This is a genomic window from Amorphus orientalis (genome assembly GCF_030814015.1).
Lineage (GTDB): Bacteria > Pseudomonadota > Alphaproteobacteria > Rhizobiales > Amorphaceae > Amorphus > Amorphus orientalis.
The window spans coordinates 1-458,709 of the sequence record NZ_JAUSUL010000002.1 but is presented as its reverse complement, the minus strand read 5'-3'; the positions used below and the strand labels follow the sequence as shown (position 1 = coordinate 458,709).

At 67.3% G+C, this 458,709-nt stretch carries 415 protein-coding genes, 2 tRNA genes, 3 other RNA genes and 2 pseudogenes (1 of these 422 only partly in view); 217 read left to right on the top strand and 205 right to left on the bottom strand.

The features are described 5' to 3' along the window. From dnaE to proS, 4 genes are all read right to left on the bottom strand, one after another. Positions 1-1,349, bottom strand: partial view of a DNA polymerase III subunit alpha gene (gene dnaE / locus J2S73_RS09960; RefSeq protein ID WP_306885367.1) — the 5' portion only. It extends 2,098 nt beyond the left edge of the window; only the first 1,349 of its 3,447 coding nucleotides appear in the window; its start codon is at positions 1,347-1,349; its stop codon lies beyond the left edge, outside the window. 438 nt (positions 1,350-1,787) lie between these two features. Continuing rightward, on the bottom strand, positions 1,788-2,486 hold the full coding sequence (locus J2S73_RS09955; protein WP_306885366.1) for an ABC transporter ATP-binding protein: 699 nt from the start codon (positions 2,484-2,486) through the stop codon (positions 1,788-1,790). Further along, positions 2,483-3,781, bottom strand: a complete 1,299-nt coding sequence (locus J2S73_RS09950; protein WP_306885365.1) for a lipoprotein-releasing ABC transporter permease subunit — start codon at positions 3,779-3,781, stop codon at positions 2,483-2,485. Before J2S73_RS09950 ends, J2S73_RS09955 begins: the two co-directional genes overlap by 4 nt. Continuing rightward, positions 3,774-5,102: a proline--tRNA ligase gene (proS, locus tag J2S73_RS09945; protein ID WP_306885364.1), complete on the bottom strand. Its 1,329-nt coding sequence runs from the start codon at positions 5,100-5,102 to the stop codon at positions 3,774-3,776. Before proS ends, J2S73_RS09950 begins: the two co-directional genes overlap by 8 nt. A 689-nt stretch (positions 5,103-5,791) precedes the next feature. Here proS and sfsA point away from each other — a divergent pair. From sfsA to J2S73_RS09910, 7 genes are all read left to right on the top strand, one after another. Continuing rightward, positions 5,792-6,535, top strand: coding sequence for a DNA/RNA nuclease SfsA (gene sfsA, locus J2S73_RS09940; RefSeq protein WP_306885363.1), 744 nt, complete (start codon positions 5,792-5,794; stop codon positions 6,533-6,535). Positions 6,536-6,597: 62 nt separating this feature from the next. Continuing rightward, positions 6,598-7,428 carry a type I methionyl aminopeptidase gene (gene map, locus J2S73_RS09935; RefSeq protein ID WP_306885362.1) on the top strand — a complete coding sequence of 277 codons (831 nt, stop codon included), beginning with the start codon at positions 6,598-6,600 and terminating at the stop codon, positions 7,426-7,428. Positions 7,429-7,445: 17 nt separating this feature from the next. After that, positions 7,446-8,159 (top strand): RadC family protein, encoded by a 714-nt coding sequence (gene radC / locus J2S73_RS09930; protein ID WP_306885361.1) that lies wholly within the window; start codon positions 7,446-7,448, stop codon positions 8,157-8,159. 136 nt (positions 8,160-8,295) lie between these two features. Then, positions 8,296-9,837, top strand: coding sequence for a circularly permuted type 2 ATP-grasp protein (locus J2S73_RS09925; RefSeq protein WP_306886296.1), 1,542 nt, complete (start codon positions 8,296-8,298; stop codon positions 9,835-9,837). Between the two features lie 4 nt (positions 9,838-9,841). Then, positions 9,842-10,783, top strand: coding sequence for an alpha-E domain-containing protein (locus tag J2S73_RS09920; RefSeq protein ID WP_306886295.1), 942 nt, complete (start codon positions 9,842-9,844; stop codon positions 10,781-10,783). A gap of 10 nt (positions 10,784-10,793) precedes the next feature. Next, positions 10,794-11,621 (top strand): transglutaminase family protein, encoded by an 828-nt coding sequence (locus J2S73_RS09915; RefSeq protein ID WP_306885360.1) that lies wholly within the window; start codon positions 10,794-10,796, stop codon positions 11,619-11,621. A 272-nt stretch (positions 11,622-11,893) separates the two neighbouring features. Next, on the top strand, positions 11,894-12,682 hold the full coding sequence (locus J2S73_RS09910) for a proteasome-type protease (RefSeq protein ID WP_306885359.1): 789 nt from the start codon (positions 11,894-11,896) through the stop codon (positions 12,680-12,682). A gap of 54 nt (positions 12,683-12,736) precedes the next feature. Here the strand turns inward: J2S73_RS09910 and J2S73_RS09905 are convergent, their stop codons facing one another. Together J2S73_RS09905 and hemH are read right to left on the bottom strand one after the other, a co-directional pair. Then, positions 12,737-13,018: an NfeD family protein gene (locus tag J2S73_RS09905; RefSeq protein ID WP_306885358.1), complete on the bottom strand. Its 282-nt coding sequence runs from the start codon at positions 13,016-13,018 to the stop codon at positions 12,737-12,739. Positions 13,019-13,198: 180 nt separating this feature from the next. Then, entirely contained in the window at positions 13,199-14,260 is a 1,062-nt protein-coding gene (hemH, locus tag J2S73_RS09900) for a ferrochelatase (RefSeq protein WP_306885357.1), read from the bottom strand. A 182-nt stretch (positions 14,261-14,442) separates the two neighbouring features. Here hemH and J2S73_RS09895 point away from each other — a divergent pair, with 182 nt between their 5' ends. After that, positions 14,443-15,969, top strand: a complete 1,527-nt coding sequence (locus J2S73_RS09895) for a bifunctional metallophosphatase/5'-nucleotidase (protein ID WP_306885356.1) — start codon at positions 14,443-14,445, stop codon at positions 15,967-15,969. Positions 15,970-15,985: 16 nt separating this feature from the next. Further along, positions 15,986-16,156, top strand: coding sequence for a hypothetical protein (locus J2S73_RS09890; RefSeq protein ID WP_306885355.1), 171 nt, complete (start codon positions 15,986-15,988; stop codon positions 16,154-16,156). A 22-nt stretch (positions 16,157-16,178) separates the two neighbouring features. Here J2S73_RS09890 and J2S73_RS09885 read toward each other — a convergent pair whose 3' ends face one another. Next, entirely contained in the window at positions 16,179-16,676 is a 498-nt protein-coding gene (locus J2S73_RS09885; protein WP_306885354.1) for an NUDIX domain-containing protein, read from the bottom strand. A gap of 174 nt (positions 16,677-16,850) precedes the next feature. On the opposite strand from J2S73_RS09885, the gene J2S73_RS09880 reads away from it, so the two are divergent. Genes J2S73_RS09880 through J2S73_RS09870 form a run of 3 tightly spaced genes read left to right on the top strand, consistent with a single transcriptional unit; the run spans position 16,851 to position 18,738 of the window. Beyond that, the gene (locus J2S73_RS09880) at positions 16,851-17,285 is read left to right on the top strand and encodes a cupin domain-containing protein (protein ID WP_306885353.1); all 435 of its coding nucleotides are present in this window, start codon (positions 16,851-16,853) and stop codon (positions 17,283-17,285) included. After that, positions 17,282-18,250 carry a metallophosphoesterase family protein gene (locus J2S73_RS09875; protein ID WP_306885352.1) on the top strand — a complete coding sequence of 323 codons (969 nt, stop codon included), beginning with the start codon at positions 17,282-17,284 and terminating at the stop codon, positions 18,248-18,250. The genes J2S73_RS09880 and J2S73_RS09875 overlap by 4 nt, the downstream gene beginning before the upstream one ends. Then, positions 18,247-18,738, top strand: a complete 492-nt coding sequence (locus tag J2S73_RS09870) for a YbaK/EbsC family protein (protein WP_306885351.1) — start codon at positions 18,247-18,249, stop codon at positions 18,736-18,738. The genes J2S73_RS09875 and J2S73_RS09870 overlap by 4 nt, the downstream gene beginning before the upstream one ends. A 112-nt stretch (positions 18,739-18,850) precedes the next feature. Here the strand turns inward: J2S73_RS09870 and sciP are convergent, their stop codons facing one another. After that, a complete protein-coding gene (sciP, locus tag J2S73_RS09865; protein WP_306885350.1) occupies positions 18,851-19,126 on the bottom strand; it encodes a CtrA inhibitor SciP in 276 nt (91 codons plus the stop codon). Positions 19,127-19,615: 489 nt separating this feature from the next. Here sciP and mnmA point away from each other — a divergent pair, with 489 nt between their 5' ends. The 3 genes from mnmA to J2S73_RS09850 all read left to right on the top strand — a co-directional run bounded on the left by mnmA (position 19,616) and on the right by J2S73_RS09850 (position 21,873). Next, complete coding sequence (mnmA, locus tag J2S73_RS09860) at positions 19,616-20,797, top strand: tRNA 2-thiouridine(34) synthase MnmA (RefSeq protein WP_306885349.1); 1,182 nt, start codon at positions 19,616-19,618, stop codon at positions 20,795-20,797. Between the two features lie 64 nt (positions 20,798-20,861). Beyond that, entirely contained in the window at positions 20,862-21,548 is a 687-nt protein-coding gene (locus tag J2S73_RS09855; RefSeq protein WP_306885348.1) for a class I SAM-dependent methyltransferase, read from the top strand. A 248-nt stretch (positions 21,549-21,796) separates the two neighbouring features. Continuing rightward, positions 21,797-21,873, top strand: a tRNA-Met gene (locus tag J2S73_RS09850). A gap of 244 nt (positions 21,874-22,117) precedes the next feature. On the opposite strand, the gene J2S73_RS09845 is transcribed toward J2S73_RS09850, so the two are convergent. From J2S73_RS09845 to J2S73_RS09835, 3 genes are all read right to left on the bottom strand, one after another. Continuing rightward, positions 22,118-24,715 (bottom strand): DEAD/DEAH box helicase, encoded by a 2,598-nt coding sequence (locus J2S73_RS09845; RefSeq protein WP_306885347.1) that lies wholly within the window; start codon positions 24,713-24,715, stop codon positions 22,118-22,120. Between the two features lie 3 nt (positions 24,716-24,718). Further along, a complete protein-coding gene (locus tag J2S73_RS09840) occupies positions 24,719-26,821 on the bottom strand; it encodes a site-specific DNA-methyltransferase (protein ID WP_306885346.1) in 2,103 nt (700 codons plus the stop codon). Between the two features lie 126 nt (positions 26,822-26,947). Continuing rightward, the gene (locus J2S73_RS09835; RefSeq protein WP_306885344.1) at positions 26,948-28,720 is read right to left on the bottom strand and encodes a phage terminase large subunit family protein; all 1,773 of its coding nucleotides are present in this window, start codon (positions 28,718-28,720) and stop codon (positions 26,948-26,950) included. Positions 28,721-28,790: 70 nt separating this feature from the next. On the opposite strand from J2S73_RS09835, the gene J2S73_RS09830 reads away from it, so the two are divergent. Next, positions 28,791-29,297, top strand: a complete 507-nt coding sequence (locus J2S73_RS09830) for a hypothetical protein (protein WP_306885343.1) — start codon at positions 28,791-28,793, stop codon at positions 29,295-29,297. 56 nt (positions 29,298-29,353) lie between these two features. On the opposite strand, the gene J2S73_RS09825 is transcribed toward J2S73_RS09830, so the two are convergent. From J2S73_RS09825 to J2S73_RS09790, 8 genes are all read right to left on the bottom strand, one after another. Next, a complete protein-coding gene (locus tag J2S73_RS09825) occupies positions 29,354-29,797 on the bottom strand; it encodes a hypothetical protein (protein WP_306885342.1) in 444 nt (147 codons plus the stop codon). A gap of 693 nt (positions 29,798-30,490) precedes the next feature. Then, positions 30,491-30,808 (bottom strand): DUF2190 family protein, encoded by a 318-nt coding sequence (locus J2S73_RS09820; protein WP_306885341.1) that lies wholly within the window; start codon positions 30,806-30,808, stop codon positions 30,491-30,493. Continuing rightward, complete coding sequence (locus J2S73_RS09815; RefSeq protein WP_306885340.1) at positions 30,809-31,030, bottom strand: phage head-tail joining protein; 222 nt, start codon at positions 31,028-31,030, stop codon at positions 30,809-30,811. Beyond that, positions 31,030-32,826: a prohead protease/major capsid protein fusion protein gene (locus tag J2S73_RS09810; protein ID WP_306885339.1), complete on the bottom strand. Its 1,797-nt coding sequence runs from the start codon at positions 32,824-32,826 to the stop codon at positions 31,030-31,032. The genes J2S73_RS09815 and J2S73_RS09810 overlap by 1 nt, the downstream gene beginning before the upstream one ends. A 15-nt stretch (positions 32,827-32,841) precedes the next feature. After that, positions 32,842-34,224, bottom strand: coding sequence for a phage portal protein (locus J2S73_RS09805; RefSeq protein ID WP_306885338.1), 1,383 nt, complete (start codon positions 34,222-34,224; stop codon positions 32,842-32,844). After that, positions 34,217-34,660, bottom strand: coding sequence for a MerR family transcriptional regulator (locus tag J2S73_RS09800; protein ID WP_306885337.1), 444 nt, complete (start codon positions 34,658-34,660; stop codon positions 34,217-34,219). Before J2S73_RS09800 ends, J2S73_RS09805 begins: the two co-directional genes overlap by 8 nt. 823 nt (positions 34,661-35,483) lie before the next feature. Beyond that, positions 35,484-36,686, bottom strand: coding sequence for a hypothetical protein (locus J2S73_RS09795; protein ID WP_306885336.1), 1,203 nt, complete (start codon positions 36,684-36,686; stop codon positions 35,484-35,486). A 99-nt stretch (positions 36,687-36,785) separates the two neighbouring features. Beyond that, entirely contained in the window at positions 36,786-37,007 is a 222-nt protein-coding gene (locus J2S73_RS09790) for a MerR family transcriptional regulator (RefSeq protein ID WP_306885335.1), read from the bottom strand. 161 nt (positions 37,008-37,168) lie between these two features. Here J2S73_RS09790 and J2S73_RS09785 point away from each other — a divergent pair, with 161 nt between their 5' ends. Beyond that, a complete protein-coding gene (locus J2S73_RS09785; RefSeq protein ID WP_306885334.1) occupies positions 37,169-38,311 on the top strand; it encodes a tyrosine-type recombinase/integrase in 1,143 nt (380 codons plus the stop codon). A gap of 179 nt (positions 38,312-38,490) precedes the next feature. Here J2S73_RS09785 and J2S73_RS09780 read toward each other — a convergent pair. The 5 genes and pseudogenes from J2S73_RS09780 to J2S73_RS09760 form a co-directional block, all read right to left on the bottom strand. Continuing rightward, a pseudogene (locus J2S73_RS09780) lies at positions 38,491-38,910 on the bottom strand (contact-dependent growth inhibition system immunity protein); the annotation flags it as partial. Between the two features lie 209 nt (positions 38,911-39,119). After that, the gene (locus J2S73_RS09775) at positions 39,120-39,611 is read right to left on the bottom strand and encodes a contact-dependent growth inhibition system immunity protein (RefSeq protein ID WP_306885332.1); all 492 of its coding nucleotides are present in this window, start codon (positions 39,609-39,611) and stop codon (positions 39,120-39,122) included. 136 nt (positions 39,612-39,747) lie between these two features. Continuing rightward, a complete protein-coding gene (locus tag J2S73_RS09770; protein WP_306885331.1) occupies positions 39,748-40,278 on the bottom strand; it encodes a contact-dependent growth inhibition system immunity protein in 531 nt (176 codons plus the stop codon). A 97-nt stretch (positions 40,279-40,375) separates the two neighbouring features. Further along, entirely contained in the window at positions 40,376-40,906 is a 531-nt protein-coding gene (locus J2S73_RS09765; RefSeq protein WP_306885330.1) for a contact-dependent growth inhibition system immunity protein, read from the bottom strand. Then, positions 40,903-42,483: an endonuclease toxin domain-containing protein gene (locus tag J2S73_RS09760; RefSeq protein ID WP_306885329.1), complete on the bottom strand. Its 1,581-nt coding sequence runs from the start codon at positions 42,481-42,483 to the stop codon at positions 40,903-40,905. Before J2S73_RS09760 ends, J2S73_RS09765 begins: the two co-directional genes overlap by 4 nt. Positions 42,484-42,929: 446 nt before the next feature. On the opposite strand from J2S73_RS09760, the gene yghX reads away from it, so the two are divergent. After that, on the top strand, positions 42,930-43,829 hold the full coding sequence (gene yghX, locus J2S73_RS09755) for a YghX family hydrolase (RefSeq protein WP_306886293.1): 900 nt from the start codon (positions 42,930-42,932) through the stop codon (positions 43,827-43,829). A 209-nt stretch (positions 43,830-44,038) separates the two neighbouring features. Beyond that, complete coding sequence (locus J2S73_RS09750; protein WP_306885328.1) at positions 44,039-44,641, top strand: SH3 domain-containing protein; 603 nt, start codon at positions 44,039-44,041, stop codon at positions 44,639-44,641. Between the two features lie 134 nt (positions 44,642-44,775). On the opposite strand, the gene J2S73_RS09745 is transcribed toward J2S73_RS09750, so the two are convergent. After that, positions 44,776-45,711, bottom strand: coding sequence for an NAD(P)H-dependent flavin oxidoreductase (locus J2S73_RS09745; RefSeq protein ID WP_306885327.1), 936 nt, complete (start codon positions 45,709-45,711; stop codon positions 44,776-44,778). A gap of 454 nt (positions 45,712-46,165) precedes the next feature. Between J2S73_RS09745 and J2S73_RS09740 the strand changes: the two genes are divergently transcribed. The 10 genes from J2S73_RS09740 (at position 46,166) to J2S73_RS09695 (ending at position 56,175) form a co-directional block, all read left to right on the top strand. Then, positions 46,166-47,395, top strand: coding sequence for a serine hydrolase domain-containing protein (locus J2S73_RS09740; RefSeq protein WP_306885326.1), 1,230 nt, complete (start codon positions 46,166-46,168; stop codon positions 47,393-47,395). 116 nt (positions 47,396-47,511) lie between these two features. Next, on the top strand, positions 47,512-48,006 hold the full coding sequence (locus J2S73_RS09735; RefSeq protein ID WP_306885325.1) for a MarR family winged helix-turn-helix transcriptional regulator: 495 nt from the start codon (positions 47,512-47,514) through the stop codon (positions 48,004-48,006). 126 nt (positions 48,007-48,132) lie between these two features. Next, complete coding sequence (ispH, locus tag J2S73_RS09730) at positions 48,133-49,095, top strand: 4-hydroxy-3-methylbut-2-enyl diphosphate reductase (protein ID WP_306885324.1); 963 nt, start codon at positions 48,133-48,135, stop codon at positions 49,093-49,095. 35 nt (positions 49,096-49,130) lie between these two features. Then, complete coding sequence (gene bchI, locus J2S73_RS09725) at positions 49,131-50,219, top strand: magnesium chelatase ATPase subunit I (protein WP_370874436.1); 1,089 nt, start codon at positions 49,131-49,133, stop codon at positions 50,217-50,219. Then, positions 50,216-52,039: a magnesium chelatase subunit D gene (locus tag J2S73_RS09720; protein ID WP_306885322.1), complete on the top strand. Its 1,824-nt coding sequence runs from the start codon at positions 50,216-50,218 to the stop codon at positions 52,037-52,039. The genes bchI and J2S73_RS09720 overlap by 4 nt, the downstream gene beginning before the upstream one ends. After that, positions 52,033-52,911 (top strand): alpha/beta fold hydrolase BchO, encoded by an 879-nt coding sequence (bchO, locus tag J2S73_RS09715; protein WP_306885321.1) that lies wholly within the window; start codon positions 52,033-52,035, stop codon positions 52,909-52,911. The genes J2S73_RS09720 and bchO overlap by 7 nt, the downstream gene beginning before the upstream one ends. Continuing rightward, on the top strand, positions 52,908-54,440 hold the full coding sequence (locus tag J2S73_RS09710; RefSeq protein WP_306885320.1) for a phytoene desaturase: 1,533 nt from the start codon (positions 52,908-52,910) through the stop codon (positions 54,438-54,440). Before bchO ends, J2S73_RS09710 begins: the two co-directional genes overlap by 4 nt. Beyond that, on the top strand, positions 54,421-55,473 hold the full coding sequence (locus J2S73_RS09705) for a phytoene/squalene synthase family protein (protein WP_306885319.1): 1,053 nt from the start codon (positions 54,421-54,423) through the stop codon (positions 55,471-55,473). The genes J2S73_RS09710 and J2S73_RS09705 overlap by 20 nt, the downstream gene beginning before the upstream one ends. Positions 55,474-55,545: 72 nt before the next feature. After that, a complete protein-coding gene (locus J2S73_RS09700) occupies positions 55,546-56,034 on the top strand; it encodes a TspO/MBR family protein (protein ID WP_306885318.1) in 489 nt (162 codons plus the stop codon). Positions 56,035-56,043: 9 nt separating this feature from the next. Then, entirely contained in the window at positions 56,044-56,175 is a 132-nt protein-coding gene (locus J2S73_RS09695; RefSeq protein ID WP_306885317.1) for a hypothetical protein, read from the top strand. A gap of 9 nt (positions 56,176-56,184) precedes the next feature. On the opposite strand, the gene J2S73_RS09690 is transcribed toward J2S73_RS09695, so the two are convergent. Next, positions 56,185-57,045 carry a carotenoid 1,2-hydratase family protein gene (locus J2S73_RS09690; protein ID WP_503128577.1) on the bottom strand — a complete coding sequence of 287 codons (861 nt, stop codon included), beginning with the start codon at positions 57,043-57,045 and terminating at the stop codon, positions 56,185-56,187. After that, positions 57,042-58,601: a 1-hydroxycarotenoid 3,4-desaturase CrtD gene (crtD, locus tag J2S73_RS09685; RefSeq protein ID WP_306885315.1), complete on the bottom strand. Its 1,560-nt coding sequence runs from the start codon at positions 58,599-58,601 to the stop codon at positions 57,042-57,044. The genes J2S73_RS09690 and crtD overlap by 4 nt, the downstream gene beginning before the upstream one ends. A gap of 98 nt (positions 58,602-58,699) precedes the next feature. Between crtD and J2S73_RS09680 the strand changes: the two genes are divergently transcribed. The 13 genes from J2S73_RS09680 to J2S73_RS09620 all read left to right on the top strand — a co-directional run bounded on the left by J2S73_RS09680 (position 58,700) and on the right by J2S73_RS09620 (position 70,318). Beyond that, positions 58,700-59,569, top strand: coding sequence for a polyprenyl synthetase family protein (locus J2S73_RS09680; RefSeq protein ID WP_306885314.1), 870 nt, complete (start codon positions 58,700-58,702; stop codon positions 59,567-59,569). A 7-nt stretch (positions 59,570-59,576) separates the two neighbouring features. After that, the gene (locus J2S73_RS09675; RefSeq protein ID WP_306885313.1) at positions 59,577-60,731 is read left to right on the top strand and encodes a methyltransferase; all 1,155 of its coding nucleotides are present in this window, start codon (positions 59,577-59,579) and stop codon (positions 60,729-60,731) included. A gap of 97 nt (positions 60,732-60,828) precedes the next feature. Further along, positions 60,829-61,770: a chlorophyll synthesis pathway protein BchC gene (gene bchC / locus J2S73_RS09670; protein ID WP_306885312.1), complete on the top strand. Its 942-nt coding sequence runs from the start codon at positions 60,829-60,831 to the stop codon at positions 61,768-61,770. After that, positions 61,767-62,783 (top strand): chlorophyllide a reductase iron protein subunit X, encoded by a 1,017-nt coding sequence (locus J2S73_RS09665; protein WP_306885311.1) that lies wholly within the window; start codon positions 61,767-61,769, stop codon positions 62,781-62,783. Before bchC ends, J2S73_RS09665 begins: the two co-directional genes overlap by 4 nt. Positions 62,784-62,795: 12 nt before the next feature. Further along, entirely contained in the window at positions 62,796-64,352 is a 1,557-nt protein-coding gene (bchY, locus tag J2S73_RS09660) for a chlorophyllide a reductase subunit Y (RefSeq protein WP_306885310.1), read from the top strand. Then, entirely contained in the window at positions 64,352-65,797 is a 1,446-nt protein-coding gene (bchZ, locus tag J2S73_RS09655; RefSeq protein ID WP_306885309.1) for a chlorophyllide a reductase subunit Z, read from the top strand. Before bchY ends, bchZ begins: the two co-directional genes overlap by 1 nt. 92 nt (positions 65,798-65,889) lie before the next feature. Beyond that, positions 65,890-66,117: a hypothetical protein gene (locus J2S73_RS09650; RefSeq protein WP_306885308.1), complete on the top strand. Its 228-nt coding sequence runs from the start codon at positions 65,890-65,892 to the stop codon at positions 66,115-66,117. A gap of 118 nt (positions 66,118-66,235) precedes the next feature. Continuing rightward, the gene (gene pufB / locus J2S73_RS09645) at positions 66,236-66,460 is read left to right on the top strand and encodes a light-harvesting antenna LH1, beta subunit (protein ID WP_306885307.1); all 225 of its coding nucleotides are present in this window, start codon (positions 66,236-66,238) and stop codon (positions 66,458-66,460) included. Positions 66,461-66,471: 11 nt separating this feature from the next. Next, a complete protein-coding gene (gene pufA, locus J2S73_RS09640) occupies positions 66,472-66,654 on the top strand; it encodes a light-harvesting antenna LH1, alpha subunit (RefSeq protein ID WP_306885306.1) in 183 nt (60 codons plus the stop codon). Positions 66,655-66,780: 126 nt separating this feature from the next. Further along, a complete protein-coding gene (gene pufL / locus J2S73_RS09635; RefSeq protein WP_306885305.1) occupies positions 66,781-67,605 on the top strand; it encodes a photosynthetic reaction center subunit L in 825 nt (274 codons plus the stop codon). A gap of 16 nt (positions 67,606-67,621) precedes the next feature. Continuing rightward, positions 67,622-68,602, top strand: a complete 981-nt coding sequence (gene pufM, locus J2S73_RS09630) for a photosynthetic reaction center subunit M (protein ID WP_306885304.1) — start codon at positions 67,622-67,624, stop codon at positions 68,600-68,602. Next, the gene (gene pufC, locus J2S73_RS09625; RefSeq protein WP_306885303.1) at positions 68,599-69,738 is read left to right on the top strand and encodes a photosynthetic reaction center cytochrome PufC; all 1,140 of its coding nucleotides are present in this window, start codon (positions 68,599-68,601) and stop codon (positions 69,736-69,738) included. The genes pufM and pufC overlap by 4 nt, the downstream gene beginning before the upstream one ends. Before the next feature lie 175 nt (positions 69,739-69,913). Further along, a complete protein-coding gene (locus J2S73_RS09620; protein WP_306885302.1) occupies positions 69,914-70,318 on the top strand; it encodes a c-type cytochrome in 405 nt (134 codons plus the stop codon). Between the two features lie 158 nt (positions 70,319-70,476). On the opposite strand, the gene J2S73_RS09615 is transcribed toward J2S73_RS09620, so the two are convergent. From J2S73_RS09615 to J2S73_RS09590, 6 genes are all read right to left on the bottom strand, one after another. After that, positions 70,477-70,749, bottom strand: a complete 273-nt coding sequence (locus J2S73_RS09615) for a hypothetical protein (protein WP_306885301.1) — start codon at positions 70,747-70,749, stop codon at positions 70,477-70,479. 49 nt (positions 70,750-70,798) lie between these two features. After that, positions 70,799-71,986 carry a geranylgeranyl diphosphate reductase gene (locus J2S73_RS09610; RefSeq protein ID WP_306885300.1) on the bottom strand — a complete coding sequence of 396 codons (1,188 nt, stop codon included), beginning with the start codon at positions 71,984-71,986 and terminating at the stop codon, positions 70,799-70,801. Next, positions 71,973-73,325, bottom strand: a complete 1,353-nt coding sequence (locus J2S73_RS09605; RefSeq protein WP_306885299.1) for a BCD family MFS transporter — start codon at positions 73,323-73,325, stop codon at positions 71,973-71,975. Before J2S73_RS09605 ends, J2S73_RS09610 begins: the two co-directional genes overlap by 14 nt. A gap of 3 nt (positions 73,326-73,328) precedes the next feature. Further along, on the bottom strand, positions 73,329-74,252 hold the full coding sequence (gene chlG / locus J2S73_RS09600; protein ID WP_306885298.1) for a chlorophyll synthase ChlG: 924 nt from the start codon (positions 74,250-74,252) through the stop codon (positions 73,329-73,331). A gap of 262 nt (positions 74,253-74,514) precedes the next feature. Then, the gene (gene ppsR, locus J2S73_RS09595; protein WP_306885297.1) at positions 74,515-75,945 is read right to left on the bottom strand and encodes a transcriptional regulator PpsR; all 1,431 of its coding nucleotides are present in this window, start codon (positions 75,943-75,945) and stop codon (positions 74,515-74,517) included. A 65-nt stretch (positions 75,946-76,010) separates the two neighbouring features. Beyond that, positions 76,011-76,922, bottom strand: a complete 912-nt coding sequence (locus J2S73_RS09590; protein WP_306885296.1) for a cobalamin B12-binding domain-containing protein — start codon at positions 76,920-76,922, stop codon at positions 76,011-76,013. A gap of 329 nt (positions 76,923-77,251) precedes the next feature. Here J2S73_RS09590 and bchF point away from each other — a divergent pair, with 329 nt between their 5' ends. The 15 genes from bchF to dxs all read left to right on the top strand — a co-directional run bounded on the left by bchF (position 77,252) and on the right by dxs (position 94,828). Further along, positions 77,252-77,767 (top strand): 2-vinyl bacteriochlorophyllide hydratase, encoded by a 516-nt coding sequence (bchF, locus tag J2S73_RS09585; protein ID WP_306885295.1) that lies wholly within the window; start codon positions 77,252-77,254, stop codon positions 77,765-77,767. Continuing rightward, entirely contained in the window at positions 77,764-79,071 is a 1,308-nt protein-coding gene (locus tag J2S73_RS09580; protein WP_306885294.1) for a ferredoxin:protochlorophyllide reductase (ATP-dependent) subunit N, read from the top strand. The genes bchF and J2S73_RS09580 overlap by 4 nt, the downstream gene beginning before the upstream one ends. A 4-nt stretch (positions 79,072-79,075) precedes the next feature. Then, the gene (bchB, locus tag J2S73_RS09575; protein ID WP_306885293.1) at positions 79,076-80,620 is read left to right on the top strand and encodes a ferredoxin:protochlorophyllide reductase (ATP-dependent) subunit B; all 1,545 of its coding nucleotides are present in this window, start codon (positions 79,076-79,078) and stop codon (positions 80,618-80,620) included. Beyond that, positions 80,595-84,305, top strand: a complete 3,711-nt coding sequence (locus J2S73_RS09570) for a magnesium chelatase subunit H (RefSeq protein WP_306885292.1) — start codon at positions 80,595-80,597, stop codon at positions 84,303-84,305. The genes bchB and J2S73_RS09570 overlap by 26 nt, the downstream gene beginning before the upstream one ends. Further along, a complete protein-coding gene (bchL, locus tag J2S73_RS09565) occupies positions 84,302-85,210 on the top strand; it encodes a ferredoxin:protochlorophyllide reductase (ATP-dependent) iron-sulfur ATP-binding protein (RefSeq protein WP_306885291.1) in 909 nt (302 codons plus the stop codon). Before J2S73_RS09570 ends, bchL begins: the two co-directional genes overlap by 4 nt. Then, a complete protein-coding gene (gene bchM, locus J2S73_RS09560) occupies positions 85,210-85,908 on the top strand; it encodes a magnesium protoporphyrin IX methyltransferase (protein WP_306885290.1) in 699 nt (232 codons plus the stop codon). Before bchL ends, bchM begins: the two co-directional genes overlap by 1 nt. Further along, a complete protein-coding gene (locus J2S73_RS09555) occupies positions 85,905-87,338 on the top strand; it encodes a BCD family MFS transporter (protein ID WP_306885289.1) in 1,434 nt (477 codons plus the stop codon). Before bchM ends, J2S73_RS09555 begins: the two co-directional genes overlap by 4 nt. A 26-nt stretch (positions 87,339-87,364) precedes the next feature. Further along, positions 87,365-88,153 (top strand): photosynthetic reaction center subunit H, encoded by a 789-nt coding sequence (gene puhA, locus J2S73_RS09550; RefSeq protein WP_306885288.1) that lies wholly within the window; start codon positions 87,365-87,367, stop codon positions 88,151-88,153. Next, positions 88,150-88,815 (top strand): photosynthetic complex putative assembly protein PuhB, encoded by a 666-nt coding sequence (gene puhB / locus J2S73_RS09545; protein WP_306885287.1) that lies wholly within the window; start codon positions 88,150-88,152, stop codon positions 88,813-88,815. Before puhA ends, puhB begins: the two co-directional genes overlap by 4 nt. An 11-nt stretch (positions 88,816-88,826) precedes the next feature. After that, entirely contained in the window at positions 88,827-89,288 is a 462-nt protein-coding gene (gene puhC / locus J2S73_RS09540; RefSeq protein ID WP_306885286.1) for a photosynthetic complex assembly protein PuhC, read from the top strand. Next, positions 89,285-89,590, top strand: a complete 306-nt coding sequence (locus J2S73_RS09535; protein ID WP_306885285.1) for an O2-dependent cyclase accessory protein — start codon at positions 89,285-89,287, stop codon at positions 89,588-89,590. The genes puhC and J2S73_RS09535 overlap by 4 nt, the downstream gene beginning before the upstream one ends. After that, entirely contained in the window at positions 89,587-90,648 is a 1,062-nt protein-coding gene (gene acsF, locus J2S73_RS09530; protein WP_306885284.1) for a magnesium-protoporphyrin IX monomethyl ester (oxidative) cyclase, read from the top strand. The genes J2S73_RS09535 and acsF overlap by 4 nt, the downstream gene beginning before the upstream one ends. Before the next feature lie 9 nt (positions 90,649-90,657). Further along, positions 90,658-91,515 (top strand): putative photosynthetic complex assembly protein PuhE, encoded by an 858-nt coding sequence (puhE, locus tag J2S73_RS09525; RefSeq protein WP_306885283.1) that lies wholly within the window; start codon positions 90,658-90,660, stop codon positions 91,513-91,515. Further along, positions 91,512-92,726: a 5-aminolevulinate synthase gene (gene hemA, locus J2S73_RS09520; RefSeq protein WP_306885282.1), complete on the top strand. Its 1,215-nt coding sequence runs from the start codon at positions 91,512-91,514 to the stop codon at positions 92,724-92,726. The genes puhE and hemA overlap by 4 nt, the downstream gene beginning before the upstream one ends. 68 nt (positions 92,727-92,794) lie before the next feature. After that, positions 92,795-94,828 carry a 1-deoxy-D-xylulose-5-phosphate synthase gene (gene dxs / locus J2S73_RS09515; RefSeq protein WP_306885281.1) on the top strand — a complete coding sequence of 678 codons (2,034 nt, stop codon included), beginning with the start codon at positions 92,795-92,797 and terminating at the stop codon, positions 94,826-94,828. A 31-nt stretch (positions 94,829-94,859) separates the two neighbouring features. On the opposite strand, the gene J2S73_RS09510 is transcribed toward dxs, so the two are convergent. From J2S73_RS09510 to J2S73_RS09500, 3 genes are read right to left on the bottom strand one after another with little or no spacing between them, the layout of a single operon-like run. Next, the gene (locus J2S73_RS09510; RefSeq protein WP_306885280.1) at positions 94,860-96,209 is read right to left on the bottom strand and encodes a TRAP transporter large permease; all 1,350 of its coding nucleotides are present in this window, start codon (positions 96,207-96,209) and stop codon (positions 94,860-94,862) included. Next, positions 96,206-96,742 carry a TRAP transporter small permease subunit gene (locus J2S73_RS09505; protein ID WP_306885279.1) on the bottom strand — a complete coding sequence of 179 codons (537 nt, stop codon included), beginning with the start codon at positions 96,740-96,742 and terminating at the stop codon, positions 96,206-96,208. The genes J2S73_RS09510 and J2S73_RS09505 overlap by 4 nt, the downstream gene beginning before the upstream one ends. 36 nt (positions 96,743-96,778) lie before the next feature. Beyond that, positions 96,779-97,825 carry a TRAP transporter substrate-binding protein gene (locus J2S73_RS09500; protein WP_306885278.1) on the bottom strand — a complete coding sequence of 349 codons (1,047 nt, stop codon included), beginning with the start codon at positions 97,823-97,825 and terminating at the stop codon, positions 96,779-96,781. 219 nt (positions 97,826-98,044) lie between these two features. On the opposite strand from J2S73_RS09500, the gene J2S73_RS09495 reads away from it, so the two are divergent. Then, complete coding sequence (locus J2S73_RS09495) at positions 98,045-98,797, top strand: SDR family NAD(P)-dependent oxidoreductase (protein ID WP_306885277.1); 753 nt, start codon at positions 98,045-98,047, stop codon at positions 98,795-98,797. An 8-nt stretch (positions 98,798-98,805) separates the two neighbouring features. On the opposite strand, the gene J2S73_RS09490 is transcribed toward J2S73_RS09495, so the two are convergent. Further along, positions 98,806-99,342, bottom strand: coding sequence for a winged helix DNA-binding protein (locus J2S73_RS09490; RefSeq protein ID WP_306885276.1), 537 nt, complete (start codon positions 99,340-99,342; stop codon positions 98,806-98,808). Positions 99,343-99,383: 41 nt separating this feature from the next. Between J2S73_RS09490 and J2S73_RS09485 the strand changes: the two genes are divergently transcribed. Genes J2S73_RS09485 through J2S73_RS09470 form a run of 4 tightly spaced genes read left to right on the top strand, consistent with a single transcriptional unit; the run spans position 99,384 to position 104,261 of the window. Then, entirely contained in the window at positions 99,384-101,072 is a 1,689-nt protein-coding gene (locus tag J2S73_RS09485; RefSeq protein WP_306885275.1) for an AMP-binding protein, read from the top strand. Next, positions 101,069-102,235 (top strand): thiolase family protein, encoded by a 1,167-nt coding sequence (locus J2S73_RS09480; RefSeq protein WP_306885274.1) that lies wholly within the window; start codon positions 101,069-101,071, stop codon positions 102,233-102,235. The genes J2S73_RS09485 and J2S73_RS09480 overlap by 4 nt, the downstream gene beginning before the upstream one ends. 2 nt (positions 102,236-102,237) lie before the next feature. Further along, a complete protein-coding gene (locus J2S73_RS09475) occupies positions 102,238-103,470 on the top strand; it encodes an SDR family NAD(P)-dependent oxidoreductase (protein ID WP_306885273.1) in 1,233 nt (410 codons plus the stop codon). Continuing rightward, a complete protein-coding gene (locus J2S73_RS09470; protein WP_306885272.1) occupies positions 103,467-104,261 on the top strand; it encodes a cyclase family protein in 795 nt (264 codons plus the stop codon). The genes J2S73_RS09475 and J2S73_RS09470 overlap by 4 nt, the downstream gene beginning before the upstream one ends. Positions 104,262-104,356: 95 nt before the next feature. Here the strand turns inward: J2S73_RS09470 and J2S73_RS09465 are convergent, their stop codons facing one another. The 6 genes from J2S73_RS09465 to J2S73_RS09440 form a co-directional block, all read right to left on the bottom strand. Continuing rightward, a complete protein-coding gene (locus tag J2S73_RS09465; protein ID WP_306886291.1) occupies positions 104,357-105,937 on the bottom strand; it encodes an indolepyruvate oxidoreductase subunit beta family protein in 1,581 nt (526 codons plus the stop codon). Positions 105,938-105,942: 5 nt separating this feature from the next. After that, positions 105,943-108,090, bottom strand: a complete 2,148-nt coding sequence (locus J2S73_RS09460; RefSeq protein ID WP_306885270.1) for a thiamine pyrophosphate-dependent enzyme — start codon at positions 108,088-108,090, stop codon at positions 105,943-105,945. 143 nt (positions 108,091-108,233) lie between these two features. Next, positions 108,234-108,821: a VOC family protein gene (locus J2S73_RS09455; RefSeq protein WP_306886290.1), complete on the bottom strand. Its 588-nt coding sequence runs from the start codon at positions 108,819-108,821 to the stop codon at positions 108,234-108,236. Positions 108,822-108,967: 146 nt separating this feature from the next. Beyond that, a complete protein-coding gene (locus J2S73_RS09450) occupies positions 108,968-109,480 on the bottom strand; it encodes a MarR family winged helix-turn-helix transcriptional regulator (RefSeq protein ID WP_306885269.1) in 513 nt (170 codons plus the stop codon). 118 nt (positions 109,481-109,598) lie between these two features. Then, the gene (locus J2S73_RS09445) at positions 109,599-111,173 is read right to left on the bottom strand and encodes a phytoene desaturase family protein (RefSeq protein WP_306885268.1); all 1,575 of its coding nucleotides are present in this window, start codon (positions 111,171-111,173) and stop codon (positions 109,599-109,601) included. Positions 111,174-111,213: 40 nt separating this feature from the next. Further along, a complete protein-coding gene (locus J2S73_RS09440) occupies positions 111,214-112,002 on the bottom strand; it encodes a cyclase family protein (protein WP_306885267.1) in 789 nt (262 codons plus the stop codon). A 142-nt stretch (positions 112,003-112,144) separates the two neighbouring features. Here J2S73_RS09440 and J2S73_RS09435 point away from each other — a divergent pair, with 142 nt between their 5' ends. Continuing rightward, positions 112,145-113,713: a phytoene desaturase family protein gene (locus J2S73_RS09435; RefSeq protein ID WP_306885266.1), complete on the top strand. Its 1,569-nt coding sequence runs from the start codon at positions 112,145-112,147 to the stop codon at positions 113,711-113,713. Positions 113,714-113,840: 127 nt separating this feature from the next. Here J2S73_RS09435 and J2S73_RS09430 read toward each other — a convergent pair whose 3' ends face one another. From J2S73_RS09430 to J2S73_RS09350, 17 genes are all read right to left on the bottom strand, one after another. After that, positions 113,841-114,680 carry an ATP-binding cassette domain-containing protein gene (locus tag J2S73_RS09430; RefSeq protein WP_306885265.1) on the bottom strand — a complete coding sequence of 280 codons (840 nt, stop codon included), beginning with the start codon at positions 114,678-114,680 and terminating at the stop codon, positions 113,841-113,843. Further along, positions 114,677-115,555, bottom strand: a complete 879-nt coding sequence (locus J2S73_RS09425) for an ABC transporter ATP-binding protein (protein ID WP_306885264.1) — start codon at positions 115,553-115,555, stop codon at positions 114,677-114,679. Before J2S73_RS09425 ends, J2S73_RS09430 begins: the two co-directional genes overlap by 4 nt. Beyond that, positions 115,552-116,436 (bottom strand): ABC transporter permease, encoded by an 885-nt coding sequence (locus J2S73_RS09420; protein ID WP_370874414.1) that lies wholly within the window; start codon positions 116,434-116,436, stop codon positions 115,552-115,554. The genes J2S73_RS09425 and J2S73_RS09420 overlap by 4 nt, the downstream gene beginning before the upstream one ends. Further along, positions 116,429-117,436: an ABC transporter permease gene (locus J2S73_RS09415; RefSeq protein ID WP_306885263.1), complete on the bottom strand. Its 1,008-nt coding sequence runs from the start codon at positions 117,434-117,436 to the stop codon at positions 116,429-116,431. The genes J2S73_RS09420 and J2S73_RS09415 overlap by 8 nt, the downstream gene beginning before the upstream one ends. Positions 117,437-117,699: 263 nt before the next feature. After that, entirely contained in the window at positions 117,700-119,247 is a 1,548-nt protein-coding gene (locus J2S73_RS09410; protein ID WP_306885262.1) for an ABC transporter substrate-binding protein, read from the bottom strand. Between the two features lie 306 nt (positions 119,248-119,553). After that, on the bottom strand, positions 119,554-120,561 hold the full coding sequence (locus tag J2S73_RS09405; protein ID WP_306885261.1) for a zinc-dependent alcohol dehydrogenase family protein: 1,008 nt from the start codon (positions 120,559-120,561) through the stop codon (positions 119,554-119,556). Positions 120,562-120,703: 142 nt separating this feature from the next. Further along, complete coding sequence (locus J2S73_RS09400) at positions 120,704-123,070, bottom strand: xanthine dehydrogenase family protein molybdopterin-binding subunit (RefSeq protein WP_306885260.1); 2,367 nt, start codon at positions 123,068-123,070, stop codon at positions 120,704-120,706. Then, positions 123,067-123,555, bottom strand: coding sequence for a (2Fe-2S)-binding protein (locus J2S73_RS09395; protein WP_306885259.1), 489 nt, complete (start codon positions 123,553-123,555; stop codon positions 123,067-123,069). Before J2S73_RS09395 ends, J2S73_RS09400 begins: the two co-directional genes overlap by 4 nt. 16 nt (positions 123,556-123,571) lie before the next feature. Further along, positions 123,572-124,438, bottom strand: coding sequence for an FAD binding domain-containing protein (locus tag J2S73_RS09390; protein WP_306885258.1), 867 nt, complete (start codon positions 124,436-124,438; stop codon positions 123,572-123,574). Further along, positions 124,435-125,466, bottom strand: a complete 1,032-nt coding sequence (locus tag J2S73_RS09385) for an ABC transporter permease (RefSeq protein ID WP_306885256.1) — start codon at positions 125,464-125,466, stop codon at positions 124,435-124,437. Before J2S73_RS09385 ends, J2S73_RS09390 begins: the two co-directional genes overlap by 4 nt. Then, positions 125,463-126,974: a sugar ABC transporter ATP-binding protein gene (locus J2S73_RS09380; protein ID WP_306885255.1), complete on the bottom strand. Its 1,512-nt coding sequence runs from the start codon at positions 126,972-126,974 to the stop codon at positions 125,463-125,465. Before J2S73_RS09380 ends, J2S73_RS09385 begins: the two co-directional genes overlap by 4 nt. Before the next feature lie 78 nt (positions 126,975-127,052). After that, positions 127,053-128,123, bottom strand: a complete 1,071-nt coding sequence (gene torT / locus J2S73_RS09375) for a TMAO reductase system periplasmic protein TorT (RefSeq protein ID WP_370874413.1) — start codon at positions 128,121-128,123, stop codon at positions 127,053-127,055. 35 nt (positions 128,124-128,158) lie between these two features. Then, positions 128,159-129,130, bottom strand: coding sequence for a 5-oxoprolinase subunit C family protein (locus J2S73_RS09370; RefSeq protein ID WP_306885254.1), 972 nt, complete (start codon positions 129,128-129,130; stop codon positions 128,159-128,161). Next, positions 129,120-129,995: a 5-oxoprolinase subunit B family protein gene (locus J2S73_RS09365; protein WP_306885253.1), complete on the bottom strand. Its 876-nt coding sequence runs from the start codon at positions 129,993-129,995 to the stop codon at positions 129,120-129,122. The genes J2S73_RS09370 and J2S73_RS09365 overlap by 11 nt, the downstream gene beginning before the upstream one ends. 24 nt (positions 129,996-130,019) lie before the next feature. After that, positions 130,020-131,384 (bottom strand): acetyl-CoA carboxylase biotin carboxylase subunit, encoded by a 1,365-nt coding sequence (locus J2S73_RS09360; protein ID WP_306885252.1) that lies wholly within the window; start codon positions 131,382-131,384, stop codon positions 130,020-130,022. A 3-nt stretch (positions 131,385-131,387) separates the two neighbouring features. Beyond that, positions 131,388-131,624, bottom strand: coding sequence for an acetyl-CoA carboxylase (locus J2S73_RS09355; protein WP_306885251.1), 237 nt, complete (start codon positions 131,622-131,624; stop codon positions 131,388-131,390). Positions 131,625-131,656: 32 nt separating this feature from the next. Continuing rightward, complete coding sequence (locus J2S73_RS09350; protein WP_306885250.1) at positions 131,657-132,442, bottom strand: 5-oxoprolinase subunit PxpA; 786 nt, start codon at positions 132,440-132,442, stop codon at positions 131,657-131,659. Positions 132,443-132,703: 261 nt separating this feature from the next. Here J2S73_RS09350 and J2S73_RS09345 point away from each other — a divergent pair, with 261 nt between their 5' ends. After that, positions 132,704-133,612 carry a LysR family transcriptional regulator gene (locus J2S73_RS09345; protein WP_306885249.1) on the top strand — a complete coding sequence of 303 codons (909 nt, stop codon included), beginning with the start codon at positions 132,704-132,706 and terminating at the stop codon, positions 133,610-133,612. Here J2S73_RS09345 and J2S73_RS09340 read toward each other — a convergent pair whose 3' ends face one another. From J2S73_RS09340 to J2S73_RS09320, 5 genes are all read right to left on the bottom strand, one after another. Continuing rightward, positions 133,613-135,250, bottom strand: a complete 1,638-nt coding sequence (locus J2S73_RS09340; RefSeq protein ID WP_306885248.1) for an ATP-binding cassette domain-containing protein — start codon at positions 135,248-135,250, stop codon at positions 133,613-133,615. Further along, positions 135,243-136,103, bottom strand: coding sequence for an ABC transporter permease (locus J2S73_RS09335; RefSeq protein WP_370874412.1), 861 nt, complete (start codon positions 136,101-136,103; stop codon positions 135,243-135,245). The genes J2S73_RS09340 and J2S73_RS09335 overlap by 8 nt, the downstream gene beginning before the upstream one ends. Next, entirely contained in the window at positions 136,100-137,131 is a 1,032-nt protein-coding gene (locus J2S73_RS09330) for an ABC transporter permease (protein WP_306885247.1), read from the bottom strand. The genes J2S73_RS09335 and J2S73_RS09330 overlap by 4 nt, the downstream gene beginning before the upstream one ends. Before the next feature lie 54 nt (positions 137,132-137,185). Continuing rightward, positions 137,186-138,808 carry an ABC transporter substrate-binding protein gene (locus tag J2S73_RS09325; protein ID WP_306885246.1) on the bottom strand — a complete coding sequence of 541 codons (1,623 nt, stop codon included), beginning with the start codon at positions 138,806-138,808 and terminating at the stop codon, positions 137,186-137,188. A gap of 102 nt (positions 138,809-138,910) precedes the next feature. Continuing rightward, positions 138,911-139,489 (bottom strand): cupin domain-containing protein, encoded by a 579-nt coding sequence (locus J2S73_RS09320; protein ID WP_306885245.1) that lies wholly within the window; start codon positions 139,487-139,489, stop codon positions 138,911-138,913. Between the two features lie 114 nt (positions 139,490-139,603). Here J2S73_RS09320 and aptA point away from each other — a divergent pair, with 114 nt between their 5' ends. Next, a complete protein-coding gene (gene aptA / locus J2S73_RS09315; RefSeq protein WP_306885244.1) occupies positions 139,604-140,941 on the top strand; it encodes an omega-aminotransferase AptA in 1,338 nt (445 codons plus the stop codon). Positions 140,942-141,046: 105 nt separating this feature from the next. On the opposite strand, the gene betA is transcribed toward aptA, so the two are convergent. Genes betA through betI form a run of 4 tightly spaced genes read right to left on the bottom strand, consistent with a single transcriptional unit; the run spans position 141,047 to position 146,354 of the window. Next, entirely contained in the window at positions 141,047-142,711 is a 1,665-nt protein-coding gene (gene betA / locus J2S73_RS09310) for a choline dehydrogenase (RefSeq protein ID WP_306885243.1), read from the bottom strand. Positions 142,712-142,763: 52 nt separating this feature from the next. Continuing rightward, positions 142,764-144,227: a betaine-aldehyde dehydrogenase gene (gene betB, locus J2S73_RS09305; protein WP_306885242.1), complete on the bottom strand. Its 1,464-nt coding sequence runs from the start codon at positions 144,225-144,227 to the stop codon at positions 142,764-142,766. Positions 144,228-144,231: 4 nt separating this feature from the next. Beyond that, a complete protein-coding gene (gene betC, locus J2S73_RS09300; protein WP_306885241.1) occupies positions 144,232-145,749 on the bottom strand; it encodes a choline-sulfatase in 1,518 nt (505 codons plus the stop codon). Continuing rightward, complete coding sequence (gene betI / locus J2S73_RS09295; protein ID WP_306885240.1) at positions 145,746-146,354, bottom strand: transcriptional regulator BetI; 609 nt, start codon at positions 146,352-146,354, stop codon at positions 145,746-145,748. The genes betC and betI overlap by 4 nt, the downstream gene beginning before the upstream one ends. 218 nt (positions 146,355-146,572) lie before the next feature. On the opposite strand from betI, the gene choX reads away from it, so the two are divergent. The 3 genes from choX (at position 146,573) to choV (ending at position 149,682) form a co-directional block, all read left to right on the top strand. Then, positions 146,573-147,508 carry a choline ABC transporter substrate-binding protein gene (gene choX, locus J2S73_RS09290; RefSeq protein WP_306885239.1) on the top strand — a complete coding sequence of 312 codons (936 nt, stop codon included), beginning with the start codon at positions 146,573-146,575 and terminating at the stop codon, positions 147,506-147,508. A gap of 249 nt (positions 147,509-147,757) precedes the next feature. After that, positions 147,758-148,597, top strand: coding sequence for a choline ABC transporter permease subunit (choW, locus tag J2S73_RS09285; protein WP_306886283.1), 840 nt, complete (start codon positions 147,758-147,760; stop codon positions 148,595-148,597). After that, complete coding sequence (gene choV / locus J2S73_RS09280; RefSeq protein ID WP_306885238.1) at positions 148,594-149,682, top strand: choline ABC transporter ATP-binding protein; 1,089 nt, start codon at positions 148,594-148,596, stop codon at positions 149,680-149,682. The genes choW and choV overlap by 4 nt, the downstream gene beginning before the upstream one ends. Before the next feature lie 53 nt (positions 149,683-149,735). Here choV and kce read toward each other — a convergent pair whose 3' ends face one another. The 9 genes from kce to J2S73_RS09235 all read right to left on the bottom strand — a co-directional run bounded on the left by kce (position 149,736) and on the right by J2S73_RS09235 (position 160,072). Beyond that, positions 149,736-150,668, bottom strand: a complete 933-nt coding sequence (gene kce / locus J2S73_RS09275; RefSeq protein WP_306885237.1) for a 3,5-dioxohexanoate:acetyl-CoA acetone transferase — start codon at positions 150,666-150,668, stop codon at positions 149,736-149,738. Positions 150,669-150,818: 150 nt separating this feature from the next. Next, positions 150,819-153,035, bottom strand: a complete 2,217-nt coding sequence (locus J2S73_RS09270; protein WP_306885236.1) for a xanthine dehydrogenase family protein molybdopterin-binding subunit — start codon at positions 153,033-153,035, stop codon at positions 150,819-150,821. Further along, positions 153,032-154,018, bottom strand: a complete 987-nt coding sequence (locus tag J2S73_RS09265) for an FAD binding domain-containing protein (RefSeq protein WP_306885235.1) — start codon at positions 154,016-154,018, stop codon at positions 153,032-153,034. Before J2S73_RS09265 ends, J2S73_RS09270 begins: the two co-directional genes overlap by 4 nt. Then, a complete protein-coding gene (locus J2S73_RS09260; RefSeq protein ID WP_306885234.1) occupies positions 154,015-154,515 on the bottom strand; it encodes a 2Fe-2S iron-sulfur cluster-binding protein in 501 nt (166 codons plus the stop codon). Before J2S73_RS09260 ends, J2S73_RS09265 begins: the two co-directional genes overlap by 4 nt. 323 nt (positions 154,516-154,838) lie before the next feature. Next, entirely contained in the window at positions 154,839-156,113 is a 1,275-nt protein-coding gene (locus tag J2S73_RS09255; RefSeq protein ID WP_306885233.1) for an FAD-dependent oxidoreductase, read from the bottom strand. A gap of 149 nt (positions 156,114-156,262) precedes the next feature. Then, positions 156,263-157,135 carry an ABC transporter permease gene (locus tag J2S73_RS09250; protein WP_306885232.1) on the bottom strand — a complete coding sequence of 291 codons (873 nt, stop codon included), beginning with the start codon at positions 157,133-157,135 and terminating at the stop codon, positions 156,263-156,265. Continuing rightward, complete coding sequence (locus tag J2S73_RS09245) at positions 157,128-157,895, bottom strand: ABC transporter ATP-binding protein (protein WP_306885231.1); 768 nt, start codon at positions 157,893-157,895, stop codon at positions 157,128-157,130. Before J2S73_RS09245 ends, J2S73_RS09250 begins: the two co-directional genes overlap by 8 nt. Positions 157,896-158,070: 175 nt before the next feature. Beyond that, a complete protein-coding gene (locus tag J2S73_RS09240; protein WP_306885230.1) occupies positions 158,071-159,102 on the bottom strand; it encodes an ABC transporter substrate-binding protein in 1,032 nt (343 codons plus the stop codon). Positions 159,103-159,250: 148 nt separating this feature from the next. Next, on the bottom strand, positions 159,251-160,072 hold the full coding sequence (locus tag J2S73_RS09235; RefSeq protein WP_306885229.1) for a shikimate dehydrogenase family protein: 822 nt from the start codon (positions 160,070-160,072) through the stop codon (positions 159,251-159,253). Between the two features lie 111 nt (positions 160,073-160,183). On the opposite strand from J2S73_RS09235, the gene J2S73_RS09230 reads away from it, so the two are divergent. The 4 genes from J2S73_RS09230 (at position 160,184) to J2S73_RS09215 (ending at position 164,988) form a co-directional block, all read left to right on the top strand. Further along, complete coding sequence (locus J2S73_RS09230) at positions 160,184-161,092, top strand: LysR family transcriptional regulator (protein ID WP_306885228.1); 909 nt, start codon at positions 160,184-160,186, stop codon at positions 161,090-161,092. 134 nt (positions 161,093-161,226) lie between these two features. Continuing rightward, positions 161,227-162,438, top strand: a complete 1,212-nt coding sequence (locus J2S73_RS09225) for a chorismate-binding protein (protein ID WP_306885227.1) — start codon at positions 161,227-161,229, stop codon at positions 162,436-162,438. A gap of 218 nt (positions 162,439-162,656) precedes the next feature. Beyond that, a complete protein-coding gene (locus tag J2S73_RS09220; protein WP_306885226.1) occupies positions 162,657-163,790 on the top strand; it encodes an acyl-CoA dehydrogenase family protein in 1,134 nt (377 codons plus the stop codon). Between the two features lie 31 nt (positions 163,791-163,821). Next, the gene (locus J2S73_RS09215; protein ID WP_306885225.1) at positions 163,822-164,988 is read left to right on the top strand and encodes a CaiB/BaiF CoA transferase family protein; all 1,167 of its coding nucleotides are present in this window, start codon (positions 163,822-163,824) and stop codon (positions 164,986-164,988) included. Positions 164,989-165,061: 73 nt separating this feature from the next. Here the strand turns inward: J2S73_RS09215 and J2S73_RS09210 are convergent, their stop codons facing one another. The 5 genes from J2S73_RS09210 to J2S73_RS09190 are packed head-to-tail and all read right to left on the bottom strand — an operon-like array spanning position 165,062 to position 168,950. Then, positions 165,062-166,324: an ABC transporter substrate-binding protein gene (locus tag J2S73_RS09210; RefSeq protein ID WP_370874411.1), complete on the bottom strand. Its 1,263-nt coding sequence runs from the start codon at positions 166,322-166,324 to the stop codon at positions 165,062-165,064. Between the two features lie 35 nt (positions 166,325-166,359). Next, the gene (locus J2S73_RS09205; RefSeq protein WP_306885224.1) at positions 166,360-166,785 is read right to left on the bottom strand and encodes a hypothetical protein; all 426 of its coding nucleotides are present in this window, start codon (positions 166,783-166,785) and stop codon (positions 166,360-166,362) included. Next, positions 166,782-167,831: an aldo/keto reductase gene (locus J2S73_RS09200; protein WP_306885223.1), complete on the bottom strand. Its 1,050-nt coding sequence runs from the start codon at positions 167,829-167,831 to the stop codon at positions 166,782-166,784. The genes J2S73_RS09205 and J2S73_RS09200 overlap by 4 nt, the downstream gene beginning before the upstream one ends. Positions 167,832-167,836: 5 nt before the next feature. Further along, positions 167,837-168,196 (bottom strand): TIGR04076 family protein, encoded by a 360-nt coding sequence (locus tag J2S73_RS09195; protein WP_306885222.1) that lies wholly within the window; start codon positions 168,194-168,196, stop codon positions 167,837-167,839. Next, the gene (locus tag J2S73_RS09190; protein WP_306885221.1) at positions 168,189-168,950 is read right to left on the bottom strand and encodes a GntR family transcriptional regulator; all 762 of its coding nucleotides are present in this window, start codon (positions 168,948-168,950) and stop codon (positions 168,189-168,191) included. The genes J2S73_RS09195 and J2S73_RS09190 overlap by 8 nt, the downstream gene beginning before the upstream one ends. Positions 168,951-169,187: 237 nt before the next feature. On the opposite strand from J2S73_RS09190, the gene J2S73_RS09185 reads away from it, so the two are divergent. Genes J2S73_RS09185 through J2S73_RS09170 form a run of 4 tightly spaced genes read left to right on the top strand, consistent with a single transcriptional unit; the run spans position 169,188 to position 172,616 of the window. After that, the gene (locus J2S73_RS09185) at positions 169,188-169,991 is read left to right on the top strand and encodes an ABC transporter ATP-binding protein (RefSeq protein ID WP_306885220.1); all 804 of its coding nucleotides are present in this window, start codon (positions 169,188-169,190) and stop codon (positions 169,989-169,991) included. Further along, on the top strand, positions 169,988-170,737 hold the full coding sequence (locus J2S73_RS09180) for an ABC transporter ATP-binding protein (protein WP_306885219.1): 750 nt from the start codon (positions 169,988-169,990) through the stop codon (positions 170,735-170,737). Before J2S73_RS09185 ends, J2S73_RS09180 begins: the two co-directional genes overlap by 4 nt. Further along, complete coding sequence (locus J2S73_RS09175; protein WP_306885218.1) at positions 170,734-171,642, top strand: branched-chain amino acid ABC transporter permease; 909 nt, start codon at positions 170,734-170,736, stop codon at positions 171,640-171,642. Before J2S73_RS09180 ends, J2S73_RS09175 begins: the two co-directional genes overlap by 4 nt. Beyond that, the gene (locus tag J2S73_RS09170; protein WP_306885217.1) at positions 171,642-172,616 is read left to right on the top strand and encodes a branched-chain amino acid ABC transporter permease; all 975 of its coding nucleotides are present in this window, start codon (positions 171,642-171,644) and stop codon (positions 172,614-172,616) included. Before J2S73_RS09175 ends, J2S73_RS09170 begins: the two co-directional genes overlap by 1 nt. Before the next feature lie 45 nt (positions 172,617-172,661). On the opposite strand, the gene J2S73_RS09165 is transcribed toward J2S73_RS09170, so the two are convergent. Both J2S73_RS09165 and J2S73_RS09160 read right to left on the bottom strand, forming a co-directional pair. Beyond that, entirely contained in the window at positions 172,662-173,078 is a 417-nt protein-coding gene (locus J2S73_RS09165) for a RidA family protein (protein WP_306885216.1), read from the bottom strand. Beyond that, entirely contained in the window at positions 173,051-173,374 is a 324-nt protein-coding gene (locus J2S73_RS09160) for a hypothetical protein (RefSeq protein WP_306885215.1), read from the bottom strand. Before J2S73_RS09160 ends, J2S73_RS09165 begins: the two co-directional genes overlap by 28 nt. Positions 173,375-173,510: 136 nt before the next feature. On the opposite strand from J2S73_RS09160, the gene J2S73_RS09155 reads away from it, so the two are divergent. The 16 genes from J2S73_RS09155 to J2S73_RS09080 all read left to right on the top strand — a co-directional run bounded on the left by J2S73_RS09155 (position 173,511) and on the right by J2S73_RS09080 (position 188,483). Further along, the gene (locus J2S73_RS09155; protein WP_306885214.1) at positions 173,511-173,771 is read left to right on the top strand and encodes a recombinase-like helix-turn-helix domain-containing protein; all 261 of its coding nucleotides are present in this window, start codon (positions 173,511-173,513) and stop codon (positions 173,769-173,771) included. 31 nt (positions 173,772-173,802) lie between these two features. Next, the gene (locus J2S73_RS09150) at positions 173,803-174,852 is read left to right on the top strand and encodes a Rieske 2Fe-2S domain-containing protein (RefSeq protein ID WP_306885213.1); all 1,050 of its coding nucleotides are present in this window, start codon (positions 173,803-173,805) and stop codon (positions 174,850-174,852) included. A gap of 16 nt (positions 174,853-174,868) precedes the next feature. Next, entirely contained in the window at positions 174,869-175,486 is a 618-nt protein-coding gene (locus tag J2S73_RS09145; protein WP_306885212.1) for a pentapeptide repeat-containing protein, read from the top strand. A gap of 47 nt (positions 175,487-175,533) precedes the next feature. Next, positions 175,534-176,313: an ABC transporter ATP-binding protein gene (locus J2S73_RS09140; RefSeq protein ID WP_306885211.1), complete on the top strand. Its 780-nt coding sequence runs from the start codon at positions 175,534-175,536 to the stop codon at positions 176,311-176,313. Between the two features lie 32 nt (positions 176,314-176,345). Then, positions 176,346-177,338, top strand: coding sequence for an ABC transporter substrate-binding protein (locus tag J2S73_RS09135; RefSeq protein ID WP_306885210.1), 993 nt, complete (start codon positions 176,346-176,348; stop codon positions 177,336-177,338). Between the two features lie 71 nt (positions 177,339-177,409). After that, positions 177,410-178,210, top strand: coding sequence for an ABC transporter permease (locus J2S73_RS09130; RefSeq protein ID WP_306885209.1), 801 nt, complete (start codon positions 177,410-177,412; stop codon positions 178,208-178,210). 245 nt (positions 178,211-178,455) lie between these two features. After that, positions 178,456-179,322, top strand: a complete 867-nt coding sequence (locus tag J2S73_RS09125; RefSeq protein WP_306885208.1) for an alpha/beta fold hydrolase — start codon at positions 178,456-178,458, stop codon at positions 179,320-179,322. Then, complete coding sequence (locus tag J2S73_RS09120; protein ID WP_306885207.1) at positions 179,315-180,229, top strand: VOC family protein; 915 nt, start codon at positions 179,315-179,317, stop codon at positions 180,227-180,229. The genes J2S73_RS09125 and J2S73_RS09120 overlap by 8 nt, the downstream gene beginning before the upstream one ends. Before the next feature lie 2 nt (positions 180,230-180,231). Further along, positions 180,232-181,023 carry an SDR family oxidoreductase gene (locus J2S73_RS09115; protein ID WP_306885206.1) on the top strand — a complete coding sequence of 264 codons (792 nt, stop codon included), beginning with the start codon at positions 180,232-180,234 and terminating at the stop codon, positions 181,021-181,023. Positions 181,024-181,042: 19 nt separating this feature from the next. Beyond that, on the top strand, positions 181,043-182,698 hold the full coding sequence (locus J2S73_RS09110; RefSeq protein ID WP_306885205.1) for a thiamine pyrophosphate-binding protein: 1,656 nt from the start codon (positions 181,043-181,045) through the stop codon (positions 182,696-182,698). Continuing rightward, positions 182,695-183,528, top strand: a complete 834-nt coding sequence (locus J2S73_RS09105; protein WP_306885203.1) for an aspartate dehydrogenase — start codon at positions 182,695-182,697, stop codon at positions 183,526-183,528. Before J2S73_RS09110 ends, J2S73_RS09105 begins: the two co-directional genes overlap by 4 nt. 8 nt (positions 183,529-183,536) lie before the next feature. Next, on the top strand, positions 183,537-185,030 hold the full coding sequence (locus J2S73_RS09100; protein ID WP_370874410.1) for an aldehyde dehydrogenase: 1,494 nt from the start codon (positions 183,537-183,539) through the stop codon (positions 185,028-185,030). A 38-nt stretch (positions 185,031-185,068) separates the two neighbouring features. Then, positions 185,069-185,824, top strand: a complete 756-nt coding sequence (locus J2S73_RS09095) for an SDR family oxidoreductase (protein ID WP_306885202.1) — start codon at positions 185,069-185,071, stop codon at positions 185,822-185,824. 10 nt (positions 185,825-185,834) lie between these two features. Beyond that, on the top strand, positions 185,835-187,109 hold the full coding sequence (locus J2S73_RS09090) for an FAD-dependent oxidoreductase (RefSeq protein WP_306885201.1): 1,275 nt from the start codon (positions 185,835-185,837) through the stop codon (positions 187,107-187,109). After that, positions 187,109-187,582 carry a flavodoxin domain-containing protein gene (locus J2S73_RS09085; protein WP_306885199.1) on the top strand — a complete coding sequence of 158 codons (474 nt, stop codon included), beginning with the start codon at positions 187,109-187,111 and terminating at the stop codon, positions 187,580-187,582. The genes J2S73_RS09090 and J2S73_RS09085 overlap by 1 nt, the downstream gene beginning before the upstream one ends. A gap of 115 nt (positions 187,583-187,697) precedes the next feature. Further along, the gene (locus J2S73_RS09080; RefSeq protein ID WP_306885198.1) at positions 187,698-188,483 is read left to right on the top strand and encodes an IclR family transcriptional regulator; all 786 of its coding nucleotides are present in this window, start codon (positions 187,698-187,700) and stop codon (positions 188,481-188,483) included. A gap of 65 nt (positions 188,484-188,548) precedes the next feature. Here the strand turns inward: J2S73_RS09080 and J2S73_RS09075 are convergent, their stop codons facing one another. Further along, entirely contained in the window at positions 188,549-189,499 is a 951-nt protein-coding gene (locus J2S73_RS09075; protein WP_306885197.1) for a cupin domain-containing protein, read from the bottom strand. Positions 189,500-189,609: 110 nt separating this feature from the next. Between J2S73_RS09075 and J2S73_RS09070 the strand changes: the two genes are divergently transcribed. Further along, the gene (locus J2S73_RS09070) at positions 189,610-190,449 is read left to right on the top strand and encodes an IclR family transcriptional regulator (protein ID WP_306885196.1); all 840 of its coding nucleotides are present in this window, start codon (positions 189,610-189,612) and stop codon (positions 190,447-190,449) included. Positions 190,450-190,632: 183 nt separating this feature from the next. Here the strand turns inward: J2S73_RS09070 and J2S73_RS09065 are convergent, their stop codons facing one another. Next, complete coding sequence (locus tag J2S73_RS09065) at positions 190,633-191,775, bottom strand: isobutyryl-CoA dehydrogenase (protein ID WP_306885195.1); 1,143 nt, start codon at positions 191,773-191,775, stop codon at positions 190,633-190,635. Between the two features lie 555 nt (positions 191,776-192,330). Between J2S73_RS09065 and J2S73_RS09060 the strand changes: the two genes are divergently transcribed. The 24 genes from J2S73_RS09060 (at position 192,331) to J2S73_RS08945 (ending at position 218,641) form a co-directional block, all read left to right on the top strand. Beyond that, positions 192,331-194,403, top strand: a complete 2,073-nt coding sequence (locus J2S73_RS09060; protein ID WP_306885194.1) for a TonB-dependent siderophore receptor — start codon at positions 192,331-192,333, stop codon at positions 194,401-194,403. Between the two features lie 9 nt (positions 194,404-194,412). Then, positions 194,413-195,225, top strand: a complete 813-nt coding sequence (locus J2S73_RS09055; RefSeq protein WP_306885193.1) for an ABC transporter ATP-binding protein — start codon at positions 194,413-194,415, stop codon at positions 195,223-195,225. Between the two features lie 4 nt (positions 195,226-195,229). After that, complete coding sequence (locus J2S73_RS09050; protein WP_306885192.1) at positions 195,230-196,132, top strand: ABC transporter substrate-binding protein; 903 nt, start codon at positions 195,230-195,232, stop codon at positions 196,130-196,132. Next, positions 196,129-198,105 carry a Fe(3+)-hydroxamate ABC transporter permease FhuB gene (gene fhuB, locus J2S73_RS09045; RefSeq protein ID WP_306885191.1) on the top strand — a complete coding sequence of 659 codons (1,977 nt, stop codon included), beginning with the start codon at positions 196,129-196,131 and terminating at the stop codon, positions 198,103-198,105. Before J2S73_RS09050 ends, fhuB begins: the two co-directional genes overlap by 4 nt. A 55-nt stretch (positions 198,106-198,160) precedes the next feature. Further along, positions 198,161-199,234, top strand: a complete 1,074-nt coding sequence (locus J2S73_RS09040; protein ID WP_306885190.1) for a siderophore-interacting protein — start codon at positions 198,161-198,163, stop codon at positions 199,232-199,234. Positions 199,235-199,413: 179 nt separating this feature from the next. Beyond that, positions 199,414-200,499 (top strand): NAD/NADP-dependent octopine/nopaline dehydrogenase family protein, encoded by a 1,086-nt coding sequence (locus J2S73_RS09035; protein WP_306885189.1) that lies wholly within the window; start codon positions 199,414-199,416, stop codon positions 200,497-200,499. Between the two features lies 1 nt (position 200,500). After that, on the top strand, positions 200,501-201,475 hold the full coding sequence (locus J2S73_RS09030) for a 3-hydroxybutyryl-CoA dehydrogenase (RefSeq protein ID WP_306885188.1): 975 nt from the start codon (positions 200,501-200,503) through the stop codon (positions 201,473-201,475). Between the two features lie 92 nt (positions 201,476-201,567). Next, a complete protein-coding gene (gene dctP / locus J2S73_RS09025) occupies positions 201,568-202,563 on the top strand; it encodes a TRAP transporter substrate-binding protein DctP (RefSeq protein WP_306885187.1) in 996 nt (331 codons plus the stop codon). A gap of 76 nt (positions 202,564-202,639) precedes the next feature. Continuing rightward, a complete protein-coding gene (locus J2S73_RS09020) occupies positions 202,640-203,146 on the top strand; it encodes a TRAP transporter small permease (protein WP_306885186.1) in 507 nt (168 codons plus the stop codon). Positions 203,147-203,149: 3 nt separating this feature from the next. Continuing rightward, positions 203,150-204,463 (top strand): TRAP transporter large permease, encoded by a 1,314-nt coding sequence (locus J2S73_RS09015; RefSeq protein ID WP_306885184.1) that lies wholly within the window; start codon positions 203,150-203,152, stop codon positions 204,461-204,463. Between the two features lie 234 nt (positions 204,464-204,697). Next, positions 204,698-206,014 (top strand): ABC transporter substrate-binding protein, encoded by a 1,317-nt coding sequence (locus tag J2S73_RS09010; protein WP_306885183.1) that lies wholly within the window; start codon positions 204,698-204,700, stop codon positions 206,012-206,014. Positions 206,015-206,142: 128 nt separating this feature from the next. Beyond that, positions 206,143-207,090 carry a carbohydrate ABC transporter permease gene (locus J2S73_RS09005; RefSeq protein WP_306885182.1) on the top strand — a complete coding sequence of 316 codons (948 nt, stop codon included), beginning with the start codon at positions 206,143-206,145 and terminating at the stop codon, positions 207,088-207,090. Continuing rightward, positions 207,087-208,031, top strand: coding sequence for a carbohydrate ABC transporter permease (locus tag J2S73_RS09000; protein ID WP_306885181.1), 945 nt, complete (start codon positions 207,087-207,089; stop codon positions 208,029-208,031). The genes J2S73_RS09005 and J2S73_RS09000 overlap by 4 nt, the downstream gene beginning before the upstream one ends. An 11-nt stretch (positions 208,032-208,042) precedes the next feature. After that, on the top strand, positions 208,043-208,264 hold the full coding sequence (locus tag J2S73_RS08995; RefSeq protein WP_306885180.1) for a hypothetical protein: 222 nt from the start codon (positions 208,043-208,045) through the stop codon (positions 208,262-208,264). Between the two features lie 7 nt (positions 208,265-208,271). Next, a complete protein-coding gene (locus J2S73_RS08990) occupies positions 208,272-209,414 on the top strand; it encodes an ABC transporter ATP-binding protein (RefSeq protein WP_306885179.1) in 1,143 nt (380 codons plus the stop codon). Continuing rightward, entirely contained in the window at positions 209,407-210,561 is a 1,155-nt protein-coding gene (locus J2S73_RS08985; RefSeq protein ID WP_306885178.1) for an ABC transporter ATP-binding protein, read from the top strand. The genes J2S73_RS08990 and J2S73_RS08985 overlap by 8 nt, the downstream gene beginning before the upstream one ends. Continuing rightward, positions 210,551-211,177 carry a dihydroxyacetone kinase subunit DhaL gene (gene dhaL / locus J2S73_RS08980; protein WP_306885177.1) on the top strand — a complete coding sequence of 209 codons (627 nt, stop codon included), beginning with the start codon at positions 210,551-210,553 and terminating at the stop codon, positions 211,175-211,177. The genes J2S73_RS08985 and dhaL overlap by 11 nt, the downstream gene beginning before the upstream one ends. Then, positions 211,174-211,578: a dihydroxyacetone kinase phosphoryl donor subunit DhaM gene (gene dhaM / locus J2S73_RS08975; RefSeq protein WP_306885176.1), complete on the top strand. Its 405-nt coding sequence runs from the start codon at positions 211,174-211,176 to the stop codon at positions 211,576-211,578. The genes dhaL and dhaM overlap by 4 nt, the downstream gene beginning before the upstream one ends. Positions 211,579-211,582: 4 nt before the next feature. Beyond that, positions 211,583-211,870, top strand: coding sequence for an HPr family phosphocarrier protein (locus tag J2S73_RS08970; RefSeq protein ID WP_306885175.1), 288 nt, complete (start codon positions 211,583-211,585; stop codon positions 211,868-211,870). Continuing rightward, on the top strand, positions 211,863-213,506 hold the full coding sequence (gene ptsP, locus J2S73_RS08965) for a phosphoenolpyruvate--protein phosphotransferase (RefSeq protein ID WP_306885174.1): 1,644 nt from the start codon (positions 211,863-211,865) through the stop codon (positions 213,504-213,506). The genes J2S73_RS08970 and ptsP overlap by 8 nt, the downstream gene beginning before the upstream one ends. Positions 213,507-213,524: 18 nt before the next feature. Then, entirely contained in the window at positions 213,525-213,977 is a 453-nt protein-coding gene (locus J2S73_RS08960) for a hypothetical protein (RefSeq protein WP_306885173.1), read from the top strand. 4 nt (positions 213,978-213,981) lie between these two features. After that, on the top strand, positions 213,982-214,974 hold the full coding sequence (gene dhaK / locus J2S73_RS08955) for a dihydroxyacetone kinase subunit DhaK (RefSeq protein ID WP_306885172.1): 993 nt from the start codon (positions 213,982-213,984) through the stop codon (positions 214,972-214,974). 237 nt (positions 214,975-215,211) lie between these two features. Further along, positions 215,212-216,033, top strand: coding sequence for an outer membrane beta-barrel protein (locus J2S73_RS08950; protein ID WP_306885171.1), 822 nt, complete (start codon positions 215,212-215,214; stop codon positions 216,031-216,033). Positions 216,034-216,160: 127 nt separating this feature from the next. Next, positions 216,161-218,641: a mechanosensitive ion channel family protein gene (locus J2S73_RS08945; RefSeq protein WP_306885170.1), complete on the top strand. Its 2,481-nt coding sequence runs from the start codon at positions 216,161-216,163 to the stop codon at positions 218,639-218,641. Here J2S73_RS08945 and J2S73_RS08940 read toward each other — a convergent pair. Further along, positions 218,638-219,690, bottom strand: coding sequence for a DUF1036 domain-containing protein (locus J2S73_RS08940; RefSeq protein WP_306885169.1), 1,053 nt, complete (start codon positions 219,688-219,690; stop codon positions 218,638-218,640). The genes J2S73_RS08945 and J2S73_RS08940 overlap by 4 nt on opposite strands. A gap of 198 nt (positions 219,691-219,888) precedes the next feature. On the opposite strand from J2S73_RS08940, the gene J2S73_RS08935 reads away from it, so the two are divergent. From J2S73_RS08935 to J2S73_RS08920, 4 genes are all read left to right on the top strand, one after another. Then, on the top strand, positions 219,889-221,121 hold the full coding sequence (locus J2S73_RS08935; RefSeq protein WP_306885168.1) for a pyridoxal-phosphate-dependent aminotransferase family protein: 1,233 nt from the start codon (positions 219,889-219,891) through the stop codon (positions 221,119-221,121). Between the two features lie 69 nt (positions 221,122-221,190). Further along, positions 221,191-221,646 (top strand): acyl-CoA thioesterase, encoded by a 456-nt coding sequence (locus tag J2S73_RS08930; RefSeq protein ID WP_306885167.1) that lies wholly within the window; start codon positions 221,191-221,193, stop codon positions 221,644-221,646. Between the two features lie 87 nt (positions 221,647-221,733). After that, positions 221,734-221,967 carry a metallothionein gene (locus tag J2S73_RS08925; protein WP_306885166.1) on the top strand — a complete coding sequence of 78 codons (234 nt, stop codon included), beginning with the start codon at positions 221,734-221,736 and terminating at the stop codon, positions 221,965-221,967. Next, complete coding sequence (locus J2S73_RS08920; RefSeq protein ID WP_306885165.1) at positions 221,954-222,118, top strand: peptide ABC transporter permease; 165 nt, start codon at positions 221,954-221,956, stop codon at positions 222,116-222,118. Before J2S73_RS08925 ends, J2S73_RS08920 begins: the two co-directional genes overlap by 14 nt. Positions 222,119-222,121: 3 nt before the next feature. Here J2S73_RS08920 and J2S73_RS08915 read toward each other — a convergent pair whose 3' ends face one another. From J2S73_RS08915 to ligA, 3 genes are all read right to left on the bottom strand, one after another. Continuing rightward, positions 222,122-223,141, bottom strand: a complete 1,020-nt coding sequence (locus J2S73_RS08915; protein ID WP_306885164.1) for a DUF1176 domain-containing protein — start codon at positions 223,139-223,141, stop codon at positions 222,122-222,124. A 102-nt stretch (positions 223,142-223,243) separates the two neighbouring features. Further along, positions 223,244-224,068, bottom strand: a complete 825-nt coding sequence (cysQ, locus tag J2S73_RS08910; RefSeq protein WP_306885163.1) for a 3'(2'),5'-bisphosphate nucleotidase CysQ — start codon at positions 224,066-224,068, stop codon at positions 223,244-223,246. A 46-nt stretch (positions 224,069-224,114) separates the two neighbouring features. After that, on the bottom strand, positions 224,115-226,253 hold the full coding sequence (ligA, locus tag J2S73_RS08905) for an NAD-dependent DNA ligase LigA (protein ID WP_306885162.1): 2,139 nt from the start codon (positions 226,251-226,253) through the stop codon (positions 224,115-224,117). A gap of 148 nt (positions 226,254-226,401) precedes the next feature. Between ligA and J2S73_RS08900 the strand changes: the two genes are divergently transcribed. Together J2S73_RS08900 and J2S73_RS08895 are read left to right on the top strand one after the other, a co-directional pair. Further along, on the top strand, positions 226,402-226,977 hold the full coding sequence (locus J2S73_RS08900; RefSeq protein ID WP_306885161.1) for a YceI family protein: 576 nt from the start codon (positions 226,402-226,404) through the stop codon (positions 226,975-226,977). A 22-nt stretch (positions 226,978-226,999) separates the two neighbouring features. Then, a complete protein-coding gene (locus J2S73_RS08895) occupies positions 227,000-227,572 on the top strand; it encodes a cytochrome b (RefSeq protein WP_306885160.1) in 573 nt (190 codons plus the stop codon). A gap of 124 nt (positions 227,573-227,696) precedes the next feature. Here the strand turns inward: J2S73_RS08895 and recN are convergent, their stop codons facing one another. From recN to lpxC, 3 genes are all read right to left on the bottom strand, one after another. After that, on the bottom strand, positions 227,697-229,364 hold the full coding sequence (gene recN, locus J2S73_RS08890; protein WP_306885159.1) for a DNA repair protein RecN: 1,668 nt from the start codon (positions 229,362-229,364) through the stop codon (positions 227,697-227,699). A gap of 213 nt (positions 229,365-229,577) precedes the next feature. Beyond that, positions 229,578-230,390, bottom strand: a complete 813-nt coding sequence (locus tag J2S73_RS08885) for an outer membrane protein assembly factor BamD (protein WP_306885158.1) — start codon at positions 230,388-230,390, stop codon at positions 229,578-229,580. 356 nt (positions 230,391-230,746) lie between these two features. After that, entirely contained in the window at positions 230,747-231,673 is a 927-nt protein-coding gene (gene lpxC / locus J2S73_RS08880; protein ID WP_306885157.1) for a UDP-3-O-acyl-N-acetylglucosamine deacetylase, read from the bottom strand. A gap of 296 nt (positions 231,674-231,969) precedes the next feature. Between lpxC and J2S73_RS08875 the strand changes: the two genes are divergently transcribed. Genes J2S73_RS08875 through arsH form a run of 3 tightly spaced genes read left to right on the top strand, consistent with a single transcriptional unit; the run spans position 231,970 to position 234,094 of the window. Next, the gene (locus J2S73_RS08875; RefSeq protein WP_306885156.1) at positions 231,970-232,284 is read left to right on the top strand and encodes an ArsR/SmtB family transcription factor; all 315 of its coding nucleotides are present in this window, start codon (positions 231,970-231,972) and stop codon (positions 232,282-232,284) included. A gap of 50 nt (positions 232,285-232,334) precedes the next feature. After that, positions 232,335-233,387: a permease gene (locus J2S73_RS08870; RefSeq protein WP_306885155.1), complete on the top strand. Its 1,053-nt coding sequence runs from the start codon at positions 232,335-232,337 to the stop codon at positions 233,385-233,387. Continuing rightward, positions 233,384-234,094, top strand: a complete 711-nt coding sequence (gene arsH / locus J2S73_RS08865) for an arsenical resistance protein ArsH (protein ID WP_306885154.1) — start codon at positions 233,384-233,386, stop codon at positions 234,092-234,094. Before J2S73_RS08870 ends, arsH begins: the two co-directional genes overlap by 4 nt. A 74-nt stretch (positions 234,095-234,168) precedes the next feature. Here the strand turns inward: arsH and ftsZ are convergent, their stop codons facing one another. From ftsZ to J2S73_RS08775, 18 genes are all read right to left on the bottom strand, one after another. Beyond that, a complete protein-coding gene (ftsZ, locus tag J2S73_RS08860) occupies positions 234,169-235,968 on the bottom strand; it encodes a cell division protein FtsZ (RefSeq protein ID WP_306885153.1) in 1,800 nt (599 codons plus the stop codon). Positions 235,969-236,060: 92 nt separating this feature from the next. Continuing rightward, positions 236,061-237,389, bottom strand: coding sequence for a cell division protein FtsA (gene ftsA, locus J2S73_RS08855; protein ID WP_306885152.1), 1,329 nt, complete (start codon positions 237,387-237,389; stop codon positions 236,061-236,063). Then, complete coding sequence (locus J2S73_RS08850) at positions 237,386-238,123, bottom strand: cell division protein FtsQ/DivIB (protein ID WP_306885151.1); 738 nt, start codon at positions 238,121-238,123, stop codon at positions 237,386-237,388. The genes ftsA and J2S73_RS08850 overlap by 4 nt, the downstream gene beginning before the upstream one ends. A 95-nt stretch (positions 238,124-238,218) precedes the next feature. Beyond that, positions 238,219-239,139, bottom strand: a complete 921-nt coding sequence (locus J2S73_RS08845) for a D-alanine--D-alanine ligase (protein WP_306885150.1) — start codon at positions 239,137-239,139, stop codon at positions 238,219-238,221. Continuing rightward, positions 239,136-240,098 carry a UDP-N-acetylmuramate dehydrogenase gene (gene murB, locus J2S73_RS08840; protein WP_306885149.1) on the bottom strand — a complete coding sequence of 321 codons (963 nt, stop codon included), beginning with the start codon at positions 240,096-240,098 and terminating at the stop codon, positions 239,136-239,138. The genes J2S73_RS08845 and murB overlap by 4 nt, the downstream gene beginning before the upstream one ends. Beyond that, on the bottom strand, positions 240,095-241,513 hold the full coding sequence (murC, locus tag J2S73_RS08835; RefSeq protein ID WP_306885148.1) for a UDP-N-acetylmuramate--L-alanine ligase: 1,419 nt from the start codon (positions 241,511-241,513) through the stop codon (positions 240,095-240,097). The genes murB and murC overlap by 4 nt, the downstream gene beginning before the upstream one ends. Then, positions 241,513-242,637, bottom strand: coding sequence for an undecaprenyldiphospho-muramoylpentapeptide beta-N-acetylglucosaminyltransferase (murG, locus tag J2S73_RS08830; protein ID WP_306885147.1), 1,125 nt, complete (start codon positions 242,635-242,637; stop codon positions 241,513-241,515). The genes murC and murG overlap by 1 nt, the downstream gene beginning before the upstream one ends. Before the next feature lie 11 nt (positions 242,638-242,648). Then, positions 242,649-243,809 (bottom strand): putative lipid II flippase FtsW, encoded by a 1,161-nt coding sequence (gene ftsW / locus J2S73_RS08825; protein ID WP_306885146.1) that lies wholly within the window; start codon positions 243,807-243,809, stop codon positions 242,649-242,651. Then, positions 243,809-245,203, bottom strand: a complete 1,395-nt coding sequence (gene murD, locus J2S73_RS08820; protein WP_306885145.1) for a UDP-N-acetylmuramoyl-L-alanine--D-glutamate ligase — start codon at positions 245,201-245,203, stop codon at positions 243,809-243,811. Before murD ends, ftsW begins: the two co-directional genes overlap by 1 nt. A 73-nt stretch (positions 245,204-245,276) precedes the next feature. Next, positions 245,277-246,362 carry a phospho-N-acetylmuramoyl-pentapeptide-transferase gene (gene mraY, locus J2S73_RS08815; protein WP_306885144.1) on the bottom strand — a complete coding sequence of 362 codons (1,086 nt, stop codon included), beginning with the start codon at positions 246,360-246,362 and terminating at the stop codon, positions 245,277-245,279. Positions 246,363-246,373: 11 nt separating this feature from the next. Continuing rightward, the gene (locus J2S73_RS08810) at positions 246,374-249,259 is read right to left on the bottom strand and encodes a UDP-N-acetylmuramoyl-L-alanyl-D-glutamate--2,6-diaminopimelate ligase (protein WP_306885143.1); all 2,886 of its coding nucleotides are present in this window, start codon (positions 249,257-249,259) and stop codon (positions 246,374-246,376) included. A 195-nt stretch (positions 249,260-249,454) separates the two neighbouring features. After that, positions 249,455-251,170 carry a peptidoglycan D,D-transpeptidase FtsI family protein gene (locus tag J2S73_RS08805; RefSeq protein WP_370874409.1) on the bottom strand — a complete coding sequence of 572 codons (1,716 nt, stop codon included), beginning with the start codon at positions 251,168-251,170 and terminating at the stop codon, positions 249,455-249,457. A 2-nt stretch (positions 251,171-251,172) separates the two neighbouring features. Then, on the bottom strand, positions 251,173-251,523 hold the full coding sequence (ftsL, locus tag J2S73_RS08800) for a cell division protein FtsL (RefSeq protein WP_306885142.1): 351 nt from the start codon (positions 251,521-251,523) through the stop codon (positions 251,173-251,175). Between the two features lie 2 nt (positions 251,524-251,525). Continuing rightward, a complete protein-coding gene (rsmH, locus tag J2S73_RS08795) occupies positions 251,526-252,551 on the bottom strand; it encodes a 16S rRNA (cytosine(1402)-N(4))-methyltransferase RsmH (protein WP_306885141.1) in 1,026 nt (341 codons plus the stop codon). Further along, on the bottom strand, positions 252,551-253,012 hold the full coding sequence (locus tag J2S73_RS08790) for a division/cell wall cluster transcriptional repressor MraZ (protein WP_306885140.1): 462 nt from the start codon (positions 253,010-253,012) through the stop codon (positions 252,551-252,553). The genes rsmH and J2S73_RS08790 overlap by 1 nt, the downstream gene beginning before the upstream one ends. Before the next feature lie 397 nt (positions 253,013-253,409). After that, an RNA gene (gene rnpB / locus J2S73_RS08785) (RNase P RNA component class A) lies at positions 253,410-253,812 on the bottom strand. Positions 253,813-253,936: 124 nt separating this feature from the next. Continuing rightward, positions 253,937-254,650, bottom strand: coding sequence for a helix-turn-helix domain-containing protein (locus J2S73_RS08780; RefSeq protein WP_306885139.1), 714 nt, complete (start codon positions 254,648-254,650; stop codon positions 253,937-253,939). A 135-nt stretch (positions 254,651-254,785) separates the two neighbouring features. Then, the gene (locus tag J2S73_RS08775) at positions 254,786-255,202 is read right to left on the bottom strand and encodes a response regulator (protein ID WP_306885138.1); all 417 of its coding nucleotides are present in this window, start codon (positions 255,200-255,202) and stop codon (positions 254,786-254,788) included. 212 nt (positions 255,203-255,414) lie between these two features. Between J2S73_RS08775 and J2S73_RS08770 the strand changes: the two genes are divergently transcribed. Continuing rightward, on the top strand, positions 255,415-256,035 hold the full coding sequence (locus J2S73_RS08770; protein ID WP_306885137.1) for a class I SAM-dependent DNA methyltransferase: 621 nt from the start codon (positions 255,415-255,417) through the stop codon (positions 256,033-256,035). Between the two features lie 45 nt (positions 256,036-256,080). On the opposite strand, the gene J2S73_RS08765 is transcribed toward J2S73_RS08770, so the two are convergent. The 4 genes from J2S73_RS08765 to J2S73_RS08750 all read right to left on the bottom strand — a co-directional run bounded on the left by J2S73_RS08765 (position 256,081) and on the right by J2S73_RS08750 (position 259,229). Further along, the gene (locus J2S73_RS08765) at positions 256,081-256,737 is read right to left on the bottom strand and encodes a response regulator transcription factor (RefSeq protein WP_306885136.1); all 657 of its coding nucleotides are present in this window, start codon (positions 256,735-256,737) and stop codon (positions 256,081-256,083) included. Between the two features lie 15 nt (positions 256,738-256,752). Further along, positions 256,753-257,916 carry a two-component system sensor histidine kinase NtrB gene (locus tag J2S73_RS08760; protein WP_306885135.1) on the bottom strand — a complete coding sequence of 388 codons (1,164 nt, stop codon included), beginning with the start codon at positions 257,914-257,916 and terminating at the stop codon, positions 256,753-256,755. A gap of 460 nt (positions 257,917-258,376) precedes the next feature. Further along, positions 258,377-258,694 carry a hypothetical protein gene (locus tag J2S73_RS08755; protein WP_306885134.1) on the bottom strand — a complete coding sequence of 106 codons (318 nt, stop codon included), beginning with the start codon at positions 258,692-258,694 and terminating at the stop codon, positions 258,377-258,379. A 94-nt stretch (positions 258,695-258,788) separates the two neighbouring features. After that, on the bottom strand, positions 258,789-259,229 hold the full coding sequence (locus J2S73_RS08750; protein WP_306885133.1) for a secondary thiamine-phosphate synthase enzyme YjbQ: 441 nt from the start codon (positions 259,227-259,229) through the stop codon (positions 258,789-258,791). Positions 259,230-259,300: 71 nt separating this feature from the next. Between J2S73_RS08750 and J2S73_RS08745 the strand changes: the two genes are divergently transcribed. Together J2S73_RS08745 and J2S73_RS08740 are read left to right on the top strand one after the other, a co-directional pair. Beyond that, positions 259,301-260,170 carry a thioesterase family protein gene (locus J2S73_RS08745; RefSeq protein ID WP_306885132.1) on the top strand — a complete coding sequence of 290 codons (870 nt, stop codon included), beginning with the start codon at positions 259,301-259,303 and terminating at the stop codon, positions 260,168-260,170. Continuing rightward, the gene (locus J2S73_RS08740; RefSeq protein WP_306885131.1) at positions 260,167-261,060 is read left to right on the top strand and encodes a D-alanyl-D-alanine carboxypeptidase family protein; all 894 of its coding nucleotides are present in this window, start codon (positions 260,167-260,169) and stop codon (positions 261,058-261,060) included. Before J2S73_RS08745 ends, J2S73_RS08740 begins: the two co-directional genes overlap by 4 nt. A 33-nt stretch (positions 261,061-261,093) precedes the next feature. On the opposite strand, the gene J2S73_RS08735 is transcribed toward J2S73_RS08740, so the two are convergent. Continuing rightward, positions 261,094-261,597, bottom strand: coding sequence for a hypothetical protein (locus J2S73_RS08735; RefSeq protein ID WP_306885130.1), 504 nt, complete (start codon positions 261,595-261,597; stop codon positions 261,094-261,096). Between the two features lie 90 nt (positions 261,598-261,687). Between J2S73_RS08735 and J2S73_RS08730 the strand changes: the two genes are divergently transcribed. Next, positions 261,688-262,704, top strand: coding sequence for a zinc-dependent alcohol dehydrogenase family protein (locus J2S73_RS08730; protein ID WP_306885129.1), 1,017 nt, complete (start codon positions 261,688-261,690; stop codon positions 262,702-262,704). On the opposite strand, the gene J2S73_RS08725 is transcribed toward J2S73_RS08730, so the two are convergent. Further along, positions 262,688-263,311, bottom strand: coding sequence for a LysE family translocator (locus tag J2S73_RS08725; protein ID WP_306885128.1), 624 nt, complete (start codon positions 263,309-263,311; stop codon positions 262,688-262,690). The genes J2S73_RS08730 and J2S73_RS08725 overlap by 17 nt on opposite strands. 73 nt (positions 263,312-263,384) lie before the next feature. Here J2S73_RS08725 and J2S73_RS08720 point away from each other — a divergent pair, with 73 nt between their 5' ends. Further along, on the top strand, positions 263,385-264,728 hold the full coding sequence (locus J2S73_RS08720; protein ID WP_306885127.1) for an extensin family protein: 1,344 nt from the start codon (positions 263,385-263,387) through the stop codon (positions 264,726-264,728). 83 nt (positions 264,729-264,811) lie between these two features. Here J2S73_RS08720 and J2S73_RS08715 read toward each other — a convergent pair whose 3' ends face one another. From J2S73_RS08715 to J2S73_RS08675, 9 genes and pseudogenes are all read right to left on the bottom strand, one after another. Further along, a complete protein-coding gene (locus J2S73_RS08715) occupies positions 264,812-266,296 on the bottom strand; it encodes a Do family serine endopeptidase (RefSeq protein ID WP_370874408.1) in 1,485 nt (494 codons plus the stop codon). 335 nt (positions 266,297-266,631) lie between these two features. Further along, on the bottom strand, positions 266,632-266,817 hold the full coding sequence (locus tag J2S73_RS08710; protein ID WP_306885126.1) for a DUF2065 domain-containing protein: 186 nt from the start codon (positions 266,815-266,817) through the stop codon (positions 266,632-266,634). 392 nt (positions 266,818-267,209) lie between these two features. Further along, positions 267,210-268,157: pseudogene (gene hflC / locus J2S73_RS08705) on the bottom strand (protease modulator HflC); the annotation flags it as partial. Beyond that, complete coding sequence (hflK, locus tag J2S73_RS08700) at positions 268,157-269,377, bottom strand: FtsH protease activity modulator HflK (RefSeq protein WP_306885124.1); 1,221 nt, start codon at positions 269,375-269,377, stop codon at positions 268,157-268,159. The pseudogene hflC and the gene hflK, both read right to left, overlap by 1 nt. A 244-nt stretch (positions 269,378-269,621) precedes the next feature. Continuing rightward, positions 269,622-270,881 (bottom strand): flavin monoamine oxidase family protein, encoded by a 1,260-nt coding sequence (locus J2S73_RS08695; protein ID WP_306885123.1) that lies wholly within the window; start codon positions 270,879-270,881, stop codon positions 269,622-269,624. Further along, positions 270,878-271,414 (bottom strand): dihydrofolate reductase, encoded by a 537-nt coding sequence (locus tag J2S73_RS08690; protein WP_306885122.1) that lies wholly within the window; start codon positions 271,412-271,414, stop codon positions 270,878-270,880. Before J2S73_RS08690 ends, J2S73_RS08695 begins: the two co-directional genes overlap by 4 nt. A 3-nt stretch (positions 271,415-271,417) precedes the next feature. Beyond that, positions 271,418-271,903 carry a GNAT family N-acetyltransferase gene (locus J2S73_RS08685; RefSeq protein WP_306885121.1) on the bottom strand — a complete coding sequence of 162 codons (486 nt, stop codon included), beginning with the start codon at positions 271,901-271,903 and terminating at the stop codon, positions 271,418-271,420. A gap of 29 nt (positions 271,904-271,932) precedes the next feature. Then, entirely contained in the window at positions 271,933-272,262 is a 330-nt protein-coding gene (locus J2S73_RS08680; protein WP_306885120.1) for a DMT family transporter, read from the bottom strand. Between the two features lie 58 nt (positions 272,263-272,320). Further along, the gene (locus tag J2S73_RS08675) at positions 272,321-273,118 is read right to left on the bottom strand and encodes a thymidylate synthase (RefSeq protein WP_306885119.1); all 798 of its coding nucleotides are present in this window, start codon (positions 273,116-273,118) and stop codon (positions 272,321-272,323) included. A 145-nt stretch (positions 273,119-273,263) separates the two neighbouring features. Here J2S73_RS08675 and ssrA point away from each other — a divergent pair. The 3 genes from ssrA (at position 273,264) to J2S73_RS08660 (ending at position 275,285) form a co-directional block, all read left to right on the top strand. Next, positions 273,264-273,619, top strand: a transfer-messenger RNA (tmRNA) gene (ssrA, locus tag J2S73_RS08670). Between the two features lie 95 nt (positions 273,620-273,714). Continuing rightward, positions 273,715-274,257 carry an SspB family protein gene (locus tag J2S73_RS08665; protein ID WP_306885118.1) on the top strand — a complete coding sequence of 181 codons (543 nt, stop codon included), beginning with the start codon at positions 273,715-273,717 and terminating at the stop codon, positions 274,255-274,257. Positions 274,258-274,379: 122 nt separating this feature from the next. After that, positions 274,380-275,285 (top strand): MBL fold metallo-hydrolase, encoded by a 906-nt coding sequence (locus tag J2S73_RS08660; RefSeq protein ID WP_306885117.1) that lies wholly within the window; start codon positions 274,380-274,382, stop codon positions 275,283-275,285. Positions 275,286-275,333: 48 nt separating this feature from the next. On the opposite strand, the gene J2S73_RS08655 is transcribed toward J2S73_RS08660, so the two are convergent. After that, positions 275,334-276,167: a CBS domain-containing protein gene (locus J2S73_RS08655; RefSeq protein WP_306885116.1), complete on the bottom strand. Its 834-nt coding sequence runs from the start codon at positions 276,165-276,167 to the stop codon at positions 275,334-275,336. Between the two features lie 175 nt (positions 276,168-276,342). Between J2S73_RS08655 and fumC the strand changes: the two genes are divergently transcribed. The 3 genes from fumC to J2S73_RS08640 all read left to right on the top strand — a co-directional run bounded on the left by fumC (position 276,343) and on the right by J2S73_RS08640 (position 278,274). Next, positions 276,343-277,734, top strand: a complete 1,392-nt coding sequence (gene fumC, locus J2S73_RS08650; protein WP_306885115.1) for a class II fumarate hydratase — start codon at positions 276,343-276,345, stop codon at positions 277,732-277,734. Positions 277,735-277,795: 61 nt separating this feature from the next. Beyond that, positions 277,796-277,993, top strand: coding sequence for a DUF4169 family protein (locus J2S73_RS08645; RefSeq protein WP_306885114.1), 198 nt, complete (start codon positions 277,796-277,798; stop codon positions 277,991-277,993). 59 nt (positions 277,994-278,052) lie between these two features. Next, complete coding sequence (locus J2S73_RS08640; RefSeq protein ID WP_306885113.1) at positions 278,053-278,274, top strand: ribbon-helix-helix domain-containing protein; 222 nt, start codon at positions 278,053-278,055, stop codon at positions 278,272-278,274. A gap of 190 nt (positions 278,275-278,464) precedes the next feature. On the opposite strand, the gene J2S73_RS08635 is transcribed toward J2S73_RS08640, so the two are convergent. Then, a complete protein-coding gene (locus J2S73_RS08635; protein ID WP_370874435.1) occupies positions 278,465-282,418 on the bottom strand; it encodes an AsmA family protein in 3,954 nt (1,317 codons plus the stop codon). A gap of 190 nt (positions 282,419-282,608) precedes the next feature. Then, a complete protein-coding gene (locus tag J2S73_RS08630; RefSeq protein WP_306885112.1) occupies positions 282,609-284,030 on the bottom strand; it encodes an FAD-linked oxidase C-terminal domain-containing protein in 1,422 nt (473 codons plus the stop codon). Positions 284,031-284,316: 286 nt separating this feature from the next. Between J2S73_RS08630 and J2S73_RS08625 the strand changes: the two genes are divergently transcribed. Next, positions 284,317-284,805 (top strand): thioesterase family protein, encoded by a 489-nt coding sequence (locus tag J2S73_RS08625; protein ID WP_306885111.1) that lies wholly within the window; start codon positions 284,317-284,319, stop codon positions 284,803-284,805. Positions 284,806-284,915: 110 nt separating this feature from the next. Further along, positions 284,916-286,322 carry a chloride channel protein gene (locus J2S73_RS08620; RefSeq protein WP_306885110.1) on the top strand — a complete coding sequence of 469 codons (1,407 nt, stop codon included), beginning with the start codon at positions 284,916-284,918 and terminating at the stop codon, positions 286,320-286,322. Here the strand turns inward: J2S73_RS08620 and J2S73_RS08615 are convergent. After that, positions 286,313-288,121 (bottom strand): chloride channel protein, encoded by a 1,809-nt coding sequence (locus tag J2S73_RS08615; RefSeq protein WP_306885109.1) that lies wholly within the window; start codon positions 288,119-288,121, stop codon positions 286,313-286,315. The two genes, J2S73_RS08620 and J2S73_RS08615, sit on opposite strands and share 10 nt — an antisense overlap. A 104-nt stretch (positions 288,122-288,225) precedes the next feature. Between J2S73_RS08615 and J2S73_RS08610 the strand changes: the two genes are divergently transcribed. From J2S73_RS08610 to J2S73_RS08600, 3 genes are all read left to right on the top strand, one after another. Beyond that, positions 288,226-289,131 (top strand): AraC family transcriptional regulator, encoded by a 906-nt coding sequence (locus J2S73_RS08610; protein ID WP_306885108.1) that lies wholly within the window; start codon positions 288,226-288,228, stop codon positions 289,129-289,131. A 79-nt stretch (positions 289,132-289,210) separates the two neighbouring features. Next, complete coding sequence (locus J2S73_RS08605; RefSeq protein ID WP_306885107.1) at positions 289,211-289,924, top strand: AzlC family ABC transporter permease; 714 nt, start codon at positions 289,211-289,213, stop codon at positions 289,922-289,924. After that, positions 289,921-290,223, top strand: a complete 303-nt coding sequence (locus J2S73_RS08600) for an AzlD family protein (RefSeq protein WP_306885106.1) — start codon at positions 289,921-289,923, stop codon at positions 290,221-290,223. Before J2S73_RS08605 ends, J2S73_RS08600 begins: the two co-directional genes overlap by 4 nt. Positions 290,224-290,287: 64 nt before the next feature. On the opposite strand, the gene J2S73_RS08595 is transcribed toward J2S73_RS08600, so the two are convergent. Further along, positions 290,288-290,572 (bottom strand): hypothetical protein, encoded by a 285-nt coding sequence (locus J2S73_RS08595; protein WP_306885105.1) that lies wholly within the window; start codon positions 290,570-290,572, stop codon positions 290,288-290,290. Positions 290,573-290,756: 184 nt separating this feature from the next. After that, positions 290,757-292,571, bottom strand: coding sequence for an aminopeptidase P family protein (locus J2S73_RS08590; RefSeq protein ID WP_306885104.1), 1,815 nt, complete (start codon positions 292,569-292,571; stop codon positions 290,757-290,759). A gap of 354 nt (positions 292,572-292,925) precedes the next feature. On the opposite strand from J2S73_RS08590, the gene J2S73_RS08585 reads away from it, so the two are divergent. After that, on the top strand, positions 292,926-293,150 hold the full coding sequence (locus tag J2S73_RS08585) for a hypothetical protein (protein WP_306885103.1): 225 nt from the start codon (positions 292,926-292,928) through the stop codon (positions 293,148-293,150). Positions 293,151-293,275: 125 nt separating this feature from the next. On the opposite strand, the gene J2S73_RS08580 is transcribed toward J2S73_RS08585, so the two are convergent. Further along, positions 293,276-294,190, bottom strand: coding sequence for a 50S ribosomal protein L11 methyltransferase (locus J2S73_RS08580; protein ID WP_306885102.1), 915 nt, complete (start codon positions 294,188-294,190; stop codon positions 293,276-293,278). A gap of 558 nt (positions 294,191-294,748) precedes the next feature. On the opposite strand from J2S73_RS08580, the gene J2S73_RS08575 reads away from it, so the two are divergent. Then, positions 294,749-294,823: transfer RNA gene (locus J2S73_RS08575), tRNA-Thr, on the top strand. 59 nt (positions 294,824-294,882) lie between these two features. Here the strand turns inward: J2S73_RS08575 and J2S73_RS08570 are convergent. Together J2S73_RS08570 and J2S73_RS08565 are read right to left on the bottom strand one after the other, a co-directional pair. Then, positions 294,883-296,703: an HD domain-containing phosphohydrolase gene (locus tag J2S73_RS08570; RefSeq protein WP_306885101.1), complete on the bottom strand. Its 1,821-nt coding sequence runs from the start codon at positions 296,701-296,703 to the stop codon at positions 294,883-294,885. A 345-nt stretch (positions 296,704-297,048) separates the two neighbouring features. Continuing rightward, complete coding sequence (locus J2S73_RS08565; protein ID WP_306885100.1) at positions 297,049-297,972, bottom strand: flavin reductase; 924 nt, start codon at positions 297,970-297,972, stop codon at positions 297,049-297,051. Positions 297,973-298,807: 835 nt separating this feature from the next. On the opposite strand from J2S73_RS08565, the gene J2S73_RS08560 reads away from it, so the two are divergent. Further along, positions 298,808-299,239 (top strand): helix-turn-helix domain-containing protein, encoded by a 432-nt coding sequence (locus tag J2S73_RS08560; RefSeq protein WP_306885099.1) that lies wholly within the window; start codon positions 298,808-298,810, stop codon positions 299,237-299,239. Positions 299,240-299,464: 225 nt separating this feature from the next. Here J2S73_RS08560 and J2S73_RS08555 read toward each other — a convergent pair whose 3' ends face one another. Then, the gene (locus tag J2S73_RS08555) at positions 299,465-300,256 is read right to left on the bottom strand and encodes a hydroxypyruvate isomerase family protein (protein WP_306885098.1); all 792 of its coding nucleotides are present in this window, start codon (positions 300,254-300,256) and stop codon (positions 299,465-299,467) included. A gap of 141 nt (positions 300,257-300,397) precedes the next feature. Between J2S73_RS08555 and J2S73_RS08550 the strand changes: the two genes are divergently transcribed. Both J2S73_RS08550 and J2S73_RS08545 read left to right on the top strand, forming a co-directional pair. After that, the gene (locus J2S73_RS08550) at positions 300,398-300,907 is read left to right on the top strand and encodes a GNAT family N-acetyltransferase (protein WP_306885097.1); all 510 of its coding nucleotides are present in this window, start codon (positions 300,398-300,400) and stop codon (positions 300,905-300,907) included. Beyond that, positions 300,904-301,827, top strand: coding sequence for a DMT family transporter (locus J2S73_RS08545; protein WP_306885096.1), 924 nt, complete (start codon positions 300,904-300,906; stop codon positions 301,825-301,827). The genes J2S73_RS08550 and J2S73_RS08545 overlap by 4 nt, the downstream gene beginning before the upstream one ends. A gap of 3 nt (positions 301,828-301,830) precedes the next feature. On the opposite strand, the gene wrbA is transcribed toward J2S73_RS08545, so the two are convergent. Continuing rightward, the gene (gene wrbA, locus J2S73_RS08540) at positions 301,831-302,430 is read right to left on the bottom strand and encodes an NAD(P)H:quinone oxidoreductase (protein WP_306886276.1); all 600 of its coding nucleotides are present in this window, start codon (positions 302,428-302,430) and stop codon (positions 301,831-301,833) included. Positions 302,431-302,773: 343 nt separating this feature from the next. Between wrbA and J2S73_RS08535 the strand changes: the two genes are divergently transcribed. The 4 genes from J2S73_RS08535 to J2S73_RS08520 all read left to right on the top strand — a co-directional run bounded on the left by J2S73_RS08535 (position 302,774) and on the right by J2S73_RS08520 (position 307,462). Then, positions 302,774-303,061 (top strand): co-chaperone GroES, encoded by a 288-nt coding sequence (locus tag J2S73_RS08535; protein WP_306885095.1) that lies wholly within the window; start codon positions 302,774-302,776, stop codon positions 303,059-303,061. A 56-nt stretch (positions 303,062-303,117) separates the two neighbouring features. Beyond that, the gene (groL, locus tag J2S73_RS08530) at positions 303,118-304,764 is read left to right on the top strand and encodes a chaperonin GroEL (RefSeq protein ID WP_306885094.1); all 1,647 of its coding nucleotides are present in this window, start codon (positions 303,118-303,120) and stop codon (positions 304,762-304,764) included. A gap of 239 nt (positions 304,765-305,003) precedes the next feature. Then, positions 305,004-305,900, top strand: coding sequence for a mechanosensitive ion channel family protein (locus J2S73_RS08525; protein WP_306885093.1), 897 nt, complete (start codon positions 305,004-305,006; stop codon positions 305,898-305,900). Continuing rightward, a complete protein-coding gene (locus J2S73_RS08520) occupies positions 305,897-307,462 on the top strand; it encodes a phytoene desaturase family protein (RefSeq protein ID WP_306885092.1) in 1,566 nt (521 codons plus the stop codon). The genes J2S73_RS08525 and J2S73_RS08520 overlap by 4 nt, the downstream gene beginning before the upstream one ends. On the opposite strand, the gene J2S73_RS08515 is transcribed toward J2S73_RS08520, so the two are convergent. The 6 genes from J2S73_RS08515 to J2S73_RS08490 form a co-directional block, all read right to left on the bottom strand. After that, complete coding sequence (locus J2S73_RS08515) at positions 307,454-307,852, bottom strand: SpoIIAA family protein (protein ID WP_306885091.1); 399 nt, start codon at positions 307,850-307,852, stop codon at positions 307,454-307,456. The genes J2S73_RS08520 and J2S73_RS08515 overlap by 9 nt on opposite strands. A gap of 28 nt (positions 307,853-307,880) precedes the next feature. Further along, positions 307,881-308,714, bottom strand: a complete 834-nt coding sequence (locus J2S73_RS08510; protein ID WP_306885090.1) for an ABC transporter permease — start codon at positions 308,712-308,714, stop codon at positions 307,881-307,883. Continuing rightward, positions 308,711-309,661, bottom strand: coding sequence for an ABC transporter permease subunit (locus tag J2S73_RS08505; protein ID WP_306886275.1), 951 nt, complete (start codon positions 309,659-309,661; stop codon positions 308,711-308,713). The genes J2S73_RS08510 and J2S73_RS08505 overlap by 4 nt, the downstream gene beginning before the upstream one ends. Positions 309,662-309,739: 78 nt before the next feature. Continuing rightward, entirely contained in the window at positions 309,740-310,888 is a 1,149-nt protein-coding gene (locus tag J2S73_RS08500) for an ABC transporter ATP-binding protein (RefSeq protein WP_306885089.1), read from the bottom strand. A 147-nt stretch (positions 310,889-311,035) separates the two neighbouring features. Then, complete coding sequence (locus J2S73_RS08495; protein ID WP_306885088.1) at positions 311,036-312,130, bottom strand: polyamine ABC transporter substrate-binding protein; 1,095 nt, start codon at positions 312,128-312,130, stop codon at positions 311,036-311,038. Positions 312,131-312,293: 163 nt separating this feature from the next. Then, entirely contained in the window at positions 312,294-313,670 is a 1,377-nt protein-coding gene (locus J2S73_RS08490; RefSeq protein ID WP_306885087.1) for a glutamine synthetase family protein, read from the bottom strand. A 244-nt stretch (positions 313,671-313,914) separates the two neighbouring features. Here J2S73_RS08490 and J2S73_RS08485 point away from each other — a divergent pair, with 244 nt between their 5' ends. Genes J2S73_RS08485 through J2S73_RS08470 form a run of 4 tightly spaced genes read left to right on the top strand, consistent with a single transcriptional unit; the run spans position 313,915 to position 319,524 of the window. After that, the gene (locus tag J2S73_RS08485; RefSeq protein ID WP_370874407.1) at positions 313,915-315,351 is read left to right on the top strand and encodes a glutamine synthetase family protein; all 1,437 of its coding nucleotides are present in this window, start codon (positions 313,915-313,917) and stop codon (positions 315,349-315,351) included. Next, positions 315,344-316,744 carry an aspartate aminotransferase family protein gene (locus J2S73_RS08480; RefSeq protein ID WP_306885084.1) on the top strand — a complete coding sequence of 467 codons (1,401 nt, stop codon included), beginning with the start codon at positions 315,344-315,346 and terminating at the stop codon, positions 316,742-316,744. Before J2S73_RS08485 ends, J2S73_RS08480 begins: the two co-directional genes overlap by 8 nt. Continuing rightward, the gene (locus J2S73_RS08475) at positions 316,741-318,060 is read left to right on the top strand and encodes an NAD(P)/FAD-dependent oxidoreductase (RefSeq protein WP_306885083.1); all 1,320 of its coding nucleotides are present in this window, start codon (positions 316,741-316,743) and stop codon (positions 318,058-318,060) included. The genes J2S73_RS08480 and J2S73_RS08475 overlap by 4 nt, the downstream gene beginning before the upstream one ends. Positions 318,061-318,096: 36 nt before the next feature. Next, the gene (locus J2S73_RS08470) at positions 318,097-319,524 is read left to right on the top strand and encodes a peptide MFS transporter (protein ID WP_306885082.1); all 1,428 of its coding nucleotides are present in this window, start codon (positions 318,097-318,099) and stop codon (positions 319,522-319,524) included. Positions 319,525-319,572: 48 nt separating this feature from the next. Here the strand turns inward: J2S73_RS08470 and J2S73_RS08465 are convergent, their stop codons facing one another. From J2S73_RS08465 to J2S73_RS08455, 3 genes are all read right to left on the bottom strand, one after another. Further along, the gene (locus tag J2S73_RS08465) at positions 319,573-321,084 is read right to left on the bottom strand and encodes a malonate--CoA ligase (protein WP_306885081.1); all 1,512 of its coding nucleotides are present in this window, start codon (positions 321,082-321,084) and stop codon (positions 319,573-319,575) included. Further along, complete coding sequence (locus tag J2S73_RS08460) at positions 321,077-322,441, bottom strand: malonyl-CoA decarboxylase (RefSeq protein ID WP_306885080.1); 1,365 nt, start codon at positions 322,439-322,441, stop codon at positions 321,077-321,079. Before J2S73_RS08460 ends, J2S73_RS08465 begins: the two co-directional genes overlap by 8 nt. Before the next feature lie 110 nt (positions 322,442-322,551). Next, positions 322,552-324,906, bottom strand: a complete 2,355-nt coding sequence (locus J2S73_RS08455) for a DUF3141 domain-containing protein (protein ID WP_306885079.1) — start codon at positions 324,904-324,906, stop codon at positions 322,552-322,554. Positions 324,907-325,056: 150 nt separating this feature from the next. On the opposite strand from J2S73_RS08455, the gene J2S73_RS08450 reads away from it, so the two are divergent. The 6 genes from J2S73_RS08450 to J2S73_RS08425 all read left to right on the top strand — a co-directional run bounded on the left by J2S73_RS08450 (position 325,057) and on the right by J2S73_RS08425 (position 330,553). Next, positions 325,057-325,665, top strand: a complete 609-nt coding sequence (locus J2S73_RS08450) for an NUDIX domain-containing protein (RefSeq protein WP_306885078.1) — start codon at positions 325,057-325,059, stop codon at positions 325,663-325,665. A gap of 173 nt (positions 325,666-325,838) precedes the next feature. After that, positions 325,839-327,275 carry a siroheme synthase CysG gene (cysG, locus tag J2S73_RS08445; RefSeq protein WP_306885077.1) on the top strand — a complete coding sequence of 479 codons (1,437 nt, stop codon included), beginning with the start codon at positions 325,839-325,841 and terminating at the stop codon, positions 327,273-327,275. 11 nt (positions 327,276-327,286) lie between these two features. Next, the gene (locus J2S73_RS08440) at positions 327,287-327,601 is read left to right on the top strand and encodes a DUF2849 domain-containing protein (RefSeq protein ID WP_306885076.1); all 315 of its coding nucleotides are present in this window, start codon (positions 327,287-327,289) and stop codon (positions 327,599-327,601) included. Positions 327,602-327,625: 24 nt separating this feature from the next. Then, positions 327,626-329,290: a nitrite/sulfite reductase gene (locus J2S73_RS08435; RefSeq protein ID WP_306885075.1), complete on the top strand. Its 1,665-nt coding sequence runs from the start codon at positions 327,626-327,628 to the stop codon at positions 329,288-329,290. After that, entirely contained in the window at positions 329,265-330,014 is a 750-nt protein-coding gene (locus J2S73_RS08430) for a phosphoadenylyl-sulfate reductase (protein ID WP_306885074.1), read from the top strand. Before J2S73_RS08435 ends, J2S73_RS08430 begins: the two co-directional genes overlap by 26 nt. After that, the gene (locus J2S73_RS08425; RefSeq protein ID WP_306885073.1) at positions 330,011-330,553 is read left to right on the top strand and encodes a DUF934 domain-containing protein; all 543 of its coding nucleotides are present in this window, start codon (positions 330,011-330,013) and stop codon (positions 330,551-330,553) included. Before J2S73_RS08430 ends, J2S73_RS08425 begins: the two co-directional genes overlap by 4 nt. Before the next feature lie 45 nt (positions 330,554-330,598). Here the strand turns inward: J2S73_RS08425 and J2S73_RS08420 are convergent, their stop codons facing one another. After that, positions 330,599-331,177, bottom strand: coding sequence for a hypothetical protein (locus J2S73_RS08420; RefSeq protein ID WP_306885072.1), 579 nt, complete (start codon positions 331,175-331,177; stop codon positions 330,599-330,601). A gap of 71 nt (positions 331,178-331,248) precedes the next feature. Between J2S73_RS08420 and J2S73_RS08415 the strand changes: the two genes are divergently transcribed. Next, positions 331,249-331,893, top strand: coding sequence for a Crp/Fnr family transcriptional regulator (locus J2S73_RS08415; RefSeq protein WP_306885071.1), 645 nt, complete (start codon positions 331,249-331,251; stop codon positions 331,891-331,893). A 59-nt stretch (positions 331,894-331,952) separates the two neighbouring features. Here the strand turns inward: J2S73_RS08415 and J2S73_RS08410 are convergent, their stop codons facing one another. Beyond that, on the bottom strand, positions 331,953-333,032 hold the full coding sequence (locus tag J2S73_RS08410) for an NAD(P)-dependent alcohol dehydrogenase (protein ID WP_306885070.1): 1,080 nt from the start codon (positions 333,030-333,032) through the stop codon (positions 331,953-331,955). Between the two features lie 253 nt (positions 333,033-333,285). Between J2S73_RS08410 and hisS the strand changes: the two genes are divergently transcribed. From hisS to hisG, 3 genes are read left to right on the top strand one after another with little or no spacing between them, the layout of a single operon-like run. Continuing rightward, positions 333,286-334,806 (top strand): histidine--tRNA ligase, encoded by a 1,521-nt coding sequence (gene hisS, locus J2S73_RS08405; RefSeq protein WP_306885069.1) that lies wholly within the window; start codon positions 333,286-333,288, stop codon positions 334,804-334,806. Positions 334,807-334,814: 8 nt separating this feature from the next. Then, positions 334,815-335,945, top strand: a complete 1,131-nt coding sequence (locus tag J2S73_RS08400; RefSeq protein WP_306885068.1) for an ATP phosphoribosyltransferase regulatory subunit — start codon at positions 334,815-334,817, stop codon at positions 335,943-335,945. Then, positions 335,942-336,925: an ATP phosphoribosyltransferase gene (hisG, locus tag J2S73_RS08395; RefSeq protein ID WP_306885067.1), complete on the top strand. Its 984-nt coding sequence runs from the start codon at positions 335,942-335,944 to the stop codon at positions 336,923-336,925. The genes J2S73_RS08400 and hisG overlap by 4 nt, the downstream gene beginning before the upstream one ends. 238 nt (positions 336,926-337,163) lie before the next feature. On the opposite strand, the gene J2S73_RS08390 is transcribed toward hisG, so the two are convergent. Then, positions 337,164-337,793 carry a DNA-3-methyladenine glycosylase I gene (locus tag J2S73_RS08390; protein WP_306885066.1) on the bottom strand — a complete coding sequence of 210 codons (630 nt, stop codon included), beginning with the start codon at positions 337,791-337,793 and terminating at the stop codon, positions 337,164-337,166. A 214-nt stretch (positions 337,794-338,007) separates the two neighbouring features. On the opposite strand from J2S73_RS08390, the gene J2S73_RS08385 reads away from it, so the two are divergent. Next, complete coding sequence (locus tag J2S73_RS08385) at positions 338,008-338,739, top strand: DUF2927 domain-containing protein (RefSeq protein ID WP_306885065.1); 732 nt, start codon at positions 338,008-338,010, stop codon at positions 338,737-338,739. Here the strand turns inward: J2S73_RS08385 and J2S73_RS08380 are convergent. From J2S73_RS08380 to J2S73_RS08340, 9 genes are all read right to left on the bottom strand, one after another. Further along, positions 338,733-339,692, bottom strand: coding sequence for an AEC family transporter (locus J2S73_RS08380; protein ID WP_306885064.1), 960 nt, complete (start codon positions 339,690-339,692; stop codon positions 338,733-338,735). The two genes, J2S73_RS08385 and J2S73_RS08380, sit on opposite strands and share 7 nt — an antisense overlap. A gap of 100 nt (positions 339,693-339,792) precedes the next feature. Then, positions 339,793-340,572, bottom strand: coding sequence for a M48 family metallopeptidase (locus tag J2S73_RS08375; RefSeq protein ID WP_306885063.1), 780 nt, complete (start codon positions 340,570-340,572; stop codon positions 339,793-339,795). 121 nt (positions 340,573-340,693) lie between these two features. Then, positions 340,694-341,149, bottom strand: coding sequence for a DUF2852 domain-containing protein (locus J2S73_RS08370; protein ID WP_306885062.1), 456 nt, complete (start codon positions 341,147-341,149; stop codon positions 340,694-340,696). Positions 341,150-341,259: 110 nt separating this feature from the next. Further along, a complete protein-coding gene (locus tag J2S73_RS08365) occupies positions 341,260-342,897 on the bottom strand; it encodes an ABC transporter ATP-binding protein (RefSeq protein ID WP_306885061.1) in 1,638 nt (545 codons plus the stop codon). Positions 342,898-342,905: 8 nt separating this feature from the next. Beyond that, positions 342,906-344,033 (bottom strand): ABC transporter permease, encoded by a 1,128-nt coding sequence (locus J2S73_RS08360; RefSeq protein ID WP_306885060.1) that lies wholly within the window; start codon positions 344,031-344,033, stop codon positions 342,906-342,908. 46 nt (positions 344,034-344,079) lie between these two features. Further along, positions 344,080-345,237: a microcin C ABC transporter permease YejB gene (locus J2S73_RS08355; RefSeq protein ID WP_306885059.1), complete on the bottom strand. Its 1,158-nt coding sequence runs from the start codon at positions 345,235-345,237 to the stop codon at positions 344,080-344,082. Positions 345,238-345,249: 12 nt separating this feature from the next. After that, positions 345,250-347,157: an extracellular solute-binding protein gene (locus J2S73_RS08350; protein ID WP_306885058.1), complete on the bottom strand. Its 1,908-nt coding sequence runs from the start codon at positions 347,155-347,157 to the stop codon at positions 345,250-345,252. Then, a complete protein-coding gene (locus J2S73_RS08345) occupies positions 347,154-349,016 on the bottom strand; it encodes an extracellular solute-binding protein (RefSeq protein ID WP_306885057.1) in 1,863 nt (620 codons plus the stop codon). Before J2S73_RS08345 ends, J2S73_RS08350 begins: the two co-directional genes overlap by 4 nt. A 152-nt stretch (positions 349,017-349,168) precedes the next feature. Further along, the gene (locus J2S73_RS08340) at positions 349,169-350,359 is read right to left on the bottom strand and encodes a c-type cytochrome (RefSeq protein WP_306885056.1); all 1,191 of its coding nucleotides are present in this window, start codon (positions 350,357-350,359) and stop codon (positions 349,169-349,171) included. Between the two features lie 201 nt (positions 350,360-350,560). Here J2S73_RS08340 and J2S73_RS08335 point away from each other — a divergent pair, with 201 nt between their 5' ends. Genes J2S73_RS08335 through J2S73_RS08325 form a run of 3 tightly spaced genes read left to right on the top strand, consistent with a single transcriptional unit; the run spans position 350,561 to position 352,738 of the window. After that, positions 350,561-351,292, top strand: a complete 732-nt coding sequence (locus J2S73_RS08335; RefSeq protein ID WP_306885055.1) for a 3-deoxy-manno-octulosonate cytidylyltransferase — start codon at positions 350,561-350,563, stop codon at positions 351,290-351,292. 33 nt (positions 351,293-351,325) lie between these two features. Continuing rightward, positions 351,326-352,228 (top strand): prephenate dehydratase, encoded by a 903-nt coding sequence (locus J2S73_RS08330; RefSeq protein ID WP_306885054.1) that lies wholly within the window; start codon positions 351,326-351,328, stop codon positions 352,226-352,228. A gap of 57 nt (positions 352,229-352,285) precedes the next feature. Continuing rightward, a complete protein-coding gene (locus tag J2S73_RS08325) occupies positions 352,286-352,738 on the top strand; it encodes a YybH family protein (RefSeq protein WP_306885053.1) in 453 nt (150 codons plus the stop codon). A gap of 4 nt (positions 352,739-352,742) precedes the next feature. Here the strand turns inward: J2S73_RS08325 and nudC are convergent, their stop codons facing one another. Together nudC and J2S73_RS08315 are read right to left on the bottom strand one after the other, a co-directional pair. Next, complete coding sequence (gene nudC / locus J2S73_RS08320) at positions 352,743-353,681, bottom strand: NAD(+) diphosphatase (RefSeq protein ID WP_306885052.1); 939 nt, start codon at positions 353,679-353,681, stop codon at positions 352,743-352,745. Between the two features lie 154 nt (positions 353,682-353,835). Beyond that, positions 353,836-354,252: an HIT domain-containing protein gene (locus tag J2S73_RS08315; RefSeq protein ID WP_306885051.1), complete on the bottom strand. Its 417-nt coding sequence runs from the start codon at positions 354,250-354,252 to the stop codon at positions 353,836-353,838. A 124-nt stretch (positions 354,253-354,376) separates the two neighbouring features. Here J2S73_RS08315 and ffs point away from each other — a divergent pair. From ffs to recR, 4 genes are all read left to right on the top strand, one after another. Beyond that, positions 354,377-354,473: signal recognition particle sRNA small type (gene ffs / locus J2S73_RS08310), an RNA gene on the top strand. Between the two features lie 142 nt (positions 354,474-354,615). Then, positions 354,616-356,370, top strand: coding sequence for a DNA polymerase III subunit gamma/tau (locus tag J2S73_RS08305; RefSeq protein ID WP_306885050.1), 1,755 nt, complete (start codon positions 354,616-354,618; stop codon positions 356,368-356,370). A gap of 5 nt (positions 356,371-356,375) precedes the next feature. Beyond that, complete coding sequence (locus J2S73_RS08300; RefSeq protein ID WP_306885049.1) at positions 356,376-356,696, top strand: YbaB/EbfC family nucleoid-associated protein; 321 nt, start codon at positions 356,376-356,378, stop codon at positions 356,694-356,696. A 285-nt stretch (positions 356,697-356,981) separates the two neighbouring features. Next, positions 356,982-357,584, top strand: coding sequence for a recombination mediator RecR (gene recR / locus J2S73_RS08295; RefSeq protein ID WP_306885048.1), 603 nt, complete (start codon positions 356,982-356,984; stop codon positions 357,582-357,584). 664 nt (positions 357,585-358,248) lie between these two features. Here recR and J2S73_RS08290 read toward each other — a convergent pair. Continuing rightward, positions 358,249-359,250 carry an adenosine kinase gene (locus J2S73_RS08290; RefSeq protein WP_306885047.1) on the bottom strand — a complete coding sequence of 334 codons (1,002 nt, stop codon included), beginning with the start codon at positions 359,248-359,250 and terminating at the stop codon, positions 358,249-358,251. 252 nt (positions 359,251-359,502) lie between these two features. Between J2S73_RS08290 and J2S73_RS08285 the strand changes: the two genes are divergently transcribed. The 6 genes from J2S73_RS08285 to J2S73_RS08260 all read left to right on the top strand — a co-directional run bounded on the left by J2S73_RS08285 (position 359,503) and on the right by J2S73_RS08260 (position 364,681). Beyond that, a complete protein-coding gene (locus J2S73_RS08285; RefSeq protein ID WP_306885046.1) occupies positions 359,503-360,171 on the top strand; it encodes a sulfate transporter family protein in 669 nt (222 codons plus the stop codon). Between the two features lie 176 nt (positions 360,172-360,347). Continuing rightward, positions 360,348-360,746, top strand: a complete 399-nt coding sequence (gene sdhC, locus J2S73_RS08280; RefSeq protein WP_306885045.1) for a succinate dehydrogenase, cytochrome b556 subunit — start codon at positions 360,348-360,350, stop codon at positions 360,744-360,746. A 9-nt stretch (positions 360,747-360,755) separates the two neighbouring features. Then, on the top strand, positions 360,756-361,139 hold the full coding sequence (gene sdhD / locus J2S73_RS08275) for a succinate dehydrogenase, hydrophobic membrane anchor protein (protein WP_306885044.1): 384 nt from the start codon (positions 360,756-360,758) through the stop codon (positions 361,137-361,139). A gap of 4 nt (positions 361,140-361,143) precedes the next feature. Beyond that, complete coding sequence (gene sdhA, locus J2S73_RS08270) at positions 361,144-362,994, top strand: succinate dehydrogenase flavoprotein subunit (RefSeq protein ID WP_370874406.1); 1,851 nt, start codon at positions 361,144-361,146, stop codon at positions 362,992-362,994. 22 nt (positions 362,995-363,016) lie between these two features. Further along, the gene (locus J2S73_RS08265) at positions 363,017-363,892 is read left to right on the top strand and encodes an FkbM family methyltransferase (RefSeq protein WP_306886273.1); all 876 of its coding nucleotides are present in this window, start codon (positions 363,017-363,019) and stop codon (positions 363,890-363,892) included. Positions 363,893-363,901: 9 nt separating this feature from the next. Then, positions 363,902-364,681 carry a succinate dehydrogenase iron-sulfur subunit gene (locus J2S73_RS08260; RefSeq protein ID WP_306885043.1) on the top strand — a complete coding sequence of 260 codons (780 nt, stop codon included), beginning with the start codon at positions 363,902-363,904 and terminating at the stop codon, positions 364,679-364,681. Between the two features lie 366 nt (positions 364,682-365,047). Here the strand turns inward: J2S73_RS08260 and J2S73_RS08255 are convergent, their stop codons facing one another. From J2S73_RS08255 to J2S73_RS08240, 4 genes are all read right to left on the bottom strand, one after another. Further along, positions 365,048-365,425: an MAPEG family protein gene (locus J2S73_RS08255; protein ID WP_306885042.1), complete on the bottom strand. Its 378-nt coding sequence runs from the start codon at positions 365,423-365,425 to the stop codon at positions 365,048-365,050. 60 nt (positions 365,426-365,485) lie between these two features. Beyond that, complete coding sequence (locus tag J2S73_RS08250; protein WP_306885041.1) at positions 365,486-366,487, bottom strand: GGDEF domain-containing protein; 1,002 nt, start codon at positions 366,485-366,487, stop codon at positions 365,486-365,488. Positions 366,488-366,766: 279 nt separating this feature from the next. After that, positions 366,767-367,828, bottom strand: a complete 1,062-nt coding sequence (locus J2S73_RS08245) for a sensor domain-containing diguanylate cyclase (protein ID WP_306885040.1) — start codon at positions 367,826-367,828, stop codon at positions 366,767-366,769. 250 nt (positions 367,829-368,078) lie between these two features. Then, positions 368,079-368,597: a Dps family protein gene (locus J2S73_RS08240; RefSeq protein ID WP_306885039.1), complete on the bottom strand. Its 519-nt coding sequence runs from the start codon at positions 368,595-368,597 to the stop codon at positions 368,079-368,081. A 184-nt stretch (positions 368,598-368,781) separates the two neighbouring features. Here J2S73_RS08240 and J2S73_RS08235 point away from each other — a divergent pair, with 184 nt between their 5' ends. Beyond that, positions 368,782-371,016: a protein-disulfide reductase DsbD family protein gene (locus J2S73_RS08235; RefSeq protein WP_306885038.1), complete on the top strand. Its 2,235-nt coding sequence runs from the start codon at positions 368,782-368,784 to the stop codon at positions 371,014-371,016. Here J2S73_RS08235 and J2S73_RS08230 read toward each other — a convergent pair whose 3' ends face one another. The 6 genes from J2S73_RS08230 to J2S73_RS08205 all read right to left on the bottom strand — a co-directional run bounded on the left by J2S73_RS08230 (position 371,017) and on the right by J2S73_RS08205 (position 376,963). After that, positions 371,017-372,231, bottom strand: coding sequence for an adenylate/guanylate cyclase domain-containing protein (locus J2S73_RS08230; protein WP_306885037.1), 1,215 nt, complete (start codon positions 372,229-372,231; stop codon positions 371,017-371,019). A 5-nt stretch (positions 372,232-372,236) separates the two neighbouring features. Beyond that, positions 372,237-372,968 (bottom strand): metallophosphoesterase family protein, encoded by a 732-nt coding sequence (locus tag J2S73_RS08225; RefSeq protein ID WP_306885036.1) that lies wholly within the window; start codon positions 372,966-372,968, stop codon positions 372,237-372,239. A 125-nt stretch (positions 372,969-373,093) separates the two neighbouring features. After that, the gene (locus J2S73_RS08220; RefSeq protein ID WP_306885035.1) at positions 373,094-374,383 is read right to left on the bottom strand and encodes a TRAP transporter large permease; all 1,290 of its coding nucleotides are present in this window, start codon (positions 374,381-374,383) and stop codon (positions 373,094-373,096) included. A gap of 16 nt (positions 374,384-374,399) precedes the next feature. After that, positions 374,400-374,900 (bottom strand): TRAP transporter small permease, encoded by a 501-nt coding sequence (locus J2S73_RS08215; protein ID WP_306885034.1) that lies wholly within the window; start codon positions 374,898-374,900, stop codon positions 374,400-374,402. A 49-nt stretch (positions 374,901-374,949) separates the two neighbouring features. After that, the gene (gene dctP / locus J2S73_RS08210) at positions 374,950-375,969 is read right to left on the bottom strand and encodes a TRAP transporter substrate-binding protein DctP (protein WP_306885033.1); all 1,020 of its coding nucleotides are present in this window, start codon (positions 375,967-375,969) and stop codon (positions 374,950-374,952) included. 64 nt (positions 375,970-376,033) lie between these two features. Beyond that, on the bottom strand, positions 376,034-376,963 hold the full coding sequence (locus tag J2S73_RS08205; RefSeq protein ID WP_306885032.1) for a fumarylacetoacetate hydrolase family protein: 930 nt from the start codon (positions 376,961-376,963) through the stop codon (positions 376,034-376,036). 103 nt (positions 376,964-377,066) lie between these two features. On the opposite strand from J2S73_RS08205, the gene J2S73_RS08200 reads away from it, so the two are divergent. Beyond that, positions 377,067-377,759, top strand: a complete 693-nt coding sequence (locus J2S73_RS08200) for a GntR family transcriptional regulator (RefSeq protein ID WP_306885031.1) — start codon at positions 377,067-377,069, stop codon at positions 377,757-377,759. A 64-nt stretch (positions 377,760-377,823) separates the two neighbouring features. Here J2S73_RS08200 and hrpB read toward each other — a convergent pair whose 3' ends face one another. Next, a complete protein-coding gene (gene hrpB / locus J2S73_RS08195) occupies positions 377,824-380,277 on the bottom strand; it encodes an ATP-dependent helicase HrpB (protein WP_306885030.1) in 2,454 nt (817 codons plus the stop codon). An 87-nt stretch (positions 380,278-380,364) separates the two neighbouring features. On the opposite strand from hrpB, the gene J2S73_RS08190 reads away from it, so the two are divergent. The 3 genes from J2S73_RS08190 to J2S73_RS08180 all read left to right on the top strand — a co-directional run bounded on the left by J2S73_RS08190 (position 380,365) and on the right by J2S73_RS08180 (position 384,027). Continuing rightward, on the top strand, positions 380,365-381,597 hold the full coding sequence (locus J2S73_RS08190) for an ABC transporter substrate-binding protein (protein WP_370874434.1): 1,233 nt from the start codon (positions 380,365-380,367) through the stop codon (positions 381,595-381,597). Between the two features lie 103 nt (positions 381,598-381,700). Continuing rightward, entirely contained in the window at positions 381,701-383,386 is a 1,686-nt protein-coding gene (locus J2S73_RS08185; protein ID WP_306885028.1) for an ABC transporter permease, read from the top strand. Continuing rightward, positions 383,383-384,027 carry an ATP-binding cassette domain-containing protein gene (locus J2S73_RS08180; protein WP_306885027.1) on the top strand — a complete coding sequence of 215 codons (645 nt, stop codon included), beginning with the start codon at positions 383,383-383,385 and terminating at the stop codon, positions 384,025-384,027. Before J2S73_RS08185 ends, J2S73_RS08180 begins: the two co-directional genes overlap by 4 nt. A gap of 79 nt (positions 384,028-384,106) precedes the next feature. On the opposite strand, the gene bfr is transcribed toward J2S73_RS08180, so the two are convergent. From bfr to hemC, 6 genes are all read right to left on the bottom strand, one after another. Then, positions 384,107-384,592 carry a bacterioferritin gene (gene bfr, locus J2S73_RS08175; protein ID WP_306885026.1) on the bottom strand — a complete coding sequence of 162 codons (486 nt, stop codon included), beginning with the start codon at positions 384,590-384,592 and terminating at the stop codon, positions 384,107-384,109. A gap of 167 nt (positions 384,593-384,759) precedes the next feature. Continuing rightward, the gene (locus J2S73_RS08170) at positions 384,760-385,389 is read right to left on the bottom strand and encodes a class I SAM-dependent DNA methyltransferase (protein WP_306885025.1); all 630 of its coding nucleotides are present in this window, start codon (positions 385,387-385,389) and stop codon (positions 384,760-384,762) included. Between the two features lie 203 nt (positions 385,390-385,592). After that, positions 385,593-387,341, bottom strand: coding sequence for a heme biosynthesis protein HemY (locus tag J2S73_RS08165; protein ID WP_306885024.1), 1,749 nt, complete (start codon positions 387,339-387,341; stop codon positions 385,593-385,595). Positions 387,342-387,354: 13 nt separating this feature from the next. Then, positions 387,355-389,184: a COG4223 family protein gene (locus J2S73_RS08160; protein ID WP_306885023.1), complete on the bottom strand. Its 1,830-nt coding sequence runs from the start codon at positions 389,182-389,184 to the stop codon at positions 387,355-387,357. A gap of 149 nt (positions 389,185-389,333) precedes the next feature. Further along, on the bottom strand, positions 389,334-390,047 hold the full coding sequence (locus tag J2S73_RS08155) for a uroporphyrinogen-III synthase (protein WP_306885022.1): 714 nt from the start codon (positions 390,045-390,047) through the stop codon (positions 389,334-389,336). Between the two features lie 7 nt (positions 390,048-390,054). Further along, a complete protein-coding gene (gene hemC / locus J2S73_RS08150; RefSeq protein WP_306885021.1) occupies positions 390,055-390,984 on the bottom strand; it encodes a hydroxymethylbilane synthase in 930 nt (309 codons plus the stop codon). Positions 390,985-391,105: 121 nt separating this feature from the next. Between hemC and tsaD the strand changes: the two genes are divergently transcribed. The 9 genes from tsaD to J2S73_RS08105 all read left to right on the top strand — a co-directional run bounded on the left by tsaD (position 391,106) and on the right by J2S73_RS08105 (position 398,191). After that, entirely contained in the window at positions 391,106-392,182 is a 1,077-nt protein-coding gene (gene tsaD, locus J2S73_RS08145; RefSeq protein ID WP_306885020.1) for a tRNA (adenosine(37)-N6)-threonylcarbamoyltransferase complex transferase subunit TsaD, read from the top strand. Between the two features lie 4 nt (positions 392,183-392,186). Next, positions 392,187-393,185, top strand: a complete 999-nt coding sequence (locus J2S73_RS08140; RefSeq protein WP_306885019.1) for an NAD(P)H-dependent glycerol-3-phosphate dehydrogenase — start codon at positions 392,187-392,189, stop codon at positions 393,183-393,185. A gap of 99 nt (positions 393,186-393,284) precedes the next feature. Next, a complete protein-coding gene (locus tag J2S73_RS08135; RefSeq protein ID WP_306885018.1) occupies positions 393,285-393,572 on the top strand; it encodes a YciI family protein in 288 nt (95 codons plus the stop codon). A gap of 9 nt (positions 393,573-393,581) precedes the next feature. Then, the gene (locus tag J2S73_RS08130) at positions 393,582-394,001 is read left to right on the top strand and encodes an EVE domain-containing protein (RefSeq protein WP_306885017.1); all 420 of its coding nucleotides are present in this window, start codon (positions 393,582-393,584) and stop codon (positions 393,999-394,001) included. After that, entirely contained in the window at positions 393,962-394,681 is a 720-nt protein-coding gene (locus J2S73_RS08125) for a class I SAM-dependent methyltransferase (protein WP_370874405.1), read from the top strand. The genes J2S73_RS08130 and J2S73_RS08125 overlap by 40 nt, the downstream gene beginning before the upstream one ends. A 58-nt stretch (positions 394,682-394,739) precedes the next feature. Then, complete coding sequence (locus J2S73_RS08120) at positions 394,740-395,633, top strand: LysR substrate-binding domain-containing protein (RefSeq protein ID WP_306885015.1); 894 nt, start codon at positions 394,740-394,742, stop codon at positions 395,631-395,633. A 93-nt stretch (positions 395,634-395,726) separates the two neighbouring features. Next, entirely contained in the window at positions 395,727-396,518 is a 792-nt protein-coding gene (locus J2S73_RS08115) for a crotonase/enoyl-CoA hydratase family protein (protein WP_306885014.1), read from the top strand. An 81-nt stretch (positions 396,519-396,599) separates the two neighbouring features. After that, positions 396,600-397,463 carry a pyridoxal kinase PdxY gene (gene pdxY, locus J2S73_RS08110; protein ID WP_306885012.1) on the top strand — a complete coding sequence of 288 codons (864 nt, stop codon included), beginning with the start codon at positions 396,600-396,602 and terminating at the stop codon, positions 397,461-397,463. Further along, positions 397,460-398,191: a DUF429 domain-containing protein gene (locus tag J2S73_RS08105; protein ID WP_306885011.1), complete on the top strand. Its 732-nt coding sequence runs from the start codon at positions 397,460-397,462 to the stop codon at positions 398,189-398,191. Before pdxY ends, J2S73_RS08105 begins: the two co-directional genes overlap by 4 nt. Positions 398,192-398,195: 4 nt before the next feature. Here the strand turns inward: J2S73_RS08105 and J2S73_RS08100 are convergent, their stop codons facing one another. Continuing rightward, the gene (locus tag J2S73_RS08100) at positions 398,196-398,930 is read right to left on the bottom strand and encodes a L,D-transpeptidase (protein WP_306885010.1); all 735 of its coding nucleotides are present in this window, start codon (positions 398,928-398,930) and stop codon (positions 398,196-398,198) included. 323 nt (positions 398,931-399,253) lie between these two features. Between J2S73_RS08100 and J2S73_RS08095 the strand changes: the two genes are divergently transcribed. Then, on the top strand, positions 399,254-400,159 hold the full coding sequence (locus J2S73_RS08095; RefSeq protein WP_306885009.1) for a DMT family transporter: 906 nt from the start codon (positions 399,254-399,256) through the stop codon (positions 400,157-400,159). A gap of 30 nt (positions 400,160-400,189) precedes the next feature. Here the strand turns inward: J2S73_RS08095 and J2S73_RS08090 are convergent, their stop codons facing one another. Next, complete coding sequence (locus J2S73_RS08090; protein WP_306885008.1) at positions 400,190-401,110, bottom strand: YihY/virulence factor BrkB family protein; 921 nt, start codon at positions 401,108-401,110, stop codon at positions 400,190-400,192. 227 nt (positions 401,111-401,337) lie between these two features. Here J2S73_RS08090 and J2S73_RS08085 point away from each other — a divergent pair, with 227 nt between their 5' ends. After that, complete coding sequence (locus tag J2S73_RS08085) at positions 401,338-403,017, top strand: acyl-CoA dehydrogenase family protein (RefSeq protein ID WP_306885006.1); 1,680 nt, start codon at positions 401,338-401,340, stop codon at positions 403,015-403,017. Positions 403,018-403,201: 184 nt separating this feature from the next. Then, positions 403,202-403,324 carry a hypothetical protein gene (locus tag J2S73_RS08080; RefSeq protein WP_306885005.1) on the top strand — a complete coding sequence of 41 codons (123 nt, stop codon included), beginning with the start codon at positions 403,202-403,204 and terminating at the stop codon, positions 403,322-403,324. A gap of 87 nt (positions 403,325-403,411) precedes the next feature. Here the strand turns inward: J2S73_RS08080 and J2S73_RS08075 are convergent, their stop codons facing one another. Continuing rightward, positions 403,412-404,281 carry a LysR family transcriptional regulator gene (locus J2S73_RS08075; protein ID WP_306885004.1) on the bottom strand — a complete coding sequence of 290 codons (870 nt, stop codon included), beginning with the start codon at positions 404,279-404,281 and terminating at the stop codon, positions 403,412-403,414. Between the two features lie 131 nt (positions 404,282-404,412). On the opposite strand from J2S73_RS08075, the gene J2S73_RS08070 reads away from it, so the two are divergent. Continuing rightward, positions 404,413-405,303: a DMT family transporter gene (locus J2S73_RS08070; RefSeq protein WP_306885003.1), complete on the top strand. Its 891-nt coding sequence runs from the start codon at positions 404,413-404,415 to the stop codon at positions 405,301-405,303. A 154-nt stretch (positions 405,304-405,457) separates the two neighbouring features. Here J2S73_RS08070 and J2S73_RS08065 read toward each other — a convergent pair whose 3' ends face one another. Further along, positions 405,458-406,882: a glutamate synthase subunit beta gene (locus J2S73_RS08065; protein ID WP_306885002.1), complete on the bottom strand. Its 1,425-nt coding sequence runs from the start codon at positions 406,880-406,882 to the stop codon at positions 405,458-405,460. A gap of 195 nt (positions 406,883-407,077) precedes the next feature. Next, entirely contained in the window at positions 407,078-411,787 is a 4,710-nt protein-coding gene (gltB, locus tag J2S73_RS08060) for a glutamate synthase large subunit (protein ID WP_370874404.1), read from the bottom strand. A 599-nt stretch (positions 411,788-412,386) separates the two neighbouring features. Between gltB and acs the strand changes: the two genes are divergently transcribed. After that, entirely contained in the window at positions 412,387-414,333 is a 1,947-nt protein-coding gene (gene acs / locus J2S73_RS08055) for an acetate--CoA ligase (RefSeq protein ID WP_306885001.1), read from the top strand. Next, on the top strand, positions 414,330-415,073 hold the full coding sequence (locus J2S73_RS08050; RefSeq protein WP_306885000.1) for a M15 family metallopeptidase: 744 nt from the start codon (positions 414,330-414,332) through the stop codon (positions 415,071-415,073). The genes acs and J2S73_RS08050 overlap by 4 nt, the downstream gene beginning before the upstream one ends. Before the next feature lie 17 nt (positions 415,074-415,090). Here J2S73_RS08050 and J2S73_RS08045 read toward each other — a convergent pair whose 3' ends face one another. Further along, complete coding sequence (locus tag J2S73_RS08045) at positions 415,091-415,687, bottom strand: septation protein A (protein ID WP_306884999.1); 597 nt, start codon at positions 415,685-415,687, stop codon at positions 415,091-415,093. A 209-nt stretch (positions 415,688-415,896) separates the two neighbouring features. Here J2S73_RS08045 and lptB point away from each other — a divergent pair, with 209 nt between their 5' ends. The 5 genes from lptB (at position 415,897) to leuC (ending at position 421,399) form a co-directional block, all read left to right on the top strand. Next, entirely contained in the window at positions 415,897-416,880 is a 984-nt protein-coding gene (lptB, locus tag J2S73_RS08040) for an LPS export ABC transporter ATP-binding protein (RefSeq protein WP_370874433.1), read from the top strand. A gap of 79 nt (positions 416,881-416,959) precedes the next feature. Continuing rightward, positions 416,960-418,468 (top strand): RNA polymerase factor sigma-54, encoded by a 1,509-nt coding sequence (gene rpoN, locus J2S73_RS08035; protein WP_306884998.1) that lies wholly within the window; start codon positions 416,960-416,962, stop codon positions 418,466-418,468. Between the two features lie 191 nt (positions 418,469-418,659). Beyond that, positions 418,660-419,235 carry a ribosome hibernation-promoting factor, HPF/YfiA family gene (gene hpf / locus J2S73_RS08030; RefSeq protein WP_306884997.1) on the top strand — a complete coding sequence of 192 codons (576 nt, stop codon included), beginning with the start codon at positions 418,660-418,662 and terminating at the stop codon, positions 419,233-419,235. Between the two features lie 207 nt (positions 419,236-419,442). Beyond that, the gene (gene ptsN, locus J2S73_RS08025) at positions 419,443-419,943 is read left to right on the top strand and encodes a PTS IIA-like nitrogen regulatory protein PtsN (protein ID WP_306884996.1); all 501 of its coding nucleotides are present in this window, start codon (positions 419,443-419,445) and stop codon (positions 419,941-419,943) included. 43 nt (positions 419,944-419,986) lie between these two features. Further along, entirely contained in the window at positions 419,987-421,399 is a 1,413-nt protein-coding gene (gene leuC, locus J2S73_RS08020) for a 3-isopropylmalate dehydratase large subunit (RefSeq protein ID WP_306884995.1), read from the top strand. A 115-nt stretch (positions 421,400-421,514) separates the two neighbouring features. Here the strand turns inward: leuC and J2S73_RS08015 are convergent, their stop codons facing one another. Next, entirely contained in the window at positions 421,515-421,880 is a 366-nt protein-coding gene (locus J2S73_RS08015) for a hypothetical protein (RefSeq protein ID WP_306884994.1), read from the bottom strand. Between the two features lie 321 nt (positions 421,881-422,201). Between J2S73_RS08015 and J2S73_RS08010 the strand changes: the two genes are divergently transcribed. Continuing rightward, positions 422,202-422,654, top strand: a complete 453-nt coding sequence (locus tag J2S73_RS08010; RefSeq protein WP_306884993.1) for a GNAT family N-acetyltransferase — start codon at positions 422,202-422,204, stop codon at positions 422,652-422,654. A 90-nt stretch (positions 422,655-422,744) separates the two neighbouring features. On the opposite strand, the gene J2S73_RS08005 is transcribed toward J2S73_RS08010, so the two are convergent. Then, positions 422,745-423,401 (bottom strand): sulfotransferase domain-containing protein, encoded by a 657-nt coding sequence (locus J2S73_RS08005; protein ID WP_306884992.1) that lies wholly within the window; start codon positions 423,399-423,401, stop codon positions 422,745-422,747. Positions 423,402-423,635: 234 nt separating this feature from the next. Continuing rightward, positions 423,636-424,520, bottom strand: a complete 885-nt coding sequence (locus J2S73_RS08000) for a polyprenyl synthetase family protein (RefSeq protein WP_306884991.1) — start codon at positions 424,518-424,520, stop codon at positions 423,636-423,638. Between the two features lie 241 nt (positions 424,521-424,761). Here J2S73_RS08000 and mtgA point away from each other — a divergent pair, with 241 nt between their 5' ends. The 4 genes from mtgA (at position 424,762) to J2S73_RS07980 (ending at position 426,707) form a co-directional block, all read left to right on the top strand. After that, positions 424,762-425,430: a monofunctional biosynthetic peptidoglycan transglycosylase gene (gene mtgA, locus J2S73_RS07995; protein WP_306884990.1), complete on the top strand. Its 669-nt coding sequence runs from the start codon at positions 424,762-424,764 to the stop codon at positions 425,428-425,430. 141 nt (positions 425,431-425,571) lie between these two features. Continuing rightward, positions 425,572-425,754 (top strand): 50S ribosomal protein L32, encoded by a 183-nt coding sequence (gene rpmF / locus J2S73_RS07990; protein WP_306884989.1) that lies wholly within the window; start codon positions 425,572-425,574, stop codon positions 425,752-425,754. 94 nt (positions 425,755-425,848) lie between these two features. Next, positions 425,849-426,268, top strand: coding sequence for a hypothetical protein (locus J2S73_RS07985; protein WP_306884988.1), 420 nt, complete (start codon positions 425,849-425,851; stop codon positions 426,266-426,268). Between the two features lie 199 nt (positions 426,269-426,467). Continuing rightward, positions 426,468-426,707 (top strand): HP1242/YdcH family protein, encoded by a 240-nt coding sequence (locus J2S73_RS07980; RefSeq protein ID WP_306884987.1) that lies wholly within the window; start codon positions 426,468-426,470, stop codon positions 426,705-426,707. A 47-nt stretch (positions 426,708-426,754) separates the two neighbouring features. On the opposite strand, the gene phaR is transcribed toward J2S73_RS07980, so the two are convergent. Beyond that, the gene (gene phaR, locus J2S73_RS07975; protein ID WP_306884986.1) at positions 426,755-427,396 is read right to left on the bottom strand and encodes a polyhydroxyalkanoate synthesis repressor PhaR; all 642 of its coding nucleotides are present in this window, start codon (positions 427,394-427,396) and stop codon (positions 426,755-426,757) included. A 306-nt stretch (positions 427,397-427,702) separates the two neighbouring features. On the opposite strand from phaR, the gene J2S73_RS07970 reads away from it, so the two are divergent. Beyond that, positions 427,703-428,884, top strand: a complete 1,182-nt coding sequence (locus J2S73_RS07970) for an acetyl-CoA C-acetyltransferase (RefSeq protein ID WP_306884985.1) — start codon at positions 427,703-427,705, stop codon at positions 428,882-428,884. Between the two features lie 95 nt (positions 428,885-428,979). On the opposite strand, the gene J2S73_RS07965 is transcribed toward J2S73_RS07970, so the two are convergent. Beyond that, positions 428,980-429,957 carry a nucleoside recognition domain-containing protein gene (locus J2S73_RS07965; RefSeq protein ID WP_306884984.1) on the bottom strand — a complete coding sequence of 326 codons (978 nt, stop codon included), beginning with the start codon at positions 429,955-429,957 and terminating at the stop codon, positions 428,980-428,982. A 197-nt stretch (positions 429,958-430,154) separates the two neighbouring features. Here J2S73_RS07965 and J2S73_RS07960 point away from each other — a divergent pair, with 197 nt between their 5' ends. From J2S73_RS07960 to J2S73_RS07950, 3 genes are all read left to right on the top strand, one after another. Next, positions 430,155-430,622, top strand: coding sequence for an Lrp/AsnC family transcriptional regulator (locus J2S73_RS07960; protein WP_306884983.1), 468 nt, complete (start codon positions 430,155-430,157; stop codon positions 430,620-430,622). Positions 430,623-431,050: 428 nt separating this feature from the next. After that, positions 431,051-431,779 carry an acetoacetyl-CoA reductase gene (gene phbB, locus J2S73_RS07955; RefSeq protein WP_306884982.1) on the top strand — a complete coding sequence of 243 codons (729 nt, stop codon included), beginning with the start codon at positions 431,051-431,053 and terminating at the stop codon, positions 431,777-431,779. Between the two features lie 12 nt (positions 431,780-431,791). Continuing rightward, complete coding sequence (locus J2S73_RS07950) at positions 431,792-432,340, top strand: invasion associated locus B family protein (protein ID WP_306884981.1); 549 nt, start codon at positions 431,792-431,794, stop codon at positions 432,338-432,340. Positions 432,341-432,454: 114 nt separating this feature from the next. Here J2S73_RS07950 and J2S73_RS07945 read toward each other — a convergent pair whose 3' ends face one another. The 15 genes from J2S73_RS07945 to J2S73_RS07875 form a co-directional block, all read right to left on the bottom strand. Further along, positions 432,455-433,216 carry an EF-hand domain-containing protein gene (locus tag J2S73_RS07945; RefSeq protein ID WP_306884980.1) on the bottom strand — a complete coding sequence of 254 codons (762 nt, stop codon included), beginning with the start codon at positions 433,214-433,216 and terminating at the stop codon, positions 432,455-432,457. A gap of 171 nt (positions 433,217-433,387) precedes the next feature. Next, positions 433,388-434,236: a fumarylacetoacetate hydrolase family protein gene (locus J2S73_RS07940; protein WP_306884979.1), complete on the bottom strand. Its 849-nt coding sequence runs from the start codon at positions 434,234-434,236 to the stop codon at positions 433,388-433,390. Between the two features lie 50 nt (positions 434,237-434,286). After that, positions 434,287-437,229, bottom strand: a complete 2,943-nt coding sequence (locus tag J2S73_RS07935) for a bifunctional [glutamine synthetase] adenylyltransferase/[glutamine synthetase]-adenylyl-L-tyrosine phosphorylase (RefSeq protein ID WP_306884978.1) — start codon at positions 437,227-437,229, stop codon at positions 434,287-434,289. Further along, positions 437,226-438,653: a sensor histidine kinase gene (locus J2S73_RS07930; RefSeq protein ID WP_306884977.1), complete on the bottom strand. Its 1,428-nt coding sequence runs from the start codon at positions 438,651-438,653 to the stop codon at positions 437,226-437,228. The genes J2S73_RS07935 and J2S73_RS07930 overlap by 4 nt, the downstream gene beginning before the upstream one ends. Beyond that, positions 438,628-439,308: a response regulator transcription factor gene (locus J2S73_RS07925; RefSeq protein WP_306884976.1), complete on the bottom strand. Its 681-nt coding sequence runs from the start codon at positions 439,306-439,308 to the stop codon at positions 438,628-438,630. The genes J2S73_RS07930 and J2S73_RS07925 overlap by 26 nt, the downstream gene beginning before the upstream one ends. 236 nt (positions 439,309-439,544) lie before the next feature. Beyond that, positions 439,545-441,071 carry a Do family serine endopeptidase gene (locus J2S73_RS07920; RefSeq protein WP_306884975.1) on the bottom strand — a complete coding sequence of 509 codons (1,527 nt, stop codon included), beginning with the start codon at positions 441,069-441,071 and terminating at the stop codon, positions 439,545-439,547. A 259-nt stretch (positions 441,072-441,330) separates the two neighbouring features. Continuing rightward, a complete protein-coding gene (locus J2S73_RS07915) occupies positions 441,331-442,572 on the bottom strand; it encodes a bifunctional alpha/beta hydrolase/OsmC family protein (RefSeq protein ID WP_306884974.1) in 1,242 nt (413 codons plus the stop codon). Between the two features lie 117 nt (positions 442,573-442,689). After that, the gene (locus J2S73_RS07910) at positions 442,690-443,166 is read right to left on the bottom strand and encodes a cytochrome c-type biogenesis protein (RefSeq protein ID WP_306884973.1); all 477 of its coding nucleotides are present in this window, start codon (positions 443,164-443,166) and stop codon (positions 442,690-442,692) included. Beyond that, positions 443,163-445,145, bottom strand: a complete 1,983-nt coding sequence (locus tag J2S73_RS07905; RefSeq protein WP_306884972.1) for a heme lyase CcmF/NrfE family subunit — start codon at positions 445,143-445,145, stop codon at positions 443,163-443,165. The genes J2S73_RS07910 and J2S73_RS07905 overlap by 4 nt, the downstream gene beginning before the upstream one ends. A 48-nt stretch (positions 445,146-445,193) precedes the next feature. Further along, entirely contained in the window at positions 445,194-445,640 is a 447-nt protein-coding gene (gene ccmE / locus J2S73_RS07900; RefSeq protein WP_306884971.1) for a cytochrome c maturation protein CcmE, read from the bottom strand. A 138-nt stretch (positions 445,641-445,778) separates the two neighbouring features. Continuing rightward, complete coding sequence (ccmI, locus tag J2S73_RS07895) at positions 445,779-446,900, bottom strand: c-type cytochrome biogenesis protein CcmI (protein ID WP_306884970.1); 1,122 nt, start codon at positions 446,898-446,900, stop codon at positions 445,779-445,781. Positions 446,901-446,969: 69 nt separating this feature from the next. Beyond that, complete coding sequence (locus tag J2S73_RS07890) at positions 446,970-447,419, bottom strand: RT0821/Lpp0805 family surface protein (protein WP_306884969.1); 450 nt, start codon at positions 447,417-447,419, stop codon at positions 446,970-446,972. A 155-nt stretch (positions 447,420-447,574) separates the two neighbouring features. Next, on the bottom strand, positions 447,575-448,945 hold the full coding sequence (locus J2S73_RS07885; protein WP_306884968.1) for an ATP-binding protein: 1,371 nt from the start codon (positions 448,943-448,945) through the stop codon (positions 447,575-447,577). Next, entirely contained in the window at positions 448,935-449,621 is a 687-nt protein-coding gene (locus J2S73_RS07880) for a response regulator transcription factor (protein ID WP_306884967.1), read from the bottom strand. The genes J2S73_RS07885 and J2S73_RS07880 overlap by 11 nt, the downstream gene beginning before the upstream one ends. Positions 449,622-449,636: 15 nt before the next feature. Beyond that, positions 449,637-449,909: a PepSY domain-containing protein gene (locus J2S73_RS07875; RefSeq protein ID WP_306884966.1), complete on the bottom strand. Its 273-nt coding sequence runs from the start codon at positions 449,907-449,909 to the stop codon at positions 449,637-449,639. Between the two features lie 284 nt (positions 449,910-450,193). On the opposite strand from J2S73_RS07875, the gene J2S73_RS07870 reads away from it, so the two are divergent. The 4 genes from J2S73_RS07870 to J2S73_RS07855 all read left to right on the top strand — a co-directional run bounded on the left by J2S73_RS07870 (position 450,194) and on the right by J2S73_RS07855 (position 458,707). Next, entirely contained in the window at positions 450,194-450,814 is a 621-nt protein-coding gene (locus J2S73_RS07870; RefSeq protein ID WP_306884965.1) for a bactofilin family protein, read from the top strand. Between the two features lie 26 nt (positions 450,815-450,840). Next, complete coding sequence (locus J2S73_RS07865) at positions 450,841-451,080, top strand: putative hemolysin (RefSeq protein WP_306886270.1); 240 nt, start codon at positions 450,841-450,843, stop codon at positions 451,078-451,080. Between the two features lie 269 nt (positions 451,081-451,349). After that, positions 451,350-453,023 (top strand): methyl-accepting chemotaxis protein, encoded by a 1,674-nt coding sequence (locus J2S73_RS07860; RefSeq protein WP_306884964.1) that lies wholly within the window; start codon positions 451,350-451,352, stop codon positions 453,021-453,023. Positions 453,024-453,871: 848 nt separating this feature from the next. Further along, a complete protein-coding gene (locus J2S73_RS07855) occupies positions 453,872-458,707 on the top strand; it encodes an autotransporter domain-containing protein (RefSeq protein ID WP_306884963.1) in 4,836 nt (1,611 codons plus the stop codon). Positions 458,708-458,709: the final 2 nt, after the last annotated feature.

Here is a 458,709-nt window from a genome sequence, read left to right as displayed (position 1 = left end):
AGCGTTCCGAAGGTGATGATCTGGGCAACCTGCTGGTGACCGTACTTGTCCTGGACGTATTCGATCACCTCATCGCGCCGCTCCTGGCAGAAGTCGATGTCGAAGTCCGGCATCGACACGCGCTCGGGGTTGAGGAAGCGCTCGAACAGGAGACCGAACCGCAGCGGGTCAAGGTCGGTGATCGTGAGCGCGTAGGCGACCAGCGACCCGGCACCCGAGCCGCGGCCGGGGCCAACGGGGATCCCCTGCGCCTTGCCCCACTGGATGAAGTCCGCAACGATCAGGAAGTAGCCCGGATATTTCATGCGCTCGATGATGGTGAGCTCATGGTCCAGGCGGGCGTGATAGTCGGCCTCTTCGGTGCCGGGAGCGGGTCCATGGGCAGCCAGCCGGGCCGCCAGCCCGGCAACCGCCTTGTCGCGCAGAGCCTGGGCTTCGGCGGCTTCCGCTTCGGCGGCATCCACGTCATCGCCGGTGGCGAAGCGCGGCAGGATCGGCGGGTGCTTCAGCGGCCGCTGGATGCAGCGCCGGGCGATCTCGACCGTGGAGGCGAGCGCCTCGGGGATGTCGGAGAACAGCTCCATCATCTCCGAGCGCGTCTTGAAATAGTGCTCGGGCGTGAGCTGGCGCCGGTTGTCCTCGTTCAGCCGGCGGCCTTCGGCCACGCAGATCAGGGCGTCATGGGCCTCGAAGTCGCCGCGCGCGGGAAAGAACGCCTCGTTGGTGGCCACCAGCGGAACGCCGGCGTCGTAGGCGAAATCGATGAAGACCGGTTCGCAGGTCGCCTCCTCCGGCAGTCCGTGCCGCTGGAGCTCGCAGTAGAAGCGGTCGCCGAAGGTCTCGGCGAGCCAGTCGAACCGGCGCCGCGCCAGGGCGGCCGTGCTGTGCAGGATCGCCTGTCCGATCGGTCCCCCGACCCCGCCCGACAGGCAGATCAGACCGGCGGCGTGTTCGGCAAGCGCGTCTGCGGGTACATGCGGCCGGGTTCCGGGGACCGGTTCCAGATGCGAGCGGCTAACCAGTTTGACGAGATTGGCATAGCCGGTCGGATCGGCGGCGATCAGCACCAGCGACGGCAGCGTCGTGTCCGCCTGCCGGCGCCGCCCGTCCTCCTCCAGGAAGGCGACCGCGAGCTGGCATCCGACGATCGGCTGGACCCCCTCGCCCGCCGCCTTTTCCGAGAACTCCAGCGCGCCGAACAGATTGCCGGTGTCGGTGATCGCGACGGCCGGCTGCTTGTCCGCCTTGGCGAGCTTGATCAGGTCCTTCAGATGCAGCGCGCCCTCGAGCAGCGAGAACGCCGAGTGAACCCTGAGATGAACGAAGCCGGGTCCGTCCGTGGCATCCATGTCGTCGTGGTCTCCCGCCGGCTGTGTCGCAACGCCCAGTGCCCCGACCGGACTTTGGCCTCCGGACGCGCCCGCGTCGACCGTGCGCGGCGCCCGTCCACAGCCCATCGCCGGAAACGGAATGACGTCTCCCACTTATGCGCCGATTCCGACCGCGCGCGACACCGTCGGCTCACTGGAACCGCGTGAGCGCATCGAGCCACACGAGCATGGTCGCTCCGAACAGGGTGAGCGCGACGAGCGTGGTGAGATCGTAAGCGAAACGGATCATGGCGACGTCCTTTCTGGCTGGGCGGGCGCTGGAATCGCCCTCGTTCCTTTTTTGTTCTATGCGACTATGTTCTCTCTTCGTTCCGTTCGTCAACCGCCGGCCGGCCGGGGCCGGACCGCACGCTTAAAAAAGGGTTTTCGGAAAGGATCGAACCCCGACGGTTCGGATCAGAGCGTCTCGCAGCGCCCGTCGACGAGCGTCACGCGGCGGTCCATGCGATCCGCCAGCTCGTGGTTGTGGGTCGCCACGAGGGCCGAGAGCCCGGTCGAGCGGGCCAGACGGACGAACGCATTGAACACGTGCTCGGCCGTGCCGGGGTCCAGGTTGCCGGTCGGCTCGTCGGCGAGAAGCACCGCCGGGCGATTCGCCACAGCACGGGCGATCGCCACCCGCTGGCGTTCGCCGCCGGAGAGTTCCCCGGGACGATGCCCGGCCCGACGGTCGACGTCGAGTTCGCTGAGGAGCGCATGGGCGGCGGAATCGGCCACCTTCTTGTCGGCACCGGCCAGCCGCATCGGCAGGGTCACGTTTTCCAGCGCCGTGAAGTCGGGCAACAGATGGTGGAACTGGTAGATCATGCCGATGGACGCGCGGCGGAGCTCGGTCAGGGCGGCGTCGCCGAGCCCGGTCGTCTCGACGCCGGCGACCGAGACGCTGCCCTTGTCGGCCCGTTCCAGGAGCGCAGCGATGTGCAGGAGCGTCGACTTGCCCGCCCCGGACGGCGCCACCAGCGCCACCAGTTCCCCCGGTTCGAGCGTGAGATCCACGCCCCGCAGGACGGCGAGCTTGCCCTCGCCTTCCCGGTAGCTGCGTTCCACGCCGGCCAGGTGCAGGGCCGCGGTCGGATGGGCGCCGGTGTCCCTCATTCGCTGCGCAACCCCTCGACGGGATCGACGGCGGCCGCCTTCCAGGCCGGATAGAGCGTCGCCAGGAACGACAGGACCAGCGCCATCACCACCACGGCCGTTGTCTCGCCGGTCTCCATTTCCGCCGGCAGACGGCTCAGAAAATAGAGTTCGGGCGAGAACAGCTCCGTGCGCGTGAGCCAGGAGATGGCCTGCCGGATCTCCTCGATGTTGAGACACACGACCGTGCCCAGCGCGAGCCCCGCCAGGGTGCCCACCGCCCCGATCGAGAGCCCGGCCAGGATGAAGATCCTGAGCACGGTTCCCCGGCTCGCCCCCATGGTTCTCAGGATCGCGATGTCGCGCGCCTTGTCCTTCACCAGCATGGTGAGGCCGGAAATGATGTTGAGCACCGCGACCAGCACGATCAGCGTCAGGATCAGGAACATGACGTTCCGCTCCACCTCCAGCGCGGAGAAGAAGGTGGTGTTCCGCTGGCGCCAGTCGATCAGATAGACCTGCCGTTCCGCCGCCACCTGGATCGGGTCGCGCAGCGCATCGACACGGTCCGGATCGTCGACGAACACCTCAATCGCCGTGACGGTGTCGTCCTTGTTGAAGAAGTACTGCGCCTCGGAAAGCGGCATGTAGATAATGGAGCTGTCATACTCCGACATGCCGACCTCGAATATCGCGGCGATCGGAAAGGTTTCCGATCGCGGCGTCATCCCGAACGGCGTGACGTCGCCCTCCGGCGTCAGAAGCCGGATGGAATCCTCCACCGTCACCCCGAGACTGGCCGCCAGCCGCGAGCCGATGATCACGCCGCCGCCCTCCCGGAAGCCCGTCAGATCACCGAGAAAGAGATTGCCGGAGATCAGATCCATGCGCTCGAGATCGTCGGGCGACACGCCGCGAACCAGCGCGCCGGTGGCGGCCGATGGCCCCGAGACCAGCGCCTGGCCCTCCACATAGGGGATGGCGAATTCGACCCCATCTACCCCGTCGATGCGCTGGGCGACGGGCACGTAGTCGGTCAGGTCGCTGCCGATCGGCTGCACCTGGAAATGACCGTTGATGCCCAGGATCTTGTCGAACAGCTCGCTACGGAAGCCGTTCATCACCGCCATCACGATGATGAGCGTCGCAACGCCCAGCATGATCCCGAGGAAGGAGAAGCCGGCGATGACCGAGATGAAGGTGTCGCGCCGCCTGGAGCGCAGATAGCGTCCGGCGATCAGCCATTCGAGCGCGGAGAACGCGCCGATGCTGCCGGAGCCGTCCACGGCGGGTGGCGCGCCTGCGCTGTCAGCCACAGCAGGCCTCGACCAGCCGGTTTACGGCCGCATCCAGCGTCAGCGTCTGGCGTTCGCCGGTCGCCCGGTGCTTCACCTCGACCTCGTCGTTGGCGAGTCCGCGCGGCCCGACGATCATCTGCCAGGGCAGCCCGATCAGGTCCATCGCCGCGAACTTCGCGCCGGCACGCTGGTCGAGATCGTCGTAGAGCACGCTCACGCCCGCCGTCTCCAGCCGCTGATAGAGAGCCTCGCACGCCATGTCGGTCTGATGGTCGCCCGGCTTGAGGTTGATCAGCCCGACATCGAACGGGCTCAGCGACTGAGGCCAGATGATTCCGGCATCGTCGTGGCTGGCCTCGATCACCGCCCCGACCAGGCGCGACACGCCGACCCCGTAGGAGCCCATGTGAACCGGCCGCTCGACGCCGTCCGGCCCGGCCACCTTCGCGCCCATCGGCTCGGAATATTTCGTGCCGAAATAGAAGATGTGGCCGATCTCGATGCCGCGGGCGGCTACCTGCCGGTCCTCCGGCAGCTTTTCGAAGGCGGCGGCGTCGTGCATGTCGTCGGTGGCGGCGTATTTCGACGTCCACTCCGTCACGATCGGCGACAGGTCCGACAGGAAATCCGTGTCCTCGCCGGGGATCGGCAGGTCGAGCAGGTCCTTGTCGCAATAGACCGCGCTCTCGCCGGTGGAGGCGAGGATAATGAACTCGTGGGACAGGTCGCCGCCGATCGGCCCAGTCTCCGCCCGCATCGGAATTGCCGTGAGCCCCATCCGGCGGAAGGTCCTGAGATAGGCGACGAACATCCGGTTGTAGGCGTGCCGCGCCGACTCCTGATCGATGTCGAACGAATAGGCGTCCTTCATCAGGAATTCGCGGCCGCGCATCACGCCGAAACGCGGCCGGACCTCGTCCCGGAACTTCCACTGGATGTGGTAGAGGTTCAGCGGCAGCTCACGGTAGCTGCGCACGTAGGACCGGAAGATGTCGGTGATCATTTCCTCGTTGGTCGGCCCGTACAGCATCTGCCGCTCGTGGCGGTCGGTGATGCGCAGCATCTCCTGCCCGTAGTCGTCATAGCGGCCGGATTCCATCCACAGATCGGCCGACTGGATCGTCGGCATCAGCACTTCCTGGGCGCCGGCGCGATTCTGCTCCTCGCGAACGATCTGCTCGACCTTCTCCAGAACGGCCTTACCGAACGGCAGCCAGGAATAGATGCCGGCCGACTGCTGGCGAATCATGCCGGCGCGCAGCATCAGCCGATGGGAGACGATTTCCGCCTCTTTCGGGGTTTCCTTCAGGATGGGCAGGAAGTAGCGGGACAGACGCATTTAAGCCGACGCTTTCTCTGGGGCGGGATCGGGCGGAGTGAACAGTTACGGGAGCCAAATGACAAGGGGGATCGGCAGCAGCGCGCGGACTTTGAACACACGCTCCCGGACGGCTTCCGAATGAGACCTATCGCCGCGTCCCGCCTCGCCCGGACGTCCCGCGAAATCGCCACAACGCAAAAAAGTTGGGCGCAAATTGCACAAAATGATGACAGACCCGATTACACTTGCTATGTTGGGTTCATAAAGAAATCGGCAACGGCAATCGATCGTTGTCGAGTGGCTTCGCGGTCTGAGTCTTGGGAGGAAGCCCTTCTGGCGCGGTAAAATGCCGCTGCCGCGCAGGGTCGATAAAAAGCGGCCCTGTCGCACAGAGGGGACGGACGCGGAACTTAATCAGCAAGGCGCGAGCCTTGCTTTTTTTTTGCTTGCACGGGGCAGGTCATCGCCCGCACTCGACTGCCGCCGATCCGTCGACGACCGGCCCGCACTGTGTCCCTTTATCCAATATGTCGGAGTGGTGCTGGGACGTTGACGGTGGCCGGCTGTGACGGGACGGCGGATGCGGCAAAAGGCGCTGGCCAGCCCCGTTCGCGGCAACCGCGCGCAGCTAATCGTGTAATCTGGATGCCTTGCGCGGGCCTGTCGCGGCGTCCCGCCAGCCGTCACCGCCCGACCACGATCGAGACATGCATCTGCCAGCTCCCCTGATCCCTGCCGTCCTCCTGCGTCGCTACAAGCGCTTCCTTGCCGACGTCCGCCTCGAGGACGGAACGGAGATCACCGTCCATTGCCCGAATCCCGGCGCGATGACCGGCCTTACCGCCGAAGGAAGCCGGGTCTGGCTCTCGCTGTCCGCCAACCGGGCCCGCAAGCTGCCGCACACGCTGGAGCTGATGCAAGTCGACGGTGGCCTGGTGGGCATCAACACCGGCCATCCCAACCGGGTCGTCGAGACCGCGCTGGCCGCGGACGAAGTTCCGGAGCTGGCCGGCTATGAGCGGGTCCGCCGCGAAGTCCGCTACGGCGCGGCGAGCCGCATCGACCTGCTTCTGGAAGGCGACGGCCGGCCCGATTGTTATGTGGAGATCAAGAACGTCCACCTGATGCGCGCGCCGGGCCTTGCGGAGTTTCCCGACAGCGTGACCGCCCGTGGTGCCCGGCATCTGGATGAACTCGCCGCCATGGTCGCCACAGGGGCCCGGGCGGTGATGCTCTATGTCGTGCAACGCGAAGACTGCGACCGGTTCGCTCTCGCCGACGACATCGACCCGGCCTATGCGGCGGCCTTCGAACGCGCGCGGGCAGCCGGCGTCGAGGCCTGTGTCTATGGCTGCAGCCTGTCCCTGACGGAAATCCGGCTGACCAGCCGCCTCCCCTTCGCCACTGCCGCGAACCGCGACATCGCGACGATTCGCGAACGCGCCCGCTGAAATCGCGGGCGGGGACTGCTATGTAAGTGACTTCGGTCCCGGACCCGACCACGGAGCCTTGAATGATTGAGTATGTCGACGCCGCCACGGCACCGCCGAAGAACACCGGCCAGATCCGTCTTTACGGCGAGGACGGTTTTGCCGGAATGCGCAAGGCCGGCCAGGTGACCGCGGAGTGCCTCGACCGTCTCGCGGATATCGTCGTGCCGGGCGTCACCACGGAAGAGATCGACCGGTTCGTTTACGAATTCGGCCTCGAGCACGATGCGCTTCCGGCGACGCTCTATTATCGCGGCTACCGCAAGTCGACCTGCACCTCGATCAATCATGTGGTCTGCCACGGCATTCCCGCGTCGAAGCCCCTCCGCGAAGGCGACATCGTCAACATCGACGTCACCTATGTGGTGGACGGCTGGTACGGCGATTCCAGCCGCATGTACGGGGTCGGCCAGATCAAGCGCGCGGCCGAACGACTGCTCGACGTGACCTACAAGGCGCTGCTGCACGGCATCGACGCGGTGAAGCCCGGCGCGACCACCGGCGACATCGGCGCAGCGATCCAGACCTATGTGGAATCGGAGCGCTGTTCCGTCGTGCGCGACTTCTGTGGCCACGGCGTCGGCCAGCTCTTCCACGACGCGCCCAACATCCTTCATTACGGCCGCGCCGGCGAGGGCATCGCCCTGCAGCCCGGCATGATCTTCACCATCGAACCCATGGTGAACCTCGGGCGCCCGCACGTGAAGATCCTGTCGGACGGCTGGACAGCCGTGACGCGGGACCGCTCGCTGTCGGCCCAGTACGAGCACTCCATCGGCGTGACGGAAACCGGACGCGAGATCTTCACCCTCTCGCCCGGCGGTTTCGACCCGTCTCTGGTCCTTCGGACCTGATCGGCCGGGGAGGCTCGATGGGGGAGGAAGCCGACGGTTTTTCCGACGCCGGGCAGGCTCCGGGAACGGAGGGCCACCGACAGCGGCTCCGCGACCGCTTCGAGCAGGCCGGCCACGAAGCACTGGCCGACTACGAGCTTCTCGAACTCCTCCTGTTCCGGTCGATCCCCCGCCGGGACACCAAACCCATCGCCAAACGCCTGATCGCCCGCTTCGGCTCCTTCGCCGACGTCCTGTCGGCGCCGCGTCGGCGGCTTCTGGAAGTCGACGGGGTCGGTCCCGGCGTCGTCCAGGACCTCAAGGTGGTGCACGCCGCCGTGCAGCGGTTCGCGCGCGGACGCGTGGAGCGCAAGACCGTCCTGTCGTCCTGGAGCGAGGTGCTGGACTATTGCCGCGCGGCGATGGCGTTTTCCGACCGCGAGCAGTTTCGCATCCTGTTTCTCGACAAGAAGAACGCGCTGATCGCCGACGAACTGCAGCAGACCGGCACCGTCGATCACACTCCGGTCTATCCCCGCGAGATCGTGAAACGCGCGCTGGAAGTGTCGGCGAGCGCCATCATCCTCGTCCACAACCACCCCTCCGGCGATCCGACGCCCTCGCGCGCCGACATCCAGATGACGCGCCAGATCGTCGATATCGCCGCGCCGCTCGGCATCACCGTGCACGATCACATCATCGTCGGGCGCCAGGGCCATGCCAGTTTCCGGGGCCTCAAGCTCATCGACTGAGCGGGCAGCCCAATCTGCCCAATTTCAGTGCAACTTCTCTATCTTGCTCTTTTTGCACTCTTATCAGTCACACGGCTTGCGGAGGGGGGGCGCAACGCGATTAAATCGGGTGAGTTTGTTCCAGCCCGGTGCGTACATGGTCGATGCCCCCTTCGATGAAATGACGAGTGCCGGCAACGGTTGCCGGCCCGCCTACAATCTCGTGAAGGCGTGGCTCGACACGCTCGACCCCGAAATCCTGAAGCAACGCTCGCACGAGGCGGAACTGCTGTTCCGTCGGATCGGCATCACCTTCGCCGTCTACGGCCAGGCCGAGGCGGAGGAGCGCATCATCCCGTTCGATGTCGTCCCGCGCGTGCTCACGATCGGCGAATGGCAGCGCCTGTCGGAAGGCCTCACCCAGCGGGTCAGGGCTCTCAACGCCTTCCTCGCCGACATCTACGGTCAGGCGGAGATCCTCAAGGCGGGCATCGTGCCGTCGGATCTGGTCTACCAGAACCCCTATTTCCGGCCCGAGATGATCGGGCTGAAGGTGCCGCGATCGATCTATGTGCCGATCTCGGGCATCGACATCGTGCGTGTCGATTCGGAGACCTTCTACGTCCTTGAAGACAATGCGCGCACACCCTCCGGTGTCTCCTACATGCTGGAGAACCGGGAGGTCATGATGCGGCTGTTCCCGGACCTGTTCTCCGAACACCGGATCGCACCGGTCGAGAACTATCCCGACGAGCTCCTGCAGACGCTGCGCTCGCTGGCCCCGCCGACCACGCGCGGCGAGCCGACCGTGGTTCTCCTCAGCCCCGGCCAGTTCAACTCGGCCTATTACGAGCACACCTTCCTGGCCGACCGGCTCGGCATCGAACTTGTCGAAGGCCGGGACCTGTTCGTGCGCGACAACACGGTGTTCATGCGCACGACCCAGGGGCCGAAGCGGGTCGACGTGATTTATCGCCGCCTCGACGACGAGTTCCTCGATCCGCTCGCCTTCCGACCGGATTCGGTCCTGGGCGTGCCCGGGCTGATGGCCGCCTACCGGGCCGGCAACGTCACGCTGGCCAACGCGGTCGGCACCGGCGTCGCCGACGACAAGGCCATCTACACTTACATGCCGGAGATCGTCCGCTTCTATCTGGGGCAGGAGCCGATTTTGAAGAACGTGCCGACTTGGCGGTGCCGCGAACCCGACCACCTCGCCTACGTGCTCGACCATCTTGAGGAACTCGTGGTGAAGGAAGTCTCCGGGTCGGGTGGCTACGGCATGCTGGTGGGCCCCAAGGCCGACAAGGAGCAGATCGAAACGTTCCGCGAGAAGCTCAAGGCCAAGCCGGACGACTTCATCGCCCAGCCGACCCTGGCGCTTTCCACCTGCCCGACCTTCGTCGGCGAAGGCATCGCGCCCCGCCACGTCGACCTGCGCCCCTTCGTCCTGTCGGGCGCCGACCAGGTCCGTATCGTGCCGGGCGGCCTGACCCGCGTGGCGCTGCGGGAAGGCTCGCTCGTGGTCAACTCCAGCCAGGGCGGCGGCACCAAGGACACCTGGGTGCTCGACGACCCGACCGGGGCCGACGCGCCGCCGGGGACCCCCTCCGGCCCGGCCGAGGTCAGCTCGGTGCAGAGCCAGACCCAGACAGGCCCTTCGGGACAGTCCCAGAGCCAGAGCCAGGGGCAGAGCTGACATGTTGCTTGCCCGCACCGCCAACAACCTGTTCTGGCTCGCCCGCTATGTCGAGCGCGCGGAGAACACCGCCCGCATCCTCGATGCCGCCGCCCGTCTTTCGGCCCTGCCGGCCGGATACGGCGGCACCTCGAACGAGTGGATGTCAGCCGTCTCCGCCACGGGCGGTCTGAGCCTCTACAAGGAGCTCTATGACGACGAGAGCCATCGCTCCGTCATCGATTTCCTGGCTTTCTCGCCCCACAATCCCTCCAGCATTCGAAGCTGCATCGAGGCAGGCCGGTCGAACGCACGCGCGGTGCGCACTGCCATCACGGCGGAGATGTGGGACTCCATCAACGGAGCCTGGCTGGAACTGAAGCAGTTTCCGGCGGAAGGCCTGACCCGGCCGCGCCTCAACGAACTGCTGAGCTTCGTCAAGGAATCGTCGCTGCGCTTCGACGGCAGCGCCTATCGGACGATGCTGCGGAACGATGCCTACTATTTCACGCGGCTCGGCAGCTATCTGGAGCGCTCCGATGCGACCGCCCGCATCCTCGATGTGAAGTACCACGTGCTTTTGCCGGAAGGGCAGCCGGTGGGCGGCAGCCTCGACTATTTCCAGTGGTCGTCGATCCTGCGCTCGGTCTCCGCGCTGACCGCCTACAACTGGGTTTACCGGCAGAATCTGAGGCCGTGGCTGGTCGCAGACCTGCTGATCCTCAAACGCGAGATGCCGCGGTCGCTGGCAAGCGCCTACGAGAACCTCACCCGGTTCCTCGACGAGATCGCCCGCGACTACGGACGCCAGGGAACCAGCCAGCGGCTTGCCCGCAGCACGTTCGCACGGCTGCAGAACTCCGACATCGACAGCGTCTTCTCGGAGGGCCTGCACGAGTTCCTGCTGTCGATCATCGCGGAAAACAACCGGCTTGGTGGAGCGATCGCTGAGCAGTACCTGAGCTAGCGAGAGACACGTGCGCATCAGCATCCAACACCACACCCACTACCGTTACGAAGTTCCGGCGAGCCTGGTCATCCAGATCCTGCGGCTGACGCCTCGCGCCCATGCCGGACAGTTTGTGTCCGACTGGCGCATCGAGGTCTCCTGCGACGCCCGGCTCGACCAGAGCCAGGATCCGTTCGGAAACGTGGTCCACACGTTCTCCGCGGACGGCCCCCTCTCCGAGCTGAGCGTCACAGCATCCGGCGAAGTGGAAACGGAAGAGACGAATGGGGTCATCGACGGAGCGGTGGACCGCCTGCCGCACGGCATCTTCCTCCGCGACACGGACCTGACCGAGCCGGACCGGGATATCAAGGAGTTCGCCCGCGACAGCAGCGGCGGAAACTCCCCGCTCGAACAGCTGCATACCCTCAACGGCGCCGTGCACAAGGCCATCCGCTTCAACACGGCCGCAACGACGGTCGCAACGCCGGCTGTCACCGCCTTTTCGGAGGGGCACGGTGTCTGTCAGGACCTCGCGCACGTCTTCCTCGGTGCCGCACGCAGTCTCGGTTTCCCGAGCCGCTATGTGGGCGGATATTTGTTTCGCTCCGATGGGGAAACCCAGCAGGAGGCCGGCCATGCCTGGGTGGAAGCGTATGTCCCGGACCTCGGCTGGGTCGGCTTCGACCCGGCCCACGGCATCTCGGCGACGGAAGCCCACGTGCGGGTGGCGACGGGGCTCGACTATCTCGGCGCCGCGCCGGTGCGCGGCACCCGATATGGCGGCCTCTCCGAGACACTCGAGGTCGCCGTGGAAGTGAAGGCGCTGCGCGGCGGAGATGGCGGAATCCGGTGAGATCGCCAACGCCGTTGAAAACGGTGCTTGCAGTCGCTCCTCATCTGGGTCCCAATCCGTTCCAGGGGGCTGATCTGAACCGATGCGAGTCGGGCAGCGTCGGGCAAGCTAAGCCGGATTAGATGGCACTGCGCCCTACGATTGCACCGGACCGCCAGGCAGACCTGAGGCTCCCGTCCGTTCGGCGTTCGGCAATCTGGCCGGGGCAATATTTCGGTCAACATGAGTGCGACCGCCCCGGGCCGGCCGCAGGTTGATCTGGAGCTTGGGCAATGACCTATTGTTGCGGAATTCTGGTGCGCAGCGGGCTGGTGATGATCGGCGACACCCGCACCAACGCCGGTCTCGACAACATCGCGACCTACCGGAAGCTGCACATCTTCGAAAAGCCGGGTGAGCGCATCGTCGCGCTCGCGGCGGCCGGCAATCTCGCGGTCACCCAGGCCGTCCTCAGCTATCTGAACGAAGGCATCGAGGACCCGGAGACCGGCGAGATCAAGACACTCATGGAAATGCCGTCGATGTTCAAGGCGGCCCAGCTCGTGGGCGACGCGGTGCGCAAGGTCCGCACCGTCGATGGCCCCTCGCTGGAACTCAGCGCCTCCGGCTTCGACGTGTCGATCCTCGTCGGCGGACAGATCGGCGGCGGGCGCCTGCGGCTGTTCATGGTCTACCGCGCCGGCAACTTCATCGAGGCGACCGAGGACACCCCCTATCTCCAGATCGGCGAGCACAAGTACGGAAAGCCGATCCTCGACCGGGCCGTCACCTACGAGACCGAGCTGCTGGACGCCCTCAAGCTCGGCCTGATTTCCATGGATTCGACCATGCGGTCCAATCTCGGCGTCGGCATGCCGATCGATATCCTGACGGTCGAACGCGACGCGCTGCGCGCCGATCGCAACATCCGGATCGAGCAGGACGAGCCCTACTTCCACAATCTCCGCGAGCAGTGGTCGACCGCGCTGAGGCAGGCCCATCTGGCGATCGCCCGTCCGCCCTACCCGCCCGTGGACGACGGCCACGACGCCAGCGTTCCCTTGCACCGGCACTCCGCCTGACGTCCGTCCAGGACCACGGGCCCGGGGCAGCAGACGCGGGCACCCCCTGACAGGCTACGCTTCCTCGGCGTCGCCGGCGCGACGGCGGCGGGTCCACAAGCGCCCCGCCAGCACGATCAGGCAGGCCGCCGCGAGGAAGGCCACGATCTGGAGCTGCCAGACGAAGCCGGCCAGCACCAGCGCCGCGACGCCCACCCCGATCGCGGCCAGGCCGAACCAGAAGAAGAACAGCCCCGGCAGAAGGACGGCGACCGCAATCAGGCACAGCCCCAGGATCATCCAGGACCAGGGGCCGATCGTCTGATAGAGCGACGCGATCATGACGGGACCATCCACCGGGTGTCTCGGGCCGGATCAGGGTCGACGTCTGCGTCGCAAGCCGGTCCCGCAAACGCTCTACCCGCTTGCACCCCGCGGTTCAACGCGCGCAGCCAACAGGTTCGGGCCCGCAAGCCGTCGCAGCGCTGCCAGTGGCGCCCGGCTTTTGCGCCCGCCACGACCGTTCGGGAGCGGCCATCAGACCCAGCCCTGCAGTTCCCGCGACACTACCGCCTCCAGCACGGCCATGCCTTCGGGAGAATCGTTGAGACACGGGATCGCGGCGAACTGTTCTCCGCCCGCCTCGTGGAAGAACTCGCCGTTCTGGATCGCGATTTCCTCCAGCGTCTCCAGGCAGTCGGAGACGAACCCGGGCGTCATGATCGCCAGCCGTTTCACCCCGTCGCGGGCCAACTGCTTCACCGTTTCGTCGGTATAGGGCTGCAGCCAGACTTCCCGGCCGAAGCGGGACTGGAACGTCACCCGGAGCCGGTCCTCCGGCCAGCCGAGCCGGTCCCTGAGGAGCCGCGTCGTCTTGTGGCAGTGGCAGTGATAGGGATCGCCCTTCTTCAGATAGGATTCCGGCAGCCCGTGATAGGAGGTCAGGACGACTTCCGGGGTGAAGTCCAGTTCGGCCAGGTGACGCTCCAGCGACGTCGCCAGCGCGTCGATGTAGACCGGGTCATCGTGCCAGGGAGGCGCCGTCCTGAGGGCCGGCTGCCACCGCATCTTCATCAGCGCCTCGAACACCTTGTCGTTCACCGTGGCTGTCGTGGACGCCGCGTACTGGGGATAGAGCGGCACGACGAGGATCTTCTCGCATCCCTCCGCCTGCAGGGCCTCGATCCGCGATGCGATCGACGGGTGGCCGTAGCGCATCGCCCAGTCCACCGACACGCGCGGTTCCTCGGCGTAAGTTCCGGCGAGCAGTTCGGACTGGGAGCGGGTGATCGTCTTCAGGGGCGATTCGTTGCGCTCCTTGTTCCAGATCGTCTCGTAGGCTTCGCCCGACTTCTGCGGCCGGGTGGACAGGATGATGCCGTTGAGGATCGGCCACCAGACGGCGCGCGGCACCTCGATGACACGACGATCCGAGAGGAACTCCTTCAGGTAACGCCGCATCGACCAGTAGTCGGTGGCCTCCGGCGTGCCGAGATTGACCAGCAGCACCCCGACCCGCCCGAACCGGACGGGCGGATGATCCTTCGGCCACGCATTGCCGACGCTGGCGGTGTCGGAAACCGGCTTGTGTTCGTTCATCGTGCCTCGCCCTGGGACCTTAAGCCCGTCCACGGTACCCCGGTTCTAACGCAGATTTCACCCCGGTCCAGGCATCGCCATGGTGTCGCATGCCCGATCGGCCGCTTTGGGCTCGCCTGCCGTCACCGGGGATGGCACTGTATCGGGACGGTACCGGCGTAGCAGAGCGAGGCTGACGGCGCATGTTGATTCCCTTCGGTTCGATCGGCCGACGCCTGGCGGTTTGCCTCGCCGTTGCGGTTACGGCCGGCCTCTGGGCGAGAACCGCCGGCGCGGAGCCGGTCGGCTCCTTCTCCGTCATCGCCATCAACGACACCGACCAGATGACCGCGGACGATGGCCGGGGCGGCCTCGACCGGATCGCCGCCGCGGTGGCCGCCGAGCGGGCCAGGGGCGGCCGGGTTCTCGTGGTGCATGCAGGGGATGCCCTGTCGCCCTCGATCATGTCCAGCTTTGACACCGGCGCCCACATGGTCGACCTGCTCAACACGATCGGCGTCGACGTGTTCGTCCCGGGTAATCACGAATTCGATTTCGGCAAGGACGTCTTCCTGGAGCGGATGCAGGCGCTGCAGGCGACCAAGCTCGCCGCCAACCTGCGCGCCGCCGACGGCAGCACGCTCGACGGCTTCCAGGATCACATCGTCACCGAGATCGCCGGCGTGCGGGTCGGCATTGTGGGCATTCTCGGCGACCGGACGTCGGTGGTCTCCTCGCCCGGGGACCTGATCATCGGGCCGACGCTCGCCAGCGCGTTCGAGCAGGCCAGGGTGCTGCGCAACGAAGGCGCCGAGTTCGTCATCGCGGTGGTCCACGACAACGTCTCCCGCGACCTTCTCCTCGCCCGCTCCGGCGTGTTCGACCTCATCGTTTCCGGCGACGACCATGTCCTCACCGTGACCTATGACGGCCGGACGGCGCTGGTGGAATCCCGCGAACAGGGCGAATATCTCGGCATCGTCGACGTGACCCTCGACGTCGCGGGCGAAGCCGACGCCCGTCGCTTGACCTGGTCGCCGTCCTTTCGCGTGATCGACACCTCCACGCTCGCGCCCGCCCCTTCGCTGGCCGCAAAAGTCTCCGAATACAGCGCGACCCTCGACGCCGCCCTCGACGAACCGATCGCAACCACGGCCACCGAACTCGACACCCGCGCCGCCACGGTGCGGGCCGGGGAAGCCCCGTTCGCAAACGTGGTCGCCGACGCCCTGAGATCGGTGACGGAGGCGGACGTGGCCATCACCAACGGCGGAGGCATCCGGGGCGACCGCGTCTATCCCGCCGGCCACCAGCTTACCCGCCGCGACATTCTGACCGAGCTGCCGTTCGGCAACCAGGCCGTCCTCTTGACCATCACCGGCACCGACATCGTGCGCGCGCTGGAAAACGGCTTCTCCCTGGTGGAAACCGGCGCGGGCCGCTTCCCTCACGTCTCCGGCATGACGGTCACCGTCGATTTCAGCCGCCCGCCTGGCTCGCGGGTGGAGGCGGTCGAGATCGCCGGCAAGATGCTCGATCCGGGACAGACCTACCGGCTGGCGACCAACGACTACATGGCGCGCGGCGGCGACGGATACACGGCCCTGCGCAACGCGACCCCGATCATCGACGCCAATGACGGCGTCCTGCTCGCGACCGCGGTCATCGACCACATCCGCAGCCAGCCCGCCTTCGAGCCCGCTCTCGACGGCCGCATCCGCACCAACTGACAGGGACCGCCGCATCATGATCGCCATCGGCTGCCTGGCCCCGCTTATCCTCGGCGTGATCGGCGGGCTGCTCGGCTACTGGATGGCCGGGGCCGACAACGCCCCGTGGGGGTTCGCGGGCGGTTTCGTGATCGGCGCCCTGTTTCTGGGCACGATCGCCTGGCTGATGGCACGGGCGAAGTCCTGACAGGCGGCCGCCGCCCGGGCGGCTACCAGTGCTCGGAGACCGGAGCGCCTTTCAGAACCTCCGCAAGGCGTCGGCGCGTGGCCGGCGTTGTCTCGTCGGGAAGCGCGTCGAGGGCAAAGAACCGCGCCTCCAGGATCTCGGAGTTGGGCACCCGTGGCGGCGCCGGCTGCCGGACCGACCTTGCCACGTACAGGGCGACGTGGTCGCGGTTGCCCAGCGACGGATTGAAATAGAAGCCGAAGAACGCTCCGGGCTCTGTGAGCTCCAGGTTGCCCTCCTCCCTGAGTTCGCGAACCATCGCCGCATAGGCGCTCTCGCCCGGATCGACGCCGCCGCCCGGCAGATGAAACCCCGGCAGATAGGAGTGGCGCACCAGAAACACCTCTCCCGCGTCCGAGAAGGCCAGCCCCCGCACGCCGAGGCTGACCCCTTTCTTCAGCCGGTGGCGCAGACCGAGAATGCTCTTGCCTGCGATGCCATGCAGATGCTGGCGGAAGGCGGACGGCGGAGTTCTGGCCATTCGGGCGACCTCGGTTCGGACAATCGGGCGGCCGGTCTGTCTCGGCCGGCTCGGCATCGAACGGAACGGCCGCTGCCGCGTTGGTCCGGACCCTGCCCGATCATTAGTGCTGGCCCAATCATCCGAAAGCGTCGAAAATCCGGTCAACCGGATCGACCGAAGGGAAAGGACCCTATGCCGAGACCCTGGCACCTCATGACCGCCACGCTCGGAGCCGTACTGCTGTCGTCCGCCTCTCTGATGGCGGAACCCGGGTCGGTGGTCGTGAAAAAGGTTCTGGAGACGACCGAAACGGCATCGGGCCGGCCCATCACCGTTCCCCCGCATCCCGAACTGACCGTGAGCACCTACACGATACCGGCCCACGAGTCCCTGGCCATGCACAAGCATCCCTATGCGCGCTACGCCTACGTGCTGGAAGGGCGCATTACGGTGGAGACGCTCACGGGCGAGCGCTTCGACTACGAGACCGGGGACGTGATCGTCGAGGTGATCGATCAATGGCATCTGGGCAGGACGGGCGATGGTCCCGCCCGTCTGCTGGTCATCGATCAGACACCGCCCGGCGCCTCCGCCACCATCCTGAAAGACAAGTCTGCGACGGAATGACCGATACCGATTCGTCCGCCTTCACCTTCGCCCACCTCTCCGACCCACATCTCGGCCCCCTGCCCGAACCCCGCCTGCGCGAACTCGCCTCCAAGCGGATGATCGGCTACGTCAACTGGCATCGAAACAGGTCGGGCTCGCACCTGGAAGAGCCGCTGCAGCGCCTCGTCGCCGACATGCTGGCCCGAACGCCCGATCACATCGCCGTCACGGGCGATCTGGTGAACCTCGCGCTCAAGGCCGAAATATCCGTCGCCCGCCAGTGGCTGCAAGCGCTCGGCCCCTCCCGCGACGTGACCGTCATTCCGGGCAACCACGATGCCTACGTTCCGGGTGCGTTGGGGCGCGCCTGGCAGGCGTGGGCCGATCACATGACCGACGACGACAAGCCGCGCTCCGCCGCCGGCGAGCGCTTTCCCTTCGTCCGCCGCCGCGGCCCGGTCGCCATCGTCGGCACGTCGAGCGCCGTCGCCACGGGCCCGTTCATGGCGACCGGCACCTTCGGCGCCAGCCAGGCCCAGCGGCTGACGGAGTGCCTGAAGGCCCTCGGCCACCACGGCTATTTCCGCGTGGTCCTGATTCACCATCCGCCCGTGCGCGGCTCGACGAGCTGGTACAAGCGGCTGGTCGGCGGTTCGCGCTTCCGCGAGGCCGTGCGCAAGGCAGGCGCGGAACTCGTCCTCCACGGCCATACCCACCGCCGCTCGATCGACTGGATCGGTTCCCTTCCGGTGATCGGCGTGCCCGCGGCGTCGAATGCCGGCCACGCCAACGGCGCGGCCTACAACCTGTTTTCGGTCACCGGCGAAGCCGGCGCCTGGGACTGCGAGATGGTCGAATGGGGCCTGTCCGGCCCGACCGCCCCGGTTGCGGAGATCGACCGCCGGATGCTCTATCGCGCCGGCAGGGTGATCCGGGACAAGGACGCGCAGGAGAAGGCCGTCGACATGGTGACATCGGAATGAGTGAAGACACGCTTCCGGCAAGTGCCCTGCGGGTTGCCGATGCGGCACGCGCCGCAGGTCTGGACATCGAGGTCAGGGTGATGCCCGCCTCCACCCGCACCGCCGAGGAGGCGGCGGCGGCCTGTGGCACCGGCGTGGCCCAGATCGTGAAATCGCTGGTCTTCCGAGGAAAGGACAGCGGCCGCCCGCTTCTGCTGCTCGTGTCCGGGACCAACCGGGTGCACGAAGCCTCCGTCGGCCGACGGATCGGCGAGAAGCTGGCCCGGCCCGACGCGGACTTCGTCCGTGCGGAGACGGGTTTCGCCATCGGCGGCATTCCGCCGATCGGCCACGAGGCCGCGATTCCCGTCTACATGGACCGGTCCCTGCTCGATTACGACGTGGTCTGGGCGGCAGCCGGCACGCCGAATGCGGTGTTCTCCGTCGCCCCCGCCGCCCTGCGCGACGCGAGCAACGCCACCGTGATCGAGGTCACGCCGGACAGCTGACGCGCCCGACCGGACCTGCCGGAAAAAAGGCCCGGAAATGCCTGTCCCGGCCCGATCGCTGGGACCGGGCCGGGACAAGACGTTTTCAATCCCGATCAGAACGGGACAAGCTCTAGACCCGGTAGTCCTGAACCTTGGTCGCTCTCAATCCCGCGAGGCCATGACGGTCGATCAGCGAGTTCCAGGACAGGAACTCCTCGACCGTCAAAGTATAGCGCTCGCACGCTTCTTCGAGGGACAGGAGGCCGCCGCGAACGGCGGCGACGACTTCCGCCTTTCGCCGGATCACCCAACGTTTGGTGTCCGGCGGAGGCAGATCCGCCAAAGTCAAAGGCGTTCCATCCGGTCCAATGACATACCGGTAACGCGGAGACACATGTTCGGTCATTCGACTCTCGTACTCACACACACCTGACCCAACTGAGTTTCCATATGCCCTACCGGGCTTTAAGAATAAGCTAAGCGCGGGCTAAGAATTGAGTAACTATAACGAATACTTGGTTGACGCCGGCCCGCCGCGGCGGAGCCTCGGCGCCCGTGCCCGGCCCGCCGGAAACGGCGGGGAGTTGTCGCGGACGGTTGGATCGCTTACGTCAATTGGCCATAATCGCGTGGTGAGTATGCGGATTGATCGAGGCGGTGGCGCCTTCCGGCGATCCGGCGCGGCGGCAATCGAACCGCTTACGCCCGGACCGTCCGACCGCGCGGCCCGTGCAACTTTTTCGTCCGTCCCGGGTTGGACGTTGCGTAGCGGGCCGGACGAAACGGAGCGGGCACACAGGAACCGCCGCTTTCCGCAAGGGAATTTGACCGTGATCGCGTGCGCCGCGTCGAGACTTGGGCGGCGCGATCCAATCAGCAGTGACGGGTTCGTGGCATGACGAACAGCATGGATCTGCCGGGCCGGCCGGAGGACACCCGCATCGTCGTGGCGATGTCGGGCGGCGTCGATTCGTCGGTCGTGGCCGGGCTTCTCGCCAGGGAAGGCTACGAGGTGGTGGGCGTCACCCTCCAGCTCTACGACCACGGCGCGGCGACCCACCGCAAGGGCGCCTGCTGCGCGGGCCAGGACATTCACGACGCCCGGCGGGTGGCCGAGGCGCTCGGGATCTCCCACTACGTCCTGAACTACGAGGACCGGTTCCGCGAAAGCGTGATCGAGCAGTTCGCCGATTCCTACCTGCACGGCGAGACCCCGGTGCCCTGCATCTCCTGCAACCAGTCGGTCAAGTTCTCCGATCTTCTGGAGACCGCGAAGACGCTCGGCGCCGATGCGCTCGCAACCGGGCACTACGTGGCCAGCCGGCAGAACGGCGCCCACCGCGCCCTCTATCGCCCGGTCGATGCCGAACGCGACCAGAGCTACTTCCTCTACGCCACCACCCAGGAGCAGCTCGATTTCCTGCGCTTTCCGCTCGGCGGCATGACCAAGCCGGAAACGCGCGAACTGGCCGCCGAACTCGGCCTGCCCGTCGCCGACAAGGCCGACAGCCAGGACATCTGCTTCGTGCCGACCGGGCGCTATGCCGACGTGATCGAGCGGCTGCGGCCGGGCGCGGTCGAGCCTGGCGACATCGTCCACGTGGACGGTCGGGTGCTCGGCCGCCACGACGGCATCATCCACTACACCGTCGGCCAGCGCCGCGGACTGGGTCTCGCCGTGGGTGAGCCGCTCTACGTGGTCGGGCTCGACGCGGACGCCCAGCGGGTCGTCGTCGGGCCGAAGATGGCACTGGAGACGCGCCGGATCGCGCTGCGCAGCTTCAACTGGCTCGGCGACCAGGCCCTGGACACGATCGGCCCGGACGGGGTCGAGCTTCACGCCCGGGTCCGCTCCACCCGACCGCCGGTGCCTGCCCTTCTGACTCTCGACGCCGACGGCCGGCCCCAGGTCGAGCTGCTGTCGCCGGAAACGGGCGTCGCACCCGGACAGGCCTGCGTCTTCTATGACGCGCCCGAGGGCCCTGCACGGGTGCTCGGTGGCGGCGTCATCGACCGCACGCCGACGACCGACCGTCTGAAGCAGCAGAGCCGGGACGCCTTCGCGCTCGCACCCTGACCGCCCATTCCGTCACCCGTTCGCCTTCTCCCGCATCCGATCGCCGAACCGCCAAGAGGCCCCCATGACCGATCCCCATCGCTCCCGCGTCCGCACTGGCGCCCCCGTCGGCGCCGGCGCCGGAGGATCCGATGTCGCCATCGACGGCGAGATGGTGCGCTCGGCCTATGCCCGCTGGGCCCCGGTCTACACACTGCTGGCCGCGCCCACCGCGCTCGGCCGCAAGGCGGCGGTCGCCAAGGTCAACTCCATCGGCGGCCACTTCCTGGAAGCGGGCGTGGGCACCGGGCTCGCCCTGCCCGACTACACCTCCAACGTCCGCATCACCGGCGTGGACCTCTCCCACGATATGCTGAAGCGGGCGAACGAGAAGATCGCCAAGGAGCGGCTCACCAACGTCACCGGCGTGCACGAGATGGACCTCTCCCAGCTCGCCTTCGCCGACGGCGCCTTCGACGGCGCGGTGTGCATGTTCACCATCACCGCCGTGCCCGACGCCGCCCAGGTGATGGAGGAACTCGCCCGGGTCGTGCGTCCCGGCGGCCATGTCGTGATCTGCAGCCATTTCCGGGCGGAGAAATTCCCCTGGACGCTGAGCGACCGGGTGCTGACGCCGTTCGCAACCCGGCTGGGCTGGAACCCGTCCATGAAGATCGACGGCGTGCTCGGCTCCAAATCGCTGGAGCTGATCAGCCGCGAGGACGCCAAGCCCGCCGGCCTGTTCGACCTCCTGACCTTCCGCAAGCAGTAAGGCGCGCGCCGGGGCCCGGGCGCGGCCCTGTGCCGCCCCACGCGGCGCCGGAATGACCCGACAGAGGCCGCCGGCCGGAACTCCACAACCGCGCGATCCTTCGCCTTGACAAGAAGGGGCTCGATCGCGTTATTAGCGCCTCGCGACATGGCTGCGGCCCGCCGCCGCCGTCGCTTCCCCGTCTTCCGCCTCGACGTGCCGCTGAGCGGCCGCCGCACGACGTGAAGGCAGCGGCCTTCCGGCCCTGGGGCGGAGTAGCTCAGTTGGTTAGAGCAGCGGAATCATAATCCGCGTGTCGGGGGTTCAAGTCCCTCCTCCGCTACCACACCAATCCTTTGAAATAATTGGTTTTTTTCGGGAAGATGGCGCCGGGATCGGCGCAATCTCGTGTTGCAACTTGTTGCGTCAGATTTCGCAGATTTCCTAGCATTTGCATCTGTTGCAAACAGGTCCATGCAACACGGATGCAACACGCTGCGCGGGTTGAAGCACCCTTGGCCTTTCGACCGACGGCCGACGCGCCTGCTGTGAAGGACGCGGAGATGCCCCTTTGCTCGAATTGCGAGTTTTCAGGAGATTAAGTCTGTTGCCACGCTACTTGAGAAGAGAGCTGCCGTTGAACTCGCGTCTTTTACCGCAGACCGGACTGACGGCTCGGTAAGGTCGAGCACACGATACCGATCACCGACCTTAGCAATTGATTCGATCCGCCGGTAAACACTTCCATGGCTCTCAGCGTACCGTGCAAGTCCTATCAGTTTTGGTATTGAATCACTAAACTGCGTCCCGTGTGGGTCAACAATATCAGCGGCAATAGACCCATCTGCTAGCTCAGCGAAGAAGATAAAGTCGGGTCGCATGATCTTGACGTCCCCTCCATCTTCGTAGGTCACGCCGAGGGAGTCCTGGCTCGCGCGAGATGGATTTCGATACCAAGCGATCGTTCCCGCGCGCTTCAGCTCTACGGACACGACGTCTCCTTCCCACGAAGATGTAAAGTCCTCTGGGAACATACCGTCCGCGGCGCACATCAAGTGCCGCTCGAAGCGTGGTAAAGGGGTCTCCGCCCCATCCGCGTCTCGGGCAGTAGTGGGCTGCATCCACGAAGTTGGCTTCGCTAGATAAAAATCCTGAGGATGCGCACTCATCTGACTGATCTGTTGATAGACATCCTTACGCTCGTCCGAGAGGCTTTTGATCTGGACCCGGTACTCCGCGAGCCACTTGTTCGCGAGGATCTCCGCCTCCGCCTCTAAGTACTCCTTTACTTCCGGGACGAGGCCGAGCGCAGCGACCGTGACGCGCGCCTCGATTAGCGCGGCTTCCAGGTCATCCTCCTCACTATCGGCCTTCGCGAGAGCTTCGCTGTAGGTATTTCCAAGATCCGGACTAATGGCGCGCCCTGACCGGCGGTATGCATCATCGATCACCGCGAAATCTGCAGCCTCTAGGAAGTCATCAAACGACATCTCGCGAGTGTCCAGATCGGCTTTGAGGCTCTTGCCTTCGACCGTGAGCACGGTCTTGCGCGCGTTCGCGATCTCCGACTTATAGCGCTCCCGCGCGGCGTTTAGCACCTTGTGCATCTCGGCGTGAGCCTTCTTGCCGGCTTCCGGAAGGAGCCCGTCAGCAGCAAGTTCGTGGGCCAGCGAGGTCAGCCGCTTCACAGGCTTTGACTGTCGCTTCGGAAGCGATTGCGATGGGAGCGAAAGCAGCTTGTCCCAGACCGCCTGCGGAAGCGTCGGGTTCGGCTTCATCTCGTCCGGATTGATCAATACCCGCCGGCCCGGGAGCTCTTCGCCCACGTCACCGCCGGCCATGAGCGCCCTGGCTACATCCTTCACCGACTGCGCGTCGAAGAACGGCAAAAGGCAATCAACGGCGTTCAGCCGCTCATTGCCCGGTATCCTCCTCGCGAGCGGTGTGCGGACCATGCGGCCGAGAAGCTGCGTAATGTGCGTTCTGTCCTTGGCGGGGCGGAACGACACCATCACCTCCGCCCTCGGACAGTCCCAGCCAGTGCTGATCGCGTCCTTGGCGATCAGAACGCGCACCCAGGTCGACTCCTGCACACGCTCCGGGGAAATGTAGGAAATCGAGTGGCTGCCGAACGTCTGGGTCGTGTGATCTCCGAATACGTGAGCCACGGCGTCGTCGCCGAGTTCGGGCCATCGCTCATAGATCGTATCGAGCGCACGACCGATCTCGTCGTGATCTGGTGAGTTCGGTACCTGCAGAACCATCAGCGGCGCTACAGTATCCGCATTGTCCTGCTGCTTTACATACCCCTGCCACGCAGCCGTGATCTCTTTTAGTTTGTCGATGCCGCGCCGGACCAGAACGGTATCGAACTGGCCGACCTCGTTGGGCACATCGAGAATGATCGTATCCTTCAGCAGGCCTGAGGCTTGCACCTTGCCAGAGTCGACCATCACGTTGGGAAGCGTGGCTCGGCCCTGCATGTCGGCCATGGCGGCGTTGAAGCGTTCGACCGTCGCCGAGATGCCTAGGACAATCGGGATGCCGGGCACCGAGCCGTATCCGTTGATCAGCCGCTTCACGATGGTTGGCTTTTCGCTACCGCCGGTACCGCCCGAGGCCTTCATGCCGCGATGTGCCTCGTCGAGGACGAGGTAGAGAGTCAGATCCGGGTCCTCGATGGTGTTCTGGATCGTGTCCCAGATCGTGAATGCGCGCATGTCGGGCATCACGGTCTGACGGGCGTCTGTCTCGACACCCGGATCGTCGGGATCGTGGCCGCGAACCAGCAGGCTCGATTTGCTCAGCTTCTGCGTGTTCAAAAAGTAAACCTTGCCGGCCTCGAGCTTCTCGCGATTGAAGGTGTTCTGCACGATGACAAGATCCGACAGCGTCAGACGGTCGGATGCTTCACGCAAACGGAAATGCGACTGAGCGTTCAGCGCGGGGTCATCGCTGAACCAGATCACGACCGCGCCGGGATCGGGCTCGAAGTCGAAATTGTCGTCGCCATGAAACAGCGCCTCAAACACAGCTGCGGCCATGACAGTCTTGCCGGCCCCGGTGGTCGCAGTCAGTGAGAAAGCCGTTTTCCTTTGCCGATCGTGCCAGAACATCGACGCGTCCTTGATGTTCTCGAGCACGTCCTTGACGGCATCTTCCTGGTAATCTTTGAGCGTGAACTTCATGGGTTAGCGGCCCATCGAAAAGCGGAAATTGGAAAGGTACGACTCGTAAAGCCGGATCGGCTCGACCGAGTCGGGCAGCCTGCGCGCGACAGATTGGAAGCGCCGATCGTCGTCGGTGACGATATAGGCGATGCGCAGCACCTCGCAGGCATCGACCGCGTCGCAGAACTCCGCCGAACGGTCCAGATCGACCAGCAGCCCATAGGTGTCGGCGACGGCCCACCCCTTCTCCGGCAGCGTATCGATGCGGTAGCCCTCCGCGCCAGCGCGCATCCAGAGGAGCGGCGCGATGCGCTGGAAGGCGAGGTTGTGATGCACCGCGACCGGCGTCTCGTAGGTCAGGGTGAAGAACTCGGCGTTCTCTTCGAACCCTTCGGCCATCGGGAACTCGTCGGTGAATTTGTAGTCGCCGTCGATGTCATCGCCCTCGGGCGTCCTGCCCGTGATCGCGGCTCTGATCCGGGGCTTTGTGATGTAATCGCAGATGCCCCACTTTTCCCAGTCGGGATCGCCAGGACGAAGGCCTGACTTCCGGAGCGCGGCTTGCTCGTCAGCGGCGACCTCGTTGTTGGTGACCGAGATGCACCTGCGTCTGCCACCGTCCTGGCGATTGAGGCGCATGACGGCATGGGCCGTAGTGCCGGAGCCCGCGAAGAAGTCTAGAACTAGCGCAGACTTGTTCTCACCAAGAACGATCCTGAGTGCATCCTCCACCGCGTAAAGTGACTTTGGGAAGGGGAATCGCCTCTTTGGCATCATGGTACGTAGGAGCGATGTTCCGTAGGCTCCCGCATCATGGCGAGCTTCCCGCCACACTGTCGTCGGCCTCTTTTTAGAGCCCGCGGGGCTCACCACGATCTTCGAACCATCCGATCTCTCGCCCTGTACGAGGTATTCCCCACTCTCCACCTTCTTTATGTTCGAGGTTGAAAGATAGGCAATAGTAAACGGTTGATGCTCGTTGCCATCGCTCACCCGAACAAAACCTTTTTCAATTATCCTTCTCAGACTCGGCCCTGTAAGGCCCCATATTAGCTGCTCTCCATCTTGATTTACGGGATAAACGGCCACGGCGCCCTGCACCTGAGGCACGTCGTTCAAATCATCATTAATACCTAACGGCTCACCAACTTTGACAATTTCTTTTGTTTTCGGATCTACATATATTGGATAAAATTGATTCTTTCTTGACCCTCGCACCAAAGTTCTTTGCGTTCGACGCAAATAAAGCCAGCGCACCTCACTGGCCTCTTCGCCATCAGCGACACTCAATGGCCCCGAACTCCCAAAGAAAACAAAATATACAAACTCATCGACTCTTGAAAATTCTCCGGCTCGGCTCGTGCTTCTTGGACTGATTGTCACACTAACCATCTGAATATTAGCTTCAGGAAAAACTTGCTCAATCAAAAGCCCTAATCTTAGATACTCCTTCTCGTCTATTGTTACGATTAGGACAGAACAGTCTTTCTTTAGCAGAGCATCCGCAGCCTTTAATCGCCGCTCCATGAAGGCAAGCCATTTAGAGTGCCTATAAAGGTCCTCACCCTCCACATAATCGTTATTGTATTTCCAATCGCGAGCACCCGTATTGTAAGGTGGATCGATGTATATCGCATCCACCTTTCCGCGGTGCGTGTAGCTCAACGCCTCCAAAGCGTGGAAATTCTCACCGTTAATCACCGTGTGGTAGGGCTTGTCGCCGCCGCACTCGACCTTGCCGGTGCTAACCAGCCCCGGATAAATGTAGTCGCGGAACTCCGCGACTACGACGAGGTCGTCGGTTGCGACATCGGCCGTGTCTGGCTCGTCGGAGTCGATCAGCGAGACATGCGCTTTACGCTTGCCGTCGGCTTCGTCGATGCGAAGCACCTTCCACAGCCGCTGATCGCTCCTGGCCGAGGACCCGCGCGGCGGCAGGATACGCACCTTGTCACCCCGGCGGATCGGCCGCCCTGGCAGCTCGACGCTCTCGGGCCGATGCCGCTCGAAGTTGAGACCGAAGGCGCGCCGCGACGCCAGTGCCTTGAATTCACGGTCAAGTTCGTCTCCGAGGGCTCGATCCTTCGCCTTCGCCCGTGCGATCAGATCCGTTAGCCGTGACACCTGCTCCCCCCCTCAGCATTGAGTACCTTTAGATGCGAATCCATTGACCTATTGAGGCTTCGATCACAACCTTCCTACCGATGCTTGCCGAATTTCGGCCCGATCTGCAGCCATTTGCCCTGATTGTCATTTCTCCAGCCAGCTACTTTTGATAACGCGCGGCCTAGATGGCACACGCGGCTCCCGCCGAAGTTCGGCGGTGCGACTATCAAAACTGTTCGGGATGACTTGCCGGGCGGCGAATGCGTAGACAGTGCAGTCTAGGGCTTCCGCCTGCCTTCCCGGCTTTCGTTCCCACCGATGCGCGGGCCGGCCGTGGTGGTAGCGGACGACCTTCCGTTCGGAGGCGAGCTGTTCGAACCAGACCAACGGCAGCGAGTCCGAAAACCGGAGCATCGTATTGCGGGCCAAGCGGTCCACAATCGTGGTTTTCACCACATCAACGCCTACGATCCAGAGCGCACCGCCGGGCGTCTTCGATCGGCTGCGTTCGATCACCGCGCGACTGCCCGCCATGCCTTTCACAGCCATCACGCGGCGCCGGGCACGCGGGAACGCGAAACGATATACGCCGTCGGTCCAATCGCCGTCGCCGCTATCGACGGCCATGGCATCAATCCCGATCGTGCCGCCGGACGGGTGCTTCCAGCGCTCGGCCAACAGCGCGTCTAGCTGCCGCCAGGTCGCTTCCTCGCCGGGCGATCCCCACAAGATCTGATGATCGAGGACGTAGGCCGTGCCTTCGCGATCCCAGCCGATTAGCGCGACCTCCAATCGGTCGTCTTGAACGTCCACCCCGGCCGTGAGGAACAGAACCGCTTCCGGTATCCGGCCGATACCGAAGGGCTCGACGCGCCCTTGAAGCTCGGCTTCATCCAGGTCGGTGGCGCCATCATCCCCCGTCCCTTCCGCCAAGATGGTGTTTATGAATGTGCGCAGGGTGTCCGGGTCATTCTTCGCTGCCACGAACTCGGTGGCCAGCCTCCCCCAGGCCGCGTTTGCCAGCGGCGATACGAGTGCGTTGATGCGGAACCCGGCGTGGCCCTGCACGTCCGGCGCCGTTGCCCGCCACCGGCCCTTAGCCACCATGTCGGCTTTCTGCCGTTCCTCAATGCAGGCCCCACAATGCGGGCAAGCGTAGTAGGCTGCGGATGGCTTCCCCTCCGGCCACTTGATGTCCCCCCATTTGATTTCATTGTGTTCGCCACAGTCCGGGCAAGGCACCTCGAAAATCCGCTTGTCCGACTGCTCATAGGAGCGCAGCACGTTTGAAGTCGCGGTATCGACGGGCGTGCTTCCAAGCACGATCTTGCGATCGGGAAACGAGAGCGTACGCCGCTCGGCCAGCGTCAGCGGCGAACCTTCCGGACCGGGCGGCATCGCGTCGGCTTCATCAACGAACAGAACGCGCGCGTTATGGCGGCGCAAATTGCGGGGCGCCTTTGAAGCCAGAACCTTCAGACTGCCGCCAGGAAAGCGGCGCGATAGCATCGTGTCCCGCGCGCCTTCCTTGGTATCGCCTGACAGAAGGCCCGCAATTGCCGGGCTTGCGCTGAACACCGGCTCCACGTCGGAGACCACATAGTCGCGGGCATCGTCTTCGGTCGGCAGGAGCGCGATGATAGGCGCCGGATCGTTCGCGACGTAGGCGCCGATGGCGCTCGTCAGAAGCGTGGTGAACCCTACGCGGACGGCTTTTACCAGCGTCACCCGTTCAATGGTCGGGTCGCCGATCACGTCAGCAATTTCGGTTTGATACGGGTAAAGCCGAACCTTGCCAGGCAGCGCGGAAACGCCTTCCGGAAGGCGGATTTCAGACTCGATCCATCGGCTCAGTTTCAGTTTCAGCGGCGGGCGCAGCGCCGTCAGCGCGCGCGCCGTCATCGTCTTAATTTTCATTTATCAATAATTTTCACTCGATTTATGCATAAATTTATGCTATGGTTTAAGGAATAATATGGAGGCACTCATGGACAACCCCCGCGTTCTCACTGTGTTCACATTTCGACCGATTGAGATGCTCCTTAGGGAGGGCGGTTCCCAAGCCTGGGCTCTCAATGCCGCAAACGCGCGGCGATGTACGCATATCGTCTGCACGCGCAATCGCTTCCATGACGGAGCTGGACCAGAGGAGCACGGAGCTGCCTTTCTGGTTGGGAAGATAAGCGCGGTTGAGCCCTCGCCGGAAAGACCGGACCGCTACATCGTGCAGATGAGCGATTATGCCCTTCTCGATCCGCAACCGGTCATATGGCCGGGAGCCCGCAATCCCGTTTGGTACGTAGATCGCCTTGCGGATTTGGGGATTGAAGAAGCCAAATTGAATTGGCTTCCCATGCCGAAGCCAAACGCTGTTACACCGGCAATGCCAGATGAAGTCAGCATAACTAGATGCTCCGCTGCCCAGCTTAAGGCTGCGTTCGCCGCAGAACACGGTGTCAGTGCAGATGATGTCGAAGTAACTATTCGTTTTTAGCCCGCCCATTTTCAGCGCGCTAGCAAAATACTGACGCGCGACAAGTAATAATCGCGTCAGTCGATTGCGGATATGGCAGAAAGCTCTTCCAGCGCATCTCGGATTTCCCGGTCGATGGTCTCCACGTCCGCCGCGGTGAGCGCCGGGTTTCGGGACCGGACACGGGAAGGAACGGCAAGCATGCCCGCCCGAACGCGGCGCAAGGTGTCGGACCAGGCGCGGACGGTTTCTTCAGCGTCCACCAGCTTGCCGCGGAGCGCTTGGTTCTTCAACGCGTGGCCATCGGCCTGTTCTTTCGCAAGCCGGGCACGTTCCTTGTCCAGCTCCAGAAGAGCGGCCTGGCCCTCCGCCTTACCGCTGACGTGGGCAATGTAGGCTTGCACCGTAGCCGGGCCATCAAACGTGCCTGGCGCGGCTCGAACCGCAATACCTTCCTCTGCAAGCTGGTTTATTCGGCGCGTGGTGAGCCCCAGAAGCGCCGCAAGTTCTTTCGTCTTCATGAGACCCTCCAGGGCTCGATCCGGGACCATGAACGTAGCAAGAACAAATGTCTTGACCAGCAATGTCGAATCGCAGCATTTTTAGACTGCGGCTATCGACAGCATGCCCGTCGCGTTTTCGGAATCGCGTGCTCTCATGGTTCGTAACCTACTTGCCTCGCCCCGCCCGCATCGCGACCTGGATTGGCACCGCCTGGATAGGCATGCGACTGCCGGTGGCTTCGGGGAAACGCCAAGCAGGGACTACATGAACCGGTTCGGCCGACCGTTTCATGTGGGCCGAGCATGCGGTGAACGGCGGTTAAACCGTTTGTCCGTGGCCATAACCCGCAACCTTTAGGGTCTGCGGCGCCGGGACCCGGAGGATAGACCAGATGCGGTCACGCCTTCGGATCACCGTCGAGGTCAGAGTCGATGTCGCGAAGGTCCTTTATGGACTTTGTGCGCTCCTCGTTCTCTTCCTTTGACAACGGACGGGGGCTCGTTTCGGCGGGTCCCCGTTTCGTTTCCGGCGCCAGTTGCTGGGAAGGAAATCCCATAGGAAATCCTGCAGCGCGTGGAACGCCGGGCTTTATTGCCCGCATTGGGGCTGGCGCCGGGAAGTACCTTTCCCTTTAGCGTCAATAGCTTAGGCTACCCGTCACGCGCCTGCACGCTTGCGGCGGCGCATACGGCCACCGCCGGCGACAGCTATCACGACGATAGACGCACCTGACCGGACGGCGACGGGTTGGCCGCCACGGCTACAGCAACGCCGATCAGGTCGTTGTCAGTGCTGACCGTGGTGGCAACGCTACCGTCCCAATAGATCGGGGCGCCGATGGTCCACGCCTGGGCGCTCACCTTCGGCATATTGAAGATGCCGGTCGTCTTCAGCGAAACGTGGTTGCCGGACTTGGCATCCGCCGCGGCCACACCGACAAGCGAACCGATCACGACAAGATCGCCGGCCTCGATATCCGCCGATGCCGGGACGGTGATCACGTCACCCGGCTGAACATAATTGCGCATCTAAAACCCCTTAGAAAAAGACGGCAGGAACGTCGTCACACGGCTGCCGGTCTGTGCGGCAAAGTCCCGATCGATGGCGTCGATTGCGGCTTGGATGTCGCCGAAGCTGCGATACTCGACCTCGCGCCGCGTGCCCCCGCTGTGAAATACGATCCGCAACGCGCCTTCCGAACGGGCGGCTACCAGGGCCGCCCGCTTTGCCAATAGCTCTTCGTGCGTCATCACGAGCCCGCGTTGCGGTAGGCGCCGCGGAAGTCGATGGCGCCGCATGCGAAGTCGAGCGACGCAGCGACCTTCACAGCCTGCGTATCGAAGTCGCGCTCCGACCGGACCTGCGGGCCTTCCGACCCACCAACGTACCCGTAGACGACGACGGGCGCGGCGGCCGGTGCGGCGAAGACATACCAATCAGTGCCGGTGATGTTGGCGTCTACGACAAGCTCGGCAAAACCGGACCAGACATTCACGTCGGTCGCCTTCGTGGCGGTGACGGCGGCGAGGATTTGGCGGGCCTTCACTTCATTTGCAGGCCCGACCACCAGGTAAGCCGGCTGAAGGTTCAGCGGCATCCCGTCCAGGCTGGTCTGAGCACGCAGTGCGGCGACGGCAGCGCCGACAGTTGCCGCGTCGATCGCACCACCCGAGGCCGCCAGGTTGCCGTGGTTCGCATGGAACAGAGCCGTGCTGTCCGACAGCGCAGCGTTGGTCGACAGCACGCCATAGGCAAGCCTGTTCTCGTCGTTCGCGGCGCGAATGGCGATACCGGACGAGAAGTCCGCAAGCGCGCTAAGGTCGTCGTTGATCAGCGCACGGCGGCCAATCGCGAGGCCCGTGCCGTACTCCTTGGCACTGACCTTCTCGGCGTTCTCGCTGATGGTGCCGTACTTGGTTTCCCCGCCTTCGTGGATTTCCTTGAAGGCCGGAACGTCGCCAACCCGCAAGAAGCTGTGCTCCCGAAAGTCGGTGAACGGCTTCCGCGCCGCCCACATTCGGTAGGTCGGGGCGGCGATGCTGTACTGCGCCAGGAGCGCCTTGTTCGCCGCATCGGCAAGCAGGAGCGGAAAGTCGGACGTGGAATGAGCGCCCACGGCCCGCTGCAGAAGGGCTTCGCTGTCGCGAAGGTTGACGCGTTCGCCGTTGGCCACGGCTAGGTCGCCCACCATGTCAAGAACCCGGTGGCCACGGTATTCGGTCGCCCGTCCTTCGAGCTTCACAGCGCCGGGGGCGAGACGATGCGCGAGGGCGTTGGCCATAGCGCCGCGGATGCTTTCCGGGTCAGTATGGTCCGTACCCACCGTCGCGGTGGTGGTGCGGATGCCAGCCGTGGCGGTGCTACGCGCGGTCATAGCTTCGAGCGCGGCCGCGTTCACCGTGGCGACGTCAGGCTCGGCGTCGATCTGCGCGTCGACCCAAGCCTGATCGAGGCCACACTTAGCCGCCGTCGAACGGATGTGCGCATTCACTTCGGCACGGGTCGCGGCCGGGGCTTCGGTAGTGATCGTTTCGGTGGTGTGGGTGTCAGTGGTGGGCATTTGATTCCTGGTCGTAGCTGCGGGGTCGGCCGGCACAGAAACCAGCGACGCCTCAAGGATGGTGAGTTTGGTTGCTGTCAGGGTGCGCTGGCCGGCCGGCTTGGTTTCGGCCCATTTCTGAACCGCGTAGCCAACCGACACGCCCCACCGCTGACCGCCGGCGATTTCCGCGGCGACGCGCTTGGCGCGTTCGGAATGGCGGGATAGCCGGGCGGTTCCGACGAGCTGGCCGGCTTCAAGCCGGATGTCGGTGACGAGGCCGATTTGGTCGTCGATCGAGGACCGGTTGTGGCTGTCAAGTAGCGGGATCTGGTCCGGCCAGGTGGCGCCGGATAGGTCGAGCACTTCCACGAACTGGCCGCGGCTGTCTGACATGGTGCGCGCAGCGCCGGTGGAGAGGACGAGGTCGAAAGTCCAGTCGTCCTCTGACCAGCTAGACGCGTTTAAGGGGCCGGCCCGCGTGAACGGGCCGTTCGGTTCTGGCATTGCTGTCTCCGATGATTAAGCCGCGTCGTCTGCGACGGCCGGCGCGTTGTCGTTCGCAGGCGCGAAGGTCAGGCCAAGGCCATCCGCACGCGCCTTGTCGGTGGCGATTTCCGCATCCAGGGCTTCAATATCGACACCGCGCGACGCCACGGCTTCGCGACGCGATTTCAGGCCGGCGCTGATCGCCAGGATTTCAGCCTGCGTATCCTTGAGCGGGTCGACCCAAACCTGACGGGGCGTCACCCAGACGGCCGGCGTGGCGTCTTCCACGCGGGAAACAACCCGGCCGGTCAACGCCTCCAAGGTCGCCCAGCGTTCATAGATCGGGCGGAGCGCCTGGTAGACCAGCACGCTGTGCTGGAGCGCCTCCACACGTTCCCGGAAGGCGATCAGGCCGGCCCGAATGGACGAAAAGTTCACGTCGCTTAGATCGCCGTGAAGCAGATACGGCGGCACGCCAAGCCCGACCGCGATCTCGCGCTCGGTCAACCGCATGAACGCAACCGCGTCCATCCCGATGGCCGGCGGGTTCGAAAACACGACCTCTTCACCCGGGGCAAGGTACTTGATGGTTCCGGGCTCCAGCCCACCGGTGATCGCGCCGCCGACCTGTTCACCGTCGAAGGGTTGGCCGCCACCGTCCGCGCTTCGAACGAACCCAGTCAGCATCGCCCCGACCTTCTGACGGACCTGTTGCGCATCGCGGGTCGAATCGTGATCGGCCATCCGAAGAAGGATGGGCGCGAACCACGAAAGCCCCCGAACCTGCCCGGGCCACAAAGGCCGGAAGAGGTGAACCACGTCCTCAGCCGGGATGCGTTCGCGCCGAAGCGAATGTTCGCCGAAGATCTGGCCGGGCCGCTCGGTAAAGACATGATAGGCAACGCGCCTACCGACCGTGTCGAATTCAACGCCCTGGACGATCTGCGCGCCGTTCGCGAGGCGGACGTTGTGGGACGCGTCAACCTGGTCCGGGTCGATCTGGCGAACGCGGAGCCGCCCGCCTTCGGTGACGAGCACGGTGAACGCTTCCCCCACTACGATCATGGAACGGACCAGACTGGCCTGGAGTCCGTAAAAGTCGGTCAGCCCGTCGGCATCGGCGGTGTCCGTCCAGCGCTCAAAGCGGGTCGAAAGGAGATCACGCGTTGCCGGGTCCGGATGTCGTGACTGTGGCTTCACACCGACGCCCACCAGGCTGTTGACCCAGGCCTCCAAACCGGATGCGGCAAGGGGGTTGTTCGAAACCGCATACCGCGCCCGGGCTGCAAGCGTGAATCGCGCCGCGTGGGTTTCCGTGACCGGCGCCGGCATGGATGGCTGCCCCCGCCACCGGCGGCCGCCCTGTGCGGCGTCATAACTGCGGCGTTCGAGGATCTTGCGCAGCCGGTCAAACATGTGTGTCGCCCTGGAAGTGGGGTTCGCACATGTGGCGGACCGCGACGAATACGAGCCAGGCTTCGACGGCCAGCTTCACGCCGTTCCCGGCGATCGGGCGCCATTCTTCCACTTCACCAGGCGCGCGCGGTTCGCCGGCGGCGTGGGTGAATTCGAATGCCGACCGGATCAGTTTATTGGGGCAACGAATACCGGCCCCGCGCAGGTAGGCAAGCAGTGCTACAGTGTAAATGTGGTGCGCGGTGTATTCCGAACGGTGGCCGCGCTTCTTTCCGGTCGGGAATCCCTGCAAATCGGCCACGTCCAACCAGTGGTACACAGTATCTGGCGGCGCATCGACAATCGACGCGACTTCACGAAGCGTGAAGACATGGTCATTCCACCACGCAGGAACGGGCAACGCCGCATCCGGCGGCGATGACGCTTGATGCGGCATAACATTTTCCTTGTAAGTTGTTACGAGACTTAGGACTGCACAAAAAAAGCCGCCGCACCTGTGGTGCAGCGACTTCGAAATAACGCCCGGTTCGGCGACCCCGTGGCGCGATCAACGGGCGATCGCGTGCCGGAGGACTACCAGCGCGCGATCTGGTGAATTCTGATCTGAATGGGTTTCCTAGGCCGGGGTTCGCTGTGGCGCTATCGCAGCCGAAGCATCGAGGCCCTATACTATTACCCCGTGACGCGGTGATCTGGTGTACACCAAGCCTACGCGGCCAGGGCGGCACTACAGGTTTGCCGCCCCTATACTATTACCCCGTGGCAGCCCGATCTGGCGTACGCCAACGTTACGCGGCCCTCAATAATACCCCGCGGCACAGCGATCTCGGTATACCCAACATCGCATGGCCCTTACTTATACCCCATGGCGCGGCAAACTGGTTTAAACCAACAGCGCACTCGGTCGTTTTTCAGGCCCCATACTATTACCCCGTGGCGCCGGGATCTAGTCATGACCGGCAACACGGCCCCTTACTAATACCCCTTGGCGGCCCGATCTGTGCATGCACCACGCTGCCGCATTGCCCCCACCCCGTTATCATTTGCCGGTTCGGGCGCGGGTTCCGGTTCGAACACCACGGGCGTGGTTGCGCGCCGGCCTATGTTGGTGGTGTCGATGGTGTAGGTGGTGCCGTTCCTTTCGGCCGTCCGTATCTGCGGCTTTGCCATCTGTTCACCGTGAACAGATACCTGCTCGTGATAAAGCCTGTGAACGAAGCCCTTCGCGCGATTTCGCGGTCGGAGGCCGTGGGTGGGGCTTATGCCGCTTCAGCCCGCGCATATCGGAACGCCCCTGACGCAGACACAGTCAGGATGAAGGGTACCCCGACAAGCTGGCTCTCATCTGAGACCTCGCCAAGTCCGACTGCATAGCAAACCAGGTCAAGCTCCCGCTGCCCGTCGTCCTGGATAGATGAGGATGGGGACTCGACCGCGATCTCGTGGCGATAGTGCTCGCCCCCGATTTCGAAAGTCAGACGTAGCATTTTACTGCCCCCTTCGCTGTGGATGCACGCGTCTGCGACAGTAGCCCTATGGCTTCCACGCGGGATGCTGGGGGGCGTCACCGCCGGTTCTGCGGCGACAGCATTGTCGTTGGCCGGTGCCGGTGCTGGTGTGGGCTTGCCGGCCTTAGGGCGATAGCCGGTTGGCGGGTCGCAGTCGTACAGTTCCTCGGCAATCCATTTGTCCAGCCGCTTGCGGACCGTGCCCTTTGACTCAGAATCTTCCCGCCATGCCTTGGCGGCGGTAACCATGGCATCATGGAGATCCGGAGACGGATTCATTTTGACGTAGGCAGCCCGGGCTTTCGCCTTATCCTGCCGGTACCCATAGGCGCGCCAGACCGCTTCGAAGCTATCCCCCGCGGCTTCATCACCCGCCGGCGCCGCCAAGGCGCCCGGCGCGGTGGTGGGCGAAGCCGCCGCGGGGTCTGGTCCCCCTTCCTGTGTACCCGGGTCTAGTGACCGGGTCACAGTAAGGGGGTCTTTGTTCGGGGATTCACGAACGCTAGTGGCTGTAGTGTTCGGGGCAGCCCGAACAGTTGTGTTCGGATATCCCCGAATGCAAATTTCCCCACCCGTAGAGTTCTGATCCCCCCGAACACTAGGAACGTCGCCCCAGACCGGAACGTAGCGGCTCGCAGCCCGGCCGCTGCCCTTCTGCTGGGTGAGGTAGCCCCACTCCACCAGGTCAGCCAAGGCACTGTGGACGTCCCCGATATAGAGCCCCCTTCCGAACGGATCGCGCTCCTTCAGACACGCAACGATATGGCGAACACTTGCAAGCGCGTCACCATACCCTGAATGGAAATAGTCAAGTATAAATCCGTACACCAGGGAATGCTTACGACCCGCCCGTCGATCAAAAGGCAGGCGGGACAGCAACATGAACTTTAGCGCTAAACTTTCCGGCTCCAGAAAAACCTTTTTAGGTGGATCTGCACTTGACTTTTGAGTCATCTTATCTTACATTCCAGCATGTGATTTGCAAAATTTTGCCCGCGCCGATGTTTCGGTCGCGGGCTTTTTTGGGGCTGGCCAGCTTCGCCTAATCGGACCTTAGGAAGCCACCCGAACAGCCGCCTCCTCTTGCCCAGAAACCCAGGCGAGCATGGTTGATTTCCGCGCGCAGATCAGGGAACCGACGCGGAAGACGGGCAAGCCACCCTTTGCTGCGAAGTAATAGATCGAACGACGATCAAATCCTGTGAAGCTGGCGATTTCGTCAGCGCCCTTCAAAAGGTCGTCGGCGAGTGGCCGGTTGTCGTTTGCATGCTGCATGGGTCCCCCTCAAAAAAGCGCTTGACATGTTTGGATCGAGTCAGGTAGATTTGATTTTGCCGTATTGTGATTCCCGTAACATAAATTGATGAAAAAGTCAACCCCGTTAAGATTCTGACGGGTGTGTTGCAACGATTCCGAGTCTCGAATAACCATGGCAGATGGCCACGGTTAGAAAACGATCCCTCCCCTCCGGAAACACTGTTTGGCAGGTCGACTATCGCGATGGCGCCGGCAAGCGCCGATCAAAGCAGTTCCGCTTGAAGCGGGACGCCGACGCCCACCTCGTCAAGGTCGGCGGCGAGGTCGCAAGGGGCACGCACGTAGCCGACTCCGCCTCGGTAACAGTGTCCGAAGCATGTGAGCGCTGGCTGGAACGCGCTGAAGCTGATGGCCTGGAGCGCTCCACGATTGCCGCCTATCGCCAGCATGTAGCCATACACATCGTGCCTAACATCGGCGCGACTAAGCTGTCCCGACTCAACGGCCCGGCCGTGCAAGCCTTTGCCGACGATCTGGCCAAGACGCGCTCGCGCGCCATGACGAAACGCGTTGTCGGCTCGCTCGGCCGGGCCATTGCAGAAGCCCAGCGCCTCGGACTAGCGGCGACGAACCCGGTGCGCGATGTCCGCATCCGAATGCCCAAGCGCGATACTGCCCGTCTTGAAATGCCGACCAAGGATGAGATCCGAGCGATCCTGAAGGCGGCAATCGGCAAACACCGCCCCATCATCTACACCGCGACCTTTACCGGGCTTCGCTCTTCAGAGCTGCGCGGTCTTCAATGGCGCGACATCGACTTGAAGGCGGGCACCCTCACTGTAGCGCGAAGGGCCGACACCTATGGGGTCATCGGCCCACCCAAGTCCGCCGCCGGCTACCGGGACATCCCGCTCACGCCGACCGTCGTATCGCTACTGGAAGGATGGCGCGACGATTGCCCCAAGGGCGACCTCGGCCTCGTGTTCCCCAACGGCGCCGGGAACATCGAAAGCCACCGGAACATACTGAGCCGCGTCTTCTGGCCAATCCAGATCGCAGCCGGTGTATTCGACCTGGTCGACGACACCGACCAGAACGGCCACACCACCAAGGTTCCACGCGCGCGCTACGGCCTGCACGCACTACGTCATGCGGCCGCTGCACTGTTCATCGAGCAGGGCTTCCCGCCCAAGCGCGTGCAGGCCCTTATGGGGCACTCATCTATCCAAATGACGTTCGATACCTACGGGTACCTCTTCCCTTCGCCTGACGATGACAGGGGCGCCATGAAGGCGCTGGAGGACCGGCTGCTTTCCGATTGATTTCAACTCATTCGCAAACCGTCGACGCAACAAAATTGCAACACGGATTCCATTATATAAACAATATCAACGTCTTATATAGACACTAAGCGGAATCATAATCCGCGTGTCGGGGGTTCAAGTCCCTCCTCCGCTACCACCGCTTGAACCCTATCTTTGGATACCCCCCGCCCGCCCGTTCAGTATCGCCAGGGCCGGCGGCTGACATCGACCAAGTGGCGGATGGCGGCCCCCAGCTCCTCGTCCGAGACGGTTTCGGGAAGCTCCACCGTATGGTCGCCCCTGAGCGGTCCAAACCCGCCACGGCCCTCATACCTCAGCGGCCGCAGGCTGATGATGCCATCCTTCAAGAGGAGGCCCACTTCGCCGACGCCGCTGTAGAGCGCGCCGTGCGTCTTCACCCCAGCCCGTGCCTTGAACCGATCCAGAAGTTCCTTGTCCGATAGGTTCTTCGAATATGCGTCGACCCGATCCCGGTCCGGGTGATCCGGACCAATGAATCGGCTGGCCAGCAGCGCTTCGCGCGCAACGGCCCCCAGAGCCAAGTCGTCCAGATCCGGCGGATGATCACCATCGATCCCATCGGGATCGAGCATACCGGCTCCGTAGACGGCCTAAGAATGAATCCGATAGAATTTCTTGAAGGCGGTAATGGCGGCCGCTTTGTATTCTTTACGAAGAGGCGGGTTGACCGGCTTGCGCAACGTCATCTGACGGACGTGACCTCCATCTCGATGCCGAGACCCTCGGCATAAGCCCAGGCTCGATTAAGTTCGTCAGTCCGCCCGACGGTTTCGCAATCGCCCACTCAGTATCGCCAGGGCCGGCGGCTGACGTCGACCAGGTGGCGGATGGCGGCCCCCAGTTCCTCGTCCGAGACGGTTTCGGGAAGCTCCACCGTATGGTCGCCCCTGAGCGGTCCAAACCCGCCCCGACCCTCGTACCTCTTCGGTCTCAAGTTAATGATGCCATTCTTGAGTATGAGGCCCACTTCGCCGACTCCGCTGTAGAGCGCCCCATGCGTCTTCACACCGGCCCGGGCCTTGAGCCGTTCGAGCAGCCGTTCGCTGTTCTCGCGGCTCCAGAACGCATGAACCCGGTCCCAGTCGGGATGATCGGGGCCGATGAAGCGGCTGGCCAGCAGCGCTTCCCGCGCAACCGCCCCGAGAGCCGCATCGTCCAGGTCCGGCGGGTGATCGGCATCGATGCCGTCCGGATCCAGTTTCGAGGCCCCGAACACGGCCCACGAATGGATCCGGTAGAACTTCGTAAAGGCGGTGACGCAGGCTTCTTTGCTCACTTCGGGGGGCGGCGCGCTGTGCTGACTTCAATCTGTCATCGGACGAACGTCACCTCCATCTCGATGCCCAGGCTTTCGGCATAGGCCCGGGCGCGGTTGATCGCGCCAGCTCGGCCCATCGTCCCGGACTGCCCGCTCAGTATCGCCAGGGCCGGCGGCTGACATCGACCAGGTGGCGGATGGCGGCCCCCAGCTCCTCGTCCGAGACGGTTTCGGGAAGCTCCACGGTCTTGGCGCCCCTTAGGTGGCCGAACCCACCCCGGCCCTCATATCTCAACGGCCTCAGGCTGATGATGCCATCCTCCAAGATGAGGCGCACTTCGCCGACGCCGGTGTAGAGCGCGCTGTGCGTCTTCACCCCGGCCCGCGCCTTGAACCGATCGAGAAGCTCCTTGTTGGACAGGTTTTTCCAATACGCATCGATTCGCTCCCGGTCCGGGTGATCCGGGCCGATGAAGCGGCTCGCCAGCAGCGCTTCCCGCGCCGCGGCGCCGAGGCTCGAATCGTCCAGATCCGGCGGATGGTCGGCATCTATTCCATCGGGGTCGAGCATATGTGCCCCCCACACTGCCCACGAGTGAATCCGATAGAATTTCTTGAAGGCGGTAATGGCGGCCGCTTTGTATTCTCTCCGAAGAGGCGGGTTGACCGGCTTGCGCAACGTCATCGGACGAACGTCACCTCCATCTCGATGCCCAGGCTTTCGGCATAGGCCCGGGCGCGGTTGATCGCGCCAGCTCGGCCCATCGTCCCTGACTGCCCGCTCAGTATCGCCAGGGCCGGCGGCTGACATCGACCAAGTGGCGGATGGCGGCCCCCAGCTCCGCGTCCGAAACGGTTTCGGGAAGCTCCGTGGGGTCGACACCGTTCAATGAGCCAAACCCACCGCGTCCCTGATACTTCCCTGGAAGCAGCCTGATATTGCCATCCTTCAGCGTCAGACTGACTTCGCCCACGCCGCTGTAGAGTGCCTGTTGGGTCTTTACTCCAGCACGAGCCTTTAAACGTTCCTCATCGGATCGAGCAGCCTCCGGCGTTACTGAGGCCCTCACGCGACCCCAGTCGGGATGATCGGGGCCGATGAAGCGGCTGGCCAGCAGCGCTTCGCGCGCGGCCGCCCCGAGAGCCGCATCGTCCAGATCCGGTGGATGGTCGCCATCGATTCCATCGGGGTCGAGCAGACAGGCCCGAAAGACCGCCCAGGAGTGGATCCGATAGAATTTCTTGAAGGCGGTGACGCTGGCCTCTTTCCGCTCTTCGGGGGGTGGCGCACTGCGCTGACTTCGATCTTTCATCGGACAAACGTCACCTCCATCTCGATGCCGAGGCTCTCGGCATAGGCCCGGGCGCGATTGATCTCTTTTATTTGTTCATGAGAAGTACCAACGGGTACAGCTAGTTTAAGTGTAATTGATTCAATCTGAGCAACTCGAATCTCGTATCTCCCAACTCTGTGGCGATCGAAAGCATACGCCTTATCGATGTAGCCCTTCATCGCTACGAAAATTCTTCGCGGTTGACGCACATAGCTTAGCGCTCTCGTGTCAAGTGTCTTCGCGCTGGTTGCGAGGCCTTTTGATTCATCAAAAAAGTCAAACGTCTTGAAGTTCGGCGCGCGCTCTGCGATCCACTCGCCGAGATCGCCCCGCGTCGCCAGATGCTGCTCCCAGGGGTGGCCCTGCTGCCTGATCCCCCTGCCCCATTGGATGCCTGGATTGTCGATCCGTCGCCAATCCGCGTGCGGAGACACGGCGCGTGCCCGCCGCGCACGGGCCAACAGGCTGGCGCCGACCGCCTCGTCTCCCAGATCCGTCCGACGCCCGAGGCGTCGCATAAGCCGGGTCGTCAGCCCCTTGGCCGCGGTCCGCGCCGACAGGGCCGTGGCCAGTCCGTAGAGGGCGGCCGACGTGCGGACGTAGCTGCGTTCGCGATGGGCCTCCTCGACATCCGCCCGCGTGGCAAGGCCGCGGCGATAGGCCCGGTCGAGTTCGGCCGGACGCGCCTCCAGCGCACCGACATAGGCGACGAGGCCCTCCGCCAGCGCCGGCGCATCGCGCAGCGCCCTGCTAAGTCCGCGCGCCCAGGCGCCGGCTGCCCCGAGCAGCGCGTCGCGGCGGGCGACCTCACCGTCATCGAGGCCGACGAGCGCGTCCCTGACGACGAGGGCGGCGAGTTCCGCGGCGTCGGCGCCAACCTCCGCAAGCTCGGCCAAGGCGTCGAGCAGCGCCCAGAGATCGTCCACCGACGGCAGGAAATCGGACGCGAAGTCGATGGCCGCGTCGAAGGCGCCTTCGAGGATCGCCCGGTCGATCGCCCGGCCGTAGCTGCCGTCGATCGTCGGACGCCATTCCGGCTCGTCGGCGAGCACCGGTTCGGCCACGCATCGGCAGTTGTAGGCCTCGCCCGGATGCCCGCCTTCCGGCGGCTCGTCCCAGAAGAAGACCCGGTCGTCGCGGACGGCATGGCCAGGCCGCACCAGCGCGTCGTCGCGGCTTCGCCAGACATAGCGGTCGATCCCGAGCGCCTGCTGTCGCTCGGCATTGATCCGACTGGTGAACCGCAGCGCGATGTCGTCTTCCAGGACCTGCAGCGCCGCCGGCCGGCGCTCGGCCCCGCCCTGCGGGTCCCCCAGTAGAAGCGGGGCGCGCCGGTCCCATTCGGCGAGCGCCTCCGCCCGCGGCTCGGTTATGTCGGGAAGATCACGCGGAGAAAGATCGAGCGCGCGCAGTGTCGAAAGCAGCATCCGGCCGTTGGCCCGGGCGTCGGCATTCAGGCGCGCAGCGAACCGAGCCCGCTTGGAGCTGCGATCCGCCCTCTTCGTGGCCGGCACCGACCTTCCGGCCGCACGCGGATCGAAGCGGATCGCCGCCATCTCCATCCGCAGACCCAGCAGCTCCCGATCATCCGCGCGCATCGCCGCTCCATGCTCCGTTGACCGAACGAAGTATGCGGGCGTCGGAGGATGGGGGGATTAGTTGGCCCGGTGCCCGGCGGGCCGTCGGCCGAACCGTACCCGGGCCGAAGACCGGACGATCAGCCGTGGGCGCGGCCAAGGTGTTGTCATCACTCGTCTGTTTCCTTGGTGGGCCCACGACGGATCGCCTCGGCATCCGCAGGGACAGGTCCCGGAGCGGCCGCCTCTGCGCGGGGATAAGCTGTCACCATTCGCCGCGACCCAGGTTGCACCGGGGGGGTATTTCGCTCGCGCGCTGGAACGCGACCAGATGGACGCGCGCAGGGAACACGGACATGTGCAAACGCCGTTACCGGCAAGTGAGGCCATACTTGCCGGAGACATCTTCAGCGGGGAATGCTCAGATGACGCAGACTTCACGGAAACGGGCGCGCGACTTCGACCAGCGCATCCTGGAGATCTTCGACGGCTACGTGCACGGCAAGATATCCAAGCGCGCGTTCATCATGCAGGCCGGCCAGTACGCCGCGGCGGGCGTGACCGGCGCGATGATCCTGGAGCAGCTCAAGCCGAACTACGCGCTCGCCCAACAGGTTGCGCCGGACGACCCGTCGATCACGACCGAGATCATCGAATACGAAAGCCCGGAAGGCCACGGCACGATCCGCGCGCTGATGGCGCGGCCGGCCGACGCGGAAGGCCCATTGCCGGCGGTCTTGGTCGTGCACGAGAACCGTGGCCTCAACCCGTATATCGAGGATGTGGTCCGTCGCACCGCCAAGGCGGGATATCTCGCGCTCGGACCCGACGGCCTGACCCCACTGGGCGGCTATCCCGGCAATGACGACGAGGGGCGCGAGATGCAGCGCCAGCTCGACGGCGCCAGGCTGATGGAGGACTTCTTCGCCGCGTTCGAATTCCTGCGTGATCACGACCAGTCCACAGGCAGGGTCGGTTGCGTCGGTTTCTGCTATGGCGGCGGCGTCTGCAACTCGCTGGCCGTTGCGTATCCGGACCTCGCGGCCTCCGTCCCGTTCTACGGCCGGCAGCCAGCCGTAGAGGACGTTCCGGCGATCGAAGCCCCGCTGATGATCCACTATGCCGGGCTGGACGACCGCATCAATGCGGGCTGGGAGGCGTACGGTGCAGCGCTCGAAGAGAACGGAAAAGAGTTCTCGGTCCACTTCTATCCCGACGTGAATCACGGCTTCCACAACGACACCACGCCTCGGTACGATGAGGAGGCCGCGCAGCTTGCGTGGGAACGGACGCTCGCATTTTTTGATACGCATCTGAGGGAGTGAAGCCCCCCAGCGGCCCTATCGCATCGACCGGCCTCGCCGTCGTCGAGGCCGGCGAGCCCGTCCTTTACGGCGAAGCCACTCCGCCCGCGGCATGGCACCGGGAGATCGCGGAGCGGTGGCGCAGGAACGGCTCAGTTCCCATCTCTTCCCGAGGCCCGGACTTACCGTCCTCCGGGACAACAGATTGGAGACGTTCAGGAGCTGTAGCGATGCAGCAACGGACTGCGTTCAGGTGTTGCCGGAGAGCAATCGGAGTTGCCGCGATTCTGTGCCTCACCTCCCCGGCGGCGCTCGGCGACACCGAAACCGCAGATGTCGTGCCCTGCACCATCTCCGCCTGGTCGAAGGACGACCGTCCACACGGGTTGACCGTGCACGAAGGGCCTGGGATCGGCACTCCTGTCCTCGCAACCCTGCCGCCATCGAAGCGGTTCGACGGCAGCCCGATCGGAACAGAGGTGTCGATTGCCGGATCGAGGAATGGCTGGTTTCTGATCCGGGAGGCTGTCGTCGTGGACTACTACAGAAGCGATCCGTCGACGGTGGTCTTCGAGGGACGTGGATGGGTTAACGGCGACAAGCTCGCGCTTCTTCTCAACCATCGCACGCTTTACGCGAAGCCGTCCGCCAATGCCGAGGAAGTCGCCGACCTTTACAGTGCCTCTGCCAGATCGGGCCCGGACGGGTTCGTCGTCGATCGGCTTCATGCCTGCACCGGGTCGTGGGTTGACGTCGAAGGGCAGTTCTTCGGCGCAAAGCTGCGCGGCTGGTCCGTCGGCACCTGTTCCAATCAGGTGACGACCTGCCCCTGACAGTCCCCTTGTGGGGCCTCGGCGGTCAGGACCGCACCGCGGCCGATCGCAGAGACCGCATCGTCTTCATCGCGCAGCGTCACATCGGCGACCCCGACGCTACGGCCGGCCTTCAGCCGGCCCTCCGTGCCCCACTACAGCAGTTCGTCGGCAAGGCCCGAGATCGCCGCGCGGTAGTCGCTGACGAGGGTGCGGCAGAGATCGGCGGCACCCGGCACCGTGTCGATCGACCCCACGCCCTGCCCGGCCGACCAGACCGTCTTCCAGGCCCGCGCTTCGTTGGTCATGTCGAGGGTACCGTGCGGCGGCAGGTTATCCGGATTTAGGCCGGCTTCGACGATGCTCTGGCGCAGGAAGCTCGCCGGCACGCCGGAGATGTTGGGCGTATAGACGATGTCGGCCGCCTTCGCGCCCACCACCATCTCCTTGTGGCGGTCGTCGACGATGGCTTCGCGGGTCGCCAGGAACCGTGTCCCGAGATAGGCGAGATCCGCTCCCATCAACCGCGCCGCGGCCACCTGGCTGCCGGTGCTGATCGCCCCGGACAGCACGATCGTGCCGGAGAAGATCGACCGGATTTCGGGGATCAGCGCGAACGGGCTGAGGACACCCGCATGGCCGCCGGCGCCGGCGCACACGGCGATGATCCCGTCGACGCCCGCCTCCACCGCCTTCTGCGCATGGCGGACGTTGACCACGTCGTGAAAGACCAGGCCGCCATAGGAATGGACCGCGTCCACCACGTCCTTCACCGCGCCGAGCGACGTGATCACCAGCGGCACTTTGTGGCGCACGACCTCCTCCAGGTCGTCTTCAACCCTTGGGTTGGAGCGATGCACGATCAGATTGACGCCGTAGGGAGCCGCACCCGGCACGTCGGCAAGCCGCTGTTCGATCTCGTCCAGCCAGTCGGAAAGCCCTTCCGTCGTGCGCTGGTTGAGGGCCGGAAAGGTTCCCAGCAGGCCCGAGCGGCACACCTCCACGACAAGATCCGGACCGGACGTCAGGAACATCGGCGCGGCGATGACAGGGGCGCTCAGCCTGCCTCGTAGGGCGTCCGGTAGCGGCATCGGTCAGCTTTCCTTCTTCGTGTCAAACGCAGGCTGGGCACCCGGCAGGCGGCAATCTGCCGGGTAACGAGGTCAGGCCGCCTTTCGACCCCTGGCACTGCAGATCCCGCAGCATGGCCGGCCGTCCCGGGGCGCCAGTCCCGGGCGTCCGAACCGCTCCATGCCGCTTCCGCCGCGTGCGTCGGCCGCGTCCCTAATAGATTCAATCGCGCGCGACTTCCGGCTCAACCAAGGCGAGGCGTCTGGAGAGGGCTTTGGCAACGGGATGCTCCGCTCAATCCTTGTCACACGCTCAAGAGAGACTCATGAGGAAATGCCGGTCAATCGCCGATCCCGGGGCCCGCTTTGACGTACCACGCTGGTGGATGACCTCTCCTTCGGCGCGCATTGACTGAATAGTTATATTCCATAATCATTTCGGCCATCGGTTCGCACATCTGATTGGGAGGAAGTGATGGCGTTACTTCGATACTTCGCCAGAATGACCGGAATGGCCCTGGCGGTCTCGGCTCTCGGCTCCCCGGCCGCGGCACAGAATGACGGTTCGCGCTGGCTCACACCGACCATGATCCAGGCCCGGGCCCACATGTTCGACCCGGCGCTCAACTATCTGACCTTCCAGCACATGGATCAGATGTTTGCGACGCGGACCGTCGAGGCGGGTCCCGATACCTGGGAGCTGCCGAGCGAGCCGGTCTCGCTGGAGGGTCGGTACACGATCAACGGCGAGGAGATGGATCTGGAGGCCGCGCTGGAGGCGACGGCCACCAACGCCCTCGTCGTGGTCAAGGACGGGAAGATCGTCTTCGAGGAGTATCGCAACGGCAGTGATGCCGACACGCGGTTCATCACCTTCTCCGTCGCCAAGTCCTACGTGTCGACGCTGGTCGGCCTGGCGCTCGCCGACGGGGCGATCGACAGCCTCGATGACCCGGTGACGAAATATCTCCCGGAGATGGAGGGCAGCGGCTACGACGGCACGACCATCCGTGACCTGCTGCGCATGCGCTCCGGGGTCGACTGGCTCGAGGTCTACAAGTTCGGCAGCGAGACCCAGCTCACCACGGTCCACGACAATTCGCTCGTCGGCTACAAGTACCGCTGGTGCGACTATGCCGCCGATGAATCGCGGCCCGGCGCCCACGAACCGGGCGAGGTCTTCAACTATGCGACACTCGACACCAGCGTCCTCGGCTGCATCGTTGAGAAGGCGGTCGGCAAGCCCGGCGCCGAGTACATGTCCGAAAAGCTCTGGAAGCCGGCCGGGATGGAGAGCGACGCCTACTGGATCATGGACGGTCCGGAATCGGTGGGCCGCGAATTCTACGGGGCAGGCCTGAACGCAACCGCGCGCGACCATGCCCGTTTCGGACTGATGTTCCTGAACGGCGGCAAGGCGAACGGGAAGCAGGTCGTGCCGGCCGACTGGGTCGAGGACGCCACCGTCCCCGACGAAGGGTACGAGCCCACGGCCGAAGGTGAAGATCTCGGCTACCAGTATCAGTGGTGGACCTTCACCGACAGCGACGTCTACGCCGCGCTGGGCCTTCACCATCAGTACATCTATATCGACCCCGCCAACGAACTGGTCATCGTGAAGGCGAGCTACACGGCCGAGCCCGTCGGTCGGGATGCGGAGAACGAGGAACTGTTCCGCCAGATCACGGACAAGCTGACGGACTGAGAGCGGCGGCGGAGCGCGGCTTCCGCGCGTCCGCCGTGTCCATACGCGGCCGGTTCCCGGTATGGCGCTTCCGCTCCGCGCCGGGAACCGGCATTTGAGCCCGGATCGGAATGCCCGTGACCGACGCCCCCCAGAAGCACGACGACCACGCCAGATCCGATGGCGCCGGCGCGACGACCGCCGCCCATCCGCTCGATGGCCATCTCGGCTTCATTCTGAGGCGGGCACAGCTCGGTGTCTTTCAGGAGCTGACCGGAATCTTTGGTGCTTACGACCTCCGGCCGGCGCAGTTTGCGGTGCTCAAGGTGATCGAGGCCCGCCCCGGCATCAGCCAGTCGGAGGCGGCCGAGTCGATCTCGGTCAAGACCACCAACTTCGCCACGTTGATCGCGCAGATGGAGGCGAGAGACCTGGTGCGACGCGAAACGTCGCCCACCGACCGGCGCGGACGCATGCTGTTTCTGACGCCTGGAGGCCAGACAATCTGCCGGGACGTGACCGCGCTGTGGGCCGACTACGAACGGCGCCTGACGGAACGGCTCGGCGGCGACGACGCCCGCGCGGCCCTGGTTGCCATGCTCAAAGCGCTCGACGCCGATACCCCATCCTGACATCAAGACCCTATGGCGGCGGGTGACGATCCGTTGTTGGCGCATCGACCAGACGCTCAATCCCGGAGCGTCACGCAGTGTCAATTTTAGATGACATATGCTGTGTAAGGATGATAAAACACATCCATGCTCAGCGAACCGGCCCCTCTCCTCGTCGTCCTGGCTCAACCGCGCGGTTTCTGCGCCGGCGTGAACCGGGCGATTGAAATCGTCGAGCGCGCGCTCAGCCATTACGGGGCGCCGGTCTATGTCCGCCATCAGATCGTTCACAACCACCACGTGGTCGAGGGGCTGCGCGCCCGCGGTGCGGTGTTCGTCGACGAGATCGACGAGATCCCCGACGGCGGCGTCACGGTCTTCAGCGCCCACGGCGTGTCGCGCCGGGTCGAGGGCGAGGCCGCGCTCCGCGACCTCGACGTCATCGACGCGACCTGCCCGCTGGTGCGCAAGGTCCATAAGGAGGGCGCGCGCTATGCCGGCCTCGGCTACGACGTCGTCCTGATCGGCCATCGCGGCCATGCCGAGATCGACGGGACCATAGGCCGGATCGACGGCCGCCTTCATCTCATCGCCAGCCCGGCCGAGGTCGCCGACATCGAGGTCGCCGATCCGGAACGTGTGGCCTACATCACCCAGACGACTCTCAGCGTGATCGACACCCGCGACGTGATCGCGGCCCTTCGCGCACGCTTTCCGGCGGCCGTCGGGCCCGACACCCGGGACATCTGCTACGCCACCCAGAACCGGCAGAAGGCCTTGCTCGATCTGATCGAGGACGTCGATCTCCTGCTCGTGGTCGGCGCCTCCAACAGTTCCAACTCCAATCGGCTGCGCGAACTCGGCGCGCGGCACGGCGTGCCGAGCCATCTGATCGACGGTCCGGCAATGCTGGATCCGGACTGGCTGGAAGGCGTCGGAGCCGTCGGACTCACCGCCGGCGCGTCCGCGCCCGAAGCCCTGGTCCAGGACGTGGTCGCCCGTCTGGGCGACTGGCGCCGGGTCACGGTCGAAGAGCGCGACGGCGTCGAGGAAGCGGTCCAGTTCCCCCTGCCGGAGCGCCTGCGGAGCCTCGACCAGTCCGCCGCCTGACATCGTCGTAACGCGAAGGAGCCAACATGCTCGACATGCCGCATAAAGCCGATCGTCGGGATCGACACAGCGGTGCGGGCGCCGGCAAGCCGGGCTCCGGCACCAAAACCCGGCCGGCGTTTCCGTTTTCCGCCATCGTCGGTCAGGACGAACTCAAGCGCGCCCTGACGCTCGCCGCCATCGATCCCTCCATCGGCGGCGTGCTCGCCTTCGGCGATCGCGGCACCGGCAAGTCGACCACCGTGCGCTCGCTCGCCGCGCTGCTGCCCCGGATGCGGGCGGTTGCGGGCTGTCCCTATCACTGCCCCCCCGACGATCCCGCCGGCCAGTGCGAGACGTGCCTTGCCGCTGCGGACCTGCCCGCCCGCCAGGGTCCGGTTCCCGTGGTCGACCTGCCGCTCGGGGCGACCGAGGATCGGGTGGTCGGGGCGCTCGATCTGGAATGCGCCCTCGCACACGGCGAAAAGCGCTTCGAGCCGGGCCTTCTCGCCCGCGCCAACCGCGGCTTCCTCTATATCGACGAGGTCAACCTGCTCGAGGACCACATCGTCGACCTGCTGCTCGACGTGGCCGCCTCCGGCGAGAACGTGGTCGAGCGTGAAGGCCTGAGCGTCCGCCACCCGGCCCGCTTCGTGCTCGTGGGAAGCGGCAACCCGGAAGAGGGCGAACTCCGACCGCAGCTCCTCGACCGATTCGGGCTGGCCGTAGACGTCCACACCCCGACGGCGCTCGCCGACCGGATCGAGATCGTGAAGCGGCGCGACGCCTACGACCGCGCCCCCGCCGACTTCGTGGAGCACTGGGCCGCCAGGGAGCGTACGCTCCGCCGCAAGATCACCGCCGCGCGCAACCGGCTGGATGCGCTGCCGCTCACTGACGAGATCCTCGGCGAGGCGGCCACGTTCTGCATGGCGATCGGCACCGACGGGCTCCGCGCCGAACTCACCCTGGTCCGCGCCGCGCGCGCGCTCGCCGCCTTCGAGGGCAAGGACGCCGTCGCCGCCGATCATCTGCGCCGCGTCGCGCTGCCGGCCCTCCGGCACCGGCTGCGCCGCGACCCTCTCGACGAGACCGGGTCGACCGCGCGCCTCGACCGCGCACTCCAGGAGCATTTCGGGCCATGACCGACGAGGACGGCTCCGCCGACCGGGCATGGTCGGATGCGCTGCTCGCCGCCGCCATCACCGCCATAGACGGCGCCCGGTTCGGCGGCGTTGTCCTGCGGGCGCCGCACGGCCCCGTCCGCCAGAGCTGGCTCGACATCCTCACCACCCTGATGCCGGCCGGCGTTCCGGTCCGCAAGATGCCATCCCATATCGGCGACGACCGTCTGATCGGCGGTCTCGACCTGGCTGCCAGCCTGAGCGCGGGCCGCCGCGTGGCGGACCATGGCCTGCTTGCCGCCAGCCACGGCGGACTGGTCGTGGTGCCGATGGCCGAGCGTCTCGCTTCCACCACCGCCGCCCGGCTTGCGGCGGCCTTCGACACCGGCACCGTCACCGTGGCCCGGGACGGCCTCGATCTGTGCCTGCCGGCCCGCTTCGCCATGGTCGCCCTCGACGAGGGCGCAACCGACGAGGACGCCGTGCCGTCCGGTCTCCGCGACCGGCTCGCCCTTCATCTCGATCTGACGGGCGTCGATCACCGGCAGGCGGTGGCGGATCTCGACCGTCTCTCCGGGGCAGTCAGCGAAGCCCGCAGCCTGCGCACCGAGGTCACGGTCCCCGATCAAGCCCTGGAAGCCCTGTGCGCGACCGCCGCCGCCCTTGGCATCGACTCGCTGCGCCCGTCCCGGTTCGCCGTGGCCGTCGCCCGCACCCTTGCCATGCTCGACGGGCGGTCCGAGGTTTGCGAGGCCGACGTTGTCGATGCGGCCCGCCTGGTGCTGGCTCCCCGCGCAACCTGCCTTCCGGCCGACCCGGACGAAATCGACGAACCCCAGGACGGCGAGAAGCCGCCGTCGCCGGAGGATCAGGACACGGCTGAGGCCGGTCCGGACGACGACAAGATCAATCCGGAAAGCCTCGAGGACATCGTCATCGCGGCCACCGCCGCCAGCATCCCGGACAAGCTGCTGGAACGCTGGCGCACGCCGGCCGCAGGCCGCGGCGGCGACCGGGCTGGCGGGCGAACCGGCGCCGTCGCCGCCTCCCGTCGTCGGGGGCGCCCGGTCGGGGCAACCGCCGGCAGCCCCGGCGATGGCGCGCGCCTCAACCTGATCGAGACGCTGCGCGCTGCGGCTCCCTGGCAGCGCCTGCGCGCAACGCCCGACGACGCGGCGGGCCGCATCCACGTCCGCAAGAGCGATTTCCGGATCGCCCGCCACAAGCGCCCGACCGAGACCACCACGATCTTCGTGGTCGATGCGTCCGGCTCCTCCGCCCTTCATCGCTTGTCCGAAGCCAAGGGCGCCGTCGAGCTGCTGCTTGCCGAATGCTATGCACGGCGCGACCACGTCGCCCTGATCACCTTTCGCGGCACCGGCGCGGAGCTGCTGCTCCCGGCCACCCGGTCCCTGTTCCGGGCCAAGCGGAACCTCGCCGGCATGCGGGGCGGCGGCGGGACTCCGCTTGCCAGCGCGCTGCAGGTTTCGGTCGCCCTGGCCGACCAGGAACGCCGGCGCGACCGCACACCGATGGTGGTGCTGCTCACCGACGGGCGGGCGAACATCACCTTGGACGGGCGCCACGACCGGGGCGTCGCCACGGCGGACGCAACGGCCCAGGCCGCCGGCCTTCGCGCCACCGGTGTGCCGGCCCTTTTGATCGATACGGGGCCGCGGCCGGATCCGCGCGCCCGCACACTCGCCGACGCAATGACCGCCCGCTACGTTCCGATGCCGCAGGCCGGCGCCCAGGCCATGTCCGCGATCGTGCGGGGTGCCGTGGAGACGGAGCGGCACGCGCCCCACCGCGCTGCAGGGGAGCAGCGGGTGCCATGCTGACCTGGGACACCGACGGACGCCAATGGCCGAACCGGGAGACAAGCGACTTCGTGCGCGCGGGGGAGCTGAGATGGCACGTCCAGCGCATGGGGCACGGTCCCGATCTGCTGCTTCTGCACGGGACAGCCGCCTCGACCCATTCCTGGCGTGATCTCATGCCGCTGCTCGCCGCGCACTTCCGGGTGACCGCGCCCGACCTGCCCGGCCACGGCTTCACCGAAACGCTCCGGCGGAACCGGCCGACATTGCCTGCGATGGCGGCTGCGGTTCGCGACCTCCTGGAGGAGATCGGATGCCGGCCGTCGATTGTGGTGGGGCATTCGGCGGGGGCTGCGATCGCCGCCCGCCTGGTTCTCGACGGCGCGCTCAGTCCCCGTCTCCTGGTCGCGCTCAACGGCGCCTTCCTGCCCTTCCGCGGCGCGGCCGGACAGCTGTTTCCGTCGCTCGCCAGAGCTCTCGTGGCCAACCCGCTCGTCCCCCACGCCGTCGCCCTGTCGGCCGGCAGCGGGGCCGTCGCACGGATGCTCGCGGGAAGCGGTTCGACCCTCGATGCCGCGGGCCTGCGTTTCTACGGCCAGCTGTTTCGCGACCCTACCCATGTGGGTGCTGCCCTGCAGATGATGGCGAACTGGGATCTCGCGACGCTCGAACGCGACCTGCCGAAGCTGGCCGCATCCACGCTGCTTCTGGTCGGCAGCGCCGACCGCTTCGTCGATCCGATCGAGGCGCGCAAGGTCTGCCGTCTGGTTCCGCACTGCGAGCGCGTGGTCCTGCCCGGTCGCGGCCACCTCATGCACGAGGAGGATCCGGCCGGGGTGGCGGAGATCATCGTCGAACGCTCCAACGCGCTTGGAGCGCTCGAAGCGGCATGACGGCCCCGGTTCCACCTCCGGCATTTGCCACCACGGAGCGGGCCGACCGCCCGCACGCCGTGGTGATCGGCGCCGGCTTCGGCGGTCTTTCCGCCGCGATCCGGCTCGGCGCCCGCGGCTACCGGGTCACCGTGCTGGAACGCCTGGAGATGGCCGGCGGCCGCGCCTGCGTCTTCCGCCAAGACGGCTTCACCTTCGACGCCGGACCGACGATCATCACCGCCCCGTTCCTGTTCGACGAGCTCTGGGAGCTGTGCGGCCGCCGTCGCGCCGACGAAGTCGAGTTCCGGGCGATGACGCCGTTCTACCGGATCCGCTTCGACGACGGCTCCTGGTTCGACTGCAGCGACGATCCCGAGGCCATGCGGGCCGAAGTGCGCCGGTTCGCCCCGGGCGACGTGGAGGGCTACGACGCCTTCATGCACCGCAGCGAGGCGGTCTACCGGGTCGGCTTCGAACAGCTCGGCCACGTGCCTTTCGACGCGCCCTCCAGCATGGTGAAGATCGCCCCCGACCTGGTCCGGCTCGGCGGATACCGGTCGGTCTACGGCCTCGTGTCGGGCTACGTCCGCGACGAGCGCCTGCGCACGGTGCTGAGCTTCCATCCGCTCCTGATCGGCGGCAACCCGTTCCGCGCCACCGCCATCTACTGCCTGATCGCCTTCCTCGAGCGGCGCTTCGGCGTCCACTTCGCGATGGGCGGGACGGGCAAGCTCGTCGATGGGCTCGTCAAGCTCATCGAAGGCCAGAACAACCGCGTCCGCCTGAACGCGCCCGTCGCCGAGATCACCCTCGATCAGGGCCGCGCCAGCGGCGTACGGCTTGCCTCAGGCGAGACGATCGCGGCCGACATCGTCGTCTCCAACGCCGATTCCGCGACCACCTACCGCAAGCTGCTGCCTGCCTCGGCGCGGCGCCGCTGGACCAACCGCCGCATCGACAAGGCGCGCTATTCCATGAGCCTGTTCGTCTGGTATTTCGGCACCCGCCGCCAATACCCGGACGTCGACCACCACACCATCCTGATGGGTCCGCGTTATCGCGGCCTCTTGCGCGACATATTCGATCGGAAGGTCCTGGCCGACGACTTCAGCCTCTATCTGCACCGGCCGACCGCCACCGACCCCAGCCTCGCCCCGCCCGGCTCCGACGCCTTCTACGTCCTCTCTCCCGTTCCGCATATGGACGCGGGCCTCGACTGGGCGGCCCTCGCCGAACCCTACCGGCAACGGATCGAAGCCTATCTGGAGGCGACGCTGCTGCCCGGTCTGCGCCTGGAGATCGTGACCTCGCGCCTCATGACCCCGCCCGATTTCGAGAGCCGTCTGTCCTCCCACAAGGGCGCCGCATTCGGTCTCGAGCCGGTGCTGACCCAAAGCGCCTGGTTCCGTCCCCACAACCGCAGCGAAGAGGTCGATGGCCTCTATCTGGTCGGAGCCGGAACCCATCCGGGCGCCGGTCTCCCCGGGGTCCTGTCGTCCGCCCGCGTACTCGACACGGTGGTGCCCGATGCAACGACCTTCCGCTGAAAAGGCTGCTGACATCGCCGCCTGCCGGGCCACCATCAAGGGCGGTTCCAAGTCGTTCTTCGCGGCCTCCCTTTTGCTGCCGGGCCGCGTCCGCGATCCGGCCTACGCGCTCTATGCCTTCTGCCGTCTGTCCGACGACGCGGTCGACGTGGCCGGCGGGCGGACGGCGACCATCGCGCGGCTGCGGGACCGTCTTGAGCGCGCCTATGCCGGCAACCCGGTCCCCGACCCCGTCGACCGGGCGCTCGCCCGCACGGTCGACAGCTTCGCGATCCCGATCGAGCTGCCGATGGCGCTGATCGAAGGCCTCGCTTGGGACGCGGAAGGCCGGCGTTACGAGACCCTGGCCGACCTGAGCGCCTACGCCGCGCGGGTCGCCGGATCGGTGGGCGCCATGATGGCCCTCCTGATGGGCGCCCGCAGTCCGGAGCAGATCTCCCGGGCCTGCGATCTGGGCATCGCCATGCAGTTCACCAACATTGCCCGCGACGTCGGCGAGGACGCCCGCAACGGCCGGATCTACCTGCCGACCGCCTGGCTCGACGAGGCCGGCATCGACCGCGACAGGCTGCTGCGCGGCGATCCTTCCTGTGCCCGACGCCTTCAGGGGCCGCTTCAGCACCTGCTGTCCGCAGCCGACGACCTCTACGCCCGGGCCGACGCCGGGATCGCCCGCCTGCCGCTGGACTGCCAGCCGGGCATCCGCGCCGCCCGGGGGCTCTATCAGGAGATCGGCCGCGAGCTGGAGCGGCGCGGGCTCGATCCGCTTGCCGGACGCGCGGTCGTCTCCAACGCCCGAAAGGGCCGGCTTCTCGTCACCTCGCTCGCCGGCATGGGCGGACGGACAACGGTAGCCGGCGCGCCGGCACTTGCCGAAGCCGGCTTTCTCGTCGACGCGGTCCGCCCGCTCGGACCGTCTCCTGCCGCCGTCCCGCCCTGGTGGGATTTCGGCGCCCGGATCTCCGCGACCATCGACCTGTTCGACCGGCTGGAACGGCGCGAACGGGTCCGGCGAGCCGTCGGGGAATCCTGATCCCGTCGATCCGCGCCACCTGATGCGCCGTATCATCCGGACCACACACCGCACGGCACGGGAGCCGGCTGCATGACGCTCGAACCCTATCTGGTCCTCTTTGGCTTCATCGTGGCGTGCACGCTGGTGGCCTTGTCGGGGGCGCTGTTCCGGCCGGGCCCGTGGTACGAGCGAATGGCCAAACCCTCGTGGACGCCGCCGAACTACGTCTTCGGCCCGGTCTGGACGGTTCTTTACGTCATGATCGCCGTCTCGGGCTGGCTCGTCTGGCGCGCAGCCGGATTCGAGGGAGCGCCGGTCGCGTTCGCGATCTATGGGGTGCAGCTCGCCCTCAACGCGCTGTGGTCGGCGATCTTCTTCGGCATGCGGCGGCCCGGGCTCGCGATCGTGGACGTCGCCGCGCTGTGGCTCTCGATCCTCGCCACGATCGTCGCATTCTACCCCCACAGCCAGACGGCCGCGCTGCTGCTCCTGCCCTATCTCGTCTGGGTGAGCATCGCTTCGGCGCTCAACGTCGCCGTCTGGCGGCTGAACCTGCCCTCGGCCCGGGTCCGGAGCTGACGTGTCGCGATGGATCCCACCTGGCTCGCCATCGCCGAACTGATCCTTGTGCTGGGCGGCGGGCTCGCGTTCGCCGTCTGGCAGATCATGTCCATTCGGCGCCTGCGCCGGGAGACGAAGGACCGCGCCGATCGGGAGTGACTGTGGCTGCTACCAGGTGATCCGCGGCATGCGGAACGGCAGCAGAACCTTGACCCAGCCGCGGGCGAACCGGTCCAGCGACAGGCTTTCGTGCACCGCCGTCGCCATCTCACCGAGCAGCGTCGTTTCCACCAGCGACCGCGCATAAAACGGCGAATCCTCCAGCGTCCGGACCACGGCCGGATCGGTTCCCGCATCGGCGCCGATGCGGCGGCCGACCCGCCAGAGCGTGGTCGGAAGCCCGGCTACGGGCGGTGTCGGCAGCTCTTCGGGCCGTCCGTCCGCACCGAAGCGAAGAAAGGTCGAAAAGGGCTCCCCGTCGCGCGGCTCGACGTCATAGAGCACCGCGGTGCCGCGGCCGATGTGGGCGCGCGCCCAGTGCCAGCGCCGGAAGCCGGCCTCCAGCGGCTCGCTGCCCCGGTTGCTGTCGAGATAGGCGCGACCCCGCCAGCGCAGCTTCGGCCGCTCGAGATCGACCTCGATGGCCGCCGCCGGCGCCAGCGGCGCCCACACATGACGCCCCCGCGCGTCCAGCGTGAACGCCTCGTCGATCAGGGGCTCGGGACGAACCCTCACCTCGCCGCACACCGCCCTCGGCAGCGGGGCCCCGCGTTCCGCGAGCCGGTAGACCAGCGTCTCGCCGTCCCAGGAGACGGCGCTCGGCCCGACCTCGAACGTGTCCGGTGTCCGCCGGAGTGAACGGCGTCCGCGTTCGGTCATGGTCCAGCGGTTTCCCCCGTCGCCGTAGAGCGCGACGTTGAGGCAGACATGGTTTTCCGGATCGGCGCGGCCGCTCCAGGCGTAGTAGGAGGAGAACACGCTGCCGACGAAGGCGATGATCGTCAGCCCCGAGCGGCCATCGTCGCTCAGCCCGTCGAGATACCACCAGGCGTAGCCGCCGGGCGGGACCGGCCGGTCGAAGCGAAATCCTGCATCACCGCCTCCGCCGCCAGACGTCCCGAAAGCGCCGCCATCGGCACGCCCGGACCCGGATGGACGCTCCCACCCGCCAGATAGAGGCCGGAGACCCGGCTGCGGGATCCCGGCCTGCGGAACGCCGCCATCGCTCCGTGCGGCGCCCGCCCGTAGAGCGCCCCGCCGGTGTTGGGAAACATCCGCTCGTAGTCCGCCGGTGTCGTCGTCGTCCGCTCGCCCGGACCCGCGTGAAGGGTCAGGCCGCAGCGCCCCATCAGGCTTTTCGCGCGTTCGATGCATCGATCGATCTCCTCCGGGTCGAACCGCCGCCGGTCGCCATCGGGTGGTGCGTTCACGATGAAGGCCAGGCGGTCGCCTCCCTTCTCCGCTCCGGGTTCGCCGTCCGCCGGACCGCCGGACGCGTCGCGGTCCTGGGCGCAGACATAGACGGTGGGCGCTTCCGGCAGGCGCCGGTCCCGGAACACGTCGCGGAACTCCGCCTCGTAGTCGCTGGAAAAGAAGACGGTGTGCCGGGCCAGCGGAAATCCGTCCGGCACCGCGACCTCCGCCCAGGTGAGCGCCGACTGGGAGCGCTCCGCCGGCGGCACGCCCTCCACCGCGCCGCTGACCGCCTCGCCGAAAGCGCCGCCCGCGATGGCGGACACGTCCGCTGCAGAGATCACGGCGTCGGCCGCAACCTCTTCGCCGCTCTCCAGCACCACGCCGGTCGCCACCCGGCCATGGACGGCGATCCGGGCGACCGGGCTGGCGTACCGGACCACCGCGCCGCTCTCCCCGGCCAGGTCGGCCATCCCGCGGGCGAGCCGGTGCATGCCGCCGCGCACCATCCAGACGCCCGACTGCTCGACATGGGCGACCAGCATCAGCGTGGCCGGCGCCAGAAAGGGCGAGCCCCCGCAATAGGTGGCGTAGCGGCCGAACAGCTGCCTCAGCCGGGGATCGCGAAAATGCTTGCCGAGCGCCCGCCATAGGGTGGTGAACGGCTTGATCGCTGCCAGGTCGGCCGCTCCCGTGACCCCGAAGCGTCGGGTCAGACCCGCCGGCCCGGTCTGCTGGGCTCGCATGAATGTGGTGTCGAGCGCTTCGAAGATCCGGCGCGACTCGGCGCAGAAGGCGAGATAGCCCCGCGCCGCTGCCGCGCCTGCGAAATCGCCGATGGCATCGGCGGATCGCTCCCGGTCGGCAAACAGGTCCAGCCGCCCACCCTCGTCCCAGGCATGCCGGGCGAGCGTTTCCGCCGGATCCATCGGCACGCGGTCGGCGAGCGACGCGCCCGCGGCCTCGAACAGCTCCTCGAACACGGACCGCATGGTCAGCACCGTCGGCCCGGCATCGATCGGCTCACCGGCGATGCGGACCTCCCGCATTTTGCCGCCGGGCGCGTCGGCCGCGTCGAAGACGACGACCTCGACCCCTCGCGCCGCGAGATCGATCGCAGCCGCGAGGCCGGCCATTCCGGCGCCGACGATAACGACCCTGCGCTGGCGCACGCCCTCACCTCCGATCGTTCGAGTCTATTGTCTACTTTACCTTACACAAAAAAACGTCAATACTTTTTTACATACCGGACTCAGACAGGAGTGGCGTCATGGACCCGACCTCGCGCATTGAACTCGCTCTCGAAGCCGCCCTCGGCCACGCCGCCACCCCCGGCTGCCCGCCGAAACTCGCCCGGGCGCTCCACTACGCCGTCTTCCCCGGAGGGGCCCGCGTGCGGCCCCGGCTCTGCCTGTCGGTCGCCCATGCCTGCGCGGAAGAAGACCCGACGCTGCCGGACGCCGCGGCCACCGCGATCGAGTTCCTGCACTGCGCATCCCTCGTTCACGACGACCTGCCGTGTTTCGACGACGCGGCGCTTCGGCGCGGCAAGCCGTCGGTCCACGTCGCCTTCGGCGAACCCCTTGCCGTGCTGACCGGCGACGCCCTGATCGTGCTCGCCTTCGAGACGCTGGCCCGCGCCGCGGTTGCCGGACCGGCGCTCAGCGCCAGGCTCGCTTGCCTGATCGGTCGCGCCGCCGGCGCCCCCGACGGGATCGCCGCGGGTCAGGCGTGGGAATCCGAAGAAGACGTCGAACTCGCCGCCTACCACCGCTCCAAGACCGGATCGCTGTTCGCCACCGCGACCATGTCCGGCGCGGCCTCGGTCGGCGCCGACCCCGATGCCTGGCGGATGCTCGGCGAACGGATCGGCGAGGCCTATCAGGTCGCCGACGATCTGCGCGACGCCGTCTGCGACGCCGCGACCATGGGCAAGCCTGCCCGGCAGGACGCCGCGCTCGACCGGCCGAACGCTGTATCCGAGCTGGGTCTGGAAGGAGCCGTGAAGCGCCTGGAGGGCCTGATCGCCTCGGCAATCGCGTCGATCCCGGACTGTGCGGGCGCCGACGACCTGCGCGCTCAGATCGGGGCGGAAGCCAAGCATTTCCTGCCCAAGGGCCTCGCCCGCGTGGCCGCTTGAGGCCGAAATGGCCGCCGGCGACGCCCAGGTCGTGTCGGAACCGCGGCGCCGCCGGCCATCTGTCAGCGGCGCCTGGCAGGACCTGCGCAACCGGCTGATCGCCAGCCCGCGCTTCAAGCGCCTCGCCTTCTCGCTGCCCTTCATCCGCCCGCTGGCCGAACGCAACGTCCGGCAGGTGTTCGATCTGCTGGCCGGGTTCGTCTACTCCCAGACGCTTTTCGCCTGTGTCGAACTCGGCCTTCTCCAGAAGCTCGCCGAAGGCCCGCACGACGCGTCGGCGCTCGGCCGCATGACCGATGTCCCGCCGGACCGGCTGCGCCGTCTTCTCGCAGCCGCCGCCGCGGTCGATCTGGTCGAGGAGCGGCGTGATGGCACCTATGGCCTGGGACTGGCCGGCGCCGTAGTCGCCTCCGACCCCGGTTTGATGGCGATGATCCGCCACCACCGCTTTCTCTATGCCGATCTCGCCGATCCGCTCGCACTCGTGCGCGGCACCGCCGGCCCGACCGAGCTCGCCAGCTACTGGCCCTATGCCGCCGCCGACCGGCCGGAGGCACTCGAAGGCGCGCCCGTGACAGACTATTCGGCGCTGATGTCCGCCTCCCAGTCGATGCTCGCCGACGAGATCCTGTCCGCCTGCCCGTTCGGACGGCACCGCAGGCTGGTCGATGTCGGCGGCGGCGACGGCGCGTTCGTCGCGGCCGCTGCCCGGCGGTTCCCGGATCTCATATGCGTCTGCTTCGACCTGCCCGCGGTCAGCGACCGGGCCGCCGCGCGCTTCGCCGCGGCCGGAGTCGGTGACCGGGCCACAGCGGTGGGCGGCAGCTTCCTCGCCGACCCGATTCCGAGCGCCGATCTGGTGACCTTGGTCCGCGTGGCCCTCGACCACGACGACGCGACCGTCCTGCAGATTCTTCGCGCTGTCCGCCGCGCACTGCCACCGGACGGAACGCTGGTGATCGCCGAACCGATTTCCGGAACCGCCGGCGCGGCCCGCATCACGGACGCCTATTTCGGCCTCTATCTGATGGCCATGGGCAACGGAAGATCCCGCACTTTCAACGAGTTCCGGGACCTTCTGCAGCAAGCCGGCTTTTCCCGCGCCCGCCTCGTCCCGACCCGCCAGCGGCTGTTGTGCAGCCTCGTGGTCGCCCGGGCCTGACGCACTGCACTGTCTATTTATCTTGACACTACCTAAAGTCCATTTAGACTTACACTCATTGAACGTCGCCACCTTGAGCGACGGAGGGGCAAACGACATGCAGACTTTCGCCGTCGTTCTGGAAGAACCGAAACATCTGGTACTGCGCGAACTCGATCTGGCGCCGACCGGCGACGACGACGTGGTGGTCGAGATCGAGTGGAGCGGCATCAGCACCGGCACCGAACGCCTCCTGTGGAGCGGCCGCATGCCGCCCTTCCCCGGCATGGGCTATCCGCTGGTTCCCGGCTACGAGTCGGTCGGCCGCGTGTCGGCGACCGGCGCCAACGCCGGCCTGCGGATCGGTCAGCGCGTCTTCGTTCCAGGCGCCCGATGCTTCGGCTCCGTGCGCGGGCTCTTCGGCGGCGCGGCCTCGCGTCTCGTCGTGCCGGCGCGCCGGGTGACGCCCATCGATGACACCATCTCCGAGGACGGCGTTCTGCTGGCGCTCGCCGCGACCGCCTACCACGCCATCGCCGCCGAAGACGCGGCCTGCCCGGACCTGATCGTCGGCCACGGCGTGCTCGGCCGGCTGCTTGCCCGCGTCACCCTGGCCGTCTTCGGGCTGGCGCCCGTGGTCTGGGAACGCGATCCGGCCAGGCGCACCGGCGCGGTCGGCTACAGCGTGATCGACCCCGAGAGCGATGCACGCAGCGGCTACAGCGCGATCTACGACGTCAGCGGCGACGCCCGCGTCCTCGACACGCTGATCGGGCGTCTTGCCCGCGGCGGCCAGATCGCCCTCGCCGGCTTCTACGAGGACCGGCTGGGCTTCGACTTTCCGGGTGCATTCATGCGCGAGGCGCGGATCCGCGTGGCGGCCGAATGGCAGCCGGACGATCTCGCCTGCGTGCTGGCGCTCGTGGAAGCCGGCCGGCTCGATCTGTCCGGCCTCATCACCCATCGCCGTGACGCCCGTGAGGCGGCGGCTGCCTATCAGGCCGCCTTCGACGACCCGGCCTGCCTGAAGATGATCCTCGATTGGAGAACGCCAGCATGAACGCGATCGGCCCCAAGCCCACCGCGCACGAGCAGCGCACGATCCACGAAAATCTGCGGCAGGAAGCTGCGATCGAGCCGGATCCGGCGCACACGGCGCCCGTCACCAAGAAAACCGAAGTCATCGCGATCTACGGCAAGGGCGGGATCGGCAAGAGCTTCACGCTGGCCAACCTGTCCTACATGATGGCGCAGCTCGGCAAGAAGGTCCTGCTGATCGGCTGCGATCCGAAGAGCGACACCACCTCGCTCCTGTTCGGCGGCCGGGCCTGCCCGACCATCATCGAGACCTCGTCGCGCAAGAAGGCCGCCGGCGACACCGTCGAGATCGGCGACGTCTGCTTCGTCCGCGACGGCGTCTTCGCCATGGAGCTGGGCGGGCCGGAAGTCGGCCGCGGCTGCGGCGGACGCGGCATCATCCACGGCTTCGAACTCCTGGAGAAGCTCGGCTTCCACGAGTGGGACTTCGACTACGTCCTGCTCGACTTCCTGGGCGACGTGGTGTGCGGCGGCTTCGGCCTGCCGATTGCCCGCGACATGTGCCAGAAGGTCATCGTGGTCGGCTCCAACGACCTGCAGTCGCTCTACGTTGCCAACAACGTCTGCTCCGCGGTGGAATATTTCCGCAAGCTCGGCGGCAATGTCGGCGTGGCCGGCATGGTCGTCAACAAGGACGACGGCACCGGTGAGGCGGCCGCATTCGCCGAGACGGTCGGCATTCCGGTGCTGGCCTCGATCCCGGCCCACGACGAGATCCGGCGCAAGAGCGCCAACTACGAGATCATCGGCCATCCGGACGGCACGTGGGGCTCCCTCTTCGGCGAGCTGGCGACCAACGTCGCCGAAGCCCCGCCGCTGCACCCGACGCCCCTCGACCAGGACGGACTTCTCGGGCTGTTCAAGGGCGAGGCGGTCGGCCGCGGCGTCACGCTGACCCCGGCGACCATGGCCGACATGTGCGGCGCGAACGCCGTCGACAAGCCGTCCCTCGAAGTCATCTACGACACGGTTTGAGGGAGCAGCTTCATGTACGGCACGGCCCCCCAAGCAGACGCAACGAGCCCGGACGACGCCGTGGACACTGCGGCGTCCGGCGAGGGCTGCCACGGCGGTGCGGACCGGCTCGCCAGGGCTGCCGCGGCAGCCGGCAAGAGCGAGACGCTTGAGCGCTACGCCGCCGACTATCCGACGGGTCCCCACGACCAGCCGCAGTCGATGTGCCCGGCGTTCGGCTCGCTCCGGGTCGGCCTCAGAATGCGGCGCACGGCGACGGTCCTGTCCGGCTCCGCCTGCTGCGTCTACGGCCTGACCTTCACGTCACATTTCTACGGTGCCCGGCGGACCGTCGGCTACGTGCCGTTCAATTCCGAGACGCTGGTCACCGGCAAGCTCTTTGAGGACATCCGCGAGGCGGTCCACCAGCTCGCCGACCTGGAGCGTTACGACACCGTCGTCATCATCAATCTGTGCGTTCCGACGGCCTCCGGCGTCCCCCTGCAGCTCCTGCCCAAGGAGATCAACGGGGTGCGGATCATCGGCATCGATGTTCCCGGGTTCGGCGTGCCGACCCATGCCGAGGCCAAGGACGTGCTCGCCGGCGCCATGCTCGCCTATGCCCGCAACGAGGCGGAGACCGGCCCGGTCCAGGCGCCCCGCGAAGGCCGCTCCAGCCGGCCGACCGTCACCCTGGTGGGCGAGATGTTCCCCGCCGATCCTGTCGGCATCGGCCGCATGCTGGAGCCCCTCGGCCTCGCCGCCGGCCCCGTCGTGCCGACCCGGGAATGGCGGGAGCTCTATGCCGCGCTCGACTGCGCCGCCGTCGCCGCGATCCATCCCTTCTACACGGCCTCGTTCCGGGAGTTCGAGGCGGCCGGCCGGTCGATCGTCGGCTCGGCGCCCGTCGGCCTGGACGGCACCGCCGCCTGGCTGGAGGCGATGGCGGACGCCTGCGGCGTTGCACGCAGCACCCTCGACGCGGCCAAGGCGGCCACGCTGCCGGCCATCTCCGGCGCCCTGTCAGCCGCCCGCATCAACGGCCGCGTGACGGTCTCCGGCTACGAAGGCTCGGAGCTTCTGGTGGCCCGGCTCCTGATCGAGAGCGGCGCCGACGTGCCCTATGTCGGGACCGCCTGCCCCCGCACCCGCTGGTCGGATCCCGACCGTGAGTGGCTGGAGGCGAAGGGCGTCCGCGTCCAGTACCGCGCCTCGCTGGAACAGGATCTCGCCGCGCTCGAGGAATTCGGGCCGGATCTCGCCATCGGCACCACCCCGGTGGTCCAGAAGGCGAAGGAAAGCGGCCGGCCCGCCCTCTACTTCACCAACCTGATTTCGGCGCGGCCCCTGTTCGGGCCGGCCGGCGCCGGCTCGCTGGCCCAGGTGATCAACGCGGCGCTTGCCAACGGCGAGCGGATGACCGCCATGCGCTCCTTCTTCGAAGGCGTCGGCACCGGCTATGCCGCCGGCGTCTGGGAGGACGTTCCCCAGGATCGCCCGGCCTTCCGCAAGAAGACCGCGGCGAAGCTCAAGGCCGCCCGGCCGGCCGATTCCACCCTCGCGGACGCCATCGGCGGGGAGAACGTGTGATGCTGGTGCTCGATCACGACAGGGCCGGCGGATACTGGGGATCGGTCTACGTCTTCACCGCCATCAAGGGGCTGCAGGTCGTCATCGACGGTCCTGTCGGCTGCGAGAACCTGCCGGTGACCTCGGTGCTGCACTACACCGACGCGTTGCCGCCGCACGAGCTGCCCATCGTCGTCACCGGCCTGTCGGAGGACGAGCTCGGCCAGCACGGCACCGAGGCGGCGATGAAACGGGCCCACGCCACCCTCGACCCGAGCCTGCCGAGCGTCGTGGTCACCGGATCGATCGCCGAAATGATCGGCGGCGGCGTGACGCCGGAAGGCACCGGCCTGCAGCGCTTCCTGCCGCGCACCATCGACGAGGATCAGTGGCAGAGCGCCGACCGCGCGATGCACTGGCTGTGGACCGAGCACGGCGCCAAGAAGGGCCGCGCCCCGAAGGCCCGGCCGCGCAAGGACGGCGAACCGCCGCGCGTCAACATCATCGGCCCGATCTACGGGACCTTCAACACGCCCTCCGACCTGGCGGAGATCCGCCGGCTGATCGAGGGGATCGGCGCCAAGGTCAACATGACCTTCCCGCTCGGCAGCCACTTGGCCGACGTCGCCCGCCTGGCCGACGCGGAGGCCAACGTCTGCCTCTACCGCGAATACGGCCGGATGCTCTGCGAGGCGCTCGACCGGCCCTATTTCCAGGCGCCGATCGGCCTCCAGTCGACAACGAAGTTCCTGCGGGCACTGGGCGCCGAGCTCGGGCTCGATCCGGAGCCCTTCATCGAGCGCGAGAAGCACACGACCATCAAGCCGCTATGGGACCTGTGGCGCTCCGTCACCCAGGATTTCTTCGCCACGGCCAGCTTCGGGATCGTCGCAAACGAGACCTACGCCCGCGGCATCTCCGCCTTCCTGTCGGAAGAGCTCGGCCTGCCCTGCAATTTCGCGATCGCCCGCAAGCCGGGCGAGAAGACCGACAACGCGGCCGTGCAGCAGGCGATCGCCGAGAACCCGCCGCTGGTCGTGTTCGGCAGCTTCAACGAGCGCATGTATCTGGCGGAGACCGGCGCCCGGGCCATCTTCATCCCGGCCTCTTTTCCTGGTGCCATCATCCGCCGCCACACCGGCACGCCGTTCATGGGCTATTCCGGCGCCGTCTACGCGGTCCAGGAAGTCTGCAACGCGCTGTTCGACGCGCTGTTCAACATCCTTCCGCTGCAGGCCGACCTCGATCGCATCGATGCGACGCCTGCCCGGCCCCATACCGAGCTGCCCTGGGACGACGAGGCGCTTGAGCGGCTGGAAACGGAAGTCGCCGCCGCCCCCGTCCTGATCCGGATCTCCGCCGCCAAGCAGTTGCGCGATGCGGCCGAGCGCGAGGCGCGCCGCGTCGGCGCGGACCGCGTCACCACCGCTCACCTCACACAGGCGTCGGAGGCGCACGCGGCATGACGATCCTGACACACGCCTCTGGGGAGACCGGCCTGAGCCCGCCTGCGGCGGGACGGTCGGGACGATCGACAAAGCGAAGGGAGCTCACCGCCATGCAACACGGACCGCTGTCGCTTTCCCAGCGCAACCTCCAGGAGCAGGAAGCCTTTCGGCGGATTTACCTGCTCACCTTCCCCCTGTTCCTGCTCGCGGCGCTGATCGCCCGGCTGGCATCGGTTTGGCCCGGCCACCTCCTGGTCCGGACGGGCGACCGCAAGACGATTTTCGGCGAGGCCAAGGCCTTGGCGAATTCCACCATTCCGTTCGCCTTCATCAGGTAGGCGGCCGGAAGTCTCCCGGCACCGCCGGGCGATCCAGTGCGTCGCGGATGTTCTGCGGCGTTCCCTGCCGCATGGGGCCATGCGGTGAAGGCCCGCGGGCCAAACTACGGAGGTCGTAATGGCCACACCAACGGACGGTTCCTTGTCCGGCCTGACCGAGGGAGAGGCGAAGGAGTTCCACTCCATCTTTATGACGAGCTTCCTCATCTTCGTCGGAGTTGCAGTCGTCGCACACATTCTTGCGTGGCTTTGGCGGCCCTGGCTGCCTGGTCCGGAAGGGTATGCCGAAGTGATGACAAATATGCAGTTCGCTGCGGCGAACCTGCTTCCGCTGGTCGGATAGGAGCTGGAGACATGTGGAAAGTCTGGCTCCTGTTCGATCCGCGGCGGACGCTGGTGGCTCTGTTCACCTTCCTGTTCGTCCTCGCCCTGCTGATCCACTTCATCCTGCTCAGCACCGATCGCTTCAACTGGCTGGAAGGCCCGTCGACCGCGACCAGTGCCGTCGAGATGCAGCTGGATACCGCACTGACTTAGGCGACCCCGCCGTCCCGTGCGGACGGCAAGCGGTGGGCGTGGCGGAGATCTGACCGCCGCCATGCCCACTGCGCCGGAGCCCAGACCGCTGGGCGCCCCTCATGCCGTCGACCGGAGGATCCTGGCATGGCCATGCTCAGCTTTGAACGCAAGTATCGCATTCGCGGCGGTACCCTTATCGGCGGCGACCTCTTCGATTTCTGGGTCGGGCCGTTCTATGTCGGGTTCTTCGGCGTCACCACGATCTTCTTCTCCGCCCTTGGCACCGCGCTGATCCTCTGGGGAGCCGCGATCGGGCCGACGTGGAACGTCTGGCAGATCAACATCGCGCCGCCGGACCTGAGCTACGGCCTCGCCCTCGCCCCGCTGAAGGAAGGCGGCCTCTGGCAGATCATCACCATCTGCGCGCTCGGCGCCTTCGGCTCCTGGGCGCTCAGAGAGGTCGAGATCTGCCGCAAGCTCGGCATCGGCTATCACGTGCCGTTCGCCTTCTCGGTCGCGATCTTCGCCTATTTCGTGCTGGTGGTGGTTCGCCCGCTGCTCCTGGGCGCCTGGGGCCACGGCTTCCCCTACGGCATCATCAGTCACCTCGATTGGGTGTCGAACACCGGCTACCAGTACCTGCACTTCCACTACAATCCCGCGCACATGATCGCCGTGAGCTTCTTCTTCACGACGACGCTGGCGCTCGCGCTGCACGGCTCGCTGATCCTGTCGGCCACCAACCCCGGCGACGGCGAGACCGTGAAGACACCGGAACACGAGAACACGTTCTTCCGGGACACGATCGGCTACTCCATCGGCACCCTCGGCATCCACCGGCTCGGCCTGTTCCTGGCGCTCAACGCCGGGTTCTGGAGCGCCGTGTGCATCGTCATCAGCGGACCGTTCTGGACCCAGGGCTGGCCCGAATGGTGGAGCTGGTGGCTCGACCTGCCGATCTGGAACTGACCCACGGGAGGGATCCATGGCGGACTATCAGAACATATTCACCCGGACCCAGGTCCGAGGTCCCGCCTACGCCGGGGTCCCCTTGGAGCCGGGCTCGATGGGGCGGGAAGCCGGCACCGGCTTCAACTACTGGCTCGGCCGCCTCGGCGACGCCCAGCTCGGCCCGATCTATCTCGGCTGGACCGGCATCGCCTCGCTGCTCTGCGGCTTCCTGGCGATCGAGATCATCGGCCTCAACATGTGGGCGTCGGTGAACTGGGATCCGATCCAGTTCGTCCGTCAGCTGCCCTGGCTCGGCCTCGAGCCGCCGCCGCCGGAGCGGGGTCTGTGCGTCATCTGCCCGCTGAACGAAGGCGGCTGGTGGCAGCTCGCCGGATTCTTCCTCACCACCTCGGTCCTGTTGTGGTGGGTCAGGACCTACCGCCGCGCCCGGGCGCTGCGCATGGGCACCCATGTCGCCTGGGCCTTCGCCTCAGCCATCTGGCTGTTCCTGGTGCTCGGCTTCATCCGGCCGCTCCTGATGGGCAGTTGGAGCGAGGCGGTGCCATTCGGCATCTTCCCGCACCTCGACTGGACCGCGGCGTTTTCGATCCGGTACGGCAACCTCTTCTACAACCCGTTCCACATGCTCTCGATCGTGTTCCTGTACGGCTCGACGCTGCTGTTCGCCATGCACGGGGCCACGATCCTCGCCGTCAGCCGCTACGGCGGCGAGCGTGAGATCGAGCAGGTGGTCGACCGCGGCACCGCGGCCGAACGGGCCGCCCTGTTCTGGCGCTGGACCATGGGCTTCAACGCCACGATGGAATCCATCCACCGCTGGGCATGGTGGTTCGCGGTCCTGTGCACCCTCGTCGGCGGCATCGGGATCCTGCTCACCGGCACGGTGGTCGAGAACTGGTATCTGTGGGGCGTGAAGCACGGCCTCGCCCCCACCTATCCGCAGGTGTTCGGTCCGATCACCGACCCGGCCTCCATCCAGGGGGGAATGCAATGAAACTCGCCCTCGCACTCGTCGGTGTCGTCTTCGGTACGCTGCTCTTCATCGCCATGATGCTGACCTGGGAACGTCCCCCGATGGACGCCGTCCAGCTCGGCTACCGCGGCACCGGCATGGACCAGATCATCAACCCGCGCACGGCGGAGCGGGTGGTTGCCGAGAACCAGGCACCCGAGCCCCAGCCGGAAATGCCGGCGGAGGGACAGACGGCCGGAGAGGTCTATGAGAACGTCCAGGTTCTGGGCGATCTCCCCGACCCGCAATTCATCCGCCTCATGACGGCAATCACCGAATGGGTGTCGCCGGAGGAAAGCTGCGGCTACTGCCACAACTACGAAAACCTGGCGTCCGACGAGAAATATCCGAAGGTCGTTGCCCGCCGGATGCTGCAGATGAACATGCACATCAACACCGCCTTCACCGACCACGTCGCCCAGACCGGTGTCACCTGCTACACCTGCCACAGGGGCCAGCCGGTGCCTTCGGAGGTCTGGTTCACCGACCCCGGACCGCGCCAGGCCGGAGGCATGGCGGCCCTGCGCCAAGGCCAGAACCTGGCCTCCGACTCGGTCGGCGACACGTCCCTGCCCTACGACCCGCTGACGGACCTGATCGGCTATGCCCAGGAGATCCGCGTGGTGTCCAATACGGCCCTTCCCCAGGGCCAGGACACCAGCATCCAGGCCACGGAAAAGACCTACGGGCTGATGATGCACATGTCGAACGCGCTCGGCGTCAACTGCACCTTCTGCCACAACAGCCAGTCGTTCTCGTCCTGGACCAACAGCACGCCGCAGCGGGTCACCGCCTTCCACGGCATCCAGATGGTGCGCAACATCGACCAGGAATATCTGGAAAGCCTGAAGGGCATCCTGCCCGACAACCGGCTCGGCCCGACCGGCGACGTGCCGATGGTGAGCTGCGCGACCTGCCATCGCGGCCAGTCGAAGCCGCTCAACGGGGTCAGCATGCTGAAGGACTACCCGTCTCTCGCCGCCAGTCCGTCGACAACCGCAGATAATTCGAGCGGGTCGTCGATGACCCAGGAGGCGCCCGCCTCCGACACTGCCGGCGGCGGGGCAGCCAGCTCCCCGTCGTCCGCGCCCGCGGACGAGACCTCACCCGCCAACTGAAGCGTCCCACCTGCCTTCCCCGCCCGGCCCACTCGGCCGGTGCGGGGAATTCTTTTGTCGCTCAGCCCGCATCCAGGGATCCGAAAAGGGGTGTCGCGCGTAAACTAAAGGTCGCATCGCCATTCCGGGAGGATTCGGGACCGCGATCGGACGGATATTTGAGGAGGACGACCCAATGATCAAAGCACTTCGGTTCGCCGTTGCAGCCCTCGCCGCCTCGACAGTGAGCGCCGCCGCCATGGACCCGGGCGACCCCGCAAAGGGCGAACAGGACTTCAAGCGATGCGCGGTCTGCCACAACATCGGCCCCAACGCGACGATCAAGGTCGGCCCGCCGCTCAACGGCATCGTCGGCCGGCAGATCGGCTCCTGGGAGGGCTACAGCTATGGCAAGGCGACGAAGGAAAAGGGCGCCGACGGCACGGTGTGGACCGAAGACATGCTGTTCACATACCTCGCCGATCCGGCCGCATTCGTCGGTGGTGCCTCCAAGATGCCGATGAAGTTCCCGGACGAGCAGTTCCGCCGCGACGTGATCACCTATCTCGCCCAGTTCAACATCGACGGCGAGAAGAAGTAGGACATTCGTCCTTCCTGAACGACCGCCGGACCCGGCGGCAATCTCCACTCTTTGCAAGACGCTGCTCAGACCGCACCGGCCTGGGCGGCCTCCGATTGTCCTGCTAGCCCGAATGGAATCGGCCCGCACTCGTGTGTGTGTGTGCGAACTCCGCAGTTTCAGGACCGCCGCAGCCGCCGTGCGAGATCGGCGACGTGAGCAATCAGCGCCAGCGTCAGAAAAACGACGACCCAGCCCCAGCCGGAACCGACGAGAGCAGCCCGCAGCGCGAGCATCAGGCAGGCACCGGAGGCCAGGTTGGGCAGGATGTCGAGGGCGCCGGCTCGCAGCCCGCGGCGGCGGCCGACGACCACAAGAAGCGCGAGCGCCTCCAGGCAGACGAGCGCAAGCGCGATGTCCACCAGCCGGCCGCTCGCGACCAGCTCGGCCATCACCGTGCGAAAGAGCCGACGCCGGTTCGGCGGCGCGGACGCTTCGTCCTCACGGGGAGACCAGGCGCAGCAGATGCGCCATGTCTTTCAGGAAAATGCGCGCATGGGCGGCGGGCCGCGCACGGACGAGCTTCTTGTCCATGTAGGCCGTCCACGTCAGCGACTGGACGTCGGGATCGTTGCAGATGCTGACGAAGCGCTCGCGCCTCTTGTCGCTGGAATACCAGAAGCGCTGCATCATCCAGAGGATCCAGAACACCCGACCGTGCTCCCGCATGAAGCGCTTGCGCGCCCCGGCGAGCGCGCGGGCGTCGCCGGTCACAAGAGCTTCCGTGACGGCTTCCCCGACGAGCCGGCCGCTCAGCATGGCGTAGTAGATGCCCTCGCCCGAGGCTGGGGCGACGACGCCGGCGGCATCTCCCGCCAGCACGACGTTGCGGCCGTCGTCCCATTTCGGCAGCGGCCGCAGCGGAAGCGGCGCGCCCTCCCGCCGCACGGTGCGGCCGCCGGCAAGGCCGGCGTCGTCACGCAGCGCCGCAACGGCAGTGCGCAGCGAAAACCCCTTCACCGCCGTGCCGGTGCCGACACTGACCGTCCGGCCGTGGGGAAACACCCAGCCGTAGAAGTCCGGCGAGAGCCGGCCCTGATAGTAGACGTCGCAGCGCGATGGATCGTAGCCAGGTGCTGCATCAGGCACCTCGACGATCTCGTGATAGGCGAACACGTAAGGGGCCCGGCCGGAGGCCGGCATCGCCCGTCGGGCCACGGCGGAGACCGCGCCGTCGGCGCCGATCACGAACCGCGCGCCGACGCGATGCTGCGTCCCCTCCGGATCGCGGTAGGTGAGGCCCACCGATCCGTCGGGCTGCCGATCCAGGTCTTCGAACAGGCCTGTCCGGCGATCGGCCCCGGCCCAGCGCGCCCGTTCCCGCAGCCATTCGTCGAACGTCTCCCGGTCGACCATGCCGACATAGCCGCCGGTGGCGATCGGCATCTCGACCTTGCGCTCGCTCGGCGCGACGATCCGTGCGCCGCCCACCCGGGCGACCAGCAGGCTGTCCGGCACCGCGAACTCCCGCATGAGCCGCGGTGGAACCGCGCCGCCGCAGGGCTTGATCCGCCCGTCCCGATCCAGAAGCATCACCGAATGGCCGCGCTGGGCAAGATCGGTGGCAGCCGTCGCTCCCGCCGGGCCGCCGCCGACCACGATCACGTCGAACATCTCATGCCCGGACATCCGCGCCTCCCCGCGTCAATACCGGCTCCGGATCCACCGATGACGCCGGCGCCCGCGAAACCCGCGCGGCGAGACCGGCTGACAGGAGGAACAGGAGCGCCTCGAGCGCAAATACGGTGACGTAGGCGGCAGCCGGGTCGGCCACCACCAGACGCACCCCGTCGACCACGGCCGTGCCAACGAAACCGCCGAGCGCGAACGCGATCGCCTGACCCGCGCCCCACAGCCCCATCCGGATGCCTTCGCTCCCGCCTTCGCGGGCGCCGGCAAGGGCCATCATCGAGCCGATGGCCGCCACGGCGAAGACGCCGTTCGCGGCGCCGAGCGCAAAGACGGTCGGCACCAGCGGCCAGCCGGGCCCGAACGAGCCCCCGACCGCCAGCAGCGCAAGGGCCGCGGCGGACGCCAGGCACCCGCCGATGGTCCAGCCTCTGAGCGTTCCGAGACGGACGCCTCCGATGCCCGCGCCCGCGAGCGCGACCACGATCATGCCGATCAGAACACCGCCGTGCTGGACGCCGGCGAGCTGGGTCGACTGTCCCGGCGTCATGGCGAAAACCGCGCCGGCGAACGGCTCCAGCACCAGATCCTGGGCGCTGTAGGCCAGCATGGAGACGAACACGAAGATGGTGAACCGGCGCGCCTCGGGCTCCGCCCACACGGCAGCCAGCGCCGCGCGGAAATCCGACCGGTTGTGGGCCTGCTGCTCTGCGACCGCCGGCGACCGGTCGCCCCCGCGCGCTTCCACGCCCCACAGCGCCGCCACGGCGACGAGAAAGGCAGCAACGGAGACCACCGCCGTCACCGTCACCAGCCGTACGCTGGAGAACGGATCGAGAAAGTGCCCGGCGACCGTCGCGGTCACAACGAAACCGGCGATCATCATCAGCCAGACGATGGTGGCCGCCGGCGCCCTGCGCCCGGGCGCGACCCGACTGGCCAGAAGGGCGAGCAGGTTCGTCCCGGCCGCCCCGACCCCGATGCCGACGAGAAGGAAGGCCGCGACTGCGAGCGCGACGCCGGCAAGGGTCGACACCGCCATGAGAGCGGTCGCGATCGCCGCGCCCGTGGCGCCCGCCGCAAGCAGCGCCATGCCGCCGATGATCCAGACGGTGCGCCGTCCGCCGCGATCGGCGCCATGGCCCCAGCGGGGCCTCAGAATCTGGACGGCATAATGCAACGCGACGAGGGCGCCCGGCAGGATGGCGGGCAGCATCAGCTCCACCACCATCACCCGGTTGATCGTCGACGTGGTGAGTACGACGATCGCGCCGAGCGCGGTCTGCACCAGGCCCAACCTCACGATGGCGACCCAGCCGAGAGGGGCGGACCCGCTCATGGCTCAGATGCCCGCCCGGACGCCGAAGGCGGCGACGAGCATGGCCACGACGAACAGCGTCGTGCCGGTGGCGTTGTAGAGCGCGGCGCGTTCGCGCGGCTGCTGCAGGATCCGCTCCAGGGGAAAGAGCATCGTCGCCATCAGCACGATCTGCGCAACCACGAGCGCTGCAATCGCAGCAGCGAAGACCGGGCTGCCCCAGGAGAAAAAGAGCGCGATAACAACGATCTGCGGGGCGACCATGACCACGCAGGCCAGCCGCGCCGCGTTGCCGACTCCGAGCTGGACCGGCAGCGACGCCACGCCCATGCGGCGGTCTCCCTCGACGGACTTGAAGTCGTTCAGGGTCATGATGCCGTGGGCGCCGAGACTGAACAGCGCCGCCAGGGCGATAATCCGCCCGTCCGGCATCGTAGCGGTCATCAGGACGGCGCCGGTGAACCAGGGAAGGCCTTCGTAGCACAGCGCCACCGCCGCATTGCCGACCCACCCGTCCCGCTTCAGCCGGAGCGGCGGCGCGCTGTAGGCCCAGGCGAAGGCGAGGCCGACAATCGCAGCGGCGAGCACGAGCGGCCCCAGCCCGGCAGCAACGCCAAGCGACAGGACGGTCCACAGAAGCGCGATATAGTAGCCCCAGTTGCCCGGAATGCGTCCGGAGGGGATCGGCCGGTCGGGTTCGTTGATGGCGTCGACGTGCCGGTCGTACCAGTCGTTCACCGCCTGGCTGGTGGCGCAGACGAGCGGACCGGCGAGCAGAATGCCGGCTGCCACCGGAAGGAGACGGCCGGAGAGGTCCGCCCCGGACGAGACGACCCCGCAGCCGAACGCCCACATCGGCGCAAACCAGGTAATGGGCTTGAGAAATTCCACCACCACCGGTGGAGACGGACGGTCCGATCGCTTCATGGTGAGGGCGGCGCGTGTCATGGGGTGAATGGTATGATTGACACTCTTTAATGTCAATCAAGATTGACACACCCGCAGCCTCTGTCGCGCCGTCTTCACAGCGACGGACCCCCGGATCGCACGTAAAAATTGCAGGCCCCGCCGCTCGGCGCCGGAACGCTGGCGTCGCTCACTCAATCGATGTCAGGCAGAAGATGGTCTGGACCCATGACCGCGACGGGTGTTGCAGCCGCATCAGGCAGCCAGCGACAGGGCCGGACACGCGCCGGCGGACGCTGCTTGGTCAGGAATCGAGATCGCCGAGACCGTGGCGGCGCAGCTTGGCGTAGAAGCTCTGCCGGCTCAGTCCCAGCATCTGGGCCGCCGAGGCACGGTTGTCGTGGGTCAGCTGCAGCGAGGCCTCGATGCACAGCCGCTCGATCACGTCGGTGGCTTCGCGAACCAGATCCTTGAGCGGAACGCGGCCGACCAGTTCGGTGAGCTGGTCCACCGAGCGCGGCAGCCCGGTCGGCATGTCGCCGGTCGTCTTGGCGGCGCGGGTGACGCGCCTGACGATGAACCCGAGACACGGCGCCTCGCCCTTGGGCACCGAGACCGCGGTGATCTCGACGTCCTCGTCGAGCCCGTATTCGCTGTGAATGAAGGTGGCGAAGTTGCGAACCGTGCCGTGCTCGCGCAGGCTCGCCGACAGCGAGCTGGTGTCGATCGACCCGCGGCCGAGCCAGCGCTCCAGGCTCTGTCCCTTCACCTGATCTTCCGTGGCGAACTGGACGATGTCGAGAAACGACTCGTTGCAGGTCAGCACGTTCATGTCGAGGTCGGTGACCACGAATCCGTCGGGCAGATGCCGCATCACGGCCTGCAGGCTCTCGCTCGTCCCATTGTCGCCGGACCGATCGACCTCTTCCGGCAAAGCGAGGCGGACCAGGAAGTGCGCCGTCTCGTCGCGACGGAACAGCGATGCGGACACCATGCAGGGGGCCGACTGCTCCCTCAGGCAGGCCGCCACCGAAGGCGCCTCGCCCGTGGTCTGGAGGGCGGCGAACAGGCGATCGATCGACCGGGCGCTCTCGCTATCGAAGAACTCCGTGAAGCGTCGCCCGTTGGTCCGCTCCGCCGTTCGGTCGAGCACACGCAACGCCGCCGGATTAGCGTCCTGAACCTTGCCGGTGGCCGCGTTGACCACCAGAACCGGTTCGGATGCGAGTCGAAACAGAAGTCGGTACCTCATTTCCGCCTGCCTAAGTCGGGCGTACTCCCGCTCCATCGATTGCTGCGTTTCGACCACCTGCTGCTGCAGGACAGTAAAATCACGCATTTCTTTCCCGACGACTAAGATCCGGTCGTCGGAACCGAGACGCTGTGCAAGATAGTTCACCGGGATGCTCACACCATCCCTGGCAGGATGATTGACCTGGCGCCACCGGATCGCGCCCCCGTTGGATGCGGCGGCGATCATCTCTTCGACCTTCGGCCGGCTCTCGATGGTGACCGTATCGATCCAGCGCCGGTCGGTCGTCTCGTCAAGCCCCTCGGACAACAGGTCTCCGTTGCCAACCGCCACGTCGCGAATGACACCGTCGCCGTCGACGACCAGAACCACGTCCGCAGTCGTCGCGATAAGCGCGCCGAAGGACGTCGCATCCAAATTCCGGAACGTCTCCTCCGGAAACTTGAAATGCGCCCGCCGATCGAGCGAGTCCGAAGTGTCCATTGCAACTCCAGAACATGCAACTCCGAGCCATTCGCGCTGGAGTGGGTTCCAAGAAGGGCCCCTCCCTAGCATCGCCCCTCTGCAGCAACAACGATATTCTCAGCTGCAGAAACCGCTTGGCGTGCCTCGAGCGCAATCGCATCGGCTCCGACCACTGCCACCCAATCCGGGTGGTCGACGAAAACTCTCCCCCCAACCATGATGCCGACATTCCGGTTGCACGATTCACGCCGGATTGTCCGGATCGCCCCGGACAGCGTCCCCAGGAGATTGTCGGCGCTGATCGACAGACCGATCACCGAGAACCATTCCCGCCGGATCAGCGCGTTGAGCTCGTCGCTCGACAGGGCGGGTCCCCCGCACACGTCCCAGCCGGCGCGCCGCAGGAACATCTCCACCAGGAAGATCCCGAGCGTGTGCTGCTCGCCCGGCATCGCCAAGAGCAGGGCCCGCCGCGCCCCGCCGGGCGTATCCGCACACTCCGCCTCAAACGCGCCCGCATGGGTGCGCACGACCTGCTGCAGCTTGGCGAGCCCGAGGGTCACGTCGGTGAAGCTGCAGAGATCCGCCTTCCACATTTCTCCGAGAAGCTTGGCGGCCGGAGAAACGAGCTCGAGGAACACCGCTTCGAGCGACACGCCCTCTTCGAGCAGCCCGTCGACGAAAGCGATGCAGATCGCCGTGTCATGGGTCAGCACCAGCCGGGTCAGCTCGGTGACGTCCTTCGCCGTGGGCTCGGCCCGAACCGGACCGTCCGCTTTCGTGGCGCCTGTCGCGCTCGACCATTGCGTGTCCGGACTTTCCCGGTGAGCCAGCATCAGCCTCGGAATGACTTCCGATTGAATCGCGCGCTCGAGCGTCGAGGAGCGGTCAGGCGGCCCGGTCACGGTGTCGTGAGGACCGCCACAGGTGTCAAAGCAACCAGCCACGTCAAAGCCCGTGAACAGGTCGAGCAAATCGGCGTCGTCCAGCGACACCCCATGCCGAATACGATCTCCCATATTGCCCCTCCCGTTCAGGCAACTGGAGAGAAGGATGGTATTCGCCCCTAAACCACTCTCATTGTTGAGAATTTATTTGGCTTTCGGGTGCTTTCGACGGCACACCCCTCTCATTTTCATGGGCCGACGTCGTCAAGGCTAGATCGAAACCGATAGTTGTGGAAGCGGTATAATTAAAAAAAGTCGCTCATTGTAAGTTTTGCATTACGTCAATCTACCTTGACACTCCCGAACCTCAACCGTACGCTCGTCCCAATCCAGACCATCGGAAAGATGGCGGGACGGAAGCGGCAGGGGATCGGGAGATGCAACGGCGCGGACTGAATTCCGGGAACGGCAGCCTCCTTTACTCCGACGAGGAGAGACGGCGCCGCGACGCTTCGCCCTGGACCCTGGTTCAGGGGATCCTGGCCCCGCTCCAGTTCCTGGTGTTCCTGGTCAGTCTCGCCCTGGTCCTGCGCTACGTGGCCACCGGCGACGGATATGCCCTGGCCACGGCCTCGGTGGTGGTCAAGACAATCGTCCTCTACGCGATCATGATCACCGGCTCCGTCTGGGAGAAGGAAGTCTTCGGGCGCTACCTGTTCGCCCCCGCCTTCTTCTGGGAAGACGTCTTTTCCATGCTGGTGCTGGCGCTCCACACGGCCTACCTGGTCGCGCTCGCCGTCGGGATCGGCAGCCCGCTGGAGCTTATGGCGCTCGCGCTGGCCGCCTACGCCACCTACGTCGTCAATGCGGGCCAGTTCGTTCTCAAGCTGCGCGCCGCCCGGCGGGAGTCGGCAATGGGCGCGCCCCTGCCGGCAGCGGGGGTGGTCGAATGAGCCCCGCCGCGACCGCACCCGACCTCACGATCGCCGATCACGCCACCGACACCGCGCCGGCGCCGCGTCCGGTCCTGCGCGAGCGCGGCCAGCGCGAGGTGTTCTGCGGCCTTACGTCCATCGTCTGGCTGCATCGCAAGATCCAGGACGCCTTCTTCCTGGTCGTCGGGTCGCGCACCTGCGCCCATCTTCTCCAGTCCGCCGCCGGCGTGATGATCTTCGCCGAACCGCGCTTTGCCACCGCCATCATCGAGGAGCGCGATCTGGCGGGCATGGCCGATGCCCACGACGAGCTCGAGCGCGTGGTGACGCAGCTTCTGAGCCACCGACCGGACGTGAAGCTGCTCTTCCTGGTCGGCTCCTGCCCGTCGGAGGTGATCAAGCTCGACCTGCCCCGCATGGCCCAGAAGCTGTCGGGAACGTTCTCTCCGAAGGTCCGCATTCTAGCCTATTCCGGCAGCGGCATCGAAACCACCTTCACCCAGGGCGAGGACGCCTGTCTGGCCGCGCTGGTCCCCGAACTTCCGGCCGAGCCCGAAGACGCCGCGCCGTCGCTGCTGGTTGTCGGAGCACTCGCCGAAATCGTCGAGGACCAGTTCCGCCGGCTGTTCGATGGCCTCGGCATCGGCCCGGTGCGGTTCCTGCCGGCCCGCCAGGCGACCGAACTGCCCCCGGTCGGACCGTCCACCCACGTGCTTCTGGCCCAGCCCTTCCTCGGCGACACGCTCCGGGCGCTCGAAAACCGCGGCGCCCGCCGTCTGTCGGCACCGTTCCCGCTGGGGGCGGAAGGCACCGACGCCTGGTTCGCCGCCGCCGCCCGGGAATGGGGCGTCCCGGAGCGCCGCTTCGAGGCCGTGATCCGTCCGGCCAGGGACCGGGCCCGCGCCGCCCTCGACCGTCACCGCAGCGAACTGCGCGGCAAGCGCGTCTTCTTCTTCCCCGACTCCCAGCTCGAAGTGCCGCTCGCCCGCTTCCTCGCCCGCGAGCTGGACACCGAGCTGATCGAGGTCGGCACCCCCTATCTGCACGGCAAGATCCTCGATGCCGAGCTGGAGATGATGCCGTCCGGGCCCCTCCTCAGCGAGGGCCAGGACGTGGAGCGGCAACTCGACCGCTGCCGGCAGGCGGCACCGGACCTGGTGGTCTGCGGCCTGGGGCTGGCCAACCCGCTCGAAGCCGAAGGCATCGCGACCAAGTGGTCGATCGAACTGGTGTTCTCGCCGATCCAGGGCTTCGAACAGGCCAGCGATCTCGCCGGGCTGTTTTCCCGTCCCTTCGTTCGTCGCACGCGGCTGGAGGTCTAGCGCCATGCAGCTCACCGTGTGGACATATGAAGGGCCGCCCCATGTGGGCGCCATGCGCATCGCCACCGCGATGAAGGGCGTGCACTACGTCCTGCACGCGCCTCAGGGCGACACCTACGCCGATCTTCTGTTCACGATGATCGAGCGGCTGCCCGACCGGCCGCCGGTGACCTACACCACCTTCCAGGCCCGCGATCTGGGCTCCGACACCGCCGACCTTTTTCGGGTCGCCGCGCGCGAGGCCTACGAGCGCTTCCGGCCCGAGGTGATGATCGTCGGCGCGTCGTGCACCGCCGAGCTGCTCCAGGACGATCCCGGCGGTCTGGCGAAGGCGCTCGACCTGCCCATTCCCGTGGTACCGCTGGAGCTGCCCTCCTACCAGAAGAAGGAGAACTGGGGCGCCTCGGAGACCTTCTACCGGCTCACCCGCGCCACGTGCGAGCGCTCCGGCGCCTCCGGTCCGCCTCCGCGCGACGGGCGTCGGCCGCGCTGCAACCTGCTCGGGCCGACGGCCCTCGGTTTCCGTCACCGGGATGACGTCCGGGAGATCACGACGCTTCTCGCCGGGATCGGCGTCGACGTCCACGTCGTCGCCCCGCTCGGCGCCACCCCAAGCGATCTCGCCCGCCTCGGCGAGGCGAATTTCAACGTGGTCCTCTATCCCGAGATCGCCGCGACGACGGCGCGCTGGCTGGAACGGACCTTCGGCCAGAAAAGCACGACCACGGTTCCGATCGGCATCGGCGCGACCCGCCGCTTCCTGGCGGAGGTGGCCGAGCTCGCCGGGCTCGACCCGGCCGCGCTGCCGGATCAGACGGCGTCGCGGCTGCCCTGGTACGCGCGCTCCGTCGATTCCACCTACCTGACCGGCAAGCGCGCCTTCGTCTTCGGCGACGCGACCCATGCGCTCGCCGCCGCCGACATCGCCGACCACGAACTCGGCTTCGAGGTCGTCGGGCTCGGCACCTACAGCCGCGAGTTCGCCCGCGAGGTCCGCGCCGCCGCCCAGGCACGCGGCTTCGAGGCCCTGATCACCGACGACTATCTCGAGGTCGAGGCGCGGATCGCGGAGCTGCAGCCCGAGATCGTGCTCGGCAGCCAGATGGAGCGCCACATCGCCAAGCGCTTCGGCCTGCCCTGCGCCGTCATTTCCGGCCCCACCCACGTGGAGGACTACCCGGCGCGCTACGCCCCGCAGATGGGCTGGGAAGGCGCGAACGTCATTTTCGACACCTGGGTTCACCCGCTGACCATGGGCCTGGAGGAGCACCTCCTGGCGATGTTCCGCGAGGACCGGGAATTCAGCGACGAGGCCGGCCCGTCACATTTGGGCGCGCACGCCGCCGCGCATCCGACGCCGGCTGCGTCCGGCGAGCCGGTCGACGGCAGCCCGCTCTGGGCCGACGAGGCCGAACACGAACTCCGCAAGATCCCCTTCTTCGTGCGCGGGAAGGCGCGCCGCAACACCGAGAGCTTCGCCGCCGCGCGCGGGATGACAACGATAACAGTCGAGACCCTGTACGATGCCAAAGCCCATTACGGCCGCTGATCGGCACTCGACCCAAGTTCCCGTCCGGGTGGTGATCGTCACGCTGGACAGCCACCTGGCGAGCGCCGTCGAGCGGGCGCGCCTCACCCTGCAGCGCGACCTCCCCGGCCTCACGATCGATTTCCACACCACGTCCGACTGGACCGAGGATCCCGGCGCCCTCGCCCGCTGCGAGGCCGACATCGCCGCCGGCGACATCATCATCGTGACGATGCTCTTCCTCGACGAGCACGTGCGGGCGATCTCGCCCGCTCTCGCCGCCCGGCGCGACCAGTGCGACGCGATGCTGTGCTGCTTCTCCGCGGCCGAGGTGATGAAGCTCACCCGGGTCGGCCGCTTCTCCATGTCCGAACAGGCGCGCGGCGCGTTCGCGATGCTGAAGCGCCTGCGCGGCGGCAAGTCCGGCAGCGCCCGCGGCCACGGCCAGATGAAGATGCTGCGCCGCCTGCCGCGCCTGCTCCGCTTCATCCCCGGCACAGCCCAGGACGCGCGCGCCTATTTCCTCACGCTGCAGTACTGGCTGGCCGGGTCCGAGGACAACATCGTCGCCATGATCCGCTACCTGGTCGACCGCTACGCCGCAGGCGAGCGGGAGGCGCTGCGCGGCAAGGTGCCGGCTCAGGCGCCGGCGGACTATCCGGAGGTCGGCCTCTACCATCCGCGCCTCAAGGGCCGCATCACCGAACGGCTGGAGGACCTGCCCCGGGTCAAGGGCGCGCGCGGCACTGTCGGGCTGCTGATCATGCGGTCCTACGTGCTCGCCGGAAACACCGCCCACTACGATGCCGTGATCGCCGCCCTGGAAGCGCGCGGCCTGCGCGTGATCCCGAGCTTCGCCGCCGGCCTCGATTCCCGTCCGTCCGTGGAGACATACTTCATGCGCGACGGGAAGACCGGGATCGACGCGCTGGTCTCCCTCACCGGCTTCTCGCTGGTCGGCGGACCTGCCTACAACGACAGTGAAGCCGCCGAAGCGATGCTCGCCCGGCTCGACGTGCCCTACGTTGCCGCCCATGCGGTGGAATTCCAGACGCTGGAGACCTGGGAACAGTCCGAGTTCGGTCTGACCCCCGTCGAGGCGACCATGATGGTCGCCATCCCCGAGATCGACGGCGCCACCGGCCCGATCCTGTTCGGCGGCCGGTCGGAGGCGGCGTCGGCTGCCACCCCGCGTGACATGCACGGCCACGACGAACGGATCGGCCGGCTCGCCGACCGGGTCGCGCGCCTGATCGCGCTGCGCCAGGCGCCGGTCGCGGAACGGCGCGTCGCCGTCGTCCTGTTCGGCTTCCCGCCGAATGCCGGCGCGACCGGGACGGCCGCCTATCTCGCCGTCTACGAGTCGCTCTTCAACACCCTGACCGCGATGCAGGCCGCCGGCTACCGGGTCGACCTGCCCGACAGCGTCGACGACCTGCGCGAGCGCATCCTGGGCGGCAACGCCACGACCTACGGCACCGACGCCAACGTCCACGCCCACATCGACGCCGACGATCATGTCCGCCACGAGCCGCACCTGGCGGAGATCGAGGCCCAGTGGGGACCGGCTCCGGGCCGACAGCTCAGCGACGGCCGCTCGATCCTCGTCCTCGGCGCCCAGTTCGGAAACGTCTTCGTCGGCGTCCAGCCGGGCTTCGGCTACGAAGGCGATCCGATGCGGCTCCTGTTCGAGCGCGGTTTCGCGCCGACCCACGCCTTCGCCGCCTTCTACCGCTATCTCCGCGAGACCTACGCCGCCGACGCGGTGCTGCACTTCGGTACCCACGGCGCGCTGGAATTCATGCCGGGCAAGCAGGTCAGCCTGTCGGCCGACTGCTGGCCGGACCGGCTGATCGGCGACGTGCCCAATTTCTATCTCTACGCCGCCAACAACCCGTCGGAGGGGACGATCGCCAAGCGCCGCGCCGCCGCGACGCTGGTCAGCTACCTGACTCCGCCGCTGACGACGGCCGGCCTCTATCGCGGGCTGGTGGATCTGAAGGCCACGCTGGAACACTGGCGGACCGATACGGCCCTCGGCCAGCCCGAGCGCGAGGACCTTGCCCAGCTGATCCAGGCCCAGGCGGCGACCCTCGACCTTGCGGAGACGGAGCCGGCCTGGACGGCCGCCAGCGAAGCGGAGATCGGGGCGCTGTGGACCGCGATCCTGGAGCTCGAATACTCGCTGATCCCGCACGGCCTGCACGTGGTCGGCAAGGCGCCGACGGCGGAGGAGCGCGCCGACCTCCTGATGGCGGCGGCCGAGGCATCTCATGGGCTCACCCCCGAGCGGTCCGCGATCGAGGCGCTCGTTGAAGGCCACGCCGTCGACACAGTGCTGGCGAAGGACGCCGGCGATGCCGAACGCACCGCCTACGCCGATCTGGCGCGGATGGACCGGCTTCTGGCCGAGGACCACGAACTCAAGGGCCTGCTTCACGCCCTCAATGCGCGCTTCGTCCGTCCGGCCCCCAGCGGCGACCTGATCCGGTCGCCCGACATCCTGCCCACCGGCCGCAACAGCCACGGCTTCGACCCGTTCCGGATCCCGAGCCCGTTCGCGGTGGAAGACGGCGCCCGCCAGGCCGACCGGCTGATCGCGCGTCACCGCCGCGACGGAAACGGCCTGCCGGAATCGATCGCCATCGTGCTTTGGGGCACCGACAACCTGAAGACCGAAGGCGGCCCGATCGCCCAGGTCCTCTCGCTGGTCGGTGCGAAGCCGCGCTTCGACGGTTACGGCCGGCTGTGCGGCGCGGAACTCGTCCCGCTGGAGACCCTCGGCCGGCCCCGGATCGACGTGGTGATGACGCTGTCCGGCATCTTCCGCGACCTCCTGCCGATGCAGACCCGGCTGCTCGCCGAGGCGTGCTTCCTCGCCGCCGACGCCGACGAGCCGCTTGAGGAAAACTTCGTCCGCAAGCACGCCCTCGCCTATCAGGAAAAGCACGGCTGCGACCTGGAGACGGCCGCGCTTCGGGTGTTCTCCAACGCCGACGGCGCCTACGGCTCCAACGTCAACATGATGATCGACACCGGTTCGTGGGAGGACGAGGACCAGCTCGCGGAGACCTATTCGGCCCGCAAGTCCTTCGCCTATGGCCGCGACGGCCGGCCGGCGCGCCAGTCGGACCTCCTCGCCTCGATGCTCGCCGACGTCCAGCTCTCCTACCAGAACCTGGAGTCCGTCGAGCTCGGCGTCACCACGGTCGACCACTATTTCGACAGCCTCGGCGGCATGAGCCGGGCCATCACCCGCTCCCGCGGCGAAAGCGTCCCGGTCTATGTCGGCGACCAGACCCGCGGCGACGGTCAGGTGCGCACGCTCGCCGAACAGGTGGCGCTGGAGACCCGCACCCGCATGCTCAACCCGAAATGGTACGAGGGCATGCTGACCCACGGCTACGAGGGCGTCCGCCAGATCGAAGCCCACGTCACCAACACCGTCGGCTGGTCGGCGACCACCGGCCAGGTGGCGCCCTGGATCTACGAACAGATCACCCGGACCTACGTCCTCGACGAGGCCATGCGCGAACGGCTCGCGGCCCTCAATCCGAAGGCCTCGGCCCGGGTCGCCAACCGGCTGCTCGAAGCCCACGCCCGACAGTACTGGACCCCCGACGACACCGTCCTCGAAGCGCTGCGCGACGCCGGCGAAGAGCTGGAAGACCGGCTTGAGGGATTGCACGAAGGAGTGGCCGCATGACGATCGTTTTCGACCGGACCCGCCTCGAAAAGGGGATCCGTCCGCCCGACGGCGACGGCAGCGTCCAGGTCCGTCTCGACCCGACCATGGAAATCGAGACCGCCAAGGTCTTCGCCGTCTACGGCAAGGGCGGCATCGGCAAGTCGACCACCTCGTCGAACCTGTCCGTCGCCTTCTCCAAGCTCGGCAAGCGGGTGCTGCAGATCGGCTGCGACCCGAAGCACGATTCCACCTTCACCCTGACCAAGCGGCTCGTGCCGACCGTCATCGACGTCCTGGAATCCGTCGACTTCCACTCCGAGGAGCTGCGCGTCGAGGACTTCGTCTACGAAGGCTACAACGGCGTCATGTGCGTCGAGGCCGGCGGTCCGCCCGCCGGCACCGGCTGCGGCGGCTACGTGGTCGGCCAGACCGTGAAGCTCCTCAAGGAGCATCACCTCCTGGAAGACACCGACGTGGTGATCTTCGACGTGCTCGGCGACGTGGTCTGCGGCGGCTTCGCCTCGCCGCTCCAGCATGCCGAGCGCGCGGTGATCGTCACCGCCAACGACTTCGATTCCATCTTCGCCATGAACCGGATCATCGCCGCCATCATGGCCAAGGCGAAGAATTACGACGTGCGCGTCGGCGGCGTGATCGCCAACCGCAGCGCCGGCACCGACGAGATCGACCGCTTCAACGAAGCCGTCGGCCTGGAGCGCCTCGCCCATTTCCCGGACCTCGACGAGATCCGCCGCAGCCGGCTGAAGAAATCGACGCTGTTCGAGATGGACCCGACGCCGGCGCTGGAGGCCGTACAGGCGGAGTATCTGCGGCTCGCCGCAAGCCTGTGGGCCGGCACCAAGGCCCTCGACGCCAAGCCGATGCGGGACCGCGACATCTTCGACTTCCTGGGGTTCGACTGATGGCAACCGACGCCTACACCACCCGCCGCGGCGAGCTTGAGACCTATTTCGACCGGACCGCGGCCGATGCCTGGGCGCGGCTGACCTCCGACGCGCCGGTCAGCCGCATCCGCGCCACCGTCCGGGCCGGGCGTGACCGGATGCGGGCCACGCTGCTGTCCTGGCTGCCCGACGATCTCGCCGGGCACCGGCTGCTCGACGCCGGTTGCGGCACCGGCGCGCTGTCGCTCGAGGCCGCCCGCCGCGGCGCCGACATGGTCGCCGTCGACCTCTCCCCGACGCTGATCGCGCTCGCCCGGGACCGCACCGCGGACACCGGAGCCGGCCGCATCGACTACCGGGTCGGCGACATGCTCGATCCCGCGTTCGGCCGCTTCGACCACGTCGTGGCGATGGATTCCCTCATCCACTACCAGGCGGCCGACGTCGTCCGGATGCTGGCCGCGTTCGCCGAGCGGGCGGACCGGTCCATCCTCGTCACCTTCGCGCCGAGCACGCCGCTTCTGGCGACGATGCACGCGGTCGGGCGGATGATGCCGTCGGGCAACCGCGCCCCGAAGATCGTCCCGATCTGGGAGACGGAGCTTCGTCGGCGGATCGAACGGACGTCGCGTCTTGGCGGCTGGGAGATCGGCCGGACCTGCCGGATCTCGAGCGGCTTCTACACCTCTCAGGCGCTGGAGCTCGTGCGTCGATGAGAGGGATCAACCAGATACTGGCCCGCGGCTGGCAGAATGTGGGACATCGGTTCCTGCCTTTCGCCGACGCCGCGACCACCGAATTGCCTCTGGGACGGCTGCTCCGCCTGTCCCTGTTCCAGGTCTCGGTGGGCATGGCTCTGGTTCTTCTCAACGGTACGCTCAACCGCGTCATGATCCTGGAGCTCGGCGTCCCGGCCTGGCTGGTCGCCGGCATGGTCGCGCTTCCCCTGGTCTTCGCGCCGGCGCGCGCCCTGATCGGCTTCAAGTCGGACACCCACCGTTCCCTGCTCGGCTGGCGCCGGGTCCCCTACATCTGGATGGGCACGCTCCTGCAGTTCGGCGGCTTCGCCATCATGCCGTTCGCGCTGCTGCTGCTGTCCGGCGACGGCAACGGCCCGGTTGTGTTCGGCCAGATCGGGGCCGCCCTCGCCTTCCTGCTGGTCGGTGCCGGACTCCACACCGTCCAGACCGCCGGCCTGGCGCTCGCCACCGACATCGCGCCGGAGGCCTCGCGGCCGCGGGTCGTCTCTCTCCTCTACGTGATGCTGCTCGTCGGCATGGTCGCCAGCGCGCTCGTGTTCGGCCAGCTTCTGGAAGAATTCAGCGCGCTCCGCCTGATCCAGGTGATCCAGGCCGCGGCCGTCGTCACCATAGTCGTCAACGTGGTCGCCCTGTGGAAGCAGGAAGCCCGCAACCCGGCCGCGACCGCGCCGGGCCGGCCCCGGCCGACCTTCGCCCAGGCCTGGCGCGCCTTCGCGGCCGGCGGCAACCCGAGCCGGCTTCTGATCTCCGTCGGCCTCGGCACCGCGGCCTTCTCCATGCAGGACATCCTGCTGGAGCCCTATGGCGGCGAGATTCTCAACCTTTCCGTCTCCGCGACCACCCAGCTCACCGCCCTTCTTGCCGGAGGCACCCTGATCGGCTTCGCCGTCGCCGCGCGCCAGCTCGGCTCGGGCGCCGATCCGCACCGGCTGGCCGCCTACGGCGTGCTCGCCGGGGTGGTCGCGTTCACCTGCGTGGTGATGGCCGGAGCCGTCGGTTCCGCCAGCGCCTTCCGGGCCGGAACCGCGCTGATCGGCTTCGGCACGGGCCTGTTTTCCGTCGGCACGCTCACGGCTGCGATGGGACTCGCCGAAAACGGCGCGAGCGGGCTTGCGCTCGGCGCGTGGGGCGCGGTCCAGGCAACGGCTGCCGGCGTCGGCATCGCGGTCGGCGGCGCGCTCCGCGACGTCGTCGGCGAGCTGGCCGCGTCCGGCGCACTGGGCCCCGCCCTGACCGGCCCGGCCACCGGCTACAACACCGTCTACTCAATCGAAATCGTCCTGCTCTTCGCGACCCTGGCCGCGATCGGACCTCTGGTGCGCCATGCACGCAATGCGCCCCCACGTCCGGCCACGTCCTTCGGGCTCGCGGAGTTTCCGGGATAGTCGCAGCGAAAAAGGGGAGGCCCATCATGCCAACCGGCGCCATTACGGGTCACATAGACGTTGCTCAGGTCGTGCTCTACGCGTTCTGGATCTTTTTCGCGGGCCTGATCCTGTACCTCCGCCGCGAGGACAAGCGGGAAGGCTACCCGATGGAGACCGACCGTCCCCGCGGCCGGCCGAGCACCACCGGGTTCGTCGGCTTTCCGACCATGCCCGCCCCCAAGCGCTTCACCCTCGCCCACGGCGACCCGGTGATGGCGCCGAGCGGCAAGGTCGACACCCGCACCCTCAACGCGGTGCCGGCGGGCCGCTATCCCGGCGCACCGCTGATGCCGGAAGGCGATCCGATGCGGGCCGAGATCGGTCCGGGCGCCTACGCCATGCGGGCCGACGTGCCCGACATGACGCTCGAGGGCGAGCCGAAGATCGTGCCGCTGCGCGAGGCCACCGACTTCTATCTGGAGCCTCGCGATCCCGATCCCCGCGGCATGGCGGTGGTCGGTGCGGACGGCAAGGTCGCCGGCACCGTCACCGACGCCTGGGTCGACAAGTCGGAGTACATCCTGCGCTATCTCGAGGTGGAACTGCCCGGCGGCGAGACGCCCCGTCACGTGCTCCTGCCGGTGAACTTCACCACCACCAGCCGCAGTCGCCGGCAGGTCCGGGTGAACGCCATCCTGGCGTCCCAGTTCGCCGACGTTCCCGCCCTCGCCAACCCGACCCAGGTCACCTTCCTCGAGGAAGAGCGGATCTGCGCCTACTACGGGGCCGGCACGCTCTATGCGACGCGTGCCCGCCAGGAGCCGCTGCTGTGAGCGCGCGGGTCCGCCAGGGGATCGCCGGCCTGCCCGGGCCGCTCCCGGAGGGCGAGAAGCTCTTGTGGCAGGGCATCCCGCAATGGTGGCCGCTGGCCCGCCAGGCCTTCCACGTGCGCAAGGTCGCGGCCTATTTCGGCCTGCTCATGATCTGGACGGTGGCCGTGGATCTCTCCGACGGCATCGGCACGGCAGCCGCGGTCGGCCATGCCGCCTGGCTGATGCTTCCGGCCGCCGCTGCCTGCGGGCTCCTGTGCGTGCTCGCCTGGCTCTACAGCCGCTCGTCCGTCTACACCGTGACCAACGCGCGGGTCTGCATCCGCTATGGCATTGCGCTCCCGATGACCCTGAACCTTCCGTTCTCGATGATCGACGGGGCCGGTCTGAAACGGCACGCCGACGGCACCGGCGACATTCCGCTGACCCTCGCCGCCAACCAGCGCCTCGCCTATCTGGCGCTGTGGCCGATGGCTCGGCCCTGGCGGCTGAAGCGGGCGGAGCCGATGATCCGCGCCATCGCCGATCCGGACCGGGTTGCCGCCATCCTCGCCGATGCCCTCGCCGCGCACGCCGGCGTGCCGGCGCGTCAGCGCACCGCCGAAGCGGCAGCGTCCCCGGCTCCGCGCGCCCGCAGCGGCGCCGCCGTCGCGGCAACGAGCTGAGGGAGGCCGCCATGTCCGCCCCCCGCCCCGACGCCCCGCTCTTCCCCCGCGGTCCGCTGATCGCTGCCGGGGTGCTGATCGCGGTCTCCGTCGCGGTGATCGGCTCGTCGCGCCTGACCGGCGTCGGCCGGACCGAGATGCCCGCCACCCAGGTGATGGCGAGCATCGACCTCCGCTTCGAGGACCGCAGCGACGGGGCCGTTCAGGTCACCGCCGCCGACGACGGACGGGTCGTCCAGGTCTATCCCCCCGGCACCAACGGCTTCGTGCGCGGCGTGATGCGCGGGCTTGCCCGGGAACGGCGGCTGTCCGGCATCGGCGCCGCACCGCCCTTCCGCCTGATCCTCAACACCGACGGCCGACTGACGCTGGAGGACACCGCCACCAGCCGCGACATCGCGCTGGACGCCTTCGGCCCCACCAACGCCCAGGCCTTCGCCTCCATCCTGACCAATGGGAGCACAACGCGATGATCGCACTCAGACGCAGCGAACCGCGGGCTTTCGACGTCGCCTGTACTGTCGAGATCTCGCACACATTCGAAAGCCTGCACGCCCATGTGGTCCTCGACGGCGACATCCGGATCCGACCGGGCGACGAGGTCACGGTTCATGGCGCGCCGATCCGCGTGCCCTACGGCGAAACCGCCTCCATCCGCCGCAACGCCACCATCCGCCGCGCCGGCTGGCTGGAGCGCGAATGGACCCGGATGACCGGGGACGTCGAATTCATGGAACTCCTGGAGTTCAGCTTCTCATCGGAGAGCGAGCTATGACCATTGAAAAGCTGTCGATTTCCGCCAAGGACACCACCCGGCTCGCCCAGGAAAGCACGGTGCTGAGCCCGCGCTTCTACACCACCGACTTCGATGCCCTCGACCGCATGAACGTCGAGCCGGTCCGCCGGGAGTGGGACGAACTTCTCGCCGAGATGCGCAGCGATCCCAACAAGGATCATTTCAAGCGCGGCGACGCCTGGGACAAGATCGACCTGAACGACCTGCCGGAAGACCTCCGCAAGGAATTCGTCGACTTCCTGGTGAGTTCGCTGACCGCCGAGTTCTCCGGCTGCGTGCTCTATTCGGAAATGAAGAAGCGCGGCTCCAATCCCGACATCTGCGAGCTCTTCAAGTACATGAGCCGGGACGAGGCCCGCCATGCCGGCTTCATCAACGACACGCTCAAGGACTTCGGGATCGGCGTCGATCTGGGCTTCCTGACGCGGACGAAGAAGTACACCTTCTTCCGGCCGAAGTTCATCTTCTACGCGACCTACCTCTCGGAGAAGATCGGCTACGCCCGCTACATCACCATCTATCGGCAGCTGCAGCAGCACCCGGACCGCCGGTTCCACCCGATCTTCAAGTGGTTCGAGAAGTGGTGCAACGACGAGTTCCGCCACGGCGAGGCCTTCGCGCTTCTGATGCGGGCCAATCCGGAGATGCTGGCGGGCGGCAACAAGCTGTGGGTGCGCTTCTTCGTGCTCGCCGTGTTCGCCACGATGTATGTGCGCGACCATGCCCGTCCGGCCTTCCACGAGGCCCTCGGGCTCGACATCACCGAGTACGACAAGAAGGTCTTCGCGATCACCTCGGAGATCACCAGGCAGGTGTTCCCGCTGACGCTCGATCTCGACAACCCGGCCTTCCTGGCCGGGCTGGAGCGGCTGGTGCGGATCAACCAGGCCATGGCGGAGTGCGGGCCCGGCATCAAGGGCCGGCTGCGCAAGCTCGGCTACACCGCGGCCGCCGCGGCGACATTCGCCCGGCTCTACGTGATCCCCTCCCGGCGCAACGAGCGTCCGGAGAGCTCGCGGCTCGTGCCGAGCTGGTAGGAGGCGGCGATGACGCTCACCCAGCACGGCCTTCCGGTCCTGTACGCGCTGTTCCTGTGGTGGTTCAGCACCGGCCTGATCCTGTATCTGGACGGGCTGCCGCGGCGGACCTTCGGCTGGACCATGCTGGGTGCCACGGCGCTTGCCGCCACCGCCCTCGCCCTCGTCGGCTGGGATGCGGCGGACGAGACCGTGTTCGGGGCCTATCTGGGCTTCACCTGCGGACTGGCCGTCTGGGGGTGGAACGAGGTCGCCTTCCTGCTCGGCTACCTGTCCGGACCGAACCGCGAGCCGTGTCCGGAAGGGCTGACCGGCTGGGCGCGCCTGAAGCGGGCGACCGACACGATCCTCTATCACGAGCTCGCCATCATCGCCGGCGGTGCACTCCTCATCGCGCTGACCTGGAACGCCGCCGACCACACCGCCGTGTGGACCTATCTCGTGCTGTGGGCGATGCGCCTGTCGACCAAGATCAACGTCTTCCTCGGCGTGCCCAACCTGGCCGAGGAGTTCCTGCCGGCTCATCTCGCCTTCCTGCCGAGCTATTTCCGCCGCCGGCCGATGAACCTCTATTTCCCGGTCGCCGTAACCGCATCGACCGTCCTCCTTGTCGGCCTGATCCTGGCCGCGGCCGATCCCGCCGCCGGCCCCCATGCGACGACGAGCCTGACCTTCCTGGCGACGCTCGTCGCGCTCGCCCTTCTCGAACACTGGTTTCTGGTGCTGCCCCTGCCGTCCTCGGCCCTGTGGAGCTGGAGCATCAGATCGCGGGGCATGGATTCGACCCCGCTCTCACCCGGCGCCGTGACGGCCTGTTCCGCGACGCCCAACACTTCCGCCCCGACAAAAATCTGGAGCCGATCATGAACCACGAGGCGTTCTTCAAACAGCAGCTCGAGGCGCTTCGCGGCGAAGGCAACTACCGTGTGTTCGCCGATCTTGAGCGTCGGCAGGGCAGCTTCCCGCGGGCGGTGCGCCATGGCGGCGACGGCGCCTCGGAGGTCACGGTGTGGTGCTCCAACGACTATCTCGGAATGGGCCAGAACCCGCTCGTGCTCGACGCCATGCACGAGGCCATCGACCGTTGCGGCGCCGGCGCCGGCGGCACCCGCAACATCTCCGGCACCAACCACTATCACGTCCTTCTGGAGGACGAGCTCGCCGACCTGCACGGCAAGGAAGCCGCCCTCCTGTTCACCTCCGGCTACGTCTCCAACTGGGCCTCGCTGACCACGCTGGCGTCCCGCCTGCCCGGCTGCGTCGTGCTGTCCGACGAGATGAACCATGCCTCGATGATCGAGGGCATCCGCCACAGCCGCGCCGAGCGCCAGATCTTCAAGCACAACAGCCCCGAGGATCTCGACCGGCGCCTCGCCACCATCGAGCCCGGCCGGCCGAAGCTGGTCGCCTTCGAATCCGTCTACTCCATGGACGGCGACATCGCCCCCATCAGGGAGCTCTGCGACGTGGCCGACAAGCACGGCGCGATGACCTATCTCGACGAGGTCCATGCCGTCGGCCTCTACGGTCAGCGCGGCGGCGGCATCGCCGAGCGCGAGGGTCTGATGGACCGGCTCACCCTGATCGAGGGCACGCTGGGCAAGGCGTTCGGCGTCGTCGGCGGCTACATCGCCGGCTCCGCGGCGCTCTGCGACTTCATCCGCTCGTTCGCCTCGGGTTTCATCTTCACCACCGCGCTGCCGCCCCACGTGGCTGCGGGGGCGGCCGCCTCCATCCGGCACCTGAAGACCAGCCAGCTGGAGCGCCAGCGCCACCAGGCGAACGTCGCCAAGGTGCGCCGCCGGCTCGACCAGATCGGCATCCCGACCATGCCGAACCCGAGCCACATCGTGCCGGTGATGGTCGGCGACCCGGTCAAGTGCAAGTGGATCAGCGACATCCTGCTGGAGAACCACGGCATCTACGTGCAGCCGATCAACTATCCGACCGTGCCCAAGGGCACCGAGCGGCTGCGCATCACGCCCTCGCCGCTCCACACCGACGCCGACATCGACCACCTCGTCACCGCGCTCGAGGGCCTCTGGTCCCAGTGCGCTCTGGCCCGCGCCGTCGCCTGATCCGGCCTGATCCGCCGCCACCGGCGCGAGCCGCCCGAAGAGGCAGCCGCGCGCAAGGGAGGGATACCATGACCACCATCGCCACACCCGGCCGGCCGGTTCCGCTGCGACGCACGGCCGACGCCACGTCCGCGAGCGGTCCCGGAGCCGACCCTGCCGCCCTGTCGCCGACACCGCTCCTCGACGACATCACCCTGCCCGCCGATCTCCGCGGTCTCGACGAAACCCGGCTTCCCGCACTTGCCGACGAGCTCCGCCGCGAGATGATCGACGCGGTCTCGATCACCGGCGGCCATCTCGGCTCCGGCCTCGGCGTGGTCGAGCTGACCGTGGCGCTGCACTACGTGTTCGACACGCCGCGCGACCGGCTGATCTGGGACGTCGGCCACCAGGCCTATCCGCACAAGATCCTCACCGGCCGGCGCGACCGGATCCGGACCCTGCGCCAGGGCGGCGGCCTCTCCGGCTTCACCAAGCGCAGCGAGAGCCCCTACGACCCGTTCGGCACGGCGCACTCCTCCACCTCGATCTCCGCCGGGCTCGGCATGGCGGTCGCCCGCGATCTCGACGGCGGCGACGGCAACGTGATCGCCGTGATCGGCGACGGCGCGATGTCGGCCGGCATGGCCTACGAGGCGATGAACAACGCCGGCGCCATGGACAAGCGCCTGATCGTCATCCTCAACGACAACGACATGTCGATCGCCCCGCCGGTGGGGGCGCTCAGCTCCTATCTGGCCCGCAAGATCTCCGGGCGCACCTACATGACGATCCGGCGCCGCGGCAAGCGGCTCACCGCCCGGCTGCCCGGCCGGATCGACCGCCACGTCACCCGGCTGATGGAGCACCTGCGCGGCTATCTGACCGGCGGCACCCTGTTCGAGGAACTCGGCTTCTACTATGTCGGGCCGATCGACGGGCACAGCTTCGAAGATCTGCTGCCGGTGCTGCGCAACGTCCGTGACGCGCCGGAAGGCCCGATCCTGGTCCACGTCGTCACCCGCAAGGGCAACGGCTATGCGCCGGCCGAGAGCGCCACCGACAAGTGCCACGGCGTCTCCAAATTCGACGTGGTCACCGGCAAGCAGGCCAAGGCCGTGGCCAAGGCGCCCGCCTATACCAAGGTGTTCGGCGAAAGCCTGGTGGCCGAAGCGCGCAAGGACGATCGCATCGTCGCCGTCACCGCGGCCATGCCGTCCGGCACCGGCGTCGACCTTTTTCAAAAGGCGTTTCCCGACCGCGCGTTCGACGTCGGCATCGCCGAGCAGCACGCCGTCACCTTCGCCGCCGGCCTGGCGACGGAGGGCTACCGGCCGTTCTGCGCCATCTACTCCACCTTCCTGCAGCGCGCCTACGATCAGGTGGTGCACGACGTCGCGCTGCAATCGCTGCCGGTCCGCTTCGCCATCGACCGGGCGGGGCTCGTGGGCGCCGACGGCGCGACCCACGCCGGTGCGTTCGACCTCGCCTATCTCGGCTGCCTGCCGAACATGGTGGTCATGGCGGCCGCCGACGAGGCGGAGCTGGTCCACATGGTGGCGACCGCCGCCGCCATCGACGACCGGCCGTCCGCGTTCCGCTATCCGCGCGGCGAAGGCATCGGCGTGACCCTGCCGGAAGCCGGTGTGCCGCTCGAGATCGGCCGCGGCCGGATCGTGCGGGAAGGCAGCCAGGTGGCGCTTCTGTCGCTCGGCACCCGCCTCGGCGAGGCGCTCACCGCTGCCGATCGGCTCGCCGGCTACGGCCTGTCCACGACCGTCGCCGACGCCCGGTTCGCCAAGCCGCTCGACCGCGACCTCATCCGTCAGCTTGCCCGCAATCACGAGGTTCTGGTGACGATCGAGGAAGGCGCGGTCGGCGGCTTCGGCAGCCATGTCCTGCAGGCGCTGTCCGACGACGGCTTCCTCGACAAGGGCCTTCGCGTACGGACGATGACCCTGCCCGACCTGTTCATCGATCAGGACAGCCCGAAGGCGATGTACGCCCGCGCCGGCCTCGATGCCGATGGCATCGTGGCCAGGGTGCTTACAGCGCTCGGTCAGCAGATGGAGGCTGGCGGCGCAGACGCAGCCGTGGGCCACGCCGGCACCGTCCGGATCTGAGCATCATCCCGTCGGGCGGACCAACGCTGCGTCAGTAGGACAGGCTCGGCAGCTTGAGCGCAATGTCCGGGATCAGCCAGACCAGGAGCAGCCCCAGAAGCTGCAGCAGCACGAACGGGACGATGCCGCGATAGATCTGCAGCGTCGTCACGTCGGGTGGCGCGGAGCTCTTCACGTAGAACAGCGCCATGCCCACCGGCGGCGTCAGGAACGAGGTCTGCAGGCAGATCGCGATCAGGACGGCGACCCACAGCGGATCGAAGCCGAGCGACACCACCACCGGAACCGTGAGCGGCGCGATGATCAGCACGATCTCCATCCAGTCGAGCACGAAGCCGAGCAGGAACACCACCAGCAGCACCACGCCCAGAACCGCCTGGGGCGGCAGCGGCAGGCCCTGTATCGCGCCCTCGATCACCTCGTCGCCGCCGTAGCCGCGCAGCACCACGGAGAAGCAGCTCGCGCCGAAGATCAGCGCGAACAGGAAGGCCGTGGTCTTGCCTGTGCCGTAGCTGACGTCCTTGAGCGTCTGCCAGGTGAGCTGACGGTCGGCGGCGGCCAAAAGCGTGGCGCCCAGCGCTCCGACGCCCGAGGCCTCCGTCGGCGAGGCGATGCCGAGGAAGATCGAGCCGAGCACCGCCGTCATCAGGAGAACCGGCGGGACCAGCGCCCGCACCAGGTCGAGGACCGCGCTGGCGGTGTCCTCGTCCGGATCGACCTTCTGGGGCGGCGCCAGCTCCGGGCGGATCGCGCACAGCACGACGATGTAGACGGCGTAGAGGAAGGCCAGCAGCGCGCCGGGCAGGATTGCGGCCATGAACAGGTCGCCGACCGACAGGCGCAGCTGGTCGCCCATGACGATCAGCATGATCGACGGCGGCACCAGGATGCCGAGACAGCCGGACGCCGCCACGGTGCCGAGCCCGAGCGGCATGCTGTAGTTGGCGCGGCGCAGCACCGGCAGCGCGACGGTGGCCAGAAGCACTACCGAGGCGCCGATGATGCCGGTCGAGGCCGCCAGCACCAGCCCGATCGCCACGACCGCGAGGCCGAGCCCGCCCGGCAGGCGCCGCATCATCCGGCCCATCGCGACGAGAAGCCGGTCGGCCACGCCGGAGCGCTCCAGCATCAGCCCCATGAACACGAACATCGCCATCGGCACGAGCGAGTAGTTCGACAAGGTGCCGAAGATCCGGTCGGAAGCGAAGGCGATGAAGTTGGAGCCGGCCAGCACCTTGATGCCGAGCATCGGCAGGAGGTCGCCCAGAAGCGCGAACAGCACGCCGACGCCGCCGAGGACGAAGGCGACGGGAAAGCCCGCGAACAGGCCCGCCGCGAATGCGGCGAACATGAGGGCGACGAAGATGACGTCCTGGGTCAACGGGACACCGGCGGGTAGGAGGAACCGGCCCCGCGCATCGTCAGGAGCGCGCGGCACATCTGGGCGATGCCCTGCAGACCGAGAAGCGCGAAGCCCGCGAACATGCAGAACTTGATGACGTAGCGCGCCGGCAGCCCGCTGGGCATGGGCGAGCCCTCACCGATGGACAGGGAATAGGTGAAGGTTCCCCAGGCAAACCACCCGATCCCGATGACGAACGGCATCAGGAGGACGAGGCCGCCGAAGAACTCGACGACGGCCTTGCGCAGGGGAGAAAACTTCGCGTGGAACAGGTCCACGCGGACATGAACGTCGTCGCGATAGGCGAAGGCCATGCACCCGAGCACGATCAGCGCGTTCAGGTGCCACTGCAGCTCCTCGAGCTCGACGAGCCCGAGCCCGAAGCCGTAGCGCAGCACGACGTTCAGGATGATGACGAGCATCAGGATCGGCAGCACGAGCGCGGTGGCACGCCCCACGGGAACCGTGATCCGGTCGATCGTCCGGGCGATACCGTAAAGCGTGTCGTTCATGGCGCGTGCTGCCGATCCCTTATCCACTCGGGACAATCAGTCGGTCCGGACCTCGACCCAGGCCGCGTTCTGGTCGCGGTAGGCCTGCAGGGAGTCCCAGACGCGCTTGAAGTTCTCGTCGTCGGCGGCCTGCTCCTGCATCACCTCGTCGGTCTTCTCCTTGAAGGCCGCCAGCAGCTCGGGCGAGAACTCGCGGATCTCCACGCCGTTCTCCTTGAAGGCTGCAACCGCTTCGGCGTTCTCCGTCATCGTGGAGGTGACGCCCCACAGCATGGTCTCGCGGCAGGTCAGCTCGATCAGCTTGCGCTGGGCCTCGCTCATGGAGTCCCACTTCGCCTTGTTGATGATGAGCTCGTTGATCGCCGCCGGCTGGTGCCAGCCCGGCAGGTAGTAGTTTTTGGCGACGTCGTCGAAGCCGACGCTGGCATCGATGGCGGGCATGGAGAACTCGGTGCCGTCGATCACGCCGCGCTCGAGGTTGGGATAGATGTCGCCGCCGGCCAGAAGCACGACGGAGGCGCCCATCTTCTTCATCACTTCGCCGGCCAGACCGGCGAAGCGCAGCTTCATGCCCTCCAGATCGGCCGCGGTCTCGATCGGCTTCTTGTACCAGCCGCCCGCTTCGGAATCCATCAGGCCGCAGGGCACGGTCACCACGCCCTGCTCGGCGTAGATCTCGCGCCAGATGTCGAGGCCGCCGCCGTTGTAAATCCAGCCGAGATACTCGAACGCGTCCGGTCCGAACGGCACGCCGCCGAACAGCTGCACGGCCGGGAACTTGCCGGCGACATAGAGCGGGCTGGTGTAGCCGGCGTCGAGGGTGCCGCGCTGCACTGCGTCGAAGATCTCCAGCGACGGCACCAGCTTGCCGGCGCCGTAAAGCTCGACCTCGACGTTGCCGCCAGAGGCTTCGTTGATCGCGTCGGCGAAATGCTGCGCGTCGCGCCCGCTCGCCGGCAGGGTCAGCGGCCAGGCGCTCTGCACGTTCAGCGAAACGCCGTCCTGGGCCTGGACCGGGGCACCCATCGCGCCGACGGCGAGAGCCATCGCGACCAGGCCGGTCGTCTTCATGCTGCGGAACATCTGCTGTCTCCTCTGTGGCGGGCCGGGCAGGAAACCGTCGCCGACCCGATTTTTCCAAGCCTGTTCCGGCAGTTGGCCCGAACAGCGACGTCTGCGGCTTTCAAACCACAATTTAATTTTTGAGAAGGGTATTTTGTCCGGTAAATTTTTGCAATATTCCGAAAAGAGATCGAACCGGAAAATTGAGGGCGTCGGACCGTGCAGTCGAGCGAGACGCGCGTGGCATTGGTGACGGGAGCGGCCGGCGGCATCGGCCTCGCCTCAGCGCACGCGCTCGCCGCCGACGGCTGCCGGATCGTGCTGGCCGATGTGGATCGAGACGGTCTGGAGCGCGGCAAATCCGAGCTGATCGCCGCCGGCGCGACGGTCGAGACGGTCGTCATGGACGTCGCCGACGAAGCCTCGGTGGACGCAGCGTTCACAGCCGCGGAAGCGGCTCTCGGCCCCGTCGCCATTCTGGTTCTGTGTGCCGGCATCATGGGCGGCGGCCCCGGCATCTCCACCGATCTTGCCGACATCTCGCCGGAGCAGTGGGACCGGGTCAACGCCGTGAATTCGCGCGGCACGTTCCTGTGCATGCGCGCCTTTCTGCGCCGCCGGCGGGAGACGCCGGTCGACGACGGGCGCATCATCACCCTGTCCTCCGCCGCCGGCCAGCTCGGCGGCTATCGCGGAGATCCCGCCTACGTGGCTTCCAAGGCCGCCATTCTCGGCCTCACCAAGATCGCCGCCCGCCAGTGCGCCGACCAGGGCATCACGGTCAACTGCATCGCCGCCGGCCCGGTGCGCACGGGCATGTTCGAGCGGGCAATGGATCCGGACGCGGTTCCGGGCCTTGAAGCGCGCATCCCGCTCGGGCGCGTCGGAACCGCCGAGGACGTCGCGGGCGCGGTCCGCTATCTCGCCGGCGACGCGGCGCGCTGGATCACCGGCGCCACCATCGACGTCAACGGCGGCTACAGGATGCAGTAGGCGCCATGTCAGGGCTGACGGTTCATGATGAGATCGCCGGACTGGTCGTAGATGCCGATCATCACGTGCATCTGCATGATCAGGTTCGTGAGATCGTCCGGGGCCGGCGCCACCTGCTGGAACAATCTCAGGAGAACCGCCCGGCGCTGGTCGAGATAGGCCTGGATGATCTCGTCGCCGTGCTCAGACACAGCATACGTCATGCTCTTGCGCGAGCGGCCCTGCTTCTCGATCAGACCAAGCTGGCCGAGCTTCTTCAGCCCGTACTGGATGTTCGTCATGTCGTCGCGGTGCAGCAGCCGGCCGATCTCCATCAGCCCCTTCGCCGTGCCGTTCATGTGGACGGCGTGCAGGATCGAGGCCTCCGTGCTGGAGAGCGAAATGTCGGAGACCGACGCCAGGCAGTCGCGCCGCCAGCGCGCGAACGCGGCGCCGAGGTGCCAGATCGCATATTCGAATTCGGCCAGCTTCGCCTCGTAGTCGGCGCCCTCGGGCGCGTTGGCGACCTGCTTACTTTCCGATTTCGCGCTCTTACTTCCGGCCATCCGGGATTCAGCCTTCCAACAACTTCAAAGCATCGGGCGAGATGACAGCGGAGCAAGTCGCAACAGGGCCGCAAAGTCAATGCGGTGGTGAACAGTCGGATGGACCGGGCAGCGTCTACGCGCTCCTCAAGGCCCAGGCCGCCCGCTATCCGGAGAACGACCTGCTCGTCCTCCCCCAGGCGGTGCGGACGCTGTGGGGGCTGGACGAGCCGGCGCTGAGCTATGGCGGGACGCTGCACCGGGTCGACGCCCTTGCCGATCGCTACCGCGCGGCCGGCTACGGGCCAGGCCACCGGGTGGCGCTTCTCCTGGAGAACCGGCCCGCCCATTTCCTCCACTGGCTTGCGCTGAATTCGATCGGCGCCAGCGTGGTGCCGGTCAATCCGGACTACACCGCCGACGAACTCCACTTCCTGCTGGAACACAGCGACAGCACGCTTCTGGTCCACCTCCCCTCCCGGGCGGCGCAGGCGTCGGAGGGGGCTGAAGGCCTGCCCGTCAGCCTGGTGCCGGAGGATGCCGCCACCTTCCCTTCCGCCGCGACACCCGCCGGCTCCGCGCCCGCCGATCCGACCGCCGCCGAGTGCGCGCTGATCTACACCTCCGGGACCACCGGCCGGCCCAAGGGCTGCATCCTCACCAACGGCTATTTCCATGGCTGGGCGGAATGGTACTGCGCCCAGCGCGGCCACATCTCGCTGCGCGAGGGCGTGGAGCGGCTGATGACGCCGCTGCCCACCTTCCACGTGAACGCCATGGGCAACTCGTTCATGGGCATGCTCGCCTCCGGCGGCGCCCAGATCATCGTCGACCGCTTCCATCCGCGCTCCTGGTGGGACATGGCGCGCGAGACCGGCGCCACCTGCTTCCACTATCTCGGCGTGATGCCGGCCATCCTCCTGGCGATCCCGCCGGCCGACACCGACCGGGACCACTCGCTGCGCTTCGGAATGGGCGGCGGCGTCCACCCCGATCACCACGCCGCCTTCGAGGCGCGCTTCGGCGTGCCGCTGCTGGAGGGCTGGGCGATGACGGAAACCGGCGGCGCCGGCATCCTGTGCGCGTCCGAGGAACCCCGCCACGTCGGCGAACGCTGCCTGGGCCGCGCGGACCGGCCCGGGCCGCCGATGGAGATCCGCCTTCTCGACGACGAGGGACGCGATGCGCTGCCCGGCGAACCGGGCGAACTGGTGCTGCGCGCCCGCGGCGCAGACCCCACCCGGCGCTTCTTCTCCGGCTATCTGAAGAACGAGGCGGCAACCCGGGAGATCTGGGCCGGCGGCTGGCTGCGCACCGGCGACGTCATGCGGCGCGGCGCGGACGGCGCGCTCCATTTCGTCGATCGCAAGAAGAACATCATCCGCCGCTCCGGCGAGAACATCGCCGCCGTCGAGGTCGAAGGTGCCATCGCCAGCCATCCCGGCGTCTCCCAGGTCGCGGTGATCGCCGTTCTCGACCCGCTGCGCGGCGAAGAGGTGCTGGCCGTGGTCGTGCCGAAGGAGGGCAAGGGCGACGCCGCGCTGGCCGACGCCGTCTTCGCCCACTGCGCAGACCGGCTCGCCTACTACAAGCTGCCCGGCTACGTCGCCTTCCGGCCGTCGCTGCCGACCACGTCGACCCAGAAGGTGCGCAAGACCGACCTCGGCGATCTCGCCTCCGCTCCCGATAAGGCGGACGACTGCCACGATCTGCGCGAGCGCAAGCAGACAATGCGGAAGGCCGCCCCGTGACACGCCGCCGGCTCGGATATGACGGGGTGGTACTGGCCGCGCCGGTCACCGTTCCCTACGAGCGCTTTTCCACCCGGAGCTCCCACTGGTTCCTGGGCCGGGCGATGCGTGCGCTGGTGGCCGAGACCGGCTTTGCCAAGCACGCCATCGACGGCATGTGCGTGACCAGCATGTCGCTGGCGCCCGACAGCGCGATCGGCGTGGTCGAGCATCTGGGGTTCGAGCCGCGCTGGGTCGACAACGTCACCTTCGGGGGCGCGAGCGGCCTGATCGCGCTGCGCCGGGCGGCCCGGGCCGTGCAGGTGGGCGACGCCGAGATCGTCGCCTGCGTCGCCGGCGACACCAACCAGACCGATTCCTTCCGCCGCGGCACCGCCTCCTTCAGCCAGTTCGGCCAGGACGCCGTCTACCCGTACGGATCGGGCGGCCCCAACGCCAGCGTCGCGCTTCTGACCGACAACTACATGCGCACCTATGGGGCGGAAGTCGCCGACTTCGGCCGGGTCTGCGTCGCCCAGCGGGCCAACGCGCTCGGCAACCCCCAGGCGCTTTTCTCCAAGCCGCTGACCCTCGACCAGTACGTCAACAGCCCGCTGATCGCCGATCCGATCCGGCTCTATGACTGCGTCATGCCCTGCGCTGGAGCCGAGGCCTTTCTCGTCATGCATGAGGAGACCGCCCGCGCCCAGGGCCTGCCCTTCGCGCGCCTGCTCGGGGCGATCGAACGCCATAACGCCTTCCCCGACGATCCGGTCCAGGAGCGCGGCGGCTGGGTCGTCGACCGGGACGAGCTGTTCGCCCAGGCCGGCGTCACCCACGACGCCGTCGATTTCGTTCAGGCCTATGACGACTATCCGGTGATCATCTTCCTGCAGGTCGAGGATCTCGGCTTCTGCGGCAAGGGCGAGGCCAAGGACTTTCTCGCCGGCCACGACCTTACCGCCTCCGGCAGCTTCCCGATCAACACGTCCGGCGGCCAGCTCTCGGTCGGCCAGGCCGGCGGCGCCGGCGGCTTTCTCGGCATCGTCGAGACCATCCGCCAGCTCACCGGCCAGACCGTCGGCACGCCGGTTCCGGACGCCGGGATCGGCCTCGTCAGCGGCTTCGGCATGATCAACTACGACCGGGGCCTGTCCACCGGCGCGGCCCTTCTGGCGGCATGACCATGGATCACCGACCCCACCGAAACCCCGTCCTTCCTCCGCGCCGGCCGACGACGCCGCCGGTCACGCGCAGCCGGTTCGCCCTCGGCCTGACCGCCGCGGCCGCGACCGGACGGCTCGCGCTCCAGGAATGCCTGGACTGCGGCGCCATCCAGTATCCGGCCCGCGAGGCCTGCCGCCACTGCCTCTCCGACCGGCTCGAATGGCGCGAACGCGACGGCGCCGGCACGCTCCAGGCTGAAACCTGCGTCCGCAAGCCCTACGAGACCTATTTCCGCGAGCGCGCACCCTGGCGCACCGGCCTCGTCCGGCTCGACTGCGGCGTCAGCGTGGTCGCCTACCTGCACGGAGGCTGCGCCGAGCCGCCGGCCCGGGTCCAGGTGCGGCCTTATCTCGACCGGGCCGGCCGCGCCGTGCTCGTCGCCCTCCCCCAAGAGGACATCATCGACATGACCGACGATCCGCTGATCCGGGAGCTCACCAATTCGCCGAAGGGCCGCAACGTGCTGATCACCGATGGCACGTCGGAGATCGGCCAGGCCATGGCGATCGCCGCTGCCGAGGCCGGCGCCGAAACGGTCTGGGTTGGCGCCAGCGAACCCTGGAAGGCCGCCCCGGGCTTCGAGGCGCTGTCGGCCGTCCCGCAGGTGACGCTGCTTCCGCTCGACGTGACCGACACCCAGTCGGTCGACACGCTCGCGGGCCAGATCGGCGGCAAGGTCGACATCCTCATCAACACCGCCGAGTTCCACCGCACCCATTCCGCCCTGTCCCGGCGCGGCGTGGAGACGGCGCGCGCGGAGATGGAGGTCAACTATCTCGGCCTGCTGCGGCTGTCCCAGGCGTTCGGTCCGGCAATGAGCGCGCGGGCCGCGGAAATCCCCACCAACGCGGTCGCGTGGGTCAACGTCCTGTCCGTGTTCGCGCTCGCCAACTATCCGGCTCAGGGCACCTTCTCCGCCTCCAAGGCGGCCGCCCTGTCGCTCGCGCAGTGCCTCAGGGCCGAGTTCCGGCCGGCCGGGCTGCGCGTGCTGAACGTATTCCCCGGTCCGGTCGACGAGGCCTGGAACCAGACCGAGCTGCCGCCGAAGGTGGCCCCGCGCCGGCTGGCCGCCGACATCGTCCGCGCCCTGGAAGACGGGCTGGAGGACCTGTTTCCCGATCCGATCGCCCGCGACTGGTACGAGCGCTGGCGCGCCGATCCCAAGGTGCTGGAACTGGAGCTGACGGCATGACGACGTCCGACCTTGGATCCCTAGCAGCCCTGGTCTCCGATCTGGCCACAGGCAGCGTCGAGGTCGTCGACCTGACCCAGACGCTCGCGCCGGACATGCCGCGCATCTCGCTGCCGCCGGAGTTCGGCCAGTCCGCGCCGTTCCGCATGGAGGAAATCTCGCGCTACGACGAGCGCGGCGCCTCCTGGTACTGGAACAACTTCTCCTGCGGCGAGCACACCGGCACCCATTTCGACGCGCCGATCCACTGGGTGTCGGGGCGCAACCTGCCCGACAACACCACCGACACCATCCCACCGCAGAACTTCGTCGGTCCGGCCTGCGTGATCGACTGCAGCGCGGAGGCCCGGCAGGACCCGGACTTTCTCCTGACCGTCGAGTTCGTGAAGGCCTGGGAAGCGGCCCACGGCCCGATCCCTCCCAGAGCCTGGGTGCTGATGCGGACCGACTGGTCGGAGCGCACCGATCCGTCCGATTTCCAGAACTACGATGCCGATGGCCAGCATTCGCCGGGGCCGAATCCGGACTGCGTGCGTTTTCTCATCGAGGAGCGCGACGTGCTCGGCTTCGGCACGGAGACCATTGGCACCGACGCCGGCCAGGCGGCCCATCTGAAGCCCCCCTATCCGTGCCATTTCTACATGCACGGGGCCAACCGCTATGGCCTGCAGTGCCTGGCCAATCTCGACCGGCTGCCGCCCCAGGGCGCGGTCCTCATCTGCCCGCCGCTGAAGATCCGCAAGGGCAGCGGAAGCCCGCTGCGCGTCCTCGCCCTGGTGCCCCGGACGTAAAAAATCCGCTCAGACGCGAACGCCTGAGCGGATTGATGTCTTCCGAGATCTGAGCCGTTCCCGTCCAGACCGCACCCGGTCGGACGGGACCAGCCTCACAACGTTCGGATCGTCTTCAGGGCCCCGTCGAGCATGGTGCCCTTCTCGTCCTTCAGCGCCGCGTCGATCAGCCGGTGCAGCCAGGTCGCCGCATCCTCCCGCCCCTTCAGGAGCGGAACCGCCGACAGCACCCGGTCGAACTTGGCCTCGCCGCGCACGTGGGTGTCGCTGTAGCCCTTGATCAGCCGGCGCGCCCTGAGCACTTCCACGCCGAGCTGATAGTCGTCGCGAACCGTATCGCAGGCGAGCTTGAGCCACTCCTCCAGATGCGCGACCTCGATCTGGTGGCGTAGCGTCCGCCGCCGGTAGCCGCGCAGGCTGCCGATCGCATAGAGCGTGACGAAGCCGCGGATCGTGTCGGTGCGCACCCGCCGGCCCTTGTTGATGAGCCGGTCGAGCCGCTTCGACAGACCTTCCCGGGCCAGGATGCCCCTTCCGAGCGAGGCAGGCAGGATCCCGCAGATCTCTTCCAGGCGCGGATGCATGAACTCGGTGATCTCGACGAGCTGCTCGGGCGTGGCGCGCACTTCGGCGTTCACGCGCTCGAACCGGCTGCCCCTTGTCTTCAGGTCGGCCACACGGATCACGTCGTCATAGGCCATGGCGTTGGCCACATACTTGGCCGCCGTTGCCGTGAAGTCGTAGCCCTCGCCCTCGCCGCCGGCCGCCTTGTCGACCTCCAGGACCTTCGTCAGCCGGTTCAGATACTCCTCGCCATACTTCACGTCCTGGAAGTCGACGACTTTCTTCAGACCGGGCAGAAGCATCCCGTGGGCGGCTTGCGGAAACTCCGCGTGGATACGGTCGAGCAGCGCCTGCCAGGCGCGCCGCATCTTCTCCGGGCCGGCAACGACCGGGCCGGCCGGCTTCGGTTCGATGATGTCCGGCGCATCGACGGCCGGGGTCTCCTCGACGATGCCGTCCCGTACCTGGACCGCATCGAATCCGGCAGCGAACGCCCTCAGGCTCGCCTTCACGCCGCGTCCGCTCGCCTCGATGGTCTGCTCGAACGACTCCCGTGCGAACGGCAGCACGCCGGAGCCGGCCAGCGCCCCGAACAGGCTCGCGGAGATCACGCTGCCGTTCTGCAGCGCCAGTTGCTCCAGACGCGCGGCCCGCACGTCCTTCGCGACCTCTTTCGCCGCCTCCATCACCGGAAGGGCATCGGCGATGCCGTCGCCGGGGACGATCTTTTCCGACACCGCCAGGGTGCGGTCGGTGGAGAAGATCAGCGTCGTGCGATCGGGCGAGACGAAGCCGCGCTGGATCGCCCGACCCGCCTCCATCAGTTCCGAAGCGAGCACCACGTCCACGTCGCCGGGCGCCGGCATCATGCCGAGGACGGGTGTCCCCTCGCCCTCCGGCACCATCTCCACATAGTAGACCGTCGCGCCGGTGCGCTGGGCGACGCCGGGCACCGACGTCGACTGGGCGTACCAGCCGTTGCGCTCGGCCAGATCGACGATCCAGCTGGTGATGACGCCGCCGCCCTGTCCGCCGACGGCGAGGATGGCCAGCTTGATGACCTGATCCCGGTCCGGCACCCGGCCGGCCGAGGGTTCCGCGATCGCATCCATCGAACTCACGCGCCTTCCGCCGCGAACACGAGACGGCGGGAATCGCGCCGCTTCTGAAGCCAGGAGGAGACGCGCCGGCGGATACCGGCCATGCGCTTGTCCCAGGCGGTCGGGTTGTGGACCACGTCGGCCCGGTAGAAGGACGGGCACAGCACGGCCGCGTCGGCGACCTCGCCGCAGTTGCCGCAGCCGACGCAGTTCTGGTCGATCGAGGCGACCGGATCGTCGCGCAGCGGGTCGTCCAGCTCCTTCACCGACAGGGACGGACAGCCCGACAGCCGCATGCAGGCGTGATCGCCAGTGCAGACGTCCTCGTCGACCCCGAACTTCGGCTTCACCACCCGCTCGCCGCCGGAAATGGCCTTGGCCAGCTGCGGCTTCTCGCGGCGCTGCCGGTTCAGCATGCATTCCGACGAGGCGACGATGATCTTTGGCCCCTTCTCGTCGGTGGTCAGCGCCTCGCGGAAGGTGTCGCGCACCTTGGTCACGTCATAGGTGCGGTCGATCTGGCGCACCCATTTCGCGCCGACGCCCTTCACCGCTTCGGTGATCGGATGGGCGGTCGAGCGCGACTTGTTGTCGGCCCGCGAAGACGGAATGTCCTGTCCGCCGGTCGCCGCCGAATAGTAGTTGTCGACGATCAGGATGACGCCGTCATGCTTGTTGAACACGGCATTGGTCACGCCGGTGGACAGTCCGTTGTGCCAGAAGCCGCCGTCGCCCATCACCGAGATCGGCCGCTTCTTCGCCTTCACGTTGAAGGCGGAGGCCGACGCCGGCCCGAGGCCGTAGCCCATGGTGCTGCCGCCGATGTTGAAGGGCGGCATGATGGAAAAGAGGTGGCAGCCGATGTCGGCGGCGACATGGTGCTCGCCGAGCTCCTCCTGGACCAGCTTCATGCCGGCGAAGATCGGCCGCTCCGGACAGCCGACGCAGAAGCCCGGCGGGCGCGGCGGCACCGTCTTGGAGAGATCCGGCAGCTCGGTCTGCGGCCGGTTCGGCGCCCGGTCGGCGGCCGTCAGAAGACCCGGCGCGTTTTCCAGCAGGAAGCCGCGGATGGAATCCAGCATGACCGTGCCGGTGTACTCGCCGGCGATCGGGAACGGGTCCTTGCCGAACAGCTTGGTGTCGACGCCCGCCTTGTGCAGCATAGCGCCGAAGGCCTGCTCGATATGGTTCGGCTGGCCTTCCTCCACGACGAGCACCGCGTCCTTGTCGCGGGCGAAGTCGAGGAACTCGTCGTCGATCAGCGGATAGGTGACGTTCAGCACGTAGAGCGGCACCTCGGTGTTGCCGCGGATGTCGGCGAGGCCGAGCCGCTGCAGCGCCCGAATGACGCCGTTGTACATGCCGCCCTGCAGGACGATGCCGATCTTGCCGTCACCGCCGAAGAACTCGTTGAGCCCGCGCTCCTTGATGAAGTTGACGGCGTTCGGCCAGCGGCTCTCCACCTTCTCCTTCTCGTGCAGGAACGAGGCCGGCGGCAGCACGATGCGGTTGAGGTCCCGCTTGGGGTTCTCCAGCGCGTCAGCGAGCGACATGGTCGGACGCACATTGTCCTTGGCGATGAAGCGGCCGTGCACGTGGCAGGCGCGGATGCGCATCTCCAGCATGACCGGCGTGTTCGACGCCTCCGACAGCTCGAACCCGTCGCGCACCGACTTGACGATGGACTCCAGGTTCGGCCTGGGATCGAGCAGCCAGAGCTGCGACTTCATGGCGAAGGCGTGGGTGCGCTCCTGCATGATGGAGGCGCCCTCGCCATAGTCCTCGCCGATGATGATCAGCGCGCCGCCGGTCACGCCGCCGGACGACAGATTGGCCAGCGCGTCGGAGGCGACGTTCGTGCCCACCGGCGACTTGAAGGTCACCGCGCCGCGGATCGGATAGTGTACCGAGGCGGCCAGCGTCGCGCCGGCGACCGCCTCCGAGCCGGACTGCTCGAAGTGCACGCCGAGCTCTTCGAGGATCTCCTCGGCGTCCGACAGGACGTCCATCAGATGCGAGATCGGCGCCCCCTGATAGCCGCCGACATAGCCGACGCCGCACTCCAGGAGCGCCTTGGTGACGGCAAGGATGCCCTCGCCGCGAAATTCTTCGCCCTCTCCGATGCGGAGTTGCTGGACTTCTTTTGCAAACGAGCGTTCAGCCATGGAAAGCTCCTGTTACGCAGACCCGCCGCACCGTTCACCGATGCGCGGACCGGGTCCTACTCGTTGGTCTGTTGCGGTCCGGGACGGCCACCTTCTCAGTGCCGCCACCGGGATCGCTTCAATCGGTTTCGCCCCCGAAACCCCTATTCCTGGTCGCGCGGCGACCACAGGACCGGGCCGCCCTCGCTCTCGTAGGCCATGCCCTGCGGATAGGAGATCGCCTCCAGCTGCAGGCCCCAGGGGGCGAGGAAGTACATGATCGACTGCCCCGCGGCCGGCCCCTCCTCGATCGGCACCGGCCCCATCATCGTGCGCACGCCCTGCTCGCGCAGATAGGCGGCGGCCGCGTCGATGTCGGCCACGTAGAACGCGATGTGATGGCCGCCGATGTCGCTGTTCTTCGGCGGCTCGCTCGCCTGATCCGGCGCCTGGTACTGGAACAGCTCGATGTTGCTTCCGTTGCCGCACCGGACGAGCGCGATCTCGTCGATCACCGCCCGCGGGTGCACGTTCACCAGATCCGTCATGAACGTGCCCTCGTCGTCGCGGAACGGGCCGAACGACATCGCCTTCTCGCAGCCGATCACGTTTACGAAGAAGTCGAGCGCTTCCTCCATGTCCGGCACGGTCACGCCGACATGATCCATCCCCTTCATGCCGGGCAGCCCGTCGGCCGCCGCCGGAGCCGTCACCGCAAAGCCCGCCGCCACGAGACCGGCGACACCCGCCATCCAGAACCGAGCCTTCATCCTTCCACCCTCCGCTGGGAGCCGCGCGATCAGGCGGACGTCCGCTGATCGAGCCCGAACGGCCCCGAATTCCATGACTTGAGCAGACCCGTTCCGTTCGATCGGCTCCGGTCTGACCGCGTCCGGATCTAGAAATCGTGATGCCGGATGTTCCTGAGCACCCGCGTCAGGAGCATGATCAGCATCTCGTATTCGGTGTCGCTGAAGCCGGCGAACATGCGGTTCAGCGAGTCGTGCATTTCCGGCCAGACCTGGTTGAAGGCGGCGCGGCCGTCCTTAGTCATGTTGACCTCGCGCACCCGCTGATCGCCTTCGCGCCGGCGGATGGTCACGAGCCCCCGTCCCTCCAGTCCGTGCAGCGTCCGGCTCATGGTACTCTGCTCGGTGACCGCGAAGACCGCGATCTCGTTGATCGTCACGTCCGGCATCACCGACAGGATCGCCAGCACACGCATCTCCAGAGTGGAGAGACCGTACTCCTTGAGCCGGTCCAGCATGTCGGCATTCCAGCGCGCGGAAATCCGGTTGATCAGGTACGGAGCGAAATGGTCGAGCCCGATCTGACCGAGCGAGCGCGGCGCGGCATCGCGCGGACGGTCCACGTCTCCTTCAACCAACGGAAAATCCTGCGTTTCCTGCATCTTCGGATCTCCCGAGAGGTCCTCTTGTCGTTTCGGCCATGGAGCATGGTTGCGGTCCGGTCCCCGCGCCGCGGGCGTCCGCCCCGTCACGGTTCTGGTGTCGGGCCCTCCCGCGCGCTCACAGCCGTTCGGCGAGCGCGAAACCGGAGCCGCCGCCGAGACCCGGTCCCGGATGGGTCGAGGCGCCGATGTGATAGAGGCCCTTCACCCGGGTGCGGTGATTCACCGAATTGGAGAACGGCCGCCAGATGAAGAACTGGTCGATCGTCGCGGCGCCGCCATAGGGATCGCCGCCGACCAGGTTCATGTTCATCGCTTCCAGGTCGGCCGGCGAATAGACCCGCCGCGCGACCACGTTCTCGGCGAAGCCCTCGATATGGCTCGCCAGGATCGCCTCGACCCGGTCGGCGAAGGCCTCGCGCACGGTCTCCGTCCAGGCGCCGTCGGCCGGCGTCTCGATCGTCCCCGCCGCATCGCCCTTGATGGAGCGCGGCACCTCGGGAAGCTGCAGCCACAGGATCCCCGCGCCCTCCGGGCACCGCGAGGGATCCAGCGCATGGGGCTGCCCGACGCAGATCGTCGGCGTTTCCGGCAGCATGCCCCGCTCGCATTCGTTGACCGCCTTGGACACCCCGTCGAGGCCTGGCGTCAGGTGGGTCAGCGCCACTTTGTCGAGGCCCGGCGTCTTCCACCGGGGCGGGCTCTTCAGGGCGTAGTGGATCTGCATGTCGCCCTTGCCGTAGCGATAGGCTTCGGTGCGCCGGCGCGTGTCCGCGTCGACCACCGTATCCGGCAGAAGCCGGCCGTAGAGCTGATCCGGCGTCACCGAACAGATCACGCCCTCGGACACGGTCAGCCGCGTCCCGTCGGCAAGCTGCACGCCGCGCGCCGCGCCACCGTCGGTGACGATTTCGGTGACGTCACAGCCAGTGCGCACCTCGCCGCCAAGCTCTTCGATCAAGCTGGTGAACGCCGCCGGCGCCACGCCCGAGCCGCCCTTCACGACCGGCGCACCCGCCGCCTCGAGCGCGAAGGCGATGATCCGCGCCATCTCGCCGGAAAAGGCCGTCTCCGGCCCGAGCCCGGCATGCAGCACCCAGGGCGCGAACAGGGCCCGCGCCTTGTCGCTTTCGAAGCTCGTCTCCAGCCACGCGCGGCCGGACCGCATCGCCTCGCCGAGGCGGGCCGCAAGCCCGTGCGCGCCGCGCCGGCGCATCTCCCGGAACAGGAGCTTGCCCGTCGTCCAGCTCCACAGGCTGCCGCCGAGCAGGCCGAACAGAAGCTCCGCGTCCTTTTCCACCACGCCGATCTCGGCGCGCAGCCGGCCGCCCTCGCCACTGGCCAGCGCATCGAAGCTCGCCGCGTTGGCGTCCCGGTCCGTGGTGAAGACGAGGCTGTCGCCGTCCGGCAGGAGGACGGCGGTCGGATGCTCGGAGTTGCAGAACTCCAGCCCGTGCCGGGCCAGATCCTCGCCGAGCTTGCCGAAGGCCGGCGACGTCGTGAACAGCACGAACGTCGCCGCCATCACGTCGTGCCGGTAGCCCGGCGCGGTGATCTCGTCGGTGCGCATGCAGCCGCCGGCCACGTCCTCGCGCTCCAGCACGACCACCTTCTTGCCGCGCTTGCCGAGAAGCGCGGCGCAGGTCAGGCCGTTGATGCCGGATCCGACGACGATGTAGTCCGCGTCAGCCATGCTGCACCCGCACCGTTTCCGTTCGCGTCGCCCGGGCCGCTCAGCCCTTGGGGACCAGCGCGAGGGCGCGGATCGGGCTGCCGGTGCCCTTCACGAACTTCAGCGGGGCGGCGATCAGGATCGCGCCCTTCGGCGGAAGCTTGTCCAGGTGCGCGAGGCTGGCCAGGCCGAGCTTCTTGTTCTTGTGCAGCAGGTTGTGGGCCGGGAACGGCGGCTCGAACCCGCCGGCCGCGCCGGCGTCGGTGCCGACACATTCCGTGCCCCAGCCGCAGATGTCCTTGTCGATCAGGTACTGGATCGCCTCGGCCGTCGGTCCGGGGGAGTGCGGGCCGTTCTCGTCGGCGTTCAGGAAGTCGTCCTGGCTGCGGTTGCGCGGCCACCAGTCGGTGCGCATCACCACCCAGGTGCCGGCCTCGATCTCGCCGTGCTCGGCTTCCCAAGCCTTGATGCCATCGACCGTCAGCAGGAAGTCCGGATCGGAGGCCGTCTCCTTGGAGCAGTCGATGACGTTCACCGGCGCCACGAAGCTCTGCGCCGGCAGGCTGTCGGTGAAGCCGTCCTCGTAGTCCTTGCCGGTGACCCAGTGGACCGGGGCGTCGAAGTGGGTGCCGGAATGCTCGCCGAGCTTGTACCAGTACCAGGACCACATCGGGCCGCGGTCGTCATAGTGGGAGATCTGGGTGACCTCGATCTTCGGCGTCTGCTCGAACTGATCGGGAAGCTTGATGAGCGGCGTGTCCGGCCCCAGCGGCACGGCCAGGTCCACGACCTCGACCTGTCCCGACAAGAGCATGCTCGCTACACTCTGAAGTGCATCCGACGCGGTCATTCTCAACTCCTTAGATATGGTCGCCCAGGGAACCGTTCCTTGGAACCAGACTAACCTCGATTTATGTATTTGCAAGTAAATTCACCAGCTGATTAGACTGCCCGCTCTTTGGGCGAACGGGGCGACAGGAGTGCGCGACACAATGGAATTCGATGCGGTTTTCGTCGGCGCCGGCCACAATGCCCTGGCAGCCGCCGTCCACATGGCGAGCAAGGGCTGGTCGGTCGGTGTCTTCGAGCGGAACGACACCGCGGGCGGCGCGGTCCGGACCGAGGAAGTGACGCTTCCCGGCTTCCGACACGACCTCTACGCCACCAATCTCGGCATGTTCGGCGGCTCCGCCTTCTTCCAGGCCCACGGCGAGGCGCTGCAGAAGCACGGGCTCGCCTTCGTGCCGGCCGAAAACTGCTTCGCCTCACCGATGCCCGACGGTCGCTGGTTCGGCCTGTCGAAGGATCTGGAGACCACCGTCGCCCGGGCGTCCCGCCTCTCTCCGGCGGACGGCGAACGCTGGCGCGCGATGGTCGCGCAGTTCGGCGAGGACGCGCCCTATCTGTTCGGCCTGCTCGGCTCGCCGATGAGCTGGCGCGCCATGGCCGGGCTCGGCTTAAAGGCGTGGCGCAAGAAGGGCACCCGCTGGCTCCTCGACACCGCGCGACTGCTGGCCTCCTCCCCGCGTGAATTCGTCGAGGAGAACTTCGAATCGCCGGAGATCCGGGCCGCGCTCGCGACCTGGGGCATGCACCTCGACTTCGCACCCGACGTCGCCGGCGGCGCCCTCTTCCCCTACCTGGAATCCATGGCCGACCAGAGCTTCGGCATGGTCATCGGCCAGGGCGGCGCCGACACGATCGTCAAGGCCATGGTCGCCCGGATCGAGGAGCTCGGCGGCACCGTGAGGACCGGCGCCGAGGTCACCGGAATCACAAGCAGCGGCGGAAAGGCGACCGGCATCACGCTGACCGGCGGAGAGACCGTCCAGGCAAAGCGCGCGGTGATCGCCGGCGTCACGCCGAGCGCGCTCGTCCGCCTCACCGGCGGCACCACAGGCGAGAAGCGCTACGACGACGGCGCCCGCAAGTTCCGTCACGCGCCGGGCGCGATGATGGTCCATCTGGCCATGTCAGACCTGCCGGACTGGTCGGCGGACCCGGAGCTGAAAGAGTTCCTGTACGTCCACCTGGCGCCGGATCTGGAGATGATCTCCCGCGCCTATTCCGAGGCCAAATCCGGCCTTCTGCCGAAAGAGCCGGTGCTCGTGGTTGGCCAGCAGACCAACGTTGACCCCTCCCGTGCGCCCGATGGTCAGCACACGCTCTGGATCCAGGTCCGCATGGTGCCGGGCGAGATCAAGGGCGACGCCGCCGGCGAAATCGCAGCCCGCGACTGGGCCGACGCGGCCGAACCCTATGCCGACCGGGTGATCTCCATCCTGGAACGCTACGCGCCGGGCACCCGGGACAAGATCCTGGCGCGCTATGTGGAAAGCCCGGCCGATCTGGAGCGGCGCAATCCGAACCTGGTCGGCGGCGACAGCCTGGGCGGCAGCCACCACCTCTCTCAGAACTTCCTGTTCCGCCCCGTCGCCGGCTACGCCAACCACAAGACGCCGGTCAAAGGCCTCTATCTGATCGGCGCCTCGACCTGGCCGGGCGGTGGCACCGGAGCCGGCTCCGGCTTCACCCTCGCGCGCACGCTGGCGGGCCACTGAGCCCGCCGTCGCGAACTGAAGATCCATGCAAATGGATATTTTTTAAGCACACGCCGGACCGCGGCGGAACGAAGCCCGTTCCGGCGTCCGGTGGCGCCTTGCGCGTGCCTGCTCCGTCCGCGTCGCGTCAGGCGCGGACGGCGCCGGTGTCCAGCCAGCCGCGATCGACTTCGGGAAGCGGCACGGCCTCCAGAAGCGCGCGGGTATAGTCCGCCTGCGGGGCCGCGAACACGTCCGCGCAACGGCCCGCCTCGACCACCTCGCCGTGGAGCAGCACCACCAGTTCGTCGCAGAGCGCCCGCACCACCGACAGGTCGTGGCTGATGAACACCAGGGTCAGCCCCATGCGTGCCTGCAGCTCGCGCAGGAGCAGCAGGATCTGCGCTTGGGTCGACACGTCGAGACCGGACACGATCTCGTCGGCGACGATGAAGTCCGGCTCCAGCGCGATGGCGCGCGCGATGCCCACCCGCTGCCGCTGGCCGCCGGACAGCTCGTGCGGAAATCGGTCGACGAAGTCCGTCGGCAGGCCGACCAGATCGAGCAGCTTCGCCGCCGTGTCGCGCCGGGTCGCTTCCGGGAACGGCACGTTGAAGGCCTCGAACGGCCGGGTCAGGATCGTCCCGAGCTTCAGCCGCGGATTGAGCGACGACATCGGGTCCTGGAAGATCATCTGCATGCGCGGCCGCAGCGGGCGCAGCGTCCCCTCTTCCGCCTGCGCGATGTCGGTGCCGTCGAAGGTCAGCGACCCCGAAGCGACCGGCAGCAACCGGATCAGCGCCCGGCCCAGCGTCGTCTTGCCGGAGCCGGATTCGCCCACCAGTCCGACCGCCGCGCCGCGCCGGATCTCCAGATCGACGCCCTTGACCACGGTGATGGTCGGCGGCGGCCCGAACACCCGCGACTTGCCCCGGTCGGGCAGCGAGATGGTCAACCCCTTGGCGGACACCAGGGTCGGTTCTGTCATCGTGCGGCCTCCCGGCGGTCGGCGTCCCATGCGGCCGCCTCGCTCCACAGCCGGTCGGCGAGTTCCGCCGGCACCGGCGCCAGCGTGTCCCCCGGCCGGTCGAAGCGTGGCGTCGCGCCCAACAGCGCCTGGGTGTAGGGATGCTGCGGCGCCTCGATCACCTGCCGGCAGTCGCCCTGCTCCAGCACCCGCCCAGCATGCAGCACGGTCACCCGGTCGCAGACCTTGGCCACCACGCCCAGATCGTGGGTGACGAACAGGACCGACGCGTCGTGCCGGGTCTGCAGGTCGCGGATCAGCGACAGGATCTGCCGCTGAACCGTCACGTCGAGCGCCGTGGTCGGCTCGTCGGCGATGATCAGCCGCGGCGTCGTCGAGAACGCCATCGCGATCAGCACGCGCTGGCGCATGCCGCCGGAGAGCTCGTGGGGATAGCGCTCCAGAACGCTCTCGGCGTCCCGGATCGCGACCTCGTTCAGGAGCGACAGGGCACGCTCCCGGGCGTCCTTGCGGCTCATGCCGAGATGGCTGGTCAGCGGCCAGGTCATCTGCACCCCGATCCGCTTGACCGGGTTGAGCGCGGTCATCGGATCCTGGGGGATCAGCGCGATCTCCTTCGCCAGGAGCTGGCGCCGCCGCTGCTCCGCCATGCCCGGCAGGTCGACCCCGTCGAACATGACGAACCCGTGCGGGATCGCTGCGGTCCGCGGCAGGAGGCCGAGCACGGCCTTGCCGATGGTCGACTTGCCGGCGCCGGATTCGCCGACCAGCCCGTGCACCTCGCCCGGCATCACCTTGAGCGAGACGCCGCGCAGCACCGGCTGGCTGGAGATGGTGACGATCAGGTCGTCGACGGTCAGGATCGGAGTGCTCATCGCCGCTGCACCGGATCGAGGGCGTGGCGCAGGCCGTCGCCCGTGAGGTTGAAGCCGAGCACCGACACGATGATGCAGGCGATCGGCAGGCCGAGCAGCCACGGCGTCTGGTAGACCACCTGGCGGCCCTCCGAGATCATCCCGCCCCAGGTCGGGAAGTCGGTCGAGACCGACAGGCCGACAAAGGAGAGGATCGCCTCGACCACGATGGCGATGCCCATCTCCACCGACAGCAGCGTGATGATCAGCGGCAGCACGTTCAGCAGCACCTCCTTGGCCAGGATGAACGGCCCGGAGAGCCCCAGCGTCCGCGCAGAGGCGACATATTCCATCTCGCGCTCCACCATCGTCTCCGACCGCACCACCCGGGCGAAGCGGGTCCAGTCCACCACCACGATGGCGACGATCACCGAGGAGAGCCCCGCCCCCAGAACGGCGGCGAGCACAATGGCCAGCAGCACCGGCGGAAACGCCATCCAGACCTCGACCAGGCGCGACACCGCCTGATCGACCACGCCGCCGAAATAGCCGGCCGCGAGCCCCAGCGCCGATCCGATCAGCGCGGCGAGCGTGGCGGCCACGAAGGCGACGGTCAGCGCGACGCGCGTGGCGTAGATCAGCCGGGACAGGATATCGCGGCCGAGATTGTCGGTCCCCAGCAGGTATCCCGGCTCGCCGCCGGACTGCCACGAGGGCGGCAGCATGGAATAGAGCAGGTCCTGTGCCAGCGGATCGTGGGGGGCCAGAAGCGGCGCGAAGACCGCGACGACGACGAGCGCGCCGACGACGATCAGGCCTGCGATCAGGCGCGCGTCGATCGGGTGCGCCCCGCGGCGCGGCGCGGCCGGCGCGGGGGATGCGGCGGGAGCCGGATTAGCCACGGCGGAGCCTCGGGTTCAGGAACGTGACGAGAAGGTCGATCGCCAGATTGATGGCGATGAACAGCACGGCAAAAGTCAGCACGATGCCCTGGATCAGCGGCAGATCGCGGTTGATGACCGCGTCCACGGCCATGTTGCCGATCCCCTCATAGGAGAAGATCCGCTCGATCAGCACGGTGCCGCCCACCAGGAAGGTGAACTGCACGCCGGTCAGGGTAACCGTCGGGATCGCCGCATTCGGCAGCGCCTCAGACAGAAGCACCGTGCGCCGGGAGAAGCCGCGGGCCCGCGCCATCTGGGCGTATTCCGCGCCTTCCGCGACCCCGAGCGACGCCTTCAGCACCCGCGCGATGATCGCCGACAGCGGCAGCGCCAGCGCGATCGCCGGCATCAGAATGTGCGACAGAAGTCCGCGCAGCACGGTGAACTGGCCCGTCAGCAGCGCCTCGATCACATAGAACTGGGTCATGAAATCGGTCTGCAGGCGCGGATCGATGCGGCCCGAAATCGGCAGCACCGGATAGAGCACGCCGAAGATCAGGATCAGGATCAGCCCCCACAGGAAGTCCGGCACGGCGACCACCACGCCGATCACCCCGTCGACCGCCCATTCGCCCGCGCGGCGGCGGTAGAACGCGCCGATCAGGGCGAGGACGCCGCCGATGACGACCGCAATCAGGGTCGCCACCGCGACCAGTTCCAGGGTCGCCGGCAGGCGTCCGAGGATCAGGGTGGTCACGCTCTGGCGCAGGCTGATGGAGGTGCCGAAATCGCCGACGACGAGATTGCCGAGCCAGGCCACGAACTGGGCCGGGATCGACTGGTCGAGGCCGTAGAGGGCGCGGAGCCGTGCGATGTCGTCCTCGCCGGCCCCCGGCGGGATCATCATGGCGATGGGGTCGCCCGGCACCACGCGAAGCAGCACGAACACGACGACGGCGACGCCGAGAAGGGTCGGCGGCACCAGGATCAGGCGACGTAAGAGGGCAGTCCGGCCCATGCGTCAGATAACTCCAAACAGGTCCACGGCGGCGCACGACGGGAGCCCTTTCCGCTCGGACGGGATCATCCGAACGGAGGGAAATGACGTCCGCTTCAATGGCTTGAGCAGGACTCCTCCGTTCAAACCCGCTGTTTGAACGGGACATGCCCCAACGGGCCGGACGATCCGGCCCCGCGCGCCCCCGCCTATCGTTTCACGTCAGATGAAAGCCGGCGGCGCCCGCCCCGGGAACGGAGCAGGCGCCGGACCGGCCGTCCCGATCAGCCTTCCGGCGTCATCTTCTGAGGCAGAAGCATGCCGTTCGCCTGGGGCACGACGGCCACGCTGTCCACGTGCACGATGGGCTGCACGTACTGCAGAAGCGGGATCACCGCGCCGGTCTCGGCGATGAGCTTGTCGACCTTCTTCCAGCCCTCGATGCGCTTGGCCTCGTCCTTCTCGGCCCAGAGCGGCGCGATCGCGTCGAACACCTCCTGGCCGTCCCAGACGGAATGCGGCGAGGGGCCGAACATGGCGTGGCCCGTGGAGGTCGACGGGTCGCCGATGGCATTGCCCCAGTTGTAGAAGGCGGCCTCGGCCAGCTCGTCGCGCGCGCGCAGCTCGAAGTGCTTGGCGATCTCGTAGACCTCGATGGTCGCCTCGATGCCGACCTGGCGCCACATGCCGACGATCGCCTGGACCATCTCGTAGTCCTTCGGCTTGAAGCCGCGGGTCGTCTGGATGGTGAATTTCACCGGGTTGTCGGGCGAGTAACCGCTCTTGGCCAGGAGCTCCTTGGCCATGTCCGGGTCGTAGGGCACGGTGATGGAGGGATCGTAAGCGTCGTACTCGGGCGTCTGCAGCGTGTCGATGGGCACGCCGTAGCCACGCAGGAGCCGGTCGACGATCGCCTTCTTGTTGATCGACATGGCGGCCGCGCGGCGGACGTTCTCGTCCTTCATCACCCCGATATCGTTGATGAAGATCATCGCGATGTCGGAGATCGGGATCGTCTCGCCGACGATGCCCGGCTTGTCCTTCAGCCGGTCGAACTCCTCGTAGGGAATCTCGAGCGTCACGTCGGCCGCACCCGACTCGATCTCCGCGACGCGGCTGGTCGCGTCCGGCACGAACTTGAAGATCACCGTCTCGAAGGCCGGCTTGCCGCCCCAGTAGTCCGGGTTCGCCTTCAGCCGGAGGAACGCGTTGCGCTCGAACGTGTCGACCATGTAAGGCCCCGAGCCGATCGGCTTCGCCTCGAAGCCCTCCGGTCCGACCTCCTCATAGTATTTCTTCGGCAGCACGTAGCCGGTCAGGAACGCCATCCACTTGAACAGGTCCGGCTGGTACTGCTTGACGTCGGCGGTGACGGTGTTGCCGTCGATCTGGAAGTTGCCGATCGTCGACCAGACGAACTGGATCGGGTTTCCGGTGTTCTCGTTGCCGGCGCGCTCGAGCGACCAGACCACGTCCTCGGGGGTCACCTTGTCGCCGTTGTGCCAGACCGCGTCGTCGCGCACGGTCATGTGGATCTTGGTCTTGTCCTCGTTCCAGCCCCAGTCGGTCAGGATGCCGGGCTCGAACTCCAGGTCCGGCGCCTGACGGATATAGGGATCGAACACCGCCTGATAGATCGACTGGATGGTCGGGTTCACCGCGGAGGCGCCGACGGTCGGGTCGAAGGACGGCAGGTTCACGTTGTAGGCGATGGTGACGGTCGACCCGTCCTGGGCCAGAACGCGTCCGACCCCGCCCGGGATCAGGAGCGTGGCGGCTCCCGCGCCGGAGAGCTGGAGCATGGTGCGACGGGAAAGCGAAGGTCCGGTCATTGTCAGCCTCGTCTGGATGGTTTTGGATTTCTTGAATTTGGATGGATTATCCGTCCCCCGGGGGCCGGCTGCAAGAGGACAAGCGGCGTTTTTCCGACCTGTTCCAGTTTAGCCTACTCCTGCAGATGAGTGTATCTGGCCGCTGCACCGCCGCGTTGCGCCGGGCTTCCGCGCCGACAGCCAAATCTTGGTCAGCTGCCGAAAAATCGATCATCGGCTTCAGGCATAGAGGCCGGCGGAACCACCGCCGCCCCCTGAAACATACCCAGACTCATAGATCTCGCCTGAAACCGATTCGCCGGCGGTTCAGAACTCCAGGCAGATCTTCCCGAAGTGCGCCCCCGAGATCTCGTGACGGAACGCCTCGGCGATGTCGTCGAGGGCGAAGCTCCGGTCCAGGACAGGCCGCACGTCGGTCGCCTCCAGCGCCCGCACGAAGTCGAGCTGATGGGTGCGGCTGCCGACGATCAGGCCCTGCAGGCGCTGCTGCTTGGCCATCAGCCGGGCCGTCGGGATTTCGCCGGCCCGGCCGGTCAGCACGCCGATCAGCGCGAGATGCGCTCCGATCCGGCCGGCTGCGATCGACTGGCCGAGGGTGGCCGGACCGCCGACCTCCACCACGTGATCGACCCCGCGCCCGCCGGTCCAGTCCCAGATCCGCTCGCCCCAGTCCTCGTGGGAGCGGTAGTTGATGCCGTAGTCGGCTCCCATCTCCGCCAGCCGTTCCAGCTTCTCGTCCGACGACGAGGTCGCGAAGACCGACGCGCCCATGGCCTTGGCGATCTGAAGCGCGAAGATCGAGACGCCCCCGGTCCCCAGCACCAGAACCGTGTCGCCGGCCTTCAGCCCGCCGTCGACCACCAGCGCCCGCCAGGCGGTCACGCCGGCCGTGGTCAGCGTCGCGGCTTCCGCGTGGCTGTATCCGTCCGGCGCCTTCGTGAACCATGTTGCCGGGCGCACCACGAGTTCCCGCGCGTAGCCGTCCACCCCGTCCCCGGGCGTGGTGGTGAAGTCGGCGATCCGGGCCGGCCCGTCCAGCCAGTGCGGAAAAAAGGTCGAGACCACGTGATCGCCGACGGAGAATTCGGAGACGCCCTCGCCCACGGCCTCCACCACGCCCGCTCCGTCGGACATGGGGATCCGGCCGTCCTCGGTCGGCATGCGGCCGCTGACCACGCCGAGATCGTGGAAGTTCAGCGAGCTTGCATGGATGCGCACCCGGATCTCGCCGGGACCGGGATCGCCCGGGTCCGCCATCTCGGTAACGACTAGCCGGTCGAGCCCGCCCGGCGCCTGAAGCGTGATGGCCTTCAATGCAGTCTCCTATTGCGCGTTGATTGGTCTCCGTCCCCGCAGGCGAATGCCGCGGGCGGGCCGGCATTCTCAACCGGCCGGGTCCCCCCACGCAAGGACGCGGGTGCGGCCTTCGGACCGCCCGCGGTGGGCCCGGTCTGACCTACGCGACGCACACGGCGTCGTCGGGGAGGCAGTTGTCCGTCCACTGCTTCGCGATGTGATGATGCTCCTGCGGCCCGTCATAGCCGGTCAGGAGATCCAGAACCCGCGGCGGTGTCAGCGGAATGGTGTCCACCGACTTGCCCGTCGCATTCGACACCGCGCAGGCGACCGCGGCGGCAACGTTCAGGATCGGCACCTCGCCGGCCCCCTTGGCGCCGAGCGGGCCGATCGACGGCGCGCCCTCGTGGAGGTGGCAGTCGATCGCCAGCACGTCCTGGGCCAGGGGAACGCGATAGGTCTCGAAGCCCTCCTGGCGGATGCGGCCCTCGGCGTCGATCGAGACGTCCTCGTGAAGGGCGTAGCCGAGCCCCTGCACCACCCCGCCCTGGATCTGGCCCCGGATGGCCCGCGGATTGATCGCCCGGCCGACGTCCTGGACCACGGTGTAGCTCAAGACCTCCACGTGTCCGGTCGCCGGATCGACGGCCACCTCGCAGTCGTGGACGGCGAACACCGGCAGGTCCAGCGCCTCCAGCATGTGACCGGCCGCGCAGCCCGGCATTGCGGCCGTCCCCGGTGCCGTGAAGGCGCCCGAGCCGGAGATCGGCCCCGTGGTCACCTGGGCGCGCGCGGCGACCGCCGGTACCGAGACGCGCTGCTCGGGAACGCCGACGATGGAGACGTGACCGTCCTCCAGCACCAGGTCGGCCGGATCGGCTTCCAGCATCTCCGAGGCGACCCGGAGGATCTTCTTCTTTACCTCGATGCAGGCGTTGGTGCTCGCCACGCCGAGCGAGACGGTCTGGCGACCGCCGCCCACACCGACATCGTAGCCCGCCGCGTCCGTATCGGCGGCGCGGATCGTCACGTCCTGGGGCGTCAGGCCGAGGGAGTCGGCCACGATCTGCGGCAGCGACTGCATCATCGAGCCGGAGCCGATCTCCACGCCGGACGTCACCAGCGTCACGCCGCCGTCCGGGTTGAGATTGACGGTCGCCGCCGAGGGTCCGACGAAGATGAACCAGGTGCCCACCACCGTCGCCCGGCCGTAGAGCCGCCCGTCGGCCCGCGCCTGCTGGCTCGGGCGGGACGCCGTCATCTCCTCCATCCGGTCCAGCATCGGGCCGAGCACGTCGCCCTCGAACACCTGGCCGGTGGAGCCGAGCGCCTTGTCGCCGATCACGTTGCGGCGCCGGAAGGCGATCGGATCCATGCCGATCGCCGCGCAGATCTCGTCGGTATGCCGCTCCAGCGCGAACGTGTTGTAGGTGCCGTTACAGGCCCGGAACGCGCCGGTGGGGGCGGTGTTGGTGTAGACGGCACGGCTCAGCAGGCGCACCGAGCCGAGCCTGTAGTTGCCGCCCAGCGTGTGGGCCGTCATCGTCGTGAGGAAGGGCTGTTCGCCGCCATAGGCGCCGCAATCCATCAGCACCACCGCCTCCCGCCCGACGATCTCACCGTCCCGTGTCACGGCGGAGCGGATGCGGATGTCGGCGTTTTCCCGGCAGAGCGCGGTCTGCATCTCCTCCCGGCGCGTGTTGGCGAGACGTACCGGCCGCCCCGACGCCCGCGCCAGCAGCGCCGCGAACGGCTCCACCGCGAACTCGAACTTGAGCCCGAAGCCGCCGCCGACCGCCGGGACCGTCACCCGCACGTCCGAGGGCCGAACCCCCAGAAGCCGGGCGGTCGTGTCGCGCACGGCCCAGGGCACCTGGGTCGACGTCTCGATGAAGAAGCGGCCGTCCTCGTAGCTCGCCACGCAGGCGCGCGGCTCCAGCGGCGTCTGGTTCTGTCGCCCGGACCGGAAGCAGCTCTCCACGATCGTGACATCGCCGCGGGCGAACGCCGCATCGGTGTCGCCGCGCTCGACGGTCGCCTCCCAGGCCACGTTGCCGGAGCGCCTGCCGCCGGGAAACAGCACCTCGTAGTCGCGCCAGTCCGGATGGATCTCCGGCGCGTCCGGCGCGAGCGCCTGCTCCATGGTGATTGCGGCCGGCAGCGTCTCCAGTTCCACCACGATGGCGTCCGCCGCCGCGCGGGCCTGCGCAAGGGTCTCCGCAGCCACCGCGGCGATCGGCTCGCCATGGAAGCGGATGCGGTCCACGGCGAACAGCGGGTGGTCGGCGACCGTGAGCCCGTAGCGTCCAGGCGCGTCGTCCGCCGTCACGATCGCGCGCACCCCGGGCATCCGCCGGGCAGGCTCCACGTCCACCCGTACGATCCGGGCCGAGGCGACGTCGGACCGGCGGACGGCGGCGTGCAGCATGCCCAGGCCACCGCGATCGATGGTGTAGCGGGTGCGGCCCCTCAGCTTGTCGCGGGCGTCGCGGCGCGGCAGGTCCGATCCGATCACGGGCTTGTTCATGATGCCGCCTCCACCGCGGACGCTGCCGCCCCTGCCCCGCGGATCGACAGCGCCGCCTCCACGATCGCCTCGTAGCCGGTGCAGCGGCAGATGTTGCCTGCAAGCGCGGAGCGGATCTCCTCCTCGTCCGCATCGGGCCGCTCGCTGAAGAAGCCGGTCAGCGTCATCAGGATGCCGGGAAAGCACATGCCGCACTGGACGGCGTCGGTCTCGATCATCGCCGCCTGCAGCGCGGAGAGGTCCTCGCCGACCGCAAGGGATTCCACCGTCTCGACGCGCCGCCCCTCCACAAGCCCGACCGGAACCAGACACGACACCGCCGGCGCGCCGTCCACCAGGACCGTGCAGGCGCCGCAGAACCCCTCCCCGCACACCTCCTTGGTGCCGGTCAGCGCGAACTCCTCGCGCAGCACCGTGGACAGCGGCGTGAGCGGCGCGGACGCCACGGTGCGTTCTTCGTGATTGACGACGACACGCAGGCTCATCGGATCCCTCCGTGGTTCAGGACTGGGCGGCGAGTGCCGCGACGGCCCGCTGCACGAGCGCGGGCAGCACCTGGACCCGGTAGCGTCCCGGCGCGTCCGCCCCGTCCCGGCCTTCGAAATCGCCGGCGGCCGCCTTCGCCATCTCCGCCGCCGCATCGGCATCGAGCGGCGTGCCGACCAGCGCCGCCTCCAGCGACGTCCACCGCCGGGCGACCGGCTCCACCGATCCCACTGCCACCGCGGCCCGGCTGATCAGGCCTCCCGCGTCGGTCGCGGCGAGAAGGTCGACGATCGCGACCGGATAGTCGCCGGCAACCCTGAGCGGCAGCCGCGCATGGGCCGATCGCCAGGTCCCGCGCGGCACCACCACCCGGGCAATCAGCGTGGACGGCGCGAGGGCCGCCCGGTCTGTCAGAAAGGCCTCGAAGCCGATCCGCCGCGCACCGTCCGGACCTTCGAGCTCGATTTCGGCGTCCGCGGCCAGAAGCGCGGGGACCAGATCGGCCGCGGCGAAACCCGCCGACGCGATGTTGCCGCCGACCGTGGCGACGGCCCGTACCGCCCGGTTCGCGGACCGGCCGGCCGCGTCGGCGAGGCCCCGGCATTCGGGCAGCGGCGCAAGCGCTGCCGCAAGCTCGGCATGGGTCGCGCCGGCGCCGATCCGGATTTCGGCGTCGCCGATTTCGATGGTCTTCAGGTCGGCGATCCGTCCGAGCGCCACATAGGTCCGGGGATGGGTCTCCCCCCTCAGCGGCGCCCGCATCAGCCAGGTGGCGCCCGCCATCGGCCGCGCCTCCGGCGTCTCCGCCAAAAGGGCGACGGCCTCCGGCAGGCTGGTGGGCAGCAGCAGGCGCGGCGCCCCGTCCGGCGCCGGCGCGCTCATGCCCGCCCCATGATCATGCGGTAGCGGACCTGGTCGAACACCACGGCCAGGATCAGCACCCCGCCGAGGAGCACCATCTGCATGTAGGACGACACCTGCGCCAGGTTCATGCCGTTCTGGGCGAGGGTGATGAAGATCGCGCCGAGCACCACATTCTCCACCCGGCCGATGCCGCCGCGCAGCGACACGCCGGCGATCACGCAGGCGGCGATCGATTCCAGCGCGATCGTGCCGCCGAGATTTGCCTCGCCGCTTTCCACCCGCGCCGTCAGCAGGAGCCCCGTCAGCGACGCGATCAGCGCGCACAGCCCGTAGGCCACGATCAGCGTCTTCTTGGTGTCGATCGCCGACAGCTTGGCCGCCTTCTCGTTGCCGCCGACGGCGTAGATGTGCGCACCGACCCGGGTGCGGTCCATCAGCACCCACATCGCCGCGATCGCCACCAGCGCGATCAGGACCGGAACCGGGATCCCCCAGACGCGGCCGAAGCCGAACACGTTGCCGAAATCGAAAGGCATGCCCGACACCGGCACGCCGCCGGTCAGGAACAGGGAGATGCCCGCGACCACGGAGCTGACGCCGAGCGTCATGATGAAGGGAGAGACGCCGAAATAGGCAACGCCCGCGCCGTTGACGAAGCCGACGACCGCCGCCGCCAGAAGGCCCGCCAGACAGCCTGCGAAGATCACCAGCCAGACCGCGTCGGGGAACATCCCGATCAGCGCGACCATGACCAGCGCCGAGGTCACCGAAGTCAGCGCGATCACCGCGCCCACGGAGAGGTCGAAACCGCCGGTGATCAGCACCAGCATCTGCCCCATGGAGACCAGCAGCAGATAGACCGACTGGCGAAAGACGTTCATGAAGTTGTTCACCGCCAGGAACCTGTCGGAGAGCAGCGAGAACGTCACGATCGCGATCACCAGGAAGAACGGCAGCACGCCGAGGCGCAGAAAGATGCTTCTGAACACCCGGACGATACCTGGCAGGCTGTCGCCCTGACGGCCTGCGGTCGCGGATCCACTCATGCGGCTTGTCCTTGTTCGTCGAAGAAATGCCCCAGAACGTTGGCTTCGGTGATCTCCTCTCCGCTGAGTTCGGCGGCAATGCGCCCCTTGGAGAAGACCACGAGCCGGTGGGCCAGATTCATGACCTCCGGCAGATCGGAGGAAATCGCGATGACGGCCTTTCCGGCCTCGGTCAGGTCGCGCATCAGCCGGTAGATTTCCGAGCGCGCACCCATGTCGACGCCGACGGTCGGCTCGTCGAGGATGTAGATCTCGTAGTCCTGGCCGAGGCCGCGGCCGAACAGGGTCTTCTGCTGGTTACCGCCGGAAAGCTGCGCCGCCTTGCGGGGCCGGTAGGTCTCCGGCAGCGCCACCTGGTCGGCGATCGCCTCGACGCGCTTGCCGATCGTGCGCCAGGGGAGCCAGCCGAGCCTGCCCCGCACGCCGGGCAGGACGCCCTGGCTCAGGTTCTCGCGGACCGAAAAGGTCATCTGCAGACCCTCGGCCTTGCGGTCGGCGGTCAGATAGTAGACCCCGGCCCCCATCATCTGCCGGGTCGAGTGGCCGGTCACGTCGGCGCCGTCGAGCGTCACCCGGCCGGCTTCGATCTTCTCCAGCCCCATCAGCGCCCGGAAGCAGCGCGACTTGCCGGACCCGACCAGCCCGGCCACGCCGAGCACCTCGCCGGGACGGACCTCGAGGCTGACGCCTTCCACGCCCGGCGCGCGCAGGTCCTCGACCTTCAGCACCACCGGCCCCGGGTTGCGGGCGATCTTCGGATAGATCTCGGCGATGGAGCGCCCGGTCATCATCTCGACCAGCCGCGCCTCTGTCGTCTCGCCGATATCGACGGTGCCGATCTTCGCGCCGTCGCGCAGCACGGTCACCCGCTCGGCGATGCGGGCGAATTCCTGCACCCGGTGGGAGATGTAGATGATGCCGACGCCGCGGTCCTTCATCTTGGCGATCACCTTGAACAGGTGGTCGACCTCGTGGTTCGTCAGCGACGCCGTTGGCTCGTCGAGGATCAGGATCGAGACGTCGCTGTGGAACGCCTTGGCGATCTCGACCATCTGCTGCTGGGCGCGCGACAGCCGCGCCACCGTCTCGCGGGGGTCGATATCGAATTCCAGCTCGGCGAACAGCTCCCGGGCGCGCCGGCGCATGGCGCCCAGATCCTTGAACGGCCCGTGTCCGGGCTCGTCGCCGAGGAAGATGTTTTCGGCAACCGACATGGTCGGCACCAGCGAGAATTCCTGGAAGACGGCGGAGATGCCCTTCTCCCGGGCATCGCCCACGGAGCGGAACTCCACCGGTTCGCCGCGGACCGTCAGCACGCCGTCGGACGGCGCGGAGGCGCCTGCAATCATCGAGATCAGGGTCGACTTGCCCGCACCGTTCTCTCCGAACAGCACGTGGACTTCGCCGGCCCTCAGATCGAAGTCCACGTTGTCGAGCGCGACGACGCCGGGATAGCGCTTGGTCAGGCCCCTGGCCTCGATCAGCAACTCGGAGGAAGCCTCGGTCATGGTCGCTCGGTCCCCGCGGACGGAAGGGTGAACGCGCAGCGGCCGGGACCCTCTTGGGCCCCGGCCGCCGTAGGTCGCTTATTCGACCGAGAAGACCGGGCTGAAGCCCTGCGGCGGGAGGATGTTCTCGCGCGCGATCTCGCCGATGTTCTCCTCGTCGACGACGAAGATCTTCGGACCGACGTGCTTCACGTAATCCTTGCCTTCCAGGATGCGGACCGCCTGGTCGACGGCGATACGGCCCTGAATGACCATGGAGTCGGCCGGGGCGGCGGCGATGAAGCCGCGCTCGATGCCCTGGTAGACGCCCGGGGTCATGTAGAAGGAGACGATGTCCACGTCGCCCATCAGGCCGCGCTCGCGCAGAAGGCCCTGGGCCGCTTCGGCGGTCACGGCCGTGCCGGCGATGTACTTCACGTCGGGATTGGCCTGCAGCACGTCTTCCACCAGCCGCTGCTGGGCTTCCTTCCCGGTGTCGCCGTAGCGCGGCTCCAGCACGGTGAGCGCGGAGCCTTCCACCGCGTCCATGAACCCTTGGTGCGCGGCTTCCACCCAGCCGGCGCCGGCCGGTCCGGGGAACCACCCGACCTCGGCGCTCTCGCCGCCTTCGGGATGCTGCGCGGCCAGGTACTTACCGGCCTCGTTGCCCATCGTGTAGAAAGACACCAGCGACTTGGCCGAAAGATCCGGCGACGACATGCCGTTGATCACGTCGATCACCGGAATGTCCTTCTCCTTCAACTCGCCGACCAGGTTGTTCAGGCCGTCATAGGAGATCGCGCCGATGATGACGGCGTCGGCACCGCCGGCAACGCAGTCCTCGATCTGGTTGATCTGGTTGGTGAGCTCGGTATAGCCGCCGGCCTCGACGATGTTGGCCTTCACGCCGAGACGCTTGGCCTCTTCCACAACGCCGTAGTCGACGCCGAGCCAGTAGGCGTCCTTCATGTGCGGGAACGAGACACACAGGTTCCAGGCCTGTTCGGCCTTTTCCAGCGGCTCGTAGGTGACGGCCTTGGTCTCGCCGTCGGTCGAGAAGGCCGGGGTGACCTCCTCGGCCTCGTAGGGGTACCAGGTGTCGGCCGCCATCGCGGGGGTCGCGAAGGCAGCGCCGAGCACGAGGGCAGCGGTCATCTGTCTCATGGTCATGGTTTTCTCTCCGGTCGGCTTATCGATTTTTTGGGTTATGCGAGCTCTTTCTTGAGCTCCTGGTAGAGGCGCGTGCGATCGGCACGGGCCGTCAAAGCCTCGTCCATGGTGACCGGGACGAAGCGGGTCGGCGTGTGCGGCTGGAGCTGGCCGATCAGATCCATGTCCGCGGAAATCACGGCGCCGAGGGTGAAGTAGCCACCGCCCGAGACGGCATCGCGGTGGAGCACGATCGGCTCCTTGCCGCCAGGCACCTGAACCGAGCCGTAGCTGTAGCAGCCGTCGACGATATTGGAGGGATCGGAGCCGGCGCCGAACGGCTGTTCGCGCTCCACGAAGCTCATCTCGCGGCCACCGCGGAAGCGCACGCCCATGCGGTCGGCTTCCGGCGCCACCTTCCACTCGTCCTCGAAGAAGTTGCGGCCGGCCTCTTCCGTCAGAAGACGCCAGTAGAGGCCCGGCAGGACCCGAAGCTCGGCCGGATTGCCCGGCAGGCGCCGGAGCTTCTCGGGAACCGAACGCCCTTCCCGGCCCGGCTTGCCATCGCCGAGCGGCAGCATGTCGCCGATGCCGACGGCGCGGCCGTCGACCCCGCCGAGCGCACCGATCAGGTAGGTCGAGCGGCTGCCCAGATAGGACGGCACCGCGATGCCTCCGGAGATCGCGATGTAGGCGCGGGCGCCGGCGCGCAGATAGTCGAACGAGACCACCTGCCCGGCCTTCACCTTGAACGCCGTCCAGGTCGGCTGTTCCTCGCCGTCCACCTTGGGCGGAATGTCGGCGCCGGTGACGGCAACCGTCGCGTCGGATTCGAACTCCAGCGTCGGGCCCATGAAGGCGCTTTCCAGGACGGCCGCGCCCTCGTCGTTGCCGACGAGCAGGTTGGCGGCGCGCACCGCCAGCCGGTCCATGCCGCCCGAGATCGGGATGCCGAGATGGAAATAGCCCGGCCGGCCCAGGTCCTGAATGGTGGTGAACAGTCCGGGGTTGACGACTTTAACCGACATTGAGCGCCCCCATCAGCTTGGCGTTGGTGCCGTCGTGATCGGCTTCGAACGCTTCGAGGTCGAATTCGACCTCCTTGATCTTCGGGGTGAACCGATTGGCTTCGACCTCGGCGAGGATGGAATCGTACTCGTCCCGGTCGATCGGCGAGAACTTCACGATGTCGCCGGGCTTGAAGAAGACCATGAAGTCCTTGAGGTAGCTGGTCTCCTGCTTCGGATCGAAGATCGTCACCGGGGTGATGCCGAACATCTGGTAGCCGCCGGCGCCGCGCACGGAATAGATGCAGGAGAAGCAGCCGCCGTAGCCGACCGTCTGCTTCGGCGTGTCGGTGCGCGGACGCACATATTTCGGCACTTCGAGCTGCTTCTTGCGCTCCACCAGCTGGTAGAGGAACGGCAGGCCGGACACGAACCCGACCATCGAGACGAACCACGGAGCCGAGTGATGCGCCGTGATGAAGTCGGCGACCGTGTCGAAGCCGTTGATGCGCGCGGCGTAGTCGAGGTCGGAGCCGTTCGGGTCCTGATGCCGGTCGCGGAACCGCATCAGCGTCTCGTGGGTCCACGGGTCCTGATAGTAGACCGGGAACTCCACGATGCGGGTCTTCAGCCGCTTCTCCGCCTTCTCCGCGTGGGATTCCAGCGCCTTGATCTCGGCCATCATGTCGTCCGGCTTGATCCGGTCCGGGTCGAACTTGACCTGGAAGCTGGCGTTGGCCGGGCAGATTTCGGTGACCCCGTCGATGGCGGCGTCGCGCACCGCGTTGGACATCGACAGCGCCTTGAAGAAGGCTTCGAGCGACATCTCTTCGTCCATTTCGACGAAGACGTGCTCGTCACCCCCAAACGAATACCGTGTCTTCATAGCCTCCTCCACGTCGGGTCTCGGTCACTCGGCGGCCAGCGGCGCGGCCTCAAGCCAGGGCTCCAGGAACTGGGTGTGAAAGGCGCCGGCCCGGACGCTGTCGTCCCGGGCGAGCGCCTTGTGCAGCGCGATCGTGGTCTTCGGGCCGACGATGGTGAGCGTCTCCAGCGCCGCCGCCATGGCGTCGATCGCCGCGTCGCGGGTCGGCGCATGCACGATCAGCTTGCCCAGAAGCGAGTCGTAGAAGGGCGGGATCGCGTAGCCCTCGTAGAGCATGGTGTCGAAACGCACCGCGTCCGAGGTCGGCAGCACCAGCTTCTCCACCACGCCCGGCGACGGCATGAACTGCATCGCCGGGTCTTCGGCGTTGATGCGCACCTCGATGGCATGGCCGGAGAGCGTCACGTCGTCCTGCGAGAACGACAGCTTTTCGCCGCCCGCGATCTTCAGCATCTCCGCGACCAGATCGATCCCGGTGACCATCTCCGTCACCGGATGCTCGACCTGGATGCGGGTGTTCATCTCGATGAAGAAGAACTCGCCGGCGGCCTCGTCGAACAGGAACTCCACCGTGCCGGCGCCGCGATAGGCGACGCTGCGGGCGAGATCGGCGGCGGACGTACAGATCTTCTCGCGCATCGCCGGGTCCAGGCAGGCGGCGGGCGCCTCCTCCCAGACCTTCTGGCGGCGGCGCTGCAGCGAGCATTCGCGCTCGAAGCAGTGGATCGCATCGCGCCCGTCGCCGAGGATCTGCACCTCGATGTGGCGCGGCTGGCTCACCACCCGCTCCAGATAGAGGCTGCCGTCGCCGAAGGCCGCCTGGGCCTCGGCGCGGGCCTGGGGCGCAATCCGGCGCAGTTCGTCCTCGTCGGCCGCAATCCGGATCCCGCGCCCGCCACCGCCGGCGGCCGCCTTCACCATCACCGGATAGCCGACCGTCCGCGCCGCCTCGACCGCAGCCTCCTCGTCGGCGACGAGCCCGTCGGAGCCCGGCACCACCGGCACGCCGGCTTCCTTGGCCGCTTCGCGCGCCGCGGCCTTGTCGCCCATCCGCGCAATCGTCTTGCCCGAAGGTCCGACGAAGATCAGGCCGGCTTCCTCCACCGCGTTGGCGAAAGCCGCGTTTTCCGACAGGAACCCGTAGCCCGGATGGACCGCATCGCATCCCGCGTCCTTGGCCGCCGCAATCAGCGCAGCGCCGTTCAGATAGGACTTGGCGGCCTGGGGCGGGCCGACGCAGACCGCCTTATCGGCGAGCCGGACGGCGAGCATGTCCGCGTCGGCCTCCGAATAGGCCTGGACGGTCTCGATCCCGAGAGCCTGCGCGGCGCGAACGACCCGCACCGCGATCTCGCCGCGATTGGCTACGAAGAGGCGCCGAATGGCCATCGCTCAGTCGTCCAGCTCGGCGATGACCGCGCCGGCCATGATCGGCTCCTCGTTCTCGACCTTGAAGGCCTTGAGGGTGCCGGCGGCGTCCGCCTTGACCTCGATGAACGACTTCATCACCTCCACGAGGCCGATGACGTCGTCCACCGCGACGCTGTCGCCCACTTCCTTGTAGGGAGCCGCGTCCGGCGACGGGCGCCGGTAGAAGGTTCCCGGGATGGGGGAGCGGATTTCTGCCATGTCGTGTCCTCCGGAAAGGGGTTGAGCCCGGATCAGGCCGCCGCGGCCATCACCTCGGCGGCGGGCATGAGCTTGATGCCGTTGCCGGTCAGCGCATCCCGGATCGCCCGGCCGATCGCTAGTGCGCCGGGAGTATCGGAATGGAAGCAGATCGACTCGAACTCGATGTCGATGTCGGCGCCGGATTGGGTCTTCACCTTGCCGGTCTGGCAGGCGCGCACACAGCGGTCGGCGACCTCTTTGGGATCCAGCGCCCGCATGCGCCGGGTGAAGACGATCGAGCCGCTGTCGTCATAGTCGCGGTCGGCATAGAACTCGCGCACCGCCGGCACCCCGGCAGCACCCGCGACCCGGTAGGTCTCCGAGGTGCCCATGCAGAAGATCGCGGTGCCGGGGCTCGACCGGGTCAGCGCCTCGACGATCAGCCCGGACAGCTCCGTGTTGCGGGCGGCTTCCATGTAGAGCGCGCCGTGGGGCTTCACGTGCTGCACGTTGCCGCCGTGGCGGCGGGTGAATTCCCGGAGCGCGCCGAGCTGATAGAGAACGTCGTTGACCAGTTCTTCCGGCTTCGCCTCGATCCGGCGCCGGCCGAAGCCCTGCAGGTCCCGGTAGGCCGGATGGGCGCCGATGCCGATCCCGCGGGCGACGGCGCCCTGGACCACGGCGTTCATGATCGTCGGATCGCCGGCATGGAAGCCGGTGGCGATGTTGGCGGACGTGATGAGATCCATCAGCTCGTCGTCGGGAGCCTCGCTGATCGTCCATTGGCCGAACGATTCCCCGAGGTCGCAATTCAGGTCGACGACGCTTCGAACCACGCTAGAGCCTCCCTGCTTTCCGGTATGTGACCGGACCTCCGTCGTGTGGATGCCCAATGGTTCCCCAGAGGCCATTTCCTGATCAAATTCGTTTTATTGAAAACCTGCGTTCAGCATTTTCGCATTTGCCGACAATGGTGCGCCGCACAGATCAGGTCGGAACGCGAAAAATTCCCGGTATTGCGCCCCTTCAACTCAAGGTGCATTATCTGTTTTTCCGAACATGCAGTTTCGCATGATCGGCGATGCGGCAGGCGGTGCATGAATTTTCGGCAGGTAAAATATTTCGTGGCGACCGCGGAGCTGGGTCAGGTCTCCCGCGCTGCAATGGAGCTTTCGATCTCCCAGTCGACCATCACGACGGCGATCAAGGATCTGGAAGCCGAACTCGGGGTCCGGCTGTTCGCCCGCACCGCCCACGGCATGGACCTCACCCCGGCCGGCCGCCGCTTCCTGGAAAAGGCCTACCGGCTGCTCGCCACCGTCGACGAAGCCCTTCATTCCACAAGCGAAAACGAGGAAATCAGCGGCACGATCTCGGTCGCGGCCACCTACACCGTGATCGGCTACTTCCTGCCCCAGCATCTGGAGCAGCTGGAGCGGCGCTACCCCAATCTCACCATCCGCCTCTACGAACTGACCCGGGAGATGATCGAGGACGGGCTGATCACCAACCGGTTCGACATGGCGGTGCTTCTGACCTCCAACGTGGCCAATCCGGAACTGACCACCGAAACCCTGATCAGCTCCCAGCGCCGCATCTGGGTCCCCTCGGGCCATCGTTTTCTTCAAATGGAAAACGTCAGCTTCAAGGAAATCGCGGAAGAAGCCTACATCATGCTCACGGTCGACGAGGCGGCCCACACGGCACTGCGCTACTGGAACCAGACCGAGCACCAGCCGCAGATCCGGCTGCGCACCTCGTCGATCGAGGCGGTCCGCTCCATCGTCGCCAACGGACAGGGCATCGCCATTCTTTCCGACATGGTCTACCGGCCCTGGTCGCTGGAGGGAAAGCGGATCGAGACGATCATCCCGAGCCAGCCGATCCCGGCCATGGACGTGGGTCTGGCCTGGCGCAAGGGCAGCGAGCTCACCCCCGCCATGCGTCTCCTGCGGGAATATTTCCGCTCGGAGTGCCAGGTGCCGCACTCCATGAACACCCGCTGATCAGCGTCGCCTGGCGTCCGCGGGCTGCCGCTCCAGCCTCGGCAGGGCGTCCACGAGCGCGCGGGTGTAGTCGGTCTCGGGCGCGTCGAACAGGCGCCCGCACGGCCCCTCCTCGACGATCCGCCCCCGGCGCAGAACCAGCGCGCGGTCGCATATCCTGCGCACAACCGCCAGATCGTGGCTGACGAACAGCATCGACAGGCCGAGATCGCGCCTGAGCCCGTCCAGGAGGGCGAGGATCTCCGCCTGGACCGACACGTCCAGCGAGGCGGTGGGCTCGTCGAGGACCAGGAGTTTCGGGCGAAGCGCAAGTGCCCGGGCGATGCCGACCCGCGCCATCTGCCCCTGGGAGAGTTCGTGCGGCCGCCGGTCGAGCAGCGCCCGGTCCAGCCGGACCTGGCCGGCCAGCTCCGCGATCCGCCCATCAAGGTCCGACCCGCGCAGGCGGTCCATCCGGGCGAGCGGGTCGGCGAGGGTTTCGAACGCCGTCCGGCGCGGGTCCAGGCTCTCGCCCGGGTCCTGGAACACGAGCTGGATCCGGCGCCGCTCGGGTGCGGCGTGAAAACGGCGATGGGAAACGGCAGCGATATCGGTTCCCTCGAAGCGGATGGCGCCCGCATCGGCATCGGCGAACCGCGCCACGAGGCGCGCGATCGTGCTCTTGCCGGCCCCGGACTCCCCGACCAGCCCGAGGCTCTCGCCGCGCGCCAGCCGGAACGACACCCGGTCGACGGCAAGGGTCTCCCCGTAGCGCTTGACCAGATCGGCCACCTCCAGCAGCGGCTCCGCGCCCTCCTCGACCGGTTGGACCGGCAGCTGCGCCCGTGCACCCGCCCCGATGCTCGGGGCATTCATTGTCGGCGTCGCGGCGATCAGCCGCCGGGCCGCCGCGCTCGCCGGGCGGGCGAGCACAGCGTCCACCGGCCCCTCCTCCACCACACGGCCCGCCTCCATCACCGCGATCCGGTCGGCCCGGGTGCTGGCCAGCGCGATGTCGTGGGTGATCAGCACCAGCGCCATCCCGCGCGCCTTTACCAGATCGCCCAGCAGATCCATGACCGACGCCCCGGTCAGCGTGTCGAGGGCGGTGGTCGGCTCGTCGGCGATCAGAAGCGCCGGATCGCCGGCCATCGCGATCGCGATCATCGCCCGCTGGCACATGCCTCCGGACAGTTCGTGGGCGAACGACCGGGCCACTCGCCCGGGATCGTCGATGCGCACGGCCTCCAGCAGCGACAGCGCCTCATCCGCCGCCTCCCGCCGGCCCACGTCCCGGTGGGCGCGCACGGCATCGGCGATCTGCCGGCCGATCCGGCGAACCGGATTGAGGGCTGCGCGTGGGCTCTGGAAGACCATGCCAACGGTTCCGCCGCGCAGCGCCCGCATCCGCCGCTCCGGTGCGGTCGTCACGTCCTCTCCCGCCAGCCGGATCGTGCCTGCGTCGATCCGGCCGTTCGGGGCGAGCAGGCGCATGACGGCAGCCGCGAGCGTGCTCTTGCCCGATCCGCTCTCGCCGACGATCGCCACCGCTTCGCCGGCCCCGACCGTGACCGAGGCACCCTCCAGAGCCGGGATCGGGCCGGCCCGGTGGCCATAGCTCACCTGCAGCTCGGCGACCTCCAGAACCGGCTCAGCCATGGCCGCCCCGGGGATCGAGGCGATCGCGCAGTCCGTCCGCCAGCACCATGAACGCTATCGAGGCGGCCGCGAGCGCAAGGCCCGGAAAGACCACCAGCCACCAGTGGCCGCTCAGGAGGTACCGGCCACCCTCGGCGATCATCGTGCCCCATTCCGGGGTCGGCGGCTGAACCCCGAGCCCGAGAAAGGAAAGCCCGGCGGCGTTCAGGATCGCCCACGCCAGATTGATGGAGACCTGAACCAGAATGACCGGCAGGACCGCCGGCATGAGACAGGCCAGAACCACGCCGGCCGGTCCCCGGCCGGTCATCCGCGCCGCCTCCACCCAGGCGAGCCCGCGCCGGGCATTCACCTCCGCGCGGGCGAGCCGGATATAGAACGGCAGGTTGATCACCGCCGTGGCGATGACGATGCTCACCGCTCCGCCGCCGAGTGCGGCCGCCAGCGCCAGCGCCAGGACGAACAGCGGGAACGCCAGGATCACGTCGGCGCAGCGTCCGACGACCGTGTCCAGCCATCCGCCGACATAGCCGCTGAAGGCGCCGAGCGCCGTTCCCAGCACGGCCGAGGCGGCCACGGCCGCGACCGCGATCGCGAGATCCAGCCGCGTCGCCACCAGCACACGTGAAAAAACGTCCCTACCGATCCCGTCGGTCCCGAACCAGTGGGCGGCACTCGGCGGCTGCAGGATGGCGGCGGCGTCGGAGGTGAGCGGATCATAAGGCGCCAGCAGCGGTGCGAAGAGCGCCACCACTACCAGAAGCCCGACGAAGGTTCCGGCCGCCGCCATGCCCGGACCCGGACGGCCCCGCGCCGCTGCCATCGATCGATCGGCGCTGTCGGGTGCGCTCATGCCAGCCGCACCCGGGGATCGAGCACGCCATAGAGAAGATCGATGGCGAGGTTCACGACCACGTAGATGCCGGCCATCAGCAGGACAAAGCCCTGCACGGCGGCGAAGTCGCCCGCCATCATCGCGTCGACCGAATAAGACGCGATCCCTGGCCAGGCGAACACCGTTTCCACCAGAACGCTGGCGCCCAGCATCATGGACACCACGAGCCCCGAGGCCGTCAGCACCGGCAGGAGCGCGTTACCGAGCCCGTAGACCGCCACCACCCGCCAGCGGCTCAGCCCGGCGGCGCGCGCGGCGCGGATAAAGTCGCTCCCCATCACGCCCAGCATCGACGTTCGGGTGATGCGCAGGAGCGGCGCCATCACGAACAACGCCAACGTCACGGCGGGCAGCACCAGGTGTCCGGCCGCCGAGCGAACCGCCGCGCCGTTGCCGGCGAGCGTGGCATCGACGAGAAGCAGGCCCGTCACCGGCTCCGGCGGCGTCAGGAAGATGTCGAGCCGGCCGGTCGGATCCGGCGCCCAGCCCAGCAGGTAATAGAACACGTAGACCAGCAGCAGCCCGGTCACGAAGGTGGGCACTGCCACGCCGAGGGTCGCGACCAGCCGCACGGCGTGATCCAGCACCGATCCGGGGCGCAGCGCGGCCATGACCCCCAGCGGCAAGGCCGTCACGAGGGCGAGCGCGAAGGCCGTAACCACCAGTTCCAGCGAGGCCGGCAGGCGCTGCGCCAGGTCGGCGGCCACCGGCTGCCCGGTCATGACGGAGCGGCCGAGATCGCCGCGCGCCAGCCCCTCCAGATAGATCAGGAACTGGGTCGGAATGGACTTGTCCAGCCCGAGACGGCCGCGGATCTCGGCAACCTCCGCCTCACCGGCCGTGGGCGACGAGGCAAGCAGGCTCGCCGGATCGCCCGGCAGCACCCGCATCAGCACGAACGTCACCACCACGACGCCGGCGACCGCCGGCAGCGCCGAGGCGAGCCGCCTTCCGACGGCAGCGAGAAAAGACCTCATCCCCGGCATCGCTCATCCTGCCCGGTCCGCGCGGGTCCTGCGCGGCACCGCACGGCTTCGGTCTCAGTCGCGCCCGAGATCCCGCACGTCGACATAGTAGTGGTACCAGGTGGTGAAGCCGTCGATGTCGGCGCCCATCACCACGTCCTGGGTCGGCTGCCAGAGCAGCGCCATCGGCACCTCGTCGGCCGCGATCGCGATCATCTCCTTGGCCAGACGGTCATAGGTCTCCGGGTCCGGCTCGAACCGCGCCTCCTCGATCAGGGCGTCCACGGTCTCGTTCAACCAGCTCGAAAAATTCCAGCGCGACGAGCCGCTCAGGAAAATCCGGAAGAAATAGTCGGCGGACGGAAACAGCGCGTAGGAGCGCTCCAGCAGCATCGGCAGCGTCTTCTCGGTGATCGCCTCGGCCATCTGCGGGTCCGGCAGCTTGCGCACGTCCACCCGGATTCCGATCCTGGCCAGCGCCTCCTGCACCAGGGCGGCAGCCGGTTCGGCCCAGGACGCCCGGTTGACGGAGTAGGAAAGCGTCGTCTCGAACCCGTCCGGATAGCCGGCCTCGGCGAGCTTCGCCTTCGCCGCCGCAATGTCGGTGTCGAGCGGCAGCGCCTGGGGGAACTGGGCCGAGGGCGGCCCGTCGGTCCACTCCGCCCCGTAGAGCTTGCCGCCGAAGCCGGACACCGCCGCCTGCAGCATCGCCTCATAGGGCAGCGCCAGCGCCACCGCCTGACGCACCAGCGGATCGTCGAACGGCGCCATCTGCGTGTTGAAGATCACCGCCGTGAACGCCGTCGGGCGCGGCGCGGAAATCACCTTCACGTCGTCGGCATCGCGCAGCCGGGCCAGGTCCTCCGGCAGGAGATCCGTGGTCACGTCGGCGTCGCCCCGCTCCACCAGGGCGGCGCGCAGCGCGGGTTCCGGCACGGTCTGCACGATCACGCGCGGAAAGTCCGGCATCTGCCCACCGGTCCATGCGTCGTTGCGCGACAGCACCACCGCCTCGCCCGGCCGGAAGCTCTCCACCTCGTAGGCGCCGCTGCTGGCGGTGTTGGCCTGCAGCCACTCCACGCCCCACGGATCGTCGGGTCCCGCCTCGCGCTTCACCAGCGCGCTGTTGAACATCGGCGCGTAGAGCGAGGCGAGGTTGGCCAGCGCCAGCCGGTCGACATGGGGCAGCGTGATCTCCACCGTCTGCTCATCCACGATCTCGAACTGGTCCGGGCTGGTCAGCGAGCCGGTCTTCAGCTGCGCCTTGGACATGGTTTTGGCGCTGACGGCCCGGTCGAGCGACCATTTCACGTCGTCCGCCGTCACCGGCGACCCGTCCTGCCAGGTGGCGTCCGGGCGCAGATGGACGGTGATCGTCAGCCCGTCGTCGCTGACCTCCACCCGCTCCGCCAGTTCGCCGCGCAATCGCTCGAAGTCGAACACGTAGATTCCGGCCTCGCCCTTCTGCGGCTCGCGCTCGAAGGCCACCAGCCGGTCGTAGGTCGCCGCACTCAACGCGATCGAGGCTGGGGTGGCGCCCAGCGTCATCGGGTCGAGGGTGTTGATGGTGCCGCTCACCACCATGCGCAGGGTCTCGTCCCGCGACTGGGCGGACGCCGTCTCCGGTCCCCAACCCCCGACGGCTGCGACCATGACCGCGACCAGCGATGCGACGGCGATGCGGATGGCCCTCATCATGCCCCTCCCTCATTTATCGAGCCGGAGCCAGCACGCCCCGGACCCGCCCTGATTGACCCCATGACGGCGCCCGACGCAACCGCAATGCGCCGGCCGGCCGGCTCAGAAGGTCGGCGGCGTGCACGCGCTGACCACCTCGCAGGGTTGCGGCCCGACGCAGCGGAACCGGTGCGGCCGCCGGCTTTCGAAATAGTACGCGTCGCCCGGCCCGAGCACCCGGCGCTCCTCGTCCACCGTCACCTCCAGCCGGCCGGACAGCACGATGCCGCCCTCCTCGCCCTCGTGCACCAGCGGCACCTTCCCGGTGTCGGAGCCGGGCTGGTAGCACTCCTTCAGGATCTGCAGGCTGCGCCCGAACATCATCTCGCCGACCTGGCGGAAGGAGATCGGCCCCTTGCCGATCTCGACCAGCTCGTCGGACCGGTAGAAGGCCTTCTGCGGCCGGTCCGGCTCGTAGGCGAAGAATTCCGCCAGCCCGATCGGCAGCCCGTCGAGAATCCGCTTCAGCGCGCCGACCGACGGGTTCGACCCGTTTGATTCGATCAGCGAGATGGTGGAATTTGTAACCCCGACGCGCTTGGCCAGTTCGCGCTGCGACAGGTTGCGCGCCATGCGCAGTTGCCTGAGACGTCCGCCGATATCGATCGGCGCCGGCGGCTGCCCTTTTCGAGTGTTCGACATATCGAAAACCCGCTCCCTCGCATTCAATGTTTTCAGGGAGTTATGCTACGCGAAAAAACGGCTTGTTCGATATGGCAAATCGTGACGTCAATCGAGCAGCCATTGGAGGTCGCCATGAACATCGTGAACAAGCCGAACGCGCCCGTGCTGGACAGCTTCTGGATGCCGTTTACGGCGAACCGGCAATTCAAGCAGGCGCCGCGCCTGCTCGTGTCGGCCGAAGGGATGCACTACACGACCGACGACGGCCGCAAGGTCCTCGACGGCACCGCCGGTCTGTGGTGCGTGAACGCCGGCCACGGCCGCGAGCGGATCGCCACCTCGGTGGGCGAACAGCTGATGCGGCTCGACTATGCGCCGTCGTTCCAGATGGGCCACCCGATCGCCTTCGATCTGGCCGAGCGGCTGGCCGAGATCGCCCCCGGCGAGGGCGACGCCACCCTCGACCGCATCTTCTACACCAACTCCGGTTCCGAATCCGTCGACACCGCGCTGAAGATTGCGCTCGCCTATCAGCGCGCCATCGGCCAGAGCAGCCGCACCCGGCTGATCGGCCGCGAGCGCGGCTATCACGGCGTCGGCTTCGGCGGCATCTCCGTCGGCGGCATCGTCAACAACCGCCGCGTCTTCAGCCAGCTTCCCGGCACCGATCATCTGCGCCACACCCACGACCCGGAGCGCAACAGCTTCGTGAAGGGACAGCCGGAGCACGGCGCCGATCTCGCCGACGATCTGGAGCGGCTGGTGGCGCTGCACGGCGCGGAGACCATCGCGGCCTGCATCGTGGAGCCGGTGGCCGGCTCGACCGGCGTCCTGATCCCGCCGAAGGGCTATCTGGAGCGCCTGCGCGAGATCTGCACCAAGCACGGCATCCTGTTGATCTTCGACGAGGTCATCACCGGCTTCGGGCGCCTCGGCACGCCGTTCGCCGCCGACCGGATCGGTGTCGTCCCGGACCTGATGACCACCGCCAAGGGGCTGACCAACGGCACCGTCCCGATGGGCGCCGTGTTCGCCAGCCGCACCGTCCACGACGCGCTGATGCACGGCCCGGAGGCCGCCATCGAGCTCTTCCACGGCTACACCTATTCCGGCCACCCGGCGGCCTGCGCGGCCGCCATCGCCTCCCTCGACATCTACCAGCAGGAAGGCCTGTTCACCCGGGCGGCCGAGCTGGAGGACGCGTGGCAGACCGCCATTCACGGCCTCAAGACCAAGCCCAACGTGATCGACATCCGCACCATGGGTCTGGTCGCCGGCATCGAGCTCTCGCCGCGTCCCGACGCGGTCGGCAAGCGCGGCTACGAGGTCTTCCTCGACTGCTACCAGAACGGGGTGATGGTCCGCGTCACGGCCGACACGATCGCCCTGTCGCCGCCGCTCATCGTCGAGCCCGATCAGATCGAGCAGATCGCCGCCACCATCGGCGAGGCCCTCGACCGGGTCGGCTAACGCCCCTTCCCCTCAACGAAAAAAGGCCCGCCAGATCCCCGATCTGGCGGGCTTTCTTTTTGGGACCGGACGGCGTCCCGGACTGTCCGTCTTCCGTCGCAGCGCTCAGCGGTCGGACGTTTCCCAGCGCGGATTGATCCAGGGCTCGGCGTTGTCGGCCGGCAGCGGCGGCTTGCCGAGAATGAGATCGGAGGCTTTCTCGCCCACCATGATCGACGGACCGTTCAGGTTGCCGTTGGGGATGCGCGGGAAGATCGACGAATCCACCACCCGCAGCCCGTCCACGCCGATCACCCGGCATTCCGGATCGACCACCGCCATCGGGTCGTCGGCCCGGCCCATCTTCGCCGTTCCGCACGGGTGGTAGGCGCTTTCGGCGTTCTCGGCGATGAAGGCATCGAGCGCCTCGTCGCTCTGGGCGTCGGCGCCCGGCTGGATCTCCTTGCCGCGATAGGGCTCGAACGCCGGCTGGGAAAAGATCTCCCGGGTCAGCCGCACGCAGTGGCGGAAGTCGATCCAGTCCTGCTCCGTGGACATGTAGTTGAAGACGATCCGCGGCGCCTCGGCCGGATCGGCGCTCTTCAGCGTGATCTCTCCGCGCGAGGGTGACCGCATCGGCCCGACATGGGCCTGGAAGCCGTGGCCTTCCGCCGCCGCCTGGCCGTCATAGCGCACCGCGATCGGCATGAAGTGATACTGGATGTCGGGATATTCCACGCCCGGCTTCGACCGCAGGAACGCCGCGCTCTCGAACTGGTTGGAGGCGCCGTGGCCGGTCTTGAAGAACAGCCACTCCGCGCCGACCCGCGCCTTGCCCCAAAGGTTCCAGTATTTGTAGAGCGTGATCGGCTGGGTGCACGCCTGCTGGACGTAGACCTCTAGGTGATCCTGCAGGTTCTTGCCGACGCCCGGACGGTCCGCGACCACGTCGATCCCGTATTCCGAGAGATGCGCACCGGGACCGATGCCGGACAGCATCAGGAGTTTCGGGGTATTGATCGACGAGGCCGACAGGATCACCTCGCGGCGGGCCCGCACCACCTCGACCTTGCCGCCGCGCTCGATCTCCACGCCGACGGCACGCCCGTTCTCGATCACCACTTTGCGGGCGAAGCAGCGCATCAGGTCGAGGTTGGAGCGTTTGAGCGCCGGCTTCAGATAGGCGTTCGCCGTCGACCAGCGCCGCCCTTTCCAGACCGTCTGCTCCATCGGCCCGAAGCCTTCCTGCTTCTCGCCGTTGTAGTCGTCCGTCAGTTCGAAGCCGGCCTGCCGGCCCGCCTCCACGAAGGCGTGGAAGAGCGGGTTGTCGCGCTTGCCGCGCGAAACGTGCAGCGGACCCGACTTTCCACGCCAGTCCGGGTCGCCGCCGTGCCCCCCGTCGTGCCAGTTCTCCATCCGCTTATAGTAGGGAAGCACGTCGGCATAGGCCCAGCCGGTGGCCCCGCTCTCCGCCCAGTGGTCGAAATCGCGCGCGTGGCCGCGCACATAGACCATCCCGTTGATGGACGACGAGCCGCCGATCACCTTGCCGCGCGGCGTCACCAGCCGCCGGCCGCCGAGACCCGGCTCAGGCTCCGATGCGAAGCCCCAGTCGTAGCGGTCCATGTTCATCGGATAGGACAGCGCGGCCGGCATCTGGATGAACGGGCCCACGTCCGAGCCGCCATATTCCAGCACGAGCACGGAATGCTTGCCGTCCTCCGACAGGCGTGCGGCCAATGCCGCCCCGGCGGAGCCGGAGCCGACGATCACGAAATCCACTTCGGTCATATGTCTATTCTCGGTCGCCGGACCCTCGATCCGGCGCCGCCTCGGTTTCAGATCAGTAAGGGCTGTCCACCGGCGCGAGGCCGACATGAATGGTCTTGAGCTGGGAATAGAATTCCATCGCCGCCCGACCGTTCTCGCGACCGAAGCCGGATTGCTTCACGCCGCCGAACGGCGCCTCGACCGGCGTCAGGTTGTAGGCGTTGATCCAGCAGATGCCCGCCTCCAGCGCACCGGCGACCCGGTGGGCGCGGGTGATGTCGCCGGTGAAGACGCCAGCCGCGAGCCCGAACGGCGTCGCGTTGGCGCGCTCCACCGCCTCTTCCTCCGTCTCGAAGGTGAGCAGCGACAGCACCGGCCCGAAGATCTCTTCGCGCGCGATCGTCATCTCGTCAGTGACGTCTGAGAAGATCGTCGGCTCCACGAAGGCGCCCTTGTCGAACAGGCCGCCGGAGGGAACGCCGCCGCCATGGGCCAGCGTCGCGCCCTCGCGCTTGCCGGTCTCGATGTAGCCGAGCACCTTCTCGCGCTGGGCCTCGGAGACCAGCGGCCCCATCTGGGTTTCCGGATCCATCGGATCGCCGAGCCGGATCTCCTTCGTGCGTTCGATCAGCCGCTCCAGGAACCGCTCCTCGAGGCCGGCCTGCACGAACACCCGGGTGCCGTTGGAGCAGATCTGTCCGGCCGAGTAGAAGTTGCCCAGCATCGCGCCGCCGACGGCATCCTCGATGTCGGCGTCGTCGAACACGATCATCGGCGACTTGCCGCCGAGCTCCATGGTCGCGTGGCGCATGCCGGAGGCGGCCGCCGCGTAGACCTTGCCGCCGGTGGGTACCGATCCGGTCAGCGACACCTTCGCCGTCAGCGGATGGGTGGTCAGCGCGGCGCCGACCTCGCCCATGCCCTGGACCACGTTGAACAGGCCCGCCGGGGCGCCTGCCTCCATGAAGATCTCGGCGATCTTCAGGGTCGACAGCGGCGTGAGCTCGGACGGCTTGAACACCATGGCATTGCCGCAGGCGAGTGCCGGCGCCGCCTTCCAGCATGCGATCTGGGTCGGGTAGTTCCACGCGCCGATGCCCACGCACACGCCGAGTGGCTCGCGCACGGTGTAGGCGAAATCGGTGCCCAGCGGCACGGCTTCACCGGCGATCGAGGCCGCCTGGGCGGAGAACCATTCCAGCGCCTCGGCGCCGGAGGTGGCGTCGGCCACCAGCGTCTCCTGGATCGGCTTCGCCGTATCCAGCGCCTCCAGCTCCGACAGCGCCTGGTTGTTGGCGTAGATCAGGTCTGCCGCCTTCCTCAGCACCCGGGCGCGCGCCGCCGGCGGGGTCGCCGCCCACTCCTTCTGGGCCCGGGCGGCGGCCTTCATCGCCTTGTCGATCACCGCCGGCGTGGCGGCGTGCAGGCGCGCGATGACCTCTCCGGTCGCGGAATGGATGCTGTCGAACGGCGTTCCCGCCTCGTCCTCGAGATAGGCACCGTCGACGAAATGGCTGGCTGTTGGCTGTGCGCGCATCGCCTCAATCTCCTCGTGGCCAGCGCTGGGATGCTTCCAGCACGTTCAGGTCCATGTGGTTTCGCATGTAGCGCTCCGACGCCTTCTTCAGCGGCTGGAAGTCCCACGGATAGTAGGAGCCGTTGCGCAGGGCCGCGTACACGACGTGGCGGCGGGCCTGGCTCTGGCGGATCTCCGCGTCATAGGCGGCCATATCCCAGAGCGAGCCCACCTTGCGGGCGAACTCCGCCACCGTGCCGGCATGGGCCGGATCGGCGGCGAGGTTGGTCAGCTCATTCGGATCGGCTTCGAGATCGAACAGCTGCGGCGGGTCGACCTCGCAGTGGACGTATTTCCACTTGCCTTCCCGGATCGCCACCAGCGGCGCGATCGAGCCTTCCGCGGCGTATTCGATGCGGACGGGAATCTCGCGGGACCCGCCGGCCGCGATCGGGACCAGGCTCTCGCCGTCGGTCCACGGCGTCACCTCGCCGAGATCGATGCCGACCAGATCGGCAAGCGTCGGCGCCACGTCCATGGTGGAGACCGGCGCCTCGATCCGGCCGGGCTTCATCTGCGGCGCCGCAACCATCAGCGGCACCCGGGACGAGCCCTCGTAGAAGCTCATCTTGAACCACAGCCCGCGCTCGCCGAGCATGTCGCCGTGGTCGGAGACGAACAGGATGATGGTGTTGTCGGCCTGGCCGATCCCCTCCAGCGCCTCCAGGATCTGGCCGATCTTGTCATCCAGATAGGAGACGTTGGCGAAATAGGCCCGGCGCGAGCGGCGGACATCGTCCTGGGTGATGTCGAAGCTGCGCCAGTCGTTGGCGTCGAAGATCCGCTTCGAATGCGCGTCCTGATCCTCGTAGGGGATCGTGCCAACCTCGGGCTCGAGCCTGTCGCAGTCCTCGTAGAGGTCCCAGAACTTCTTGCGCGCCACGTACGGGTCGTGGGGATGGGTGAACGAGACCGTCAGAAGCCACGGCCGGTCGTCGGCGCGGCGGCCCAGATCGTAGACCTTGCGGATCGCCTCGTAGGCGACCTCGTCGTCATATTCGAGCTGGTTGGAGATCTCGCCGATGCCCGCTCCGGTCACCGAGCCCATGTTGTGGTACCACCAGTCGATGCGCTCGCCCGGCTTGCGGTAGTCCGGCGTCCAGCCGAAATCGGCCGGATAGACGTCGGTGGTCAGCCGCTCCTCGAAGCCGTGGAGCTGGTCCGGACCGACGAAATGCATCTTGCCCGACAGCGTCGTCTGGTAGCCCGCGAGCCGCAGATGGTGCGCGAAGGTCGGCACGTCCGAGGCGAACTCCGCGGCGTTGTCGTAGACCCGGGTGCGGCGCGGCAGCTGGCCGGACATGAAGCTCGCCCGCCCCGGCGCGCACAGCGGCGAGCCGGTGTAGGCGTTGGCGAACCGGGTCGAGCGCTCCGCCAGCTTCTTCAGGTTCGGGGTGTGCAGGAAATCGGCCGGCCCGTCCGGAAACAGGGTGCCGTTCAGCTGGTCCACCATCAAAATCAGTATGTTGGGCTTGCGCGTCATGCGGCGGTGGTCCCTTCGGCCTTGGCGAGGGTGGAAAGGTTGAGGTCGACATAGTCGGAGACCATCCCGGCCGCCTCCTTCCGGTCGACCGGAAAGCCGTGCAGGGCGGCGCGGATGTAGTAGCCGTCGATCATCGCCGCGATGCCGCTGGCGAGCCGGCGCGCGTCCGGCTTCGGCACCAGTTCCTCCAGCGCGAACACGAGGTTGCTGTCGAGCCGGCGCTGATAGACGGTCAGGAGCCGTGCCGCCTCCGCCGAGCGGTGGGCGAGCACGTAGAATGCGAGCCAGGCGCTGACGATCGCGGGATCGAACTGGCTCGGCTCGAAGCAGGCGTCGATGATCGCGTGCAGCCGGTCGCGCGGGTGCTCCGACACATCGTAGCGGTCGCGGACGAGACGGCCGAAATCGTCGAGAATGCTGCGCATCGCCGCCAGGAAGATGGCGTCCTTGGAGCCGAAATAATGATGCGCCAGCGCCGGCGAGACCCCTGCCCGCCGCGCGATGCCGGCGACCGTGACGGCGGTCGAGCCGGTGGCGCCGACCTCGGCGATCGCGGCCTTCACCAGCGCTTCCTTGCGCACCGCCTCCATCCCGATCTTCGGCATCGCTCCCCGTCCGTTGCTCCGACTTCGGGCGCAGCTGCCGCGCATTGATGCACAACCGCCGCGCGACCACCGTTTACAAGTGCAGCAATATGATGTTGATTGACTGATCAATCAACAAACGCCTTCCTCCGGTATCGGACAAATCCCGGTTAGGCAAGGTGGGCGTCTCAACTGCGATCGTTTATCGCGGCACTGAAACCAGACTGGGAGACAGAAAGATGGTTCGTACTTTCGGCTCGATTTGCGCCCTTGCGCTCGCGGCATCCCCGATGCTGTCGGCAACCGCATACGCCCAGGCGAAATGCGATGAAGTCGTCATGTCGGACGTGGGCTGGACCGACATCACCACCACCACCTCGGCGACCAAGCACGTCCTGGAAGGCCTCGGCTACGACGTCGACGTGAAGGTCCTGTCCGTGCCGGTCACGTTCGCCTCCCTGGAGAGCGACGACGTGGACGTGTTCCTCGGCAACTGGATGCCGGCTCAGGAGGCCGCGATCGGCCCCTACATGGAATCCGGCGAGATCGAGAAGGTCCACACCAACCTCACCGGCACCAAGTACACCCTCGCCGTGCCGACCTATCTCTACGACAAGGGCCTGAAGACCTACGCCGACATCAACACCTTCCGCGACGAGCTGGACGAGAAGATCTACGGCATCGAGCCCGGCAACGAGGGCAACGCCTACCTCGTCTCGCTGACCGAGGAGGACAAGTTCGGCCTTTCGGGCTTCGAGATCGTCGAGAGCTCCGAGCAGGGCATGCTGGCCATGGTCGGCCGCGCCTATCCGAAGGAAGAGGCCATCGTCTTCCTCGGCTGGGAGCCGCATCCGATGAACTCGACCTACTCGCTGAAGTACCTCACCGGCGGCGAGGACTTCTTCGGCGGCGAGGGCGTCGTCAACACGGTGACGCGCAAGGGCTTCGTCGAGGAGTGCCCGAACGTCGGCAAGCTCCTGAAGAACCTCGAGTTCTCGCTGCCCATGGAGAACGAGATCATGGGCAAGATCCTGAATGACGGCGAGGATGCCGACGACGCCACCGAGGAATGGCTGAAGGCCAACCCGGACGTGCTCGAAGGCTGGCTCGAGGGTGTCACCACCGTCGACGGCGAGCCGGGCCTGCCGGCCGTCAAGAAAGAGCTGGGCCTTTAAGGCGCACAGCACCGACCGCATCCGCCCGGGTTCTGCCCGGGCGGATCGCCGGGCCGCGAATCGGAAAGGCGCAGGCGCGCTTTTCCTGTTCACGTTCCGGGACGTAAACCACGGCGTCAATCGGGGCTCGGCGTCGGACCGGGCCTGCCTTATCGTCGTATTCCGCACTGCCGGCTCGCGCGGTTCCCGAACCCAGCCTCGATGGCTGGCGACCGCGCGCTGCAAAGGCACCAGCAGAAGGGCTCGCGCGTGGATTTCCTGACCGACTACAAGATTCCCGTCGGCGCCTGGGCCAGCGATATCTTCAACTGGCTGCAGGCCAACGGCGGCTGGTTCTTCGACGGCCTCGCCAACATCATGGGGACCCTGATCGACTGGTTCCTCTGGCTCCTGCAGGAACCGCCCGAGCTGGCGGTCGTCGCCGCCTTCGCGCTCCTCGCCTGGTGGCTGCAGAAGAGCTGGAAGATGGCGCTCTTCGTCGTCCTCGGCTTCCTGTTCATCATCAACCAGGGCTACTGGGAGGAAACGACGGAGAGCCTCACCCTCGTCGTCTCCGCCTGTCTCGTCTGCATGGCCATCGGCGTTCCGGTCGGCATCGCGGCGGCGCACCGGCCGAACCTCTACAGGGTGCTGCAGCCGATCCTCGACCTGATGCAGACGCTTCCCACCTTCGTCTATCTCATTCCGGCGATCGTCTTCTTCGGCATCGGCATGGTGCCCGGCCTGCTCGCGACCGTGGTGTTCGTGCTGCCGGCCCCGATCCGGCTGACCTATCTGGGCGTGGTATCCACCCCGATGCCGCTCCTGGAAGCCGCCGATTCCTTCGGCGCGACCGGCTGGCAGAAGCTGATCAAGGTGGAACTGCCCTACGCCATGCCGCAGATCATGGCCGGCCTCAACCAGGCGATCATGCTGTCGCTGTCCATGGTGGTCGTCGCCGCGCTGGTCGGAGCCAACGGTCTCGGCGTGCCCGTCGTCCGCGCCCTGAACCAGGTCAACACCGCACTCGGCTTCGAAAGCGGCTTCATCATCGTGGTCGTGGCGATCATGCTCGACCGCGTGCTTCGCGTCGGAGGAAAGCGCCGATGAACACGACCCCGTCCGAAACGCCGGAGACCGCCTCGGAGGATCGTCCCAAGGCCGTCGTCTTCGAGGACGTGAACATCGTCTTCGGCGACAAGCCGGAGCTGGCCCTGCCCCTGATGGATGCCGGCAAGTCGCGCCCGGAGATCCAGGAGGAGACCGGTCAGGTCCTCGGCGTCCACAACTGCTCCCTCGAGGTCGCCGAGGGCGAGATCCTGGTGCTCATGGGCCTGTCCGGGTCCGGCAAGTCGACCCTGCTGCGGGCCGTCAACGGGCTCAACCCGGTCTGCCGGGGCCGCGTGCTGGTCAACGACGACGGCACGCTGACCGACGTCACCTCGGCCGACGCGAAGACGCTGCGCCGGATCCGGCTGCACCGGGTCGCCATGGTGTTCCAGCAGTTCGGCCTGCTGCCCTGGCGCGACGTGCTCGACAATGTCAGCTTCGGCCTGGAGTTGGCCGGACTTTCCCGGAAAGAGCGGGACGAACGCGCCCGCAAGCAGCTCGACCTTGTCGGCCTCAACGGCTGGGAGGACCGCCTCGTCGGCGAGCTCTCCGGCGGCATGCAGCAGCGCGTCGGCCTGTCCCGCGCCTTTGCCACCGAGGCCCCGATCCTGCTGATGGACGAGCCCTTCTCCGCGCTCGATCCGCTGATCCGCAACCGGCTCCAGGACGAGCTTCTGGAACTCCAGCGCAACCTGAAGCGGACCATCATCTTCGTCAGCCACGACCTGGACGAAGCCTTCAAGATCGGCGACCGGATCGCGATCATGGAGGGCGGCCGCATCGTCCAGTGCGGCACGCCGCCGGAGATCATCCGCAATCCGGAAAACGCCTACGTGGCGGACTTCGTGGCCCACATGAACCCGCTCGGCGTGATGCGCGCCAGCGACATCATGACGGAAGGCGAGGCTCCGGCCGATGCGCCGGAGATCCACGCCGACACCAAGCTGCAGGACGTGATGGAGCCGCTGAGCGCGGGCCGCGTCCTCAACGTCACCACGGAGGACGGCGACCATATCGGCGTCATCCGCCCGGCCGACGTGGTGGCCGCGCTGTCCCCCCGCGAACGGGACACCCAGGCGGAGTAGCGACATCCGCCGACCGGACCCGCCGCCACGATGTGACGGGTCCGGAACGACGCCTAGAAGGCGACGCTGTCGGCCCCCTTCAGGGCGAGCATCTCGCGGGCTTCCGCCGGGCTCGCCACCTCGATCGACAGCTCGTTCAGGATGCGGATGATCTTGGCCACCTGGTCCGCATTGCTCTCGGCCAGCTGGCCCTTCCCGATATAGACGGAATCCTCCAGCCCGACCCGGACGTGCCCGCCGGCGATCGCGTTGATGGTCGCGAACGGCATCTGATTGCGGCCGGCCGCCAGCACCGAAAGATAATAGTCCTCTCCGAACAGCCGCTCGGCGACCGAGCGCATGTGCATCAGGTTGTCGATCTCCGCGCCGATCCCGCCGAGGATCCCGAACACGCCCTGGACGAACAGCGGCGGCTTCACCAGGCCCCGCTCGAGGAAGTGGGCAAGGTTGTAGAGGTGGCCGACGTCGTAGCACTCGAACTCGAACCGGGTGCCGTTGGCCGCCAGCTCCCCGATCCCCCGCTCGATCTCCTCGAACGTGTTGGACAGGATGAAATTGCGCGTCATTTCCAGATAGGGCTTTTCCCAGTCGTGCTGGAAGGTCTCGATCCGGCCTGCGGCTCCGGAGATGTTGAAGTTGAAGCTGCCCATGTTCATGGACGCGATTTCCGGCTGCGCCCACTTGGCGGCGGCCAGCCGGTCGTCCAGCGACATGCCGAGCCCGCCGCCGGTGGTGATGTTGATCACCGCGTCGCACTCCGCCTTGATGCGCGGCAGGAAGCGCGCATAGGCCTCCGGCGCCTGGGTCGGCTTGCCGGTCGCCTCGTCGCGCGCGTGCAGATGAAGGATAGCCGCCCCGGCTTCGGCGGCCGCGACCGCCTGGGAGGCGATCTGATCGGCCGTGATCGGCAGATACGGCGTCATGCTGGGGGTGTGGATGGACCCCGTGACCGCGCAGGTGACGATTGCCTTCTTGGACTTGCGCATCTTTCTGACCTCCCGAAATCGCGGCTTTTGCCGTCCACCGCCTGTCTAGCTTTCGGGATGGGCGAGCCCAAACGAAAAACGGCGCCCTCCGGTAGAGAGGACGCCGTTCCCTATCGCGGTCATGTACCGCGCGAACTGCACTATCCGATGTCAGGCGGCGTCCGGCAGCCCTGGCAGCACCTTGTCGAGGGTCGCCGGATAGTCGCGGACCCGAACGCCGGTCGCGTTGTGGATCGCGTTGGTGACCGCCGCACCCACGCCGGCGAGCGCGAGTTCGCCCACGCCCTTGCCCTGGAGCGGACTGGAGTGCGGATCGCGTTCCGGCAGGAAGACGACCTCGAGCTGGGGCACGTCGGCGTTCACCGGCACGTGGTACTCGGCCAGGTCGTGATTGACGATCAGACCGGTGCGCGGATCGATCACCAGTTCCTCCGTGAGCGCCGAGCCGATGCCCCAGATCTGACCGCCGAAACACTGGGAACGCGCGGTCTTCTCGTTGAGGATGCGGCCGGCGGCCGCCACCGTCAGGAGCCGCCGGACCCGGCTCTCGCCGGTGACGGAATTGACCGCCACCTCGCAGAAATGGGCGCCATAGCTCGCCTGCTCGTAGTCGGAGCCCGTATCGCCCGGCTCGATGGTGCCGACAGAGACGAGCCGTTCGCCACCGAGCACCTCGGTCAGCGGTTGGCGGCGGTTGTCGGCGATGACGTGTCCCTCGCTCATCGTGACGCTGCCGGGGTCCACGCCGAGCTTCTCCGCGAGGTCTTCGATCAGCTCCTCGCAGGCCACGTAGACCGAGCCGCCGGAGCTGTTGGCGCCGAAGGAGCCGCCTGACCCGGCACCCGCCGGGAACCGCGTATCGCCGAGCTCCACCGTGACGTCCGACGGATCCACGCCGAGCATGTCGGCGGCGATCTGCTGCAGGATCGTGTAGCTGCCGGTGCCGATATCGGTCATGGAGCTGCGCACCGTCACCCGCCCGTCCGGCTCGATGGCGACCTCCGCCGACGACTTGACGATCTGGTTCGCCCGCGACGCCGCCGCCATTCCGTAGCCGATCAGCCACTCGCCGTCGCGACGGCTGGCCGGCTTGCTCGGCCGGTCCTCCCATCCGAACCGGCGGGCGCCTTCCTCGTAACAGTCGAGCAGCATCCGCGTGGAGAACGGCTTGTCGCCCTGGGGCGACACGTCCGGCTCGTTGCGGCGGCGAAGTTCGATAGGGTCGAGATCGAGCCGCTCGGCCAGCTCGTCCATGGCGTTTTCGAGCGCCAGCATGCCGACCGCCTCGCCCGGCGCGCGCACTGCTGAGGTGATCAGGGTGTCCAGCTCGGCCAGCCGGTGGCGGATGCAGCGGTTCTCGCCGGCATAGAGGAACACGGTGGAAACGCCCGCCGGCTCGAAGAAGGTGTTGTCCGGCGCGTTCGCAGCCCAGGTCTCGTGGCCGAGCGCGGTGATGCGGCCATCGGCGGTGGCACCGATGCGGATGCGCTGGATCGTTTCGGAGCGCCGCGAGGTGGCCTGGAAGACGTTGGGCCGGGTCAGGGCCAGCTTGACCGGACGGCCGACCGCCTTCGCGCCGAGGGCCGCCATGATCGCGTCCGGTCCGATGCCGAGCTTGGACCCGAAGCCGCCCCCGATATAGGGGCTCATCAGGTGGACGTTCTCCGGATCGATACCGACGCCGTTGGCGATCTGCTTGAGATTGGTTTCCAGAAGCTGGCCGGAACTCCAGATCGTGAGCTTGTCGCCGTCCCATTTGGCGACCGTCGCATGGGGTTCCATGGCGGCGGCATGATGGCTCGGCGTCGTGTAGGTCTCGTCGATCTGGATTTCGGCGGCGGCGAACGCCTCCTCGAACTTGCCGCGCTCGGTGTCGGCGGGCATGACGCCGCCCTCCGACTTCACAGCGTTCTCCATCTCCTCGGAGAGCACGTACCGCCCCTGCTCCGCTTCGTACTCGACGTCCACGAGCCGGGCCGCATGACGGGCCGCCTCGAAGCTGGAAGCCACCACCAGCGCCACCGGCTGACCGTAGTGCTGGACCCGTCCGTCGACCACCTGGGCGCCGCCGCTCATCGGCTGGGCCGAGGTGCGCGGGATCCGGTCGTCGGATATCACCGCGAGCACGCCGGGCTCTGCTTCGGCGCGGGAGGCGTCGACCGAGACGATCCGGCCCTTGCTGATCGACGACGTCACCACGAAGCCGTAGGCGACCTCTTCGCCGGCAAGATGCTCGTAGGCGTAGGGCGCCGTCCCGGAGACCTTCAGCGGTCCTTCGTACCGGTCCAGCGGCTTGCCGACGATGTGTTCGCCCTGCCGGTCCAGGCGGGTCTCTTCGACCGCGTCGTCCATGACGAGCGTGTTCATCGCGCTTCCTCCGTCAGTTCGCCGAGGACGGACACCAGGGTCCGGCGCGCCAGCGGGATCTTGAAGTCGTTTTCGCCCTGCCCCTTCGCGTCGGCCAGAAGGATGTCGGCCGCGCCTTCGAAGAGAGGTTTCGACGGCGGTTCGCTCTTGAGGTGCCGCTCGACCGCCTCGTCGCGCCAGGGCATCGGGGCAAGGCCGCCGAAGGCGAGACGGGCATCGGAGATGCGGCCGTTCTCCATCTCGATCATGCCGGCGACGGACACGAGCGCGAACGCGTAGGAGGCGCGGTCGCGGACCTTGCGGTAGACCTGCCGCCCGCCGAAGGGTGCCGGAAGCCGCACGGCGGTGATCAGTTCGCCGGGCTCCAGAACGGTCTCCACCGAGGGCGTGTCGCCGGGAAGCCGGTAGAGGCTCGCCAGCTCCAGCTCGCGGTTGGACCCGTCCTCCTTCAGCGTCTCCACCACCGCGTCGAGGGCGCGCATGGCAACCGCCATGTCGGAGGGATGCGTGGCGATGCAGTGCTCGCTTCCGCCCAGGATCGCGTGGATCCGGTTGAAGCCGCCGATCGCGCCGCAGCCTGAGCCCGGCTCCCGCTTGTTGCAGGGCGCGGTGGGCTCGTAGAAATAATAGCAGCGGGTCCTCTGCAGGAGATTGCCGCCGGTGGTCGCCTTGTTGCGGAGCTGTCCGGAGGCCCCGGCCAGCAGCGCCCGCGACAGAACCGGATAGTCCCGGCGGACCCTCGGATGCGCGGCCAGATCGGCGTTCGGAACCAGCGCCCCGATCCGGAGGCCGCCATCGTCGGTGTCCTCGACGTCGCGCAGCGGCAGCCGGTTGATGTCGACCAGCACCTCCGGGGCCTCGACCTCCAGCTTCATCAGATCGAGCAGGTTGGTCCCGCCGGCGATGAAGCGGGCCTGTTCGGACCCGGCCAGCCGGCCGGCGTCACCGAGCTCGGTCGCCCGGACATAGTCGAATTGTCTCATCGGTGACCGTCCTTGGCTTCGCGGATGGCGTCCACGATGTTGGGATAGGCGGAACAGCGGCAGAGATTACCGCTCATGCGCTCGGAGATTTCCGCATCGGTCAGCTCCATCGGACCGTCGAGGTCGGTGCTGACATGGCTCGGCCAACCCTTGTTCGCCTCATCGACCATGCCGACGGCGGACACGATCTGGCCGGGCGTGCAATAGCCGCACTGGAAGCCGTCATGGTGCAGGAAGCTCTCCTGCATCGGATGCAGGTCGCCGGGCTTGCCCAGCCCTTCAACGGTGGTGATCTCGTCGCCCTCGTGCATGACCGCCAGGGTCAGGCAGGCGTTGATGCGGCGCCCCTCGACCAGAACGGTGCAGGCGCCGCACTGGCCGTGGTCGCAGCCCTTCTTGGTTCCGGTCAGGGCGAGATGGTCGCGCAAGGCATCCAGCAGCGACGTGCGCGGGTCGGCGTCGAACTCGTGGTCGACGCCGTTGACGGTGAGTCTCATCGAGCCGCTTCCTTTCGACTGAAGGCGGAGCCGGCGGTTGCGCGAAACGCAAAATGCGCGCGCAGACGGCCGGCCTCGTGTCGAAGACAAACGCGGCGACAGGCTGGTTTGGTTCCAAACTGCAAAAAAGATCAGCAGATCCGCACCTTCGCGCGATGGCGGGCGGAGCCGGATGTGCCACCGCCGCCGTCACGACGACCGGAGCCCATGCCTGCGCGCCCTGTGCGCGCAAAACGCTCTGCGTGCGCTAAAGGACGCTCAAGCGCGCGGTGCGCGCAAGCGCTCCGGTCGGGCGGTGTCCGACCGCCCGCCGGGGCCGCGCGTCAGATCAGCGCGCCCTGGGAGATGAGCTGCTCGCGCACCCGTTCGGCCGTCGGCGCCCGGCCGTCGGCGGTGGTGGAAAGGGCCGCGGCCGTCCCCGCCGCCTCACCGGTCGCGAACGCCGTGCCCATGACCCGGATCGAGCCGTAGGCGAGGCTGTCGGCGCCGATCACCCGGCCCGCGTACCAGAGATTGTCGAGGCCCTTGGCGCGGACGGCATCCAGCGGCACGTGGAAATAGCCGCGTCCGCCGACCTTCTCGTACATCGGCCGCCCGACTTCCTTGTGGACCTCGATCGGCCAGGCGGCGCGGGCGATGCCGTCACCGCGCTCGCGCCCCTCGACCACGTCCTCGTAGGTGACTTCGTAGCGAGCTGTCGGATGGCGGCTCTCGCGCACGCCGATCTGGGGTCCGGTCTGAGCGAGCCAGGCCCGCTCGAAGCCCGGCACCTGCTCGCGCAGGATGTCGACAAGGGCGACCGCCATTTCGCGCGCGCTGCGCTCGGCATGGGTGAAGGCGCGCGACGACAGGTCCGGCATCTCACGGTCGATGATCAGCCACCAGAAATCGCTGGTGCCGGGGACACGCGTATAGATGCCGCCGTCGTCGCGGTGGATCGGCTCGTTGCCCCGCTCGTTGTAGGTCCGGACCGCGGCCTTGATGGCGTTGCGGTCGATCTTCACGTCCGGGTTCACGCCACCGACGCGCAGCGGCATCGTGCCCGCCTGCAACCGGTTCTCCTCGTCGCCGATGCGGAAGTCGACACCGGAGACGAGGGACAGATTGGCGTCGCCGCTGGCGTCGACGAAGGCCTCGGCTCCCACCTGGCTGCGGCCGTCCATGCCGGCGAGCGTCACGCCTTCGAGACGCCTGGCCGTACGGGACACGGCGGCAAGGCGCGTGTGCAGCCAGACGTCGATGCCGTGCTCGGCGCACAGCCGGTCGAGCGCGACCTTCAGCCGTTCGGGATCGAGCAGGACGATCCAGTTGCCGGTGGTCTCCGAATGATACGGATCGGCCGCGACGCCCAGCTTGCGGAGCCCCTCCAGCACCTGCTCGCCGGCGCCGCCGACGGCCTGGATCGGCTCGTTGCCCTGCTGGAAGAAGCCGCAGTAGGCGAGCACCTGGGCGTTGGTCGCCGCGCCGCCGAGGAAGCCGTACTTCTCGACCAGACAGACCCGCGCACCGGCCTTCGCCGCGCCGAGGGCGGCTCCGACGCCGCCGGCGCCGCCGCCCACCACGATGACGTCATAGTCGGATTCAGGTTGCCTGCTCATGGAAACTGTCCACTCCGTCGCGACCGCCGATGTCAGGGTCGGCGCTCAAGTGTCTGAATTGGATCGGTTCGCGGCAGCCGCACGGACGGCCGAACGGTCCGATCCGGCCGATCCCGACCGAACGCTGGTGTTAGGCAAAGGACCCGCGTCTAAGCACGCCAGCGCAGGAAGTGACGCTCGGCCATCGAAATCAGCCAGCTCACGATCAGCCCGAGCACCGACAGCACGATCACGCCCGCAATCAGCTGGTCGGTGGCCATCAGGTTGCCGGCCAAGAGCACGTAGGCGCCGATGCCGTACTCCGCGCCGATCATCTCGGCGGCCACCAGCAGGATGATGGAGATGGACGCGGCGATCCGCATGCCGTTCAGGATCGCCGGCAGCGCGCTCGGAAGCACGATCTTCCGGATGATCGCCGCCCGGCTCATGTTGAAGCTCTGGCCCATGCGGATCAATGACCGGTCGACGGCGTCGATCCCGCCATAGGTGGCGATGACCATCGGGAAGAAGGAGCCGAACAGGATGGTGGCGACCTTGGAGCCCTCGCCGATGCCGAACCAGATGATGAACAGCGGCAGGAGCGCGATCTTCGGGATCGGGAAGATCGCCGCAACCATCGGACGGAAGGCCGAACGCGGCAGCGAATAGAGGCCGATCAGCACCCCCATCACGACGCCGAGGGTCGCGCCGCAGGTGAACCCGATGACCAGACGGGTCAGCGACGCCTTGAGGTGGTTGTAGAGCATCCCGCTTTCGAAGAGATCGCGGAAGGCTTCGAACACCTGGCTGGGCGCGGGCAGGACAAGCTGGGAGATGTAGCCCCGGTCTGAGCCGATCTCCCAGACCAGCACCAGCGCGGCAAAGACCAGCGGTGCAATCCACCAGATCGGCTTCGGGGCGAACCCGCCGCCGCGGAAGGGAACCGGCCGGCGCTCACTGTTGTCGGCGACGGGCCGCAACGGCGTCGGTTCGCTGACGCCTTTCGGAGCGGTGTCGGTGGAGGAGACGGAAGAACTAGGCATCGTTGAGCTGCCGATCTGCGCTGAGCGCCTCTTCCCGCATCATCTCCCAGAGCTGTCGCTGGATGCGGGCGAGATGCGGGTTGTCGACGCTGCGTTCGGGAATGGGGATGGTGATCTCCACCGTCTCGCGGATCTCGCCCGGGCGGCGCGACAACACGACGACCCGATGGCCGAGGCGGACGGCCTCATTGAGATTGTGGGTGATGTAGCAGGCGGTGAACTGCTCCCGCTCCCACAGCGACACGAGATCGTCCATCAGGAGTTCGCGGGTCTGGCTGTCCAGCGCCGAAAGCGGCTCGTCCATCAGGAGCACGGCCGGCCCAACGGCGAGCGCCCGGGCAATCGCCACGCGCTGCTTCATGCCGCCGGACAACTGGCGCGGATAGACGGCGGCGAAGTCGGAAAGCCGGGTCCGGGACAGGACGTCGGAGATGCGCCGGTCGATCTCCGCCTTGCCCAGACCATGGCCTTCCAGAACCAGCGAGATGTTGCCCCAGACGGTGCGCCAGGGCAGCAGGGCGAAATCCTGAAAGATGTAGGTCAGCGGGTTGAGCGAGCCCTCGGGCGGGCGGCCGACCTGGAGAATTTCGCCTTCGGTCGGCTGCTCGAGGCCGCCGATCAGCCGCAGGAGGGTGGATTTTCCGCACCCGGACGGGCCGACGACGCAGACGATCTCGCCGCTGGAGATCGTCAGGTTGATGTCCCTCATCACGTCGAGGGAATCGTAGCGGTGCGTGAGATGCCGTATCTCGAGATCCATGGGCCACTTACTCGGCTGACTGGGGGTCCCGGAGGCATTCGGCCGTCCGCCGGATCCGGGATCCGTGGGGGAGACTTGCACGGGACCGCCTTGCGGACCCGGCCTCTCCGGGGTCGGGAAGCGGCCCAAAGCCGCTCCCCGTGACGTGTCGGGCGGAACGCCGCCCGGCGTCCGATCAGTAGGTCTCGACGAAGGAGCCGTCGACCAGTTCGTCCATCGTCAGATCCTTCGAGACGAGACCCTGCTCCTGGAACCAGGTCATCTGCTTCTCGATGTCGGTGACGTCCATCGCGCCGTCCTCGTTCAGGTTCATCGCGCCGGCGATGATCGAGGGGGCGGCCTTCTCGTAGGGACGGTCATTGTAGACGTAATTGTGGATCATCCGGACCATCTCTTCCTGCTCGGCCGCGTCCGGGTTCTCCGCCAGCATCACGCGATTGAAGTCGGCGATGCCCTTGGCATAGGCCCGGACGAAACGCTCGACCATGTCGCGGCGCTCCTCGATGTTCTTCACCGAGGTGAACAGGCCGGAGATCTGGTACTCGGCGTAGTCGTAGAGCCAGCCGAGCATCTCCGCATCGCCGTTCTCCACCAGGACCTTGGCGATGTGCGGCACCATGATCATCGCGTCGACCTGACCGCTCTTCACGGCCGCGATCATCGCCCCGACCTTCTGCAGCGGGACAAGCTTCACCTCGTCAATGTCCCAGCCCTGCTGGTCGGCGATCCGGGACGTCATGTAGTGGAAGGTGGACCCGACCTGGGTCATGGCGATGGAGTGACCCGGCAGCTTGTCAACGGAATCGAGGCCGTTCTCGTAGGCATTGTTCGACGCGACGATCATCATCCCGTCGACGCCCTTCTTCTCGTGAAGGACGCCGGCCACGAGACGCACGGCGCCCTTGTCGGCGAGGCTCATGAAGCCGCCTGTCACGCCGGCGATGCCGAAATCGACGTCACCGGAGGCTGTGGCCACGGCGATCGGCTGTGCCGCCTGGAAGAACTTGAACTCAACGTCCAGGCCTTCCTCTTCGAAATAACCCTTCTCGTAGGCGATGAAGCCGGCGGAATGGGACGTGAAGCGCAGCGCACCGACGACGACCTCGTCATTCGCGCGGGCGGCATCGCTCGCGGCGAAGGAGAAAACGGTCACGGCGGCGACCAGCGTCGCCCCCAGCCACGGCCGGAGTGTCTTGGAAAAACCCACAATATCCTCCCTTAAGGATCGTTTGAATTCGACGCGATGTCTGCGCACCGCGGATCGGTTGCACGATACGGGCGGATGACCGCGAATTCCATCGCCCGGCAATAGAAGAGTCCCGCATATGCGATAGCCTCAGGCTAATCCAGCCTTTCTATCGCGCCAAAGCGACCTTCCAGCCGAACCGGTCGGCGATCAGGTCGAACTGACCTTCGGCCATGGCGGACCCGGCGCGGATCGCGCAGCCCCGCTCAAGGGCCGCCCGGAGCCAGGGCGTCGGCTCAGGACGCGACAGCACGTCGGCGACCAGGGCGCCGGGACGCACGCTATCGAGCGGATGCACCATCGACACCCCGTCGAGGCCGACCGCCGTCGCATTGATCACAAGATCGTAAGGGGCGAGGCTTTCCGGCAGCCCGACCTCGACCTCAAGGCCGGTCGCGCCGGACACCAGCCGGGCCAGACGGTCCGCCTGGCCGGCGGCGACGTCGGCAAGTCGCAGGGACGCGGCACCCGCTTCCGCCAGGGCCAGGGCGATCGCCGACCCCGCGCCTCCGCATCCGAAGATCATCGCGCGAGCGCCCGCCACCGAGAACCCGCCGCGGGTCAGACCCAGCACGAACCCCTGCCCGTCCACATTGTCGCCGACGAGCCGCCCGTCCGGTCCGCGTACGACGAGATTGACGGCTTCGAGCGACCGGGCGCGCGGGCTGGCCTCGTCCACCAGTGCCAGCACCGCGCGCTTGTGGGGCGCGGTCACGATCAGGCCCCGGCAGTTGCCGAGCCCGCGCAGCGCGGCGAACAGCGGCTTCAGCCCCTCGTCGGGGATATCCAGCGGCACGAGCTGGGCGTCGAGACCTTCCTCGGCCAGGCGGCGATTGAACGCGCCCGGAAGATGCGCGTGGGCCACCGGCGCGCCGATCATGAACGCGATCGAGGCCGCGGCCGTGGGGGCGAAGGGCGTGGTGTCGTCCATGGTGTCTCCCGTCCGAGGCCCCTTCAACCACAACGGCCCGGAGGAAGCCTTGGCGGTTTGGTGCCGGATCGATAGCTTCATGGAATAGGAGATTCGCCAAGAGCCGCCCCCATGCTCTCTTTCCGACAGCTGGAAATGTTCCGCGCCGTGATGGTGTGCGGCTCGATCAGCGCCGCCGCCCAGCAGCTGAATGTCGCCCAGCCGACCGTCACCAACACGATCCGCAGGCTGGAGGACATTCTCAAGGTGGAGCTGTTCGACCGGACCGGCAGCCGCCTGGTACCGACGCGGGTGGCCCAGCAGATCTTCGAGGCGATCCAGCCGTCGATGATCAGCATGGAGCAGCTCTCCGCCACCGTGGAGGAAATCGCGCTCGGCCGGCACCTGATCTTCCGGATCGGGGTGTCGCCGAGCGTCTCCCACACCCTGGCGCCGCGGGCGCTGCGCCACCTGGCCGATGCCCAGCCGGGCATGAAGATGCGGATGGACACGCTCTCGCTGAAGCAGACCAAGGAGTATCTCTGGCTGTCGGAAGGCGACTGCGCGGTGACGATCTTTCCGATCGAGGACAGTTTCATCGTGTCGCGGAAGATCGCCGACATCGGCCTGATCTGCCTGCTGCCGTCGGACCATCCCCTGTCGGCCAAAGCGGCCATCGAGATCACCGACCTGATCGACGTCGACCTGGTGTTCTTTCATCCCAACACACCGCACGGGCAGATGGTGAAGGACATGTTCGCGTCGCTGAACGTGGAGCCGAGGATCGCCATCGAGACACGCTTCGCGGAGACGGCGGTCAACCTTCTGCGGGAGGGGTTCGGGATCGCGGTCGTCGACGAGCTGACGGCGTCGGACGTGCGCGGCGACGACGTGAAGCTGGTGCCCCTGGCCGCCTCGCCGCGGTTGCCGGTCCTGCTCCATCATCACCGCAACCACGGCTCGCCGCAGATGATCGATGCGATCCGCCAGTGCCTGATGAAGGCCGCGCGCGACCTCGGCCTGGACAAGGCGCAGGGCTGAACCGCGCCGCGTTGCAGCAGTGTTGGCCTTCCCGATAGCCTGACGCTATCGGATCCCCGACAGTTGTCTGTGGCCCGGCCGGCGGGTTGCTGCCATCGATCGCCCGTCAAAAAACCTGAGTGGAGGCGCCCAGCATGATCCTTTCGCGCACCGTCCGCGCGCTTCTCGGCGCCGCCGCAGACACGTCCCGACCGTTCGCCGTCTGGCGCCGGCCGAACGCGTCGGGCGCGGAGTCCATCGTCGGCTGTTCCGCGATCGGCCGCAGGCAGATCTTCGGCGACGGCAATGACGGCCCCTTCTTCGCCCTCAACCGGTTCGTCACGGCGGATGCCAACCTTGCCGACGCGATCGAGGGGGACGTGCTGGTGCGCGGCGGGGAGATCACATTCCGCGCCGGAGCGACCTATGCCGCCGGGCCGGACACGGACGCGCAGGCCGCGCTCCACTCCGCCGCGCAGAGCCGCGACCCCGACGCGCCGATCCATGCCGACGACAGCGGCGTCCGGCCGGTCCAGACCGACCGCGCGGCCTATGAGAAGCTGGTCAAACGGGCTGTGGAGGCGATCGGTGCCGGCGCGTTCCGCAAGGTGGTGACGTCGCGCTGCGAGGCGCGTCCGCTGCCGGAGGGACAGGATCTGATCGCGCTGTTCGAGGCGCTCGCGGCGAAGCTGCCGACCGCGTATGTGTGCCTGGTGCGCATTCCTGGCGAAGGCGCCTGGCTGGTGGGCACGCCGGAGACGCTGGTCTCGGTCCGCGACGGCCGGCTCGCCACCATCGCGCTCGCCGGCACCCAGTGGGCGCAGGAGGCCGTCGCGCTCGCCGACATCTGCTGGCCCGACAAGATCATCGAGGAGCAGGCGCTGGTCTCCGCCTATATAAGGCGCGCGCTGGAGGCGGCCGGCTTCCGGGACCACGAGGAGACGGGGCCGCGGACCGTGGCGGCGGCCAACCTGGTCCACCTGCGCTCCGACTTCGCCGCCGACGTGAAAGGCGAGGACGGCGCGCGCCTGGGCGACCTCCTCACCCGCCTGCACCCGACATCCGCCGTGCTCGGCCTGCCGAAGGCGCCGGCGCTCGACTTCCTGACGGCCCACGAGGGCTACGACCGGAGCTACTACACCGGCTTCCTGGGCCCGGTCGGCTTCGACGGCGCCACCGACCTGTTCGTCAACCTGCGCACCGCCCAGATCATCGGCGGCACCGCCTATCTCTATGTCGGCGGCGGGATCGTCGCCCAGTCGAAGCCGGACGTGGAGTGGCAGGAGACGGTGGAGAAGACCAAGACCGTCGGCACTGTGATCGATGGTCCGGCGGACGGGCCGGCGCAGCTGTCCCGCGCCGGCTGACGCGCTGCCGACGCAAGCTCCCTCCCCGGAGATCGGCAGGACAAGACTGTCACCGATCCCGCGTCCGGCAAGTCGAAATGGCGCTGTGACAAAGCCGGACTGCCGGGATAGGCTCGCCGAAAAAGACGGCCGAGGCGATCCGCGGCCGCGGCCACGGCCGCGCCGCCACGAGACACCGAGGCCTTGCTGCGACGACCGCGCAGGAGAGGAGACCGCCGGTGCTTCTGACCGAGACCCAGGAGATGATCCGCGACATGGCGCGCCGCTTTGCCGCGGAACGTCTGGAGCCGAAATCGGCTGAATGGGACCGTGACCACACCTTCCCGAAGGCCGAGATCGCCGAGATGGGAAGCCTCGGGCTGATGGGGATGCTGGTTCCGGAGGAGTGGGACGGGTCGATGACCGACCACGTCGCCTATGCGCTGGCGCTGGAGGAGATCGCCGCCGGCAACGGCGCCGTCTCCACCATCATGAGCGTCCACAACTCCGTCGGCTGCGTGCCGATCCTGCGCTACGGCAGCGACGAGCAGAAGGAGCGCTTTTTGAGGCCGATGGCCCGCGGCGAGACCCTCGGCGCCTTCTGTCTCACCGAGCCCCACGCCGGCTCCGACGCCTCCAACCTGAAGACCCGCGCCCGCCGCACCAATTCCGGCTGGGTCCTCAACGGGGTGAAGCAGTTCATCACGTCGGGACAGACCGCGGACGTGGCCATCGTCTTCGCCGTGACCGATCCGGAGGCCGGCAAGAAGGGCATCTCCGCCTTCATCGTGCCGACCGACAGTCCCGGCTACCGGGTCGCCTCCATCGAGCGCAAGCTGGGCCAGACCCTGTCGGACACGGCCCAGATCGCGTTCGAGGACCTGGAGGTGCCGGCGGAGAACCTGCTCGGCGAGGAAGGCCAGGGCTACCGCATCGCGCTGTCCAACCTGGAGGGCGGGCGGATCGGCATCGCCGCCCAGTCGGTGGGCATGGCGCGCGCGGCGATGGAGGCCGCGCTTGCCTACGCGAAGGAGCGCGACAGCATGGGCAGCAAGCTCGTCGGCCATCAGGCCGTCGCCTTCCGCCTTGCCGACATGGCGACGCAGATCGAGGCGGCGCGTCAGCTGGTGCTGCACGCCGCCAGCCTGCGCGACGCCGGCCAGCCCTCGCTCAAGGAGGCGTCGATGGCCAAGCTGTTCGCCTCGGAGATGGCCGAACGGGTGTGCTCCGACGCGATCCAGACCTTCGGCGGCTACGGCTATACGGCCGACTTCCCCGTCGAACGGATCTATCGCGACGTCCGCGTCTGCCAGATCTACGAGGGAACCAGCGACATCCAGCGCATGGTCATCGGCCGCGCGTTGGCAGCCTGATCAGGAGTCCGGCGGCAGGGGGAGAAACTCGGTGACCGGAAGCGGACCGCTGGCAGGCGTGCGTATCGTCGAACTGGTCGGGATCGGCCCCGCCCCGTTCGCTGCGATGATGCTTGCCGACATGGGCGCGGAGGTCCTGCGCATCCATCCGGTGAAGGCGCGCGGCACCGTCGGCAACCTGAACTCCGCCTCCGACGTGCTGGCCCGCAACCGCCTGTCCATTGGGCTCGATCTGAAATCCGACGCCGGACGCGCCTGTCTGCTGGACCTCGTGTCGCAGGCGGACGGCATGATGGAAGGCTTCCGCCCCGGCGTGATGGAGCGGCTCGGTCTCGGGCCGGACATTTGCCTGGAGCGCAACCCCGCCCTCGTGTTCGGACGGATGACCGGCTGGGGACAGGACGGCCCGCTGGCGCCGCGCGCCGGCCACGACATCAACTACATCGCCCTGACCGGCATCCTGAACGGGCTCGGGACACCGGAAAAGCCGGTGGTTCCGTTGAACCTGATCGGCGATTTCGGCGGAGGCGGCATGTTGCTCGCGTTCGGCATGGTCTGCGCAATCCTGAGCGCCCGCACGAGCGGCCGCGGCCAGGTGGTCGACGCCGCCATGGTCGACGGGGCGGCCGCATTGTCCGCGATGATCCACGGCATGCGCGCAGGCGGCTGGTGGCCCGGCGGACGGGCGGAGAACATGCTGGACGGCGGCGCGTTCTATTACGGCGTCTATGCCTGCGCCGACGGACGCCACCTGGCGATCGGGGCGATCGAGCCGCAGTTCCTGGCGACGCTCCTGACCACGCTGGGGCTCGACCCGGCCGACTTCCAGCCGCAGGACGACCGGAGCCTGTGGCCCGGCTTCCGGGCACGTCTGGAAGAGATCATTGCCAGCCGCACACGCGACGAATGGGCAACCATTTTCGAGGGACTGGACGCCTGTGTCAGCCCGATCCTCGACTGGGACGAAGCGATGGACCATCCCCACAACCGGGCCCGCGGCACCTTCATCGAAGTCGAGGGTGTACCGCAGCCGGCCCCTGCCCCGCGCTTCTCGGGCACGCCGGCCGCGCCGCCGCGGCCGCCCTCGCCCCCCGACCGCGATCCGGATCAGGCGCTCGCCGGCTGGGGCATCGATGCGGATCGCGTCCGCAGCCTGATCGCCGACGGCGCTCTCAAGGGTCCGGCGTCGTCGGAGTGAGAGACAAAAAAGGACGGCGCGGATCGCTCCACGCCGTCCCGAACGTCCAGTCAGGCTGGTGAGGCCGGACCGATCAGAGATCGGCCTTGATCTTGGTGACCTCTGCGGCCGTCATCTGGCCGGTGGTGACGACTTCGCCGTCCTCGATCCGCCACAGGCGGAACGGACCGGTGATGTCGCCGTACTGGTCGAAGGTCACCGGACCGATGACGCCCTCGTACTTGATGGCCTTGCCGTCCTTGATCGCCGCCAGAGCCTTCTTGAACTCTTCCGGACCGGCATAGATCACCTCGCCGCCCTCGGCGACGACCTCGTGGATGGCGTCGCGGATGGCAGACGGCTCGGTCGAGCCGGCCTTGGCGATGGCGAGGCCGACGATGGCGCCGGCGTCATAGGAGCGGTCTGCGGCCGGAGCGCTCGGCTCGATGCCACCGGAGAACTCCTCGTAGTTGGCGTAGAAGTACTCGGTGGACGGGGTCTCGGTGGTGCCCGAAGAGGTGCCGTAGGCCTCGTTCAGGAACTTCGCGCCGACGCTCTCGATGAACTCCTTGGAGTTCATGCCGTCATTGAGCAGGAACTTCTGCGGACCGCCCTGGGAGATCCAGGCGCGGGCGATGGTGGCGCCGTCGACCGGATAGGAGACCAGATAGAGAGCCTCGGGATCGCCGTTCAGCGCGCTGGTCGCCTCGGCGCTGTAGTTGGCCTGCTTTTCGTTGTAGGGCGTGACGGAGGTGATCGTTCCGCCCAGCGCCTCGAAGGCGGTCTGGAACTCGCGGACCATGTTCACGCCGAAGTCGTTGTTGACGTGGATGATGGCGAGGTTGGTCAGGCCCTGATCGATGGCGTACTTGGCCGCCGCCGTGCCCTGCAGGGCATCCGACGTGATGGTGCGGAAGAAGTAGCCGTTGGTCTTGCCTTCCTGTGCGAGCTTGGTGAGCGTCGGCGAGGACGAGGCCGGCGAGACCTGGACCACTTCCGCAGGCGCGGTCACGGACGTCAGGATCGGAATCGACACCGACGAGATGATGCCGCCGATGAGGACCGGCACGTCCTTGATGTTGACCAGCTGGCGGGCCTGATCGACGGCCACGTTGCCCTGGCTCTGGGCGTCACGGGCATCGGTGACCAGCGTGCAGCCGTTGGCGCCGCCCGCCTCGTTGATGTCGCGGAACGCCATTTCCACAGATTTCGCGCCGGCCTGGCCGTACTGGCCCGCAGGCCCGGTGAGGCTCATGACCACGCCGACGGTGGTCTCGCACGCGAATGCAGGTGCCGCGAAGGCAACGCAACCGGCGGACAGGAGCGCCGCCGGAGCCCATTTCCTGAAATGCATCATGTCAGTTCCCCTGGTTTATGATCGGCCCGATCGGATCAGGCCTGTGCTTGGTCGACCCAAGTCTCGTGCAGCCACCGCCAGACCACACCCTCCGGTGCGGTCGGGTCGGCGACGAACAGAGCGGAAGAGCGGCGCGCAGTGGGCCCGTCGGGCGTGCGCTGGCGCTCGATATAGAGAAGCTGGACCGCATCGCCCGGCAGCGCGACTGCCGTCTCGATTTCGGTCTCGATCTGCAGGGCTCCGGCCGGGACAGAGCCGCGGCGGGCAGCCAGCATGGAAAAGACGGCGTCCAGGTCCTGAACGGTGCCGTCGGGCGCGATGCGGACGAAGCCCGGATCGAAGGCGGTGCGGGACCGCATCAGGTCGGCCTCGCCGGCCCGGCCGGCGAACCAGTCCACGAAGAAGTCGTGGCGCGCCTCGACCTCGCGTCCGGCGCAGGCGGCGAGATCGCCCAGGCTCATGCGGTCGCCTCGTTGAGGTTGTACTTCATGATGGCGCCGTGCCGCCCGTCGCGGTCGCGCTCCACGGAGTAGACATCGCCCTCCGGGCCGCAGCCCTCCGGCACGACCGCCGCGATCGCTGCCCGATCGTCGTCGCTCAGCGTGATCCGGGAGATGGCGAGGTTGGCATCGAGATGGGCCCGGTTGCGCGCGCCGACGATCAGGGCGGCGACCTGCGGGCGGTCGAGGACGGCGCGGCTCGCGACCGTCGCGATGTCGCTGTCGTGGGCATCGGCGATGCCGCGCAGGGCCTTCAGGAGATCCTGGAACCGGTCCCAGCCGCCGAAATCGTCGATGATCAGCTTGTATTTGGTGAGCGAGCGGTTCTCGAGCGGCTCGCCCGGCTCCGGCATCCCGAGCCAGCGGTCCGACAGGAAACCGCCCGCGACGGTGCCGTAGCAGAGGAATTGGATGTCCCGCGCAGCGGCGGCAGCTTCCATCCTGCGCGCCGGACGGGCGTCCAGCAGCGAATACTGCACCTGCATGGTCTTCAGCGGGTAGCCGTTGTCGGCCAGCTCCACCACGTGATCGGTGTCGAAATTGGTCCCGCCCAGAAGCGCAATCTTGCCGGCCTTCTGCTGCTCAGCGAGCCAATGAGCCGTGTCGAGACAGCCCGGGATCTCGTAGTCCCACCAGTGAAACTGGACGAGATCGATCCGCTCGGTCCTCAGTCGCTTGAGGGAGCGATCGATCACGCCCTCGACATAGGATCGGGAGATCGTGGGCAGAACGGCGAGATCCGGCACGAATTTGGTGTGGACCCGGATCCGCGCCAGCGCTTCCTCGCCACGCAACTCGCGGTAGCGCTGGCGGAACGCGCCCATGATCTCCTCGACGCCGGTGTAGATGTCGGCGCAGTCGAACGTCGTGATGCCGGCGTCGGCGCATTCCACGAGATCTGCAACGGCACGGTCCCGCTGGATCTGGCCGTGGCCGCCGGCGAGCTGCCAGCCGCCGCGGATGACCTCGGAGATGTCGTAGTCGGGGGCGAGCGCAACGCGGTTCATGAGACTTACTGGCCTGACGTATCGGAATCGGAGGAAAGCGGCACGGCGGTGGTATCGGCGTGCCGGAAACGGCGCTTGCCGGTGCGGGTGATGCGCATCCGGGTCGGACAATTCGGGTCCGGACAGGCGACGTCGGCGTCGGTGGACATCCAGTCGGCCGCGTCTGTGGGCCGCTGCTTGGCGGCCAGAAGCGGCAGGACTGCCGCCAGGGAGTAGATGGAGAAGCCCTGGCCGGGCGGCAGATGCAGCATCTCGCCGCGCAGCTCGAAATAGTCGCCGGGGTTGGCGCCGCAGTAGATCTTCGCCCCTTCCGGCGCGATCACCTCGACCTTGAGGTCGTAGAGCTCGAAGCTGTCGTCAGTCATCGGCCGCACTCCCTTCCGCGTCCCCGACCCTACCGCGCAGGAGATCGAACGCGCGGCCGATATCGGCCGAAAGGGCGGCGCGGGCCGCATCGGCATCGCGCGCATCGATCGCCTCGATGAGCCGGCGGTGATAGTTGGTCGCCCCGGCGCCGTCGCTGCCGTCATAGACGGCGGCCGCCGCGCGCACATAGGGGCCGGACTGCATCCAGAGGCTCTCCACCACCGGGATCAGGACCGGAGATCCGGCCGCCCGGTAGATGGTGAAATGGAAGGCGTGGTTGAGCCGGCTCACCTCTCGGGCCGCGCGGATCAGGCCGCCGGCCAGCGCGTCATAGGCGTCCGTCAGGCGTTTCAGCTCGTCGATGTCGGCCGGCGACAGGAGCGGCACGGCAAGCGCGGTGAGTTCGCCCTCGATCAGACGGCGGACGCGGGCGAGATCGTCGAGCCGTTCGCGGGTGATGAGCGGAACGCGCACCGAGCGGTTCGCCATCGGCTCCACCGCATGCTCGGAGACCAGCCGCCCCAGCGCCTCGCGGACCGGCATCGTGGAGACAGACAGCCGCTCGGCGAGATCGCGGATCTTCAGGACCTCGCCGGCATCGAACATGCCGTGGATCAGGTTTTCGCGGAGCTCGCCGTAGACCTGGTCCTGGACCGTCTGCCGGGCGACCGGGGCGAGCGCGGACAGCCCGCCTGGCACGACCGAGGGGGCCGTTCCGACGGGTTCTTTCGAGGCGATCGGCGCGTGCGCCATCCTTGTTCCTCTTCTCTCCCTGCCCCCGAGCGCCGCGGCGGCGACTGCCGGCGATCAATCGATAGGCACTTTACACTATGCCCGATCTGTGATCATGTAAATATGTGATCACAAAAATCGGATAGCTGATCCGGCTGGCTGATCACACGAGTGGCGCGCGGCGGCGAACCGCCCCGACGGCCCAAGAGATCCACCTGCATCGAGCGCCCGCGGGCGCGGAGGAGAAAGCCGCATCCCATGTCGGCCGCCGAGCAGCAGACCTCCCGTTCCGCAGAGCGCCCCGTGCTGGAGGCGACCGGCCTCGCCAAGAGCTTCGGCGGCATGCGCGTGGTGGACGGCATGTCGCTCGCGCTCGCCCCGGGCGAAATGGCGGGACTGATCGGGCCCAACGGGGCCGGCAAGACCACCGTCTTCAACCTTCTGGCTGGAAGCCTGAAGCCCGATGCCGGCAGCATCCGGCTGAAGGAGCGCGACGTGACGGCGGATGCGCCGCAGCGCCGGCTCGCCTCCGGCCTCGGCCGCACCTTCCAGATCCCCCGTCCCTTCTCGGAGATGACGGTGCTGGAGAACGTGCTCACCGCCGTCCAGCACCAGAGCGGCGAGCGGGTGCTGTCGAACGTGTTCCGGCCGTTCCGGGTGGCGAAGGAGGAGCGCGCGTCCGTCGAGCGCGCCCGGGAGATCCTCGAATTCGTGTCGCTGACGCGGCTGGCCGACGAACCGGCCCGCAAGCTGTCCGGCGGACAGCGCAAGCTGCTGGAACTGGCCCGCGTCCTGATCGCCGATCCGGCGGTGCTGCTGCTCGACGAGCCGGCAGCCGGCGTCAATCCGGCGCTGCTCGACCTGATCTGCGACCGGATCATCGAGATCAACCGGACGGGCGTGTCGATCCTGCTGATCGAGCACAACATGGAAATGGTGGAACGGCTGTGCGGCCGGGTGGTGGTGATGGCGGCCGGCCAGATGCTGGTCGAGGGCACCCCCGCCGAAATCGCAGCCAACGAGGAAGTGGTCGGCGTCTATCTCGGCGAGGTGGAGGCATGAGCCAGCCCGCCCCGCCGCCCCTCGTCACCCGCGGCCTCGTCGCCGGCTACGAGCGCGACCTGCCGATCGTCAAGGGCGTGGACTTCCAGATCGCCGAGGGCGAGATGGTCGCGATCCTCGGACCCAACGGGGCGGGCAAGTCCACCTTCGTCAAGGCGATCGCCGGCACGGTTCCCGTCTTCGGCGGGGACGTGGAGCTCGTCGGCCAGCAGATCGCCGGACTGAAGCCGAACCAGATCATCCGGCGCGGCATGGCGTTCGTGCCCCAGACGGAGAACATCTTCGCCCGGCTGACCATCCGAGAGAACCTGCAGCTCGCCGCCCAGATCCTGCCCGCGGGCGAGCGGGAGGCGCGGATCGACGCCATGTTCGCCCAGTTTTCCGATCTCGCCGCACGGCCGAACCGGCCGGCCGGCAGCCTGTCGGGCGGACAGCGGCAGATGCTGGCGACCGCCCGGGCGCTGCTGGTGTCGCCGTCGGTGCTGGTGCTGGACGAGCCGTCCGCCGGCCTCTCCCCGAAACTCGTCGGCGACGTGTTCCAGACCCTCAAGGCGATCAACGAGACCGGCGTCACCATCGTGCTGGTCGAACAGAACGTGCGCGCGGCGCTGAAGATCGTGTCGCGGGCGATCGTGCTCGTGGACGGAAAGCTGCGCGCGGACATGGCGGCGGAAGAGCTCGCCGCACATCCCAACATGGGCGAGCTGTTTCTCGGCTCCGGATCGGAACAGGAGGTCTCGTCGTGACGCTTCAGATCCTGATGAACGGGCTCGTGGCCGGGTCCATGATCGGGCTCGGCGCGATCGGCGTCACCCTCACCTACTCCATCCTGCGCTTCCCGAACTTCGCCCACGGCGAGCTGATCGCCTGGGGCGCCTATCTGGCGCTGACCGTCAGCGCGCTGATCGGCGGGGCGGTCGGCGCCTCGATGGATCCGATCGGGCCGTTCTCGTTCGGCTGGGGGCTGATCATCGCCTTCGTGCTGGCGATGGGGCTGACCGGCGCGCTGGCGCTGGCCCTCGACTGGCTCCTGTTCAAGCGGCTCAGGAACCAGGGCGCCGTGATGATCATCATCGTGATGGCGAGCTTCGGCGCCTCCATGGCGCTGAGGAGCGCGCTTGAGTTCATCTACACCGCCCAGCCGGCCTACTTCACCCGGGAGCTGCAGATCGCGATGCCGCTCGGCGGCGGCGTGCGCGCCACCCCGGACCAGCTGTTCGCGATCGGACTGACCGCAGCGCTCGTGTTCGGCATCCACCTGCTGCTCACCCGCACGCCCCAGGGACGCGCCATGCGCGCCGTCAGCGAGAACCCGTCGCTCGCGAGCCTCGTCGGCGTCGACGTCGACCAGGTGATCCGGCTGGTCTGGATCATGGGGGCGGCGCTTGCCTGCGCGGCCGGCGTGATTTCCGGCATCCTGGTCCAGATCCGTCCCTATATGGGCTTCGACCTGCTGCTTCCGCTGTTCGCGGCAACGATCCTGGGCGGCATCGGCAGCGTGCCCGGCGCGATCATCGGCGGCCTGATCGTGGGCATCGGCGAAGCGCTCGCGGTTCAGCTGGTCGGCGCGGAATGGCGCGCGGGTGCAGCCTTCGTCATCCTGACGGCGATCCTGATCGTGCGGCCGACCGGCATCTTCGGGAGGGCCTAATGGGCATCGAGACCTTCGCCTACGCGGCCTTCTTCCTCACAATGGCCCTCACCTACGCGGTGATCTGCCTGGGCCTGAACCTGCAGTGGGGCCAGACCGGCCTGTTCAACGTGGGCATCGCGGCCTTCGTGGCGGTCGGCGCCTACGCCTCGGCCATCCTGACCACGCCGCCGACGCCGGACCGGGTGGGCGGCTTCGATCTGCCGATCCTCGTCGGCTGGGCCGGTGCACTGGTCGCCAGCGGGCTGCTGGCGCTCTTCATCGGCTGGCTCACCATCCGGCTCCGTGCCGACTATCTGGCGATCACGACCTTCGGCGTCGCGGTCCTCGTGCAGCTCGCCATGCTCAACCTGGAGGGCCTGACCGGCGGCCCGTTCGGCATCGGCTTCGTCCCGAAACCCTTCGAGAGCCTCCAGGGCGACGCGATCGCGTTCAGCTTCGCCAATCTGGGCGTCGTGATTCTCGCGGTGCTGGCCGTCTACCTGTTCCTGGAGCGGCTCGTGCGCAGCCCGTGGGGACGCGTGCTGCGCGCCGTGCGCGAGGACGAGGTCGCCGCCCAGGCGCTGGGCAAGAACCCGATGCGGCTCCGGATCCAGGCGTTCGCGATCGGAGGCGCCATCATGGGGCTCGGCGGCGCGGTCCAGGCCCATTTCATCGGCTTCATCGCCCCGGAGAACTACCTGCCGATGCTGACCTTCCAGGTCTGGGCGATGCTGATCGTCGGCGGCAGCGGCAACAACCGGGGCGCCATTCTCGGCGCGGTCCTGGTGTGGGGCGTCTGGGCAGCATCGGCCGCCGTCATCGAGCAGCTCTTCCCGTCCGGCTCCCAGGCGCGCGCCGCCTCGCTTCAGATCGTGCTGATCGGCGTCGCGCTCTGCGTGATCCTGATGTGGCGGCCGCAAGGCATCCTGCGAGAGATCAAGACGGTCTCACGCCACGCCCTCGGCACCGTCCGCAACGCCGGATCCCGCTGACCCCCCTGCCCCCGCTGCCATCCCGGGCGCCGGCTCTTCAGGTCTCTAGAGATGCGCGACGGCGTCGACTTCGACCAGAAGCCCGTCCTGGATGAAGCCGGAGACCTGGAGAAAGGTCGAGGCCGGCAGGTGGCCGGTGAAGACCTCCTTGCGGGCCGTGCTGACCTCGGCGCGCAGGCTCATGTCGGTGACGTAGACCGTCAGCTTGACGATCCGGTCGGCCGATCCACCTGCCGCCTTCACCAGCGCCACGGTGCGCCGCAGCGCCTCGCGGGTCTGTTCCAGCATGGAGCCACCCCCGACGATGCCGTCGGGACCGCCGGCATGCATGCCGGAGACATAGACGATGTTGTCGGCGACCACCGCATTGGAAAAGACGCCAGGCGGCGGCGCCGGGACGTCCGGCGCGGTGACGTAACGGAAGCCGGACCCCATCACGCCTTCCCCGTCTTGTCTTTCCATTCCCGGGTCAGCCGCTCGCGGACGGGAAGAAAGTCGTAGGTCGGGAAGAACTCGGTGGAAAACACGCCCCAGGCGCGCCGCTCCAGCTCGACGTTGACCTTGGGAAGCACTTCCGGCGGCATCCTGAGCGTGACGATCTGTCCGATCCCCATCACGACGTTCCAGGACAGGATTTCCGCACCCTCCGGCGGGAAGCCGGTCCACCATTCCTGCTCGGCCAGGTGGCCTTGAATCTCTTCCAGATTCTGGGACTGATCGTGCTTGAGAAAGACGGTGAGCATGATCTGCTCGCTCATGGCAAAGACCTCACACTGTATCGTCAGCCGACGGGTAGAGTTGCCCAGCAAAAGGCCTTGCCTGCTTATCAATCTTGAGTCAGTATAGCAAATTATGAACGGATCGTTCATTTATGAACATATTCCGGAGCCAGCGATGCAAGATCCAGCCCTCAGATACCAGTCCCGCGGACGCCCGCTGACGGAGGCGGAAACGGCACTCGCCGCCGACCTCGAAGACATTTACGGTCGTGGTGTCCACGATTTTTCCGCCGTTGTCGCTGAGTTGAACGAGAAGGGCACCAAGAAGCCGTCGGGCGAGACCACCGCGTGGACGCTCGAGACGTTCGAGGCAGAGCTGAAAGCCATCAACGCCTCCCACGACGCGGCCTACGCCGAGAACGGCATCGGCGCCTGACGACCACCTGACGAACTGGGGAACGAGAGCCATGACCGCCAACACTTCCGGGCGCGATACTGTCGACGACTACATCAACTCCGGCCTTCGCGGGCTGTGGGTTCCGGTCGCAAAGTCGGTTCAGGTGAAGGGCGGCAAGCCGTTCGGCACCAAGATCGCCGGCGAGAACCTCGTTCTCTGGCGCGACGGCGACGGCAAGGTGCATTGTGTCGAGGACTTCTGTCCCCACCGTGGTGCCAAGCTGTCCCTCGGCGTCGTTCAGGAGGGAAACGTGGCCTGCCGCTATCACGGTGTGGCCATTGACGGCACCGGCACCGTCGCGCGCGTTCCGGCCATGCCGGACTGCGCCCTGGAGGGCCGCCGGCCGCTGACCTCCTACGCAACGGCCGAGGCTGCCGACGGCGTCTTCATCTACCTGCCCAGCGCGGACCAGCCCGAGGCGCCCGAGTTCAACCCGCCGGTCGAGTTCGTCAGCGACGAGTGGGAAGCCTTCCCCTGCATGACGCGCTGGAACTGCAGCTACCGGCTGTCGCTGGATAACGCTGCGGATCCGATGCACGCCAGCTATCTGCACACCGACAGCTTCACGCTCGCCTACGGCACGAAGCAGGACACGATGCGGCTGGAGCGGACCGACACTGGGTTCGTGATCGAACGCGCCGGCCAGCGCGGCGTGAACCTCGACTGGACCGAAGTCGTAGTGGAGCCGGGCATGATCTACTTCCGGCTCGACATCCCCTATCCGAACGGCGCCGGCCCGGGCGGCCCCTTCCGGATCATCGGCTTCACCGCCGCGATCGACGAGCACACCCACCACTCCTTCTTCTGGCGCTGCCGTCAGGTCCAGGGCGTCGAGGCGGAATCCTGGCGGTTCCTTTATCGCGCCTTCCTGGAAGACCGCCACTGGTCGGTTCTGGAGCAGGATCGCGAGATGCTGGAATCCATCCCGGAAGACGCCCGCAAGCGCGAGATGCTCTACCAGCACGACATCGGCGTTTCCCGGCTGCGGCAGATGATGGTCCGCAAGGCCAAGGCGCACCTGAAGGCCCAGGAAGCCGCCGCCGAGCAGAAGACGGCCTGAGGCGGCGGCGGTCACGATGCTTGCCGAAGCCGACAGCATCCGGGACCGTCTCGCAACGCCCTTCAAGCCGGGCGTGGCCGAGGATCTGTCCGGGCGCGTGATCGACGACCCTCTCGACCTGTCGGCGATGGATGTGACCAGCGTCGACTTCTCCCGCACGGTGTTCCGCAAGCCGGTGACGGCGCGCGGCGCCCGGTTCACCGGGCTGGCCTGGTTTCGGGAGTGCCGTTTCGAGGGCGGCGTCGACATGACCGAAGCCGAGTTCTGGCACGATGCGCGCTTCGACGGAGCGACCATTGGGCGCGATGCGAGTTTCTCGCGCGCCGAATTCCGCGGCACGTTCGTGCTGGACCGGGCCACGTTCGAACAGGCGGCCTTTCTGGACGCGCTTCAGGTGTTGTCGAACCTGTCCATGGACGCGACCAGCATCGCCGGCCCGGCCTCACTGGAAGGCTCGGAGATCATGGGCGGCTTCTGGTGCAACAACGCCCGCTTCCTGTCGCGGCTCAATGCCGGCGGCATGGAGGTTCATGGCCGGACATGGGTCCGCGGGACCCGTGTCGCCGACGGCCCGGCCGCCGGCAGCGTCGGCCTGACCAGCCAGATCCACAGCTACGGTTACGTCTGGAGCTGACGCCGAACGCCGACCACCGATCCCTGCCACTGGATGCGACGGAAGCGATGACATCGAGCCTCGACCTGAAAGACATCACGAAGGTCTTCTCGGACCGAAAGACCGGCCAGGACATCACGGCCGTCACCGGCATGTCCTTTTCCGTGAAGCCCGGCGAGCTGGTCTCCGTCGTCGGGCCGTCCGGCTGCGGCAAGAGCACCATCCTGAACATGGTCTCCGGCCTCTACGGGCCGACCTCGGGCGAGGTGCTGATCAGCGGCGAACGGGTCCGTTCGACCCGCTCTGACGTCGGCTTCATGCTGCAGAAGGATCTGCTCCTGCCCTGGCGCAACATCGTCAACAATGTCGAGTTCGGCCTGGAAGAGAAGCGGATGTCGCGCAAGGAGCGCCGCGACCGGGCGCTGGCGGAGCTGGAGCGCGTCCGCCTGTCGGAGTTCGCCTTCCACTATCCGCATCAGCTCTCCGGCGGCATGCGCCAGCGCGCGGCCCTTGCCCGGACGCTGGCGATCGATCCGGAGATCGTGCTGCTCGACGAACCGTTCTCGGCGCTGGATGCCCAGACCAAGGTCGTCCTGCAGAAGAGCTTTTCCAAGACCATCGCGGAGACCGGCGTCACCTGCCTGCTGATCACCCACGATCTGCAGGAAGCGGTGATCATGTCCGACCGCGTGGTGGTGCTGTCCGGCCGGCCCGGAACCGTCGTGGACGACTTCCCGATCGAACTGCCCCATCGCGACGACCCGATGGCGCGTTCGATGGAGCCGGGCACCCGCACCTACGTCAAACGCCTGTTCGACACCCTGCACTTGGAAGACCAAGCCGCGTGATCCCAAGCGGCACCAGAGGAAGGAGCTTCTCCATGACGTTTCACACCATTCGCCGCTCGCTCGGCAGGGCGCTCGCCGTCGCAGCCGTCGCGGCGACGATGACCGGCGCTGCGGCCGCCGCAGAGGACGTGGTCTACCTGTTCCCGGCCCCCGACTTCCTGCCGGCCTTCACGCCGTTCCAGGTGGCCAAGGCGAAGGGCTACTACGACGAGGCCGGCCTCAACGTCGACTTCCGGGTCGGCAAGGGCGGCGCGGACGTGGCCAAGCAGGTGGCGGTCGGCAACGCCGATCTCGGCGGCGGCATCGGCGACACGCCGATCATCGTGCGGGCGAACGGCCTGCCGGTGAAGGGCGTCGCGGTGCTCGGCGGCAAGGCGCTGACCCAGCTCGTCATCCGCTCCGAATCCGGAGCCAGCGACGTGGCCGGTCTGAAGGGCAAGAAGATCGGCGTCATGGCGTTCCAGGACACCACCTACTACAACCTCCTGGCCGCGCTCGAAGCCGCCGGACTGTCCAAGAACGACGTGAACATCCAGGCGGTCGGACCGGCCGGCATGGTCCAGCTGATGATCTCCGGCGACCTCGACGCCATCTCCGGCACCCCGGACTGGGCCGCCTCCATCGAGGGCGCCGGCGTCGATCTGACGGTGCTGCCGATCAACGACCTGTTCCCGGCGATGGCCCAGGCCATCCTGGCGTCCGACGATACGATCTCGGAGAAGCCGGAAATCGTCGGCGGGTTCGTCCAGGCGACCCTGAAGGGCCTGCGCGACGTGATGAACGATCCGGAAGGCTCGGCCAAGCTGCTGGCCGCGGAGATCCCGCAGTTCAACGGCAAGGAAGCCTTCCTGACCGAGGTGATGACCCGCTACGGCGATCTGGTCTACGCCACCGAGAACATGGACGATCTCGGCAAGTTCGATCCGGAGCGGATCAAGGCCGTGCAGGACTTCTACCTGGAAGCCGGCATCATCAACTCCGAAACCCCGATCGACGAGCTCTACACCAACGAGTTCGTGCAGTGACCGACCGCGCCTCCATCGAGCCGCACCGCGCCCCCTCCTTCGGGGGCGCGGAACCGGGCAGGAGATCCGATATGTTCAGGCCCCTGCGGCAAGCCATGCCGCAATGGACCAACGCGATGCCGGAGCTCGGCATCATCATCGCCGTCGGCATCGTGTTCGTGGCGGCGTGGCAGATCCTGCCGCCGCTGCTGGACGTGCCGAAATACATCATCCCGACGTTCACGGACTGCTTCTTCGAGTTCTTCCGGATGGTGCGCTACGAGGAGCTCGGCCGGCATTTCATGTCGACGCTGGTGACCTCGATCGTGGGCTTCCTGATGGGCAGCGCGCTCGGCGCGGCGTTCGGCTACCTGCTCGGCCTGTCCAAGCTCTGGGAGCGCGTGCTGTCGCCCTACATCCTGGCGCTGCAGATCGCGCCGAAGGTGGCGTTTGCGCCGCTGTTCATTATGTGGTTCGGCTACAACGTGCTGCCGAAGCTGCTGGTGACCGTGCTGATCGTGTTCTTTCCGATCCTGGTCAACGTGCTGCAGTCGATGAAGACGGTGGACCGCGACCTGATCAACCTCGCCCGCGTCTACAACATGTCGCGGCTGACCATCTTCCGGAAGATCGAGTTCCCCTCGTCCATGCCGTCGCTGTTCGCGGGTCTCCGGATCGGCGCCACCCTCGCCGTGATCGGCGTGACGGTCGGCGAGCTGGTCGGCGGCAACACCGGGCTCGGCTTCCTGATCACCTACGGCGAAGGCCAGGCCAACACGGCCATGGTGTTCAACGCCATCGGTCTTCTGACCCTGATCGGTATCGTCCTCTACTTCGCCGTCGCCGGTTTCGAGAAGCGGGTGCTCCACTACCTGGACCGTGAGGACCACTAAACCCGTCCGGTCAGGTGAGCGCACCTGACCGGTCAGAAACGGGGCCGGACAGATATGTCCGCCTATGTCCCCGCGGGTCGGAAAACCCGGTCCGAGCGGGGGGATGAACCTGAGTTAAGCGTCTCGTTGCTTCGCCAGAGCCCTGTCGGCCGCGTTGACAGGATCGGGAGGCGAGACTAAATCTAATTTTGAACGATTCGTTCATATAAGAACAAATCGCAACTCCGGAGCACCCCGGTTTGGCCATGACCGAACACACGGCAGAAACGGATGACGGTGTCGAGCGCTTCAGCGCGGCCGGCATCGACGCTCTGCGCCGGATCGGACCGGGCCCGCGCCTCGTGCTCTTGCACGGGATCGGCTCCCGGGCGGAGTCGTTTCTGCCGCTGCTGACCCACCTGTCACCCGAGTTCGACGTGGTGATGTGGAACGCGCCGGGCTACGGAGGCTCGGTCCCGCTTGCGAACGCGTGGCCCGTCGAGGACGACTACGCCGATGCGCTGGCCGCCTTTCTCGACGCGGTCGACTTTGATCAGATCCACCTGCTCGGCCATTCGCTCGGCACCCTGATGGCGGCCCGTTTTGCGGTCCGGCATCCCGGCCGGCTGGCGAGCCTGACGCTTGCCGCCTGCGCGTCGGGCTACGGGGTCACGCCCGGTAACGCCCTTCCGGAAAAGGTTCAGGCCCGCATCGACGCTTTGACCGAGCTCGGCGGGCCGGAGTTCGCCCGCACCCGCGCGCCGCGCCTGGTCTTCGAGCCCGACACCCATCCCGACGCCGTCAACGCGGTGGAACGCGGAATGGCGGCGGTTCAGATGCCGGGCTACGGACAGGCGGTGCGGATGCTGGCTTCCGGCAGGCTGAATGAGAGCCTCGGCCGGGTCACCGCGCCCACCACCTTCCTGTGGGCCGAGGGCGACGTGGTGACACCGGAAGCCCAGACCCTGGATGCGATCGCCGCGCGCCGGTCGGCCGGCGGGCCCGAGCCCGACTACCACCGCATCCCCGACGCCGGACACGCCTTCTATCTGGAAAAGCCCGCGGCCTTTGCCGGGCGGGTGAACCAGGCGGTCGCGGCCGCATCCGAATTCAATGGAGGACGCAATGACTGAACCTCTGCGAGCCGGACATCTGCGCGGCATCATGATGCGCGCGCCAGCCATGACCTCCACGGTCGATTTCTACGTGGATTCCTGGGGCCTCTCCCTGGCCGAGAAGGGCGACGGCGTCGCCTACATGGCGGGAACCGGGCCCGAGCCGTTCCTCTACGGCCTCAAGGACGCCGACACCTTCGGCATCGAGTACATCCATTTCGGCATGCCCGACCGGGCGGCGATGGACGCGTTCTATCACCAGTGCATCGACCGGGGCGCGACCGTGCTGGGTGCCCCTGCCCCGTTCGACGATCCGATCGGCGGCTACGGCTTCGAGATCCTGGACCCGGATTTCCGCCGCCTGCGCTTCACCACTGAGCTGACGATGAAGGCGTCGGAGGACACCTTCGCCCTGCCCCGCAAGGTCTCCCACGTGGTGCTGAACACGCCGGACATGGAAGGCGTGCGCGACTGGTACTGCGAGACCCTCGGCTTTCGGGTGTCCGACTATTCGGCCGACCAGATGGTGTTCCTGCGCTGCTCCAGCGACCACCACTCCATCGCGCTGGTGCGCGCCCCCTATGCCAGCGTCAACCACGTGGCCTTCGAGATGCCGAACCTGGACTCCTTCATGCGCGGCATCGGTCGCATGAAGCAGAAGGGTCAGGTGCCGAGCTGGGGTCCCGGCCGGCACGGCCCGGGCAACAACCCCTTCGCCTATTTCGTCTCGCCGTCGGGCTTCGTGATCGAGTTCACCTCGGAGCTGCAGCAGATCGACGAGGCGACCCACGAGGCCAAGGTCTGGCCGCGCACGGATCCGGAAGCCATGGACCGCTGGATGACCGCAGGCCCGCCGACCCCGGCCCAGCGCGCGGTGATGATGGGCCGTCCCGATCCCGGCTTTCCCGAGCTGAAGCAGGCCTGACGATGGATCTCGGGCTCAAAGGAAGAACCGCGGTCGTCACCGGCGGCAGCTCCGGCATCGGGCTGGCGGCCGTGCGGCAGCTTCTTGAGGAAGGCGCGAACGTCGCCCTGTGCGCGCGCGGCGCCGAGCGGCTTGCCGCGGTGCATGGCGCACTCGAAGAGGAATACGGCGCGGACCGGGTGATGGCGGAGGCCGTCTCCGTTCTGGACGCCGAGGCCTTCGGCGCATTCGCCGAGCGCGTGCTCGCCCGCTTCGGCGGCGTCGACATCCTCATCAACAATGCCGGCCAGGGGCGCGTGTCGACCTTCGCCTCGACGAGCGACGACGACTGGCGCCAGGAACTGGAGCTGAAGTTCTTCAGCCAGATCAATCCGGTTCGCGCCTTCCAGGACGCGCTGGAAGCCAGCGGGATCGGCGCCATCGTCGCGGTGAACTCGCTGCTGGCCTACCAGCCCGAACCGCACATGGTCTGCACCTCGTCGGCGCGGGCCGGTGTTCAGAACCTGCTGAAATCGCTGTCGGTGGAGCTTGCCCCGGCCATCCGGGTCAATTCGATCCTGCTCGGCCTAGTCGATTCCAACCAGTGGCAGCGCCGGTTCGAAGCCCGCGAGGACCGGTCCCAGACGCGCGAGGCCTGGTTCGCCGACCTCGCAACCAAGAAGAACATCCCGCTCGGCCGCCTCGGCCAGGCCGAGGAAGCAGCGCGCGCGCTGGTCTTCCTCGCCTCGCCGGCTGCCTCCTACATCACAGGAGCCCAACTTGAGATCTCTGGCGGCGTCTCCCGCTTCGCTTGAAGCAACCGAACCCCATTCCGTGGAGCTGAAAACCGTCGGCGATCAGATCGCGCGCGGTCTGGCAGACCTCGGCGTGACGACAGTGTTCGGCGTCATCTCCATTCACAACATGCCGATCCTGGACGGCATCGCCGCCCAGGGCCTGATCCGCTTCGTGCCTGCACGCGGCGAGGCCGGCGCCATGAACATGGCCGACGCCTACGCCCGGGTCACCGGTCAGATCGGCGTCGTGCTGACCTCGACCGGCACGGCGGCCGGCAATGCCGCCGGGGGACAGGCGGAAGCGCTCACCGCCGGAACGCCGATCCTGCACATCACCACCCAGGTCGACCTCGCCTTCGCCGACCGGGACCGCGCCGCGATCCACGACGTGCCGAAGCAGCCGGAGATGCTGAAGGGCATTTCCAAGGCCTATTTCCGCATCTGGGACGCGGCCGGTGCACCCGGAACGCTGAGCGCGGCCTGCTCCGCGGCGATCAGCGCGCCGACGGGTCCGGTCAGCCTGGAGATCCCGGTCGACGTGCAGCGCATGGCGCCGGTCGCCTCGCCGCGCCTGCAGCCCCCGGTGGCCGTGCGCCCGGTGGCGTCCGATGCCGCGCTCGACGAGCTCGCCGAGCGCGTGCGCACCGCCAAACGCCCGATGATCTGGCTGGGCGGCGGCGCGCGCGGCGCCTCGAAGGAGGCCACCGAGCTGGTCGCCCGCGGCTTCGGTGCGGTCACCAGCACCATGGGGCGCGGCGTGGTGCCGGAAGACAACGCGGCGAGCCTCGGTGCCTTCAACATGACGCCGGAAGCCGCCGACATCTTCGCAGGCTGCGACCTGATGATCGTGGTTGGGTCGCGCCTGCGCGGCAACGAGACCCGCAACAACAAGCTGCCCCTGCCCGGCCAGCTCATCCAGATCGACGCCGACGCCAGCCGCTGCGGCCGCAACTATCCGGTCGATCAGTTCATCCACGCCGATGCCGCCAGCGCCCTCGGCGGACTGCTCGACCGGCTGCCGGCGAAACTCTCGACCGATCCCTCGTTCGCCCACGACATCGCGACCGCGCGTGCCCGGTCCGAAGGGGCGCTGCGCACCCGGCTCGGCCCGTACCAGATGCTGGCCGATCACCTGCTCGCCCGGGTCCCCGCCGGCAGGCATCCGTGGGTGCGCGACGTCACCATCTCCAATTCCACCTTCGGCAACCGCTACGTGACCGTGGCCGCGCCCAATCTCGGCGTCCACGCCGCCGGCGGCGGCATCGGCCAGGGGATCGCCATGGGCATCGGCGCCGCGCTCGGCTCTCCGGATGCCAAGGCGGTCACCCTCGTCGGCGATGGCGGGGCCATGCTCGGGATTTCGGAACTCATCACCGCGGTGGAAGAGAACGCCAACCTCGTCTACGTGCTGATGAACGACACCGCCTACGGCGTCATCCAGAACATCCAGGATGCCCAGTATGACGGCCGCCGCCACTATTCGGCGCTGAAGACCCCGAACTTCCAGAAGCTGTGCGATGCCGTCGACATGCCCTATGCGCGCGTCGACCGGATCGACGACTTCGCCGACGCCTTCGATGCCGCCCTGAAGACCGAGGGACCCATCGTCCTCGAGGTCGACATGGTCGCCATCGGACCGTTCGCGGAAGCCTTCGCCGGACCGCCGGCCGGAGCCGCCGGCAAGGGAGCATGAGCATGCGGCGCCTGGGCATCCTCGGCTACGGCAATATCGCGGCCACGCTCCTGGACATTCTCGCCAGGGACGGCCGCGCGCGCTTCGAGCAGGTCGCCATCCTCGCCCGCCCCGGCGCGAGCGAGCGGGCCGACGCCCGGCTCAGGACCGCCGCCGAAGTGATCGCCGAAGAGGTGACGATCCACGAGACAGCGGATGCCTTCCTCGCCGCCCGCCCGGATCTGGCCGTGGAGTGCGCCACCCACGACGTGGTGCGCGAAACGGTGCCGGAGATCCTGAAAGCGGGCTGCGAGACCGTGGTGGTGTCGGTCGGCGCGTTTGCCGACGCCGACACGGCCGCGCGGATCGAGGATGCCGCAGCCCTCGGCCGCACGCGGACGGTTCTGGTGCCCGGCGCGATCGGCGGTGTGGACGCGCTTGCCGCAGCCCGGATCGCGGGGATCGAGACACTCGTCTATTCGGGCCGCAAGCCTCCGGCCGCCTGGAAGGGCACGCCGGCCGAAAAGCTGCTCGATCTGGACGCGATCACCTCCGAAACGGTGTTCTTCGAGGGCAATGCCCGCCAGGCGGCGACCGACTATCCGAAGAACGCCAACGTGGCTGCCACCCTGGCGCTGGCCGGCCCCGGCTTCGAGCGGACCGAGGTGCGCCTGATCGCCGATCCGGGAATTTCGGCCAACGTCCACGAGTACGAAGTCCGCTCCCAGAGTGTGAACTTCACCATCCAGCTCACGGGCAAGGCATCGCCGGACAATCCGAAGACCTCGATGTCGACCGCCTACAGCGTCGCCCGCGAGGTGATGAACCGCCTCGTGCCGATCGCAATCTGAGGACCGTAATGTCGCACAAGACCTACGATTTGCCGGACGGCCGCCTGTTCGTGGGCGGCGAATGGGAGACCGGATCGGGCGCCGAGATCGTCTCGACCTTCTCCCATGACGGCTCGGAAAACCGCAGGCTCTCCGGCGCCTCCCGAGACGACGGCGAGCGGGCGATCGCCCGTGCGATCGCGGCCCAGGCCGATCCGGCCTGGCGCGATCTCCTGCCCCATCAGCGCGCCCGCTATCTCACCCGGATCGCCGACGGCATCGAAGCCAACATCGACCGGATCTCGTTCATCCAGACCCGCGACACGGGCAAGACGCGCGGCGAGACCACAGCGCTTGCGATGTCCGCGGCCGGCACATTCCGTTACTTCGCCGCCGTCGTGGAGACCGCCGACGAGGACCTGACCACCCGCCGCGGCGATCATCTGACCATGTCGGTGCACGAGCCGATCGGACTGGTGGCCGCGATCACGCCGTGGAATTCGCCGATCGCATCGGACGCCCAGAAGGTCGCGCCGGCACTCGCCGCCGGCAACGCGGTGCTCCTGAAGCCGTCGAGCTGGTCGCCGCTGGTGTCGCTGGAGTTGGCCCGCATCATCGAGGAAGCCGGCCTGCCGAAGGGCCTCTTCTCGGTCCTGCCGGGTGCCGGCCGGGAGATCGGCAACCTGCTGGTCGAACATCCAGCCATCGGCCGGGTCTCGTTCACCGGCGGCACGGAGACCGGACGGCGCATCGGCGAACAGGCCGGTCGCAAGCTGATGCCGGTGTCGCTGGAACTCGGCGGCAAGTCGCCGACCATCGTCTTCTCCGATTGCGACATGGACCAGGCGATCGCCGGGGTCCTGTTCGGGATATTCTCCTCAAGCGGCCAGTCCTGCATCGCCGGCTCGCGCCTGTTCGTGGAGCGCGCGATCTACGACGACTTCGTCGCCCGGCTCGTGGCGGCGACGGAGAAGCTCGTGGTCGGCTCGCCGTTCGACCCCGCAACCCAGGTCGCCCCGCTGATCGGCTTCGAACATCGGGAAGCGGTGGAAGCCTATATCGCGCTCGCCCGCGAGGAAGGCGGCGAAATCCTGACCGGCGGCAAGCGTCCCTCCGGACCCGGGTTCGACAGCGGCGCCTATCTGGAGCCGACCATCGTAGCGGGGCTTGCCAACGACAGCCGCACCTGCCGCGAGGAGATCTTCGGCCCGGTGCTTGTCGTTCTGCCGTTCGACGACGAGGCCGACGTGATCGCCCAGTCCAACGACAACGACTACGGCCTGGCCTGCGGAATCTGGACGACGGATTTCCCCCGTGCCTGGCGCGTGGCCCGCGCCATCCAGGCCGGCACGGTCTGGATCAACACCTACAAGCAGTTCTCCATCTCCACCCCGTTCGGCGGCGACGCGGCGAGCGGCATGGGCCGCGAGAAGGGCCGCGCCGGCCTGCGTGCCTATCAGCGCCAGAAGGGCATCTATCACGGCCTGTCCGAGGCCCCCCTGCCCTGGGCGAGACTGTCATGACGCAGCCGGGCGGAGCGAACACAGGAAACCGGAACGGGATGACCATGCTGGAAGGACGCTCCGTCGTTGTGACGGGTGCCGGCGGCGGCCTCGGCCGCGAGATCGCGCTGGACTGCGCGCGCAAGGGCGCAAGCCTGATCCTGGCCGATATCGACGAGGCGCGCTGCGCGGAGACGGCGGATGCGCTGAAGGCCGAAGGCTTTTCGTCGGAAAGCCACACCCTGGATCTCGGTGATCCGGCCGCGATCGAGCACTTTGGCGACGCCATCTCGGCCAGCCGCAACACCCTTCACGGCCTGGTCAACAACGGCGCCATCGCCACCGGGATCGGCGGCATCGGCTTCCGCGACGTCGACATCGAGACCTTCGACAAGGTGATGCGGGTGAACGTGCGCGGAACCTGGCTGATCACGCGGGCGCTCGCTCCGCTTCTGGCGGCCTCCGGCAGCGGCCGGATCGTGAACCTGGCGTCCGACACGGCGCTGTGGGGCGCGCCGAACCTGATCTCCTACACCGCCTCCAAGGGGGCGGTGATGGCCATGACCCGTTCGCTCGCCCGCGAACTCGGGCCGGACCGCGTCGGCGTGACGGCGGTCGCGCCCGGCATCCTGACCACCGCGTCGACGGAATACGTCCCTGAGGAGCGCCACAGGCTCTACGAGACCGGCCGGGCCGTTCCCGGCCCTCAAGGGCCGGACGAGATCGTCGGCACGATCTCCTTCCTTCTGAGCCCGGACGCCCTGACGCTCACGGGCCAGACCCTGCCGGTCAACAACGGCTTCGTCTTCAACTGAGGGAAAGCACGTGACCGTCCAGATCGCCATCGTCGGAGCCGGCCCCTCGGGATGCTATCTCGCCCAGGCGCTCGGCAAGCTTCGCGACGACATCCACATCGACCTGATCGACCGGCTTCCGGTGCCCTACGGTCTGGTGCGCTACGGGGTGGCGCCGGACCATCAGGGCACGAAGGGCGTGGTGCGCCAGTTCGCCCGGTTGTTCGAGAAGCAGGGCGTCGGCTTCGTCGGCAATCTCAGGATCGGAGATCCCGAGCACGACGCCGATCTGACCCTTGCTGAACTGCGCGAGTTCTATGACGTGGTGGTGCTCGCCACCGGTCTGTCCGCCGATCGCAAGCTCGGCATTCCCGGCGAGGAACTGGACGGCATCTTCCGGGCCGGTTTCCTGACCCGGCACTGGAACGACCATCCCGACGAGGCCGGGCGGATCCCGGGGCTCGGGCGGAACGTCGTCATCGTCGGCAACGGCAACGTGGCGATCGACATTCTCCGCATTCTCGCCAAGACGCCCCACGAATTCGAGGGCTCGGACCTGGCCGACACCCATACGCAGCGCCTGTCGGAGGCCGGGCTTCAGACCATCGACATCGTCGGCCGGTCGCCGGCTGACGCCGCCCGCTTCGATCCGGTCATGATCCGCGAGCTCGGCAAGCTGTCGGCCACGCGGTTCGTGGTCGAGGACCTGCCGCCTGCCGAAGACGGCGAGGACAAGCGCCTGGCAGCGCTCCGCGAACTGGGGGAGGCCGGCGCGTCGGATGCCGACAAGACGGTGACGTTCCGCTTCGGATGGGTGCCGGAACGGGCCACGGGCGCGGATGGCACCGTCTCAGAGGCGCACTTTCACAAGGCCGGCGGCGGTGAAGAACTCGTGATCGCCTGCGATACTCTGATCACCGCGATCGGCTTCGACGACGATCGGGCGATGGACCGGGAGGCGCTCCTGTCGCGGGCCGTCGATGCGGAGGCGGGCGCGGTCGAGCCTGGGCTCTATCTGGCCGGATGGTTCAAGCGCGGCCCGCGCGGCACCATCCCGGAGAACCGCGCCGACGCCCAGGAGCTCGCCAAGCGCATCGCCGCCGATCTGGAGGCACATCCGCCCGCCGGCGACCGGCCGGGTGCGACGGCGATCCGCGCGCGGTTCGACACGGTTACCGACTACGAAGGCTGGCTGCGCATCGACGAGGCCGAAACGGCGGACGTTCCCGACGGACGCTGCCGGCGCAAGCTCACGCTGGTCGAAGACATGCTCGCCGCAGCCGGCGCGAAACGGGAGACACGCTGATGGACATCACCATCCTCTACGGCACGGAAACCGGAAACGCGGAGATGCTTTCGGAGGACCTGCAGTCCCACCTGGAAGGATCGCACGAGGTCGAGGTGAGCAATCTCGCCGAATTCGACCCGGACGGCTTCGACAAGGCGCGGTTCTACATCGTCATCTGTTCGACCTACGGCGACGGCGAGCTGCCCGCATCCGCCCAGCCGTTCGCGGAAGCGATGGATGCGAGGAAGCCGGATCTGGCCGGCATCCACTTCGCGATCTTCGGCATGGGCGACAGCGAGTACGACGAGACCTTCAACCACGGCTCCAAGCGGATGGAAGAGCTTCTGACCGCGCACGGCGCCACCAGGGTCGGCGAGCGTCTGACCCACGACGCGTCGGGCGAAGACCTGCCGGAAGATCTGGCAACCGACTGGGCCGACCAGCGGGTCGCCGAGGCCGAACCGCTCTTGTCCGCCGCCTCCGATGCGTAGAACCTTTGCCGATCGGCGCGAGTCGGGTCCACCCGACGGACACCGCCGGAGCGCTTGAGCCAAGTTGCACGTGACCGGACGCCCATCGGCAGATGCGCGCCCCGGGGGGAACGCCATGAACGTCCAGAAACCGACCGCCTACGAAGTCCCGCCCGTTCGACGCGCGATCGCGGTTCTCAAATATATCGGCGCCGGCAACACCTGCGCGAACATTTCCAAGGCGGCGAAGGACCTGTCGATCAACCGGACGACGCTGATCCGGCTGCTCCATACCCTCCACGACGAGCGCATGATCGAGGAGCGCGAACCCGGCGCCGGCTACCGGCTCGGCCTCGGCCTGGTCGGGCTGGCCAGCGATTCCATGAACGGACGCGACGTCATCCAGGTCAGCCGCCCGCGCCTCGCCACGCTGGCCGAGAAGACCGGCTTGTCTGCGCATCTCGGAATTCTCGACGGGCGCGACGTCGTGTATCTCGTGCGCACATCCCCGAATGCGCAGCTCGTGTCCAACGTCCGGGAAGGGACGCGGCTGCCGGCCCACGCCACGACCATGGGCCGGATCCTGCTCGCCGATCTCGACGAGGCCGACCTTGCCGCCCTTTACAAGGACGCGGAGATGGAAGGCTTTTCCAGCAAGACGGCGACCAGCTACGAAGCGCTGGCCGCGCAGATCGCGAGCGACCGGGCCGCAGGCATTGCCTGGAGCGCGGCGAACTTCGAACAGGGTATCGGCTCCTGCGCCTGCGCGGTCTTCGACCGGACCGGCCGGGCGGTGGCTGCGATTAACGTGTCCGGTCCCGACTGGGTGTTCGAGAAGGACAACGAGAAGCTCAGGGACATCGAGGCGGACATCCGCAGGACCGCGCGCGACATTTCCCAGAATCTGGGCTGCGCCCTTTAGAGCCATCACGCGGCTCGAAACGGGTGCCCGGCCGCGGCGATCCGCGACCGGACGAATGGCAGAGGTCAGGCCTTCTCGAAGACCACGCTCTCCGGCGCGGAGCTGCCGATCACGTACCAGACGGTGGCGGCGCCCGCGGAGTTGTTGCGGAACCAGTGCGGCTGGCCGGCCGGCGTCTTGACCAGATCGCGCGGGCCGAGCTCGACCTCGACCGTCTTGCCGTCTTCTTCCCAACCGACGGTCAGGCTGCCTTCCAGCACGAAGAAGGCGTCTTCGACGTCGCGGACGAACGGCTTCACGCCGACGCCCATCGGCACGCCCAGCATCTCCTTGCGGCAGGTGTCGTTGTCGATGCCGCCCGGGCCGACATAGACCTTGCGGGTGAAGCCGGCGGGATCCCACCGGGTCTCCAGCTCGTTGTGGCGGACCACGAACTTCGACATCAGCTGCTGGATCGGATGCGCGCCCTTCGGATCGAACGGCATGGTCTTGCCCGGCTGGGCGCCGAACGAGCGGGCCAGCTCCGGCGGGTGCTCCTTCGGATGGTAGTGGTAGACTGGCGGCAGCGGCTTGCCCACGTCGACGGAGATCGACATCAGCACCGGCTCGACGCCGTCGTTGCGGAAGCCGTGGCCGATCTCGCGCGCGTTCAGGATCATGTCCTTCGGGCCGAGACGGACCTCGACGACCTCGCCGTCCTTCTCCCAGCCGACGATCAGCGCGCCGTCGATGATGAGGAAGGATTCCTCGATCTCGTGGGAGTGGCAGGCCGCGTACTTGCCCGGCTCCTTGTAGATCAGGCTGAGGGTGAAATGGTCCGGCTTCAGAGTGGTCGTGTCACCGACCTTCGGGGAGCCACCGGCGCCGATATAGCGCATCTGGGCCCGCTCGAGCTCGGCGAAGCCGCTGTTGCTCGGGAACGCGTCCCAGTCGAATTCCTTGTCGACGAACCGGCCGACGTGCTGGAGCAGACGCTCCTTCAGCTCGGCGGGCTCACTCACGGCGTGAACGTTCATGCCAGCGCTCCTCTGGTGGGATCCATCGGGGCCGCGCCCCGTCCTTCGATAGCAACAACCTTAGCGACGCGTTGTTTTGCGGGCGATACCATGTTTTATATACAAAACGCATGAGCACCACAGGCGACGAAAATTCAGATGGTCCCGCAGAGCCGGGCGGCAAGGACCGGTATCTGGTTCCAGGCCTGATCCGGGGACTGGAGGTGCTGCGCGCCTTCACGCCCGAACGGCCGAATCTGAGCCTGAGCGAGATCGCGGAGCTTCTGGGGACGAGCCGCTCGGCGGCGTTCCGGACCGTCTATACCCTCGCCCATACCGGCTGCCTGCTGCACGACCAGCGCACCCAGACCTATGCGCTCGGCCCGGCGGTGCTGCGCCTGGGCTATGGCTATCTGGCGACGCGCGAGGTGGTGGAGGTGGCCTATCCGGAGCTGGAACGCCTGCGGGACCGCACCGACTGGTCCGCCCATATGGGCGTCCTCGACGGCACGTCGGTGCTCTACGTGCTGCGCCTGCCGGCGCCGCACCGGCTGACCGGGATCGTCCATGTCGGCTCCCGGCTGCCCGCCCGCAGCACCACCATGGGCCGCGTGCTGCTGGCCGATCTGGCGGAGGACACCCTGGTCGCGCTCTACCGCTCCGAGGCGCAGAAGACCGGGGTCTCCAGCCCGGAAACGCTCGCGACCGTCCTTGCCCAATGGCGCGACGACCGGACCCGCGCCCACGTTGCCCATATCGGAGACTTCGAGGCGGGCATCGCCAGCATCGCCGCGCCGGTGCGCGACATGACCGGTCAGGTCGTCGCGGCGATCAACCTCTCCGCTGCCGCCACCCCCGAGAACGTCGCCGATCTGCGGGACCGGCTCGCCGAAGAGATCACCCGGACTGCCGCGCGCATCTCCACGCTGCTCGGCTGGCATGGGGAGACGGGCAAGCCCCGGGACAGGTGACGACCGGAGGCAGGCCTTGCCCTGCGAAGCGGGGCAGTGGCGGATGCAACGGCATCACGCCCTTCCCGCCGGCAGCGGAATCGCGCCATCCCTCTCGCAGGATTTCTGGCGACGTCGCGCGGAGGCCCTCTCCGCTGCCGGTGCACTTCCTGCTCAGATCTTTCCATTCTAACGGAAAAGGCTCTACCGCACTCCGAGCAGGTCCCGAGCGACGATCATCCGCATGATCTCGTTGGTGCCTTCCAGGATCTGGTGGACGCGCAGGTCGCGGACGATCTTCTCCAGCCCGTACTCCGACAGGTAGCCGTAGCCGCCGTGGAGCTGCAGCGCGTCGTTGGCGACCGTAAAGCCGGTGTCGGTGACGAAGCGCTTGGCCATGGCGCACAGCCGCGTCGCGTTCGGCGCCTTCCCGTCCAGCGCAACCGCGGCCCGCCACAGAAAGGTGCGTGCCGCTTCCAGCTCGATCGCCATGTCGGCGACCTTGAACTGCAGCGCCTGGAACTCCTGCAGGTGTCGGCCGAAGGCCTTGCGCTCGCCCATGTAGCGCACCGTCTTGTCCAGCGCGGCCTGGGCCCCGCCGAGCGAGCAGGCGGCGATGTTGAGCCGCCCGCCGTCCAGCCCGGCCATGGCGATCCTGAAGCCGTCGCCCTCGTCACCGAGCCGGTTGTCCACAGGGACGCGCGCCCCGTCGAACATCACCGCGCGTGTCGGCTGGGCGTTCCAGCCCATCTTCGCCTCGTTGGCGCCGAAGCTGACGCCGGGCGTGTCCTTCGGGATCACGAGGGTCGAGATGCCTTTCGGCCCCTCGCCGCCGGTGCGGACCATGGCGACCAGAAGGTCGGTCGAGCCGGCGCCGGAGATGAACTGCTTCTGCCCGTCCACGACATAGTGATCGCCGTCGCGCACCGCCTTGGTGCGCAGGGCCGAGGCATCCGACCCGGCGTTCGCCTCCGTCAGGCAGTAGCTCGCCAGCCGGTCCATCGAACACAGATCCGGGAGAAAGGTGCTGCGCTGGTCGTCGGAGCCGAACCGATCGATCATCCAGGCGGCCATGTTGTGGATGGAAATGTAGGCGGCGACGGACGGACAGCCGGTGGACAGCGCCTCGAAGATCAGCGCGGCATCGAGACGGGTCAGCCCCGAGCCGCCGACATCGTCGGCGACATAGATGCCGCCCATGCCGAGTGCGGCTGCCTTGCGCAGCGTCTCCACCGGAAAGGTCTTTGACTGGTCCCAGTCGATCGCGTGCGGGGCGAGCTCGTCGGCAGCGAAGGAGAGCGCCATCTCCCGGATCGCGGCCTGCTCCTCGCTAAACGAAAAATCCATGCGTGTGCCTCGGTTCGCTCCACCCGGCGGCGGGCGCTTCGCGTGGCGCCCCTTCCGACAGATTCGGTACTCTAGCGATCCGGATATGAGATCCCAAGAGGGGCGATGGCCGGACCCCGACCTACCTCGGGTATACGCCAGGAAGGCGGCGCGACCCGAACGCGAGCCGCCGCCAAAAACCTTCCCGTTTGCCGCGCGCGGGCCGCTCAGAACGGTAACCCCTGCTCGGCTAACACCTTACGTCGCTTGTTGGAATCGTTCTGACAGAAGCTGCCGCGCTCAGCCTGTGGCGGCTCGGCAACAGATACACGCAAGCGTCACTTACCTGCATTGACCGTCAATTCGATTCTTGACTACTGAGGTCAAGAATATCCGGTCGCCACCCGTCCGCGCCGACATTCTGGCAGCCCCGAGACGCCTTGGCCAGAGACGTCACCTGCCAACTGCGCGGACAGGCCCGGCGGATCGGACCGGACCGACACCTCCGTCGGTGTCCGCCGGCAAGACAAACAGGCGACGCCTTCGGCCCGCCGGAAGCTCAGTAAAGGACGCGTCATGCCAGATCACACGTCGAGACGGACTTCCCAGAGGCTCGCGACCGCGGCCCTCGTTCTTCCCCTGGCCGCCTCTCCCGCCTTCGCCCAGGACCAGGCGATCGTCCTCGATACGATCGACGTTCAGGCCCAGAGCAACCAGGGTCTCGTCCAGGACGGCTACGTGCCCATCTCCGGCCGCATCGGCGCCAAGTCGGAAACGCCGATCGTCGACATCCCCCAGTCGATCTCCATCGTCACCCAGAAGCAGCTGGAAGACCTCAACCCCCAGGCCGTCGACCAGGCCGTGTCCTACGTTCCCGGCGTGACCACCGGTGCGTTCGGCTTCCAGCCCCGCTTCGATGCGTTCTATCTGCGCGGTTTCAGCGTCACCTATAACGGTCTCTACCGTGACGGCCTGCGCCAGTTCGCCTCGCCGAACGGCCAGTTCCGGTCGGAAACCTACGGACTGGAAGCCATCGAGGTCCTGAAGGGCCCGTCCGGCACCCTCTACGGCGCGTCGAGCCCCGGCGGCATCGTCAACCTGGTCACCAAGAAGCCGACCGAGCAGCCCTTCCGCGAAGTCATGGTCGAAGGCGGCACCTATGACCGCATTCAGGGCAACATGGATCTGTCCGGCCCGCTGAACGACGAAGGAACGGTGCTCTACCGCCTGACCGGCGTGCTTCGCGATTCCGGAACGGAGATGGACGCCGTCCCCGACGACCGCGTCTACATTGCCCCGGCGATCACCTTCAAGCCGACCGACGACACCACGCTGACCGTGCTCGGCGAATACATGAACGCCTCCACCGGCGGCAGCACCTTCTACTATTTCGACGGCACCGAGGTTCTCGACATTCCGGAGCCGGATCCGTCCTACAACGAGTTCAGCCAGGACCAGTGGCGGGTCGGCTACGAGTTCGAACACCGCTTCAACGAGACGTTCTCGGTGTTCTCCAACAGCCGCTACGCCGCCGTCGACGTGAACGAAGAATATTCCGGCATCGCCACGCTCACCCCGCGCACCCACTATGCCGGCCTGGCCCAGGACAACATGAATACCTTCGTCACGGACAACTTCCTGAAGGCGGAGTTCGACACCGGCATCGCCAGCCACACCTTCCTGGTCGGCGCGGCCTACAACTGGGTCGACTACGACAACTACCTTGGCTACGGCACCCTGCCGCGCGACGGCGCACCGCCGGTGGCCACCTGGAACGAGAGCCAGACCCAGCAGCAGTTCGGCATCTACGCCAACGACGAGATCGAGATCGACAACTTCATCATCAATCTCGGCACCCGCTACGACTGGCTGCACGCCGACACCGACACGGCTGCCGCCGCACCGGTGGAACAGAACGACGAAGAGTGGACCTACCGGGCAGCGCTGTCCTACCGGACGCCCTGGGGCCTCGTTCCCTATGTCAGCTACGGCACGACGTTCACGCCCAACGTGGGCACGCTGATCACCGGCGCGCCCGCCAAGCCGACCAGCGCCACCCAGGTCGAAGGCGGCGTGAAATACGCCATCCCCGGCTACAACGCGCTCGTGACCGCCTCGGTCTACCAGATCGACATGACGGACGGCGTGGTGTTCGACGCCTCCACCGGCATCAACGAGCAGGTTCAGCAGGACATGCTGAACACGGGCTTCGAGATCGAAGCCGTCGCCAGCCTCACCCAGGGCCTCAGCCTGACCGCCTCGTACGGCTACAACAACATCGAGATCCAGGAAGGCGCCCGCGACACCGAGGGCAACAAGCTGAACGGCGTGCCGTTCCATCAGGCCGCGATCTTCGCCGACTACACCTTCCAGAAGGGCTTTGCAGCCGGTCTCGGCGGCGGACTGGGCGTCCGCTATCTCGGCGAGAGCTACGGCGACGACTACAACATCATCAAGAACGATGCGCGGACCTTCGTCGACGCCGCCCTCCACTACGACTTCGACTATCGCACTCCGAAGCTCGAGGGCGTCCGCCTGCAGGTCAACGCCACGAACCTGTTCGACGAGCGCGGCACGATCTGTGCCGACGGCTACTGCTACAAGGATCCGGGCCGCACCATCATCGGCAGCCTGCGCTACCGGTTCTAGACCGCGCCCATGGAACCGGCTTCTGCAGCGAAGCAAACCGACCTGCCCGCGTCTCCCTTCGAGGCGCGGGCACTCGGGTTTCGCATCGACGATCACGCGATCCTCGACGGGATCGACCTCGCCATCCAGCCCGGTCTGGTCACCGGGCTGATCGGCCACAACGGCTCCGGCAAGTCCACGCTGATCAAGCTGATGGCCGGACAGATCAAGCCGTCCGGCGGCGCCCTCACCTTCGCCGGCAAGCCGGTGACGGACTGGCCCGAGCGCACGTTCGCGCGCCACGTCGCCTATCTGCCGCAGCAGACGCCCGGCTCCGTCGGGCTGACCGTGCGCGAACTGGTCCGTCTCGGCCGTTATCCCTGGCACGGCGCGCTCGGCCGTTTCGGTTCCGAGGATCAGGCCCACGTGGAGGAAGCCATCCGGCAATGCGGCATGACCGACTTCGCCGACCGGATGGTCGACACGCTCTCCGGCGGTGAGCGCCAGCGCGCCTGGATCGCCATGTGCCTCGCCCAGAACCCGGACTGCCTGCTTCTCGACGAGCCGACGTCGGCCCTCGACATCGCCCACCAGATCGAGGTGCTCGCCCTGGTTCGCCGGCTCTGTCACGAGCGCGGACTGACGGCGATCGTGGTGCTTCACGACGTCAACATGGCCGCAAGGTTCTGCGACCGGCTGCACGCTCTGAAGGCCGGCCGGCTGATTGCCGGGGGCACGCCGGAGACGATCATGACCCAGGCCTCCCTCTCCGCCATCTACGGCGTGGAGATGGAGATCCTCGCCCATCCCACGCTCGGCATCCCGATCGCGTGCGCCGGTTGATGCGATGACGTCGGGACCCGGTTTTCTCAGCCGCCGCAGCCTGCTCGCCGGGGCCGCCGCGTTCGTGGCCGCCGCCACCGCCGGCCGGCAGACCGCTGCAGCGGACGAGCCTCGGATCGTCTCCCTCGATTACGGGCTCGCCAACACCGCGATGGCGCTCGGCGTGACCCCGGTCGGGATCGCGGCGGCCGACGGCTGGGACAGGTTCGTCCAGGAGCCGCCGCTTCCCGACAGCGTCGTCGACCTCGGGATGGACCGCCTGATCAACATGGAGCGGCTCGCCGCTCTCGAGCCGGACCTGATCCTGGCCACGCCCTACACCCAGGCCCTCCGCTCGCGCCTTTCCGAAATCGCCCCTGTCCTGAGCCTCACCCTCTACGCACCCGACGGCGAGCCGCTCGACCGGTCCTACGCGGCGACCCGGGAACTGGGCGAACGGATCGATCGCGTCGACGCTGCGCGCGCCTATCTGGCCGAAGCCGACGCCACCTTTGCCGCCTGCCGCGAGCGGATCGCCGCGGCCGCTCCCGGACCCGTCGTGCTGGTGCACATGATCGATCCCCGGCACGCCCGGGTCTATGGCGCGCACGCCCTGTTCCAGAACGTGCTCGACCGGATCGGCCTGGAAAACGGCTGGCCCCACCCGACCAACTACTGGGGATTCCAGACCGTCGGCGTCGAGAAGCTCGCCGAAGCCGACCCGGAGTCCACCATCGTCGTGGTCCGGCCCTTCTACGAGGACGAGATCGAGCCGATCCTCGCGCGCAGCCAGTTGTGGAACCGGCTTCCGGCGATCGCCGCCGGCCGCACCATCACGCTTCCCGCGGTGCTCGCCTATGGCGCCGTTCCCTCCGCCGTCCGCTTCGCCGAACTCATCACGGACGCGATGACGACGGTGAACCGATGACGACGCCCATCGCCCTCCGGCTGCCGGTGATCGCGGCGCTCCTGTTCGGTCCGGCCGCCGCGCTCACTCTCATAGCCCTCGGTCCGGAGCTCATGCGGCTCGGCGCTCCGGCCGGGACCGGCTTCGACGTGGACCGGCTGGTGCTGCTGTATGCTGACCTGCCGCGACTGGCCACAGCCCTGCTCGCCGGCGCCGGGCTCGGCCTTTCCGGCGTCATCCTGCAGCAGGTGATGCGCAATCCGCTCGCCTCGCCCACCACGCTGGGGCTGTCGGCGGGCGCGGAACTGGCGCTGTCGATCGCCACCCTGTTCGCACCCGGCCTCCTCGTGTTCGGCCGGGACCTGCTTGCGCTCGTCGGCAGCGCACTGGCCGGGCTCGCGGTGTTCGCGATCGGCGCCCGGCGCAACTTCGCGCCCGTGGCCATCGTGCTGGCGGGCCTGATCGTCAGCCTCTACTGCAAGTCGCTGTCCACGATCCTGATCCTGCTGCACGACCGCTACCTGATGAGCCTGTTCATCTGGGGATCGGGGTCGCTCCACCAGCAGGACTGGAGCATCCCGCTGGATCTCCTGCCGCGGCTCGGGCTCCTCGCGATCGCAGCCGCCCTGCTGATCCGGCCGCTGGGTCTGCTGACCCTCTCCGACGCCCAGGCCCGTTCGCTCGGCCTCAAGATCGCGCTGGTGCGCTGGGGCGGGGTGGCGATCGCGTTGGCGCTGGCTGCCGTGATCACCAGCTCCGTCGGCGTGATCGGCTTCATCGGCCTCGTCGCGCCGACCGTGGCGCGGCTTGCCGGCGCCCGCCGTCTCGGAGCCCAGTTTGTCTGGGCCCCGGTGATCGGAGCCGGGTTGCTCTGGCTCACCGACGCCGTGGTCAGCCTCGCGGCCGGCCCGCTGGCCACGTTTCTTCCGACCGGCGCGGTCACCGCGCTGTTCGGCACGCCGCTTCTCCTCCTTCTGCTGCCCCGGCTGAAGGCGAGCGACCGGCGTGAGCCGCTGCCGTCCGCCCCCCGCCCGCCGAATACGGCGCGGCCGCCGGTCGTGCTCGGTACCGTCGCCGTCGGCCTTGCGGTCCTGTTCGCCCTCGCGGTCATGCTCGGCCGAGGCGTGGACGGCGGCTGGGTCATCGCCAGCGGCGATGCGCTCTCCACTGTCCTGCCCTGGCGCATCCCGAGGGTGCTTGCGGCCATCGCAGCAGGCGCGATGCTGGCCGTCGCCGGCACGATCCTGCAGCGGTTGACGTCCAACGAGATGGTCAGCCCGGAAGTGATCGGCGTGTCCGCAGGCGCGACCATGGGGCTCGGGATCGCCCTGTTCGTGACCGCTGCCCCGACGCTCACCGTCCTGCTCGGATCCGCAACCCTCGGAGCGGGACTGGTCCTGGTCGCGATCCTCGCGATGGGACGCAAATCCGGCTTCGCGCCGGAACGGATCGTGCTGACGGGTATCGCGCTGCTGGCCCTCCTCGACGCCTTCATCGGCCTGGTCTCGGCCTCGGGCGATCCGCGCGCGCTGCAGCTTCTGAGCTGGATGGCGGGAACCACCTACGGCATGGACCTGTCGACCGCGCTGATCTCGCTGGCGCTGATGCTCGTCCTCGCCGGCGCAACCTGCCTCACGGCGCGCTGGCTCGACATCATGCCGCTCGGACGATCCGCTGCCCGGGCCATCGGCGTCGCCACCTCGCGCGTCCAGGCGGTCATGCTTCTGATCGCGGTGGCGCTCACTGCGGCGGGAACGCTGGTGGTCGGACCCCTGTCCTTCGTCGGACTGATGGCCCCCCATCTCGCCCGCGAACTGGGACTGCGCCGGGCTCTGCCCCAGGTGGTCGGCGCCGCCATCGCCGGTGCGGCGATCATGATCGTCGCCGACTTCTTCGGCCGCAACGCCGGCTTTCCCTACGAGCTTCCGGCCGGACTGCTCTCCACCCTGGTCGGCGCCCCGTTCCTGCTCCTGCTCCTGCGCCGGCGGCAATAGGCCGACCGCGGCAAGGCCGCCTCCCCGTCCCTCCAAGACCGGAACCCGCATCCCCATGACCACCCAGGACCGCCTGACCGCAGAAGCCGTCGTGCCGCTGGAAGATGCCCAGGCGGTCCACGCCCGTCTCTGCGAGCATCTCAAAGAGCATGCCGAGGTCACGGTCGACGGCAACGTCGCCCGGATCGACAGCTATTATGGCGACGCCGACCTGAGCGTCAGCGCCGGCACGCTTCATGTCCGCGTGTCCGGGGTGGACGACACCCGGCTTTCGGTCATGAAGTCGGTGTTCGCCGAGCACCTCCACGAGCTGGCGACGGGGACGGTGCCCGCGTTCGCTTGGTCGGGAGCGGACGCGGCACGTCGCGACATCCCCTATCTGCGCGAACTCGTGGCGGTCGGCACCCGGCAGCTCACGCCCCGGATGCGGCGCGTGATCCTGAAAGGCGACGCCGCCCACTACGATACCGGCGACTATCATGTTCGCGTCCTGATCGCGCCGGAAGGCCGCGACCCGGTCTGGCCGCACGCCGCCCCCGACGGACGCACCATCTGGCCGACCGGCCCCGATGCCCTGACCCCGCGGGTCTACACCGTCCGCAGCGTCGATCTCGCAGCCAACGAGATCGCGATCGACGTGGTCCTGCACGACGGGTCGGCGGGCACGCGCTGGGCCCAGAGCATTGCTCTTGGCGACCGCGTCGGCCTCCTCGGTCCTGGCGGAAGCGGCAGGCCGCCGGAAGCCGACGCCTATGTCTTCGCCGGCGACGAGACCGCGCTGCCGGTGATCGCCCGCATGGCCGAAACGCTGCCGGCGAGCGCCCGTCTGATCACCCGGATCGAAATCGCGGACCAGGATGAGGAACAGCCGATCGCGACGGCAGCCGATCTCGATCTGGGCTGGCTGCACCGGGGGGCGACCGCCGCAGGCGACAGCGATCTCCTGGAACGTGCCGTCCGCGACCTGGACTGGAACGCCCTGCCGGAGCGAATTTTCGTGTTCGTCGCCGCCGAGCAGGCCGCCACGCGGCGGATCCGGTCCTTCCTCGACAAGGAACGCGGTCTCCACAAGTCGAGCCGACTGGCTGCCGCCTACTGGCGCAAGGACGCATCCACAACAACCGACTGAGGGCACCCCGGCCCGAAAGACCGCGATTTCCGGTCCGTGCCCGGCAGAACCTTCCTCGATGCCAGGCCATCGACGTCTTTACGGGGACTAAGGCCGGTTGCGCGGTTTACATGAATATGCATAGATTTTAGCCGCGCCGCGATCGGCGGCATCTTTTTCAGCGCGGCGGGGGAGCTTTCTTGAAGACAACGGTTATCGGTGGCGGAAACGGGTCCTTCGCGGCGGCCGTCGACATCACGCTGCGCGGCCACAAGGTGAGCTTCTGGCGGCGGGATCCCGCTGCCCTCGGGCCGGCCAGGGCCGCGGGGGGAATCGAGCTCAAGGATTTCGAGGGGACCCGGTTCGTGCCGCTCGCCGAGATCACCAGCGATCTCGGCCAGGCCGTCGAAGGCGCCGAGCTGATCGTCGCGCCCATCCCCGCCTTCGGACAGGAAGACCTTGCAAAGGCGCTGGCTCCGTATCTGAGCGACGGCCAGGTCATTTACCTGCCGCCGGGCACGTTCGGCAGCTATGTGATGATGAAGGCCCTGCGCGAGGCCGGCTGCACCGCCGACGTGGCGATTGCCGAGACCGGCACGCTCCCCTGGCTGTGCCGCAAGCACGGCGACAACCTGATCGCCATCACCACGCGCGCGACACGGCTGCCCACCGGCGTTTTTCCAGCGCGCCATTCCGAGCGGGCCCTGGCGGTGATCGAACAGGCCTTCCCCGGCGCGATCGAGCCGGTCGAGGACGCGCTGTCCGGCGCGCTGATGAATGCGGGACCGATCATCCACCCCCCGCTGATCGTGATGAACGCCGGCCCGATCCAGCATTTCGAGCACTGGGACATCCACAACGAGGGCACACAGCCCACGATCCGTGCCGTCACCACGACGCTCGATGGCGAACGCATCGCCGTGCGTGAGGCGCTTGGCTACGCCGCCCCGCACTTCCCGCTGGCGGACCACTATTCCGCCGACGGGGACGAGTGGATGTACGGCGCGCTCGCCCACGACAAGCTCACCGACTCCGGCGACTGGCGGGAGAAGCTGGACCTCTACACCCATCGCTACATGCGCGAGGACCTGGCCCTCGGACTCGGCTTCATCGTGTCGGTCGGGCGCTGGCTCGGGACGCCGACGCCCGTCGCTGCCGGACTGTTCGCGATCGGAGGCGCGATGGTCGGCGAGGACTTCGAAGCCCAGGGGCGTACCTTGGAGAAACTCGGCCTGGCCGCCCTGAACCGGCAGGAAATGATCGACCTTCTGCGCGAGGGGATCTGAGATGGCACCGCGGATCTGCGCCGTCGGTGCGGGACGGATGGGGCGCGGCATCGCCCATGTGTTCGCCTATGCCGGCTCCGAGGTCACGCTGCTCGACGCCAAGGACCGGCCGGAAGCCGACTTCGAGCGGCTGCGGTCCGAAGCCCTGGCCGACATCCGCGCGGCGCTGTCCATGCTGGCCGAGCTCGGCCTGTTCGAGCCCTCCGCCATCGACCGCATCCTCGAGCGGATCCGGGTCTGCCGCCGCAGCGAGGCCGACCAGGCGCTCGCCGGCGCCTCCTTCGTCTTCGAGGGCGTGCCGGAGGTGAAGGAAGCCAAGGCCGAGGCCTTCGCGCTGGTCGATCCGCATCTGGCCGAGGGTGCCGTGGTCGCATCCACCACCTCCACCTTCCTGGTCGACGACCTGATCGACATGGTGTCGCGGCCCGACCGGTTCCTGAACGCGCACTGGCTCAATCCGGCCTATCTGATCCCGCTGGTGGAATTGATGCCGTCCGAGCGCACCGCCGAAGCGGCGACGGCCGCACTGGAGGCGCTTCTGTCGGAGATCGGGAAGGTGCCGGTCCGGCTGAAGGCCTCGCCGGGCTACATCGTGCCGCGGACCCAGACCCTTGTGATGAACGAGGCCGCCCGGATGGCGGAGGAAGGCGTCGCCTCTCCCGAGGACATCGACAAGGCCCTGATCTACGGAATGGGGTTCCGCTTCGCCGTGCTCGGCGCGCTGGAGTTCATCGACTGGGGCGGCAACGATATCCTTTACTATGCCAGCCGCTACATGACCGGGGCGACCGGTGCAGAGCGCTTCAAGGCGCCCGATATCATCGACCGCAACATGCAGGAGGGCCGCAACGGACTGCGCGACGGCCAGGGCTTCTTCGACTATCGCGACCGCGACGTGGACGCCTATCGCAAGGAACGGCTCGGCCGCCTGCTCGACCAGCTTCGCCTGCTGGACCTTGCACGCCCTCCGGCGTGAGGTCCGGCCAAACGACCTGAAAAGAAAAATCGCACCACCAGACCTGTCGAACGATCTCGGGCGCTTCGGCGCCCAAGCAGAGGGGAAAAGCAATGACCTTCCAGACCTGCCTCAAGTCGGTGGCGGCCGGCGCGCTGCTCGCCGCATTTGCCGCCGCTCCCGGCCACGCCGAGGAGATCGAGATCAAGGCCGTGACCGCCTTCCCGAAACCGGTCGAATTCGCCAAGAGCTTCGCGCGCTTCGTGGAGAAGGCGAACGAGATGGGCGAAGGCGTCTTCCAGATCAACTATATGGGCGGCCCGGAGGTGATCCCGCCGCCGCAGCAGGCCCAGGCGATCCGCCGCGGCGTGATCGACATGCAGTACGGCCCGGGCACCTATTATCTCGGCGAAATGCCGGAAGTGGACGCCTGGGTCGGCTCCACCGTCAGCGCCATGGAGGGCCGCGAGAAGGGCGGCTTCGCCATCATGCAGGAGGTCTACAAGGAAGGGCTCGGCGCCTATCTCCTCGCGCACATCGACACCGGCGTGGACTTCCACATCTACCTGACGGAAGAGCCGGAGCGCACGGCGGACGGCGGCGTGGATCTCACCGGCCTGAAGCTGCGCAGCCAGCCGATCTACCGCGAATTCTTCGATACGCTCGGCGCGACGACGGTCTCCGTGCCGGTTCCGGAAGTCTATACGGCGCTCGAGCGCGGCGTCGTCGACGGCATCGGCTGGCCGCTGGTGGGCATCACCGACCTCTCGTGGGACGAGTTCCTGAAGTACCGGATCGATCCGCCCTTCTTCCAGACCGACCTGGCGATCATGATGAACGCCGAAAAGTGGGCCGAGCTGCCGGAAGAGGCCCGGGAAATCCTGACCAAGGCCGCGATCGAGTACGAGAAGGAATCCTATGATCACTATCAGACCGTGATCAAGGAAACCGACGAGGCCGTCCGCGCCGACGGAATGCAGGTGATCGACATCACCGGTGACGCCCGTCAGGCCTATCTGGACGAGGCATTCGCGACCGCCTGGAAGCGCCTGAAGGACAGCGGAAGCGCCCACTACGACGATCTGCGCGACGCTTACTACGACCGCTGAGACAACTCAGCAGCAACCGGGACCGGCGGCAGCAGACCGCCGGTTCCTGTCGTTCCGACGCCCCGCCGGAGACCCGATGCGCGCGCTGATCCGCTGCTACGATGCCCTCATCATCGGCTTTGCCGTTGCCGGAGCCGCCACGCTCGCCGTCTCCACGGCGCTGATCGTGGCGGACGTCCTCCTGCGCAATTTCGGTCTGCAGCCGCTGCGGTTCGCGAGCGCGCTCGTGGAGTACGCGATGCTCGCCGCCACCATGGGCGGCGCGCCCTGGCTCGTCCGGCGCAAGGGACACGTCGCGGTCGGCAGCCTGATCGAGCAGCTGCCGGGTCCCGCCTACAGGACGATCCTGGTGTCCGGCATGATCCTGTCCCTCGGCGTCTGTGCCTTTCTCGGCTGGCGGGCGATGCTTCTGGCCGCAGACGCCATCGACCGGGGCGCGGTCGACATCCGGTCCATCGACGTGCCCGGCTGGGTCGCCTACGCGCTCCTGTCGCTGGGTCTCATCCTGTGCGCGACGGAATTCCTGCGTCTTCTGATCCTCGGCCGGACGGCGCTCGGCAACCAGCACGGCAGCGGAGCCTGAGCGATGGATTGGCCTCAGGCAGCAGTCCTTCTCCTCGGCGGCATCGTTGTGCTGATGGCCCTCGGCGTGCCGGTGGCCTTCGCGTTCCTGACGATCAACATCGTGGGCGTGCTGGTGTTCATGGGGGGCATGGCCGGCATCGACCAGCTCGTCGACAACGCCAGCGGCACCGTCACCACGTTCACGCTGGTGCCCGTCCCGCTGTTCATGATCATGGGCGAGCTGTTCTTCCACACGGGACTTGCGATGCGCGTGTTCGACGCCCTCGACAAGTGCCTCGGCGGCGTCCGCGGCCGCCTCTCCTATCTGACCGTGGGGGGCGGCACGCTGTTCGCCACGCTCTCCGGCTCCTCGATGGCCAACACCGCCATGCTCGGCTCGCTGATGACGCCGGAGATGCTGAAGCGGGGCTACAAGAAGCACATGATCATGGGCCCGATCCTGGCGACGGGCGGGCTTGCCATGATCATCCCGCCGTCCACGCTGGCGGTGCTGCTGGGCTCGCTCGCGCGCATCGACGTCGGCGCCCTCCTGATCGCCGGCATCGTGCCGGGACTGATCCTCGCCGTCCTGTACGTGGTGACGATCCGCATCCTGATCGCCCGCGATCCGGACGCCGCTCCCGGCTACGCCACCGAGCGCGCATCGCTCAGTGAGATCATCAGGGCATTCGCCGTCAACGTTCTGCCGATGGGGCTGATCGTCTTTTCGGTGATCGGACTGATCCTGCTCGGCTGGGCCACCCCGACCGAAAGCGCGGCGTTCGGCGTGCTGTCAGTCGTGGTGCTGGCGATCTGCTACCGGGCCCTGACCTGGGACGCGATCGTCAAATCGCTGACGGAATCGCTCGCCGTCACCGCGATGATGTTCCTGATCATCCTCGGATCGTCGACGTTCTCCCAGGTGCTCGCCTTTTCCGGCGCCACGTCCGGGCTGCTGTCCTGGGCGACCAGCTTCGACGTGGGCCCCCACGTGATGCTCTTCGCCATGCTCCTGACGCTGATCGTGCTGGGCATGTTCATGGACCAGCTCTCCATGATGATGCTGACGCTGCCCATCTTCATGCCGCTGATCCAGTCGCTCGGGCTCGACCCGATCTGGTTCGGGGTGGTTATGCTGCTGGCGCTGGAACTCAGCCTGGCGACCCCGCCCTTCGGCATGCTGCTGTTCCTGATGGTGGGCGTGGGGCCGCCCGGCACGACCCTCGGCGAAGTCGCGCGCGCCGCGGCGCCCTATATCGCCTGCACCCTGCTCCTGATCCTGCTTCTGGTGCTGGTGCCGGAGATCGCGCTGTTCCTGCCCAATCTGATGAACTGAGCCTGCGGGCCGTGTTCCGTAGCGCGCCGATTGCGGCCGTCATCGGCCCCGGCCGCCGATACGCCATTTGAATTTTCACTAAACAAATTTGTGCAGCGCACGCTCGCCCAGGCGCGGTGCAGCATGGAAAACGCTTTACAGAATTGTTTAGTAGGTAAACACTCTCCTCTCCATGTTGCGGTCTGACGCTCGCCTCAAAAAACAACGCGTCAGCCGAACGAGGGAGGGAGAGAGATGAAGCGACTTATGACGGCGGCGTGCGCGCTCGCCATGGGACTGGGCGTGTCGGCGGCCGAAGCGCAGGAGGGCGAACTGACGCTCTGCTGGGCGGCCTGGGACCCCGCAAACGCCCTGCAGGAACTCGGCAAGGACTTCACCCAGAAGACCGGCATCGAGATGAACTACGAGTTCGTCCCGTGGACCAGCTTCGCCGACCGGTTCCTCAACGAGCTGAACAGCCAGGGCAAGCTCTGCGACCTGATGATCGGCGACAGCCAGTGGCTCGGCCTGGGCGCCGAATTCGGTCACTACGTCCAGCTGAACGATTTCTTCGAGCAGGAAGGGATCTCGATGGACGATTTCCTTCCCGCCGGCGTCTACAACTACGCGACCTGGCCGAAGGGATCGGAGAACTACTGGGCGCTCCCGGCGATGGGCGATGCGGTCGGCTACGTCTACCGCAAGGACTGGTTCGCCATGCCGGAGATCCGCGAGGCCTTCCAGGCGGAGTACGGACGTGAACTGGCCCCGCCGGAGACCTGGGACGAGCTTCTGGAAACCGCGAAGTTCTTCCAGGGCCGCGAGATCGACGGCCAGACCCGGTACGGCATCGCGCTCTACACCGAACGCGGCTCCGAAGGCATCACCATGGGCGTGACCAACGCGCTCTATGCCTGGGACGTCGAGTACGACAACCCGGACCAGCCCTACGAGATGGAGGGCTACTTCAATTCCGAAGCCGCCGTGGAAGCGCTCGAGGCCTACAAGGAACTCTACGAGTGCTGTACGCCTCCGGGCCACTCGGACGCCTACATGGTCGACAATCTCGACGCCTACAAGTCGGGCCAGACGGCCATGCAGATGAACTTCTTCGCCTTCTTCCCCGGCATCGCCAAGGACGAGGCGGTCGGCGGCGAGGTCTCCGGATTCTTCGTCAATCCGAGCGCGAAGACAGAGGCCAGCGTGCTCGGCGGCCAGGGCATTTCGGTCGTGTCCTACTCCGACAACAAGGACGACGCGCTGGAGTACATCAAGTGGTTCGCCCAGCCGGACGTGCAGCAGCGGTGGTGGGACCTGGGTGGCTACTCGGTCCACAAAGCCGTCCTTGAAGACCCCGGCTTCGTGGACTCCCAGCCGTTCGCCGGGCAGTTCCTGGAGGCCATGTCCAACGTGCGTGACTTCTGGCAGGAGCCGACCTACGCGGAGCTGCTCCAGTCGATGCAGCGGCACATGCACGACTACATCGTGGCCGATCAGGGCACGGCTCAGGAGGCCCTCGACGCCACGATCGAGGACTGGGACTTCACCTTCGAGTCCGTCGGCAAGAAATAAGCCGCTTCCTCCCGTGGCGGACGCTTCCTGCGCCCGCCACCCGCGAAGCCGGCCGGCGGGCGCCTCTCCCCTGACCGGATGCCCGCCGGCCTCCCTTTCCGATCCGTTTCGATGCGATGCGAAGTGCCATGAACGCGCCCGATCATCCCGACACCGTCCGAGCCGCCGAGGCGGCCCCTCCGCCGCCCCCGCGCCGCCGGGGCCTCTCAGACCGGGCGCTCGCCTGGGTCTTCATCGCGCCGGTGATCGCGCTCCTTCTGGCGATCAACATCTTCCCGCTGCTTTGGAACATCTGGCTGTCGTTCACCAACTACCGCGCCAACCGTCCGGGGATGGACGTGCGCGGCATGGGGACCGGCAACTACGAACGCCTGCTCGGCCAGGACGACGTCTGGGAATCCCTGCAGCACACCGCCCACTTCGTGACCTGGTCGCTGTTCTTCCAGGTCGTGATCGGCTTCGCGCTTGCCTGGCTGATCAACAAGCAGTTCCGCGGGTCGGGCCTCTGGACCACGCTGATCGTGCTGCCGATGATGCTGTCGCCGGCCGTGGTCGGCACCTTCTGGACCTATCTCTACCAGCCGCAGGTGGGTATCTTTAACGCCATCGTCGGCTTCTTCACCGGCTCCACCCACTTCTCCATGATCGCCGACCGCGACCTCGCTCCCTGGGCGATCGTGCTGGTCGACACCTGGATGTGGACGCCGTTCGTGATGCTGATCTGCCTGGCGGGCCTGCGCTCGGTGCCCCAGGACCTGTACGAGGCGGCCGAGATCGACGGTGCCAGCCCGCTGCGCCAGTTCGTGACCATCACCCTGCCCATGGTGCTGCCCTTCCTGATGCTCGCCGTCCTGTTCCGGGGCATCGAGAACTTCAAGATGTTCGACATGGTGGTCGAGCTGACCTCCGGCGGGCCCGGCTCGGTGACGGAACTCGCCAACATCTTCCTGAAGCGGGAAGCGTTCGAGAAGTGGCGCACCGGCTACGCGGCCGCGCTTGCCGTCATTCTCTTCGTCACGGTGTTCGGCTTCGCCAACATCTACGTGAAGGCCTGGAACACGGTGAAGCAGCGATGAGCACCTCCGCCCACTCCATCGTCGAGCCCGGCCCGCGCATCAAATGGGTCGCCGGCATCCTGGTCGCGGCCTACGCGCTCCTGACGCTGATCCCGATCGTCTGGATCGTGATGACCGGCTTCAAGTCGCCTACCGACGCGATCGCCTATCCGCCGAAGGTCTTCTTCGAGCCGACGCTCGAAGGCTACGTGAACGTGTTCACCTCGCGTTCGCGCCAGTCGCCGGAATACATGGCCAACCTGCCGCCGGCGGAGACCTGGTACGAGGAGCTGGTGCGCAAGCGGAACATGGTCATCACCGGCCCGTCGCGCTTCGCCGACCGCTACACGAACTCGCTGATCATCGGATTCGGATCGACGTTCCTGACCGTGGTCCTGGGGGTGATGGCGGCCTACGCGTTCTCGCGCTTCAAGGTCCCCCTCAAGGACGACCTGATGTTCTTCATCCTGTCGACCCGCATGTTCCCACCCGTGGCCGTCGCGATCCCGATCTTCCTCATGTACCGAGAGCTCGGCCTGTCGGACACGCATCTGGGCATGATCGTGCTTTACACGGCGGTGAACCTGTCGCTCGCCGTCTGGCTGCTGAAAGGCTTCATCGACGAGATCCCGCGCGAATACGAGGAAGCGGCGATGGTCGACGGCTACAGCCGGTTCCAGGCCTTCATGAAGGTGGTGCTGCCCCAGGCGAAGGCCGGCATCGCCGCGACCGCGATCTTCAGCCTGATCTTCTCGTGGAACGAGTACAACTTCGCGATCCTGCTGACCTCGGGCAACGCCCAGACCGCGCCGCCCTTCATTCCGCTGATCATCGGCGAAGGCGGGCTCGACTGGCCGGCTGTCGCCGCCGCCACCACGCTCTTCATCCTGCCGGTCCTGTTCTTCACGGTGCTTCTGAGGAAGTACCTCCTGGCCGGCATCACCTTCGGCGCCGTCAGGTGAGGACACCCGAGATGACCAACCCGGAAACGCCGCCCCCGCCGCCCAAAGCGTCCGAAAGCCGCTGGCCCCGCGTGCTGGCCCGCGGACCGCTGGAGCTGATCGCCATGGCCCTGATCGCGATCGGCGTGGTGATGATGTGCCAGCCCTTCTCGATCGCCGTCTTCGGATCCTCGTTCGGGTTCGTGCTGGCCGGAACGGTCGGCTTCATGATCGTCAGCCATTTTCCCGAGTAGATCCGTCATGGCCGAAATCCGCCTCGTCAATCTGCGCAAGGCCTTCGACGACTTCGTCGCGGTGCGCGACACGACGCTCACCATTCACGAGGGCGAGTTCTTCGCCCTGCTCGGCCCCTCCGGCTGCGGCAAGACGACGACGCTGCGCATGATCGCCGGCCTGGAGATGCCGACCTCGGGCCGCATCGAACTGGACGGGCGCGACGTGACCTCCGTGCGCGCCGCCAAGCGCGACATCGCCTTCGTGTTCCAGATGTTCGCGCTCTATCCGCACCTGCGGGTGAAGGACAACATCGCCTACCCGCTCCGCTCCCAGGGGATACCGGCGTCCGAACGCAAGGAGCGGATCGACGAGGTCGCCAGGGTGCTGAGGATCGAGCATCTCCTGAAACGCCGGATCTCGTCGCTTGCCGGCGGCGACCGGCAGCGTGTCGCGCTCGCCCGCGGCATGGTGCGCCGGCCGCGCGCGTTCCTCATGGACGAGCCGCTGGGCACCCTCGACGCGGAGATGCGCAGCGCGATGCGCGAGGAGCTTCGCGGGCTGCACGACCGGATCGGCGCGACCTCCGTCTACGTGACCCACGACCAGATCGAGGCCATGAGCATGGCCGACCGCATCGCCGTCATGAGCAAGGGCGACGTGCTGCAGGCAGCCCCGCCGATGGAGCTCTATCTCAACCCCGCCTCGCTGTTCGTGGCCGGGTTCGTCGGCTCGCCCGCCATGAACTTCATCGAGATCGAGGGGCCGCTCGCGCCCGGGGCCACGTCGGCGCAGGCGGCCCTGCCCGGCGCGCCGGAGCTTCCCGTGCCCGCCCTGCCGGAGGGAGCTTCGGGCCAGAAGCTGGTCCTCGGCATCCGGCCGGAGCACCTGAAGGTCGGCGCGGACGAGCCGATTTCCGGCACCGTCTTCGCCACCGAATATCTCGGCTCGCACCGGCTCGTCGTCATCGAGACACCGGCCGGCCGGCTCAGGGCCCGCGTCGCCAAGGGGCTCGCCCTGAAGATCGGCGACCGGATCGGAGTCGGCGTCGACCCGGCCTGGGCGATCCTGTTCGACGCCGACACCGGCCTTGCGCTCAATCGCACGACCCCGCCGGAAACCGCAGCCGGCCACACCCCGATGCTCCATGCGGAGGCCTCCCATGGTTGAGATCGCGTTTCAGGCCGTCACCAAGGATTTCGGCGCCACCCGCGCGGTGGAATCCCTCTCTTTCACCATGCAGGACGGCGAGTTCTTCGCGCTGCTCGGCCCGACCGGGGCCGGGAAGACGACCACGCTCCGCCTCGTCGCGGGGCTGGAGCGGCCCGACTACGGCCGTATCCTGATCGGGGGGCGCGATGCGACCTCGCTGTCGCCGCCCCAGCGCGACGTCGCGTTCGTGTTCCAGCAATATTCGCTCTATCCGCACCTGACCGTGTTCGAAAACCTGGCCTTCCCCCTGAAGGCGCCGGGCAAGCGCCTGTCGGACAAGGACATCAAGTCACGGGTGGAGGCGGTCGCGGAGAAGCTCCGCATCGAGCACAAGCTCGGCAACAAGGCGACCCGGCTGTCGGGCGGCGAGATGCAGCGCGTGTCGATCGGCCGCGCGCTGGTGCGCGAACCGGCCTGCTTCCTGATGGACGAGCCGCTGTCGTCGCTGGACGCGAAGCTGCGCGAGGAGCTCAGGGCGGAACTGAAGCATCTGCAGGTGGAGCTGGGCGCCACAATCCTCTATGTGACCCATGACCAGGTCGAGGCGATGACGCTTGCCGACCGGGTCGGAGTCCTGATCGACGGCCGCCTGCACCAGATCGACGCGCCGGAAGTCCTCTACGAGACGCCGGCCGACGTCGCCGTGGCCCAGCAGGTCGGCCATCTGCCGATCAATCTGTTTTCAACCGAGGCTCTCGGTCTCACCGGTTCGGGCATCGACCGTATCGGAATCCGGCCGGAACACGTTCGCATCGTGCCGGCCGCCGAGGCCGGGCCGGACGACACGCTCGGAGATGTGGTGAGGACGGAACGTCTGGGAGCGGAGGACGTCATCACCGTGAGCGCCGGCGGGACCACCGTCTATGCCGCGCAGCCGCCGGCGCCCGTCGGAGGCGTTGCCGGGCGGATCGCAGTCCGGATCGAGCCGGCCTTCGCGCTCGCGTTCGACCGCGACGGCAACCGGCTGCCCGTGCGGACCGGCGACAGGAACGCGGCCGCGTTCGTCTCCCTGGTCGAGGCCGCCCGCGACCTGACGCAGCGGCTGCAGACGGACGGACCGGACGGGTCCGAAACACAGGCGGAGGAGGTACACAGTGTCCGCTGACTGGCTCAAGCCGGCGATCCAGGCGGTTGCCGAAACGCTGATTGCCCATTCCGAGGAGCTGTCCGATCTCGACAGCGCGATCGGCGACGGCGACCACGGCCACAACATGAAGCGCGGGTTCCAGGCGGTGCTCGAGCAGATCGACCAGATCGCCGCCGAAGAGCCGCCCAAGGCGCTGCAGAAGATCGGCATGACGCTGGTGGGCAAGGTGGGCGGCGCATCCGGCCCGCTCTACGGGACCCTGTTCATGCAGGCCGGCAAGAGCTGGGACGGCACGCCGAGCGTGGCCGCGGTCGCGGCGGCGGTCGAAGGCGGGCTGGACGGCGTCAAGGCGCGCGGCAAGGCGACCGCCGGCGAGAAGACCATGATCGACGTCTGGGAGCCGGTCGTCGCCGCCCTCAAAGAGGCGTCGGACAAGAGCGGCGCGGACGCGGCCGCCGCGGCCCGGTCGGCCGCCGAGACAGGTCTGGAAGCCACCCGGGAGATGAAGGCCACCAAGGGGCGCGCCGCCTATCTGGGCGAACGGTCGATCGGCCATCTCGATCCCGGCGCCCGGTCCAGCGAGCTGATCGTGCAGACGCTGTCGGATCTCGTGAGTAAAGGAGTAGCGCCGTGAGCGATACGAGCAGCGAAGACCATGTCGCCATCGGCATCGTCTCCCATTCCAAGGACGTCGCCCGAGGCGCCGCCGACATGGTGCGCCAGATGGTCGGCGACAGCGTCGTCGTGGCGTTTACCGGCGGCAATCCGGACGGTGGCCTCGGCACCGACGCCACCGAGATCGGGGCGATGATCGAGAAGCTCTGGCGGCCCGCCGGGGTGGTCGTCCTCGTCGATCTGGGCGGCGCGGAGATGAACACCGAAATGGCCATCGAATCGCTCCCGGAAGAGCGTCAGGGCGTGGTCCGCATCGCCAACGCTCCGATCGTGGAAGGCGCGGTGACCGCCGGAACCATGGCGTCCACGGGCGCCTCGCTCGCCGCGGTCGTCGAGGCTGCGGAAGAGCTCGGAGGATAGAAGCATGAGCGCAACCGCATCGACGGCGGAAGCCAGTGTCGTCCTGACCAGCGAGGTCGGCCTGCATGCCCGGCCCGCCGTGAAGCTCACCCAGGAAGCGGCGAAGTTTTCCTCGACCATCGAGCTGTCGATCGACGACACCGGGACGTGGCACAACGCCAAGAGCGTGGTGAAACTGATGAAGCTGAAGGCGCGGACGGGATCGACCGTGCATCTGCGCGCGGAAGGCGAGGATGCGGAGGAGGCCGTGGCGGCGCTGGTATCGCTTGTGGAGCGCGATTTCGATGGCTGAACCGCTTCGCCGCCGGGACCCCGCCGGGCCGGTCCGCATCGGGGGCACCCTCGCCTCGCGCGGAACTGCCGTGGGCACGCTGGCGGTCGAACGCACCGCGAGCGAGGAAGCCGGCGCGATCGGCGACGAGGCCCACGAGCGGGCGCGGCTGGCGGCGGCGATCGAGCGGGCGAAGGCGGAACTCACCGCCCTGCTCGCCGATGCCGACGACCTGGCCGGCGAGATCCTGGGCTTTCAGCTCGCCCTTCTCGACGATCCGGAGCTGATCGCGCCGGGCGAGGCCGCCCTTGCCGACGGTCGCGGCGCCGCAGCCGCGTTCAGCCTTGGAATCGGCAGCCTGATCGACGACTACGCCACCGCCGACGACGAGTATTTCCGCGCCCGTGCGTCCGATCTCAGGGACCTCAAGGCACGGGTTCTGCGCGCCCTGTCCAATGCCGTCGACCCGTCCCAGATCGCCGAGGGCGCCATCATCCTCGTCATGGACGAACTCACCCCGTCCCGGTTTCTGGAGCTGGACTTCGCCCACGTGCGCGGCATCGCTTCGCGCATCGGCTCGCCCACCAGCCATGTCGCCATGCTTGCCCGGGCCCGCGGCCTGCCGCTGCTGGTCGGCCTCGATCTGACAGAAGACGCGCTCGACGACCTGACCGACGGATCCCCCGCCGTGCTCTCAGTCGGATCGCTCGATCAGCTCGTGATCGATCCCGATGCGGAAACCCTCGCCTCGGCGCGCAAGGCCGCTTCAGACGCCGCAGCCGAAGACGCCGAATCCCGCCGACTGGAAGGAGAGCCGGCCCGGACCGGCGATGGCACCGCGATCACGGTGCTGGTCAATGTCGACGGGCTCGCCACCATCGCGGATGCGGATCCAGACGTGTGCGACGGCGTGGGACTGACGCGCACGGAGTTCCTGTTCGCCGACGGACCGGCGGACGAGGACGCCCAATACGAGACCTATCGACGGATCGTGGAATGGGCGGACGGGCGGCCGGTCACGATCCGGACCCTCGACGCGGGCGGCGACAAGCCGGTGCCCGGGATCACGCCGGACGGCGAGACCAATCCCTTCCTCGGCCTGCGCGGCCTGAGGCTGTCCCTGGCCCATCCGGATCTCTTCCGGACCCAGTTGCGCGCGCTTCTGCGGGCCGCGGCTCACGGACCGGTCAAGATCATGCTGCCGATGGTGACGGTGCCGGAGGAACTGGTGCAGGCCCGCGCGCTCATGGATGAAGCTGCAGAAAGCCTCGCAAAGGCAGGCGTGCCGACCGGAGATGCGCCGCTCGGCATCATGGTGGAGACCCCGGCCGCGGCGCTGGAGGCGGCGCGGTTCGAGGCCGCAGAGTTCTACTCCATCGGCACCAACGACCTGATCCAGTACGTGACGGCCGCCGCCCGCGACACCGCCAGCGTCGCCTATCTGCAGGACCCGCTGTCGCCGGCAGTCCTCCGGCTGATCGCCGAGGTCGCAACCGCCGGACGGACGCGCGGTGTCGAGGTGAGCGTGTGCGGCGAGGCGGCGAGCCTGCCGGAGGTCATCCCGGCGCTGCTCGATTGCGGGATCCGGACGCTGTCGGTGCCGCCGGCGGCGGTCGGCCGGACCAAGCGCGCCATCGCCGCGCACCGGCTCGGATAGGGGCGGAGAAGGCCCGTCATGCCGTCATCCTCCGAACGCGCCGCAGCCTCTCGCCAGGAGCGCATCCAGTTCTACAAGGAGATCCTGCGCGACTGCCTGGACCGGCGGCCGTCAGGCGCGCGCCAGAAGATCGCGCGCGTGCTCGGCACCCATCGCAGCTTCGTCTCGCAGATCACCAATCCGGCCGATCCGACCGCGATACCTGCGCGCCACGTTGCCCTGATCCTGGAACTGGTGCACGCCTCGCCGAACGAGCGGGAGCGCTTTCTGGCCGCCTACCACCAGGCCCACCCGAAACAGTCCGCCAAGCTCAAGACCGACACCGACCTGCCGCTCAAGACCGTGCACATCGAGATCCCCGTGCTGCCGGACCCGTCGGCCCAGGCCGCGCTGGAGGATCTGGTGCGCGACACGGTTTCACGGCTGGTCGCCATCGCCCGCATGCAGAGCGACAGCGCCAAGGAGGAATAGACCCATGAAGAAATTCATCAATTCCGTGGACGACGTGCTCTCCGAGAGCCTGCACGGTTTCGCTTCCGCCTACGCTCCGATCGTGCGCCTGCGGGAAGACCCGACCTTTCTCCTGCGCACCGGCGGTCCGGTCTCCGGCAAGGTGGCGCTGGTGTCGGGCGGCGGCAGCGGCCACGAGCCGCTGCATGGCGGCTTCGTGGGCAAGGGCATGCTCGACGCGGCCTGCCCGGGTCAGGTGTTCACCTCGCCCACGCCGGACCAGATGATCGCCGCGGCGGAGGCCGTCGACGGCGGCGCGGGCATCCTGTTCATCGTCAAGAACTACACCGGCGACGTGATGAACTTCGACATGGCCTCCGAGATGATCGGCGACGGCGCCGCCACGGTCCTCGTGGACGACGACGTCGCGGTGGAGGATTCCAGCTTCACCTCCGGCCGGCGCGGCGTCGCCGGCACCCTGATCGTGGAAAAAGTGGTCGGCGCCGCTGCAGAGGACAGACTCGACCTCGCCTCTCTCAAGGCGCTGGGCGAGAAGGTCAACGACAAGACCGGCTCGATGGGCGTGGCGCTCACCTCCTGCACGGTTCCGGCTGCCGGCAAGCCGATGTTCGATCTCGGCGAGGACGAGATGGAAGTGGGCGTCGGCATTCACGGCGAACCGGGGCGGCACCGCGAAAAGCTGGCCCCGGCCGATTCCATCGCCAAGCTCCTGGTCGAGGCGATCCTGGAAGACCTGAAGCCCCAGAAGGGCCAGAAGGCGCTGCTTCTGATCAACGGCATGGGGGCGACGCCGCTGATGGAGCTGACCCTGCTTTACGGCGCCGCGCGCAAGGAGTGTGAGGCCGCCGGCCTCGAGATCGAGCGCTCGCTGGTCGGAAACTACGTGACCTCCCTGGACATGGCCGGCGCGTCGGTCACGCTCACCCTTCTCGACGATGAAATCACCGGCTACTGGGACGCACCCGTGATTACGCCCGCGCTCCGCTGGGGCGCCTGACGCAGAAGCCGTTCGGCCCGTCCCGGACGTGTGTCCCCCGTGACCCGCTCCGGAGGCAAACGCGCAACCCGTCCAATCTGGGCGTGCCAGCCACTGGCGTAAAATGCTAAGTTTGCAGGCGGATGCGTCGGCTAAATCGGCAGGCGCGTGATTTGGCTCGCGGCGCATTGCGCCTGCGTCCGGATCAGGCAACTGCGGTCGATCTTGCAGACGCTCGCAGGCGGCGGGAACAGGGCGATGACCAGACACTATTCATTTTGCAACTCGGCCGGCGTGCGTTCGGCATGCGCCCTGCTCGCTGCGGTCGGCCTCCTGGCGCTCGAGTCGGGCCGCGCGGAGGCGGCGGACCCGGTCGAACCTGCTCCGGTCGTGGCCGAGGTCCCGGCCTCCGCCTGGACCGGATCGATCGCCCCCTATGTATGGATGTCCGGCCTTTCCGGTACGACGGCGAATTTCGGAGCCCCTTCGGTCCATATCGACCAGAGTTTCTCCGACATCGTCGATGCCCTGGATTTCTCGCTGATGCTCGCCGGGCAGGCGCGCTACGGACGCTTCAGCGTTTCCACCGACTTCCTCTATCTGAAGACCACGTCGAAGAACGCGACGCCATTCGGGCGGCTCGCGTCCACGGCTAAGGTCGGCACGAAGACGCTGGAATTCACCGCGCTCGCCGGTTACGCGCTGGTGGACAACGACAAGCTCCGGCTCGACGTGGTGGGCGGCGCGCGCTTCTGGAACGTCGAGAACGCCCTCTCCTTCCAGGGCGGGCGGCTCGACGGTATCAAGGTCACCGACAACGGCACCTGGGTCGATGCCATGGGCGGGCTCAAGGGCCGGTTCGACATGACCGAACGCGCCTATCTCACGGGCTGGGCGCTGGCAGGCGCAGGCGGTGCCGATTTCGGATGGGACGTGCTCGGCGGCGTCGGCTACGACCTGAACGACCGGTTCTCGGCCGTGGCCGGCTACAGGGCCGCCGGCGTCGACTACCAGAGCGGAACGTTCGAATACGACGTGACGATTCAGGGTCCGATACTCGGTGTCGTCTATCGGTTCTGAGGCCGGCCGACATCGCACCTATGCACGCGGCGCGACGGTTTGCGGCGGTCTCTGAACGACACGGGGCCAGCCACATGGAATGTTCAATGCGACCGGCGAAGATCCGCGGTCGCTGAGGGGGCTATGAATGGTTATGACAGGTCGCAGCACGGGTCTCTGGCTGGTGCTCTTTCTGGTTCTCTGCGGCTTCGGGATCGCGGCGGGACCGGTGCAGGCCCAGGAAGCCGCGGCGATCGCGGCGGCCGAAGGCGGGTCCGGCAGCAGTGACAGCGACGAGAGTGCCGCCTCGGTCGCCAGCGAGCTGGCTCCCCTCACCGCCGAGCAACGGTCCGCGCTGATCGGAAAGATGACGGACTCCCAGGCGCGCGACCTGCTGCTCTACTATCTCTCCGAGAACGCTCCGGCCGCCGACGCCGCAAGCACCGCCCAGGGTCACACGGCCGCAGCTTCGCTGAAGCTGCTGCAGGCGAAAGGCACGGCGCTTCGCAAGAACCTGGCCGCGGTGCTGTCCCAGTTCGGAAACGTCATCGGCGACTATGTCGGCAAGATGCAGGAGCGTCTGCGCGTCAGCGTCGGCCAGGGCGGTCTTCTGCTCGTTTTCGGGACGATCCTCGGCCTGGCGCTGGCGGGCGTGGTGGTCGAGGCCGTCTACCGGTTCCTGACCCGGTCGATGGTCTCCCGCTACGAGGCGGCACCGATGGACACGGTTCGCCAGAAACTGTCGCGAGCGTTCGGCCAGTTGCTGCACGGCCTGGGCGCCATCGTTGCCTTCGCGCTCGGCTATGTGGGCGTCTTCTTCGTGATCTGGGGCGGCGACGTCCCGCGGCGCGACTTTCTGATCGTCGTTCTCTTGGCGATCCTGATCACACGGGTCACCGTGGCGGTCGTCCGGTTCGTGTTCCTGCCCAACCATCCCGCCTGGCGCATCATGCCGGTCGACGACGAGGCCGCAGCCCACTTCGTGCGCGGCACAAGACGTCAGGTCACGCTTGGCGTGGTGCTTCTCCTGTTCGGAACTCTGGGACGGATGTGGGGCGTGGAACCGGACATCTGGCGGCTCGGCTGTCTGCTGAGCGCCATCCTGTTCACCGCCTCCTTCAGCTTCTTCCTGTGGCGCTACCGTCGCCATGCGCTGCGCACCTTGCGTGCCGCAATCGGAAGCGGGGGGGTTCCGGCATGGGCGCAGGGCGCAGCCGGCTGGAGCTGGTACGGCCTGGCCCTCGGCTACGTGATGGTCGCCTTCCTGATCGGCGTCTACGCGCTGCTGATGGGCCTTCCGTTCGATCCGATCAAGGCCGCCGCCGGTTTCCTGGTGCTGTTCGTTCTGAACCCGTACCTCAGCTCCCTCGGCAAGCTGATCTTCATGGGAGAGGAGGCCGTCGCGACAGCCAAGGGGCCGATGCAGATCGTCATCACCGATCCGGACGACGGCGAACGCATGGTGATGACGCGCAGCGATCGCGGCAGCGAAACCGCAACGGAGGACCAACAGGCCGAGGGGACGGCAGACGCCGAGCCGAAGGAGATGAGCGAGGCCTCCAAGGCCGTGCTGCGCGACAAGCGGGTTCTCGGCCGGGTCATCTCTATCTCCGCCCTGGTGATCTCGCTGGCGCTGTTTGCCTTCGTGATCGGTGTGGATGCGTTTTCATCGACCCATGAATATCCGATCGCCCAGTTCGCGATCCGCGTGCTTCTGAACATCGGCGTCATCGCGCTTCTGAGCTACGTGGCCTGGGCGATGATCGCCGCCTGGATCGACCGGAAGCTGGCGCAGGAAGAGGCCAACAAGCCGGAAGGCCAGGTGTCCGACGACGGACCCGGCGGCCCCGCCGGCACCCGGCTGCAGACCATCCTGCCGATCTTCCGCCGCGCGGTGCAGATCATCATCCTGGTGATGGCCGTCATGGTGGTGCTTTCGGCCATGGGCGTGAACATCGCCCCGCTGATTGCCGGCGCCGGCATCTTCGGCCTGGCCATCGGCTTCGGCTCCCAGACGCTGGTGAAGGACCTGATCTCCGGCCTGTTCTTCCTGATGGACGATGCGTTCCGGATCGGCGAGTACATCGAGGCGAGCGGGACGGCCGGCACCGTCGAGCGGTTCAACGCGCGCTCGCTGGTGCTGCGCGGCTATCTGGGCGCCGTCTACACGGTCCCCTACGGCGACCTCGGCAAGGTCACCAACTACAGCCGCGACTGGGTGATCATGAAGCTGCGCTTCCGGGTCCCCTACGACACCGACATCGACAAGGTCCGCAAGATCTTCAAGAAGATCGGTCAGGAGCTCCTGGAAGATCCGGATATCGGGCCGGACTTCCTCCAGCCGTTCAAGTCGCAGGGCGTGATCAAGATGGACGATTCCGCCTTCATCGTCTCCGGCAAGTTCATGGCCAAGCCGAACCGGCAGTGGGGCATCCGCAAGGCGGTCTACCAGAAGGTCCAGAAGGCCTTCCAGGAGAACGACATCCACTTCGCGCCGAAGCGCGTCATCGTGGACGTGCCGAACGCGGCCGAGATGGAGGATCACGATCCCCAGAAGGCGGCGACCACGCGGGCGGCCGCAGCAGCGGCTGTGGCGTCGGACGACGCGGCGGAGAAGAAGACGGGCTAGCTTCCGCGCCGGAAATCGAGAAAGCCCATCGTGCCGAGCGGAAAGAGCGTGAGCGCGTCGTCCGTCGCCTCCACGATCTCGAAGCAGCGGGGCTCGTCGTCCCGGGCGAGCGGGTGGGCGATCAGGTAGGGACCGGCTCCGCGCGAGCCTTGGCAGGTGCCGGCGATCTCCACCACGAGGCTGTCGGTCGGCACGTTGTCGTAATACTCCTCGAACAGGGCTCCAGCGATCAGGAGCGTGTAGGCCTGATCTTCCGTGGAGATCCAGTAGCCCTGGAGACGGGCACGGACGTCTGCGAACGGGTCATCGCCCTCTTCGCGGGCACCGCGGATCGTGACCTCGGCCAGAGAGCCCGCGTAGGAGATCATGTCGCCGGACCAGACCATCGGCGTGTTCACGGGCACGTCCATCAGGCGCTCGATGGTGGCCGTGGGCGTCGCCCCGCCGGTTGTCGCGCGGTACCGGTAGCCGTTGGCGTAGAGATCGCACCAGAACGTGGTGTCGGTCCCCTCGCAGCCGCCGAGCAGACCGGCGATGGTGTAGGGCTCGCCATGGGTGCCGGGCGGATCCCGGTCGACCTCACCGGGAGCGGCGGCCTTCTGGCTGGCAGCCTGCGCCGGCTCCTTCGCCGCGTCGGCCGTCAGACGGTACCGGAAGCTCAGAACGCCTTCGGGCAGTTCGATCCGGTTGAAGGTGGACCGTTCGTAGCCCCGCGCCGCGCAGTTCGTGTCGCCCCTGATCGTGAAGACCTCCGGCGACGTGCAGAACATGAACCGGGACTCCTCCCAGTCATAGCGGGAGGAGGTCGCGCGCCAGTAATAGCTCTGCCGCGTCAGCTCGCCCTTCAGCGTCGTCTTGCAGGCATCCGGCTCAATCCGCCACCAGCCCTCCGACGCCCATTCTCCATCGTCGGCCTCGTAGCCGACCGCCACGCTGACCCCGACATCCGTCTCGTTGCAGAACTGAAGCTCCGCGGCGGCGGAGTGCAGGCCCCCGTCCAGTCCCGCCAGCGCCGTCGACAGACAAGCCGCGATCAGTAACCGTCTCATGTTCGCTCCCCCCAACCGACCGACACGCATCCGCGCCTCCCCACCATAGCGGGCGTTCGCGTCGGCGCCGACCCCTGCGACCGTCTCGGCACTTCGGGCGGGAATGGCCGTTCGCCCCATTGTCGGCTCCGGCGAGAGCGATAAAGTATCTCCGGGCGATCCCCTCGCCCCCTGCTCGTTTCGAGGACACTCTCACGCATGACCCTTTCGAACGGACGGCCCTACGTCGCCATCCCCGGGCCTTCGGTGATGCCCGACCGCGTTCTGGCCGCCATGCAACGGCCCGCGCCCAACATCTATCGCGGCGCGATCGTCGATCTCACCCATTCCATCCTGGCCGACCTCAAGCGCGTGGCAAAGTGCACCGCCCACGTCGCGCTCTATATCTGCAACGGCCACGGCGCCTGGGAAGCCTCGCTCTGCAACATGGCCTCGCGCGGAGACCGGATGCTCGCCTGCGCGAACGGGCATTTCGGGCTCGGCTGGGCCGACGCGGCCCGCCGCATGGGCATCGACGTCGAGACCCTCGATTTCGGCCGATCAGCGCCGATCGATACTGACCGGCTCAGCGAGACGCTGAAGGCGGATCGGGACCACGAAATCAAGGCGGTTCTTGTTACCCATGTCGATACCGCGAGTTCCGTGCGCAACGACATTCAGGCCGTGCGCGCAGCAATCGACGCGGCCGGCCACCCGGCCCTTCTCGCCGTCGACGCCATCGCCTCGCTCGGCTGCGATCCGCTCCACTTCGACGACTGGGGCATCGACGTTCTGGTCGCCGCCAGCCAGAAGGGCCTGATGACGCCGCCCGGGCTCGGCTTCCTGTGGTTCTCCGACAAGGCGCTGGAACAATCCCGTTCGGCCGATCTCGCCACCCCCTACTGGAGCTGGATCCCACGCATCGAGGCGCGGGTCTTCTCCCACACGTTCGGGGGCACCTCGCCCACCCATCACCTGTTCGCCTTGCGCGAGGCCCTCGACATGATCGAGGAGGAAGGCCTCGAGCACATCTGGGCGCGCCACCGGGCGCTTGCCGGCGCGGTGTGGGCTGCGTTCGACGTCTGGGGGCAGGACGGGCCGATCAGCCTCAATGTGGCCGACCCGGCCATGCGCTCGCGCGCGGTCACGGCAGCCCGGATCCGAAATGGCGGCGGCGAGGCGCTCCGCGGCTGGGTCGAGACCCAGGCGGGGGTGACGCTCGGGATCGGGCTCGGAATGGCGCTTGCCGACGATCCCACTCACGACGACTTTTTCCGGGTCGGCCACATGGGCCACGTCAACGCCCACATGACGCTCGGCGTGCTGGCAACCATGGAAGCCGGCCTGCAGGCACTGCAGATCCCGCACGGGTCGGGCGCCCTGGACGCCGCCGCAGGTGCCATCGTCCGCGCCATTCCGGAGATCGGCGCGCCCGCCCCGGTTTCGGCCTGACGATCTCATCTCCTGACGGAGCCATCCAATCGCCGGGACCATCAGGCCCGGCTCAAGCGAAGGACGGACATGCTCGAAGTGCAATGCGAGTTCCAGGTCGACTGGAGCGAGTGCGATCCCGCAACCATCGTCTACAACCCGAATTTCTACGACTGGATGGAGCGGAGCATCAACCAGCTCCTGGACGCCGCCGGAACAGGGATCGACAAGGTTCTCGCGACCGATCCGGATTTCAGAGGCGTCCCGCTGGTCAAGGCGAGCGCGGACTTCCACGCCCCCGCCCGCTTCGGCGACGTTCTTGTGCGTACCTGCCGGATCGCCCGTCTCGGCCGATCCTCCCTGGACCTCGAGCACCGGTTCTTTCTGGGCGACACCCTCATCGTCGAAGCCAGGCAGACCCGGGTCTGGAGCGGCGTCGATCCGGACGACCGCTCCCGCATCCGATCGCGGCCCATCCCGGACGACGTGAAAAGCGCATTCGAGGCCGACCGCGTCGTCCGCATCCGCTCGATCACCGAAGGCTGAGGCTTTTCGGGAACAATCCGCCGCAGTCGCCGTTGGGCGGTCAGGCCGGTCAATCCGGCCCCCGCCAGCCGACGAGAGGAGCAGACCATGGCTGTTTGCGATCAATGCGGCAACGACTACGACAAGTCCTTCCAGATCCTGAAAGACGGCCGGACCTACACGTTCGACAGCTTCGAGTGCGCCACCCACGCCCTCGCACCCGTCTGCAACGCCTGCGGCGTCCGGATCACGGGTCATGGCGTCGAGCAGAACGAGACCGTCTACTGCTGCGCCCACTGCGCCGAAAGAGCCGGTGCGGGAGGTCTTCGTGACCGCGCCTGACGACCGCGATGCCGACGGACGACCCGTCTACAGCGCAAAAAAGGTAAGGCAGGGCGAAGTCAATCTGTCCAGTCGTGCGCGGCGGAGCCTGTTCGGCGGCGGACTGGCCGGGATCGTCGTCGTCGGGCTGCTGCTTATCTTCCTGGTGTAGGGATCAGCAGCCGGGCGACTGGAGAGTTTCGCCGGTCCCGAATGCGCCATCCGCGTAGGGCCAGACGGTGATCTCCGAACAGTCCGCCCCGGTTGACCAGACCGACACGAGCGCACGGTTGAGCCCGTCCCAGGAGAGCCGGCCAACCGTGGTCGAGGCCACTGACGGGTCGCCGGGCTGACCGAATTCGACCAGTGTGGCGGCCTGAGCGCCGTCATTCATGACCGCCACGAAAGGCGCGTTGTTTCCCGGTTGGCCGCAGGGCAATACATAAAGCGTGGCGCTGTCGCCCAGAGGCACGGCGACCGCATCTGACTGCGAAAACGCCTCGGGTTCGATCTCACTGCAGGACAGGGTCGGCTCGGACCATGCCGATCGCACGTCGTCGGGAAGCGCCTGGGTTGAGACGATCACGGGCGACGCCGGGCCGTCGACCGGCTCAGCCGGCCCGCGCTGAGAGACTGCCGTCTCGGTGCCCGCGCGCCTCTGGCGCTGATCGAGCCAGTCGGCAAGGGTCTTGAACCCGTTGAGCGACAGCCGCTCCGACGTGTCCCGGTCTCCGGTCTCCAGCTGGGCATGGCGCCCCTGGGCGAGCAGGCTTGCCTCGAGCGAGCGGAGTTGGAGCGGGTTCGCACACGGCGTCAGGCCGTTTCCCTGGAGATGGCGGGCGTAGGCGGCCAGCGGGCTTTCCGGCGCAGTCTGCAGAAGATCGGTCCAGGCGACCTGCGGGCTCGACAATCCGGCACTGGCCATGATCGTAGCCCCTTCAACGGCCAGGAGCCAGGTGCCGGTGCCATCCGGCGAGACCGGCTGATAGCAGGCAAACGCCGGTGCCTCCGCCGCCGGTGCACGGAAGACGACGAGCTGCCCCTGCTCTGTTTCGGTCTGGATTGCGCACACGCCCGAACTCAGGCAGTAGCCGCTCCAGTCTCCGCTCTCGCGGTAAATTGGAGGACCGTCGGCCGCAGCGGCCGGCAGGATCATGGATCCGGCCAGGAAAGCTCCCAATAGCCCCAAGCGCATGATGGCCCCTCCCTCGGGATCCGCAGCAGCGTACACGCCGGTCAGGGATAGCGGCTCGAACGCGCAATGGCCACCCGACGGCGGGAGGCCAGAACCGAATGATCAGGCGCCGGCAGCGGACAGGATTTCCGGGTCCACAACGGCTCCGGACGCAACAAACCAGGGATTGAGGAAATCGGCCGCATCGGCCCGGCCGCGCTTGCCGTAGCGGAGCGGCGCCCCGTCGAGCGTGACGGTCCGGCCGCCGGCCGCCCGCAGGACCGCATCGCCGGCCGCCGTGTCCCACTCCATGGTCGGCGCAAGTCGCGGATAGAGGTCCGCCTCGCCGGCGGCGATCCGGCAGAATTTCAGGGAAGATCCGGCGCTGACGATCCCGCTGACCCCGGCCCGGTCGAGAAAGGCGTCCGTCTCCGGCGACCGGTGCGAGCGGCTCGCGAGCGCAAGCGGTCCTTCCGCCGACGGCGCACGCACCCGGACGGAACGACGGTCGGCCAGGACACCGTCCCTGACCAGGGCGCACTCGGCGCCCTCGCCGGTCGTGCCGAAGCAAAGCTCTCCGAGCGCCGGCGCATAGACGATGCCTGCCACCGGAGCGGCATTGACGATCAGCGCAATATTGACGGTGAACTCGCCGTTGCGGTTCAGGAACTCCTTGGTGCCGTCGAGCGGATCCACAAGGAAGAAGGCGGCCGGGGTCTCCGGAATGCGGCCGGCGGCGACCTCCTCCTCAGCCACAACAGGGATACCGGGTGCAAGCTCGGCCAGATGGCGCAGGATGACGGCCTCCGCCGCCTTGTCCGCCGCCGTCACCGGAGACCCGCCATCCTTGATCTCCGTCGCGGTCTCGCCGCTCTCATAGATGCGCATGATTTCCGCGCCGGCCTCGAGGGTCGCCGGCAGGAAGGCGGTGATGGCAGGGGCTTGCATTGGATCCTGAGGTCTCTGGAAAGGGGCCGGTGGGGAGGCCTGTCTATCAGGCGCCGTCTACAAGGGCGAGCCACGCGTCCTCGTCCATGACCTGCAGGCCGAGGTCTTGCGCCTTCTTGAGCTTGGACCCGGCACCAGGCCCGGCGACCACGATATCGGTCTTCGAGGACACCGAACCGGACACCTTCGCGCCGAGGGATTCCGCCCGCGCCTTGGCCTCGTCGCGGGTCATCTTCTCCAGCGATCCCGTGAAGACGACCGTCTTGCCGGCGACCGGGCTTGAAACCGTGTCGGTGCTCTCGTCCTCCGGCGCGACTTCCTTGAGGAGCTCCGCGACGGCCTCGCGGTTGCGGTCTTCGGCGAAGAATTCTTTGAGGGCTTCCGCGACTGTTTCCCCGATGCCGTCATAGGCGACGAGATCGTCGTGGGCAGCCTCGTCGCCTTCCGAAAGCTTGTGCATCGCCTCCTCGAAGGCGGCCCAGCTGCCATAGCCCTGCGCCAGGATCTTGGCCGTGATGTCGCCGACATGGCGGATGCCGAGCGCGAAGATGAAGCGGCGAAGCGCGATCTGCCGCCGGGAATTGATCGATTCGAACAGGTTTTTCACCGAGGTGGGGCCCCACCCTTCCCGGTTTCTGAGCTTCGTCAGCCCGTCCGGGTTGTTCTCCTCTTTCTCGAGCCTGAAGATGTCGGCCGGCGTCTGCACCAGTCCGTCCTGGTAGAAGGCCTCGACCTGTTTCGCCCCGAGACCCTCGATGTCGAAGGCGGCGCGCGAAACGAAGTGCTTCAGCCGCTCCACCGCCTGGGCCGCACAGACGAGACCGCCGGTGCAGCGGCGGACCACGTCCTCCTTGCCGGTGCGCGGATTGATGTCGCGCACGGCATGGCTGCCGCAGACCGGGCAGAGGGTCGGGAACTCGAACGGCTCGGTCCCGTCCGGCCGATGGTCCAGCAGCACCTGGACCACCTGGGGGATGACGTCGCCGGCGCGCTGCACAACGACCGTGTCGCCGACGCGCACGTCCTTGCGGGCGATCTCGTCCTCGTTGTGGAGGGTGGCGTTGGAGACCACGACGCCGCCGACGGTGACCGGTTCCAGCTTGGCGACCGGCGTCAGCGCGCCCGTGCGGCCGACCTGGATCTCGATCGCGTTGACGACCGTGGTCGCCTTCTCGGCCGGGAACTTGTGGGCGACGGCCCAGCGAGGCGAGCGCGACACGAAGCCGAGCCGGCGCTGATAGTCGAGCCGGTCCACCTTGTAGACGACGCCGTCGATGTCGTAGCCGAGACCGGCCCGCCCCTCCTCGATCTCGTGATAGACGGCGATCAGCTCGTCCGGCGTGCGGCAGCGGCGCATTAGCGGATTGGTCACGAAGCCCCAGGACTTGAACATCTCCACCATGTCGAACTGGGTGTCGCGCGGCAGGTCCGGGATTTCTCCCCAGGCATAGGCGAAGAACTTGAGCGGCCGGCTCTTCGTAACGCTGGAATCGAGCTGGCGCAGGGATCCGGCGGCGGCGTTGCGCGGATTGGCGAAGACCCGGCCGCTCTCGGCCTCCATCCGTTCGTTGAGGGCGCGGAAATCGGCGTGGGTCATGTAGACCTCGCCGCGCACCTCCACCCGATCCGGGGCGTCCTTCGGCAGCTTGACGGGGATGTCGTCGATGGTGCGGGCGTTCGCGGTCACCGCCTCGCCGACGGTGCCGTCGCCGCGGGTGGCAGCGACCGTGAGCCGGCCGTCCTCGTAGCGCAGGTTCAGGGACAGGCCGTCGATCTTCGGCTCGGCGGTGAAGGTGAGGTCGTCGTCGTCCGACAGCCGGAGGAAGCGGCGGATGCGGGCGACGAAATCGACCACGTCCTCGTCGGAAAAGGCGTTGTCGAGCGACAGCATCGGAACGGCGTGCCGCACTTCCGAGAACGCGTCGCTGGGTGCGGCACCGACCGTCTGGGTGGGACTGTCGGGTTGGATCAGATCGGGAAAGGCAGCCTCAATGGCCTCGAGGCGCCGGCGCAGCGCGTCATAGTCCGCGTCGCTGACGCTCGGCGCGTCCTGTTGATAGTAGCGCTTGTCATGAGCCCGGATTTCGTCGGCGAGGCGCGCGACTTCCGCTTCCGCCTCCGCCCTGCCGAGATCCGAAACCTCTTTGTCTTCGCGATCCTGAGCCACCCGTCGCTCCGCTGACATCACTCTTTCGCGACTTCTCTCGCACACATTCCGCCGTTTCGCGACTGTCGCCGGATCGAGAACAGCCTGTTTCCCCGGCGCCGGTTCACATGGCTCTCAGAACGCACAATTTGAGCCCGATATCGCACTGCAACAGGAGCCATTCCCGATGAACTTCCGTGCCCTCGCCCTTTCCAGCGTCATTGCCCTGACCCCGGCGGCCGCCCTCGCCGACTGGCAGATCGACCCGTCCCACACCGCTGTTGTCTTCGAAGTCGAGCATTTCGGCTACTCCGACGTGACCGGCGTGTTCCCGAAGGTCCAGGCCGAAATCGAGAACTTCGATCCGGAGAACCTGGAGAGCGCCAAGTTCACCGTCACCCTCGACGCCACCGCGATCACGACCTTCTGGGAAGCACGCGACGAGCACATCAAGGGCTCCGACTTCCTGGACGTGTCGGAATATCCGGAGATCACCTTCGTCGCCACCGAGATCACCGAGACCGGTGACAACACGGCCGACATCACCGGCGACCTGACCATCAAGGACGTGACCAAGCCGGTCACCTTCGAGGCGACCGTCAACAAGATCGGCGAGAGCCCGGTCATGCAGGGCACCAACGTCGCTGGCTTCACGCTGAACGGCGAAGTCGACCGTACCGAGTTCGGCGTCGACGCCTATGCCCCTGCGATCGGCGCCGTGATTCCGGTGACCATCAACGTCGAGCTGATGAACAAGGACTGATCGAGCCCTCCGGAGCACTCCCGTGCAGACAACGAACACGACGCAGAGCTGGGGCTGGCCGGCCCGCGCTCTCCACTGGTCGATCGCGGCCGTCATCCTCTTCCAGCTCGGGCTGGGCCTCTACATGACGGACTTCGTGTCCGACACGGCGAGGCAGTTCAGCCTGTTCCAGCTCCACAAGAGCTGGGGCTTCGTCGTGTTCTGTCTGGCGGTGCTTCGCGTTGCCTGGCGACTGGCCAACCGCCGGTCGCCCCGGCTCCCGGCCGAGACCCCGCGCTGGCAGGCGATCGCCTCCCACGCGAGCCATGGGCTGCTCTATCTGCTGATCCTGGTCATGCCCCTGTCGGGCTGGGTCATGTCGGCCGCCTCCCCGACCCAGGACTATCTCGGCATCGAAAACAGCGTGTTCGGCCTGTTCGCCATGCCGGATCCCTGGGTTCCGGGCGTGCGATCCGTGGCGGAGGCGGCGGAAGCCGTCCACGCCTGGTCGGCCTGGATCATGATCGCGATCCTGGCGCTGCATCTCGCCGCCGCGCTCAAGCACCATTTCGTCGATCGCGACGACATCCTGAAACGGATGAGCTGGGGCCGGTAGAGCCTTTTCCGATCAGGTGGAAACACCTGATCGATAAGAAATGGCTCCAGATTCAACAGGTTGAGCAATTCCTTTTCGTTCAGAGTGAGTCAATCTGAACGCGAATGCTCTGGCGGTCCCGGCCCTACTCGGCCGCCGTCATCAGCTTGGAAGCGGCGGCCCGCGCCTCGTCGGTGATGGTCGCGCCGGACAGCATCCGGGCGATTTCCTCCAGACGATGATCGCCGTCGATCACCTTCACCCGGGTGGCGACGGCGTTCATCTCCAGCGACTCCTTGGCGATCAGCATGTGACCGGCCGCACGGGCCGCCACCTGGGGCGCATGGGTGACGGTGAGCACCTGAACGCTGTCGGCGAGCTTGGCCAGACGGTGGCCGATCGCCTCGGAGACCGCGCCGCCCACGCCGGAATCGATCTCGTCGAAAACCAGGGTCGGCGCGGATCCGCGGCCGGCAAGCGAGACCTTGAGCGCGAGCAGGAAGCGCGACAGCTCGCCGCCGGACGCAACCTTCATCATCGGCCCCGGCCTCGTGCCCGGATTCGTCCGCACCCAGAATTCGATCTGATCGTTGCCGTCGGCGCTGCCACCATCGGGATCGGTCTTGATCTCCGCAATGAAGGCGGCGCGCTCCAGCTTTAGCGCCGGAAGCTCGCGGCCCACTGTCTCTTCCAGTGTCCGCGCGGCCTCGACCCGGCCTTCGGTCAGACGTTCGGCAGCGGCGGAATAGGCCTGCTTGGCTTCCTCGACCGCGCGGCCGAGCGCGGCGAGCTTTTCTTCGCCCGCATCGAGATCGGCTAGATCGGCACTCATCCGGTCCCGCAACGCGGCCAGATCGTCCACCTGAACCTGGTATTTGCGGGCGGCCGCCCTGAGGGCGAACAGGCGTTCCTCGGTCTGTTCGAGCACCCTTGGATCGAACTCGGTCCGCGCCAGCGCGTCTTCCAGCGCAGTGCGCGCCTCTTCCAGACTGTCGAGCGCGCGGCCGATGGCATCGGCCGGTGCCTGAAGCAGGTCGGGCGCGGCTTCCGCCTTGCGCGCGAGGCGCCGCATGAGGCTGGACAGCGTCGGGATCGGCGAGCCCTGCCCGTCGAGTTCCGAAAACGCCTCAGACAGGTCGCCGGCGACCTTCTCCACCTGCATCATCTGCTGGCGCTTTTCGGCGAGTTCGGTCTCCTCGCCCGGCATCGGGTCCAGCGCGACAAGTTCCTCCACCGCAGCCCTCAGATAATCGGCCTCGCGGCGCGCGGCCTCGATCCGGGCCTCCTGCTCGGAAAGCTCGCGCTCGGCCCTGCGGCGGGTCTGCCAGGCGGCCCGGACTGCCTTCACGTCGTCCGAGAGCCCCCCGAACGCGTCGACGAGTTCGCGATGAACCGCCGGATCCACCAGCGCGCGATCGGCGTGCTGACCGTGGATTTCGACCAGGGCTGCGCCCACTTCGCGCAGGCGCCCGACGCTGACCGGCTGATCGTTCACGAAGGCCTTGGAGCGTCCGTCCGCCGACTGCACGCGGCGCAGGATCAGGTCACCCTCGGTCTCGATGCCGTCCTCCGCGAGATGGGCGAGCAGCGGGTGGGCCGGTCCGACATCGAACACCGCCGTCACCTGGCCGCGCTCGCAGCCGTTCCGCACGAGTTCCGCATCGCCGCGCGCACCCAGCGCGAGCGACAGCGAATCAAGGAGGATCGACTTACCCGCGCCGGTCTCTCCGGTGAGCACGGTCAGCCCATCGGTGAAATCGATGTCGAGACGGTCGATGAGAACGATGTCGCGGATGGAAAGTCGGGTCAGCATGTCGGCATGCGGGCGGTTCGGCGCTCGTGAGAAAGGTCCAGGCTCACCCGACCCAACGAATTCACCTGCAAAAGGCTCCCGTACCGTCCACCCGCATCGGGCCGTTTCCGGACACAGGCGACATCGATCCCCGTCCCCGTGTCCGCCATCCCGGCGCTTCGTTGCAACACGTCTGCGGAGGGCCAGCCGGTATCTACCTGGCCCCGACGCGTCCTAGAGCACGTTGATGCCGTCGAACGCGCGACTGATCCAGCTCTTCCTGTTCTCGCTCGGTTCATACCCGCCCTCCTTCAGCAGAGAGTAGGCATCCTTATACCACTGCGAATCGGGGAAGTTGTGCCCGAGAACGGCGGCCGCGGTCTGGGCCTCCGGGACGATGCCGAGGGCATAGTACGCTTCCGTCAGGCGGAACAGCGCCTCCTCGATGTGCCGGGTGTCCTGGTACTGCTCCACGACCGTGCGGAACCGGTTGATGGCGGCCAGATAGTCGTCGCGCTGCAGATAGTAGCGTCCGACGTCCATCTCCTTGCCGGCCAGCTGGTCGCGCGTCACCTGGATCTTGCGGCGCGCGTCGGTCGCGTACTCCGAATCCGGGTAGTTCCGCACCAGCTCGTCCATCGCGGCGAGCGCTTTCTGGGTCATCTCCTGGTCGCGGGTCACGTCCGGGATCTGGCGGAAGTAGGAATTGCCGATGATGTACTGGGCGTAAGCCGCATCCTTGTGGCCCGGATAGAGCGCCAGATAGCGCCGTGCGGAATTGATCGCCTCGTCGTATCGCCCGGTGGAGTAGTTGGAGAAGGCCAGCATGACCATCGCCCGGCGGGCATACTCGGTATAGGGATGAAGGCGGTCGAGCTCGCGCAGCTTGACGATGGCTTCGCGGTAGCTGCCGTCGTTCATCAGAACGAGCGCTTCGTTGTAGAGCTGATCGGCCGGAACGTCCTGGAACGCGAGCTGATCCGCGTCGTCAGACGAGCATGCGGCCAGAAAGAGGACGGCCAGGAGGGCTATAAGGCTACGCTTCATCGGCCGAAAATTCGCTCCCTCGCGACGTCGTGGAGACGGGCCGCACAATTTCCGCAACCGGCACGGAAACAGGCGGTCGAATCGTCCAGAACAGGTGTTGCCCGGCGAACCACCGACAAGGCCCCCTGACGGCGGCCGGACACCGAGCTCAAACATATCCGGGCAAACGGGGTCTTAACGTCCCAGCCGCGCCCTGTCACGCCCAACCGTGAGCGCCGGTGCTGAGCCCTGATTTGAGCAGAACTGTGGCAGCCTGCCCGCCCGAGCACCCGGTACGCCCAAAACCGTGCGGGAACCCGTCTTCCGGACGCGATCACATAAGGGAGAAGCGGCGGCGGGAGCCCGCGCGCAGAAACTCAGACGCGCGCGTCGAGCAGCATCTCGCGGGCCGGGGCCTTGGCCACCTCGGTCGGCGCGGGAACAAGATCGTAGGCCGAGCTGTCGGCCAGAAGCGCCTTCACCATGGCCACGTTGAGCCGGTGACCACCCTTGTAGGACCGGTAGAGGCCGAGAATCGAGCGGCCCGCCAGGGCAAGATCGCCGACGGCGTCGAGCGCCTTGTGGCGAACGAACTCGTCGGGCCAGCGGGTGCCCTCTTCGTTCAGGACCCGGTCGCCGTCGATCGCCACGGCATTTTCCAGCGACGAGCCGCGGGCGAAGCCCATCTTCCAGAGAGCCTCGACCTCGTGCAGCCAGCCGAAGGTCCGCGCCTGCGCCAGTTCCTTGCGGAAGACGCCGGGGGTCAGGTCGAACACCATGGACTGGCGGCCGACCACCTCGCTCGGGAAATCGATCGTGATGTCGAAGCGCGGCATGTCGCAGGGCAGCAGTTCGCCGATCGACGCGCCGATCTCGACGCGGACCGGCTTGAGAACGCGAATCATGCGGCGGCGCATGCCGAGCGGATAGGTGCCGGCAAGGTCCAGTTCCTCGACGAACGCAGCCGCGCTGCCGTCCATGATCGGCAGCTCGGGACCATCGACCTCGACCAGCGCATTGTCGATGCCGAGACCGCGGAACGCCGCCATGAGATGCTCGATGGTGCCGATCGTGCGGCCGTCGGTTCCCTCGAGCATGGTGCACAGCTCGGTCGCGGCGACGGACTGCCAGATCGCGGGAACCGCCGGACCGGCGGGTCCGTCGGTGCGCACGAAGCGGATGCCGGTGTCGGCTCCGGCCGGCAGGATGGTCAGCGTGACGTCGGCCCCCGAATGAACGCCGACCCCCGTCAGCTCGACTGCGCGAGCTACGGTCGTCTGCTGGGCCGGGTCGTGATGCACCATCGTCTCGCCTTACTGCCCGCTAAGGAGGGCTCTGGGGTGGGAACGACCGGCGCGCGAGTGAACGCGAATCCGCCGATCGGTCGAATCTGATGGCCGGAACCTAGCGACACGACCGCACAGCACCAAAACAAGCTGTGTTACGGAATGTAACGTGGTGGACGAAGGGTAACCGCCAGCCCTTTCCCCACCCTTGCAACCCGCACAAAACCGGCGCGGCGCTGTCGTGCGGCCGGATCGCAACGCCGAAAGCCACGCCATATATTTACATAACTAGTTTTATAGTTTTTAATCGACCCATGATCACCACTGCTTCCGCTGCCCGTTCGCTCGCTGCGCTGGGCCACGAAACCCGGCTCGACATCTACCGGCTGCTCGTGCGTGCCGGAGACGGGGGCCTGAATGTCGGCGAGATCGGGCGGCATCTCGCCATGCCGCCATCGACCCTCGCCCATCATCTCGGCGCGCTCGTCGATGCCGGCCTCGTCATCCAGGACCGCCGCGGCCGGGAGATCGTCAACCGCGTCGACTATGCGGTCATGCGCCGGACGATGTCGTTCCTGTCCGCCGAATGCTGCACCGGCGTGACGCTGGTCAGCGAAGACGCGCAGTGACCGACTGCTTTTTTTTGGATCGTTATAACTAATATTCTAGGGATGTCGTCATGATCGACCGGCCTCTGATTGCTCCACCGGATCTTCTCGTCCGTGGCCGCTGGCTCAAACGGATCGACGGGGTCGTGCTGGCCTGCGTGGCGGTCGTTGCAGCACTGACGATGGTCTCCCCGATTCAGGCGATCGAGAGCATCAGGTTCACTTTCGACAACTTGGTCGAGATCGCTCCCTTCCTGCTCCTGTCCGTCGGGTTCGCCGCGCTGGCCGCCGCGACAGGGGCGGACGCTCTGATCGGCCGCGCGTTCACGGGGTCGCCGCGGGCAATGATCGCGGTGGCGGCGCTCGCGGGCGCCCTGTCACCCTTCTGCTCGTGCGGCGTCATACCCCTGATCGCAGCCCTCCTGGCAATGGGCATTCCGTTATCCGCCGTCATGGCCTTCTGGCTTGCGTCGCCGGTCATGGACCCATCGATGTTTCTTCTGACGAGCGGCGTTCTGGGCGTGGACTTCGCGGTTGCCAAGACGCTCGCCGCAATCGGGCTCGGCCTTTTCGGCGGGTTGACGGTACACTTGCTGGCGCGGGGCCGTCATCTCGGTGATCCGCTCCGGGACGGGGTCGGAAACGGGGGCTGCGGCGGCGCGCGGGTCCGTACGCCCCGACCTGTGGTCTGGCGCTTCTGGTCCGAGCCCGAGCGCCGCAAGCGGTTCTGGCGGGAAAGCGGGAAGAACGGCCTCTTCCTCCTTCGCTGGCTTACCCTCGCCTTCCTGCTGGAAAGCGTCATGCTTGCCTGGGTGCCGGCCGATCTGATCACGGACATGCTCGGCGGAACCGGGATCATGCCGGTTGTCACGGCTACCCTCCTTGGCGTCCCGGCCTATCTGAACGGGTATGCGGCGCTGCCTCTCGTCGGCGGACTGGTCGGACAGGGGATGAGCCCCGGAGCCGGGCTGGCGTTTCTTGTTGCCGGTGGCGTTACCTCGGTTCCGGCGGCGCTTGCGGTCTGGGCGCTGGTCAGACCCCCGGTATTCGGGCTCTATCTGGCCCTCGCCCTTACCGGGTCCCTTGCCTCAGGCCTCCTGTTTCAGCTCTGGAGCACCCTTTGACCGATCTACCGAACATCGACGTCGACTGCCTGAGGCCGATCGATCCCACGGTGTACGCGGCACCGGACGATCCCGGACATCCACCCCGGATCCTTCTTCTCTACGGCTCGCTGCGCGGGAAGTCCTACTCGCGCTTCGCCACCGAAGAGGCCGCCCGCCTGCTGACATGGTTCGGAGCGGAGACCCGCACCTTCGACCCGACCGGCTTGCCGCTCCCGGACGGGGCCGACCCGGAGCATCCCAAAGTCGCGGAACTGCGGGATCTGGCCACGTGGTCGGAAGGCATGGTCTGGTCCAGCCCGGAGCGGCATGGCGCCATGTCGGCGATCCTGAAGGCACAGATCGACTGGCTGCCGCTGTCGCTGGGCGGCGTGCGCCCGACACAGGGAAAGACGCTGGCTCTTATCCAGGTGTGCGGGGGCTCCCAGAGCTTCAATGCGCTCGGTCAGATGCGCGTTCTCGGCCGCTGGATGCGGATGGTCACGATCCCGAACCAGTCCTCGGTCGCCAAGGCCTGGCAGGAGTTCGCGGACGATGGCCGGATGCGCCCCTCCCCGTTCTACAACCGAATCGTGGACGTGATGGAGGAGCTGACGAAGTTCACCTACATGGTACGTGGCCGGTCGGCGGCCCTGACCGATCGCTATTCGGAGCGCATGGAAAGCGCCGAAGCGGCCTCCAGGCGGGTCAATCAGCCGAGCCTTTGAGACGCGCCGCCCTCAAACGAAAAAAGGGCCGTCGATCGCTCGACGGCCCTTTTGATTCGATGGTCCGGCTTCGGTCAGGTCGCCTGGCGGCGCAGGAAGGCCGGGATCTCCAGCTGGTCGTCGTCGCTCTGGGGACGCGCGGCCGGACGGGTGCGAGCCTCGGGCTCCTGGCCGGCGGCGCGGGGCCGGCGGTAGCTCTCGCCCTGGGGACGCTGGGGCTGGGACCGGCGGGCGAACTCGTTGCCTTCCTGGACCCGGCGCGGCGCCTGGGGCTGCGCCTCGGCCCGCGGAGCCGCCCGGGGAGCGGGTGCAGGGGCCGGAGCCGGCGCTTCTTCCGGAGCCGGCGCGGAGCGTGCCCGGGCCACGGCCTGCTCGGCGGCGGCAACGTCGGCGTCATCCTCGTCGCGGCGGCCAAGACCGTTGGCAAGACGGCGCAGCAGCCCCATCGGACGGCGGTCGTCGGCCTCGCTGTGATCGTCGCGCCGGCGCACCTCGCGCGGGGCGGCGGGGCGAACTTCCTCGATCTCGGGCATGCGCGGCACACGGGTGGGCGCGGCAGACCGCTTCTCGACAGGCTGCGGCTGAACCGGAGCGACCGGCTCACGCGCCTCGATCTCGTCCTCGGCCTCGAACGCGAAGTCCTCTTCCTCTTCGATCAGCTCATCGGCCGCATCGAAAGGGACCTGATCGGCCTCGAACTCCACTTCGGCAGCGAATTCGTGCTCATCGGCCTCTTCGGCTTCCAGATCGGCACCGAGATCCTGGGCGACCGCGGAGAGAGTCGCTTCCTTGACCGCCGACGCCCGCGGACGCCCGCCGCCGCCAGCGCCCTGGGCCTGGTGGCGCAGGCGCTCCGACAGCGCAACCACCCGGTCGCCGTCGTCCTCGTAATCGGCATTCTCGAACGGCTTGTCGATCCCGGTGGCCACCACGGACACCCGCATCATGCCGTCCAGGGATTCGTCGAAGGTCGCGCCGAAGATGATGTTGGCCTCCGGATCGACCTCCTCGCGGATGCGCGTGGTGGCCTCGTCGACCTCGAACAGCGTCAGGTCCATGCCGCCGGTCACGGAAACCAGCAGGCCGCGGGCGCCCTTCATGGACGTCTCGTCGAGCAGCGGGTTGGAGATCGCCGCCTCGGCCGCCTGCATGGCACGGCCCTCACCCGACGCTTCGCCGGTGCCCATCATCGCCTTGCCCATGCCGCGCATGATCGAGCGCACGTCGGCGAAGTCGAGGTTGATGAGGCCTTCCTTCACCATCAGGTCGGTGATGCAGGCCACGCCAGAATAGAGCACCTGGTCGGCCATCGCGAAGGCATCGGCGAAGGTGGTCCGCTCGTTGGCGATCCGGAACAGGTTCTGGTTCGGGATGACGATCAGCGTATCGACGTGATGCGACAGCTCCTCGATGCCGGAATCGGCGAGCTTCATCCGCCGATGGCCTTCGAACTGGAACGGCTTGGTGACGACGCCGACGGTCAGGATGCCCTGGTCGCGCGCCGCGCGGGCGATGACCGGGGCAGCACCTGTGCCGGTGCCGCCGCCCATACCGGCGGTGATGAACGCCATGTGGGCGCCGGACAGGTGGTCGGCGATCTCGTCGATCACCTCCTCCGCGGCGGCCCGGCCGACATCCGGCTGGGATCCGGCGCCGAGGCCTTCGGTCACGGCGATGCCCATCTGGATGATGCGTTCCGCCTTCGACAGGCTGAGCGACTGGGCGTCGGTGTTCGCGACCAGGAAGTCGCAGCCCTGCAGGCCGGCCTGGATCATGTTGTTGACGGCGTTACAGCCCGCGCCGCCGACACCGAACACCTGGATGCGCGGCTTCAGCTCGGTCAGGTCGGGGGTCTTCAGGTTGATTGACGGCATAGCACCCTCACTATTCTTATCCCCGCCGCTATCGCGGGAGCTGATCGGCGAATCCCATTCGGTGCCGAAATCCGGTTCGTCTTCGTGGCTCATCAGAAACTCTCCTTCAGCCAGCGTCCGACGCGGGCGAGGTAGCCGTCCGTGCCGGTCAGGGCGAAGGTGGACGCGCGCTCCGACCCTGCGGTGTCGAGAACGGCAACCTGCGGAAAGATCAGGAGGCCAACCACGGCGGAAAAGGACGGACCTTTCGCCGCTTGCGGCAGGCCGGCGATGCCGAGCGGCCGACCCAGTCGGACGCTGCGGCCGAAAAGCGAACGGGCCACGTCGAGCAGCCCGGTCAGCTGGCTTCCGCCCCCCGTGAGAACGATCCGGCGCCCCACACGGCTGGAGCACCCGGAGGCCACCAGCCGATCGCGCACCAGCTCCATGATCTCCTCCGCCCGCGGACGGATGATCGCGTTGAGCGCGGAGCGCGGAATCTGCAGCGGAGCGCCGCCATCCTCCTCGCCGACGGGATGGATGGTCAGCATGTCGTATTCGTCGCTGGACACCGAAACGCAGGAGCCGTGAAGGGTTTTCAGCCGCTCCGCGTCGTCGAGCCGGATCGAAAGTCCGTGGGCGATATCCAGGGTGACGTGATGGCCGCCGATGGCGATGGCGTCGACATGGAGCAGCCGGCCGTCCCCGAACACCGCGATCGAGCTGGTGCCGCCGCCGATGTCGACCACGGCCGCGCCCATCTCCGCCTCGTCGTCGACCAGGGTCGCGAGTCCTGCGGCATAAGGCGTCGCCACCATCGCTTCGACATCGAGATGGCAGCGGTTGACGGCCAGTCCGAGATTGCGCTGCGGCGCCTCGTCGGAGGTGACCACGTGCACGTCCACACCCAGCCGGCGACCAAGCATGCCACGCGGATCGCGGATGCCCCGCTGTCCGTCCAACGTGTACCCTGTCGGCAGCGCATGCACGACCGAACGTCCTTGTCTCACCGAGTGTGTGCTTCCGGCCGCCAAAACCTTTCGAATATCCTGATCACTGACCGATTCAGCATTCAGATCGACTTTGGCGGTAAAGGTTTCGCTCCCCAACCGACCGCACGTTTGCGTAAGGATAAGTGATTCGACCGTAACTCCGGCCATCCTTTCTGCAGCGTCCACGGCCAGCCGGACCGCGTGCTCGGCCTGATCGAGATCGATGATGACGCCGGACTTGATGCCGCGGGCGCGCTGATAGCCGTATCCGATCACCTCGATGGAGTGGGACCGGCCCGGCAGCACCTCTTCCGGCGGCCGGGGCTTAAGCCGGGCAATCAGGCAGGCGACCTTGGTCGATCCGATGTCGAGCACCGTCACGATCGACGGACGGCGCGCGGACAGCCGGGTCGTCTCCAGTCCGTTTCGGTGGGGCAGAAAGACGCTCATATGCTCGCCTCCCGCCGACCCTTGCCCGAGCCGCCTTCTTTTGCGCGCTCCAGGGCGCCGTCGGTCGGCAGGATCGCGATGCGGTCGGGAAGCCGGACGTCGATGGAGGCAACGTCGCGGGTGAACAGGTCCTCGCGGCCGTCGATCTCGATCAGCACCGCGAGTGCCGTGCGCGCGTTGTCCGCCGGCAGCCGCACCTGGATGCCGTTGGCCAGCACGAGATCCCAGCGGCGCGACCCGACGAACACCGCCGCCCGGGTCTGAACGGCGATCTCGGGAAAATCGGAAAGCAGGCCCAGGATATCGTCGAGATGCTGATTGGCTTCGGCGCCGACGACCAGGGGCAGATCGACGAACCGCGGATCCAGCCTGTCGGAAAGAACATCCCCGTTGTCGTCAACAACGGCGATCTGACGGCCGTGCTGCCAGATCGCGGCCGGGGTCTTCTCCTCGATCTTGACGACGACGGTGCCGGGAAAGGTCTTGCGCACGGTGGCGTTCGCGATCCACGGCAGCGCCACAAGATTGGCGCGGGCCGCATCGGCATCCACTGTCAGCAGCGAGGAATCCGGCCCGATGCCGAGGGCGGCGAGAATCGCGCTTTCGGACGTTTCGCGCTGACCTTCCAGATGAACCTGGTCAATGGCGAAGCCGGCCGTGGTGCCGAAGGCATCGAGCACCAGCGGGCCATGTCCGCCGTAGGACACGCCGGCGGCGACGGATCCCGCGATCACCGCGACCGCAGCCAGGGAGCCGAGGCCGAGCGGCAGGGACCGTGCGCGCTCAAATCGATTGAGCGCACGGCGTCGTGTTCGACCATGTCGTCCCGCTACCGGCCGCAACTCGCGTCCTCCACCAACCAACTCACCAGGCGTTCGAAACCGTATCCGGCGTATGCCGCCATCTCCGGCACGAGCGACGTTTCCGTCATGCCCGGCTGGGTATTCACCTCAAGGCAGATCAACGTGTCGGTGGCGTCGTCGTAGCGAAAGTCGGCCCGGGAGACGCCGCGACACCCGAGTGCCTGGTGTGCTTCAAGGGCCAATCTTTGAACGTGATGGTAAATATTCGGTTTAAGTTCTGCTGGCAGGATGTGTTTTGAGCCACCCGGACGGTATTTCGCGTCGTAATCGTAGAAGGCCTCTCCGACCGGCACGATGTCGATCACGCCGAGCGCTTCGTCGCCCATGACGGCGCAGGTAAGCTCCCGCCCCGGGATGTAGCGTTCGACCATCACCGCTTCGCCGAACTGCCAGTCCTCGCGATAGAGTTCCTGGGGCGGATGGGTCGCGCCCTCGCGCACGATGATGACGCCGAAGCTGGATCCTTCCGCGACCGGCTTGACCACATAGGGCGGCTCCATCACGTGCGCTTTCGCGACCTCAGCACGATCCGCCAGGGCGTGGACCGTGACGGGCACGCCCGCCGCCTCCAGCACGGCCTTGGCCTTGATCTTGTTCATGGCGAGCGCGGACGCGAGCACCCCGGAATGGGTGTAGGGGATGGACAGGACCTCCAGGATCCCCTGGACGCATCCGTCCTCGCCGAAGGGGCCGTGCAGGGCGTTGAAGGCGACATCCGGCTTCAGCTCGGCCAGACGCGACCCGATGTCCCGATCGACATCGATTCGCGTGACCCGGTAGCCGGCGCGCTCCAGCGCATCGGCACAGGCCTTGCCGGAACTGAGGCTCACCGGCCGCTCGGCCGACCACCCCCCCATGAGGACTGCGACGTGGGTTCCTGCGCTCATGCGGCGGCCTCCGTGAATTCCGGGATGACGACGCCCGCCGGCCATGTCCCGATCCGCTTGATTTCCCAGTCGAGCCGCACCCTGGACGTGGCCAGCACCCGCGCCCGCACCGTTTCCCCGAGACGCTCGAGATCGCTCGCCGTCGCATTCCCGGTGTTGAGCAGGAAATTGCAGTGCAGTTCCGACACCTGAGCGCCGCCGATGGTGAGACCGCGGCAGCCGGCCTGATCGACGAGCTGCCACGCCTTGCCGCCGGGCGGGTTCTTGAAGGTGGATCCGCCGGTCCGGCTCTTGACCGGCTGCGTGGCTTCGCGGCTTTCGGTGATCTTCGCCATGGCCTCGCGGATCTCGGCCGGGTCGCCCGGTTCGCCCTGAAAGACCGCCTCGGTGAAGATCAGATCGGCCGGCGCCTCGGAGTGGCGGTAGGCGTATCCGAAGTCCTCGTTGCGCAGGATGTGGACCTGCCCCTTCCGGTCGACAGCACGCGCCTCGATCAACCGGTCCTTGGTTTCGCCGCCATAGGCCCCGGCGTTCATCCTGAGCGCGCCGCCGATTCCCCCGGGGATCCCGCGATAGAAGGCGAGACCGGCGAGCCCCGCATCCGCCGCAGCTTTGGCCAGGCGCACGTCCGGAACGGCCGTACCGGTGCGCAGGCGATGCCCCTCCTCCGCAACGGTCTTGCCGAAGCCGCGCGCGGAGAGACGCACCACCACGCCCGGCACGCCGCCGTCGCGGACGAGCAGGTTCGACCCGAGCCCAATCGGCATCACGGGAAAGTCCTGCGGAAGCGCGGCCAGGAAGGTCGCGAGGTCCTCCTCGTCGGCCGGCTGGAACAGGAGGTCCGCCGGACCGCCGACGCGGAACCAGGCGATATCGGCCAGCATCCGGTCAGGCTCCAGCACGCCGCGGATGTCCGCGCGTGCAGCTCCGAGCGCATCGAGGATATCGGCGCCGCTCACTGGCCCTCCCCGGCCGGGAAGGCCTCGAGCTGACCCGGAAGCGCGTGGGCCCACTGGGTGATGGAGCCGGCGCCGAGACACACGACCAGATCACCGGGCTGCGCCGTTTGCGCGATCACGCCGGCAAGATCCTTCGGGTCGTCCAGCGCCGTGACGGCGCGGTGGCCATGGGTCCTGAGCCCGGCCGCAAGCGCATCGCGGTCGGCCCCGGAGATCGGGCTCTCGCCGGCCGCGTAGACCTCGGCGACGACCACCGCATCGGCATCGTTGAAGCAGGTGCAGAAATCGTCGAACAGCGCCTTCAGGCGCGAATAGCGGTGCGGCTGCACCACCGCGATCACCTTGCCGTCGGTAGAGGCCCGGGCCGCCTTGAGAACCGCGGAAATCTCGACCGGGTGGTGGCCGTAGTCGTCGAAAATGTCGACGCCGTTCCAGGTCCCGGTGTGGGTGAAGCGCCGCTTCACACCGCCGAACGCCTTCAGGCCGGAACGGATCGCATCGGCGGATATCCCCAGCCGATCGGCGACCGCGATTGCCGCGGTCGCGTTGGAAATATTGTGCAGGCCCGGCATCGGCAACATCAGGTCGTCGATCCGGTGCTCCTCGCCGCTCGCCCGGTCGTAGACGCGGACGTTGAACCGGCTGGTCCCGCGATCGCTGACCACGTCGGTGAAGCGCACGTCCGCCTGGGGATTGGTGCCATAGGTGATGATGCGCCGGTCCTCGATCCGGCCGACCAGCGCCTGCACCTCCGGATGGTCCACGCACATCACGGCAAAGCCGTAGAACGGCACGTTCTCGACGAACTGGAAGAAGGCCTGCCGCTCGGCGTCGAAGGTGCCGTAGTGATCCAAATGCTCGGGATCGATGTTGGTGACGATCGCGATATCGGCCGGCAGCTTGACGAACGTCCCGTCGGACTCGTCCGCTTCGACCACCATCCAGGAGCCGTCGCCCAGTCGCGCGTTGGTGCCGTAGGAGTTGATGATGCCGCCGTTGATGACCGTCGGGTCGAGTGCGCCGGCCTCCAGAAGGGCGGCGACCATGGACGTGGTGGTGGTCTTGCCGTGGGTGCCGGCAACGGCCACCGACTGCTTGAGGCGCATGAGCTCGGCGAGCATCTCCGCGCGGCGCACGACCGGGAGCAGGCGCGCGCGCGCCGCCATCAGCTCGGGATTGTCGCGCTTGACGGCGGAGGACACCACCACAACCGCCGCATTGCGCAGATGGGCCGCATCGTGGCCGATCTCGATGCGCACGCCCTTTTCGCGCAAGCGCTTGACGTTCGCGTTTTCCGCGATGTCGGTGCCCTGGACCGTGTAGCCGAGATTGTCCAGGACCTCGGCGATCCCGCTCATGCCGATGCCGCCGATCCCGACGAAATGAATGGGTCCGATATCGGAGGGCAGCTTCATCAGTGGTGTCCTTGGTCTTGGGAGGGATCGCGCGAGAGACCGGCGATTTCTTCCACGAAGTCGGCGAGACGCGCGGAGGCGTCCGGTTGGGCAAGGGAACGGGCCGCGCCCGCGGCCGAGGCGAGGCGCGCCGGGTCGCTGCAGACGGCCTCGAGCTCCCGGGCAAGGCTTTCGGGGGTCAGGTCCGCCTGGTCGACCATCCAGCCGCCGCCGGCCTCCTGGAACGCGGTGGCGTTGGCGCGCTGGTCCTGATCAAGCGCGTGCGGCAGCGGCACCAGGAACGCGGGACGGCCGATGGTGGCGAGCTCGGCGACCGTCGACGCGCCGGACCGGCTCACGACCAGGTGGGCGGCGGAAATGCGTTCCGGAAGGTCTTTGAAGAACGGGGCGATCTCCGCTTCCACGCCGGCCGCCTGATAGCGCCCCCTGACCTCGTCCAGGTCCTCCGGTCGGCACTGCTGCACGATCGACAGACGCTTGCGAAGGTCCGCGGGAAGCTGTTCGACCGCAGGCGGCACGATGTCGGAAAAGACGCGCGCGCCCTGGCTGCCGCCGAAGACGACCAGACGGACCGGCCCGTCCGGATCGGGAGCATGGTAGTCGGTGGCGGCGGCGAAGACGCTGGGGCGGACCGGCATGCCGGTGTGGACCGGCGGTTCGGCCTTCGGCGAAAGACCGCGGGCGTTCGGGAACGCGACAGCCACCCGGGCATAGCGCGACAGGAGCTTGTTGGCCCGGCCCAGGACGGCGTTGGCCTCATGGACGACGGCCGGCCGGCCGAGCATCCGCGCGGCGAGGACCGGCGGCAGCGTCGGATAACCGCCGAAGCCAACGACAGCGTCGGGCTTGATCCTGCGGATCAACCGGGCGGCCCGGACGAAGCCGGACCCGAGTTTGACCGCAGACGAGACCAGCGCTGCCGGCGACATGCGCATACTGAGTGAGCCGGACGAAACGACGTGCATGGCGCGGGCGGGAAAGGTCGCGCGGAAGGGTTCGGCGCGCGGATCGGTGACAAGCTCCACCGCAAAGCCGCGCTTGCCGAGTTCGTGCGCGACGGCTTCGGCGGGGAAGAGATGCCCACCCGTGCCGCCGGCCGCCAGGAGAATGGTTCCACGCGTCATCGGTCCACCCGCTATGCCGGCTGCGGTCGCGCGTGCGACACCGGGTTCGCCATCGGACTGATCTGGACCGGACGCGGCCGCCGCCGGGTGAGCGCCAGCACGAAGCCCATCTCGATCGCGATGGCGAGGAGCGACGAGCCGCCATAGGAGATGAACGGCAGGGTCATACCCTTGGCCGGCATCAGATGCAGGTTCACGGCCATGTTGATCACGCCCTGAACGCCGAACAGGATGACGAGGCCAGCGACCGCGAGACGCACGAACGGGTCACGCTCGCGCATCGCGTGAGTGAGGCCCCTGAGGACCACGAAGGCGAACACCGCCAGCAGCAGGAGACAGACCACCACACCGAACTCCTCTGCCGTGACGGCGAAGACGAAGTCGGTGTGGGAGTCGGGCAGGATCCGCTTCACGGTCCCCTCGCCCGGGCCGCGCCCGAACCAGCCGCCGCGCACGAAGGATTCGATGGCGGTGTCGATCTGGAAGGTGTCGCCGGAACTGGGATCGAGGAAGCGGTTGATGCGCTTGGCCACGTGCGGAAGGTTGGCGTAGGCGGCCGCCAGCCCGGCGCCGCCGAGCATGCCGAGCGCGACCACCCATTTCCAGGGCATACCGGCCAGGAAGAACAGCGCGCACCACACGATGGCGACCAGCATGGTCTGGCCGAAGTCCGGCTGGGCGACGAGGGGCGCCGTCACCATGGCCAGGAGCAGCACCGCGAAGAGCTTGCCGGGCAGTTCCGGCCGGCGCCCGCCCTCGGCGAACAGGAACGCCGTCAGGATCACGAACGCCGGCTTCAGGAACTCCGACGGCTGCAGCGAGAAACCGACGATGGACAGCCAGCGGCGCGCGCCCTTGGCCTCGTCGCCGAGAAAGAGCGTGGCGATCGTCGCCACCAGCATCACCGCGAACAGGATCAGCGCGGCGCGCCGGACCTTCCGGATCGGCAGGAACGACACGGCGATCATGACCGCCAGCGCGGGGACTGCGAAGAAGGCCTGGCGGAGCACGAAATGATAGCTGGCGAGTCCGAGCCGTTCGGCGACCGGCGGACTTGCGGCGAAGGACAGGACGACGCCGCCCGCCATCAGCGCGACCAGGGCGGCCAGCATCAGGCGGTCAACGGTCCACCACCAGTCGGCAACGAGACTCCGGTCGGCGCGCGACACCATCAGGCAACCCTCCGTTCAAGGCCGGACAGGCCGTAGACGAGCGCTTTGAAGGCGTCGCCGCGGGCTTCGAAATTCGGAAACTGGTCGAACGAGGCGCAGGCGGGCGAAAGCAGCACTACCGGTTCCTCCGAGGGATCGGCGGCCGCGTCTTCCGCCGCTTCGGCGAGGGCCGCCGCGATGTCGCCGGACCGCACAACGGGAACCAGCCCGTCGAGCGTTGCGGCGAAGTCCGCCTCGGCCTCGCCGACGAGATAGGCCCTGGCCACGCGCGGGAAGAGATCGGCGAGCGAGGCGATGCCGCCGGTCTTCGGCCGGCCGCCGGCGATCCAGTAAATCCGCTCGAAGCTCGCCAGCGCGCGGCGCGCGGAGTCCGCGTTGGTCGCCTTGGAATCGTTGACGAAGAGAACCCGACCGCGCCGCCCGACCTGCTCCAGGCGATGGGCGAGGCCGGGAAAGCCCGACACCCGCTCGGCCGCTGCGTCGATGTCGAGGCCGAGCGCCGCAAGCACGGCGAAGGCGGCTGCGGCGTTCTGGGCGTTGTGCTCGCCGCGCAGGCTGCCGATGCCGGCGAGATCGAGGATCTTGCTGGAAGAGCCGTCGGCGGCGAGGTGAAGCGCCCCGTCCGCGGCATGGACGCCGTTTTCGACCGCGCCGGAGGTGGACACCCGGAGCGTGGGCAGGCCGCGCGCTTCGCGCCGCTCCGCCATGGCGCGCGACCAGGGATCGTCGACGCCGACGACGGCCGTGCCGGCAGCCGCCACGACACGCTCCTTGATCGCGGCGTAGTTTTCCAGACTGCCGTGCCGGTCGAGATGGTCCTCGGAAATGTTCAGATGGACGCCGACGGTGGGCGCGAGCGAGGGCGCCAGATCGATCTGGTAGGAGGAGACTTCGAGCACCGTCGTCTCGCCGGCCGCCAGAACGGGAAGCTCCAGCGCGGGCGTGCCGATGTTGCCGCCGACATGGGTCGGAACCCCGAGTTCGGAGAGCAGATAGCCGACAAGCGCGGTCGTGGTGGACTTGCCGTTGGTTCCGGTGATGGCGACCAGCGCGGTGTCCGCGGGCCCGGCCCGCCGCTCGCGTTCGAAGAGTTCGATGTCGCCGATGACCGGCACATTCGCCTCCCGCGCGCGCTCCACGGTCCAGTGCGGCTTGGGATGGGTCAGCGGAACGCCGGGGGACAGCACGAGCGCGGCGACATCTTCGAAGTCGGTCTGAGCCAGATCGGCGGTCGGAATGCCCGCACCCGCAGCCTCCGCCACCTTGGCCGGATTGTCGTCGAACGCAAGGACGCGGGCGCCTCCTGCCAGCAGGGCGCGCGCCGTCGACAGGCCGGATCCGCCCAGCCCGAACAGGGCGACCGTCCGGTCGGCAAGGGTCGTCACGGGGATCATGACCGCCCCCCGTTCCGGTCCGGTCCGACTTCAGGTCCCGTATCGGGCCTCCACGCCGCCACGTCGCGTCTCCCTACCGCAGTTTCAGGGTGGACAGGCCGATCAGGGCGAGCACGACGGCGATGATCCAGAAGCGGATCACGACCTGAGGCTCCGTCCAGCCGAGCTGTTCGAAATGGTGATGGATCGGCGCCATCTTGAAGACGCGCTTGCCGGTGAGCTTGTAGGAGGCGACCTGGATGATCACCGAGACGGCCTCCAGCACGAACAGCCCGCCGATGATGGCCAGCACGATCTCGTGCTTGGTGGCGACCGCGATGGAGCCGAGCATGCCGCCCAGCGCCAGCGAACCGGTGTCGCCCATGAAGATCGCCGCCGGCGGGGCGTTGAACCACAGGAAGCCGATGCCCGCGCCGATCACCGCGCCGCACACGACCGCCAGTTCGCCGACGCCGATCACGAAATGGATCTGGAGATAATCGGCGAAGACCGCGTTACCCGAGAGATAGGCGATCACGCCGAACGATCCGGCCGCGATCATCACCGGCACGATCGCGAGACCGTCCAGGCCGTCGGTCAGGTTCACCGCATTCCCGGCGCCCACGATCACCAGCATGGCGAACGGGATGAAGAACAGGCCGAGATTGATCACGAAGTCCTTGAAGAAGGGCAGCGCGAGCGCGGTGGCGAGATCGTCCTGGCCGAGCCAGGCAACGGCCGCTGCCGCCAGGGCCGCGACGATCGCCTCGATCAGCAGGCGCATGCGGCCGGAAAAGCCGCGGTCGGTCGCCTTGGTTACCTTCAGATAGTCGTCGTAGAACCCGATCAGGCCGAAGCTCAGGGTGACGAACAGGACAATCCACACATAGGGGTTCGACAGGTCCGCCCACAGCAGCGTCGCCGCCAGCAGCCCGAACAGGATCATGAGCCCGCCCATGGTCGGCGTGCCCTTCTTGGTCATCAGGTGGCTCGCCGGACCGTCGGCCCGGATGGGCTGGCCCTTGCCCTGCCGGAGGCGGAGGCTGGCGATGATGCGCGGACCGAAAAGGAACACGAGGAACAGCGCGGTCAGAAGCGCTCCGCCCGTCCGGAAGGTGATGTAGCGGAAGACGTTCAGTACCGAGACTTGTCCGGCGAGATCGCCCAGAAGATAGAGCATTCAGGTCCCCCTCAACCCTGTGGCTGATGTCGTGAAGGGGACGCCGCGTGCTCGGTGAGCGCTGCAACGACCTCCGTCATCTTGCTTGCTTTCGATCCCTTGACGAGCACCGCATCGCCGGCCGTCAGCGCCGCCCGGACCGGCTCGACCAGATCGGCGGCGGTATCGGCATGAGCGCCGCGGAGCGCCCCGGGAAGCGCATCGTAGAGATTGCGCATGAGCGGCCCGGCGCAGAACACTAGATCGATATCCGCCGCCTGCAGCGCGTCGGACAGCTCCCGGTGATAGCGGGGCGCCTCGTCGCCGAGCTCGAACATGTCGCCCAGAACCGCGACGCGCTTGGCCTCCGGTTCGACCGGCGTTCGGGCCAGCACCTCGAACGCGGCCCGCATCGAACTCGGATTGGCGTTGAAGGCGTCGTCGATGAGACGGATCGTTCCGCCCGGAACCGCGATTTCGCTCTGCAGTCCGCGACCCGCACCCGCCTCGAGGTCGGCCAGTTCGGCGGCGCCCTTCTCCACATCCGCACCGACGAGGTCGACCGCCGCCAGCACCGCCAGCGAGTTCATCGCGGAATGCCGCCCCGGCGCGCCGACGCGGTAGCGGATCTCGCGACCGAACACGTCGGCGGTGACGTCCGAGCCGCCCGCGCTCTCGTCGCAGGCGATCAGGCGCACATCGGCGTCCGCGCCGGACCCGAACCGGACGATCCGATCGACACCCGCCTTCCCGGCCTCGTCGATGAGGATGGACGTGATCGCATCGTCGCCATTCACGACCGCCACGCCGCCCGGCTCCAGCCCGAGGAAGATCTCGGCCTTCGCCCGGGCGATGTCTTCGACGCTGTCGAAGAACTCGATGTGGACGGGTCCGACCGTGGTCACCACCGCTACGTGTGGGCGCACCATCCGGGTCAGCGGAGTGATCTCGCCGGCGTGGTTCATGCCGATTTCAAACACGCCGAAGGCGTCTTGCTGGGAAAGGCGCGACAAGGTCAGCGGGACGCCCCAATGGTTGTTGTGGGACGCCGAGGATGCATGAGTCGGCCCTGTCGCGGAAAGGGCTCGGCGCAGGGCTTCCTTGGTTCCGGTCTTGCCGACGCTGCCGGTGACCGCGACAACCTTCGCCTGTGACCGGGCTCGGGCGGCCCGGCCGACGTCGCCCATCGCCTGGAGCACGTCGCCGACTTCGATCGCCGCTCTGGCCTCCGGCCGGTCGACGGGTGCGGACACCACCGCGACCGACGCGCCGGCCTCATAGGCGGCCGAAACGAAGGCGTGACCGTCGAACCGGTCGCCCTTGATCGCGAAGAAGGCATCACCCGGAGCGAGCGTGCGGGTATCGATCGAAATGCCCGTGACCGCCCCGTCCGACCCCGTCAGCCGTCCGCCGGTCGCCTGGGCGATCGCACCGATGGTCCAAAGCGGGGCCGCCGGTTTGGCGGCGGCATCGGACACCAGGCCGACCGCTTCCCGCACCTCGTCCGCGTCGGAGAAGGGGTGGGTCTGCGTCCCGAAGATCTGACCGGTTTCGTGTCCCTTGCCGGCCACCACGCAGACGTCCCCCGGCCCCATCGAGGCGATGGCCGTGCGGATCGCTTCGCGGCGGTCGCCGATCTCCTGCGCGCCGGGCGCGGCCGCCAGGATTTCGGTCCGTATGGCGGCGGGTTCCTCGGTGCGCGGGTTGTCGTCGGTGACGATCACCACGTCGGCGCCCGCCGCGGCAACCTCACCCATCAGCGAGCGCTTGCCCCGGTCGCGGTCCCCGCCGGCACCGAATACGACGATCAGGCGTCCGTCGGTGATCTCGCGAAGGGTCTCAAGAACCGTCTTCAGCGCGTCGGGCTTGTGGGCATAGTCCACGAAGACCGGTGCCCCATCCGCCGTCCGAGCGACGAGCTCCAGGCGTCCGGGAGCACCCTCCAGGCTTTCGAGCGCCGCAAGGGCTTCGGAGGCCGGCACGCCGACCGCGATCGCGAGACACGCCGACAGAAGAGCGTTGTCGACCTGGAAGCCGCCGAGAAGCGGGATGGTCAGATCGTAGACCCGGCCGGCAGCCTCGATCGACACCGTCTGGCCGCTGGTCGTGGGCCGGCACTCCAGCAGCCGCAGCGCCGCGCCGGACCTGCCGACGGTCAACAGCCGCAAGCCCCGCTCTGCGGCCACTCGGGCGACCGCGTCCCCGCCGGGGCTGAGCGGATCGACGACCACGGCACCGTCTTCCGGCAACAGCGTTTCGAACAGACGAAGCTTTGCGGCGAGATAGGCCTCGACGGTCGGATGATAGTCGAGGTGATCGCGACCGATATTGGTGAAGGCGGCCGCCCGGATCGCCACCCCGTCGAGACGGCGTTGGTCGATCCCGTGGCTGGAGGCTTCCAGCGCGAGATGGGTCACGCCATCGTTGGCCAGAACCGAAAGCTTCTGGTGGAGATGGACCGGGTCGGGCGTGGTCAGGCTGCCATAATCCGTCCCCTCATCGGTCACGACGCCGAGGGTGCCGAGGCTGGCGGCGCGGTGGCCGGCCTGGGAGAAGATCTGGCGGGTGAAGGCGGCGACGGAGGTCTTTCCCGCGGTACCGGTCACCGCCACCACGGTCTCCGGCTGCCGACCGGCGAAACGCGCGGCGATACGGGCCAGTCGACCGTGCGGGTCGGCGTCGCGAACGACGGGCCGATCAATCTCCTGGGGCAGTTCGGCCGCCGTGCCCGCCAGGATGGCTGCGGCCCCTGCGGAAAGCGCCTGCGGGATGAAGCGCGCGCCATCGACGCGTGTCCCAGGCAGCGCGGCAAACAGGTAGCCGGGACGGACATCGCGGCTGTCCGCGGTCACGCCGGTGATCTCGACGCCGCCGGCAGCGCCGAGATCCTTGTCCGGGACGAGATCCGCAAGCCGCATGTCCGTGCCTTTCGATTGGTTTCGACAGGTCTCGCCCATCGACCGTTAACCACGTCGGAACCCGACTCAAAAAAAGGTCGCCGGCGACCAGGGCCGCCAGCCATGACACATCTATCCACTCATTCAACCGCCGCCGCGCGTCTAACGACGCGTGGCGCCTCCGCCCGTCACCCGCGGCCGCGGGCCTGGCCGGACTCAGCGGTCGTCGTAGGAGACCATCAGCGTTTCGCCGGCAGGCTCCTCAAATTTCGGCGCGACACCGAGCATGGGCGCGGTCCGGCGGACGATGTTGCTCACCGTCGGCGCCGCGTTCATGCCTGCCGTCGCATAATGTTTGCCTTCCTCCGGCTTCGGTTCGTCGATCACGACGAGAACGACATACTGGGGATCGTCCATCGGGAAGGCGGAAAGAAAGCTGTTGAAGCGCTTGTTGCTGATGTAGCGGCCGTTGACCACTTTCTCCGCGGTCCCGGTCTTGCCGCCGACGCGGTAGCCCTCGACCTGGGCGTTGCGGCCGGAGCCCTTCTCACCATTCAGCAGAAACAGGTCCCGCATGGCCTTGCTGGTCGCAGGCGAGACCACCGGCTTGGCGATCTCCAGAGCCTCGGAGCGGGACCGGGGGAAGAAGGTCGGCGGAATGAGATTGCCGCCGTTCATCAGCGCCGCCGCCGCAACCGCGGCATGCATCGGGCTGACCGACAGGCCGTGGCCGAACGAGATTGTCATGGCGGCGATATCGGACCAGCGCGGCGGCAGCATCGGCGCGGCCGTCTCCGGCAGCTCCGTCTTGATCGGATCCAGAAGCCCAAGCCTGCCCAGGAATTCCTTCTGGGTGTCGATGCCGGCGGTCAGCGCCATGCGGGCGGTGCCGATGTTGGAGGAGTAGATGAACACCTCCGGAACCGTCAGAACGCGGTGTTTTCCGTGGAAGTCGTTGATGGTGTAGGAGGCGATCCGGATCGGGGCGCGCGCATCGAAGCTGTCGGAGAGGCTGACCTTGCCGGAATCCAGCGCCATCGCGGTCGTGAACGTCTTGAAGACGGAACCGAGTTCGAACACGCCGGCGGTGGCCCGGTTCATGCGGTCCTTCTCCAGCGCCTGAGCGGGATCGTTGGGGTCGTAGTCCGGCAGCGAGGACATCGCCATGACCTCACCGGTGTGCACGTCGAGCACGATCCCGATGGCCGCGATGGCCTGATAGCGGTCCATCGCCCGGGCCAGCTCGTCTCGGACGGCATGCTGCACCCTGAGATCCAGGGACAGCTTGACCGGAGCCAGGTCTTCGCCGGTGCGTGCGAGGCCCGCCTTGTGAAGCGCCGCCAGACCATTGTCGTCGATATATTTCTCCAGACCCGCGATGCCGGCATTGTCGACGTCGACAAGTCCGAGAACGTGCCCCGCAAGCGCACCGCCGGGATAGAAGCGGCGGTTCTCCGTCAGGAAGTCCAGGCCCGGAATGCCGAGGGCATGGATCCGGTCACGCTGCTCCGGCGTGATCTCCCGCTTCAGCCAGACGAAGCCCGCATCCGAAGCCAGACGCCGGCGGGTGGAGGCGCTGGCGAGATCGGGCATCACGGTGGCCAGGGACTCGATCGCCTCGTCCACGTCGAGAAGCCGGCGCGGTTCGGCGTAGAGCGAGGCGGTCGACAGGTCGGTCGCGAGGATCTCGCCGTTGCGATCGACGATGTCCGGGCGCGCGGCCGCGACAGCCTCCTGAGCCGTCTCGTAGGCCACGTTCGGACGGACCTCGCTCAGGCCCAGCGTCACGAGCCGCCCGGCGATCACCAGGTAGACGATCACGAAGACCGACATCGCGAGGAGAATCCGGCTGCGCCCGCGCGCGACCTCGGTCTGCTGCGGGTCCTGACGCATCTTGCTGCGAAGGTCAGCGGTCCGGCTGCCGGTGGTCATTCTCATCCCTCCTGTCGGCCGTGACCGGTGTCGGTATCGGTTGCTGCGTCAGCGTCCGGCTGAATCACCGGCTGGCGCGGAATGTCGTCGAAGGTGCCGATCTGGCCCGGCTCGATCGGGGCCAGCCCGAGAATGTCCTCGTTCTGGTCGACGAGCTTCTGCAGACGGCCGGGATCGTCGGCCGTGCTCCATGCGGCGCGGAGTTCCGCAATCTTCGCCTTCTCCTCGGCAATCTGCTGGCTGAGCAGATGCGCGCGCCCGGCGGCGCGTTCGGCGTCCTTCTTGACGGCAAAGACGGCCGACGCGGTGACCAGAACGGCGGCGAACAGGACGATCAGAACGATGCGGTACATCTTCATGCCTCCCACCCGGCGAGTTCGGGAACCCTGGGGACACCGAGCGCGTGGGGATCGATGGGGCGCGCGGGAGCGGCGGTGCGGACCGCCGCGCGCAGCCGGGCGGAGCGCGCCCGAGGATTGATGCGGCACTCCGCGTCGCCCGGCAGATCGGGCTTGCGGGTCAGAAGCGTGAAGGTCGCGTCGGCGATCTCCGTCTCCGGCATGTGCCGGGAGCCGCCGGGACGCACCCGGCTGCGCTCGGACAGGAACCGCTTCACGATCCGGTCCTCGAGGCTGTGGAAGGCCACGACGACCAGACGCCCGGCCTCCTTCAGGGCCTGCTCGGCGGCACCCAGAGCTTCCGCAAGTTCATCGAGCTCGCGGTTCACGTAGATCCGCAGCGCCTGGAAGGTGCGGGTCGCCGGATGGATCTGGTCGCGGGCGGCAGGAACCACCCGCGCCACCAGGTCCGCCAGACGGTCTGTGGTCTCGATCGGGGAGCGCTCGCGCTCCGCAACGATGGCGCGCGCCACGGCCCGGGCGCGGCGCTCTTCACCCAGCCGGGAGATGATCTGCGACAGCGCCTGTTCCGGCGCCGTGTTGACCAGGTCGGCAGCGCTCGGCCCATCCCGGCCCATGCGCATGTCGAGGGGCCCGGAGCCGCGGAAAGAAAAGCCCCGCTCGGCGGTGTCGAGCTGGATCGACGAGACGCCCACGTCGAGCACGACGCCGTCGACGGCCTGATGGCCGGCCTCGGCGGACAGAGCGTCGAGTTCGGAGAACCGGCCGGACTTCACGATCAGGCGGCCATTCCAGTCGCCGGCCATTGCCTCGGCGCGGCGGACCGCATCCGGGTCCCGATCGATGGCGATGACCGTCGCGCCGGCCTCCAGGAAGGCCCTGGAATAGCCGCCGGCGCCGAAGGTGCCGTCGATCACCACGTCACCGGCACCGGGCGCCAGGCGCGCGACGACTTCGTCACGCATGACCGGAAGATGGAAGCCCTCCTGCCGGGGCGGTGGGGCGCTGTCCCAAGCCGCCATCATGCCCCTCCCTCGCCGGAAGCCGACGACTGACCGCCGGCGCCGAAGGCATGACGCAGAGCGTTCATACTGCGCTCCGCGAAATAGTCAGGCGACATGATCTGGAATTTATACCCGAGCCCGACGAAAACGACCTGGTCGGTGATGCCGGCATATCTCTTGATCTTATCCGACAACATCACGCGACCTTCTCCATCCACCCTGAAAATCTCACTGTTGCCGTACAGCGCGGTCGACATCGTGTCGTGTTCGAACGAAAACGCCTTCATCTCCTTCAGCAGGGCATCGATTTGCTCGATGAGCGCGTTCCCCCCCGCGTCCACGACGGGCTGGTGAGGCGAAGGAAAGCAGTAGAGCCCTTCGTAGCCGTCGCGGGTGAGCACGGCCCGGAACTGCGCCGGAATCGACACGCGTCCCTTGGAGTCCAGCCTGTTCGTGTAGTGCGACACGAACCCGTGCATCGGTTACTCCGCACATCGATCGCCGGGCCACTGACCGGATCGAACACGCCAGCTGCGACTTGAAGAAGCTGCGCATGGTGTCGACCCCACCCCGTCCACGACGTCGAAAATTGCAGACCGCTACCGAATGGCAGACCTCCCGCACGCCCAACTGACCGGGTGGATTTGGGATAGCATGGGGGTGCTTGGGCGTCAATGGAATCTCTTGGGACACGTGTGTCAGAATCAGGCCAGGCGCCCCTCGAGAGGACCCGGAAAGCGCCGATTTGAAATCGTCGGAAAGAATGCGGCGGGAGCCGTTAAAAAAGGGTCCACGCCGGATCGGCGGCTTCGAAGGGGCGGCCAGGCGCCCACTCCGCTGCGCTCAGGCGCGGCGGGAAAGGGACATGAAGGAAGGATCGCCAGCCGGCCTGTAAGCCGGGTTCTGTAAGGCACCCGGACAGGATCCGGGCACGTGACGGCCATTCATCTGGGACGTCCGTTGCCGGACGCCTCGCGCGACCTACCCGGACGGCTGGCCTGAAAACCGGCTGGAGCCCTCACAAGGCCTCCGCGCCGTCCCTATTCGGTCTTGCTCCCGGTGGGGTTTACCATGCCGGTCCTGTTGCCAGTCCCGCGGTGGGCTCTTACCCCACCCTTTCACCCTTACCGGCGACGATGCGCCGGCGGTTTGCTTTCTGTGGCACTTTCCCTGGGGTTGCCCCCGCCGGGCGTTACCCGGCACCGTGTTTCCATGGAGCCCGGACTTTCCTCCCCGGCGGCCTTTCGGCACATGCCGGAGCGGCCGTCCGGCCGGCTGGCGATCTCCAATAGGGGGCGCACACCCCAAAAATCAAGAACGCGCCGTAGAAGCTCCACGGCGCGTTCGGCAAATTCGAACATGCGAAGGGGATCGGCGCGGCGGCCCGCGGCGCGGTTCCGGCCTCAGTGCATCCCGCTCTGGCGGCAGAGATGGCAGACATCGGTGATGCGCAGCCGGTCCTGCCGATCCGCCACCAGGTACCCCTTCCGCTTCATGTCGGAGATGATGCGGCTGACGGTCTCGATCGTCAGACCCAGATAATCGGCGATTTCCTGACGGGTCATGGTGATCCGCAGGACGGCCTCGTCGACCCCGACATCGGGACGCCCCCGGCAATGATCGCCCACGCCGCGGTTCGGAACCATGCGCATCAGATAGCTGGCGACGCGCTCGAACGCCGACTTCCGGCCGAGCAGCACGGCGTGGTCGCGCAGGGCCGCGATCTGACGCAGCAGGCACTGGTTGACGTGGCGCTGAAGATCCACGGAGGCTTCCACGTCCCGGCGCTCGATCGCCTTGAGGACGGACGGCACCAGCGTCTCCGACGCACTGTCGTGATCTTCTCCCGCCGGCAGGCCGAAAACGTCGCCCGGCCCAAGCAGTCCCACGACCTGACGGCGGCCGTCCGGCAGCAGCTTGAACAGCATCACGGCGCCTTCCGCGATCTCGTAGAAGCGGTCGGCCGGATCGCCCTCGTAGTAGACGATGGTGTGCTCCGCCAGCCGCAGCGATTTGGTGCGCGCGGACCGAACGAAGTCCGCCCAGGTCTCACCGCCGGCTGCTGCCGGCTGCGGGGCCTTCTCGCTGACGTCACAGGCCGAATACAAGGTGGTCATGGTCGGTCTCTCGCGGGTCAAGTGCTGGCGGCCGGGTCTGGCCATGACCGGAACCATACGCCGCGTGCTCGGTGCGAGAAATTAGGCTGTCTACGTACGATCTTGCCCCTAAGGACTTTTCCGGATGACCGATCGTCACATGCCGTCGGGACGCCCTGGTCCGCTCCCGTCGGGCAACGGTGCATCGTGTCCCTCGCGCCCCAGCCTGCCGTCCTCGAACACCGCCGCCAGCGCATCCTCCCGGAGCGGTTTCTGCAACATCAGCGGCATCGGCTCGCGCTTGAACACCCGCGACAGATAGTGCTCCGACTGGGCGGAAATGGCGACGATCCGCGGCGGCGCCTGGAGCCGCCGCAGCCATCGTATGACGGCGACGCCTCCGATCCCCGGAAGCTCGACATCGACGATTACAAGGTCATCGCGATCCGGTGGCGGACTGCGGAAGAAACTCTCCGCCGAGCGATGGACGGCCGGCCGCACCCCGTCCAGTTCGACAAGCACCCGCAAGGCATCGAGAACACTGGTGTCGTCTTCAAGGATGTGGATCGTCACGGCCGTTGCTCAGAGTTGGATCGGGTTCAGTCCTAGCGAACCCCCGCTCGCCAAAAAATGACGCAGGTCAACGCGCGCGCCGAACGAGCCGCGGCAGCCGGCCCGAAGCTCCCCGGCATGGCGCCGCCGGGGCGCTGTTTTGAGATTCCGGCCGCAATTTGCGAAACTGCGGGTTCACCATCCTCTCTCGACAATCAGGAGGCGAAAGCCGAATGGGTGACAACTCGTCTATTCTCGACCGCGTCTACAGCATGGAAGGCGGCCCCGATGCGTGCCGCGACATCTACGCGGACTGGGCCGGACAATACGATCAGGACACGGTCGGCTTCGGCTACGTCGGACCAGCCCTGGTCGCAGAGACGCTGGCCAAGGTAGCCGACACTTCAACCCGGATTCTGGATGCGGGCTGCGGCACGGGGCTTGCCGGCGCCGAACTCGCCAAACAGGGCTTTACCCGGATCGACGGCATCGACGTCTCCCCGGAAATGCTGGAGGAAGCGCGCGGAAAAGGCGTCTACGGCGAGCTTGCCGAAGCCGACATGACCCGGCGCTTTCCTCTCGAGGATGACGCTTACGATGGCGCCGTCTGCGTGGGTGTGTTCACCAACGGACACGTCGGTCCCGACGCGATCCGCGAGATCGCCCGCGTCGTCAAGCCGGGCGGCATGATCGTGGCGACGGTGCACGAGAACGTCTGGGACAAGGAAGGCTATGCCGGCGAACTGAAGAAGATGGAAGCGGACGGGGTGCTCAAGGTCCACGAGACGCCCGTGGCGCCGTACCATCTGAAGGAAGGCTACGAATGCCGGCTTTGCGTGCTGGAAGCCCGGTAGAGCCAAACCTCGGAGAGAACCGGCGTCGGGCCGGTTCTCTCGGCCTCAGGCGCCGTTGAGGCGACCCGTCAGCACGATCCGGATCAGATCCGCGGTGTTGCGGGCGCCCAGTTTTTCCATGATGCGGGCGCGATGGATCGCGATCGTGCGCAGGCTGATGCCGAGCCGGCGTCCTGCCTCGACGTTGGACGCGCCTGAAGCCACTTCGGACAGCACCTGCCGCTCCTGGGGCGTAAGCCAACCGGCGGCATGAAAGGAATTCGAGATCGCGTCTTCGGCCAGAAGCCGCTCGGCGCGCGTCTCGAACGCCTCGTGGATCCGCGTCAGCGCATAGTCCGCGTCGAACGGCTTCTCCAGAAAGTCGAAGGCGCCGTCCTTGATGGCGCTCACCGCCATCTGGATGTCGGCCTGGCCCGACATCATGAAGATCGGCTCCGGATAGACCTCGGCCCGCAGCAGCTTGAGGATATCGAGCCCCGAACTGCCCGGCATGTGAACATCGATGAGCGCGCAGGCCGGGCGCTGCTGGGCCCGGGAGACGAAGGACGCGCCGTCCGCGAACGCTTCCACCTGAAACCCATCGACCTGCAACAGGTCGACCAACGCCTCACGGACCGCGGAGTCGTCATCGACGACGTAGACGAGGGAATCGCCTGCGGTCTCCGACATCGGTTCCAGATCGGCGCTGAAGCTGAGAGTCATCCGTTCCACCACGCTCTAGTCCACTGCCTCGTCGTCGGACGGATCGACATGCAGCGGCAGATCCAAGCGAAAACATGCGCCACGTCCGCCGCCACCCGGATCAACGGACAACTCGCCACCGTGATTTTGAGCGATCGATCTCGAGATCGCCAACCCAAGCCCCAATCCGGTGCTCTTGTTGGAGGAAAACGCCTTGAACAGGTCGGGCAGACGATCAGGGTGAATGCCGGGACCGGAGTCGGCTACGGATACACGAATGCCGTCCTCGTGGACGACCCCTGAAATCTCGATCCTGCGATGCTCGCGGCCTTCCACCACCTCGATGGCGTTGCGAACCAGGTTCACCAGGATCTGCTCGATCTGAATGGGGTCCACCGGAATGGCCGGCAACTCGGGATCGAGGTCGCGCACGATCTCGATATTCCGGCCCTTGCCTCCGACCAGCGCCAATTCGAGCGCCTCGTCGACCAGCGTCGCCATGTGGCAGGAGCGGCGGTTCGGAGCGCGCTTCTCAATGAAGCCGCGCATGCGCTGGATGATCGAGGCGGCGCGCTCGGCTTCCCGCATCGCCTTACCGATCACTTCCAGCGCGAACGGATCTTCGGCCTCTCCGTCGCTCCGCAGCCGCCGCGTCGCCGCCTGAAGGTAGAGCATGGCGGCCGTCAGCGGCTGATTGAGTTCGTGGGCAATGGCCGACCCCATCTCGTCCATGGCGTTCACGCGGGCAAGATGGACAAGTTCCGCCTGCAGCTCCGCAAGCCGCTTCTCGTAGGACTCGCGGGGACGGTCATCCCGCAGAATGCCGATGAACTGCCGCCCCTGCGGCGTGTGCGCTTCTCCGACCGAAAGTTCGACCGGGAAGACCGTTCCGTCGCGGTGCCGTGCCTCCACGCGGCGGCCGATGCCGATGATCTTGGCAGATCCGGTGCGGCGATAGTTGGCGATGTAGTCGTCGTGCTCATGGGCATAGCGCGGCGGCATGATCGCCTTCACGTTCTCGCCGATGATTTCTTCCGCACGATAGCCAAACATCCGCTCGCAAGCCTTGTTGTAGATCAAGACGCACCCTGTCTCGTCGATGACGATGATGCCATCGACGGCAGTATCAAGCACACTCAGCAAACGCGCTTCCGACACCGCCTGTGAATCCGATGGGTTGCGGCCGGGTTCGTCGCGCATTCGCGTCTCTTCCGCTTCCTTCAGTCCGAGCTAATGCCGCGCGGGCTGATACATTGACAGTACGCAGCTTAATGGGCCCGGTAAAGAAACCGATGATTATTCATCGGTGAATGTTTAATGACCGGGGACTGCTTTTTGAGCGTGAATAAAACCTTTAATTGTCCAATCTGGACAATACTCCACTACTACGAGTGATCCGCTCCACATACTGTGGCGTTCACCGATTTCAATAGGGCGGCGGCCGTTGCTCTCAAAAATGCCGACCGCGCGGACCGGAGCTGCCTCCAGCCGCGGGCCTTGCTGCCGCTGCCCTCATCGCAAGCAAGGGGCTGTGCCGGGAAATCGTTTCCTGGTTTCCTAGTCGACCCTTCACCACAACGGGCGCGACAAGCCAATGCGGCTGGCCGGTGACCTGCACGGGTCGGCTGCGCAGCGTCCTTTTCTCCAGGTCGGCCAAGCCTCAGCTCGCTGAGGCCGCCGTCATACGCCGCAACCCATCCCGCAGCAAGGGCCACCGCGCCGCGACCCACAGCGCTCCGACGATGTTACCGAGCAGAAAGAGCGCGACGATCAGGATGACCGCGAGGATGCGGCTCCGCTCCGTGAGCGCGATCACGACGGACAGAAGCACGAAGCCGAGATAGAGGTCGGCAAGGGCCACAAGTCCCCATGGATCGGCAATCACCCGGCCGAAGCTCTCCAGGAGCGGAGCCTGGGTCATCGCCCAGCCGACGAGAACGGCGAGCAGGATGCCGAGACCGGCGATCAAAGCCCTCATGGAAGTCCCTCCTTCGCTTTCGCCCCCGCCCCTCTTGAGCACCGGCCCGTGCGACTCATGACGACCCTACGGCCCTTGTCCGGCGACGGATCGCTTAAGATCCCAGATAATGCAGAGTGATCGTGCGCGGGCGGCCCCGGGCGCGATGCTCGATCAGATAGAGCGCCTGCCAGGTCCCGAAATCCATCTGCCCGCCGACCACCGGGATCGCGATGCTTGCCCCGGTGAGCATCGTCTTGATGTGGGCCGGCATGTCGTCCGGTCCTTCGCTGCCGTGGCGATAGCCCGCGCCGGCCGGCGCCAGCCGGTCCAGGGCATCGAGCAGATCCGCCAGCACCGAGGGATCCGCGTTTTCCTGAACCGTCAGGGAACAGGACGTATGGCGCACGAACGCGGTCAACAGCCCCTCACCTGCCCCGATCTCCGCGAGCCACCGGTCCACCTCGTCGCTCACGTCGTGGACATGGCGGGCCCGGGTTGCGATGGTGATCCGGCAGAGCGCCTGCCTGATCGCCCCTGTTTCGAGCGGGACCATTTGCCGATCCGCCGTCATGGGCTATTCCCCTTTCTGATCGCCGACTTGCCCAAGCCCTTCAGGATCCCCGGATGCCGGCACTCGAATCCCTCGTCTCTTTCGTCAACTCCTGGGAGTGCGATGAGAACGCGCATCTCAACGTGCAGTTCTATTTTGCGCGGTTCGAAACGGCGGATGCGCATTTCCGCACCCTTGTCGGCCTGCCGGCCTCGCTCCGCCCGGGCGCTCGCCACGTCCGCTACCATGCCGAGCTGGCCGAGGGCGACCTGGTGCGGGCCGAAAGCTGCGTCGTAACGGAGGGGCCGCTGGCGCCCGGTGTGGTGCATACCCTGCTCGAGCTGTCGACCGGCAAGGTCATCGCCACAGCCTGGGACGCCTATCACGCATCAGCCGCCGAAAGCCTGAGGGGCGTGGCGCAGACTGCGGACGCAGCCGCCGACGTCGATCCGCGCCTGTGCGGACCACGCGGTGTCACCGCCCCTGTTCCGGGTGCGATCTCACGGGAACATCTTCTCGCCAGCGGCGGTTTCGTCTCCACCCGCGGCATCATCCATCCGGCCGACACCGATGCGGACGGTTGCGCCCAGCAACGCGCTCTCGTCGGATACTTCTCCGACGGCGCTTCGGTTGTCTGGGAGCGGAGCGGCGTCACGAAAGAGCTGATCAATTCGCTCGGATACGGACGTGTCGCCGTTGAGATGCGACTGACCCGTTTCGACCGGTTCCGGGCGGGCGACCTGGTCGAGCAGATCAGCGGTCTCGTCCAGATCAACGAGCGGACCCTTTGGTTCCGGCATCACCAGTTCGAGGCCCGGACCGGCCGGCTCGTCACCATCGGGGATGCGGTGGGTCTCGCCATGGATCTCACCACCCGCAAGGCCGTCCGCTTTCCCGCCGATGCGATCGCCGGCGCGCCCATTCTCGGCGAGAGGGCCGGATGAGCGGCTCCGGCGCGGTGCGCCAACTCTGGCGATCGCTGGTCCTGCTGACGGCGGCGCTGGCGCTCGCCGCCTGCCAGTCGACCCGGGAGCCGGAGCCCGCCGCCGTGGCGGTGGCACCTGCGCCCGTGATCCAGTCCGCTCCGATCTCCGTCCTCCTCGGCACCGCGGAGGTCCGGGGGCATTCGGTCTATGTGGCGGACATGATCACCGGAAAGGCGCTCTTCGAGGAGAATGCCGAGGCCCTGCGCTTTCCGGCGTCGCTCACCAAGATGATGACGCTCTTTCTGCTCTTCGAAGAGGTCGAGGCCGGCCGCCTGGCGCTTTCGGACGAGCTTCCGGTGTCCCAGGAGGCGGCGTCGCGGCCGCCGTCCAAGCTCGGCCTCAGGGCGGGTTCGACGATCCGGGTGACCGACGCGGCACAGGCCATGGCCATCAAGTCGGCCAACGACGTGGCGGTGGTCGTGGCCGAGGCGATCTCCGGATCGGAACAAGCGTTCGCGCAGAAGATGACCGCACGGGCCCGCGAACTGGGCATGTACCGGACCCGGTTCGTCAACGCGTCGGGCCTTCCCGACCCGATGCAGGTCAGTACGGCGCGCGACATGGCGATCCTCGGTCGCGCCCTGAAGACCCGCTTTCCCCGCTTCGCTCCATATTTTCGGGCAGAGGAATTCACCTACAACGGCCGCCGCTACGAGGCGACGAACGACCTGCTCGGCACGGTCCGCGGCGTCGATGGCATCAAGACCGGCTACATCCGCGCCTCCGGCTTCCATCTCGCGGTGTCGGTGCGCCGGGGCGGGCGAAGGCTGATCGTGGTGGTGATGGGCGGGAAGACCGGTCGCGAGCGCGACCGGGAGGTCACCGCGCTGATCGAGCGCTACATGTGACCGCGCTCGCAGTGTGGCGCCTGGCGCAACGCGCTACTGGTTCGGCTGGCTTTCTTCCAGATCCCGCTTCAGGTCCTGGATCATGCCGAAGAACCGGCGCATGACCTGTTCGGTCATGTCGAGCGCCTGATCGAGATCCTCCTCCGCCAGGGCGCGCGCGCCGTCGCCGGGTGCCGTCTCCGCCGTGGGGCCGGGCGCGACCTCGCTGTCGACCGGGCGCCGCGCCAGCTCGGAGACCGCGGCCAGCCGCGCCTCCAGCGCCTCCACCCGCTGCCTCAGGCCGGCGTTCTCGTCGCTGAGCCGGTCGATCTCGTCGGACAGCGCCGACCGGTCGTCCGCCACCAGTTCGCAGGCCCAGGTGTCGCCCCGTTCGCGACACAGCGAGACGCCGCCCGACTGTCGGTCGAGGCGAAGATAGCCCGCACGAACCTCCTGAAGACTGTAGCGGCCGTTGTTGGCCGGTCCGTCGTCCTGGGCGAGTACGGGGGTCGCGACAACGCCGACCAGAGCGGCGAGAAGAACAGAGCGCGTGAACATGAGGGCCTTCCAATCCGCCTGTGCGCCATGATCATATCATTCCACGTGGCGTGAGCATGGCAACCGCACGCTCGAGGACGGAGGCAGACGATGCGCGCGATGGTACTGGACCGCCCCGGCGAACCGCTTCACCTGGTTGAACGGGCCACACCGTCCCCGGGTGCCGGTCAGGTGCTGGTCGAGATCACGGCCTGCGGCGTGTGCCGCACCGACCTGCATGTTGTCGACGGCGAGCTTCCCGATCCGAAGCTGCCGATCGTGCCCGGACACGAGATCGTCGGCACCATCGCCGCGCTCGGGGCCGGCGTGGAGGGCTTCGAGATCGGAACCCGGGTCGGCGTGCCCTGGCTCGGCCACACCTGCGGGAGCTGCCGTTACTGCGGGTCGGGCCGGGAGAATCTCTGCGATGCGCCTGAGTTCACCGGCTACACCCGCGACGGCGGCTATGCGAGCCACATGATCGCCGACGCGGCCTTTGCCTTCCCGATCCCGGAGGGCTACAGCGACGTCGAAGCCGCCCCCCTCCTGTGCGCCGGCCTGATCGGTCACCGCACCCTGAAACTTGCCGGCCCGGCGGAGACGATCGGGATCTACGGGTTCGGCGCAGCCGCTCACATCGTCGCCCAGGAGGCCCGGTTCGAGGGGCGGCGGATCCTCGCCTTCACCCGGCCGGGCGACACCCAGGCCCAGGAGTTCGCCTTGAGCCTCGGCTGCGTCTATGCGGGCGATTCCGACAAGCCCTCGCCCGAACCGCTCGACGCCGCCTTGATCTTCGCGCCCGTCGGAGCGCTGATCCCGGCGGCCCTCAAGGCCGTCCGCAAGGGGGGCACCGTCGTCTCCGGCGGCATCCACATGTCGGATATCCCGAGCTTTCCCTATCGCGACCTCTGGGAGGAGCGGGTGATCCGGTCGGTCGCGAACCTGACCCGCGCCGACGCGACGGAATTCCTGGCCATTGCGCCGAAGGCCGGCATCCGCACGCAGACGGTGCCCTATCCGCTGGCCGAGGCGAACCGGGCGCTCGACGATCTGCGGGCGGGACGGCTCAAAGGCGCCGCCGTTCTGACCATGTCCCAGGAAGGTCCGTCCCTCAGGCCGTCCGGTTGACCGTCGCCGTCGCCACGCCGGCGGCGATCAGGACCGAGCCGCCGATGCGCTGCGCCGCGGCCAGCGTGGCGGGCCGGCGCACGCGGTCGCGCACCGCCGAGGCCAGAACCGCGTAGAGGGCCGCGTTGACGATGGCGAGCAGGACGAACGTCGCCCCGAGAAGCAGAAGCTGCGGTGCGACCGCGGAGGCCGGCGAGACGAACTGCGGCAGGAAGGCGATGAAGAACACGATCCCCTTCGGATTGAGGGCCGTGACCAGCCAGGCGTGCAGCAGGATCCGGCGCCCGTCCTTTTCGGGCGGAGCGGCCAGGTCGAGCGGGGTTGCCCCCTGCCGCCACATCTTCACGCCGAGATAGACGAGATAGGCCGCACCGATCCATTTGAGCAGAACGAAAAGGCTCGCCGAGGCGGCAAGCAGGGCGCCGAGGCCGAGAAGCGACACGGTGGCCGCCGTTGCATCCCCCAGCGCAACGCCGACCACGGAAGGCAGGGTTGCGCGGCGGCCACGCGAGACCGCATAGGAGACGACCAGAAGAACGGTTGGACCCGGTATCGCGAGTACGACCAGGGTGGCGACCACATAGGCCGCAAAGACATCGATGGTCATCCGCGCAGTTCCCCTTTTGACAGCCTCACCCGAACCCGGATCAGGTCCGAGACGTTTCCAGAACGCAAGAGATTTGGCATTCCGCCCCCGCGTCCCGCCCGGAGGATCGAGCATCATCGCCGCGTTTCGATCAAGTGCCGGACTTGCCATCTCGATCTGCGCCCTGGTGGCGCTCGGCCAGATGGCGCGCGCGGATGACGTTCCTCCGGCGCCCGACCCGAAGCCGGTGACCGGTGTCGACGATAAGATCCGCACACAGATCGCCGATCCGCCCCGCCCCCGGCGCTCGCCGGAAAGCTCGCCGGTCCCTGCGGAGCGCCCGGTGACGGCGGTGCCGCCGACCGCACCGCAGCCAGAGGAGCCTGCATCCGCCGAAGACGCCGATCGGCCCGAGGCCGAACCGGCAGCGGACCCTCAGCCGACCCAAGCGGCTCGCGAGCCGGTCGGCACGGATGCGCCCCGACGCGAACCGGAGAACGTGCCGGTGGAGCGCCCCACGCCCGAGGCGGATGCTCCGTCGTCGAGCCAGGACGGCACCGAAATCGAGAGCGCCCCGCTCGCGCCGCTTTCCGAAGATGACGCGCCACCAGCCGATGCAGAGGCCGGGGAACCTGCCACCGCGGCAAACGACCGGACCGGAGCGGACGCCCCTGACGCAACCACTCCCGCTCCGGCGGCCGCCATCCCGGACGATGGCCCCCTGGGCGAACCCGCGCCCGAGAGGCCCGGGCCAACCGTCCCGCTGGACCGGCCCGACTACGATCCGCCGCCGCGTCCGCCCCTGGACGATAGCAAGCTCACCGCGCGCGCACCCTACGGGCCACCGGAGGAAAACCCGCTGATCGCCGAGCGCCAGTGCGTCTTTCCTGAACGGCTGTCCGTCGCCTTCACGGCGAAGGGCCATTTCGAGGAAGAAAACCGGTGCGGGATCGACAACGCCGTCGAGATCACGTCGGTCGGGTCCGACCCGGCGATCGTCTTCGCCAATCCGCCGCTCGTCTCGTGCGCCTTCGCCAACGCCTTCGCGGCGTTCCTGGTCGACGACGTCCAGCCGGCCGCGGAGACCCATCTGAAGAGCCCGGTCGTCGAGATCGGCCCCGGTACGGCCTATGCCTGCCGCGGCCGCAACAACGATCCGGATGCCCAGCTGTCCGAGCACGCCTTCGGCAATGCGTTCGATCTCCAGGCGCTGCGTCTGGCCGACGACCAGTTCCTCACGGTGGTCGGCATCGGACGCTCGACGGGAGAGGAGAAGAGCTTCTGGCGAAAAGTGCGGCAGGCGGCGTGCGAGCGCTTCAGTACGGTGCTGGGTCCCGGCGCCGATGCCGCCCATTCCGACCACATCCACGTCGACATGGCCGAGCGGAGCAACGACTACGCCATCTGCGAATGGTCGGAGTTCATCCTGCGGCGCTAAGGCGTGCCGCCCAAAGAAAAGCGGCGCGGAGATCACTCTCCGCGCCGCTTCGCATTCAGACAGATCGGAAAATGGGCCCTGCCCTATTCCTCCAGGCGGACGGCGACGAACCGGAGCTCGCCCGTGCCGTTGGACAGGAGCAGGAGCGCCGTCTTGCGCCCGTCCTCGGTGAGGCTCTCGACCTTCTCCGCCACGTCGGCAGGCGTCGCCACGGTCTCCTGGGCCACCTCGACGATGACGTCGCCTTCCGTGACGCGCTTCTCCGCAGCCGGCCCCGACGGGTCCAGGCCGACCACGACCACGCCCTCGACGCTTTCGTCGAGATCGTATTCGTCGCGCAGCTCCGGCGTGATCTCGGAGAGCGTCATGCCGAGCACCTCGCGGGTCTCGCTCTCTTCGGCTTCCGCTTCATCCTCGCCGGAGCCCGTGGTCTCACCCGCCTCGGCCACTTCGGCCTCCTCGAGACGACCGAGTTCCACGGGGATCGTCACTTCCTCGCCCTTGCGCAGAAGGACGACGTCGACCTCCTTGCCGATCTCGGTGTCGGCGACCATGCGCGGAAGGTCGCGCATGGAGGGGACCCGCTTGCCGTCGAAGGAAACGATCACGTCGCCCGCCTCGATGCCGGCGGCCTCGGCCGGGCCGTCCTCGGTGACGCCGGCGACCAGCGCGCCGTGCGGCTCGTCCATCTCCAAGGAATCAGCGATGTCGTCGGTAACGGTCTGGATCCGGACGCCGAGCCAGCCGCGCCGGGTCTCGCCGTACTCGCGCAGCTGATCGATCACGTTCATCGCGATCTCGGAGGGGATCGCGAAGCCGATGCCGATCGAGCCGCCCGACGGCGAGATGATGGCCGTGTTCACGCCGACCACCTGGCCCTGCATGTTGAACAGCGGGCCGCCGGAATTGCCCCGGTTGATGGCCGCGTCGGTCTGAATGAAGTCATCATAGGGACCGGAATTGATGTCGCGGTCCTGGGCCGACACGACGCCGACCGACAGCGTACCGGACAGGCCGAACGGATTGCCGATCGCCATCACCCAGTCGCCGATCCTGAGATCGTCGGCCGGGCCGAATTCCAGCGCCTTGAGCGGCGTCTCCGGCTCGACCTTGAGAAGGGCGAGATCGGTCTTGGGATCGTGACCGAGCACCTCCGCCGTCAGGCTGGTGTCGTCATTGAAGTTGACGACAATCTCGTCGGCATCCTCGATGACGTGGTTGTTGGTGACGATCAGGCCGTCCTCGGAGATGACGAAGCCGGAGCCCAGCGACTGGACCCGGCGCGGCCGGTCGTCCTGCTGCTGCTGATTGTTGAAGAATTCGTCGAAGAACTCCTGGAACGGAGACCCTTCCGGAATCTGGGGAACGGGGGCCGAGCGTCGTCCGGTGACCTCCTGGGAGGTGGAGATGTTGACGACGGAATCGAACAGCGGCTCCGCGATGTCGGCGACCGACTGAGGTCCCTGCGCAGCCGCCGGCAGCGCGACCATCGCGGCAAACGCTGCGACCGTGGCCGTCCGGGTGAAGCGCGAAAGCGACGATGACGCGTTCGCAACGAGATCTAGCATGCCTATCCTCCAATGAGGCTTCGCGAACCGGCCGAGCCCGGCCGGCATCTTGAGCAGTGTCCCGGTCGGACCCATTCGGCCCGTACCGAGGGACAGACGCAAACGACGGAGCCCGCCCCTTCCCCCGTCCGACCCGGCGGATCCGCCCGAACGGCCAAGGAGATGGAGCCGTGACACCCCGGCACTGCGGTGCAGGCTGTCCTCAAGCCGTGCCCGCGACTTGGGGACCAACGTGTCTCTCAGGCGATTGCGTCGCAAGAACGGCGAACGATCCTCGCCAGAGTGTGATCCCGCGTGTGCGCTGGGGCGGCCCTCCAAACCGGTCGGTGGCGGCGTCAGCCGCGTACCAGCCAGACGATCATCACACCAAGTGCGAGCGCGCCGACACCGCCGGCGCGCAACACATTGTCGGGCGTGTCCACCGCCTGCCGCATCATTGCCTTCAGGCCTCCCGGCAGAAGGGCGTAGAGCGTTCCCTCAATCGCCAGGACGAGTCCCAGCGCGACCAGGAAATCGCTCATTGCGCGGCAGCGGGCGCCTGCGTGTTCGTGTCGTCACTCGACCCGGAGGAAGCGTTCCCCCCGGTATCTGACGACGGCGACGCGTTGTCGTTGGACGACGTGCCGCCGGCATTTCCGGAAGAGCCGGACGCACCTGAAGACGATCCGGACGTCGAGCCGCCCGAGGCATCGTTGCCGGTGCCGGCCGCCGAAGAGTCGGACTGCTGCTCGGCAGCCTCGGTCTCGCGCTCGGCCTGCTCCTCGACAGCCCGGACTTCGTCCTCGACCGTGGAATCGAGCGAGGAGCTGTCACCTGCGGCCGACCCGCTTTCCAGCGGTCCCGACGGAGCCGGCGTCGCAGCCGCACCGTTGTCGTTTGCCGACGGACCGCCCGACGAGCCCGGCTGGACCGCGGGGACGTTGGCCGGGGGTGTCGGCGTGCCCAGAGACGGCAGGCTCTGCGCCTGGCGGGGATCGGGCAGACCGCGGGGGTCCTGACCGCCGGTCGGGCTGATGAAGTAGCGGAAGAACTCCGACTGCGGCGAGATCACCATCCGCGTGTCATCGGAGTGCATGCTGCTCTCATAGGCCTGCATGGACCGGTAGAACGCGAAGAAGCCCGGATCGCGGTTGTAGGCCTCTGCGAAGATCGAGCTTCGCTGGGCGTCGCCCTGACCACGGACCTGTTCGGCCTCCCGGTTCGCCTCGGCGACGATGACGGTTGCCTGACGATCCGCGTTGGCCCGGATGCGCTGGGCCGCTTCTTCACCCTCGGCACGGATCTCCGTCGCTTCCTGCTGACGCTCGGTCTGCATGCGGCGGAAAATGGCCTGGCTGTTGGCTTCCGGCAGATCGGCGCGGCGGATGCGCACGTCGACCACCTGAATACCGAGACTGTCAGCACGGCTCTGCACCTCGCGGCGGATGCGGTCCATCAGCTCCGGCCGGTCGTCCCGCACGATCTCCGTGAAGGACGCGTCGGCCAGCACGGCACGCAGCGCCGACTGCATGAAGGTCGACAGACGGCTGGCACCTTCCGCGATGTTGTTCACCGACTGGTAGAACAGAACCGGGTTGCTGATCTTGTACCGTGCGAAGGCGTCGACCACGAGCCGCTTCTGGTCTTCGGCGATGATCTCCTGGGCCGGCACGTCCAGATCAAGGATCCGCTTGTCCAGGAACAGGACGTTCTGGACGAACGGGATCTTGAAGTAGAGGCCCGGTTCGGTGACCGCGCGACGGACCTGACCGAACTGCAGGATCAGCGCCTGCTGGGTCGGGTTGAGGACGAACAGCGACGTGTTGATTAGGATCAGCACGCCGACGATGATGGCGATGAGAGCAATCAGACCTGCACGCATTACTGGCCTCCCGAGGTCTGGCTCGTGGTCCGCGACGAGGTGGTTCGGCCGGACTGGATCTGATCCAGCGGCAGATACGGCACGACCCCCTGTCCGCCGGCGGCGTCGTCACCGATGATCACCTTGTCGGTGCGGCCAAGCACCCGCTCGAGCGTCTCCAGATAGAGGCGCTGACGGGTCACGTCGGGGGCGAGCGCATACTCGTCGTAGATCGAAACGAAGCGATCGGCCTGACCGCGCGCCTCTGCGACGACCCGGTCCTTATAGGCGTTGGCCTGCTGCACGACCTGCGCCGCCTCGCCTCGGGCTTCCGGCACCACGCGGTTGGCGTAGGCGTTGGCCTCGTTCTGCAGACGCTCCTGGTCGGCGCGAGCCGCCTGGACGTCGCGGAAGGCGTCGATGACCTGCTGCGGCGGGTCCACTTTCTGAAGCTGGACCTGAGCCACCTCGATACCCGCCTCGTACTGGTCGAGCGTCGACTGCATCAGTTCCTGAACCTGCATTTCGACCTGCTGGCGCTCCTGGGTCAGGATCGGCTGGATGTTCTTGGTGCCGACCACTTCGCGCATGGCGCTTTCGGCAACCGCCTTCACGGTGCCCTCGGGATTCTGGATGTTGAAGAGATAGTCCTCAGCGTTGGAAATCCGCCACTGAACGCGGAAGTCCACGTCGACGATGTTCTCGTCGCCGGTGAGCATCAGGCTCTCCTCCGGCACGTCGCGTCCCGCCGTCGAAGCGCCGCCCACGTCGCGGATGCCGACGTTCAGCTCGCGGATGCGGAGCACGTCCGGTGTATAGACCTCGCCGATCGGATAGGGCCAGTTGTAGTTCAGGCCCGGCTGGGTCATGCCGGCATAGCCGCCGAGCACGAGTTCGACACCGACCTCACCCGGATTGACCCGGTAGAAACCGGTCGCAAGCCAGATCGCCACGACCGCAACGATGGCGACACCGGCGCCCTTGATGCCGACGCTGCGGCCGCCGCCGCCACCACCGCGTCCGTCACCTGGAAAGATGCGCTTGATGCGATCCTGGCTTCGCCTCAGAAGCTCTTCGAGGTCGGGCGACTGACCACCGCTGCCGCCGCCACCGCCGGGCTTCTGGCCACCGCCCCAAGGGCCGTTGTTGCCGCCGCCGCCACCCCACGGGCCGCCGCTTCCACCGCCGCCCCAGGGACCGCCGCTTCTGCCGCCGCCCCCGCTCTGATTGCTCCAGGGCATCCGCTCTCCTTTGTCGCTCCGCTGCGACCGCATCCGTCCACACGCCGCATCCGCGCCGCAGGCGCTGACATGGCCGGACTTAGGTCGTCAAGGCCGCGCTGCACACGCGAGCCGCTGATTTTGGTGGTCGGTTTATAGGGAACCAGCGGGCCGCTTTCAATGAAACCGCCCCGCTGCGCGCATGACATCACAGACGATATAGGCATGTCGCCCGCCGTTGCGAGGCGCCAAGACGTGGTCGAGGTCACATTGACGCGGCCGAAACGGCCTGCCGCGCTGCGCGCAATCCGCTCAAGCGCGCTCCGTGGGCCGTCGAATAGGCCTCCGCGGATGTCGCTTCGCCGGCCAGAAACACCCGGTCGGCGATCGGATCGCACAGCCTGAGCCGGCGCTGCGCCTTGCCGGGAAGCGCGCACGAATAGGCGCCCTGGATCAGCGGGTCCGACGCCCAGCGCGTCACCGCGGTCCGCTTGACCCTGTCGCCGAGGTCTGAACCGAACGCGTCCACCAGCGCCTGAAGGGCAAAGTCGATCATGGCCGCTTCGCCGGCCCGCTCCAGGTCGCGGGACACGCCACCGCCGAGCTGCCCCACCGCGACGGGGAGCCCGTCCGCGTCGGGATAGACGGTGAAGTTGACCGCCGGGCGCGCCTTGTCGGTGGGATCGATCGTATCGAGATAGGCCACGTCCTCCAGGCCGGGGAGCGGCCGGTCGAAGGAGATCGCCACCTTCTCCGCATAGCCGCACGGACAGGCGGCGATGGCATCGGCATAGTCCGCAGGCAGGCCCGGCTCGAACCGGATGCCGCCGGAGGCGAGCACGTTAGTGGACACGGTGACGATGACCGCGCGCGCCCGGATCGACCCGGACGCCGTCTCCACCCGGACGCCGGGTCCGGACCAGTCGATTGCCGTCACCGCCACGCCGGTGCGCACCGGAACGGTGCGGCCCGCCGCAGCGACAAGCGCGCCGTAACCGTCGAGGACCGGCCAGTTCTCCCCAGTATCGGAGTAGCGGGCCAGGTCGAGGGTGGAAATCTCGTCCGGATCCAGGGAGGAGAGCAGCCTCAGCCAGTGGTTGGCGAGCCTCTTCCAGGGTGCTGGCGGACGCACCACACGGGATGCGGCCACGTCACGGCCGAGACGGCCCGCCGTCTCCGCCGCGCGGAACGCACCCTCGACCGCCTCCCAGGCCGCCTGGCGCTCCTCGTCGCTCGCCTCGCAGTCCTTGAGGAACATGTGGGCGGCGCGCCGGCTCGCCCGCTTGAGGTAGCGATGGCCGAGCGCGTCCGCGATCTCACGGAACGGGTTCACCGATGCCGAATGGAGCCAGTGGCAGCCGTGATCGAAGGGGACACCGAACACCGACGTGTCGGTGAACGCGCGACCGCCGATCCGGTCGGCGGCCTCCAGCACGAGGAAATCACGATTGTTGGCGGCCAGCCATTCGCCGGCGGCCAGCCCCGCGGCGCCCGCCCCCACCACGACGACATCGGTTTCGGTCATGTCCCAGCCTCTGGCGTACGACGGACATAGCTGACGAAGGCCATGGGAAAATCGTCCTTCTCGCCGGCCGGCACCGCATTCCGAGCGGTTTCCCGCCAGATACCGGGATCGATCTGCGGAAACCGGGCGTCGCCATCCGGGCTGCAGTCGACTTCGGTGATTTCCAGCCGGTCAGCCAGCGGCATTGCGGCGGCGTAGATCTCGCCGCCGCCGACGATCGGGATCGCCGCTGCACCCATCTCGCCCGCAAGGCTCCGGGCAAGGGTCAGGGCGGCATCGAGGCTCTCGGCGATCTCGATCCCCCCGGTGGAAAAACCGGCGTTGCGCGTCACGACGATGGTGCGCCGACCGGGAAGCGGTTTGCCGATCGCCTGGAACGTCTTGCGGCCCATGATCATCGGGCAGCCCATGGTGAGCGCCTTGAAGCGCTTCAGGTCCGTCGACAGCCGCCAGGGCATGTCGTTGTCGCGGCCGATCACGCCGTTCCGGGCGACGGCCGCGACGAGGACGATATCAGGCGCCGGCTCGGCCACGGCTCAGACACCCTTCCGGCCGACCGACGCAAGCGCGTCGTCCGCAAGCCGGTAGGTGGTCCAGTCGGACATGGGCCGGGCGCCGAGGCTTTCATAGAAGGCGATCGACGGCGCGTTCCAGTCGAGGACCGACCATTCCAGGCGGCCGAGACCCTCCGCGACGCAGCGCTCAGCCAGCCCTGTGAGGAGCGCCTTTCCGATGCCGAGGCCGCGCTTGTCCGGTTCGACGAACAGATCCTCAAGCCAGATGCCGTGGCGGCCGACGAAGGTGGAGAAGGTGTAGAACCACAGCGCCAGGCCGACCGGCTCGCCGTTCCAGCGGGCGATGTCGCAGAAGACGCGCGGCGTTTCGCAGAACAGCGCGGCGGTGAGATCGGCTTCGGTGATCCGGACCTCGTGGAGAAGCCGCTCATAGTCGGCGAGATCGCGGATCAGCCGGACGATCGTTGCAGCGTCACCGGCTTCGGCCGGACGGATCTGGAGGCTCACGGACGTCTCCGCAGGTCAGGGGCAGCCGGTCAGTGGGAGACCGTCTTGGAAAACACGTTGATGATGATCACGCCGACGATGATGCAGCAGATGCCGAGGATCGCCGGAACGTCGAGCATCTCCTTGTAGATGACGGCGCCCGCGATCGCCACGAGCACGATGCCGAGCCCGGCCCAGATCGCGTAGACGATGCCGATCGGCATCAGCCGGATCGTGAGCGTCAGGAAATAGAAGGAGCAGAGATAGCAGGCGAACATCGCCAGGGTCAGGCCGATGCGGCTGAAGCCGTCGGTGGCCTTCAGCATGCTGGTGGCGATGACCTCGAACATGATCGCAAGGCCAAGAGTGAGATAGTGCAACGGAGTGCCTCCACTGGCGCGCAAATCGATTTGCGCGCCCTCCATAGGCCAACCGAAGTCAGACCGCCACCTCTGCCCGGATATGCGGGTGCGGATCGTAGTCCTCGACCCGGACGTGTTCGTAGCGAAAGCTGAAGAGATCGTCGACCGAAGGGTCGAGGATCAATTGCGGAAGCGGACGGAGATCCCGCGAGAGCTGCAGTTCCGCCTGCTCGATATGGTTGTCGTAGAGATGGGCGTCGCCGAGGGTGTGAATGAACTCGCCGGGACGGAGGCCGGTCACCTGGGCCACCATATGCGTGAGAAGCGCATAGGAGGCGATGTTGAAGGGTACGCCCAGGAAGATGTCGGCGGAGCGCTGATAGAGCTGGCAGGAGAGCCGCCCGTCGGCGACGTAGAACTGGAACAGGCAGTGGCAGGGCGGCAGCGCCATCTTCGAGATGTCGGCCGGGTTCCAGGCGGACACGATGAGGCGGCGCGAGTTCGGGTTGGTCCGGATCTGCTCGATGACCTCGGCGAGCTGATCGATCGTGCCGCCGTCCGGCGCCGGCCAGGACCGCCACTGGTGGCCGTAGACCGGCCCGAGATCGCCGGTGTCCGGGTCGGCCCATTCGTCCCAGATCGACACGCCGTGCGCGTTGAGGTCGCGGGCGTTGGTGCTGCCGGAGATGAACCAGAGCAGCTCGTGGACGACGGATTTCAGATGGATCTTCTTGGTGGTGACGAGCGGAAAGCCCTCGTCGAGGTCGAACCGCATCTGGTGGCCGAACACCGAGCGGGTGCCGGTCCCGGTGCGATCGCCCTTGCGCGCGCCGGTCGCGAGCACGCGCTCCATGAGATCGTGGTACTGGCGCATCCAACGCCTCCGAATCGTCCGAGCCTGTTTCCCTGTTCTCCCACACTCTCCGCCGCGGCTCCATCGATCGCCGGGCGGCTCCCTGTTTTCAGGGTGGAGAGTGTGTGGACAAACCGCCTTACGAACAGGAGGGAATTCCTCCATGGGGCTTTCGATCCGGCGCGCGGCCGCTTATATTCCTTTCTGCCAGCGACGGTTGGCTATGGCGATAAACGGCTTGCGTAATAAGCCCATGGGACCCGGGGGCAGTACCCGGCGCCTCCACCCCAGCCCGCGCTCCGCGCGGGTTGCGGTGGGGGCGAAACAGGCTCGACCAGGGTGTAAAGGCAAGGCTTTCGCTCGGCATGGTACCGCCGTTATCGGACCAAAATTATAGTTGCCAACGACAACTATGCTGAGGCTCGTCTCGCTGCGTAATGCAGCGCGACACCTCTTTTAAGCCCTTGCCGGTAGCACGGTAAGGCGGGGTCCCGGGGGCACCTGGCAACAGAAGCCCCCACTTTGATTCCGGAGCCGATGTGCTATTGGCTTGGCTCCGTTGATATGCGAAGCGCCTCCCCGCGACGCCCCACTGTCACAAGCCGAGGATCTCCGAGATGGCCGAGGACCTCATTCGCTACGACGTCCTGGTTCAGGAGTCCCTGCGCGGGGTCGTCCGCAAGGTGCTCAAGGAAGTGGCCGAGAACGGCCTACCCGGCGAGCACCATTTCTACATCGCGTTCCAGACCGGCGCCCCCGGCGTGCGGATTTCCTCCCGTCTGCGCGAGCAGTATCCCGACGAGATGACCGTGGTGCTCCAGCACCAGTTCTGGGATCTGGCAGTCACCGAGCACGCGTTCGAGATCGGGCTGTCGTTCGGCGGAATTCCGGAGCGCCTGCTGATTCCCTTCTCCTCGATCAAGGGGTTCTTCGACCCCTCCGTCCAGTTCGGACTTCAGTTCGAGCCCCAGGAGGAGGGCGAGGACGCGGCCCAGGGCACCCCGGCGGAGCCCGGACCGCATCCGGAAGCGGCTGCGATGCAGGACGACGCCCCCGACGGCTCCGCAGACGGCGCCCCCGAATCCGCCCCGCCGGTCGACGAGGACCGTCAGGAAGGCGCCGAAGTGGTCTCGCTGGACGCCTTCCGCAAGAAGCCGTAACGCCGTCCGCTGCACCGTGCGGCCGGTCCTGTCGCCCATTTGACCGCGCGGGGACCGGGACGGGCTCGCCTTCGCCCCCGTCTCCCCTATTTCCCCTTCGACACCAGTCGGAGGGGCTGTGAATGGGACTGTCCACACGTTTTCCGGTTGTTCCGCGCGGCGCGGGACCCTGCATTCGAGCCACGCTCTTCCTGCTGGCGCTGACCGTCGTGCTCGCCGGTGCGGCGCCCGAGCCCGCCCGGGCCCAGACCTATGCGGCCTCCATGTGCCAGGCGGTGGCCCAATCGGTTCCAGGCGCCCGGTTTGCCTCGATCGCGCCCCTTCCGGACAGGCCGGGCCCGCGGCTCCGGGCGGCCGCGACCGGCGAGGCCGCTTCCGCCGACACGGTTACCATCACCTTCGTGGGACACTCCACCTTCCGGATCGAAACGCCGGCGGGCGTGGTCATTGCAACCGACTATGCCGGCTATTCGGGTGGTGGAACGCCAACGGTGGTGACCATGAACCATGCCCATTCCAGCCACTACACGGACCATCCCGACCCCGGGATCGAGCATGTCCTGCGCGGCTGGGGCACCGACGGCGAACCCGCCGATCATCACATTATGGTTGAGGACGTGCTCATCCGGAACGTTACCACCGACGTGCGGCGATGGGGCTCCGGTTTCGAGGCCGACGGCAATTCGATCTTCATCTTCGAGGTGGCAAATCTGTGCATCGGCCATCTCGGCCACCTGCACCAACTCCTCGAGGGGGATCACATCGCCCTGATCGGGCGGCTCGACGTGGTCATGATCGCAGTCGACGGGACCTACACGATGAGCCAGCAGGCCGCCGTCGACGTCGTCGACAAGCTGCGCGCCCGCATCGTCCTGCCCATGCACTATTTCTCGCCCGCGCGGCTCAGCCAGTTCCTCTCCGGGCTGCCGGACGATTTCGCGATCGACATCCGCAGCGACCCGACGATGCAGGTGTCGCTCGACAGCCTGCCCGACGAGCCCACCATCATCGTCCTGCCAGGCTACTGATCCGGCCGGGCGTCCTCGCCCGCCGAAAGCGCCAGACGTTTCGGCGGATCAGCCGTAGGTGCTGAATCGTTCAAGGTCGATGTTGGTGATCAGGCCCAGCGGCTTGCCGTTCGCGGTGCCGTCTTCAGTCACGAACACGTCGCGGCAGGGTACGCCACGGGCATTCATCGCATCCATCGCGTTCTTGACGTCGGCGAGTGTGGCGTCCGGTCCGACGATGGCGACCGACTGATCGAATACCGCCGAGACCTCCGGATCGGACAGGAAGCTCTGCAGCGTTGCTGTTGACGGGCTCCCGTCCACCACCGTCGGGGAAATCTTGTTCCGAAGGGCGAAATCCTTGATCACCGAGTCGTGGACGATCCCGTGGACCCGACTGCGGGCCTTATCGAACACCGGCAATCGCCCGACTTTCTTGGCGTCGAGAAAATCCAGAACGCCGGTCTTGAAGTTCAGGTTGGGCCAATTGGCCTTGTCTTCGGCGATCGCGTGCACACCACTGAGCGACTTCATCGCGTCGCGGGCCGGCACTTTCCTGAGCTTGGCTTCCCGACTTTCCGATATCGTGAGGCGGGTTTCCGTGGATGCGGTCTGATAGCTGTCGTTCGTGAAGTAGAATGCCAGCACCGTGCCAACCCAGGTGCCGATCATCGGGAGGACCGCGTAGACGTAGGTCTGGACGATATCCGCGACCGCATTGATGCTCTGCGGATTATTCGGATCATAGGCTGCGGCGGCCACCAGACTGATCACAATTGTCAGAGCGATCAGGACGGCGCCGGACCACTGGATGACACTCTGCGCCACCTTTCGCCGGAATGACCCCTTGCGTAGGTCTTCCGACACTCCGTTAGTTGCGGTTGCCGCCCCCTGCTCCGCCATTTCCACCCCCTGACAATCGCTGTGCGTGCTCCACACTCAATTATACACGTATAATTTGCATTCCGGGTGAGAATGCAACCGGTTTCGCCGATCGGCCCCCCGGATTGCGCGCAGTTCCCCTTCCGGCTAGATCATGCGCAACACGCAAACGGCCCATTTGGGAGACCCAGCCGACATGACCGCGACCCGCACCGAAACCGATTCCTTCGGCCCGCTCGAGGTTCCCGCCGACAAGTACTGGGGCGCCCAGACCCAGCGCTCCCTCGGCAACTTCAAGATCTCCGGCGAGCGGATGTCGCCGCCGGTCATTCGCGCGCTCGGCATCATCAAGAAGGCCGCGGCGCTGGCGAACAAGGAGCAGGACAACATCGATCCGAAGCTCGCCGACGCCATCATCGAGGCGGCCGGCGAGGTGATCGACGGCAAGCTCGACGACAACTTCCCGCTGGTGGTCTGGCAAACCGGCTCCGGCACCCAGTCGAACATGAACGCCAACGAGGTGATCTCGAACCGCGCGATCGAGCTCCTCGGCGGCAAGCTGGCGTCGAAGGATCCGGTCCATCCCAACGACCACGTCAACCGCGGCCAGTCCTCAAACGACACCTTCCCGACCGCCATGCACATCGCGGCCGCCGAAGAGTTCAACAAGACGCTGGTTCCGGCGCTGGAGCACCTGCACAAGGCGCTCAAGGCGAAGTCGGACGAGTTCAAGGACATCATCAAGATCGGCCGCACCCACACCCAGGACGCGACGCCGCTCACCCTCGGCCAGGAATTCTCCGGCTATGCCGCCCAGGTCGAGCACGGCATCCGACGGGTGAAGGAAGGCCTAGACGGGCTCTACGATCTCGCCCAGGGCGGCACCGCCGTCGGCACCGGCCTCAACACCAAGAAGGGCTTTGCGGAGAAGTTCGCCGCGAACGTGGCCGACATCACCGGCCTGCCCTTCCGCACCGCGCCGAACAAGTTCGAGGCGCTGGCCGCCCACGACGCCTATGTCTACGCCCACGGTGCGCTGAACACGGTCGCGACGTCGCTGTTCAAGATCGCCAACGACATCCGCTTCCTGGGATCCGGCCCGCGCTCGGGCCTGGGTGAGCTTGTGCTGCCGGAAAACGAGCCGGGCTCATCGATCATGCCGGGCAAGGTCAACCCGACCCAGTGCGAGGCGATGACGATGGCCTGCTGCCAGGTATTCGGCAACCAGACCACGATCACGGTCGCCGGCAGCCAGGGCCATTTCGAGCTCAACGTCTACAAGCCGGTCATGGCCAATGCGATGATGCAGTCGATCCGACTGATCGCCGACGCCTCGATCTCCTTCACCGACCATTGCGTCGTCGACATCAAGGCCGACGAGACCCGTATCAGCGAGCTCATGCAGCGCTCGCTGATGCTGGTGACGGCCCTTGCGCCGACCATCGGCTACGACAACGCCACCAAGGTCGCCAAGACGGCCCACAAGAACGGCACGACGCTCCGCGAAGAAGCCGTGAAGCTCGGCTTCGTCACCGAGGCGCAGTTCGACGAGGTGGTCCGTCCGGAAAAGATGATCGGCCCGAGCTGAGAGTAAAGCCTGGAAAAGCGCCCTCGCGGTTTTCCGGCCGGATTGGGGAGACGACGAGGCGATGGCCGAGATCGTGAACCTGCGACAGGCGCGCAAGCAGAAGAAGCGCGCCGGAGACAAGGAGCGCGCGGCGGAAAACCGCGCGCTTCACGGACTGACCAAGACCGAAAAGGCGATGGAGAAGGACCGGCGCGACGCCGAGGCGCGCAGGCTGGAGGGCCACCGCCGCACGCCGGAGGACGGCTCCCCGGATCAGTAGGTCCGGGAGACACAGTCCAGACTTGCCGCGGCCCGCAACGATGCCCAAGGACCACCAGAATGCCTTTGGAAAAGCGGTCCCTCACCCTCGAACAGCATCAGACCAGCGTCGCCCTGGAGCCTGAATTCTGGGCCGAGCTGGAAGCCTGGGCGGATCGGGACGGCCGATCGGTGACGTCGGTGATCGAGGAGATCGACCGGACGCGCCCGGAGAGCGAACGGCTCGCCTCCACCCTGCGGGTGGCCGTACTGGAACGGCTCAAGCAGCGCTCCGACGGCTGAGCCCCGACGCCGGCTGGTGCCGAAGCCATGACGCCGGGTCCCGTCCTGTCGCCCTGGATGCCGGCCTTCGCCGGCATGAGCGGAGAATGAGGCCCGCGCCTCGAGTTCCAATGCGCCGTCAGCGGACAGGACCCATCCTCTCCGCAAATCCCGGACGGAAAACCGGGTCCCACTTTTCCTGGGATTTGCTCTAGGGCCGATCGTTCGGCGTGATGACGAAAGGCTGGGACGCCGGGTCCGCATCGGAGCGCTGACCGGCGGGCGGCACCGTCGGCGCGCTAGGCCTTGAGCCGGGCGCCGGCCCGATCTCGATCGGAGGGCCCAGCGGCCCCAGCGGCTCCGGCTGCAAAAGGCGGAACCGACGGTCGATCAGCGACCCGATCGCATCCTGCGGCTCCTCACGAAGCGTGCCTGCGGGCGGGAGGTTGACCGGAGCGGCGCCATTGTCGCCGTCGGGCGCAATATCAGTTCGCGGCTGGATGGGCGGCAGCGGCGTCTCGGTGGGGACCGACCCCTCGGGGACGGTGTCAGATGCTGCGTCTGCGGCCTCCGCGTCCTGCCGGGCCTGCTCCTCGGCCTGACGCCTGGCCTCTTCTTCCGCCGCCTGCCGGCGCGCTTCCTCTTCGGCCTGGCGTCGCGCCTCTTCCTCACGACGCTGACGTGCTTCCTCCGCCCGGCGCTCCTCTTCCAGGCGACGCAGCAGTTCTTCCTGCTGACGGCGGCGTTCCTGAAGCTGCCGCTCCATCTCTTCCAGCCGCCGGCGCTCCTGCTCGGTCTGGCGCAGCGTCAGATATCCGACCAGCGGGCCCACATCGAGCGTCGCCTCGGGCGCCTGGAGCGGTCCGTCCAGGAGCACGCGGAGATCGGCAGTCACGTCCGGGACCAGATCCGGCTCGGGCGGTACGAGGCTGAGGCCGACCGTGCCGTCGAGGGTCCAGTTGAGGAAATCGAGCGCCCCCGCCCCGGTGATCTCGGTGTCGCCGGCATCGACCGCCACCTCGCCGATCCGGGCCGTGCCGGAGGCGAAATTGATGGTACCCGAAATCTGCCGGTACGGCAGAGGCCGGTCGTCCAGCGCCTCGGCCACCAGATCCCTTACGGAGGTTTCGTCGACGGCCGCACCCCGATCGGAGGCGGAGATAGCGGCTTGCAGGGCACCAGGGTTCAGCCCTCGGATCTCGCCGTCCCGCGCCGTGAACGTGCCGCTTCCCGACGAGGCGGCCACCATGGCCGAGACCGACCGTCCGATCGCCTCGAACTCGGCAGAAAGTTCGAGCGCGCCCGTTGCGACCGGCGCACCATCGACCGACCAGACCAGCGACGCGAGATCCGCCTCCGACAGATCGAGACGGCCGGAGAGCGTGGCCTGTCCGTCGCTGCGGGTCAGATCGAGGGCGCCTGCGAGAGAGCCGCCGGCGTAGGAAGCGCTCAGATCGGAGAGAGACAGCCGCTCCGGCGCCAGCGACAGCCCGAACGTCGCCTCGCTCAGCTCGCGGGCACCGACCCACAGCCGGTCCGTGGTCACGTCCAGCTCCAGCCGCGCCCCGGATAGCGCCGGACCGCCGAAGGCTGCATCCGGCCAGCCGGACGCATCGGCGCCGGCGTAGGTCCACGCCTCAGATCCCAGAACGAGTTCGCTGAGGAGCTGAAGATCGACCTCCCCGACCGTGAGATCTCCGGCCAGGAGTGTGGCCTGGTCCGACTGCTCCAGGGTTCCCTGACCGGATACCGACACGCCGGCGAGGTCGCCGGTGAAATCCTCGACGGACAACGCGGCGGGCGGGCCGGACAGATGGGCCGACAGCGTGACTGGTATACCGCCTGCCAGAAGCGGGAGCGAGCGGCCGAGCGCGAGAGCCGGCACGGAGACATCCTCGGTCTGAAGCGACGCCTCGAGATCGACCCGCGCGCCCTCCACGGGAAGCGCCACATCGCCGGACAGCGTCACACTGGTTTCGGCGAGCCGCGCGTCGAGATCTGTCTCGAGGCCGCGGCGCGGCGTGCCGCTGACGCTCAGGCTGAGGCTGCCGTCCGTTCCGCCGCCGACCGGCAGCGCAGCAAGGCCGAGCTGGCGCATCAGAACGTCGCCCGAGGGATTGTTGGCCTGGAGACGGACGCCGATCTCCCCTTCGCGCCAGTCGGACACGGATCCGGTCATCTCCGAGGAGGCCTGCAGCTCCGTGCCGGCCAGCGTACCCCCGAGGCTCGCCGTGAGGGTGCCGCCCCGTCGCAGCTGACGGCCGGACACCTCGAACGAAAGGTCGGCTGGCGCGAGATCGGGTGCGGCTTCGCTCAGGCGCCGGCTGACCGCGCTGCCGGGAGCCAGCGTCTGGGCAAGCCCGGCCAGCGCGCCGAGGTCGTCACCGGTGATCCGGCCCGTTACCGTACCGCTTGCGCCGGTATCCACTTCGCCAAGCTGGCCGGACGCACGGATGTGGCTTCCTCCGAGGTCGGCCAGATCAAATGTATCGACCGTGAGAGACCCGTCGATCAGGGCCGCATCGAGCGACAGCGCCCCGGCCTCGATCCCGCCCATCCGGGTCGCATCGGCGGTCAGATAGAGCGTGATATCGTGATCCAGCCCGGTCAGCCCGGCGAGCGGGAAGCCGCTGCCCGAAACCGTATCGGCAAGCGAAAGCAGTGGCCGGACGTCCAAGCTGTCGGCCCTCAGGTCCATGTCGACAGCACCGCGCACGGTGCCCGACTGCGGACGGTAACGCACAGAGCCGAGCAGCGTCGTCTCGCCTGTCTCAAGCCGCATGGCGGGCATGGCGACGTCCCCGGCGGCAACCTCGATGGCGCCATCGAGACGCACGCGGGAGCGGACCGGCACCGCGCCGCCGTCACGCCCCTGCCACCAGCGGACGAACGCGCCGGGCTTGTCGGAGACGATCTCCGCCTCACCGGAATAGCGCATTGGCTCGGTGACGATGAGACGGCCCGACGTGGCCGCGGCCGTTTCGCCGGGAAGCCGCGCACGGGCGGACACGATCCGCCAGCCATCGCCGACTGGGCGCGCCTCGACCACCAGATTCTCGATCAGCGCGCCACCGGCCACGACGGAGGCGAGCCGGGCATTGACCACACCCTCGCTTCCGATCAGCGGGACCGCCGCGAGGAAATCGGTCAGCGGCGCGAGCTTCTCGATCGGGCGATCCGCCTCCCCGCCCCGGCCGATCGCGTTCATGAGCCCGTCGACGTCCATCTGGCGCGAGGACAGGGTGAGACGGAACCCTTGATCGGTGAGGAAGGGAACCGACAGCGCGGCCTGCATCACCAACGGCCGGTCGATCGGACCATAGCGCACCTCGGCCTCCGAGACGCTGAGGCCGTTGGCGGACGCGCTCAGGAGCCCTTCTATCCGCCAAGGTACGGCGTCTTCCTCCTCGTCCGTCTCGGGCGGACGGGGCGCCACCGTGAGCGCGCCGGTCAGTTCGGCCGGCGAACTGGAGAAGACCGCCTGGCCGTCGAGGGAGTAATTCACCGCGCGGCCGACCGGACTGACCCGCGCCTTCACGGTCAGCGGCGAGCCGGCGACGTAGCTGCCGGACACCACACGGAATTCGTACGGGGTCCCCTCGACCGAAAGGTCGCCCTGGGCATCGAACGGTCCGTGAATGGACCGGCCCGACCCCGACAGGGCAATGTCGTCGATACGCGTGGTGTCACCGGTCCGCCGGTCGGCGATCAGGAGGCGCCCGTCGACCACATCGATGTCGTCAAAGCGGACATTTGCCGGATCTACCCATTCGAGCGGCCCGTCGGCGAGGTTGAGTGTCGGGCCGCGTACGCTGCCGTCGGGTTCCACGGTCAGCCGGATCTCCGGACCGACGAAGGTCAGCGCGACCACGTCGACCTGCCGCTTCAGGAGCGGCGAGAGATCGATTTCCAGCTCCACGCGATCGGCAGTGAGGATCGGATTGTCCTGGGGACCCACCCGAACGGTGTCGAGCGCAATACGGGGAGCGGGAAGCAGACGCACGTCGGCCTCGCCCAGAACGCGGACCTCCTCCCCGAGCAGCTTTTCCGCCTGGGCCTCGATGAGATCACGATAGACGGTCCAATCGACCAGGAACGGTCCGACGAGCGCAGCGGTGAGCACCATTATCACCGCAACCCCGAGGCTGATGAAGAACGCGTTCAGCGCCCGCCTCCGTCTTGCTCTCCAGCCGCGCCGGACCGGGTGACATCACCGGTTTCCGGACAAGCGGCGCCTCATTCCATCCACTCGCCGTGGCCGCACGCCGAGCCTAGAGCCTTCTGCGCTCGGATGGAAACACCCGAGCGACTGGAAATGGCCCGAAATTCAAAGGGTTGGCCGACGTCGTTTCGGTTCAGCTCCCGACCACATCACGGATGATCTTGCCCGGGTTCATGATATCGAGCGGATCGATCGCCTGTTTGACCATGGCCATGAAATCGACGGCATCGCCGAGTTCCGCCCGCAGATACTTGGCCTTGCCGTGTCCGATGCCGTGCTCGCCGGTGCAGGTTCCGTCCATGGCGATCGCCCGGTCCACGAGGCGTCCCATGTACGCCTTGGCCTTCGCGACCTCCTCCGGGTCGTCCATGTTCACCAGCAGCGCGACGTGGAAGTTGCCGTCTCCCACATGGCCGACGATCGGGCCGAAAAGGCCGGTCTCGTCGAGATCCCGGCGGCTCTCGGTGATGCACTCGGCCAGTCGAGAGATCGGGACGCACACGTCGGTGGCCACCGCCTTGGAGCCGGGGCGAAGCGCCACGCAGGCCCAATAAGCGTCGTGCCGGGCCTGCCACAGCCGGGTCCGGTCTTCCGGCGCGCGGGCCCATTCGAACCCGCCGCCTCCGAACTCTGCGGCGATCTCGCCGAACATTTCCGCCTGCTCCCGGACCCCGTTCTCCGAGCCGTGGAACTCCAGGAGCAGCGTCGGGGCTTCGGCCATGTCGAGTTTCGAATAGGCGTTGCAGGCCTTGACCTGCTGCTCGTCCAGAAGCTCGATCCGGGCGACCGGGATGCCCGACTGGATGGTCGCGATGACGGCGTTGCAGGCGCCTTCCAGCGTCTCGAACGGACAGACGCCTGCGGTGATCGCTTCGGGAATGCCGTGCAGCCTGAGGGTCAGTTCCGTGATGATGCCGAGCGTGCCTTCCGCCCCGATCATGAGCCGGGTCAGGTCGTAACCGGCCGAGCTCTTCTTGGCGCGGGTGCCGGTGGTGATGATGCGTCCGTCCGGCATGACGGCCTTCAACGAGAGCACGACGTCCTTCATCGTGCCGTAGCGCACCGCGTTGGTGCCGGAGGCACGGGTCGAGGCCATGCCGCCGAGGCTCGCGTCGGCACCGGGATCGATCGGAAAGAAAAGGCCCTGATCGCGCAGATATTCGTTGAGCTGCTTGCGGGTCACCCCGGGCTCGATCACGCAGTCGAGATCCTCGGCATGCACGGCAACGATCCGGTTCATCCGCGACACGTCGATGGACACGCCGCCGTGCGGCGCGTTGACCTGACCTTCGAGAGAGGTTCCCGTTCCAAACGGGATGACGGGGACCCGGTGCTCGGCGCACAGGCGCACGATCTCCGACACCTCCTCGGCGGTCTCGGCGAACACGACCGCATCCGGCGGCAGCGTTTCGAGCCACGTGGTGGTGTTGCCGTGCTGCTCGCGGATCGACGCGCCTGTCTGGCAGCGCTCCGCGAAGCGGTCCTGAAGCCGGGCCACGACCCGGGCGAGCCCTTCCCCGTCGGGGCGGGCCATGCGGATGGTTTCCGCGCTCATGTCATTCGATCTCCCAAACGCGACGCATCGCGCGGCCGCCTGTCCGGTCGGGCCGGGCGCGATCCGGCTTCCGCCCGCACCTTGCGCTCCGGCCGGACGGTCAGTCCTATCACGTGCGTTTCGCACGGGCGAAGACATCTGCGCAATTGCAAGTCCCTTGGGATGAGCCGCACAATCGATGTTGACCGGCCGCACCCTTTCGCGACCCTAGCAAAAAGGCGATGATCTCCAAAGCGGAAGGCCTGTCCGCTGCACCATGCGACGTCCCTGGCACAAGGAAGGCTCAATGGCACTCATCGACGTTCCCGCCCCGCTCGTGGCGCCAGACGCCAGCGTCGAAGAAGCCTGGATCGACTACAACGGCCACATGAACGTCGCCTACTACATCGTGCTTTTCGACCGGGGCACCGATCACGCCTTCGATCATCTCGACATCGGCGGAGCCTACCGGGCCCGGGAAGGATGCTCCTTCTTCACGGTGGAAAGCCGGACCTCCTATGTCAGGGAACTGACTCTGGGCGACAGCGTGACGACGTCGATGCAGATCATCGATCACGACGACAAGCGTCTCCACACCTTCCAGGAGATGCACCACGCCACTGACGGCTTCCTCGCCGCAACGCTGGAAACGCTTTTCCTTCACATCGACATGGATGCCCGCAAGGCGGTGCCGTGGTCAGGCGACGTCGACGAGCGCATCCGCGCGGCCGTGTCCGCTCACCGGGCACTTCCCCGTCCCGAACGCCTGGGCCGTGCGATCGGCATCCCGAGATGACCGACCGGGCGGGCGGGAAAGCCTCCGGCCGCGGCTTGCCTCCACGCTGCAACCGAAGGCTAATGAACCATTCGAGATGAAAGCGATTCGGCGCTGAATCGCACGAGACCATGAACGATAAGAACCGCCCAGAGGACGCGTCGCGGGAGCCGGAGGAGCCGCCCGTCACCTTCCTGTGGAGCGGCATCAGGCCGAACCTCGTCACCTTCCTTGCCGGCCGTCAGCCGCTGATCTGGATTCTGGCTCTGGTGGTCGGCGCGGTGGTCGCCGTCGCTGCGATCATCTTCCGCCTCCTGATCGGGCTGGTGCAGTTCCCCTGGCTCGGCACCACCGGCGAGAACGTCGTCACTGCTGCAGCCACCGTGCCCTGGTATCTGATCGTCCTGGTTCCGGCCGGGGGCGGCCTGGTGGTGGGTATCCTGCTGCACACGATCCAGCCGCTACGCCGCACCTACTCGGTGGCGGACGTCATCGAGGCGAGCGAACGGGTCGGCCGAAGCCTGCCGTTCTGGCCGGGCATCTCGTCTGCGCTGCTAACGGCGTTCTCGCTCGGTGTCGGCGCCAGCGCCGGCCGCGAGGGTCCGGTCGTGCATCTGGGCGCGACGCTGGGCACCGACATTTCCCGCGCCTTCCGCCTTCCCGATGCCAGCAAGCGGATTCTGCTGGGGTGCGGCGTGGCGAGCGGGATCGCGGCGTCGTTCAACGCGCCGATCGCCGGCGTCCTGTTCGCCCACGAGGTCGTCCTCGGACACTACGCGCTGACGGCCTTCGTGCCGATCGTCATCGCCTCGGTTGTGGGCGCGCTCCTGTCCCGCATCTGGTTCGGAGACGTGGCGGCGTTCGTGATTCCCTCCCACCAGATCACCTCCTACTGGGAGCTGCCCGCGTTCGCGCTGCTCGGCGTCGCCTGTGCGGCCGTGGCCATCCTGTTTCACCTGGCGCTGCTCGGTTCGGAATGGATTGCCACCCACGCCCGTCTGCCGGTCTGGATCATGCCGGCGCTCGGCGGGCTGGCGGTCGGCGGCATCGGCGTCGCCTATCCGGAAATCCTGGGCGTCGGCTACGAGACGACCGACGCCGCGCTCAAGAACCAGCTGTCGATCAAGGCGATGCTGATCCTGCTGGTCGTGAAAGCGGCGGCCACGAGCATTTCGCTCGCCTCCCGCTTCGGCGGCGGGATCTTCTCGCCATCGCTCTATCTGGGTGCGATGGCCGGCGGCGCGTTCGGGCTGATCGCCGCCGAGGCGTTTCCCGAACTCGCCTCAAGCGAGGGGCTCTATTCGCTGCTCGGCATGGGCGGGGTGGCCGCGTCCATGCTCGGCGCGCCGATCTCGACCACGATGATCGTGTTCGAACTGACCGGCGGCTACGGCCTGTCGATCGCCCTGCTTCTCACGGTTGCGATCTCCAACGGGCTGTCGCTCGCCGTGCTCGGCCGGTCGTATTTCGAGACCCAGCTGATCATGCGCGGATCGCGCCCGATCGGCGGAAAGCGCCCCCCTCCGCCTCAGGAATAGTGGTTGCGCACCACCGCGCCGGCGATTTCGGGCGACTCGATCACCCCGACCACGTCTTCCGGACGCGGCACGCCGGCCTCGCCTTCGCGCAGGATGATCGCGAAGGAGCGGCTGCGCTTGTTCATCCGGGTGATGATGGAGTTGAGGATGTTGCTCTCCGGCGCCACCACGTAGTCGCCGGCCATCAGCGACCGCAGCGTCTGGCCTTGGTGGGCCGGCTGATAGGGCACCGAGCCGAACCGGACGTAGCCGGCGATGCGCTGATCCTCGGTCACGATGACATGGGTGCCCGGTTCGCCCGTGATGTGGGTCAGCGCCTCGCTGACGGAGGTGTCGGCCGGCAGGATCACGAAGCGCTGGCTCATCAGTTCCCGGGCCGGCTGGACCAGATACATGTTGGTGTGGCGCACCATCGGGATCGGCTTGCCGCGGCGGCGCAGCTTCACCGTGTAGATGTTGACCGCGATCAGATAGCGCCGGACGCCGACCGCGAGCGCGACGGCCAGCACCAGCGGCACGATGACGTTGTAGTCGCGGGTCATCTCGAAGATCATGACGATCGCGGTCATCGACGCGCCCGTGGCCCCGCCGACGAGCGCCCCCATGCCGACCACGGCGAACTCCTCGACGGAGAACACACCCGGCAGGATCTGCGCGCCGATCGCGCCCACCGCACCCCCGAGGGTCGCCCCGATGAAGAGAGACGGCGAGAACACGCCGCCGGACGCACCCGCACCCAGGCTGACACTGGTCGCGACGATCTTGGCGACGAGCAGCACCAGCAGGAAGAGCGCGGCACTCATGCCGCCGTCGAGGATGTCCTGGATCGTCGCGTAGCCGACGCCGGCGGTGTGATAGTGGCCGGTGACCGAGAACAGCAGATAGCTGAGCCCGCCGACCATCAGCATGCCGATGATGGAGCGGGTGTAGTCGTTGCCCGGAATCTTCGGGAAGAAGTCCTCGGTGGCCGCCAGGAAGCGGATGAACGCCCACGACGCCACGCCGCCCAGCACGCCGAGGATCGCGAACCCGAGCAGCGCCTCCGGTGCAAGCGCTGCGTGTTTGGGATCGGCGGCAATCGGGACCAGGAAGGCCGGATCGAGACCGAACACGATGCGGCCGATATAGGTCGCCGTCGCGGTCGCAACGACGACAGGCAGGAAGGTGCGGCTGGAAACTTCCGGCAGAAGCAGCTCGACCGCGAACAGGACGCCGCCGAGCGGCGTGTTGAAGGTCGCCGCAATGCCGGCGCCGGCACCGGCCGACAGCAGCGTGATCTTCTGCCAGCGCGGCAGGTTCAGCCAGCGCGCCATGGTGGAGCCGAACGAGGCCCCGATCTGGATGATCGGCCCCTCGCGACCGACGGAGGCGCCGGAACCGATGGAGATCGCCGAAGCGATCGACTTCACGATGGCCACGACTCCGCGAACGTTCCCGGAGTTGTGGTAGACGGCGTACATGACCTCCGGAACGCCGTGACCCTTGGCTTCCGGCGCAAAGGTCTTCACCAGCCACACCACGACGAGACCGCCGACCACCGGCGCCAGGATGACGAACGGGCCCCACAGGCTCGGCGGATCGTACTGGTTGGCGTCGTAGCTCCAGCCGAAGGTGCCGAGAAAAAGCAGATTGTGGGTCACCGAGATCATGACCCGGAATACAACCGCGCCGGCTGCCGCCACCAGACCGATCAGGAAGGCGATGAGGCACAGCGCCGGCATCGCAACCACCCGCTCTCGCGGCTCGACCTCCGGGTTCGAGGGGTCGGCGGGCGAAGGCGCGGATGCTGTATCGGTCATTGTCCCAGAGGGGTCGAGCGGTTGCAGGTCGGGGCGGGAATGGGCGACCGTGGTGCACCCGCCCCCATTCAGAGTCAAGCAAGGCACCGCGCGCCGATTTCGCCATGCGACTTTTTTCCAAGACGCCGAACGGCCGATGCTTCACAGTTCCCGCCATGGAACAGATGAGCCAGAGCGAGGCGCTTCGCCGCACGGAATTGACCGCCCGCGACCGGGTCGCCTTCTGGCGTGCACCGCGGTTCGACTCGCTCGAATGCCTGTCGGCAACCTTCCGCACCCACGAATACGCCCAGCACACCCATGAGACCTACGTGGTGGGCACAATCGTCACCGGATGCGAAACCTTCCGCGTCCGCGGGGAGCGGCATTATGCCGTCCCGGGAGAGCTCTGCTTCGTCAATCCGGACGAGGTCCACGACGGCAGCCCCGCAGAGGACGGCTACAGCTACCGGATGACCTATCCGTCCCAGGCGCTGATGATCGGCCTGGTGGAGGAACTGACCGACCGTCCCTGCACGGGCACCCCCTTCTTTCCGGCCCCGATCGTGCGCGATCCGCAGCTTGCGGAACGGTTCGTGGCCGCCCACCGGCGGCTCGGGGAGACCGGCGACAGCCTCGGCCAGGACGAAGCGCTCCTCGGCGTCTACAGCGAGGCGCTGGCGCGGTACGCGCGCGTGGTCGTGCGGCCGACCGGATCGGAGCCGTCCGCCGTCCGGATGGCGATCGACTATCTGGAGGCCCATTATCGCAGCGATGTCAGCCTGCCCGAACTCGCCGGCGTGGCCGGCCTCTCCCGGACGGGCCTGATCCGGGCCTTCCGGGACGCGACCGGCCTGACCCCGCATGCCTGGCTCACCGACCGGCGGGTGCGGGCGGCACGCGCCGCGCTAGCCGCCGGCGAGGCCCCCTCAGATGTGGCGCTCTCCTGCGGCTTCTACGATCAGAGCCATCTCAACCGCGCCTTCAAGGCCCGCGTCGGCGTCACGCCGGGAGCCTACCGGGTCCGGTGACGACGCCGGACCGTCGTCCGGCCTCCGGCAACTGTCCGACACGTGCACGCACGAAATCCCCCGCGAGCGAAAACCGACCATGCCGTCCCCGTCACGACCTGCAAACCGCTCCTCAGATCTGGCGAGCGGCGCCCTCGCGATCCTGCCGATCGCCGGTGCCGCCATCCCCTTCGGCGTCCTTTGGGGCGCACTGGCGGCTCAAAAGGGCCTGTCGCCCCTGGAAGCGCTGATGATGTCGGCGGTGGTGCTCGCGGGCGCGTCGCAGTTCGTCGCCATCGATTTGTGGGCGCATCCGATCCCGATCGCGACGGTGGTCGTCGCCACCTTCCTGGTGAACACCCGCCACATCCTGATGGGAACCTCGCTTCTGCCGAAGATGGATGCGTTCCCGAAGCGCTGGAAACCGGTCGCGTTGTTCTTTCTGGTGGACGAGGTCTGGGCGCTCGCGGAAAAGCGCGCCCGGGAGGGACCGCTGACCCCGGCCTACTATGCCGGGATGGCTGCCGTGATCTCGAGCGCCTGGCTCGCCTGGACCACGCTTGGCGCCCTTCTCGGCGCCGGAGTCGGCGATCCGACCCGCTACGGCTTCGATTTCGCTTTCACGGCCCTGTTCATCGGGCTTCTGATGAGCTTCCGCGCGACGCCGGGTTTCGTGACAGTGGTCGTCGCAGCGGCGGCCGGCTCGACGCTCGTTCATCTCGTCGCACCCGGTCCGCTCGCAATCGCCGCCGGCGCGGTCGCAGGCGTCGCCGCCGCCACGCTGCGGCCCATGAAGAGAGAGCAGCAGTTGTGAACGTCGATCCAGTCACCCTCGTGACCATCCTGCTGATGGGCATTGCCACCTACTCCACCCGGCTGGCGGGGCTTGTGCTGGTGCGCCGGGTGCCGGCCAGCGGCCGGCTCCGCAATGCTCTTGAAGCGGTCCCGGCCGCGGTACTGACCGCGCTTGTGGCCCCGGCCGTACTGGCAGGAGGGCTGGCGGAACTGATCGCTGGAGCCGTCGCCCTTCTCGCCGCGCTGCGCTTTCCGCTGCTCGCCGTTGTCGTCCTCGGCGCGGCCACGGCAGGCCTGCTGCGCGCCGCCGGGCTCTAGCACCAAACTGCATGCAGCAGCGCGATGAGGCCCCAACCAGAGTGGAAAGCGTGGGACCCGGAGGTTAGGCGCTGTAGACGAGAAGCCGGTTCAGCTTGCCCGCGCCATCGATCAGAACAAGCGTCCTGTAATCGGGGTTCTCCAGAATCGAGAGGATCGTCGGATGCATCTCTCTGGTCATCGGGAACCACACGTACCAACTGGGATCATCCGAGTCCCGGAAGAAGAACGTGGAGCCTTCCGAGCTGGGAAAATCGCAGATGGCGGTAATCTTGCCGACCCTCTGGGTAAGACCATCGATCTCAAGGGAGCTCAGCAATTCCTGTGGAATTTTCGACAACTCCGTCATTCGATCCCCCATCGATGAATGGCGCCATGGCGCCGCGCAGCCGCACCCTCAGCGGCACCTTATGAAGGTACTCCCCTAATGCGTGTATATCAATAGAAATACACTTATTGGTTTAGTTTAAGGTGCGATTCAGCTCTTCCGGGCAGCCTTTCGCATCCGCAAAACGGCGAAGTGAACCGCCTTTTCACCCCACGATCGGCCGGGTCGCCTCGATCAGCCACGCACGTTCCTGCGGATCCAGGCTGCCCGCCAGCGCGCCCTGGACCCTCAGGTGATAGCAGTCGAGCCAGGCGATCTCGGCCGGCGCCAGGAGACGGGGCAGGATCAGGCGCCGATCGATCGGTGCGAGCGTCAGAGTCTCGAACCCGAGCATCTCGCGCTCGCCTCCGGGAATCGGAGCGGCCGGCGTCACGAGCACCAGGTTCTCGATCCGGATGCCGTAGTGGTCGGGGCGATAGTAGCCCGGCTCGTTGGAAACGATCATGCCCGGCTTCAGCGCGGCATGGCCGAGCTTGGAAATGCGCTGCGGTCCCTCGTGCACGGAGAGATAGGCGCCCACGCCGTGACCCGTGCCGTGATCGAAATCGTGACCTGTGCGCCAGAGGGCGATCCGGGCCAGCGCGTCGAGCTGGGCGCCTGAGGTTCCATCCGGGAACCGGGCCATCGCGATCTGGATGTGGCCCTTGAGCACCTGGGTGAAGCGCACCTTCATCTCGTCGCTCGGCGCGCCGAAGGGCACCGTCCGGGTCACGTCGGTGGTGCCGTCGAGATACTGGCCGCCGGAATCGATCAGAAACAGCTCGCCCGTCTCGATCCGCCGGTCGGTCCGTTCCGTGACCCGGTAGTGGACGATGGCACCGTGTTCCCCGGCCCCGGAAATGGTGTCGAAGGAAATCTCCTTCAGCGCGCCGGTCTCGGACCGGAACGTCTCGAGCGCCTTCACGGCCTCGATCTCGGAAAATCCGGTTTCCTGCCGATCGAGCCAATGAAGGAACCGAACCAGCGCCACACCGTCGCGCTGGTGCGCAGCCCGGCTTCCGCCGATTTCCGCAACCGTCTTGACCGCCTTCTGCGGGACGACCGGATCCTGGTTTTCCAGTACTGTCCCGCCGGCCGCCTCGACCGAACGCACGTAAACCTCGGGGGTCTGGTCCGGGTCGACGAGGACCGTGGCGCCCGCGCTGCCGAGATCGGCCAGCCGTGTCTGAAGCGTCGAGGGATCGGCCACGTCCGCGATCGTCTCCAGCGCATCCCGGACTTCGTTCGTGAGCTTCCGTGAATCCACGAACAGCGCAGGACGGCCATCGGCAAAGACGAGCGCATTGGCGAGCGTCACCGGGGTGTGCGGAATGTCGGAGCCCCGGATGTTGAACAGCCAGGCCACGGAATCGGTAGCCGTAAGGACAGCGGCGGCAGCGCCCTTGTCCCGCAGCACGCCCTGCAGCGCGCGGATCTTGTCCGACGCGCTCCGTCCGGCCAGATGCTCGGGATAGAGCACCACTTCCGCCAGCGGCGGCTCGGGACGGTCGTCCCAGACGGCATCGAGGGGATTGGCGTCGAGCGCGATCAGCTCCGCATCGGCCTTGCGGCAGGCCGCCTCGAACCGCTGAACCTCCGACCGGGTGTGCAGTCTCGGATCGAAGCCGATTTTCATGCCGGAGGTCAGCCGCTCCTGGAGCCAGACCGACGGCTTCGTCTCGGCGATCGCAACGGGCGAGAACGCTTCGGTATCAACCTGCCGGCGCACCTGGGTGGTGTAGCGTCCGTCCACGAACACCGCCGCCTCGTCGGCCAGAACCACGGCAAGGCCGGCGGACCCGGTGAACCCGGTCAGCCAGGCCAGGCGCTCGGCCGACGGCGGAACGTATTCGCCCTGATACTCGTCGGCGCGGGGCACGATGAAGCCATCGACACCGATCCGGGCGAGTTCGGCCCTCAGGCGCCCCAGTCGCTGAGCGCCCGTACTCGGATCCGCGCCGTCGCCGAACGTCTGAAACATGTCTTTCTCCTTCGCAGCGGCGCCCGATCGGCCGGACAGCTGAGCAAATTCCAGAAACCGGCGCTATCTCCTGTCGCCCGGATGGGTCCACCCGGCGAAAACGGCTCCGACCCTGACAACTGAGCCTATATGGGCCATCCGGACCCGCGTTGTCAGCCGCCCCGACGACAATGCGATGCCTAAGCAGGCAGCCATCTGCCTACGGCACTGCATCAAAATTATGCTGCATTGCAAAATAGGCAGGGCTGGCATGCGGCCACGCGTGTTGCTCAGACCTCAGAGGTCCTTATGTTGCACTGCAAGAAACGGGAGCGACGCCCCGGAATCGTGTCACCAAGGGATAAGGATTTCACCATGGCCATGACGACGACGTCCGGCGATTTTCGACTGACGGGCAGCGAGCGCGAGCACTCGGCCCTGCACCGACTGATGAGCCGGATCATTACTGCGCGCCAGCGCCAGGCTGAGCGCGCGATCAACGCCTACCTGCTGAGCCTCGACGACAAGTCGCTCGAGCAGCTGGGCTACGAGCGCAAGAGCCTCGAGAAGAACGCCTCGGGCAGCTATCCGTTTCTCTGACCGGAGCGCTTGAGCAGCTATCCCGAACCGAACGTTCGGACGAATTCAAGAAACGGGTCCTTTCCTCCTCCCAAAGGACCCCGACTACGGGCGGTTGGTCGCAAGGCCAGCCGCCCGTTTCATTTTCAGCGGGCCCTCATCACCAGCGTGGCCCAGGCGCCGATGCGGTAGGCCCTGACCATCGCGAACCGGTGCGCGCCGTAGACCGACCGGATCCGCCATTCATCCGCCAGGCGCAGCCCCGACAGGACGATGCGCCCGTCCGGTGCGATGGAGCGGCGGACATCCGGAGCGAGTGCGGCCAGCGGCCGGGCCAGGATGTTCGCCACGATCAGACCGGGCTGCGCGTCCCGAAGCAGCTTATGGGCGAAACCGGCCGCGGCGACCGTCTCCACCCGGCCGCCCACACCGAAGGCGCGCAGGTTCGCCTGCGCCACGTCGACGGCGATCGGATCGATGTCGCTGGCGACGACGCGCGCCACCCCGAGCCGGACCATCGCGGCGGCCAGAACGCCCGTTCCAGTGCCGAGATCGATCGCTTCCGCCGGCAGCAGGCCCTGTTTCGCCAGCGCCTCGATCGCCAGCAGGCAGCCGACCGTGGTCTCGTGGTGTCCGGTCCCGAAGGCCTGTCCCGCATCGATCTCCAGCCGCCAGCGCGACGGCGGTACCTTTGCCCGGTCATGGCTCCCGAAAATCGTGAAGCGCCCGGCGCGGACCGGTACGAGGCCCGCCAGGCTCATCGCCACCCAGTCCTCGTCCCCGAGCCATTCAGCGTTGAGTTTCTTGGCCAGATCGGGATCGTCCAGTCCGGCCCGGATCTCCCGAAGCACCTCGTCGGCATCGTCCACGTCGTAGAGAAGCGCCTCGACGGTCCAGGGCCCCTCGTCCACCACCTCGAATCGCGAGAGCGCAGCGGCGCGATCGCCGAGCGCGGTCTCCAGCCGGGCTTCGGCTGCGGCCGCCTGGTCGGCGGCCACGGTACAGGCGAGCTTCAGGACCCGCGCCGGCTCCGTCCCGTCACGCGTCATCGCTGCGCCCATCGCTGGCCTTCGCCTCGGCGTCGGCGGGCGCGTCGGATTTGCGGGACCGCGCCTGCTGCTTTCGGCGTCGCAGATTGGCGCGCAGTTCCGCTGCGAGGCGTTCGGCCCGCTCGTCGTCGCGCGAGCGCGGCGCACCGGGTGATCTCTCATTTTTCGTCAAAAGGTCCGTCTCCGTCGACAGCGCGGCCCGACCCGCTCAAAGAACGCCACGGGGCCGGGATTGCGCGAGGCTGTGCGCAGACCTCCGAAGGACGGTCAACGAGCCTTGCGCAGGTCAAAAGCCTGTGGCACAACGCGGCTCGCTCGGGATGGCGCGGCAACGCCGGTTCGTCAAGTCGGGCGTTCCCGCCGATCCATCGTTCACCTGGCCGGCCGATCCTGGGATCGGCACTACGGCGATCCGAACCGGTGGCGGGCGGGCCTGCGCTTCACGGCAGCGCGGCCTTCCGGTGGCCCTTCTTATGAAGGAGCCGGAGATCGCGGACAGTGGACGGGGTGGTTTTTCCCGAAGCCGCCTTGATCCGGAGCGAGGCTCCTTGTAACTGAACGGGACCGGCTGCTGCCGTAGCTCAGGGGTAGAGCACTCCCTTGGTAAGGGAGAGGTCGAGAGTTCAAATCTCTCCGGCAGCACCATTTTGAAGGCGTCTGGCGCCTCAGCCCTGCCCGATATTCTTCCGCGAACCTGAGAGTTGTCAGATCCCGCCATCGCGCTTGGGCAGCGGGTTCATGTCCATCTTGAGCACCTCGTCGAACCCCTCCTCGAAAAGCACCGCCCGACAGGCATCCAGCACGTCCGGATCGTAGCGCTCGCCTCGGCCCTTCTCGAGCTCAGCGAGCGCCTCCTCGAGGCTGGCGGGATCGCGATAGGGGCGTCGTGAAGTCATGGCTTCGATGGCGTCGGCCACGGCGACGATGCGGCCCGGAAGGCCCACGTCATCTCCCTTGAGCCCGGACGGGTAGCCGCTTCCGTCGAGCCGCTCGTGATGCTGCAGGACCGACAGCACGATGTCGTCGCTCAAGCCGACACCCTGGATGATCTCGTATCCGGCGCGCGCATGGGTCTGGACCAGCGCATATTCTTCTTTTGTCAGCTTGCCGGGCTTGGTCAGGATATCGATCGGGACGGCTATCTTGCCGATGTCGTGGATGAGCGCGCCGAGACGCATGTCGCCGATCCGCTCGGCGGGGAGATCCAGCCGGCGCGCGATCGCCTCGACGAGGTCCGCCACGCGGCGCTGGTGGCCGGCAGTGAACGGATCGCGTTTCTCGATGGTGCGCGCCAACGCGTCGATCGTCTTTTCGAACAGCTCGCGCTCGCGCTGGGCGGAGCGCTCCAGAAGGGCGATCCGACCGGCCTCCGCCTCCTGAACCTCCGCTTCACGATCCATCGCCCGGATCGCATACCAGAGATCCTCACCCACGTTGGCGAGGATTTCGTGGTCGGTCTCGCTCAGTTCCTCGGTCGTCCGGCTAAAGACCGAGAGGGTCCCCCAAGTCGGCTCGCCACCCCCGATCGGAATCACGATTTCGGAGCCGAGTTCGTTCTCATTGATGGCTTTGCTCCAGGCTGCCACGCGTGGATCCTCCGCCAGGGTCCTGGAGACCTGGACCTGACCGGACCGGATCGCCTCGCCGACCAGCCCGTGTCCTTCCGGAACGTCCTGTGACCATGAGACGGAGACTTGGCCTGGCAGGTCTTTATAGGGACCTGCGCTGGCAGCGACAGTGACGGTCTTATTCTCGTCGCGATCTGCCGCGCCGATCCAGACCAGAGGGAAACCACCCGTTTCAGCGAGATCACGGCATACCGCATCGAACATGGAGCGCTTGTCCCGGGAAAAGACGATGGCGCGCGTCGCCCGCAGGAGCGCGCGCAGGGCGCGATTGGCGTTCTCGACCTGCTCCCGCAGGATCTCCCGATCCGAGACCTCCGTATGGACACCAACGATCTCGTCGGGTGCTCCGTTCTTGTCGAGCAGCAGCCTTCCCCTGGACATCACCCACATCAGCCGGCCGCTCTCGTGACGCACCCGATAGACCAGTTCGATCTGCTCCGACCGACGATCCAGATGGGACTGAAGGGTCGTCTCGACCCAATCCCTGTCCTCCGGATCGATTCTGTTGAGCCAGTCTTCCCGCGAGAAGGGACGGTCCGGCTCTCCGATCAACGATCCGAATCCGGGGAGCGCCTCAGCACGGTCCTTGCGAATATCGAAGCGAAACGCCGTGCTGCCCGAGGATTCCAGGGAGATGGACAGCAGGTCCCGGGCATTTTGCAGTTCGATGCCCGCAGCACCCAGCCGGCTGAAGTGGCGGTGCGCGAGACCGAAGAGGATCGCCGTGCAGCCAAGCACGAAGACGATGCCCTTGACGGACTGAGCATAGGCGACCCCGGCCGAGGTCGTGACGAACTGAGCGACGAGCAAATCGGTCATGATCACCCAAGCGCCTGCGGCCACCAGAAAGATGGCAGCGCCCTGGATGGCCTTCCGAAGAGGCGGTTCAACGCGCATGGGCAACTCCCAACCAGCGGAGTATCAGATAAGGCTGCAGATCTGATCGCCCGCAACCCTTGGCTGCTCCAAACCTAGAGTTCGAACCCGAAGTTCCCGTCAGGTCAACCGGTAGAAGCGCGGGCGCGCTGTTGGCGCAACGGACGACAAGCCGCGGCGCCATGACCCGCGCATCCCGATCGCCCATCGATGCCCAAGCCAAGACTGCCTCGACGATGGGAACGGCGATGCGCTCCAAATTCGTTCGGAGATCCCCCGCCGTTGGCAGCCACACCGGTGCCGGGAGCGCGAACCGTGCATCCACGCTGCAAAAGACGGTTCAGACCCGCCGCGGCCGGTATCGGATCAACTCGTCAGGCGACGAAGCAGGCGCTTGAGCGTCGCAACATCGACCGCATCGACCTCGGTCAGCCCCTCGATCTCGAAGCGTTCGGCGTGCTCGATCAAGGTCTTGAAGCGTGACGCCCCGGCTTCAGTCAGCCGCAGACCTCCGTCGCCTCCGGGCGCCACCAGTCCCTGGCCGGCGAGACGGTCGATCGCCTCATCGGTGGTCTGGGAGCCGAGATAGCTGCCGCGGCTGATCTGCTCGCGGTCGGCGCCGGAGCGCAGCGAGAGATAGGCAAGCACCCGCATCTCGGGCCCGGTGATGCCCTCCCGGTCCAGATGGGTGGAGAAGGCCTCGAAGAGAGTGGAATAGGCACGATGCAGCAGGGGAATCAGGAAGTCGTCGTAGGGATGACGCTCCCCCGGCGGGGTGGCGGCAGTGGCCTGCTCGTCCACCAGCGGATGCTCCGCGGTGACCCCGTAGCGGCCGCGGGCGAAAACCAGCCCTTCCCTGTCATAGCGGGCGAAGCGCTCAACACGGCCGATCATGATGAGGTGGTCGCCCCCATCGTGCTCGACATGGCGGGCACACTCGAACACGGCCGCCGTGCCGGGAAGAACGGGCGCGCCGCCGAGGCCCGAGGACCATTCGATGTCCTCGAACTTGTCCGCGCCCGGCCGGGCGAACCGATTCGACTGATCGAGCTGCTCCTTGGACAGTACATTCACCGCGAAATGGGTCGCGCGCATGAACACGGGAAGGCTCTTCGCTTCCCGGACGATCGACCAGAGGATCAACGGCGGATCGAGCGACACCGAGGAAAAGGAGTTGGCCGTCATACCGACCACGGTACCGTCCTGCGGGTCCATGGCGGTGATCACGGTCACACCGGTCGCGAACTGCCCCAGCGTTCGCCGCAGGGCACGCGGATCCGTGTCGTCCACGGATCCCGCCTCGGCAGGCTCTTCGAAAGTTGGCGATTTATTCACGCGGCCCGATATCCCAGCTCGGTGAGCAGAACGCACCAGACCCTCCCGCGGGAGCGCCTGAACGACGTCGAACAGCTGGGAACCTACGACACAGCAGCGCATGTCGCATAGAGCGAAAGTCGGCTCCGGCCATCGCAGTGCGACGATTGGCGCTGGCAGTTTCCCTGATACCCCATTGCGGCATTATCGATAATCGCGGATCAGTTGTTATCGATTCTGAATTGCGTCGAAACTTGAGGTAGCAATGGGCGGAACACGGGAAGCCGCGGCTTTTCTCCCCGCCGAAACGCTTGCAGGACCGGATCCATGATTTCGGAATCAAGTGTCCCCTGCATAGGATTGCTGTCGCGGGATGGGAGATATGCGCCAATATCGCCTTGCGTTGTCGCATATATTGGGCAAAAAACGAATGACATGCGTGGATGCAATGTGGTCGGGGAGACAACCAAGGACTTTACCGATGCTCGCCCAGCAATCGGAGGACAGACCCGCGTTTGCGGGCTTCGCCCGACGATGGGGAGCAAACCCAAGACAGAGTGTCCGATATCGATAATCTATAATTGTTTTAAATTTGGAGTATCGGACGAGCCCTCGCCTTTCAAGCTCAGGAGCTTGCACCCGAGACCGACGTCCCAAGCGCGCCCGCGCGCCAATCCCGTCACAAGGTCCCCACACATACGCCGCTTGGCACCGACATCTTCGTCGCGCGAGAGCGTGACGGCCTCGACCTCTCCGATCTCGCGGCTTGCCGGAAGCCCAACGCGACGCGCCACGAACAGGAAAGAAACCAATGCAAAATCAGCGTTCCGCCAATTCCGTCGACTACCACGTTGGAACACGGCTTCGCTTGCGACGCCTTGAGCTCGGCATGAGCCAGGAGCGTCTTGCCGAGAAGCTCGGCATTACATTCCAGCAGATTCAGAAGTACGAGCGCGGCACCAACCGGATCGGGGCGAGCCGGCTGCACGATATCGCGATCGCGCTTCAGGTGCCGATCTCGTATTTCTTCGAAGGCGCAGAGGGCGTCGAAGCTCAGGCTCTGTCCGGCGTCGATTCGCCGCTCTCCGCGGCCCTGAACGACTCCTCAACGGTGCGACTGCTGCGCGCCTTCTCGCTGATCGAAGACCAGAGCGTCCGCCAGAAGGCCGTCACCGTGATCGAGGCCATCGCCTCCGCCGCGGGAACCGACGCGCATCAGGACCTGGCCCAGAAAGCCTCCTGAAGACACCGGCGTCAGGCGGACCGGCACGGCCCTACCGCCTGATCCGACGGCAGCGGTCTGCCAAGCGCCGGCACATGCCGGCATCCGGACGCAGCAATCCGGTCGAAAAGCCTTTCCCGCCTGCGATGCAGGGGAAAGGCTTTTTTCATGTCGGGATCGGCTCAAGCTGTTGAATCTGAGCCTATTTCTCGTCGCCCAGATGTTCCCCTGTGTGCGGGAAACGCTCTAAGCCCCTCGTCCGGCCAGGCTGGTCCGCAGGTCTTGCATCCAGCCCAGCCCGGCCTCGGTCCGGCCCAGCGGCCGGTACTCTGCCGACATCGCGCCGACATATCCGACCTGCCGCAACACCCGAAAGGCGGTCGCGAAATCGATCGTGCCGGTGCCCGGCTCGTTCCGCCCGGGCGTGTCGGCGAACTGGACATGGCCGATGAGATCGCCGGCGCGGTAGATGGCCGCGATGAGATCCGGCTCCGTACGCGCAACATGATAGAGGTCGAACTGAAGCCGGACCGCCGGATGGTCGATCTCGGCGATCAGCGCGAGCGCCTTGTCCAGGCTGTCGACGAAGAAACCGGGCACGTCGGTGGGATTGACCATCTCGACCATCACCTGGCGCCCGTCGGCGGCGAGCGCGTCGGCGAGCGCGCGTACGTTCTCGACCAGGACGCGCCGGGTGACGTCTTCCGGCTGGTTCGCCGGGGGCGGGCCGGCGAGCACATTGACCTTCCGGCAGCCCGTGACTTCGGCGTAGCGACGCGCCACCTCGATGCCCTCACGGAAACCGACGACCCGGCCGGCATCCGTCGACAGCCCGACATCGCCGTTGGCCGGGTCGCCCGCAGGCGCGTTGATCAGATGGATCGGGCACTCCCCGGCCAGGTGCCGGAGCAGCACCGGGTCCAGATCGTAAGGAAACTGGATCTCCACGCCGTCGAAACCGGCGGCGATGGCAGCCGGCAGGCGTTCCAGCATCGGCCGTTCCGTGAACAGCAGCGAGACGTTCGCTATCAGATCCAACCTGGTCCCCCACCCTTGAACGCCGACGGCATGCCGCCGGTTGCCTCCGCACTGCCGACCGGCAGGGCAAGCGTTCTTGACCCGCTTCCCCCGAACGGGCAAGAGCCACGTTCCCTCGTCGTCCACATGGATCCCGCTGCAATGTCCGTGACGTTTCATCTGCGCCCGGCGCTGGACGGCGACGGCCCCGCTCTCGGCGGCATCATCGCCACCATCTTCGCCGACTATCCGGGCTGCTACTTCGTCGAGGAGGAGTTGCCTGAACTCGCAGCACCAGCGAGCCACTTTGCCGGTCTGGGCGGGTCGCTCTGGGTGGTGGAGGCGGGCGGACAGGTGGTGGGGTCATTGGCCGTCGCCCCGACCCGGGATCCGCAGGTGCACGAGCTGTTCAAGGTCTATCTGGCCCGCTCGGCCCGAGGCCGGGGGCTGGCGCGCCAGCTCCTCGCCCGAGCAGAGGCAACTGCCCGGGAGCGCGGTGCCAGACGCCTCCGGCTTTGGACCGACACCCGCTTCGTCGAAGCCCACCGCTTCTACGAACGCAACGGGTTTGAACGCCTGCCGGTCCGGCGCGCGTTGGCGGATGCCTCCGACACCTGGGAATTCGCCTATACCCGGCCGATTGTCACTTCCGACCCCGACGAGGAACAATGAGGACGGAGACGGGCCTTGCACCGATCGCACTCGTGGTTCTGGCGGTTGCCCTGCTGTCCGCCATGGACGCCGGCATGAAAGTGCAGACCCAGTACCTGCCTCTGATGCAGGCGGTCTGGCTGCGCTACGCCACAGCTTCGCTCATCCTGATCCCGGTTTTTCTCGCCCGTCCCCAGCGCCTGACCCTGCGCACGTTGCGTGCGAACGCGGTGCGCGGCGCGATCGTCGCAGCCACCGCGCTGAGCTTCTTCTATGCGATCTCGGTGCTGCCGCTGGCTCTCGTCGTCGCGATTGCGTTCGTGGCGCCGTTCTTCATCGCCCTTCTCGGCGCCCTCCTGCTCGGCGAACCGATCGAGCCCCGGGTTGCGATCGGGATCGGGGTCGGCTTCCTCGGCATCCTGGTCATTCTCGGCGGCGAACTCCGTATCGGATTGACCGCCGAGCAGATGCTGGGCTTTCTGGCCGCCGTTGCGGGTGCCTTCGGCTACGCGCTGGTCGCCGTCATGATCCGTCAGCAGTCGTCCAGCGATCGGGCGACCACCATGGTGCTTCTGCAGACCGTGACCGCCGGTCTGATCCTGACGGCGCCGGCGGCCGTTGTCTGGGCGCCGCTGGACGGCGCGACACTGGCGCTCGGCGTCGGGATCGGCTTCCTCGGCGCGTTCGGTCAGCTCGCCATCGCCGCCGGCTTCGCGCGCGCGCCCGCCGCGAAGCTGGGGGTGATCGAGTACACCAGCTTCATCTGGGCGACGCTGTTCGGGCTGATCCTTTTCGCCGAGGTCCCCAAACTGGAGACCGTCGCGGGCGCCGCCATCATCGTGGCCGCCTGCCTCACGGCGCTGCGTCCGGCCAAGGTGCCCCTCACCGGGCGCGCGACCGCGCGGGCGCCCCGCCCGGGCGAACCGGGCGGGAGCGGATAGGCATCACGCGGCGAGCTTGGCCGCGATCTCGGCAACGTGGCGGCCCTGATAGCGGGCGCCTTCCAGCTCGACCTCGCTCGGCTGACGCGACCCGTCGGCGTCGGCGATGGTGCTGGCTCCGTACGGACTGTTTCCCTTGATCTCCTCAAGACCCATCTGCCCTTTGAAAGAGTACGGAAGCCCGACGATGACCAGGCCGAGATGCAGAAGCAGGGTCTGGGTGGAAATGATCGTGGTCTCCTGGCCGCCGTGCTGGGTCGCGGTGGACGTGAACACGGAGCCGACTTTGCCGACGAGCTTGTCGCCAAACCAGAGCCCACCGGCCTGATCAAGGAAGTTCTTCATCTGGGCCGCCATGATTCCGAAGCGGGTGGGCGTACCGATGATGATCGCATCATAGTCAGGAAGTTCGTCGACAGTCGCGATCGGGCCTTCCTGATCCATCTTGTATCCGGAGTTGCGCGCGACCTCGTCAGGCACCAATTCAGGCACACGCTTGATGTCCACGTCGGCGCCAGCCGAACGGGCTCCATCTGCGACGGCCTTGGCCATGGTCTCGACATGACCGTAACTGGAATAGTAAAGGACCAGCACTTTCGCCATTTTTCGCTCTCCAGGTTGGGGATCAAGCTTCTGCTCAAACCGTTGCGATAACGGATAAATGGCCGTGCCGTTTCGCGAAGGCGAGCACTCGCTGGTGAACACACCGTTGCGGATTCCTCAACTTCCCTCCGCATTTTGACGCCATCCCTCCCTATCGGCGACTTGACACCCATTGCGGCCCCGCCTACCTCAGGCACGGCAGCTGGCACTCACCTGACGAGAGTGCTAGCGACCGTCGGCGACCGCGAATTGAAGCTCAGCTGCACCTCGCGGTTCGACGGTTCGCCCCGATCCTCCCGAACGGACGTTCGGCCGTTCACTGAGCTCAAGAGGGAAGCAAGCGATGAATTTCCGTCCGCTTCACGACCGCGTGGTCGTTCGCCGTATCGAATCCGACACCAAAACCGCCGGCGGGATCATCATTCCCGACACCGCCCAGGAAAAGCCCCAGCAGGGCGAAGTCGTCGCCGTGGGCCCGGGTGGCCGTGACTCCAAGGGCGAGATCATCGCCCCGGACGTGAAGTCCGGCGACAAGGTGCTGTTCGGCAAGTGGTCGGGCACCGAGGTCAAGATCGACGGCGAGGATCTCCTCATCATGAAGGAGTCCGACATCATGGGCGTTCTGGCCTGATCCGGCGTACCGAGACACGCCAAATCTGACCGAATAAACCGAAAGGACACACGACCATGGCAGCGAAAGAAGTGAAATTCGCGCTCGACGCGCGCGACAAGATGCTGAAGGGCGTCGACACGCTGGCGAACGCGGTGAAGGTGACGCTCGGTCCGAAGGGCCGCAACGTCGTCATCGAGAAGTCGTTCGGCGCGCCGCGTATCACCAAGGACGGCGTTTCGGTCGCCAAGGAAATCGAGCTTGAGGACAAGTTCGAGAACATGGGCGCCCAGATGGTCCGCGAGGTCGCCTCGAAGACCAACGATCTGGCCGGCGACGGCACCACCACCGCCACCGTGCTCGCCCAGTCGATCGTCCGCGAGGGCGCCAAGGCGGTTGCCGCCGGCATGAACCCGATGGACCTGAAGCGCGGCGTCGATCTGGCCGTTGCCGAGGCCGTCAAGGATCTGGAAGCCCGCTCGCGCTCCATCGACACCTCCAACGAGGTTGCCCAGGTCGGCACGATTTCCGCCAACGGCGAGAAGGAAATCGGCGAGATGATCGCCTCGGCCATGCAGAAGGTCGGCAACGAGGGCGTGATCACCGTCGAGGAAGCCAAGTCGCTCGAGACCGAGCTCGAGGTCGTCGAGGGCATGCAGTTCGACCGCGGCTACATCTCCCCGTACTTCGTGACGAATTCGGAGAAGATGATTGCCGATCTCGACGATCCGTACATCCTGATCTTCGAGAAGAAGCTGTCCAACCTGCAGGCCATGCTGCCGGTGCTGGAAGCCGTCGTGCAGTCTTCGCGCCCGCTGCTGATCATCGCCGAGGACGTCGAGGGCGAGGCGCTTGCCACGCTCGTCGTCAACAAGCTCCGTGGCGGCCTCAAGGTCGCGGCCGTGAAGGCCCCGGGCTTCGGCGACCGCCGCAAGGCCATGCTGCAGGACATCGCGATCCTGACCGGTGGTACGGTCGTGTCGGAAGACGTGGGCATCAAGCTCGAAAACGTCAGCATCGACATGCTTGGCCGCGCCAAGAAGGTGTCGATCACGAAGGACGAGACCACCATCGTCGATGGCGTTGGCGAGAAGTCCGACATCGAGGCCCGGGTCAACCAGATCAAGGCCCAGATCGAGGACACCACCTCCGACTACGACCGTGAGAAGCTCCAGGAGCGTCTGGCCAAGCTCGCCGGCGGCGTCGCGGTGATCCGCGTCGGCGGTGCGACCGAGGTCGAGGTGAAGGAGAAGAAGGACCGCGTCGACGACGCCCTCAACGCGACCCGCGCGGCCGTGGAAGAAGGCATCGTCCCGGGTGGCGGCGTCGCACTGCTGCGCTGCAAGGCGGCCGTTGCCAAGATGAAGTCCGACAACGAGGACGTTCAGGCCGGCATCTCCATCGTGGTGCGGGCGCTCGAGGCTCCGATCCGGCAGATCGCCGAGAACGCGGGTGCCGAGGGCTCCATCGTGGTCGGCAAGATCCTCGAGGACAGCAACCCGGACATGGGCTTCGACGCCCAGAACGAAGAGTTCGTCAACATGATCGAGAAGGGCATCATCGACCCGACCAAGGTCGTGCGTGCCGCTCTTCAGGACGCCGCTTCGATCGCCTCCCTGCTCATCACCACCGAGGCCATGGTCGCCGAGCTCCCGAAGAAGGATTCGGGTCCGGCCATGCCCGCGGGCGGCGACATGGGCGGCATGGGCGGCATGGGCTTCTAAGCCCGAAAGCTCCCAAGCGCGGACTGAGCGCGGCCGGTCTCAGGATCGGCCGCCCAGGCCAAGCACCTTCAAGGGCCGGCGGCAGCGCCGGCCCTTTTTTCGTTGCAGTTGGAGGCTGCGACGCAGTCTCCAACGAGCACCCAGACCAATCCTGGTTTAGAGTTGGGTTGGACGCGAGACCGGCATCTTTCTATAGGCTCGCGCGTTGACCCGGACCAACCCACCTGAGACGAGTGCCGATGGACATGATCGACAGCGTGAGCGCCGACGCGAAATCGGCCATCGAACCCATCCTGGCCTGGCTCGCCCTGCAGGGCATGTCGGTCATCTACGCCCTGCTCATCCTGCTGATCGGCTGGCGTGTCGCCCACTGGATCCGCCGGATGGTGGAACGCGCCCTCGCCCGCTCCAAGCGGATCGACGCGACCGTTCACGCCTTCCTGGCGAGCCTAGCCTACTATTTCGTGCTGGCCGTGGTCATCATCGCGGTGCTGCAGCTCTTCGGCTTCCAGACGACGAGCCTGATCGCCGTGATGGGCGCGGCCTCGCTGGCGATCGGGCTGGCGCTGCAGGGCACCCTCTCCAACCTCGCCGCCGGCGTCATGATCCTCGCCTTCCGTCCCTTCAAGCAGGGCGACTACATCACCGTCGCCGGCCAGTCAGGGACGGTGAAGGCGATCACGCTGTTCACCACGGAACTGGCGACGCCCGACAACGTCCAGATCATCGTGCCCAACGGCAGCGCCTGGGGCACCACGGTCACCAACTATTCGGTCTACACGACAAGGCGCCTCGACCTGTCGGTGGGGATCTCCTACGAGGATTCCATCGATCAGGGCCTTGCAACCCTTCGGGCGATGGCGGACAGCGATCCGCGCGTGGCGCGCGATCCGGAGCCGTTCGTGTACGTGGCCGAGCTCGGCGACAGCCAGGTCACGCTGACGCTCAGGGTCTGGTGTGCCTCCGCCGATCTGTGGGCGCTGAAGACGGACTTCACCAAGCGCGTCAAGGAAGAGATCGAAGGCGCTGGCCTGTCGATCCCCTACCCGCACACCACGCTGGTATCTCCCGCCGGCGCGTCCGGCGCCGCTCCCGCGAAGTCCTCCGGCGGCCCGGCGGGGGCGTCGCCGGCGTGAGCCGGGCGGTGGAGATCACCGTCATCGGCTCCGGCCTCGGCGGGCTGATGGCGGCAGCGCTGCTCGCCAAGCGCGGATTCTCGGTCGCCGTGTTCGAGCGCTCCGATCATTTCGGCGGGGCCGCGTCGACCTACCGCCGTGCCGGCCTCACCATCGAAGCCTCCTTGCACGAGACCGAGGACCCGCGGGTTCCGGGCGACCCGAACCGGCGCCATCTGGCCGAACTCGGCGTCCTCGACGACCTGCCGCTGGTCGACGTGCCGGCACTGTACGAGGTGCGCGGCGGTCCGGTGGGCGATCCGTTCACCCTGCCCCACAGCTTCGAGGCTGCGCGCGAAGCGATTGCCAGCCGTTTTCCGGCAGCAGCCAGGGGCGCCGACAAGGTACTCGGCGAGATGGCCGGCATTGCCCGGGCCATGGAAACGGCGGGCTCTGGAGCCGGCACGGCCGGCCGCATCGCCAGCCTGCCGCGCATGACCCGCGACCTCTGGCCCATCGTCAAAGGGTGGAACGCCACCCTCTCCGACGTCTTCGGCCGGACCCTCGACGGCAACGAGGACGCCAAGTTCGCGCTGGGGGCGAACCTGCCCTACTACGACGACAATCCGGCCCAGCTCTGGTGGCCGTTCTTCGCCGTGGCCCAGTCCGGCTATCTCGCCCACGGCGGCAAGTACATCAGCGGCGGCTCCCAGACGCTGACGGACCGGCTGGTGGACGCGATCCGCGCGAACGGAGGTACGGTCCACGCCGGCCGGCCCGTGACGGAGATCCGGATCGGCGACGACGGCCGCGCGAGAGGGATCGTCCACACCGCAGCCGACGGCTCCGATTCGACCGAAGCACCCGCCGCCGTCGTGCTGGCCAACGCCGCCCCGACCGTGGTCGCGGGCATGCTGCCGGCCGAAGCCCGGTCGCGCTTTATCGACGGCTACCGGGGCCGCGCCTTGTCGATTTCGCTGTTCTCCGCTCATTTCGGGCTGTCGCGTCGGCCGGCCGAGCTCGGCGTCTCGTCGTATTCCACGGTCCTCTTGCCGGACTGGATCCGGCGGTTCGACAACATGGCCGACTGCGCCGGCCTGCTCGGAGCCGAACCGGCGGAGGCGCTTCCCGCCCTCGTCATGGTGGACTATTCCGCGATCGAGGCGGGGCATTCGTCGGAGCCGCCTCACCTGGTGTCTGTGGTCGGCGTCGACCGTCTGTCCAACTGGGACGGACTGGAGCCATCGGCCTACGACGCCCGCCGGGATGCCTGGATCGAGGCGATCGAGACGGCGATCGACAGCCGGTTTCCGGGTTTTGCCGCAGCGATCACGTCCCGGCAGATGGCGACCGCGTCCACCCTCTCCCGCGCGCTCAACGCACCGGGCGGCGCGCTTTACGGCTTTGCACCTGTGCCGCCCGAAACACCGATCTGGAAGGGCTATCCGCGGTCGCCGGACACGCCCGTGCCCGGGCTGCTGCTGGCCTCCGCCTATGCCGGATCCGGCGGTTTCACCGGCGCGCTCGCCGCCGGCGGGTCGGCCGCCGAACGGGTCACGCGCAATCCGACCGGCTCACGCTGAGGACGGCACCGTACCGTCGCTCTCCGTCGCCTTCAGCCAGGCCCAGGCGGCCGGCATCTCCTCCTCGTCGAAGGCCTTCACCCGCCCGGGCATGACGACGCCCGCGGCATCGGCGATCAACCGGTCGGCCAGGCTGTGGGCGACGATGGCGAGCCGCTCCACCTTGCCGATCAGGACCGCGTCGCTCTTGATCTCCTCCCAGAAGGCGGCGACCGAATCCCAGCCCTCGAAGCCGGCCATCTCGATCAGGACCCGGATCCTGCCGGACGGATCGCTCTCCGCCCGGCGAAGCAGCTCCGGAACCCAGGTCTGATAATCCGCAACCGTGAGTGGGCCATCGGCCTGGAGGCCGATCACGTTGCCCGCGCTTCCCGACAGTTCGTGAAGCATGTCTGCAAGTCCCGTATCGGCGATGACGTTAGGCCGCCGCGGCGTTGGCGGCCTGGGCCATGCGTTCGTCGCGCCGTCGACGGACCTCCTGCCGCTTCATGGAGATCGACGCCGTGAGCACACCCATCGTGACGATAACGATCAGGATCGTACAGACCGCGTTTATTTCTGGCGAGACGCCCAGGCGCACCGCCGAATAGATCTTGATCGGCAGCGTGGTCGCGCCGGGGCCCGTGGTAAACGAGGCGATCACCAGATCGTCGAGGGACAGGGTGAAGGCCAGCATCCAGCCGGCGGCCACCGCCGGGGCGATGATGGGCAGCGTCACCGCCATGAACGCCTTCACCGGCGTCGCACCGAGATCGAGGGCGGCTTCCTCAAGCGACCGGTCGAAGGTGATCAGCCGCGACTGCACCACGACCGCCACGTAGCACATGCAGAAGGTGATGTGAGCGATCGTGATGGTCCAGAAGCCGCGCGAGAAATCGATCGCGACGAACAGGAGCAGTAGCGACAGGCCGGTGATCACATCCGGCATCACCAGCGGCGCGTAGACCATGCCGGAGAACAGGCTGCGCCCCCGAAAAAGGCCGCCGCGCACCAGCGCCAGCGCCGCCATGGTGCCCAGCACCGTGGCCACCGTGGCCGACAGCACGGCGACCCGGATCGTCACCCAGGCGGCCGCCAGGAGCTGCTCGTTGTTCAGAAGCTCGAAATACCACCGCGTCGACCAGCCCTCCCAGACGGCCACGTTCCGCCCGGCATTGAAGGAATAGATCACCAGAAGGACGATCGGCAGATAGAGAAAGGCGAAGCCGAGCACCATGGAGGTGATGTTGAACCAGCTCGGTCCCCGGTTCATTTCCCGCTCTCCTGCAGGCGCGCCTGATGGTTCTGAAAGTAGACAATCGGAACGACCAGGATCAGAAGAAGGATGACGGCGATCGCCGACGACAGCGGCCAGTCGCGGTTGGTGAAGAACTCCGCCCACAGCGTCCGGCCGATCATCAGCGTGTCGGATCCGCCCAACAGGTCCGGGATGACGAACTCGCCGACGGCCGGAATGAAGACCAGGAACGAGCCGGCGACGATGCCCGGTACGGCCAGCGGCACCGTGATCTGCCAGAACGCCTTCCAGGGCGGACAGCCGAGATCGGCGGCCGCTTCGAGCAGGGACTCGTCCAGCTTCTCCAGCGTGGCGTAGAGCGGCAGCACCATGAACGGCAGGTAGGAATAGACGATGCCGATATAGACCGCGGTGGTGGTCGACAGGATCACCAGCGGGTTGGCCGGATCGACGACGCCCAGGAAGATCAGGAACTGGTTGAGCAGGCCTTCCCGGCTGAGGATGCCCATCCAGGCGTAGACCCGGATCAGGAAGCTCGTCCAGAAGGGCAGGATGACCAGCATGACCAGAAGCGGGCGCCATTCCCGCGGCGACCGGGCCATTCCGTAGGCCATCGGAAACCCGATCAGCAGCGTGAGCAGCGTGGAGACCAGGGCGATCCTGATGCTCGACAGATAGGACAGATAGTAGAGCGCGTCCTGAGTCAGGAAGGTGTAGTTCTCGATGGTGAAGTCGCGGAGCTTCGCCAGGTTCGCCGACAGCCCCTCCGACAGCTCGAACACCGGCGTGTAGGGCGGCATCGCGATGTCGATCGTCGAGAACGAAATCTTGAAGACGATCAGGAAGGGCAGCAGAAAGAAGGCGAGAAGCCAGGCATAGGGAAGCGCCGTGACCAGCCAGCGGCCGATCCGGGTACCCAGCCGGCCACGCGCCGAGCGGTCGACGTCGCGCCCGCCGGGCATCGGTTCGCCCGTCAATTCGCTGATGCGGACCGCCTCGTCGTTCGACATGTCGCTTGCGCCCTCCGCGCCCCTGCCCGGCTACCGGGTGAGGATGATGCCCGCCGTCCGGTCCCAGCTCAGCCAGACCCGGTCGTCCCAGGAGATCGGACGCTCGACGAGACGGGTGGTGTTGGCCGTCGTCGCGCGCACCACGGTGCCGTCGTCCAGCTTCACGTGATAGATCGACACGTCTCCGAGATAGGCGATGTCCCAGATTTCGCCGGAGACCGTGTTGACGGAGGCCTCGGAGGGCTCGTCGAGCGACACCCGCAGCTTTTCCGGACGGATCGCGTACCAGGCAGTCTCCGGGATCTCGTCGAGGGTCTGCTCGGTCTCGATAACCAGCCCGCTGTCAGGAGCCACCAGCCGGGTCACCCCGTTAGCCCCGGGCTCGATCCGGCCTTCCACGATGTTGATGTCGCCGATGAAGTCGGCCACGTAGCGCGAGGAGGGCTGCTCGTAGATCTCAGAAGGCGTGGCGACCTGCCGGATGGCGCCCTGGTCCATGACGGCGATGCGGTCGGCCACCGTCATCGCCTCCTCCTGGTCGTGGGTCACGATCAGGAAGGTCATGCCGAGCTCGACCTGCAGGTCGGTCAGCTCGAACTGGGTGGCCTCCCGCAGCTTTTTGTCGAGGGCGCCGAGGGGCTCGTCGAGCAAGAGAACCCGCGGCTTCTTGGCCAGCGAGCGCGCAAGGGCGACGCGCTGGCGCTGGCCGCCGGAAAGCTGGTGCGGTTTGCGCTTGGCGAACTGTTCCAGCCGGACCAGCTTGAGCATTTCGGCGACCCGGTCGCCGATCTCGCTCTTGGCCATGCCGTCCTGCTTCAGGCCGAACGCGACGTTCTTCTCCACGCTCATGTGGGGAAAGAGCGCGTAGCTCTGGAACATCATGTTCACCGGCCGCCTGTAGGGCGGAACCCCCTTCAGGCTGCGGCCGTCGAGCAGGACGTCGCCTTCGCTCGGCTCCTCGAAGCCGGCGAGCATGCGCATCAAGGTGGTTTTGCCGCAGCCGGATGGCCCCAGAAGCGCGTGGAATTCGCGCTCGTAGATGGGCAGATCGACACGGTCGACGGCGACGAAATCACCGAACCGCTTGGTCACCGACTTGAAGTGGATGAGGGGCGACCGGTCGGGATCGTCCCAGGGCGCGAAGGAGCGCCGGATCGGACCGAGAGCCTGCTTGGCCATGTCGCGTTGCCCGCCTGAACCGCCGAACCCGTGACACGGCCCGGCCCGAGGAAGAAGGCCGCACCGGGCGGCCCACCGGAAACGGTCTGCGCCCCGGGATTTGGCGCGCAGACCCGAGTGGAGTGGGCGTATGCCCCGGCGCCCGGCTCAGATGCCCGACTTGATGGTGGTCCAGGTGCGGGTGAGCATCCGCTGGTCGCGCGGATTGTAGGGCTCCACGACGAACAGCCGCTCCAGCACGTCTTCCGGCGGATAGACCTGCGGGTCGTTCAGGATTTCAGGATCGATATATTCCTGCGATGCCTTGTTGCCGTTGGCGTACCAGACATAGTTGGTCGCCTTCGCGATCACCTGGGGCTTCATCATGTAGTTGATGAAGGTGAGCGCGTTCTCCAGGTGCGGCGCATCTGCCGGGATCGCCATCTGGTCGAACCACATCTGGGCGCCTTCCTTCGGGATCGAATAGGCAACCTCGACGCCCGCGTCGGCGGATGCAGCGCGGTCGGCGGCCTGGAACACGTCGCCCGACCAGCCGATGGCGACGCAGATGTCACCGTTGGCGAGCGCGTTGATGTATTCCGAAGAGTGGAATTTCTGGATGTACGGCCGGACCTTGGCGAACATCTCCTCGACCTTCTTGAACGAGTCCGCGTCGCGGGTGTTCGGGTCGATACCGAGATAGTTGAGCGCCGCCGGGATGACTTCTTCGGGTGCGTCCAGCATCTGGATGCCGCAGTCGGCGAGCTTCTCCGCATTCGCCGGATCGAAGACCAGCGCCCAGGAGTTCAGCGGCGCATCGTCACCGAGCCGCTCCTTCACCTTGTCGACGTTGTAGCCGATGCCGGTGGTGCCCCACATGTAGTTGACCGAGTAGGCATTGTCCGGATCGTAGCTGGCGACGCGCTGCTCGATCGCAGGCCACATGTTGTCGATGTTGGTGAGCTTCGACTTGTCGAGCTTCTGGAACACACCGGCCTGGATCTGACGGGCCAGGAAGGTCGCCGACGGGACCACCACGTCATAGCCGGTCGATCCGGCCAGAAGCTTCGTTTCCAGGAGCTCGTTGGAATCAAAGACGTCGTAGTTGACCTTGATTCCGGTCTCTTTCTGGAAGTCGGCGAGGATGGATTCGTCGATATAGTCCGACCAGTTGTAGACGTTGACGACCTTGTCCTGTGCCATTGCCGGCGCGCCGGCCATCATGGCAGCCGCAACCAGTCCGCTCAGCAGGTATCCACGCATAAAATCTCCCCCTCTGGAGCATGTGGGATCGAGCCTGTATTGCGGCCAAGGTACGGAAGGAGCGGCCCCCGCTCAACCGTTTTCCAACCAGCCGGCCATCGGCATGCACTGTTTGCAGGCATGGCGCGTTTGCGGGCGCGGACCGTTGCGCGCCTGAACCGGACTAGAGATAGGTGGCCCGTTCCAGCGGCGAGATCTCTTCGCGGAACGCGGCGATCTCGGCGTCCTTGATGGCGGCGAACATGGAGCGGTATTCGACGCCGAAGGTGCGGCGGATGAAGTCCGACTTGCGGAACAGCCGGACCGCATCGTCGAGCTGGTCGGGAAGCTCCGGAGCCGGCGCCTCGTAGGCGTTGCGGTCGGTAGGCGGCGGCGGTTTGCGATGCCCCTCGATCCCGTCGAGCATCGCCGCCAGCACCGCCGCAAGCGCGAGGTAGGGATTGGCATCCGCCCCGGAGATCCGGTGTTCGATGCGCGTCGCGGCCCCCTCACCCGCCGGAATGCGCACGGCGACGGAGCGGTTGTTGTGGCCCCAGGCGGCCCGGGTCGGCGCATAGGAGCCCGGCAACAGACGCCTGTAGCCGTTCCAGGTGGGCACGAAGACGAGCATCGACGCCGCCATGGTGTCGATCAGCCCGGCGACGGCGGACTCCAGCACCGTCTCGCCCTTGGAAGGATCGGCGAAGATGTTGCAGTCGGCCCCGTCGACCAGGCTGACGTGAACGTGCATCCCGTTGCCGGCCCACGCCATGAACGGCTTGGCCATGAACGTCGCCCGCAGCTGGTGGCGCCGCGCCGTCTCCTGGATCAGGCGTTTCAGAAGGAGCGCGTCGTCGGCCGCGCCCATGGCGTCGGTGCGATGCTTCAGATTGATCTCGAATTGGCCGGGCGCCGCCTCCGACAGGATGGTGTCAATGGGCAGTCCCTGGGCCGCCGCACCGGCGCGGACCTCCGAAAAAAAACTCGCATGGGCGGAGAGATCGGAGAGCGCGTACATGTTCTGGCGGTCGGGGCCATCGCCCAGCGACAGCACCGGCCGGAACGCTTCCGCCTGGGTCTCGCCGGGCCTGGCGGTCAGCAGATAGAACTCCAGCTCGAAAGCCACGCAAGCCCGCAGCCCCATCCCGGCCGCGCGCGCGACCACCTTCTCCAGCGCCCGCCTCGGATCGCCGTGGAAGGGTTCGCCGGTTTCCGTCGTCATGGTCAGCATGACCTGTGCCGTGGGAATATCGGCCCACGGCACTGGGCGGAGCGAGCCGGGCACGGCGGTGCAGAAGCCATCGCGGTCGCCGGTATCCACGTGGAGCCCGGTCTCCATGACCTCCCGCCCCCAGACGTCGAGCCCGAACATGGACAGGGGAAATGCCACGCCCGTGGTGAATGCCTTCTCGATGGTGCTGGCCGGCGCCCACTTGCCCCGCATGACCGCGTTGGTGTCGGCGATCAGGAGTTCGAGGGCTTCGGTGTCGGGATAGCGCGCGAGATAGCGCTCGACCTCGTCGAGCGGGCCGGCGGCGTCCACCTGGGTGTCTGATGTCATCGGATAAGGAGCTGCACATTCCGGCGCGCCTCGGTCGGCGGGCACGCGGTTTACCTTGGTCACTGATTCCCGGCAGTGCGGATCCTCAAGGAAACCGACCGCAGTCTAGGCACTTTCCGGCCAACCCTCTATTATGTCAAACAGTGGCTTCAGGTTTGTCATCGGCCTCGCCGGTCATCCCCCTGTTCCTTTCGGTCCCCGTCACCGGTTTCGCGGCGGTCGGCCCCAACATCAATCACTGAGGATGCGACCTGGGCGAAGCGCCGGGAGCACGCGTGAAAAAATGAGCATCGAAGACCGCTCGCTCGTCGAGACGGAAACCGCCCGTGGCGTCTCATCGCACGAGGAAGCCGTGCGATGGCTCAAGGAGCGCCGGATCCAGGACGTTGAGTGCATCGTCCCGGATCAGGCGGGCGTGGCGCGGGGCAAGATGATGCCCACGGAGAAGTTCGCCGCCGGCCCCTCGATCACGATGCCGACATCGATCTTCACCCAGACGATCTCCGGCGACTATCCGGAGGAGGACGACAACTTCAAGCACGACCCGAGCGATTCCGACCTGATCTTCGACCCGGACTATTCGACGCTCGCCGTCGTGCCGTGGGCGAGCGATCCGGCCGCCCAGCTGATCCACGACGCGCGCTATCGCGACGGCCGTCCGGTCGACCATGCGCCGCGTCAGGTGCTGCGCCGCATCGTCGATCTCTACCGCCATCGTGGCCTGAAGCCGGTGGTAGCGCCGGAGATCGAGTTCTATCTGGTCAAGCCGAACACCGATCCCGACTATCCGCTGGAGCCGCCAATCGGCCGCTCCGGCCGGCCGGAGATCGGACGCCAGTCCTTCTCGATCGCAGCCGTCAACGAGTTCGAGGACGTCTTCGACGACATCTACGCCTATGGCGAGGCCCAGGGGCTGGAGATCGACACGCTGATCCACGAGGAAGGCGCGGCGCAGATGGAGATCAATCTTCTCCACGGCGACCCGATCGACCTGGCCGACCAGGTCTTTCTGTTCAAGCGCACCATCCGCGAGGCGGCGCTGCGCCACAACATGTACGCCACGTTCATGGCCAAGCCGATGTCGAACGAACCGGGCTCGGCCATGCACATCCACCACTCCCTGGTGGAGATCGAGACCGGCCGGAACATCTTTTCCACGCAGGACGGCACGCCCAGCAAGGAGTTCTTCTCCTTCATCGCGGGCCAGCAGAAATACCTGCCCCACGTGATGGCGATCCTGGCGCCCTACGTGAATTCCTATCGCCGGCTGGAGCGCTGGACGACGGCGCCGATCAATGTCTACTGGGGCTACGACAACCGCACCGTCGGCCTGCGCGTGCCCCACTCCCCCCCGGCCAGCCGCCGGGTGGAGAACCGGGTCCCGTCCTCCGACGCCAATCCGTACCTTGCGCTGGCGGCATCGCTCGCCTGCGGCTATCTCGGCATCGAGGGCGAACTGTCGCCGGACGAGCCGATCGACGGATCCGCGCGCGAACTGCCCTACGGCCTGCCGCGGGGCCTTCTGGAAGCGGTCGCCCTGTTCGAGGAGTGCGACGAACTGGTCGGACTGTTCGGCAAGAGCTTCGTGCACACCTATCGCGCCATCAAGCAGGCGGAATACGAGACCTTCATGCGGGTGATCTCGCCCTGGGAACGGGAGTATCTTCTCCTCAATGTCTGAGGCGTTTTCGAACGATCCGGAGACGACGGCCGCGCTTCAGCGCCGCGACGCCGCCCACCACATCCATCCCTTCACCGACACCGGCGCGCTCAACGCCGAAGGCTCGCGCGTCATCGTCGGCGGCGACGGCTGCTGGATCACCGATTCCGACGGCAACCGGCTGCTGGACGGCATGTCGGGGCTGTGGTGCGTGCAGATCGGTCACGGCCGGCGCGAGATCGCGGACGCGGTCCACCGGCAGATGTCGGATCTCAGCTACTACAACACCTTCTTCAAGACGACGCACAAGCCCGCCATCGACCTTGCGGAGAAGCTCGCCCGGATCGCGCCGTCGCACCTGAACCACGTGTTCTTCACCGGGTCCGGCTCGGAATCCAACGACACCGTCATCCGCATGGTCCGTACCTACTGGGACCTGAAGGGCAAGCCCGAGAAGAAGACGATCATCTCGCGCTGGAACGCCTACCACGGCTCCACGATCGGCGGTGCGAGCCTCGGCGGCATGCGCGCCATGCACGGTCAGGGCGGACTTCCGATCCCGGGGATCGCCTTCGTTCCGCAGCCCTACTGGTTCGGCGAAGGAGGCGAGCTCGACCCGGATGCGTTCGGCGTCTGGGCGGCGCGCGAACTCGCCCATGCGATCGAGGCGCACGGCCCGGAGAAGATCGCCGCCTTCATCGCGGAGCCGATCCAGGGCGCCGGCGGCGTGATCATTCCGCCGGAGACCTACTGGCCCGAGATCAAGCAGATCTGCGACCGCTACGATATCCTGCTCGTGGTCGATGAGGTGATCACCGGATTCGGGCGCCTGGGCAAATGGTTCGGCTCGGAAGTGTTCGGGCTGAAGCCCGACCTGATGCCTATCGCCAAGGGCTTGTCCTCGGGTTACCTGCCGATCGGCGGCGTGATGGTCTCCGACCGGGTTGCCGACACCTTCATCGAGGAAGGCGGCGAGTTCTTCCACGGCTTCACCTATTCCGGCCATCCCGCCTGCTGCGCGGCCGCGCTGGAGAATCTCCGCATCCTTGAGGAGGAAGGCGTCGTCGAACGGGCCGCGGATATCGCGCCCTATCTGGCCGAGCGGTGGCTTGCCCTCGGCGACCATCCGCTGGTCGGCGAGGCCCGGATCAAGGGGCTCATGGGAGCGCTGGAACTGGTACCGGCGAAGCCGAGCCGGTCCATCCGCTTCGACAATGAGGGCGAGGTCGGCACGATGTGCCGCGATTTCTCGCTCCGCAACGGGCTCGTCATGCGCGCGGTGCGCGATTCCATGATCATCGCGCCGCCGCTCGTCATCACCCGCGAGGAGGTGGACGAGCTGGCCACGCGAGCCCGCAAGACCCTCGACGACACGCTGGATAAGCTGCAGCGCGACGGACGTATGGCCCAATGACCGACGCTGCGCGGCACTCCGGCGGCGCAGCGAACGGATCGCCCTCCGGGCCGCCCACGATCTATGTGGAAGGCGTCAGCGCGCCGACCTTTCCCGAACTGAGCGAAAGCAGCCGCGCCGATGTCTGCGTCGTCGGCGGCGGGTTCACCGGCCTGTCGACGGCGCTGCATCTGGCCCGAACCGGCCGCAGCGTGGTGCTTCTGGAAGCCCAGCGGATCGGCTACGGCGCGACCGGCCGCAACGGCGGCCAGCTCCACTCCGGCCAGCGGCGCGATCAGGTCTGGCTGGAAGACAAGGTCGGCCGAGACGATGCCGCCCGCCTCTGGGAGCTTGCCGAGGCCGCGAAGGATCTGGTGCGCAGCCTGATCCGGGACCACGACATCGACTGCGGCTGGACCGAGGGGCTGATCGAGGCCGCCCACACCAGAGCGATTTTCGACGAGGAACGGGACTACGTCGCCCATCTGGCCGATCGGTATGGCGTAGGTGCGCTGTCGGTGCTGGATCGCGACCAGATCGCCGAGGCCACCGGGTCCGACCGTTTCGTCGGCGGCTTCCGGGACGCAAGCGCCGGCCATCTCAATCCCTATGCGCTCGCCTGCGGCATCGCCCGGGCCGCGGAGGCCGTCGGCGCGCGCCTCCACGAAGGCTCCCGCGTCGTGCGCATCGAGGCCACCGGTCAGGGAAAGCGGCGCGTCTCGACGGCGACCGCCCACGTGGACGCCGAGACGGTGGTACTTGCCGGCAACGGCTACCTCGCGGGCATCGAGCCTTCCGTGGAAGCGCGGGTCCTGCCCATCAACAACTATGTGGTGGCCACCGAACCGCTCGGTCCGGAGCGGATGCAGCGCCTGATCCCCGGCGGAGAATGCGTTGCCGATACCCGGTTCGTCGTGCGCTACTGGCGGCCCACACCGGACAACCGGCTCGTGTTCGGTGGCGGCGAGACCTACACGCGGCGCCTGAATGCCGATCCGGCGGCCGTGGTACGGCCCTACCTGGCGGAGATCTACCCGGATCTGGCGGACGTTCCGATCGCTTCGGCCTGGGGCGGCACCCTCGCCGTCACCCGCCATCGCATGCCCTTCATTCGCCGCGTCGAACCCGGCCTCTATGCCGGCTGCGGCTATTCCGGCCAGGGGGTCGGGACGGCAACCTTCGCCGGCAAGGTCCTGGCCGACGGGATCGCCGGCGACACCGGCGCGCTGGACGTGTTCGCCCGGCTGCCGGTGCCGAGCTTTCCCGGCGGCACGCTCCTACGCACGCCGCTCCTGGTGCTCGCAATGAGCTGGTACGCCCTGCGCGACCGGTTATAGTTTCTTCGGGCAGGAGAAATACGGGGGGCGGGACGGGTGTTCAGGGACCAGCCGAAAGCGCTGTACGTGCTCGCGATGACCGAGCTGTGGGAGCGCTTCGGCTACTACACGCTGACCACCGTCTTCACGCTCTATCTGGTCGACGTCCTGAAGCTCCAGGATGCCCAGGCGTATCTCCTGTTTGGCGCCTTCACCTCGTTCGCGTTCCTGACCCCGGTCTTGGGCGGCGCGATCGCCGACCGGGTCCTGGGGCACGGCCGGGCCATCATTCTCGGCGCGACGATGATGTCGGCCGGCTACCTGATCCTGTCGCTGTCCTCGACCGCGACCATGTACATCGCGCTCGGCGTACTGGTTGTCGGAAACGGGCTTTTCAAGCCGAACGTGTCCGCCCTTCTCGGCCATTTCTTCGGCGACAACGACCCGCGCAGGGCGTCCGCCTTCACCCTGTTCTACATGGGCATCAATCTCGGCTCGCTGGGCGCCACCCTGATTGCCGGCATCCTCGCCACGGAATTCGGCTACTGGGTCGCCTTCGCCGCCGCCGGCTGCGGCAAGGCGCTCGCCCTTCTGACCTACACCTTCGGCCGCCGCTTTCTCGACGAGCACGACGCGCCGCGGGACGAGCACAACACGAGCCTGACCGCCCACGGGCTCGTCGTGATCGCGCTGGCGGCGATGGTGCTGATTTCCGTCTATCTGATCGCCCACCCGGTTGCGGCCGGCTATTTCCTGGCCATCGTGCAGACGCTGGTGGTGGCCGGCTATCTGGTGCTCGTCTTCCGTGAGCGCGCGAACGTGCGCAATCGGCTCCTCTCCCATCTGGTGCTCGTGGCCTTCTCCGTCGCGTTCTGGGCCGTCTATCAGCAGGACGTGACGTCGGTGATGGTCTTCACCCAGCGCGATCTCGACCTCAATATCTTCGGCTGGCAGTCGCCGCCGGAGGAGTTCTCGTCGCTCAATCCGTTCTTCATCCTGGCGCTGTCGCCGCTGCTCGCCTTCCTGTGGCCGGCGATCGAACGCCGCGGCATCAATTTCGACGACGTGATGAAGTTCGCCTTCGGCCTCGCCTTCCTCGGCGCCGGCTACTGGATCCTGACGCTCGGCATCTTCGAAACGCCGGAGGGCGCGAAGACCATGGCCTACTGGGTGGTGCTGTTCTTCCTGTTCCTGTCGATCGGCGAACTCATGCTGTCCCCGGTCGGCCTCGCCCTGACAACGGAGCTCGCGCCGCGCCATCTGGCCGGGTTCGCGATGGGGATCTGGCTGATGGCGACCTCGGGCGCGAACTATATCGCCGGCCTTCTCGGCGGGCTGGCCTCGGTGCCGGACGGCACCGCCCCTGCCCGACAGGTCGAGGTCTATTCCCACGCCTTCTTCGTCTACGGCGCGATCTGTCTTGCCGCGGCCGCAGGGCTGTTGATGCTGGTTCCGCTGATCCGGCGGGCGATGCGCGCCGGCTGAGGCCCCGCGGTCCGGCAGTACCGCCCTGCCGCGGGCACCGGACCTGCCCTACCCCCCGTAGAGGTCCCGATAGGCTTCGCGAAGCGCAGCCTTCTGCACCTTGCCCATGATGTTGCGCGGCAGCTCGTCGACGATCACCACCCGTTTCGGGATCTTGAAGGAAGCCAGCTCGCCCTCCAGACCGGAGCGGATCCCTTCTTCGCTGACGTGGGCGCCGGGCTTGATGGCGATGACGGCCGTCACCCCTTCCCCGAAATCGCGGTGCGGCACACCGATGACGGCCGATTCCTTCACGCCCGGAAGCGCGTCGATCGCCGCCTCGATCTCGGCCGGATAGACGTTGAAGCCGCCGGAGATGACCAGATCCTTGGCACGGCCGGCGATGCAGACATAGCCGTCGCCGTCGACATAGCCGAGGTCCCCGGTGATAAACCATCCATCCGCGCGGAATTCCTCCGCCGTCTTCTCCGGCTTCTTCCAGTAGCCCTTGAAGACGTTCGGCCCGCTGACCTCGATCACGCCGACCTCTCCGTCGGGGAGCACATCTCCGCTCTCCGGATCGGCGATCCGCACCGACACGCCCGGCAGCGGCATGCCGACCGTTCCCGGCTTGCGGGCACCGTCATAGGGGTTGGAGGTGATCATCGACGTCTCGGTCATGCCGTAGCGCTCGAGGATCGCCTGGCCGGTGCGCTCGAAGAAGTACTTGTGGGTTTCCGGAGACAGCGGCGCCGAGCCGGAAATGAACAGCCGCATGCCGGATACCAGGTCCCGGTCGAACGCGTCGGAGCCGAGCAGCCGCGAGTAGAAGGTCGGCACGCCCATCATGACGGTGGCCTGCGGCAGGGCCGCCAGAACCGCGTCGACATCGAACTTCGGCAGGAAGATCATCGCCGCCCCGGCGCGCATCGCCGTGTTCGTCGCGGTGAACAGGCCGTGGACGTGGAAGATCGGCAGCGTGTGCAACAGCACGTCGTCCTTGCCGAACTGCCACAGCTCGACCAGCGCCTCGGCATTGGAGGCGAGGTTCTCGTGGGTGATCATCGCGCCCTTGGAACGCCCCGTCGTGCCGGACGTGTAGAGGATCGCGGCGAGATCGTCCCCGCCAACGCCAATGTCCCGGAAGCCGTCCACGGGCATTTCGGCCACCGCGTCGCTGAAACTGCCCTCGCCGTTTCCGTCCAGCGTCTCGACCCGAGGAACGCCGGCCTTCTCCGCGACCGGAGACAGCGCATCCAGCTTCGCCGGATCGCAGACGAACAGCGCCGGCTCCGCGTCGTCGAGGAAATAATCCAGCTCGGCCGGGGTATAGGCCGTATTGAGCGGCAGGTAGACCGCTCCGGCGCGGATGGCCGCCAGATAGAGGAACAGCCCCTCCACGGATTTCTCGATCTGCACGGCGACCCGGTCGCCCGGCGCCACGCCGAGCGCGACCAGCGCTGCAGCGGCCTGACCGGTCAGGGCCTCCATTTCGCGGTAGGTGATCCGCCGGTCTCCGGCGATCAGGAACGTGCTTTCCTCGTCGGCATCGGCGACGAGCCGGCGGAACAGCTCAGACATCGTCGGCCACCAGTTCCTTCGGCTCCGGCAGGGAGCGCGCGAGCTTCTTCACGCCGGACGAGGCCGCGACGGCGCGGTCGTTCACGAAGCCTTCGTGGTTCTTTTCGATATCGGAGAGGACGTAGAGATAGTTCACCATCACACCGTGCGCGGTCCGCAGAGCCTTCGGGGAAAGGTCGGCGGCTGGATTGATCCGTTCGAGACGCGCGCCATTGCCCAGATGGAACCGGGCGACGGGATCGAGAAGGCGACCCCGCTCGTCGCGCGCCTTCGTCAGGTACCACGCTGCAAGCGTCGGCAACACCTTCGCAAGGTCTTCCCGCGCCGCCTCGTCCTGCCACCAGCCGTCCGTGTCGAGCCGCTTCAGCGCCGGCCGCATCTCCTTCGGAATGATCGTCGAGCGCTTCTTGGCCCGCTCTTCGGCGAGCCAGTCGGCGAACCCCGGCACCGGCGAAAGCGTGACGAAGGTCTTCAGGTCGCGCAGTTCGCGCTGCAGGTCTTCCACCACCTGCTTGATCAGGAAGTTGCCGAAGGAGATGCCCTGCAGCCCCTTCTGGCAGTTGGAGATCGAATAGAAGACGGCCGTGGTCGCCTCCTTCAGGGAGATCGGCTGACGATCGGTTTCCAGGATCGGAGCGATCGCCCCGGGGATTTCCGTGGTCAGCGCCACTTCGACGAAGATCAGCGGATCGTCGCCGAGCCTGGGATGGAAAAAGGCGTAGAGGCGCCGGTCGGGCAGATCGATCCGGCCGCGCAGATCGTCCCAGTCGCGGATCGCATGGACCGCCTCGTACTTGATGATCTTTTCCAGAACGGCCGCCGAGGTCTGCCAGTCGATCCGCCGCAGGATCAGGAAGCCCCGATTGAACCAGGTCTGGAAGAGCGACTTGAAGTCGTCGTTCAGGGTCCAGAACTCCGGATGGTCCTTCAGCCGCTCCAGAAGGTCGAGCCGCATGGCGACCAGATCGGCCGTTCCGCCGGGGGCGAAATTGAGCCGCCGGAACAGTTCGAGCCGCCGGGGTTCCGAGGCGGTGTGCAGGGCCTTGGCGGTTTTCTCCCCCGGCTCTTCCATGAAGCGCGCGCAGGCGGCGCCGAGCCGCTCGCGATCGGCCCCGTATTTCTCGACCAGAAGCCGGAAGAACGAGGTCCGGCCGGCATAGTCGAGCGCCCGGTAGCCATCCAGCAGCTCCCGCGCCCGGGCCACGCCCGACGCCTCGCCGGGAGACGACAGAAGCAGATCCGCGAGCTCGCCGAGCGCCCGACCGCTGGGCCGCCGGGGTCGGCGCCAGTCGACCAGCGCCCTGCCCCGATCGCTGATGATTTGAAGGAGATCGTTCAAGACCGAAGCCTGCGTCATGGGGCCGATGATGGGGGAACGTGGCGGCGATCTCAATCGCCGCGACGCGGGGAGCGACAGATTGTCGGCGAAGCCGGGATCTTGGGCCGGATCGCGCGCCGGAACGGCCGTCACGCAGCCGAGGTCCGACCGGCTTCCTCGCCGAGAAGCTCGGTCAGCCGGTCGACCATGTCCTTGGTCGGCGCATTCATCTCCCGGCGCGGACCGGCCACGTTCAGGACGATTTCCAGCGCGCGCTCGCGCTCCTTGGCGCCGTCGAGAAGACGCGGCAGCGTCGAAAAGGCCCTGTCCGGCTCGAAGTCGATGATGATCGTCTGATCATGGATGATCCGCGTCCGCGCCTGTTCGGAGAGCGATGCGAACGGCTCCGTCTTCGACAGGAGATCGTTGGAACGCTCCAGCCGCGACCTGCGCACCGAGCCCCGCGCCCGGGCCAGCAGGATCATCATCCTGATCACTGCTTCGGCCAGTCCTCCGGATTCCATCCTGTCCAGGGCCTCGCGGACTTCCGGAAGGTCGCGGTACGACCCGACCGCGTCCCGTCCGGCCGGCATCGAGGCTGCCTCGCCAAGCCGATGCATCCAGGGAGAGCCGAAGATCGCATTGAAGGTGAGTTCGTAGGTCGCGTCGCGCAGGTCCCGATAGAGATCCCAGTCGCGCTCGACCGCATCGGCGAAGAGGTGCTCCATGACCTTGAACGGGTTGTCGCTGCGCGCTGGCCGGCGATAGGTCCGGGCCAGATCCGCGCCCGGGACCAGCATACTCATGACCGGATTGCGGTCCGACAGGAGCCGCCGGCGGCGGCGCAACGGGTGCGACTGGAAGTAGGCCCGGGCACTCGCCGGCGTGACCGCAGCCTGGACGAACGGCCTTGCCGAAAGGTCGTAGATTTCCTGGCCAAGCGAGGACAGGCGCGAGACGGCGGCGAACTCCGCCTCGTCTTCCCGACCGTCATCCTGCGACGCGATGTCGGCGATGGTGCGCGACTGGAAATCAACGGTGAAGGTGGCCGCGCTCCCCTCGCCCGACTTCTCCACCACTTCCATCTCGTAGAGCCCGGGCGCCAGCGCCTCGATCATCTCGATGGTCGAGGCGATCTGGGCATGCTCGCGTCGCGCCACCTTGCCGGAGACGAAGAGCCCCAGATGGCCGACATCCTCGTGGATCATGTAGATGATCCGCTGGCCGCGCACGCGGATCTCCTGCTCGTCGCGGTAGAGATCCGAGATCCAGTTCAGCGCCTGCTCAGGCGGCGTGATGTTGTCGCCCCGCGAGGCGAACACGACGATCGGCTGGCTGATGCGGCGCAGATCGACGAACTCGCCCGGCGCGAAGGACGCCTCACCCCGGCCGAGCTTGTTGCCGATGAAGAGGTTTTCCAGGATCCAGCGGATCTCGGCCTCGTTCATGAAAAAGAAGCCGGACCACCAGCGCTCGAATTCCAGGAAACGATCGCGCTCGGTGTCGACGTTGTCGAACAGGTCGTAATATTTGCGCCACCAGGTCTTGCCCGGATTGAGCGCCTCGAAGTTCAGAACGAGGTTGGCACCGTCGAACTTGCCGTTGCCCAGGTCCGACAAGATCAGCGCCGGCAGCACGCCGCCGGCGAGCCCGCCGAAATAGCGCATCGGGTTCACCCCGTTGCGGCCGGACCAGTAGGACAGCGGCGCGCCGTTCATCACCAGGGGACCGGTCAGCTCCGGGTTCGAGGCGGCCAGAAGCATTCCGGCCCACCCGCCCTGGCAGTTGCCGATCACGACCGGCTTCGGCGCATCCGGGTGCAGGCCGGCGATGCGGCGGAGAAATTCCGCTTCCGCCTGGGTGACGTCGCCCAGCGTCTGACCCGGTTCAGGTTCGGGGTGGAAGGCGACGAAATAGACCGGATGCCCGTTGGTGATGGCGATGCCGACCTGGCTGTCGGACTTGAAGCCGCCGATTCCTGCGCCGTGGCCAGCCCGGGGATCGATGATCACGAAGGGCCGCTTGTCCGGATCCACGCGGACGCCCTCGGGCGGCAGGATCTTCAGCAGCGAATAGTTGACGGGGCGCGGCAGGGACCGGCCGTCGACCACCGTCTCGTGAGCGAAATAGAGGACCGGCGGCTGCCCCGCCGCCTCATGGGCCAGGAAGATGTTTCCGCGCTCCCTCAGGGTATCCATGTAGAGGAACCAGCGCTGCACCGCGTCGACCGCGTATGCGGCCACGTCCTCGGCGAGCCCGGACGGATGCGAGGCCGTCCATGCTTTGGTCGCGGCCTCGCGATTCGCCTCCGCCATTCCCGACAGGCGATTGGCTAGGGCGTGGCCATGCAGCATGGTCAGATTGGCCATCTCGCCCTGCCATTTGACGAACCCCGTCGTCATCCGGTTCCAGGCGTCCACGCGGGCGTGAAGGCCGAGACTTTCGGCCGAAGGCGGGAGGCCGGCGCCAAATCCGAGATCTGGTCGAAGCGTGGACGTCAGCATGGGCGGCTCTCCGGATCGAAACTTTGTCAGCCCGGCGGTTCGGACTCGCTGGATTCAACGCGCCGGCGCAAAGGCCTTTGCCTCCATATTGCAACGCAATATATCGAAGGCGTGACGAACCTTTGTCCACCCCCGACCGTTGGATCCTCCATGGTTTCATTCTCCAATGACCGAACAGTGTCGGTGCTCTCCACCGAGCGCCTGCACAGCGGTTTCCTGACGCTCGACAAGGTGCAGGTCCGCATCGAGCGGCCCGGCAAGGCGCCCATGGACATGGAGCGCGAGATCCACGACCACGGTCAGGTGGTGTCGGTCTTGCCGTACGATCCGGTGCGCGGCACAGCAGTGGTTGTCCGCCAGCTTCGGGTCCCGCTCCTGCTCAACGGGGAACCCGATCCGTTCCTGATGGAGGCTTGCGCGGGCATCATCGATCCGGAGGACGGCTCGGACGAGACCGCCTGCCGCCGCGAAGCGCAGGAGGAGACCGGGCTCGCCCTCGGCGATCTGCAGCACGTCACGACCGTCTACACCTCTCCCGGCGCCCTGACGGAATCGATCCGGCTCTATCTCGGCGTCTACTCGGACGCCAACCGGGTCCACGACGGCGGCGGGCACGACGCGGACGAGGACATCGACGTGATCGAGCTGCCGCTCGCGGACCTAGCCGACCTCCAGTCCAGGGGCGCCATCATGGATGCCAAGCTCCTCATCCTGATTCAGACCCTGATGCTGCAGAAGCCGGAGCTCTTCCGCGGCTGAAAACCGGCCGATGCGGCCGGAATCGCCGCTTTTGCAGTGCAATCGGATTCCTTTTCCGTCTCGTCGCCGCGATTTGGAAAACCATGTCGCGTAAAGCGTGCCGGCTTTCTCTATCTCTTCCAGACTGATCGTGGATTTGCGCCAAGCGCACACAGTCCGGGAGCCGAAACCTCATGAGTGCAGCACCGCACACCGACGCCGGCAAACTCTCCGTCTTCCCGACTTTCCACCGGGTCGAGGGACGCAGGGTCGTGATCGTGGGCGGCGGGGACGAGGCCGGCGCGAAGATCCGGCTCCTGTCGGAAACCAACGCTCACCTGGTCGTCATCGCGCCGGAGCTGTCGCCTGCCGCATCGAAGGCGGTGCAGACCGCCGGCGCCTCCTGGCATGCCCGCGACTTTTCCGTTTCCGACGTCGAGGGCGCGGCCCTCGTTTTCGCCGCCTCCGGCGAGGAGGCGGATGACCGGGCCGTGGTCGATGCCGCCCGCGCCGCCGGCGTGCCTGTCAACGCGGTCGACCGTCCCGAAATCTGCGATTTCTACGTGGGCGCGCTGGTCAACCGGGCGCCTGTGGCGGTCGCCATCACCTCGTCCGGCACCGGCCCGGTTCTGGCCCGTCACATCCGCGCGAAGATCGAGGCGATGCTGCCCCGGGAGACCGGCGCGCTGGCGCGCATCGCCGAGAACCTGCGCGACACCATCGCCTCCGTGTTCAAGGACGGCGTCGAGCGGCGGCGCTACTGGGAGCGGTTCTTCGCAGGCTCCGTAGCCGACACCCTGCGCGAAGAAGGCGAGGATGCCGCCCGTCACACGGCTGAAACCCTGATCGGCCATCGCTCGGGGGCAGGCTACGTGACGCTGGTGGGCGCCGGACCCGGTGCGGAAGACCTGCTGACCCTCCGCGCCCAGCGCGTGCTTCAGGAGGCCGACGTGATCGTGCATGACCAGCTCGTTCCCGATGCGGTTGTCGCCATGGGCCGGCGCGACGCGGAACGGGTCGCCGTCGGCAAGGCCAAGGGCGCCCATTCCGTCACCCAGCAGCGCATCAACGAGATCCTGGTGGAGCGCGCCCGGCGCGGCGAGCGCGTGGTTCGCCTGAAGAGCGGCGATCCGATGATCTTCGGGCGTGCCGGCGAGGAGATCGCGGCGCTGGAAGAGGCCGATATCGCTTACGAGATCGTTCCCGGCGTGACGGCTGCCCTGGCCGCCGCGTCCTCGGCGAAGATCCCGCTGACGCTGCGCGGCGTCACCTCCAGCGTCGTGTTCGCCACAGGCCACGACAAGGACGGCGGCGTGCTGCCGGACTGGGCCAATCTCGCGCTCTCCGGTTCCACCGTGGCCGTCTACATGGGCCGCACGGTCGCCGGCAAGATCGCCACCCGGCTGATGGCCGCCGGCCTGAAGGGCTCGACCCCTGTCGGCGTCGTGGAGAACGCGGCCCGCTCCGACGAGCGGCTTCTCACCGGCCGGCTCGACGATCTGCCGGCGCTCGCCCGCCGTCCGGACGTGTCCGGCCCCGTTCTCATCGTCATCGGCGAGGCCGTCGCCCACGCCGGAGCCACCCACGCACAGCCGCTCGCCGCCGAGCGGGCGTTCGTCGCAGCTGCCTGAGGCCCCGTCCCATGAAGGTCATCACCGCCAATCGCCTGACCGACGGCATCGTCGTCTTTCTCGGCCGCAGCCACCGCTGGGTCGAGGACATCGATGACGTGACCGCCCTTGAGGAGGACGCCGCCGTGGAGGCCGCCCTTGCGGCCGCCGAACGCGATGTCGCCAACCGGGAAGTGGTCGAGCCTTATGCGATCGACGTGAGGGCCGAGAACGGCGGCCTCGTTCCCGTGAAGCTGCGCGAAGCGATCCGCGCCAAGGGCCCCACCGTGCGCCTCGATCTCGGCAAGCAGGCCGAGGGCGCCGCCAAGGTCGACACAGCAGCCTGATTCCGTCGAAGGACGAACCCTGACATGTACCGCTACGACGAATTCGATCACGCCTTCGTCCGGGCCCGCACCGAGCAGTTCCGGGACCAGGTCAACCGGCGCCTGTCAGGCGAACTGACGGAGGACGAGTTCAAGCCGCTCCGGCTGATGAACGGCGTCTACCTGCAGCTTCACGCCTACATGCTGCGGGTGGCCGTGCCCTACGGCACGCTGTCCTCGAAGCAGATGCGGATGCTTGGCCACATCGCCCGCAAGTACGATCGCGGCTACGGCCATTTCACCACCCGCCAGAACATCCAGTACAACTGGCCGCGACTGGCCGACATTCCCGCGATCCTTGAGGATCTCGCAAGCGTCGAGATGCATGCCATCCAGACGTCCGGGAACTGCATCCGCAACGTGACCGCGGACCATTTCGCCGGCGCGGCCGCCGACGAGGTGGCCGATCCCCGCCCCTATGCGGAGATCATCCGCCAGTGGTCGTCGCTGCACCCGGAGTTCACGTTCCTGCCCCGCAAGTTCAAGGTCGCCGTTTCGGGCGCCGAGCGCGACCGGGCGGCGATCCGGGTCCACGACATCGGCCTGCAGATCAAGCGGGACGAGACCGGCACGCTGGGCTTCGAGGTGTGGGTCGGCGGCGGCCAGGGCCGCACCCCGATGATCGCCAAGAAGGTGCGCGACTTCGTGGCCGAGCCCGACCTGCTCGCCTATCTCGAGGCGATCCTGCGCGTCTACAATCTCTACGGACGCCGGGACAACAAGTACAAGGCGCGCATCAAGATCCTGGTCCACGAGACCGGGATCGACGACCTCAAGCGCGACATCGAGGCCGAGTTCGAAGCGATCCGCGACGGCGCCCTGACGCTCCCGCAGGAGTCCATCGAGGCGATCGAGGCCTATTTCGCTCCCCCGGCTTTCGACGTGGACGTGGTGGAGAGCGCTGACCAGGCCGCAAGCGACGACCCCGGCTATTCGCTGTGGCGCGAGACCAACGTCCACGCCCACAAGACGCCGGGTTACGCGTCCGTCACGATCTCCCTGAAGCCGATCGGCGGCATTCCGGGCGACGCCACGGCGGAGCAGATGGAAGCGGTAGCCGATATCGCGGAACGGTACTCGTTCGACGAGATCCGGGTGAGCCACGAGCAGAACCTGGTCCTTCCCCACGTCGCCCGCCGCGAGCTGCCCGCGGTCCACGCCGCGCTGGTGGAGGCGGAGCTGGCGGAGGCGAATGCCGGTCTGGTCACCGACATCATCGCCTGCCCCGGCCTGGATTACTGCGCGCTCGCCAACGCCCGCTCGATCCCGGTCTCCCAGAAGCTCTCCGAGCGCTTCGGCGATCCGGTGCGCCAGCGCGAGATCGGGCCGCTGTCGATCAAGATCTCCGGCTGCATCAACGCCTGCGGTCATCACCATGTCGGCCACATCGGCATCCTGGGTGTCGACCGGAAGGGCCAGGAATTCTATCAGATCACCCTCGGCGGCGCGCCGGGCGAGGATGCGGCCATCGGCCAGATCATCGGCCGCGGCTTCTCCGAGGACGACGTGGTCGATGCCGTGGAGACCATCGTCGACACCTACCTTCAGCTCAGGACCGGCCCTGACGAGCCGTTCCTGGCTGCCTACCGCCGTCTCGGCGACCACCCCTTCAAGGAGGCGCTCTATGGCCCCGCTCGCACAGCAGCGTGATTCGGAGTTCGAGTCCGCGCCACAGGACCGCGCCGAGCTCGCCGTCGCTCTCGAGCGGCAGATGAAGGTCCGGCGCTCGTTGGACACGCTCCGCTCGGTGCTGCTCGAGGGCTCCGCCGGCCGCGTCGCCGTGGTCTCTTCCTTCGGCGGCGAATCGGCTGTGCTGCTGGCGCTGGTCGCCGAAATCAAGCCGGATGCCCCCGTCATCTTCCTGGAGACCGGCAAGCATTTTCCCGAGACGCTGCGTCACCGGGATCAGCTCGCGGCCCAGCTCGGTCTCACCAACGTGCAGTCGATCACCCCCGCCGAGGACGATCTCGCGGAGGACGACCCGCAGGGCACCCTGTGGGCCAAAGACACCGATCGCTGCTGCACCATCCGCAAGGTGCTGCCGCTGGAACGGGCGCTTTCGGGCTATGATTCCTGGATCACCGGCCGCAAGCGGTTCCAGGCGGCGACCCGCAACGCGCTTCCCCTGGTCGAGTGGGACGGGCTGCACGTGAAGGTCAATCCGCTGGCCGACTGGACCAAGGAAGACCTCGCCGCCTTCATGGAGGAGCGCGCGCTTCCCTCCCATCCGCTGACCGCCCAGGGCTTTCCGTCGATCGGCTGCATGCCGTGCACCTCGCGCGTCGAGGAAGGCGCCGACGAGCGCTCCGGACGCTGGCAGGGATCGGGCAAGGTCGAATGCGGCATCCATCTCGGCAGGGACCGGGCGGCATGAGCACCGACACGCAGACGCCCGCGGACGTCTTCCGCAACGGAGCCTTCGAACCCGATGACTGGGTGGTGCTCGACGCGGAGGCGCCGCTGCCGGAAGACGGACGTGCCATCGTGCCGCTCGCCCGCTATCAGGAGGAGCGCGAGAGCCTGCGCGCCTCCAACCAGCCGCTCGGCATCCTGATTTCGCCCGGCGAGAAGATCGAGGACGTCGCCGACGATCTCGGCCGCTTCTCCGTGCTGGCGATCGCCTTTCCCGCCTACACCGACGGGCGCGGCTACTCGACCGCGCGGCTCGCCCGCGAGCGCTACGGCTTTGCCGGCGAACTCCGCGCCGTCGGCAACGTGCTGGCGGACCAGGTGCCGCTGATGGCCCGGTGCGGGTTCGACGCTTTCGTCGTCACCAAACCCGCCGCCCGCAAGGTGCTGGAAGCCGGTGGCGCGCCCGACGTGCCGGTCTACTATCAGCCGACCACCCGTGATGAGGGCGCCGTCTCGACGATCCGCCCGTGGATGCGCCGCTCTCCGCCCGGCGTGGCGTGAGGGCGCTGCCTGGGGGCGCAGACGGGCGAAAGTTTCCGTCAGCCGTCAATGCGGCGCGCCGCCTCTCGCGAGGGCGATGTGATGCGCCCGGTGGTGATCGCCGGTTGCCATCAGACCGAAGAAACCGAGGGCGCGGATCTTCATCGCATCGTCCGCCGTCGGTCCGGTAACCGTCCAGACGATCGTATCCCCGTCCTCGTCGACCTGAGAGGACCAGCCGGTCTCGGCGGCAAGCACCGGGCCGTGGGCGGGGACCATCCGTCCGGCGGCCTCTCCGCCACGTCCGGCCCGGGCCACCCGCATGCGCAGCCCCCCGTCGATCGGTTCGGCGGTAACATTGGCGGCCAGAACAAGCTGGTTCATGTCGACCAGATGGGTCCGCAGCGCATCGATGTCGACGCGCGCCCAGTCGGTGTCTGGAGCCGCCGAAAACAGCGCGACGATCTCCGCAATTGCCGCGAAAGCCGCATCGCCGGGCTCGCTCGGCAGGACACGGTCGGCGGCGGGAGCCGGCGTCGCACCGGTCCTATGCCCGGCGTGATCCATGTGCTGCGCATGTCCGGACTGGGCGCCCAGAAACAGACCGGCGAGTAAGGTCGCCGCGATTGTCCATGGCGTGCTCATCGGCCGCTCCCTGATCGTCGATGGTGAGCGACCCGTAGCACCTGCGGTGCCGGCGAGATATGATTGCGATCATGTCGGCATCCGCATTCTTCTCGAAACTCGAAGCCGCCTGCATGCCGGAGAAATCACGCATCGTCCGGATGCAGGCGGGCGACGTCTTCTTCCGGCAGGGCGATGCCACACCGGGACTTTCGATGGTGGTCGAGGGCCGGGTCGATCTTCTGCGGACGACCGATGCAGGCCAGCAGGTTCGCATCCACGTGGGACGCGCCGGCGAGACCTTCGCCGAGGCCTCCCTTTATTCCGAAACGTGCCACTGCGACGCCGTCGCCGCAGCTCCGACGCAACTCCGCCTGCTGCCGCGACCGGCCGTCCTCCGCGCCTTCGAGCGTTCGCCGGAGCTTTCGCAGGATTTCGCTGCACATCTCGCCCTGTCGCTCATGCGGGCGCGGCGCCTTCTCGAACTCAGGGCGATGACGCCCCTTACGGAACGCGTCCTCGCCCGGCTTGCCGACCTCGTCGATGCCGATGGCACCCTGCCGCCGGACCAATCTCTTCGGTCGATCGCCGACGATCTCGGAGTCTCTGGACCTGCGCTGTACCGGACCATCGCCGAGCTGGCCCGACGCGGCTCCCTCGTCCGTCCCGCGCGTGGGCGCGTCCGGCTTCTCTCCGCGGCGGAGAAGGCCGAGAAGCGAACCCGGCTTGAGTGCTGAAGTGTCTTTCCTCGCAATCCCGGACGGAAAACCGGTTCCCACTTTTCCTGGGATTGCTCCTAGTTCGGCGTGATCGCCACCTTCAGCACACCGTCGCGCTGGTTGGAGAAGAGATCGTAGGCCGCCACGATGTCATCCAGCTTGTAACGGTGGGTGACCAGCGGCTTGAGATCGACACGGCCCGACGAGATCACCTCCATCAGACGGCGCATGCGCTCCTTTCCGCCCGGGCAGAGCGAGGTGATGATCTTGTTGTCGCCGAGGCCCGCATGGAAGGCATCCAGCGGGATCTTCAGGTCGCCGGAATAGACCCCGAGGCTGGAGAGCGTTCCGCCCGGCTTCAGCACGCGCAGGCAGTTCTCGAACGTCGCCTGCAGGCCGAGCGCCTCGATCGCCACGTCGACGCCGCGCCCGTCGGTGATCTTCATGATCTCGGCGACCGGATCTGTGGAGCGGAAGTCGATCGTGTGATCGGCCCCCATGGCCCGCGAGATCTCCAGACGTTCGGGAACGGAATCCACCGTGATGATGGTGGTCGCGCCGCACAGCTTGGCGCCCGCCGTCGCGCACAGGCCGATCGGCCCCTGGGCGAAGACGACGACCGTGTCACCGATCTTGATCTTCCCGGATTCCGCGCCCGCGAAGCCCGTCGACATGATGTCCGGGCACATCAGCACCTGTTCGTCGGTGAGGCCATCCGGCACCGGCGACAGGTTCGCCATGGCATCGGGCACACGGACATATTCGGCCTGGGTGCCGTCGATCGTGTTGCCGAAGCGCCAGCCGCCCATCGGCTTGAGGCCGTGCTTGTGGTGCTGGCCATCCTGGGAGCACAGCCCGTCGAGGCAGGCGTTGGAGTAGCCGGACGGGCAGATCGCCCCGGCGATCACCCGCTGGCCTTCCCTGTAGCCCTGCACGTTGGAGCCGAGCTTCTCGATGATGCCCACCGGCTCGTGGCCGATGGTCAGACCCTTCTCGACCGGATACTCGCCTTTCAGGATGTGCACGTCGGTGCCGCAGATCGTCGTGGTGGTGATCCGGAGAAGCGCGTCGTTCGGGCCGATGTCCGGCATCGGCTTGTCGTCCAGCTCGATCCGGCCGGGCTCCACGAAAACGGCGGCTTTGATCATCTCGGCCATGGTGTCGTCCCCCTCAAAGTGGCTGTCGATTGGAGCCAACCCTGCCCGCGAACCCCTCCCGGTTTCATTGATCCAGGATAAAGTCCGGCCCAATCGTTCCGGAAACGACGATCCGCGCTTCCGAGGCTGCCGCGCCCCCTCCCCGGCTTGTTCCGGGCCCGCCTTTCGTCTACTCCCTCCACAACGCACGAAGCCGCGTCCGCGCCGCTTCGCATGTCGTCGTTTCCCTTGTGCCGCCCAAAGCTTCAGATCGATGAGCCGAGACAAAGACAATCTGCCGAAGGCGCGGCTGCCGCGCGGCTTCGCCGACCGGTCCGCTTCCGAAATCAAGGCGGCCGAACAGGTCATGGCGAAGATCCGCGCCGTGTACGAACGCTACGGCTTCGAACCCGTCGAAACGCCGTTCGTCGAATATGCCGAGGCGCTCGGCAAGTTCCTGCCGGACCAGGACCGTCCGAACGAGGGCGTGTTCGCCTTCCAGGACGACGACGAGGACTGGCTGTCGCTGCGTTACGACCTGACCGCGCCGCTCGCCCGTCACGTGGCGGAGAACTACGAGCGGATCGTGAAGCCCTACCGCACTTACCGGGCGGGCTGGGTGTTCCGCAACGAGAAGCCCGGCCCCGGCCGGTTCCGCCAGTTCATGCAGTTCGATGCCGACACCGTGGGCGCGGCCTCGGTCGCCGCGGACGCTGAGATCTGCATGATGGCCGCCGACACCATGGAGGCGATCGGCATCCCGCGCGGCGACTACGTGATCCGCGTGAACAACCGCAAGGTGCTCGACGGGGTGATGGAGGCGGCCGGCCTCGGTGGCGACGGGCACGCCGGAACCCGGCTCTCGGTGCTGCGCGCCATCGACAAGCTCGACAAGTTCGGTCCCGACGGCGTCCGTCTGCTCCTCGGCAAGGGCCGCATGGACGAGAGCGGCGACTACACCAAGGGTGCCGGTCTCGACGCGGATACGGTCGCCAAGTTCATGACCTTCATCGACGCGGCCACCAGCGATCTGGGCGAGACCTTCTTCTCCGATCTCGAACAGACCACGCTGGGCGAGAGCGACAAGGGCAAGGAAGGCCTGGCCGAGCTCGCTGAAATCCGCGAAATGATCGACGGCGCCGGCTACGGCGAGCGGGTGAAGATCGACCCCTCCGTCGTGCGCGGGCTGGAATACTACACCGGCCCGGTGTTCGAGGCGGAGCTGACCTTCGAGATCACCGACGAGGACGGCCGCCCGGTGCGCTTCGGCTCGGTCGGCGGCGGCGGCCGCTATGACGGTCTCGTCGGGCGCTTCCGCGGCGAGGACATGCCGGCCACCGGCTTTTCCGTCGGCGTTTCGCGGTTGGTGGCCGCGCTGGCCGCCCGGGAAGGCGAACAGGACAAGCCCCTCGGCCCGGTCGTCATCATGGCGATGGACCGGGATCCCGCGGCCATGGGCGCCTATCAGCGCTTCGCCCGGGAGATCCGCGCCGGGCTGGCAAACGCCGGCCTCGATCTCGGCTGCGAGGTCTATCTCGGCTCCTCCGGCATGAAGGCGCAGATGAAATATGCCGACCGGCGCAACGCGCCCTGCGTCGTCATCCAGGGGTCGTCGGAACGCGAGACCGGCACGGTCCAGATCAAGGACCTGATCGAGGGCGCGCGCATCGCCAAGGGCGTGACCGACAACAAGACCTGGCGCGAGGAGCGCTTTGCCCAGACCAGCGTGGCGGAGAGCGAGATGGTCGCCACCGTGGTCGAGGTCGTCTCCCGCTATATCGGCACCGAGCGCTGAGGGGCACGATGGCTTCCGACCGACTGACCGCGCTGCGTGCCCTGCTCGCAGACACCGCCGACGAGATGGTCAATCCGTCGATCCTCCAGCCGGCCGAGGTGTTTCTCGATCTCGCCGGCGAGGACATCCGTCGCCGGCTGTTCATGACGACCAGCGCCTTCGGCGAAGACCTCTGCCTGCGCCCCGATTTCACCATTCCGGTCTGCCTCGCCCACCGCGCCACCGGCCGCAGCGAGCCCGTCACCTACGGCTATCTCGGCCCGGTCTTCCGCCAGCGCCGGTCCGGCTCGGCGGAGTTTCTTCAGGCCGGCGTGGAATGGATCGGCCACGCCGATACCGCGGCGACCGATGCCGCGGCCCTGTCGCGCGCGCTCCAGGCGGCGGCCGCCCTCGGCCTGACGCAGCCGCGGATCCGGGTCGGTGACGCCACGCTCTTCTCCGCACTGGTCGAGGCGCTGCCCCTGTCGCCGGCCTGGCGGCGGCGACTGATTGCATGGTTCGGGGAGCCCGAACGCCTCTCCGGCGCGCTGGCCAAGCTCGCTGGCGGCCAGGGCCTCGCCGGCACGACCGGTCCGACCGGACTGTCGCGTGCGCTGGCCGGCGTCGAACCGGAGGAAGCCCACCGCATCGTCGCCGACATGCTGGGTGCCGCGGGCCTGTCGCTTGCCGGCGGCCGCACCGCCGACGAGATCGCCGACCGGCTGCGCGACACCGGCACCCTTTCGGCCGGCGACACCGAGGCCCAGGCCGCGGCCGGCGTGCTGGAACGCTATCTGGCCATCAAGACACCTCTTCTGGAGGCGGAGCGCACCGTTCAGGCCTTCGCCGAGACCGAAGGGGTCGACATGTCGGAGGCCCTCGCCGGGTTCCGGGCGCGGGTGTCCGCGTTCGAGGCGGCCGGGGTGCCGCTTGCCGACACCGCGTTCGCAGCCGATTTCGGACGGCGTCTGGATTACTACACGGGCCTCGTCTTCGAGCTCTACGATCCCGCCCGGCCCGACACAGCCCAGACCATCGGCGGCGGTCGCTACGACAAACTGCTGTCGCTGCTCGGAGCGCCACAGCCGGTCCCGGCGATCGGCTTTTCCGTCTGGCTGGACCGGTTCGGCATCGAAACCGGCATCGGAGGCGCGGCATGAGTTCACTGGTCATCGCCATCCCGTCCAAGGGCCGGCTGGAGGAGAACGTCAGCGCCTTCTTCGACCGGGCCGGCCTCAAGATCCGCCGTGCCGCGGGCTCGCGCCGCTACCGGGCCGGGATCTCCGGCGTTGAGAATGCCGAGATCGCCTTCCTCTCGGCCTCCGAGATCGCCCGAGAAGTGACCTCCGGCAACGTCCATTTCGGCGTCACAGGGCTGGACCTGATCCACGAGACCGTTTCCGACGCCACCGAGCGCACGGAGGCCGTGCACCTCGTGACGCCGCTTGGCTTCGGCCAGGCCGACGTGGTCGTCGCCGTTCCGCAGGTCTGGATCGACGTGGAGACGATCGACGACCTTGCCGAGGTCGCGGAGGATTTCCGTGCGCGCCACGGACGCAGCATGCGGGTCGCCACGAAGTATGTGAACCTGGCCCGCCGCCACTTCGCCGAAGCCGGCATCGTCGACTACCGCATCGTGGAAAGCCTGGGCGCGACCGAAGGTGCCCCGGCGGCAGGTACGGCCGAAATCATCGTCGACATCACCACCACCGGCTCGACGCTTGCGGCGAACGCGCTGAAGGTGCTCGATGGCGGTCTCATCCTGTGTTCGGAGGCGCACCTTCTGGCCGCCCGGACCGCCGACTGGACGGAAGAGGCCCGCGCCGCCGCCACCACCGTACTCGACCGGATCGCGGCGGAGCTGCGCGCCCGTTCGGTGCGCGAGATCCGGGCCGTGGTTTCCGACCCGCTGCGCACGGGCGCCGAAGCGGCCAACCTGTTCGGCACCGTCGCCCCGTTCGGCTCCATTCCCTCGCCGATGACGCTGCATTGCCCTGCCGAGCAGGCCTACAGATGCGCCCAATGGCTGAAGGCGCAGGGCGCCGAAACGGTGACGATCTCGCGCGTGGACGACGTGTTCGAGCCGAACAATGCCCTCCTGTCCGCCTTCGAGGCGGCGATCGGGCCCGCGCGGGTCTGACTCCGATCCTCGCTGCGGACAGCCTGATCCGCCTCGCCTGACAAAGTCCCGTCTTTGCGAAAAAAGAGACCGCCTCCGGGGGGATGGAGGCGGTCTCGAGCAACGGGCCAAACCCGTCAGTCTCGCGCCGGACGACGAGGGGAAACGCGGGGGGCGTCCGGCACGCACCCTGAATTACGCGGCCAGCCCCGGCGTGGATCACCGGCCGCATCCCGTTTTCTCTTCGAACCCGGCCCCCTCACGTCGGCCGCCGGAAGGCCTGTCGTTCCGCTTCGACCTCCGCCCGCACACAGCACCCCTCAGCATGATCGTTCACGAGGCCGACCGCCTGCATGAAGGCGTAGAGCGTGGTCGGGCCGACGAAGGACCAGCCGCGCCGTTTCAGCTCCTTCGAGAGTGCCGTCGACCGTTCGGTCTGCGCCAGAGTGCGCAGGCTCTCCCAGTCGAGCCGGTCCGGACGCTCCGCGGCGAGCGGCTCGAAGCGCCAGAGGAAGGCCGCGAGCGACCCTTCCGCGTCGACCAGCTCCCGGGCGCGGCGGGCGTTGTTGATGGCGGATTCGATCTTGCGGCGATGACGAATGATGCCGGCGTCGCCCAGGAGCCGCTCGACATCCGCATCGCCGAAGGAAGCGACCGTCTCGAAATCGAACTCTGCGAACGCGGCCCGGAAATTCTCCCGCTTGCGGAGGATCGTCAGCCAGGACAGGCCCGACTGGAAGCCTTCCAGCACGATCTTCTCGAACAGGCGCCGGTCGTCGCCGACGGGCCGTCCCCACTCCTGGTCGTGATAGGCGAGATAGTCCGGCTGGTTGCCGTGCCACGGGCAGCGCAGCTTTCCGTCCGCCCCCTCGATCAGGCCGTCACTCATCGTTGCATCCTTCTGGAAGATCCTGGCGGGCCGCGCCGGCCCATCCTAAAAGCCCTGTGTAAGCCGCCTGCAACCCGATTTCGTCAGTGGCGGACAACCGGGCTGCCAGTCGGATCCGAAGCGAGCCGGGTTTACTGCCGCGCACGCTCAGGCTTGCGCCCAGGACGCCAGATTTGCGATTGTCAAATGTCAGGGAGCAAACGGACGATTGCAGATGCGCGCGAGCAGGCACGCAGCCAGTGTCAGCCGGATAGCAGCGGGCTTCGCGCTCGTGGCGCTGCTCACGTCCGCGCTTCCCGCGAAAGCCTCCGACGCTCTCGATCCCGGATCGCTGCGCGACGCCTTCTACAAGGTCGTCTTCGGCCTCGAATACGGCAGCCATCACGGCGACTCCCAGCGCGTGAAGAAATTCACCGGCCCCGTCCGCTTCCATGTGATCAACCGGGCCCGCCAGGATCAGACCGCTGCCGTTCACGCCTTCATCGCCGAGCTTCCCGGCAAGATCGACGGCCTCAAGGCGATGCTCGTGCGCGATCCGGCGACGGCGAACTTCGTGATCTATCTGGTCGACCGGAGCGACTTTGCCCACGTCGTCTCCACGGAGCTCAACACCGATGCCGTAGCGATGGGAGCGCGCTGCCTCGTCGGCGTTCAGACCCGCAGCGGCCGGATCATTTCCTCCACCGCCGTGATCGTCGCCGACGATCCCTACCTGTTCAAACGGTGCATGGTGGAGGAGATCCTCCAGGGGCTGGGGCCGATGAACGACAACGCGTCGCTGTCGCTCAGCGTGTTCAATGACACCTCCCGGCACACGACGTTCACCAGCTTCGATCAGGCGCTGCTGCGGCTGCTCTACCATCCTTCGATCCGGCCCGGCATGACCGGCCGCCAGGTGAATCAGGTTCTCCCCCGCGCCCTCGCAGATCTCGGCTATTATCAGTAGCCGAGAACGGCCAGCCAGACGCTGATCGACACCATCGAGGCGACCGTGGTCAGCGTGAGCGCATTCGCCGACAGGGCCTGTCCGGTGCCGATCCGATTGGCGATCAGGTAGGCGTTGACGCCCGTCGGACAGGCCGCGGAGATCGTCAGCACGGCGACATGAAAGTCCGGCAGCCCGACCACATAGGCCGCGATCAGATAGACGATCGCCGGAAACACCAGGATCTTGATCATGCCGATTGCGGCCGCCGGTACGATCGCCCCGCGGATGCCGTACTTCTTCAACCCCATGCCGAGAGACAACAGCGCCATCGGGATCGCGATATCAGCGATGCGCTCGATCAGGTCTGCCGGAAGCCCGGCAAACGGCAGACCGGAAACGTTGTAGGCGATGCCTGCCATCATTCCGATCAGCAGCGGGCTGAGCAGGAGCGTCAGCGCGACCCGCCTGGTCAGCATGAGCGGGCTGGTGGAGGCTGACCGCAGTCCGTCCTTCCGTTCCGCCCGTTCGGTCAGGATCTCGCTGGCGACGAGCATGATCGGCAGATGGACGGAAACCAGCACCAGGATATCGACGAGCCCCGCTTCGCCGAACGCCTGATCGATGACGGCAATGCCGAGAAGGACCAGGTTGGAATAGCCGGCCGCCATGCCGGCGACCACGCTGGACCGGGCGTCGCGCCCGAAGACGCGCCGGATGGTGATCGCCGCAATGGTCCAGATGATCGCGACGCCGGCGAAATAGGTCAGCCAGATAGGCCAGGGCGAGGTCTCCGGCCAGCCGAGCGTCGCAAGCGTCCGGAACAGGAGCAGCGGAAGACAGACCTTGAAGACGAACTCGGCCAGCGCATCGCCAACCGCGTCGCTGACCAGCCCGAAGCGGGCGACGAGGTAGCCGATGCCGATCAGTCCGAAGACGGGGAGGATGACGCCGATCAGCGTGTCAGTGGACATGCACCATCGGTGCTAGCGCAGCTGACCCCCGCTGCAAAGCCGCCACCACCGCGACCCTCCCCTGCACACCCGGCATGGCGCGGCCATCGGCCGAGCGGGCTTACCCGCCGGTGCCGATGGTAAACAGATGCGGCCCCTGCTGTTTCAGCCAGCGACAGGCCTCCGGGGTCTGCGGGGCGAGCTTCTCGGTCAGGCGCCAGAAGCGGTCGGAATGGTTGTGCTCGACGAGGTGGGCCACCTCGTGGGCCGCCACATAATCCAGCACGAAGGGGGGCGCCATGATCAGCCGCCAGGAAAACGAGAGCGCGCCCTTGTTGGTGCACGAGCCCCACTGGCTGCGCGTCTCCTTGACCTTGAGGCTGGTGACCGTCCGGTTCACGGCGGCGGCATGGCGCACCACGCTCGCCTCGAGATCGGCGCGCGCCATCCGCTTCAGCCCGTCCGTCACCCGGCGGGCGACATACTGCTCCTCGCCGGCCACGCACAGGAGCGGCTGTCCGTCGTCCTCATCGAGCCACATGGTGCCGCGCCTGCCCGGATGATGGTCGATCCTGTGCTCGACGCCGCGGACCGGCACGAAGGCACCGTCCTCGAACGGACGCGCCGGCGTCTGCCGGGACAGCTTGTCAGCGAGCCAGTCGGCATGGCCCCGCACGAAGCGCTCCAGCGCCGCGTCCGACATGCCCACAGGCGCGGTCACGACCGGTGCGCCCATGGACGGAATCCGCAATGTCGTCCGGCGCGCCCTGGCATGGCGGCGCACCGTCACGGCAACCGCTGTCCCATCCAGATCCAGATCGATTTCTCTCAGAGCGGGCGTCGCCCTCAAATTCCAACGCAATCCAAACCTCCCGAATCGGTAGCGTTGAAAGAACAGCATGCCGCGCCTTTACGAGTGACAAACAGACAAAAAAGAGGGCCGCACTGGGCGGCCCTTTAAACAAGTTGGAGGTCAGGAAATCCAGACGAGCCGGCGGAAAACCGGCTCGCAAAAGGTCTGATCAGACCCGGCCGGGAGCCGTCGCCGGATCGGTCTGCGGCTCCATCCGCGGCGAGGTATCGCCGTTGGTACGAGCCGACATGAACCGGTCGAACTCCTCCTGGTCCTTCGCACGGCGAAGGTTGCGCAGGAAGTCGTCGAACTCGGCGCGCATGGTGTCGAGCTTGCGGCGTTCCTCTTCGAGCCGCTTGAGCTCGCGCTCGCGGTACTCGTCGAAAGCCACGTTGCCGGTGCCGCCGACGCCGGCGGCGAAGGCGGTGTCCTTCATCTTGCGCATGTTCCGGGAGCATCCCTTGAAATGGCCGCGGGCATCATCCGCGACCCGGTGAAAATGATCGCCCCAGAGGATGTAAGCCAGCATCGCGAGGCCGAGCGGCCAGAACACGATGAAGCCGAGCACCATGAGGAAAACGGTCAACGGCGTCCACGCCGGCCGAAGAGCGAGAGTTGAGGTCATGGTCTGTCCCACTAAATCCATCGATGGATTTGAGGTGGGGACGGTTCGCGCTCTGTTCAAGAAAATTCGGACGCGCCCGCACAACCTGAACGGGCCGGCAACGGGACGCGCTACTGTGCGACCGCGCCGGTATCCATGGTTTCAAGCCGGAAAGCGGCCGCCATCAGGGCCTTGGTGTAGTCGGTCTGCGGGGCCTCGAAGATGCGTTCGGCCGGCCCGGCCTCCACCACCTTGCCCTGGCGCATGACGATCACGTCGTTGGCAAGCGCCCGCACCACCCTGAGGTCGTGGGAGATGAACAGATAGGCCAGGTTGTGGCGCTGCTGGAGATCGCGCAGCAGGTCGACGACCTGGGCCTGCACGCTCATGTCCAGCGCCGAGGTCGGCTCGTCGAGCATGAGGAACTTGGGCTCGAGGACAAGCGCGCGGGCAATCGCAATGCGCTGCCGCTGCCCGCCGGAGAATTCGTGGGGATAGCGGTGGCGCGTCGCGGCATCGAGGCCGACCTCGTCGAGCACCCGGATTACGCGCTCGACCCGCTCCCGCGCCGACAGGGCGGGGAAATGGATCTTGAGGCCCTCGGCGATGATGTCTTCCACCGACATGCGCGGACTGAGCGACCCGTAGGGGTCCTGAAAGACGATCTGCATGTCGCGCCTGAGCGGCCGCATCGATTTCCAGGAGTAGCCATCGATCTGGTTGCCCAGGAACACGATGCGGCCCTTCGACGAGATCAGCCGCAGGAGCGCAAAACCTAGCGTGGTCTTGCCGGAGCCGGATTCGCCGACCACGCCCAGCGTCTGGCCGGCCCGAACCGCCACGTCGGCGCCGTCGACCGCCTTCACGTAGCCCACCGTCTTACGCAGTAGCCCGCGCTTGATCGGGAACCAGACCTTGAGGTCGTCGGCCTCCACCACGGTCGGCGCGTCGCGATCGGTCCTGGTCGGCGCGCCCTTGGGTTCGGCCTCCATCAGGTGCTTCGTGTAGGGGTGCTGCGGTCGGTCGAGGATCTCGGTGACAGGTCCTTCCTCCACCAGGTCGCCCTTGGTCATCACGCAGACCCGGTCGGCGATGCGGCGCACCGTGTTGAGGTCGTGGGTGATGAACAGCATCGCCATGCCGAGCCGGTTCTGAAGGTCCTTCAGGAGCTCCAGGATCTGCGCGGCGACAGTGACGTCGAGGGCGGTGGTCGGCTCGTCGGCGATGAGCAGATCCGGCTCGTTGGCGAGCGCCATGGCGATCATGACGCGCTGGCGCTGGCCGCCGGAGAGCTGATGCGGATAGCTTTTCAGCCGGGTCTCGGGATCGGGAATACCCACCGCATGGAGAAGCTCCAGCGTGCGTTCCCGCCCGGCCGCATCCGACAGCCCCTTGTGGACCCGGAGGATCTCGCTGATCTGTCGCCCCACCTCGTGCAGCGGGTTGAGCGAGGTCATCGGCTCCTGGAAGACCATGGCGATGTCGTTGCCGCGCAGGCCCCGCATCTCGCGCTCGGAGGCCTTCAGCAGGTCGCGGCCGCGGAACAGGATCTCGCCGGAGGGATGGAACGCCGTCGGATACGGCAGGAGCCGGACCACGGACAGGGCCGTGATCGACTTGCCGGAACCGGACTCGCCGACGATCGCGACGGTCTCGCCCTTCTTCACCGAGAGCGTGACGCCGTTGAGCGCGGCGACAGGCTCCCCCTCCTCCTGGCGGAAGGAGACGGCGAGATCCTTGATCTGAAGCAGCTCTTCGTGACCGGTCATCGGCTTCCTCACACGAACGTCTTGCGCGGATCGAACGCGTCGCGCACGGCCTCGCCGATGAAGATCAGCAGCGACAGCATGATGGAGATCACGAGGAAGCCCGTGATGCCCAGCCAGGGCGCCTGCAGGTTGTTCTTGCCCTGGGCGAGCAGCTCGCCGAGCGACGGCGAGCCCGGCGGCAGACCGAAGCCCAGAAAGTCCAGCGAGGTCAGGGTCGTGATCGACCCGTTCAGGATGAACGGCATGAAGGTGAGCGTCGCCACCATCGCGTTGGGCAGCAGATGGCGCCACATGATCGTGCGGTTGCCCACGCCGAGCGCCTTGGCCGCGGTGACGTACTCGAAGTTTCGCGCACGCAGGAACTCCGCGCGCACCACGCCCACCAGCGCGACCCAGGAGAACAGGAGCAGGATTCCCAAGAGAACCCAGAAGCTTGGCGTGATGATCGAGGAAATGATCAGCAGCAGATAAAGCGCAGGGATCGAGGTCCATATCTCGATCACGCGCTGGAAGATGAGATCGGTCCAGCCACCGAAGTAGCCCTGCACCGCGCCGGCCCCGACGCCGACGATCGAGGACAGGATGGTCAGGACCAGACCGAACAGGACGGAGATCCGGAAGCCGTAGATCAGCCGGGCGGCGACGTCGCGGCCCTGATCGTCGGTGCCGAGCCAGTTCCAGTTCCACGGCGTGCAGTTGGGATCGGCGGCGCCGTCCATGTAGCCCTGGCAGCGCTCGGCGGCCGACAGCATCCAGGTCGGCGGAGAGGGTGCGGGCACCGGAAGCTCGTTGTTGACCGTCGCGTAGGAATAGCGGATCGGCGGCCAGATCATCCAGCCGTTGGCCTGGATCTCCTCCTGGATGAACGGGTCGCGATAGTCGGTCACCGCAAGGAAGCCGCCGAACCGCTCCTCCGGATAGTCGACGAAGACCGGCGACAGCAGCTCGCCCTGATAGGAGATCAGGAGCGGCCGGTCGTTGGCCAGGAACTCCGCGAACAGGGTCAGGACGAACAGGACCAGGAAGATCCAGAGCGACCAGTAGCCCCGCCTGTGGCCGCGGAAGTTGCGCCAGCGCCGCCGGTTCAGGGGCGACAGATTGAGCACGCCCCTACCCGTGGCCGGCGCGGACGTCACCGGGGCCGTCTCCTCGTTGGATGGATCGACGCGTGCCTCCACCGGGTCAGACCTCCCGGCTCTCGAAGTCGATCCGCGGATCGACCCACATATAGGTCAGATCCGTGATCAGGTTCACGAACAGGCCCACCAGCGAGAAGATGTAGAGGGTCGCGAAGACCACGGCGTAGTCGCGGTTGATGATGGATTCGAAGCCGAGCAGGCCGAGCCCGTCGAGGGAGAAGATGGTCTCGATCAGCAGAGAGCCCGTGAAGAAGGCGGAGATGAACGCGCCCGGAAAGCCGGCGATGATGATCAGCATGGCGTTGCGGAAGATATGCCCGTAGAGCACCTGCCGGTCGGTCAGACCCTTCATCCGGGCCGTCATGACGTACTGCTTGCGGATCTCTTCCAGGAAGGAGTTCTTCGTCAGAAGCGTCGTCGTGGCGAACGCCGACAGCGACATGGCGATGATCGGCAGGGTCAGGTGCCAGAAATAGTCCGGAATGACGACGGTGACACAGCGCTGGGCGTCGAAGGCGTTGCTCCATGGCGCGCAGGTGATCCCGCGCACCCCTTCCGACAAGAGCCCCCGTAACGGAAACCAGTCATAGAAGGACCCGCCGGCGAACAGGACGATCAGCAGCACGGCGAACAAGAAGCCCGGGATCGCGTAGCCGACGATGATGACGCCGGAGGTCCAAACGTCGAAGCGCGAGCCGTCGCGCACCGCCTTGGAAATGCCGAGCGGGATGGAGATGCCGTAGGAAATCAGGGTCATCCACAGCCCGAGGGAGATGGAGACCGGAAGCTTCTCCGCGATCAGTTCCAGAACGCCGATGTCGCGGAAATAGCTCTCCCCGAAATCGAAGCGGATATAGTTCCAGATCATCAGCAGGAAGCGCTCGACGGGTGGCTTGTCGAAGCCGAACTGCTGCTCCAGCTCGAGAATGAACTCCGGATCGAGGCCCTGAGCGCCGCGATAGCGCGAGGTCACGCTGTCGGATGCTCCGGAACTCGACGCGCCCGGTTCCGAGCCACCGCCGAAATCGCCGCCTCCCCCGGAGATGCGGGCGGTGGCGGACACGTCCATTCCCTGGAGCTGGGCGATGACGCGTTCGACCGGGCCGCCGGGCGCGAACTGCACAACCAGGAACGAGATCAGCATGATCCCGAGCAGGGTCGGAACGATCAGCAGCAGTCGCCGAACGATGTAGGAGGCCATGCAGCGCTGTTCCTATCCGTCGCGTCCGAGGGCGGCCGCCTTGTCGGCATCCCACCACCAGGTGGCGGCCACCGGGAAGGCGTAGTGCGGCGTCTTCTCCGGGTAACCGAACAGATCCCAGTACGCCACCCGGTGGGTGGCGCTGTACCAGTTCGGCACCCAGTAGAACCCGACGCGCAGAACACGGTCGAGGGCACGGGCGGCCGTCACCATGTCCTCGCGGGTCGGAGCATTGACGAGTTTCGCCACCAGCGCATCGATCGCCGGATTGCGGATACCGGACAGGTTGGACGACCCGTCGGTGTCGGCCGCCTCCGACGTCCAGAACTCCCGGATGCCTTCGCCGGGCGTCGCGCTCAGGGCAAAGCGCCGCCCCACCATGTCGAAATCGAACCCGTTCAGGCGCGACTGGAACTGGGCGGGATCGACCAGCCGGAAATTCATCTGGATGCCGAGACGCTCCAGATTGCGCGCATAGGGCTGCACGATCCGCTCGAAGCTGGGACTGTTGCCCAGAAGCTCGATGGTGAACGGGTTGCCGTCCGCGTCGACGAGATTGCGGCCGTCGCGCTGCCAGCCCGCCTGCATCAGCAGGTCATTGGCCTCGCGCAGCAGGGTGCGGTCCGACCCTGAACCGTCGGAAACCGGGGGCGTCCAGGCCTCACCGAACGCGGCCTCCGGGATCTGGTCGCGCAAAGGCTCCATGAGCGCGAGCTCCGCCTCGCTCGGCATCCCCTCCGCCATCATGTCGGAGTTCTCGAAGAACGAGGCAACCCGCTCGTAGAGGCCGTAGAACAGGTTCTCGTTGGTCCACTGGAAATCGAAAGCGAGCCCCAGCGCCTGCCGGGTGCGCGGATCGGCGAATTTCTTGCGGCGGGTGTTGATGAACCAACCCTGGGCGCCCGACGGACGATTGTCGGGGAACTCGTTCTTGATGACCTCGCCGTCGCGCACCGCCGGAAAATCGTAGGCCGTGACCCAGTTCTTGGAGATCGATTCCTCGCGGAAGGTCAGCGTCCCGTTGGTCAGCGCCTGGAACGCGATCTGGCGATCCCGGAAGAATTCCACGCGGACGATATCGAAATTGTGCTGCCCGCGGGACACCGGCAGATCGGCCGCCCACCAGTCGGCAACGCGCTCATAATTCACGTAGCGGCCGGTCTCGTGCTCGCCGACCCTGTAAGGGCCGGACGACAGCGGCGGCTCAAGGCTGGAGCGCTGGAAGTCGTTCTCGGTGTAGTAGGCCTTCGACAGGATCGGCATGGTCGCGATCGTCGGCGGCAGGCGGTTGCTGGCCTCCGGCTTGAGCACCACGACGACGGTTTCCGCATCCTCCACCTCGGCTCGCTCCATCCAGCTCAGCACCTGGCGCAGCGAGGGATGTCCCTCGTCACGAAGCGTCTGAAGGGAAAAGGCGACGTCCTCGGCCGTGAGCGGGGAGCCGTCGTGAAACCGTGCTTCGGGCCTGAGGTGAAAGGAGAAGGTCTTCTCGTCGTCGGAGACCGAAACGGTGTCGGCCACCAGCCCGTAGACGGCGTCAGGCTCGTCGAGCTGGCGCACCATCAGCGTGTCGAAGCACATCTCCATCATCGGCGGCGCGTCGCCGGCCAGGATGAACGTGTTGAAGGTGTTGTAGGTGAGCGGGTTCTGATTGAAGCCCCACTGGGAGGGCAGGATGCGCAGCGTTCCGCCCTTCGGCGCGTCCGGATCCACGTAGGGAAACTGCGAAAAATCCGGCGGCAGGGCGAGATCGCCGAAAACCGACAGGCCGTGACGGCCGGCGCCGCCGGCCGGTGCGGAGGCTTGCTGGGCGGCGGCGAGCCTGAACGGCAGCGCCGACGCCCCGAACGCGAAGGCGCCGAGCGCACCGATTTTCAGTGCGCCGCGGCGGGAGACGGGAAGCGAGCGGCGGACGCTCAATTCTTTTCCCTCGCGATTCGGGCGGCCTTCTCCTCGTCATACCACCAGATCGTCGGGAAACCGGGGGTGAACTTCGGCAGCGTCTCGGGATGGTCGATCCGATCCCAGTAGACGATGCGGTCGTTCGGCGCCCGGAATTGGGGCACGACATACTCGTTGTGGAGCAGCACCCGGTCGAGCGCGTGGGTTGCGGCGACCAGCGTCTCGCGGTCGTCGGCGAAGACGATGCGCTGGATCAGGGCGTCGATGGCCGGATTCTTGATGCCGGCATAGTTCTGGGAGCCCGGCCGGTCGGCCGCCTCGGAGCCCCAGTACTCGTTCTGCTCGTTGCCCGGCGACAGCGACTGTCCCCAGACGAAGATCGCGATGTCGAAGTCGCGGGCCCGAACCCGGCGCACGTACTGGGAGCTGTCGACCGTCCTCAGCTGAACGCCGATGCCGAGCTTCTCCAGATCCGCCTTGTAGGCGAGTGCACCGCGCTCGGCGCCGGGCGACGACAGCAGGATCTCCACCTGGAGCGGCTCGCCCGTCTCCGTATCGGTCAGCTTGCCGTTGCGCAGTTCGTAGCCCGCTTCCTTGAGAAGCCGCGAGGCCTCGCGCAGGTTGGCCCGCAACGCCTGGGGCGATCCGCCGACCGGAAGGTCGTAAGGCTCGGTGAAGACGGTCTGGGGAATTCCCTCCCCGTCGACTTCCTCCTCGACGCTCTTCAGGATCTCCAGCTCCTCGCCTTCCGGCAGGCCGGAGGCGGCGAGATCGGTTCCGGCGAAGTAGGAATCGATCCGCTCGTTGAGGCCGTAGGAGAGCCGCTCGTTGGAGCTTTCGAAGTCATAGGCGAGGTTGAAGGCGCGGCGCAGCCGAGGATCCTGGAACTTCTCCCGGCGCAGGTTGAACGTGTAGCCCTGCATGCGCCCGGACCCGACGTCGGGAAATTCGAGCTTCTTCACCCAGCCCTTGTCGATGGCCGGGAAATCGTACTGGGTGGCCCAGCGGTTGGCCGAAAGCTCCTGATACCAGTCGTATTCGTCGGCCTTGAACGCCTGACGGGCCACGTCCGCGTCGCGGTAATACTCGTAGCGGATCTCGTCGAAATTGTTGGTTCCGAGCTTGGTCGGCAGATCCTTGCCCCAATAGTCGTCGACGCGTTCGTAGGTGATCGAGCGTCCGGGAACGACCGAGCCGATGCGGTACGGGCCGGAGCCGAGCGGCGCCTCCACCGTCGAAGCGGTGATGTCGCGGCCTTCTGCCGTCCAGTAATGTTTCGGCAGGATCGGCAACTGGCCGACGATGTGGGGAAGCTCGCGGTTGCCGGCCTGGTCGAACGTGAAGGTGACCTCGCGCTCGCCGGTCACTTCGGCCTTTTCCACATGGCGGTAGTAGAAGGCCTGACCGGGATTGTTCTCCGTCAGCACCTCGAACGACCACACCACGTCGTCCGGCGTGATCGGCTCGCCGTCGTGCCAGCGCGCACCTTCGCGCAGGCGGTACTTCACCCAGGAGGCATCCTTCGGATACTGCACCGCTTCGGCCAGAAGGCCGTAGTCGGCGGAAATATCCAGCTCGTCGTAGGCCGGCTCCATCAGCGTATCGTAGATGAGACCGAGGCCGAGTGCCGGATCGCCCTTGCGCGGCACGAAATTGAGGTTGTCGAACGAGCCGACGCTGTGAAGCCGGATCGTCCCCCCTTTCGGCGCGTCGGGGTTCACGTAGTCGAAGTGGTCAAAGCCTTCGGAGTATTTCGGCTGCCCGGTCAGCGCCGAGGCATGGCGCCACTGGGGCTCCTGGGCGAGGACCGGCGCGGTCGTCGCTGCCGCTGCTGCGGTCAAGAACGCGGCCACACCGAGCGGAAAAATACGCATCATCAGGCGACATCCCTTTCACGGACTCACCATCCATATTAGGGAGCCGGCCCCCTCGACGACACCGCAGATCGAGGCAATGACCAAAATTTAATGCCCGGTCGCGGGCGACCGGGCATCGAATTCGAACAACTCGTCGTGAAGGCGCTGTCGCCCTACTGGCTGGACGACGAATCGCCGCCCGGCAGCGGAGCCGGCGTGTCGGCCAGCGACCGGAGATAGGCGACCAGCTCGGCGCGGTCCTCTTCGCTCTTCACGCCCGCGAACGCCATCTTCGTCCCCGGAACGACGTCCATCGGCGCTTCGAGATACTGATTGAGAAGAGCGTAGGTCCAGGTCTTGTCCTTGCCCCACTCCTGCATCGCGGAGGAGTAGCTGTAATCTTCCTTGTGCAGGACCGGCGCGTCGACGATGCCCCAGAGATTCGGGCCGACCTTGTTCGGGCCACCCTTGTCGAAGGAGTGGCAGGCCTGACAGACGCGCGCCTGGCGCTTGCCGTCATCCGGCGTCGCCGCCGCGACCATCTGCACGAAGCCGTCACCACCGCCGGACGCATCGCCCGAGCCGGACGCGGACGCCTGAGCCGTGTCGGTGGACGCCGCATCGGAGGAACCGGACGCCGCGGCGTCAGAGGAGCCGGACGACGCGTCACCGGAGGCAGCGGCATCACCGGAGCCCGAGGCATCGCCGGAGCCAGAAGCAGCCGCGGTCTGCGTGTCGCCCGACCCGTCGGAACCACCGCTGGCAGCACCACCGCTCGCATCGGTCGCGGTCCCGGTGTCGGCAGACGCCGTCTGCTCTTCCACCGCCGGCAGCGCCACCGGATTGTCGGAGAGCGAACGGAGATAGACGATGACGTCGGCACGCTTCTCGTCGTTGCTGATGCCGGCGAAGCTCATCGCGGTGCCGGGAACGGTGCCGCGCGGATCCTTCAGGAAGGCGTCGAGGTTGGCGAACGTCCAGGTCTTGTCCGCGCCCCACTCCTTCATGCCGGCCGAGTAGTTGAAGTCGGCGTGGCCGAGCACGTCGCTGCCGACCACGTTCCACAGGTTCGGACCGACCTTGTTGGCCCCGCCCTGCTCGAAGGTGTGGCAGGCCTGACACGCCCTGACGCCGTTCTCGCCGGCCGAAGCGCTCGCGTTGGCCAGCAGAACCGGCAGCGGCGTCTCCTTCGGAGCGGCAGGCGCGTCGCCGCTGTTTTCCATCTCGGGAATCGCGATCTCATAGCCGGGCGTCTCCGGCGGATGGTTCGCGAAGATCGCATCGGACAGCACACCGACCGCCATCGCGAACAGCAGGGTGCCGAGCACCGCACCAGCGATCTTGTTAAATTCGAACGAATCCATCCTTGTCCTCATCCTCGTCGCGGAGGGCCCGGGCGGCCGCCATCGCGGCCTTGAAGCCTGAATGCGCGCCGGACACTACCCGCTATAATAATTCTATGTCCACTCGTATAAAGCGCGACGCGCGATAGACAATCGCCGGGCCGCGCGCGCAATTGACGCGCCCTCGGCGGACCACCCCCTGAAAGACACCCCGGAGTCCGAATGTCCGCTGACACGCTCGTCGTCGTACCGGCCCGCCGCAAAGCCACGCGTTTGCCGGACAAGCCGCTCGCCATGATCGGCGACGCCCCGATGATCGTGCAGGTCTGGCGGCGCGCCCGCGAGGCCGACATCGGCCGCGTGATCGTCGCCTGCGACGACGCGGAAATCGCCGCAGTCGTCGAGGATGCGGGCGGCGAGGCGGTGCTGACCGCCGCGGATCACCCGTCCGGCTCCGACCGGGTGTTCGAGGCGGTCTGCCGAATCGATCCGGACGCGCGGATGGGCGCGGTCGTCAACGTTCAGGGCGACTTGCCGACGATCGCGCCGGAAACGGTGCGGGCCGCGCTCCGGCCGCTGAACGAGCCGGAGGTGGCGATCGCCACGCTCGCGGCGGAAATCACCGATGCGGACGAACGCGACAATCCCAATGTCGTGAAGGTGGTCGGCAGTCCCCTTGGTCCAGACCGGCTGCGGGCACTCTATTTCACCCGCGCCACCGCGCCGTGGGGTGATGGGCCGCTCTATCACCATATCGGGCTCTATGCCTTCCGCCGCGACGCTTTGAGCCGGTTCGTGGGGCTTCCGCCATCGCCTCTGGAAAAGCGGGAACGGCTGGAACAGCTGCGCGCCCTGGAGGCCGGCATGCGCATCGACGTGGCAGTGGTTGACGCGGTCCCCCTGGGGGTGGATACCCCCGCGGATCTGGAAAAGGCCCGCGCGCTCCTTTCCTGAGATCCTTTCCGTCCGCGCGCCGAACGAATGAGAATGACAAGCTCCACGCGCCCCCGCGTCGTGTTCCAGGGCGAACCCGGCGCCAACTCCCACATCGCGACCCACACGGTATTCCCCGAAGGCGAGGCCATTCCCTGCCCGACCTTCGAGGACTGCTTCGCCGCGCTCGCCACCGGGACGGCCGATCTCGGCATGATCCCGATCGAGAATTCCCAGAACGGGCGCGTGGCCGACATCCACCATCTCCTGCCGACCTCGCAGCTGCACATCATCGGCGAGTACTTCCAGCCGATCCACCATCAGCTTCTGGGCGTGCCGGGCGCGAAACTGTCGGACCTGAAGAAGGTGCAGAGCCACGTCCAGGCGCTCGGCCAGTGCCGCGCGACCCTGCACAGGCACGGCCTGCTGCCGGTGGTCGCCGCCGACACGGCCGGATCGGCGCGGGAGGTCGCGGAGGCCGGTGACAAGAGCTTCGGCGCGATCGCCTCGCGTCTCGCGGCCGAGATCTACGGGCTCGACATTCTCCTGGAGGACATCGAGGACGCCGACCACAACACCACGCGCTTCGTCATCCTGTCGCCGACGGAGGACAACGCGCCCAACGACGGCACGCCGGTGGTCACGTCGTTCCTCTACCGGGTGCGCAACGTCCCGGCCGCGCTCTACAAGGCGCTGGGCGGGTTCGCGACAAACAACGTCAACATGACGAAGCTGGAATCCTACCAGCTCGAGGGCGAGTTCTTCGCCAGCCAGTTTTATGTGGAAATCGAGGGGCACCCGGAGCAGCCGAACGTTCAGCTCGCCTTCGAGGAGCTCGCCTTCTTCTCCAGTGAGTTCCGCATTCTCGGCGTCTATCCGGCGGCCCCGTTCCGCGCGAACATCCGCGAGCCGGAGGAGAATCGCGCATTGCGCCCGGGCGCACGCCACCCCGCTTGACGGACCGGCGCCGAACGCGTCACCAATTTCCGCATCAAGACATGCGGAGCCGATACGATGGTGAACGACAGCGACGCGGAGAGCGCCGAAGCCGACGCCGCCGCCATTGGTGCGATCCTGCGAACCGTGGCGACGGCTTTTCGCAACCAGGACACGACGGGCCTCGCCGAGATCTATGCCGAGGACGCCGACTGGACGAATGCGTTCGGCACGACGCTGAAGGGCCGGCAGGCGATCGTCGACTATCTCGACGAGCTCTTCGCCCATCCGCGCTTCGGCCCGGGCAAGCCGAAAGGCCCACCGAACGCCGACGTCCGGGCGCTGGGCGCCGACGTGGTCGTGGCCCGAACCTATGTGGAGCTGGAAGGCCAGGAGACCCCGAGCGGGCATATTCCGATGAGACGGAATTTTTCGCTCAAGGTGATCGCCCGCGAGGCAGACGGGATCTGGCGCATCGTGTCCGACATCTACATGGATGCCCGCGACGAGGCGACGTTCCACGACGCCTGAGGTGTCAGGCGCCGTCCGCGAATGCCTTGATCAGGTGATAGGCGATCGCCATCGACGGCGGCACCATGAAGCCGTCCGGATGGGTGCGGGCCATCATCGCCGGCAGGTCCGACCGGTGAAACCAGCGCACGTCCTCCAGTTCCTCCACCTCGCGCACGAGATCGAAGGACCGGGCTTCCGCGAAGCAGCCGATCATCAGATTGGAGGGAAATGGCCAGGGCTGGCTCGCATGATAGGCCACGGCGCCCACCTCGATGCCCGCTTCCTCGCGGATTTCGCGGCGAACGGCGTTCTCCAGCGTCTCGCCCGGCTCGACGAAGCCGGCGAGGCAGGAATAGACGCCCTCCTGAAACCGGTACTGACGGCCGAGCACGCACCGGTCGCCGTCGATCGGCAGCATGATCACCACCGGATCGGTGCGCGGGAAATGGTGGGTCCCGCAGCTCGGGCAGTCCCGGCGATAGCCACCGAGTGCCGGCGCGCTCCGCGCCCCGCAGTTGGCGCAGAACCCGTGGCGCTGATGCCAGGACAGAAGGCTGCGCGCCTGGGCGAGCGCGCCGAGATCCGCAGCGCTCACCCGGGCCTCGCTGGCCAGCGTCCGCAGATCGACGACGTCCAGCGCGCCGGCCTCCTCAGGCAGGCGTCCCGACGCCGCGATGCGCGGCGCCCCATCCTCGAACCCGAGGAGCACGGCGCCGGCCAGGTCGGCATCGACGTCGCGAGCGACGCCGCGCTCGTGCGCCGCCCGCGCATCGGCGCCGGCCGTGATCAGAACCTTGTCGTCGGAAAACAGGAAGAAGCGGGCATCGGCCTGCTCCGCAAGTTTTTCCACAGATGGAAGATTTTCGCGCGCCTCGGCGATGCGATCGATGCGATTTCCCGCAAACCCGGTCTCTGCCGACGCTTCGAAAGGCGGAAAGATCGGATTTTTGGCGCGCTGCATCGTCGTCCTTGTCACCAGAGGCCGCCGGGCGGGAACCGGATCGCGCCCGGCCTGGGCGCGCCCATCGGCGAATCGGAAACCGGTTCATCCCGGCTCCCCCTTAACCGTGGCGACTGCGCCGGCCGCAATCAAGCCGGCGGGCGCGTACGGCGGTTCAGCTTTCCTGCAGGGCCTTGTCCAGCCGGGCCGTGAAGTCGGCGCTCTCCAGCCCGTCCCACGGCAGCGGCTGGGTCTTTCCCCACACCGGGCCGGGCCAGGCGGGATCGTCGGCGAAGCGGGCGATGACATGGATATGGAGCTGCGGGACCGCGTTGCCGAGGGCGGCCACGTTGAGCTTCTCCGCGTCGGTCTCCTGCCTGAGGATCCGCGAGACCAGCGCGATCTCCTCCATCAAGACGGCGCGATCGCCGGGATCGAGATCGATCAGTTCCACGCAGTCGGCGCGGCGCGGCACCAGGATCAGCCAAGGATAGGTGCGGTCGTTCATCAGCCGGACCGTGCACAGCTCCAGCTCGGTGACTTCCATCGTGTCGGCTGCAAGGCGCTCGTCGAGCGCGAAGGCGTGGGCCATGGACGGTCTCCCCAATTTCGCTGCCGGCTTCGGTGGACAATCGGGCGGACCGGCTTTGGAGGCGAAAATTCGCACGTCCTGCGGCCTTGCCAAAAGGGGGGCGACCTTTGATATAGAGAAGTCGGGAGGTTGGCAGTGGACGGGTCACTCGCCAACCGGGTCAGGTCCGGAAGGAAGCAGCCCTAACGAGCCAGGCACGGGTCACCGTGCCAGCCTCCCACCTTTCCGCTCGTAACGGGCGGAACGAAGGAGAAGCGGGCCGGGTCGCCTGCTTCCGCTCCCGCCAACGCGATCGATCACGACGTGCGCTTCGGATCCGCGGGTCCGACCGCCCCGTGATCCAGGGAACTCCGGCGCCGGGTCATGGACGACACACCACCCCGCGAGGACCCGGCCGCACCGTATCGCGTTCTGGCGCGCAAATACCGCCCCCGCAGTTTCGAGGACCTGATCGGCCAGGCGCCGATGGTCCGCACCCTCAAGAACGCTTTCGAGACCGGCCGCATCCCCCAGGCCTGGATGCTCACCGGCGTGCGCGGCGTCGGCAAGACGACCACCGCCCGCATTCTGGCGCGCGCTCTCAACTACGAAACGGCGACCGCCGACCGTCCGACCATCGACATGCCCGAACTCGGCGAGCACTGCGCGGCGATCATGGAAGGCCGCCACGTCGACGTCATCGAGATGGACGCGGCCTCCCACACCTCCATCAACGACATCCGGGAGATCACCGAGGCGGCGCGCTACAAGCCCGTGTCGGCGCGCTACAAGGTCTACGTCATCGACGAGGTGCACATGCTCTCGACGGCGGCGTTCAACGGCCTTCTGAAGACGCTCGAGGAGCCGCCGGAGCACGTGAAGTTCGTGTTCGCGACCACCGAGATCCGGAAGGTCCCGGTCACGGTGCTGTCGCGCTGCCAGCGCTTCGACCTGCGCCGGGTGGACGCGGAGCCGCTGGTCGCCCACCTCACGTCGATCGCGAAATCCGAGGGCGTGTCCGTCGAGGACGAGGCCTACCGTCTGATCGCCCGGGCCGCCGAGGGATCGGTGCGCGACGCGCTCTCGCTGATGGATCAGGCGATCGCCCACGGCGCCGGCGCGGTCTCGGCCGCCTCGGTGAAGGACATGCTCGGGCTGGTCGACCGGGCCCGGGTTGTGGATCTGTTCGAGATGGTCATGCGCGGCGACATCGCCGGCGCGATCGCCGAACTGGACGAGCAGTATGCCGGCGGCGCCGACCCGGCCACGGTCCTCTCCGACCTGGCCGCCTTCGTTCATCTGGTCACCCGGTTCCGCCTGGTTCCGGACGTGGCCGCCGACGCGACCGTCACCGAGGAAGAGCGCACCCGCGGCGCCGCCTTCGCCGAGACCCTGTCAGTCCCGGTCCTGTCCCGCGCCTGGCAGATCCTGCTCAAGGGCCTGCCGGAGGTGCAGAACGCCGCCAAGCCGCTGGCAGCCGCCGAAATGGTGCTGGTGCGACTGGCGCACTCCGCCGACCTGCCGACCCCGGACGCCGTGCTCAAGGCGCTCGGAGGCGGTGCCCCTGCCGGCTCGGCACCCTCCCAACCGGCGGCGGACAGTGGCGGGGGACCGCCCCCGCCCCAGGCCCGTGCCGCCCAGGCCGGCGGCCGGCCGGCCGATCCGGTTCGCCAGGAAGCGCCGGCTCCGGCCCCTGCCCCCCGCGCCGAAGCGGTTCCGGCAGCCGGGCCGAAGCTGGAATCGCTGCAGGACGTGGCCGCGCTCGCGGGCGAGATGCGTGCCGTCCAGCTCAAGTTTGCGGTCGAGCGGCAGATGCGGCCGGTCAAGTTCGAGCCGGGCCGGATCGAGGTCGCAATGGTGCCCAATGCGCCGACCACACTGGCCGGCGAGCTGGGGACCCGGCTGACGGAATGGACCGGCCGGCGCTGGATCGTGGCGGTGTCCTCCGACGAGGGCGGCGAGACGCTGCACGAGGAGCGCGCCCGCACCGCGGAGGCGCTCAGGGCCGATGCCGCCACAGACCCGATCGTGGCCGCGGTGCTGAACCGCTTTCCCGGCGCGGAGATCGTCGATGTCCGCGTCACCGAAACCGATGAACCGGCCGTGGACGCGCCGCCGGACGACGAGAACGAGGAGTAGCTCCCGTGGACTTTATGAAGATGATGAAGCAGGCGAAGGAGCTCCAGTCGAAGATGGGCGACCTTCAGGAGCAGATGGGCGCCGTCGAGGCCGAGGGCACGTCCGGAGGCGGGCTGGTCAAGGTCCGCGTCAACGGCAAGCAGGAACTGCTCGGGGTGACCATCGATCCCACCCTGATGAAGCCGGAAGAGGCGGAGATCCTGGAGGACCTGATCGTCGCCGCCCACACCGACGCCAAGGCCAAGGTGGACGTGGCCGTCCAGGAGAAGACCCAGGAGATCATGTCGGGCATGGGCCTGCCGCCGGGAATGATGCCCGGCATGTGAGGCGGCCCGCCGGAGCCGCCGTTCGCCCCGCAGATCGTCCCCACTCCGGCCGTTTCCGCGAACGCAGGAATCAGGCGGGTTCGAAGAGGGGTGCCGACCTGCCCTTTGGAAAGCGGTCGACGCTCCGTTCTCCTTCCCGAGCCACACCCTGATGCGCCCGGGGCATCTGCCTCACTCCGGAGTCCCGCTTTCGCGGGAATGAGCGGAGAATAGGCAGCGCCTCACGAATCGCATCCTCCCTCCGCCCTGCCGCGCCCGTTCCACAAGCCAGACCGAACACCACCCATGGCCGCCACCACCGGACCAGAAATCGAGCGCCTGATCCAGCTCCTGGCAAAACTGCCGGGGCTAGGGCCGCGCTCGGCCCGGCGCGTGGCGCTGACGCTGGTCAAGAAGCGCGAGGCCCTGCTGACGCCGCTGGCGAACGCCCTGACGGAGGTGGCGGAAGCGGTGAAGGTGTGCTCGACCTGCGGCAACATCGACACCGCCGACCCGTGCTCCATCTGCACCGACCCACGCCGCGACGCCTCGCTGATCGTCGTGGTGGAGGACGTCTCCGATCTCTGGGCGCTGGAGCGCGCCGCGGCGATCTCCGCCAGATATCATGTGCTCGGCGGCACCCTGTCGGCGCTGGACGGGATCGGGCCGGACGCACTCAACATTCCGCAGCTCATCGAGCGTGCCCATTCAGCGGAGGTGACGGAGATCATCCTGGCGGTGAACGCCACCGTCGAGGGCCAGACCACCGCCCATTATCTGATGGAGCAGCTGAGCGGGCTCGGCGTGACGGTCACGCGGCTCGCCTCCGGCGTGCCGGTGGGCGGCGAACTCGACTATCTCGACGAGGGCACGCTGTCGGCCGCCATGCGGCAGCGCCGGCCTTTTTAGGGGGAGAGATTCTCCCCCGCCGCCGTCGAGAGTCGGACAGGCAGAGCCATTTACTCCGCTCATCCCCGCGCAAGCGGGGATCCATAGGGCCTCACCGTCAGAGCTGAAGCGTTTCGTGGAGATCGCGCCATTCCCCGTTCTCCTGAAGAACCAGGGCAATCTTCCACTCCCGCCGCCATTTCTTGATCTGCCGCTCGCGGACGAAGGCCGCTTCCCGGTTCTCGTGGACCTCGTATCAGACGAGGGTCTTGATCCGGTGGGTCCGTGTGAAGCCTGGCAGGGCTCCGGTCTTGTATTCGTGTACCCGGCGCGCGAGGTCGTCGGTCATCCCCACATGGAAGGTCATGGCGAGAGGATAGCCCGAACCTCCCTATCATCCTGCCTGAATCTGGCGCAGCCGCCCTATGGATCCCCGCTTTCGCGGGGATGAGCGGAGTGTGGGTTGGCGCTCCCTCAAACAACTCGCCCCTCACCTCCTCCACCACCAGCGCGCGACCGCGCGCCGGCCGGTCAGGCCGCCCACCCGGAGCCGGTGAGCGCAGCGAACTCGGCGTGAGGGACAAGCCGAACCGCCGCGAGCGCGGGCTCGCTCGCGCCGCGAGACAAAAAAACGGCCCGCCAAGAGGGCGGGCCGCTGTCGTCAATGCTCGGTCGAGGCGCAGCCTCAGACCTTGAAGCCGGCCTGCCGGACGAGATCGACCAGCGCGACCTCGGGCCGGGCGCCGATGTGCTGGATCACCTCGGCCGCCGCGATGCCGCCGATGGCGGCGCAGTCGGGCAGCGGCAGGCCGCGGGCCAGACCGAACAGGAAGCCGCCGGCGTAGAGGTCGCCCGCGCCGGTCAAATCGACGATCTTGTCGATCGGCGCGGCCTTCACGTGGTGGGTCTCGTCGCGGGTGACGGTCAGCGAGCCCTCGCCGCCCATGGTCACGGCGGCGAGCTTGGCATCCTGGCGCAGCGCGGCGACGGCGCTGTCGAAGTCCGACGTCTCGTAAAGCGCGCGCAGCTCGTGCTCGTTGGCAAAGACGATGTCGACGGTGCCGGACTTGATCAGCTCCAGGAACTCGGAGCGGAACCGGTCGACGCAGAAGGTGTCGGACAGCGTCAGCGCGACCTTGCGGCCGTTCTGGTGCGCGATCTCCGCGGCCTTGCGGAACGCTTCCTTGGCGTCGGCCGGATCCCAGAGATAGCCTTCCAGGAAGGTGACTTCGGCATCGGCGACCAGCGCCGGATCGACGTCGTCCGGGCCGAGCGCCTGGCAGGCACCGAGGAAGGTGCTCATGGTGCGCTCGCCGTCCGGCGTGACCAGAACGAGGCAGCTGGCCGTCGGCGCGCCGCCGGAGAGCGGCTTGGTGTCGAACGCGACGCCCACACCGCGCATGTCGTGGCGGTAGGCCTCGCCGAACTCGTCGTCGGCAACCTTGCCGATATAGGCGGCCTTGCCGGTAAGCGAGGAAATGCCGGCGATGGTGTTGCCGCCGGAACCGCCGGAAATCCGGACCACCTGGCCCAGATCGGCGTAGAGGCGGGCGATCTCGTCCCCGTCGACCAGGCGCATCGATCCCTTGGTCAGATTTTCACGGACAATGAAGTCGTCGTCGACGTGGGCGAGAATATCGAAGATCGCGTTTCCGATCCCGAGTACGTCATAGCGCGGCGCGGCCATTAGTGGTCGGTCCTCCTTGCTTGGTCGGGTCTGTTCGAAGACTTCCGATCGCCATCGCAGCCAGCGGCGCGGAAACGACCGGATCTCGAATTGTGAGGTTCGAAGTGGCGCGAACCTTACAGAGAACGGCCCGGATTGCCACCCCCGCCGCTCGGATCGGTCCGAAGCCCACGCTTGAGCCCCATCCCGGAAAGGCCTATGTCGGCGCCAGCCGTCGTCATCCGCCGATCGGACAAACCGGACCCTTCGCCCATGCTGTCGAGCGCGTCCCGCGCCTTTTCCGAGATTTTCTCCCAGCCGTTCCGCCCGGTGTTCCTGAAGACGCTGGGCATCACGATCGCACTCCTGATCGCCGTGTGGCTCGGCGTGCAGGCGGCGCTGACCTACTGGGTCACCCTTCCCTACGGCTGGATGGAGACCGTCCTGTCGGTCCTGACCGGCATCGGGATGGTGTTCGGCCTCGCCATTCTGGCAGCCCCGGTGTCGGCGGCCGTTGCCGGCCTGTTCCAGGACGAGATCGCGGGCACGGTGGAGCGGCTGGACTATGCCGGCGACCGGCCGGGCACCGACGTGCCGATGATGCGTGGGCTCTGGCACACGGTGAAGTTCACCGGCGTGGTGATCCTCGGCAACATCCTGGCCCTGCTCCTGCTGCTGGTTCCGGTGGTCAACATCGCCGCCTTCTTCCTGGTGAACGGCTATCTGCTGGGCCGGGAATATTTCGAGGCCGCCTCGATGCGGTTCCGCTCGGAGGCGGAGACCAAGCGGCTGCGCCAGCAGCACAGCTTCCAGATATTCCTCGCCGGGCTGATCATCGCCGGGGTTCTGGCGGTGCCGATTCTCAACCTCGTCACCCCGATTTTCGCCACCGCGTTCATGGTGCACCTGCACAAGCGCATCGCGGCCGGCGAACGGATGTGACATGTAAGCGGCGCCGGAGATCGCCGCATTCTCAAGGCATGCGCCCGACTTCCGCCGGCGATGGGGCGCTGCAATACGTCGCGGACCAGCCATGCGCCTCCCGGCTTTGACGGGGGTCTGGTCGCAGGCTAGAACCATGATAGAAATCGCCCGGCGCCCCATCCGGAGACCGCGTAATGTCGCAAGCCGACGTCAAGGCAAACCGCCCGCTTTCACCTCATCTGCAAGTCTACCGACCGATCGTCACGATGGTGATGTCGATCGTGCACCGCATCACCGGCGCGGCACTGTTCTTCGGCACCATCCTGCTGGTCTGGTGGCTCGTCGCCGCCGCCACGGGTCCCGACGCGTTCGCAACTGCGAACGGTTTCCTGGGATCGTGGATCGGCATGATCCTGCTGTTCGGCTTCACCTGGGCGCTGCTGCACCACATGCTCGGCGGCATCCGCCACTTCATCTGGGACACCGGCCGCGGCTTCGACGCGAAATCCCGCGAGGGGCTGGCCTGGGCCACCATCATCGGTTCGGTTTCGCTGACGGTCCTTCTTTGGATCGTCGGGCTGATCGTGATCTGAGGAACCATCATGGTTGACATGACGACCCCGCTCAAACGCGTCCGCGGCCTCGGATCGGCCCGCTCCGGAACCGATCATTTCTGGAAGCAGCGCCTGACCGCGCTCGCCAACGTGCCGCTGGTCATCTTCTTCATCGTGCTGTTCATCTCGATGGCCGGCGAGAACTACGAGACGGTCCTAGACCGGCTCTCCTCTCCGGTGGTCGCCATCGTCTTCATCCTGATGATCGCCTCGGTCGCCTATCACATGCGCCTCGGCATGCAGGTGATCATCGAGGACTACATCCACGGCGAGCCGCAGCGCGTACTTCTGCTGATCGCCAACACATTCTTTTCGCTGATCGTGGCGGCCGCCTCGATCTTCGCGATTCTGAAAATCAGCTTCGGAGGCTAAAGCCATGGCCGGGAGTAACGGCACCGGGAGCAACGGTTCGGGCAACGGCGCAAAGCCGGCCCTGATGGGCGAGGCCTACCCGATCATCGACCACACCTTCGACGTGGTGGTGGTCGGTGCCGGCGGCGCAGGACTGCGCGCCGTCGTGGGCTCCGCCGAGGCCGGTCTCAAGACCGCCTGCATCACCAAGGTCTTTCCCACCCGCTCGCACACGGTTGCCGCCCAGGGCGGCGTCGCTGCGTCCCTCGGCAATATGGGCGAGGACGACTGGCGCTGGCACATGTACGACACCGTGAAGGGGTCGGACTGGCTCGGCGACCAGGATTCCATCGAATATCTGGTCCGCAACGCGCCCGCCGCCGTCTACGAACTCGAGCACTGGGGCGTGCCCTTCTCGCGCACCGAGGACGGCAAAATCTATCAGCGGCCGTTCGGCGGCATGACCACCCACTTCGGCAAGGGTACCGCCCAGCGCACCTGCGCCGCCGCCGACCGCACCGGCCACGCCATCCTGCACACGCTCTATGGCCAGTCGCTGCGCCATTCGGCGGAGTTCTTCATCGAGTATTTCGCCCTCGACCTGATCATGGAAGACGGCGCCTGCCGCGGCGTCATGGCCATGTCGCTCGACGACGGCTCGATCCACCGCTTCCGCGCCCACAAGGTGATCCTGGCCACCGGCGGCTACGGCCGGGCCTATTTCTCCTGCACCTCCGCCCACACCTGCACCGGCGACGGCAACGCCATGGTGCTGCGCGCCGGCCTGCCGCTGCAGGACATGGAGTTCGTGCAGTTCCACCCGACCGGCATCTACGGTGCGGGCTGCTTGATCACCGAGGGCTCGCGCGGCGAAGGCGGCTACCTGACCAACTCCGAAGGCGAGCGCTTCATGGAGCGCTACGCACCGTCGGCGAAGGACCTGGCGTCCCGCGACGTCGTCTCCCGGTCGATGACCATGGAAATCCGCGAGGGCCGCGGCGTCGGCAAGGAAGCCGACCACATCTTCCTTCACCTGGATCACCTCGACCCGGCGATCCTGCACGAGCGGCTTCCGGGCATTTCCGAATCCGCCCGGATCTTCGCCGGCGTGGACGTGACCAAGGAGCCGATCCCGGTGCTGCCGACCGTGCACTACAACATGGGCGGCATCCCGACCAACTTCCACGGCGAGGTCCTGACCAAGAAGGGCGGCGATCCGGATGCGGTGGTTCCGGGCCTGATGGCCATCGGCGAAGCGGCCTGCGTGTCGGTCCACGGCGCCAACCGCCTCGGCTCCAACTCGCTGATCGACCTGGTCGTGTTCGGCCGTGCGGCGGCCCACCGCTGCGCCGAGACGATCCAGCCGAACCAGACCCATGCAGAGATGTCGAAGACGGCCGGCGAGGAAGCCATCGCCCGTCTCGACCACTTCCGCTACGCCTCCGGCGGCACGCCGACGGCGGAGCTGCGCGACCGGATGCAGAAGACCATGCAGTCGAACTGCGCCGTGTTCCGCACCGGCGAGGTGCTCGAAGAGGGCCACCACAAGATCCACGAGCTCTGGGCCGGCGCCGAGGACGTGAAGGTCTCCGACCGGTCGCTGATCTGGAACACGGATCTGATCGAGACGCTGGAGTTCGACAACCTGATCAGCCAGGCCGTGGTCACCATGGACTCCGCGATGAACCGGCAGGAATCCCGTGGCGCCCACGCCCGCGAGGACTTCCCGGACCGCAACGACGACGAGTGGATGAAGCACACCCTCGCCTTCTGCGATCCCGACAAGCGCGAAGTGAACCTCGACTACCGCCCGGTCCACTCCTACACGCTGTCGAACGACATCGGCTATATCGAGCCGGCCAAGCGGGTCTACTGAGGACCGACCGCCGGTGACCGCGATGACCCAGCTTTCCGGCCGCGGCGCGTTGGACGCGCCGTTCGGCAGCCTCAAGCCCGGGGCGGCAATGCGTGCCATGCTCGCGCTCGCCCGGGGCCGCCGGCTTGCGCCGGGGGCACGGAGCTGGGTGCGCCGCCGGGTGCGCCGGATGATGCCGCCCGACGAGATCGATATCGTGGTCGAGGGGCTGTCCTTCCGGGTTTCGCCGCGCGACAACAAGGATGGCTTCGACCTCGCCGCCAAGCACCGGCTGCCGGAGGCCGAGGAACGGGCGTTCGTCCTGGATCAGCTCCAGCCCGGCGATCTGTTCGTCGACATCGGCGCCAACCTGGGCGTCTATTCGGTCTCCACGGCGGCGCGCGGGCCACAGGGCATCCACGTGGTGGCGTTCGAGCCGCATCCGGTGTCGCAGCCGCGGCTCGCCCTCAATCTGGCCGCCAACGGTCTGACCGACCGGGTGACGATCGAGCCGGTGGCCGTCGGCCCGACGCGCGGCACGACGACCTTGTGGGCCAACGCCTCCGGCAATGCGGGACGTGCGTCCCTGCACGCCTTCGACGGCGACCGCTCGCTGGGCTTCGACGTCGACATCGTTCCGCTGGCCGAGCGGCTCGCCGACTATTCGGCGCCGGTGGGCGTGCTGAAGATCGACATCGAGGGCTTCGAGGACCAGGCGCTCCTGCCCTACGTGGACTCGGTGCCGCGCGAGCGGTGGCCGCGGGCGATCGTCGCCGAAACCACCCACGCGCACCTCTGGCAGCGCGATCTGATCCAGGGGCTGCTGGAGCGCGGCTACACCCGCGCGGCCACCACGGCCGAAAACGTCATGCTCATCCTGTCCGGGGCGCCGACTGCCCCTTTGAACACGCCACGCTGAGGAAAGACGATGGTCGAACTCACGCTCCCCAAGAACTCAAAGATCACCGACGGCAAGGTTTGGGACAAACCTGCCGGCGCAAAAAACCTGCGCGAGTTCAAGGTCTATCGCTGGAACCCCGACGATGGCCGCAATCCGCGGGTCGACACCTATTATGTCGACACGGAAGACTGCGGGCCGATGATCCTGGACGGGCTCATCTGGATCAAGAACAAGGTCGACCCGACGCTGACCTTCCGCCGGTCCTGCCGCGAGGGCATCTGCGGCTCGTGCGCGATGAACATCAACGGCATCAACCATCTCGCCTGCACGTCCGGCATGGACGAGGTGAAGGGGCCGGTGACGCTTTATCCGCTGCCGCACATGCCGGTGGTGAAAGACCTTGTTCCGGACCTGACCAACTTCTATGCGCAGCTGCGCTCGGTGGAGCCATGGCTCAAGACCGTCACCCCGACCCCGCAGAAGGAATGGCGCCAGAGCCACGACGACCGGGTCAAGCTGGACGGCCTCTACGAGTGCATCCTGTGCGCCTGCTGCCAGACCTCCTGCCCGAGCTACTGGTGGAATTCCGACCGCTATCTCGGCCCCGCCGTGCTGCTGCAGGCCTATCGCTGGATCATCGACTCGCGTGACGAATCGACCGGCGAGCGGCTCGACGATCTGGAAGATCCGTTCCGGCTCTACCGCTGCCACACGATCATGAACTGCGCCAACGCCTGTCCGAAGGGCCTGAACCCGGCCAAGGCGATCGCGGAGATCAAGAAGCTGATGGTCGAGCGGCAGGTCTGAGGCAAATCCCAGGAAAAGTGGGAACCGGTTTTCCGTCCGGGATTTGCCTTTAAAGAATAGCGCTCACGCGAGTTCGCTTCGCTCACCGCTGCGCGGGCGCGGCCTGACCGGCCGGCGCGCGGTCGCGCGCTGTAAAATCCCAGGAAAAGTGGGAACCGGTTTTCCGTCCGGGATTTGCCTTTAAAGAATAGCGCTCACGCGAGTTCGCTTCGCTCACCGCTGCGCGGGCGCGGCCTGACCGGCCGGCGCGCGGTCGCGCGCTGTAAAATCCCAGGAAAAGTGGGAACCGGCACAGGCCGGCTTTTCGCTGCTCTTGAAACCCAGAAAGCCCGCTTGATCGAGCGGGCTTTTTTCGTTCCGGACGGCTCAGCCCCAGACCGGGCTCAGGAAGATCGCCATGGCCAATAGCCAGCCGGCCGACCACAATCCGGAGCGGATCAGGTTCATCCCCTTGAGGTAGGACAGCACGTAGGCAATCCGGACCACGATGAAGACGATCGCCAGCGCGTTGATTGCCGGCTGAGGGCCACCGTTCATTTCCGCCACGATCACGGCGACACCGAACAGGAGGAACGCCTCCCAGCAGTTCTGGTGCGCGGCATAGGCGCGCCTGCGAAAGCCGCTCTGTTCGGCATGCCGCGCCCGCGGGTCCCGGTTGTCGAGCTCCGGATCCGCCTTGGCGGGATAGACGGCGGCGAACGGCATCAGGCTGGCGATCACCAGACACCACATTGCAATGGACATGGACACGGGCTCCCGGGGGCTTCGGATACGGGTCAGGTACGGCAGGCATGATCCGTCAGATCAGGACAAGCCGGAAGTCACCACTCGGTTCCGCCCGCCTTCCTTTGCAGCGTAAAGGGCCTTGTCGGCCCGCTGCATCACCTGTTCGAGCCGGTCGCCGCTTCCGTTGCTGAGATCCCGAGAGCTGCTGACGCCTGCGCTGAAAGTGACGGGAGCCACCCCGGCGAATGCCGGATCCGCTGCGACCACTTCCCGTATCCGGTCGACGATCCGCGCCCCCTGCTCCGCACCGCACTGGGCGAGGATCAACCCGAATTCCTCGCCGCCGAGCCGGAACAGCCAGTCAACCGGGCGCAGGATCCTGCGGATCGTTTCCGCGAACGCGACCAGGACCGCATCGCCGGCCGCATGGCCGTGGGTGTCGTTAAGCTTCTTGAAATGATCGAGATCGATGACCGCGAAAGCGAACGTCTCCGCCGAGCGCGCACTTCGCATGGACTCCGCGGCGAAGACCCGGCTGAGCATACGGCGGTTCCAGCTTCCGGTCAGGCTGTCGGCAAGGGCGGCCCGGCTCAGTTCGAGCTGGTGCATGACCAGGGCCGCGAGGTCGGCCATCATCTGACGCTCGGCGGGGCTGAGAACGCGTGGCTTGCTGTCGATCGCGCACAGCGTCCCGAACGGGACCCGATCGCGCGTGACCAGCGGGGCACCGGCATAGAAGCGGATGTAGGGCATGCCCGTGACATAGGGATTCTGGACGAAACGCCCGTCTTCGGTGGCGTCGGCGATCTCCAGAAGATCGTCCTGTTCCAGGGCGTGAAGGCAGAAGGTGTCCTTCAGCGGGATCGGACCGGTGTTCAGTCCGACGGCCGCCTGAATCCACTGCTGTTCGCCGTCCAGGAAGCTCACATGGGTGATCGGCATGCCGAGAGCGGTCGAAGCGATACGGGTGATGCGCTCGAAGATCGGCTGTGCCTCAGCTTCCAGAACCCCGTAGTCCTCCATCGCCACCCGGCGCGTGTCACCGGCGGCAGTCCCGTGCGTCGCCACAGACGCCCCCATGATCTCGTCCTCCTGGAGCACTTCCCGTTCAAAGTGACTGACACTGAACGATTTGGATGTGCTCGGGTACTTGGTCGTTCACCCATTCCCTGTCGACCCCCGATCCCGTCAGACCGGACACGGCTCGCGGCCGGCCGCCCCGCGTGGCCCGACAGAGCCAACGGACATCAAGTTACACCGCCAAGCTGTCGCAAAGGTGGCGTGCGCGATCCCGGATGGGCGACGGAGACAACCGTCGGCACGCAGACATCGGACCGTCCGGACATCAAACCGGAGGATTCAGGCGTCGATCCGTTCCTGACCCGCACAAACGGAGCAGTTGCGACCACCGGCCTTGGCCCGGTACAGCGCCTCGTCGGCGCGGGCGAGAATCCTGGGAAGGCTGTCGTCGTCGCTGCCGCCGAGGACACGCGGCCTGTGATCCGTTATGCCGCTGGAGAAGGTGACGCCCCGGCCGCCGAGTTTCGGCCCCCGCGCCTCCAGATCGGCCCGGAGCTGCTCGATCAGTCCTTCGGCCTTGGTCGAGCTGGAATCCACGATCAGGGCCGCGAACTCCTCGCCCCCCATCCGGAAGAACCAGTCTTCCGGGCGCAGGTTGTCGCGGGCCAGACGCGCAAACTCGATCAGGACTTCATCTCCGGCGGCGTGGCCGAACTCGTCGTTCAGCCGCTTGAAGTGGTCGAGGTCGAGCATCGCGAGCGCGAACTTGCGGCCGATGCGGTTTCCGCGCCGGATCTCCGCGGAAACCACCTGGGCCAGCATCCGCCGGTTCCAGGCGCCGGTCAGCCCATCCATCATCGCCTCGCGCTGCAGGTCGAGCTGCCGGCTGGCGAGTGCGGCCAGCCCTGAAAGGACCTCGCGTTTCGCCGGACCGAGCTGTCGCGGGCTGGTGTCGGCCACGCCAAGCGCTCCGATCGGGATGGAGGCGCCAGCATAGAGCGGCGCCCCCGCATAGAACCGGATGTGGGGGGCCTCGACCACGAACCGGTTCGTCGCGAAGCGCGGATCGTCGCGGGCGTCTTCCACGACGAAGACGTCTTCTCCATCCACGGCATGAATGCAGAAGGAGTCGGTCAGCGGCGCGGCATCCATCTGCCGGCACCGGGTCGTCTTGATCCACTGGCGTTCGCCGTCGAGCAGGCTCACGAAGGCGAGCGGCACCTCGAGTGCGGACGCCGCGATCCGGCTGACCTGGTCGAATATGTCGAGGGTCTCGAGATCAGTGATGCCGAGCCCGGCAATGGCCGACGTCCGCTCGCGTGCGGGGTTCGCGCCGTTTCCGCGATCGTTCTCAACGCCGGACGACCCTCCGGCGATCGTGACATTCAACGGATTGACCATTGCCCCCTGCCCGTCGCGTCGCGCGCCGGTTTCGCCAATGCGCACGGACGATAACGGTGACCATGCGCAGGGGGCACTCTATCGCCTTTCAAGCCAGTGCAAAACAGCACCGACCGTCCGTTTCACCTGACCGGTTCGGCCAAGTCCGGGGCGTCCTGACGAGGCACCGCAATGAAAAACGCCCGGCAGGACGGCATCGGCCCATCACCGATCCGCCCGCCGGGCGTCGAAGTCCACGCGAGAGCGCGTTTTACGACAGGTCGTTGAGAACCGACGAGGTTACCTGATCCTTGTTCTCGACGTCCTTGAGCATCGATTTCATCATCCAGATCTGCTTCTCGTGCTCGGTGAGCCGGTCATCGAGAATGTTGCCGGACGCGTCGTCACCCGCGTCGTCAATCATCGGACGGATCTCGCGCATGGTGCGCACGACGAGTTCGTTGTCGTGAATAAGCTTGCGGACCATCTCCCAGGGACCGGGAACGCCGCGCTCTTCCTCGACCGACGACAGCTCCTCGAAGTCGGCATAGCTCGACGGCGCGTAATGGCCGAGAGCGCGGATCCGCTCCGCGATGGTGTCGAGGGCGTTCCACTGGTCAGTGTACTGCTCCTCGAACATGAGGTGCAGCGTGCGGAACCGCTGGCCCTCCACGTTCCAGTGAAATCCGTGCGTCTTCACGTAGAGCCGATGGGTGTCAGCCAGCACGCGCGCCAGCCCCTTGGCGATCGACTTGGCTTCGGTCTCGGACATCACGTTGTCATTGCGCATTTTCAGCCTCCTTCTTGTGCCCCGCATTTGGGAGTGCTCGGCGATTTCGCCAACACTCCGAAACCCGGTGTGTCGTCATACCGCACAGGCTCCATCTCGAAGATGTGACACGAGACGATTGGCGGTTGCGTGTCACGAGCGTTAAACGCTGGGTCTGGAAACCGGCGTCGGTATGATTGCGAGAATGAAGCGCGTGAAGTCCCTTCATCGTTCCAAGGTGCGACAAACTGGAGCGGCTGCGGCCTGCATGCTGGCGCTCGTCCTTTCGGGGCCCCCGCCGGCCATGGCGCAGAATGCGGCCATTACGACCGATCAGGTCGACGCCGCGATCCTGATCGACACGGAAATCGCGGCACCCGGGTCGGAGGTCCGCGTCGCAATCCGGCAGACGCTTGCCGACGGCTGGCATACCTACTGGAAGAACCCCGGCGATTCCGGCGCCCCGACCGAAGTGGACTGGACGCTGCCGGACGGCGTGAGCGCCGGTCCCCTGCGCTGGCCGACACCCGAGCGCATCCCCTACCCGCCGCTGATCAACTACGGCTACTCCGGGTCCGCCACCCTTCTGACCAGCCTCACCGTGCCGCAGGACTGGCCCGCGGGCGAACCGGTCGAAGCCGACCTGGCGATCAACTGGCTGGTCTGTTCCGACATCTGCATCCCCCAGAGCGGCGCCGTTCGCCTGTCGATCCCCACCGGCCCCGAGGCGGAGCCGGATTCCGCCGTGGCCTTCACCTTCCTGAACGCCGAACGCGCGCTTCCCACCGTGGTCGACTGGCCGGCCGGCCTGGAGGCCGACGGGGACCGCCTTGTGCTGACGGTGGAGCCGGACGACGTGGATCCCGGCTCCCTCCGAGAGGCCTATTTCTTTCCGGCCGAGTGGGGCGTCGTGGACCATTCCGCCGCTCAGGAGCTCGACGTCCGAGACGGCCGGCTGGTCCTCGCGCTCGCCCCGGACGGCAAGGCCGCCTCGCTCGACGACAGTCCGGTGGCTGGGGTTCTGGCGCTGACGGACGACAGCGGCAAACGCACCGGCTATGCGATCGGCAATCCGGACGCGAGCCTGACCACCCCCGCCGAGCAGACCAACGTCGCCGCCCTGCCGGCCGCTCCCGCGACGCCGCCGGCTTCCGCTGCCGGATCGGGTCCTGACGGCGGAAGCACAGCACCGGGAGGAGGTGCCACGCCCGGTCTCCTGCGTGCGATCGTCTTTGCCTTCCTGGGCGGACTGATCCTCAACCTGATGCCCTGCGTGTTTCCGGTGCTCGCCCTCAAGGCGGTTTCCTTCGCCGGGCACAGCCACGAGGCGGCACCCCGCCGGATCGCCCAGGGACTGAGCTACACCGCCGGGATTCTCCTCAGCTTCCTGGCGCTTGCAGGAGCGCTCCTGGCGATCAAGTCGGGCGGGACGGCGGCCGGCTGGGGCTTTCAGCTTCAACAGCCGCTTGTGGTCGCGGCCCTCGCCTATCTGCTGGTTCTGGTCGGTCTGAACCTCTCCGGTGTCTTCGAGATCGGGCTCGGCCTGACCCGGACGGGCAACGTGGTGCACGGGCGGTCCGGGCTGTCCGGATCGTTCCTCACCGGCGTGCTGGCCGCCGTGGTTGCGACCCCCTGCACGGCGCCGTTCATGGCGGTGGCGATCGGCTTCGCCCTCACCCAGGGGACGGCCGTGACGCTTGCCGTTTTCACCGCGCTCGGGCTGGGCCTCGCCCTGCCCTTCCTGCTGATCTCGTCGGTTCCCGCACTCGGGCACGCGCTGCCGAAGCCCGGGGCCTGGATGATCCGGTTGAGACAGGTCCTCGCTTTCCCGATCTTCGCGACCGCCGCCTGGCTGATCTGGGTGCTCGCGCAGCAGGCCGGGGTCGACGCGATGTTCGCCGCCCTTATCGGCTGCGTGGTTCTGGCCTTTGCCGCCTGGCTGTTCGGCCTGAGCCAGGGCGAACTCAAACGGGGACGCCGGATTGCGGCCGCGGCTGCCGTGCTGGGCCTTCTGGCAGCGGTCGGCCTCCTGGCCCCCACGCTGACGGGGACCGCCGGCCCGGCGGTTGCCGCACCCGGAACCGACCCGGCTGGGGACCAGGCGCCCCTCACCCGGCTGGCCGCGCTCCGGGACGAAGGCAAGCCGGTTTTCCTCAACGTGACGGCGGCCTGGTGCATCACGTGCAAGGTGAACGAGAACGTGGCGTTCGGCTCCCGCTTCGAGGACGCGCTGGTCCGCAACGACGTGACCTATCTGACCGCCGACTGGACGCGTCGCGACCCGGACATCACCCGGCTCCTGGAACGGCACGGTCGCGCCGGTGTGCCGCTCTATCTGGTCTATCCGGCCGGGTCGGGAACGCCGGAGGTGCTGCCTCAGATCCTCACCGAAGGTCTGGTCGTAAAGGCAATCGAGAAGGCGGGCGCCCCGCGCTCCTGATCAGACGCCGAAAATGGCGACGGCCGCCTCGCGCCCGCGCAGTTCCACCGCGCCGATAGCCTTGAGGTCGCTCTCCTCGCCGAGCCCGTTGACCGTCTCGGTATCGAGCAGAACACGGGATTTCAGCGTTTCGTTGAGGTCCTGGAGACGCCGCGCCCGGGTCACGGTATCGCCGTGGACCGAGTAGGCCGTGCGATCCCTTCCCACCATGCCGGCCGTGACGGGGCCCGTGGCGATCCCGATGCGCAGGGACAGCTTCACGTCCTCGAAGGCTTCGCTTCGGGAGACCTTCAGCAGCGCCTGCGCCACCCAGAACGCGCGATCCTGACAGCGGTCGGCTTCCAGCGGCAGGTTGAAGCCCGCCAGGAAGGAACTGCCCTGGCGGGCAAGCATGACGCCACCGGCCTCGCAGACCAGGTCGCTCGCCCGCCGGAAGAAGGCATCGAAGGCGGCGAGGGTCCGGGCGGGGTCCTGATCCTGCGAAGCGGGCGACGGGTCGGCGATCTCGACGGAGACAAGCGACGCGTTCCGAACGGTCGGCGCGAGGACATTCCGGGTTTGCAGAAGCTCGTCGATGGTGGACGCCGGAACGTAGCGGCCGAACGCCGCTTCGACGGACCGCCGCCGCCGGTTCGCGCGCATGCGCTGGGCGACCACCTTGCGCGCCCGGGCCGCTGCAGCCGCGATCACACCGGCCACGGCCAGCAGGAGCAGCGTTTCGGCGAGAGGACCGAGCAGCTCACCGAAGCCCGGCCCTAGAGCGGCGAATGCGGCCCACCAGGCCAGGGCCGCCACAGCTCCGGCCCACAGGACGAGTTGGGGCGACAACGTCAGAGACGCTGCTGCCACCAGGAGCACGGCGACCAGCGGCCCGAACGCGTGGAGGGTCGGAACGGAGCCGAACCCGCCCGCCTCGGCCAGTAGCCCGAAGGCGGCCAGCGCGGCGAGCCCCACGGCATCCACCGCAACCACCGCATAGGCAAGCCAGCGGCGATCGAACCGGGTGCCGACGATCCAGTGGCAGAGACCGCCGACCAGCGCGAAGGCGAGCGCGATGGCCGTCGCGACGGGTTTCAGGCCGGCCGGCGAGACGATGGCAAGCCAGACGGCAATCAGGATGGCGACCGCCACCTGCCCCTTGAGCGCGATCCGGAAGCCGGCGCTCCCGGCCTCGCTGAGGGCACGTTCGGCGGTCTTGTCGAATTCGCGAGCCATCTGTCTCAACCGGTGCTCAGGAAGCGGCGCGTCTCCTCTTCCAGGACGAGGCACGTGAGCACGCCGGACATGACCGCGCCGGTGTCGATATCGATGCGGAAGGGACGGATTTCGGGCTGCTCAACCGGGGTGTGCCCGTGCACGACGCAGTGAGGAAGCGGACCGTCGAAACTCAGGAACGGCTCCCGGATCCACATCAGATCCTCCGGCTCCTGGGCCTCCAGGGAAACACCGGGCCGGATGCCGGCATGGACGAAGAGATAGTCGCCTTCCACATGGCTCGTGGCGAGGCCACTGAGAAAGGCGCGTTGCGGGCCGAGCGCCTCGCTGAGCTGATCACGCACCTGGTTGACCGTCTTGGCGCTGACTTCGGCGGGCGGCGTTATGCCGTAGGACGACAGCGTCGGCTGGCCGCCGTTCTGCATCCAGAGGATCAGCACCTCCGGGTCCTCGAGGAACTCCAGCAGCATGTCCTCGTGGTTGCCCTTGAGACAGATGCGCTCCCCGTCATGGGACGGATCCTCGCGCAGCATGTCGATGACCGCGCGGGAGTGCCCGCCCCGGTCGATGTAGTCGCCGAGGAAGATCTCGACGACATCGTCGCACGGGTTGCGGGTCAGGTCGCGCTCGATCTCGGCCAGGATCGCGCCGAGCAGATCGGCCCGGCCATGGATATCGCCGACGGCATAGATGCGGGTGCCGTCCGGCACGCGCGGCGGGGAATCGGGAAAGGGCATGTCGGGTTGTCCAGATTGCTGCGGCCTTCGAGCCGGACCCGGGCGGCACTCCGCACCGGGCCTTGGGCGTCTGGTTACTCCATCCGGCCGATCCGGTGCAATCGGGGGAGCGGCGGTCAAGCCGTTCAGAACCCGAGCAGCCCCGGAAGCCAGAGCACAAGCCCCGGGAACACGACGAGCAGGAACAGGACCGCCACCAGCACCCCGATGAACGGCCAGATTTCGCGCACGATGTCCTTCAGATCGGTGCCGGTGACCGACGCGATGACGAACAGGAGCATGCCGTAGGGCGGCGTGGCCAGGCCGATCATGATGTTGACGATGATCACGATGCCGAAATGGACCAGATCGATGCCGGAATAGACCACGGCCGGAACGAGCAGCGGGACCAGCACCAGCAGCATAACAGAAACGTCGAGCAGGCAGCCGAGCAGCAGGAAGAGGACGTTGACGACGATGAGGAAGGCGAGCGGCGGGAGGTCCAGGTCGAGCACCCAGGCGGCCAGCGCGTCTGGAAAGCGCTCGTTGGCGATCGCGTAGTTGACGATGAACGCGCCGGCAATGGTGATCGACACGATCGCGCTTTCGCGAACGGTGTCAGCCAGGATCGTATAGAGACCCCGCCAGGACAGGGTCCGGTAGACGAACCCGGCCAGCACCAGCGCGTAGAGCGCGGCGACGGAGGCTGCTTCGGTGGCCGTCGTGACCCCGAGATAGATGCCCCCGAGCAGGATGACCGGCATCAGCAGCGGCAAACCGGCATCGAGGAAGGCGCGACCGATGGCCGAGAGCGGCGCGGCCGGGTCGGCTTTCATGCCACGGCGGCGGGCGAGAACGGTGATGACCGCCATCAGCGCGAGCGCCATCATCACGCCCGGAACGATGCCGCCCAGAAAGAGCGCACCGACGGAGGCGTTGGAGACGACGGCATAGAGTACGACGGGGATCGACGGCGGAATGATCGGCCCGATCGTGGCCGAGGCGGCGGTGACCGCACCTGCGAAGCCCGGCGTGTAGCGCCCGTCCCGGGTCATCATCTCCATCATCACGCGGCCCGGGCCGGCGACGTCGGCGACCGCGCTGCCGCTCATTCCGGAGAAGACGACGGAGCTCGCCACATTGGCGTGGGCCACGCCGCCGGGCAGCCGGCCGAACAGGAATGCCGCCACCCGGACGATGCGGTCCGTGATGGTGCCGGCGTTCATGACATTGGCCGCGAAGATGAACATTGGGATCGCGATCAGGGTGTAGCTGGCGTAGAGGCGCCCACCGACCTGATCGACCAGCAGGCCGATGTCCTGATCCGTCCAGAACAGATAGGCGATGCCGCTCGCCATCATGGCCAGCCCGACCGGGATGCGCAGCACGGCCAGGCCGGCGAAGACGCCGAGAAGGAGCAGGAGATTTCCGTTCATCGCGGCGCACCGCTCCCTATCGTGCTTCGGTCAGAACCCGGCGCGCCTCGAGAAGCATCCGGATCGCCGTGGCCAGCAGAAACAGAGCCATCGGCGCATAGACCCAGCTCATGGGGATATCGAGCACCGGCGTCTTCATCCGGTCAGCGAAGACGATGTAGTCGGCGGTGACCGGAAGGGCCGCCAGAAACAGTCCGGCGGTGACGAGGAGTGTGACGCAGTCGCTGATCAGCCTGAGGCGCGGGGGAAACGCCCGGTACAGCAGGTCGAAGGCGATCTGCTTGCGGTAGGGGACCATGAAGGCCCCGCCCCAGAACACGACCCAGACAAACAGGGTCGCGATCATCTCGTCCGGCCAGCCGAGCGGACTGCGGAACACATAACGCACGACGATCTGAAGGATGAAGGTCGCGAAAATGGCGACATAGGCGGCGACGCCGACAAACTCCGCCGCCCTGCCGATCCGATCGAGACCGGAACGCCGTCTGGATGCCATCTGGGTCCCGGTCCCGCTCATGCTGGTCTCCCCGACCGTGCCGCCTGGGCCTCTTCCGATCGGGAAGGCTCTAGTCGTTGGCAGCCTTGATCTTCTCGATGAGGTCTTCCGACCAGTCGTCGGAGCGGCCCTCGTCCTCGTAGACCTTCGCCATGTGAGCCCGGAAAGCGTCAAGGTCCGGCTCGCTCACCACGATCCCCTGCTCCTTGAAGTAGGCGATCTGCTTGTCCTCGTCGGCAAGCCGCATGGTGTCGTTCCAGGCGCAGGCGGCAACGGCGGCAGCCGTCAGCTTGCCCTGTAGATCGGCCGACAGCTCCTCGTAGACCGGCGTGGCGATGGCATAAAAGACGTTCTGGACCATGTGATCGGTCAGCACGACCTCCTTGGTGACCTCGTCCAGCTTGGCCGCCCGGGTGATGGTCACGGGATTGTCCTGACCGTCGACGGTCCCCGCCTTCATGCCGAGATAGACCTCCGACATGGCCATCGGCGTCGGATCCACACCGAGACCCTTGCCGAGGAGCAGGAAGTCGGGCGCGCCCGGCATGCGCAGCTTGATGCCCTGCATGTCTTCCGGCGTCTTGACGTTGCGGACCTGGTTGAGCGCCACTTCCCGGGTGCCGAGATAGCAGTCGGCCAGGATGTGGACGCCCATGTCCTCCTCCACCTTGGCGCGGTAGTCCTCGCCGATCTCGCTGCCCCAGACCGCCTTCAGGTGATCGTAGTCGTCGAACAGATAGCCGGCGTTGAAGACCGACAGTTCGGGAACGAACTGGGCGACCTCGAAGGTCTGCAGGGTGTTCATCTCCAGATTGCCGCGCTGCATGGCGGGGATTTCGGTGCCCTGCTTGAACAGGGTGCCGCCGGGATGGACGGAGACCTCGAAGGCGTCCGGCGCCGTGGCCTGCAGGATGTCGCCGAAGATTTCCATCGACTGGGTCAGGATCTCGCCGGGAGGGGCCGGGGTGGAAAAGCGGAGCTTGACCGGATCGGCGCTCGCCGCCGTCACCGGAAGCGCCAGGAGAAGTGCCGCGCCGAGGGCCCCGCGGCCGATCCGCCCGGTCAGGGTGGCTTTCGAGATGTGTTTCATGCCGTTCTCGCTCTGGGTTTGAGGTGCTGTTTCTTTTTGTTGGATGTCTCCGGCCGAGCCGGCGTCACGCGCCCCGGGGCGCCTGAACGACCACCGAAAGGTGGCCGATGCCGGCGATTTCGGCGTCGATGCGGTCGCCGACCGACAGGAAGGTCTTCTTCGGCGCGCCCACCCCGGCCGGCGTGCCGGTCAGGATCACGTCGCCGGGATCGAGGGTCATGATGCGCGAGGCGATCGAGATCTGTTCGGCGATGGAGAAGATCATGTCGCCGGTGGTGTCGTCCTGCTTCAGCTCATCGTTGACCCAGAGCTTGAGCGCGAGCGCCTGCGGATCGGAGACCGCGGAGGCCGGGATCAGGCGCGGCCCCATCGGGCAGCTGGTGTCCTGGGCTTTTCCGGCGACCCAGTCGAGCTTGTAGAAAGTGTCCGGCGCCTGGTTCAGATCGCGGGCGGAGATGTCGAGAGCGATCGAGTAGGCGGCGACGTGGGACAGGGCGTCCTCGACGGAAACGGCGCGCGCGGATTTGCCGATGACGGCGGCAAGCTCGATCTCCCAGTCCATGGCCTGAGTGTCGAGCGGCATCGCGACCGTTTCCCCCTCACCGACAACCGCGTTGCGCGCCGGCTTGAAGAAGAAGAACAGGCGCTGAGCCTCTTTTGCGAGGTTGGTCATCCCCATCTCGGCCAGGTGGGCGTAGTAGTTCGCGCCGGCACACAGCACCTTGCCCGGATAGAGGATCGGAGCCAGCCGCGTGGTTTCCGGCACGAGGTCGGTTTCGTCGACCGCCGCAGCGGCCTTTTCGAGCATCGGCAACGTCGCGGCCCAGTCGTCGAAGAGAGCCACGACGCTGTCCACCGGGGCACCGCCGACCCGGGACAGGGACGGAGCCAGCCGATAGAGCTTTCCGCCCGCTTCCAGGCAGGCAATGGGGTCCGACGGATCGCCGACGGTTGCCAGGGCCCAGGACGACGCGATCTCGGTATTCGGGGTCATCAAAAAATCTTCCTGTCGTGAGGCGCCGACAAAACCACCGCCTTGCTACAAACCATGATTGATTTTATAAAACGCGGGTGTCAACACAAAACAGAGAGTCGGGATGGCGGTCACTGCCAAGCAGCCCACGGGCGGCGCCTACGAGACACTGAGATCCGAAATCCTGCACGGCGACCTGATGCCGGGCGACCGGCTGCGCGTGGCCGAGCTCAATGAAAAGTACAAGCTCGGCCTCACCCCGATCCGCGAAGCGCTCGTGCGCCTGTCCAGCGAAGGCCTGGTCGCAAACGAGAGCCATCGGGGCGCGCGGGTCCCGGAGACGACGCTCGCCGAGCTTTCCGATCTGATGCGCACGCGGCGGGAAATCGAGGAGCTGTGCCTGCGCCACTCGATCGCCAACGGCGACGAGACCTGGGAGGCCGACATCCTGAGCGCGATGCACCTCCTGTCGCGCGCGAGCCTGCCGAAAACGCCGGAGGACCGCCAGACCGCCGCCGAATGGGAGGCCCGGCACAGACGTTTCCACTACCTGCTCGTCTCCGCGTGCGGGTCGCCGTGGCTTCTGACCATCTGGAACATGCTGGTCGACCACTCGGAGCGCTATCGGAAGCTCCGCCTCCTGCTGCACAGTCAGAGCGATGCCGACGTGCGCAATCTGAATGCCGAGCACGAGCAGATCATGCAGCACGTGCTGGATCGCAACGCCGATGCGGCCGTCGCGCTGATGGACCAGCATCTCGGCCGCACCGAAGCCGCCGTCGCCCGGCTCCTGCGGCTCGAGGACGAACAGGACTGAGGCGCGCAGGCAGGCCGCGGATGCGAAGCCGCTGCCGAACCCCATCGAAAGGGACGCCGATGGGTCAGCGCAGGTCCTTTCTGAGGCGCGTGGGCGGGGACGTTGCGGGATCTTCCGGCCAGTTGTGCTTCGGATAGCGTCCGCGCAGGTCCTTGCGCACGTCGCTCCAGCTGCCGGCCCAGAAGCCCGGCAGATCGCGGGTGACCTGGACCGGCCGGTCCGCCGGCGAGAGAAGATGAACGACGAGGGGACTGCGGCCCGCGGCAACGACGGGATGGTTGGCCAGCCCGAACAGGTCCTGGACCCGGACGGCGATGGTCGGCTCGTCGGCGCGATAGTCGATGGCGACAGACCGGCCGGAGGGCGTTGTGAGCCGCGCCGGGGCGAGCCGGTCGAGATCTCCCGAAAGGTGCGGCAGAAGCATCGACGAGAGCGCGGCTTCCAGATCGCTGCTCTTAATGTCGGAAAGTGCCACAGCTCCCGGAACGAAAGGCGCAAGCCAGTCGGCGGGGGCCGCGGCAAGCGCCTCGTCGGACACGTCCGGCCAGGGCTCCCCGACCGAGCGCCGGAGGAAGGAGAGCCGGTCTTTCAGCTGCCGGGCCGTCTCGGAAAACGGCAGAGCCGAGAGGCCGCGCGCGCCGATTGCGGCCATCAGCACGTCGAGCGTCTCGGGGCCGGCGGACGGGACGGACCGGACCTCCGACAGGACCAGCGCGCCGAGCAGCCGACGTCGCGTCAGGCGGACCGCGGCCGCGTCCGGATCGAAAGCGAGGCTCTCCTCATCGACGATCCGCTCGGCAAAATCGCTCTCGATCGCGGCCTGATCGAGGGGGGCGGCCAGGAGAATGCGGGCATTCTGGGCGGCCCCCTGGAGCTCGCCGACGGCGAGATAGCGCTCGCGCGCAAGCGTGTCGGCGGGATCGAGAACGGCGCCACGGCCGCTGGCCGTGCGATAGCTGCCGGGTTTTCCGCGCGCCTGGGCGATGCGATCCGGAAAGGCCAGAGCAAGCAGACGTCCGACCTCAGATGGAGCGGCGGATGCCGAGGCCGCGCGCCGGGCACCGGCGGCCTGCGCCCAGCGTGCGGCCGTCTCCCGGGCGCGCGTCGCCCGTGCGCTGCGATCGGAGCGCAGAAGGTCCAGCCGATGCGCCAGATTGGTGTCCCGTCCCCCAAGGCCCTGCTCAGTCAGGACCAGAGCAACCTCGGCGGCGATACCGGCCTGATCCCGACCGGCCGCCGCATGGATCATGTGCGCCAGCCGCGGCGGCAGCGGCAGCGCCCTGAGCGCCCGCCCCTCCGGGGTGATGCCTCCCCGCTCGTCGAGCGCGTCCAGAGCGGTCAGAAGCTGGACCGCTTCGCGCCAGGCAGGACCAGGCGGCGGGTCCAGCCAGGTGAGATCGGCGGGATCACGCACCCCCCAGTCAGCCAGATCCAGAACCAGCCCGGACAGGTCCGCCTCCAGGATCTCCGGCGGGTCGAACGCGGGAAGCGACGCCGTCTGCCCCTCCGCCCAGAGCCGGATCGCGATGCCCGGCCCGGTGCGGCCAGCGCGGCCGCTGCGCTGATCGGCGGCCGCCCGGGAGACGCGCTCCGTCACCAGCCGGGTGAGGCCGGTCGCCGGCTCGAAACGCGGACGCCGCGCGTAGCCGCAGTCGATCACGACCCGCACGCCGTCGATGGTGATGGAGGTCTCGGCGATCGGGGTGGCGAGCACCACCTTGCGCCGTCCGGAAGCCGGAGGCCGGATCGCGGCATCCTGGGCCTTGCCGTCGAGCCCCCCGTGAAGCGGCACGAGATCAACATCGGACGCGACCCGATCGGCAAGGCGCGCCAAGGTCCGCTCGATTTCGGCCCGGCCCGGCAGGAAGACGAGCAGGGAACCGGTTTCCTCCCGCAGCGTCGCGCAGACGCAGTCGGCCGTGATTTCCTCGATCCGGGCACCGGCCGGCCCGGGTCGGTAGCGGATCTCGACGGGAAAGCTGCGGCCCGCGCTCTCGATCACCGGCGCACCGCCGAGCAGAGCCGATATTCCGGCCGCATCCGCCGTGGCCGACATGGCAATGACCCGCAGATCGTCTCTGAGAGCCGCCTGCACATCGAGTGCAAGTGCAAGCCCGAGATCGCTGTCCAGACCGCGTTCGTGCACTTCGTCGAACAGCACCGCAGCCACGCCGCAAAGCTCCGGGTCCGCCGTGATCATCCGGGTGAAGACGCCGGCCGTCACCACCTCGACCCGTGTCCGTGCGGAGACCTTTGCATCCATGCGGACCCGGTAGCCGACCGTTTCGCCGACAGGCTCACCAAGGGTTTCCGCCATCCGCCGTGCTGCCGCGCGGGCCGCCAGACGACGCGGCTGGAGGACCAGAATGCGCCGGCTGCCGCGCCATGCCTCTCCCATCAGCGCGAGCGGCACCCGCGTCGACTTGCCGGCTCCGGGAGGTGCGACCAGAACTGCCGCAGTTTGGCTGCGAAGCGCTGCTAGAAGATCGGGGAGGACGGCTTCGATCGGGAGCGTCATCACAAAGAGGTCGGGAACACGGCCGGCGCTTGGCACCGGCCGAAACCAGAACTAGGGTTCGGGATCCTCGCGCAGGTAGGACCGTCAATCGTGACTTTTCTCAAGATCTTGCTCGCCAAGGCACTTCTTGCACTCGCGTTCGCCGTGTCCATTCTCCCCGCAGCCTCCGAGGTGCCGAACGTCGCGGACTGGGAGAATGTCGAGAAGGCGGCCGAGGGTCAGACCGTCTATTTCCACGCCTGGGGCGGCGAACCGCGCATCAACGCCTATATCCGCTGGGCCGCCGCCGAACTGAAGGCCCGCTACGGCATCGAACTCGTCCACGTCAAGGTCGATGACATCGCCCAATCGGTCTCGCAGGTCCTCGCCGAGAAGATCGCCGGTCGCAACCGGGCCGGCGAAGTGGATCTCATCTGGATCAACGGCGAAAATTTCGCAGCCATGCGGGAAAACAATCTTCTCATGCGACCGGGGTGGGCCGACAAGCTGCCGAACTGGCGCTATGTCGACACCGAGGACAAGCCGACGACCACCGTCGACTTCACCATTCCCACCAAGGGGCTCGAATCTCCATGGGGCATGGCCCAGCTCGTGTTCCTGTATGACAGCGCCCAGGTCGAGGATCCGCCAAGAACGCTCGACGCGCTTGTGGACTTTGTTGCTGCCAATCCGGGCCGCTTCACCTACCCCCAGCCGCCGGATTTTCTGGGCAACACCTTCCTGAAACAGCTCCTCGTCACGCTGGCGCCGGATCCGGAGGTGCTGTCCCGACCGGTCTCCGACGATGTGCTGGACGAAACGCTCACCCCGGTCTTCGACTATCTTGAGCGGCTGCGGCCCAACCTGTGGCGGCGGGGTCAAACCTATCCCCGCAACGTCGCGGAGAACCGCCGTCTGTTCGCCGATTCGGAGGTTGAGATCGCAATGACCTTCAATCCCGCAGACGCGAGCGCGGCGATCGAGAACAAGGAACTGCCCGACACGGTCCGCCCTTACGTGCTGGACGGCGGCACCATCGGCAATTCCCATTTCGTCGCGATCCCGTTCAACTCGGATGCCAAGCCCGGCGCGCTGGTTACGGCGAACTTCCTGCTTTCGCCCGAAGCCCAGGCGATCAAGGCAGATCCACGTATCTGGGGCGATCCGACGGTGCTCAACGTCGCCGAATTGCCGGTGATCGACCAGACGCTGTTCGCCGATGCGGACGAGAACCCGGCGATGCTGTCGGCGTCGGAACTCGCTCCAACGCTGAGCGAACCCCATCCAAGCTGGACGGAGGAACTCGAACGCGCCTGGCTGGAGCACTACGGGACGAACTAGGTCAGGTCCCGGCCGGACCGGACAGACCGGCACCGAACGCTCTCCCGCTCTCGCCCCTGGGCCGCTTCAGATCGGGGCGGTACCAGCCGACCGATTGGCAACGATGGTTCGTTTCGCCCCGACGCTTACGATAGCCGTCCTGATCGGACCCGTGATCGCCGGCCTGGCCGGGATCGCCCTGCCCGCGTTCGGCTATCTGCCCGCTCTCGGGCGGACGTCGTTCTCCCTTTCGCCGATCGCCGATCTTCTGGCGATGCCGGGCCTTTGGCGATCGGTCCGACTTAGCCTGTGGACCGGCCTCGCTTCCACTGCGATCACCTGCGCGGTCACCTTCCTGTTTCTCGCGGGATGGTCGCAAACCCGCGCCTTCCACTGGATGCGGCGCCTGCTGTCGCCGCTTCTGTCGGTTCCGCACGCGGCCGCAGCTCTGGGCCTCGCCTTCCTGATCAGCCCGTCGGGCTGGCTCGTTCGGCTGGTCTCGCCGTGGGCGACCGGCCTCGACCGTCCGCCCGACCTCCTCATCGTGCACGACCCGGCCGGCATCGCCATGATCACGGCCCTCGTCGCCAAGGAGGTGCCGTTCCTGCTTCTGATGGCGCTGGCCGCCCTGCCTCAGACCGACGCCACCCGCCTGTCTCATGTCGCGGAGAGCTTCGGCTACGGTCGCATGGCGGGCTTCGCCTACGCCGTCCTGCCCAGGCTCTACAGCCAGCTCCGTCTGCCGATCTTCGCCATCATCGCTTTCTCCACCTCGACGGTCGACGTCGCGCTGGTGCTCGGCCCCACCCTGCCCGCACCGCTGGCCGTCCGTGTCGTCGACTGGATGAACGATCCGGACCTTGGCCGGCGTTTTATCGCCTCCGCCGGCGCGCTGCTGCAGATCACCGTCACCGGGACGGCGCTTCTGGCATGGCTCGGACTGGAGAAGATCGTCGGACTGATCGGTCGCCACGCCATATCGTCCGGAAAGCGCTATCGCCGCGACGGCGTCACCCGGCTTGCGGGAGCAAGCCTCGCGCTGCTGTGCGTCGTCGTGATCGCTGCCGGTCTGGCCGGCCTTGCGGTGTGGTCGGTGGCCGGCTTCTGGCGCTTCCCGGATGCTTTGCCGGCCACCTTTTCCCTCGACACCTGGAAGTCCAACTGGGCCGAAGCGGCCACGCTGTTCCGCACGACGCTCGCCATCGGCGCGATCGCCACTTTGCTGGCCGTCTTTCTCACCCTCGGTTGCCTCGAAAACGAGAGCCGGCGGGGCCGTGCGCCCGGCAAAGGCACGCTTTCCCTCGTGTTCGTTCCGCTCATGATGCCGCAGGTCTCCATGTTGTTCGGACTGCAGATCCTGTTTCTAACCGTCGGGCTTCCGCCCACGGTGACGACGGTCGCCCTCGCCCATCTCGTGTTCGTGCTGCCCTACGTGTTCCTGGCACTGGCCGATTCCTGGCGCGCCCTCGACCCGCGCTATGCCATGGTCGCGGCCGCGCTCGGTGCCGGGCCGGAACGGACGTTCCGACGGGTGCGGCTGCCGATGATGCTGCCCGCGGTGCTGACCGCCGCCGCCGTGGGGTTCGCGGTCAGCGTCGGACAGTATCTGCCCACCCTCGTGCTGGGCGCCGGACGGGTCGTCACGGTGACCACCGAAGCGGTGGCGCTGTCGGCCGGCGGCAACCGCAGGCTCGTCGGGCTTTTCGCGGTTCTTCAGATGGTATTGCCCCTGATCGGCTTCACGATCGCCCTGCTGGTGCCGGCCGTCCTTTTCAGGAACCGCTCCGCCTTCAGGCTGGCCCGGCCATGACCCATTTCGAGGCCGGTCTCACTCTCGATCGCGTCGTGCTGCGCAAGGCCGGAGACGTGCTGGTGTCGCTCTCCGCGACGGTCGCGCCTGGAACCGTGCTGACGCTGATGGGTCCGTCGGGAACCGGCAAGTCGACCTTGCTCGCCTTCGTGGCGGGATTTCTCGGCGCCCCCTTCTCAGCCTCCGGGGACGTGTGGCTCGACGGACGCCGGCTCACCGAGCTTCCGCCCGCCGAACGCAAGGTCGGCCTGCTGTTTCAGGACCCGCTCCTGTTTCCGCATCTGTCGGTGGGCGGCAACATCCGATTCGCCATACCGGCCGGGATCCGGCCACGCGAGCGCGATGCTGCCGTGACGCAGACCCTGGCCGCAGTCGGCCTGCCCGGGCTGGAGCGTCAGGACCCGGCAACGCTGTCGGGCGGCGAACAGGCCCGAGTGGCACTCGCCCGGGTGCTGGCCGCCCGGCCAGGCGCGCTGCTTCTGGACGAACCCTTTTCCAAGCTCGACTCCGCGCTGAAACGGCAGATCCGGGCGCTCGTGTTCGACACGGCGCGTGAGCGCGACCTGCCGGTCCTGCTCGTGACGCACGATCCGGCCGACGCGGAGGCCGCCGGCGGCGAGGTCGTCTCGCTGGCCGACTGACGACAGAGCGGCGCCGTCCGATGGGCATAAAAAAACGGGCGCCGAAGCGCCCGCTTTGATCCCGAAACGCTTCGGGAAGTCACTCGGCTTCGTTCGCCGGAGCCGCCTGAAGCAGGCTGTAGCGCTCGACACCGATCGATTCCAGAAGCTGAAGCTGGGTCTCCAGGAAGTCGATGTGACCCTCCTCGTCCGACAGCAGCTCCTCGAAGAGATGCATGGAGACGTAGTCGTCCTTCTCTCGGCAGACCTTGCGCGCTTCCATGTAGAGCGAGCGCGCGGAATATTCGGCCGCAAGGTCGCACTCCAGCACTTCCTTGATGTTCTGGCCGATCCGCAGCGCATCCAGCGTCTGCATGTTCGGCAGCCCTTCGAGGAAAATGATCCGCGTGGCCAGCTTGTCCGCGTGCTGCATCTCTTCGATGGATTCTTCGCGCTCCTTCTTGGCGAGCAGCGTGAAGCCCCAGTCGTCGAGAAGCCGGTAATGCAGCCAGTACTGGTTGATGGCCGCCAGCTCGCTCTTCAGCGCGCGGTTGAGATAGTCGATGACTTCGGGATCACCCTTCATCGCGAAAACTCCAGTTGGACGAAAGCCTCAGTTTTGAATGATTCAAAACTTAGCCGCCCCGAAGCGTGCCGTCCAGAGCAGCGAACTGAATTTCGCCAAAAAAAGTCAGGATTTTCGCGACCGGTTCTCAACAAGCCCCGTTCCGGCCCGCGGAACGTCCCGGCACGTCACGTCGAGTAGACGTGAACCCGGTGCAGCACGTCCGGCGCCTCACCCGGCATGCCGGCAAACGCCGGGGTCGAATCGACATGGCGCCACTCGCCGTCGAACTGAAGCTGCTCGATCACGCCACCATAGTCCGGATCGATGCCGTCATCGGCCCTGAGCGAGAAGACGATCCGGCCACCCGGCCGCGTGACGCGAAGCAGCTCAGGAATCGCGTCGGGTCCGGCATGGCCAGGGGTCAGCGTGCCGATGCACACGACCACCGAGAAGGAATCGGAGGGAAAATCCAACCGGTCGCCGAGACGCATGCTGCGAAGAGCTTCGTAGACCTCCTTCTTTTCAGCCTCGGCCAGCATGTCCTCGGAAAGGTCGATCCCGGTCAGGCCATCGAAGCCGATCAGGGTGAGAAGCTGGCCCACCAGCCCGGTGCCGCATCCCGCATCGAGGATCGGACCGTCCCCGACACCGGCATGGCGAGCGACCATTGCAGCCGCGACGGACGGCAGAAGATAACCGAAGCCGGCGAGGTCACGCTCGTAGCTGCCGGCCCAGTCCGCGTACGCTGTGCGCCGCTCATCGTCGGTGCGCGCACCATAGACACGCGCAAGCCGGTCGGTGGCGGAGTCAGCCATCGAATGTCTCCTTGTGGCTTGTGTCATGCGCGACGTCCGGAGCTGGAACCAACCGCGGACACCGCAGCAACCGCCCAGGGACGGCGGAGCGACATGACGGGCAGACGCACTATAGGCAATCGGGCGGATTTGACCAAACCAGCACCAATTGCCGCAGAAATGCGCAGTGCTTTGCCGCGAAAGTATTCAGCCGATCGGAAAACTCAGTTGAAGAAGCGCAGCCGGCGTTTCGGCTGCGGCTCTTCGCCTTCGTCCGTATCGGGGCCGGGATCGTCGGGCGGAGTATGGAGTGGATACTCCGCGCTCCCGGCCTGGGCGGCGCCATTGCTGCCCGCCGGAGCATTGCTTCCGGCCGCCGTCCTGTTCGCATCGGCTGCCGCCTCGGCCGGGGCTGCCGCCTGAGCCGGCTGTCCGGTCTCCGGCTCGCTTGCCGATGGCGGTGGCGACATGGCCGCCGGCGGCGCCGGGGGCGGGACGATTTCGTCCGGCTCGACGGCAGAGCCCTTATCCGCAGCGGCTTCAGGCTTCGGAGCCGGCGCGGCAGCCGCAGCCGGCACGGCCACGACGGCCGCATCGGCCGACGCCGGCTCGGCGGGGCCGACCGTCTTCATCTGGGCGGTGGCCGGCTCCAGCATCGCCTTGTCGATCGGAGGTTCGACCACGCCGCCGAGCGCCTCGACCGGCACCCGCCACTCGAAGGCATCCAGTCGCCCGGAGACCGGCGAAACCGGCGCCCAGGTCTCCGAGACGATCCCGTCGGCGGTCCAGACCGGATCCTTCGGCGCACGCAGCGCCCGGGAGAGCCATTCACGGACCCGCCCCTGATCGTTGGTCTCCGCTTCTTCGATCTCCGCCATCAGCAGGCAGGCACGCTGGGTCGGACTGGTCTCCAGAACCGGACGCATGACCGTACGCGCCTCGTCGAATTCGCGCGCGTCGATCGCCGCTTCCGCGATCGCGAACGAGCCTTCCGAACTGGTCGGGCGCAGCGCGGCCAGCGACCGCATCCGCTTCAGTCGGTCGCGGGCGGCGTCGCCGTGGCGGATGTGGCTGTAGGCCTCCGCCAGCTCCGGATGCGGCTCCTTCTTCCAGGACTGCTCGATCACCTTGGCGGCCCGGCGGACGTCGCCGAGACGGGCCAGGAGACGCGCGGCAACGGTTGCGGCCGGCACCAGATCGGGGGCCAGGCTGTGCGCTTCGAGGGCAAAACCCTTGGCCTTCTCCGGCTCTCCGAGCTCCAGCTCAAGCGCCCGGGCCGTGAGGAGCACGGCCTTCAGCCGTCGGGACGTCGCCTTGTCGACCAGCTTGTTGTGGGTGTTGCGGTCGAGAATCTTGGTGGCCGTCTCCCAGTCGCGATCGGCCGCGGCGTGTTCGAACTGGGCCTGGGCGGCCCAGGGCAGGCTCGGCGCGATCTGAACGGCCTCGTCCGCGCAATGCCGGGCGGCTTCGCCCTCGCCTTCACGGATCGCCTCAACGTAAAGACCGTGCAGGCCGAGCAGCCGGGTGTCCTGGTCGGAGAGCATGTCCGCGAACAGGGCGCGCGCCTGGGCTCGATCGCCGCCGAGCTGTGCCGTCTGGGCTTCCAGGAGCGCCACCGCGGGTTCGCGGGGCAGCGTGCGGCGCGCTTCCACGGCGTAGCGCCGGGCGAGACGCTGGTCGCCCGAGCCCACCGCGATCAGGCCGTTCGACAGGGCGCGGAAGCCGCGCTCACGGCGACGCCGGTCGAAGAAGCGGGACATCCGCCCAGGCGAGGTGACGATCGCGCGGAACAGCGACCACAGGATGATCGCGACCACCACAAGCGCGAGAAGAACGACGACGGCGACCGTCGTCGAGGTCTGAATCTCGTAGCCGAGCCAGGTGACATCCACGGCACCGGGACGGTCGGCGATCCAGGCACCGCCGAGGGCCAGGGCGAAGATCAGGACCAGGAAAAGGAGAAGTCGGATCATGGCGCTTGCTCAATCAGTTCCCGGACGATGAGGATGTGTCGGCGGCGGACGGCGCCGGACTTGCGGAACCGGACGACGCGTCGCTCGGCTGAAGCGTGGACAGGACCTCACCGGTCACCTGATTCACGAGTTTTTCGGCGGCGACCCGTGCGGCAAGCGCATCGTGCCACTCCTTGGACGCGGCCCTGGCGGGCTCGGGCAGCGTCTGCCAGGCGGTATCCGCACCGGCAAGATCCCCGGAACGCAGGTCCGTGCCGATCGTATCCAGTGTGGCACCCACGCTTTCGCCGCCCTCGGCTCCGGTGCGCCGAATCGTGACCAGGGATTCCGCATTGGCCAGGAGGCCGGACACGAAGCCGCTCTGGGCCGCCTCGCCGCGCAGGCTGTCACGAATGTCGCGTTCCACCGCCGGGAACCGCTCGACCAGCGCCTGTTCCGTCGGCAGACCGCTTTCGGCATACGGCTTCAGGGGTGCGACGATGGCCGGGTCATCGAGACGCGAGGTGACGGCCGCGAGGGACGCACCGAACGGCTCGCCCGTGCGCACCGCGTTTTCCAACATCGCCGTAGCCACCGCCAGTGCCGCGATTTCGCGCGGACCCGGCCCGCCGAGCTGTTCCTCGATCTTCTGAACGCGGCCGGACAGTTCCGAAACGGTGCTGCTCAGGGACTGGACGGAGCTCTGGATCGACGCCTGGGTGGACTGGAGCGAGGCCACCGACTGCTTCAGCGAGGCGATCGCGCTGTTGGCCTGCTGCGCCTGGCTGGCAGCCTGGCTCGCCGCGTTCGACGCCTGACTGGCCGCATTGTTGGCGCTGGCGGCCTGACTGGAGGCGTCGGAAGCCTGCTGGGTCGCGGCCTGAACCGAGTTTCGCAGCGTCTCGATCTCGCCGGGCGTCACGGCGGTCGCCGCGTCGCTCAGATTGCCCACTCGGGACTCCAGCGCCGTGATGCGGTCCGGAACGCCGCTGCCCAGTCCTTCGATCGAGCTCTTGACCGATTCCAGGTCGGACCGCAGCGCGCCGATCTGATCGCCGCCGCTCCCGGACGATGCATCCGCCACACGCTGTTCCAGGTCGTTCAGCCGGGATTCAAGCCCCGTCGCCACGCCCTGAGCGCCCGGCAGGAGGCCACGGGTGAGCGCAAGATAGCCACCGCCCAGGACCAGAACCGCTCCCAGAAGCGCCGCGACGATGAGCCCGAGCGGCCCGGTCCCGCGCCGGACAATGGTGATTTCCTGCGGCGGGAACGTCCCGTCATCATCGTCGTCGGGGTCTTCACCCGTCGGGGCGGCACCGCGCTTTTCACCGGGACCCGAGGACGTTTCCTTTTTCGGATCGGGGGATTCGGCTCGCGCGCCGGAGCCGCCGCCCTCCGGCGCCGCAGGTCCCGTAGAAGGAACGCTGCTGGTGCGCGGACGGGCGCCCCCGCCGGCGGAGGCCGCAGCGCCCGCGTCTGCCTTGGTCACATCACCGGGATCGGAATCCTGCCAGACCGTCGCGGACTTTTGCGAGCCAGTACCGGATACTGATGCTTTTCCAGTCGTCACGGTGTCCGTCTCGGTGGTGCGATCGGCCGTCTTGTCGGCAGAAGGCTTTTCGGCAGCCGCCTTTTCATCAGAGGCTTTGTCGGAAGACGCCTTTTCGGGAGAAGCCTTTTCGGGAGACGCCTTCTCGGCAGCGCTCTTCTTCGGAGCTGACCCGGGCGCGGCGTCGTCCTTATCCGTCTCCGGCTTTTTCGAGCCACCCGAATCGGAGACGTCCGATGCCTTCAGATCGATGACCGGAGAGTGCCGCTTGTCCTTCCCGCCGCCCGGATCGTTCGGATCACTGGTCGCCGCCATCTAAATCCCCGCTTGCTTCAACCTGTTCCGGCACTCTAACGCCACCCTCGTCCCGGTTATACATCAATTGCCACGACCGGCCCGCGCGGTCGACCGGTCGGAAGGCCGCAAGGCTAACGATCTGCCGTCACGATCCGGGCGCGGCCCCATCACGCCCGGGCGACAGCTGCCAGTAGAGCGGGGTGGTCCGGCCGATCGGCCACAATCAGGTCTCCGGCGCCGGCATCCCGCAAGACGTCCGCGACGGCCATCGACAGACAATAGTGCCGGACGGCCCGAAGTGGTTCCAGCACATCCGCTTTTTCGGCGAGATGAACCATCGTCTCCGCCGAGCGCGGAGAGAACGAGAGAATGCCATCGATCCGCCGGTCCGCCAGGGCCGACACGACCTCGTCGGGCAGCCTCTCCGCCTTTTCGGCGGCATAGACGATCCGCGTCTCCACCGACACGCCTGCGTCGGACAGAAGAACGCCGAGGTCGCCGGACCGTTCGCGGCCTGCAAGATGCAGCACCGAGCCGACCGGATCGGGCAGCGCCGCGATGAGCTGAGCCAGCGCCGCGAGGTCGCCGGCTGCAGAGCGGACCTGTCCAAAGCCGATTGCCCGGGCCGCCTCGGCCGTCGCATCGCCGACGCAGAAGACGGGCAGATGCTTCAGCCTGTCCGCCTGCGGATGCAGGGCGACGGCGCGCACGGCGCCGCGGCTGGAGAACACCAGCGCGTCGGCCGCGCCCGGATCGAGGGAGACCGTCTCGTCCGTGACGATCTCCATGAGCGGGGCGAGCAGAACCTCGTGACCCGCGTCGATCAGCGCCCGACAGGTGTCCTCCGCCTGGGGCATCGGCCGCGTGACCAGAAGACGCATCGGCCTCTCAGACCCAGTCCGCGAAGAAGGCCGGGCCGCCCCGCGCGCGCAATTCCGCACCAAGTTCGCGCCCGACGGTTTCCGCCTCGGCGGGAGACGCCGTCATCACCTCTTCCTCGAACCGCCGCCCGTCCGGCGTCGCGATCAGGCCGTAGAGGCTGAGCGTGTCGGCCTCTATCCGGGCAAGGCCGGCGATCGGGGTCCGGCACGACCCGTCGAGTTCGGCAAGGAACGCGCGCTCCGCCGCCAGGCACGTCCCCACGGTCTGATCCAGAAGCGGCGCGAGCGCCTCGCGAATCGCCGTGTGGTCGCTGCGCGTCTCGATCGCGATCGCACCCTGGCCGAGGGCCGGAGGAAATCGTTCGGGGTCGAGAACGGCCGTCGCCACATCGGGCCGGCCGAGCCGGTTGAGACCGGCCATGGCCAGCAGGGTCGCATCGACCTCGCCGGCTTCCAGCTTGCGCAGCCGGCTCTGGACGTTGCCACGGAAGTTGACGACCTCCAGATCCGGCCGCAACCGCTTCACCAGCGCGCCGCGCCGCAGGCTGGCGGTTCCGACCACCGCGCCCACCGGCAGATCGTCGAGGGTCGCGACCTTCAGCGAGATGAAGGCGTCGCGGACGTCCTCCCTGGGCAGAAAGCCGGCCAGCGACAGCCCGTCCGGCAGGACGGTGGGAACGTCCTTGGCGGAATGGACGGCAAGATCGAGGGAGCCATCGAGGAGACCGTCCTCGATCTCCTTGGTGAAAAGCCCCTTGCCGCCGAGCTCCGAGAGCGGGCGGTCGAGGACCTTGTCGCCGGTGGTCTTGATGACCACGACCTCCACGGCCTCGGCCGCGAGGCCGGTGGCGGCGACGAGACCGTCGCGGACGGCGTTGGCCTGTGCCAGCGCCAGCGGGCTGCCACGGGTTCCGATACGGATGCGTTCCAATTGCACGATGTGCGTGTCCGGTGATACCGCTGAAGATCGAGGTTCGGACCATAGCGGTGCTGCGGTCCGTGGCCAACCCGGCTGGTGAGACGGCCCGGCGTGCCCGGCCGGAGAGCAAAGACCACGAATGATCGTACTCGGCATCGAGACAAGCTGCGACGAGACGGCGGCCGGCGTGATCCGGGCCGAGCGGCCAGGCCACGGCGAGATCCTGTCGGACGTGGTGCGCGGCCAGGTCGAGGCCCATGCCGCCTATGGCGGTGTCGTCCCGGAAATCGCCGCGCGCGCCCATGTCGAGGTGGTCGACGAGGTGGTGGCGAAGGCGATGGCCGACGCCGGCCTCGGGTTCGCCGATCTCGATCTGGTGGCCGCGACCGCCGGCCCCGGCCTGATCGGCGGGCTTTTGGTGGGCCTCACCACCGGCAAGGCGATTGCCGCCGCTGCCCGGCTTCCGTTCCGCGGTATCAACCATCTCGAGGCCCATGCCCTCACCGCCCGGCTGACCGACGAGCTGGCCTTTCCCTATCTTCTGCTTCTGGTCTCCGGCGGCCACAGCCAGTTCATCCTGGTGGAGGACTTGGGCTCCTACCGGCGCTGGGGCACGACCATCGACGATGCGCTCGGCGAGGCCTTCGACAAGACCGCGAAGCTGCTCGGGCTGGGCTACCCGGGCGGACCGGAAGTGGAAAAGCGGGCAGCCGACGGCGACCCGACCCGGTTCGCCTTTCCGCGCCCGCTCGCCGACCGCCCGGATCTCGCCCTCTCCTTCGCCGGACTGAAGACCGCCGTCCGGCTCGCCGCCGAGCGGACCGACCCGCTCGACGCCCAGGCGATCTGCGACATCTGCGCCGGCTTCCAGGCAGCAATCGCCGACGTGCTCGCGGTGAAGGCCGCCCGAGCTCTGGCGCAGCTGCGCAGCGAGACCGGCACGGATGCACCAACGCTGGTCGCGGCCGGCGGCGTCGCCTCGAATCGCACGGTCCGCCAGGCGCTGGCCGGGGCGGCGGAGGATGCCGGCGGACGTCTCGTGGTCCCGCCCGCCCGACTGTGTACCGACAACGGCGTCATGATCGCCTGGGCCGGCGCCGAGCGGGCCATGGCAGGCCTGGAAGACGATCCGGAGATCACCGCGCGCCCGCGCTGGCCGCTGGATGCTGACGCCGCGCCGCTCGTCGGCTACGGCCGGCTCGGCGTGAAGGTCTAGGCCGATGAGCGAATCGCGCGAGATCGGCGTGATCGGCGCCGGCGCCTGGGGAACAGCACTCGCCCTTGTGCTGGCCCGCGCCGGCGGACGGGTCACCCTCTACGCGCGCAATCCGGAGACGGTCGCGGCGATCAATGCCGAACGGACCGCGCCGAGCCTTCCCGGCGTCGCCATCGAGCCGGGTGTCGAGGCTACGGGAGATCTGGCGACGGCGGCCGGCAAGGAGCTCGTCATCCTCGCCACTCCGGCCCAGACCACCCGCGAGGTGTCGACCCAGGCCGCCGCCTTCATCGCGCCCGGCACCCCGCTCGTGATCACCGCGAAGGGAATCGAGCGCGCCACCGGACGCCTTCTCTCCGACGTGGTCGCCGAAACGGTTCCGGACGCGCGGGTGGCCGTGCTGTCGGGCCCCGGCTTCGCCGGCGAGGTGGCCCGGGGCCTGCCGACCGCCGTCACCATCGCCACGGCCGACACAGCACTCGCGCCATCGCTCGCGGAAGCCTTCGCGGCCCCCGGCTTCCGGCCCTACGTGTCCGACGACCTGCGCGGCGTCCAGATCGGCGGCGCGCTGAAGAACGTGCTCGCCATCGCCGCCGGCATCGTCAAGGGACGCGATCTTGGCGCCAGCGCCCACGCCGCCCTGGTGACCCGCGCGCTGGCCGAACTGATCCGGCTGGGCGACGCGGAAGGCGCCCGGCGCGAGACCCTCACCGGCCTGTCCGGGCTCGGCGACCTGATGCTGACCTCGACCAATCCGCAGTCGCGCAACTTCGCCTTCGGCGAGGCGCTCGGCAGCGGTGCGGCCCGGCCCTCCGACGCGGCCGCCGGCGGGCCCCTTGTCGAAGGCGCGGCCACCGCTCCCATCGCCGTGCGGCTCGCCCGGGACCTCGGGGTCGACGCGCCGATCATGGAGGCGGTCGCCGCCGTACTCGCCGAAAAGCTGACCATTGATCAGGCGATCGACGCCCTGCTCAGCCGCCCGCTGAAACGCGAACACGATTGATGCTCCGCCTCCGACCGCGACCTTCTCAGCCGGCCGCATCTGGGCTAGCGATGGGCGACGCGTGTCAGCACTCCACAAGACCCTGAAGGAAGACCAGCCATGCTCTACATAGCCATCTGCCAGGACAAGCCGGACGCCGGCGACATTCGCGCCAACACCCGGCCCGACCATCTGGCCTGGCTGGAGCGGAATGCGGAGAAGGTGAAGCTCGGCGGACCGCTGACGTCCGAGGACGGCTCTATCTCGGTCGGATCGATGATCATCGTCGAGGACGAGACCCTAGAAGGGGCCCGCGCCTTCTTCGCCGAGGATCCCTACGCCAACGCCGGGCTGTTCGCATCCGTTGCTGTGGTCCCGTTCCGGGCCACCGTCGGCACGAAACTCTGAGGACGGGCGATGGCATACTGGCTGTTCAAGTCCGAGCCGGGAACCTGGTCGTGGGACGATCAGGTCGCGGCCGGAAAGTCTGGAACGGAATGGGACGGGGTGCGCAACCATCTGGCCAAGAACCAGATGCAGGCCATGAAGAAGGGCGATCTCGGCTTCTTCTATCATTCGGTCAACGAGAAGCAGATCGTCGGCATCGTGAAGGTCATCAAGGAAGTCCATCCGGACTCCACCGACAGCACCGGCAAATGGTTCTGCGTGGACATCGCCGCCGTGAAACCGCTGAAGGAGCCGGTCACGCTTGACGCGGTGAAGGCCACGCCGGAGCTCGGCGAGATGGCGCTGGTCAAGAATTCCCGCCTGTCGGTCCAGCCGGTCACCGAGGACGAATGGAGCCGCGTGTGCGAGATGGGCGGAGTAAAGGCCTGACCACCGGAGCGGCCGTCAGCAACGGATCTTCCGACCGGCGCGCGTTCATCCGGACGCACACCCGCCTGTGGCCGCCGCCGCACGTGCCGGAGATCCGGCTGCATCTCGCCGACGAGGCGATGGATCTGTGGGAGCAGACCGAGGAGCAGCTTCAGGAGATCGGCCTGCCGCCGCCGTTCTGGGCGTTCGCCTGGGCCGGCGGGCAGGCGCTCGCCCGCTATCTGCTCGATCACCCCGAGACGGTCGCCGGCAAGCGCGTGCTGGATTTCGCAAGCGGCTGCGGGCTGGTGGCGATCGCCGCGGTGAAAGCGGGAGCGGCCTCCGCGACCGCGACGGAGGTCGACGTCTTCGCCATCGACGCGATCGCCCTCAATGCGGAGGCGAACGGGGTCCCGGTGACGGCGCTATACGAGGATGTGCTTGCCTCCCCACCCCCGCCGGCGGACGTCGTCCTGGCCGGCGACGTGTTCTACGAGCGGCCGATGTCGGACGCCGTGATCGCTTGGCTCGACCGGGCGCGGGCAGCCGGAGCCGACGTCCTGATCGGCGATCCGGGCCGCACCTACCTGCCGAAAGACCGGCTGGAGGCCGTTGCGGACTACCGCGTCGAGGTGACCCGGGCGCTTGAGGACTCCGAGGTCAAGCACACCACGGTCTGGCGCCTGAAGCGGCCGGCTTGATGTGATTTGAATCCAAGGCAATGCTCCAGGTTGAATTCTTTTCATCTCGGAGTCTGCAATGGCCTATCGATTGCCGCCGCTCGCCTCGTTGAGGCTGTTCGAGGCCGCATCGCGCCACACCAGCTTCAAGCAGGCGGCAGACGAGCTCGGCCTGACACCGAGCGCCGTAAGCCACGGGATCGACACCCTGGAAACGTGGCTCGCGGTCTCCCTGTTCGAACGGTCGGGGCGATCGCTGGCGCTGACCGAGGCCGGACGGGATTTCCTACCCTACGTGACAGAAGGGCTGTCGATGATCGCGACCGGGGCCCGGCGCGTGTCGCCCGCCCTCGGCGCGAGCCGGATCCGCGTCAGCGTCGCACCGACGTTCGCCCGCCGCTGGCTGATGCCGCGCCTTGCCGAATTCCGCCGGCGGCGGCCGGACATCGATCTCCACATAGACACCAGCCACCGCCAGGCGGTGCTTCCGCTCGAGGGCGTTGATCTGGCTATCCGCATGGCAGCCGGACCGTGGCCGTCGTCGGACTGCGATCTTCTGTTCCGTGAAGCGCTGCTCCCGGTGGCGGCCCCCGCCTACCTCGATCAAATTCTCATCGACCGCCGCCATGTCGACTGGTCGAAGGCCCAACTCATCCACGTCTCGTCCGTGGAGAACGACTGGCCGGCCTGGCTCGCGGCCCATGGTCTGGAAGCGTCCGGCGGCGGCCATCTCGTCTGCGACGACATCGACCTGGCTCTCGACGCCGCGACGGAGGGGCTCGGCGTGACACTCTGTCGCCTGCCGCTCTGCCGCGACGCTCTCGACCAGGGACGCGTGGTGGCCCTCCCCTTCGAGCCGCTGCCGATCGAGACCGGCTACTGGGTGACCGTACCGGCCGGACGCGAACCGAGACGCGAGATCGAGGCCTTCCGCGCGTGGTTGCGCGAGGAGGCCCAGTCGGACATTGCATGAATGAAATTCACTTGAAGCGAGACTTTCTCGTTTGTCCGGCCGGCAGCGCCGGCGGATCGTGGGGGACCTTAACCAAGCCAGGGATCCGCCCCCATGTCCGACCCAGTCCTCTGCGAAATCGACGACCGTATCGCCACCCTGACCCTCAACCGGCCCGACAAGCTGAATGCGATCAGCTACGGGGTCGCCGATGCCCTGATGACCCACCTCGACGCCCTGGAGATGGACGGGCGCGCGGGCGCCGTCATCCTGACGGGCGCGGGAGACAAGGCGTTCTCCGCCGGCGGCGACATCCATGAGTTCTACGAGAGCGTCCGGGCCGACCCGGCCACGGCGGTGCGAGACTTCGTGCGTCGCGGTCAGGCGATGACGGCGCGCCTGGAGACGTTTCCCAAACCGGTGATCGTCGCCGTGAACGGACTGGCCTATGGCGGAGGCTGCGAGATCACCGAAGCGGCCCATCTGGCAATTGCGGGCGAGACCGCGCGGTTCGCCAAGCCGGAAATCAATATCGGCATCCCCCCGACCTTCGGCGGGACCCAGCGCCTGCCCAGGCTCGCCGGCCGCAAGCGGGCCCTGGAACACCTTCTGACCGGCGATCCTTTCGGCGCCGACCGGGCCCTGGAACTCGGCCTGGTCAATGCCGTCGTTCCGGACGACCAGGTGATGGAGACGGCACGTGCGCTTGCCGGCCGGATCATGCGTCACTCTCCCCTCGCCGTCGCGGCGATCATCAGCGCTGTCACCCGGGGATTGAACATGAGCATCGCGGAGGGCCTGCTCGTCGAAACCGAACAGTTCGCGAAAATGGCGCCGACCAACGACACGCGCGAAGGCCTGAGCGCCTGGATCGAGCGCAGGGTCCCGGACTATACCGGCACCTGAAGCTCAGCCGGGCGTCGCCACCCCGACACCCAGGACGATCGGGTATTTCCACCCGATCGGAAAAGGATCTAGAGAAGGCGCATGGACACCGCAGCGCCCAAAGCCGTCATCGTCATTTCCTCTCTCGTCGCGCGCGGCGCCATCGGTCTGCGCGCGACCGGCTTCGCCCTGGAACGGCTCGGCCATCCGGTCTGGGCGGTGCCCACGGTCTTCCTGCCGTGGCACCCGGGGCACGGCCCGTCGACCCGCACCGTCACCGATCCCGCGAACCTGGCCGCCGCCCTCGACGAACTCGCCGACAGCCAGTGGCTGGACGAGGTCGGGGCCATCGTGTCGGGCTTTCTCGGCGCCGCCGAGCACGCTGAGGCGATCGCCTCCTTCGTCGACCGGGTGAAGGCGCGCCAGCCGGACGTTCTCTATCTCTGCGATCCCGTCCATGGCGACGCAGGCGGCCTCTATATTCCGGAGCGCCGGGCTGACGCGATACGCGACACGCTGATCCCGCGTGCCGACATCGCCACGCCGAACCGCCACGAACTCGCCTGGCTGACCGGAATGGCGACGGACGACATCGGCTCCGCGCTTGCCGCGGCGCGCCGCCTGGGGCCTGACCGGGTACTGGTCACGTCGGCGCCGGCGCTCATGCGCAATTCGATCGCCACGCTCTACGCGACGCCGCGCGGCGCCTGGGCCGCCGAACATCCCCTCGTCGCCCATCCGCCGCATGGACCGGGCGACCTGTCTGCCGGGCTGCTGATCGACCAGGTGCTCGCCAACCGGCCCGACGAGGCCGCGCTGGAGCGGACCGCCGCCGGTGCGTTCGAGATCGTCGCGCGGTCGGCCAAGGCCGGCTCCGACGAACTGACCCTCGTGGCCGATCAGGGCCGGCTGCCGCGGCCGATGGCCATGGTGCAGATGCGCCGGCTGGCCGAAGCGAAGGCATGAGCACGACGGCCGCGGGCGTCGACGGCTGCCGGGGCGGCTGGGTCGCCGTGATCCTGGACGGCGGCCGGCCGGAGACGGCGGACGTGAGAACGGTGGCGCGCATCGCCGACCTCGTCCGGGGTCTGCCCGAGACCGCCCTTCTCGCCGTCGACATGCCGATCGGGCTGAGGGACCACACACCGCCCGGCGGACGCGGACCGGAACGGGCGGTGCGGCCACTGCTCGGCATGCGCCAGTCTTCCGTGTTCTCGGTACCGTCGCGCCCGGCGGTCTACGAGGACGACTATCCGACCGCCTGCCGGATCGCGCGGGAGACGTCCGATCCGCCCCGTGCGGTCTCCAAGCAGTGCTTCTTCCTGTTCGACAAGATCCGCGAGATCGACGGTCTGCTGCGCGACCGGCCGGAGCTGATCGGCCGCATCTACGAGACCCATCCGGAAGTGGCGTTCTGGCGCCTCAACGGCGGCCGCGCCATGACCCTGCCGAAGAAGGTGAAGAGCCGGCCCTCTCGCCCGGGCCTCGACGAACGGCGGGCGCTTCTGGAGCGGTGCGGCCTCCCCGGCCGCCTGTTCGATGCGCCGAGGCTACCCGGCGTCGGCGAAGACGATCTGATCGACGCCGCGGCAAACGCCCTGATCGCCTGCCGGATCGCGGACGGCTCGGCCGCACCCTTCCCAGCGCCCCTTGAACGGGACGCCTGCGGCCTGCCGATCGCGATCTGGGTATGAACGTCTACTCGCCCGCCTGAACGGCGGCCTGGACGAGGCGACGGTCGGAGTTCGGCCCCAGCACGATCACCTTGGCGCCGACGGGTACCCGGTCGTAGAGATCGGCCACATCGGCGTTCTTGAGCCGGATGCAGCCGGAGGAGACGGCGTAGCCGATCGTCCATTCCTCGTTGGTGCCGTGGATGCGGTACATCGTGGAGCCGAGATAGAGAGCGCGCGCGCCGAGCGGGTTTTCCGGACCGCCGGGCATGAACTCCGGCAGATAGGGCTGGCGCGCCCGCATGTCGGCCGGCGGCCGCCAGTCGGGCCATTCCGCCTTCCGGCTGACCCGCTCGACCCCTGCCCAGGTGAAGCCGTCGCGGCCCACTCCGATCCCGTAACGGATGGCCTGGCCACCGGGCTGGACGAGATAGAGATAGCGGGTCGCGGTATCGATGATGACGGTTCCGGCCGGCTCCGCCGTCTGGAACGGGACGACCCGCCGACGGTATTTCTCGGCGTGGATCTCCGCCATCTCCGCCCGCGAGGCCTGATAGTGCCGCCACTGCCCGGTCGTCGGATCGTAGTAGCGGTATTTCGGGCGTTCCGGCTGCTTCTCGCGGAAGCCGATCGGAGCGTATTCGATCCAGCGCTCGTTCTTGGCGTCCCAGACCCGGACCTTCTGGGGCCCGGCCGTGGCGCCGCCGGCGCCGATGGCCAGCGTCGCTGCGATGGCGGCCAGGGCGATGATGCGCCTCATTGCGTCCTCCGTCTCGCCGGTCAATCGAATAAACGAGCGCTTCTTTCCGGTCAGACACCATCCGAAACGGGCCGCGCTCGGACGCGGACGGACCCGCATCCTTCCCGACATGAGTGCGCAGTTATGGTTAGCAGCGGGTTAACGCGGCTGGTCGGCCATGCTCCGCGAAAAGAGCCGTCGCGATCCGCCATGCACGCTGGGCATTGCCGTGCGCTCAGCCGGGATGCTTGTCTGTGCACCATGTTTGCGATTCGCTCCCGGCGCGATCGCTCAGCGGAGACCTCGCCCGTGCGCTTCGATCCCTCGCACCCCACCGACCCGCGATGACGCCGGCCCAAAACGACCGGTCAGCCTCGCGCATCGTCGTCGAGCGCGCCGTCCCGGCCGTGTTCGTGCTGCTCTGGTCGACCGGCTACATCGGATCGAAGATGGGGGCTCCCTATGTGGAGCCGTTCACGTTCCTGACGCTCAGGTTCGTGCTTGTGTGCGCGCTCATGGGGCTCGCCATTCTCGTCACACGGTCGCGCTGGCCGAGCCATAGCGGTCCGCTCGTCCATTCCATCGTCATCGGCATGATGATGCACGGCCTCTATCTGGGCGGCGTGTTCTGGGCGATCAAAAACGGGATGCCGGCCGGTGTCGCGGCCCTGATCGTCGGGCTGCAGCCGCTGCTCACCGCAATCGGCGCGGCGTTCGTGCTGAGCGAACGGATTTCGCTGCGCACGCTGGTCGCGCTCGTCGTCGGCATTGTCGGGGTGGCTTTGGTGCTCGGTCCGCGCTTCACCCTGGCATCGGAAGGCATCACGCCTGCGACCATCGTCTCGGTGCTGATCGCCGTGGTCTCGATCTCCGCGGCCACGATCTACCAGAAGCGGGTGGTGACCGATCTCAATCTGTGGGTCGGCGGCCTGTTCCAGTATCTGGGCGGATTCCTGGTCTGCCTGCCGCTGGCCTTCCTGACGGAGACCATGGCCGTCGAGTGGACCCCGACCTTCATCTTCGCTCTCGCCTGGCTGGTGGTGGTCCTGTCGGTCGGCGCCGTGTCGCTGTTCATGCTGATGATCCGGGCCGGCGCCGTCTCCAAGCTGGCGACGCTGTTCTACATGGTCCCGGCCACGACAGCGCTTCTCGGCTACGTGCTGTTCGGCGAGACCCTGACCCTGATCCAGCTCGGCGGCATGGTGGTCACGTCGTTCGCCGTCGCCATCGCGACCCGGGCCAAGGCCTGAGCGCGCCGCGTAAAGGTATCGGCAGCCGCCTCAGTCGTGGGGCGGCACCAGCGTGCGTTCGGACCTGTAGCGCAGCATGGAAGCGTTGATCTCCGCCCCGAGGATCAGGAGACCGGCCGAGAGATAGAGGAAGACGATCGCCGTCATCGTACCGGCGAGCCCCGCATAGGTGGCGGCGTAGTTGGCGAAGTCCTTCAGGTAGTAGCCGAACAGTGCCGCCCCCAGCATCCACAGGACGAGGGTCGCGAGGATACCCGGCATCAGGTCCACGAACCGTCTGCGGCCGGCCGGCAGCCAGACATGGGCGGCGATCAGCGCCACCATCAGGATCAGCGCGGCCAGCCCAAGCCGCGACAGGTGGAACAGGCGGGAGAAGTTTTCCAGCCAGGGCGCGTAGAGGACGGCCGAGGACCAGCCGATCGGCCCGAGCACCAGAAGAACACCTGTCGCCAGCAGCGTGAGGGTTCCCAGCGACACGAAGCCGAGGCTCTGCAGGCGCCGGAAGACCTGCCCGCGGTCCTCGCTCGCCCGGTAGGCGCGGTTGAGGGCCAGCCGCAGCGCTTCCACGCCGTTCGAAGCAACCCAGATCGAAGCCAGGAAGCTGACGGTCAGCAGGCTGCCGCGGGGCCGGTTCAGAACGGCGTTGACTTCGCTCGCCAGTGGATCCGCCACCCCTTTCGGCCAGGTCGACAGGACCAGGCTGGTGGCTTCCATAGCCATCTCGCGGGAGCCAACCATGGCCGCGAGCGTGCCGAGGATGACCAGGAACGGAAACAGCGACAGAAGCATGGACAGGGCGACATGGCTGGCGATCGCCCAGCCGTCGTCGGAATTGAAGCGGGCGATCGCACTGGCGATGACGGTCCACGTCGGGACCAGCCAAGGCAATTTCCGGACGACATGCCGGGCCCGGTCGGTCCACTTCTGAAAATTACGGCGGAACGTCATCATGCCCTTGCAACGGCATCGAGCTGCCAAGGGCCTTTGCACAACCTTGCCGCGGTGCACAACGGCCACTATTCTCGGTCGTCACTGTCTATATCGTTTCCGCCGACCGGTGCTAGGGCCTCCGCGGCCCGGCGCGCATCCGGCAAAGCGACCTGGCTTTTCCAGAAGACAGGCTTTCTTGTCGCCGGCAAGGACGCCACCAAAAATTGATCGACCCCCGGGAGGACACCATGCTCGCCGAACGCCTTGCGTCCGAAGTCACGACCGAGACGCTTCTCGACCGGACTTCGGAGGCCGTTGCTGCCGTCGACGGGCTCGTGGCCCGGGCAAGCGCAGCCGTCCGTGGCCGGCTCCTCAGCGACGGTCGGATCGACCCGGCTCTCCTGGAGGCCGAACAGCACGCGGTGCACGGGCTCGCATGGCTGTCCACCTACGCGGAGGCGCTGCGTCAGCTTGCCGATTATGCCGCGCGTCTGTCGACCGAAGGCCGTCTGACGTCGGTCGAGAGCCTGATCGTGCGGATCGGCTTCGGCGAATATCTGGCCCAGATCTTCGGCGGCATCGCCATGAACCAGGGCGAGATCGTGCGGCTGCCCGATCTCGGCGTCGACGACAATGCCGGATCGGTTCAGAGCGGTGCGGTCCATTGGTTCCTGGCCCAGGGCAACACGCGGGAGACGCGCGCCGCGCTCGCCGAACTGCTCGACAAGCACGACATCGGCTCGCCGCTGGGCAATCCCGGCCTCGACGAGACGCTGGAGGCGATGCGCACCGAGATGCACCGCTTCGCCGAGGCCGAAGTGGCGCCTCACGCCCACGAATGGCACCTGGAAAACGACTACATCCCGATGGACGTGGTGCGGAACATGTCCGAGCTGGGCGTGTTCGGGCTGACCATCCCGGAAGCCTATGGCGGGCTGGAGCTGGGCAAGGAGGCCATGTGCGTGGTCTCCGAGGAGCTGTCCCGGGCCTATATCGGCGTCGGCTCGCTGGGAACGCGTTCGGAGATCGCGGCCGAGCTGATCCTGTGCGGCGGCACGGAGGCCCAGAAGGAAACCTGGCTGCCGAAGATCGCGTCGGGCGAAGTGCTGCCGACCGCCGTCTTCACCGAGCCCAACACCGGCTCCGACCTCGCCTCCCTCAAGACCCGGGCGGTCCGCGACGGCGACGTCTACAAGGTGAGCGGCAACAAGACGTGGATCACCCATCCGGTCCGGGCCGACCTGATGACGCTTCTGGTGCGCACCAACCCCGACGAGAAGGGCTATCGGGGTCTGTCGATGTTCCTTGCCGAGAAGCCGCGCGGCACCGACGAGGATCCGTTTCCCGCCGCCGGCATGTCCGGCGGCGAGATCGAGGTGCTCGGCTATCGCGGCATGAAGGAATACGAGATCGCCTTTGACGGCTTTGAGGTCGCCGCCGACAGCCTGCTCGGTGGCGAGGAAGGCCAGGGCTTCAAGCAGCTCATGCAGACCTTCGAGGCCGCCCGCATCCAGACTGCTGCCCGCGCCATCGGCGTCGCCCAGTCGGCCTTCGAGCTGGGTCTGCGCTATGCCCGCGAGCGGGTTCAGTTCGGCAAGCCGATCTTCGACTTCCCCCGGGTCTCCGACAAGCTGGTGATGATGGCCGTGGAGATCACGCTCGCGCGCCAGCTCACCTACTTCTCCGCCCGCCAGAAGGATTCCGGTCGGCGCTGCGACCTGGAGGCCGGCATGGCAAAGCTGCTTGCCGCGCGGGTCGCCTGGGCCGCAGCCGACAACGCCGTCCAGATCCACGGCGGCAACGGCTTCGCGCTTGAGTACCCGATCTCGCGCGTGCTCTGCGACGCGCGCATCCTCAACATTTTCGAGGGTGCCGGCGAGATCCAGGCTCAGGTCATCGCGCGCCGGCTGTTGGACGGAACCAACTAGGCAGGATTCTGCCGTCTCCGGTTACGAAGGATTCAGCACCGCAAACGGCCGGCCCTTGGCAGGGTCGGCCCGGCGGCGCCATGGTCCTGGGCGAACGATCCGAAGCCGACGATGGCCGGGGCCGCTGTTTGCGGCCTTCCCGGCGGCCGAGGACCAAGGCACCCGTACGCCGAGGAGATTAGCCATGCACCTGATTGCGCGCGCCATCGAGACCGTGGTTCCGGCGGCCCTTTTCTTTCTGTTCTTCGCCACCCTGTGGACCGTGGTTTCAGACCCGACGATGAACGCGGCGAACATGATCCCGTGAGCCGCTGCGATCGGGCCGCGGCTGCCGCGGGTCACCGGCTGCAAACCAAGACGAGGCCCGGCCGTTTCAGATCGACGGCCGACCTTGTCACAGGCTAAGGAACCGGTCCGAGCCGAACTGGTCAAACCGATCCCAGTCGCCCAGCTGGTCTGCGAACGCCCGGGCCGCCGGGCTGCCGTCTTCGGCCAGATACATATGGACGAACCCGAGCCGCGGAAGCCCGAATTCCGACGAGACAGGCGCAATGCCTCCGTCCGTCAGCGCCCTGGGAAGCGCGGCTACGGCGAGATCCGCCCGGACCGCCGCCACCTGCCCCATTGACGTATCGCTCCAGTAGCAGACGCGGTAAGGGCGCTCCGCTGCATCGAGGGCCCTTAGCGCAGCGTCGCGCCAGGCGCATCCGACCTCGGCGACCGCCAGCGACAAGGGCTCCCGCTGGGCTACGTCCCCGCCGCGCTTTCCAAGCCAGCACAGCTCCTCGGAAAACAGCTCCCGCGAGGCTATCCGCGGCGTCCTGCTCTCCGTGAACAGCGCCACATTCGCCTTTCCCTCCGCAAACAGGCTCTGCACGTTGTTGCTGGAGTCCAGTCGTACCTCCACGCGCACACCCGGATGGGTACGCGCGAAGCGCTTCAGCAAAACCGGGACATGCCAAACCCCGAGATCGTGCGGTGCGGCGACGCACAAGTTTCCCGAGATGTCGTATCCGAGGAAGTGCGCCATCGTCTCGTCGCTGACGGCCACAAGCCGACGCGCAAAACCCAGCAGGGCTTCCCCCTCCTCCGTCAGGACGACCCTACGGGCATTGCGCTCCAAGAGCGTGCGGCCGAGCTGGTTCTCGAGCTTGGCGACTTGAAGACTGACGGCTGAGGCGGAACGGCACACCCGCTCGGCCGCATGCCGGAAGCTGCCGGTCTCGCAGATCGCAATGAAGATACGGGCCGCATCGACGCTCAAAGGTCGACCCGCGCCACCTCCGCCGGGCAGATCAAAAGTTGAGTTTTTCTTATCCATAGGTCCCGAATATATCGTTTTCCTCAATTCACGTCATCTTCTAGGCCTCCAGGGTGCCCTGCCTGGAGTGCCCCATGAGCCCAAACCTGAAAGATCTCGTTCCCGGCCTCACATGGTCGCTGCTTGCCCTCGGGATTTGGTCGGGATCGCTGGTGCTTACCCGGCTTGGCGTCACGACCACCCTTAACGCCTACGACCTGGTGGCGCTGAGATTCTCCGTCGCCTCGGTACTGCTACTGCCAGTCATCTGGCGATACGGCTTCGCCGGGGAGCGGCTCGGTATTGCCGGCCTCGCCATGATCGTCACCGGCTACGGCGCGCCATACATGCTCGTGATCGCCTTCGGTCTGGGTTTCGCGTCCGCCGGCGCTGCCGGGGCGATCAATCCCGGACTGATGGCCGCGATCGTGGCCGTGGTCGGCTGGAGGATGTTCGGAGACGTCATGACTCTCCGCCGGGCGGTCGGGATCGCCACGATCCTGGCCGGGATCGGTCTTCTGCTCGCGGCTATATACGATCCAAGCGCACTGCCCGGTTACGGACTTCTCGTCGCCAGCGCGGTTCTGTGGGCGAGCTATGCGCTGATGATCCGCAGCGCGGGGATACCGGCCGCCCAGGCCACCGCCATCGTGGCCGTCGGCTCCGCCGTTGTCTATCTGCCGGTCTATATCCTGGCGCTGCCGAAGGGTCTCGGCGACGCGCCCCTCGCGGACATTCTACTGCAAGCCGGGTTTCAGGGCGTCGGGGTCGGCGTGATCGCGCTGTTCGCGTTCAACCGGTCCTGCGAGCGGCTCGGCTCGGCGGCCGGCGCGGCGATGCCCGCCCTGATCCCGTTGACGACTCAAGCTCTCGCGTGGCTGATCCTAGGCGAGGCGGTATCGCTCCCGCAGCTTTCGGCCGCGGCTGTCACCGGTGTCGGTGTCGCGCTGTGCGTTCTGCCCGTCCGACCACGCGCCTGCCGGTGAAACAACGAGGAGCGGAGCGAATTGGCGCGAGCGGAAAGAGATCCTTCCCCGCGCAAATCCGGACCGATATCCGGTTCCCGCTATTCCTGGATTTGCTCTCTTCTCCACGCAAATCCGGACGGAAAACTGGTTCCCACTTTTCCTGGATTTGCTCCTACCTCGGCAGCGTGCTCGACCCCGTCAGGAACTCGTCGATCGAGCGCGCGGCCTGCCGGCCCTCGCGGATCGCCCAGACCACCAGCGACTGACCGCGGCGCACGTCGCCGGCCGCGAAGACCTTGTCGACGTTGGTGCGGTAGTCCTCGGTGTTGGCGGCGACGTTGCCGCGGCGATCCCGCTCCATGGAGGACAGCTCCGACAGATAGGTGCCCTCGGCGGGACCGGAAAAGCCGATCGCCACCAGGACCAGATCCGCCTTGATCAGGAACTCCGTTCCGGCGATCGGCTCGCGCTTTTCGTCGACCCGCGAACACTCGACATGGGTCACGCGGCCGTTCTTGCCCTTCAGGCCGAGGGTGGCGGCGGCGAACTCGCGCTCCGCCCCCTCCGCCTGGCTGGACGAGGTCCGGAACTTGGTCGGCCAGTAGGGCCAGACCGTGAGCTTGTCTTCCTTCAGCGGCGGCATCGGGCGGATATCGAGCTGGGTCACCCGCAGCGCGCCCTGGCGGAACGAGGTGCCGATGCAGTCGGACGCGGTGTCGCCGCCACCGATGACCACCACGTGCTTGCCGCCGGCGAGGATCGGCTCCTCGTTGATCGGCTCGCCGCCGATGCGGCGGTTCTGCTGCACCAGGAACGGCATGGCGTAGTGCACGCCGGTCAGATCCATGCCCGGCAGGCCCGGATCGCGCGGCTTCTCCGCACCGCAGGCGATCAGCACGGCGTCATGGCCGTCGATCAGCTCCTGCATCGTGGTGGAAACGCCGATATTGGTGCCGAAGTGGAAGGTGACGCCCTCGGCCTCCATCTGGCGCACCCGCCGATCGATGTGGTGCTTCTCCATCTTGAAGTCGGGGATGCCGTAGCGCAGCAGGCCACCGGCCCGCGGTTCGCGCTCATAGACATGCACCGTGTGACCGACGCGGGCGAGCTGCTGGGCTGCGGCAAGGCCGGCAGACCCGGCACCGATGACGGCCACCGTCTTGCCGGTGTGGTGGGTCGGCGGCTGCGGGCGAACCCAGCCGTTGGCCCACGCCTTGTCGGCGATCGCCTGCTCGATCGTCTTGATGGAGACCGGGACGTCCTCGAGGTTCAGCGTGCACGCCTCCTCGCAGGGCGCCGGGCAGATCCGGCCGGTGAATTCAGGGAAGTTGTTGGTGGAATGCAGATCGAATGCGGCGGACTCCCAGTCGCCCGCATAGATCAGGTCGTTCCAGTCCGGGATCTGGTTGTCGACCGGACAGCCCTGGGGGCCATGGCAGTACGGGATGCCGCAATCCATGCAGCGCGCGGCCTGCCGCTGCACTTCCGGATCCGTGAGCGGCAGGGTGAACTCCCGAAAGTGGCGCACGCGATCGGCGGCGGGCTGATACTTCTGCTCCTGCCGGTCGATCTCGAGAAAACCTGTCACCTTACCCATTCGGCCAATCCCACTTTGCCGACGTCAGTCGCTGTTCGGTCGGACGTATCTTTAGTTGGATGAAATCGAAGAAGCCAGCGCCGCAGGCGGAGGCGGCACGAGGCCGGGACATGCGAGCGGCACGTTCCGGACCGGCTTCCTCGATACGAAACCCGGGAGCCCCGGCGGGCAGCGCCCGTCGAGGCAGGGTGGCGGTTACTCCGCCGCGACGCCCACCCGCGCCTGCTCCATCTCGCGCAGCGCCCGGCGGTACTCGACCGGCATCACCTTGACGAACTTGGGACGGTAGGTCTCCCAGTTGTCGAGGATCATCTGGCCGCGGTTCGAGCCGGTGTAGCGGACATGAGCCGCGATCAGCGTGCGCAGGCGCTCGTCGTCGTGATGGGTCATGTCGCTGGAAACGTCGACGCGCCCCTTGGTCTCCACGTCGCCGCCGTGGTGGTGCAGCTTCTCGAGGAGATCGTCCTCTTCCACCACCGGCTCCAGATCGACCATGGCCAGGTTGCACCGGGACGGGAAGTCGCCGGCCTCGTCGAGCACGTAGGCGACGCCGCCCGACATGCCGGCCGCGAAGTTGCGCCCGGTCTGGCCGAGCACGACGACCACGCCGCCGGTCATGTATTCGCAGCCGTGATCGCCCGCGCCCTCGACCACCGCGATGGCGCCGGAGTTGCGGACTGCGAAGCGCTCGCCGGCGACGCCGCGGAAGTAGCACTCGCCCTCGATGGCGCCGTAGAGCACCGTGTTGCCCACGATCATCGAACGGTCGGCCTCGAACTGGACGTTCTCCGGCGGCCGGACGATGATCTTGCCGCCCGACAGGCCCTTGCCGACATAGTCGTTGGCGTCGCCGACGAGGTCGAGCGTCACCCCCTTCATCAGCCAGGCGCCGAAGGACTGTCCGGCGGTGCCGTTCAGCCGGATCTTGATGGTGTCGTCGGGCAGGCCGTCATGGCCGTGATGCTTGGCGATCTCGCCGGACAGCATCGCGCCGACCGACCGGTCGACGTTCGTCACCTGGGTCTCGATCTCCACCGGCGTCGCGTGCGCGATACCCGACACCGCCTGCTTGATCAGCGTCCGGTCCAGCACGCTGTCGATCGGGTGGTTCTGGCGGGTGGTATGCCGGACGTCGTCCGGTTCGCCTTCCGCATGGAAGAAGACCCGCTCGAAATTCAGCGCCTTCGCCTTGAAGTGGTCGATCAGCCGGGTCTGGTCGAGCATGGAGGTCTGACCGATCAGCTCGTCCAGCGAACGAACGCCCATCTGCGCCATCAGCTCGCGCGCCTCTTCGGCCACGAAGAAGAAGTAGTTGATGACGTCCTCGGGCGTGCCCTTGAAGCGCTTGCGCAGCACCGGATCCTGGGTCGCGATGCCGACGGGACAGGTGTTGAGGTGGCACTTGCGCATCATCAGGCAGCCGGTGGCGATCAGCGGCGCGGTGGCGAAGCCGAACTCGTCGGCGCCCAGGAGCGCCCCGATGACCACGTCACGGCCGGTGCGCATGCCGCCGTCGACCTGCAGCGCGATCCGCGAGCGCAGGCCGTTCAGCACCAGCGTCTGGTGCGCCTCGGCAAGCCCCATCTCCCAGGGGCTGCCCGCATGCTTGATCGACGTCAGCGGCGACGCGCCGGTGCCGCCCTCGTAGCCGGCGATGGTGATGTGATCGGCGCGCGCCTTAGCGACGCCGGCCGCGACCGTGCCGACGCCTACCTCGGACACCAGCTTCACCGAGATGTCGGCTTCCGGGTTCACGTTCTTCAGGTCGAAGATGAGCTGGGCCAGATCCTCGATCGAGTAGATGTCGTGATGCGGCGGCGGCGAGATCAGCCCCACGCCCGGCGTGGAATGCCGGACCTTGGCGATGATCGCGTCGACCTTGTGGCCGGGAAGCTGACCGCCCTCGCCGGGCTTGGCGCCCTGGGCCATCTTGATCTGGATCTGGTCGGCGTTGACCAGATATTCGGTGGTCACGCCGAACCGGCCCGACGCGACCTGCTTGATGGCCGACCGCTTCGAATCGCCGTTGGGCAGCGTCATGAAGCGCTCGGGCTCCTCGCCGCCCTCGCCCGTGTTCGACTTGCCGCCGATCCGGTTCATGGCGACGGCCAAGGTCTCGTGGCTCTCCTTGGAGATCGCCCCGAACGACATGGCGCCGGTTGAGAACCGCTTGACGATCTCCGCCGCGGGCTCGACCTCGTCGATCGGCACCGGCGTCCGTCCGGTCTCCTCGGCAGGCTTCAGGCGGAACAGGCCGCGGAGCGCGTAGCGTCCCGCCTCCTCGTTCACCAGACGGCTGAACTCGAGATAATCGTCGGTCTGCTTGGTTCGGACGGCGTGCTGCAGGTGCGCGATCACGTCCGGCGCCCACAGATGCCGCTCGCCGCGGGTCCGGTAGGCGTATTCGCCCCCGATCTCCAGGCTACGCACGAGCAGCGGATCCTCGCCGAACGCGGCGGTGTGCCGGCGCACGGTCTCCTCGGCGATCTCGGCCAGGCCGAGGCCGTCGATCGTCGTGGCGGTGCCGAAGAAGAAGCGATCCACGAGGTCGTCGGACAGACCGACCGCATCGAAGATCTGCGCGCCGCAATAGGACTGGTAGGTGGAGATGCCCATCTTGGACATCACCTTCAGGATGCCCTTGTCGATCGACTTGATGTAGCGGTGAACCACCTCCTCGTCGTCGACCTCCTCCGGGAAGCCGGACTTCATCGCCGCCAGCGTCTCGAAGGCGAGATAGGGGTTGATCGCCTCCGCGCCGTAGCCGGCCAGCACGCAGAAATGATGGATCTCGCGCGGCTCGCCGGATTCCACGACGAGGCCCACGGCGGTGCGCAGGCCGCGGCGGATCAGGTGATGGTGCACGCCGGCCGTCGCCAGAAGCGCCGGGATGGCGATCCGCTGCCGGCTGACCAGCCGGTCCGACAGGATGATGATGTTGTAGCCGTCGGCGACCGCCTTCTCCGCCCGCTCGCACAACCGCTCGATGGCCTCCGACATGCCGTCGGCGCCCTTGTCGGCGGAATAGGTGCAGTCGAGGGTGATCGTCTGGAACTGGTTGTCGGCGATGTCGCCGATCTCCCGGATCTTTTCCAGATCGTGGTTGGTCAGGATCGGCTGACGGACCTCGAGCCGCTTGCGGGTCGAAAGCCCCTTCAGGTCGAACAGGTTCGGCCGCGGTCCGATGAACGAGACCAGACTCATCACCAGCTCTTCGCGGATCGGATCGATCGGCGGGTTCGTGACCTGGGCGAAGTTCTGCTTGAAGTAGGTGTAGAGCAGCTTCGGCCGGTCGGAGAGTACCGACAGCGGCGTGTCGGTGCCCATCGAGCCGATCGCTTCCTGACCGACGGTGGCCATCGGCGCCAGCAGGAACTTCAGGTCCTCCTGGGTGTAACCGAAGGCCTGCTGGCGATCGAGCAGGCTCTCGTTGGTGTTCGGCGTGCGGCCGCGCACCGGGACGAGGTCCTCCAGCACCATCTGGGTGCGGTCGAGCCACTTGCGGTACGGGTTCGCCGCCGCGAGCTGCTTCTTCACCTCCTCGTCGGAGATGATCCGGCCTTCCTCGGTGTCGATCAGCAGCATGCGGCCGGGCTGGAGCCGCCACTTGGAGACGATCTTCTCCTCCGGGATCGGCAGCACGCCGACCTCGGACGCCATCACGACCAGACCATCCTCGGTGACGACGTAGCGCGCCGGCCGGAGGCCGTTGCGGTCGAGCGTCGCGCCGATCTGGCGGCCGTCGGTGAAGGCGACCGCGGCGGGTCCGTCCCACGGCTCCATCAGCGCGGCGTGGTACTCGTAGAAGGCCTTGCGGTCGTCATCCATCAGCGGATTGCCGGCCCAGGCTTCCGGGATCAGCATCATCACCGCGTGGGCGAGCGAGTAGCCGCCCTGGACCAGGAACTCCAGCGCGTTGTCGAAGCACGCGGTGTCGGACTGGCCTTCGTAGGAAATCGGCCAGAGCTTGGAGATGTCGGAGCCGTAAAGTTCCGATTCCGCGCTCGCCTGCCGCGCCGCCATCCAGTTGACGTTGCCGCGCAGCGTGTTGATTTCGCCGTTGTGCGCGACCATCCGGTAGGGATGGGCCAGCCGCCAGGACGGGAAGGTGTTGGTGGAGAAGCGCTGATGCACCAGCGCCAGCGCCGTCTCGAAGCGCGGATCGGTCAGGTCGTTGTAATAGGTGCCGAGCTGATGGGCGAGGAACATGCCCTTGTAGACGATGGTCCGGCTGCTTAGCGACACGACGTAGAAGTCGGTCTCCTCGCCTTCGGTCTCCCGGTAGATCGTGTTGGAGATGACCTTGCGCAGGATGAACAGGCGACGCTCGAAGCTGTCGTCGTCGGTCTCGCCGTCGCCCCGGCCGATGAAGACCTGGGTGTGCACCGGCTCGACGTCGGTCACCAGCGGCGACAGGCCGGAATTGTCGACCGGCACCCGGCGCCAGCCGAGCAGCCGGTGGCCCTCGTCGGCGATCGCCTGGGTGATGATCTCCTCGCAATGGGCGCGCAGAGCGTCGTCCTGCGGCATGAACACCATGCCCACGGCGTACTCGCCCGGCTCCGGCAGCTCGAATCCGAGGCCGGCGCACTCCTCCTTCAGGAAGGCGTGCGGGATCTGGCACAGCATGCCCGCCCCGTCGCCGACCAGCGGATCCGCGCCGACGGCGCCGCGGTGCGTCAGGTTGACGAGAATCTCGAGGCCTTTTTCGACGATGTCGTGGGAGCGGCGGCCATGGAGATCGCACAGGAAGCCGACGCCGCAGGCATCGTGTTCCTTGCCGGGCCGGTAGAGACCGGCCGTCGCCGCCTTGACCCGATCGCCCGTGGCCGTTTTCGGACCGGTCAACGCGTTCACCGAAGTCCCGCCATGATCACCCATCCTGATCCCACTCATCGTCCGCATGCCTCGTCTGGAGCGCCGTGGTTCCCGGCATACGGCCAGGAGGCGCACGGTCCACTCGCAATTAAAGAGCCAGATCCCCCGCCGCGCGGCTGCGCCGCGGATCCCTCTGGCAGCGGGCGTCCAGCCTCGGTCATCGGGTCGCATCTCCGCTCGGGAGATTGCGGCTCGATCGAATGGTCGACCGGTGCCGGAAGCTAGTGCGCGTCTCCGATTTCGGGATGCAGCGCCCGCGCCAGCGCTTCCCCCGATCCGACCCCATCCCTTCCGCGCGGTCCGGCCGCGGGAAAGCGAGGTGCCGGTGGACCCTATCATCCTCCCTGGCCGCGCGGATTTCCAGCCCCACGGGGAGAGTTACGACAGCAGTCCTGTCCTTTTCCGGCCGCGAAAGGTGCCAGAAGAACCGCATCTCCGCAAGATGGACGTGTCGGCGACCGCGAAACCCTGACGGATTTTGTGGGTTTGGGAAGGAAGAGAATTTGTCGCCGCACCCGGTTCGCGCGGGCGGTCCGCTCGTGTAGACGAGACTTTGTCGCGCTCGCATAATGCGCGCAATTTCAGTGCCGGCCCCGGACGGGTGGCTGACTTAAGGGAGGACAAACATGTCGGAATCGATCATTCCCGTTTCCGAAGCAGTGGCCAAGACGGCCCTGGTCGACGAGGCGGGCTATGAGGAGATGTACCGCAAGTCGGTTCAGGACCCGGTGGCATTCTGGGGCGAACAGGCCAAGCGGATCGAGTGGATCAAGCCCTTCTCAAAGGTGAAGAACACCTCCTTCGATCCGCACAACGTCTCCATCAAGTGGTTCGAAGACGGCACGTTGAACGTGTGCTACAACTGCGTCGACCGCCACGCGGAAACCAAGGGCGACCAGCCGGCGATCATCTGGGAGGGTGACGATCCGAGCGAGAGCCTGACGATCACCTACCGCGAGCTGAAGGACCACGTCAGCCGCTTCGCCAACGTGCTGAAGGCCCATGGCGTCGGTCGCGGCGATCGCGTCACGATCTACCTTCCGATGATTCCCGAGGCGGCCTACGCGATGCTGGCCTGCGCCCGCATCGGCGCCATCCATTCGGTGGTGTTCGCCGGCTTCTCGCCGGACTCGCTCGCCGGTCGCGTCCAGGACTGCGATTCCAAGCTGATCATTACCGCCGACGAAGGTCTGCGCGGCGGCCGCACGATCCCGCTCAAGGCCAACACCGACGCCGCCTGCGAGAAATCGCCGAGCGTGGAGACGGTTGTGGTCGTTCGCCGCACCGGCGGCGACGTGGACATGAAGGACGGACGCGACGTCTGGTATCACGAGGTCGCCGAGAACGTCTCTTCGAGCTGCCCGCCGGTGGAGATGAACGCCGAGGATCCGCTGTTCATCCTCTACACCTCCGGCTCGACCGGCAGCCCCAAGGGCGTGCTTCACACTTCCGGCGGCTATCTCGTCTACACCTCGATGACCCACCAGTACGTGTTCGACTACAAGTCGGGCGAGATCTACTGGTGCACCGCCGACGTGGGCTGGGTGACGGGCCACTCCTACATCGTCTACGGACCGCTCGCGAACGGCGCCACGACGCTGATGTTCGAGGGCGTGCCGACCTATCCGGACGCCTCCCGGCACTGGCAGGTGATCGACAAGCACGACGTCGCCATCTACTACACCGCGCCGACCGCGATCCGCGCGCTGATGGGTGCCGGCGACGACCACGTGACGAAGACCGACCGCAGCTCGCTGCGGATCCTGGGCACCGTCGGCGAGCCGATCAACGCCGCCGCGTGGCAGTGGTACTACGACGTCGTCGGTGACGGCCGCTGCCCGATCGTGGACACCTGGTGGCAGACCGAGACCGGCGGTATTCTCATCACGCCGCTGCCCGGCGCGACCGCGCTGAAGCCGGGGTCGGCCACCAAGCCGTTCTTCGGGGTCCAGCCGGCGGTGGTGGACGCCAACGGCAACTATCTCGAGGGTGCCACGGAAGGCAATCTCGTCATCACCGACAGCTGGCCCGGCCAGATGCGGACGGTCTACGGCGATCACGACCGGTTCGTGCAGACCTACTTCTCCGCCTATCCCGGGAACTATTTCTCCGGCGACGGCTGCCGCCGCGACGAGGACGGCTACTACTGGATCACCGGCCGCGTCGACGACGTCATCAACGTGTCCGGCCACCGCATGGGCACGGCGGAGATCGAATCGGCCCTGGTCGCTCATTCCAAGGTCGCCGAGGCCGCGGTGGTCGGCTACCCGCACGACCTCAAGGGCCAGGGTATCTACGCCTACGTGACCCTGATGGGCGGCGAGGAGCCGACAGAGGAGCTGCGCAAGGAGCTGGTGCAGTGGGTCCGCCGGGAGATCGGCCCGATCGCCTCACCGGACCTGATCCAGTTCGCCCCCGGCCTGCCGAAGACCCGGTCGGGCAAGATCATGCGCCGCATCCTGCGCAAGATAGCCGAGGATTCGTTCGAGAATCTCGGCGATACGTCGACGCTGGCCGACCCGTCGGTGGTCGATAACCTGGTCGAGCACCGGATGAACCGCGCCGCGGAATGACGATGCGACGCCTGGGCAAACGGCTTGTACTGGCATTGGCGTCCGGCGGCCTCGCTGCCGCCGGTCCGGCCGCGGCAGCCGAGCCGTTGCCCGACCCCTTCGTGCGCCTCGCCGACGTTGCACCCGAGATCCGGCAGGACATGCGCTACGCCAGCGCCGACAACTTCACCGGCGCCCGCGTTCCCGGCTACCGGGCGCCGACCTGCATCCTGACCCGACCGGCGGCGGAGGCACTGGCCGAGGTGCAGGAGCGGCTGCAGGCGGACGGCTATTCGCTGATCGTCTTCGACTGCTACCGGCCGGAGAAGGCGGTCGCTGCCTTCATGGACTGGACCCGCTCGAACGATCCCGGCGACCGCTACTTCTATCCGGAGATCGACAAGGCCTCGATCGTTCCCGATGGCTACGTCGCCGAACGCTCCGGCCATTCACGCGGAAGCACCGTCGATCTCGCGATCGTCGCGGCCGAACGCGAGATGCCATTGCCGCCCCGGCCCGGACGGTGCGATTTCAGTTCGGCGCCCAGCACCGGGATCGAGTTCGGAACCGACTACGACTGCTTTTCCCCACTCTCCGCGACCGAATCGACCGAGGTCTCTCCCCAGGCCCAGGCCAACCGTCGCTTGCTCCTCGACGCGATGACGGACGCGGGGTTCAAGAACCTTCCGGAGGAATGGTGGCACTACACCTTCCAGCCCGAGCCGTTTCCGGACAGCTACTTCGATTTCGACGTCGAATAGCAAAGCCAGACGGACGGTCAGGGGTCGGAACCCGGTACGCTTTCGCCTTCCTCACCGGACGGAAGCTTGTGGCGCTCGATCAGCGGGATCTGGGCGAGCGCGAACACCATGGTAATCGGCATGATCCCGAACACCTTGAAGGAGACCCAGAAATCGCTGGAGAAATTGCGCCAGACGATCTCGTTCAGGAGCGCCAGGAACAGGAAGAAGCTCGCCCACCGGATCGTCAGCTTGCGCCAGCCGTCGTCGTCCATCGAGATGACGGAATCCAGCACCAGACCGAGCAGCGGCCGCTTCCAGATCGCCAGGCCACCGAACAGCACCGCCGCGAACAGGCAGTTGACGATCGTCGGCTTGAGCTTGATGAACAGTTCGTCCTGCAGCGCCAGCGTCAGTCCGCCGAACACCAGCACGACGACGCCGGTGACCAGCGGCATGATCGGCAGGCTGCGCTGGATCGCATAGGAGACGGCGAGCGCCACGACGGTCGCCGCCATGAACGCCCCGGTCGCGGTGATCAGGTCGATCCGGGCGTTGGTGACGAAGAAGATCACCAGCGGGCCGAGTTCAAGAGCGAGCTTCAGGAGCGGATTGATGGGCTTGGCTTCGGTCATCCTCTTCCCTCGCAACCCCGGCGCGCGCGATCAAGCGGAAAGTGACGGGTCGTGGCTCGGCGGTCCCCTCGTACATGCCCCGCGCAGGCCTGCTGCGCCCCGACCGCATTTTTGACCCACTTGCCGCGCACCGGCTTGTGGGCGATCGGTTCGATGCCGCTTCGCAGCGGTCCCCGTTCTTACCCCCGGTATCGGCCCTTGGTCGCAGGATGGTCAGGACAGGTTGGGCCGTGCTCCTTCAATCTCTCGGTTCCACCGCCCGTCGCGATGGACTAACAGAATTGGGAGGAAACCAAATTGGAGCCCGTTACGTGAACCGTCAGGAGACGCCGCGCCGACGCCGACCCGCGAGACGGATTGCCGCCGACCCTCGGCCGGAGGGTGCGGAAGCCCCACGCCCGCCGCGCCGTGCCAAACGGCGGCCCGATGCGGAGCGGCCGGTGCGCGAAAGCTGGCAGGATACGGCCGCCGAGGGTGTTCTGGCCGTCCACAGCATCGCCAAGAGCTATCGCCGGCGCACCGTGGCCCACGGCATCTCCATCAATGTCCGCCGCGGCGAGGCGGTGGGCCTGCTCGGCCCCAACGGCGCCGGCAAGACGACCGTCTTCTACATGATCACCGGACTGATCCGCCCGGATGCCGGCAAGATCAGCCTCGACGGGTTCGACATCACCGCGCTTCCGATGTATCGGCGCGCCCGGCTCGGCATCGGCTATCTTCCGCAGGAAGCTTCGATCTTTCGCGGCCTGACGGTCGCCAACAACATCATGTCCGTGCTCGAGGTGGTCGAGCGCGACCGGCGCAAGCGCAACGCGGAGCTCGAAAGCCTGCTCAACGAGTTCGGCATCACGCACCTGCGCGACGCACCGGCGACCGCGCTGTCGGGCGGCGAGCGGCGTCGTTGTGAAATCGCCCGCGCCCTGGCCAGCAGGCCCTCGTTCATGCTGCTCGACGAACCGTTCGCCGGCATCGACCCGATCGCGGTCGGCGACATTCAGGACCTGGTCCGCCACCTCACCCACCGGGGAATCGGCGTGCTGATCACCGACCACAACGTGCGCGAGACGCTCGGCCTCATCGACCGGGCCTACATCATCGCATCGGGCGAAATGCTGACCGAAGGCAGCCCGGACGAGGTCGTCGCCCACCCCGATGTTCGCCGCCTTTACCTTGGCGAGCAATTTACGCTTTGATTCCCCGACGCAAGGCGCTACCCATAGGCGATCGCCATACGCAAGAATTGGACCAACTTAGAAAGAACGGCGAACGCCCTTGCCGATAAGTCTCGCGCCTCGGCTCGATCTGCGGCCAACGCAGTCCCTGATCATGACTCCGCAGCTGATGCAGGCCATCAAGCTGCTGCAGCTGACGAACCTCGAACTTTCCGCAGTCATCGATCGGGAAATCGAGGAGAATCCGCTTCTCGAACGCGCCGGCAGCGACGCGGACGACACGTGGGAAAACGAGCCCGACACATCGCCGGAGACCGCGCCCGCGGAGGCCGACCTGTCCCGGATCGGCGAACAGGCCGTCGCAGATCTGGACGCGCCGGCGAGCGCCCTCGACCCGGACAGAACCGGACCGGTCGATGGCGTTTCGGAAGCCTTTGCGAGCGACCCGTGGCGCTCCGTCGGTGCCGGCGGCAGCCGTCCGGACGGCGACATGGAGCCCATCGACTGGCGCCCACCTACCCTGCGCGATCACCTTCTCGAGCAGATCGGGCTGAGCATCCCGGAAGGCCGGGAGCGGCTCGTCGCCGAATTCCTGGTCGACTGCCTGGACCCGACCGGTTACCTGCGCGACGATCCGGCCGAACTGGCCAGGCGCCTGGGCCTGGAGCCGGCGGAGCTCGAAGCGGTGATCGAGCAATGCCGGCGGCTGGACCCGATCGGGGTGTTTGCCCGCGATCTGGCTGATTGTCTCGCTCTACAACTCGCCGACAGCGACCGGCTGGACGATGCGATGCGGACCCTTCTGGAGAATCTCCACCTCGTCGGCCGCCGGGACTTCGCGGCGCTGGAACGGACCTGCGGCGTCTCCGGCGACCGGTTGGCCCGCATGCTCGCCGACCTGAAGGGGCTCGATCCGCGTCCGGGGCTGCAGTTCGACGTCGAGCCGGTCCGGGCGATCGTGCCCGACGTCCTGGTCACCCCGGATCCGGAAGGCGGGTTCCGGGTCGAGCTCAACAGCGACACGCTGCCGAAGGTTCTGGTCAACCGGGGCATCTACCAGACCGCCGTGCGGGCCGCCCGGGCCCCGGACGACAAGTCCTATCTGAGCGAGCGGCTGCAGGCGGCCAACTGGCTGGTGAAGAGCCTCGATCAGCGCGCCACCACGATTCTCAAGGTCGCATCCGTGATCGTGGAGCAGCAGCGTGGCTTCCTTGAGCACGGCGTGTCTCACCTGAAGCCGATGACGCTGAAGATGGTCGCGGACGTGATCGGCATCCACGAATCGACGGTCAGCCGCGTCACGGCCAACAAGTATCTGGCCTGTCCGCGCGGCCTGTTCGAGCTGAAGTCCTTCTTTTCGGCGGCAATCGCCGCCTCCGGCGGTGCAGAGGCCCATTCGGCCGCCGCCGTGCGCCACCGCATTCGCCGCATGATCGACGCGGAATGCGCCGACACGGTCCTCTCCGATGACGCCATCGTGAGACAGCTGAAAGATGACGGCGTCGACATCGCGCGCCGAACCGTGGCCAAGTACCGGGAGGCGATGCACATCCCATCGTCGGTCCAGCGCCGCCGCGAGAAGCAGCATGCCCAGAGAACTTCGAGCTGACGTTGCACCGCACCCCGGCTCGACGTTGACAGCGCCGGGGTGCACTCGTAGAACCGCGCGCATTCTTCAGCGCCCAGTGTGGGCGCAGCAAGCAAGCGCGGCCGACCCGACTACGCGCCGGCCGGACGTCAGCGTGATCACACAGAGGCGGAGTGCGCTGACAGGCGCCTCCTGAAAAGACCGAAACCGTCATGTTGAAGATTTCCGGCAAGAACATGGACATCGGAAACGCTCTGCGCGAGCGGATCCAGGATCGGGTCGACGATGCGGTCCGTAAGTATTTCGACGGGGGCTACAGCGGCCAGATCGTCGTCGAGCCGGAAGGGTCCGGCTTCAAGACCGACTGCTCGGTGCACCTCGACACCGGCGTCGTCCTGAAGACCTCCGCCACCGCGTCCGATGCGACCGCGAGCTTCGATCAGGCGGCCGAGCGGGTGGAGAAGCGACTGCGCCGCTACAAGCGCCGGCTCAAGTCCCACCACACGCCGGCCAACGGCGAGGCGCTGGAAGCGTCGAGCTTCGTGCTCGCCAAACCGGACGAAGAGGATGAGGTACCGGTGGACTATTCCCCGGTCGTCGTCGCCGAAACCGCCACCCACGTGCGTACGATGACCGTCGGAATGGCGGTCCTGGACCTCGATCTCACCGAAGCGCCGGTGGTGGTGTTCAGAAGCGCCGCGAACGGAGCGATCAACGTCGTCTACCGCCGTTCAGACGGCAATATCGGCTGGATCGATCCGGCCTTCGACAGCCCCAAGCAGAGCTGATCGGTTCAGCCTCCGCCCTGCCGCCCCTCCTTGTCGCCGAACACGGCGCATCTGATCGACGAGCGGACTGCACGGTCATTTGGGCCGGGACGAGGACATGCGGGACAGCGCGCTGCCCTTCCGGGTGCAATCGACCATACAGAATCGATTACGCGTCACGGCATGGAGCAGTCAGGCCCGAAGCGGTCGTGATCTGAGGATTTCGTCATGGAACTCAACGACCTCTTGAGCCTCGAGGGTGTCGTGCCCGCGTTGAAGGCCCAGAGCAAGAAGCAGGTCCTGCAGGAACTCGCGGCCAAGGCCGCGACTCAGACGGGCCTGCCTGAGCGCGAGATCTTCGAGACGCTGCTTCATCGTGAGCGGCTGGGCTCCACGGGCGTCGGCGACGGGATCGCCATCCCGCACGGAAAGCTCGTGCCTCTGAAGAAGATCGTCGGGGTCTTTGCGCGGCTGGAACGCCCGGTGGAGTTCGACGCCCTCGACGAGCAGCCGGTGGACCTGGTGTTCCTTCTGCTCGCCCCCGAGGGGGCTGGCGCCGACCATCTCAAGGCGCTCGCCCGCATCGCCCGGGTCCTGCGTCAGGGCGAGACGGCCGACAAGCTGCGCGCCTCCCGCGACCCGGCGGCGCTCTATGCGCTCTTGACGCAGCCTTCCGCGACAGCCGAAGAAGGAGCCGGCGCCGCCAGGAAGCCCGGCGAAACCGGATAACGGAAGGCTTGCGTTTTCCGCCTCTGCGACAGAAGTAAGACGAATGACAAAACCACGCACGCTCTACGACAAGATCTGGGACGACCACGTTGTCGAACGTCAGGAGGATGGCACCACCCTCCTCTATATCGACCGTCACCTGATTCACGAGGTCACCAGCCCGCAGGCCTTCGAGGGACTTCGGCTGACCCGACGCGCCGTCCGCGCGCCCACCCGCACGCTCGCCGTCGTCGACCACAACGTGCCGACGACAGACCGGAGCCACGGCATCGAGGATCCGGAGTCGGCGCTGCAGGTCGCGACCCTGGCGGAGAACGCCAAGGAATTCGGAATCGAGTACTACAACGAGCTCGATCCGCGGCAGGGCATCGTCCACATCGTCGGCCCCGAGCAGGGCTTCACCCTTCCGGGCATGACCATCGTGTGCGGTGACAGCCACACCTCGACCCATGGCGCCTTCGGTGCGCTCGCCCATGGCATCGGCACCAGCGAGGTGGAGCACGTGCTCGCCACGCAGACGCTGATCCAGAAGAAGGCGAAGAACATGCGGGTGACCGTCGACGGCACCCTGCCGGAGGGGATCACCGCCAAGGACATCGTCCTCAGCATCATCGGCACGATCGGCACCGCCGGCGGCACCGGGCATGTCATCGAATATGCCGGCGAAGCCATCCGCGCGCTGTCCATGGAAGGCCGCATGACGGTCTGCAACATGTCGATCGAAGCGGGTGCCCGCGCCGGCATGATCGCGCCGGACGAGACCACCTACGCCTACATCAAGGATCGCCGTCGCGCACCCAAAGGCGCCGCATGGGACGCCGCCAAGGCCTACTGGGAGACGCTCCCCTCCGACGAGGGTGCGGAATTCGACAGCGAGATCACGCTCGACGTCGCCAACCTGCCCCCGATCGTGACCTGGGGCACGTCGCCCGACGCGGTCGCCACGATCGACGGCCGCGTGCCCGATCCGGCAGACGCGCCCAACGAGCACAAGCGCCGGGCGATGGAACGCGCGCTGGAATATATGGGTCTGACGCCGGGCACCCGGATCACCGACATCGCCATCGACAAGGCCTTCATCGGCTCGTGCACGAACGGCCGGATCGAAGACCTGCGCGCCGTCGCCAAAATCGTCGAGGGCCACAAGGTCCACGAGAGCGTCGACGCGATGATCGTGCCGGGCTCCGGGCTCGTGAAGGAGCAGGCCGAGGCCGAGGGGCTGGACAGGATCTTCCGGGCAGCCGGTTTCGACTGGCGCGAGCCGGGCTGCTCCATGTGTCTGGCCATGAACGCCGACCGGCTCAAGCCGGGCGAGCGCTGCGCCTCAACCTCGAACCGCAACTTCGAGGGACGGCAGGGTTTCAAGGGGCGGACCCACCTGGTCTCGCCGGCCATGGCAGCGGCCGCGGCGATCGCCGGTCGGTTCGTCGACGTCCGGGAATTCGGGCGCGACTGACCGACAGTCGTCGGAACGAATTGAAAGAGCCGCACCGTACTGCGCGATGCGGCTCTTTCCTTTTGTGCCGGGCGATTCCCGGTCCGGCCGGGGACGCTCACCGGTGCGCCTTGACTTACCGCCAACCCCGGCGCGAGCCACCGTTGAAGCAGATCTTTTCCGGCACGACGCGAACGATCTTGCCACGCGGCGTCCAGCGGACGATCCGGGTCCGTTCGACGATGCAGGTCCGTCCCCGGCCGAAGCGGCCGTGGCGATAGTGGCCGTGCTTGCCCCAGCGATGATGGTCGCCGCGATAGCCGCGGCGGTGACGATCCCCGCGGTAGCCGCGGTCGTGGCGCCCACCGACCTTCACGACGTTGGTCTCGGCGGACTGGGTGACGGCGGCGACCGGCGCAGGGCCTGCCGCGAGGGAGGGAGTGATGGAGCCGGCGCCAAGCGCTGCGACGGTGGCCAGGGCGATCATGGTGCTGCGAAACATGTCAGCTGTCTCCTCTGAGAGGCGGCGGACAGTTCCGCCGCCGACAGTCGAGAAGCTAGCCCCCCGCCCCTGAACCCAATCTGAGACCCGCGTTTATCCGAGGTTCATCAAGAGACCGGCGGGACGTCCGGGTATACGACGCAGCGCTCGGAACATGTCGCACCGCACCGCGGCCCTCTGGCACTGCGGTGCAAAATCGGCCTATGGTCCGGCCAACCGGTTCGAAGCCTCGCGGGCTTCGACACCCTGTTGAAACGGAGGCCGCTCGTGGTCCATCCGGTCGCCTGACCGGACCGCGACCGGCTCGATGGAAGGAGCCCCATGCAGCTCACGATCGGAAAAATCGGCCAGGAATCGGCTCACCAGCTCGCCCCGCTGATCGCGGCCTATGCGCAGGAGATGCGCCGGGGTGCGCCGCGCAGGCCCGACGAATACTATGCCGAGCTGCTTCTGGCCGACCCGACCGCCGAACTCCTGGGCGCCCGCAGCGACGGCGCCCTCGTCGGCTTCGCGATCTTCTTCGACCTGCCGGAAACCATCACCGGACACCGGGCCGGCCAGATCGACGACATCTACGTCGCCCCCTCGGCCCGCGATCACGGCGTGGGTCGGCGCATGATCGAGCAGCTCGTCGAGATCGGACGCACGCGGGAGTGGGCGCATCTGCGCTGGCTCGTGCCGGAGACCAACACGGCAGCGATCGGCCTATACGAGCAGATCGCCAAGCCCGCTCCCTGGAAAAGCTATTCGATCCCGATCCACGAGCGGCGCTGAGACCGTCCGCAGATCAGGCCCAGCCGAGCCGCCTGACCGAAACGGGCACCATGCGCGCCATGACACGGCGCGCTTGCGAACCCGGCCGGATCAATAGTAGCCGAGTTCTTTCATGAGATCGCCGTGCAGCCGATCGAACTCGTCCAGGTAGGGCTGGATCTCGGCAATTCCCGGCTCGTTCCCCCCGACCCGGTAGAAGAACGGAAACCGCTCTTTGAGCTCGTCGAACGCTGGGATGTCCGCCTGGTTGGCTGAAGCCCCCAGCAAACCCTCGACCTGAGACGCCCACAGATCGACGTCCTCAAGCATCGTCTCATATGTCGTGAGGACGGTATTCGGACGATTGACCGGATCCCACGTATAAAAGTGCCCAGACCACGACCCAAACCCGACGTCGCCCGCAATAACCTGCGGGATGTCGACAGGATAGCCTTCGACTTTGGAAAGATAGTGAGCATATGAAGCGACCGCCGCCCGGCCATCCCGAACGATGTAAATTGCGGGATCGTCGGCGAGCGGCGGTCCGTGGGTCTTTATGAGATAGATCTTCTCGGATGCCCGAGCCATCTCCAGAAATGCTGGCGAGTCGACCTTGTCTTTATACCCGCCGGCGAACCCGATTGCCGATTCCAGAAGTTCGCTCTGCTCGTCGTACAAAGAATAGGAGTTCAGGCCGAACTTTCTATTCAATATAGTTCTTGAAAAAGTATTTCCAGATCGCGGATATGACGCAAGCCAAACAAGCATAAAACCAATAAATCAGAATATTAGAACATGTTCATAGTTTGACAGGAGAAAGAGGCTGTGCCGGCGCACGCGCTCAAATGCCTCCATTCTCAAGGTGCTGCGTAACCCAAAGAATGAGGCCAAGCAAATAACTTTTACGCACAATAATATATTCAAATAATTTAACGTTAGGGCCTTTCACGATCCACCAAAAATCACAATCGTCAGGCGCTCAAAACTTAAAATGATCATATTTCATGAAGTTCGCTCGGCGACGAACCGTGGCGCCTCGCGAAGGACCGACGCCTTAACGCCGAAGGTATCGAGGACCGCGCTCGCTTCCTGCACGAGTTCGTCCAGCCGCGCCCGCGCCCAGTCCTCCCCGTGGATCGAGACGAGGGTCGCCTTACCACGCTCCGCATCCTTTCCGGTGCGCTTTCCGACGGCCGCCGCGTCGCCTGCCACGTCGAGCAGATCGTCGGCGAGCTGAAAGGCGGCCCCGATGATTTCACCATAGCGGCGCAGGCGTGCCCTGTCGTCGCCGGAAGCACCGGCAACGATCGCGCCGGCCTCGCAGGACGCGGCGATCAGGGCGCCCGTCTTCATTGCCTGCAGACGGACGATCTCGGGTTCGTCCAGCGCCCGTTTCTCGGCTGCCAGATCGAGCGCCTGACCGCCCACCATGCCGGCGGCACCTGAAGCCCGCGCAAGGCACAGCACCAGATCGGCGCGCACCTGCGGGTCGGCCCGCGTCCCGGCATCGCCCAGAATCTCGAAAGCGAGCGTCAGCAGCGCGTCGCCGGCCAGGATCGCGGTGGCCTCGTCGAACGCCTTGTGGACGGTGGGACGGCCGCGGCGCATGTCGTCGTCGTCCATGGCCGGCAGATCGTCGTGCACGAGGCTGTAGCAATGAACGCACTCGAAAGCGGCCGCCACGTTCAGCGCAGCTTCGGCGGGACCAGCGAACAGCCGAGCGCTTTCCAGAACGAGGAACGGGCGGAATCGCTTGCCGCCGCCGAGTGCCGCATAGCGCATGGCTTCGGCGATCGAGCCGGGCGCGGCCCCTTCAGTCGGGAGAAATCGATCGAGCGCGGCTTCCGTCGCCTCTGCGGCCGCCTGGAGCCGTTCCTCAAAAGCCATGGTCGGTCATCGCAGTCATGGGTCGCCGGGCTCTCCAGATTGATGATCCGCCTCGTGTGCGACCCTCTCACGCTCAGGTCAAGCACGGCGGCCCGCGAATCAGCGGAGTTGACGCGATGTCCCGTTCCGGCCAAACCGTCGCCGGCGGCCGGCACGGCGCCGTCGCACGCCGGACCGCAAAGTCCGAATCGGAAAGTTACCGTTGGCCGAGCGTCAGACTTCGCACCCAGGATCCAGACTGTTGCGCCGGCTCGCCAGGATTGCGGCCATCCTCGTCGCAATCCCGCTCGTACTGACCGTCGCCTATTCGGTCCTCAATCCCGTATCGACACTCATGCTCGGCAGATGGGTCACGGGCCAGTCCGTGACACGGGACTGGGTGGCCCTGGACGAGATCTCCCCGCACCTCGTCCGGGCCGTCGTGGTCTCGGAAGATGCCCGGTTCTGCATGCACTGGGGCGTGGACTGGGTGCAGATGTCGTCCGTGCTGGAGCGCTTCCTGGCAGGCGAGGAAACCCGCGGCGCGAGCACGATCAGCATGCAGACCGCCAAGAATCTCTTCCTTTGGCCCGGGCGCTCCTATGTCCGGAAGGCCGTCGAGATTCCGCTCGCGTTGTGGCTGGATCTCGTCCTGTCCAAGGACCGTGTGCTGGAAATCTACCTCAACGTGGCAGAGTGGTCGCCGGGCGTTTTCGGCGCCGAAGCCGCGGCACAGCACTATTTCGGCCGTCCGGCGGCAGATATCGGCCCGCGCCAGGGCGCCCTTCTCGCTGCCACCCTGCCCGATCCGGACGGGCGCAACGCTGCACGTCCGTCGCCGGGGGTGCAACGCATCGCAGCCGGGGTGCAACGGGAGGTGGAGCGATCGGGTTGGGTGTTCGACTGTCTGGACGCCCCGATCCGCTCGTGAATTTTCCGGGCAATCCGTCTTTGCAAGTCGCCCGACAGACTGTATATAGACGCGCTCGACATCCAGATATTCATGGACGTTTGCTCCCCCTGAACTGAAGTTCAGGGCCGTGGGGCATCATGGTCCGACAAGGAGAAGACGATGGCGGTTCCGAAGCGCAAAACGACGCGCATGAAGCGGGGCTTTCGCCGTTCGGCCGACGCGCTGAAGCAGCCGAGCTACATCGAGGACAAGGAGTCCGGCGAGCTGCGCCGGTCGCACCACATCGACCTGAAGACGGGCATGTATCGCGGCCGCCAGGTTCTCGAGCCGAAGGGCGAGTAAGCCCGCCACTGCGCCGGGCCGTAGCCCGCGTGCCCGCAAGCCGGTCGCCTGATCGCGGCCGGCGCGCCGTGTGGATCTGGCATCCGAGGCTCGCATGATTTCCGCCGTCCCGCTGACCATCGTCCCGCTGATCCTCTACAATGTGATCGCGTTCGTGTTCGCGGGCGGCAGTGCCACCTCCCCGATCTGGGGCAGCGAGCTGTTCTCGCTGACCCTGGTCTCCGGACATCCGTGGACGCCGGACCTGGCCGACCTGATCGAGGTCGTCGCGGTCTGCCTTCTCGGTGCGGAGATCATCAAGGCCACCCGCGTTCACAAGCGCTCGGTCCTGGACCACCTGGTCTCGACCGTGGTGATGGTGGTCTATGTGGTCGAATTCCTCGCGGTCGGGGCGGCGGCGACCTCCACCTTCTTCCTTCTCACCGTACTGGCCATCGTCGACGTGATGGCCGGATTTACGATCTCGCTCGGCGCCGCGCGCCGGGACGTGTCGGTGGAAAGCAGCGACGGCTGATCCCTTCGGGGTCGCTTGGATCGTACGTACATCCGGATGCGGACAAGGTGTGTCGGCTGCGACCGAGCGATTGCGATTTCGCAATGCGCGAGCGCTTTGCCATCCGTTATCTCCCGACCGAGCACTCGATGGGTCACCTGCCCCGATCGGATGCCCCCACTCCATCAAAATCACCCCTACGAACGGAGCCCGTTGGTCCATGTCGAATACACCGCACGAGTTGGCGGAGGAGTTTCCCGAGCACGTCGATACCATGCATCGGCTGAAGGGCGAGGACGCACACTTCGCGAAGCTCTTCGACGAGTATCACGAGGTCAACCGCGCGATTCACCGGGCCGAGACCGACGTGGAGCCGACCAGCGACGCGCACATGGAAGACATGCGCAAGAAGCGCCTGGCGCTGAAGGACGAGATCTACGGGATTCTGACCGCGAAGTAAGAGCGGAAACTTCGGTGGCCCGGTCAGAAGCCGGACCACCCGCGCTTTTACGCCCCGGACGAGCCACCGCCCTTCTTGGCCGCGCCTTTCGGGCCCCCGCTGCCGGTCGCCAGCGTATTCAGCTGGCGCTGCATTTCCGCGAGCTGACGCTTCATGTCGTCAAGATCGCCGGAGCCTGAACCGGCCGCAGCAGGCTTCTCCTCGCCGGCCTCCGCAGGTCGCTCCTGCGGCTCGCCGCCGGGTCCGAACGGCATGAACATCCGCATCGCCTGCTCGAACATCTGCGTGTTGCGCCGGACGTGCTCATCCAGCGTGTCGAACGGGCTGACCCCGAACGTGCTGGCCATCTGCTGGCGCATCTTCTCCTGATCGCGCACGAACGATTCCAGCGAATATTCGAGATAGGGCGGCACCAGCGTCTGCATGGAATCGCCGTAGAACCGGATCAGCTGGCGCAGAAACGCGATCGGCAGCAGGTTCTGCCCCTTGTTCTCCTGCTCGAAGATGATCTGGGTGAGCACCGACCGGGTGATGTCGTCGCCGGATTTGGCATCGAAGACGACAAAATCGTCTTCAGCCTTCACCATCTCGGCCAGGTCCTCCAACGTCACATAAGTGCTGGTACCGGTGTTGTAGAGCCGCCGGTTCGCATACTTCTTGATGACGGTGGGCTCGTCTGTCTTCGCCATGGTTCGCGTCGACCTCCCTATTGCCCGCGTCCGGGACGAATTTCGCGCTACGATAGGGGTTCGTTTCCCGCAACGCCACACTGGATTTGGCGTTGCGGCATGGAACCGTGGCGTCGAGCCCTCGCCGACATTGACACCCGGCCGGCGGGCGGGCTCTATCACAACGGTTCGGACACCATGGGACGCCGCTTCAACGACTGGGCGACGGCCCCCACATAGATGGTCGACCCCAAAAGGCCCTGAGCGAGCCACAGGCTGCGCCAAGACCACGTATCCACGCCTATTCCAAACCCTCGGAGGTCTCCGATGAGCCAAGACCAGATCGTCATCGCCAGCGCGGCCCGCACGCCGGTCGGCGCCTTCAACGGATCGTTCGCCACGACGCCCGCCGCCGACCTCGGCAAGGTGGCGATCGCAGGTGCCCTGGAGCGCGCCGGCGTCTCTGCCGACGACGTCGACGAGGTCATCATGGGCCAGGTCCTGACCGCGGCCCAGGGCATGAACCCCGCCCGTCAGGCCGCGATGGGCGCCGGCATCCCGAAAGAGAAGACCGCCTGGACGCTGAACCAGGTCTGCGGTTCGGGCCTGCGCACGGTCTGCATCGGCATGCAGCAGATCGCCACCGGCGACGCCGATATCATCGTTGCCGGCGGCCAGGAGAACATGACCCTGTCGCCCCATGCCGCTCACCTGCGCGCCGGCCACAAGATGGGCGACATGTCCTTCATCGACACGATGATCAGGGACGGCCTGTGGGACGTGTTCAATGGCTACCACATGGGCGGCACGGCGGAAAACGTCGCCAATCAGTGGCAGATCACCCGCGACATGCAGGACGAGTTCGCGGTCGCCTCCCAGAACAAGGCCGAGGCCGCCCAGAAGGCCGGCAAGTTCAAGGACGAGATCGTCCCGGTGACGGTCAAGGAGCGCAAGGGCGAGAAGGTCGTCGAGGACGACGAGTACATCCGTCACGGCGCCACCCTCGACAGCGTCGCCAAGCTGCGTCCGGCCTTCGCCAAGGACGGCTCGGTCACCGCCGGCAATGCGTCCGGCATCAATGACGGCGGCTCCGCCGTGGTGCTGATGTCGGCCGCCAACGCGGAGAAGCGCGGCATCGAACCGCTTGCCCGGATCGTCTCCTGGGCGACCGCCGGCGTGGATCCGTCGATCATGGGCACCGGCCCGATCCCGGCCTCGCGCAAGGCGCTGGAAAAGGCCGGCTGGAAGCCGGAGGACCTCGACCTGGTCGAGGCGAACGAGGCCTTCGCCGCCCAGGCCTGTGCGGTGAACAAGGACATGGGCTGGGACACGTCGATCGTGAACGTGAACGGCGGCGCCATCGCGATCGGTCACCCGATCGGCGCCTCCGGCAACCGCGTCCTGGTCACGCTCCTGCACGAGATGAAGCGCCGCGGCGCCAAGAAGGGCCTCGCCACGCTGTGCATCGGCGGCGGCATGGGCGTCGCCATGTGCGTCGAGCGCGGCTGACGCGCCTTCGCCTGACCGACTGGATTCTGAAGGCCGTGCCGGCATCCGGCGCGGCCTTTTTTCTTGGCCACTCGTTGTCCAATCGGCAAGGTCCGTCACACCGTTGCCGTCGTGCCCTCCCGCCGGCGATAGAGCCAGCGCGCGAACACCCGGTCGGAGACACCCGCGAGCACCAAGGCGACCAGCGCCGACGCCGCGACGGCAAACACCACCCGCCCGACCAGCACGCCCCAGACATCCGCGCCGACGGCAATGACCACCAGCGTGTCCTCGATCAGGCCGTGGGCGAACCCCATGAACACGCAGGCGAGGAAGACCTGGCGCGGGGGTACGTGTCCGGCCCGCGCCTCGGCAATCAGCAGCCCGCCGCCGAACGCGAGCCCGAGCACGAGGCCGACGGCGGTGAAGTGGGTCGCCTCCGCGGAGAGCCCGGCCAGGCGAAGCATGGGCGCGAGCGCGCGCTTGATCAGCTCCATCGCCCCCACCATGCGCAGGATCTCCATGCCCCAGGACAGGGCGAGCAGGATCGCCAGCAGGATCAGCATGCCGTAGCCAAGATCGGTCAGGAATCCGCCCCAGCCGGCCGTGTCCTCGACCGGTATCCAGGCCGGATCGATCGGTTCGGAGAGCCAGCCGGTAGTCGCGAAAATCCCATGAAGGAGCGCCGCGTAGACCAGCCCACCGGCGACACGCAGGACCGTCGTCACCCAGAAAGACGGACCGGCCCGGGCGACGATCTGCTGCTCCACCGGCAGGGCGTGCACGAACAGGAGCATGCTGGAGAAGATCGTCATGTCGGCCACGCTGATGGACCCGGCCGGCACAAGCGTGAACAGGACCGCCAGCCCGCCCCAGATCCCCACCAGGGCACCCGTCAGGACCCCGAAGGCATACTCCGGCGACAGCCCGTAGAGCCCCATGAGCGGGCTCAGGGCGGGCGCGATCCTGTCGATCACGCCGAACTCCGACAGCAGATGGGTCGCGATCGTCATCGGCACGATGATACGGACCAGCATCCAGTACACCCGCAGCATGTCGGCGGTTCGGCGAACGCAGTAGTCGAGCGTCGGCATGGCACGTCTTTCCGGTTTCAACGCACCTTCCCTACCCCGACAGAATTCGCAGTTTCGGTCAAAATGAGCATCATCATGCAATAATATTGCAAATCATGGCGTCGACGCTGCGCTCGACGGGGCGCGGCAGCCGAGAGTCACCGGACGACCGCCCTGCCCCATCGCACGCCGGACGGCCACCCACGAGGAACCAGAGCATGGACCGGATCGACAGGAAGCTCCTGACCCTGATGCAGCGCGACGCAAGCCGGACCAATGCACGGCTGGCGGACGAGGTGGGGCTGTCGCCGTCGAGCTGCCTGCGACGCATTCGGCGGCTACGGGCTTCCGGCGTCATCGACCGCATCGTCGCGATCCTCAATCCGGCCAGGGCCGGCCGGTCCCTGAAGGCGATCGTCACCGTCGAACTCAAGGAGCACGGCGAGCAGCAGATGCGGCAGTTCCTCGACCGGGCCGCCGGCGAAGCCGCCGTGACCCAAGCCTATGCGGTCACCGGCTCCGTCGATGCAGTCCTGGTGATGAGGCTGCGCGACATGGACGAATTCGACGGGCTTTGCGAGCGCCTGTTCCGCGAGCGCACCAACGTCGCCCGCTTCTTCACTCTGGTGGTCATTCGCACCGCCAAGGAAGAAACCGCGATCCCGCTGGAAGCGACACCCGGCTGACAGAACGCGAAGCCCCTGGGACCGCCCCGATCCCGCAATGCAGCACGCGCTTCTCGCGCTTTTTCCACCGAGCGTCGCATCGTTTTCGGCCACTGACGGCTTTACGCCGGAGCCTGATCCGTTACGGTCCATTCGACCGTCGGCTGATCGGCTTGTGTGGACGTTGCCCTCGCGGCGCCGCCCGAGACCTGCTCAAACCGGAGGCGCACAGGGGAGGACAGGTGTCGAAACCGGCAGGTGGCTGCGGCCGAATTCATGATCCGGCATGCCGCAAAAGCGGTGCGGGATCATGAAGTTAAGGCACAATCGCCTGCAAAATCGGCATCGAAACGTCATGGATTCGGGTTAGGTCTTCCGCGTGCCGGCCACGGCTCGCAGCAGCACCATCCGGCCCATGACCGAACGCTCAAGAAACGGAGGGAGGCAGAATGAGTAAGGTTGCGCTCGTCACCGGTGGAACCCGGGGTATCGGAGCCGCCATATCCAAAGGGCTCAAGGAGGCGGGCTACACGGTCGCCGCCAACTTTGCCGGAAACGTCGAGAAGGCGGAGGCGTTCAAGGCCGAAACCGGCATCGAGGTTTTCAAGTTCGACGTGGGCGACCATGAAGCTGCCGAAGCCGGCATCGCCGAGATCGAAAAGAAGCTCGGTCCGGTCGAGGTGCTGGTGAACAATGCCGGCATCACCCGCGACGCGACGCTCCACAAGATGACGTGGGAGCAGTGGAAGGAAGTCGTCGACACCAATCTGTCGTCGATGTTCTGCATGACGCGGCCGGTGATCAACGGCATGCGCGAGCGCGGGTTCGGGCGCATCATCAACATCTCCTCCATCAACGGCCAGAAGGGCCAGATGGGCCAGGCGAACTACTCCGCCGCCAAGGCCGGCGTGATCGGTTTCACCAAGGCGATCGCCCAGGAGAACGCGCGCAAAGGCATCACCGTGAACGCGATCTGCCCCGGCTACATCGACACCGACATGGTCGCAGCCGTGCCGGAGAAGGTGCTGGAAGGCATTATCGCGCAGATCCCGGTCGGTCGTCTCGGCAAGGCCGAGGAGATCGCAGCCGTCGTTGCCTTCCTCGCCTCCGACGCAGCCGCCTTCATGACCGGATCGGTGCTCACCGCCAACGGCGGCCAGTACATCGCCAACGGCTAGGGCTTCGCCGCGATGCGTCGGATTGCCGTTCTGATCCTGGCCGCGGGGACGCTTGCCGCTCCCGCGGCCGCCGAAGAAACCTGGACCACCTACAAGGACTGGACCATCGCGGTCGACACCGTGGACACGGGCGAGGACGTCCGTGTCACCTGCCATATCTGGACCGGAAGCGACGGCAATCCGGTCGTCGGCACCGAACTCTCCAACGGGGACGTTCTGCCGCCCGACCTCTATCCTCAGGTCACGCTCACCGAACATGCCCTGCGCCACCAGCCGACCGTGCTTCAGGACGGCGATCCCGTGACCTTCACCTTCGATACCGGCGAGACGTTCTCGGGCTCGGTGAACGGCGGGCTCGATCCCGACGGCTACGCCATCGCCACGACACAGTTGCCGATGGACGACTGGCTGCCGGTGCTGCAGACCATGCGCAAGGCATCGACGATGGCAGTGACCGGCCCCACGGGACCGATCTACACCGCGTCCCTCAGCGGCTTCACGGCCGCCTACGGCAAGATGGCCGAGCAGTGCGGGTTCCCGACCACCGGCGTCATCGACTGAGCGACATTCCGGACCCTGCCGCCAGGCCAGCTGCCGACAGGCCAGCTGCCGACAGGTAGATCCCGCCCGACCCAATCGGACCGGACGGAACCTGATCAAGCGTTCTCGGACGGCCTACTCGCCGTCGTCGGTGTCGGAGGACTGCGGCGAGACCATGCCGTGGCGCCAGCTCGGCCCCCGTCCGTCGTTGTCACCATGACGCCAGCCGGGACCGTCGCCGCGCCCGTGATGCCAGCCGCGTCCGTCCCCGTCGCGGTCCTGCCAGCCATGGTGACCGCCATGGTGCCAGCCCGAGCCGTGGGGGCCGCTGCCGTCGCCCTTGCCGTGACGGCCGTAGCCCTTGCCGGCGTAGTGCCCCTTCCCGCCATGGCGCCCGGGGCCGCCCATGGCTTCCCGGGCGAGGCGCATCTCCCGGGCGTCCACCTTGCCGTCGTCGTTGCGGTCCATGAACTCGAACCGCTTTTCGCGCAATCGCTCGATCTCGGCCACCTCCACGGTGCCGTTGCCGTCGAGATCGTACCGCTCGATGATCCGTTCGCGACGGCGCTGGACCATCCGGGCCAGAAGCGCGTCGTCGATTTCCTCGGCGGTGATGACCCCGTCACCGTCCGCATCGAAGCGGGTCACCGGACGTTCGCCGATCGCGGAGAACTCCTCGATCGTCAGGCTTCCGTCGCCGTCGCTGTCGAAGCGCTCGATCATGAAGGAGCCGCGCTCGCCGCGCGGACCGGGGCCGCGGCGCCCGCCCGGACCCATCGGAGTTGTCGCTTCGGCGGCCGGCGTGTCCTGGTCCTGGGCGAAAGCGACGGTTGCGGGAACCGCGGTAAAGGCAAGAACGGCCGCAAGCGCGACCTGGGAAAATCTGCTATAAGCCATGGGAACTCCTCAGCTTCGTTTCCGGCCAGCGTGCCGATGAGGCACGATGCCGGTCCGTGGTGCCGGCCTTGTGACCGGTTCACTGCTTCAAACGCGCCCAAGGGAGGTGGCCTACGGTCCGGCAGCTCCGCGCAGATTAAATCCTCGTAATGCGGCCGGATGTGACGGGTCTCAGCCCTCGATCACCGTGTTGGAGAGCGTCCCGACCTTGTCGACAGTGATCTCGCAGATGTCGCCCGGCTTGAGGAAAACCTTGGGATCCCGGTAGGCGCCGACGCCGGACGGCGTGCCGGTCACGATCACGTCGCCCGAGCGCAGAGGCGCGAAGGTCGACAGGAAGGCGATCAGCTTCGGGATCGGGAAGATGAGATCGTCGGACACGCCCCGCTGCATTTCCGCGCCGTTGAGCGTGGTCGTGAGGGTGAGGTTCGTGCCGGGCGGGATTTCGTCGGCGGTCACCATCCAGGGTCCGAAACCGCCGGTCCGGACGAAGTTCTTGCCGGCCGTGAACTGGGAGGAGCCGCGCTGCCAGTCGCGCACCGAGCCGTCGTTGTAGCAGGCATAGCCCGCCACATGCCGCCAGGCCGAGGTTTCCGGGATGCGCCGGCCCGGCTTGCCGATGATCACCGCGATCTCGCCCTCATAGTCGAGGTTATCGCTTTCGAGCGGCTTCACCAACGGCTGACGGTGGCCGACCTGGGAGTCCGCGATGCGCATGAAGACGGTCGGGTCCTTGACCTCCGGCCGGCCGCCCTCCTCCCGGTGGGCATGATAGTTGAGACCGATGCAGTAGATGCGCGCCGGATCGGGGATCGTCGGCAGGAAGGTGACCTCATCCCGATGGTAGTCGGCGGTCACCCCGGTGTGGAATTTCTCCGCCGCCTGGATCGCATCCATCTCGATCAGGGATTTCAGGTCCGGATAGGAAGAGCCGATCCGCATCTTCAGATCGACGATCTGTTCCCCGTCGACGAGCCCGTAGGAGGTCCCGGTCGGGGCGGCGTAGCTTGCAAGTTTCACGGGCAGTTGTCCTTTCGGGTCAAAGGGGTCCGGCAGAACCCTGGAACGCTCTACACCTCTCCGATCACGCGCTCGAAGGTCGCGCGGACGGCGGCCTGCATATCGGTCAGCTCCGCCTCGAGCCGGCTGAAATCCGGCGCATCGCCGGCTCTCGCCAGAAGATCGCGCACGCCCTTGGGCGCCGCCTCCGGGTTGAACGCCCCGTCGACGGCGAGCCGCAGGATCTGGGTCAGGGCCTGATAGAGACGGGCCGCCGGCAGCAGGGTCTCCGCGGCGGTCCGGTCGAGCAGCCCGCAGGTGGAGGCCTCGCGCAACACCGTCTCCGTGTTGGCCGACAGGACTTCGGGATGGACGTGGGCGTGCGAGAGCTGCACGAACTGGGCGATGAACTCCAGGTCGACCAGGCCGCCCGCGACCTGCTTGAGATCCCAGATGTCCTTGGTGCCCTTTTCCTTCTCCAGACGCCGGCGCATTTCCAGAACGTCGGTGCGCAGGCTCTCGCGATCGCGCTCCCGGGACAGAACGTCGCCGATGATGCGCCCGACCCTGTCCTGAAGGTCCGGATCGCCTCCGATCGCCCGCGCCCGGGTCAGCGCCATGTGCTCCCAGGTCCAGGCATCCTTCGCCTGATAGGCTTCGAACGACGACAGCCGCGTCGCCAGCGGTCCGGCATTGCCGGAGGGCCGGAGCCGGAAATCCACCTCGTAGAGGGTCCCCTCCGCGGTCGGCGCCGATAGCGCCGAGACCAGCCGCTGGGTCAGCCTCGTGTAGTACTGGCTGGGGGCCAGCGGCTTGCGGCCGTCGGAACTGTCGGCGTCCGGATCGTGATCGTAGAGCAGGATGAGATCGAGATCGGAGGCGGCCGTCATCTCCCCGCCGCCGAGCTTGCCGAGCGCCAGAACCGCGACCCGTCCGCCCGGCACTTGGCCGTGGGTTTCCGCGAACGCATCGGCCGCGCGCTTGAACAGCTCGTCCACCAGGACGTCGGCGATCCGGGCATAGGCGTTGCCTGCGTCGGACGGCGACATGGTGCCGGTCAGTACCCGGACGGACACGAGGAAGACCTGCTCCTGGCCGAAGATCCGCGCCAGGTCGAGGGCGTCCTCGTAGGTGCGGGCTTCGGCCAGCGACCGTTCCAGGAGGGCGTGGGTCTCGTCCGCACCCGGCAGCGCGCCGAAGAAGGTGGGATCGAGCACGGCATCGAGGACACGCGGACGGCGGGTCAGGGTCTGGGCGAGCTTCGGCGCGGCACCCATGATGGTCGCCAGTAGCCCCAGCAGGCTCGGATTCGACTTGAGCAGAGAGAAGATCTGGACGCCGGCCGGCAGGTGGCTGACGAACCGGTCGAAGGCGTTGAACGCTACGTCGGCGTTCTCGGTGTGGGCCAGCGCGTCGAGGATCATCGGCACGAGTTCGGTCAGGAGCTCGCGGCTGCGCGAGGAGCGGGTCGCCGGATAGCGGCCGAAATGCCAGGCACGGATCGCCCGGGTGACCTCCTGCGGCCGCTGATAGCCGAGCCGGGAGAGCGTATCGAGGGTCTCGGGATCGTCGTCGTCGCCGGTGAAGACCAGATTGCCGAGCGTGCCCGACAGCGTCGGCTCGTTCTCGAAGAGCTGGGCATAATGGCCCTGCACCCGTTCCAGACGCTGGCGCAGCCCGCTCTTGAACTCCTCCAGGGCGGCGAAGCCGGCGAGCCGCGCCACCGGCGCGAGCCCCTCGTCGCCGGAGGGCAGCGTGTGTGTCTGCTCGTCGTGGATCATCTGCAGCCGGTGCTCGACGAAGCGCAGGAACTTGTAGGCCTCGTCGAGTTCCTCCCGGGTCGCTTCGTCGATCCAGTGGGCCCGGTGCAGTTCGGCCAGCATCTTCAGGGTCTGCAACCCCCGCAATTCCGGATTTCGGCCACCCGCGATCAGCTGCTGGGTCTGAACGAAGAACTCGATCTCGCGAATGCCGCCGCGCCCGAGCTTGATGTTGTGACCGGCCACCGCAATCCGTCCATGGCCCTTGGCCGCATGGATCTGTCGCTTGATGGAATGCACGTCGGCAATGGTCGCGTAGTCGAAGGAGCGCCGCCAGACGAAGGGGGAGATGTCTTTGAGGAGCGCCTCACCGGCCGGGATGTCTCCGGCCGCCGGCCGCGCCTTGATGAGGGCGGCCCGCTCCCAGTTCTGGCCCAGGGATTCGTAGTAGTGCAGCGCCGCGGGCACCGAGAGCGCCACGGCGGTCGCCCCCGGATCGGGCCGCAGCCTCAGATCCGTGCGGAAGACATAGCCGTCGCCGGTGCGTTCCTGGAGAATATGGACCAGCCGGCGCGTCAGCCGGACGAAGAGCTGCGCCGCGTCATCGGGGTCGGCGAGCGGCGCGCGATCGGGATCGAAGAAGACGATCAGGTCGATGTCGCTGGAATAGTTCAGTTCGTGGGCGCCGTACTTGCCCATGCCCAGAACGATGTAGCCGGAATCGTGCTCGGGCCGGTCGGGATCGGCGAGTTTCAGCTTGCCGCGGTCGTGCTGCTCCTTGAGCAGGAAGCAGACCGCGGCGGACAGCGCCGCATCGGCGAAGGTGGCAAGGGAATCGGTGACGGTCTCCAGCTGCCAGACGCCGCCGAGATCGGCCAGCGCGATGAGCAGCGCGGCCTCCTGTTTCGCCTTTCTGAGGTCCGTCATCAGGCTCGCTTCGTCGGCGGCAGGCTGGGCAAGACGCTCGATGAGGGCCTCCAGGGACCGCTCGGGCGCCTCGCCGAGAAGACGGGCGAGCCGCGCGGGATCGCGTAGGCCGAGATCCTTCAGGAAGGGACTGTTGGAGAAGACGCCGACCAGAAACGGACGGAGCTCCGGCGACGCCTCGATGAGGCCGGCAAGACCCGCCCCCTCTTCTGCTGCGGCCTTGTCGATCTCGCTGGTGACGGCGTCGGCCCTGTCCGGATCCGCCGGAATTTTGACGGCAAGCCGGGAATGCAGTGGAGCCGTCTCGTCGTTCTTGTCCGATGTCATCGCTCGCTCGGCAGCTGGGTCCCCAATCGCGGAAAGACGAGGGTCGCCTTCAGGCCGGGTCCGGCATCGCCGAGCTCCAGTCTTCCCTTGTGCACATTGGCAATGGCTTCCACCAGGCTCAACCCGAGTCCCGACCCCGGCGTGGTCCGGCTCGCCTCCAGGCGGACGAACCGGCCGGTGACCCTGTCCCGGTCTTCCGCCGGAATTCCGGGGCCGTTGTCGGTCACCGTTACCGCGACCCGTGCCGGATCCGGTGTCAGCGTCACCGAGACCCGCGCGCTCTCGCGCTCATTGCCGCCGTGCTTGATGGCGTTGTCGATAAGGTTGGCGATCGCCTGGCCGACGAGCTCGCGATTTGCCTGCACGATGGCATCGTCCGGCACGTCGACGGTGAGTTCGACACCGGCCTCCTCCGCGACCGGCTCGTAGAGCTCGGCGACATCGAGGGCGACCTGGGCGAGATCCACCGACACCTTGGTCACGCGGGCCGAGCCCGCCTCGGCGCGGGCGATCATCAGGAGCGCGTCGAAGGTCCGGATAAGGCCCTGGGACTCTTCCATGGTCGCCTGCAGGGCTTCGCGCAGGGCTTCCTCGGAGTCGGCCTGGCTGAGCGCCACCTCCGCCTGCATCCTCAGCCGGGTGAGTGGCGTCTTGAGGTCGTGGGCGATGTTGTCGGAGACCCGGCTGAGCCCGTCGTGAAGCTGTTCGATCCGGTCAAGCATGGCGTTGAGGCTGCCCGACAGGCGGTCGAACTCGTCGCCGGTGCCGACCATCGGCAGGCGGCTTTCCAGATCGCCCGCGACGATCAGGTTGCTCGCCTCGGAGATGGCGTCGATGCGCTTGAGGACGCGGCGAGACACGGCGAGAAAGCTGACCAGCCCCAACACGATCGCCGCCAGCAGCGCCCATTGCGAGGCCTGCAGGATGATCGCCCGGAACTCGAAGCGCTCCTCCATGTCGCGGCCGACCAGAAGCCGGAAGCCTCCGGGCAGGACGAACACGCGCACCAGGGCCCGGCGCGGCTTGCTCGCCTCCTCGTCCGGCCCGACCAGGCGTGTGTACTGCACCGGCCGGGCTTCGCCGTCAGGCGTCGACAGCGACGATTGTTCCAGGCTGTCGATGTTCCCGGCGATCCGGTTTCCCGCGAAATCGGTGATCAGGTAGAGGCTCGCACCCGGCGCGACCGAGCGGCGCTCGACGGCGTTCACCAGCCCGCGCAGCCCGCTCGACCGGTACTGTTCGGACAGGCCGCGGATCTCGGCGTCAATGGTCTCGCGGAGCTGGCGGTCGAGAAGATCGCCGGCGGTGGTGGAGATGTAGAGGATCAGCCCGACCAGAAGCGCCGTGAACACCGCCAGATAGACGAGCGTCAGCTTGACCGCGGTGGTGCGGAACAGCTTACCGAGCGTCGTCACGAATGACATAGCCCGCGCCCCGAACCGTGTGGAGGAGCTGACGGTCGAACTCCTTGTCGATCTTCGCCCTGAGGCGCGACACGTGAACGTCGATCACGTTGGTCTGGGGGTCGAAATGGTAGTCCCAGACATTTTCGAGGAGCATCGTACGGGTCACGACCTGGCCGGCGTGCCGCATCAGATATTCCAGAAGCCGGAATTCGCGCGGCTGCAGCGGAATCGGCTGGCCGGCCCGCGACACCGTGTGGGACAGCCGGTCCAGTTCCAGATCGCCCACCCGGTAGAGGGTTTCCGCCTGGGCCGGCTTGGGCCGCCGCGCGAGCGCCTCGACGCGGGCGAGCAGTTCGGAAAAGGCGTACGGCTTGGCGAGATAGTCGTCTCCGCCCGAGCGCAATCCCTTGACCCGGTCGTCGACCTGTCCGAGCGCGGAGAGGATGAGGATCGGGGTGGGATCGTTCGCGGTCCGACGCTCCTCGACGATGGACAGTCCGTCCCGGCCCGGCAGCATCCGGTCGATCACCAGCACGTCGTACTCGTTGACGTGGGCGAGTTCCGCGCCGGAATCACCGTCGCGGGCGAGGTCGACCACATGACCCGCCTCTTTGAGGCCGCGCGCGAGGAACCCCGCCGCATCGCTGTCGTCTTCGATCAAAAGGATGCGCATGAAGGTCTGTTACACCGCGCCCCGATGCCCCGCAACAGACTGGCGTATCGCTGGCGTATATGGAGAGGGACCGTCCCCGAAAGATTTTGAGCGACAGGCTGCGCTGTGCAGCCTGTCGCCCGCGGTGTCAGGTCGGCGGGGGCGACGGGAGCCGACACCGACACCGTTTCGTGGAGCATGCCCCGGCCGGACTGCGTCAGCCCGGCCGGAAACGACGTGCTCAAGTGGTTGAAGCGTCAGCCCTTGGCGACGGGAAGCGCGACGAAGCGGATCTGCTCGCCAGACCGGACCCGCAGAAGGACGGCCTTGCGGCCCTCACCTTCGGCGACTTCGACGCTCTTCTGGATGTCGGCCGGCGAGGACACGTCCACGCCACCGGCATTCAGGATGACGTCGCCGACCTTCAGGCCCTTCTCGGCCGCCTGGCTCTCCGGATCGATCTCCACGACCGCCACGCCCTGCTCCTCGAGCCCGAGATCCTGGGCCGGAGCCAGCCGCATGCCGAGCGACAGGTCCGTTCCCGGAGCCAGATCCGAGGAGGCGTTGGCCTGGCTGCCGGCGGACAGCGTCCCCAGCTCCACCTGGACCTCTTCCTCGGCGCCGTTGCGCCAGACCGTCAGCGCGACGGTGGAGCCCGGCGACTTGCCGGCAATGGTGCGGGCGAGATCGCGCGGGTTCTCCACGGTCTCTCCGTCCACCGCCAGGATGGCGTCTCCGGCCTCGATGCCCGCCTTGGCGGCCGGGCTGTCGTCCTGGGGCTGCGCCACCAGGGCACCGTCCAGCTCTTCGAGCCCGAGCGAATCGGCGATATCCGGCGTGATCGGCTGGATCTGGACGCCGAGCCAGCCGCGCGTGACGGTGCCGTCGTCCTTCAGGTCCTCGATCACCTGCACGGCGATCGCGGCCGGAATGGCGAACCCGATGCCGACCGAACCGCCCGACGGCGAGTAGATCGCCGTGTTCACGCCGACAACCTCGCCGGCCAGGTTGAAGGTCGGACCGCCGGAGTTGCCCTTGTTGATGGGCGCGTCGATCTGGATGAAGTCGTCGTACGGACCGGCGCCGATCTCGCGGCCGCGGGCCGACACGATGCCCGCCGTCACGCTGCCGCCGAGACCGAACGGGTTGCCGACCGCAACGACCCAGTCGCCGACGCGCACGTCGCCGCCGGTGAAGGTGACGAACGGGAACGAGTGGTCGCCGGTGATCTTGACCAGGGCCAGGTCGGTCTTGTCGTCGGTGCCGATGACGGTCGCGTCGTAGGTCTCGCCGTCATTCATGACGACGGTCACTTCGTTGGCGCTGTCGACGACGTGGTTGTTGGTGACCACGTAACCGTCAGCCGACACGATGAAGCCGGAGCCCTGGCCCATCGAGAAGCCGCGGTTGGAGCGCCGGTCCTGGGGCATGCCGCCACCACCGCCGAACTGGTCCTCGAACTGCTTGAAGAAGTGCTCGAAGGGGCTGCCTTCCGGCATGCCCTGGAAGCCCGAGAGGCTCGGCCGCGCCTCGGTCTTCACGCGGATTGAGACGACCGCCGGGCTGACCCGCTCGACGATGTCGGCGAAGCCGGGGGCCCGCTGTTCGGTAATATTGGCCGAAAGGTTCTCCGCACGCGCAGGCGTGGGCGGCGCGACAATCATGTCGGCGGCCAGGATGCCGGCGACCCCGAGGGCCAGGGTGCCGACAGCGATCTGCTTGCGGCGCTTCGCGAAGCGGCGGAACTGGTGGCTGTTCTCTGCCGTGTTGTGATCCATCGTCATACAAAGACTCTCCGTGACGAGGTGACAGGTGCTTGCGGACCGTCTGACATGCGGTCTCGCTCACCTCCCCTTGTGACGGATCGCGCCTTACGGCCCGCTGTCCCGGAAATGACGATTTGGTAAGGTTGCGCGCGAATGCGGCGTCCAGGTGCAGTAAAAGCCGGCGTCCGCCTGGAAACGTGTCAAAACAAAGGCTTGGAGCGTCTTCGCGAGCCTGATGCGCACATGTCGGATCCCGGCCCGGGCGGCCGGGCGGACATCAGGAGTTCTGCGGCTCCTCGACGGTGACCACGGCCGAACCGTGCGTCAGCGTGCGGTGGACCGGGCACTTGTCGGCGATCTCGATGAGACGGGCCCGGGTCGCGTCGTCCACGTCCCCCTCGATCCGGATCCGGCGCTCGAACCGGTCGATCTTGCCGCCCTTGTCGGCGATCTCCTTGGCGCATCCTTCGCAGTCCTCGGCATGGACCTTGCCGTGGGAGACCGCCACCGAGAACCGGTCGACCGCAAGCCCCTTGTGCTCGGCATAGATACGCAGTGTCATCGTGGTGCAGGCACCCAGGGCAATCGACAGATAGTCGTAGGGCGACGGTCCCGTATCGGTGCCGCCCACGTCGGTCGGCTCGTCGGCGAGCAGCCGGTGCGTCCCGACCCGGACCCGGTTCTGGAACTTGCCTTCTCCGGTCTCCTCGACGACCACGGCGCCGGCCTCGGCATCATGGCTCGCCGCCTCGGCATCGGCTGCAATGTAGCGCGACGCCCAGGCGGCGATAACCCGGGCCGCATAGGCGGCATCGGCCGGCTTCGACAGGAGATGGTCGGCATCGTCGAGGGAGACGAAGCTCTTGGGATGGCGCGCGGCGGCAAAGATCGCACTGGCGTTCTCGATGCCAACGGTCTGGTCGAGCGGGGCCTGCAGGATCAGGAGCGGCCGACGCATCCCGGCGACCCGGTCGAGCAGCGCATGGCCTTCGAGGTCGTCGAGAAACTGCTTGCGGATCGTGAAGGACCGGCCGGCCAGCGTCACGTTCGCCGAGCCGTCCGTCTCGATCCGGTCAAGGTCGGCGGCAAAGTTGTTGACCACGTGTCCGGCGTCGGAGGGCGCGCCGATCGTGGCGACGGCAGTCACCTCCGGAATGTCGGCAGCCGCCGCGAGCACGGCGGCACCGCCGAGGGAATGTCCGACGAGAAGCTGCGGCGCCTCCAGATGCTCCCGCATGTAGTCTGCCGCGGTGATCAGGTCGGCCACGTTGGACGAGAAATTCGTCGACGCGAACTCGCCCTCGGACGACCCGAGACCGGTGAAATCGAAGCGGACGACGGCAATCCCCTCGTCGGCGAGCGCGCCGGCGATCGCACGGGAGGCGGCGATGTCCTTGGAACAGGTGAAGCAGTGGGCGAACAGAGCATAGGCGCGCGGACGGCCGGTCGGCCGGTCCAGCCGCGCCGCCAGCTTCGCACCGAAGCTCCCCGGAAACTCCAGCTTCTCACCGTTTGCCATGCGGCTTCCTCCCCCACCTGGCGGCAATCCGGGTCCGGCCGCATCGCCGTGTCCGCTCAATGCCGGATCGCGCCTGAAATCAACGGCATCACAGATATGGGCCGCATCGCATCTGTGTCACGAGCGTTCTTCGGACAGGATATCGCGCAGGGCGGCTTCCTCGCGCTCGCTGAGAGGCGGAGCGGCGGCGGCGCGGCGCTTGCGCAGGTTGACGACGGCCAGCACGCCACCGAGCGCAAGAACCACCACCGGCGTCAGCCAGAGCAGCAGCGTGTGGACGGCAAACCGGGGCTTGAGCAGGATGAATTCGCCATAGCGGGCGACGAGATAGTCGATGACCTCCTCGTCGCTGTCGCCCTCCTCCAGCCGTTCCCGCAGGAGAACCCGAATGTCGCGGGCAAGCGGGGCGTTGGAGGCGTCGATGGACTCGTTCTGGCAGACCATGCAGCGCAGTTCGGTCGACAGCTCCCGCGCACGCTGCTCCAGCTTCGGATCGTCGAGAACCTCGTCCGGCTGCACCGCTGCGGCGGGAAGCGGTGCGCCAACGACAATCAAGAGGGCGAGGACCGCTCCGATCAAGCCGGGCCGGGTCACGACGCCACCGTCTTGGGCTCGCGCGCCTTCGCCGGTTTGGGCGCGCCCACACGCAGCCGCCGGTCCGTCAGCGAGACCAGGCCGCCGAGCGCCATCACCACCGGTCCGAGCCAGATCAGCAGGACCATCGGCTTGTCGTAGGCGCGCACGACGACGCCGTCGTCGTCCTTCAGGTCCCCGAGCGAGACATAGAGCTGGGAAAGGCCGTGGGTCCGGATCGCCGCCTCGGTCGTGGGCATCTGGCGGGCGGTGTAGATCCGCTTGGCCGGGCGGAGCTCGCCGACGGTCCGGCCATCAACCAGCACGTCGAAGCGAGCGACGTCCTGACGGTAGTTGGGGCCGACTTCCGGCTCCATGCCCCGGAACGCCAGGGTGTAGCCGCCGAGTTCGGTGGTCTCGCCGGGCCGCATCACCAGAATGCGTTCCTGCTCGAACGCGGTACCCGCCACGATCCCGATCACCGTCATCCCGAGGGCGAAGTGGCCGAGGAAGGTGCCGAACGCAGACCGCGGCAGCCCGGCCAGCCGGCGCGCCGACACGCCGATTTTTTCCGAGCCGACCTTGGCGCGCTGGGCCAGCTCCGTCACCGCTCCGACCATGAGCCAGAACCCGAGGCCGATGCCGAGCGCCGCCAGGATCCTGTCAGCACCCGTGAGGACCGCCACCAGGGCCACGGCAACGACCGCGACACCGAGCGCGACCCAGAGCCGCTGCAGGACGCCGCCGATATCGCCGCGCTTCCAGGCCAGAAGCGGGCCGAACGGCACGGCGATCAGAAGCGGCACCATCAGCGGCCCGAAGGTCAGGTTGAAGAACGGCGCGCCCACGGAGATCTTCTGGCCGTTCACCGCCTCCAGGACGAGCGGATAGAGCGTGCCGACCAGAACGGTCGCACAGGCTGCCGTCAGAAACAGGTTGTTGAAGACCAGTGCCCCTTCGCGGCTGATCGGGGCGAACACGCCGCCGGGCTTCAGCATCTGCGCCCGCCAGGCGTAAAGCGCCAGCGACCCGCCGATGAAGAGGATCAGGATGCCGAGGATGAAGACGCCGCGGGTCGGGTCGGTGGCGAAGGCGTGGACCGAGGTCAGGACGCCGGAGCGGACCAGGAAGGTGCCAAGCAGCGAGAGCGAGAAGGTCAGGATCGCCAGCAGGATGGTCCAGATCTTCAGCGCGTCCCGCTTCTCCATGACGATCGCGGAGTGGAGCAGCGCCGTGCCGGCGAGCCACGGCATGAAGGACGCGTTCTCCACCGGGTCCCAGAACCACCAGCCGCCCCAGCCGAGCTCGTAATAGGCCCAGTAGGAGCCCATCGCGATCCCGAGGGTCAGGAACAGCCACGCCAGCAGCGTCCAGGGTCGGACCCACCTGGCCCACGCGGCGTCGATGCGGCCCTCGATCAGGGCTGCGACCGCGAACGAAAAGGCGATCGAGAAGCCCACATAGCCGACATAGAGCAGCGGCGGATGGATCGCGAGGCCGATGTCCTGAAGGATCGGGTTGAGGTCCTGGCCTTCCATCGGCACCGGCGCCACCCGCGCGAACGGGTTCGACGTGACCAGGATGAAGACGATGAAGGCGGTCAGGATCCAGGCCTGAACCGACAGGACGGTCGCCTTGAGCGACCGCGGCAGGTTCGCGCCGAACGTGGCTACGAGCGCGCTGAACAGGGCCAGGATCAGGATCCACAGGAGCATGGAGCCCTCGTGGTTCCCCCAGACGCCGGAGATCTTGAAGATCAGCGGCTTGGCCGAGTGCGAATTCTCGAAGACGTTGAGGACCGAGAAATCGGAGCGCACATAGGCGACCGTGAGCACGGCGAACGCCAGCCCGATCAGAAGGAACACCAGACCCGCCACGGGTTCGGCCACCCGCATCAGCTGCTCGTCGCGCAGCCGGGCGCCCACCAGCGGCACGGCCGACTGGACCAGCGACAGGGCCAGGGCCAGGACCAGCGCGTAGTGGCCGAGCTCGTTCAGCATGTCGCTCGCTCCTCGTAATCGGGTCCGTCGGAGGATCTCATCCGGCCGCTACTGTGTAACCGTCCCGGATTCGTAATAGTGGTTCTGCTCCTTGAGCGCGTCGGCGACTTCCTTGGGCATGTAGTTCTCATCGTGGCGCGCAAGCACCGTATCGGCCCGGAACACGCCGTCCTGAAGCACGCCCTCGGCGACGACGCCCTGCCCTTCGCGGAACAGGTCCGGCAAGATGCCCGTATAGCTGACCGTGACGGCGTCGGCAGTGTCGGTCACGCGGAAGGTCACCGTGGTCCCCTCGCCCCGATCGAGCGAGCCGTCCTCGACAAGTCCGCCGAGCCGGATGCGGCGGTCGGGATCGGAATGCATGGCGACCAGCTCGCTCGGCGTCTTGAAGTAGGCGACCTTGTCGCCCATCGCGGCGAAAACGAGCCCGACGGCGGCGGCCAGAACCGTGCCCACCACGCCGATGAAGGTCAGCCGCCTCTGCTTTCGTGTCATCGTTGCCCAATCCGTCGGACGCTGTCCCGGCAGCGGGAGACCACGCTTCCAGGCCCGGTCACAGTTCCGGAGGCTGTTGCATTCGCGCGGAACCACCGGAACGAACAGCACCAGCCCTACAGATACCAAATAGAACCGTTATTGATTTAGGCCAAGATCCCGTTCCGTCTCGTCGATGCGCGCTTCTGCCTCAGGGTCGCCGGAGAAGGCAGCCCTGGCGCTATCGGCCGCGGACCGGGCGTCGTCGGGCTGCCCAAGTACCTGATAGGCCCGCATGAGGCGGATCCACTCGTCGACGGAGCCGCCTTCGCTCTCCAGCCGCGCGGCCAGACCGCTCACCATGCCCTCGATCATGGCACGACGGTCGGACGCGTTCATTTCGCCGGCGGCCTCGACCTGCTCCGCACTCGGGCCCGGCAGGCCCGGCGCTGCCGTCTCTCCGCCGAGCGCCGCCAGCTGCTGCTGGGCGATCGGCACCCACGGCTCGTTGCCATCGGCCGAAGCGATCAGGGCCTGCCATGCGGAAATCGCCGCGTCGGTGCGGCCGGCCTGTCCAAGCCCAAGCGCCAGGAAGAACCGCGGACGGACCGCCTGCGGATTAAGCTCCAGGGCCTGCTCGAACGCGGTGGTCGCCTCCTCCGTCACCACGCCGCCGCTGGCCTGCACGAGCGCCTCGCCGAGCCCGGCATAAAGGGTCGCCTGGTCACCACCGTCGAGCCGGATCGCGCTCTGGAATGCGGCCACGGCGTCATTGGCTCGTCCGGCCCTGAGATAGATCGGCGCGAGCACGGCCCACCCGCGACCGTCGTCCGGATTGTCGCCGAGATGGTCCTCCACCCGGGCGACCAGCGCCTGCAGGTCCCCGGACGCTTCGGCCTCGGCCATCCGTTCCGCGCGCGGCTGGTCCGGATATCCCGGATTGCCCAGAAGGCCGTAGACGACGACCGCCACCAGCGGCAGCGCAACCAGCGCCACCACCGCGACCACCCTTCGGCGGGTCACGGTCGAGGATCCGGCGCCCTTCTGGCGCTCCCTGGCCCGCAGCAGCCGGCGGGCGATTTCCGCGCGCGCAGCCTCGACTTCCTGCGCGCTGATCAGCCCGCGCTCGGCATCCCGGTCGAGTTCATCGAGCTGGGCCTTGTAGACGGCGACATCGGGATCGCTGGCGCCGGCCTCGTCGCCGCCCCTGCGGGCCAGGGGCACCAGCACCGCCAGGATCGCGACCGCGGTCAGAAGAACAGCCAGGCTCCAGAACAGCATCACCACACCTCGAAACGATCGGGCCCGGCATCATCCGCCAGCCCCAACAAGAGGCATAGCGTCCGTGGGTCAGGTGACAATCAGCCAGTCTCCTTCCGGGGCGCGGCATGCGGTCGCCTGGAAGCGCATCGGCTCGCCGCCTGCCGTGACCGTGTGGGTGTAGTCTCGGCAGCGCTGCGCATTCACCTGATAGGCCGGCCCGGGCAGCACCTCGCCGGAATGCTCGGTCTGTGGATTGCTCCAGGAGATCGCGGCGCCTGCCGGGGTGCGTTCCAGCGCCCGGAATTCGGCGCTGAGGGCGACCCGCCTGTCCTCGTCCGTCAGTCCGAGCGTCTGGTCGGTAACGATCAGCGAGCCGCGGACCTTATCGGCGTCCGCCGTCGCCGATCCCCCGTTGGCCGAACCGTCCGTCTGGCAGGCCGACAGCAGCGCGGCCGCGAAAAGCAGACCGGCGGCGCGGCAAAGATGAGTGCGGGCGCCCTGCCGGAGCGAGCGAAGAGAAGCGAATGCAATTGCCATGATATCGGTCTTGGAGAGGATCGCGACGGCCTGTGCCCACCTTGAGGGGCGCGATCTCTCTATACAAGCCCCTTGGCCGCAATGCGAACGCTCATGACCGGAAGGACGGCCCCAATCCACTGGCGCACCGCCCACAGCGCGCGATCACGAACCGATCAAATCCCCGGCAGCCGCACCTCCACCCGCAGTCCGCCCTCCGATCCGCTCTTGAGTTCCAGCGATCCGCCGTAGAGCCGCACGAGCTCGGAAACGATCGACAGGCCGAGCCCGCTGCCCGGCTTGCTCTCGTCGAGCCGGCGCCCACGCTGAAGCACCCGTTCGCGATCGCCTTCGGCAAGGCCCGGCCCGTCGTCCTCCACGACGATCTCGAACATCGCCCGGCCGGCGTCCGCGTCGACCGCGTCTCGGACGTCCACCATCACGTCCCGGCGCGCCCACTTGCATCCGTTGTCGACGAGGTTGCCGAGAAGCTCCATCAGGTCCTGGCGATCGCCCCGGAACCGGGCCGACGATCCCTCGCTGGCGCGCACCAGCACGCCCTTTTCTTCGTAGAGCCGCCGCATGGCGCGTGCGATCGAATCGACGACCGGCTGCACCGGCGTCACCGAGCCGATCACCTTCCGCTCCGCCGCGATCCGCGCCCGATCCAGATGATGCGCGATATGAACCTGCATCGCGTTCGCCTGCTCCTCCACCTTGCGCGCGAAAGGCGCTTCGGAGTCCCGGGCCTCGTTGAGGATGACGCTCAGCGGCGTCTTGAGCGCATGCGCCAGATTACCGACGTGGGTGCGGGATCGCTCGACGACCTCCCGGTGGCTGTCGAGAAGCTCGTTCAGTTCGCTGGCAAGCGGGGCGATCTCGCGCGGAAAGTCCCCGTCCAGCCGCTCCTTCTCGCCGACCCGGATCGCCTGCACCGACGAGCGGATGCGCTCCAGCGGCTTCAGCCCCACCTTGACCTGAAGAAGGATGGCAAGCACCAGCCCCGCCCCCATCGCGATGAGCGTCAGGGCCACCCGGGTTCCGAAGGCGGCCACGTCGGCGCGGATTTCGGTGGCGTCTCCGGCGACCGTCACCGCGTAGCGCACCCCGTCCGGCAACGCGATGACGCGGCTGACCACGCGCAGCGGATCGCCGCCCGGGCCGGTCACCGACGCCGTCTGCGCCTCGCCCGAAAGCGAGATCTCCGGAAATCCGTCGGGGAGTGCCAGGGTGTCGCCCGCCAGCGATCGGGAGGCCTGGATGACCGGTCCGCCGTCGGCAGGCGCCACGGACCAGTACCAACCCGACAGGGGCAGCCCAAAGCGCGGTTCGCCCAGGCTGCCGATCGGGTTGCTCTCGTCCGGCGGGCCGCCGCTGGCCAGTTCGGCCACGATCGTCTTGAGGTAGACGTCGAGCCGCTCGTCGAAGCCCCGCTCAACAGATTGGCGGTAGAGCGCAACCAGGATCACGCCGGCCACCAGGAGCGCGAGCGCGCTCCAGATCGCCGAGATCAGAAGAAGCCGGCGCGCGAGCGATCTAGTGCGCATTGTCGGTCGGTGCGGCTCCGGGTTCGGTGATGCGGTAGCCGAGCCCCCGGATCGTTTCGATCACGTCCGCCGATATCTTCTTGCGCAGGCGCCCGACGAAGACCTCGATGGTGTTGGAATCCCGGTCGAAATCCTGATCGTACAGATGCTCGATGAGTTCCGTCCGCGAGACCACCCGGTCCTTGTGCAGCATCAGATAGGCCAGCAGGCGGTATTCGTGCGAGGTCAGCTTGACCGGGTTGCCGTCGACGGTGACGCGGCCGGATCGCGTGTCCACCTCGACCGGCCCGCATGCGACCAGGTTGCTGGCGTGGCCGGCCGAACGGCGGACCAGCGCCCGCACGCGGGCCAGCACCTCCTCCATGTGGAACGGCTTGGCGACATAGTCGTCGGCGCCTGCGTCGATGCCGGCCACCTTGTCGCTCCAGCGGTCGCGCGCCGTCAGGACCAGAACGGGCATGGTCCGGCCATCCCGCCGCCAGCGCTCCAGCACGGAAATCCCGTCCATCACCGGCAGGCCGATATCCAGAATCACGGCGTCGTAGGGTTCGGTGTCGCCCAGATGGTGACCTTCCTCCCCGTCTTCGGCGAGATCGACCACATAGCCCGCATCGGTGAGCGCGGACTTCAGCTGGCGCGACAGATCCTGGTCGTCCTCAACGACGAGCACGCGCATCGCGATCTCCTCCGTTCACATCCGCGACCCGGATCGGGCGTCGAACGTGACGCGGGTCACCTGTCCGCCCTGGAGAACCGTCGCCACATAGACGAGGCGGCCGCCCTCATCGCACAGGTCCAGGCGCAGCAGCTCGCCGTTGACCTGTCCCTGTACCGCTCCCGGCCGGACGACCTGACCGCTCTGCACCGCCTGGCGCTGCTGGTCGGGCGACAGACAGGCCGCCTGGGCCGCGGGTGCGGCCAGGACCACGAGAAGGACAAGGAGGATGCGGCGAAACCGGGTCATGGTGATCGTCTAGCGCGATCTCGCTGAACGGTCCATGAACGGTGGATTCATCGCCCGGACAGATCCTGTGGCGCGGTCTTGTGGCACTGGGAGCCTTCCAGAGACGCCGGATGGCCTGCCGTTAACGATCGCACCGGCGGCTGCATCGCTTTTTGCCAAGGTTTCCGCGACAATGCGGATGTCTGGGCGGGAGCCTTCGAAGCCGCCACCGTGGACCGCAACCGACCGGACCCGATGGGTCCGGGGGCGGGTCCGGTGCGGCTCGGCCGATCGGGAGTGGGCCGGTGAGCGTGAACGACGACATCGAGTTCATCGTCGGACCGGGAACCGTGGTTTCCGGAGCTTCGATCCGCGTGAAGGGTACCGCCCTCATCTCCGGACGGTTTGAAGGCGACTTGTCGGCCGACAGAACCATCATCGCCGCTACCGGCGTGTTCGCCGGCACCCTGTCCGGATCCCGCCTGGAACTCCATGGAGGCTTCGACGGCGATGCCTCCCTCGGCGAGCAGGCGCTGCTTGGAGCGAGCGCACGCTTTTCGGGGACCCTGAGCTATCGGCAGTTGGTCGTGGAATCGGGCGCCCGGCTGGTCGGGGCCGTCGCGCCTCTCGACGAAGCCGGGCAACTCGAGCCGCTTCTCCGGCAGCCATCCGAACCATCCGATGACCCGCCTGCCTCCAATCCTCCCGACGCGGCCCCAGAGCCCGAACCGGCCGGCGAGCCCGATGCGGACCGACCCTCCGAGACCCCGCGCGCCGCGTCAGGATCCAAGCCGCGCCAGTCCGCCAATCGGACCACCGGGAAGCCGAAGAGCGCTGCGTCCGCCAAGACAGCGACCGGACGGCGGTCGCGCACTGGAAGCCGCAAGACGGCGGACGCCCCTTCCGGCGGCAAACCCAAGACCTGAGTCAGGGAAGGACATCGATCGTGACGATGACAAGGATCGTTCTCGCCGGCCTTGCGGCCGGCATCGTCGGCGCGTGCACGCCGGGCGGAGATGCACCTCAGTCTCCCCGGACCGGACTTGCCAATCCGGCCTCGGTCTACTGCCTCGAACAGGGCGGGGAGCTGGTTCCGGTCGACACGCCGGCGGGGGTCTCAAACGACTGCGTTCTGCCGAACGGCGAGACGATCGACGAGTGGACCCTCTATCGGCGCGACCATTCCGGATAAGTTCCGTCCGGCTTACACCAGCCACGCACAAGCTTCCTTGTCTCACAATGTCTGGCAACGGGTGGCAGGCCGGCCGTCGGCGCGCGCGGATAGCGTTTCCGGCGCTCCGACTGATCTCCTGGCATCCGAGGTGGGGAGCCGGCTTTTCGCGTTCGCTTGATTTCCCGCCAATTGTCGAGAGGGAAACAGCCGCCGTCGGGACGTCGACGGGGGTCATTCATTTCGCGCCGACCCTGCTGTTCGCCGGGCGTCGCAACAGGATCGATATCATGTCCATCAAACAGAAAATGCTGTTCCTGGTCGGAGGCGCGCTCCTGACCTTCGTCCTTATTCTCGGGCTCAACTTCCGCGCCACGATCAACACGATGATGGAAGACCGGCGCGCCCTGATTCAGAGCCAGGTCGAAGCCGCGTACAGCATCGCGCAATCCTACGAGCAGCGCGCAGCATCGGGCGCCATGTCGGAGGAAGAAGCCAAGCGGGCTGCCGCGGACTCCCTCAGGTCGATCCGCTACGGCAACGGCGACTATATCTTCGTGAGCTCGTCCGATCCCGCGACCTTCGGCACCACGATCATCCACCCGAGCGACAAGGTCCAGGGCAAGAACCTGATGGACATCGACCCGGTCAAGTTCGCCTTTTCCGGCGAGCTGGTCGAGCAGGGGCTCAAGGGCGGCGGCTTCGTGAACTACGAGTTCCCGCGGCTGAACGAAACCGAAGCGTCCCCCAAGATCGGCTATGCGCTCGATTTCGCGCCCTGGCACTGGTCGATCGGATCGGCGCTCTATGTCGACGACCTTTATGCGGAGATCTGGAACAAGGTCATCAACACCCTGTTCTGGACCGTCCCGCTCTTCCTGCTGATCGCGGGCGCGGCGCTCTATCTCACCAACTCCATCACGAAGCCGCTCGGTGCGATCACGGGGTCGCTGCGTCGTCTGGCCGAGGGGGACATGGGCGTTGAGATCCCGGGGACGGGCCGGCGCGACGAGATCGGCCAGATGGCCGAGGCGGCCGAAGTCTTCCGCGAGGGCATGATCCAGGCCAAGGATCTGGCCGAGGCCCAGGCCGCCGAGCAGACCGTCCGCGAGGAGCGCGCCCGCCGCATCGAGGACCTCACCCAGCAGTTCGACGACAGCGCCGCCAAGCTGCTCGGCGCCGTCACCTCGTCGGCCGACGCCATGGAGCACAACGCCCGCGCCATGGCCCAGATCGCCGACGGGACCAACTCCCGCTCCGCGACCGTCGCAACCGCCGCCCAGCAGGCCTCCGCCAACGTCCAGAACGTCGCCTCGGCGACCGAGGAGCTCTCCGCCTCCATCCGCGAGATCGGCTCCCAGGTCTCCAAGTCCACCGAGATCGCGTCGCTCGCCGTCAGCGAGGCCACCAAGACCAACCGGCAGATCCAGGGCCTTGCCGCGGCCGCGGAAAGCATCGGCCAGGTCGTCTCCATCATCGCGGCGATCGCCGAGCAGACCAACCTGCTCGCCCTCAACGCCACCATCGAGGCCGCCCGCGCCGGCGAGGCCGGCAAGGGCTTCACCGTGGTGGCGGCGGAAGTGAAGGAACTGGCCAGCCAGACCTCCAAGGCGACCAAGGAGATCACCGACCAGATCAACGCCATCCAGGCCGAGACCCAGGTCTCCGTCTCCGCCGTCGACGCCATCGTGAAGACAGTCGAGGAGATGAACGACATCGCCTCCGCCATTGCCGCCGCGGTGGAGGAGCAGGGCGCGGCCACCGGCGAGATCACCCGCAACATCGAGCAGGCCTCCCGCGGCACCCAGGACGTGACGGAGAACATCGTCAACGTGTCCCAAGCCGCCGGCGAGACCAAGACCGCCGCGACCGACGTCACCGAGGCCGCCTCCACGGTCACCCGCGACGCCAGCGCCCTGCGCATGGAGGTCGAGCGCTTCCTCTCCGGCGTCCGCGCCGCCTGAGCCGGCCCCGCTCCGGGCCAGGCCTCCAAAACACGACACGCAAATACGAAGGGCGGCCAAACGGCCGCCCTTTTCGCATGACCGCGCCGGACCCATGCCCGGAGCCTTCCGCCGCCGGAGCATTCTGCGGCACGGCGCGCGATGAGAGGAATGCGCGACCTGAAGCCGGGTTTTCCGAGCAGGCGCCCTGAGCACCGTGACTCGCGATGTCGGTGGCTGCTCGACCGTCAGCGATCGGACTTCACCGAGATTTTATATTAGAAGAACTTGATACTAAGGAAAATCTTGTCGCTTTTCGGCCACTGTCCTCCAAAATGTCGTGCCGCGAGTGCCAAGCCTCTCCAGTATTCGTTGATTAGACGGCTCTAGACCGCCTTGATTTCTCCGTCAGGCGTGCGGCGCTCCCATACGGTGCGGTGGCCGTGGTCGGCGTGGAGGGGATGGGCTGGATGTCGGTGTTCGTGGGGAGTGCGCCGGGTGACCGGCGTTGCGTATCGGTGAACGGTGAGCCATCCGGTCGCCCCTTACGCGCAGCGGCGCGGTCCGGAAAGCCCCGCTCTGGGCTCTTCTATGCTCTGGCGGTTCTTGCCTTCTCCGAAATGCCCGCCCTTGCCGACGGCGGTCGCGGCGGCAATTCCAGCACCGGAAACGCGGGAGGGGCCGGCGGGACCTCGAGCGCGACCGGTTCCGGCGGCCCCGGCATTGCCGGCGTTGGCGGAGGTACCGCCGGAACGTTCGGCGGCGGCGGCGGCGGTGGTGCCGGAACGTCCGGAGGCAGTGGCGGCGCGGGGCCCGGCAGTGGCGGCGGCTCAGGCGGCAGCTCAGCGGGCGCGAACGGAGGCACTCCCTTGGGCGGCGGCGGCGGTGGTGGCGGCGGCGCCCATGGCGTCGTCACGACCTCGGCGCCGGGCACGGCCACCGGCGGCAATGGCGGCGATGGCGGCACTGGCCCTGGTACCGGCGCTGATGCCGCCGGTGGCGGCGGCGGCGGAGCCGGCGGATACGGCGCCGTCTTCACCGGAGCCGGGCCGGCCGTCATCATCGGCGCGGCGACGCTCACCGGCGGCGCGGGCGGCCGCGGCGCCCAGGGTGGCTCAGGGATCGGTGCCGGCTCCGGGCGGGGGGGTGGCGGCGGCGGCGGTGACGGCGGTCGCGGCCTCGAGATCACGCAGCCGGGAACCCTGACCATCGAGGGCACGATCGACGCAGGCGCCGGAGGCGACGGTGGCAATGCTCTGGCCAGCGGCTCCAGCGTCGGTGGAGTCGGTGGCGCGGGCGGTGCCGGCGGCGCCGGCCTTAACGCCTCCCAGGCGGTCATGCTGACCATCTCCGGGAGCATCGCCGGCGGCACCGGCGGCACCGGCGGCGACGGCGGCAGCGGCACACCGGCGGGGGCGGCCGGGGACGGCGGCGCGGGCGGCACCGGTCTTTCGTTCGGTTCGACCGCGACGGTGACGATCGCCGGCTCCGGCGCGGTCCGCGGCGGCAACGGAGGAGCCGCCGGAACGCAGGCTTCAGGGGGCGCTGCGGGATCGGCCGGCGCGGGCGGCGTCGGCATCAGCGGTGAGGGACTGAGCGTCACCATCGAGACCGGCGGGACCGTGGCCGGCGGCCTCACCGGTGGCGCGGCGACCCGCGCGAACGCGATCGAGTTCACCGGCGGGACGAATCGGCTGACGGTTCAGGCGAACCCGAGCATTCTGGGCAACGTCGTCGGGGGCGGGACCTCCGATACGCTCGAACTCGCAGGCTCGAGCAATGGGACGTTCAACGTCTCGTTCGTGGGACCGGCCACGCAGTTCCGCGGCTTTGAGGCTTTCGAGAAGTCCGGCACGAGTACCTGGACGGTGAGCGGAACGACGACGGAGACGACGCCGTGGACGATCGCGGCGGGGACGCTGTCGATCGCCGACGGGGCATCACTCGGTGCAGCGGCGGGGACCTTGACGCTCAACGGCGGTACCCTGCGGGTGAGCAACTCGACGACCGTCTCCAACCCGATCGCCGTCGGCGCCGCCAACGGCACCGCCAACGTTGCGACCGGGGCCTCCGCCTCGGCGTCGGGCGCCGTGTCGGGAAGTGGAACGCTGACCAAGTCCGGCCCTGGTAGCCTCGTTCTCACGGCCGACAGTTCGGGTTTTACCGGCAGCACCAACGTGACGGGCGGTGTGCTCGAGGTGACCGGCGGGCTCGGCGGTGCGATCGCGGTTGGCGGAGAGCTGCAGCTGAACCAAAGTTCCGACCGAGTCTTCGCCGGCGCCCTCTCCGGATCCGGCGCAATCAGCAAGCAGGGGGCCGCGACAACGACCCTTTCGGGCGATTCGTCGGGCTTTGCCGGTACCACAACAGTTTCGGCCGGAACGCTGACCGTGACCAACGCGCTCGGCGGCAATCTGAACATCGGTGCGGGGAGCGCTTTGGAGCTGGCCCCGTCGGCCGACCGGACGTTCGGCGGAACTATCTCCGGCACGGGCACCCTGTCCAAAACCGGAACCAGCGCGTCGACGCTGTCGGGCACCAGCGGGTCGTTCGCAGGCACCACCACCATTTCGGGCGGCTCCCTTCTGGTCAATGGCACGCTGGGCGGTGCTTCGTCGTCGGTCCAGGTCGCCTCCGGGGGCACGCTCGGCGGCACCGGCGCGGTCGGCGGCACCGTGACTGTGCAGTCCGGCGGCACACTCTCGCCGGGCGCGAGCCCGGGCACGCTGACGGTGAACGGCGACCTGACGCTGACGTCGGGCTCGACCACGCTGTTCGAGCTGAACACGCCGGGCGTTTCAGGCGGCGCCACCAACGATTTCGTCTCGGTCGGCGGCAACCTGACGCTCGCCGGCACGCTGCAGGCCCAGGTCGGCTCGGCCGGCTATTACAATCTCTTCGGTTACGGCGGCCTGTTCGGCGGCTCCTTCGATACGGTGACCGTCAGCGGCGTGCCCGGTTCGACCGACACCGTCGATACGTCGGTCGCGGGCCAGATCAATCTGCAGGTGCTCGCGCCCGGCCAGTCGATCGGCTTCTGGGACGGGTCGAACACGACCGCCAACGGGGCGGTCGACGGAGGGTCGGGAACCTGGGACGGAACGACCACCAACTGGACGTCCAGCAACGGGTCCACCAACACGATCTGGGGATCGTCTGTCGGTGTCTTCGCCGGGGCGGCCGGTACGGTGACCGTGTCCGGCACCCAGTCCTTCGATACGCTTCAGTTCAAGACCACTGGCTACCAGCTGACCGGCGGCACGCTGGCGCTGTCGCCGGCGTCGGGCTCGGCCGGCACGCTCAACGTCGACGGCGGCGTGACGGCGACGATCGCCTCGGCGATTGCCGACGGCACGGGCACGCGGCTTTCCAAGCAGGGCACCGGCACGCTGGTTCTGACGGGAACGAACAGCTACACCGGCGGCACGCAAATCGCGGCTGGCACGCTGCAGGTGGCGTCGGACGGTGCGCTGGGTGCGGCCGCGGGCGCGCTGACCATGTCCGGCGGCACATTGGCGACCACGTCGACCTTCACCTCGGCGCGCGCGGTTAGCCTGACGGCCACGACGGGCGGCTTCGCGCCGGCCTCCGGCACGACGCTGACGCTGTCGGGTCCTGTCACCGGGTCCGGCGCGCTGGGCATGACCGGCTCCGGCACGCTGCGGCTGACCGGTGCGAACGCCTACACCGGCGGCACCAACGTGTCGGCGGGGCGGCTGGTCGGCGACACCGGTTCGATCAAGGGGAACATCGCCAACGCCGGCACGGTGGAGTTCGCGCAGGCCAGCGACGGCACCTTCGCCGGCACCATCGGCGGCCTGAACGGGACCAGCGGGCAGATGGTGAAGTCCGGTGCGGGCACGCTCAGGCTTACCGGCGCGAGCAGCCTGCCCTGGTCGATCGAGCAGGGTTCGATCTCCACGACCACGCTCTTCACGGGCGACGTGATGGTCGCGGCGGGCACCTCGCTGACCTTCGACCAGAGCTCTTCCGGAACCTACGACGGAGTGATCAGCGGGTCCGGCAATGTTCTGTTCGAGGGCGGCGGTAGCGTCGCCCTGGCCGGAAATTCGTCCGGCTTCGCCGGGACCACCACGGCGCGCGACTTCGCGCTCACCCTGACGCTGGGCGGCAACACGCTCGGCGGCAATCTGCTGCTCGGCTCCGGCGGCCGGCTTGCCGGCAACGGCACGGTGGGTCCGACGGTGGTCCAGAGCGGCGGCACGATCGCGCCGGGCAACTCGCCGGGGACGATCACGGTCGCGGGCAATCTGACCTTCCAGCCGGGGTCGACCTACGAGGTGGAGACGGAGCCGGGAAGCAGCGTGTCGGACCTGATCGCCGTCACCGGCACGGCGACGCTCGCCGGCCGGGTGCTGCATGTCGGGCCGGACGGCACCTACGCGCTCAGTTCCGGCTACACGATCCTGACGGCGGATGGGGGGGTGGTCGGCACCTTCGACGACGTGTCCTCGACGCTCGCCTTCCTCGATCCGTCGCTCGCCTACACGTCGAACGCCGTGACGCTGAACCTCACCCGCAACGACATCGGCTTTACCGACATCGCCGACACGGCGAACCAGCGCGCCTCGGGCTCCGGCATCGAGAGCCTGGGTATGGGCAACGCCGTCTACGACGCGGTGGCGCGCCTCGACGCGCCGACCGCGCGCCAGGCCTTCGATGCGCTCTCCGGCGAGATCCACGCCAGCCTGAAGACCGGCCTCGTCGAGGATTCGCGCGTCGTCCGCGACGCGGCGATGGCCCGGATCCAGCAGGCCTTCTCCGCCCTCGGCGGCAATGGGGCCGACAGCGTCGCCTATTCCGGCAACGGCGCGATCGCCGCCCCGGCACCTTCCGGCTCGGCGTTCTCCGCCTGGGGCGAGGGCTTCGGCTCGTGGGGCTCGTCCGACGGCACCGGCAACGCGGCCAAGCTCGACCGGGACACGGCGGGCTTCCTGGTGGGCGGTGACGCGGCCATCGGCTCGATCGGCCGGGCCGGCTTCCTCGCCGGCTACCAGTCCTCCAGCTACGACGCCGACGCGCGGTCGTCGTCCGCCGACGCCACGCTCTACCATCTCGGCGCCTATGGCGGCACGGCCTGGCACGGGCTCAACCTGCGCGCCGGCGCGGCGTACTCGTGGGCCGACATCGACACGGCGCGCACGGCCGCCTTCACCGGCTTTTCCCAGTACCTGACCGGCTCGACCAATGGCGGCACGGCCCAGGTGTTCGGCGAGGCGGGCTACGAGGTCCTGACCGGGCCAGTGGCGCTGGAGCCGTTCGCGGGGCTGGCCTATGTCGCAGCCTCCACCGACGGGTACACGGAAACCGGCGGATCGGCCGCGCTCTCCGTCCAGAGCGACACGACGGAAGTCACCTACACGACGCTCGGCATCCGGGCCGGGGCGGACCTTCCGGTCTCCTTCGCCCGGGCGCGGGTGACGGGTCTGGTCGGCTGGCGGCACGCCTTCGGGTCGCTCGATCCGGCGGCGACCAACGCGTTCGCCGGCGGCTCGGCGTTCACCGTCGCCGGGGTTCCGATCGCCGAGGACGTGGCGGTCCTCGGCGCCGGCCTCAAAGTGGATCTGGGCGCGGCCCCGAACCTGGGCATCGCCGGCGCGACGCTGGGCGTCGACTATGACGGCCAGTTCGGCTCCGGCGCCGTCGACAACTCCGTCACCGGACGGCTGACGGTCCGGTTCTGATC

Coding starts and splice junctions, on each gene's coding strand:
- rpmF (WP_306884989.1), top strand. CDS start 425,572: ATGGCGGTTCCGAAGCGCAAAACGACGCGCATGAAGCGGGGCTTTCGC.
- ppsR (WP_306885297.1), bottom strand. CDS start 75,945: ATGGACACTTCGGACTCGCTCGATCGGCGGGCGCATTTCAAGTTTCCG.
- map (WP_306885362.1), top strand. CDS start 6,598: ATGATTGAGTATGTCGACGCCGCCACGGCACCGCCGAAGAACACCGGC.
- J2S73_RS09205 (WP_306885224.1), bottom strand. CDS start 166,785: ATGAGCCTGGGCGATCTCGCCGCCTGCGCCGGACGCGAGGTCGAGGCG.
- J2S73_RS07880 (WP_306884967.1), bottom strand. CDS start 449,621: ATGCGCGTGCTCGTCGTTGAGGACGACCAGGATCTGTCGCGCCAGCTG.
- J2S73_RS09475 (WP_306885273.1), top strand. CDS start 102,238: ATGGATCACCGACCCCACCGAAACCCCGTCCTTCCTCCGCGCCGGCCG.
- bchY (WP_306885310.1), top strand. CDS start 62,796: ATGTACGGCACGGCCCCCCAAGCAGACGCAACGAGCCCGGACGACGCC.
- J2S73_RS09805 (WP_306885338.1), bottom strand. CDS start 34,224: ATGTTTGACCGGCTGCGCAAGATCCTCGAACGCCGCAGTTATGACGCC.
- J2S73_RS08065 (WP_306885002.1), bottom strand. CDS start 406,882: ATGGGTAAGGTGACAGGTTTTCTCGAGATCGACCGGCAGGAGCAGAAG.
- J2S73_RS08485 (WP_370874407.1), top strand. CDS start 313,915: ATGCGACCTGGGCGAAGCGCCGGGAGCACGCGTGAAAAAATGAGCATC.
- phaR (WP_306884986.1), bottom strand. CDS start 427,396: ATGGCGAAGACAGACGAGCCCACCGTCATCAAGAAGTATGCGAACCGG.
- J2S73_RS08550 (WP_306885097.1), top strand. CDS start 300,398: ATGTCCGTGACGTTTCATCTGCGCCCGGCGCTGGACGGCGACGGCCCC.
- J2S73_RS09760 (WP_306885329.1), bottom strand. CDS start 42,483: ATGGCGGCGATCCGCTTCGATCCGCGTGCGGCCGGAAGGTCGGTGCCG.
- recR (WP_306885048.1), top strand. CDS start 356,982: ATGGCCGCCACCACCGGACCAGAAATCGAGCGCCTGATCCAGCTCCTG.
- J2S73_RS08665 (WP_306885118.1), top strand. CDS start 273,715: ATGGCCGAGGACCTCATTCGCTACGACGTCCTGGTTCAGGAGTCCCTG.
- J2S73_RS09710 (WP_306885320.1), top strand. CDS start 52,908: ATGACGGCCCCGGTTCCACCTCCGGCATTTGCCACCACGGAGCGGGCC.
- J2S73_RS08165 (WP_306885024.1), bottom strand. CDS start 387,341: ATGATCCGACTTCTCCTTTTCCTGGTCCTGATCTTCGCCCTGGCCCTC.
- choV (WP_306885238.1), top strand. CDS start 148,594: ATGAACACGACCCCGTCCGAAACGCCGGAGACCGCCTCGGAGGATCGT.
- J2S73_RS08590 (WP_306885104.1), bottom strand. CDS start 292,571: ATGTTTCAGACGTTCGGCGACGGCGCGGATCCGAGTACGGGCGCTCAG.
- J2S73_RS08340 (WP_306885056.1), bottom strand. CDS start 350,359: ATGGATTCGTTCGAATTTAACAAGATCGCTGGTGCGGTGCTCGGCACC.
- J2S73_RS09085 (WP_306885199.1), top strand. CDS start 187,109: ATGGACATCACCATCCTCTACGGCACGGAAACCGGAAACGCGGAGATG.
- J2S73_RS08935 (WP_306885168.1), top strand. CDS start 219,889: ATGACCCTTTCGAACGGACGGCCCTACGTCGCCATCCCCGGGCCTTCG.
- J2S73_RS08885 (WP_306885158.1), bottom strand. CDS start 230,390: ATGAAGCGTAGCCTTATAGCCCTCCTGGCCGTCCTCTTTCTGGCCGCA.
- J2S73_RS09535 (WP_306885285.1), top strand. CDS start 89,285: ATGATCGCACTCAGACGCAGCGAACCGCGGGCTTTCGACGTCGCCTGT.
- J2S73_RS07875 (WP_306884966.1), bottom strand. CDS start 449,909: ATGACCCGGTTTCGCCGCATCCTCCTTGTCCTTCTCGTGGTCCTGGCC.
- J2S73_RS08950 (WP_306885171.1), top strand. CDS start 215,212: ATGACCAGACACTATTCATTTTGCAACTCGGCCGGCGTGCGTTCGGCA.
- J2S73_RS09795 (WP_306885336.1), bottom strand. CDS start 36,686: ATGACTCAAAAGTCAAGTGCAGATCCACCTAAAAAGGTTTTTCTGGAG.
- J2S73_RS09720 (WP_306885322.1), top strand. CDS start 50,216: ATGACCGACGAGGACGGCTCCGCCGACCGGGCATGGTCGGATGCGCTG.
- J2S73_RS08430 (WP_306885074.1), top strand. CDS start 329,265: ATGGCCCCGCTCGCACAGCAGCGTGATTCGGAGTTCGAGTCCGCGCCA.
- J2S73_RS08230 (WP_306885037.1), bottom strand. CDS start 372,231: ATGGCTCGCGAATTCGACAAGACCGCCGAACGTGCCCTCAGCGAGGCC.
- J2S73_RS09790 (WP_306885335.1), bottom strand. CDS start 37,007: ATGCAGCATGCAAACGACAACCGGCCACTCGCCGACGACCTTTTGAAG.
- J2S73_RS09740 (WP_306885326.1), top strand. CDS start 46,166: ATGGCGTTACTTCGATACTTCGCCAGAATGACCGGAATGGCCCTGGCG.
- J2S73_RS09380 (WP_306885255.1), bottom strand. CDS start 126,974: ATGACCGAGGCTTCCTCCGAGTTGCTGATCGAGGCCAGGGGCCTGACC.
- J2S73_RS09165 (WP_306885216.1), bottom strand. CDS start 173,078: ATGGAAAGACAAGACGGGGAAGGCGTGATGGGGTCCGGCTTCCGTTAC.
- J2S73_RS08015 (WP_306884994.1), bottom strand. CDS start 421,880: ATGTTTCGCAGCACCATGATCGCCCTGGCCACCGTCGCAGCGCTTGGC.
- hpf (WP_306884997.1), top strand. CDS start 418,660: ATGTTGAAGATTTCCGGCAAGAACATGGACATCGGAAACGCTCTGCGC.
- pufB (WP_306885307.1), top strand. CDS start 66,236: ATGGCCACACCAACGGACGGTTCCTTGTCCGGCCTGACCGAGGGAGAG.
- betB (WP_306885242.1), bottom strand. CDS start 144,227: ATGCGCGCACAGCCAACAGCCAGCCATTTCGTCGACGGTGCCTATCTC.
- J2S73_RS08090 (WP_306885008.1), bottom strand. CDS start 401,110: ATGATGACGTTCCGCCGTAATTTTCAGAAGTGGACCGACCGGGCCCGG.
- J2S73_RS08095 (WP_306885009.1), top strand. CDS start 399,254: ATGACGCCGGCCCAAAACGACCGGTCAGCCTCGCGCATCGTCGTCGAG.
- J2S73_RS08245 (WP_306885040.1), bottom strand. CDS start 367,828: ATGGTCAATCCGTTGAATGTCACGATCGCCGGAGGGTCGTCCGGCGTT.
- J2S73_RS09455 (WP_306886290.1), bottom strand. CDS start 108,821: ATGGCGGGTGTCGCCGGTCTCGTGGCGGCGGGCTTTGCGGTGACGGCT.
- J2S73_RS09410 (WP_306885262.1), bottom strand. CDS start 119,247: ATGACCGGACCTTCGCTTTCCCGTCGCACCATGCTCCAGCTCTCCGGC.
- torT (WP_370874413.1), bottom strand. CDS start 128,123: ATGACCATGAGACAGATGACCGCTGCCCTCGTGCTCGGCGCTGCCTTC.
- J2S73_RS09695 (WP_306885317.1), top strand. CDS start 56,044: ATGGATCCCACCTGGCTCGCCATCGCCGAACTGATCCTTGTGCTGGGC.
- J2S73_RS09335 (WP_370874412.1), bottom strand. CDS start 136,103: ATGAGCGCACCCGACAGCGCCGATCGATCGATGGCAGCGGCGCGGGGC.
- ptsN (WP_306884996.1), top strand. CDS start 419,443: ATGGAACTCAACGACCTCTTGAGCCTCGAGGGTGTCGTGCCCGCGTTG.
- J2S73_RS09835 (WP_306885344.1), bottom strand. CDS start 28,720: ATGAAAATTAAGACGATGACGGCGCGCGCGCTGACGGCGCTGCGCCCG.
- J2S73_RS09005 (WP_306885182.1), top strand. CDS start 206,143: ATGAACGCGCCCGATCATCCCGACACCGTCCGAGCCGCCGAGGCGGCC.
- J2S73_RS08005 (WP_306884992.1), bottom strand. CDS start 423,401: ATGCTTGTTTGGCTTGCGTCATATCCGCGATCTGGAAATACTTTTTCA.
- bchI (WP_370874436.1), top strand. CDS start 49,131: ATGCCGCATAAAGCCGATCGTCGGGATCGACACAGCGGTGCGGGCGCC.
- J2S73_RS09230 (WP_306885228.1), top strand. CDS start 160,184: ATGCTCTCTTTCCGACAGCTGGAAATGTTCCGCGCCGTGATGGTGTGC.
- J2S73_RS09555 (WP_306885289.1), top strand. CDS start 85,905: ATGAGAGGGATCAACCAGATACTGGCCCGCGGCTGGCAGAATGTGGGA.
- murG (WP_306885147.1), bottom strand. CDS start 242,637: ATGACGCGTGGAACCATTCTCCTGGCGGCCGGCGGCACGGGTGGGCAT.
- dxs (WP_306885281.1), top strand. CDS start 92,795: ATGACCACCATCGCCACACCCGGCCGGCCGGTTCCGCTGCGACGCACG.
- J2S73_RS08370 (WP_306885062.1), bottom strand. CDS start 341,149: ATGACCTCAACTCTCGCTCTTCGGCCGGCGTGGACGCCGTTGACCGTT.
- J2S73_RS09340 (WP_306885248.1), bottom strand. CDS start 135,250: ATGGCTGAGCCGGTTCTGGAGGTCGCCGAGCTGCAGGTGAGCTATGGC.
- J2S73_RS08240 (WP_306885039.1), bottom strand. CDS start 368,597: ATGCGCAATGACAACGTGATGTCCGAGACCGAAGCCAAGTCGATCGCC.
- J2S73_RS09150 (WP_306885213.1), top strand. CDS start 173,803: ATGACCGCCAACACTTCCGGGCGCGATACTGTCGACGACTACATCAAC.
- J2S73_RS09665 (WP_306885311.1), top strand. CDS start 61,767: ATGAACGCGATCGGCCCCAAGCCCACCGCGCACGAGCAGCGCACGATC.
- J2S73_RS08000 (WP_306884991.1), bottom strand. CDS start 424,520: ATGGCTTTTGAGGAACGGCTCCAGGCGGCCGCAGAGGCGACGGAAGCC.
- J2S73_RS09800 (WP_306885337.1), bottom strand. CDS start 34,660: ATGCCGCATCAAGCGTCATCGCCGCCGGATGCGGCGTTGCCCGTTCCT.
- puhA (WP_306885288.1), top strand. CDS start 87,365: ATGCCAACCGGCGCCATTACGGGTCACATAGACGTTGCTCAGGTCGTG.
- J2S73_RS09330 (WP_306885247.1), bottom strand. CDS start 137,131: ATGCCGGGGATGAGGTCTTTTCTCGCTGCCGTCGGAAGGCGGCTCGCC.
- J2S73_RS09580 (WP_306885294.1), top strand. CDS start 77,764: ATGAGCCCCGCCGCGACCGCACCCGACCTCACGATCGCCGATCACGCC.
- J2S73_RS09015 (WP_306885184.1), top strand. CDS start 203,150: ATGGATTGGCCTCAGGCAGCAGTCCTTCTCCTCGGCGGCATCGTTGTG.
- J2S73_RS08605 (WP_306885107.1), top strand. CDS start 289,211: ATGCCGTCCCCGTCACGACCTGCAAACCGCTCCTCAGATCTGGCGAGC.
- J2S73_RS09680 (WP_306885314.1), top strand. CDS start 58,700: ATGGACCCGACCTCGCGCATTGAACTCGCTCTCGAAGCCGCCCTCGGC.
- J2S73_RS08505 (WP_306886275.1), bottom strand. CDS start 309,661: ATGCCCGGCGGGCGCGACGTCGACCGCTCGGCGCGTGGCCGGCTGGGT.
- J2S73_RS09185 (WP_306885220.1), top strand. CDS start 169,188: ATGTCGGCCGCCGAGCAGCAGACCTCCCGTTCCGCAGAGCGCCCCGTG.
- J2S73_RS08260 (WP_306885043.1), top strand. CDS start 363,902: ATGGTCGAACTCACGCTCCCCAAGAACTCAAAGATCACCGACGGCAAG.
- J2S73_RS09040 (WP_306885190.1), top strand. CDS start 198,161: ATGACCACCCAGGACCGCCTGACCGCAGAAGCCGTCGTGCCGCTGGAA.
- J2S73_RS07865 (WP_306886270.1), top strand. CDS start 450,841: ATGACAAGGATCGTTCTCGCCGGCCTTGCGGCCGGCATCGTCGGCGCG.
- J2S73_RS08710 (WP_306885126.1), bottom strand. CDS start 266,817: ATGAGCGATTTCCTGGTCGCGCTGGGACTCGTCCTGGCGATTGAGGGA.
- gltB (WP_370874404.1), bottom strand. CDS start 411,787: ATGCGGACGATGAGTGGGATCAGGATGGGTGATCATGGCGGGACTTCG.
- puhE (WP_306885283.1), top strand. CDS start 90,658: ATGACGCTCACCCAGCACGGCCTTCCGGTCCTGTACGCGCTGTTCCTG.
- J2S73_RS09385 (WP_306885256.1), bottom strand. CDS start 125,466: ATGAGTGGATCCGCGACCGCAGGCCGTCAGGGCGACAGCCTGCCAGGT.
- J2S73_RS08155 (WP_306885022.1), bottom strand. CDS start 390,047: ATGCGTCTTCTGGTCACGCGGCCGATGCCCCAGGCGGAGGACACCTGT.
- J2S73_RS09270 (WP_306885236.1), bottom strand. CDS start 153,035: ATGAACACGCTCGTCATGGACGACGCGGTCGAAGAGACCCGCCTGGAC.
- bchO (WP_306885321.1), top strand. CDS start 52,033: ATGCTGACCTGGGACACCGACGGACGCCAATGGCCGAACCGGGAGACA.
- J2S73_RS09075 (WP_306885197.1), bottom strand. CDS start 189,499: ATGAACGTTCACGCCGTGAGTGAGCCCGCCGAGCTGAAGGAGCGTCTG.
- J2S73_RS09155 (WP_306885214.1), top strand. CDS start 173,511: ATGCAAGATCCAGCCCTCAGATACCAGTCCCGCGGACGCCCGCTGACG.
- J2S73_RS08790 (WP_306885140.1), bottom strand. CDS start 253,012: ATGCACGGGTTCGTGTCGCACTACACGAACAGGCTGGACTCCAAGGGA.
- wrbA (WP_306886276.1), bottom strand. CDS start 302,430: ATGGCGAAAGTGCTGGTCCTTTACTATTCCAGTTACGGTCATGTCGAG.
- J2S73_RS09470 (WP_306885272.1), top strand. CDS start 103,467: ATGACGACGTCCGACCTTGGATCCCTAGCAGCCCTGGTCTCCGATCTG.
- cysQ (WP_306885163.1), bottom strand. CDS start 224,068: ATGCAAGCCCCTGCCATCACCGCCTTCCTGCCGGCGACCCTCGAGGCC.
- J2S73_RS08735 (WP_306885130.1), bottom strand. CDS start 261,597: ATGTTCACGCGCTCTGTTCTTCTCGCCGCTCTGGTCGGCGTTGTCGCG.
- J2S73_RS08765 (WP_306885136.1), bottom strand. CDS start 256,737: ATGACTCTCAGCTTCAGCGCCGATCTGGAACCGATGTCGGAGACCGCA.
- J2S73_RS08490 (WP_306885087.1), bottom strand. CDS start 313,670: ATGACATCAGACACCCAGGTGGACGCCGCCGGCCCGCTCGACGAGGTC.
- J2S73_RS08715 (WP_370874408.1), bottom strand. CDS start 266,296: ATGCTAGATCTCGTTGCGAACGCGTCATCGTCGCTTTCGCGCTTCACC.
- J2S73_RS09120 (WP_306885207.1), top strand. CDS start 179,315: ATGACTGAACCTCTGCGAGCCGGACATCTGCGCGGCATCATGATGCGC.
- J2S73_RS08410 (WP_306885070.1), bottom strand. CDS start 333,032: ATGGCCGAGATGATCAAAGCCGCCGTTTTCGTGGAGCCCGGCCGGATC.
- J2S73_RS09260 (WP_306885234.1), bottom strand. CDS start 154,515: ATGAGACTCACCGTCAACGGCGTCGACCACGAGTTCGACGCCGACCCG.
- J2S73_RS08675 (WP_306885119.1), bottom strand. CDS start 273,118: ATGCGCCAGTACCACGATCTCATGGAGCGCGTGCTCGCGACCGGCGCG.
- J2S73_RS07980 (WP_306884987.1), top strand. CDS start 426,468: ATGTCGAATACACCGCACGAGTTGGCGGAGGAGTTTCCCGAGCACGTC.
- pufC (WP_306885303.1), top strand. CDS start 68,599: ATGAAACTCGCCCTCGCACTCGTCGGTGTCGTCTTCGGTACGCTGCTC.
- J2S73_RS09200 (WP_306885223.1), bottom strand. CDS start 167,831: ATGAACCGCGTTGCGCTCGCCCCCGACTACGACATCTCCGAGGTCATC.
- J2S73_RS09065 (WP_306885195.1), bottom strand. CDS start 191,775: ATGGATTTTTCGTTTAGCGAGGAGCAGGCCGCGATCCGGGAGATGGCG.
- J2S73_RS09395 (WP_306885259.1), bottom strand. CDS start 123,555: ATGAGCCTGCGTGTCGTCGTCAATCACGAAGAACGCACCGTGGCGTCC.
- bfr (WP_306885026.1), bottom strand. CDS start 384,592: ATGAAGGGTGATCCCGAAGTCATCGACTATCTCAACCGCGCGCTGAAG.
- J2S73_RS08500 (WP_306885089.1), bottom strand. CDS start 310,888: ATGGCCAAGCAGGCTCTCGGTCCGATCCGGCGCTCCTTCGCGCCCTGG.
- J2S73_RS07950 (WP_306884981.1), top strand. CDS start 431,792: ATGCGTCGGATTGCCGTTCTGATCCTGGCCGCGGGGACGCTTGCCGCT.
- J2S73_RS09745 (WP_306885327.1), bottom strand. CDS start 45,711: ATGCCGCTACCGGACGCCCTACGAGGCAGGCTGAGCGCCCCTGTCATC.
- J2S73_RS08990 (WP_306885179.1), top strand. CDS start 208,272: ATGGCCGAAATCCGCCTCGTCAATCTGCGCAAGGCCTTCGACGACTTC.
- bchL (WP_306885291.1), top strand. CDS start 84,302: ATGACGATCGTTTTCGACCGGACCCGCCTCGAAAAGGGGATCCGTCCG.
- J2S73_RS08925 (WP_306885166.1), top strand. CDS start 221,734: ATGGCTGTTTGCGATCAATGCGGCAACGACTACGACAAGTCCTTCCAG.
- J2S73_RS08330 (WP_306885054.1), top strand. CDS start 351,326: ATGACAAGCTCCACGCGCCCCCGCGTCGTGTTCCAGGGCGAACCCGGC.
- J2S73_RS08750 (WP_306885133.1), bottom strand. CDS start 259,229: ATGGTCCCGCTCGAAACAGGGGCGATCAGGCAGGCGCTCTGCCGGATC.
- rsmH (WP_306885141.1), bottom strand. CDS start 252,551: ATGGCGGCTTGGGACAGCGCCCCACCGCCCCGGCAGGAGGGCTTCCAT.
- hflK (WP_306885124.1), bottom strand. CDS start 269,377: ATGCCCTGGAGCAATCAGAGCGGGGGCGGCGGCAGAAGCGGCGGTCCC.
- J2S73_RS08480 (WP_306885084.1), top strand. CDS start 315,344: ATGTCTGAGGCGTTTTCGAACGATCCGGAGACGACGGCCGCGCTTCAG.
- J2S73_RS08400 (WP_306885068.1), top strand. CDS start 334,815: ATGGCTTCCGACCGACTGACCGCGCTGCGTGCCCTGCTCGCAGACACC.
- J2S73_RS09000 (WP_306885181.1), top strand. CDS start 207,087: ATGAGCACCTCCGCCCACTCCATCGTCGAGCCCGGCCCGCGCATCAAA.
- J2S73_RS08185 (WP_306885028.1), top strand. CDS start 381,701: ATGGTTCGTTTCGCCCCGACGCTTACGATAGCCGTCCTGATCGGACCC.
- J2S73_RS09235 (WP_306885229.1), bottom strand. CDS start 160,072: ATGGACGACACCACGCCCTTCGCCCCCACGGCCGCGGCCTCGATCGCG.
- J2S73_RS08730 (WP_306885129.1), top strand. CDS start 261,688: ATGCGCGCGATGGTACTGGACCGCCCCGGCGAACCGCTTCACCTGGTT.
- J2S73_RS09250 (WP_306885232.1), bottom strand. CDS start 157,135: ATGCCTAGTTCTTCCGTCTCCTCCACCGACACCGCTCCGAAAGGCGTC.
- J2S73_RS09910 (WP_306885359.1), top strand. CDS start 11,894: ATGACCTATTGTTGCGGAATTCTGGTGCGCAGCGGGCTGGTGATGATC.
- J2S73_RS09885 (WP_306885354.1), bottom strand. CDS start 16,676: ATGGCCAGAACTCCGCCGTCCGCCTTCCGCCAGCATCTGCATGGCATC.
- J2S73_RS08545 (WP_306885096.1), top strand. CDS start 300,904: ATGAGGACGGAGACGGGCCTTGCACCGATCGCACTCGTGGTTCTGGCG.
- J2S73_RS09400 (WP_306885260.1), bottom strand. CDS start 123,070: ATGAACAAGCCCGTGATCGGATCGGACCTGCCGCGCCGCGACGCCCGC.
- betI (WP_306885240.1), bottom strand. CDS start 146,354: ATGCCGAAGATCGGGATGGAGGCGGTGCGCAAGGAAGCGCTGGTGAAG.
- J2S73_RS07970 (WP_306884985.1), top strand. CDS start 427,703: ATGAGCCAAGACCAGATCGTCATCGCCAGCGCGGCCCGCACGCCGGTC.
- J2S73_RS08760 (WP_306885135.1), bottom strand. CDS start 257,916: ATGCGCGACGAACCCGGCCGCAACCCATCGGATTCACAGGCGGTGTCG.
- J2S73_RS08050 (WP_306885000.1), top strand. CDS start 414,330: ATGACGATGCGACGCCTGGGCAAACGGCTTGTACTGGCATTGGCGTCC.
- J2S73_RS09080 (WP_306885198.1), top strand. CDS start 187,698: ATGAACGTCCAGAAACCGACCGCCTACGAAGTCCCGCCCGTTCGACGC.
- J2S73_RS07920 (WP_306884975.1), bottom strand. CDS start 441,071: ATGACGATGGATCACAACACGGCAGAGAACAGCCACCAGTTCCGCCGC.
- J2S73_RS08945 (WP_306885170.1), top strand. CDS start 216,161: ATGGTTATGACAGGTCGCAGCACGGGTCTCTGGCTGGTGCTCTTTCTG.
- J2S73_RS07885 (WP_306884968.1), bottom strand. CDS start 448,945: ATGCGCACTAGATCGCTCGCGCGCCGGCTTCTTCTGATCTCGGCGATC.
- J2S73_RS08425 (WP_306885073.1), top strand. CDS start 330,011: ATGAGCACCGACACGCAGACGCCCGCGGACGTCTTCCGCAACGGAGCC.
- J2S73_RS08200 (WP_306885031.1), top strand. CDS start 377,067: ATGGCGGTCACTGCCAAGCAGCCCACGGGCGGCGCCTACGAGACACTG.
- J2S73_RS09425 (WP_306885264.1), bottom strand. CDS start 115,555: ATGAGCACTCCGATCCTGACCGTCGACGACCTGATCGTCACCATCTCC.
- J2S73_RS08140 (WP_306885019.1), top strand. CDS start 392,187: ATGAGCGAATCGCGCGAGATCGGCGTGATCGGCGCCGGCGCCTGGGGA.
- mnmA (WP_306885349.1), top strand. CDS start 19,616: ATGACGAACAGCATGGATCTGCCGGGCCGGCCGGAGGACACCCGCATC.
- J2S73_RS08105 (WP_306885011.1), top strand. CDS start 397,460: ATGAGCACGACGGCCGCGGGCGTCGACGGCTGCCGGGGCGGCTGGGTC.
- J2S73_RS08630 (WP_306885112.1), bottom strand. CDS start 284,030: ATGAGCGCGGAAACCATCCGCATGGCCCGCCCCGACGGGGAAGGGCTC.
- J2S73_RS08460 (WP_306885080.1), bottom strand. CDS start 322,441: ATGACGCAGGCTTCGGTCTTGAACGATCTCCTTCAAATCATCAGCGAT.
- J2S73_RS08845 (WP_306885150.1), bottom strand. CDS start 239,139: ATGAGCGCAGGAACCCACGTCGCAGTCCTCATGGGGGGGTGGTCGGCC.
- fhuB (WP_306885191.1), top strand. CDS start 196,129: ATGACGACGCCCATCGCCCTCCGGCTGCCGGTGATCGCGGCGCTCCTG.
- J2S73_RS09705 (WP_306885319.1), top strand. CDS start 54,421: ATGCAACGACCTTCCGCTGAAAAGGCTGCTGACATCGCCGCCTGCCGG.
- J2S73_RS09890 (WP_306885355.1), top strand. CDS start 15,986: ATGATCGCCATCGGCTGCCTGGCCCCGCTTATCCTCGGCGTGATCGGC.
- sdhA (WP_370874406.1), top strand. CDS start 361,144: ATGGCCGGGAGTAACGGCACCGGGAGCAACGGTTCGGGCAACGGCGCA.
- J2S73_RS08225 (WP_306885036.1), bottom strand. CDS start 372,968: ATGCCCTTTCCCGATTCCCCGCCGCGCGTGCCGGACGGCACCCGCATC.
- J2S73_RS08305 (WP_306885050.1), top strand. CDS start 354,616: ATGGACGACACACCACCCCGCGAGGACCCGGCCGCACCGTATCGCGTT.
- J2S73_RS08290 (WP_306885047.1), bottom strand. CDS start 359,250: ATGGCCGCGCCGCGCTATGACGTACTCGGGATCGGAAACGCGATCTTC.
- lpxC (WP_306885157.1), bottom strand. CDS start 231,673: ATGGTGCATCACGACCCGGCCCAGCAGACGACCGTAGCTCGCGCAGTC.
- J2S73_RS08615 (WP_306885109.1), bottom strand. CDS start 288,121: ATGACCGATACAGCATCCGCGCCTTCGCCCGCCGACCCCTCGAACCCG.
- J2S73_RS08620 (WP_306885110.1), top strand. CDS start 284,916: ATGAACGATAAGAACCGCCCAGAGGACGCGTCGCGGGAGCCGGAGGAG.
- J2S73_RS08475 (WP_306885083.1), top strand. CDS start 316,741: ATGACCGACGCTGCGCGGCACTCCGGCGGCGCAGCGAACGGATCGCCC.
- ftsA (WP_306885152.1), bottom strand. CDS start 237,389: ATGAGCGTCTTTCTGCCCCACCGAAACGGACTGGAGACGACCCGGCTG.
- J2S73_RS08900 (WP_306885161.1), top strand. CDS start 226,402: ATGAACTTCCGTGCCCTCGCCCTTTCCAGCGTCATTGCCCTGACCCCG.
- J2S73_RS08130 (WP_306885017.1), top strand. CDS start 393,582: ATGGCATACTGGCTGTTCAAGTCCGAGCCGGGAACCTGGTCGTGGGAC.
- J2S73_RS09265 (WP_306885235.1), bottom strand. CDS start 154,018: ATGAGACAATTCGACTATGTCCGGGCGACCGAGCTCGGTGACGCCGGC.
- J2S73_RS09095 (WP_306885202.1), top strand. CDS start 185,069: ATGACCATGCTGGAAGGACGCTCCGTCGTTGTGACGGGTGCCGGCGGC.
- J2S73_RS09620 (WP_306885302.1), top strand. CDS start 69,914: ATGATCAAAGCACTTCGGTTCGCCGTTGCAGCCCTCGCCGCCTCGACA.
- J2S73_RS08080 (WP_306885005.1), top strand. CDS start 403,202: ATGCACCTGATTGCGCGCGCCATCGAGACCGTGGTTCCGGCGGCCCTT.
- bchF (WP_306885295.1), top strand. CDS start 77,252: ATGCAACGGCGCGGACTGAATTCCGGGAACGGCAGCCTCCTTTACTCC.
- acsF (WP_306885284.1), top strand. CDS start 89,587: ATGACCATTGAAAAGCTGTCGATTTCCGCCAAGGACACCACCCGGCTC.
- J2S73_RS08640 (WP_306885113.1), top strand. CDS start 278,053: ATGCCTTTGGAAAAGCGGTCCCTCACCCTCGAACAGCATCAGACCAGC.
- hemA (WP_306885282.1), top strand. CDS start 91,512: ATGAACCACGAGGCGTTCTTCAAACAGCAGCTCGAGGCGCTTCGCGGC.
- J2S73_RS08250 (WP_306885041.1), bottom strand. CDS start 366,487: ATGGGGGCGTCTGTGGCGACGCACGGGACTGCCGCCGGTGACACGCGC.
- radC (WP_306885361.1), top strand. CDS start 7,446: ATGGGGGAGGAAGCCGACGGTTTTTCCGACGCCGGGCAGGCTCCGGGA.
- J2S73_RS09255 (WP_306885233.1), bottom strand. CDS start 156,113: ATGAGCAGGCAACCTGAATCCGACTATGACGTCATCGTGGTGGGCGGC.
- J2S73_RS08585 (WP_306885103.1), top strand. CDS start 292,926: ATGGCCATGACGACGACGTCCGGCGATTTTCGACTGACGGGCAGCGAG.
- J2S73_RS09650 (WP_306885308.1), top strand. CDS start 65,890: ATGCAACACGGACCGCTGTCGCTTTCCCAGCGCAACCTCCAGGAGCAG.
- bchZ (WP_306885309.1), top strand. CDS start 64,352: ATGCTGGTGCTCGATCACGACAGGGCCGGCGGATACTGGGGATCGGTC.
- J2S73_RS07860 (WP_306884964.1), top strand. CDS start 451,350: ATGTCCATCAAACAGAAAATGCTGTTCCTGGTCGGAGGCGCGCTCCTG.
- J2S73_RS08070 (WP_306885003.1), top strand. CDS start 404,413: ATGAGCCCAAACCTGAAAGATCTCGTTCCCGGCCTCACATGGTCGCTG.
- ligA (WP_306885162.1), bottom strand. CDS start 226,253: ATGTCAGCGGAGCGACGGGTGGCTCAGGATCGCGAAGACAAAGAGGTT.
- J2S73_RS08780 (WP_306885139.1), bottom strand. CDS start 254,650: ATGACCACCTTGTATTCGGCCTGTGACGTCAGCGAGAAGGCCCCGCAG.
- J2S73_RS07935 (WP_306884978.1), bottom strand. CDS start 437,229: ATGACATCGGACAAGAACGACGAGACGGCTCCACTGCATTCCCGGCTT.
- kce (WP_306885237.1), bottom strand. CDS start 150,668: ATGCGCAAGTCCAAGAAGGCAATCGTCACCTGCGCGGTCACGGGGTCC.
- J2S73_RS08535 (WP_306885095.1), top strand. CDS start 302,774: ATGAATTTCCGTCCGCTTCACGACCGCGTGGTCGTTCGCCGTATCGAA.
- J2S73_RS07965 (WP_306884984.1), bottom strand. CDS start 429,957: ATGCCGACGCTCGACTACTGCGTTCGCCGAACCGCCGACATGCTGCGG.
- J2S73_RS08380 (WP_306885064.1), bottom strand. CDS start 339,692: ATGTCCACTGACACGCTGATCGGCGTCATCCTCCCCGTCTTCGGACTG.
- J2S73_RS08325 (WP_306885053.1), top strand. CDS start 352,286: ATGGTGAACGACAGCGACGCGGAGAGCGCCGAAGCCGACGCCGCCGCC.
- J2S73_RS08525 (WP_306885093.1), top strand. CDS start 305,004: ATGGACATGATCGACAGCGTGAGCGCCGACGCGAAATCGGCCATCGAA.
- J2S73_RS08355 (WP_306885059.1), bottom strand. CDS start 345,237: ATGGCCTCCTACATCGTTCGGCGACTGCTGCTGATCGTTCCGACCCTG.
- J2S73_RS08100 (WP_306885010.1), bottom strand. CDS start 398,930: ATGAGGCGCATCATCGCCCTGGCCGCCATCGCAGCGACGCTGGCCATC.
- J2S73_RS08215 (WP_306885034.1), bottom strand. CDS start 374,900: ATGAGCGGGACCGGGACCCAGATGGCATCCAGACGGCGTTCCGGTCTC.
- J2S73_RS08435 (WP_306885075.1), top strand. CDS start 327,626: ATGTACCGCTACGACGAATTCGATCACGCCTTCGTCCGGGCCCGCACC.
- acs (WP_306885001.1), top strand. CDS start 412,387: ATGTCGGAATCGATCATTCCCGTTTCCGAAGCAGTGGCCAAGACGGCC.
- sdhD (WP_306885044.1), top strand. CDS start 360,756: ATGGTTGACATGACGACCCCGCTCAAACGCGTCCGCGGCCTCGGATCG.
- J2S73_RS08255 (WP_306885042.1), bottom strand. CDS start 365,425: ATGTCCATTGCAATGTGGTGTCTGGTGATCGCCAGCCTGATGCCGTTC.
- lptB (WP_370874433.1), top strand. CDS start 415,897: ATGGTCAGGACAGGTTGGGCCGTGCTCCTTCAATCTCTCGGTTCCACC.
- J2S73_RS09485 (WP_306885275.1), top strand. CDS start 99,384: ATGACAGCGGAGCAAGTCGCAACAGGGCCGCAAAGTCAATGCGGTGGT.
- J2S73_RS08205 (WP_306885032.1), bottom strand. CDS start 376,963: ATGACCCCGAATACCGAGATCGCGTCGTCCTGGGCCCTGGCAACCGTC.
- J2S73_RS08335 (WP_306885055.1), top strand. CDS start 350,561: ATGTCCGCTGACACGCTCGTCGTCGTACCGGCCCGCCGCAAAGCCACG.
- J2S73_RS09505 (WP_306885279.1), bottom strand. CDS start 96,742: ATGAACGACACGCTTTACGGTATCGCCCGGACGATCGACCGGATCACG.
- J2S73_RS08745 (WP_306885132.1), top strand. CDS start 259,301: ATGCCGGCACTCGAATCCCTCGTCTCTTTCGTCAACTCCTGGGAGTGC.
- J2S73_RS09130 (WP_306885209.1), top strand. CDS start 177,410: ATGTTCAGGCCCCTGCGGCAAGCCATGCCGCAATGGACCAACGCGATG.
- J2S73_RS09115 (WP_306885206.1), top strand. CDS start 180,232: ATGGATCTCGGGCTCAAAGGAAGAACCGCGGTCGTCACCGGCGGCAGC.
- J2S73_RS09875 (WP_306885352.1), top strand. CDS start 17,282: ATGACCGATACCGATTCGTCCGCCTTCACCTTCGCCCACCTCTCCGAC.
- J2S73_RS09445 (WP_306885268.1), bottom strand. CDS start 111,173: ATGGCTGACGCGGACTACATCGTCGTCGGATCCGGCATCAACGGCCTG.
- ispH (WP_306885324.1), top strand. CDS start 48,133: ATGCTCAGCGAACCGGCCCCTCTCCTCGTCGTCCTGGCTCAACCGCGC.
- J2S73_RS08085 (WP_306885006.1), top strand. CDS start 401,338: ATGCTCGCCGAACGCCTTGCGTCCGAAGTCACGACCGAGACGCTTCTC.
- J2S73_RS09895 (WP_306885356.1), top strand. CDS start 14,443: ATGTTGATTCCCTTCGGTTCGATCGGCCGACGCCTGGCGGTTTGCCTC.
- nudC (WP_306885052.1), bottom strand. CDS start 353,681: ATGCAGCGCGCCAAAAATCCGATCTTTCCGCCTTTCGAAGCGTCGGCA.
- J2S73_RS09615 (WP_306885301.1), bottom strand. CDS start 70,749: ATGGCCGAGCTGGTCGCGAGCGGCCGGCTGGTGGACATCGCGCTTGCG.
- ftsW (WP_306885146.1), bottom strand. CDS start 243,809: ATGGTGTCGCGCGCCGACCGGAGTCTCGTTGCCGACTGGTGGTGGACC.
- J2S73_RS08420 (WP_306885072.1), bottom strand. CDS start 331,177: ATGAGCACGCCATGGACAATCGCGGCGACCTTACTCGCCGGTCTGTTT.
- dhaK (WP_306885172.1), top strand. CDS start 213,982: ATGAAGAAATTCATCAATTCCGTGGACGACGTGCTCTCCGAGAGCCTG.
- J2S73_RS08805 (WP_370874409.1), bottom strand. CDS start 251,170: ATGACCACCGGCAGCCGGACCGCTGACCTTCGCAGCAAGATGCGTCAG.
- J2S73_RS07985 (WP_306884988.1), top strand. CDS start 425,849: ATGATTTCCGCCGTCCCGCTGACCATCGTCCCGCTGATCCTCTACAAT.
- hisG (WP_306885067.1), top strand. CDS start 335,942: ATGAGTTCACTGGTCATCGCCATCCCGTCCAAGGGCCGGCTGGAGGAG.
- J2S73_RS08510 (WP_306885090.1), bottom strand. CDS start 308,714: ATGAACCGGGGACCGAGCTGGTTCAACATCACCTCCATGGTGCTCGGC.
- J2S73_RS09785 (WP_306885334.1), top strand. CDS start 37,169: ATGGCCACGGTTAGAAAACGATCCCTCCCCTCCGGAAACACTGTTTGG.
- J2S73_RS09225 (WP_306885227.1), top strand. CDS start 161,227: ATGATCCTTTCGCGCACCGTCCGCGCGCTTCTCGGCGCCGCCGCAGAC.
- J2S73_RS09610 (WP_306885300.1), bottom strand. CDS start 71,986: ATGTCCGGGCATGAGATGTTCGACGTGATCGTGGTCGGCGGCGGCCCG.
- J2S73_RS08655 (WP_306885116.1), bottom strand. CDS start 276,167: ATGGCGGAGCAGGGGGCGGCAACCGCAACTAACGGAGTGTCGGAAGAC.
- yghX (WP_306886293.1), top strand. CDS start 42,930: ATGACGCAGACTTCACGGAAACGGGCGCGCGACTTCGACCAGCGCATC.
- J2S73_RS09390 (WP_306885258.1), bottom strand. CDS start 124,438: ATGAGCGCGCCGGCGCCGGACGGGGCGCCGCGCCTGCTGCTGCCCACC.
- mraY (WP_306885144.1), bottom strand. CDS start 246,362: ATGCTCTATCTTCTGGGCGATCTCGCCGGACAAGTCTCGGTACTGAAC.
- puhC (WP_306885286.1), top strand. CDS start 88,827: ATGTCCGCCCCCCGCCCCGACGCCCCGCTCTTCCCCCGCGGTCCGCTG.
- J2S73_RS09100 (WP_370874410.1), top strand. CDS start 183,537: ATGTCGCACAAGACCTACGATTTGCCGGACGGCCGCCTGTTCGTGGGC.
- J2S73_RS09020 (WP_306885186.1), top strand. CDS start 202,640: ATGCGCGCGCTGATCCGCTGCTACGATGCCCTCATCATCGGCTTTGCC.
- J2S73_RS09770 (WP_306885331.1), bottom strand. CDS start 40,278: ATGACGTTGCGCAAGCCGGTCAACCCGCCTCTTCGGAGAGAATACAAA.
- J2S73_RS09060 (WP_306885194.1), top strand. CDS start 192,331: ATGCCAGATCACACGTCGAGACGGACTTCCCAGAGGCTCGCGACCGCG.
- J2S73_RS08235 (WP_306885038.1), top strand. CDS start 368,782: ATGAAGCGCGTGAAGTCCCTTCATCGTTCCAAGGTGCGACAAACTGGA.
- J2S73_RS09145 (WP_306885212.1), top strand. CDS start 174,869: ATGCTTGCCGAAGCCGACAGCATCCGGGACCGTCTCGCAACGCCCTTC.
- betC (WP_306885241.1), bottom strand. CDS start 145,749: ATGACGCGCAAGCCCAACATACTGATTTTGATGGTGGACCAGCTGAAC.
- J2S73_RS08595 (WP_306885105.1), bottom strand. CDS start 290,572: ATGACGGAGTTGTCGAAAATTCCACAGGAATTGCTGAGCTCCCTTGAG.
- J2S73_RS08755 (WP_306885134.1), bottom strand. CDS start 258,694: ATGAGGGCTTTGATCGCCGGTCTCGGCATCCTGCTCGCCGTTCTCGTC.
- J2S73_RS09435 (WP_306885266.1), top strand. CDS start 112,145: ATGGAATTCGATGCGGTTTTCGTCGGCGCCGGCCACAATGCCCTGGCA.
- J2S73_RS09750 (WP_306885328.1), top strand. CDS start 44,039: ATGCAGCAACGGACTGCGTTCAGGTGTTGCCGGAGAGCAATCGGAGTT.
- murD (WP_306885145.1), bottom strand. CDS start 245,203: ATGATCCCCGTGACGACCCTTGCCGACCGGACGGTCGCCCTGTTCGGG.
- J2S73_RS08660 (WP_306885117.1), top strand. CDS start 274,380: ATGGGACTGTCCACACGTTTTCCGGTTGTTCCGCGCGGCGCGGGACCC.
- J2S73_RS09320 (WP_306885245.1), bottom strand. CDS start 139,489: ATGTCGAACACTCGAAAAGGGCAGCCGCCGGCGCCGATCGATATCGGC.
- J2S73_RS09195 (WP_306885222.1), bottom strand. CDS start 168,196: ATGACTGACGACAGCTTCGAGCTCTACGACCTCAAGGTCGAGGTGATC.
- J2S73_RS09765 (WP_306885330.1), bottom strand. CDS start 40,906: ATGAAAGATCGAAGTCAGCGCAGTGCGCCACCCCCCGAAGAGCGGAAA.
- J2S73_RS08970 (WP_306885175.1), top strand. CDS start 211,583: ATGAGCGCAACCGCATCGACGGCGGAAGCCAGTGTCGTCCTGACCAGC.
- J2S73_RS09050 (WP_306885192.1), top strand. CDS start 195,230: ATGACGTCGGGACCCGGTTTTCTCAGCCGCCGCAGCCTGCTCGCCGGG.
- J2S73_RS08570 (WP_306885101.1), bottom strand. CDS start 296,703: ATGCGCGTTGAACCGCCTCTTCGGAAGGCCATCCAGGGCGCTGCCATC.
- J2S73_RS09870 (WP_306885351.1), top strand. CDS start 18,247: ATGAGTGAAGACACGCTTCCGGCAAGTGCCCTGCGGGTTGCCGATGCG.
- bchM (WP_306885290.1), top strand. CDS start 85,210: ATGGCAACCGACGCCTACACCACCCGCCGCGGCGAGCTTGAGACCTAT.
- sdhC (WP_306885045.1), top strand. CDS start 360,348: ATGTCGCAAGCCGACGTCAAGGCAAACCGCCCGCTTTCACCTCATCTG.
- chlG (WP_306885298.1), bottom strand. CDS start 74,252: ATGACACGCGCCGCCCTCACCATGAAGCGATCGGACCGTCCGTCTCCA.
- groL (WP_306885094.1), top strand. CDS start 303,118: ATGGCAGCGAAAGAAGTGAAATTCGCGCTCGACGCGCGCGACAAGATG.
- J2S73_RS09810 (WP_306885339.1), bottom strand. CDS start 32,826: ATGCCAGAACCGAACGGCCCGTTCACGCGGGCCGGCCCCTTAAACGCG.
- J2S73_RS08220 (WP_306885035.1), bottom strand. CDS start 374,383: ATGAACGGAAATCTCCTGCTCCTTCTCGGCGTCTTCGCCGGCCTGGCC.
- J2S73_RS08810 (WP_306885143.1), bottom strand. CDS start 249,259: ATGCGGCTTGCGGATCTCGTCCCGGACAAGGATCTCGGCGCTGCCGGC.
- J2S73_RS07905 (WP_306884972.1), bottom strand. CDS start 445,145: ATGCTGAACGAGCTCGGCCACTACGCGCTGGTCCTGGCCCTGGCCCTG.
- J2S73_RS09140 (WP_306885211.1), top strand. CDS start 175,534: ATGACATCGAGCCTCGACCTGAAAGACATCACGAAGGTCTTCTCGGAC.
- ccmE (WP_306884971.1), bottom strand. CDS start 445,640: ATGACACGAAAGCAGAGGCGGCTGACCTTCATCGGCGTGGTGGGCACG.
- J2S73_RS09055 (WP_306885193.1), top strand. CDS start 194,413: ATGGAACCGGCTTCTGCAGCGAAGCAAACCGACCTGCCCGCGTCTCCC.
- J2S73_RS09500 (WP_306885278.1), bottom strand. CDS start 97,825: ATGTTCCGCAGCATGAAGACGACCGGCCTGGTCGCGATGGCTCTCGCC.
- J2S73_RS08870 (WP_306885155.1), top strand. CDS start 232,335: ATGATCGACCGGCCTCTGATTGCTCCACCGGATCTTCTCGTCCGTGGC.
- dctP (WP_306885187.1), top strand. CDS start 201,568: ATGACCTTCCAGACCTGCCTCAAGTCGGTGGCGGCCGGCGCGCTGCTC.
- J2S73_RS08695 (WP_306885123.1), bottom strand. CDS start 270,881: ATGACCGAAACCGATGTCGTCGTGGTGGGGGCGGGCGCCGCGGGGCTG.
- J2S73_RS08365 (WP_306885061.1), bottom strand. CDS start 342,897: ATGACCGGTCACGAAGAGCTGCTTCAGATCAAGGATCTCGCCGTCTCC.
- J2S73_RS07960 (WP_306884983.1), top strand. CDS start 430,155: ATGGACCGGATCGACAGGAAGCTCCTGACCCTGATGCAGCGCGACGCA.
- J2S73_RS08450 (WP_306885078.1), top strand. CDS start 325,057: ATGGTTTCATTCTCCAATGACCGAACAGTGTCGGTGCTCTCCACCGAG.
- pufL (WP_306885305.1), top strand. CDS start 66,781: ATGGCCATGCTCAGCTTTGAACGCAAGTATCGCATTCGCGGCGGTACC.
- choX (WP_306885239.1), top strand. CDS start 146,573: ATGGTTCGTACTTTCGGCTCGATTTGCGCCCTTGCGCTCGCGGCATCC.
- J2S73_RS09675 (WP_306885313.1), top strand. CDS start 59,577: ATGGCCGCCGGCGACGCCCAGGTCGTGTCGGAACCGCGGCGCCGCCGG.
- J2S73_RS09830 (WP_306885343.1), top strand. CDS start 28,791: ATGGACAACCCCCGCGTTCTCACTGTGTTCACATTTCGACCGATTGAG.
- ptsP (WP_306885174.1), top strand. CDS start 211,863: ATGGCTGAACCGCTTCGCCGCCGGGACCCCGCCGGGCCGGTCCGCATC.
- sciP (WP_306885350.1), bottom strand. CDS start 19,126: ATGACCGAACATGTGTCTCCGCGTTACCGGTATGTCATTGGACCGGAT.
- J2S73_RS08345 (WP_306885057.1), bottom strand. CDS start 349,016: ATGATGCGTATTTTTCCGCTCGGTGTGGCCGCGTTCTTGACCGCAGCA.
- pufM (WP_306885304.1), top strand. CDS start 67,622: ATGGCGGACTATCAGAACATATTCACCCGGACCCAGGTCCGAGGTCCC.
- J2S73_RS08740 (WP_306885131.1), top strand. CDS start 260,167: ATGAGCGGCTCCGGCGCGGTGCGCCAACTCTGGCGATCGCTGGTCCTG.
- dctP (WP_306885033.1), bottom strand. CDS start 375,969: ATGAAACACATCTCGAAAGCCACCCTGACCGGGCGGATCGGCCGCGGG.
- J2S73_RS09700 (WP_306885318.1), top strand. CDS start 55,546: ATGACGCTCGAACCCTATCTGGTCCTCTTTGGCTTCATCGTGGCGTGC.
- J2S73_RS09360 (WP_306885252.1), bottom strand. CDS start 131,384: ATGGCCATTCGGCGCCTCTTCGTAGCCAATCGCGGCGAGATCGCGGTG.
- J2S73_RS08770 (WP_306885137.1), top strand. CDS start 255,415: ATGGGTGACAACTCGTCTATTCTCGACCGCGTCTACAGCATGGAAGGC.
- J2S73_RS08725 (WP_306885128.1), bottom strand. CDS start 263,311: ATGACCATCGATGTCTTTGCGGCCTATGTGGTCGCCACCCTGGTCGTA.
- J2S73_RS08415 (WP_306885071.1), top strand. CDS start 331,249: ATGTCGGCATCCGCATTCTTCTCGAAACTCGAAGCCGCCTGCATGCCG.
- pufA (WP_306885306.1), top strand. CDS start 66,472: ATGTGGAAAGTCTGGCTCCTGTTCGATCCGCGGCGGACGCTGGTGGCT.
- J2S73_RS09125 (WP_306885208.1), top strand. CDS start 178,456: ATGACCGAACACACGGCAGAAACGGATGACGGTGTCGAGCGCTTCAGC.
- J2S73_RS09190 (WP_306885221.1), bottom strand. CDS start 168,950: ATGGCGCACGCGCCGATCGCCTCGAAAGAACCCGTCGGAACGGCCCCC.
- J2S73_RS08580 (WP_306885102.1), bottom strand. CDS start 294,190: ATGGGCGCAGCGATGACGCGTGACGGGACGGAGCCGGCGCGGGTCCTG.
- J2S73_RS08875 (WP_306885156.1), top strand. CDS start 231,970: ATGATCACCACTGCTTCCGCTGCCCGTTCGCTCGCTGCGCTGGGCCAC.
- J2S73_RS09030 (WP_306885188.1), top strand. CDS start 200,501: ATGGCACCGCGGATCTGCGCCGTCGGTGCGGGACGGATGGGGCGCGGC.
- J2S73_RS08265 (WP_306886273.1), top strand. CDS start 363,017: ATGACCCAGCTTTCCGGCCGCGGCGCGTTGGACGCGCCGTTCGGCAGC.
- ftsL (WP_306885142.1), bottom strand. CDS start 251,523: ATGTACCGCATCGTTCTGATCGTCCTGTTCGCCGCCGTTCTGGTCACC.
- J2S73_RS08390 (WP_306885066.1), bottom strand. CDS start 337,793: ATGAGTGACGGCCTGATCGAGGGGGCGGACGGAAAGCTGCGCTGCCCG.
- J2S73_RS08120 (WP_306885015.1), top strand. CDS start 394,740: ATGGCCTATCGATTGCCGCCGCTCGCCTCGTTGAGGCTGTTCGAGGCC.
- bchB (WP_306885293.1), top strand. CDS start 79,076: ATGCAGCTCACCGTGTGGACATATGAAGGGCCGCCCCATGTGGGCGCC.
- J2S73_RS08985 (WP_306885178.1), top strand. CDS start 209,407: ATGGTTGAGATCGCGTTTCAGGCCGTCACCAAGGATTTCGGCGCCACC.
- J2S73_RS08170 (WP_306885025.1), bottom strand. CDS start 385,389: ATGGCTGACTCCGCCACCGACCGGCTTGCGCGTGTCTATGGTGCGCGC.
- J2S73_RS08960 (WP_306885173.1), top strand. CDS start 213,525: ATGCCGTCATCCTCCGAACGCGCCGCAGCCTCTCGCCAGGAGCGCATC.
- J2S73_RS09365 (WP_306885253.1), bottom strand. CDS start 129,995: ATGAAGACACGGTATTCGTTTGGGGGTGACGAGCACGTCTTCGTCGAA.
- J2S73_RS09605 (WP_306885299.1), bottom strand. CDS start 73,325: ATGAGCGGGTCCGCCCCTCTCGGCTGGGTCGCCATCGTGAGGTTGGGC.
- J2S73_RS08455 (WP_306885079.1), bottom strand. CDS start 324,906: ATGCTGACGTCCACGCTTCGACCAGATCTCGGATTTGGCGCCGGCCTC.
- hrpB (WP_306885030.1), bottom strand. CDS start 380,277: ATGACGCTCCCGATCGAAGCCGTCCTCCCCGATCTTCTAGCAGCGCTT.
- phbB (WP_306884982.1), top strand. CDS start 431,051: ATGAGTAAGGTTGCGCTCGTCACCGGTGGAACCCGGGGTATCGGAGCC.
- J2S73_RS08010 (WP_306884993.1), top strand. CDS start 422,202: ATGCAGCTCACGATCGGAAAAATCGGCCAGGAATCGGCTCACCAGCTC.
- J2S73_RS08385 (WP_306885065.1), top strand. CDS start 338,008: ATGCGCGCGAGCAGGCACGCAGCCAGTGTCAGCCGGATAGCAGCGGGC.
- J2S73_RS08440 (WP_306885076.1), top strand. CDS start 327,287: ATGAAGGTCATCACCGCCAATCGCCTGACCGACGGCATCGTCGTCTTT.
- J2S73_RS08495 (WP_306885088.1), bottom strand. CDS start 312,130: ATGCGTGGATACCTGCTGAGCGGACTGGTTGCGGCTGCCATGATGGCC.
- J2S73_RS08515 (WP_306885091.1), bottom strand. CDS start 307,852: ATGCTTCACGAACTGTCGGGAAGCGCGGGCAACGTGATCGGCCTCCAG.
- ftsZ (WP_306885153.1), bottom strand. CDS start 235,968: ATGCCGTCAATCAACCTGAAGACCCCCGACCTGACCGAGCTGAAGCCG.
- ccmI (WP_306884970.1), bottom strand. CDS start 446,900: ATGCTGTTCTGGAGCCTGGCTGTTCTTCTGACCGCGGTCGCGATCCTG.
- J2S73_RS09135 (WP_306885210.1), top strand. CDS start 176,346: ATGACGTTTCACACCATTCGCCGCTCGCTCGGCAGGGCGCTCGCCGTC.
- bchC (WP_306885312.1), top strand. CDS start 60,829: ATGCAGACTTTCGCCGTCGTTCTGGAAGAACCGAAACATCTGGTACTG.
- J2S73_RS08045 (WP_306884999.1), bottom strand. CDS start 415,687: ATGACCGAAGCCAAGCCCATCAATCCGCTCCTGAAGCTCGCTCTTGAA.
- J2S73_RS09460 (WP_306885270.1), bottom strand. CDS start 108,090: ATGGCTGAACGCTCGTTTGCAAAAGAAGTCCAGCAACTCCGCATCGGA.
- J2S73_RS09355 (WP_306885251.1), bottom strand. CDS start 131,624: ATGGCAGAAATCCGCTCCCCCATCCCGGGAACCTTCTACCGGCGCCCG.
- J2S73_RS08645 (WP_306885114.1), top strand. CDS start 277,796: ATGGCCGAGATCGTGAACCTGCGACAGGCGCGCAAGCAGAAGAAGCGC.
- J2S73_RS08375 (WP_306885063.1), bottom strand. CDS start 340,572: ATGCTGTTCTTTCAACGCTACCGATTCGGGAGGTTTGGATTGCGTTGG.
- J2S73_RS09325 (WP_306885246.1), bottom strand. CDS start 138,808: ATGATGAGGGCCATCCGCATCGCCGTCGCATCGCTGGTCGCGGTCATG.
- J2S73_RS09105 (WP_306885203.1), top strand. CDS start 182,695: ATGAGCATGCGGCGCCTGGGCATCCTCGGCTACGGCAATATCGCGGCC.
- J2S73_RS08930 (WP_306885167.1), top strand. CDS start 221,191: ATGCTCGAAGTGCAATGCGAGTTCCAGGTCGACTGGAGCGAGTGCGAT.
- recN (WP_306885159.1), bottom strand. CDS start 229,364: ATGCTGACCCGACTTTCCATCCGCGACATCGTTCTCATCGACCGTCTC.
- J2S73_RS08995 (WP_306885180.1), top strand. CDS start 208,043: ATGACCAACCCGGAAACGCCGCCCCCGCCGCCCAAAGCGTCCGAAAGC.
- J2S73_RS09440 (WP_306885267.1), bottom strand. CDS start 112,002: ATGACCGCGTCGGATGCACTTCAGAGTGTAGCGAGCATGCTCTTGTCG.
- cysG (WP_306885077.1), top strand. CDS start 325,839: ATGAGTGCAGCACCGCACACCGACGCCGGCAAACTCTCCGTCTTCCCG.
- J2S73_RS08135 (WP_306885018.1), top strand. CDS start 393,285: ATGCTCTACATAGCCATCTGCCAGGACAAGCCGGACGCCGGCGACATT.
- J2S73_RS08315 (WP_306885051.1), bottom strand. CDS start 354,252: ATGGCCCACGCCTTCGCGCTCGACGAGCGCCTTGCAGCCGACACGATG.
- J2S73_RS09450 (WP_306885269.1), bottom strand. CDS start 109,480: ATGCAGGAAACGCAGGATTTTCCGTTGGTTGAAGGAGACGTGGACCGT.
- J2S73_RS09490 (WP_306885276.1), bottom strand. CDS start 99,342: ATGGCCGGAAGTAAGAGCGCGAAATCGGAAAGTAAGCAGGTCGCCAAC.
- J2S73_RS09245 (WP_306885231.1), bottom strand. CDS start 157,895: ATGGATCTCGAGATACGGCATCTCACGCACCGCTACGATTCCCTCGAC.
- hisS (WP_306885069.1), top strand. CDS start 333,286: ATGAGCCGAGACAAAGACAATCTGCCGAAGGCGCGGCTGCCGCGCGGC.
- J2S73_RS08285 (WP_306885046.1), top strand. CDS start 359,503: ATGCTGTCGAGCGCGTCCCGCGCCTTTTCCGAGATTTTCTCCCAGCCG.
- leuC (WP_306884995.1), top strand. CDS start 419,987: ATGACAAAACCACGCACGCTCTACGACAAGATCTGGGACGACCACGTT.
- J2S73_RS07930 (WP_306884977.1), bottom strand. CDS start 438,653: ATGTCATTCGTGACGACGCTCGGTAAGCTGTTCCGCACCACCGCGGTC.
- J2S73_RS07915 (WP_306884974.1), bottom strand. CDS start 442,572: ATGGCAAACGGTGAGAAGCTGGAGTTTCCGGGGAGCTTCGGTGCGAAG.
- J2S73_RS09465 (WP_306886291.1), bottom strand. CDS start 105,937: ATGGATGCGATCGCGGAACCCTCGGCCGGCCGGGTGCCGGACCGGGAT.
- betA (WP_306885243.1), bottom strand. CDS start 142,711: ATGACCGAAGTGGATTTCGTGATCGTCGGCTCCGGCTCCGCCGGGGCG.
- J2S73_RS09880 (WP_306885353.1), top strand. CDS start 16,851: ATGCCGAGACCCTGGCACCTCATGACCGCCACGCTCGGAGCCGTACTG.
- J2S73_RS09955 (WP_306885366.1), bottom strand. CDS start 2,486: ATGAGGGACACCGGCGCCCATCCGACCGCGGCCCTGCACCTGGCCGGC.
- J2S73_RS09345 (WP_306885249.1), top strand. CDS start 132,704: ATGAATTTTCGGCAGGTAAAATATTTCGTGGCGACCGCGGAGCTGGGT.
- pdxY (WP_306885012.1), top strand. CDS start 396,600: ATGGACACCGCAGCGCCCAAAGCCGTCATCGTCATTTCCTCTCTCGTC.
- J2S73_RS07925 (WP_306884976.1), bottom strand. CDS start 439,308: ATGCGCATCCTTTTGATCGAAGACGACAGCGATGCGGCGGGGTTCCTC.
- J2S73_RS08125 (WP_370874405.1), top strand. CDS start 393,962: ATGGAGCCGCGTGTGCGAGATGGGCGGAGTAAAGGCCTGACCACCGGA.
- J2S73_RS09820 (WP_306885341.1), bottom strand. CDS start 30,808: ATGCGCAATTATGTTCAGCCGGGTGACGTGATCACCGTCCCGGCATCG.
- J2S73_RS08625 (WP_306885111.1), top strand. CDS start 284,317: ATGGCACTCATCGACGTTCCCGCCCCGCTCGTGGCGCCAGACGCCAGC.
- J2S73_RS08160 (WP_306885023.1), bottom strand. CDS start 389,184: ATGGCGGCGACCAGTGATCCGAACGATCCGGGCGGCGGGAAGGACAAG.
- J2S73_RS09825 (WP_306885342.1), bottom strand. CDS start 29,797: ATGAAGACGAAAGAACTTGCGGCGCTTCTGGGGCTCACCACGCGCCGA.
- tsaD (WP_306885020.1), top strand. CDS start 391,106: ATGATCGTACTCGGCATCGAGACAAGCTGCGACGAGACGGCGGCCGGC.
- J2S73_RS09070 (WP_306885196.1), top strand. CDS start 189,610: ATGAGCACCACAGGCGACGAAAATTCAGATGGTCCCGCAGAGCCGGGC.
- fumC (WP_306885115.1), top strand. CDS start 276,343: ATGACCGCGACCCGCACCGAAACCGATTCCTTCGGCCCGCTCGAGGTT.
- J2S73_RS09570 (WP_306885292.1), top strand. CDS start 80,595: ATGCCAAAGCCCATTACGGCCGCTGATCGGCACTCGACCCAAGTTCCC.
- J2S73_RS09845 (WP_306885347.1), bottom strand. CDS start 24,715: ATGAAGTTCACGCTCAAAGATTACCAGGAAGATGCCGTCAAGGACGTG.
- J2S73_RS08115 (WP_306885014.1), top strand. CDS start 395,727: ATGTCCGACCCAGTCCTCTGCGAAATCGACGACCGTATCGCCACCCTG.
- J2S73_RS09010 (WP_306885183.1), top strand. CDS start 204,698: ATGAAGCGACTTATGACGGCGGCGTGCGCGCTCGCCATGGGACTGGGC.
- J2S73_RS07890 (WP_306884969.1), bottom strand. CDS start 447,419: ATGGCAATTGCATTCGCTTCTCTTCGCTCGCTCCGGCAGGGCGCCCGC.
- J2S73_RS07945 (WP_306884980.1), bottom strand. CDS start 433,216: ATGGCTTATAGCAGATTTTCCCAGGTCGCGCTTGCGGCCGTTCTTGCC.
- J2S73_RS09815 (WP_306885340.1), bottom strand. CDS start 31,030: ATGACGCACGAAGAGCTATTGGCAAAGCGGGCGGCCCTGGTAGCCGCC.
- J2S73_RS08180 (WP_306885027.1), top strand. CDS start 383,383: ATGACCCATTTCGAGGCCGGTCTCACTCTCGATCGCGTCGTGCTGCGC.
- J2S73_RS08610 (WP_306885108.1), top strand. CDS start 288,226: ATGCGACTTTTTTCCAAGACGCCGAACGGCCGATGCTTCACAGTTCCC.
- J2S73_RS09160 (WP_306885215.1), bottom strand. CDS start 173,374: ATGAGCGAGCAGATCATGCTCACCGTCTTTCTCAAGCACGATCAGTCC.
- sfsA (WP_306885363.1), top strand. CDS start 5,792: ATGCATCTGCCAGCTCCCCTGATCCCTGCCGTCCTCCTGCGTCGCTAC.
- J2S73_RS09170 (WP_306885217.1), top strand. CDS start 171,642: ATGGGCATCGAGACCTTCGCCTACGCGGCCTTCTTCCTCACAATGGCC.
- J2S73_RS08560 (WP_306885099.1), top strand. CDS start 298,808: ATGCAAAATCAGCGTTCCGCCAATTCCGTCGACTACCACGTTGGAACA.
- J2S73_RS09210 (WP_370874411.1), bottom strand. CDS start 166,324: ATGATGCATTTCAGGAAATGGGCTCCGGCGGCGCTCCTGTCCGCCGGT.
- J2S73_RS09430 (WP_306885265.1), bottom strand. CDS start 114,680: ATGACAGAACCGACCCTGGTGTCCGCCAAGGGGTTGACCATCTCGCTG.
- hemH (WP_306885357.1), bottom strand. CDS start 14,260: ATGAACGAACACAAGCCGGTTTCCGACACCGCCAGCGTCGGCAATGCG.
- J2S73_RS09180 (WP_306885219.1), top strand. CDS start 169,988: ATGAGCCAGCCCGCCCCGCCGCCCCTCGTCACCCGCGGCCTCGTCGCC.
- J2S73_RS08915 (WP_306885164.1), bottom strand. CDS start 223,141: ATGCGCTTGGGGCTATTGGGAGCTTTCCTGGCCGGATCCATGATCCTG.
- J2S73_RS09370 (WP_306885254.1), bottom strand. CDS start 129,130: ATGTCGGTTAAAGTCGTCAACCCCGGACTGTTCACCACCATTCAGGAC.
- J2S73_RS08940 (WP_306885169.1), bottom strand. CDS start 219,690: ATGAGACGGTTACTGATCGCGGCTTGTCTGTCGACGGCGCTGGCGGGA.
- J2S73_RS09415 (WP_306885263.1), bottom strand. CDS start 117,436: ATGGGCCGGACTGCCCTCTTACGTCGCCTGATCCTGGTGCCGCCGACC.
- murC (WP_306885148.1), bottom strand. CDS start 241,513: ATGAAGCTGCCCTCCGATATCGGACCCATTCATTTCGTCGGGATCGGC.
- J2S73_RS08465 (WP_306885081.1), bottom strand. CDS start 321,084: ATGTCTGAGCTGTTCCGCCGGCTCGTCGCCGATGCCGACGAGGAAAGC.
- J2S73_RS09855 (WP_306885348.1), top strand. CDS start 20,862: ATGACCGATCCCCATCGCTCCCGCGTCCGCACTGGCGCCCCCGTCGGC.
- aptA (WP_306885244.1), top strand. CDS start 139,604: ATGAACATCGTGAACAAGCCGAACGCGCCCGTGCTGGACAGCTTCTGG.
- proS (WP_306885364.1), bottom strand. CDS start 5,102: ATGCGTCTGTCCCGCTACTTCCTGCCCATCCTGAAGGAAACCCCGAAA.
- J2S73_RS09925 (WP_306886296.1), top strand. CDS start 8,296: ATGGTCGATGCCCCCTTCGATGAAATGACGAGTGCCGGCAACGGTTGC.